Annotated in this window: 367 protein-coding genes, 3 tRNA genes and 1 other RNA gene (2 of these 371 running past the window's edge); 185 read left to right on the top strand and 186 right to left on the bottom strand. The window is 39.8% G+C overall.

The window, feature by feature from the left end; genetic code table 11:
- The 6 genes from ACOMC3_RS11400 to ACOMC3_RS11375 all read right to left on the bottom strand — a co-directional run.
- A protein-coding gene (locus ACOMC3_RS11400) for a DUF6161 domain-containing protein (RefSeq protein WP_420316014.1) crosses the window boundary here: on the bottom strand, positions 1–871 show its 5' portion. The gene continues 392 nt to the left of window position 1, outside the view; the window shows 871 of its 1,263 coding nt (coding positions 1–871); the start codon lies at positions 869–871; its stop codon lies beyond the left edge, outside the window.
- Positions 872–1,009: 138 nt separating this feature from the next.
- Positions 1,010–1,576 carry a hypothetical protein gene (locus ACOMC3_RS11395; RefSeq protein ID WP_420316013.1) on the bottom strand — a complete coding sequence of 189 codons (567 nt, stop codon included), beginning with the start codon at positions 1,574–1,576 and terminating at the stop codon, positions 1,010–1,012.
- Positions 1,577–1,871: 295 nt separating this feature from the next.
- Positions 1,872–3,698: an NAD(+) synthase gene (gene nadE / locus ACOMC3_RS11390; protein ID WP_420316012.1), complete on the bottom strand. Its 1,827-nt coding sequence runs from the start codon at positions 3,696–3,698 to the stop codon at positions 1,872–1,874.
- The gene (gene rnc / locus ACOMC3_RS11385) at positions 3,695–4,420 is read right to left on the bottom strand and encodes a ribonuclease III (RefSeq protein ID WP_420316011.1); all 726 of its coding nucleotides are present in this window, start codon (positions 4,418–4,420) and stop codon (positions 3,695–3,697) included. The genes nadE and rnc overlap by 4 nt, the downstream gene beginning before the upstream one ends.
- Positions 4,420–5,673, bottom strand: a complete 1,254-nt coding sequence (gene fabF, locus ACOMC3_RS11380; RefSeq protein ID WP_420316010.1) for a beta-ketoacyl-ACP synthase II — start codon at positions 5,671–5,673, stop codon at positions 4,420–4,422. Before fabF ends, rnc begins: the two co-directional genes overlap by 1 nt.
- A 25-nt stretch (positions 5,674–5,698) precedes the next feature.
- Entirely contained in the window at positions 5,699–5,935 is a 237-nt protein-coding gene (locus ACOMC3_RS11375; protein WP_089358163.1) for an acyl carrier protein, read from the bottom strand.
- A 115-nt stretch (positions 5,936–6,050) separates the two neighbouring features.
- On the opposite strand from ACOMC3_RS11375, the gene ACOMC3_RS11370 reads away from it, so the two are divergent.
- The gene (locus tag ACOMC3_RS11370) at positions 6,051–6,479 is read left to right on the top strand and encodes an IPExxxVDY family protein (protein ID WP_420316009.1); all 429 of its coding nucleotides are present in this window, start codon (positions 6,051–6,053) and stop codon (positions 6,477–6,479) included.
- Between the two features lie 17 nt (positions 6,480–6,496).
- On the top strand, positions 6,497–7,927 hold the full coding sequence (pyk, locus tag ACOMC3_RS11365; protein WP_420316008.1) for a pyruvate kinase: 1,431 nt from the start codon (positions 6,497–6,499) through the stop codon (positions 7,925–7,927).
- A 12-nt stretch (positions 7,928–7,939) separates the two neighbouring features.
- Here pyk and ACOMC3_RS11360 read toward each other — a convergent pair whose 3' ends face one another.
- From ACOMC3_RS11360 to ACOMC3_RS11310, 11 genes are all read right to left on the bottom strand, one after another.
- Entirely contained in the window at positions 7,940–9,394 is a 1,455-nt protein-coding gene (locus tag ACOMC3_RS11360; RefSeq protein ID WP_420316007.1) for an amidohydrolase family protein, read from the bottom strand.
- Between the two features lie 122 nt (positions 9,395–9,516).
- A complete protein-coding gene (locus ACOMC3_RS11355) occupies positions 9,517–9,849 on the bottom strand; it encodes a hypothetical protein (RefSeq protein ID WP_420316006.1) in 333 nt (110 codons plus the stop codon).
- A 311-nt stretch (positions 9,850–10,160) separates the two neighbouring features.
- On the bottom strand, positions 10,161–10,535 hold the full coding sequence (locus tag ACOMC3_RS11350; protein ID WP_420316005.1) for a DUF423 domain-containing protein: 375 nt from the start codon (positions 10,533–10,535) through the stop codon (positions 10,161–10,163).
- Complete coding sequence (locus tag ACOMC3_RS11345) at positions 10,536–11,150, bottom strand: hypothetical protein (RefSeq protein ID WP_420316004.1); 615 nt, start codon at positions 11,148–11,150, stop codon at positions 10,536–10,538.
- Positions 11,151–11,281: 131 nt separating this feature from the next.
- Positions 11,282–11,506, bottom strand: coding sequence for a hypothetical protein (locus ACOMC3_RS11340; protein ID WP_420316003.1), 225 nt, complete (start codon positions 11,504–11,506; stop codon positions 11,282–11,284).
- A 190-nt stretch (positions 11,507–11,696) separates the two neighbouring features.
- A complete protein-coding gene (locus tag ACOMC3_RS11335) occupies positions 11,697–11,828 on the bottom strand; it encodes a hypothetical protein (RefSeq protein ID WP_420316002.1) in 132 nt (43 codons plus the stop codon).
- A 188-nt stretch (positions 11,829–12,016) separates the two neighbouring features.
- Entirely contained in the window at positions 12,017–12,214 is a 198-nt protein-coding gene (locus tag ACOMC3_RS11330) for a hypothetical protein (RefSeq protein WP_420316001.1), read from the bottom strand.
- Between the two features lie 96 nt (positions 12,215–12,310).
- Positions 12,311–15,262, bottom strand: coding sequence for a response regulator (locus tag ACOMC3_RS11325; protein ID WP_420316000.1), 2,952 nt, complete (start codon positions 15,260–15,262; stop codon positions 12,311–12,313).
- Between the two features lie 183 nt (positions 15,263–15,445).
- Entirely contained in the window at positions 15,446–16,441 is a 996-nt protein-coding gene (locus ACOMC3_RS11320) for a hypothetical protein (protein WP_420315999.1), read from the bottom strand.
- A gap of 24 nt (positions 16,442–16,465) precedes the next feature.
- Positions 16,466–17,146, bottom strand: a complete 681-nt coding sequence (locus tag ACOMC3_RS11315) for a nitroreductase family protein (protein ID WP_420315998.1) — start codon at positions 17,144–17,146, stop codon at positions 16,466–16,468.
- Positions 17,146–18,783: a dipeptidyl-peptidase 3 family protein gene (locus ACOMC3_RS11310; protein WP_420315997.1), complete on the bottom strand. Its 1,638-nt coding sequence runs from the start codon at positions 18,781–18,783 to the stop codon at positions 17,146–17,148. Before ACOMC3_RS11310 ends, ACOMC3_RS11315 begins: the two co-directional genes overlap by 1 nt.
- Before the next feature lie 95 nt (positions 18,784–18,878).
- On the opposite strand from ACOMC3_RS11310, the gene ACOMC3_RS11305 reads away from it, so the two are divergent.
- The 4 genes from ACOMC3_RS11305 to ACOMC3_RS11290 all read left to right on the top strand — a co-directional run bounded on the left by ACOMC3_RS11305 (position 18,879) and on the right by ACOMC3_RS11290 (position 22,930).
- Positions 18,879–20,510, top strand: coding sequence for a M28 family metallopeptidase (locus tag ACOMC3_RS11305; protein WP_420315996.1), 1,632 nt, complete (start codon positions 18,879–18,881; stop codon positions 20,508–20,510).
- Between the two features lie 97 nt (positions 20,511–20,607).
- The gene (locus tag ACOMC3_RS11300; protein WP_420315995.1) at positions 20,608–21,180 is read left to right on the top strand and encodes a RidA family protein; all 573 of its coding nucleotides are present in this window, start codon (positions 20,608–20,610) and stop codon (positions 21,178–21,180) included.
- Positions 21,181–21,221: 41 nt separating this feature from the next.
- A complete protein-coding gene (locus ACOMC3_RS11295; protein ID WP_420315994.1) occupies positions 21,222–21,842 on the top strand; it encodes an FISUMP domain-containing protein in 621 nt (206 codons plus the stop codon).
- A gap of 8 nt (positions 21,843–21,850) precedes the next feature.
- Positions 21,851–22,930 carry a BamA/TamA family outer membrane protein gene (locus ACOMC3_RS11290; RefSeq protein WP_420315993.1) on the top strand — a complete coding sequence of 360 codons (1,080 nt, stop codon included), beginning with the start codon at positions 21,851–21,853 and terminating at the stop codon, positions 22,928–22,930.
- Here ACOMC3_RS11290 and ACOMC3_RS11285 read toward each other — a convergent pair.
- The 9 genes from ACOMC3_RS11285 to ACOMC3_RS11245 form a co-directional block, all read right to left on the bottom strand.
- Positions 22,927–25,089, bottom strand: coding sequence for a B12-binding domain-containing radical SAM protein (locus tag ACOMC3_RS11285; RefSeq protein ID WP_420315992.1), 2,163 nt, complete (start codon positions 25,087–25,089; stop codon positions 22,927–22,929). The two genes, ACOMC3_RS11290 and ACOMC3_RS11285, sit on opposite strands and share 4 nt — an antisense overlap.
- 103 nt (positions 25,090–25,192) lie before the next feature.
- Complete coding sequence (locus tag ACOMC3_RS11280) at positions 25,193–26,623, bottom strand: pyridoxal phosphate-dependent decarboxylase family protein (RefSeq protein ID WP_420315991.1); 1,431 nt, start codon at positions 26,621–26,623, stop codon at positions 25,193–25,195.
- Positions 26,624–26,684: 61 nt separating this feature from the next.
- Positions 26,685–27,464 carry a carboxypeptidase-like regulatory domain-containing protein gene (locus ACOMC3_RS11275; RefSeq protein WP_420315990.1) on the bottom strand — a complete coding sequence of 260 codons (780 nt, stop codon included), beginning with the start codon at positions 27,462–27,464 and terminating at the stop codon, positions 26,685–26,687.
- A gap of 137 nt (positions 27,465–27,601) precedes the next feature.
- Positions 27,602–30,436, bottom strand: a complete 2,835-nt coding sequence (locus ACOMC3_RS11270; protein ID WP_420315989.1) for a M16 family metallopeptidase — start codon at positions 30,434–30,436, stop codon at positions 27,602–27,604.
- Between the two features lie 168 nt (positions 30,437–30,604).
- The gene (locus ACOMC3_RS11265; RefSeq protein ID WP_420315988.1) at positions 30,605–32,239 is read right to left on the bottom strand and encodes a hypothetical protein; all 1,635 of its coding nucleotides are present in this window, start codon (positions 32,237–32,239) and stop codon (positions 30,605–30,607) included.
- Between the two features lie 34 nt (positions 32,240–32,273).
- Positions 32,274–34,298, bottom strand: coding sequence for a S9 family peptidase (locus ACOMC3_RS11260; RefSeq protein ID WP_420315987.1), 2,025 nt, complete (start codon positions 34,296–34,298; stop codon positions 32,274–32,276).
- Positions 34,299–34,667: 369 nt separating this feature from the next.
- Positions 34,668–35,123 carry a DoxX family protein gene (locus ACOMC3_RS11255; protein WP_420315986.1) on the bottom strand — a complete coding sequence of 152 codons (456 nt, stop codon included), beginning with the start codon at positions 35,121–35,123 and terminating at the stop codon, positions 34,668–34,670.
- A gap of 10 nt (positions 35,124–35,133) precedes the next feature.
- Entirely contained in the window at positions 35,134–35,487 is a 354-nt protein-coding gene (locus tag ACOMC3_RS11250) for a SnoaL-like domain-containing protein (RefSeq protein WP_420315985.1), read from the bottom strand.
- A gap of 100 nt (positions 35,488–35,587) precedes the next feature.
- Positions 35,588–36,172: a Crp/Fnr family transcriptional regulator gene (locus ACOMC3_RS11245; protein WP_420315984.1), complete on the bottom strand. Its 585-nt coding sequence runs from the start codon at positions 36,170–36,172 to the stop codon at positions 35,588–35,590.
- A gap of 262 nt (positions 36,173–36,434) precedes the next feature.
- On the opposite strand from ACOMC3_RS11245, the gene ACOMC3_RS11240 reads away from it, so the two are divergent.
- The 4 genes from ACOMC3_RS11240 (at position 36,435) to ACOMC3_RS11225 (ending at position 38,485) form a co-directional block, all read left to right on the top strand.
- A complete protein-coding gene (locus ACOMC3_RS11240) occupies positions 36,435–36,860 on the top strand; it encodes a hypothetical protein (RefSeq protein WP_420315983.1) in 426 nt (141 codons plus the stop codon).
- A complete protein-coding gene (locus tag ACOMC3_RS11235; protein WP_420315982.1) occupies positions 36,844–37,035 on the top strand; it encodes a helix-turn-helix transcriptional regulator in 192 nt (63 codons plus the stop codon). Before ACOMC3_RS11240 ends, ACOMC3_RS11235 begins: the two co-directional genes overlap by 17 nt.
- Before the next feature lie 74 nt (positions 37,036–37,109).
- Positions 37,110–37,511 (top strand): DUF1801 domain-containing protein, encoded by a 402-nt coding sequence (locus tag ACOMC3_RS11230; protein WP_420315981.1) that lies wholly within the window; start codon positions 37,110–37,112, stop codon positions 37,509–37,511.
- Positions 37,512–37,759: 248 nt separating this feature from the next.
- Positions 37,760–38,485, top strand: coding sequence for a hypothetical protein (locus ACOMC3_RS11225; protein WP_420315980.1), 726 nt, complete (start codon positions 37,760–37,762; stop codon positions 38,483–38,485).
- A gap of 231 nt (positions 38,486–38,716) precedes the next feature.
- On the opposite strand, the gene ACOMC3_RS11220 is transcribed toward ACOMC3_RS11225, so the two are convergent.
- The gene (locus ACOMC3_RS11220) at positions 38,717–39,250 is read right to left on the bottom strand and encodes a hypothetical protein (RefSeq protein WP_420315979.1); all 534 of its coding nucleotides are present in this window, start codon (positions 39,248–39,250) and stop codon (positions 38,717–38,719) included.
- Positions 39,251–39,266: 16 nt separating this feature from the next.
- Positions 39,267–40,604: a M23 family metallopeptidase gene (locus tag ACOMC3_RS11215; protein ID WP_420315978.1), complete on the bottom strand. Its 1,338-nt coding sequence runs from the start codon at positions 40,602–40,604 to the stop codon at positions 39,267–39,269.
- Between the two features lie 583 nt (positions 40,605–41,187).
- Here ACOMC3_RS11215 and ACOMC3_RS11210 point away from each other — a divergent pair.
- Positions 41,188–42,738, top strand: a complete 1,551-nt coding sequence (locus ACOMC3_RS11210; protein ID WP_420315977.1) for a Fic family protein — start codon at positions 41,188–41,190, stop codon at positions 42,736–42,738.
- Between the two features lie 157 nt (positions 42,739–42,895).
- On the opposite strand, the gene ACOMC3_RS11205 is transcribed toward ACOMC3_RS11210, so the two are convergent.
- The gene (locus ACOMC3_RS11205) at positions 42,896–43,615 is read right to left on the bottom strand and encodes a hypothetical protein (RefSeq protein ID WP_420315976.1); all 720 of its coding nucleotides are present in this window, start codon (positions 43,613–43,615) and stop codon (positions 42,896–42,898) included.
- Positions 43,582–44,298, bottom strand: coding sequence for a hypothetical protein (locus tag ACOMC3_RS11200; protein WP_420315975.1), 717 nt, complete (start codon positions 44,296–44,298; stop codon positions 43,582–43,584). Before ACOMC3_RS11200 ends, ACOMC3_RS11205 begins: the two co-directional genes overlap by 34 nt.
- A gap of 941 nt (positions 44,299–45,239) precedes the next feature.
- Between ACOMC3_RS11200 and ACOMC3_RS11195 the strand changes: the two genes are divergently transcribed.
- Entirely contained in the window at positions 45,240–47,351 is a 2,112-nt protein-coding gene (locus ACOMC3_RS11195) for a M1 family metallopeptidase (RefSeq protein ID WP_420315974.1), read from the top strand.
- Between the two features lie 71 nt (positions 47,352–47,422).
- On the opposite strand, the gene ACOMC3_RS11190 is transcribed toward ACOMC3_RS11195, so the two are convergent.
- Together ACOMC3_RS11190 and ACOMC3_RS11185 are read right to left on the bottom strand one after the other, a co-directional pair.
- Positions 47,423–47,779 carry a SiaC family regulatory phosphoprotein gene (locus ACOMC3_RS11190; protein WP_420315973.1) on the bottom strand — a complete coding sequence of 119 codons (357 nt, stop codon included), beginning with the start codon at positions 47,777–47,779 and terminating at the stop codon, positions 47,423–47,425.
- A gap of 24 nt (positions 47,780–47,803) precedes the next feature.
- Positions 47,804–50,023, bottom strand: coding sequence for a M1 family metallopeptidase (locus tag ACOMC3_RS11185; RefSeq protein ID WP_420315972.1), 2,220 nt, complete (start codon positions 50,021–50,023; stop codon positions 47,804–47,806).
- A 127-nt stretch (positions 50,024–50,150) separates the two neighbouring features.
- On the opposite strand from ACOMC3_RS11185, the gene ACOMC3_RS11180 reads away from it, so the two are divergent.
- Positions 50,151–51,578, top strand: coding sequence for an SUMF1/EgtB/PvdO family nonheme iron enzyme (locus tag ACOMC3_RS11180; protein ID WP_420315971.1), 1,428 nt, complete (start codon positions 50,151–50,153; stop codon positions 51,576–51,578).
- 96 nt (positions 51,579–51,674) lie between these two features.
- Here the strand turns inward: ACOMC3_RS11180 and ACOMC3_RS11175 are convergent, their stop codons facing one another.
- The 14 genes from ACOMC3_RS11175 to ACOMC3_RS11110 all read right to left on the bottom strand — a co-directional run bounded on the left by ACOMC3_RS11175 (position 51,675) and on the right by ACOMC3_RS11110 (position 73,946).
- The gene (locus ACOMC3_RS11175; RefSeq protein WP_420315970.1) at positions 51,675–53,606 is read right to left on the bottom strand and encodes a S9 family peptidase; all 1,932 of its coding nucleotides are present in this window, start codon (positions 53,604–53,606) and stop codon (positions 51,675–51,677) included.
- Positions 53,607–53,653: 47 nt separating this feature from the next.
- A complete protein-coding gene (locus ACOMC3_RS11170) occupies positions 53,654–54,172 on the bottom strand; it encodes a GNAT family N-acetyltransferase (protein WP_420315969.1) in 519 nt (172 codons plus the stop codon).
- A gap of 56 nt (positions 54,173–54,228) precedes the next feature.
- Positions 54,229–55,761, bottom strand: a complete 1,533-nt coding sequence (locus ACOMC3_RS11165; protein WP_420315968.1) for a M1 family metallopeptidase — start codon at positions 55,759–55,761, stop codon at positions 54,229–54,231.
- 11 nt (positions 55,762–55,772) lie between these two features.
- Complete coding sequence (locus tag ACOMC3_RS11160) at positions 55,773–57,845, bottom strand: ABC transporter permease (RefSeq protein WP_420315967.1); 2,073 nt, start codon at positions 57,843–57,845, stop codon at positions 55,773–55,775.
- Between the two features lie 25 nt (positions 57,846–57,870).
- Positions 57,871–58,764 carry an ABC transporter ATP-binding protein gene (locus ACOMC3_RS11155; RefSeq protein ID WP_420315966.1) on the bottom strand — a complete coding sequence of 298 codons (894 nt, stop codon included), beginning with the start codon at positions 58,762–58,764 and terminating at the stop codon, positions 57,871–57,873.
- A gap of 1,399 nt (positions 58,765–60,163) precedes the next feature.
- Entirely contained in the window at positions 60,164–62,206 is a 2,043-nt protein-coding gene (locus ACOMC3_RS11150; protein ID WP_420315965.1) for a penicillin acylase family protein, read from the bottom strand.
- A 204-nt stretch (positions 62,207–62,410) separates the two neighbouring features.
- Positions 62,411–65,545: a VPS10 domain-containing protein gene (locus ACOMC3_RS11145; protein WP_420315964.1), complete on the bottom strand. Its 3,135-nt coding sequence runs from the start codon at positions 65,543–65,545 to the stop codon at positions 62,411–62,413.
- A gap of 32 nt (positions 65,546–65,577) precedes the next feature.
- Positions 65,578–68,217 (bottom strand): M14 family zinc carboxypeptidase, encoded by a 2,640-nt coding sequence (locus ACOMC3_RS11140; protein ID WP_420315963.1) that lies wholly within the window; start codon positions 68,215–68,217, stop codon positions 65,578–65,580.
- A gap of 98 nt (positions 68,218–68,315) precedes the next feature.
- The gene (locus ACOMC3_RS11135) at positions 68,316–68,735 is read right to left on the bottom strand and encodes a CBS domain-containing protein (RefSeq protein ID WP_349563042.1); all 420 of its coding nucleotides are present in this window, start codon (positions 68,733–68,735) and stop codon (positions 68,316–68,318) included.
- Between the two features lie 18 nt (positions 68,736–68,753).
- On the bottom strand, positions 68,754–69,638 hold the full coding sequence (gene ppk2 / locus ACOMC3_RS11130; RefSeq protein ID WP_420315962.1) for a polyphosphate kinase 2: 885 nt from the start codon (positions 69,636–69,638) through the stop codon (positions 68,754–68,756).
- 106 nt (positions 69,639–69,744) lie between these two features.
- A complete protein-coding gene (locus ACOMC3_RS11125) occupies positions 69,745–70,347 on the bottom strand; it encodes an intradiol ring-cleavage dioxygenase (protein ID WP_420315961.1) in 603 nt (200 codons plus the stop codon).
- 45 nt (positions 70,348–70,392) lie between these two features.
- Positions 70,393–72,990, bottom strand: coding sequence for an ABC transporter permease (locus ACOMC3_RS11120; RefSeq protein ID WP_420315960.1), 2,598 nt, complete (start codon positions 72,988–72,990; stop codon positions 70,393–70,395).
- Positions 72,987–73,328 (bottom strand): PadR family transcriptional regulator, encoded by a 342-nt coding sequence (locus tag ACOMC3_RS11115; RefSeq protein ID WP_420315959.1) that lies wholly within the window; start codon positions 73,326–73,328, stop codon positions 72,987–72,989. The genes ACOMC3_RS11120 and ACOMC3_RS11115 overlap by 4 nt, the downstream gene beginning before the upstream one ends.
- A gap of 117 nt (positions 73,329–73,445) precedes the next feature.
- The gene (locus tag ACOMC3_RS11110; RefSeq protein ID WP_420315958.1) at positions 73,446–73,946 is read right to left on the bottom strand and encodes a metallophosphoesterase family protein; all 501 of its coding nucleotides are present in this window, start codon (positions 73,944–73,946) and stop codon (positions 73,446–73,448) included.
- 52 nt (positions 73,947–73,998) lie between these two features.
- Between ACOMC3_RS11110 and ACOMC3_RS11105 the strand changes: the two genes are divergently transcribed.
- The 3 genes from ACOMC3_RS11105 (at position 73,999) to ACOMC3_RS11095 (ending at position 76,433) form a co-directional block, all read left to right on the top strand.
- Complete coding sequence (locus ACOMC3_RS11105; protein ID WP_420315957.1) at positions 73,999–74,529, top strand: thioredoxin family protein; 531 nt, start codon at positions 73,999–74,001, stop codon at positions 74,527–74,529.
- An 80-nt stretch (positions 74,530–74,609) separates the two neighbouring features.
- On the top strand, positions 74,610–75,356 hold the full coding sequence (locus ACOMC3_RS11100; protein WP_420315956.1) for a head GIN domain-containing protein: 747 nt from the start codon (positions 74,610–74,612) through the stop codon (positions 75,354–75,356).
- A 63-nt stretch (positions 75,357–75,419) separates the two neighbouring features.
- The gene (locus tag ACOMC3_RS11095) at positions 75,420–76,433 is read left to right on the top strand and encodes a tetratricopeptide repeat protein (protein ID WP_420315955.1); all 1,014 of its coding nucleotides are present in this window, start codon (positions 75,420–75,422) and stop codon (positions 76,431–76,433) included.
- Here the strand turns inward: ACOMC3_RS11095 and ACOMC3_RS11090 are convergent.
- The gene (locus ACOMC3_RS11090; protein WP_420315954.1) at positions 76,418–77,131 is read right to left on the bottom strand and encodes a hypothetical protein; all 714 of its coding nucleotides are present in this window, start codon (positions 77,129–77,131) and stop codon (positions 76,418–76,420) included. The genes ACOMC3_RS11095 and ACOMC3_RS11090 overlap by 16 nt on opposite strands.
- A 74-nt stretch (positions 77,132–77,205) precedes the next feature.
- On the opposite strand from ACOMC3_RS11090, the gene ACOMC3_RS11085 reads away from it, so the two are divergent.
- From ACOMC3_RS11085 to ACOMC3_RS11050, 8 genes are all read left to right on the top strand, one after another.
- Positions 77,206–77,847, top strand: a complete 642-nt coding sequence (locus ACOMC3_RS11085; RefSeq protein ID WP_420315953.1) for an NUDIX hydrolase — start codon at positions 77,206–77,208, stop codon at positions 77,845–77,847.
- 67 nt (positions 77,848–77,914) lie between these two features.
- A complete protein-coding gene (locus tag ACOMC3_RS11080) occupies positions 77,915–78,064 on the top strand; it encodes a hypothetical protein (RefSeq protein WP_420315952.1) in 150 nt (49 codons plus the stop codon).
- 178 nt (positions 78,065–78,242) lie between these two features.
- A complete protein-coding gene (gene fsa / locus ACOMC3_RS11075; protein WP_420315951.1) occupies positions 78,243–78,899 on the top strand; it encodes a fructose-6-phosphate aldolase in 657 nt (218 codons plus the stop codon).
- Between the two features lie 51 nt (positions 78,900–78,950).
- Complete coding sequence (locus tag ACOMC3_RS11070) at positions 78,951–79,154, top strand: fructose-6-phosphate aldolase (protein ID WP_420319313.1); 204 nt, start codon at positions 78,951–78,953, stop codon at positions 79,152–79,154.
- Positions 79,155–79,161: 7 nt separating this feature from the next.
- On the top strand, positions 79,162–79,872 hold the full coding sequence (locus tag ACOMC3_RS11065; protein WP_420315950.1) for a cell division ATP-binding protein FtsE: 711 nt from the start codon (positions 79,162–79,164) through the stop codon (positions 79,870–79,872).
- Positions 79,873–79,945: 73 nt separating this feature from the next.
- The gene (locus ACOMC3_RS11060) at positions 79,946–81,187 is read left to right on the top strand and encodes a DEAD/DEAH box helicase (RefSeq protein WP_420315949.1); all 1,242 of its coding nucleotides are present in this window, start codon (positions 79,946–79,948) and stop codon (positions 81,185–81,187) included.
- Positions 81,188–81,190: 3 nt separating this feature from the next.
- Positions 81,191–82,234, top strand: coding sequence for a saccharopine dehydrogenase family protein (locus tag ACOMC3_RS11055; RefSeq protein WP_420315948.1), 1,044 nt, complete (start codon positions 81,191–81,193; stop codon positions 82,232–82,234).
- Between the two features lie 85 nt (positions 82,235–82,319).
- Positions 82,320–83,546 carry a caspase family protein gene (locus ACOMC3_RS11050; RefSeq protein ID WP_420315947.1) on the top strand — a complete coding sequence of 409 codons (1,227 nt, stop codon included), beginning with the start codon at positions 82,320–82,322 and terminating at the stop codon, positions 83,544–83,546.
- 66 nt (positions 83,547–83,612) lie between these two features.
- Here the strand turns inward: ACOMC3_RS11050 and ACOMC3_RS11045 are convergent, their stop codons facing one another.
- On the bottom strand, positions 83,613–84,146 hold the full coding sequence (locus ACOMC3_RS11045; RefSeq protein ID WP_420315946.1) for an ester cyclase: 534 nt from the start codon (positions 84,144–84,146) through the stop codon (positions 83,613–83,615).
- 121 nt (positions 84,147–84,267) lie between these two features.
- A complete protein-coding gene (dinB, locus tag ACOMC3_RS11040; protein WP_420315945.1) occupies positions 84,268–85,344 on the bottom strand; it encodes a DNA polymerase IV in 1,077 nt (358 codons plus the stop codon).
- A 185-nt stretch (positions 85,345–85,529) separates the two neighbouring features.
- Here dinB and ACOMC3_RS11035 point away from each other — a divergent pair, with 185 nt between their 5' ends.
- The 3 genes from ACOMC3_RS11035 (at position 85,530) to ACOMC3_RS11025 (ending at position 87,642) form a co-directional block, all read left to right on the top strand.
- On the top strand, positions 85,530–86,522 hold the full coding sequence (locus tag ACOMC3_RS11035) for an NADPH:quinone reductase (RefSeq protein ID WP_420315944.1): 993 nt from the start codon (positions 85,530–85,532) through the stop codon (positions 86,520–86,522).
- Between the two features lie 72 nt (positions 86,523–86,594).
- Positions 86,595–87,125 carry a DinB family protein gene (locus ACOMC3_RS11030; protein ID WP_420315943.1) on the top strand — a complete coding sequence of 177 codons (531 nt, stop codon included), beginning with the start codon at positions 86,595–86,597 and terminating at the stop codon, positions 87,123–87,125.
- A gap of 73 nt (positions 87,126–87,198) precedes the next feature.
- Positions 87,199–87,642, top strand: coding sequence for a hypothetical protein (locus ACOMC3_RS11025; protein ID WP_420315942.1), 444 nt, complete (start codon positions 87,199–87,201; stop codon positions 87,640–87,642).
- Between the two features lie 29 nt (positions 87,643–87,671).
- Here ACOMC3_RS11025 and ACOMC3_RS11020 read toward each other — a convergent pair whose 3' ends face one another.
- The 3 genes from ACOMC3_RS11020 to ACOMC3_RS11010 are packed head-to-tail and all read right to left on the bottom strand — an operon-like array spanning position 87,672 to position 90,277.
- Entirely contained in the window at positions 87,672–88,217 is a 546-nt protein-coding gene (locus tag ACOMC3_RS11020) for a dihydrofolate reductase family protein (RefSeq protein WP_420315941.1), read from the bottom strand.
- A gap of 15 nt (positions 88,218–88,232) precedes the next feature.
- A complete protein-coding gene (locus ACOMC3_RS11015; protein WP_420315940.1) occupies positions 88,233–89,591 on the bottom strand; it encodes a M28 family peptidase in 1,359 nt (452 codons plus the stop codon).
- 56 nt (positions 89,592–89,647) lie between these two features.
- Positions 89,648–90,277 (bottom strand): alpha/beta hydrolase, encoded by a 630-nt coding sequence (locus tag ACOMC3_RS11010; protein WP_420315939.1) that lies wholly within the window; start codon positions 90,275–90,277, stop codon positions 89,648–89,650.
- Positions 90,278–90,441: 164 nt separating this feature from the next.
- Between ACOMC3_RS11010 and ACOMC3_RS11005 the strand changes: the two genes are divergently transcribed.
- Positions 90,442–90,576: an endonuclease domain-containing protein gene (locus ACOMC3_RS11005; protein ID WP_420315938.1), complete on the top strand. Its 135-nt coding sequence runs from the start codon at positions 90,442–90,444 to the stop codon at positions 90,574–90,576.
- A 183-nt stretch (positions 90,577–90,759) separates the two neighbouring features.
- Here ACOMC3_RS11005 and ACOMC3_RS11000 read toward each other — a convergent pair whose 3' ends face one another.
- On the bottom strand, positions 90,760–92,001 hold the full coding sequence (locus ACOMC3_RS11000) for a DUF819 domain-containing protein (RefSeq protein WP_420315937.1): 1,242 nt from the start codon (positions 91,999–92,001) through the stop codon (positions 90,760–90,762).
- Between the two features lie 80 nt (positions 92,002–92,081).
- On the opposite strand from ACOMC3_RS11000, the gene ACOMC3_RS10995 reads away from it, so the two are divergent.
- Genes ACOMC3_RS10995 through ACOMC3_RS10985 form a run of 3 tightly spaced genes read left to right on the top strand, consistent with a single transcriptional unit; the run spans position 92,082 to position 93,960 of the window.
- Positions 92,082–92,210, top strand: coding sequence for a 30S ribosomal protein THX (locus ACOMC3_RS10995; RefSeq protein WP_420315936.1), 129 nt, complete (start codon positions 92,082–92,084; stop codon positions 92,208–92,210).
- 3 nt (positions 92,211–92,213) lie between these two features.
- Positions 92,214–92,897, top strand: a complete 684-nt coding sequence (locus ACOMC3_RS10990) for a hypothetical protein (protein ID WP_420315935.1) — start codon at positions 92,214–92,216, stop codon at positions 92,895–92,897.
- Entirely contained in the window at positions 92,890–93,960 is a 1,071-nt protein-coding gene (locus tag ACOMC3_RS10985; RefSeq protein WP_420315934.1) for an alkane 1-monooxygenase, read from the top strand. Before ACOMC3_RS10990 ends, ACOMC3_RS10985 begins: the two co-directional genes overlap by 8 nt.
- Here the strand turns inward: ACOMC3_RS10985 and ACOMC3_RS10980 are convergent.
- Both ACOMC3_RS10980 and ACOMC3_RS10975 read right to left on the bottom strand, forming a co-directional pair.
- Entirely contained in the window at positions 93,957–96,233 is a 2,277-nt protein-coding gene (locus tag ACOMC3_RS10980) for a DUF5916 domain-containing protein (RefSeq protein WP_420315933.1), read from the bottom strand. The genes ACOMC3_RS10985 and ACOMC3_RS10980 overlap by 4 nt on opposite strands.
- Positions 96,220–96,636 (bottom strand): TerB family tellurite resistance protein, encoded by a 417-nt coding sequence (locus ACOMC3_RS10975; protein ID WP_420315932.1) that lies wholly within the window; start codon positions 96,634–96,636, stop codon positions 96,220–96,222. Before ACOMC3_RS10975 ends, ACOMC3_RS10980 begins: the two co-directional genes overlap by 14 nt.
- 247 nt (positions 96,637–96,883) lie before the next feature.
- Between ACOMC3_RS10975 and ACOMC3_RS10970 the strand changes: the two genes are divergently transcribed.
- From ACOMC3_RS10970 to ACOMC3_RS10930, 9 genes are read left to right on the top strand one after another with little or no spacing between them, the layout of a single operon-like run.
- Entirely contained in the window at positions 96,884–98,272 is a 1,389-nt protein-coding gene (locus ACOMC3_RS10970; protein ID WP_420315931.1) for an anthranilate synthase component I family protein, read from the top strand.
- Positions 98,269–98,838, top strand: coding sequence for an anthranilate synthase component II (locus ACOMC3_RS10965; protein ID WP_420315930.1), 570 nt, complete (start codon positions 98,269–98,271; stop codon positions 98,836–98,838). The genes ACOMC3_RS10970 and ACOMC3_RS10965 overlap by 4 nt, the downstream gene beginning before the upstream one ends.
- Positions 98,835–99,827 carry an anthranilate phosphoribosyltransferase gene (gene trpD, locus ACOMC3_RS10960; protein ID WP_420315929.1) on the top strand — a complete coding sequence of 331 codons (993 nt, stop codon included), beginning with the start codon at positions 98,835–98,837 and terminating at the stop codon, positions 99,825–99,827. The genes ACOMC3_RS10965 and trpD overlap by 4 nt, the downstream gene beginning before the upstream one ends.
- Positions 99,827–100,612 carry an indole-3-glycerol phosphate synthase TrpC gene (trpC, locus tag ACOMC3_RS10955; protein WP_420315928.1) on the top strand — a complete coding sequence of 262 codons (786 nt, stop codon included), beginning with the start codon at positions 99,827–99,829 and terminating at the stop codon, positions 100,610–100,612. Before trpD ends, trpC begins: the two co-directional genes overlap by 1 nt.
- Positions 100,609–101,229: a phosphoribosylanthranilate isomerase gene (locus tag ACOMC3_RS10950; RefSeq protein ID WP_420315927.1), complete on the top strand. Its 621-nt coding sequence runs from the start codon at positions 100,609–100,611 to the stop codon at positions 101,227–101,229. The genes trpC and ACOMC3_RS10950 overlap by 4 nt, the downstream gene beginning before the upstream one ends.
- Positions 101,226–102,410, top strand: a complete 1,185-nt coding sequence (gene trpB / locus ACOMC3_RS10945; protein ID WP_420315926.1) for a tryptophan synthase subunit beta — start codon at positions 101,226–101,228, stop codon at positions 102,408–102,410. The genes ACOMC3_RS10950 and trpB overlap by 4 nt, the downstream gene beginning before the upstream one ends.
- A gap of 18 nt (positions 102,411–102,428) precedes the next feature.
- Positions 102,429–103,196, top strand: coding sequence for a tryptophan synthase subunit alpha (gene trpA / locus ACOMC3_RS10940; RefSeq protein ID WP_420319312.1), 768 nt, complete (start codon positions 102,429–102,431; stop codon positions 103,194–103,196).
- Positions 103,193–104,200 (top strand): 3-deoxy-7-phosphoheptulonate synthase, encoded by a 1,008-nt coding sequence (gene aroF / locus ACOMC3_RS10935; protein ID WP_420315925.1) that lies wholly within the window; start codon positions 103,193–103,195, stop codon positions 104,198–104,200. Before trpA ends, aroF begins: the two co-directional genes overlap by 4 nt.
- A 2-nt stretch (positions 104,201–104,202) precedes the next feature.
- On the top strand, positions 104,203–104,931 hold the full coding sequence (locus ACOMC3_RS10930) for a phenylalanine 4-monooxygenase (RefSeq protein WP_420315924.1): 729 nt from the start codon (positions 104,203–104,205) through the stop codon (positions 104,929–104,931).
- Here the strand turns inward: ACOMC3_RS10930 and ACOMC3_RS10925 are convergent.
- Positions 104,921–105,466: a hypothetical protein gene (locus ACOMC3_RS10925; RefSeq protein ID WP_420315923.1), complete on the bottom strand. Its 546-nt coding sequence runs from the start codon at positions 105,464–105,466 to the stop codon at positions 104,921–104,923. The genes ACOMC3_RS10930 and ACOMC3_RS10925 overlap by 11 nt on opposite strands.
- A 476-nt stretch (positions 105,467–105,942) precedes the next feature.
- On the opposite strand from ACOMC3_RS10925, the gene ACOMC3_RS10920 reads away from it, so the two are divergent.
- On the top strand, positions 105,943–107,424 hold the full coding sequence (locus ACOMC3_RS10920) for a dihydrolipoyl dehydrogenase family protein (RefSeq protein ID WP_420315922.1): 1,482 nt from the start codon (positions 105,943–105,945) through the stop codon (positions 107,422–107,424).
- Between the two features lie 39 nt (positions 107,425–107,463).
- Here the strand turns inward: ACOMC3_RS10920 and ACOMC3_RS10915 are convergent, their stop codons facing one another.
- Positions 107,464–108,819 carry an SPFH domain-containing protein gene (locus ACOMC3_RS10915; protein ID WP_420315921.1) on the bottom strand — a complete coding sequence of 452 codons (1,356 nt, stop codon included), beginning with the start codon at positions 108,817–108,819 and terminating at the stop codon, positions 107,464–107,466.
- A 376-nt stretch (positions 108,820–109,195) separates the two neighbouring features.
- On the opposite strand from ACOMC3_RS10915, the gene ACOMC3_RS10910 reads away from it, so the two are divergent.
- Positions 109,196–114,496 carry a right-handed parallel beta-helix repeat-containing protein gene (locus ACOMC3_RS10910; RefSeq protein ID WP_420315920.1) on the top strand — a complete coding sequence of 1,767 codons (5,301 nt, stop codon included), beginning with the start codon at positions 109,196–109,198 and terminating at the stop codon, positions 114,494–114,496.
- 438 nt (positions 114,497–114,934) lie between these two features.
- On the opposite strand, the gene ACOMC3_RS10905 is transcribed toward ACOMC3_RS10910, so the two are convergent.
- A complete protein-coding gene (locus ACOMC3_RS10905) occupies positions 114,935–115,534 on the bottom strand; it encodes a hypothetical protein (protein ID WP_420315919.1) in 600 nt (199 codons plus the stop codon).
- The gene (locus ACOMC3_RS10900; protein ID WP_420315918.1) at positions 115,522–115,869 is read right to left on the bottom strand and encodes a PadR family transcriptional regulator; all 348 of its coding nucleotides are present in this window, start codon (positions 115,867–115,869) and stop codon (positions 115,522–115,524) included. The genes ACOMC3_RS10905 and ACOMC3_RS10900 overlap by 13 nt, the downstream gene beginning before the upstream one ends.
- Before the next feature lie 257 nt (positions 115,870–116,126).
- Between ACOMC3_RS10900 and mdh the strand changes: the two genes are divergently transcribed.
- Positions 116,127–117,065 carry a malate dehydrogenase gene (gene mdh, locus ACOMC3_RS10895; protein ID WP_420315917.1) on the top strand — a complete coding sequence of 313 codons (939 nt, stop codon included), beginning with the start codon at positions 116,127–116,129 and terminating at the stop codon, positions 117,063–117,065.
- A 67-nt stretch (positions 117,066–117,132) separates the two neighbouring features.
- Positions 117,133–119,232, top strand: a complete 2,100-nt coding sequence (gene ppk1 / locus ACOMC3_RS10890) for a polyphosphate kinase 1 (protein ID WP_420315916.1) — start codon at positions 117,133–117,135, stop codon at positions 119,230–119,232.
- Positions 119,233–119,266: 34 nt separating this feature from the next.
- Here the strand turns inward: ppk1 and ACOMC3_RS10885 are convergent, their stop codons facing one another.
- The 5 genes from ACOMC3_RS10885 to ACOMC3_RS10865 form a co-directional block, all read right to left on the bottom strand.
- Positions 119,267–120,370, bottom strand: coding sequence for an alkene reductase (locus ACOMC3_RS10885; RefSeq protein ID WP_420315915.1), 1,104 nt, complete (start codon positions 120,368–120,370; stop codon positions 119,267–119,269).
- Positions 120,371–120,448: 78 nt separating this feature from the next.
- Positions 120,449–120,838, bottom strand: a complete 390-nt coding sequence (locus ACOMC3_RS10880) for a hypothetical protein (RefSeq protein WP_420315914.1) — start codon at positions 120,836–120,838, stop codon at positions 120,449–120,451.
- Positions 120,838–121,167, bottom strand: a complete 330-nt coding sequence (locus ACOMC3_RS10875) for a PadR family transcriptional regulator (protein ID WP_420315913.1) — start codon at positions 121,165–121,167, stop codon at positions 120,838–120,840. Before ACOMC3_RS10875 ends, ACOMC3_RS10880 begins: the two co-directional genes overlap by 1 nt.
- Before the next feature lie 25 nt (positions 121,168–121,192).
- Complete coding sequence (locus ACOMC3_RS10870; RefSeq protein ID WP_420315912.1) at positions 121,193–123,811, bottom strand: ABC transporter permease; 2,619 nt, start codon at positions 123,809–123,811, stop codon at positions 121,193–121,195.
- A 168-nt stretch (positions 123,812–123,979) separates the two neighbouring features.
- Complete coding sequence (locus ACOMC3_RS10865; protein ID WP_420319311.1) at positions 123,980–124,072, bottom strand: hypothetical protein; 93 nt, start codon at positions 124,070–124,072, stop codon at positions 123,980–123,982.
- Here ACOMC3_RS10865 and ACOMC3_RS10860 point away from each other — a divergent pair.
- Positions 124,029–124,229 carry a hypothetical protein gene (locus ACOMC3_RS10860; protein ID WP_420319333.1) on the top strand — a complete coding sequence of 67 codons (201 nt, stop codon included), beginning with the start codon at positions 124,029–124,031 and terminating at the stop codon, positions 124,227–124,229. The genes ACOMC3_RS10865 and ACOMC3_RS10860 overlap by 44 nt on opposite strands.
- Before the next feature lie 147 nt (positions 124,230–124,376).
- Positions 124,377–124,796, top strand: coding sequence for a hypothetical protein (locus ACOMC3_RS10855; RefSeq protein WP_420315911.1), 420 nt, complete (start codon positions 124,377–124,379; stop codon positions 124,794–124,796).
- A 73-nt stretch (positions 124,797–124,869) separates the two neighbouring features.
- On the opposite strand, the gene ACOMC3_RS10850 is transcribed toward ACOMC3_RS10855, so the two are convergent.
- From ACOMC3_RS10850 to ACOMC3_RS10835, 4 genes are all read right to left on the bottom strand, one after another.
- Positions 124,870–125,883 (bottom strand): hypothetical protein, encoded by a 1,014-nt coding sequence (locus tag ACOMC3_RS10850; protein ID WP_420315910.1) that lies wholly within the window; start codon positions 125,881–125,883, stop codon positions 124,870–124,872.
- A gap of 89 nt (positions 125,884–125,972) precedes the next feature.
- Entirely contained in the window at positions 125,973–128,621 is a 2,649-nt protein-coding gene (locus ACOMC3_RS10845) for a TonB-dependent receptor (RefSeq protein ID WP_420315909.1), read from the bottom strand.
- A 6-nt stretch (positions 128,622–128,627) separates the two neighbouring features.
- A complete protein-coding gene (locus ACOMC3_RS10840) occupies positions 128,628–129,509 on the bottom strand; it encodes a FecR family protein (RefSeq protein ID WP_420315908.1) in 882 nt (293 codons plus the stop codon).
- The gene (locus tag ACOMC3_RS10835; RefSeq protein ID WP_420315907.1) at positions 129,506–130,021 is read right to left on the bottom strand and encodes an RNA polymerase sigma factor; all 516 of its coding nucleotides are present in this window, start codon (positions 130,019–130,021) and stop codon (positions 129,506–129,508) included. Before ACOMC3_RS10835 ends, ACOMC3_RS10840 begins: the two co-directional genes overlap by 4 nt.
- Positions 130,022–130,128: 107 nt before the next feature.
- On the opposite strand from ACOMC3_RS10835, the gene ACOMC3_RS10830 reads away from it, so the two are divergent.
- On the top strand, positions 130,129–130,578 hold the full coding sequence (locus ACOMC3_RS10830; RefSeq protein ID WP_420315906.1) for a hypothetical protein: 450 nt from the start codon (positions 130,129–130,131) through the stop codon (positions 130,576–130,578).
- Positions 130,579–130,627: 49 nt separating this feature from the next.
- Here ACOMC3_RS10830 and ACOMC3_RS10825 read toward each other — a convergent pair whose 3' ends face one another.
- Complete coding sequence (locus ACOMC3_RS10825; RefSeq protein ID WP_420315905.1) at positions 130,628–131,464, bottom strand: M57 family metalloprotease; 837 nt, start codon at positions 131,462–131,464, stop codon at positions 130,628–130,630.
- 249 nt (positions 131,465–131,713) lie between these two features.
- Here ACOMC3_RS10825 and ACOMC3_RS10820 point away from each other — a divergent pair, with 249 nt between their 5' ends.
- From ACOMC3_RS10820 to ACOMC3_RS10805, 4 genes are all read left to right on the top strand, one after another.
- Entirely contained in the window at positions 131,714–134,491 is a 2,778-nt protein-coding gene (locus ACOMC3_RS10820; protein WP_420315904.1) for a S8 family peptidase, read from the top strand.
- A 173-nt stretch (positions 134,492–134,664) separates the two neighbouring features.
- A complete protein-coding gene (locus ACOMC3_RS10815; protein ID WP_420315903.1) occupies positions 134,665–135,297 on the top strand; it encodes an RNA polymerase sigma factor in 633 nt (210 codons plus the stop codon).
- On the top strand, positions 135,287–136,078 hold the full coding sequence (locus tag ACOMC3_RS10810; protein ID WP_420315902.1) for an anti-sigma factor family protein: 792 nt from the start codon (positions 135,287–135,289) through the stop codon (positions 136,076–136,078). The genes ACOMC3_RS10815 and ACOMC3_RS10810 overlap by 11 nt, the downstream gene beginning before the upstream one ends.
- A gap of 1 nt (position 136,079) precedes the next feature.
- A complete protein-coding gene (locus tag ACOMC3_RS10805; RefSeq protein ID WP_420315901.1) occupies positions 136,080–137,228 on the top strand; it encodes a hypothetical protein in 1,149 nt (382 codons plus the stop codon).
- 72 nt (positions 137,229–137,300) lie between these two features.
- Here ACOMC3_RS10805 and ACOMC3_RS10800 read toward each other — a convergent pair whose 3' ends face one another.
- Complete coding sequence (locus tag ACOMC3_RS10800) at positions 137,301–137,636, bottom strand: single-stranded DNA-binding protein (protein WP_420315900.1); 336 nt, start codon at positions 137,634–137,636, stop codon at positions 137,301–137,303.
- A 181-nt stretch (positions 137,637–137,817) separates the two neighbouring features.
- Here ACOMC3_RS10800 and ACOMC3_RS10795 point away from each other — a divergent pair, with 181 nt between their 5' ends.
- Positions 137,818–138,177, top strand: a complete 360-nt coding sequence (locus ACOMC3_RS10795) for a hypothetical protein (RefSeq protein WP_420315899.1) — start codon at positions 137,818–137,820, stop codon at positions 138,175–138,177.
- Between the two features lie 75 nt (positions 138,178–138,252).
- A complete protein-coding gene (locus ACOMC3_RS10790; protein WP_420315898.1) occupies positions 138,253–138,492 on the top strand; it encodes a CDGSH iron-sulfur domain-containing protein in 240 nt (79 codons plus the stop codon).
- Positions 138,493–138,495: 3 nt separating this feature from the next.
- Here the strand turns inward: ACOMC3_RS10790 and ACOMC3_RS10785 are convergent, their stop codons facing one another.
- Positions 138,496–138,918, bottom strand: a complete 423-nt coding sequence (locus ACOMC3_RS10785) for a hypothetical protein (protein ID WP_420315897.1) — start codon at positions 138,916–138,918, stop codon at positions 138,496–138,498.
- A 300-nt stretch (positions 138,919–139,218) separates the two neighbouring features.
- Here ACOMC3_RS10785 and ACOMC3_RS10780 point away from each other — a divergent pair, with 300 nt between their 5' ends.
- From ACOMC3_RS10780 to ACOMC3_RS10770, 3 genes are all read left to right on the top strand, one after another.
- Positions 139,219–143,052, top strand: coding sequence for a S8 family serine peptidase (locus ACOMC3_RS10780; protein ID WP_420315896.1), 3,834 nt, complete (start codon positions 139,219–139,221; stop codon positions 143,050–143,052).
- 97 nt (positions 143,053–143,149) lie between these two features.
- Positions 143,150–144,397 carry an amidohydrolase family protein gene (locus ACOMC3_RS10775; protein WP_420315895.1) on the top strand — a complete coding sequence of 416 codons (1,248 nt, stop codon included), beginning with the start codon at positions 143,150–143,152 and terminating at the stop codon, positions 144,395–144,397.
- Complete coding sequence (locus ACOMC3_RS10770) at positions 144,398–144,850, top strand: methyltransferase family protein (RefSeq protein ID WP_420315894.1); 453 nt, start codon at positions 144,398–144,400, stop codon at positions 144,848–144,850. It abuts the gene before it with no gap.
- 29 nt (positions 144,851–144,879) lie between these two features.
- On the opposite strand, the gene ACOMC3_RS10765 is transcribed toward ACOMC3_RS10770, so the two are convergent.
- The 7 genes from ACOMC3_RS10765 to ACOMC3_RS10735 form a co-directional block, all read right to left on the bottom strand.
- A complete protein-coding gene (locus ACOMC3_RS10765; protein WP_420315893.1) occupies positions 144,880–146,373 on the bottom strand; it encodes a CRTAC1 family protein in 1,494 nt (497 codons plus the stop codon).
- A gap of 79 nt (positions 146,374–146,452) precedes the next feature.
- Entirely contained in the window at positions 146,453–146,776 is a 324-nt protein-coding gene (locus ACOMC3_RS10760) for a hypothetical protein (RefSeq protein ID WP_420315892.1), read from the bottom strand.
- An 83-nt stretch (positions 146,777–146,859) separates the two neighbouring features.
- Entirely contained in the window at positions 146,860–148,191 is a 1,332-nt protein-coding gene (locus ACOMC3_RS10755; protein ID WP_420315891.1) for a hypothetical protein, read from the bottom strand.
- 119 nt (positions 148,192–148,310) lie between these two features.
- Positions 148,311–149,615, bottom strand: coding sequence for a M20/M25/M40 family metallo-hydrolase (locus tag ACOMC3_RS10750; protein WP_420315890.1), 1,305 nt, complete (start codon positions 149,613–149,615; stop codon positions 148,311–148,313).
- Between the two features lie 361 nt (positions 149,616–149,976).
- Positions 149,977–153,441 carry an amidohydrolase family protein gene (locus ACOMC3_RS10745; RefSeq protein WP_420315889.1) on the bottom strand — a complete coding sequence of 1,155 codons (3,465 nt, stop codon included), beginning with the start codon at positions 153,439–153,441 and terminating at the stop codon, positions 149,977–149,979.
- A gap of 136 nt (positions 153,442–153,577) precedes the next feature.
- The gene (locus tag ACOMC3_RS10740) at positions 153,578–155,011 is read right to left on the bottom strand and encodes an alpha-amylase (protein WP_420315888.1); all 1,434 of its coding nucleotides are present in this window, start codon (positions 155,009–155,011) and stop codon (positions 153,578–153,580) included.
- A gap of 161 nt (positions 155,012–155,172) precedes the next feature.
- On the bottom strand, positions 155,173–158,031 hold the full coding sequence (locus tag ACOMC3_RS10735; RefSeq protein ID WP_420315887.1) for a triple tyrosine motif-containing protein: 2,859 nt from the start codon (positions 158,029–158,031) through the stop codon (positions 155,173–155,175).
- 227 nt (positions 158,032–158,258) lie between these two features.
- On the opposite strand from ACOMC3_RS10735, the gene ACOMC3_RS10730 reads away from it, so the two are divergent.
- The 12 genes from ACOMC3_RS10730 to ACOMC3_RS10675 all read left to right on the top strand — a co-directional run bounded on the left by ACOMC3_RS10730 (position 158,259) and on the right by ACOMC3_RS10675 (position 179,204).
- Positions 158,259–159,695: a PKD domain-containing protein gene (locus tag ACOMC3_RS10730; RefSeq protein ID WP_420315886.1), complete on the top strand. Its 1,437-nt coding sequence runs from the start codon at positions 158,259–158,261 to the stop codon at positions 159,693–159,695.
- Between the two features lie 59 nt (positions 159,696–159,754).
- Complete coding sequence (locus ACOMC3_RS10725) at positions 159,755–160,858, top strand: family 16 glycosylhydrolase (RefSeq protein ID WP_420315885.1); 1,104 nt, start codon at positions 159,755–159,757, stop codon at positions 160,856–160,858.
- A 38-nt stretch (positions 160,859–160,896) separates the two neighbouring features.
- The gene (locus ACOMC3_RS10720) at positions 160,897–163,992 is read left to right on the top strand and encodes a SusC/RagA family TonB-linked outer membrane protein (protein ID WP_420315884.1); all 3,096 of its coding nucleotides are present in this window, start codon (positions 160,897–160,899) and stop codon (positions 163,990–163,992) included.
- Positions 163,993–164,012: 20 nt separating this feature from the next.
- On the top strand, positions 164,013–165,593 hold the full coding sequence (locus ACOMC3_RS10715; RefSeq protein WP_420315883.1) for a RagB/SusD family nutrient uptake outer membrane protein: 1,581 nt from the start codon (positions 164,013–164,015) through the stop codon (positions 165,591–165,593).
- Between the two features lie 101 nt (positions 165,594–165,694).
- Positions 165,695–167,125: an MFS transporter gene (locus ACOMC3_RS10710; protein WP_420315882.1), complete on the top strand. Its 1,431-nt coding sequence runs from the start codon at positions 165,695–165,697 to the stop codon at positions 167,123–167,125.
- A gap of 5 nt (positions 167,126–167,130) precedes the next feature.
- Complete coding sequence (locus ACOMC3_RS10705) at positions 167,131–168,393, top strand: glycosyl hydrolase family 17 protein (RefSeq protein ID WP_420315881.1); 1,263 nt, start codon at positions 167,131–167,133, stop codon at positions 168,391–168,393.
- 1 nt (position 168,394) lies between these two features.
- On the top strand, positions 168,395–169,690 hold the full coding sequence (locus tag ACOMC3_RS10700) for a glycoside hydrolase family 2 TIM barrel-domain containing protein (RefSeq protein ID WP_420315880.1): 1,296 nt from the start codon (positions 168,395–168,397) through the stop codon (positions 169,688–169,690).
- 1 nt (position 169,691) lies between these two features.
- Positions 169,692–171,179, top strand: coding sequence for a glycoside hydrolase family 30 protein (locus ACOMC3_RS10695; RefSeq protein ID WP_420315879.1), 1,488 nt, complete (start codon positions 169,692–169,694; stop codon positions 171,177–171,179).
- Positions 171,180–171,199: 20 nt separating this feature from the next.
- Positions 171,200–174,643, top strand: coding sequence for a hypothetical protein (locus ACOMC3_RS10690; RefSeq protein ID WP_420315878.1), 3,444 nt, complete (start codon positions 171,200–171,202; stop codon positions 174,641–174,643).
- 10 nt (positions 174,644–174,653) lie between these two features.
- Positions 174,654–175,535: a glycosyl hydrolase family 17 protein gene (locus ACOMC3_RS10685; RefSeq protein WP_420315877.1), complete on the top strand. Its 882-nt coding sequence runs from the start codon at positions 174,654–174,656 to the stop codon at positions 175,533–175,535.
- A gap of 10 nt (positions 175,536–175,545) precedes the next feature.
- Positions 175,546–177,822, top strand: a complete 2,277-nt coding sequence (gene bglX, locus ACOMC3_RS10680; protein ID WP_420315876.1) for a beta-glucosidase BglX — start codon at positions 175,546–175,548, stop codon at positions 177,820–177,822.
- Between the two features lie 2 nt (positions 177,823–177,824).
- Positions 177,825–179,204 carry a sugar porter family MFS transporter gene (locus tag ACOMC3_RS10675; RefSeq protein WP_420315875.1) on the top strand — a complete coding sequence of 460 codons (1,380 nt, stop codon included), beginning with the start codon at positions 177,825–177,827 and terminating at the stop codon, positions 179,202–179,204.
- Positions 179,205–179,225: 21 nt separating this feature from the next.
- On the opposite strand, the gene ACOMC3_RS10670 is transcribed toward ACOMC3_RS10675, so the two are convergent.
- Positions 179,226–180,023 carry an energy transducer TonB gene (locus ACOMC3_RS10670; protein WP_420315874.1) on the bottom strand — a complete coding sequence of 266 codons (798 nt, stop codon included), beginning with the start codon at positions 180,021–180,023 and terminating at the stop codon, positions 179,226–179,228.
- 135 nt (positions 180,024–180,158) lie between these two features.
- On the opposite strand from ACOMC3_RS10670, the gene ACOMC3_RS10665 reads away from it, so the two are divergent.
- On the top strand, positions 180,159–181,028 hold the full coding sequence (locus ACOMC3_RS10665) for a winged helix-turn-helix domain-containing protein (protein WP_420315873.1): 870 nt from the start codon (positions 180,159–180,161) through the stop codon (positions 181,026–181,028).
- 32 nt (positions 181,029–181,060) lie between these two features.
- Here ACOMC3_RS10665 and ACOMC3_RS10660 read toward each other — a convergent pair whose 3' ends face one another.
- From ACOMC3_RS10660 to ACOMC3_RS10635, 6 genes are all read right to left on the bottom strand, one after another.
- Positions 181,061–181,567, bottom strand: coding sequence for a ClbS/DfsB family four-helix bundle protein (locus tag ACOMC3_RS10660; RefSeq protein WP_420315872.1), 507 nt, complete (start codon positions 181,565–181,567; stop codon positions 181,061–181,063).
- 36 nt (positions 181,568–181,603) lie between these two features.
- Positions 181,604–183,454 carry a glycoside hydrolase family 13 protein gene (locus tag ACOMC3_RS10655; RefSeq protein ID WP_420315871.1) on the bottom strand — a complete coding sequence of 617 codons (1,851 nt, stop codon included), beginning with the start codon at positions 183,452–183,454 and terminating at the stop codon, positions 181,604–181,606.
- Between the two features lie 60 nt (positions 183,455–183,514).
- Positions 183,515–185,131, bottom strand: coding sequence for a RagB/SusD family nutrient uptake outer membrane protein (locus tag ACOMC3_RS10650; RefSeq protein WP_420315870.1), 1,617 nt, complete (start codon positions 185,129–185,131; stop codon positions 183,515–183,517).
- Positions 185,132–185,141: 10 nt separating this feature from the next.
- Positions 185,142–188,180: a SusC/RagA family TonB-linked outer membrane protein gene (locus tag ACOMC3_RS10645; protein ID WP_420315869.1), complete on the bottom strand. Its 3,039-nt coding sequence runs from the start codon at positions 188,178–188,180 to the stop codon at positions 185,142–185,144.
- Positions 188,181–188,388: 208 nt separating this feature from the next.
- On the bottom strand, positions 188,389–191,097 hold the full coding sequence (locus ACOMC3_RS10640; protein WP_420315868.1) for an alpha-amylase family glycosyl hydrolase: 2,709 nt from the start codon (positions 191,095–191,097) through the stop codon (positions 188,389–188,391).
- 74 nt (positions 191,098–191,171) lie between these two features.
- Positions 191,172–192,749, bottom strand: coding sequence for a hypothetical protein (locus ACOMC3_RS10635; RefSeq protein WP_420315867.1), 1,578 nt, complete (start codon positions 192,747–192,749; stop codon positions 191,172–191,174).
- Positions 192,750–192,965: 216 nt separating this feature from the next.
- On the opposite strand from ACOMC3_RS10635, the gene ACOMC3_RS10630 reads away from it, so the two are divergent.
- The 15 genes from ACOMC3_RS10630 (at position 192,966) to ACOMC3_RS10560 (ending at position 227,458) form a co-directional block, all read left to right on the top strand.
- Positions 192,966–193,988 carry a LacI family DNA-binding transcriptional regulator gene (locus ACOMC3_RS10630; RefSeq protein ID WP_420315866.1) on the top strand — a complete coding sequence of 341 codons (1,023 nt, stop codon included), beginning with the start codon at positions 192,966–192,968 and terminating at the stop codon, positions 193,986–193,988.
- A 133-nt stretch (positions 193,989–194,121) separates the two neighbouring features.
- Positions 194,122–196,536, top strand: a complete 2,415-nt coding sequence (locus tag ACOMC3_RS10625) for a glycoside hydrolase family 31 protein (RefSeq protein WP_420315865.1) — start codon at positions 194,122–194,124, stop codon at positions 196,534–196,536.
- Positions 196,481–198,835, top strand: a complete 2,355-nt coding sequence (locus ACOMC3_RS10620) for an alpha-amylase family glycosyl hydrolase (RefSeq protein WP_420315864.1) — start codon at positions 196,481–196,483, stop codon at positions 198,833–198,835. The genes ACOMC3_RS10625 and ACOMC3_RS10620 overlap by 56 nt, the downstream gene beginning before the upstream one ends.
- 1 nt (position 198,836) lies before the next feature.
- Positions 198,837–200,186: an alpha-amylase family glycosyl hydrolase gene (locus ACOMC3_RS10615; RefSeq protein ID WP_420315863.1), complete on the top strand. Its 1,350-nt coding sequence runs from the start codon at positions 198,837–198,839 to the stop codon at positions 200,184–200,186.
- Positions 200,179–201,708, top strand: a complete 1,530-nt coding sequence (locus ACOMC3_RS10610) for an MFS transporter (RefSeq protein WP_420315862.1) — start codon at positions 200,179–200,181, stop codon at positions 201,706–201,708. The genes ACOMC3_RS10615 and ACOMC3_RS10610 overlap by 8 nt, the downstream gene beginning before the upstream one ends.
- Positions 201,709–201,720: 12 nt before the next feature.
- Positions 201,721–202,671, top strand: a complete 951-nt coding sequence (locus ACOMC3_RS10605; RefSeq protein WP_420315861.1) for an ROK family protein — start codon at positions 201,721–201,723, stop codon at positions 202,669–202,671.
- 27 nt (positions 202,672–202,698) lie between these two features.
- Positions 202,699–203,670, top strand: coding sequence for a 6-phosphofructokinase (gene pfkA, locus ACOMC3_RS10600; RefSeq protein ID WP_420315860.1), 972 nt, complete (start codon positions 202,699–202,701; stop codon positions 203,668–203,670).
- A 214-nt stretch (positions 203,671–203,884) separates the two neighbouring features.
- Positions 203,885–204,418, top strand: coding sequence for a PKD domain-containing protein (locus tag ACOMC3_RS10595; RefSeq protein WP_420315859.1), 534 nt, complete (start codon positions 203,885–203,887; stop codon positions 204,416–204,418).
- Between the two features lie 15 nt (positions 204,419–204,433).
- Positions 204,434–205,408 (top strand): hypothetical protein, encoded by a 975-nt coding sequence (locus ACOMC3_RS10590; protein ID WP_420315858.1) that lies wholly within the window; start codon positions 204,434–204,436, stop codon positions 205,406–205,408.
- Positions 205,392–207,998 carry a ligand-binding sensor domain-containing protein gene (locus ACOMC3_RS10585; RefSeq protein WP_420315857.1) on the top strand — a complete coding sequence of 869 codons (2,607 nt, stop codon included), beginning with the start codon at positions 205,392–205,394 and terminating at the stop codon, positions 207,996–207,998. Before ACOMC3_RS10590 ends, ACOMC3_RS10585 begins: the two co-directional genes overlap by 17 nt.
- 2 nt (positions 207,999–208,000) lie before the next feature.
- Positions 208,001–209,977, top strand: a complete 1,977-nt coding sequence (locus ACOMC3_RS10580; RefSeq protein ID WP_420315856.1) for an OmpA family protein — start codon at positions 208,001–208,003, stop codon at positions 209,975–209,977.
- 120 nt (positions 209,978–210,097) lie between these two features.
- The gene (locus tag ACOMC3_RS10575) at positions 210,098–225,430 is read left to right on the top strand and encodes an Ig-like domain-containing protein (protein ID WP_420315855.1); all 15,333 of its coding nucleotides are present in this window, start codon (positions 210,098–210,100) and stop codon (positions 225,428–225,430) included.
- A 144-nt stretch (positions 225,431–225,574) separates the two neighbouring features.
- Entirely contained in the window at positions 225,575–226,480 is a 906-nt protein-coding gene (locus tag ACOMC3_RS10570) for a type IX secretion system membrane protein PorP/SprF (protein WP_420315854.1), read from the top strand.
- Between the two features lie 36 nt (positions 226,481–226,516).
- The gene (locus tag ACOMC3_RS10565) at positions 226,517–226,930 is read left to right on the top strand and encodes a DoxX family membrane protein (RefSeq protein WP_420315853.1); all 414 of its coding nucleotides are present in this window, start codon (positions 226,517–226,519) and stop codon (positions 226,928–226,930) included.
- A 15-nt stretch (positions 226,931–226,945) separates the two neighbouring features.
- Entirely contained in the window at positions 226,946–227,458 is a 513-nt protein-coding gene (locus tag ACOMC3_RS10560) for a GNAT family N-acetyltransferase (RefSeq protein ID WP_420315852.1), read from the top strand.
- Here the strand turns inward: ACOMC3_RS10560 and ACOMC3_RS10555 are convergent.
- Entirely contained in the window at positions 227,455–228,786 is a 1,332-nt protein-coding gene (locus ACOMC3_RS10555; RefSeq protein WP_420315851.1) for a hypothetical protein, read from the bottom strand. The two genes, ACOMC3_RS10560 and ACOMC3_RS10555, sit on opposite strands and share 4 nt — an antisense overlap.
- A gap of 93 nt (positions 228,787–228,879) precedes the next feature.
- Positions 228,880–229,785 carry an AAA family ATPase gene (locus tag ACOMC3_RS10550; RefSeq protein ID WP_420315850.1) on the bottom strand — a complete coding sequence of 302 codons (906 nt, stop codon included), beginning with the start codon at positions 229,783–229,785 and terminating at the stop codon, positions 228,880–228,882.
- Between the two features lie 170 nt (positions 229,786–229,955).
- On the opposite strand from ACOMC3_RS10550, the gene ACOMC3_RS10545 reads away from it, so the two are divergent.
- Positions 229,956–230,348, top strand: coding sequence for a response regulator (locus tag ACOMC3_RS10545; RefSeq protein WP_420315849.1), 393 nt, complete (start codon positions 229,956–229,958; stop codon positions 230,346–230,348).
- On the opposite strand, the gene ACOMC3_RS10540 is transcribed toward ACOMC3_RS10545, so the two are convergent.
- A complete protein-coding gene (locus ACOMC3_RS10540; protein ID WP_420315848.1) occupies positions 230,343–230,984 on the bottom strand; it encodes a transglutaminase-like domain-containing protein in 642 nt (213 codons plus the stop codon). The genes ACOMC3_RS10545 and ACOMC3_RS10540 overlap by 6 nt on opposite strands.
- A 214-nt stretch (positions 230,985–231,198) precedes the next feature.
- On the bottom strand, positions 231,199–232,359 hold the full coding sequence (locus ACOMC3_RS10535) for a methionine aminotransferase (RefSeq protein WP_420315847.1): 1,161 nt from the start codon (positions 232,357–232,359) through the stop codon (positions 231,199–231,201).
- 398 nt (positions 232,360–232,757) lie between these two features.
- Between ACOMC3_RS10535 and ACOMC3_RS10530 the strand changes: the two genes are divergently transcribed.
- Complete coding sequence (locus ACOMC3_RS10530; protein WP_420315846.1) at positions 232,758–236,177, top strand: endonuclease; 3,420 nt, start codon at positions 232,758–232,760, stop codon at positions 236,175–236,177.
- 50 nt (positions 236,178–236,227) lie between these two features.
- Here ACOMC3_RS10530 and ACOMC3_RS10525 read toward each other — a convergent pair whose 3' ends face one another.
- The 4 genes from ACOMC3_RS10525 to ACOMC3_RS10510 form a co-directional block, all read right to left on the bottom strand.
- Entirely contained in the window at positions 236,228–236,485 is a 258-nt protein-coding gene (locus ACOMC3_RS10525; protein ID WP_420315845.1) for a hypothetical protein, read from the bottom strand.
- Positions 236,486–236,649: 164 nt separating this feature from the next.
- Positions 236,650–236,835, bottom strand: a complete 186-nt coding sequence (locus ACOMC3_RS10520) for a hypothetical protein (RefSeq protein WP_420315844.1) — start codon at positions 236,833–236,835, stop codon at positions 236,650–236,652.
- Positions 236,832–237,962: a formylglycine-generating enzyme family protein gene (locus ACOMC3_RS10515; protein WP_420315843.1), complete on the bottom strand. Its 1,131-nt coding sequence runs from the start codon at positions 237,960–237,962 to the stop codon at positions 236,832–236,834. Before ACOMC3_RS10515 ends, ACOMC3_RS10520 begins: the two co-directional genes overlap by 4 nt.
- 647 nt (positions 237,963–238,609) lie before the next feature.
- Positions 238,610–238,683, bottom strand: a tRNA-Ile gene (locus ACOMC3_RS10510).
- Between the two features lie 70 nt (positions 238,684–238,753).
- Between ACOMC3_RS10510 and ACOMC3_RS10505 the strand changes: the two genes are divergently transcribed.
- Together ACOMC3_RS10505 and ACOMC3_RS10500 are read left to right on the top strand one after the other, a co-directional pair.
- On the top strand, positions 238,754–239,389 hold the full coding sequence (locus tag ACOMC3_RS10505; protein WP_420315842.1) for an HAD family hydrolase: 636 nt from the start codon (positions 238,754–238,756) through the stop codon (positions 239,387–239,389).
- Positions 239,376–240,602, top strand: a complete 1,227-nt coding sequence (locus ACOMC3_RS10500) for a site-2 protease family protein (RefSeq protein ID WP_420315841.1) — start codon at positions 239,376–239,378, stop codon at positions 240,600–240,602. The genes ACOMC3_RS10505 and ACOMC3_RS10500 overlap by 14 nt, the downstream gene beginning before the upstream one ends.
- Here ACOMC3_RS10500 and ACOMC3_RS10495 read toward each other — a convergent pair.
- From ACOMC3_RS10495 to ACOMC3_RS10465, 7 genes are read right to left on the bottom strand one after another with little or no spacing between them, the layout of a single operon-like run.
- Complete coding sequence (locus tag ACOMC3_RS10495) at positions 240,599–240,898, bottom strand: rhodanese-like domain-containing protein (RefSeq protein ID WP_420315840.1); 300 nt, start codon at positions 240,896–240,898, stop codon at positions 240,599–240,601. The two genes, ACOMC3_RS10500 and ACOMC3_RS10495, sit on opposite strands and share 4 nt — an antisense overlap.
- A complete protein-coding gene (locus ACOMC3_RS10490) occupies positions 240,895–242,730 on the bottom strand; it encodes a T9SS type A sorting domain-containing protein (protein ID WP_420315839.1) in 1,836 nt (611 codons plus the stop codon). Before ACOMC3_RS10490 ends, ACOMC3_RS10495 begins: the two co-directional genes overlap by 4 nt.
- Entirely contained in the window at positions 242,730–243,575 is an 846-nt protein-coding gene (locus ACOMC3_RS10485) for a PASTA domain-containing protein (RefSeq protein ID WP_420315838.1), read from the bottom strand. Before ACOMC3_RS10485 ends, ACOMC3_RS10490 begins: the two co-directional genes overlap by 1 nt.
- 34 nt (positions 243,576–243,609) lie before the next feature.
- Positions 243,610–246,543: a choice-of-anchor J domain-containing protein gene (locus ACOMC3_RS10480; RefSeq protein WP_420315837.1), complete on the bottom strand. Its 2,934-nt coding sequence runs from the start codon at positions 246,541–246,543 to the stop codon at positions 243,610–243,612.
- Positions 246,544–246,550: 7 nt separating this feature from the next.
- On the bottom strand, positions 246,551–246,829 hold the full coding sequence (locus tag ACOMC3_RS10475; RefSeq protein WP_420315836.1) for a NifU family protein: 279 nt from the start codon (positions 246,827–246,829) through the stop codon (positions 246,551–246,553).
- A 3-nt stretch (positions 246,830–246,832) separates the two neighbouring features.
- On the bottom strand, positions 246,833–247,924 hold the full coding sequence (locus ACOMC3_RS10470) for an Mrp/NBP35 family ATP-binding protein (protein ID WP_420315835.1): 1,092 nt from the start codon (positions 247,922–247,924) through the stop codon (positions 246,833–246,835).
- Between the two features lie 31 nt (positions 247,925–247,955).
- Complete coding sequence (locus ACOMC3_RS10465) at positions 247,956–249,266, bottom strand: hypothetical protein (RefSeq protein ID WP_420315834.1); 1,311 nt, start codon at positions 249,264–249,266, stop codon at positions 247,956–247,958.
- An 83-nt stretch (positions 249,267–249,349) separates the two neighbouring features.
- Here ACOMC3_RS10465 and dnaG point away from each other — a divergent pair, with 83 nt between their 5' ends.
- Genes dnaG through surE form a run of 4 tightly spaced genes read left to right on the top strand, consistent with a single transcriptional unit; the run spans position 249,350 to position 253,856 of the window.
- On the top strand, positions 249,350–251,281 hold the full coding sequence (gene dnaG / locus ACOMC3_RS10460) for a DNA primase (protein WP_420315833.1): 1,932 nt from the start codon (positions 249,350–249,352) through the stop codon (positions 251,279–251,281).
- A 3-nt stretch (positions 251,282–251,284) separates the two neighbouring features.
- Positions 251,285–252,484 carry a bifunctional 3,4-dihydroxy-2-butanone-4-phosphate synthase/GTP cyclohydrolase II gene (locus tag ACOMC3_RS10455; protein ID WP_420315832.1) on the top strand — a complete coding sequence of 400 codons (1,200 nt, stop codon included), beginning with the start codon at positions 251,285–251,287 and terminating at the stop codon, positions 252,482–252,484.
- Entirely contained in the window at positions 252,481–253,083 is a 603-nt protein-coding gene (locus ACOMC3_RS10450; RefSeq protein WP_420315831.1) for a hypothetical protein, read from the top strand. Before ACOMC3_RS10455 ends, ACOMC3_RS10450 begins: the two co-directional genes overlap by 4 nt.
- Positions 253,084–253,085: 2 nt before the next feature.
- Positions 253,086–253,856: a 5'/3'-nucleotidase SurE gene (gene surE, locus ACOMC3_RS10445; RefSeq protein WP_420315830.1), complete on the top strand. Its 771-nt coding sequence runs from the start codon at positions 253,086–253,088 to the stop codon at positions 253,854–253,856.
- 48 nt (positions 253,857–253,904) lie between these two features.
- Here the strand turns inward: surE and ACOMC3_RS10440 are convergent, their stop codons facing one another.
- From ACOMC3_RS10440 to ACOMC3_RS10405, 8 genes are all read right to left on the bottom strand, one after another.
- Positions 253,905–255,431 (bottom strand): bifunctional GNAT family N-acetyltransferase/carbon-nitrogen hydrolase family protein, encoded by a 1,527-nt coding sequence (locus ACOMC3_RS10440; RefSeq protein ID WP_420315829.1) that lies wholly within the window; start codon positions 255,429–255,431, stop codon positions 253,905–253,907.
- A 90-nt stretch (positions 255,432–255,521) separates the two neighbouring features.
- A complete protein-coding gene (locus ACOMC3_RS10435; protein WP_420315828.1) occupies positions 255,522–256,817 on the bottom strand; it encodes a TolC family protein in 1,296 nt (431 codons plus the stop codon).
- Positions 256,814–259,873: an efflux RND transporter permease subunit gene (locus ACOMC3_RS10430; RefSeq protein WP_420315827.1), complete on the bottom strand. Its 3,060-nt coding sequence runs from the start codon at positions 259,871–259,873 to the stop codon at positions 256,814–256,816. The genes ACOMC3_RS10435 and ACOMC3_RS10430 overlap by 4 nt, the downstream gene beginning before the upstream one ends.
- A gap of 1 nt (position 259,874) precedes the next feature.
- Positions 259,875–260,942, bottom strand: coding sequence for an efflux RND transporter periplasmic adaptor subunit (locus ACOMC3_RS10425; protein ID WP_420315826.1), 1,068 nt, complete (start codon positions 260,940–260,942; stop codon positions 259,875–259,877).
- Positions 260,943–261,122: 180 nt separating this feature from the next.
- Positions 261,123–262,091 carry a lipid A-modifier LpxR family protein gene (locus ACOMC3_RS10420; protein WP_420315825.1) on the bottom strand — a complete coding sequence of 323 codons (969 nt, stop codon included), beginning with the start codon at positions 262,089–262,091 and terminating at the stop codon, positions 261,123–261,125.
- On the bottom strand, positions 262,069–262,950 hold the full coding sequence (locus ACOMC3_RS10415) for a cation diffusion facilitator family transporter (RefSeq protein WP_420315824.1): 882 nt from the start codon (positions 262,948–262,950) through the stop codon (positions 262,069–262,071). The genes ACOMC3_RS10420 and ACOMC3_RS10415 overlap by 23 nt, the downstream gene beginning before the upstream one ends.
- A 10-nt stretch (positions 262,951–262,960) precedes the next feature.
- Complete coding sequence (locus tag ACOMC3_RS10410; RefSeq protein ID WP_420315823.1) at positions 262,961–264,283, bottom strand: dihydrolipoamide acetyltransferase family protein; 1,323 nt, start codon at positions 264,281–264,283, stop codon at positions 262,961–262,963.
- A gap of 51 nt (positions 264,284–264,334) precedes the next feature.
- On the bottom strand, positions 264,335–265,579 hold the full coding sequence (locus ACOMC3_RS10405; RefSeq protein WP_420315822.1) for a competence/damage-inducible protein A: 1,245 nt from the start codon (positions 265,577–265,579) through the stop codon (positions 264,335–264,337).
- 67 nt (positions 265,580–265,646) lie between these two features.
- Here ACOMC3_RS10405 and ACOMC3_RS10400 point away from each other — a divergent pair, with 67 nt between their 5' ends.
- Positions 265,647–266,360 carry a DUF4197 domain-containing protein gene (locus ACOMC3_RS10400; protein WP_420315821.1) on the top strand — a complete coding sequence of 238 codons (714 nt, stop codon included), beginning with the start codon at positions 265,647–265,649 and terminating at the stop codon, positions 266,358–266,360.
- Positions 266,361–266,385: 25 nt separating this feature from the next.
- Positions 266,386–266,946 (top strand): EF-hand domain-containing protein, encoded by a 561-nt coding sequence (locus ACOMC3_RS10395; protein ID WP_420315820.1) that lies wholly within the window; start codon positions 266,386–266,388, stop codon positions 266,944–266,946.
- Here the strand turns inward: ACOMC3_RS10395 and ACOMC3_RS10390 are convergent.
- Positions 266,917–269,634 (bottom strand): triple tyrosine motif-containing protein, encoded by a 2,718-nt coding sequence (locus ACOMC3_RS10390; protein ID WP_420315819.1) that lies wholly within the window; start codon positions 269,632–269,634, stop codon positions 266,917–266,919. The genes ACOMC3_RS10395 and ACOMC3_RS10390 overlap by 30 nt on opposite strands.
- Positions 269,635–269,657: 23 nt before the next feature.
- Between ACOMC3_RS10390 and mtgA the strand changes: the two genes are divergently transcribed.
- Complete coding sequence (mtgA, locus tag ACOMC3_RS10385) at positions 269,658–270,359, top strand: monofunctional biosynthetic peptidoglycan transglycosylase (RefSeq protein WP_420315818.1); 702 nt, start codon at positions 269,658–269,660, stop codon at positions 270,357–270,359.
- A gap of 4 nt (positions 270,360–270,363) precedes the next feature.
- Here mtgA and ACOMC3_RS10380 read toward each other — a convergent pair whose 3' ends face one another.
- Genes ACOMC3_RS10380 through ACOMC3_RS10355 form a run of 6 tightly spaced genes read right to left on the bottom strand, consistent with a single transcriptional unit; the run spans position 270,364 to position 278,257 of the window.
- The gene (locus ACOMC3_RS10380; RefSeq protein WP_420315817.1) at positions 270,364–274,392 is read right to left on the bottom strand and encodes a S8 family serine peptidase; all 4,029 of its coding nucleotides are present in this window, start codon (positions 274,390–274,392) and stop codon (positions 270,364–270,366) included.
- A 49-nt stretch (positions 274,393–274,441) separates the two neighbouring features.
- Entirely contained in the window at positions 274,442–275,236 is a 795-nt protein-coding gene (locus ACOMC3_RS10375) for an SDR family oxidoreductase (protein WP_420315816.1), read from the bottom strand.
- Positions 275,217–275,618 carry a hypothetical protein gene (locus ACOMC3_RS10370; RefSeq protein WP_420315815.1) on the bottom strand — a complete coding sequence of 134 codons (402 nt, stop codon included), beginning with the start codon at positions 275,616–275,618 and terminating at the stop codon, positions 275,217–275,219. Before ACOMC3_RS10370 ends, ACOMC3_RS10375 begins: the two co-directional genes overlap by 20 nt.
- 10 nt (positions 275,619–275,628) lie before the next feature.
- A complete protein-coding gene (locus ACOMC3_RS10365; protein WP_420315814.1) occupies positions 275,629–276,129 on the bottom strand; it encodes a dihydrofolate reductase in 501 nt (166 codons plus the stop codon).
- A gap of 1 nt (position 276,130) precedes the next feature.
- Positions 276,131–277,063, bottom strand: a complete 933-nt coding sequence (fmt, locus tag ACOMC3_RS10360) for a methionyl-tRNA formyltransferase (protein ID WP_420315813.1) — start codon at positions 277,061–277,063, stop codon at positions 276,131–276,133.
- Positions 277,064–277,090: 27 nt separating this feature from the next.
- The gene (locus ACOMC3_RS10355; protein WP_420315812.1) at positions 277,091–278,257 is read right to left on the bottom strand and encodes an aspartyl protease family protein; all 1,167 of its coding nucleotides are present in this window, start codon (positions 278,255–278,257) and stop codon (positions 277,091–277,093) included.
- A gap of 155 nt (positions 278,258–278,412) precedes the next feature.
- Between ACOMC3_RS10355 and ACOMC3_RS10350 the strand changes: the two genes are divergently transcribed.
- Positions 278,413–279,270 carry an oxidoreductase gene (locus tag ACOMC3_RS10350; protein WP_420315811.1) on the top strand — a complete coding sequence of 286 codons (858 nt, stop codon included), beginning with the start codon at positions 278,413–278,415 and terminating at the stop codon, positions 279,268–279,270.
- Here the strand turns inward: ACOMC3_RS10350 and ACOMC3_RS10345 are convergent.
- Positions 279,267–280,172: a LysR family transcriptional regulator gene (locus tag ACOMC3_RS10345; RefSeq protein ID WP_420315810.1), complete on the bottom strand. Its 906-nt coding sequence runs from the start codon at positions 280,170–280,172 to the stop codon at positions 279,267–279,269. The two genes, ACOMC3_RS10350 and ACOMC3_RS10345, sit on opposite strands and share 4 nt — an antisense overlap.
- Before the next feature lie 105 nt (positions 280,173–280,277).
- Here ACOMC3_RS10345 and ACOMC3_RS10340 point away from each other — a divergent pair, with 105 nt between their 5' ends.
- A complete protein-coding gene (locus ACOMC3_RS10340; protein ID WP_420315809.1) occupies positions 280,278–281,210 on the top strand; it encodes a DMT family transporter in 933 nt (310 codons plus the stop codon).
- A 1-nt stretch (position 281,211) separates the two neighbouring features.
- Entirely contained in the window at positions 281,212–281,631 is a 420-nt protein-coding gene (locus ACOMC3_RS10335) for a hypothetical protein (RefSeq protein ID WP_420315808.1), read from the top strand.
- Here ACOMC3_RS10335 and ACOMC3_RS10330 read toward each other — a convergent pair.
- Genes ACOMC3_RS10330 through ACOMC3_RS10305 form a run of 6 tightly spaced genes read right to left on the bottom strand, consistent with a single transcriptional unit; the run spans position 281,596 to position 285,826 of the window.
- The gene (locus tag ACOMC3_RS10330; protein ID WP_420315807.1) at positions 281,596–281,778 is read right to left on the bottom strand and encodes a hypothetical protein; all 183 of its coding nucleotides are present in this window, start codon (positions 281,776–281,778) and stop codon (positions 281,596–281,598) included. The two genes, ACOMC3_RS10335 and ACOMC3_RS10330, sit on opposite strands and share 36 nt — an antisense overlap.
- A 13-nt stretch (positions 281,779–281,791) precedes the next feature.
- Entirely contained in the window at positions 281,792–282,475 is a 684-nt protein-coding gene (locus ACOMC3_RS10325) for a hypothetical protein (RefSeq protein WP_420315806.1), read from the bottom strand.
- 36 nt (positions 282,476–282,511) lie between these two features.
- On the bottom strand, positions 282,512–282,877 hold the full coding sequence (locus ACOMC3_RS10320) for a VOC family protein (RefSeq protein WP_420315805.1): 366 nt from the start codon (positions 282,875–282,877) through the stop codon (positions 282,512–282,514).
- Positions 282,878–282,888: 11 nt separating this feature from the next.
- Positions 282,889–283,758, bottom strand: coding sequence for a pirin family protein (locus tag ACOMC3_RS10315; protein WP_420315804.1), 870 nt, complete (start codon positions 283,756–283,758; stop codon positions 282,889–282,891).
- Between the two features lies 1 nt (position 283,759).
- A complete protein-coding gene (locus ACOMC3_RS10310) occupies positions 283,760–284,674 on the bottom strand; it encodes a glutaminase (protein ID WP_420315803.1) in 915 nt (304 codons plus the stop codon).
- Between the two features lie 3 nt (positions 284,675–284,677).
- Complete coding sequence (locus ACOMC3_RS10305) at positions 284,678–285,826, bottom strand: exo-beta-N-acetylmuramidase NamZ domain-containing protein (RefSeq protein ID WP_420315802.1); 1,149 nt, start codon at positions 285,824–285,826, stop codon at positions 284,678–284,680.
- A 60-nt stretch (positions 285,827–285,886) separates the two neighbouring features.
- Here ACOMC3_RS10305 and ACOMC3_RS10300 point away from each other — a divergent pair, with 60 nt between their 5' ends.
- A complete protein-coding gene (locus ACOMC3_RS10300) occupies positions 285,887–287,104 on the top strand; it encodes an ABC transporter permease (protein WP_420315801.1) in 1,218 nt (405 codons plus the stop codon).
- Positions 287,105–287,124: 20 nt separating this feature from the next.
- Here ACOMC3_RS10300 and ACOMC3_RS10295 read toward each other — a convergent pair whose 3' ends face one another.
- The 3 genes from ACOMC3_RS10295 to ACOMC3_RS10285 all read right to left on the bottom strand — a co-directional run bounded on the left by ACOMC3_RS10295 (position 287,125) and on the right by ACOMC3_RS10285 (position 289,731).
- The gene (locus ACOMC3_RS10295) at positions 287,125–287,859 is read right to left on the bottom strand and encodes a polyprenol monophosphomannose synthase (RefSeq protein ID WP_420315800.1); all 735 of its coding nucleotides are present in this window, start codon (positions 287,857–287,859) and stop codon (positions 287,125–287,127) included.
- Between the two features lie 99 nt (positions 287,860–287,958).
- Positions 287,959–288,333: a hypothetical protein gene (locus ACOMC3_RS10290; protein WP_420315799.1), complete on the bottom strand. Its 375-nt coding sequence runs from the start codon at positions 288,331–288,333 to the stop codon at positions 287,959–287,961.
- Positions 288,334–288,345: 12 nt separating this feature from the next.
- Positions 288,346–289,731, bottom strand: a complete 1,386-nt coding sequence (locus tag ACOMC3_RS10285) for an arginine decarboxylase (protein WP_420315798.1) — start codon at positions 289,729–289,731, stop codon at positions 288,346–288,348.
- Positions 289,732–289,893: 162 nt separating this feature from the next.
- Here ACOMC3_RS10285 and ACOMC3_RS10280 point away from each other — a divergent pair, with 162 nt between their 5' ends.
- The 11 genes from ACOMC3_RS10280 to ACOMC3_RS10230 all read left to right on the top strand — a co-directional run bounded on the left by ACOMC3_RS10280 (position 289,894) and on the right by ACOMC3_RS10230 (position 301,257).
- Entirely contained in the window at positions 289,894–290,808 is a 915-nt protein-coding gene (locus ACOMC3_RS10280) for a dimethylarginine dimethylaminohydrolase family protein (RefSeq protein ID WP_420315797.1), read from the top strand.
- Positions 290,801–291,736, top strand: coding sequence for a citrulline utilization hydrolase CtlX (ctlX, locus tag ACOMC3_RS10275; protein ID WP_420315796.1), 936 nt, complete (start codon positions 290,801–290,803; stop codon positions 291,734–291,736). The genes ACOMC3_RS10280 and ctlX overlap by 8 nt, the downstream gene beginning before the upstream one ends.
- Positions 291,737–291,745: 9 nt before the next feature.
- Positions 291,746–293,530: an arginine--tRNA ligase gene (argS, locus tag ACOMC3_RS10270; protein ID WP_420315795.1), complete on the top strand. Its 1,785-nt coding sequence runs from the start codon at positions 291,746–291,748 to the stop codon at positions 293,528–293,530.
- 3 nt (positions 293,531–293,533) lie between these two features.
- A complete protein-coding gene (gene menA, locus ACOMC3_RS10265) occupies positions 293,534–294,430 on the top strand; it encodes a 1,4-dihydroxy-2-naphthoate octaprenyltransferase (RefSeq protein WP_420315794.1) in 897 nt (298 codons plus the stop codon).
- Between the two features lie 95 nt (positions 294,431–294,525).
- Entirely contained in the window at positions 294,526–295,371 is an 846-nt protein-coding gene (locus ACOMC3_RS10260; RefSeq protein WP_420315793.1) for a universal stress protein, read from the top strand.
- Positions 295,372–295,406: 35 nt separating this feature from the next.
- A complete protein-coding gene (locus tag ACOMC3_RS10255; RefSeq protein WP_420315792.1) occupies positions 295,407–298,532 on the top strand; it encodes a caspase family protein in 3,126 nt (1,041 codons plus the stop codon).
- Positions 298,533–298,619: 87 nt separating this feature from the next.
- The gene (locus ACOMC3_RS10250; protein WP_420315791.1) at positions 298,620–298,847 is read left to right on the top strand and encodes a hypothetical protein; all 228 of its coding nucleotides are present in this window, start codon (positions 298,620–298,622) and stop codon (positions 298,845–298,847) included.
- A 242-nt stretch (positions 298,848–299,089) separates the two neighbouring features.
- Positions 299,090–299,161: transfer RNA gene (locus ACOMC3_RS10245), tRNA-Glu, on the top strand.
- A 627-nt stretch (positions 299,162–299,788) separates the two neighbouring features.
- A complete protein-coding gene (locus tag ACOMC3_RS10240) occupies positions 299,789–299,992 on the top strand; it encodes a type II toxin-antitoxin system Y4mF family antitoxin (protein ID WP_420315790.1) in 204 nt (67 codons plus the stop codon).
- Complete coding sequence (locus ACOMC3_RS10235; RefSeq protein ID WP_420315789.1) at positions 299,985–300,320, top strand: HipA N-terminal domain-containing protein; 336 nt, start codon at positions 299,985–299,987, stop codon at positions 300,318–300,320. The genes ACOMC3_RS10240 and ACOMC3_RS10235 overlap by 8 nt, the downstream gene beginning before the upstream one ends.
- Complete coding sequence (locus tag ACOMC3_RS10230) at positions 300,313–301,257, top strand: HipA domain-containing protein (protein ID WP_420315788.1); 945 nt, start codon at positions 300,313–300,315, stop codon at positions 301,255–301,257. The genes ACOMC3_RS10235 and ACOMC3_RS10230 overlap by 8 nt, the downstream gene beginning before the upstream one ends.
- A 188-nt stretch (positions 301,258–301,445) precedes the next feature.
- On the opposite strand, the gene ACOMC3_RS10225 is transcribed toward ACOMC3_RS10230, so the two are convergent.
- The 3 genes from ACOMC3_RS10225 to ACOMC3_RS10215 form a co-directional block, all read right to left on the bottom strand.
- Complete coding sequence (locus tag ACOMC3_RS10225) at positions 301,446–301,700, bottom strand: Txe/YoeB family addiction module toxin (protein ID WP_420315787.1); 255 nt, start codon at positions 301,698–301,700, stop codon at positions 301,446–301,448.
- Positions 301,697–301,951 (bottom strand): type II toxin-antitoxin system Phd/YefM family antitoxin, encoded by a 255-nt coding sequence (locus ACOMC3_RS10220; RefSeq protein ID WP_420315786.1) that lies wholly within the window; start codon positions 301,949–301,951, stop codon positions 301,697–301,699. Before ACOMC3_RS10220 ends, ACOMC3_RS10225 begins: the two co-directional genes overlap by 4 nt.
- 72 nt (positions 301,952–302,023) lie before the next feature.
- Entirely contained in the window at positions 302,024–302,311 is a 288-nt protein-coding gene (locus ACOMC3_RS10215) for a hypothetical protein (protein ID WP_420315785.1), read from the bottom strand.
- A 124-nt stretch (positions 302,312–302,435) separates the two neighbouring features.
- Here ACOMC3_RS10215 and ACOMC3_RS10210 point away from each other — a divergent pair, with 124 nt between their 5' ends.
- The 14 genes from ACOMC3_RS10210 (at position 302,436) to ACOMC3_RS10145 (ending at position 331,002) form a co-directional block, all read left to right on the top strand.
- Entirely contained in the window at positions 302,436–302,990 is a 555-nt protein-coding gene (locus ACOMC3_RS10210; RefSeq protein ID WP_420315784.1) for a lipocalin-like domain-containing protein, read from the top strand.
- A 217-nt stretch (positions 302,991–303,207) separates the two neighbouring features.
- Positions 303,208–303,597: a response regulator gene (locus tag ACOMC3_RS10205; protein ID WP_420315783.1), complete on the top strand. Its 390-nt coding sequence runs from the start codon at positions 303,208–303,210 to the stop codon at positions 303,595–303,597.
- A gap of 278 nt (positions 303,598–303,875) precedes the next feature.
- Positions 303,876–316,709 carry a gliding motility-associated C-terminal domain-containing protein gene (locus ACOMC3_RS10200; RefSeq protein WP_420315782.1) on the top strand — a complete coding sequence of 4,278 codons (12,834 nt, stop codon included), beginning with the start codon at positions 303,876–303,878 and terminating at the stop codon, positions 316,707–316,709.
- A 350-nt stretch (positions 316,710–317,059) separates the two neighbouring features.
- Entirely contained in the window at positions 317,060–317,977 is a 918-nt protein-coding gene (locus ACOMC3_RS10195) for a type IX secretion system membrane protein PorP/SprF (RefSeq protein WP_420315781.1), read from the top strand.
- Complete coding sequence (locus ACOMC3_RS10190; protein ID WP_420315780.1) at positions 317,974–320,127, top strand: OmpA family protein; 2,154 nt, start codon at positions 317,974–317,976, stop codon at positions 320,125–320,127. Before ACOMC3_RS10195 ends, ACOMC3_RS10190 begins: the two co-directional genes overlap by 4 nt.
- Positions 320,108–321,373, top strand: a complete 1,266-nt coding sequence (locus ACOMC3_RS10185; protein ID WP_420315779.1) for a PKD domain-containing protein — start codon at positions 320,108–320,110, stop codon at positions 321,371–321,373. The genes ACOMC3_RS10190 and ACOMC3_RS10185 overlap by 20 nt, the downstream gene beginning before the upstream one ends.
- Position 321,374: 1 nt before the next feature.
- Positions 321,375–322,352: a hypothetical protein gene (locus ACOMC3_RS10180; protein ID WP_420315778.1), complete on the top strand. Its 978-nt coding sequence runs from the start codon at positions 321,375–321,377 to the stop codon at positions 322,350–322,352.
- Positions 322,342–325,437 (top strand): ligand-binding sensor domain-containing protein, encoded by a 3,096-nt coding sequence (locus ACOMC3_RS10175; protein ID WP_420315777.1) that lies wholly within the window; start codon positions 322,342–322,344, stop codon positions 325,435–325,437. The genes ACOMC3_RS10180 and ACOMC3_RS10175 overlap by 11 nt, the downstream gene beginning before the upstream one ends.
- Before the next feature lie 206 nt (positions 325,438–325,643).
- On the top strand, positions 325,644–326,744 hold the full coding sequence (locus tag ACOMC3_RS10170; RefSeq protein WP_420315776.1) for an outer membrane beta-barrel protein: 1,101 nt from the start codon (positions 325,644–325,646) through the stop codon (positions 326,742–326,744).
- Between the two features lie 116 nt (positions 326,745–326,860).
- Positions 326,861–328,438, top strand: coding sequence for a 7TM diverse intracellular signaling domain-containing protein (locus ACOMC3_RS10165; protein WP_420315775.1), 1,578 nt, complete (start codon positions 326,861–326,863; stop codon positions 328,436–328,438).
- Positions 328,439–328,535: 97 nt separating this feature from the next.
- Positions 328,536–328,748: a response regulator transcription factor gene (locus ACOMC3_RS10160; protein ID WP_420315774.1), complete on the top strand. Its 213-nt coding sequence runs from the start codon at positions 328,536–328,538 to the stop codon at positions 328,746–328,748.
- 302 nt (positions 328,749–329,050) lie between these two features.
- The gene (locus tag ACOMC3_RS10155) at positions 329,051–329,980 is read left to right on the top strand and encodes a mechanosensitive ion channel family protein (protein WP_420315773.1); all 930 of its coding nucleotides are present in this window, start codon (positions 329,051–329,053) and stop codon (positions 329,978–329,980) included.
- A 48-nt stretch (positions 329,981–330,028) separates the two neighbouring features.
- Positions 330,029–330,376 (top strand): hypothetical protein, encoded by a 348-nt coding sequence (locus ACOMC3_RS10150; protein WP_420315772.1) that lies wholly within the window; start codon positions 330,029–330,031, stop codon positions 330,374–330,376.
- 137 nt (positions 330,377–330,513) lie between these two features.
- Positions 330,514–331,002: a hypothetical protein gene (locus ACOMC3_RS10145; RefSeq protein WP_420315771.1), complete on the top strand. Its 489-nt coding sequence runs from the start codon at positions 330,514–330,516 to the stop codon at positions 331,000–331,002.
- Between the two features lie 46 nt (positions 331,003–331,048).
- On the opposite strand, the gene ACOMC3_RS10140 is transcribed toward ACOMC3_RS10145, so the two are convergent.
- The 8 genes from ACOMC3_RS10140 to ACOMC3_RS10105 all read right to left on the bottom strand — a co-directional run bounded on the left by ACOMC3_RS10140 (position 331,049) and on the right by ACOMC3_RS10105 (position 338,555).
- Complete coding sequence (locus ACOMC3_RS10140) at positions 331,049–331,870, bottom strand: S1 RNA-binding domain-containing protein (RefSeq protein ID WP_420315770.1); 822 nt, start codon at positions 331,868–331,870, stop codon at positions 331,049–331,051.
- Positions 331,871–331,901: 31 nt separating this feature from the next.
- Positions 331,902–332,555, bottom strand: coding sequence for a 3-oxoacid CoA-transferase subunit B (locus tag ACOMC3_RS10135; protein ID WP_420315769.1), 654 nt, complete (start codon positions 332,553–332,555; stop codon positions 331,902–331,904).
- Between the two features lie 7 nt (positions 332,556–332,562).
- Positions 332,563–332,952: a four helix bundle protein gene (locus ACOMC3_RS10130; RefSeq protein WP_420315768.1), complete on the bottom strand. Its 390-nt coding sequence runs from the start codon at positions 332,950–332,952 to the stop codon at positions 332,563–332,565.
- Positions 332,953–332,980: 28 nt separating this feature from the next.
- Positions 332,981–333,673 carry a CoA transferase subunit A gene (locus tag ACOMC3_RS10125; protein WP_420315767.1) on the bottom strand — a complete coding sequence of 231 codons (693 nt, stop codon included), beginning with the start codon at positions 333,671–333,673 and terminating at the stop codon, positions 332,981–332,983.
- A gap of 74 nt (positions 333,674–333,747) precedes the next feature.
- On the bottom strand, positions 333,748–334,842 hold the full coding sequence (locus ACOMC3_RS10120) for a serine hydrolase domain-containing protein (RefSeq protein ID WP_420315766.1): 1,095 nt from the start codon (positions 334,840–334,842) through the stop codon (positions 333,748–333,750).
- Positions 334,843–334,923: 81 nt separating this feature from the next.
- Positions 334,924–337,611 (bottom strand): FtsX-like permease family protein, encoded by a 2,688-nt coding sequence (locus ACOMC3_RS10115; protein WP_420315765.1) that lies wholly within the window; start codon positions 337,609–337,611, stop codon positions 334,924–334,926.
- Positions 337,563–337,946, bottom strand: coding sequence for a PadR family transcriptional regulator (locus tag ACOMC3_RS10110; protein ID WP_420315764.1), 384 nt, complete (start codon positions 337,944–337,946; stop codon positions 337,563–337,565). The genes ACOMC3_RS10115 and ACOMC3_RS10110 overlap by 49 nt, the downstream gene beginning before the upstream one ends.
- Before the next feature lie 249 nt (positions 337,947–338,195).
- The gene (locus ACOMC3_RS10105) at positions 338,196–338,555 is read right to left on the bottom strand and encodes a TonB family protein (RefSeq protein WP_420315763.1); all 360 of its coding nucleotides are present in this window, start codon (positions 338,553–338,555) and stop codon (positions 338,196–338,198) included.
- A 224-nt stretch (positions 338,556–338,779) separates the two neighbouring features.
- Here ACOMC3_RS10105 and ACOMC3_RS10100 point away from each other — a divergent pair, with 224 nt between their 5' ends.
- The 6 genes from ACOMC3_RS10100 to ACOMC3_RS10075 all read left to right on the top strand — a co-directional run bounded on the left by ACOMC3_RS10100 (position 338,780) and on the right by ACOMC3_RS10075 (position 348,446).
- Positions 338,780–341,902, top strand: a complete 3,123-nt coding sequence (locus ACOMC3_RS10100; protein ID WP_420315762.1) for a UvrD-helicase domain-containing protein — start codon at positions 338,780–338,782, stop codon at positions 341,900–341,902.
- Between the two features lie 36 nt (positions 341,903–341,938).
- Positions 341,939–342,589 carry a hypothetical protein gene (locus ACOMC3_RS10095; RefSeq protein WP_420315761.1) on the top strand — a complete coding sequence of 217 codons (651 nt, stop codon included), beginning with the start codon at positions 341,939–341,941 and terminating at the stop codon, positions 342,587–342,589.
- Between the two features lie 139 nt (positions 342,590–342,728).
- Positions 342,729–343,547 carry a hypothetical protein gene (locus ACOMC3_RS10090; RefSeq protein WP_420315760.1) on the top strand — a complete coding sequence of 273 codons (819 nt, stop codon included), beginning with the start codon at positions 342,729–342,731 and terminating at the stop codon, positions 343,545–343,547.
- Positions 343,544–343,828: a hypothetical protein gene (locus tag ACOMC3_RS10085; RefSeq protein ID WP_420315759.1), complete on the top strand. Its 285-nt coding sequence runs from the start codon at positions 343,544–343,546 to the stop codon at positions 343,826–343,828. Before ACOMC3_RS10090 ends, ACOMC3_RS10085 begins: the two co-directional genes overlap by 4 nt.
- Before the next feature lie 144 nt (positions 343,829–343,972).
- The gene (locus ACOMC3_RS10080; protein WP_420315758.1) at positions 343,973–346,852 is read left to right on the top strand and encodes a PD-(D/E)XK nuclease family protein; all 2,880 of its coding nucleotides are present in this window, start codon (positions 343,973–343,975) and stop codon (positions 346,850–346,852) included.
- A gap of 856 nt (positions 346,853–347,708) precedes the next feature.
- Positions 347,709–348,446: a pentapeptide repeat-containing protein gene (locus tag ACOMC3_RS10075; RefSeq protein WP_420315757.1), complete on the top strand. Its 738-nt coding sequence runs from the start codon at positions 347,709–347,711 to the stop codon at positions 348,444–348,446.
- 69 nt (positions 348,447–348,515) lie between these two features.
- On the opposite strand, the gene ACOMC3_RS10070 is transcribed toward ACOMC3_RS10075, so the two are convergent.
- From ACOMC3_RS10070 to ACOMC3_RS10060, 3 genes are read right to left on the bottom strand one after another with little or no spacing between them, the layout of a single operon-like run.
- Entirely contained in the window at positions 348,516–349,385 is an 870-nt protein-coding gene (locus tag ACOMC3_RS10070; RefSeq protein WP_420315756.1) for an ABC transporter substrate-binding protein, read from the bottom strand.
- A gap of 13 nt (positions 349,386–349,398) precedes the next feature.
- Entirely contained in the window at positions 349,399–350,436 is a 1,038-nt protein-coding gene (arsS, locus tag ACOMC3_RS10065; protein WP_420315755.1) for an arsenosugar biosynthesis radical SAM (seleno)protein ArsS, read from the bottom strand.
- A gap of 1 nt (position 350,437) precedes the next feature.
- A complete protein-coding gene (locus ACOMC3_RS10060; RefSeq protein WP_420315754.1) occupies positions 350,438–350,773 on the bottom strand; it encodes an arsenosugar biosynthesis-associated peroxidase-like protein in 336 nt (111 codons plus the stop codon).
- A gap of 83 nt (positions 350,774–350,856) precedes the next feature.
- On the opposite strand from ACOMC3_RS10060, the gene ACOMC3_RS10055 reads away from it, so the two are divergent.
- Positions 350,857–351,864 (top strand): quinone oxidoreductase family protein, encoded by a 1,008-nt coding sequence (locus ACOMC3_RS10055; protein ID WP_420315753.1) that lies wholly within the window; start codon positions 350,857–350,859, stop codon positions 351,862–351,864.
- A gap of 251 nt (positions 351,865–352,115) precedes the next feature.
- Positions 352,116–352,529, top strand: a complete 414-nt coding sequence (locus ACOMC3_RS10050; protein ID WP_420315752.1) for a hypothetical protein — start codon at positions 352,116–352,118, stop codon at positions 352,527–352,529.
- Here ACOMC3_RS10050 and ACOMC3_RS10045 read toward each other — a convergent pair.
- On the bottom strand, positions 352,526–353,782 hold the full coding sequence (locus tag ACOMC3_RS10045; RefSeq protein ID WP_420315751.1) for a tetratricopeptide repeat protein: 1,257 nt from the start codon (positions 353,780–353,782) through the stop codon (positions 352,526–352,528). The genes ACOMC3_RS10050 and ACOMC3_RS10045 overlap by 4 nt on opposite strands.
- A gap of 107 nt (positions 353,783–353,889) precedes the next feature.
- Complete coding sequence (locus tag ACOMC3_RS10040) at positions 353,890–354,063, bottom strand: hypothetical protein (RefSeq protein ID WP_420315750.1); 174 nt, start codon at positions 354,061–354,063, stop codon at positions 353,890–353,892.
- A gap of 202 nt (positions 354,064–354,265) precedes the next feature.
- Here ACOMC3_RS10040 and ACOMC3_RS10035 point away from each other — a divergent pair, with 202 nt between their 5' ends.
- On the top strand, positions 354,266–354,712 hold the full coding sequence (locus ACOMC3_RS10035) for a DUF4920 domain-containing protein (protein ID WP_420315749.1): 447 nt from the start codon (positions 354,266–354,268) through the stop codon (positions 354,710–354,712).
- Here ACOMC3_RS10035 and ACOMC3_RS10030 read toward each other — a convergent pair.
- Positions 354,701–355,072, bottom strand: coding sequence for a hypothetical protein (locus ACOMC3_RS10030; protein ID WP_420315748.1), 372 nt, complete (start codon positions 355,070–355,072; stop codon positions 354,701–354,703). The genes ACOMC3_RS10035 and ACOMC3_RS10030 overlap by 12 nt on opposite strands.
- Position 355,073: 1 nt before the next feature.
- On the bottom strand, positions 355,074–357,512 hold the full coding sequence (locus tag ACOMC3_RS10025; RefSeq protein WP_420315747.1) for a penicillin acylase family protein: 2,439 nt from the start codon (positions 357,510–357,512) through the stop codon (positions 355,074–355,076).
- 131 nt (positions 357,513–357,643) lie between these two features.
- On the opposite strand from ACOMC3_RS10025, the gene ACOMC3_RS10020 reads away from it, so the two are divergent.
- Both ACOMC3_RS10020 and ACOMC3_RS10015 read left to right on the top strand, forming a co-directional pair.
- Positions 357,644–358,219: a sugar transferase gene (locus ACOMC3_RS10020; protein ID WP_420315746.1), complete on the top strand. Its 576-nt coding sequence runs from the start codon at positions 357,644–357,646 to the stop codon at positions 358,217–358,219.
- Complete coding sequence (locus ACOMC3_RS10015; protein ID WP_420315745.1) at positions 358,216–359,322, top strand: DegT/DnrJ/EryC1/StrS family aminotransferase; 1,107 nt, start codon at positions 358,216–358,218, stop codon at positions 359,320–359,322. The genes ACOMC3_RS10020 and ACOMC3_RS10015 overlap by 4 nt, the downstream gene beginning before the upstream one ends.
- Here the strand turns inward: ACOMC3_RS10015 and ACOMC3_RS10010 are convergent.
- Both ACOMC3_RS10010 and arfB read right to left on the bottom strand, forming a co-directional pair.
- On the bottom strand, positions 359,316–360,173 hold the full coding sequence (locus ACOMC3_RS10010) for a DUF6089 family protein (RefSeq protein ID WP_420315744.1): 858 nt from the start codon (positions 360,171–360,173) through the stop codon (positions 359,316–359,318). The genes ACOMC3_RS10015 and ACOMC3_RS10010 overlap by 7 nt on opposite strands.
- Before the next feature lie 362 nt (positions 360,174–360,535).
- The gene (gene arfB / locus ACOMC3_RS10005; protein WP_420315743.1) at positions 360,536–360,943 is read right to left on the bottom strand and encodes an alternative ribosome rescue aminoacyl-tRNA hydrolase ArfB; all 408 of its coding nucleotides are present in this window, start codon (positions 360,941–360,943) and stop codon (positions 360,536–360,538) included.
- A gap of 123 nt (positions 360,944–361,066) precedes the next feature.
- Between arfB and ACOMC3_RS10000 the strand changes: the two genes are divergently transcribed.
- Entirely contained in the window at positions 361,067–361,405 is a 339-nt protein-coding gene (locus ACOMC3_RS10000) for a PadR family transcriptional regulator (RefSeq protein ID WP_420315742.1), read from the top strand.
- On the top strand, positions 361,398–363,995 hold the full coding sequence (locus ACOMC3_RS09995) for an ABC transporter permease (RefSeq protein WP_420315741.1): 2,598 nt from the start codon (positions 361,398–361,400) through the stop codon (positions 363,993–363,995). The genes ACOMC3_RS10000 and ACOMC3_RS09995 overlap by 8 nt, the downstream gene beginning before the upstream one ends.
- A 467-nt stretch (positions 363,996–364,462) precedes the next feature.
- Here the strand turns inward: ACOMC3_RS09995 and ACOMC3_RS09990 are convergent, their stop codons facing one another.
- A complete protein-coding gene (locus ACOMC3_RS09990; RefSeq protein ID WP_420315740.1) occupies positions 364,463–366,163 on the bottom strand; it encodes a serine hydrolase domain-containing protein in 1,701 nt (566 codons plus the stop codon).
- Between the two features lie 202 nt (positions 366,164–366,365).
- Here ACOMC3_RS09990 and ACOMC3_RS09985 point away from each other — a divergent pair, with 202 nt between their 5' ends.
- Complete coding sequence (locus tag ACOMC3_RS09985) at positions 366,366–367,400, top strand: sensor histidine kinase (RefSeq protein ID WP_420315739.1); 1,035 nt, start codon at positions 366,366–366,368, stop codon at positions 367,398–367,400.
- Complete coding sequence (locus tag ACOMC3_RS09980; protein ID WP_420315738.1) at positions 367,397–368,080, top strand: LytR/AlgR family response regulator transcription factor; 684 nt, start codon at positions 367,397–367,399, stop codon at positions 368,078–368,080. The genes ACOMC3_RS09985 and ACOMC3_RS09980 overlap by 4 nt, the downstream gene beginning before the upstream one ends.
- A gap of 6 nt (positions 368,081–368,086) precedes the next feature.
- On the opposite strand, the gene ACOMC3_RS09975 is transcribed toward ACOMC3_RS09980, so the two are convergent.
- The 12 genes from ACOMC3_RS09975 to nhaC form a co-directional block, all read right to left on the bottom strand.
- Positions 368,087–369,136, bottom strand: a complete 1,050-nt coding sequence (locus ACOMC3_RS09975; protein ID WP_420315737.1) for a DUF6340 family protein — start codon at positions 369,134–369,136, stop codon at positions 368,087–368,089.
- A gap of 78 nt (positions 369,137–369,214) precedes the next feature.
- The gene (locus tag ACOMC3_RS09970) at positions 369,215–369,979 is read right to left on the bottom strand and encodes a sterol desaturase family protein (protein WP_420315736.1); all 765 of its coding nucleotides are present in this window, start codon (positions 369,977–369,979) and stop codon (positions 369,215–369,217) included.
- A 113-nt stretch (positions 369,980–370,092) separates the two neighbouring features.
- A complete protein-coding gene (locus ACOMC3_RS09965; RefSeq protein ID WP_420315735.1) occupies positions 370,093–370,305 on the bottom strand; it encodes a YgaP family membrane protein in 213 nt (70 codons plus the stop codon).
- A gap of 152 nt (positions 370,306–370,457) precedes the next feature.
- The gene (locus tag ACOMC3_RS09960; RefSeq protein WP_420315734.1) at positions 370,458–371,084 is read right to left on the bottom strand and encodes a Crp/Fnr family transcriptional regulator; all 627 of its coding nucleotides are present in this window, start codon (positions 371,082–371,084) and stop codon (positions 370,458–370,460) included.
- Between the two features lie 28 nt (positions 371,085–371,112).
- On the bottom strand, positions 371,113–372,852 hold the full coding sequence (locus tag ACOMC3_RS09955) for an ABC transporter ATP-binding protein (RefSeq protein WP_420315733.1): 1,740 nt from the start codon (positions 372,850–372,852) through the stop codon (positions 371,113–371,115).
- A gap of 58 nt (positions 372,853–372,910) precedes the next feature.
- Entirely contained in the window at positions 372,911–373,234 is a 324-nt protein-coding gene (locus ACOMC3_RS09950) for a TraR/DksA family transcriptional regulator (RefSeq protein WP_420315732.1), read from the bottom strand.
- Positions 373,227–373,559 carry a cupin domain-containing protein gene (locus ACOMC3_RS09945; protein ID WP_420315731.1) on the bottom strand — a complete coding sequence of 111 codons (333 nt, stop codon included), beginning with the start codon at positions 373,557–373,559 and terminating at the stop codon, positions 373,227–373,229. The genes ACOMC3_RS09950 and ACOMC3_RS09945 overlap by 8 nt, the downstream gene beginning before the upstream one ends.
- The gene (locus ACOMC3_RS09940) at positions 373,556–374,020 is read right to left on the bottom strand and encodes a YybH family protein (RefSeq protein ID WP_420315730.1); all 465 of its coding nucleotides are present in this window, start codon (positions 374,018–374,020) and stop codon (positions 373,556–373,558) included. The genes ACOMC3_RS09945 and ACOMC3_RS09940 overlap by 4 nt, the downstream gene beginning before the upstream one ends.
- The gene (locus tag ACOMC3_RS09935) at positions 374,017–374,367 is read right to left on the bottom strand and encodes a hypothetical protein (protein WP_420315729.1); all 351 of its coding nucleotides are present in this window, start codon (positions 374,365–374,367) and stop codon (positions 374,017–374,019) included. Before ACOMC3_RS09935 ends, ACOMC3_RS09940 begins: the two co-directional genes overlap by 4 nt.
- Before the next feature lie 23 nt (positions 374,368–374,390).
- Positions 374,391–376,604, bottom strand: a complete 2,214-nt coding sequence (locus tag ACOMC3_RS09930) for a DUF5916 domain-containing protein (protein WP_420315728.1) — start codon at positions 376,602–376,604, stop codon at positions 374,391–374,393.
- An 80-nt stretch (positions 376,605–376,684) separates the two neighbouring features.
- Positions 376,685–377,275, bottom strand: coding sequence for a 3'-5' exonuclease (locus tag ACOMC3_RS09925; protein ID WP_420315727.1), 591 nt, complete (start codon positions 377,273–377,275; stop codon positions 376,685–376,687).
- The gene (nhaC, locus tag ACOMC3_RS09920; protein WP_420315726.1) at positions 377,268–378,758 is read right to left on the bottom strand and encodes a Na+/H+ antiporter NhaC; all 1,491 of its coding nucleotides are present in this window, start codon (positions 378,756–378,758) and stop codon (positions 377,268–377,270) included. The genes ACOMC3_RS09925 and nhaC overlap by 8 nt, the downstream gene beginning before the upstream one ends.
- A gap of 324 nt (positions 378,759–379,082) precedes the next feature.
- Between nhaC and ACOMC3_RS09915 the strand changes: the two genes are divergently transcribed.
- Positions 379,083–394,256: a BspA family leucine-rich repeat surface protein gene (locus tag ACOMC3_RS09915; RefSeq protein WP_420315725.1), complete on the top strand. Its 15,174-nt coding sequence runs from the start codon at positions 379,083–379,085 to the stop codon at positions 394,254–394,256.
- A gap of 16 nt (positions 394,257–394,272) precedes the next feature.
- Entirely contained in the window at positions 394,273–394,860 is a 588-nt protein-coding gene (locus tag ACOMC3_RS09910) for a T9SS type A sorting domain-containing protein (protein ID WP_420315724.1), read from the top strand.
- 5 nt (positions 394,861–394,865) lie between these two features.
- Here ACOMC3_RS09910 and ACOMC3_RS09905 read toward each other — a convergent pair whose 3' ends face one another.
- Together ACOMC3_RS09905 and ACOMC3_RS09900 are read right to left on the bottom strand one after the other, a co-directional pair.
- On the bottom strand, positions 394,866–396,182 hold the full coding sequence (locus ACOMC3_RS09905; RefSeq protein ID WP_420315723.1) for an ABC1 kinase family protein: 1,317 nt from the start codon (positions 396,180–396,182) through the stop codon (positions 394,866–394,868).
- Entirely contained in the window at positions 396,182–396,838 is a 657-nt protein-coding gene (locus tag ACOMC3_RS09900; protein WP_420315722.1) for a hypothetical protein, read from the bottom strand. Before ACOMC3_RS09900 ends, ACOMC3_RS09905 begins: the two co-directional genes overlap by 1 nt.
- A gap of 132 nt (positions 396,839–396,970) precedes the next feature.
- Here ACOMC3_RS09900 and ACOMC3_RS09895 point away from each other — a divergent pair, with 132 nt between their 5' ends.
- A complete protein-coding gene (locus tag ACOMC3_RS09895) occupies positions 396,971–398,767 on the top strand; it encodes an ATP-binding protein (protein ID WP_420315721.1) in 1,797 nt (598 codons plus the stop codon).
- Here ACOMC3_RS09895 and ACOMC3_RS09890 read toward each other — a convergent pair.
- Positions 398,764–399,882 (bottom strand): NAD(P)/FAD-dependent oxidoreductase, encoded by a 1,119-nt coding sequence (locus ACOMC3_RS09890; protein WP_420315720.1) that lies wholly within the window; start codon positions 399,880–399,882, stop codon positions 398,764–398,766. The two genes, ACOMC3_RS09895 and ACOMC3_RS09890, sit on opposite strands and share 4 nt — an antisense overlap.
- A gap of 58 nt (positions 399,883–399,940) precedes the next feature.
- Between ACOMC3_RS09890 and ACOMC3_RS09885 the strand changes: the two genes are divergently transcribed.
- Entirely contained in the window at positions 399,941–400,609 is a 669-nt protein-coding gene (locus ACOMC3_RS09885; RefSeq protein WP_420315719.1) for a DUF4476 domain-containing protein, read from the top strand.
- Here ACOMC3_RS09885 and ACOMC3_RS09880 read toward each other — a convergent pair.
- The gene (locus tag ACOMC3_RS09880) at positions 400,606–402,219 is read right to left on the bottom strand and encodes a VRR-NUC domain-containing protein (RefSeq protein ID WP_420315718.1); all 1,614 of its coding nucleotides are present in this window, start codon (positions 402,217–402,219) and stop codon (positions 400,606–400,608) included. The genes ACOMC3_RS09885 and ACOMC3_RS09880 overlap by 4 nt on opposite strands.
- Positions 402,220–402,294: 75 nt before the next feature.
- On the opposite strand from ACOMC3_RS09880, the gene ACOMC3_RS09875 reads away from it, so the two are divergent.
- Complete coding sequence (locus ACOMC3_RS09875; RefSeq protein WP_420315717.1) at positions 402,295–403,011, top strand: hypothetical protein; 717 nt, start codon at positions 402,295–402,297, stop codon at positions 403,009–403,011.
- 1 nt (position 403,012) lies between these two features.
- Here ACOMC3_RS09875 and ACOMC3_RS09870 read toward each other — a convergent pair whose 3' ends face one another.
- Positions 403,013–405,283 carry an ATP-dependent helicase gene (locus ACOMC3_RS09870; RefSeq protein ID WP_420315716.1) on the bottom strand — a complete coding sequence of 757 codons (2,271 nt, stop codon included), beginning with the start codon at positions 405,281–405,283 and terminating at the stop codon, positions 403,013–403,015.
- Positions 405,284–405,363: 80 nt separating this feature from the next.
- On the opposite strand from ACOMC3_RS09870, the gene ACOMC3_RS09865 reads away from it, so the two are divergent.
- Together ACOMC3_RS09865 and ACOMC3_RS09860 are read left to right on the top strand one after the other, a co-directional pair.
- Positions 405,364–406,050: a CPBP family intramembrane glutamic endopeptidase gene (locus ACOMC3_RS09865; protein ID WP_420315715.1), complete on the top strand. Its 687-nt coding sequence runs from the start codon at positions 405,364–405,366 to the stop codon at positions 406,048–406,050.
- Between the two features lie 147 nt (positions 406,051–406,197).
- Positions 406,198–406,605 carry a DUF1761 domain-containing protein gene (locus tag ACOMC3_RS09860; protein WP_420315714.1) on the top strand — a complete coding sequence of 136 codons (408 nt, stop codon included), beginning with the start codon at positions 406,198–406,200 and terminating at the stop codon, positions 406,603–406,605.
- Positions 406,606–406,701: 96 nt separating this feature from the next.
- Here the strand turns inward: ACOMC3_RS09860 and ACOMC3_RS09855 are convergent, their stop codons facing one another.
- From ACOMC3_RS09855 to ACOMC3_RS09835, 5 genes are read right to left on the bottom strand one after another with little or no spacing between them, the layout of a single operon-like run.
- Entirely contained in the window at positions 406,702–407,661 is a 960-nt protein-coding gene (locus ACOMC3_RS09855) for a TolB family protein (protein WP_420315713.1), read from the bottom strand.
- A 5-nt stretch (positions 407,662–407,666) separates the two neighbouring features.
- Positions 407,667–408,074: a DUF1761 domain-containing protein gene (locus tag ACOMC3_RS09850; protein WP_420315712.1), complete on the bottom strand. Its 408-nt coding sequence runs from the start codon at positions 408,072–408,074 to the stop codon at positions 407,667–407,669.
- Positions 408,075–408,130: 56 nt separating this feature from the next.
- Complete coding sequence (locus tag ACOMC3_RS09845) at positions 408,131–408,949, bottom strand: AraC family transcriptional regulator (RefSeq protein ID WP_420315711.1); 819 nt, start codon at positions 408,947–408,949, stop codon at positions 408,131–408,133.
- Positions 408,946–410,295, bottom strand: a complete 1,350-nt coding sequence (locus ACOMC3_RS09840) for a M24 family metallopeptidase (protein WP_420315710.1) — start codon at positions 410,293–410,295, stop codon at positions 408,946–408,948. Before ACOMC3_RS09840 ends, ACOMC3_RS09845 begins: the two co-directional genes overlap by 4 nt.
- Before the next feature lie 44 nt (positions 410,296–410,339).
- On the bottom strand, positions 410,340–411,524 hold the full coding sequence (locus tag ACOMC3_RS09835; protein ID WP_420315709.1) for a hypothetical protein: 1,185 nt from the start codon (positions 411,522–411,524) through the stop codon (positions 410,340–410,342).
- A gap of 169 nt (positions 411,525–411,693) precedes the next feature.
- Between ACOMC3_RS09835 and ACOMC3_RS09830 the strand changes: the two genes are divergently transcribed.
- From ACOMC3_RS09830 to ACOMC3_RS09765, 14 genes are all read left to right on the top strand, one after another.
- Positions 411,694–413,067 carry a cystathionine beta-synthase gene (locus tag ACOMC3_RS09830; protein ID WP_420315708.1) on the top strand — a complete coding sequence of 458 codons (1,374 nt, stop codon included), beginning with the start codon at positions 411,694–411,696 and terminating at the stop codon, positions 413,065–413,067.
- 137 nt (positions 413,068–413,204) lie between these two features.
- Entirely contained in the window at positions 413,205–413,381 is a 177-nt protein-coding gene (locus ACOMC3_RS09825) for a hypothetical protein (RefSeq protein ID WP_420315707.1), read from the top strand.
- Between the two features lie 74 nt (positions 413,382–413,455).
- Positions 413,456–414,280, top strand: coding sequence for a glutamate racemase (gene murI, locus ACOMC3_RS09820; protein WP_420315706.1), 825 nt, complete (start codon positions 413,456–413,458; stop codon positions 414,278–414,280).
- 9 nt (positions 414,281–414,289) lie between these two features.
- Positions 414,290–414,778, top strand: a complete 489-nt coding sequence (locus ACOMC3_RS09815; protein ID WP_420315705.1) for a hypothetical protein — start codon at positions 414,290–414,292, stop codon at positions 414,776–414,778.
- Positions 414,763–417,525, top strand: coding sequence for a T9SS type A sorting domain-containing protein (locus tag ACOMC3_RS09810; protein WP_420315704.1), 2,763 nt, complete (start codon positions 414,763–414,765; stop codon positions 417,523–417,525). Before ACOMC3_RS09815 ends, ACOMC3_RS09810 begins: the two co-directional genes overlap by 16 nt.
- 19 nt (positions 417,526–417,544) lie before the next feature.
- Positions 417,545–418,522: an NADH-quinone oxidoreductase subunit NuoH gene (gene nuoH, locus ACOMC3_RS09805; protein ID WP_420315703.1), complete on the top strand. Its 978-nt coding sequence runs from the start codon at positions 417,545–417,547 to the stop codon at positions 418,520–418,522.
- A 3-nt stretch (positions 418,523–418,525) separates the two neighbouring features.
- Positions 418,526–419,176, top strand: coding sequence for a 4Fe-4S dicluster domain-containing protein (locus ACOMC3_RS09800; RefSeq protein ID WP_420315702.1), 651 nt, complete (start codon positions 418,526–418,528; stop codon positions 419,174–419,176).
- Complete coding sequence (locus tag ACOMC3_RS09795) at positions 419,176–419,667, top strand: NADH-quinone oxidoreductase subunit J (RefSeq protein WP_420315701.1); 492 nt, start codon at positions 419,176–419,178, stop codon at positions 419,665–419,667. The genes ACOMC3_RS09800 and ACOMC3_RS09795 overlap by 1 nt, the downstream gene beginning before the upstream one ends.
- Positions 419,660–419,974 carry an NADH-quinone oxidoreductase subunit NuoK gene (gene nuoK, locus ACOMC3_RS09790; protein ID WP_420315700.1) on the top strand — a complete coding sequence of 105 codons (315 nt, stop codon included), beginning with the start codon at positions 419,660–419,662 and terminating at the stop codon, positions 419,972–419,974. Before ACOMC3_RS09795 ends, nuoK begins: the two co-directional genes overlap by 8 nt.
- Before the next feature lie 8 nt (positions 419,975–419,982).
- Positions 419,983–421,842 (top strand): NADH-quinone oxidoreductase subunit L, encoded by a 1,860-nt coding sequence (locus ACOMC3_RS09785; RefSeq protein WP_420315699.1) that lies wholly within the window; start codon positions 419,983–419,985, stop codon positions 421,840–421,842.
- A gap of 6 nt (positions 421,843–421,848) precedes the next feature.
- Positions 421,849–423,432, top strand: coding sequence for a complex I subunit 4 family protein (locus tag ACOMC3_RS09780; protein WP_420315698.1), 1,584 nt, complete (start codon positions 421,849–421,851; stop codon positions 423,430–423,432).
- Positions 423,429–424,856, top strand: coding sequence for an NADH-quinone oxidoreductase subunit N (locus ACOMC3_RS09775; protein WP_420315697.1), 1,428 nt, complete (start codon positions 423,429–423,431; stop codon positions 424,854–424,856). Before ACOMC3_RS09780 ends, ACOMC3_RS09775 begins: the two co-directional genes overlap by 4 nt.
- Positions 424,849–426,735 carry an amidophosphoribosyltransferase gene (locus tag ACOMC3_RS09770; RefSeq protein WP_420315696.1) on the top strand — a complete coding sequence of 629 codons (1,887 nt, stop codon included), beginning with the start codon at positions 424,849–424,851 and terminating at the stop codon, positions 426,733–426,735. The genes ACOMC3_RS09775 and ACOMC3_RS09770 overlap by 8 nt, the downstream gene beginning before the upstream one ends.
- 36 nt (positions 426,736–426,771) lie before the next feature.
- Positions 426,772–427,176, top strand: coding sequence for a hypothetical protein (locus ACOMC3_RS09765; protein ID WP_420315695.1), 405 nt, complete (start codon positions 426,772–426,774; stop codon positions 427,174–427,176).
- Positions 427,177–427,178: 2 nt separating this feature from the next.
- Here the strand turns inward: ACOMC3_RS09765 and ACOMC3_RS09760 are convergent, their stop codons facing one another.
- The 3 genes from ACOMC3_RS09760 to ACOMC3_RS09750 are packed head-to-tail and all read right to left on the bottom strand — an operon-like array spanning position 427,179 to position 428,476.
- Positions 427,179–427,712, bottom strand: a complete 534-nt coding sequence (locus tag ACOMC3_RS09760) for a hypothetical protein (protein ID WP_420315694.1) — start codon at positions 427,710–427,712, stop codon at positions 427,179–427,181.
- Between the two features lie 30 nt (positions 427,713–427,742).
- Positions 427,743–428,069 (bottom strand): HesB/IscA family protein, encoded by a 327-nt coding sequence (locus tag ACOMC3_RS09755; RefSeq protein WP_420315693.1) that lies wholly within the window; start codon positions 428,067–428,069, stop codon positions 427,743–427,745.
- Positions 428,069–428,476: a hypothetical protein gene (locus ACOMC3_RS09750; RefSeq protein ID WP_420315692.1), complete on the bottom strand. Its 408-nt coding sequence runs from the start codon at positions 428,474–428,476 to the stop codon at positions 428,069–428,071. The genes ACOMC3_RS09755 and ACOMC3_RS09750 overlap by 1 nt, the downstream gene beginning before the upstream one ends.
- 80 nt (positions 428,477–428,556) lie before the next feature.
- Between ACOMC3_RS09750 and mce the strand changes: the two genes are divergently transcribed.
- Positions 428,557–428,961 carry a methylmalonyl-CoA epimerase gene (gene mce, locus ACOMC3_RS09745; RefSeq protein WP_420315691.1) on the top strand — a complete coding sequence of 135 codons (405 nt, stop codon included), beginning with the start codon at positions 428,557–428,559 and terminating at the stop codon, positions 428,959–428,961.
- Positions 428,962–429,054: 93 nt separating this feature from the next.
- Entirely contained in the window at positions 429,055–430,086 is a 1,032-nt protein-coding gene (gene thiL / locus ACOMC3_RS09740; protein ID WP_420315690.1) for a thiamine-phosphate kinase, read from the top strand.
- 312 nt (positions 430,087–430,398) lie between these two features.
- Here the strand turns inward: thiL and ACOMC3_RS09735 are convergent, their stop codons facing one another.
- A complete protein-coding gene (locus tag ACOMC3_RS09735; protein ID WP_420315689.1) occupies positions 430,399–430,968 on the bottom strand; it encodes a YceI family protein in 570 nt (189 codons plus the stop codon).
- 113 nt (positions 430,969–431,081) lie between these two features.
- Between ACOMC3_RS09735 and ACOMC3_RS09730 the strand changes: the two genes are divergently transcribed.
- The gene (locus ACOMC3_RS09730) at positions 431,082–431,642 is read left to right on the top strand and encodes a DUF3109 family protein (RefSeq protein ID WP_420315688.1); all 561 of its coding nucleotides are present in this window, start codon (positions 431,082–431,084) and stop codon (positions 431,640–431,642) included.
- A 61-nt stretch (positions 431,643–431,703) separates the two neighbouring features.
- Here ACOMC3_RS09730 and ACOMC3_RS09725 read toward each other — a convergent pair whose 3' ends face one another.
- From ACOMC3_RS09725 to pdxA, 8 genes are all read right to left on the bottom strand, one after another.
- Positions 431,704–432,969, bottom strand: a complete 1,266-nt coding sequence (locus tag ACOMC3_RS09725) for a phosphatidylserine decarboxylase (protein ID WP_420315687.1) — start codon at positions 432,967–432,969, stop codon at positions 431,704–431,706.
- Positions 432,970–433,176: 207 nt separating this feature from the next.
- Positions 433,177–434,523: an acetyl-CoA carboxylase biotin carboxylase subunit gene (gene accC, locus ACOMC3_RS09720; RefSeq protein WP_420315686.1), complete on the bottom strand. Its 1,347-nt coding sequence runs from the start codon at positions 434,521–434,523 to the stop codon at positions 433,177–433,179.
- Positions 434,524–434,534: 11 nt separating this feature from the next.
- Positions 434,535–435,014: an acetyl-CoA carboxylase biotin carboxyl carrier protein gene (accB, locus tag ACOMC3_RS09715; protein WP_420315685.1), complete on the bottom strand. Its 480-nt coding sequence runs from the start codon at positions 435,012–435,014 to the stop codon at positions 434,535–434,537.
- Positions 435,015–435,080: 66 nt separating this feature from the next.
- The gene (gene efp / locus ACOMC3_RS09710) at positions 435,081–435,644 is read right to left on the bottom strand and encodes an elongation factor P (protein ID WP_420315684.1); all 564 of its coding nucleotides are present in this window, start codon (positions 435,642–435,644) and stop codon (positions 435,081–435,083) included.
- A 19-nt stretch (positions 435,645–435,663) separates the two neighbouring features.
- Positions 435,664–436,662 (bottom strand): beta-ketoacyl-ACP synthase III, encoded by a 999-nt coding sequence (locus ACOMC3_RS09705; RefSeq protein WP_420315683.1) that lies wholly within the window; start codon positions 436,660–436,662, stop codon positions 435,664–435,666.
- An 11-nt stretch (positions 436,663–436,673) separates the two neighbouring features.
- The gene (rpmF, locus tag ACOMC3_RS09700; RefSeq protein WP_089356102.1) at positions 436,674–436,865 is read right to left on the bottom strand and encodes a 50S ribosomal protein L32; all 192 of its coding nucleotides are present in this window, start codon (positions 436,863–436,865) and stop codon (positions 436,674–436,676) included.
- Positions 436,866–436,889: 24 nt separating this feature from the next.
- Positions 436,890–437,402: a YceD family protein gene (locus ACOMC3_RS09695; protein ID WP_420315682.1), complete on the bottom strand. Its 513-nt coding sequence runs from the start codon at positions 437,400–437,402 to the stop codon at positions 436,890–436,892.
- A gap of 68 nt (positions 437,403–437,470) precedes the next feature.
- Complete coding sequence (pdxA, locus tag ACOMC3_RS09690) at positions 437,471–438,514, bottom strand: 4-hydroxythreonine-4-phosphate dehydrogenase PdxA (RefSeq protein WP_420315681.1); 1,044 nt, start codon at positions 438,512–438,514, stop codon at positions 437,471–437,473.
- 107 nt (positions 438,515–438,621) lie between these two features.
- Between pdxA and rsmA the strand changes: the two genes are divergently transcribed.
- The 6 genes from rsmA (at position 438,622) to ACOMC3_RS09660 (ending at position 443,009) form a co-directional block, all read left to right on the top strand.
- On the top strand, positions 438,622–439,338 hold the full coding sequence (gene rsmA, locus ACOMC3_RS09685; RefSeq protein ID WP_420315680.1) for a 16S rRNA (adenine(1518)-N(6)/adenine(1519)-N(6))-dimethyltransferase RsmA: 717 nt from the start codon (positions 438,622–438,624) through the stop codon (positions 439,336–439,338).
- Position 439,339: 1 nt separating this feature from the next.
- Entirely contained in the window at positions 439,340–440,704 is a 1,365-nt protein-coding gene (gene mgtE, locus ACOMC3_RS09680) for a magnesium transporter (protein ID WP_420315679.1), read from the top strand.
- Entirely contained in the window at positions 440,701–441,651 is a 951-nt protein-coding gene (locus ACOMC3_RS09675; protein ID WP_420315678.1) for an NAD(P)-dependent oxidoreductase, read from the top strand. Before mgtE ends, ACOMC3_RS09675 begins: the two co-directional genes overlap by 4 nt.
- A 212-nt stretch (positions 441,652–441,863) precedes the next feature.
- Positions 441,864–442,334, top strand: a complete 471-nt coding sequence (gene greA, locus ACOMC3_RS09670) for a transcription elongation factor GreA (protein ID WP_420315677.1) — start codon at positions 441,864–441,866, stop codon at positions 442,332–442,334.
- Positions 442,334–442,735: an HIT family protein gene (locus ACOMC3_RS09665; protein WP_420315676.1), complete on the top strand. Its 402-nt coding sequence runs from the start codon at positions 442,334–442,336 to the stop codon at positions 442,733–442,735. Before greA ends, ACOMC3_RS09665 begins: the two co-directional genes overlap by 1 nt.
- A 91-nt stretch (positions 442,736–442,826) precedes the next feature.
- Positions 442,827–443,009, top strand: a complete 183-nt coding sequence (locus tag ACOMC3_RS09660) for a hypothetical protein (RefSeq protein WP_420315675.1) — start codon at positions 442,827–442,829, stop codon at positions 443,007–443,009.
- Between the two features lie 36 nt (positions 443,010–443,045).
- On the opposite strand, the gene ACOMC3_RS09655 is transcribed toward ACOMC3_RS09660, so the two are convergent.
- Complete coding sequence (locus tag ACOMC3_RS09655) at positions 443,046–443,690, bottom strand: hypothetical protein (RefSeq protein ID WP_420315674.1); 645 nt, start codon at positions 443,688–443,690, stop codon at positions 443,046–443,048.
- A gap of 73 nt (positions 443,691–443,763) precedes the next feature.
- Positions 443,764–444,318, bottom strand: a complete 555-nt coding sequence (gene ruvC, locus ACOMC3_RS09650) for a crossover junction endodeoxyribonuclease RuvC (RefSeq protein WP_420315673.1) — start codon at positions 444,316–444,318, stop codon at positions 443,764–443,766.
- A gap of 375 nt (positions 444,319–444,693) precedes the next feature.
- Between ruvC and ACOMC3_RS09645 the strand changes: the two genes are divergently transcribed.
- The 12 genes from ACOMC3_RS09645 (at position 444,694) to ACOMC3_RS09590 (ending at position 452,971) form a co-directional block, all read left to right on the top strand.
- Positions 444,694–445,413 carry a hypothetical protein gene (locus ACOMC3_RS09645; RefSeq protein WP_420315672.1) on the top strand — a complete coding sequence of 240 codons (720 nt, stop codon included), beginning with the start codon at positions 444,694–444,696 and terminating at the stop codon, positions 445,411–445,413.
- Positions 445,410–446,519, top strand: coding sequence for a glycosyltransferase (locus ACOMC3_RS09640; RefSeq protein WP_420315671.1), 1,110 nt, complete (start codon positions 445,410–445,412; stop codon positions 446,517–446,519). Before ACOMC3_RS09645 ends, ACOMC3_RS09640 begins: the two co-directional genes overlap by 4 nt.
- Positions 446,516–446,770: a transporter gene (locus ACOMC3_RS09635; RefSeq protein ID WP_420315670.1), complete on the top strand. Its 255-nt coding sequence runs from the start codon at positions 446,516–446,518 to the stop codon at positions 446,768–446,770. The genes ACOMC3_RS09640 and ACOMC3_RS09635 overlap by 4 nt, the downstream gene beginning before the upstream one ends.
- Positions 446,767–447,954 (top strand): PP2C family protein-serine/threonine phosphatase, encoded by a 1,188-nt coding sequence (locus tag ACOMC3_RS09630; RefSeq protein ID WP_420315669.1) that lies wholly within the window; start codon positions 446,767–446,769, stop codon positions 447,952–447,954. The genes ACOMC3_RS09635 and ACOMC3_RS09630 overlap by 4 nt, the downstream gene beginning before the upstream one ends.
- Positions 447,951–448,571: a polysaccharide deacetylase family protein gene (locus ACOMC3_RS09625; protein WP_420315668.1), complete on the top strand. Its 621-nt coding sequence runs from the start codon at positions 447,951–447,953 to the stop codon at positions 448,569–448,571. The genes ACOMC3_RS09630 and ACOMC3_RS09625 overlap by 4 nt, the downstream gene beginning before the upstream one ends.
- Positions 448,568–449,335, top strand: coding sequence for a TatD family hydrolase (locus tag ACOMC3_RS09620; protein WP_420315667.1), 768 nt, complete (start codon positions 448,568–448,570; stop codon positions 449,333–449,335). The genes ACOMC3_RS09625 and ACOMC3_RS09620 overlap by 4 nt, the downstream gene beginning before the upstream one ends.
- Before the next feature lie 9 nt (positions 449,336–449,344).
- The gene (locus ACOMC3_RS09615) at positions 449,345–450,409 is read left to right on the top strand and encodes an asparaginase (protein WP_420315666.1); all 1,065 of its coding nucleotides are present in this window, start codon (positions 449,345–449,347) and stop codon (positions 450,407–450,409) included.
- A 91-nt stretch (positions 450,410–450,500) separates the two neighbouring features.
- Positions 450,501–450,588 (top strand) — tRNA-Ser (locus ACOMC3_RS09610).
- A 142-nt stretch (positions 450,589–450,730) separates the two neighbouring features.
- On the top strand, positions 450,731–451,558 hold the full coding sequence (locus ACOMC3_RS09605) for a MotA/TolQ/ExbB proton channel family protein (protein ID WP_420315665.1): 828 nt from the start codon (positions 450,731–450,733) through the stop codon (positions 451,556–451,558).
- Between the two features lie 20 nt (positions 451,559–451,578).
- A complete protein-coding gene (locus ACOMC3_RS09600) occupies positions 451,579–451,881 on the top strand; it encodes a hypothetical protein (protein WP_420315664.1) in 303 nt (100 codons plus the stop codon).
- Entirely contained in the window at positions 451,881–452,501 is a 621-nt protein-coding gene (locus tag ACOMC3_RS09595; protein WP_420315663.1) for an ExbD/TolR family protein, read from the top strand. The genes ACOMC3_RS09600 and ACOMC3_RS09595 overlap by 1 nt, the downstream gene beginning before the upstream one ends.
- An 8-nt stretch (positions 452,502–452,509) precedes the next feature.
- Entirely contained in the window at positions 452,510–452,971 is a 462-nt protein-coding gene (locus ACOMC3_RS09590; protein WP_420315662.1) for an ExbD/TolR family protein, read from the top strand.
- 64 nt (positions 452,972–453,035) lie between these two features.
- Here ACOMC3_RS09590 and ACOMC3_RS09585 read toward each other — a convergent pair whose 3' ends face one another.
- From ACOMC3_RS09585 to tsaD, 4 genes are read right to left on the bottom strand one after another with little or no spacing between them, the layout of a single operon-like run.
- A complete protein-coding gene (locus tag ACOMC3_RS09585) occupies positions 453,036–453,398 on the bottom strand; it encodes a hypothetical protein (RefSeq protein WP_420315661.1) in 363 nt (120 codons plus the stop codon).
- A gap of 9 nt (positions 453,399–453,407) precedes the next feature.
- Positions 453,408–453,920, bottom strand: a complete 513-nt coding sequence (locus tag ACOMC3_RS09580) for an HNH endonuclease (RefSeq protein ID WP_420315660.1) — start codon at positions 453,918–453,920, stop codon at positions 453,408–453,410.
- 4 nt (positions 453,921–453,924) lie between these two features.
- Positions 453,925–454,395: an SsrA-binding protein SmpB gene (smpB, locus tag ACOMC3_RS09575; RefSeq protein WP_420315659.1), complete on the bottom strand. Its 471-nt coding sequence runs from the start codon at positions 454,393–454,395 to the stop codon at positions 453,925–453,927.
- A 25-nt stretch (positions 454,396–454,420) separates the two neighbouring features.
- Positions 454,421–455,422 (bottom strand): tRNA (adenosine(37)-N6)-threonylcarbamoyltransferase complex transferase subunit TsaD, encoded by a 1,002-nt coding sequence (gene tsaD / locus ACOMC3_RS09570; RefSeq protein ID WP_420315658.1) that lies wholly within the window; start codon positions 455,420–455,422, stop codon positions 454,421–454,423.
- 9 nt (positions 455,423–455,431) lie between these two features.
- Between tsaD and ACOMC3_RS09565 the strand changes: the two genes are divergently transcribed.
- From ACOMC3_RS09565 to ACOMC3_RS09550, 4 genes are all read left to right on the top strand, one after another.
- Complete coding sequence (locus ACOMC3_RS09565) at positions 455,432–459,910, top strand: translocation/assembly module TamB domain-containing protein (protein ID WP_420315657.1); 4,479 nt, start codon at positions 455,432–455,434, stop codon at positions 459,908–459,910.
- Positions 459,911–459,980: 70 nt separating this feature from the next.
- On the top strand, positions 459,981–460,379 hold the full coding sequence (locus ACOMC3_RS09560; protein ID WP_420315656.1) for a hypothetical protein: 399 nt from the start codon (positions 459,981–459,983) through the stop codon (positions 460,377–460,379).
- Positions 460,380–460,388: 9 nt separating this feature from the next.
- Positions 460,389–460,754, top strand: an RNA gene (gene rnpB / locus ACOMC3_RS09555) — RNase P RNA component class A.
- A 25-nt stretch (positions 460,755–460,779) separates the two neighbouring features.
- Positions 460,780–461,373: the 5' portion of a sigma-54-dependent transcriptional regulator gene (locus ACOMC3_RS09550; RefSeq protein ID WP_420315655.1), read on the top strand. Its footprint extends 564 nt past the window's final position; 594 of the gene's 1,158 nt are visible here — the first part of the coding sequence; it begins with the start codon at positions 460,780–460,782; its stop codon lies beyond the right edge, outside the window.

Below are 461,373 nucleotides of genomic sequence, written 5' to 3'. Positions count from 1 at the left end.
TGAGAGCCCACCATCCTTGTTTCCTCAAATTCTCAGCTCGCTTTTCCCAATATTTGGCTGGTTCTTCAAGTTTAAGTTTTTCCTGATAAGTTTCTTCTAAATTTGAGATTTTTGATTTCGAATCTGCATCGAAAGTGTGGAAATCTCCTTTTGATTTTTCGAACCATTTGTCAAACAGGTCTTCTTTATTTGACTTGAAATCGTCAATTGTAGTGACATATTCATCATATTTTTCAGTGGCATTACTAAGATGTTCAGATAATTGGGCCTCTGATTCTGTTAAATAGTCTTGAAAATCACTTCTAAGTTTAGAAAAGGATTTTTGCTCCTTTTTTCTTCTGCTTGTAATATCAGATTTGTCACGTGAATCAAATTCATAGCCAAGAACAAACCCTTGAAAGTAGTCTCTGTTATTAACGAGCGAGCTGTTGTTGATTCTGTTTGTAATGAAATGAAACGCTCCGGTTACTGACTGTTGAGAATAAATCGAGTAAACATCTAAAATGAAATCTGTTTCAGGACAATTGTACAAAAATGGGAATAGATTACTAACTGCGTTAATTTGATTCTGAACTTGTCTGTTCCACTGATTCTCAAGATTGTTGGTAGGTTGACTGACTTGTCCAAGAAAAGAGATTAAACCGTTTTGAATATTAGTAAAATAGCTAATCGAGTTAGTAAGTTCAGGAGGGAGTCCATCAAGACCGTTCCATCCTCTAAGTTGCTGGCTTACGAATTGATAGATGGCAGTTACTCCAGTGATTTCTTTTTCAAATCCTATATAGCCTAAGTTGAATACAGTGGATTTGTTCTTCCACCAATCAAGGTCTTCAGCTTGTTTGACTTTATTCTTAAATTCAGTAAGTGTCATTTTCTAGCAGTTATGGAAGGTAACGTCTAACTAAAATGAGTATGCGCCCCAGTTGCTAGAAGCACTCAAGTTTCTAGCTTGCATAGTCCTATCAAATGGCTCAGTTCGCATATTCATTTTAGTGGCTGTTATATTCTTTTATTCGTTTTTCAAGGTAGATACTTCTTCTTCTAACCGCTGAATTTTCTTATTCTGTTCGATGAGGTACAGAGTCAGTTCCTCTATCTTCTGAAGCAGTTTAGCATTCATCTCTCCTAGATTGATCCCGTTCTCAGTTACTTCTGCTTCACTTGGAATATCAGGAAGATGACCATTTTCGTTTATGTGTTGTTCAACTTCTTCAAGAGTTCTAAGTTCATAGTTGTCATAGAAAACAAAGTCAGACCAATTAGTTTCTACTTTGACTTCTTTAGATCGAATCGATCCATTTACAGAAAGCATAAAATTTGGATCGGGATTCGTTGTGCCAATCCCTACACTTCCGTCTGACTTTACAATCATCTTAGTTGAATTTCCACCAGCTCGAATTTGCAGATCATGATTAGACATAGTAGAGATAATGCCACCGTTTTGATCCGCACCTATCAAAAACTCATAACCACTTCCAGTTTTTAGGTTCAAAAAAGAGTTTGAACTTCCAATTATACTTAAATGCCTGTTGGGATCATCTGTACCTATCCCAATCCTTCCTTCTTTAGTGAACACTACTTTGTCACCACCTGTCCAAAATCGAAGTTTGCCATCCGTAGAAGACCCATCATTAAAAATTACCCATCTTTCACCGTTCCTGTGCCGTAGGGGCCAATGTGCAAATAATCTTGCCCTTTACTACTTAAGCTGAGAAGAAATGCAGTGAATAGTAAAATTGATTGTTTCATAAGATAATTCATGTCTAATATTGGTGAATTGAATATAACATTTATGTAACGCGCACAAACCGGTGCAAAACGCTACTTCCTTTCAAATTACGTTAAGTGCCCCTTTTCTCCAAATAGATGTGTCAAAGCTCCGCTAACTCTTCCCGATATCCACCACTCAAAATAGGAAATCGGTACCAGGATCGGGGATCAATGTTGAAATCATCGAAATGGAAACTTGGAGCATAGCGCTCACGCTTCCACTGGTTGCGAGACCAGAGCTGATAAAATTTCTTGATCCACTCTTTGAGGTGACCATGGTTAAAATCGCTTTTTAATATATCAAAAACCTGCATCGGTGATCGGCCATTCAGTATTGCCTCTCGCTCAATACGCATCAGCGCTTCATACGGCATCAGATCCTCTTCGTCTGTCTGGTTCTGGTCTTCCGGACGAAGCTCAGCAGTTGGAGTGAGCGCATTCACATCTTTCAGTCCAGTGAAGCCTAGTTCATGCTCGGCATACTTAAGCCATTGCAGAATGAAGTGTTTATCAACACCGGCAATAGGGGAGATACTTCCACTGGTGTCTCCATCCATGGTGGCATAGCCCACGTCTCCTTCGCTACGGTTGGAGGTTGCCATGAGTAATTTATTTTCTAAGTTGGCCAGCATCCAAATGATCGGTGCGCGCGTACGAGCCTGAATGTTCTGAAGAGTGATATCGTCCTGCTCCCAGGTCAGTTTTCTTCCTATTGCCTCTTCAATGGTAGATCGGTATTCATTGACTTCCGCATCAATGTGCCAGTTGTAAAAAGTTGCACCCAGGCTTTCCGCCAGATTTTTAGCAGAATTGAAGGTGGCTTCTGAAGAGTTTTTGGTGGCCTGGTAGGCCGTGGTAAGCAGCTGCTTGGTGATTTCCTTTGGAGTATCTCCTGCAAGTTGAAAACCCAGAACTTTTTCCAAACCAGACTTGCCTCGCTGCTCCAAAGCTGTTCTTACTGCAAACCCAATCAACGTGGCAATGGTACTGGAATCTGCACCACCACTTAATGAAAGTACAAAACCCTTACTTCTGCTTTTTCTACAATAGTCAAAAAGTGCCAGTCCGGCAGCATGAGAAAACTCTTCGTTTCTATTGCTATAATGTGGTTTGATATTTTCAGTTGCTGTTCCTGCCTCAAAATCAATTTCAACAGCTAACATTCTATAGTCATGATACCATAGTCGGTGATTTCTACCAATTAGCTTTCCTTTTTGGGCAATCAATACATCTCCATCATAGATCATCCGTCCGGCTTCATTGCCCAGGAGATTGGAATAGAGATATACACAATCAAATTGTTTGGAGCTCTTGATAACCAATTCTTCCCTAAACTCAGATTTGCCAAATGCAAAATGTGATGCACTAGGGTTGAGTACAAGATCTACTTTGGATGTTATGTGTTCACACGGACGGTCCGGTTGCCAGGCATCCTCACATATTTCAAATCCGATATTGAGTCCCAGATGTTCCAATGTGATGTGACCAAAAGGAATTTTTGTCGCTTGAAACTGAAACGAATCTATTTTGCCAGAAGGCCATGGGGTAAACCAACGCGGTTCATAATGAACTCCATCATTGGCCAGTTTTTGTTTGGCGTAAAACCCTTTGAGCTGCTGATCAGCTATAAATGCTGTGGTGTTGTAATTTTTCCCATCAACTCTGATGGGCAATCCAACACTTACTGCAATATCTTGTGTAAATGGGATGATTTCGGACAGTTTTTCAAGGGCAGTTGTTGGCAGCCATTGACTCAAGAACAGGTCTTCACAACCATAGCCAGTGATGCACAGCTCCGGAAGGCAGAGTATATCTACACCTGCTTTTTTAGCTTCATCAATGGCATTTTTGATGTTGCTTAGATTGTTCGCCCAATCAATGGGTGTTTGGTTGAGGCATGCTCCGGCGAGTTTCAACTTTTTGGTCATTCCTCTATTTTAAGCTTTTCATACGTCTTTCGTGCCGCATCCTGTTCTGCTTTCTTCTTGCTGAAGCCATAACCTTTTTCCATCGCATCATTATTCAGGAACACTTGTGCAGTAAATTTTCGATCTTCTTCTGAGATAATCTCAAATCGAAGATCTTTGTTTTCTTTTTGGGACCATTCCAACAGGCGACTCTTAAAATTAGTGGTCTTGGAGATGAGTTCATCCAAATCATAATGAGGCTTAATTAGCTTCTTAATTACAAACTGTTTGCAATATGGAAAGCCATGATCAAGATATACAGCACCAATCAGCGCTTCCATACAATCACCATAAACCGACCGATGAGCTCTTGAGCTTGTATTGTATTTGACCAATTCCTTAAGACCGATTTTCTGACCTAGCCGATTTAGCGATTCCCTGTTTACGATTTTGGCTCGAATTTCAGTAAGGAAACCTTCTTCTTTGAAAGGATAGGCACGATAAAGATATTCTGCGATGATCATCCCAAGGATTGCATCCCCGAGGTATTCTAAACGCTCATAGGAATTTTTGATGCCTTGTTCATTAACAGACGAGACACTGCTATGTCGCATTGCCTGTTTATACAAGGCAAGATTAATCGGAGACCTTCCGGTAATTAGCCGAAAAGACTGGCGGATTTTTTTTTCTGATTTAAAAGAATTGAGAAGTCGGCCCGATAGTCTTTTCGGAATCGAAGACACTAGCCTTTGTATTTACCGATAATGATGGAAGTATTATGTCCTCCAAATCCAAAGGTGTTACTCATTGCGATATTTACCTCACGTTCCTGGGCCTTATTGAATGTTAAATTCAGATTCGGATCGATTTCCGGATCATCAGTGAAGTGGTTAATCGTAGGAGGGACAATCCCTTTTTCTAGTGCCATCAGGCAGGCAATGAATTCAACCGCACCAGCTGCACCCAGCAAGTGTCCGGTCATTGATTTAGTTGAACTGATGTTCATTTTTTCAGCGTTACCACCAAATACTCGTTGAGCTGCTTTGATCTCACCGGCATCTCCGAGTGGGGTTGAAGTTCCATGAGTGTTCAAGTAATCCACCTGATCAGCACTCAGTCCTGCATCTTCAAGGGCATTTCTCATAACGAGTTCAATGCCCGTTCCCTCCGGATGTGGTTGCGTAATGTGATATGCATCAGCCGACATGCCGCTTCCAAGTACCTCTGCATATATTTTTGCACCTCTGGCTTTCGCATGCTCCAATTCTTCCAACATGATAGCGCCAGCACCTTCACCTAATACAAATCCGTCTCTGTCTTTGTCGTAAGGTCTTGAAGCTGTCTCGGGAGAATCGTTTCTTTCTGAAAGTGCTTTCATCGCGTTAAACCCTCCAATACCAGATTGTATTACGCCAGCTTCTGATCCACCTGTAAGAATAGCGTTCGCTTTTCCTAGCTGGATGTAAGCATAGGCATCTGTAATTGCATTGTTGGATGAAGCACATGCAGATACTGTTGCAAAGTTTGGTCCCATAAATCCATATTTAATGGAAAGGAGACCAGGAGTAATATCCGCAATCATTTTTGGAACGAAGAATGGGTTGAATCTTGGTGTCCCATCTCCTTGGGCGAAGCTTACTACTTCATCCTGAAATGTGCTAAAACCACCAATTCCCGATCCCCAAATCACCCCAATTTTCGTCTTATCTACACTATCCAGATCCATTCCTGAATCTTTGATAGCTTCCTCACCTGTGACCATACCATATTGGGTATTAGGGTCCATTTTTCGAGCTTCTTTTCTATCAAGAAAATCAGTAGCCACGAATCCTTTAACCTCACAGGCGAATTTTGTGCGGAATTTTTCGGTATCAAAACGAGTAATAGGAGCCGCGCCACTTACTCCTTTGGCCAAAGAATCCCAATATTCATCTTTAGTATTTCCCAAAGGGGTAAGGGCTCCAATTCCGGTAACTACGACTCGCTTTAATTCCATAAGTTTTATAAGCTAAGTGGGTTAATTACTTAACGTTTTCTTCTAGATAAGAGATAGCATGACCAACTGTCGCTATGTTTTCAGCCTGGTCATCAGGGATAGAAATGTTGAATTCTTTTTCAAACTCCATGATCAGCTCAACTGTGTCAAGAGAGTCAGCTCCTAGGTCGTTGGTGAAGCTAGCCTCTGGAGTAACCTCAGACTCTTCTACACCTAGTTTGTCAATTATGATTGACGTTACTTTTTGTGCTATTTCAGACATTTTTGTAATGTTTGGTTAAAAATGAGTTGCAAAGAAATATATTAATCAGACTAAAATCAAATTAGTCAGTTAATACATCCGCGTTGCTAATTTAGGTCTTAGCTTGCATATATATATGAAGAAAAACAAATTAGATGGAGGCTATTCCATAGATTTTGAATTGTTCGGCTTGGTCTGCAATAAAAAGGAATACACATTGGCCTGGCATTTAAATCAAGAGATGGAAATAAACCTTGTTAAGCAGGACGATGTGAAAATTGAATATGCTGATAAAACTTCCATTTTAATTTCAAATTATCTGTATGAAACAGAGTATGTGCTTTTTGAGTTATTGCAAAACAAATTGGTTGGCAGTGGAAATATTAAGTATAAATTATTGATGCCTGAGCTTAAACAATTTGATTACTTACTGAAGTTCAAAGACTTAACAGGAGAAATTACTTCCGAAAACGTTAGCGCAATAATCAAAGGCATTCCTATCATCGAGTATGCAATGAGGCTTAATTTTGATAACTTAAAATCCAGGGAAAATCTCCTTTACTAAATTTTAAAATAGACTCTATGAGTTCAATTACAAAACGTACAAAAATTGTGGCTACTCTTGGGCCATCAAGCAATAATAAAGAGACTATCATCAAATTGATTGAGGCTGGTGCTAATGTATTGAGATTGAATTTTTCTCACGGGACTCATGAAGATCACCAAAAGGTAAAAAATATTATTCGAGAGATTGGGAGAGAAAAGGATTACCATGTTGGTATTCTACAGGATTTGCAAGGTCCTAAAATTCGAATTGGATTGATGAAAGATGGAGGGGTAGAAATTAAGGATGGCCAGCAGCTTATAATTACCACTGAAGAAATTGAAGGAAATGCAGAGCGAGTAAGTACCGTTTATTCTGAAATCGTCAATGACGTGAAGAAAGGTGACATGATTTTGATTGATGATGGAAATATTGAATTGAAAACTGTTTCAGTAAGTGGTAGTGAGGTGGTAACCAAGGTAATACATGGTGGACTTTTGAAATCTAGAAAGGGTATTAACCTTCCTGACACAAAAGTTTCAGCACCATCACTAACAGAAAAAGATCTTGAAGATTTAAAATTTGGTTTATCGCAGGATCTTGATTGGGTTGCCTTGAGTTTTGTTAGAAAAGCTGACGATATCCGCGAACTGAAGAAAATCATTTCAGACTCAGGAAGAGCTACTAAAGTGGTGGCAAAAATTGAAAAACCTGAAGCACTTGAGAACATAGATGAAATAATTGAGGAGACTGATGCGGTGATGGTTGCTCGTGGTGACCTTGGCGTGGAGATTCCGATGCATGACGTGCCCATCTGGCAGAAAAAAATTGTTAAGAAGTGTAATGAATTAGCAAAACCAGTAATCATTGCCACTCAGATGATGGAAAGCATGATTGAAAATCCAAGACCTACACGAGCTGAAACCAACGATATAGCGAATGCAGTAATGGATGGAGCAGATGCTTTGATGTTGTCTGCCGAATCTGCGGCAGGTAAATTCCCAGTAGAGGCTGTACAAGCCATGTCTGAAACAATCATGGCAGTTGAGACAGAGGCTGATTCAATATATAATAAGTACTATGATAAGCAATTTGAGTCGTCTACACGCATGAACGATTTATTGATACGTGCAGCCTGTAGATTAGCGGAAAATACAATAGCTCGTGCCTTGGTTTGCATGACCAAATCCGGGTACACCGGTTTTAGAACAGCTATGCATCGCAGCAGATCAGAGATCTACTTGTTTACCAATAACGAGAAACTGCTTCACCAAATGTGCTTGGTATGGGGCGTGAAAACCTTCTATTTTGATACAATGGATAATATTGATTCAACGCTTGTCCAGATCGAAAAGAAACTCGTTGATGGTGGTCATCTTAAGAAAGGAGACATCTTTATTAATACAGCATCCATGCCACAACACTGGCATGGGCATACCAATATGATGAAGGTTCAGGTTGTCGAATGAACAGCTTGATAGCTAATTGGTACTCAAGCTCTCCAAAATTCCATCCAGGTCACTTCTGTCAAGGTAATTGCCTTGTTTGATGACAGCACTGATTTTTTGAGTGTTATTAATATCATCAAGTGGATTTGCATCAAGAATCAAAAGATCTGCCCATTGATTTTCTTTGATTGATCCGAGTTCATTCTCCATGTTGAAATACCTTGCTGGATTGACAGTCGCTGCTTTTATAGCTTCCAATGGTGATAGTCCGGCATCTACTAAAGCAGCTAATTCCTGATGTAAACTTCTTCCGGGAGTAAGGAAGATGATCGGACAATCTGTGCCTGCCATGATATCAATTCCTGCATTATGGATTTTTCCAGTGATATCCAGCAACCACTGTGAGTATTCAAGTTGAAATGGAGTTGCTTCCATTTCTGATATCCGTTCAATTTGACTTTTCCATTTTTCTTCTGTCTCTGTTGAGAGGTATTTAAAACTTTCTTGCCATTCAGGCTCTTCAAAATACCTCGTGGCAAAAGCAGAACTGAGCGTTAGAGTTGGGATTTGCCATGTTTGATTTTTGGCTAGTACTGCCAGCACTTCCTCCGCTTTATTTGCATCGAAGTTTTCAATAGCTACTTGTCTTTGAGTTTGATGGATTCTTGAGCGCAAAATACCTCCCGGATCATCTTTTCCTTCCATTAAAAGCTTTTTGCGCTGTTCCAAAAGTTCGTTGGCATTTGATGCACATGAAAGCTCCAGGTTTCGTAGATGTTCCATACTATTCAATCCGGCATTTGATGCACCAATCACATCCATACTCAGTGGCACATGTCCAGTGACTTTGAGTCCCTTTTCGTTCGCTTGCTGAATTACAGCTTTGAATTGTTCCGGAGTTAGCATCTCGTAGGCTTTAAGAAGATCTACTCCCAAGCTGTCTAGTTTATCAATTTCATTAATTACATCCTCTACGGTTTTAAGCCCTACAGAGAGTGGAGGTTTACTGGGATCACTACCATCATAAACATTTGGCATACCGTCCAAAAGAGGTCCGGCAACCATCACTCTTGGAGCATTGGTAGGATTAGCAATGGCTTTTTCTTTCCATTGATTGACAAAAGTGATATCTCCTCCTGTATCTCTGACGCTAGTAATTCCATAAGCCAGGAATAGATCAAGCATCCTTGGCGCCATTTCTTCTATATAAGAAAAATGAACATGTGCATCCCATAATCCTGGGATCAAGTATTTCCCAGATCCATCAATAATTGTATTCTTATCTGATAGTTGAAGCTCTTGTGATGGCGCTATTTTATGGATTTTACCGTCTTTAATAATGACCGTTTGATTTTCCATTAGGCCATTACCTGGATCAATGGTTGCTATATTTTCAATGCAAATAGCATCTTCAAAGAGTTCACCTGAAGGCTGACAGGCAGAAAGAATGAAAATAGCAATAAAGAATGAATGCGTCAATTTCTTCATTTTGTATGAGGTTAGGTTAAATCTCAGTCATTCAATGTTAATAAATGAGCTAATCAAATATACATTTTATACGATTAGCTCTTTAGCATGGAATATCTAATCGACAGGCTATTGGAAAATTTCTAAATAGGTAAATTGAAATCATCACACGCTGAAAGCGTCAACTCATACGAATCTTCAAATCCATTTATACCAAATACGTTGATTTCATGTAGGCCTGCACTTAATGTGATATTCATTTGCTTGCCAGGATCAATTAAATAATCTGCACCACTACTGCGGATTATGGGACGATCCACATAAATCTCAAGTGTTCCATGGTTGCCCGTGTTTTCTACAACTAATAGGGCAGTATTATCAGTTTCGCATTGTGGTAGTTCTGTTGACTCTTCACAGGAGAATAAAGTAAAAAGTAATGTAGATGCAGCGATTGTAAGGATAAGATTGTTCTTCATGAATTATTATATTAATCAGTTAAATTATACAAATAATTGTTGTTGATGCAATTATCTCTTAATGTTTAACCTTGATCATTTGTTATGAGATGGTTAATCAATGAATTTAACTTCATAAAACAAGCATATATAAAAGCATTACAATGATCAATATAATTGCTATCCACTTATATCCTATCTGAGTTTCAGCAAACTCATAGGCACAAATCGGGCAGACTTTTGATGAGGCGTCTACCTCTATTGCACAAGAGGGGCATTCTTTCATTTTCATTTTATTGAGTGAAGTTTGACAACCTTGATAAGAGGTTTTATCATATGGTCTTCAAGGCAGTGATTAAAAGAAATATCCATCCTGCAATAAATAGCAATCCACCAATGGGTGTGATTGCTCCAAGCCATTTCATGCCTGTAAAACATAAGATGTATAGAGATCCTGAGAAGATGAGTATACCGTATGTCATACTGTATCCGGCATAATTTAGCCACTGATTGGATATTTTGCCCATTAGCAGGGCAATTCCCAATAGGGCCAGTGTGTGATAAAACTGATATTGTACAGCTGTCTGGTAGGTATCATATGTTCCAGCTGACTGCAGCTTTTCCTTAAGTGCATGTGCTCCAAAAGCACCTAGCGCTACAGAAATCATTCCTGAAAGTGATGAGATGATTAAGAATAACTTTTGCATTTATTGTTTTTCAGAATAATACGGTGGAATAGAAAATAGTTCGGATTTTGCCACAGCATCCAATTTAACTGCCGTAGCAGTGGTTTCAATATTGCGATCCCCTAATTTGGTTTTACGTTTTACCACCAAACCATTCCAAACCCAAAGCTCCTGTAATGCTTTCCCTTCAAAAGTCCACACTTGACAATCCTTGTCTAGCAAAGTTCGATTTTCTTGCTGTTCTCCTCCCATCGAAAATAGGATGGCTTCAGAAACCTGATCCGGTGTTTTATAGGAGGCTTGTTGACTCCATTTGTAGTCTTTCCTGGTTGCGTATGTACTATCCTCAGGATTTAAGCGGTAAATGAAGTCTCCATTGGTAATCTCATAAACAGATTGAGTACTTGTTATACCATAGAGTTCGAATGTCATGGTTTGTTGTCTAAGGCTGGTCCATCCATAATCTTTGAAAACCATAAATTCTTCACCTTCTGCATCGCCTGATATCTCATATATTATCTCCGCGTTTTGGATGGAATACTTTTTTAGGTCCTTGACTCGTAGTTCCTCTGCTGTTTGCGCCTGAGAGAATACAATAGAAGGAACAAGTAACGAAAGGATAATGATCTGTTTCATGGTAGGGGTGTAGGTTAGCCTGGGTTAAAGATAAAAAAATCCCTGACGGTTTCGTCAGGGATCTCACCACCAAGTCAACTTATTCTTTGTATTGCAGGTGTGTTTGAAAATAGGAAGCACTAAGAAATAAGTCAACTATAATTTTGTGGACTGAACTTGAATGAAACATCATACACATTCAAACGCTTGTTCATTTCCATCACGAGCCTGTCCAATACATGATCCGAAAAACCTTCTAATTCATACATTTTACTTAGGCTAGCTGCGAAATTGACGGACGATAACTTTTGTAAAAATTCATTTTTAGATGAATAACCATACGTCTGTTCAGTTGAACAATACCAAATAATTTTCATTGTGAAGAGATAAAAACATGTACCTAATAATTCTTCTTATTTACTTTCCTTTTCTCAGGGAATCTCTGCCATAAGTCAGAGATTTAAATTTACTATCGACTCCTACAGGTTTAAATGAACCATATATGCGTCAATCGGTCAAGTGAATAAAATCCATCTTCTATAGCTTATTCGCCAGCTCCATCTTTTCCTAAAAACTAAACTGAGTATTATGCTTATTCATATCATTTACCAGCTTTTTAACAATGTAATCAGGGACACCTTCCAATTGCTCAACTTTGACTAATCCTGTTGCTAAGTTGGGGGTGTCCAATAATTTCATAAATTCATTTTGGCTGGAATAACCGTACTCATTAGTTGATGATTTATACCAAATAATTATCATAGGATGAAGTTCTTCATATCTCACTTAACAATTTTGCATAATTACTTTAGATTCTTGCACAAAAATCCCTGACGCTTTGCGCCAGGGATGTCAACCAGCTATAGTCAATCCCTATGTCCCAGGGATTATCTTAAATGTCTTGGCCTACACTTATTCAACTCAAAAGCAATCTTCTTAATCGTGAGTTCAGAAGCGTCATTAAATCTTTCTAGTGGCAGAATCTCATGTGGATTAACAGATTTAGCAACTGTTTGTTTAAAGTCGTTCCAGGTTCCTGACTGGTATGAGCTTATCGAATTATTATACCAAAGTATATGAGTCATGGTAGTGATGTTTTGTTAGACTTTGATACCTCTAAGCTTAAAAGGTTTAATTTTTAAATCCTGACAAGTCACTTTTAAATCCTGCCAATTATGATATTATTCCTCTAAAACCTCTTTAAACGACTTTTTGAATCTTTTTTCATACTGACTGGCAAACGAGGAAACGTTGTTCATTCCGATAAGCTGTGCAGCTTCAGTCGCCGTACGCACTTTGTTATTGTTTAAGTAATTATCCAGGTATTGCCACCTCACTTCTTTAATCAATTCATAAGGAGTAAGACCTGAAATCTTTTTAATGAGTCGGTATACTTTTCGTTCGCTGGCGGCCATTTCATCTGCTAGATCTAATACGGAAAGGTGGGGATCATCAATTCGTTTCACAATCAGTGATTCTAATCGATGCATGATGTTTTTCTCAAACTCTTCCGCCGTTTCTCCATAAAGTTTAGATAGGACCTTGCTGCTATCCCAGTCACGTTCAAGGATGTTTTGAATTTTTAAGACAAGTTCTTCTTTGTCAAAAGGTTTGCTGATCACATCTTCTGCTCCCTTAGAAATCAGGTTTAATTTCTCCTTCTTATCAGTTCTGGCACTGACCACTACCACAGGAATCTTTTTTAATTCTTTATCTTTTTTCAGATGATCCACTAATTCAAAACCATCCATATAAGGCATCATAAGGTCTGTGAGGATGAGGTCAATTTTTTCCGATTGCAAGATGTCCAATGCACTTGATCCATTGGCGGCCAGATAAACCCTGTAGTCTGAGCTTAAAATACTCTGGAGATAACTTCTCAATTCTTTGTGATCTTCTACAATGAGTACGGCTTTGGCATTTTCTTTGGCTGTTTTTAGGCCAGGGATTTGCAAGCGTTCTTTTTCGTCCTGAAGATCCATCCATAATGAATTTTTGGTGACCACATCCAGCGATCTTTCTGGAACGATTGCCTTTGAAATCCAATCGTTTTTCTTGAATGGGAATCGGATGGTGAAAACAGAGCCTTTTTCATTGCTAACAGCCTCAATAGATCCACCATGTAATTCCACTAGTTCTTTTACCAGGGCTAAACCTATTCCAACACCTGCCAGAGACGTGGACGCCTCTGATGACTGGTAGTATCTATCAAATATGAGGTCTAAGCTTTCTTTAGGAATGCCCGGTCCTGAATCTGCTATGGATATTTTAAGATGATTTTTATCTGTACCCAGTTCAACATCAACTACCCCTCGTTCAGGTGTGAATTTGATGCCATTGGAAAGCAGGTTGTAGATGATTTTTTCAAACTGATGTGGATCAATTTGGAGAGTGGTTTCATCTTCAGCCTGAGAAGTAAACTTCAATTCTATAGACTTGATATCTGCAGCACTGCTAAACATTTTGGTTAAAAGTCTCAGGTATGGGACAATCTTAACATACTGAAGCTCAAGCTGTACTTTACCTTCTTCCAGTCTGGTTAGATCCATTATTTCATCTGCCAGGTATAATAGGCGCTTACCGTTCTTTATTCCGGTCTCGAGCAAATCCTTTGATTCTTTATCCAATACTTCATAATCCCGCTCTGTGATTTTATCCAGTGATCCAAGGATCAAAGTGAGAGGTGATCTAAGGTCGTGGGAAATGTTTGCAAAAAAGCGGGTTTTGGCCTGATCAAGTTCTTTGAGTTTAGCAGCTTGACCCTCTATTTTTTTCAATAGAATTTTCCTCTCCCTAAGCTGATTTCTCAATAGAATTGCAAATACAAGTAGAAGCACAACGATTATAATCGCTCCAATTATTAAAATTCCTTGAGTACGAATTTTTTGTTCACTTATTATGGCTTCTTCTTTTAAGATGAGGTTTTCTTTTTCTTTCAGCTGATTTTCATAAAGGCTTTTATTCAGCTCAAATTGGGATTCAAGACGACCTATTTCCTGATTTTTTTCCTCATTAAATAAACTGTCTTTTGCGGAGACATATTCTTTAAAATAGAAAAGCGCTTTAGTGCTGTTATTGGTCTTTTCATAAACCTCACTCAGTTCTTTAGATATACCCTCTACTTCATTTATGAAATTATTTTCCTTCGATAAATTGTATCCCTTGAGACCATATGTTAAAGCCTGATCGTGTTGATTCAGGTCATTATATATTCTGCATAGATTATAATAGCATAAACAAATTCCATAGTCATCGCTAACACTTGAGAAGAATTGTAATACATCCTTAAATGTTTCTATCGAGTTTTGATAGTCTTTATTTCGATATGCATTGAGTCCAAGATTTAGTTTGGTGACTGCTTTACCAAACTCACTCCCTAATTCTACAGCAATGGCATATCCTTTTTCAAAGTAAAATCTAGCTGAATCATACATATTTAGACCATCATATGCCAACCCAATGTTATTATAGATTTGAGCCATTTTAATTGTTGTGCCAAGAAGGGCATAAGTTTTCAGTGCCTCCTTATTGTATCGGATAGATTCTCGCTCTTTATCAATTTTATCATAGAATATGGCGAGTGAAAGCTGCCCTAGCGCAATCAATTCGGCCTTGCCATATTTTTCAGCTACTTCCAATGCTTTGAAATTATAATCCAGCGTTTTTCCATAATCTCCTAAAATTTCATAAAAACTGGCTTGTTCAACTAAGGACGTAATCATTGAAGTGGTATCTTGATACTGCTCGCCCAACTCATACAGTTGAATCAAAATAAGCTTGACCGAATCGTACTCCTTTCTCAGATTAAACACATCAAACTTCATCTTTAAAAGACGCAGGTAAACTTTACTATTTGCTTGATTAATAGGTGTTTCTAAAGCCTCATCTGTCAGCTGATAGAGTAAGTCAAGTTTTGACAAATACTGTAACTCAAAACAGTATTTATCATAAATTTCAAGTTTCACAATTTCCCCATCCGATTCTTGCAATGCTTGATAGAAAAGAGAAATAGAAGAGGCAGAATCTGTTTCCACTATTTCAATCGCTTCTAGGAGAAGTGAATCTAGTTTTTGAGCTAATGTGAAAATACTTGAGAAAAGTAGAATAAGTGCGAGTAAGATATTTTTTGACATGGCGGTATAACTTGGCGACTAAAGATATAAAAAAAGCTCCCCTGATCAGATCAAGGGAGCAACTACTTCTACCACGTTGTTATGCGTGTTTAGGTGGATTTCGTATTTAAAATTAGCTGGCTGGAAATTATTAATCCTGCCAGACTACTTTACAATCCTGCCAATCTTCTATTGCGATTTCAATTATGCAGTGAATGAAACCATAGGAACGTCAGCCATGGTTCTTAATCCTGGATTACTACCAAGAATACTTCGAACAGCATTAATGGTGATGGCACAAGTGGCCACATCACCGTTCACTCCGCCTTGAATTTTAGACTTTATTCCGGGAGACCCCTCAATAACAACCTCATCATATGACTCATTTTCACCTATTGTGGCCTGAAACACTAGTTCAATTTTGGCTGACCCATTGATGAATCCTTTACCAATTTGACAAACGCCCGTTGCATTCCCTTTTTTTACAGAGACACCATTGTTGTTGTAATCCTGCTTAGCCACGACAGGAGAAATTTCATCCGTTACCCGATCTAGCTTCCATCCCAACGACCGACCGATGAATTGAATGGATTCTGTTAAGCCAACGTGCCGTAGGATACCTGCCTGCTTTCGTTGATCAAATTCATCCAGGGATAACCCTGCTCCAATTTTTTTCTGAAAAGGTACTCTTCTGAATGAAGCATTTTGAAACCTTGAAACCTTAACTGAAGTCACATCCTGACAAATACCCGTAAAAAAAGAAGGTAAAGCATCCATCAAAAATCCTGGGTTTATTCCAGTGCCAAGTACAGCTACATTATTTGCCTTTGCCGCTTTATCCAGCTCATTTGCTAATGTTGGATTAGACTCCCAGGGATAGCTTAATTCTTCACAGGTTGAAACCACCGGAATACCGTGTGCTATGATCTCCTTTATCTGAGGAACAATTCGTTCCATATCTGAAACAGTTGTTAAAATGACAGCATTTGGTTTGTCATTTTGCAAGACCTTTGCGATGCTCTCCATTATTTCAACATTGGAAGATAAATTATCACCAATTTCATTCAGCTTTTTCCCGATCAACGCTGGATTCTTATCTACAGCAGCAATCGTTTTGATTGAAGACCTTGATTCAATGAACTCGGCTATTTTGATGCCAAGTGGCCCCATACCTATTTGGCATACCTTGATTTCTTGCATTTGCATATTTGTTAGGAGTGAAATTTATTCGTAAAATATAGCCACTTCATCCAGTGGTTTTCGTTCCAAATCCGGGACGTAAACTTCTTCTTTTGGATATCCAATGGGTAGTAGAAGATAAGGCCTTTCATTGTCTGGTCTATTGAGAATCTTGGTTAGAAAATTCATTGGCGATGGCGTATGTGTAAGTGTTACCAATCCCGCCTTATGAATGGCTGAGATAATCATACCACAAGCAATTCCTACCGATTCATTGACATAGTAGTTGTTGCTTTTTTCTCCATCCACCATTTCAAATACTCTCTTGAATATGACAATGAGCCACGGAGATTCCTCAAGAAAAGGCTTGTTCCAGTCTGTACCAATGGGTTCCAAATCCTTCAGCCACCGTTCACTCATTCTTCCGTGGTAGCTGTCGTACTCTTCTTTTTCTGCTGCTTCTCGGATAGCTTTTTTCATTTCAGGATTTGAAATAGCACAAAAGGTCCAGGGCTGTTTGTGCGCTCCAGATGGTGCCGTAGATCCTGCCATGATAAGACTTTCTATCAATTCTTTGCTGACTGGTTTGTCTGAAATGTCACGTACTGTCCGGCGGGTATCCAGCCAGTCGTAATATGCTTTAGCCCGACTTTCAGCTTCTTTTAAATCATATACATCCCGCTTGTATGCTACATGCGGATGGCCATTGATGTCCTTTTTGTCCATTATAATCCTAAAACTTCTACTCCTTGATTAAAAACAATATCTACCGGGATGTTTTGCTCGGAAAGTCGATCTAACTCTGATTGCAACACCTCTCCAATCTTACCTTTCTCATCTACCAACTGTGCAACGCCCTCATAGTCACCATTTCCTTGAAGCGTCAGAATTTTTTCGGATAAAGCATTCATAGCTTCTTGCATTTTATCAAAGTTCACCATGTATGTGCCTGTTTCCTCATCCTTTGCAAAAGCACCATACTCATTGAAAAAATTGAACCGGATCATGTTGGCTTTGCCGTGTGAACTGGCCGCACCAAAGCGAACTGATCTGAAAATACCAGCCATGAAGGTTACGTAGTAATCATTCAAATCACCTTCGATTTCTCCTTTTCCATGAAGCTGAGTGATCATGTATAAACCAAGGATATCGGCTTTTCCTTCTTCAAGAGCAGAGGAATGCTCTTTCAAAGCATTTCGAACAGTTCCATTTCCATTAATCGTATTTTTGATTCCTAGCCCATGAGCCACTTCATGAAACATCGTATTTCCAAAAAATGCATCGAACGTGATGTGCTTGCGCTGGTCCGGATGAATCAATACATCAGCAATAGGCACTAAAATGTGATCAAATTTTGCTTGCATGGCATTTTTAAGCTGCAATCTTCTTGAGCCCTTTGCTAATTGCACTTCTTCATCATTAGGAAGATTAATGGCAATTGTTTTTGAACCTGAATTACAATCTCCTGCATAATACACCACATCGTAGGCATTTAAATCTGCATCTGTTCCCGGTGTTTCAGCTTTGTATTCATCGGCTACCGGTAAGCCTTCCTGTAGTTCAGGAAGGAAAGCGGCATACTTAGCCAATCGCTCGCTCCAGCTTTTATCCTTAACTAATACGTAAGCTTCGTGGGCAGCTTTGTAGTTATAGAGTTTGTCTTCATAGTTTTCAATTGGTCCTACCACAAAGTCAAGTCCATTTGTTTTCATGTCCATCCAGGCCATGTCACTTGGCTGATACTCGTCATTCAAAAGCGCATCAGCTCTCAGTGTTAGGTAATTTTTTAAGCCTTCATCTTCTGCAAGCTCAGCACATTGTCTGATGAGTTCTGCAGCTCTTTGTACCTGCTCTGAGAACATTTCATTGTAAGGAACAGTAATCAGGTTTCCATCGTCATCTCTTCGAATAAACGTATATAAGCTGGTCTTGCCCTCAAGATCTACTGCTTCAAACTCTTCTTTGGTCATATCGGTAGGGTAGAAGTTGGCTCCCTCAGGTTTTGTGCCGATACCATCAATAAAAGGTTCATTGTTTGCCAACCGATCCCATGGGCCATAATTTATGTACACATATTTTTTAGTTGCTGGGTCTGTAAGAGTCGCCAGCAATGAATCCTTTTTACCATATGCTTCATACCAGAATAATTCATCCATGATTTTTGAAGCTTCAATCATCAAAGGAATCATCTGTTTCTCATTCTCACTCAATTGACTTACATCTGTTGTGAGCTCGACATTTTTATAAATGGCCACCTTTTGCTGCATAGGAGACATTTCTTCGGTAGTCTCTTCTTTTGTTTCTGTAGGAGCACATTGGCTAAGCAGTAAACCAATGAGACCAATGCTCAATAATTTTTTCATTTTTATATTCTAAAGTATGGTTAGTAACACCGAAGTTAAGAATATTCTTGTGTTATTGAATTCATTTAAATTGGCAGAATAGAAAATACCTAACAATGAAGAAAAATTTAGCCATGCTTTCGATGGGGGCAATACTTTTCGCATGCCAACCAAGCGAAAAGAGTGCTTCATCTCAGATTTCTGAAGAATCATTAAAGTCACACATTGAAGTTCTATCCTCTGACGATTTTCAGGGTAGAAAACCATTCACTGAAGGAGAAATCAAAACAGTGAATTACCTGATGGATCAATTCAAAGCCTATGGATTGGAACCTGGTAATGGAGATTCATTTACTCAGGATGTGCCAATGGTTGAATTGACAGCTATGCCTTCTGAGACAATGACGATTGAGGGAAATGGTCAAACAGTCGAATTAAATGTATTAGAAGATTTTGTGGCCTACACAGAACAGGTTGTAAAAGAGATTTCACTGGATGCATCTGAGCTTGTTTATGCTGGATATGGCGTGGTAGCTCCTGAGTATAACTGGAATGATTATGAAGGATTGGATGTAAAAGGTAAAACAGTAGTTGTCCTGGTTAATGATCCTGGTTTTGCATCAGGAGATTCTACCTTCTTCAAAGGAGAAACCATGACATATTATGGCCGCTGGACCTACAAATATGAAGAAGCTGCCAGACAAGGAGCTGCTGGCTGTTTAATTATTCATGAAACTGTTCCAGCCGGATATCCATGGTTGGTTGTGAGAAACTCATGGTCTGGAGCCAGCTTGTACCTGGATCAGAGCGGTGATACTTATCAACCAAATGTACTTGGGTGGATAACCAGAGATGCGGCAATTAAAATATTTGAAGCTTCAGGTGAGGACATGAAGAATTATACTGAAATGTCCAGAAGTGCTGATTTTAAGCCATTCAGTTTAGGCTTGAATGCTTCAGTTACGGTTAATAACAATATTAAAAAGGATCAATCACAAAATGTGATTGCTAAAATCACAGGATCAGAAAGACCTGATGAGTATATCATCTATTCAGCTCATTGGGATCATTTGGGAATCGGTCAAGAAATAGATGGGGATAGCATCTACAATGGAGCGCATGACAATGCCTCCGGGACCGCAACAATGCTGGCCATAGCTGAAGCAATGGCCAAGATGGACAAACCAAAAAGAACAGTTGTTTTTCTGGCTGTGACTGCTGAAGAACAAGGTTTGTTAGGTTCTAAACATTATGGTCAGAATCCTATCTATCCACCTGCACAAACGGTGGCCAATATCAACATGGATGGCATCACTGCCTGGGGGCCAATGAAAGATTTGACGGTTGTAGGCTATGGTCAGTCGGAGCTTGAAGATATTGCTGAAGAAGTAGCAAAGAAACAAGGCAGGTACATATTGGCAGACCCGGATCCGGGTAAAGGATACTTCTTTCGATCAGATCATTTTCAATTTGCTAAAGTTGGTATTCCGGCACTGTACGCATCCGGTGGATATGAGCATATGACTAAAGGAGTGAGCTATGTTGATAGCTTAAATAAAGTTTATCTCTCCACTCAATATCATCGACCACAAGATCAGTACAATGCCGATTATTGGACATTTGATGGGATGGCTTTGGATGGAGAACTTTTGATGGAAGTGGGGATGAAAATCGCTAATTCAGCAGACTGGCCTGAGTGGAAACCTGGTTCTGAGTTTAAGGCTATTAGAGAAAATAGCATGCAGTAATAACATTCAAGTTGTCATTCTGAATGAGAGAGTGGGATAGCAATAGTTGTCAATGCTCTTCTCTCGTTCATGATGGCATAACCTAAATATTTATCTTATGAAAAACCTAATCATAACACTCACTCTTTCTAGTTTAATTTTCAGTTGCAATCCTAGTCATGAGCATACCCATGATGACCCACAGCAGCCAAAAGAGGAACTTTACGATTATGATGTAGAAGAAAAGATTACATCAATGGGGATCACGCTTAAAGAGCCCTCTGCTCCGGTCGCTAATTATGTAAATGCCGTACGTACTGGGAATTTAGTATTTATGGCAGGGAAAGGTCCTGGGCTGCCTGAAGGAGGATATGTAACTGGTAAAGTAGGCGAGGACTTGACTGTTGAGGAAGGATACGAGGCGGCAAAGCTTGTAGCATATGCTCAACTTTCGGCACTTAAGGCTGAAATAGGAGATCTTAATAAAGTCGTCCGTATTGTCAAAGTACTAGGCATGGTGAACTGTATTTCGGATTTTGGTAATCAGCCTGAAGTAGTCAATGGTTTTTCTGATACAATGGTTGAGGTGTTTGGTGATAGAGGTAAACATGCCAGAGCAGCTGTAGGAATGGGATCACTTCCTCGAAATATCGCTGTGGAGGTCGAAATGATCGTTGAAGTACAGGATTAGTTATTTAGGATTTACTAATTTGCTTTTAAATCACTGAAACCATGAAAATAAGAAGCTTGCTATTTCTTTCACTCTTTTCACTGGTTATGATCACTACGATTGCTCAGAGCCGTGAAGCCAAGAATAAACATTTCTCTCACAAGATGGGCACATATACGGACCCACGAGATGGAGAAGTTTACAAGACAATCACATTCATTCGTGAACATCATGGCGGCACCATCGAACGCACCTGGTATGCAGAGAATGTACGCTTTTATGTACCTGGTTCCAAAACATATAATTCTACTCCCGAGTACGCCCAAACGTTTGGACGACTTTATAATTACGAACAAGCAAACCGTGCCTGCCCTGAAGGATGGCATGTTCCTACCATTCATGAGTGGAAACACTTGTTTCATTTCTTTGGTGGGTGGCATCATTCAGGCAAATACCTGATCGAAGGAAAGGAGAGCGATATGGATATGATGTTTGGTGGGTTTGGTCAACCCGATGGCACCTTTAAAGGGATAGGCGTTCATGGAAACTGGTGGGACAATGAACTTAAGGATAGTAATTCCGCCGGAATTATTACTCTAAAAAAGGGAGATGAGGATATTTATCACTCAAGAGTGGGGGATAGCCATTACCTGAGTTGTAGGTGTGTGAAGTTCCATAATTGATAATTTGAGTGCGTAATTATCTTTTTCTCTTATTATTAGTTCCGCTAATAATTCTAGGTCAAGAAACGGATACCATTTCTAATCAAGGGTCATTTGCCGCTTTTCCTGCAGTTAGCTACGCTCCTGAAACCAGTTTGCAAATTGGTGCAGTTGGTATCTGGGTTTTAAAAGATAATAGTGTACTTCCGAGTGCCTTTCAACGACAATCTACCATCACACCCTATGTTGTTTATACATTAAAGAAACAGTCTATTGCTGTAGTTAACCTGGACTACTATTTCCCCTCCGGACAAAATCTCACCGCATCGGTCAGATACTATAATTTCCCGGATTCATACTTTGGAATTGGCAATGAAAATGATCCTGATATTTCCGAAATGTACACCAATCGATTTGTACAGCTGGAAGGACAGTTTCTGCATCCATTAAATGAGAAATTTTTCATTGGAGCGGCCTATGATGCTCACTTTACCAAAATTAAGAAAGTCATTGAAGGTGGATTGCTCGAAACAGATAATCCAATTGGAATTAATGGAGGAGGCTTATTTGGCATTGGTCCGGCCCTGCGATTTGATACCAGGGACTATACCATTTACCCAACTAAAGGTTATTTTATTAGCAGTCGGTTGATGTATACAGGCATTGGAGATTTTAACTATACTAGCTTTTTGTTAGATGTTAGAAAATACTTTTCAATCGTTAATGATCGAAACATCATAGCCCTACAATTTAGATCCCAATGGACCGGAGGAACGGATATCCCATTTTATAAACTACCGCAGCTTGCTGGAGATGAGCGATTAAGGGGTATTAAGAATGCAAGCCTTTATCGTGATCGGCAAATGATGTATACTCAGGTTGAGTATAGAAGGCCACTGTTTTGGAGATTTGGGATGACACTTTTTGCCGGCATTGGCGATGTTGCTCAAAACATTGAAGATTTCGATGCTACGGAGTTTAAATACGTTGCTGGTATCGGAGGTAGGATGTTAATTATTCCTGAGAGGAAACTTAATATTCGTGTTGATTTAGGGTTTGGTAAAGGCGGCCAGAATGGAATTTACGTTGGTATAAGTGAGGCATTCTAGATCACAATCAAACCTATTGATCTGAGTTGATTTATTGGTTTGCTAAACCAAAATGGTTCAAAATCACCACATGCCTCCTCAAATGATTCTTTTAGCATCCTCATTTTGATACTTGGCTGATCAATTCTTAAATTTTCTACTTGCTTCAAAAACCATTGACCTTCAGGTTCAAGCATCTTAATATTAATTGTTTCCGTGATTGAATGAACCTCTATTTTTACTTTTCCTTTTTTAGAAGGCCCAAGATGGCAGCTACCACCCAACCAGATTACCTGTGCATCTGGTTTAATCTTCAAATCCTCGTGTTGATTAATTGCATTTTCTATGAAGTCTGAATCAATGGAAGTTGGAGGCATTTTTTCCTCAAACCATTCATGTACCGGCCATTCAAAACCCACTCCATGCATGTAGTTATACAATGATTTCTTTAGACCATAGCTAAAAATGCTGTGGTCAATACCTGCCTCATCGACAAACGCCACATCATTATTTGCGAAACTGATTTCATTTTGCTGCGGTATAACGCCAAATGCTTCCGGGTTTAATCCCACAGGACTATGAGCAGTCATTGCAAACTGGTGCCAAAAGCCTGACTGAATGGTGCCCTGTTCAAAAAGCTGACGAACCATCTCAAGACTATCTATGGTTTCTTGAATGGTTTGAGTTGGATACCCATACATGAGGTAGGCATGTACCATAATGCCAGCCTGAGTAAAATGATCGGTTACCTGAGCCACTTGAGCGACAGTTACTCCCTTGTCTATAAGTTTGAGCAAGCGGTCAGAGGCAACTTCCAATCCCCCGGAAACTGCGATGCATCCACTTGCTTTGAGTAGAAGGCATAGGTCCAGACTGAAGCTCTTTTCAAAGCGAATATTTGTCCACCAGGTAACCGATAACTCTCTTCTTAATATTTCTAGAGCAAGTTCTTTCATTAACGCAGGAGGGGCTGCTTCATCCACAAAATGAAATCCGGAAAAGCCCGTTTGCTCAATGAGTTGTTCCATCCTGTCAACCAATTTTTTCGCAGCAATGGGTTCATAGATTTTGATATAGTCGAGTGAGATATCACAAAACGTACATTTGCCCCAATAGCAGCCATGGGCCATAGTCAGTTTATTCCACCGACCATCCGTCCATAAACTGTGCATAGGGTTAGCAACCTCGATGACTGAGATGTAATCGTCAAGCGGTAGCCCTTGATAATCAGGAGTTCCCACAGCACTTTGCTTTACATCGGGATCAGTAGCGTTGTTGATGTAGGTCACTTCTCCATCTTGGAGACAAAAAGTACGTTTGAGTGTTGGCTGTTTCTTCCCATCTCGTATATGCTCCAATAACAATTGCATAGGCCTTTCTCCATCATCAAGGGTGATGAAGTCAAAATAACTGAAGACTCTTGGGTCTTTTAAATCCCGCAGTTCGGTATTTGGGAAACCACCACCCATGACGATTTTAGTAGCCGGATAGTTTTCTTTGAGAAATTGAGCACAGCGAAAAGCGCTATAAAGATTTCCAGGAAAAGGAACAGAAAATCCAACCACCGATGGATTGATTTTTTTCATTCGTTCATCCAGTAATCTTAGAGTGATTTCATCAATGAACGATGGTGCAAACTGTAATTGAGCATGTAATTCGTCAAAAGAATTGGCACTTCGGCCTAACCGCTCAGCATACCTACTGAATCCAAAGTGAGGATCTACACATTCAATGATTAGGTCGGACAAATCTTCAAGGTAGAGTGTAGCCAAATGCTTTGCTTTGTCCTGGACACCCATATGTCCAAACGCCCAGTCCATTTCTTCGAGTTGATCAAATCTGGATGCTTGGGGAAGGAATGGATCTGTACAAATTTGGCGCGCTAGCGAGGTGTTTTTTCCCTGAAGAAAAGAGATGACTGGCTCAATCGTCAATAAATATGCATTTCTAAGGTTTAATATTCTGGAGGCGTTTTCAGATGGATTCTCAAAACCTGCTGCCACATCAAATAACTGAGACAATCCTTTTTTGGAGAACAATGCTACGATCACCTCAATGCCCAGATCTTGCTGATCTATTTCAATATCAAGCGTATTGAAATAACCCTTGAGATATGCTGTGGCAGGATACGGTGTGTTGAGCTGAGTAAATGGGGGCGTGATGAGGAGGAGTTCTGCCAATGCTTTTTTAACAAAGATATACCCTCCTACGAGTAAGTATTATTTATGCGTTTTAAACAGGGCAATCACTTGAAAAATCAGACCACTAGAATGAGTCCATATGTTAACGTATCATCTTTACTACTTTTTCTTTGATGATTTTTAGAAGTAGATCAATCTTCGATTGGTGTGTACGAAAAACAACGATTGCCACACGAATCCAAAAGGTGTTGTGAATACTTGTGGATGATAAAAAAATTCGTCCATCATCCTGAATGGCTTTAATGAGTTTCTCATTGAACGCATTGGCATCTCCGGATTTTGGAATGTACCTAAACATGGTAATGGACAAGTCAGGAGCTGGCCCCAACTCAAAGCCTGGCTCCTTCATCAGTTGCTCCCGAAAGTAACGTGCCAATAACATTTTTTCTTCAAGCGCTGCTCGAAAGGGTTTCAATCCGAAAAGCTTCAGAGGCAACCACATACGCAAGCCACGAAAATGTTTTGTGAGCTCAGGAGATACATCAGCAGCATTTACTTCACTATCTGAATCAACCAGGTCTTGCAGATAGTCTGCAGTGTAGCGATGTGCCTTGTAGAGTGATTTTAGATCTTTAATTAAAACTGCTCCTGTTCCAAAAGGTAGAAATAAGCTTTTATGTGGATCAAGCGTGATTGAATCAGCCTTCTCAACTCCTTTTGTTCTTTCTTGAATTTCCGGAAGCATACGAAAAAATCCACCATAAGCAGCATCTACATGAAACCAGACACTGTGTTTTGATGCAATCAAACTCATCGCTTCGATTGGGTCGATCGTTCCTGTGTTAGTGGTGCCTAAAGAAGCATTGATGAAGAATGGGATCAGACCAGAATCTTTGTCTTTTTGGATCGTTTCATCCAATGATGAGATGTCTATTCTAAATTCCTGATCTATGGGCAGATATCTCAACTGAGCTTCACCGAGCCCGGCAATTCTGAGTGCTTTTTGTAGCGAATGGTGAGCCTGATCTGATAAATAAACCACGAGTTTATCGAAATCTTTTGCTTTAACTTCAGCAGCCTCTCTTGCAGTCACCACTGCAATGAGATTAGATATAGAGCCACCAGATGTGAGATTGCCTGTTGCATCATTTGGAAATCCCATCAACTCATTCATCCATCGGATGAGCATGTTTTCCATCCGTGCAGCTCCTGGTGCAGGGAAGTAAATGCCTGCATACTTATTGCTAATTGCAGCCAGGAAATCACCGAGTGCGGAAGGGTAGAGTCCACCTCCGGGAACATATCCCATGTGCCCGCCAGATGCTGCATTTATTCCATCATGCTCTACCCTCGTTCGTAAGAATTGTAAAAGAGATTCTATGTCTTGAGGGCTTTCTGATAATTGATCAGATTCTGAGGGTTCTGGGTTTTGAAAATAGGCCTGCTCGTCGCTGAGTTCAGATAAAAAGTTATCGGTATGATGGATGACTTTATTGGTAAGATCTTTTTGGGAATGTTCATCGGGCTCCAGTTGTAGAGCGATTTTTTCCAGGGCCTTGATTTTGTCGATCATTGCTCACAAAAATAATGAAGCATGATTTTCGGATCGATCCATTCATATAAATCATCAATAATCAAGCACCCGGTATGTACTGATCTTTTTTTGGTTTCAAATTGTCATTCTTAAAATCATCTAACAGTCCCATCATACGTTGGTGAATATCAAATAGTGTAGCATTTGCTAAATATTCAATACTGAAATCACAAAATGATATAAAATCCGTAAGGTCGTCACCAGTTAGTTTCGTTTGTTCGGCTACCCAATCGCGATTAAACTTTCTATAAGCCACTCTTTCGAGTTCTCTTCTTTCCAAAATCTTTTGAAGTTTTTTCTTCTCCTTTCCTCGCTTGGTTAGCGGTTCCAAGTCAAAACCAATCGCAACCGAAGGACCAAAAACTGGCTGTTGGAGATCTTTCTCAGTTATTTCTTTTCTAGTAAAGTATTCAAGAGGGATAGCAGCCATTCCAAAGACTTCTAGTGAAGAGTCAACCGGTTGCGTATCGATGATCATTTGTTTGAATCTTTGATATTCGGGAAATATGTTGACTTGAACTTCTTCCAACATCTTAATCTCCTGAGCAAGCTTAAACTCATTTGGCATACTCTCTGAAACCACAATTCGCAGGCTTTGATATCCTACATGCGTAATGAGCAAAGTATCACCGGTGGATGCCGGTATTGCAAACCTTCCATCCACATCTGAAATTGTGAATTTTTTAGTGATGAGGTTAATGATATGAGCACCATGAATTCTTTCTTCATTTGTTAAGTCTGAAATAGCGGCCTTTAGCTTATCCTGTGCTGAAATTGTGCAGGCTGCTATAAATACAGCTATGAATATTGAACCTCTCACATACCAAATTTGATTTATGATTCTGAATTTTGCACGTAATTAAGATTCTTTAACAGAACTGAAACCATCAAACTTCATTAAAATAAAAAACCTCCTCAAATTACTTTAAGGAGGCTTTTTTCAAGTTTGGTTCTGATCTATTCTTCTGGCATCAAAACAATTTCAATCAGATTGTCTTCCAGTAAATATTTCTGAGCCGCTTTTTGAACGTCTTCAGCAGTCAAATTCTCAATCATTTCTTCGTAGTTAAAGAATTTAGAAATGTCTCGATCATTTGAATAATAGCTAGATAGACTGTTCAGCCAGTATCTATTTTCTTTCAAACTTTCCTTACGATCGATTCGCTGTGCTTCTTTGATTTCATTTAAATCTTCTTCAGTAATTCCTTCCTCTTGGATTTTGCTGATTTCACCGTACACTGCGCTTTTCAGTTCTTCTACATTCTCAGGTCCACAAGGGAATGAAATACTAAACGTGTAATTCTCGTATGGACGCTCGCTGATATAGCCTCGAGCTCCAACACCGTATACACCACTTTTCTCTTCTCGAATAAGATCAATTAACCTGTTGGTCATTATTTCACCTAAGCTACCAAGTACATAGTCTTCTTCCTCACTGTATGGCGTTTCACCTTTATAGTTGATTGCAACCTGGCTTTTAGGATCGGTTCCTTTATTGATGACCTTTTCCAGTTTTCCTTTTGGTGGTCTGATACCCAAATCTTTCCAATTTTCATCTCGATCCTTTGAAGGAATACTGGCCAGATATGTTTCTAAAAGAGGTTTGATTTCATCTTCGCTGAAATTACCCACAAAGAAGAAAGTGAAATTGGATGGGTCAGAAAAGCGATCTGCATAAATCTCATAAGCCTTATCCAAATCAATATTAGCCAACTCCTCAGCTGTTGGGAAACCAACTCGTGGATGGTTTTGACTTAATATTTTGATTGACTCGTTCTGAAAGTAGAACTGTGGATTTGACATTAAATTTTGATACAACATCGTGTTTCTCATCTTATATGATTCAAAACTCTGAGGATCTTTTCTTGGTGCAGTGAAATAAAGGTGTACCATCTGCATCAACGTTTCCAAATCTTTTGGAGCAGCATTTCCATTAAAGCCCTCGTTGTACGTTCCTACAAATGGACTGACACGTACAGTCTTTCCTGAAAATAGTTTGTCAAGGTCTGTTTTTGAGAAATCAGCAACACCACTTTCACCAACGATATTCCCTGAATAGGAGGCACTTTCATACAATGCATCTTCATAAAGTGAATGTCCACCGTGACTGTAAGCTGACATTAGGATTTCATCGTTTTTATAGTCAGTTGACTTCAGAACTACTTTCATCCCGTTGGATAATGTCAATTCAGTAGCGTCAACTACTTCTAACTTTGAGGCATTGGCAATGGCACCTTTTTTAGGTATTGCGGTCATCAGTTCAGAGCCACCAACCTCATCTTCATATGCTTCAATGGTTTTACTTTCCATTTCTGCAAGTAGTGCAAGTACATTGTCTTTTGTAACATCCTTATTCTCTCTTTCTGGACCAGTGATCACGACTACACGATCGTTTTCTTTGATCCATTGGGGAGCATATTTGTTGATTTCATCTACAGTGATGGTTTCAAACTGTTTTTTAGCAAACTCATACGAGAATGATGAAGAAACCACAGGGGAACCATTCAAGAACGATGAAACATATTTAGAAGCAAGTCTTCTACTTTCTGTTTTATCATCTTCTTTCATTTGCTGCTCCAGGTTATTGAGTGTTCTTAACTTCGCCCTTTCCAGTTCACCTTTGGTAAACCCATGACGTCTTACACGCTCATTTTCCTCTACTAGTGCTTTCAGACCGTTCATGATGCCGTCTTCTCCTACCATTGAAAATGAAGAGTAGGTCTTCTTTGTGCGAACCATACGTCCATATCCTGTGCTTGCAAACACGAAGGGAGGTTCAGCAGACTGTCGAAGTTCATTCAAACGCTGATTCAGCATGCTATTGAATAGATCGTAGGTAAGTTCTCTTCTGTAATCCTCAAGTGTTTTTTCAGACGAAGTATCATCTTGCTTATACACCAATTGTACCTGAGTAAAAGGTGCTTCCTTGTCCTGCTCTATTGCTACATAGGTTTCCTGATGGCTAGGTACGTCATAAAGTGTTCGCTCCCTTGGAGTTTCAGGATTTTCCAGCTTGCCAAATCGCTCTTTGATTTCACTTTCCATTTCATCAAGCTCAATATCTCCGACAGCAATCACTGCCATCAGGTTAGGTCTGTACCAGTCGTTATAAAATTTTCTGATTGTCTCGTAGCTCGCATTTTCTATGATCTCTTTCTTTCCGATTGGAAGACGCTCAGCATATCGCGAATCTTTGAACATTACAGGAAACCATTTATCTCGCATTCTTTGGCTAGCACCCTGTCCAAGGCGCCATTCCTCGATTACAACACCTCGTTCTTTATCAATTTCCTCTTCCGAAAAATCCAGACCACTGGCCCAGTCTTCCAGTACTTTCAATCCGGTATCCATTACTTCAGGATCTCCTGTAGGGATTGGGAGCATGTAAACAGTCTCATCGAAGCTGGTATATGCATTTAAGTCGGCACCAAATTCAACTCCAATTGACTGCAGGTAGTTGACAAGTTCATTTTTCTTAAAGTTTTTGCTTCCGTTAAAGGCCATGTGCTCCACAAAGTGAGCAAGCCCCTGCTGATCTTCAGACTCTAAAATAGAGCCTGCATTTACTACCAGTCTGAACTCCACCTTATCTTCAGGTTTATTGTTCTTTTTAAGGTAGTACGTGAGCCCATTGTCCAATCTGCCGATTCTGACGCTAGGGTCGGAGGGGATGGGACTATTGAGCGGCTTATCTATATCGCCAGCAATGTCTTTTTCCTGTGATATAGCTACAAAGCCAATAATAAAACATAGCATGAAGCTGGTGAGCTTCCTTAAGTGATTACAATTCATAACTAATTATTGTGATTAAGTTTTCGTTTTCAAAAAGAAGGTGAAGCAAGAAATATTCCAAATAATTGAATGGTTAGTTTTGAGTTTATACCAAACGATGAATTTTACTAATGCGTACAACATTCATGAGTTATAAGTGAATTTAGCTTTGACAAGCTAAGTGTTCGTTTAAAAATTTGTTTGGTTTAAGAGTGCTACCAAAAATAAACTCAGTAAAAACCAACCAATAAAACCTTGGATGATACAGATATATTTTGCCAATCCTTTAGTAGGTATTGTTCCGAAACCTAATGTCACAAATGAATTTAAGCTTAAAGTAATTGCATTCACCAGGCTCAAAAAAAGGAAATAAATAGCTCTGAATAGTGCTGGAAAGAAAGGAACGCTATTCTTTTTTATGGCTAGTGTTAAATGCTCGATTGTTTTTGCTTTTGATTCTTTATCCCACTCAGAGGGAAAGAAGAAATAGAAAATTGCAAATGCTAGAATTAGATATATAGAGATTACAACTGCTTTGACAGGATTTGTCCCATAGTCCGTATAAAAACGAATCAATTGATTCAACCTCCACCTAAATATGTCCTGTACACTCGAATTTTGTTTGGCTAGATACTCATAGTATAAGGTATTTAGATCCTGTATGTCCTTGTAGATGGCGTTGAAAGCTCCTACATCTCCGGAATTTTTGAAGTGAATATAAAACTTGCTGTAGGTACTTAAAAGAGTTCTGCGTCTATCGTTGTACTCCATCTCAATAAGCGATTCACCAAAGTAAGGCAAAACACCAAATTCCCAGAAACCATGATCTGTTTCCTTCGAAGAAGCATCTGTTAAAATGTATAATTTTTTATCAAACTGATCCCAATCTATATCAATCAAAAGTTCGGGAAGAAGTACACGATACAAGCCAAATGCCTTGTCAGTTTTAAATTCATTCTTGATGATCTCTAGTCGGTCTTTTATTGTAAGATCTATGAATTGAAGAGGTATATGCAGTATGTTTTCAAGTATTTTGAGGTTGTTTACTGATCCGGTAATCGTTAAGGCTTCAAATTCATATTGATCCCTGAGATCTATATTTTTATTCATCCAAATTATCACTTCCTCAACCTCCACCAATTCCAACCACATTGGATGACGATTGTCATTATAGTCAATTAGCTTATTGTTTATCTTGTAAAATGCTGAATCTCCAGCATCAATCTTCATTGGATGGATTTTAAAGCTATTACCTAAAATTTCAACTGTTCTAGCATTATTCAACCTTAATTCTGAATAATCTATCACATTAGAGTGGAACCAAAATGGAGCTTTTTCTTGAATGGAGTGTGATTCAATTTGAGATTGAGAAATGTAGTTTTCATTAATAAATCCATGTTTAGTGAGATTATTCAATTGGATCGTAAGCGTATCAAAATGACAATTTTTAATGAATAAATTTTTCACCTCATCTATTTCGATTGTCACATTAGTGAAATGAAGATCTGAAAGCAAAAAAGTCTCTAATTTATCAATATGGATATTGAGCTTCTTGTCAATGATCAAATAACCAGATGTGTCAGAAGGTAATTTCTGGAAGTTAGATTTTAGATATTCACCTATTGATTCTTTGCTTGATGAACCCCATGGATCTTGGATGTCTTTGAGGTTATCAATTGATGCATTTGCAACATGGATAGATACATTATGATCATTACTTAAAATCGCCTGTTCAAGAATGTCAGACAGGTAGATTTCAGTCGTTGATTGAGTAAAAGCAATCTGATGTATCAGAAGAAATATGAATGTAATTAAACACTTCATCACTGATTATACTTAAGTCCAAAGATTGTCTATTTCATTTCGTCTCAATGACCTGTGAAAGATCTTTTTTCACCGCATGTTTGTCAAACCAGGCGTTGAGGTACGCATGTGTTCGAAGGAAATTGGAAGGTTTGCTACCCGTTCCGTGAAACTCATCGTTGAAACGGATCATAACGGTTGGAACCTTATTCATTTTCAGAGCCTGGTAGTATTCTTCAGTCTGTGAAATCGGGGTTCTTAAGTCATCTTCCCCGCACATCAGCATGGTGGGTGTTTTTACATTACCTACGTACATCAATGGAGATCTTTTGATGTGCTCACTTGGATCTTCCCAAGGGTATTTTTCAAAATTGTAGTACCAACCTGCTCCGTCTGTTGTGCCAACAAATGAAAACCAATTCGTTACCGGATAATTCACAGAAGCAGCTGCAAAACGATCTGTTTGTCCCACAATCCAGCTGGTAAGCACTCCTCCACCGCTTCCACCATACACGTACATTCTGTTTTCATCAATGTACCCTTTGGCGATCACTTCATCCACTCCTGCCATGATATCATCATAGTCATTTCCCGGATAGGCGTTTTGAATGGCATTGGCAAATTCATAGCCATAACCGGTAGATCCTCTTGGATTGGTATATAGCACCACCTGATCCTGGGATGCATGTAACTGAAAGTTGTAGTTGAATCCAACATTATACATGCCATGAGGCCCACCGTGGATTCGTAGAACCAACGGATATTTCTTGTTGGGATCAAATTGTGGAGGTTTTACAATCCATCCTTGCACCTCTTTACCATCCACTGATTGGTATTTGATTTCCTCTACTTGTCCAAATTCTACGTTGTAGAAAATGTCACTATTTACTTCTGTTAGCTGTTTGATGTCACCCGGTTTATCCATCGGGAAACTGACAATGTCACTAGGATTGGACGGATTGCTCCTGGTGGCTACTGCCTTACCTCCTGCAAGGTCATTCATGGAAAGCATGTGATTGCCAGATGTAATTTTCTTCACTTTACCTTTTGTATCAGCAAAGTAGACATTGCTTTGTCCGTACTCACGAACGTTGAAATAAACGCCTGAACTATTGGGTGCCCATGTCGCAGAACCCGGTGTTTGATCCAGGCTCGTGGTGATGCAATTAAGACCTGAACCATCGGTATTCATGATGTACATTTTCCGGTCATGATAGAAATTCTCAGTCCAGGTCGATCCCACAAAAGCAATTTTTGATCCGTCTGGAGATACTTTAGGTGAGTATTCTGCACCGTCCCGGGTTGTTATTTCGTTAACCTTGAGCGTGTTTATATCAACTGAATAGAGATTTGAGTGCCCTCGGGCATAAGCCGCATCCGGTTTCTGGTAGCTACTAAAAATGATGGATTTACTATCCATCGTCCATGCAACTCCTCCGGAGACATCTTCCAGTTCTCCGAAAGTGATCTGTCTGGCGGTACCTCCATCGGCGGGGACAATAAAAAGCTGTCGAAAACCACGATCCAGGAATCCAACGCGATCCTGCGTATAATCGACCTGATCAATGACTTTTGGTGCTTCTGTCCATTTAGCTCCTTTAGGAGGCGAAGGAAGACCCTGAGGTTTTAGGGCCGGATCAGAATCAACATGCATGATGAAAGCGATGTACTTGCTGTCCGGTGACCACTCCATGCTGGATGGAGATTTTTCTAATTTGGTTATTTGAGTGGGTTCGCCCTCTACGCCAAAGTACTTGACGAAGATCTGGGTTCCGTCTGGTTCGCCTTTCTTGGTAAAAGCTATTTTAGTGCCATCCGGTGACCATTTTCCATTCGATCCGTTGAGAAAGAATCGATTCATGGAACCATCGCTATTCATGATCCATAGGTCCGTTTCTCGTTTGTCATCCACCAGGTTGATCCATGTTCTGGAGTATAAGATCTGTTTTCCATCCGGTGAAAGGGTAGGGTTGGAGGTCCATTCGTAATCCTGATAATGATCCAGGCTGAGTCTGGTTTTCTCTTGTGCAGAGAGCTGAACAACGGTAAGTGTCAGTAAAACAATAATGATTCGCTTCATGGTGAGGGATGGTTTAGTTAAAAGGTCCTACTAAAGTTAATCAATTTGCTTTGGAAGCTTTCAATTCAAACTGAATCAGGTTTAATTATGCAAGAGGAGGAGAGGAGGACAATGGAATTGGTTCAAAAACCTGGTCTGTTTGTTGAATATATAGGTATAAATAAATGAGAAAAATCAATATGTTATACTCAACAATACTAAGGCATTAATTTATTCGAATAGAGATGAATGTGACAAATGGAAATAAAGGATTACTATCTGTATAAAGCAGTAGCGGTTTAAAAGTATATACCTTCAAACCGCTATTAAGCTACAGAATTGATTCAACCTTCCAATAACACCAAAATCGGTTATTACATGTATATCATGTTATGCACTGGCATGTTTTGATATAAATTTTCCATCAATTGAATATTTACCTGATCCAGTTATTATAAGACTTACAGCCATACCAATCCAAAGTATGAAATATTCATAGCCTTCACCTTGTTGGTTACCAAACCAGTTCATGAAAAAACCATGTTGAATATGAGAAGTAAACACTATCCCTAAAGCTAGAATTAAATAAAATACAGCTACTATCCGTGTTGCAAATCCTGATAGTAGGGTTAGTGCGCCAATTGATTCTAGGATGATGACAAGAAACCCTACGAGCCAAGGTAATCCCATCGTGTCTGTAAAGAACCCCATTGTTCCTGAAAATCCATATCCGCCAAACCAACCAAGTAATTTTTGTGCTCCGTGTGGAAAAACTACTAAACCAAGTATACATCTTATAGCGAGTGGTGCTAAAGATTCTGATGTATTGAATATTTTATTTTTCATAATATGATTTCTAGAGGTTGTAGTAAAATTTTTCCTTAATGATTTGACCGTTTTTCCATTCTTGAACGGATACTTGGCTGTAGTTTCGAATTCCCCATTCTCTATGGGTGTAATCGTACTGCCACTCTACCATAGTGGTGTTTTCTCCAATTGTGACTTTTAGTGGTCGTGCGCTTCTGAATTCTGTAACGTTGCTTAAAAATTCTTCTTCCCTTTTTCTATTGGCCTCTTTGCCAATTGTGGGTTGCGATTCATTTTCCTGCATTCTGACGTCACTGGCATAATATTTTTCAAAGGCTTCCATTGCCCTACCTTGAAGAACTAAATCGTTCAAATCAGCGATTTTTTCTAATAATTTTGACATTAGCTTTTTATTTAATAATTCATAACACAAAGCTCTGAACTGCTTTTGTCAAAAAAATTCAACTAGAAGTAAAAAGGAGGTTAATCTTGATTAACAAAATCTAGTTTCCAATGGTGAGTTCGGCTCTTATCTTACTCAAAAACTGTTTCGTTATTCCTAGGTAAGATGCGATTAAATACTGAGGAACACGTTGTTCAATGTCCGGGTACTGCTCTCGAAAAATGAGATACCTTTCTTTGGCTGTAAGGCTTAAGTTCCTAACAATTCTTTTTTGAGACGCAACAAAGGCGTTTTGAATTATAATACGGAAAAAGCGCTCAAGTTTTGGGATTTGAACATACAATTGTTCCAGACTTTCAGGCGAAAACTGAGCTACTTTAGTTTTTTCCAAACATTGGACATTATAGTCAGCGGATTGTTGCGTAATAAAACTCCCTAAATCGGCTGTCCACCAATGTTCAATGGCAAACATTACAACGTGTTCATTACCTTCTCGATCAATATGAAAAGTTTTAGCACAACCTGAGATAACATATGATTCATATTTGCAGACGTCTCCCTGTTGAACAATGAATTGTCCCTTCAGATAATCTCGGATTTTTACATGTTCAGATAAAATTGAAACTTCTTGCTTGGATAAATCAATGTACTTACTAATATACTTCAGAAGTGATGCTATTTCCATGTTCGCTTGAGCCCAACGTTTCTGTGTATGGTTTTGTTGCGATTAGTACTAAGATAGACAATAGGAAGAAGCCGTAGTTCAGCAGCTAGGATTTTCGGAATAGAAAAATCAGAGATCAACGATAGACGTTGTAGTACAATGTTTTTATTTCAACAGGAATTGTTTTCAATATTCAGCACAATCTTACAATACAAATCCCCAAAGCCATTTGTTTAATATGTTAGAAATACCTAACTATGTGTTAGAAATATATAACATAATCATGAATGCAAAAAAAATAGCTATCGTAAAGTTTTCAGTGGCGGCTTTTATTCTTGCATTAATGGGTTTTTGGATTTTTAATACATCACGACCCTTTAATGAAATTGCTTATAGCATAATCGCGGCGATGCTGATTGTAGTCGGATTTGTAATTAATTCTGGTATTCAAGCGCTCAAAGATGCAAAAGCAGGTCTTAATCCAGAAGATGAACTTTCGCATAAAATAGCTGAAAAAGCAGCTGCAGCCACGTTTAAAATTTCGATTTACATGTGGCTTTTTGGTCTGTTTGCACTTGACTACTTCTCTGTCGATTCGGTAAACAAAGCCAAACTTGTCATAGCAATCGGCATGGTCGGCATGTTTTTGATTTTCCTTTTTATCCGTTTGTATCTTTCAAAAGTTGGAATAAATGATCACAAGGATTAAGGAACTACGTGCGCGAAACAATTTGACGCAAATTGACCTTGCGCAAAAAGTTGGTGTACGTAGGGAAACCATTGTTTTTCTTGAGAAAGGGAAATACAACCCTTCTCTTAAGCTGGCGAGTGATATTGCCAAGGTATTCAATATGAGGATTGAAGAGGTGTTTATTTTAGATTAATTTGAAGATAACTGATCTTACTAACAATACTGAATAAATTATTTGGGATGTAATATCAAAAAAATAGTAACACGATGAAACAGTCAAACGATAGTGTAACTGAATTCATTAAATCGATTCAAAATGATACTAGACAAAAAGATGGTTTTTTTGTCATTGATATGATGCGTCGGATAACAAATTTGGAACCAGAGAGATGGGGCCCTTCAATTATTGGTTTTGGATATTATATACAGGAATATGAAACTGGACGTAAGTCTAAACTACCATTAATGGCATTCTCACCGAGAAAGCAACATCTTGTCCTCTATGTATTGAACAATTTCGAAAAACAACAACAACTTCTTGATAAATTAGGTAAGCACAGAACGGGTAAAATATGCCTTTACATAAATAAAATTTCAGATGTTAACCCAGAGGTTTTAGAAGAAATCGTTGAATGTTCATTCAAGAAGTTTAAACTTAAAAAAGGATAAGATTGTGAGGTGATCCCCTCCTTCTTAATTATTCAAATTAAATAGTCTGTAAGACGCTTAGACAGGAGGAGTTAAGTTTTATTTCTGACTTAACTTTGGATTTCTTTTCTCGTTTATGTGTTGTCACCACATCATTACCCAATACGTAATATTGACAAACCTCATTGCCTCGATGGCAGGCAACACCAGGAAATTTCGCGCGAAGATTTTCATTAATTTGCTAATAATTATGTTAAGCTTCTTTTGAGATGAAATTTAGAATCTTATTTTCTTTAATAATTCTAATATCAATTGGATTCCTCAATTCATGCAATGATGATGGGAATAGCACGGAAGAACTTATCAAAACTCCTCCAAACGCCATATTTGAGGTCGATCCCTACCAAGGCTATTATGGGTTGAACACTTCATTTACCATTACTAGTTTTTTATATGATGAAAATACTTCTGAGTCCGATCTTAGATTAAATTGGTTTACAAACAATAAGCATTGTGGGATGTGTGAACTTGAAGAGTATACCAACCGCAGTAGTTTCAGTATTAAGTTTGAAAATTCTGAAGTTGATGAAGATAAGAGAATAGATTTAATACTATTCGTGACCAATGAATTTGGTCTGAACGATTCTACTTCACACACGTTTATTTTTGAAAATGAGACGCCCGTAATTGACTTTAAGATTAGCCCCGATTCTGGTACTGGTACTAATCTTACACCATTCACCTTCGATTTATCAAACTCTACAAATGCTTTTGGAGGCAAGGATTTATTTTTGAAATTAGATAAGAATGGGAATGGATCGTGGGATTATGAGAGGGCTTATGAGAATGAATCTAGCTTTATTATAACAACTAGTGGCTTTCCTCAAAATGAGACTACAAAAGTCAAAGTTCAAATTGAAGATAGCCGTGGGAATAAGGCAACAGAAATAAAATCTATAAGATTAGAGCATGGAATAATAATTATCTCTGGTTAGGATCGAAGTGGTGATTAAAAATTACTTGCTGTTAGCAGTAGATCGGTTAAGAAAATGAGTGTTTCAGGTTCAGCTTCTTACCTTCATTTTGTCATTTTTTTGCTATTTGCGCATAATGCCTAACTACTGGGTTTGTGCCCCAGATTCTAGAAGTACCAAAGTTTCTTGTTTGCATTGTCCTGTCAAAGGGCGTAGATGCATATTAATTTCTGTTTGTTAAATACGTTACTCCTAAGTTAGAACATAATATATTATCTCTTGAATTGTCCCACTGGATTCATCAAATTCAATAGCCAAAAATGTTGTTTCATCATAATCAGGTGAATAAACAATACTCTTTCCACCAGTGGTCATATTTGTAATTACTACATTGCCTAGTTTGCTTATATTATCACCTATTTTTATTGTAATCCCATTGATGGTTATTGATGGTGTTGAAGAAGTAATCTTAAAACCTCCTAAATTTCCCATTGACGAAAAACTGTTATAAAAACCCATTTCAATTCCATCAAAATAGAATTCTCGACTAATTACGCCATCAGCGAATTCGCTTTGCTTATTTATGTAAGTTGGTTCGCCAAAAAGATTCTTGATAGCATCCTCATTTCCACTAGTATCCCAAATCGATTTTAGTGTTACACCATTTAGTTTAATATTTTCAAACTGATTTGCCGTCAGCTCATTAATTGTTGAAAGCGGTTTAATTTGAGCATTAATTGTTGTCGTTATAACTAAACATAAAATGATTATTGATATTTTTTTCATGATTTTTTCAATCTAATTAATTACAATCTGTTTCTGAAGTACCCTCATCATCAATAGTTGTTGAAAGCCAATCTCGAGGATCAACTTCTTCAAAGTTGGTATTATAATTCCAAGAATTAGAACCATCATGTTCAAGAACTCCAATATGAACGTGAGATACTGTTGATCCATTGGCTATTGCTGCACTTAAATTCCCTGAATCACCTTGATAGCCAATTACATCACCAGCTTCTACTTCCCCTGAAGTAATTCTTCCATTTTTTTGAAGGTGTGCATATTGGGTTATTATTGTTTTACCATCCACGGTTGATTGAATTTGTGTCCAATATCCGTATCCACTTGATTGGTATAATGTGTTGTAAATGAATCCATCATACATAGCATAAACAGGATTACCATATTCATTCTCAATATCTATGCCATCATGCCATTTGGTTCGATTGTTTTCATCACATGTTGTTCCATACCTTGTACAACCGTGCATGCCTCCTTCAACACCAGAATTTGCTTGTGAAGCTATCTCAGGATTAGGAACGGGATCTCCTTCGCATGGGGCATTTTCAGGTTTGCAAAGACCATTGGAGTCAACTTCGTATCCAGGAGGACAACCGTTAGAACATATTTCAGTATTCGGATTACAAACGTCTCGACCAACTACACCACTACCTCCAGAGTTTCCACCACTTCCATCATTTTCATCACCTTCACTTGGATCGGGGTTTGTATAGGGAAATGGTTCGATTGGTGAATCAACTGGGCCACCACCATCTGGGCATGCCACTACCACAACTAATACTATCCATTCCTCTATTTCATCATCCCATTCAATCGTAAGATAGTTTCCACAGTCAGTTGTCCTTGCGGATTGATAACTATCAAGCCTATCGCCATTATCAAAGGTGACACTCTGAAAAAGTTTGTAATGCTGGTTTAGTAACTTTACTTCACCTGAATACTCATCAAAAGAGAAATTGGCAATATCATGGCTCATAAGCCATTCAGAAGTTGGAAAGTACTGCATAATGAAAGTATAAATTCTCTCGCCTCGAACCATGAAAATTTGATTTTCAAATCCGTTAGCAATACTTGATGAAAATGTATAATTGAGAGTTGAGTCGGTTTGAACTCTTAGCACACTATCAATCCATGTAAAGTTTGATGCCCTTGAATTAGATTGATTTTTGATTTGGTCAATCAGATTGGCCAATTGCGGATCTTCAGATGCGGTTACAAAATCGAAAACTTTGGTTATACTGGTGGCAGGTTGGTCGACCTGAAGATTTTCATATTCTGAACATGAAATACATATTACGATACAAAGCGGTATAAGTAGGTAATTAAGTTGGTGTTTCATTTTAGGATACGTTAAGCAGAACTTTCCCAAATATAAATAATTGTGCTTAACGTCCAAATAAAATGAGTTTGTGCCTCTGTTGCTAAAAGTACTTTGACTTTCCTTTGAATTATTCTTTCAAATATCTCAGTTCGCATATTCAATTTAGGGTTTACTAGGATTTTTCTAATTTAGTTGTGTTTGCAATTTCCCAATTTGAATAATGAGGCCCTATCAGTTATCCATTGAGGTTAAACAATAATTTAAGAGTTGTAAGCTATTCTATGATCGTGGAATAGTTTATTGATGTGAACCTAAAGGTTTGTTAGGCAATGTTAATAGTTGTATTTGTAGTTGGTATTTGATGAATAGGATATTAATGCCATAGCAAAATAAGATGACAATAACTTTTGTTAGTGATATAATAGAAGGCAGTCTTTTACTAATTGTAAATGCAGTAACATTAATTAATAATAATTACACAACTTTAAATAATAGAAATAAAACAACAGTAATTAATAATAATTGCACAACTTTAAATAATAGAAATAATACATCAATAGAAGGAAGTTAATAATGTTGATGTCAAGTAAAGAACGGTTCAATGGCAACACCAAATGAAAAGATAGCAGAATCACTAATAGAACTTAAAAAGTTACAAGATTCTAATATTGTTGCTATAAAGGCAAGTGATTTAACAAGAGTTCATAGAGAGAGGCTGTTAAAAAATGGATTCATTAAAGAAGTTGTCAGAGGATGGTACATATCTGTACCTCATGATGAAGCTATTGGAGACAGTACCTTATGGTTCTCATCCTTTTGGGAGTTCTGTGCTAGATATTTAAAGGATAGATATAGTGAAGATTATTGTGTATCTGCCGAGCAATCATTGGCATTTCATGCAGCTAATACAACAGTACCAAAACAGTTAATAATAAGATCCACAAAGGGTAATAACTTACCTACCAAGTTACTCTTCGGCACTTCAATATTTGTAATGAAATCTTCACTACCAAACCAAGCTGAATTAGAAGAGATAAACGGTATAAAGGGTATGAATTTACCATCATCAATAATATATAGTTCGCCTTCTGTTTTCAGAAATCAAGCTATAGAAATGAGAACGGCGCTACTAAGAATTAAAGATGCGTCAGAAGTATTAGGTATTTTATTGGATGGAGGTCATTCTAAAATTGCAGGAAGATTATCCGGAGCATTTAGAAATATTGGACGTGATAAAATAGCAAATGAAATTATCAAAACAATGAAGAGTGCAGATTATGATGTTAGAGAGATTGATCCCTTCGACTCTAAAAGTCCAGTTTCATTAGAATCGAGGGAAACGTCACCATATGTAAATCGAATTAAATTAATGTGGCATGAAATGCGTAGTGTGGTAATCTCAGTTTTCCCAGAGCCACCAGGCATTCCAAAGGATACCAAAAAATATTTAGAAGAAGTAGATGAAATTTACGTAACAGACGCTTATCATTCTCTGTCAATTGAACGATACAAGGTTACCCCCGATCTAATTGAAAAAGTTCGAAGTGGTGAATGGAATACCGAAGATAATGAAGAGGACAAAAAACAAAAGGATGCCATGGCTGCAAGAGGTTACTGGTTGGCATTCAATGAGGTCAAAAAAAGTCTCGAAAGAATATTAAAAAACGAAAATCCAGGCAAAGTTACAGATCAGGGCCATGGAGCATGGTATCGTCAATTGTTCGCTCCAAGTGTCGCTGTAGGCTTACTTAAACCGTCAGATTTGGCAGGGTATAGAAACGCACAAGTTTATATCTCACAATCAATGCATACTCCAGTTAATCGGGATGCGGTTCGTGACACAATGCCTGAATTATTTGTACTACTTCAACAGGAAGAGCATCCGGGAGTTAGAGCTGTTTTAGGACATTTTGTATTTGTTTATATTCATCCATATATGGATGGAAATGGAAGAATAGCAAGATTCCTGATGAATTCGATGCTAATTTCTGGGGGCTATCCATGGACAGTGATTCCAGTCGAACAAAGAGATCAATATATGAAAGCCTTAGAGTCTGCTAGTGTGGGACAAGATATACTACCCTTCGCCGAATACATTTCTTACCTCGTAAAAGCAGGATTGAGTGGTAAGCCAGTAGCCACAGTAAAATAATCTTTGGTATTTCTGAAATATTGCCGAACCTTTAGCTTCCCTTCCTCTTCTTATTCCAAGAAGCAAAATTTAATATCTTAAAGATAAGGACGTTAAGCTATATCCTAATCTTGAAATAATTCAATGGGGTGAATCTAAAGGCCTGTTAGAGCACGTATTATTCATATAAATATGTGAATTGGGTTTTGTCCAATGGAGATACGAGTAAAATCCGATCAAATTGGTAAGCTAATTTTGGTAGTTCGTGAAATTGTTTGACATCCAAATCATTTAAACCATAACCGATTGTGTCAACAACAGCTAGCCACCAGGTTGGATAGTTTGATTTGAATTCCTTTGTTTTAATTTCCTTTTCTTCAATTATTAGTTTGAGATTTTGATAGATTAATCCTACAACAAATCCACCCGAATCACGATCGCTACTAACCAATAACTCAAATTGCTTATCCAATTTTATGGTTGATGGATTAATATTCATTTCAAAGAAATCTTCTATGTGGTAGGTTCTGGATTCCGAGATAAAGGATTTATGTTTTTCAAGAATAGTTCTTATCTCTTTTCGTAACACTTTGGTCTCAGGAATTGGTCTTTTAAATGAATAGGAGACTAAGGCACTACTCTCGAAATTGGTATCAGAGGCATCAATTAGTGCAGTGTTTATAATTGTTTTGATCCGATAATCTTCTTGTTCGAGACCTCTGTGACCATTTTCGGTAATTTGGTTTTGGTTAAGCCTTCTAACTTCAATTGCAATTTGATCATTGATCAATAAGTCTGGAGGGACATTCCCATCTGGTTCAAATTGAATTTTTTCAAAACCTTGATGATGTAGGCATTCAATTATTAGTTGTTCTTCTCTATTTGGAAGGTTTGACACGTTTGAGTGTATGTTTCAATTAGAATTATTCGTTTTACAATATAGTCATCGTAGCTGATCCTCTCGTTAAAGTCATAATATTCTAATTGTTTGTCATTCAAGGCTTCTGCAATTACTGCGGGGTGAATGCTGCCTGCTTCTCTCTTTATCCAATAGTACCAGTTAGCGATCTTATTGGATTTAGATATGCGTTCAAGGGCCTTCATAAATGTTCCCCGATTGTTAGGTATCTCAGTATTCCGTTCATGATATAGCAAAGAGTCAATGTCTTTTGCCTCTTGATGAATTCTGTGACCAGATGGATTCATGTCACCTCGATATGATCTAAATATTCGATCATCTTTGATCCAAACAGTGTCTGGTTGAATCCAAATTTCAGTTAATAATGTAGGGCTGTAACTTCGAAAGATACTATCCTTTATAAGTTGAGCAGGTACCCATTCACCAAGTTCTAGACCTCTGTCGTTGGCAATGAAGTTAAGATGTTGTTCATAGGCCTCATCTAAAGAGTTGTTCGGATATTTGGCAAGGAGTTCACCTTCAAAATGATTCACCATTTTGGATAATGCGGTTGCTTCCTCTTGACCAAGTTCTTCCTCAAAGGCAGCTATTTCTTGATCAGTTGTTCGTTCGCTACAACCAAAAAATACTATGATAATGATGATGAAAGTGAAGGTTCGCATGATGTGCTCTAACGTTTAGCTAGCAGGCGGATGTCCGTTACTAGCTCTTGAGAGATAAAAGTAGCGAAGGTGTCCCACACGCACAAACGCTATCTATGAAATACTGCGTCCAGAAAGACACCCCCAGAAGCAGACATGATCCAGATGCACCAGTGACCAGAAGGGACACTGAGCGGGATGTAAAGCAGGAGTGTTGCTCATAGCAGCCCGACATCTGCATGCATAGCGCCTGTTATAATCTGTTCTATACGTCAAGTTCTACGTTTATATTGATCAAGTTCTACGTCCATATTTTAGTCGATCTGCTTGCCAGCATGGCCTTCATTTTTGAGGGCAAAAACGAAGCAAAAACCCTTAAGGAAAATAAATGGAACCCACGGCCGTCGTGCACCCTCAGCCTTGCCCAACTACACACCAGCAACACGGCCCTTTCGCACAGTCCGCCGTATTTTCTTGCAGCCCGCCGAGACGTAACGAGATCTAGAGTTGAAGAGGGGAGTTTTCAGCAGATGCTGTTAACTTGACAGTTGCTACCATCCCTGCGCAATCTGCTTGAGCGAGCTCCCAGGCGCACGCCTTCGTTGAAGCACTGTCGATAGTTCACCGCAAAGCTGAAAACAATGCGTTTTCTGCAAAAGTTCCTGATGTCGTTATTTGGAAAGAAAGGAGTGTAGGATTCAGTTAGCTGACAGAAGTACGATCCTACAAAGCGGTAATTGATTATAACAACTTTCTAACAGTAGCATTCCCGTTATTTACCTCTTAAATATACTTCATATACCTGTTTGACGCTAGACTCATGCATCTTAAAACATAAATTGAATATTTATTGTGATCACTGATAGAAAGAATGGCATCACTGTTTCCACCAGCGGTAACCTCGCTCCAGTCACAATTTGTTTTCTTTACGCTTCACTTTAATTCAAAATGTTCAAATCACTATGAGAAACGTATTTTCACTATTTACCTTCATGCTCTGTATGTCTTTGATGGCGCAGGAGACCAGGCTCTTCATACCCAAAGAGATGAAGCAGGCGTATGACAAAGGCACCCGATCGTATGACGGGAAGCCCGGCCCAAACTACTGGCACAATACCGTAGATTATGACATCAAAGCTTCCATCAACCCGGAAACACGGGTGATCACCGGTGCATCTACCATTAAATATTACAACAATAGCCCGGACGACCTTTCCACCATTGTGGTAAGACTTTACAACGACGTGTTCCGTAAAGCAAACCCACGCCTCATGCGGGTGGACGAGCGAGATGTGAATGATGGCGTGACGCTTAACATGGTGCAGGTTAGAGGAGATTCTGTAGACCTGGAAGGTAACTCAGCCACACGAAATGGCACCAATCTATTCCTTAGACTTGAAGAGCCGGTAAAAAGTGGAGAGAGCATCGAATTAGCGATCAACTGGGAGACACTGGTTCCTTTCACCAATCGCAGAACGGGAGTGGCGGACAGCACGTCATTCTTTGTGGCGTATTGGTATCCGCAAGTTGCCGTGTATGACGATGTGTTTGGATGGGATACTCAGAATTACACGTTCCGTACAGAGTTTTACAACAACCTGGCAAACTTCAATGTGGAGTTTACCGCTCCTGAGTCGTTCACGATTTGGGCTACAGGTGTACTTCAAAACCCTTCAGAGGTTTTCAATGCGGATATTCTTGAGCGCTACAACACAGCTCTGACTGCTACAGAACCACTGGATATCGTCAATGGGGATGATCTCAAAGATGGATTTGCGCATAAAGCCGGAGTATGGAAATTTAAAGCAGACGAGGTTCCTGATTTTGCATTTGCCATGAGTGATCATTACGATTGGAATGCAGCTTCCCAAAAAGTAGAAGGAAAAGATGTACTCATCAGCTCGGTATACCCAACCGGCAACCCACAGGCTTTTGCTGAGATGACTCCCAATCAGCAAAAGACGATGAAGCATTTCTCTGAAGACATTCCGGGGATGCCTTATCCATATCCACGTTTCACTACCTTCATCGGACTGGGTGGCGGAGGAATGGAATTCCCAATGATGGCTTACAATGGAGGTCCGGGCTTGGGTGTAACCGTGCATGAAATGTATCACATGTACTTCCCGATGTATGTACGTGTAAATGAGCGTCGCTTTGCCTGGATGGATGAAGGATGGGCGGATTACATCACTTCAGTCGTGATCAATCGCTATTTTCAGGATGATGATTCACCGCTATTCACCAACTACAAAGGAAGCGTAGGAGGGATGCAGGGGCAGTATGAAGACCTGCCACTGTTTGCTTCATCCCAATTTATGGATGGCACGAACTACGGCTATTCAGCCTATCCACTACCGGCATTTATTTACTCCATGCTACACCATCACTTAGGAGATGAGATGTTCATCAAAGCGTATAAGGAATACATCAGTCGCTGGGCGAAGAAGTCTCCGATCCCGTTTGACTTTTTCTACACGATGGAAGATGTGAGTGGTCAGGACCTTAGCTGGCTTTGGAAGCCATGGTTTTTTGAGTTTGGCTATCCGGATGTGAAAATCGGAGAAATCAAGAAAGATAAACTGACCGTAATCAATAATGGTAATCGACCGGTCCCACTGAAAGTGGAAGTCAAATACAACGATGGTACAGACTATGAAACGGCTATGTCTGCAAAGGCCATGTATGGGAAGAAGCAGATTGAATTTACCATTCCTGATTACAAGAAGATCGAGACCATCTCGGTAAATGCTTCTGTACCAGATCTGGACGATACGGATAACTTTTATCCATCGCTTCAGGAACGAATGAAAGGGGTGGAAGTACCGGAATATATTTTCGGAACATACACCATTGCAAACTTCAACATCAATGCCCACATTGATGATGCGGATGGTCTGGTGAAAGTGAGAGTGCCAGCAGCAGGAATGAATATGGTGCTGTTGCCTAAAGAAGGAACCTGGGAATCTATGGATGGGCAGGTGATTGCCCAATTTGATGACAGTGGCGATAAGACCAGCATGTCATTGGAGTTGAAGCAATTTGGAGTGACTGTTCAGGGAACTAAGGAGTAATTCAAGTTAGCTGGAAATAAAAGCCTCATCTGCCGGTTGGCGGATGAGGCTTTTCTTTATTAAAGGCTTTCTTATTTATTCTCCACGTAATTGAATTTCAACCCGCATTTGCTTTCTAAATCTTCTCCCATCTCTTTATGATCATCGTCTCCTTCATCGCTGAACCATCGGACCATGACCATTGCACCCATTGTTTGCTTCTCCTTTAGCTCAAGCATCATTTGATACAAACATTTCATGGTGCCCGTATCGAAATGTTCCAGTTTCATTTCAACGATGAACGTCGGTACGGTTGTGTTCTTGATTTGCTCGATGAAGGGAAGGTAGAAATCCTGCACGTCTCGCATAGCTGACCGCCCTTCAATTCGTATTAATCCGGTGCTGGGATTAAATCTAATGTTTGGTATTATATCTTCGTTCTCTGTCATATAGCGATGGTTTAAGTAACAAAGTTACTCATCTTTCATGTTTTCAAATTTATCAGACTGTTTAGTTCTTGGGAAAACATTATTGTTCATATTAACATCCGGAATTTGTTGATTTGGGTCGATGGCAATATTGACAACTTCTTTTTCTTTCAAAAACGTCTTAGTCACTTGTGCTTCATTCAGTCTCCAGATTTCAGCTGGCAGCTGCTGCACCTCTTTGGTACCGTCTGCATAGGTCCATTCAATAATGACCGGCATCACCAACCCCCCTTTGTTTTTGAAGGTTAATTCATAGATGTGCTTTCCTGATAGTTGTTCTCTCATTTGACTTTCGTCAATTCTGCTTAAAAACTGTCCGTATGCTCCATCTGGTGTGTGGGCCATAGCAAAAGGTTGAGGACCTTCACCGAAACCCATGCCATCTTCTGCGTTTCCTGAGCCTGATATTCTTTTGGTATTGCCTTTTTGATCTTTGTTTTCCACGGTGGCAACTTCATCCTTTAGCTGGAACCATTTCACCTCTGCCAAATCGATATCTACCGTTTCGGTGGTGAAAAACCAGCCTTTGAAAAACCAATCCAGGTCGGTGGCTGTTCCATCTTCCAGCGTTCTAAAGAAATCCGATGGGTTTGGATGTTTGTATTTCCAGCGGTTGGCGTATTCTTTAAATGCCTCATCAAATAACTCCTTGCCTACAATCGTTTCTCTCAGCATTTGAAGTCCGACCGTTGGTTTCTGATAGAAATTGGCACCCATCTGGAAAAGCAGATCATTATCTGAATTGGTCATGATAGGTCGTAAAGTTTTTTGATCTCCCATCATGAATGGCACAATATCTTTTGGTCGGGTGCTGCTCCATTGTGGATAGCGTTCAGCTAATGTTCGTTGGTGCAAAAAGGTGTTCAGACCCTCATCCATCCACATCCACTTCCGCTCGTCGGAGCTCACAATCATAGGAAACCAATTGTGGCCCACTTCATGAATGATCGTGCTGGTCATCCCTCTTCTGGCCTGCTCACTGATCTGTCCGTTCATCGGTCTGCCGCCATTGAATGAGATCATCGGAAACTCCATCCCAATGTTAGAGGTGTTAACTGAAATAGCGGTAGGGTATGGGTAATCGAAGGTAGCTTCAGAGTATACTTCCAAAGCCTGTTTTATAGCGTTGGTAGATTCCTCCGTCCAAACAGGTGTTCCTTCTTTGGGATAAAAGGACATAGCCAAAACAGTATTTGTTGGAAGCTTTACAGCCATGGCATCCCAGATGAATTTTCGTGAGCTGGCAAATGCAACGTCACGTACATTTTCGGCCTTAAACTTCCAGGTTTTGGTCTCGGTTTTTTTGGTTTTTTCGTTGGCTTTGGCCTCATCAGGAGTGATGATGAAAAGCTGCTCTTCGAATGATTTACGGGCTTTATCAAGTCTCTCTTTCTGCGTTTTGGTTAATACCTCTGATTCATTTACCAATGTTCCGGTTCCAGCTACAATGTGATCTGCAGGAACGGTGAGTGCTACTTCATAGTCTCCAAATTCCAATGCAAACTCTCCAAGTCGTCTGAATTGCTTGTTTTGCCAACCCTCTGTGTCGTTGTAAACGGCCATGCGAGGAAACCAATGACCTAGCAGAAACACTTTGTTATCGTCTTCGGGGAAGTACTCGTAACCTTCCCGAGAAAGAAGAAACTTGGCCCGATCGGTGATGTAGTTTTTCCATTTGATGGAGAATGAGACATTCTCACCAGATTTTAAAGGCTCAGGTAAATTGATTCGCAACAGCGTATTGTTCACTATGTAATCCAATGGCTTGCCGCTGGCATCTTTGATCCACTGGATGTCCGTTCCGGCCGGAAAATCAATGGGGCGAAGTAAATATTGGATTTGAAGAGAGGAAATGGAGTCCTGGACGCCTCCTAAGACGTCACCAAAATCTTCGTTTCCTTTTCTGTTTACGTTCTGCTCAATGTTGAGCCACAGGAACTTCAGATTATGTGGAGAGTTGTTGTAGTACGTGATGGTTTCCTCACCAACTAGCTCATTGGTATTCTCATCAATCGAAGCTTTGATTTTATAATCTGCTCGCTGCTGCCAGTAGTCTTCTCCCGGAGCACCTGAAGCGGTACGATAGGGGCTGGGCGGCTCCAATAAGCGATCAATCGCATTGAATTTACCTGAATATCCGGGCACATCCTGACCGAAGGAGGAAATAGAAAATGACAAAAGGATTAATGCAATAAAGGTTCTCATGACGATTGAAATTTTTAAAGAAAATAAAGGTAGTGCATGTGCTATGTGAAGAAAAAGTGGTTTACATGGGTGGTCAGCATTTTTTAGGAATACTGGTTAAATTGAGATTTCGTCAAAAACGCACGTTATGAATATCAAAACAACTATAGGACTAATATTGATTTGCTCTGTTTCATATGGGTTTGCTACAGATGTTAATGTCACCTATGTAGAAACCATCAGAGCCTTTGGTGACAGACCCTATGCCATCAATTTCACTATCGAATGGAAGAACAGCTGGAACAATGATCGAAATCACGATGCATCGTGGGTGTTTTTTAAACTGGACCAGGGAAACAATTCCAGCCATCAATACCTGAAGCCTGGAACGGGCAGGATGCTTTGGAAAGGTGATCCGTCTATGCCTGATGCGAAAATAGAAGTGGCGGAAGATGGAACTGGCTTGTTTGTTTATGGAGCCTCAAAATATCGGGGGGATGTACTCTATCACATTACAGTGGAAAGAGACACAGCAAAAACGAGAATTAGGACACGCTTTGAGCGAGTAGAGCCAATAGCGATTGAAATGGTTTATATCCCAGAGGGAGGTTTCACCTTGGGAGATCCGGATGAAAAAGCACTCAACTTTGGTGCATTCTATCAGTCAGATGAGGAAGGCAATTTTGATGGTCTTATCAAAATCACTGCTGAAGATCAGCAGATATCCGTAGGCCCTGAGAAAGGGAGTTTGTACTATCAAAGTGAAGAAGAAATTTATCAGGGCGATCAGCAAGGCCCAATTCCTTCGAGTTTTCCCAAAGGGTATAATGCCTATTACATCATGAAGTATGAGGTCACGCAAGGGCTTTATGCAAAATTTTTGAATCTGATTGGTAGTACTGCTGCGACGGTAAGGGCCAATTTTGGATCACCAAATTATAAAAAGCATGGAGGCACCATCCGTTTAAAAGACAGTAAATATGTAGCAGAGGCTCCTGAGCGCCGGAATGTGTATTTCCATTGGGATGATATGATGGCATTCACCGATTGGGCGGCTTTACGTCCTTACACCGAGTTTGAATTTACCAAGGCATCCAGGGGACCGTCAAAACCAATGGGGCAAGAATATCCATGGAACACATCGTCTATCGATGACATGGCGCTTCGCATTGATCCATACACGCAGAATCAAGTAATGCTCAATGGCCTCACAGAAGCAGATCTAACCGAGTCAAACCGAGCGCAATTCGGAGCTTCTTATTACTGGGTAATGAACCTGGCGGGTAGCATGTGGGAGAAGGTGATCACAGTAGGTGATGAAGTGGGTAGAGCGTTTACAGGCGTACATGGAGATGGGTCCATCAGTTACTATGGATACGCCAATGTGGATGATTGGCCTGAAGGTTTTCAGGAAGTCAAAGGGTATGGATATCGAGGAGGCGGATATTATGGTGTGAAAGGTGAAATCACAGATTTTAATCCATTTAGTCCCATCGCCTATCGGACCTACGGTGCATGGAGTGGAGGGCCAAGAAATGCAGCTTACGGCTATCGAGCGTCTCGTACGGCACCATAAATAATAACAAGCCGAATAACGTCTAAACCAAATAAGCATTTCATATGGATCAAAAAAAAGGCAGCCATAAGCTGCCTTTACATTCGTTTGTTAATGTTATAGTGAACCAGCTGCTGAGGCCTCTGTCTCTTCACCCTTAAGGTACTTGTCAAGGAAAACTTTGATTTGACCGTATCCTTCAATGGCATTTTCATTTTTTCGGAAGCCATGACCTTCATCATCGAATACCACATATTCTACTGGTACGCCATTCGCTCGTACACCTGCCACAATTTCATCTGATTCAATCTGAAGTACCCGTACGTCATTTGCACCTTGTAGCACCATGAGCGGCTTGGTTACATTTTCTGTATGGAACAATGGAGAGATCTCATACAACCTAACAGAATCCTCTGTAGTTGGATCACCCAATTCATCATACAATGCTTTTCTAAAGCTCTCCCAATATGGAGGGATGGACTTCAATGTTCTTAACCAGTTGGTCACACCAAAAATATTGACACCCACATCGAAAGCTTCCGGCTCAAAGGCAAGAGCAGCCATCACCATATAGCCACCATATGAGCCTCCAATGATTCCTACTTTTTCCATGTCTACTACTCCGGTAGAAGCAAGAAAATCTTTACTGGCGACACAATCTTTCAGGTCTTTGTCTCCATGATTCTTGTCATCCAGGTGGTTGAATTCCTTCCCGTAACCACCGCTTCCACGGTTGTTAACGGCGAGTACCGCATATCCTTGATTTACCAGGTACTGTACCAATGGAAAGTAGTTCAAACGTGATTGACCTCCAGGTCCACCGTGTACCCAAACCAGTCCGGGTACTTTGTTATCAGCTGACGCTTGTTTTGGTTGATAGTAAATCGCAGGAATTTCCAACCCATCAAAGGATGCATACCTAACGACCTGTCCTTCAACCAGGTCATCTGCATTGATTTCTGGATTTAGGGTATCCGTTAGCTTTTTAAGCTCTCCGGTTTCAAAATTGTAAACGTAGATATTGCTTGGAGATGCAGAAGTACTCACGGTCAACCGTGCGAGATTTTCACTTTTAGATATGTTGACGGAAGCAATACTGCCTCCTTCAATTTCCGGTAGCTGTACTTCATCACCGGTTTCCTGATTGAAGATTTTTACTACCGTTTTTGCATCCTGGTTGATACCAATCACCCGATATTTTTCATTCCATGAATCATACGCATACCATACATCCCAATTGGTCTCGAAGATGGTTTCAACTTCACCGGTTTCAAGATCTCTTTTGGCCAAATAGACAAAATCTGATCCTTCGTCCGTGGTGTAATACAAGTTTTTATTATCCAGGCTGAAAAATTGAGGGTTATAGGTTGCATCTCCTTCATGAATTGAAATGTCTGTTTTTTCTCCGGTCTCACGATCGTAGAGGAACATTTTACCATCTGCACTGGTGATTGCCTGAGTCAGGGCATAGAATCTCTCATTTGGAGAAATGGCGCCAACGTTCAAACCATCATTGTTTTGATAGATTATTTCGCTCACCGGCATTTCATCATCCATGGATGCAATCTGCATCTCATAGATATCCATATACCGCGGGTCTCGTTTGTTGGAGGTCAGGTACATACTTTCCTCGTCCCTGCTCCAGCCCCAAAAGCCATTTCTGATGCTGTCGCCAGGAGTTAAGTCTTTTGATTGACCTTCCGGGTTCATCATAAAAACTTTGAAATTTTCATTTCCTCCCTCATCAAAGGAGAAGATCACACGATTGTCATTCGGAAAGTATGATTGACCAAAATAGGATTCTTCCGTGGAGCTGGTGAGCTGCGTTTTTTCACCTGTGGCAATGTCGATTTCGTAGACATTATAGATTCCGGTCTCATTGCTGTTTATCAATAGCTTGGATTCGTCAGGTGAGAAGCTCCCACCTCCTACACCTACATTCTCATAGAATTGAGCGATCGTATAGCTTTTAACTTCAACAGCCTCTTCTTTAGGTGCTGAGCAAGCAGCTATCATGCTGATTGCGATTAGTCTGGTAAGTAATTTCATAGTGTTTGGATGGTTGTTTTTATTACAATTTAATGATTTTGAATGCTTCATTCTGATTGCCAGTCACTTAATGGTAGAATATACCATTTGATGTTTTCAGGATTATCAGGTAATTGAATGTAACCCTGGTATTTAAAGCCTAATTTTTCCAATATGCGACACGAACCTTGATTTTCGTCCGTGGTGATTCCACTCACTTGCTTTTGATTGTATTTTTCAAATGCCAGTTTGACCATAGCTTGTGCACCTTCGTAGGCGTATCCTCTACCTTCAAAGTCAGGCAGAAGCGCATATCCTATATCCATTCCTTCAACACCTTCTCTATCATGAAGGCTACAGGTCCCTACTGAAAGACCTGATTCTTTTTCAACCATCACGTGATTTACGAATCCTTTTTTAGCTAAATCAGGATCCATCCGATCCGCCATATATTGAAGCGCATCTTCCTTCGTATAGACTGATCGATCTCCAATGTTTTGATGCCATTTATCGGTGTTCATCAACTTCAAAAGAAAGTTGGCATCATCAGATGTTATAGGTCTTAAGTATAATTGCAGCGTTTCCATTTTAAATAAAAAAGACAGCTAACTATGTCAGCTGTCTTTCTAATTCATTTATTGGGTCATGAAGATTCTGCCAGGGATAATTTTTTGGTGTTATCCTCAGGATTTCTGTCAATGAGTTTATTCAAAGGATCTACTCCAGCAGATGAAGGTTTTTGATCAACCTCGATTTCAATCACATTATCATCACTTGAGAATTTATGTTTTTTCAAGTAGATAAATTTTTCATCTCCATTCTCATCTTCGGTGTAAACGCCCACATCAATCCAATCATTGATAGCTACCTGGGTTGACAATCCAAGACTGTCGGATTCCATTTTCTTGGTGTTTAATTCAAGTTTCACCAAAAATTTATCATCACCAAGTTCCTGATAAGTAGCATCATCAACCTTATTTTCGTACAGGATGATTTTATCAAAAAAGTCAGTAATTACCTCTTGTAAACTGTCAGGAGTAACTTCTCGCAAATAACCAATCAAATCAATGGTTGTTGCGTAACGTCCGTTTCGTTCAAGTGTATTATTTCCCCAATCTATAATGAGACGATTGAGTGCAACATTAACACTGTCCTCACCTATGTAATCCTGTAATGCATACATGATATTGGCACCTTTTCCATAGTGGATATAAGCTTGGTTCTCTGCCAATGCTAAAGGCATTTCCTTTTTCTGTTCAGTAGTTCTTCCCCTCAAATACCTGTTTAGCTCCTCTTTGAGAAACTCTTTGAGATGCTCTTGCGGATACTCCTGCTTCATCACCATTAGGGCAGAGTATTGTGAAAGTGTCTCTGAAAGAACGGCACTACCCTGTACATTGGCTGGAAATAGTTGATGTCCCCACCACTGGTGAGCCAGCTCATGAGCTGTGACAAAATAGGTGACATCCACATCATCTTCTTCCTCAACCTTCACCATGAAGCCTATAGCTTCTGAGAAAGGTACCGTGTTAGCAAAAGATTGAGCAAATGAGGCATATCGAGGGAATTCCAGGATTCTCATTTGACGATACTGATAGGGACTGAAGTTTTCTGAGAAATATTTGAAGGAATGTTTCATGCCCTTCATCATACTCTCCAAGTTGTATTCATGTCCCTTGTGGTAATAAATGCCCAAATCAATTTCTCTATTTGTTGAGTCATTTAATGCAATGGTTGTTTTGTCTTTGACCACCTCATACTCAGCGGAAACGATATTAAAAAATGGCATCATTTTTTGATCCATTTTGTAATGGAAATAGCGTCTGCCATTTTCTTCCCATTCACGTTGTAGGTAACCAGGTGCAATCGCAATTTGATCAGGAACGGTTCCCACTATAATCTCAAAATCAATTCCATGTGAATCATCGCTAATAAAGTTCTGACCTAATCCAATTGGATTATCTCGCCCCATCATTCGCTCTTTAGGCTCCAAATCATTGTCTTTCCTGTCATCATCGCTTCCAAGCTCATTACCGGCACTATAACCCAGGCTTGGGAAGCTACCATTGTTTAAAAAGGTGCCATTGAATACAATGCTGGTGTTCGAACCGGACTCTTTAAAACCTTTGGTATCAAAAAAATATTTGAAATCCATGGTGATTGAATCCCCTGGCATCAATGGATCATCTAACTTATGAATGTATAACGATATTCATCATAGCTTTCTACGATGGTAGTAGGTCTGCTAAAGGTTACGGTTTCATAGGTAAGATCCTCGTCCAGTCCAAGTTGTAAATGGATGCTGTCAATGGGCTGATCTTCAAAATTCTTAAGAATATAAGTCCCCTCCATGCTGTAATCTCTGTCGTATGGATACAATTCAGACTGTACATTCATGGAAGTAATTTTAGGCTGTTTAATGAATTCGTACTTCTTCAATGCTCGTTCGTAATCAGCTTGTATTGCCTCCTGCTCATCAGAATTCCTGTAAGTATTTTCAATATTGGTGTTGTAGAAAATATAGCAACCCGATAAGATGAAAGTTAGAAATGTGGTTATAATGAGTGTCATAATTGGTCTGGATAACCTCAATTTTCCAATGTGCCATCTCCATTTCATGGCAGCTTCTGAACCTCTTACTGCAAAAACCACTGCGACTCCAAAAAGGAAGATGCTGAATGCAAGCCAGTATAGGTCAAACCATGAAAAGCTTGTCACAAAGTGACCATAACCATTCATTTCTGAATAGGTGCCTAGACTGGCACTTCCAAACTGGAATAAACTATGTTCTACACCTAATAAATCAAGGATCCCGGTGGCAATAAAGAAAACGATCACCACTGCATGTCCAAGAAACTTATTATTGACCATCACCTGCACAAAAAATGCAAGCAGTGAGAATAAAATGACAAAGGACATGGTTTCTGAAAACAGCGTATAGAAGTAAACAGGGATATCAAATTTATAATATCCTTTGAATGCTTGAATGACTACTCCAGACCCAATCAGGAAAAGATTGAGAATGACAAATACGAGCATTAAACCTAAGAATTTGCTCACCAGACTAATAAAGTCAGGCATGGGGAGTGCATCCTGGATTAGATTGATTTTCACATCTCGTTCACGCCACACCAACTCTCCGGAATAGAAAACCAGAATGATCAAAAAGAACAGACCAAATGACCCGGTTATCAATTCTAACATTAAGTAGGTGGTAGGGTAAGTGTACGTTCCAAAAACCCTTCCAACGAAGAATGAATTAACAATCATTAGAAAGAGACCAAATGCAATAATGGCCTGAAAGGGAATGCTTTTGATCACTGTTTTGAAGTAAAACCAGGTCTGTTTTCTTAGTTGAAGCATATACGTTCCAAAACCAAAGTTGAAACTCACTGTTGGGATTGATATACTTGTTTTGGAAGCAGATTCTGCTTTAGCAGCTTTTTTCTTGAACCATGACTTTCTCACCACATTGAAGCTGAATGAAAAATATCCGATAATGAGTGCTACTAATCCAATCCCAGTCCACATCAAACGATTCCACATGACTACCCCATCAAAGGGTACTACCATGCTGTTTTGTTCTGCGACAGTCCAGTACTGAATTTTATTTTGAATGGTTCGAATGGCAAAAGGATCAATGAGGGCTGCAAGGTTTCTGTTGTCTACCTCACTCGTTAATATGAGTGCCACTTGATACACTGCGAATAGTAAGATCCATTGAGCATAAACCGTCACCATTTTTCTGGAAAGTGCACCTGTCACAAAAAACAGTGCACTTGAAAAGAATAGATTGGTTAATACAATCGTGATAAAAGGCTGGATGTAATGATAAAGATTGAAAGGCAACATTTTATCCTTGTCTGGATTGAATAACTCACCCAGCATGAAGCCAAGCATCATTCCAAAGAAGACGAATAGAACCACAAGGAAGGATCCAAGAAACCGTCCAAGCATATAATCGAACTTGGAAATTGGTGTAGTAAATAACATAGACTCTGTGTTGTGCTCAAAGTCTCTCAAAACAGCTACACCCATGATGGCTGATGTTATCATCATCATGATACCAGAAAGTATAGCCATCATATTAGCAATGGTGGTAGGAGAGTTTTCTTTTACCAGCCCTGATCCTCCACCAACCTGAATGATATCGGTACTCATAGTTAGTACCGCCATTAGAAATAATATCGCAAAGTAGATGTAAGTAGCTGGTCGCTTTTTTCGATACTGAAGTTCGAATTTTAATATTTTAAACCACATGATTTTTAATTTTTAGGGTTGGGAATTAAGCTGGAACTGCTTCCTGCTGTGTGGAGGACAGAATGTGTGAGAAGTACACATCTTCCAGATCAGCTTCTACACTCTCGAACGATGTGTCAGGTTTGGTATCTGACAACACGTGGATCTCCGGTTTTCCGGCAATGAGGCGATCAGAAATAACAGTGAATTCACTCTGATACTGTTCCAATTCGGCTTTTTCAATCTTTTTCTTCCACACTTTGCCTTGAATTTCATTCAATGCATTCGATGGACTGCCTTGATAGAGTACGGTCCCCAAATTGATGATTGCCATGCTGGTGCATAGTTCCTTTACATCATCCACAATATGCGTACTCAGGATTACTACTGTATTTTCACCAAGCTCACTCAAGAGATTCAGGAATCGATTTCTCTCTGCGGGATCAAGGCCAGCGGTAGGCTCATCTACAATTATCAGCTTAGGGTTTGAAAGTAACGCTTGCGCAATACCAAATCGTTGCTTCATACCACCTGAATAACCACCTAGGTTTTTCTTTCTTGATTGCCACAGATTTGTTTTGTGTAAGAGAGACTCTACAAGCTCTTTTCTTTCTTTCTTATTGGAAACCCCTTTTAAAACTGCAAGATGATCGAGCAGCACTTCGGCGGATACTTTTGGGTACACACCAAATTCTTGAGGCAGGTATCCCAGGATTTTTCTGACTTCATCTTTTTCCTTCAATACATCCAGATTCCCTAGCATGATGCTACCAGTGTCTGGTTCCTGAAGAGTAGCGATTGTACGCATAAGACTCGATTTCCCTGCTCCATTGGGTCCCAATAGGCCAAACATACCTGTTGGTATTTCCATCGAAACATCGTTTAGCGCCTTCACGCCATTGGAATATGTTTTTGAAAGATTGCTGATAGTTAGATTCATTGTGATTGCTTTTTTAGTATTATGATGCAGTTAGTGATACAGAAGTATCAATATATTTTATTTTATTGATCCGAGGTGACACGAAATGATAAATGGTCGATCTTGTATGTTGGATGACTAAAGTTTGGTGTTTGCTGGGTGGTTGTATACCCCTATTCCCTTGCGAATGACGAAAGGAGTGAGACTTGGGAATCTTTGAAGTGTGGTTAACAGAGACTTCCATGACTCGAATAGCCGATGCTATTCTCCCAAGGGAGTACGGATCTGTAGAATTCCGCCCTGTTTTGTGTCACCATAAGCCTTACAGCATATTTCATTTCGATTCGTAAGGACACGAACCGAGGCGTGAAAATAACACCCCAATTCCCTTGCGAATGACGAAAGGAGTGAGGCTTGGAATCTTTGAAGTGTGGGTAACAGAGACTCCCATGACTCGAATAGCCGATGCTACTCTCCCAAGGGAGTAAGGATCTGTAGAATTCTGCCCTGGTTTGTGTTACCACAAGCCTTACAGGATTCGTGAAGACACGAACCGAGGCGTGGTTAATAACACCCCAATTCCCTTACGAATGACGAAAGGAGTGAGACTAGGGAATCTTTGAAGTGTGATTAACAGAGTCTCCCATGACTTGAATAGCTGATGTTATTCTCCCAAGGGAGTAAGGATCTGTAGAATTCTGCCCTGGTTTGTGTTACCACAAGCCTTACAGGATTCGTGAAGACACGAACCGAGGCGTGGTTAAATAATACCCCTATTCCCTTGCGAAGGACGAAAGGAGTGAGACTTGGGAATCTTTGAAGTGTGGGTAACAGAGACTCCCATGGCTCGAATAGCCGATGCTATTCTCCCAAGGGAGCAAGGATCTGTAGAATTCCGCTCTGGTTTGTGTCACCAAAAACCTTAGAGCAACATTCATTTCGATTCGTGAGGACACGAACCGAGGCGTGAGGTAATAATACCCCTATTCCCTTGCGAATGACGAAAGGAGTGAGGCTTGGGAATCTTTGAAGTGTGGTTAACAGAGACTCCCATGACACGAATAGCCGATGCTACTCTCCCAAGAGGGAGTACGGATCTGTAGAATTCCGCCCTGTTTTGTGTCACCACATACCTTACCACAACATTCATTTCGATTCGTGAGGACACGAACCGAGGCGTGAGGTAATAATACCCCTATTCCCTTGCGAATGACGAAAGGAGTGAGGCTTGGGAATCTTTGAAGTGTGGTTAACAGAGACTCCCATGACTCGAATAGCTGATGTTATTCTCCCAAGGGAGTACGGATCTGAATGAATTCTGCCCTGTTTTGTGTCACCACAAACCTTAGAGCAACATTCATTTCGATTCGTGAAGACACGAACCGAGACGTGGAGGAATACAGGCTAATTGGTTGTTACATCACTCCGGATGATAAATGCGTTCAGCATTTTTCCTTACCTCATCGATATCCAGGGTCATTGGCTTTCGCTTTTGGCTAAGGAATAATGGAATCTGGTCATTATAGTGCGGACTATCTGGTCGGGTGGATGCACCAAATACGTTGACCGTCTCAATAATTGGAAGACCTTCTTTTGGGTACCGAACCATCATAATATACGATTCGCCGGTCTTCGCTCGCACTTTTCCTTCACCCATATAATCAGAATTAATGGCTGCAATAACATCCGGTAACCCGCCGATTGGGTATTCGTCATCCCCTCGTACTAATTTTTGATATTCACCAAGTGTTACCTCAATCTTCCCGAAATAACGAAGCAGGTATCTTCTCACATAATCGACAGCTTTATAATACTGCTCGGCTGAAATGTTTTTGACATCAATCTTATCTGAAATGCGGGCTAATCCTTTATATAAAATATTCAGGTGTGCAGCACCCATTGCATCCACATCTGCATTCTTATTCCAATTCTGAATAATCTCCAAAACCAATGAAGAGGAATCAGCCAGATCTGGGTCCAGATCAAAAACCGGATTCAGATTAATCCAATATACCAGTGAATCGGGAAGTGTTGCGTCATATTTAATGTCTAAGAAATCGTTCCAACTAAGTTCGTCATCCTGATCAATCAATTCCATGAACCGAAAGCTTCGGTTGTTGTCAAATGCACGATATCCCATGGTAGAATCGTAATCAGACACGTTGAGATTGTCAGTTGGAGCTGTTGCATTAAAAGCTCCATTGTTGGTGTTAAAAAGATATCCTGATGAAGGGTTTGTGATCTGTGGAAGATCGGTAAATGGATGGTATCCCTGAGGAATTGTTTCTGATGTGTTCCCTTGAATAGTGGAGCTCCAGTCGTATTTAGGATTCCTCACAGGCACTTTGCCATTGCCTACGTAAAAGAGGCTGTCGTATTTGTCTGCATAAACGATGTTGAAACTGGGTATGGCAGTCATGGACAAAGCTTCTTTGAACTCCGTAAGGTTGGTGGCTTTGTTCATTTTATACCACTGCTCGATTGCACGAATTTCATCAAATACAGCCATATGAAAAGCGAAAGCTCCTTTGTCATTCTTCACCACCGGCCCATAAACCGAGTGAAAAGCCTCTCGTTTCACTCCGATTTTGATTCCCAGGAAGACTTTTACTTTCAGCTTGATCTTTCGTTTTTCGAGCTCCAGCCACTCATCGTCTACCCGGTACAGGTTCACTTCTTCGGGATGCATTTCCAGTTGAAATACATCACGCTTATCAAAGTAGTTGACCGTATGAGCCCAACCCAGATGTTCATTGGTGCCATGAAAGATCACCGGTCCACCAGGAAATAATCCTCCCAGCATGTTCCAGCCCTCATCACTGACCAGGTGTGCTTCATACCATGCCGCAGGACCTTCCAATGGTTGATGAGAGTTTACTGCCAGAAACACTTCATCACTTGTTGTCTTTTTTCGACTGATTGCAAAAGCATTGGAACCCTTCGTTTCAAAATCGACCGTATCAATATTCCCATCAAAAAGATTCCGAATAAGGTTATCTGCTCCATCCTGAACAGCCAACTGTAGCACATAGGCTTTGAATATATCGGTGAGTGTGACTGGAAATGCTTTTTTTACCAACACTTCATCTTTGTGCGATTTGGCATATGCATTTATTCCTGCAATGTATCCTTCTGCAATTTTGATGAAGGCCGGATTCACTTCATCCAGATGCTCGTTAACAATTTCTTCACATCGTAAGAGTCCAACAACATAGTCAATCGGAGCTCCATCAGGTCCCTGATATCGTCCCATCATTTGCTTGGCTGCCAGCAAGATTTCCTGTATGGTTTTAAAGTCATCTTCTGCATGAGCCCAGGCTAAACCATAGGAAACCTGGGCATCTGTTGGTGCATAGATATGTGGCACACCCCACTCATCACGAATGATTTCTATTTCAGATGGGTTGAATTGCCCCTTGCAGATCGTGCATCCAAGAAGCAATATCAGACTTAGTAATCGCATGGTTAATCCTCAGGTCTTTCTGCTGTTAATTTAAGATTTTATTACGTGCTGTTTTTGGTTCTTAATTAAAAGTGGTCTCTATTTCAATTAGATTCCCATGACTCAAATGACTATCGTCATTTTCCCAAGGGAATAAGGTTGAGAAAGGAACCCGATTCCCTTGCGAACGACAGGAGAGTGAGACTTGGGAATCTCCAACTCCAATTAATCCTCCAATATCACTGCTGGTAAATCGAGTTTCTTATACAAATCATTAAATGTTTTCAACTCCACATTGATCAGCTCATCTCTGCGAACAGCATACGATTCCCATTCTTGTTTCAGGTCGTCAAAACGTTCTTTAGCTCCTTGCGTCAATCGTGGATCAGCCACATCGACGAACGATTTCAAACTCATCATCTGACTGTTCAATTGATTTTGGAAGTTGATCACATCCTGAAATGTTTCCTGTTTTGGTTGGATGAGTTCGTTTTCCCAATCTTCTATTTTCTGAATCAAAGCTTTTGCAGTGTCCAATAAGTCCTTGGCTTCTTCATTGCCTTTCAGCCTTTTCTGATAGGCCTGAAGTTGTGCCTTTCCTGAACGCATAGTATTCACGCTTTCGTGCATGTCTCGGATCATGTCTTCTATTGCTGTAAGCATGTTTTGTTGTGCATTCCATGCTGTTTCGGAATATTCCTGTCCTGGTACTTCCAGAATATTCACTTGAATGGACGAAGTGTCTTTCTCCGTCATCAGCTTGATTGTGTATGCGTCTGGTGCAACTCTTGATCCAGTGTAATCACCAAAAGAGAACACGCCATCTACTGCTGGAAGCGTCTCTCGCTTAAAATCCCAGGTAAAGCGATTGATGCCTTTTTCGACAGGAAGCACCTGAGGAGCTGGTGGGCCACCTTGCCAGGTTTTGAAAGACTCATCTTTTTGGCTTGAGTAGCTTCGGATGACCTCTTCTCCGTTTAGTATTTCTACTTTCAATTCCACGCTATCCGGCAATTCTTCACTAAGGAAGTAATTAAAGGACACACCTGAAGGAGGATTCTTTCCAGCTTCGACCGGTGCACTGCCTCCTAGGATTCGGTAATGATTTTCTTTGGTAAACAATGCACCATTATTCTTTTCCTTGCCTAAAGATCCCTGAATGGCACTTAAGTCATCCAAAATCCAGAATGATCGTCCGGCCGTAGCAGCCACCAGATCATTTTGTCTGATCGTTAAATCATTAATTGGAACTACCGGTAAGTTTAGTTGAAGTTTGGACCAGTTTGCACCATCGTCTGGTGACACGTAGAGTCCGGTTTCCGTACCTGCATAAAGTAAACCCCTCACCTTAGGGTCTTCTCGAACTACCCGAGGGAATCCATTTGGATCATTAAACCCATTCGTTATTTTAATCCATGTTGCACCATAGTCATTGGTTTTGAAAACAAGCGGGGTAAGGTCATTGAACTTGTATCGCATCACTGTGATGTAGGCAGTAGCCGGGTCATGAGGCGAAACCTCTATCGAGTTGATAATTCCCTCCTGCAATCCCTTGGGTGTGACGTTGGTCCAATTAGCTCCTTCATCTTTTGTGATGTGCACCAGCCCATCATCCGAGCCAACCCAAATCACTCCTTTTTCATGCGGAGAGGCGGCTAGGTACATGATTGTGTTATAGTTTTCTCCACCTGCAGCTTCGTTGGTGAATGGATACCCTCCGGGACCTTGCTTGGTGGTGTCATTTCTTGTCAGGTCTGGTGATATGGTCTCCCATGTTAGTCCGCCATCCGCAGTTTTGAAAACGATGTTCCCAGCATGATAAATGATCCTTGGATCATGAGGAGACGCAACAATTGGTGCGTTCCAGTTGAATCGATGACTAAAATCTATTGGTATACCACTTAAACGTTGTTCGAGGTATTGCATGATAGGTTTTCCTTCACCGGTTGATTTCACCCATCTTTCGATGATGCCCTGATAACAGCCCCCATAGACAACATCCGGATTTTTAGGATCAAAGGCCAGGTAAGCACTTTCACACCCGGCTACAGAATACCAGTCTTTCCAGCCAATGCCCCAACCATTGGTTCTACTTGGAATGGCAATAGCTGAATTGTCTTGTTGACCTCCATATACATTGTAAGGAACTAAATCATCTGTGATCACTCGATAAAATTGGGCTGTCGGTTGGTTTTGCTGAGTCGACCAGCTATCTCCTCCATTGAAAGAAACATTTGCTCCACCATCATTGGAGTTTATCATCAGTTGGTTGTTTGTGGGATTAATCCACAAATGATGATTGTCTCCATGAGGAACAGACACATTGGAGAAGCTTCTACCTCCATCGATGGATTTCATCACCGGTGCATTGAGTACAAAAACCTTATTCTCATCCTGTGGATCGGCAAATACCTCCATGTAGTACCATGAGCGGGTAATTAATACACGGTTCTTGTTGATTTGTGACCAATTTTTCCCAGCGTCATCTGATCGGTATAACCCACTATTACTGCTTTCCGCTTCAATAATTGCAAAGACAAGATCAGGATTTGCTCTGGAAACAGAAATGCCAGCTTTACCAAATTCTTCCGGTAATCCTTCTTCCATTTTTTTCCATGTTTCGCCACTATCCACAGATTTATAAAGCCCCGATCCTGGTCCACCGGATCTTACCGTCCATGGGTAGCGCTGATGATCCCACATGGCAGCATATAAGATACGTGGATTTGTCATGTCCATGGATAGGGAAGAGGCTCCAGTGTCATTATCAACAAATAAAACTTTACGCCAGTTAGCACCTCCATCAATGGATTTGAAAACTCCTCGTTCACTGGAAGGTCCGTATAGTGCACCTTGAACGGAAACATACACGATATCGGGATTGGCAGGGTGAATGACAACATCTGAAATATGCATGGACTTATCGAGTCCAATGTTTTTCCACGTTTTTCCAGCATCTGTGCTCTTGTATACACCATCGCCATTTGAAGTCATTACACCACGTACGGCATGTTCGCCCATTCCGACGTAAACAACATTGGGATCAGATTCAGACACGGAGATAGCCCCGACAGTTCCAGTTTTCAATTGGCCATCTGAAATGTTTTTCCAGTTGATGCCTCCATCAATGGTTTTCCAGATTCCTCCTCCGGTCGTTCCCATATAATAGGTCATGGGGTCATTTACCACACCGCATGAAGCAACACTTCTGCCACCTCGGGTAGGGCCAATGTTTCGCCATTTGAGTCCTTCATAAAGCGATGCATCTATTTTTTCTGAATCGTTTGATTTATTTTTTTTCTGTGCATCGACCGCAGTTAGGGTAAGCACTGCTGCTAGTATAAAGAGGTATTTTTTCATGATAAAATAGGTTGGGTTATGGTGAGTTAAGTTTAAAATCCTGGTAGAATCATCACAGCATTTTGCATCATTCGGGATGGCCCGAGCCAGAACATTCGGTACTGCGTGTTATCAATCAGGTAGACGATCTTTCCTTCACCCAATGAGGCAACACCTGCGAATGAAAGCCCTGCGATATGCTCCAGGTTTTCTTTAGATGCATAGCCCGCAACTAAAAGTTGGGACGGGTCTTTATCGTAATACCCGACTGTTTGCACCTTATCTGATGGAATGATTCCATCATTTCCAAACTTGAGGGTATACAGGTTTTCTTTTAGGCCAAAGGCCAACGGATGTGTAGTGTCAATGATCGCGTTCATCGCTGAACCTGGTACTCTACGCTTTCCGAAATAGTCCTCCCGGTCTGCATATTTCAAATAGTGGCGTTCATCGCTGCTGTCCTTTGGACTTTTCTTCATTTCCACTTCAGTGATTTCTGAATTTTCTTTTGTGAAAAACGATGCAGCACTTTCTGTAGCAATCAAGGTTCCTCCATCACTGACCCACTCTTTGATTTCTTTTTGCTGCTCTTCACCAAATAATGCTTTTAGTGTGTTTCCACCTCCTGGGAGGATTAGTACATCATAATCTTTCAGGTCAACACCTCCAAAGCGGAATCCCTGCTTTGGAAGACTGGTCTGTTCCAGCGCAGTTGTTCGGATGCGCTCGATAGGCAGTTGCGTTATCCAATCGAAAAGAAAATAAATCTGTCCTCCGGTATAGGAGCTAAAAGGGGGATCTACCATCATCGCAATTTTCGGTTGCTTAACTGGTCGATTTCCGGTGTTTGCCAAATCCATTCCGGTAAGCATTCTACCAGAATTAAAGCCTACAATCTTTACGCCTGAGGCAAGCGCGATTTTCATGATATCCTCATCAATGGTTTTTGATTTTTCTCGATTGCGACCTTTCAATATGATGAGTGAACCAGCTGGGAACTGATAATTCCCATCACTGAATGGTTTTTCCGCAGATCTCACATTGTATTTTTTTGCCCATAGCATGGAAAGTGCTTGTGGAGCATTGCGCTGCGACCAATCGATCACGTATGCATATTTTGATTCATTGTTAACCACCTCTCCTTGACTTTCAGGCATCTCAATCACCTCTTGCATATCCACAGAAAAACTTCCTGCTGTCGACCAGGCCTCAATGTTGTAAGCAATAGGAGCTGACCAGGTGGCCATGTCATACATCACAGAGTCTTCAATAGCCATGTTTCGCTCCATGATGCTATTAATAAAAAGTGCTCGGGGCTGATCTGTTGGAACGATATATGTCCCTTGTGGAAGAGATCTTCTCCCCGTTATGCCTGTGCGATAATCTTTTGCTGAAGCTAGCTGGAAGTTGCCTTTTGACTGGTAAACTGAAACGCCATTACGTTTCAATACACGAACAAGTTCATCGGCATACATATCGTTATTAGAAAAGAAGTAGGCTTTTGTATTCGTCTTGCTGTTGGTTGGTTTCCAGGCATTGTAGCTGTATTGAAGCAATTCTTTTCGGTTGTTCGCAGATGCCTTGATGGTAGCAAAGGAGGTGGTGTAATGATCAAAAATACGTTGACGTAACGTCAGGTGATAGCCATCATCGGTTTCAACAATTCGTCCACCAGCGGAGTGACCTCCTTGCTCAGTAAGCATTCCGATAGCACCCATGACACTCGGCCAACTTGATCCATATCCTGGATAAAAGAAGTCGAAAGCATCTCTTGTGAAATAGTTGATTTGGTGCTTGTCAAACTCAGCGATGTTGGCATCACCAAAAACTTTGGACCATGGTTCGTAAGCATCCGGAAGAAGCTTATTTCTGGGAGTCGTTCCAGGCATGGTGAAGTAGTTGGAATTATAGCCTTGCTCATGGTAATCCACATGCACTTGTGGCATCCACTTTTGATATTCTCCGGTATGCCCTCTGGATTCAGGATGCACGCCCCATATCCAGTCTCTGTTAAGGTCAAACCAATAGTGATTGGTTCTTCCACCAGGCCAGTCTTCAAAGTGCTCCAGATCTTTAGGCTCGACAGCCGCTCGCCCTAATCGTTTCATTGATTTGTACCAATAGACATATCGGTCTCTTCCGTCTGGATTGATGCAGATGTACATGATGATGACCGAATTTTTAAGAATGTCTAGTGTTTCCTGATCATTGGCAGATGCCATTCGATAAGCTACTTGCATGGCTGCTTCTGAGGAGGAGGCTTCATTTCCGTGAATGTTGTATGAGAAGGAGGTGAAAACGGGTTGGTTTTCAATGATGGATTGTGCTTCAGCATCTGATGCGGTTAACAGCTTCAAGTGTGTTTCTTTGATAGCATCAATATTGTTGATGTTTTCTTGTGAGGAGATCACCAGGTTGATGAGGGGTCTACCTTCATAGGTAGTACCATATTCATTATACAGCACCCTGGGTGAGGAGGCAGCCAATTCTTTATAGTATTGGACAATGTGCGCATAGCCGGTGAAGTTTTCACCAAGCGGATAATTTAAAAATTGTTGAGGTGAGGGAATGTCTGGATTGACTTGTAAGTCAGGCTCAAATGCGAATCGGACTTGATCAACGACCTGAGGCTGGGCATTCGAAACGAGTGATACAATTCCTGCAATAAGGAATGCAAATAATATTCTCTTCATAAATCTAAAAGGTTAGGATTATGAAGATACAAAGAGCTGATCACTTTGCCTTCGGTAAAGTGATCAGCTGAAATTATTCTATTCAAGTGGTATGAGCGTTAGTATTGCTCAAGAAAATATTTGATGATATCTGTGGTGGTAATGATACCAACCAATTTTTCACCATCAACCACAGGCAGAGCATGGAACTCTCTATTGGCTAAAATTTCTGCGGCCTGTTTTAATGTATCTTCTGATCCCACAGTCTCAGGACTATGCTTCATTACCTGATTGATTGAAAGCATGTCAAAAATTGCTTCATCAGAACCAGATTGTTCATCTCCAAAGGTGTTGCCAAAGCTAATTCTAAGAATATCTGTTTTACTGAGAATGCCAATCAGGTTTTCACCTACAACTACGGGGATGTGCCTGATGTTATGTTTGCTGAATAGCGCATTAGCTTCTTTCAATGAATTGTTCACATTTATAGTCAGTACTTCCTTCGTCATGACGTTGGATACTTTTTCTCTCTTTTTCATGATTGTATAGTTTAATGATTAGTCACTAGAAATTGATGCCCGATGGTAGCGCATCGCTACTTCAGGATCAGGATTTAATGAAATGTTCGCTTCATCTTTTCCTTCATAATCCAAATGGTTCAGTACATATCTGATGGTCTCTAATCGTGCTTTCTTTTTATTATTTGCTTCTATGATGATCCATGGGCTGTAAGACATGTGAGTACGTGAAAACATTTCTTGTTTGTAGTGAGTGTATTTATCCCAATGCTCTTGAGCTTTTTCATCGATAGGGCTTAGCTTCCATTGCTTGAGTGGGTCTCCCTTTCTTGAGTAGAAGCGCTTCTTTTGTTCTGCTTTAGATATGGAGAGCCAGAATTTGATAATTTCTACACCATCTTCGTAAAGCATGTGTTCAAACTCAGGCACCTGCAATAGGAATTTTTTATACTCCTGTTCTGTACAAAATCCCATAACCGGCTCAACAACCGCACGATTATACCAGCTTCGATCATAGAATGCGATTTCTCCGGGATTTGGCAGTGTATTGACATACCGTTGAAAATACCATTGGCCTTTTTCTACTTCTGACGGTTTGCTCAATGCAACTACACGCATAGAACGTGGATTGAGGTGTTCGATGAATCGTCTGATGTTACCACCCTTACCAGCGGCATCTCTTCCTTCAAAGATGATGGCAACTCGACGGTTGTTCATATAGATATCTCGCTGAAGTTTGACCAACTCTACTTGAAGCTGTTTTAGCTCATGCTGATAGTTCAACCCAAACATCAACTTTTCAATGTCATGATTTTTCTCCCTGAGAATTTTTTGAATCCCCTCCTTTGAGTTGATCAATGCCAGATCTTCCCTGGTAAGCTTAAGATGTTTGTTTTCTTGTCCGTTTTCCATCCCCTTTTTCATTGGTTTTAGGCCAAGGTAGATTCGACGACCTTTGCAGAGTAGGATGATGGTCAGGTCAGGTCATGACAATTGTCACAATCAGAAATATTGATATCCTTGTTATGATTTATCTGTAATTGGGAATGTTTAAACCCAGAATGATATCCCGTTTGATGTGTATCAGGTCATCTTTAAATTCTGTCGATTTTACAATACCTACACCACCTCGATTTCTTAGCCTTTGTCTTTTCTGTGACGTAAGCAAAGGATCATCATCAAATAGATAATCGTCTATATAATATGGGATTACTCCAGGCTCTTTAACGGTAATGTGAATATGTTCTGGTTCATCTCTATTAGGATAGGAAGCAGGACGGAACGTATAAAAAGTATACTTACCGTCTTTGTCTGTCTTTATCCAGCCTCTATGTTTACCATGTCTTCTTCCCCATCCCGTAGCATTTGGGGCTGGAGGGTAAACCCCATCTCTGTTGGTATGGTACACATATAATACAACATCACTTGCGGGAGTTTTTCCATCTTTTTTAAATACCGTGCCTGTAAGGATGAGTTTAGGCTCGTTTTGTTCAAATCCAGGAAGAATATCAACATTCGATATCAAATTTGGATTATATTCAAGAGCCGCCTCACACCCTTCACATCTTCCACCAACTTGAGCATGTAAAAAATAGCTTCCCAGATTTACGAGTAACATTAAAATATACTTCATGCATTTTCTTACGAAATCCGAGAGACTAAGATTTATGTTATTTGATCATTCCTCCTTCAATGCATTTGCTGGATTAGCAACTGCTGCTTTATAAGACTTAGCACTTACAACGACCCAAGTCAGCGCGAGGATCAAAATAATTGGAAAGATCAAAAGATACCAACTCAATTCGATTCGATAGCTGTACCCTTCCAGCCAATTTGTGAGCCAGTAAAATGCCAAACTAATACCAATGACTCCACCTAAAACCACCAATCGAGTAAAATCTTTGATCATCATGCGAAGAAGGGATGGAACAGATGCACCTAACACTTTTCTTACAGCTATTTCTTTGAATCGTTTTTGAAGTACAAAAGTCGTTAACGCAAATAATCCCAAGAATGCGATTATGATGGCCAGGATTGAAAAAGTGGTAAATACCCCACCAAACTTTCTTTCTGCTTCATAATGTTTTTGGAAGGAATCATCCAGGAAGAAAGCATCGAGTGGATAATCACGGGCATGATCGTTCCAGATTTTTTCAATCTCGTTGATGGTACTCAGAATATCTTTGGAGGAAACTTTTGCTAAAACATAGGCTTGATGGTGTTCACCAATTTCTTGTGAAGGCCCACCGCCGTAACGAAAAATCATGGAGCCAATTTCATGTTTTAACGACGTGAAATTAAAATTCTTCACCACACCCACGATTGTAAAATCCAATACACTCTGACGTGAGACCTTTTTTCCGATAGGGTCATCCCACCCAAGTTCTTTTGCCAGTGATTCATTAATAATCACTGAAGAGGTATCAGACATATTATCAGTAAAAAACCGACCTTTCACCATCTCTAAATCCAGTACTTCCATGATTTCGTGCGAAGTAAAGGTGTTATAAGGTCCCACAGATCGATTGTCTTCAGTTGGTATATTATAGGACCAGTCTCCAAATCCATGGAAAGGCACATTGGATGACTTACCGACTACCTCTATTCCTGGTAGCGATTCCAATTCGGTTTTAAAGACTTCATATTTCTCTCCGAGCACCCTGCCACCATTAATTACCAGGGTCTGATCGATATTAAGCCCCAAATCATGCGTCTGCATATGCTGAACTTGTTTATAAATGACAACTGTAGCTGCAACTAGGAATGCGGATATGGCAAACTGAAAAGCTACCAGTCCACTTCTAAGTCCTCGCTTGCCCGCCTGTTGTTTTTGTCCCCTTAAGGCTTTTAATGGAGAAAAACCTGACATGATATAGGCAGGATAAGATCCGGCAAGCAATCCTGCAATCAGCAGAAGCGCCAGCATATTTAATAGATTCAACGGGGCAAATAGATCTTCGGGAGTAAACTCACGGCCTGTAAGCTGGTTGAAGAATTCAATCGAAGAACCAGCAATAATCAATGCTAAAACCACAGCAATAGAAGTGATAAGCATTGATTCTACGAGGAATTGTGCTACAATATTTTTTCTATATGACCCAAGCGCTTTTCTTATACCGACCTCCTTTGATCTTAATGCAGATCGAGCAGTTGCCATGTTTATATAATTAACGCATGCTATTAACAAAATGAATATGGCAATCATGGAGAATATGATTACATTTTTATAATCTCCACCATTGTTCATGGAGAATCTTGGATTGTGCAGGTGAATATCCGTAACCGGATATAAGGTGTAGCCAAACAGCCGATCAGGGTACTCCGCTTCCAATTCCTCAAAAGAAGAATGACCACTCCATTTCAAGGTTTCTGGTCCTGCATACTTTTTATAGAGTTGTCTTAAGCGATCATTCACGTAAACCACATTCGTGTTTTTATTGATCTTAGCATAGGTCCAGACACTGTTTCCAGTCCAATTGGAATGGTAAGGTTCAACTTCAGAAATCACATACTGATATGGGAAATGAGTGTTCTTTGGAGGATCAATTACCACTCCAGTTACCTTCATGTTCGTTTCATCTACTAGAATTGTTTTGCCATATGCTTCAGAATCAGGAAAGCACTTCTTTGCAAGGGATTCAGTCAATACAATGGAATTGGGTTCAGCAAGTGCATTTTCCGGATCACCTTTCAGGAAAGTGGTCTCAAAGACTTTAAACATATTCGGGTCTGCGTAAGCCGATCCATTTTGGATGAAGCTACGTTCTCCAACTTGAAAAAGCGATTCCCATAAACCAGCCACTCGTGTAGAAACTTCAACTTCTGAAATTTCATGCATCATCGTTTCTGCCAGTAGCGGGGGAGTCCAGGGTCCACGTTCACCATTGGCTACCCGGTACATATGTTCCACATCAGGATAGAATCGATCGTAACTTTTTTCATGCTGAACATAAATGGTGATTAGCATGCAGGAAGCAAGCCCAACTGCCAGCCCTATAATATTAATGGCTGAATAAGATTTTTGTCTTGATAGGGTCCTTAGTGCTACTTTGAGATGGTTTTTTATCATAGCAAGTGTGGTTAATTGTTCATAATCATCCAGTCCTTTTATATATCTCCACCTTAAAAATCGGATGGTATTCCATGCAAACCTTCTGCGTGAATGGTTCCGTTCAAAGAGCTCCAATAGATCTCCCTCGATTTGCTCGAGGTAGTGATCCTTGCAGAATAAACGAAGGAATCGTGACGCCCATTTTGGTGGAGTTTTTTCTTTCATTGGGTAAATCCAAGACTGGTTTTCGGAATTTGCTGATACAGTGCATTTCTTGTTCGGTGGACAAACTCAATAGCTTTACTGCCTTCTGCGGTCACTCGAAATAGTCGTTTCCTTCTTCCACCTCTTTCTGCACTGGCCCCACCCATGTAGGAGGAAACAAAGTCTTTCTTCTCTAGTCGATCTAGAGTGGTATGCACAGCACTGATATTGACTTTTCTTCCGGTTTGATTCAGGATTTCATCCATTACTTTCACTCCATACGCTTCTTCGCTAAGAATAGCCACGATCATGAGGACCAGCTCTTCCAGCTCTCCAAGTTGATAAGAATCGGTTTTCATAGATTTATTTCATAATTGTCAATTAAATACGAAAATAGACTAAAATTGTTTCTTTCATAATTGTAAATGAAATACAGTTGAAAAAGAGAAAGGTTGCATTTTTCGCTCAACTAAATTTTAAGCTCTCGCTCTTGGCCCCATCTCTACCACCTCAAGATTTTTGATCTCCCCATCTTCAAGGTCGAAACGAAGTAAGGTCTTCACTTTATGAAACCCATGCTTCCCTGCAGCTCCCGGATTCATAAAGAGGAGGTTGTTGGCTTTATCTGGCATCACTTTTAAAATATGTGAGTGTCCACACACCAGCAGTTTGGGTTTATACTGCTTCACATATCCGAGCACTTTGGCGTTATATTTTGGCGGTTTGCCCGCTATATGTGTGATGAGTACTCTGACACCCTCCCGTTCAAAAATCTCACCCTCCTTACATTCCTGTCGTAATTTGCCACCATCAATATTCCCCCATACGGCGATGGTCGGTTTAAATTTTTGAAGTTTTTCAAGTACCTCAACAGTACCTATGTCTCCAGCATGCCAGATCTCATCCACATTTTTTAAATGCTTAAATACACCTTCGTCGAGAAATCCATGAGTGTCTGATAGAAGACCTATCTTCATTGGCGTTATCTTTGTATGAAACTATAAATATGGGTTTAATCGTTTTAGGATTATGCGAGCACTAAAATATTTATTTGTTTTTGCCCTTCTATTGGGTCTATCCTCTTTTGACTTACCAAAAGAGCAGGAGGTGAAGTGGCTAACTTTTGAAGAGGCAATAGCTTTACACGAAAAGGAACCAAAGAAATTACTCATTGATCTGTATACAGACTGGTGTGGATGGTGTAAAGTGATGGATCGTAATACTTATAGTCAGGAAGATATAGCAACGTATATCAATGAAAATTTCTATCCGGTCAAATTCAATGCAGAACAAAAAGAATCTGTAGAATTTAGAGGACATACCTTCAATTTTGTCGCTCAGGGCAGAAGAGGTGTACATGAATTAGCAGCAGCTCTGACCAGAAATAAATTGAGTTATCCAACGACAGTTTTTATGGATGAAGAGCTTCGAATTATTCAGCCCATTGCTGGGTATCTAAAGCCAGAGCAGATGGAACCAATCTTACTATTTATTGGAGGTGACCATTTCAAGACTATAGCCTTTGAAGATTTTAAGAAAAATCACAAATCTTCTCTTTAGATCTGCAACCTTTTATTTTTTTTATAATCTATAGTATTAAATGACGGGCTAAGGCTCACCTAACTCAAAATATATAGATCATGAAAAAATCATTCTTAATAACTATGCTCGGAATCCTTGTAGCAGGATTCACTTTTGCTCAATCAGAGGAAACACGGAATTTATCTTCGTTTTCTGAAATCTCTGCACATGAGGGAATTGATGTAATCATCAAGAAAGGCAGTAAGGAAGAAGCTCGTATTGTTTCCGATAGTCACGACCTTGATGAAGTACTTACTGAAATTAGTGGTAGCCGTCTGAAGATTCACTTAGAGGGAAACAATCACCGCAACATTGATGTCAAAGTTTATGTGACGTATAAGTCGCTTAGAGGAATTTCATCATCTTCTGCTTCTTCGTTGACTTCAGATGGAGCTATAGATGCAGAAGGATCGGATTTCGATGTTGATGTGAGCAGTGCAGGAGATATTGATGCAGAAATAGAAAACGCTGATGAAGTATCCATTGATGCCTCAAGTGCAGGAGATGCAGAGCTTCGAATAGAGGCAAATGAAATAGAAGCAGACGCTTCGAGTGCTGGAGAAATTGAAATTGCAGGTATTGTAAAATCTCAAGATATAGAAGTGAGTAGCTCCGGGGATTATGATGGATATGATCTTGAAAGTGATGAGGTAGAGGCAAGAGCAAGTAGTGGTGGGTCTATTAAAGTAAATGTAAGTACCAAACTAGATGCCAGAGCAAGTAGTGGAGGAAATATACGTTATAAAGGATCACCCACTTATTTAGATGCTAGCTCCAGTAGTGGAGGGTCGGTCAAGAAATCTTAAACTCATTTAATAAAACACATGAAAGCCTGCATACATTTGTGCAGGCTTTTGTGTTATAGATAAATGAGAAAATATATTCTTCTACTTTCAGTATTGGTTTTTGCATGTGAATCATCTGAGGAAAGGACTGAACGTTTCTTTCAGATGGGGAATATTGCGCTAAGAGATGGTAACTACGAGAATGCAATCGAACTTTATAACCAATCACTCAAAGAATCTCCAAATTATGCTCCAGCTCTTAATAATCGGGGGGTTGCTCGCATAGAATCAGATCACCCGTATGAGGCCATTCTCGATTACAATCAAGCCATCCAAATAGATCCGAATTATTTAGATGCACTTTTCAACAGGGCCTATGCCTATGAGGAAATTGGTCAGTTTGAGAATGCCATTAAAGATGTTGAAACCATTCAATCAATGGTTTCAGACTCTGCGTTTGTATACTTCTACCAAGGATTGGTTCAGACCAAAATGAGGCAATACGATGAAGCATTAAAAAGCTTTCAGGTAGCAGATGGTTTAAATCCATTAAATCCGGAAACATTAATAAATACTGCTACTATCTATTATTTTAAGTCAGCGCTTGACACAGCCGTTTCGCTTGTAAACAAGGCTTTGGAGTTAAATGCCAATGATGCCAATGCTTATAGTTTATTGAGCTTGATTGAGCTGAAAAAGGGTAATTATACCGCTGCGATTGCTGAAGTGAATCGTGCCTTAGACTTAGTTCCTGGTGAGCCCTACTTTCTAAATAACAGGGGGTATATCTATTTACAAATGGATAGTTTGGAGGCTGCTATTGAAGACATTAACAGAAGCATTGTTCTAAATCCAAGGAATGGATGGGCCTATCGCAATAAAGGGATCTACATGATGAAAAATGCAAGTTACCTTGAGGCAATTGACTTGTTGGAACGAGCAGAAAAAACAGGAGAATTTATTGACGAGCTATATTTCTATCTTGGTAATGCTCATAAAGAAGCTGGCAATACTCAAAAAGCATGTGATGCATGGAAAAAGGGCAAAGATCTAAATGAATCTGAGAGTGAGCGATTTTACAATCAAAACTGCGGTTGATCTTTCTTAAAGATCAATTGGTATATCGCAACCAAATGACTGAAAAATACTGCAGGAACAATAAATGTAGGAAGTAATACATAAGGGAAGTAAAACACTCCCAGGTTGCCCACTTCACCTCCAGTAGGTGTATAGAAATACGGTAAGTAGCTGATAGCAATTGAAACAATATTTACTAGCAGTCCTAGTGCCAACACATTCCAAATGATTGCTCCGATTTTACTTTTACTACGTGCGCCTACCATAAATACGGCTGCAAATGGTGCTGAAATACCTGAAATGATATCCAGGTTTGATCCTTCAAAGGTCATATCCATTGGTATCGCTCTTGAAACTGCGAGCCACCATAAAACCATTTCAACAGGAACTCTCACAATGTGCAGGTAGTGCAGTGTGGTTATTGGCATTTCCATCAAAATGGCCCTTGTTCTTGGCCATATAAACAGGAGGATAATTGAAATGATAGGAATTGAAACAAACATTGGAAGTTTGGGTATTCCTGAAAGATTAGTGAAATATCCATTGAAAGTCAGAACACATATAAGGAATATCCATCCGATGAGTAACGTAATTACAAAAGAGGGGGTAAGATTTTTCCTACCTGGAGCGGCATTATTAACTGCATAATAGATGAAACCAAGAACGGCAATTACTATGGCGATAAATGTGCCGGGTACATATCCGGGAATGTCTTCCATTTTCGTGATTAGGGTGTGACGTTCAATTTAATTATAAAAATGAAATGAATGATACATGCTTAATTTGCAGCCAAATGAATTTCGATGAATTGACCAGTTTCTTGGAGAAGCGTGTGCAAAATTCACTGCCCGGTGATTTTGCGCATCAAAAAATGAAGCCAAAACTGCCAAGTGGAGCTCCATTAAAAATGACACATGCTACTCCTCCGCGTAAAGGAGGGGTGTTGATTTTGCTATATGAAGACGATGGAATGGTTAGATTTCCACTCATTGAAAGGCCAAGTTATGAGGGTATACATAGTGGACAGATGGCACTTCCGGGGGGGCGATACGAGCAGGAAGATCTGGACCAATACCACACGGCATTACGAGAGTCTGAAGAAGAGATTGGAATCAATCGACATGACATAGAAATAATTGGAAGTTTATCAGAATTTTTTGTTGCTGCCAGTAATTACATGGTCCTTCCGGTCATTGGGAAAATTGAAAAGAAACCTTCATTTATACCAGAACCCCGAGAAGTTGCAGATATTGTAACACCAGAATTTGGTCAGTTGATTGATGATGCAAGGCTCAAAGAGAAAGAAATAACTGTTAGAAATGGATTTAAGATGATATGCCCATATTATGATCTTGAAGACCGTGTAGTTTGGGGTGCAACAGCAATGATGTTAAGCGAATTGGTAGAAATCATGAAAGAATACCCAACGAGGTAACACAATTTTCAATTAGACTTAATGTGTTTATCATCGATTGAATGATATTAAAAACTACTTTTGAATCATGAATGCTTTCGAAGAAGATTTTCATGATAATACATCAGATTTTGATGATCGAATAGAAGGTGAAGAACCGCTCTATTTTGAAGAAAAGGAAGAATCTGAATCATATGGAAGCGAGGATAATTTCTATCGCCATCTCGAAGAATACTAATCTTTCAATATTCCTTAATTCCTTGTAATCTATTTACTAATTTTGCAGCGGCAAACGGGTACGACCAGCTCCTGCTGAATCCCCCAGGACCTGACGGTAGCAAGGGTAGGCGGTCGTAGCGGTGCGATGCTTCGTTTGCCATTTTTTCTTTCCTATTCCACACATTAATCCATATTAGATGAAATTTTTCATTGATACAGCAAACCTTGACGAAATCAAAGAGGCGCAAGATTTGGGCGTACTCGACGGTGTAACTACCAATCCTTCTCTCATGGCGAAGGAAGGAATTACCGGTGAGGCCAATATTTTGAAACACTACAAAGACATCTGCAACATTGTAGATGACAATGTGAGCGCAGAAGTGATTGCTACAGAGTTTGACAAAATGGTATCAGAAGGAAAGGAGCTGGCTAAGATTGATGATAAGATTGTAGTGAAAATTCCAATGATTAAAGATGGTGTGAAAGCAATCTCAGCGCTCACAGCAGAAGGAATACGAACAAACTGTACACTCATCTTCAACGCAGGGCAGGCTATGTTGGCTGCTAAAGCTGGAGCAAGCTATGTTTCTCCGTTTATTGGAAGGCTAGACGATGTTGGTACCGATGGATTAGCGCTTATCGAGCAAATTGTAGGAATATTTGATAATTACGGATTTGAAACAGAAGTTTTAGCTGCTTCAATTCGTCACAACATGCACTTAATTCAGTGTGCCGAAATTGGTGCTGATGTAGCTACGTGTCCACTTAGTGTAATAACTGGATTATTAAAACACCCGTTAACTGACAGTGGTTTAGAAAAGTTCTTGGCTGATTATAAAAAATCAAACAAATAAGATAATTCGAAGTTGATGATGGAAGCTTTAGATTTAATTAATTTAGAAGAAATGTACATCATCAAGGTTAAAGGGAAAGCCAAGATTCCTGACTACATTCAAATCAGGGACCAGAACTTCGTTTTGGTAGCTTATTTTAGGACAGATCGTCCGTTAAAAAGAATGGATAAATTTGGCCTTGAGGGAAAAGATCAGGAACTTAAGCACCTGATTCAGGAGTTGCCCTATGGCAAACTTCAAAAACTAGAGCTTTAATAGATACATGTCTTTTTCTGACGAACCAGTTGTAAGGGTTTCCAATGCTTCAATTTTCCAGGAAGATCACACAGTCTTAAGTGAACTTGATTTCACCATTGATAAAGGTGAGTTTGTCTATCTGATAGGACGAACGGGTAGTGGTAAGTCTTCTTTACTAAAAACTTTATATGCCGATTTACCATTACGATTAGGAAATGCTGAAGTGGTGGGCTATTCAATCGGAAATATTAAAACTAAAGACATTCCTTATTTGAGAAGAAAAGTTGGAATCATTTTCCAGGATTTTGAGCTTTTCTATGATCGATCGGTTGCAGAAAATTTAACCTTTGTTATGAAGGCGACTGGCTGGAAAGATCCCGCCAAAATGAAAAACCGTATCGCTGAAGTTTTGATGCGTGTAGGCCTTGGTGCGATTTCAGCAAAAATGCCCCATCAACTATCTGGAGGTGAGCAGCAACGGGTGGTAATAGCAAGAGCCATGATCAATGAGCCACAAATTCTGTTTGCAGATGAACCTACAGGTAACTTAGATCCTGATGTGAGCGACGGTATTCTCAAGCTATTTGAGGAGATCAAGAATAGTGGTACCGCTGTTCTAATGGCCACTCACAATCATAAATTCATTGAGAAATTCCCACACAGAGTTCTCAAATGTGAGAAAGGCAGAATTCTAGACTCCTCAAAAGAAAAGTTTGAATTAAGCGGCTGGTATTAAGCTCATTTTTTTAGACGTACCTTTGCATTCCATAGGATAGGCATAACGTACAGTCTTTCCTCAAATAATATTTATGTCATTTAATTCATTGGGGTTATCCGAGCCCTTGCTGAGAGCAATCAGTAAAAAAGGATATTTTGAACCTTCGCCAATCCAATCAAAGGTTATCCCGATCATTCTAGAAAGGAAAGATGTGCTAGCTTCCGCTCAAACAGGGACAGGAAAGACAGCAGGTTTCACCTTACCGATACTCGAAATACTATCGAATGGACCACAGCTAAATAATAGACCTGTCAGGACTTTGATCCTTACTCCTACGCGAGAGTTGGCTGCTCAGATTTATGATAACGTACGAGCTTATTCAGCCTACATGGATCTTCGTTCAGCAGTAATTTTCGGTGGAGTCAAGGCAAATCCACAAATAGCAGCACTAAAAAAAGGAGTTGATGTATTGATAGCTACGCCAGGACGACTATTAGATCTTCATAATCAGCATGTCCTTTCCTTGCATAAAGTTGAGGTTTTGGTGCTTGACGAAGCTGATAGGATGCTAGATATGGGATTTCAGCGTGATATCAATCGAATACTTAATCTACTGCCACCACGGAGACAAAACCTCTTGTTTTCCGCTACTTTTTCTAAGGAAATCAAGCGACTTGCGCATGGATTTATGATGAATCCTAAAATGGTGGAAGCTACTCCTGAGAATACTACAGTAGAAAAGATCAATCAACAGGTTTATCGGGTTGATAAGAAACGAAAAACAGATCTAATTCTTGATCTTATTGCTGGTGGTAGGTGGCAACAAGTATTGGTTTTTACGAGAACCAAGCATGGCGCTAATCGATTAACTGAGAAAATGATCAAAGCAGATATCAGTGCAGCGGCTATCCACGGCAATAAAAGCCAGGGTGCAAGAACAAAGGCACTAGATGGATTTAAAAAGGGAAATGTAAGAGTTTTAGTAGCGACGGATATTGCGGCACGGGGTTTGGATATACCATTGTTACCACATGTAATCAATTTCGAGTTGCCAAATGTTCCGGAAGATTACGTACATCGAATTGGACGTACAGGAAGGGCAGGAGCAAGCGGAATTGCGCTTTCATTGGTAAGTTTGGACGAGCTAGAATATTTGCAAGATATTGAGAAGCTGATAGGCAATAAGATACCTGCAGAAACAGTTGAAGGATTTGAACTCACTGAAAAATTAGGTGATTTGCCACCATCAGATAAAAAGAAGAACTTTAATCGCTCACAATCAAAATCTTCGTCCAAACAATATAGAAGGAATAAGAGACCGAAACGAAATTAGCAAATGAACAACCTCCTCATATATGGTGCTTATGGATACACAGGACGATTGATTGTGGAAGAATGCCTTAATCAAGGCATTAAGCCCATCATAGCCGGTAGGAATCCAGAAAAAGCCATGACCTATGCTAATAAAATGGATCTTGAATACGATGTATTTGAGGTTTCTGAGCGTGATAAGCTAGAAAATTGGCTAAACAGAGGGGATGTTGTTATTCATTGTGGAGGTCCATTTGTTTACACTGCAAAAAATATGGTCCATGGGTGCCTGGCTACCAATACCCACTATCTGGACATTACGGGTGAGTTTCAGGTTTTTGACCTCATTAAAGAATATAGTGAAAAAGCCAAAGAAAAAGGACTTATGCTACTTCCTGGAGCTGGTTTTGATGTAGTGCCATCTGACTGTCTTGCAAAGCACCTGCATAATAAACTTCCATCTGCAACTGACTTGAAACTGGCGTTTGTAAGTAAGGGAGGAAAGCTATCACGTGGAACAGCCAAGACCATGATCGAAAATCTTGGTGAACCTCAGACCAGAAGAAGAGATGGCGATTATGAAGGTGTTCCGATGGGAAAATCGGTGATGGAGATTGATTATGGTGACTTTAAGCAGATATCAATGGGTATCTCTTGGGGAGATATTTCTACAGCTTATCACAGTACCGGCATTCCTAATATTGAAGTGTTTTCGGGGACGAATGAGCAACAGTTGGCAAAAGTCAGAAAGGCCCTTCGATTATCATTTATGCTTCGCTCTAAGATGATTCGAAATTTCTTGATGAAGCAAATGGACAAACGCCCGGATGGTCCTAAAGAAAAGAAAAGACAGGAATCTAATATGTATCTGTGGGGTAAGGTTGAAGCCAATGGCAAAAGTGAAGAGGCTAGACTTAGAACACCTAATGGATACACGTTGACAGCTTTGGCTTCCGTACACATAGCAAAAAAAATACTTTCAGGTGACTTCAAACCCGGTTTTCAAACACCATCAAGTGCCTATGGTGAAGGATTGATTTTGGAACTGGAGGGATGTGAGCTCTCATAGTAAGTAGTACGGTGTTGATCGTATGTGTGCAATTCATAGATCGATGTGATTTATCTTTTCCGTTAGCAAATGAGTATCTAGAAGCATGAGAAAGATTCTAATCGCATTACTATTCTTACCATATAGTGTTGTAGATGCCCAATCTGACAACATAAGCGGCAGATGGTTAGGTAACTCAACTTTTTTGAAGGAGCATTCACAACTAAGAGTGGATTTGGTTCAGAACGGCACCAATGTGACAGGAACAATCTTTTCAAAGAATCTCAATTCACAAGATTCAATAAAAGCCACGATTACGGGAAGCTATAAAAAAGGCCGGTTGATTCTAGAAGGTGATGAGATAATTTATCGGACTGGCCTAGCCTGTATGGCGAAAAATGACCTTAATTACTCGGTAAATAATGGAAAGGAAATGCTCACCGGGAAGTGGAAAGGTGATATGAAGCTCAATACCTGCGCTCCTTTGGTATCAGGCACAGTTACTCTATTTAAAGATGTTCCAAGTGCGTCAAATGTAGTTAGCACAGCTGTTGACAAGCAACCCACAAGTAATATTGGAGAAAAAGATGCAGTAGGAAAGGCCCTTGTAAATGAACTGAGCAAAAGAAAATATTATGCGCTGATTATTGGCATCAATGATTATGCTGATGAAAACATTCAGGATCTGGACAATCCGCTCAATGATGCCGGGCAATTAGCTACCGTGTTGACTTACCACTATTCTTTTGATCAGGAGAATGTAGCAGTACTGGAAAATCCGAGAAGGGAAGATATTATTGAGGCGCTTGACAAGCTAACAAGGGTCGTGACGGAGACAGACAATTTACTGATCTTTTATGCAGGTCATGGGATCTGGAATGAACAACTGAATCAAGGATACTGGTTACCAAGTGATGCTTCACTGGATTCAAAATCTTATTGGCTTTCAAACAGTACATTAAGGGATTATGTGGGAGGCATCAAATCCAAGCACACACTTTTGATTTCGGACGCATGCTTCAGCGGAGGTATTTTGAAAGAAAGAGCCGTATTCGAAAATAGTAGAGCCATTTTGGAGGTTTATAAATTACCTAGTAGAAAAGCCATGACAAGTGGAACTTTGAAAACAGTACCTGACAAAAGTGTATTTATACAATACCTGATAAAAAACCTTGTAAATAATCAGGAACCATTAATTTCAGCAGATCAATTGTTTCGATCTTTCAAAACGACAGTCATAAACAACAGTCCTAATGGTCAGGTGCCTCAATATGGGCCTATCTCTCAGGCAGGCGATGAAGGAGGGGATTTTATCTTTCTCAAAAGAGAGTAGATAGATCAAATAAAAAAATCCCTTCGAAAAGGGATTTATATGAGAAGACAAATAAAAATGTTTAACCTAAAGATTGCCTCTTGAAGTATCAATTACACCCATTTGTATACATCGATTGTACATGTCATGTAAGTCGAAACCTCTGATAATTTTGCCATTTTCAACCGTGTACCTAAACACGGTTTTGTAAGTCACTTCATTATTTGTTGGCTGTGCCAACCCCAGGCGGGTAAATGTTGGATTACTATGTGTAAATCTTCCTGTGGTGAACAGAACGACATCATTTCCTTCAGCTATCACTGCATCTATTTCATACCTGAGATCAGGCATCATTTGTGCAAATCGTTGACGTCCGATTCGCATGGTTTCAGCAGTGTAACTCTTTCCTTTAAAGTTGGTTGAAGGAGCATAATCTATGTAACCAGGCACAAGCAGGTGATTGAGGGTGTCTAGGTTTTGCATGTTCCACATTGAATGAAAGAAGGTCAAAACGATTTCTTTGTTTATCTCTTCCTTGGACTTGGAGCTGGTTTCTGCGGAAGGAGAGCAGGCTGAAAAGATCAGTGATAATAAGATGGAAGTAGCAAACAGTTTTTTCATGGTTAAATTGAATTATGGGTTAAAAGTACCACGGTCATATCGTTCATGAATTCCTATTGGTGCGAATGGTAGAATTAAGGGTGTGGACAGACTGAAAGAGGTTGTAAAATAATCCAGTAGGTTAGAAATCTATAGTTAGCTGAGGTGAAACATCAGCAGGCTCATCTTTGGCGAAATTGGAGATGCCTACCCCAATTAAGCGAATGCCTTCTTCACTTATCAGCTCCTCCGAAAACAAGGATAATCCCATTTTAACAAATTGATCTTCTGTATTGATTCCTTCCTCGGAGGTCTTACTGCGAGTGATTTGACGAAAATCCCCATATTTGATTTTAATGGTGATGGTGTGACCATTACTGACTTTACTTTTGCGATAACGCTGAAAGGAAATCTTTGCAATACGATCCACCTCATCCATGATCTCTTCCATTTCGTAGAGGTTACGGTCAAAGGTTCGTTCCGCGCTGACAGACTTGGTTTCACGAACTGGTTGTACTTCTCGGTTGTCTATGCCTCTACAGATGTTGTAATAGTAATGTCCTGACTTTCCATACCGGAGTTTAAGGTCTTCCAACGACTTTAACCGCAGCTCTTTACCAGTAAAGATGCCTGCTTTCACCATCTTTTCGGCGGTGACTTTACCAATTCCATGAAATCTGTGAACCGGCAATTTGGCAACAAAGTCTTCCGCTTCATCGGGTAGGATCACGAATAATCCATCCGGTTTATCCATATCAGAGGCAGTCTTCGCCAGGAATTTATTGTAGGATATTCCAGCTGAGGCAATCAGCCCTGTTCGTTCATTTATTTTCTGTTTGATCTCCTTGGCAATTAAGGTGGCTGAGTTTAAGCCTATTTTGTTTTCCGTAACATCAAGGTAGGCTTCATCAAGCGATAGGGGTTCTACCAGATCCGTGTATTCAAAGAATACCTCCCGTATCATGTATGAGATTTCTTTATATCGTGGAAAACGAGGAGGGACAAAGATTAAATGCGGGCACTGTTTAGCTGCTTTTGCTGATGGCATGGCTGACTTCACTCCAAACTTGCGTGCCTCGTAGCTTGCAGCAGCGACTACTCCTCGCTGGGAGTTACCACCCACAGCCACTGGCTTTCCCTTGAGCTCCGGATTATCCAGCTGCTCGACTGATGCATAAAATGCATCCATGTCGATATGTATGATCTTGCAATGATCCATTTGAATAAAGCTGCATGTGATGCAGATAAGAACACAATGTAAATAGGATTAGTGACAGCCCTATGTCATTAATGGTAAATGAAGGTAAAATGACCCTTCACTGCTGATATCATATATGTTACCTATTTTTATTCTCAGAGGTGAATTATATAATATTAAACCTCACTTCAAATCACGAAAACTTAATGAAAGCAGCATATTATACGAAGCAAGGAAAGGCAGAAGATGTCTTTCAAGTTGAAGGGGTTGATGACATTCTCCCTGTGCGAGGTGAGATTCAAATTAAAATCCATTACTCCGGTGTTAACCCTGGTGAAGTAAAGAAACGTGCAGATACTTTTGGAGTGGGCATGCCATATGATAAAATAATTCCACATAGTGATGGAGCAGGTTACATAAAAAATGTTGGTGAAGGTGTTGAGGAATCATGGATTGGTAAAAAGGTCTTGTGTTATGGAGCTCAATCATATCGACAATTTGGTACTGCTGCTGAATACTGTAGTGTGCCTGAAATCAACGTCGTTGAGTTAGCCGAACATGTCGATCTCAAACAAGCTGCACAAATGGGAATTCCAGGTATTACAGCCCATCGGGCGGTCAATGTGGGTGCAGACGGGGTTAGGAATAATCGTGGCGGTCAAGTGGTATTGATCCAGGGTGGAAGTGGAGCAGTCGGGCAATGTGCCATTGCAATGGCTAAAAAATCTGGTGCAGAGACTCTGGCAACTGTAACGAAATCGGAGGATATTGAAATAGCAAAAAATGCTGGTGCTGATGGAGTTTATTTAGTCAATGATTCATTAAAGGAAAACGTACTAAATGATTATCCGGATGGGGTCGATCACATCATTGAAGTGGCTTTTGCAGCTAATATTGAGAATAATGTTGCAATACTCAAACAAGGCGGTTCCATTGCCACCTATGCGACTAATCAAAATCCAGCCAGCATACCATTTTGGCCGTTAGTGTTTTCCAATATTTCTATTTTCTTTTTAGGAAGTGACGATTTTAAGAATGACGAAAAACAGGCTGCAGCTCATGATTTAGCTGAAGCCTTATCAGAAGGATGGACTGGCTTGCCAATTGGGGAAATATATCCTTTGGAAAATATTGCTCAGGCACACCTGCATATTGAAGGTAGGAAAAAAGGAAGAGCGCTTGTAAAAATTATAGGATAGCGAGGATCACTGAAAATTCATTCTCAGATTATTTATGATTAAATTGTTAGAAACTCTAACTACACTGAAATCATGAAAAAAGTATTATTTGTATTCACCCTACTGATCAGTTGCGCATTGATTGCTCAAGATCAGTTTAAGAATGAAGCGATTGGAAACATGACCTTCACAAAAGGACGCATTGCTCAGCTGGCAGATGCCATGCCTGATGATAAATTTGGCTGGAGTCCGGCAGAAGGAGTTCGATCTTATTCTTCTGTAATCGGCCATGTTGTTGCTGCAAACTATTTCTTTGGAATGAAACTGGGAGGAACCATGCCCGATGGCATTGACCCAATGAATATCGAAAAAAGCCTGACCACTAAAGCAGAGTTGGTTAAAGCGCTTAACGATTCACACGATTTTGTTACTTCGACCATTAAAAATATGTCTGCAGAAGACATGGGTGTGAAAGTTGAAATGCCTTTTCCTGGTGATTTCACTAAAATGAGCCTGGTCAATATAGTGATGAATCATGCAAGTGAACACATGGGCCAGATGATCGCTTATGCAAGAATGAATGGAGTTACTCCACCATGGAGCATGCAACCGGGAGGAGAGTAACGATTTAAATTATAATTTCAGAAAATTTGTAACCATCCAGGTATCACCGAGTACTTTTTAAAAACTACACAACATGAAAAGATTACTTGTATTCGTATTGATACTTGGCTTGGTTCAGATCACCATTGCTCAAAAGGATAAAACTAAAGGGCTCAAAAAGATTGAGGATGTTTCTGAACTTTCCGAATTGGCCGAGCTTTCCGAATTGGCTCATCTATCTGTCTTGTCGGAGCTATCCAGTTTGGCTGAATTGTCAAGCTTAGCAGAATTATCTGAGTTGGCAGAACTTTCTTCGCTAGCATCAAACGCTGCTCTTGCTGAGTTAGCTGATATTGATCTTGACATTGACATAGAAATGCTGGAAATGTTTGAGGACTTTGAAGGTTTCGAAAGTGATTTTGACTTCTCCAAGTACGTAGAGTACAGCAATTATGCTGATGATGTGGATGTCGAAAAGATCCAGAAGGAGGTCAAGGAAAAGATCAAGAAGAAACTAAAATCTAAGGATAAAAATTAAATAATAGGCTCGAGTCATTCGGGCCTTTTTTATGAACTTCTCTTTCGTATAAAGTGATTCTGTATCAACTGATCAAAATACACTTTTGAGCTTTCCAACTCAAATTGGAGTTCCTTAGGAAAATCTGCAAATAGTGAGGGTCCACCTCCTAAGACAATGGGAAATGCGGTAATGATCATTTCATCAATCAAGTCATCTTTAAGGAAACTCTGAATGGTCTTGCCTCCATCTATGTATAGACGAGTATGTCCTTCTGAATGAATTTTTGAAAGTACTTCTTTCAGAGTGCCACTAACCAGAAATGCTTTTCCTTCATGACTTTTCGGAATCTCTTTTAGGGTATTACTAAGAACATAAACAAGTTTTTGATAGGGCCAGTCTACATCAAACCCTAATACCGTTTCGAATGTATTACGGCCCATTACCATTGCATCGATATTCTCAGTGAATGCATAGTATCCCATGTCTTCATTTTCAGGGATGGGAATGGAATCGAGCCAGGCAATTCCATCGTTTCTGTCAGCTATTCTACCATCCAGACTGGTTGCGATGTAAACACTGTTCTTCTTTTGCACGCCTTAAGTATTTAATCAATTCAATCCTTCCTGATCGAGAAGATACAGCATTGCACTCATACTGGCTGCACCCAATTCCAGCTCTCTTTGATCCACGGCCTCAAAAACATCTTCTTCTGTGTGGTGATAGATGAAGTATCGTTGTGTGCTTGGTCTTAAGCCGATAAGCAAGGTTCCATGAGAAGCTAATGGGCCAATATCTACGCCACCACCATTCTGATCAAAACTCCACAACCGATAGGGAGTAAAGTAATCTTTCCAGGCTTTGATCTGTTCTTTTTGCTGATCAGAACCCGTCGTTGAAAAGCCAATCGGCTGAAATCCTCCGGCATCAGATTCGAGTGCAGCAATGTGATTTTCACCTTTTTCTTTTGCAACCCTGGCATATTCCTGTCCACCGCGTACCCCGTTTTCTTCATTCATCCACATTACCGCACGTATGGTCCTTTTTGGTTTAATGTCCAGCGCTTTAAACAACCTTACTGCTTCAATTGCCTGAATACATCCACTTCCATCATCATGAGCACCTTCACCTACGTCCCAGGAGTCCAGGTGACCCCCAACGGCAATGATTTCATCCGGAAATTCAGACCCTCTCAACTCACCGATTACGTTATGGGAAAGCACATCCGGAAGTTGCTTGCAATGGGTTTCGATATAAACCTTGAGTGTTTGTTCCTGTAAAATCTGACTGAGTCGATCAGCATCATTGGTGCTAATGGCTACAGCAGGTATTTGATTAATCAATGCCTTATATCTCAGCGAACCAGTATGGGGAATATCATCCTTCCGATTCGTAACTGATCGAATGATAATAGCTTTTGCACCATATTTAGCAGCTTCTGAAGCTCCGGAAGCTCGTTGAACTACCGCTCCACCATATGCACCAAACGTATTGATGATCGTTGGGTCCATGGCCCCATTATAGAATACGATTTTGCCTTCAACTTTCTTTCCTAATTCATTCACCTCATCTATTCCACTAACTTCAACAACCTCAGCTAAAACTCCTTCTGGTCCGGTTCCTACCGAGTTACCCAATGCAAGGGCATTCATTTCAAACGTTCCATGCTTATCAGAATTGATGGCTCGAACGACCTCTTTTTTACCTCGCACCCAATGTGGAACCATCACTGGCTGTAAGTACACGGTATCAAATCCATAAGATTCCATCAATTGCTTGGTGTACTCCACCGCTGCTGCAGCTTCTGGTGACCCTGAAAGTCGATTGCCAATGTCTTTACATAGCACCCTTAGATCATCATAGACACGCCCGTTGGAAAGAGCTTCATCATATATTTGTTTAATCATCACTTCGTGCTGTGAAAAAGTCAAACACGGTAACAGGATTAGGAGTATTGCAATATTCTTCATACACTCGAAATTTAACACAGCTTGATGTTAGATGAAAAAAGTACTTGATAAATGGCCTAAATCTCTGTTAGAAGTTCTGAAATCACCTTGTGCCCACCATCATACCAATTCAATTCAGGAGAACGATTCAATGTCGCACTCAATACTTTGTTTTGATTTCCGATCATCTCCTCTTTAAAGTAGATATCCTCTCTACTTGTATAATATTTGATTTCCTCTTCACCCGTTAAATATTTCCAATCTTCAGGATTTGTGTCTGGCGGGAAGGTACCAGCCCAAATGATCATTTTTGAAAAAGGAATTTTAGCATGTGCGGCATACCTTCCCATCGTGGCAGTTCCTTGAGAAAAACCAAAATAGATGAGTTCTTTATTGCCAAGATCAAATTGATCAAGGACCGAATCAATGTATGAATATTGGTTCTCGATTTCTGTTAATCGATCTTCTTTGGTCATCCAGGAAGCACCCACTCTACCGTAAACTCCATCCAGGTAGTATTTGGACAGCCCCTGTGGGGCAATAATAAAGTTCTTATTTGGATCAAGGCTTTCAAATTTCTTAATGAAAAACTCAGCAAGTTGACCATACCCATGAAAGACCAACCAAACACGTTCTGTTTGATCGGTTAAATCATTGAGCGTGTAGAACGATGCTTTAATACTGATGTCTATATGATGTTGCTTCATTTTTAGAAGTCCCCTTCTTGGAGGGGATATAGGGGTGGGTTATATTGTAAATATGCGTAAAATCATTCCATATAATCATAAGCTAGTTCCTCTAGCAAAAAAAACTAAGACAAAATATGACATTGGATGAAATTCTTTTATAGAATGACATCAAAAATAAGCAGTTGGGCTATCGTTTTAGCAGGCAAGTCCCAATAGATGAATATATTGTTGATTTCTATTGTAAGGATATATTTCTTGCAATTGAAGTTGATGGAATTACTCATACATATGAAGATCAACCCAAAAGGACGCTATAAGACAAAAGAGATTGGAGGGATTTGCATTTTGCGATTTGATGATTTTGAAGTCAAAAACAAAATAAAATGGTCGTAAATAAGATTTTAAGAAATATTGAAACCCACCCCCAGCGCCTCCAAGGAGGGGATTAGTTGTTAGCAAGCAATATTTGAAAATGAAGAATGGAAATATTTTTTGAGTATTTACCCCGCCACTGCTTGCATCATCAAACCACATAGATATGCCCCATAAGTTCCCAATACATATCCCAATACAGCCATGAGTACACCGACAGGTGCCAGTGAAGGGTGAAACTCAGATGCTATTACGGGTGCTGATGCCGCCCCTCCGACATTTGCGGTACTACCAACTGCAATAAAGAAATAGGGAGCCTTAATCAGTTTTGCTACGATTGCCAAAAGGAGTACATGAAACAAAATCCATGTGATACCGAGGAAGAAATACCCAGGATTTGAGAAAATAGCCAGGATGTCCATATTCATTCCTATTGCTGCTACAAGGATATAAATGAATGCCCTACCAATACGCGAGGCACCAACACCTTCAAGTTCACGAGCTTTTGTAAACGAAAGGATAACTCCTAAAGTAGTAGCAATCACTACTATCCAAAAGAAACCTGAAGTCAGGCTGTATTGCTCAAGTTTTGGAAATTGTTCTAAGTATGGAACAATCAAATCACTACAAAAATGAGCGAACCCTGTACAGGCAAAACCAATCATCAATACTTTCATTAGATCGGTTAAAGTTGGAATTTTTGCAACGCTGGCCTGATAGTCTTCCATCTTCTTTTTCAGAGATTCGATCGCAGAAGAATCAGCTTTTAATTTTCTATCAATGATTTTAGTGACAGCTACTCCTGCAATCAGAACCCCAAGCCATGCATTTCCGACAATGATGTCAACAGTCACCATGGTAGAAAACAGCTCATCACTCACTTCAAAAACTTCTTTCATAGTGGCTTGATTTGCACCACCACCGATCCATGAACCTGCAATGGTTGTCATCCCTCTCCACACTTCATTGGGTGCTACACCACCTACTAAATCAGGCGCTACCTGCGAAAAAATCATGATAGTTAATGGACCTCCGATCATGATTCCTACTGTGCCGGTTACGAACATGATCACTGCTTTTGAACCAAGTTTGGCAATTTCTTTAAGATCTACGCTTATGGTAAGTAAAACCAAACTAGCCGGTAGAAGGTATCGTGATGCAACGAAATACAGGTTAGATTGCGATGGATCTATAAGACCGACTGCTTTTAGTAAAGAGGGTAAGAAGTAGCAAACCAGTAACGCGGGGATATAGGTATAGAATTTTTTCCAAAATGGAGAGTCTAGGGAGCTGGTGTAGAATACTGCACCTAACATTAACATTAGAATGCCGAATATTACGGCATCATTTGTGATTAGAGGTTGGTTCATAATATTTTGAATTGGCTTCAAGGATAATCATTTCCATTGAGCATATCCATGAATATTTTATTTTTGAAAAAAATACAATTATGGGAAAAGGTGATATAAAAACCAGAAGAGGTAAAATTTCTAAAGGTACTTATGGAGTGACCAGACCAAGAAGCGCTAATAAGAAGTCACAACCAGTAGCACCAAAGAAAAGCACTAAAAAGAAATAATTAATGAGGTTTTGTTGGCTAGTCTGCTTTGCATTGATGTTTCATGCAGGGTTTGCACAAAAGACATATGTAGGGGTAAAGGCGGGCGGTCATGCTTCATCAGCATTTATTGAGCATACGATTTTTAATCTGAATGTGAATACCACATTTCTCCCTGGAGTGAGTAGTGGATTAGTGATTAGGCATGTTCCAAAACCAGGCAACTCTTACTTGAATTCAGGTATTCAGCTAGGGATAAACTATATTCAGAAAGGTTGGAGGCAGACATTTTTGACAGGTGAACCTTCCTATACATCAAGGATGAATTACCTGGAAATTCCTATTGAAGGAATGGGGTATTTTGGTGGAAATAATAAGTATTTCATTTCCGCGGGCTTCCACCTTGAATTCTTGCTGAATACAGAACTGGATCCAACACCTCAGCTTAGCAATATTGGAGGAGCGGATTTTTACACCTACCATGAGGCACGGGATCGTGAATTTGGATACGGTGCTCGAATTGCAGGAGGAATTTTTCGCGATTTAGATATTGGTACTTTTCAGCTAGAAGGATTTTTTAGTTACAGTTTCAGTAATTTTATTGGTCCTGGTGATCTTACAACTGAAACTCCAGACCTATCTAATCATTGGGTGGTAGGCTTCACTGTAGGTTACCTGGTTTCGTTAGGAAAAAAAGACAATGAATAGAAAAAGAATTACTTCCATTAGGTACATGAATGTGCTGATCTTACCCATATTGGCATGGATCAGTTTCAATTACCATGGTTGGCTAACTTACCTTCCTTTGATGGAGTCATTTGTTTTTGTTCCATTGCTTGAATTGGCTTTTAAACCAGATCCATCAAATCTCTCAGAAGATCAGGAAAAATCAATCAAAAATGATCCTGTTTATGACTGGCAACTTTACATCATGGTGCCCATTCAGTTTTTCTTGCTCGGAGTGTTTTTGTTTTCTATGCAAGAGACTGGACTGACACTTGTAGATAAGATTGGAAGAATTTCTGGGATGGGATTATTGTGTGGAGTGATTGGAATCAATGTGGCACATGAACTTGGTCACAGAAGCAAGAAATATGAGCAGCTATTGGCCAAAGCATTGTTACTCACTTCATTGTATATGCACTTTTTTATCGAGCACAATAGAGGGCATCACAAAAATGTAAGTACCAAAGAAGACCCTTCCTCTGCTCGATATGGTGAAATGTTGTATGCATTCTGGGTTCGCTCAGTAGTATATGCGTATTTATCATCCTGGAAATTGGAAGCCAAACGCTTGAAGAAGAAAGGACTTTCTCCATTGTCACTTAAAAATGAAATGATTCAATTTCAGGTGATTCAGATTGTATTCACATTGGCTATTGGCTGGTTCTTTGGCTGGGTAGTGATGGGATATTTCATGCTGGCAGCCGTGATAGGATTTCTCCTATTAGAGACTGTAAACTATATCGAGCATTATGGTCTGGAACGCGATAGGAAAGGTGATATATACGAGCGGGTGATGCCTCATCATTCATGGAATTCTGATCATAAATTGGGTAGGATCATTCTTTTTGAATTATCCAGACATTCAGACCATCATTATATAGCAAGTCGTAAGTATCAGGTTTTAAGACATATCGATGAGAGCCCCCAAATGCCTACTGGCTATCCTGGAATGATGATACTTGCCACTATTCCTCCATTATGGTTTTCTATTATGAATCCAAGGATCAAACAAATCAAGAAAGAAGACTTAGCTCAGGCAGCTTAGAGATTCAACCAATAGTTGATTTTGAAAACAATGGCTCTGTTCCGGGTTTGAAAGCCATCGGTAACATAGTTGTCGGTGTAAACAAGAAAGATATCTGAAACAGGCTTGAACCTCCATTGGAAACGTGAGTTATGTCCAAGATTCTCGCGCTGAGAATTGTACTGGATGAATGTTGTAAAGAATAAATTATTACTTAATGTCAGGTCAATTCTTGGTCCAATGAGATAAAGATCAGCATCGTTAAATGGATCAGGAAGATTCACCTTATTGTATTCTCCGTTTAATTCGATTTGTAATGTAGGAGGGAGTCTGAATACAAGTCCCAATTCAGCGTTGAATCGCTTACCATTAAAAAACCCCCCATTGCTGATAGATGATCTTACAATAAAATTCTTTCTTCTATCAGAACGGTAAAAAATTCTGTATCGATACCATTCATGTGTGGTGTTTTCTTCCAACTCAGGCCCGTCCGTACCAGAAGGGTCAAACGGAGAGGTAAGTGATACAAAGTTCCACCCAGATCCAACTTCAAAGTAGGAAGTATTCAGGAAGGACACCCTGTATTCCATCCCAGCATCATTATCAAGTCTGTCCCATTCGTTGGTGAGTACCCCACCAAAACCGATAGATGGACCATGACGCTGAATGATACTTCCATCTTCAGGGAACACATTGAATTCAGCACCCATTCCATAATTGGTAACCCCAGGTCTTGGAACAAAACCTACTTCTGCATTGTGATTTTCACCAATGCGCTGGAAATTTGCTCGTGCTCCAAACGTAGGTTTTTGATATCTTATAAATGCTCCTGTGGCATATTTTTCATCTGAATTCACGCCAGGATCAAGTGATCGGTGGTAAAAGAAATCGCCTTCCCAGCTATTATCAACATTGGCCAAATTATAATCTAATCCATACACATAATTGTATTTACTTAGGGTGATTAATGTATCTTCTGCATTGAGCTCATTACCAAATTCATCTGTGAGTTGACCGGTTTGAGCCAATCTGGTAGAATCATATTCTACTGCTGAGTTACCTAAATTATTCCTTCCTACAAAGATTGCACTCAGTCTGGATCTGCTAAATATCTGTCTTTCTAAAACAGCAACAGAATAGTTCTGAGCGGGCGAGATTTCTTGTGAGGTTTCATCTCTATTAGTCACCATATTTAAGGCACCAACTCGCCATTTACTTCCTACTTTACCACTAAGTCTGGCTCCTGCTACAATAGGTACATTTCGTCTGGTATCTCCTGATCCCTGGATCCCTATCCTTCGTGAGAAAAATGGCCTGCTTCTAAAGAAGCCACCATCAGCAAATAGATCTTGATTTTCAAGAAAAAATTGTCGTCTTTCCGGGAAAAACAATTCAAATCGCTGAAGATTAGTAACCTGTTGATCAACTTCTACTTGAGAAAAATCAGGGTTGAAGGTTAGGTCAAGATTCAATGAACTTGAAAGAGCCACCTTGGCATCAAATCCGGCATCCAATTTATATTCAGTTGGTGTACCTTCTTCATGTTCTCTACCAGCACTTGAAGCCACATAGGGGATCACAGTGACATTAGGACCAGCAGGTTTTGGAGGGGAATCCCAAATGAGTCTTCCTGAAAATGTCATATTACTCATTCGATAACCTTGCGGCACCTGAATCCAGGCTGTTCGTTCGTTCTGCTTTAAATTATTTCTTAGTACCTGAATGTTCCACTGGTCGACATTGTTGTAGCGTATCGTTTTGAATGGAATGGAAATCTCGACAGACCAAAAGTCTTTTTCTTGATACACCGCACTAAACCATTTGTTATCCCAATCATCTCTAACATCTCCGCCTAAAAGAACCAGGCCTTCTCTTTGAACATTGTTAGGCGTGACCTGAAAGGAAAACCCATTTGTTTTATCATTATACGGATCAATATAGATGGCTACATTGTCATTATTACTCCATCCAAAGTCCCTTCTGCGAGTTGTTGAAATGTAATCTCCATCCAGATAATCATAACAAATTACACCGATTATGATCGCTTTATCCGTGTATGTGATCATAAATTGGGTACTATCTAAGGCAGGTTTGTCATCAGATGGAAAGGTTTGATAAAACCCTCCAGCTTTTGGTAATATCTGCCAGATTCTTTCATCAAGTCTCCCATCCAGACGAATTAATTCATCAGTAGCTTGAATATTATATTCTACCTGATCAGGTAAATTTTGACTTACCCCTCTAACACACGCCAATAAAAAGATTAATATGAAGGTACTTTTAGTCCTGTTCATTCAATGGGATTAGATGCTGATCTGCAATCGATCTCAAGAAGTTTTTGTTTGAATTGATACTTGGATCTTTGTAGATGTAGGCAGATAAGTCCGCAATAACACCTGGCTTATATCCCAAATTTAAAGCCAGTTTTTCGCAAAACTTAATTTCATTGGAATGCACCTTTCCATCGGCTTTCATCATTCGAATGATATTGAATAGGTAGTTGAATTTTTCATCAGGCGGTAAGTCCTTAAGCTTAGGAATAGGTCGTGGATTATTGACTATTTCTGCAGTTTTTTCCTCAGAAATACCCAATCCATCGGCGATAAACATGATCAGACGATATTCTTCCTCAGCCACCACATTGTCTGCTTTTGAAAGGTGTGCTAATATGCTAATTTGTTCTTCATTAGATAACATGGCGGAAATTTAGTTTAAAAACCTCAATAGCTCTAAAACTTATACAAGCGGAAGTAAAATTATTCAACAATTTTAGACGAGCACTTGTTTTTTAAAACTAAATACAATTAGCTTAGCAATTCAAATGATGAGTTCAAACAAATATTGGTGGTGGCATGTAGACAATCTTGATTGTTGACGAGTCACTGCTGTGTTTAAAAATATATAAACCCTGACAGTTTCGTCAGGGTTTTTTTTGTTTATGACCATGAGTAAAATAGACATAAAAACGCGAGAACGGACGATTTTAGCCGATACCATTACTCCTGTAAGTATTTACTTAAAACTTCGGGACCGGTTTGCTAACTCATTTCTCCTAGAGAGTTCGGATTATCACGGGGCTGAAAATAGCTTCTCTTACATATGTTGTTCTCCCCTTGCTTTCATGAGAGCAAACGGAGATACAATTGAACGAAAACTACCCGGAAAGACGGAAGAAAAATATTCGATAAGTGACCTTAAACAGGAGATTGAAGCATTTACTACCTCATTTAAATCAGTCAAATCAAATGATTTCATTCGTAGCGGTCTATTTGGATACTTCAATTACGACGCAAAGGCAGAGTTTGGTGACCTCACCATTGAAAAAAGGGATGACAATATTCCATTAGCGCAGTATCATCTTTTTCAATTTATTATAGCTCTTGACCACTTTAAAAACAAGTGTCACATCATTGAAGCTTATGTTGATGAACCAAATGAGGAATTATTTGAAGAAGTAGTTTCACTTGCTCAGCAACGAAACATTCCTGGATATCCATTTAGAACTACTGGGCAGAAAAAGTCAAATAAGAATGATGAAGAATATTTGGAGATGGTGAAGAAGGGAATTCACCACTGTCACATTGGAGATGTTTTTCAGGTGGTCCTTTCTCGAAATTTTCAAATCCCATTTCAAGGAGATGAATTTCAGGTATATAGGGCTTTGCGATCAGTTAATCCTTCTCCATACTTGTTCTACTTTGATTATGGTAGTTTTCGACTCTTTGGCTCTTCTCCGGAAGCTCAGATTGTATTGAAAAATGGAAAAGCAGAGATTCACCCAATAGCTGGAACATTTAAACGAACCGGAAATGATAAGGCGGACACTGAATTAGCTGAGAAGCTTATAGAAGATCCAAAAGAAGATTCAGAACATGTGATGCTTGTTGACCTTGCAAGGAATGATCTAAGTCGCAGTTGTGATAACGTGGTAGTGGAAACGTACAAAGAAGTGCAGTACTATTCGCACGTGATTCACCTTGTTTCTAAGGTTACAGGAGAAATCAAAAAGGATTCGTCCTTCATGGAGATAATCGCAGAAACCTTCCCTGCAGGAACATTATCTGGCGCGCCCAAGATCAGAGCAATGGAAATCATAGAAGAAAATGAAAAAACACCTAGAGGATTTTATGGGGGTGCCGTTGGGTTTATGGATTTTGATGGAAACTTCAACCACGCCATCATGATCAGGAGCTTTATGAGTAAAAACAACCTATTGAAGTTTCAAGCAGGGGCTGGTATTGTAGCTCAATCGAAACCGGAAAATGAATTACAGGAAGTTTTTAATAAAGTAAGTGCATTGGAGCATGCAATTAAGGAGGCAGAAAAGTTATGAAGGTGCTGGTTATTGATAACTACGACTCATTCACCTACAACCTGGTACATATCCTACGGGAGTTAGGCGTTGATGAATCAATGCGAACCGTACGAAATGATCAATTCGAATTAGATGATGTAGCTGCATTTGATCATATCCTTCTTTCACCCGGGCCTGGGGTTCCAAAAGATGCTGGATTGATGCCGCAAGTAATTGAAAGGTATGCCTCAACCAAGAACATTTTGGGAGTATGTCTGGGTCATCAGGCAATTGGTGAATCTTTCGGAGCGGATTTATTGAACCTCCCTCAAGTATATCATGGAATGGTTACACCTATAGAAGTGATAGTTGAGGATGATATTTTTAATGGGCTACCACCCTCATTTAATGTGTGCAGGTATCACTCATGGGTTATCGAAAAAACTAGCTTACCAGAATCACTGGAGGTGACAAGTGTCGCAGAAAATGGAAATATCATGTCAATCAAGCATAAAGATTTCAATGTTCGAGGGGTACAGTTTCATCCTGAATCGATTATGACAGAACACGGTAAGCAGCTTATGAAAAACTGGATAGATCTATGAAAGATATACTTAACAGACTCATAAATAATCAAACACTCTCCAGAGAAGAGGCTAAAGTGGTTCTGACAGGTTTGGCAACTGGTCAATACAATAACAGTCAGGTTGCAGCTTTTTTAACCATTTACTTGATGAGAGCCATTCGGGTACAAGAGCTGGAAGGTTTCAGGGACGCAATGCTTGAATTGTGTAATCAGGTGGATTTAGTTGGATATGATTCAATAGATGTTTGTGGAACAGGTGGTGACGGGAAGAATACTTTCAATATCTCAACCATTTCATCTTTCATTGTAGCTGGTGCAGGAGTGAATGTCGCCAAACACGGAAATTACGGCGTTTCTTCAGTAAGTGGATCATCCAATGTGTTGGAATTTTTAGGAGTAAAGTTTTCAGGAGATGCTGATCAAATGAAAAAGTCAATGGATGCATCAGGGATTTGCTTCATGCATGCTCCACTCTTTCATCCGGCTATGAAGAATGTGGCTCCAATTCGTAAGGAACTAGGAGTTAAGACCTTCTTCAATATGCTGGGACCAATGGTTAATCCAGCATTTCCACCTAATCAACTGGTGGGTGTTTTCAGTCTTGAATTGGCTCGACTATATGGTTACTTGTATCAGAATACAGATAAAAATTTTTCCATAGTACACGCACTGGACGGTTATGATGAAATTTCGCTAACAAGTGAATTCAAACTGATCTCAAATCGTACCGAAGAGCTCGTTTCGCCACATGATTTAGGGTTCGAATTACTCCAGCAAGAAGAATTGTATGGAGGAGAAACAATTGAAGAGGCCGCAAATATTTTCAGCCAGATTCTGGGTGGAAACGGTACGGAAGCTCAAAATAATGCAGTGTTGGCGAATGCTGGAGTGGCAATAGCCACGGTAAAACAAACACCTTATACACAAGGTATAGAAGAGGCCAAAGAATCACTGAAAAGTGGAAAGGCACTGGAATCATTTAAGAACTTTTTACGAATCAATAGTTAATGGATATTCTTACTGAAATAGTAGCAAATAAGAGAAAAGAGGTAGCGTCTAGTAAAGAGCTCTATCCGGTCAAACTTCTGGAACAGAGCACCTACTTTGAAGGCCAGCCGGTCTCACTAAAAAAATATCTTCAGCGTCCGGATAAATCTGGAATTATAGCGGAGATTAAGCGTAAATCACCATCCAGGGGTTTTATCAATAAACATGTTTCCGTAGAGCGTACTTCCATTGGATATATGCAGGCTGGTGCTTCTGGTTTATCTGTATTGACGGATAATAAATATTTTGGAGGTACTTATGAAGACCTAAAAGTTGCTCGTTCATTTAATTTTTGCCCTATCCTTCGTAAGGACTTTATGATTGATGAGTATCAGGTGATCGAAGCAAAATCCTTAGGTGCTGATGTGATTCTGTTGATAGCAGCAGTTTTAGACAAAAAGGAAATTGAGAAACTTGGCTCACTCGCACAAAGTTTAGGCATGGAAGTACTTCTGGAAGTTCACGATGAAGAAGAATTAAATAGGAGTATAACCGACAAAGTCGATTTGATCGGAGTGAACAATAGAAACCTTAAAACATTCGAAACCAATATTCAAACCTCAATTGATCTGGTTGATAAAATTCCTTCAGACTTTATCAAAGTCACAGAAAGTGGGCTTTCGCAACCGGAAACTGTTGTGAAGCTTAGAAAATATGGTTTTGAAGGATTCTTGATAGGTGAAGCGTTCATGAAAACTGGTAGACCAGAAAAGGCCGCTAAAGAATTTATAAAGCAATTGATATGAGTGAGCTTAAGCTAAAAGTCTGCGGCATGAGAGACCCTGATAACATTCAAGGGCTTATTGATATTAAACCGAACTTTATTGGATTTATTTTCTATCCAAAGTCACCTCGATATGTGGATGAAATGGACGAAGATTTAATCATGCGCATACCACTTAGTATTCACAAAGTAGGAGTCTTTGTTAATGAAACTTTGGAACGAATAGTAGAGGTTGCTGATACGTTTGGATTAAGCTACATCCAGCTTCATGGTGATGAAAATCTGGATTTCGTCAAAAGTCTAAAGGAAAAGGGCCTCAAAGTGATTAAGGTATTCAGGGTGATGGATACGATTCCAATTGTTGCGAAGCAATATCAGGGAATAGCCGACTATTTCCTTTTTGATACAGCCTCCAGCAACTATGGGGGATCAGGACGACATTTCGACTGGAATATTTTAAAGAACTACAACCTTGACATTCCTTTTCTTTTGAGTGGTGGTGTGCAATTGGATGACATAGAAAAGATAAAGGCGATGGAGATTGATCAGCTGGTTGGCATTGATGTAAACAGTCGCTTTGAGATTGAACCGGCCATGAAGGATTTAAAAAAATTGCAAGAGCTAAAGGCAGCATTATGAGCAAGTACAGTGTCGATGATAAGGGCTATTACGGAAAATTTGGAGGAGCGTACATTCCTGAGATGCTATATCCAAATGTGGAAGAGCTAAGAAATAATTATTTGAAGATCATCGAATCAGATGATTTTAGAAGTGAATTTGATCATTTACTACAATCATATGTGGGAAGACCAACTCCATTGTATTTAGCTACAAGACTTTCAGAAAAATACAATACTAAAATCTACCTAAAGCGAGAAGACCTATGCCACACTGGAGCCCACAAGGTTAATAATACCATTGGACAGATCTTACTTGCTAAACGGCTGGGTAAATCAAAAATCATAGCTGAAACCGGAGCAGGACAACATGGAGTGGCCACAGCAACGGTCTGTGCTTTAATGGGAATGGAGTGTGTGGTTTATATGGGTGAAATAGATATGGCCAGACAAAAGCCCAATGTAGAACGCATGAAGATATTGGGAGCTGAGGTACGTCCAGCAATGTCTGGAAGTAAAACATTGAAAGATGCTACAAATGAAGCAATGCGGCATTGGATCAATAATCCAACAGATACACACTACATTATTGGATCAGTGGTAGGACCTCATCCGTACCCTGATATGGTGGCTCGATTTCAATCGGTCATTAGCGAAGAAATAAAGCAGCAGTTGCAAGAGCTCGAGGGTCGTAATAAGCCAGATCATGTGATTGCTTGTGTGGGAGGTGGGAGCAATGCTGCAGGGGCTTTCTACCATTTTCTGGAGGATGAATCTGTGAATCTAATAGCAGCTGAGGCAGCCGGACATGGAGTGATGTCTGGTAAATCAGCAGCTACAACCACTTTAGGCAAGCCAGGGGTACTTCATGGAAGCAAAACTATTTTGATGCAAACAGATGATGGTCAGGTGGTTGAGCCCTATAGTATTTCAGCAGGACTTGATTATCCGGGCATTGGCCCTATTCATGCTCATTTATTTGATGCAGGTAGAGCTGAGTTTTTTGGGATAACGGACGAAGAGGCAATGATTGCAGGAGTGGAATTGAGTAAACTGGAAGGAATTATTCCAGCCATCGAAAGCGCACATGCACTCGCAGTTTTTGGAAACAGACAGTTTGAGAAAGATGAAGTTGTTGTGGTGAATTTATCAGGTCGTGGCGACAAGGATTTGGAGACATATATCAAATGGGGAAAATACTAAATGAGCGAATTAGTAAATATGAATCGAATCGATCAGGTCTTTAAGGATAAGAAAGACATTCTAAATGTATACTTCACTGCAGGTTATCCTAATCTTGAGGATACAGTACGTATTGCACAGGCTTTACAAGAAGCAGGTGCCAATATGTTGGAAATTGGAATGCCTTTTTCTGATCCTGTTGCTGACGGTCCTACCATACAAGACAGCTCACAAAAAGCCCTGGAGAATGGAATGACAATTCAGCAGCTTTTTGAACAACTCAAATCATTACGTGAACAAGTTTCTATCCCGGTGCTTTTGATGGGATACGTAAATCCAATTATCCAGTATGGGATCGAACGATTCTGCAATAAATGCGCAGAGGTAGGCGTGGACGGATTGATTATCCCGGACTTGCCTATGAAAGAATATTTGGAGTTCTATCAGGAGCATTTCAGAGAGAAGGGAATTCACAACATCTTTCTTATTAGCCCCAACACATCAGAGGAGAGGATTCGGCTCATTGATCAACAATCCGGAGGGTTTATATACGTCGTGTCATCTTCCAGTATTACGGGAGCTAAGAAAGGAGTGCAAGAAGGACAGCTGGAATACTACCAACGAGTCATGTCAATGGGATTAAATAATCCACAGTTGATTGGTTTTGGCATATCAGATCATGAGACATTTAAAACGGCATGTAAATATGCCAACGGAGCAATCATTGGAAGTGCCTTCATTAAGCAGTTGAATGAAGATGCTTCTGAAGAAGGAATTAAGAAATTTGTAAAAGCAATCAAAGGATGATCATACAATTAGAAAATGGAGTCAATGGAGAGGTTTTAAACTCTGTTGAGAAAGAACTTCAATCGTTGAAGTATAAAACAACGCATGTCAAAACTCAATACGGAAGTTATCTTATTGGAACAGGCAAAAAACCCTTTGATATTCGAAAGATCGGGCATATTAAAGGCATCAAAGACATTCATGTTGTTTCAGATGACTATAAGTTAGTTTCTACAAAATGGAAAGTAAATCCAACCGTCATCGATTTAGGTGACGATGTGAAAATAGGAGGAGGTCACTTTTCACTAATGGCTGGACCATGCAGTATTGAGGGAGAGGGAAACATCATTGAGACCATTGATTTCCTAAAGGCTAATAACATTAAAATAATGCGTGGAGGTGTTTATAAACCTCGAAGCTCACCTTATTCATTTAGAGGGCTAGGTATTCAGGGCTTAAAGCTGTGGCATAAACTCGCCCATGAAAATGGTATTAAAATAATATCTGAGGTGATGCAGGTTTCGCAAATAGAAGCAATGCATGACTATGTAGATATATTCCAGGTAGGGGCACGAAATACGCAGAATTTCAACTTATTGGATGAACTAGGTAAAGTAGATAAGCCGGTACTACTCAAGCGAGGCATTTCTGGTACTATCGATGAATTGCTGCAAAGCGCTGAGTACATTTTTTCTGGTGGCAATGAGCGATTGCTATTATGTGAGCGTGGCATTCGAACTTATGAAAAAGCATCGAGGAATACGTTTGATATCAATGCCATTCCTATTCTTAAGGAGAAATCTCATCTTCCAGTCATTGCTGACCCTTCTCATGGGATTGGCATCAGGGATCATGTAGAGCCCATAGCGATGGCCGCCACGGTAGCAGGTGCTGATGGTGTCATTTTTGAGACGCATTGCAAACCAGAAGAAGCCTTCTCTGATGGTCAACAAACGTTGGACTTTAATGAAGCTTCCAGGTTGATAGAAAAATTAAGAACACTAAACGATATGACTGCTAATTAGGTATGAGACAGATTTATGAAAACTACACAACCGAAGACTCTGAAGTCTGGAAGATCTTATTTGATCGTCAAATGAAGCAATTTCCCACTCATGCGTGTGAGGCATATCGAGAGGGTCTTAAGATTGCCAATTTTGAAACGGGAGTTATTCCTGATTTTAAGGAAACCAATGAAATACTTGAGAAAACTACTGGTTGGCAGTTGGCAGTGGTTCCGGGGATTGTCCCTGATTATACTTTTTTTGAACTGATGGCTAATTGCCGATTCCCTGCAACCACCTGGTTGAGGAAGATGAAAGAATTGGATTATCTGGAAGAACCGGATATGTTCCACGATGTATTTGCTCACGTTCCACTATTAACCAATCAGCATTTTGTAAACTTTCTTGAGGAGCTGAGCAAGATTGGATTGGAATATGTCGGGAACGACTATGCTATTCAATTATTATCCAGAGTTTATTGGTTTACAGTGGAGTTTGGCTTGATTCAAGAAGAAACAGGGCTTAGAATCTATGGTGCTGGTATCCTTTCATCGGCAGGAGAAACCAAATTCTCTTTAAGCGAGGAACCCCCAAAGCATGAATTTAGCATTGAGCATATGTTAGATACAGCATATCGAAAAGATGTTTTCCAGACAGAGTATTTCATAACAGAGTCATATGAGCAACTCTTCGATAGTATCCCTGAAATAAAGCGACTGCTAGCTGAGAAATTGACAAAAGTCAAAGTCTAACGCGAATGCCAGTGTTTAATGAAATAGGAGCATATACTACTATTCCATCGATTACATCAATACGAAGTTTTAGTGGGATGTCAATATTATCTGCTATTGGGAAATATTTATTTCCTGATAGCATGAGTCCCAATTGAGTCCCATTATTAAAGTTTAGTGTAGGACCTAGGTCAAATGATGCATTTTCAGAACCAAACCTAAAAATGCCTGAAATCCGCCCTGCAGTGATTGTGTATTCCCTGTCTATGGGTGTGGATCCAAATGGCACAATAACTCTGTACCAATAAAGGTGCTGGTACATGGCTTCAAGTCCAAATTGGACTTCACCGAATGATGTGAAAAAATATTGTGCACTAATTCCAAAATTCGCCTGATCCCAGTCTTCGAGACGAGTACCGGAAACTTCATCTTTTTCGACGACTTTATCTAGGTCGATAGCAGTATATCCTGCACCTAAAGTAATATCTAATTGTTGTTGAGAATAGCTTCCTGTAATGGTGAGAACAGTGAGTAAAAATATTGTAAAACACCTCATAGCTACGATGTATTGGTGAGGATGTATCAATTTACTGAAAATCAGAAAAAAAGACAAGAAAAAATGTGGATAACTTGGTGGAAAAGCAGGGTAAAACTTGTTGAAAACTAAGTAGTTACATTTTTTGGAGATGTAAAATTATACCCTACATTAGTATCATCAAACGAGGGATAGGAAACTGAAACGTAAGTTTCCGGTCTGACAAAGGGAAGTTGATTTTAAGTTTGGCTTGAATCAACGAAGTTTGAAAGGCTGTAGAAGAAAACGAGCGAAAAGGCAACTTTTCGAAGACGCATCGGAAGGGGATCCAAACAGTAGTTTGAAATATTGCAGTTGCTACGGCAGTTGCAGTATTAAAAGGGTGAAAATCGGTCACGATTCTTCACCCTTTTTGTTTTAGTACAAGCATCAGCATTTCTGCTGACGTATAAAATCAACCAAATCCTTATCTTTAGGGAAAACAATCGCCTAGCCAAATGAATAAATTTGACGTCTGTGTCATAGGTGGTGGACCTGCAGGGTACGCTGCAGCCATGCGAGCCATCGATTTCGGAAAACGTGTAGCACTTGTAGAAAAAGACTTATTAGGTGGAGCCGGTATCCATCAGGGAGCTCTTTGGAGTAAAACGTGGTGGGAAATCTCACGTGAAGCAAGAATGATCAATCTGCATGGCAACACCCTGAATTTAAATAGCACTGAGTTTAGCTTTGAAAAAGTTAAAAGTGAAGTCTCTCAAGCAGTTGAACAGCGAGTTAATCTGCTAACACACCATATGGAAAATATTAATCTGAGTCTTGGAGATGACCTTTTTGAATACATCCACGGTGTTGCAAAAGTGACCGGTAAAAACACAATAGCCATTACCGGAAACGGTAAAAATCAAGACATAGAGGCAGATTATATCATTCTAGCTACTGGAAGTGTACCTAGAAAATTGCCTCACCTTCCAATAGATGAAGAAATTGTATTTACATCGGATGGATTGAGTAACCTCACCAAGTTCCCTAAATCCATAGTCATAGTTGGCGCAGGAGTAATTGGTTGTGAGTTTGCGACGATTTTTTCAAACTTCGGACATACAAAGGTCCATTTAATAGACAAAGGAGATCGTATTCTGCCTTTTGAAGATGAAGAGGTGGTAAAGGTCATTGAAAAAAATCTGGAACAAAAAGGCGTCCTTATTCATCGCAATTCCAAACTGATAGAAATGAAGGTGGATGAGGGAGAAGTCGTTTATATCCTTGAATATACTGATGGAAATAAAGAAAGCTTTAGGGTAGAGAAGGGGCTTATTTCAATTGGCCGTGTACCTCAATACGATCAATTGGTGGATGAATCAATAGGAGTAGAATTTGATAATCGTGGCATCATTGATGATTTAACTCAGACAACAGTGTCAAATATCTATGCTGTTGGAGATATCACTGCAGATATTTCATTAGTCAACGTAGGAGAGTTGGAGGGGAGGTATGCCGTAGAAAGAATATTTGGAAAGCCTGAACAGCCGTTGATTTATAAAAACATCTCTACAATCATGTTCTTGGATCCGGAAATTGCCGGAGTAGGAATGAATGAAATTCAGGCAAAAGCTGCCGGATTAGAATACAAAATAGTAAGCCTTAACTATGAGACGATTCCTCGTGCGACAGCTATGAGAAATACTGAAGGGTTCATCAAAGTTCTTGTGACAAATGATGATGAAATGAATATCCTGGGGATGAGGGTTGTTGGTGAGCATGCTTCAAGTGCAATTCAAGCGGTAGCCTTATTGATTTCACAGGATAAGAGCATTAAAGAGCTAGCAGAATTGATACACCCTCATCCATCCATCATAGAAGGCATACAGGAATGTGGTAGAATATTGATGGGTAAACCTTTGTTTAAACCGCGGGTTTTAAGAGGCTCTATCAGGTGTCAGGTTTGGAATGGAACAGGATATCAGGATCTTGTTGGATAAAAATTGAATAAAGGAAAAAGAGGCTTTCGCCTCTTCCATCTAGTTGCCAAAATTGGCATTATCACTCGTCAATTGCTTGGCCATTGCAGCACCAATCAAGGATTCTAGTGGTGTGCTTCCACCATCTTCGCCACCGATAATCATGGTAGCAGGGAAGGTCAGCTTCGATAGCTCTGCAGCTACACCTACCGAAGTTTTATATTGCCACTCAGCTCGTTCTTGAGGTGTCAGTCCGGCAGTTACCAACTTTGCATTTTCGTACGCTTTCGCATCAGCCGAAACCTTTTTCTGCTGCGCTAGAAGTCTCTCAGTCTCCAGCGCGATGGCTGCCAATTCTTTATTGGTTCGCTCTTGTTTCAACTTAGTCTCAATTGCAATGAGCTGCTTCACTTGTTCTTTCTCCTGATTCACACGTTCAGCCGATTTATCTCGCTCACCTTCTGCAATGATCCGTGCTTGAGCAGCTTTTGCAGTCTCCACTTTTTGCTGTTCAATTTGACGCTTTGCCGATTCGTCACGCTGCGCTTCCAATCGTTGCTTAAATATCGGCTCTAAGATCACATCGTCTACAATAACCTGAGAAACAATGATGTTATTCTCAGTAAGTTCATGAGGGATGCGTTTAGGCAACCCATTTTCAAGTACTTGCTCAACCGTATATCGGGTACGAATCTCTTTGATTGCTCTGGAGGATTCTGTCTTCTGGATTTCAGCATAAACAGTGTCTTTATGCTCGATTTTGATGACAGCATATGCACCGTCTTTCAATTGTTCATCCAGCGTTTGTCTAAAGCTTTGCGCCTCACCCGAGATGTAGTCTTGAGCAGCATACATGTATCCGGTGTTATTCGTTTGTTCCCGGATTGTTGGAATCAATGTATTTTGAACAAGATTATCCATTGTACGATACTTAATAGCCAGTGCGATGAAGTCTTCTTCGATAGTAGGTAATTGGAATCGGCCTGAAATCTTTACTTCAGCCGTTACCTGATCAATGAAACGAATAGGGATAGGATCCATCAATCCTTCTATGTCCTTTATTTCATCACCGGCTTCCACCACCTTCACGTCAATGTACTTCTGCCATGGAACAACCTTAGCGAAACCCCTGAATTTAATTCCTTGATTCATAACCACATCACTATGGCCTGTAGGATAAACGAGGAAATATTGATAACCAGGCTCTGCCCAAAAGAATAGATAGGGAAGCATTGCCACCATGAACCCTACAACCGCAATAAATAGTGAGATTTTCTTCGTGAACATCAAGAAAAAGGGAGGAGCTTTTCTTCGGATAAGCACTCCGTCCTCTATAATATCCTGCTCACTAAGTTGTGGACGGAAATACAGCATAAATAAACCAAATAGAATAATAAGAATACCAAGTAAGATCATAGGTTTTCAAAATTTAAAGTGAAACATAGTTTTAATAAAATGTATAGTTGCATTGACAAATACACAATATATTATACGGATAATATTTTGTTTATGTTTCATTTAATTAAAGTATATTCTTATTATATTATAATAAAAGAATAAAATATCATATAATTCTGGTAAAACAATTTATACTATTGATGCTTCTTACGCATTATATAATAATCATCCTATTTTAAGGATTAGTTTGAATTATAATATTTGCATAAACAAATACATAAAACATTCTTAGAGTATGATTTTGGTGATAGAAACTAATACGTGATCTGTCGATGTATTAAGTAGTTTTTCTGATTCATTTTCAGTACTTTAATATCCATAAACCACCTCAGTTATGGATTTTCACACACACTCTCACCAAAGTGTGTTGTCTTCTATTCTCACCTATGGAAGCCAGCTACTTTATATCATACTTATTTTTGTTTCCTCAAGTATTCATGGACAAGTAGTGATCAATGAAGTCATTACTGATCCTCAGCAGGATTGGAGTTCTGGGTCATTTTTAAATACAGCTCCTGGAGGTACGCCAGGGACGGATGATGAATGGATTGAACTTTACATTACTACAAGCAGCTTAGATCTTACTGGATGGCAGATAACAGTTGATGATGGTACACCGTTTTCAGGAGACCTAACCAACACTGGAGCTTTCGATGTAGTGAATTACATCGGAAGTGGCTCCATCTCAAATACAGTAGCTGGAGATTATATTATTCTTGGTAATCCTGATGGTACTGGGTTAATCAATAATGATGGACTTACAATTACATTGGAAGACGATAACATGCCGACTAGGAATGTCATTGATGAAATTGTTATCGATGGCAGCTCAGGAACCATGTTTACAGGCAATGCCACTGGGATTGATGATGAGTCAGTCTGTCGGATTCCAAATGGAGTAGATACTAATATTGATTCTGATGACTTTGTTTTAACCAGAGCTACACTTGGTACATCCAATTCCCCAAGTGGTACGGTCTTGATTAATGAAATTGTAACTGATCCCCAACAAGATTGGGAAGGTGGGGGATTTACTTCAACACCAGGTGGAGGAGGTGCAAATGATGGAACTGATGAATGGATTGAACTTTACATTGGTACCGCAGGCCTTAATTTAACCAGATGGACGATTAGCGTAGATGATGGAGCCGTTTTTAGTGGTGATCTTACGAGCAGTGGTGCATTTCAGACTGTAAACTATGTAGGATCTGGAAGTTTTGTAAATACACAGGCAGGAGACTACCTGGTTTTAGGAAACCCAACAGGTTCAGAGGCAATGAATAATGATGTCTTTATCCAACTATTTCATCCAGACGGTACACTTGTAGATGATGTTGAAATTGGAGATGATCCGGAATCTGATGGAAACGGTGATGGGGCACCAGATGGAAGTGCAAGTGGAGGTGATGCAACTGGTATTTCAGATGAATCTGTTGCTAGAATAGCGAATGGAGTTGATACTGATAATGATATCAATGACTTTCAGCAATCACAATCCACAATCGGAAGCGAGAATGGATTAGCCACTGTATATGTTGATGCCGCGGCAACTGATGATACAGGACTAGGCACCATAGGGGATCCTAAACAGTCAATTCAATCAGGAGTTGACCTGGCTCTCACGAGTGGCACTGTCACTGTGATTGCAGGATCGTATGCAGAGTCAATTACATTCACCAAAGCTCTCACGTTGAATGGGGCTAACCAGGGTATTGCTGGAAATGGAACTAGGGGCACAGAATCAATCATAGACGTCTCTGGAGTTGGAATTACTGCAACGGCGGACAATGTAACAGTTGATGGATTTCAATTAGGCACAAATGCATCTACATCTGATATTACCAATGGGATCGTAGTATCCGGGTCGGACATTAGTATTACGAACAATATCGTCTACTCAAACAGTCTGGGGATTTCAGCAGGTGGATCTGCATCTGGCGTATTGGATGTTTCGGATAATGTTGTTTCAATGCTTGCTGTTGAGGATGCCCTTAATGCGACTAATGGAAGCGTTGGAATCTATTTGAACAATGTTTCTGGAACTGCAGACGCTGATGTTACGGATAATGATGTATTAAATGCAGCAACTGGAATTGTAGCCTATGGTCTTACATCTTCAACAGAAGCTGTAATTGGAGGTGGTAATATAACAGGATGCACAACAGGTATTTTACCATCAAATGCAGATGGGCTTGGAGGCTTTAGTCCTTCCACTGTAACGATCCAAAATATCACCATGTCAGGATTCACCACTGATGCTGATGTTGGTGGCACAGAAACAGGAGTCTATGCATTTGTAACAGGTAGCGCTACCATTAGTGATGATCTCACTGTAACAATGAATAATTTAGATATTTCCGGTACAGGAAATACTGCTTCTAATTATTCAGGAATAATCATTGGAGATTTTCCTTCAGCTACGGATGGTATAAGCATCGATGCAACCATAACCAATTGTAATATTCATGATAATAGAAATCGTGGAATCTATACCAGAGGAGCAGATGCAACAACAATCATTACCCAATGCACACTGACAGGAAATGGTTTCGATCCCACAGCCTCGGGTGGCAATCCAGGGTTTAGTGTGATTGCAAGGGAAGGATCCTCAACAACTCTGTCTAATTCATTCATTACAAATCCTGCGGCTCTTTCAGGTCCGGAAGACATTCTTGGAAATTATTATACTGCAGGTCTTCATATTTCAACAAGTGGGACATTAACAGTCAGTGATTGTAGTTTGGACAACAATGGCAATGGGTTCATCGCTGAAACTTCCGGAATAGATCTCTCTGGAAATTACTTTGGGACGACAGATGAAGCTACGATTTTGGCACAGGTAGGAGCATCGAATGATTTTACACCATGGCTGTCCTCAAGCGTTGATACAGATGGTGGTACTTCAGGTTTTCAGGGAGACTTTGGTGGTTTGATTGTTGGTTTGTCAGGTACTCAGACAGGCAGTGCTGGAAGGATCGAAGAAGGAATCAATTTGCTGGATGCAGGAGGTACACTTACAGTTAATGCAGGGACATATTCAGAGAGTATTACCATCGATAAATCACTTACGATGAATGGAGCGAATCAGGGGATTGATGGAAATGGAACACGAGTAGCTGAATCCGTAATTGAACCTGGTAGTCAGGATAATGCCATTGAAATTGATGCAGATAATGTTACACTGGATGGATTACAAATTGGAGTTGCAAATGTAGATGCAGGAGTTTACGCATTGAATAATACAGATTTAACCATCCAAAACAATGTGATTAATGCAGATTCTGTTGGAATTGCTCTTGTAACGGCAACTACAGGTACTATCGATGTAACCAGTAATGAAATAAACGCTGCTGATTTTACTACTGGATTAGGTAATCTAACCACCTCACTGATTCTCTATGGAATGACTGGTGACGTGGATGTGAATGTGAGTGATAATGAACATGCAGGAAGCGCCTTAGGTATTTTTGTATTTGGATGTCTAAGTAGCAATATCCTAACTATTGCAAATGATACCGTTACTTCATCCATTCGTGGAGCTTCTATCTTTAGTTTCGATGGAGTAGCCAGTCGTTCCTCATCCACCGTTAATATCAGTGGTTTTTCAGCCACTTCCATGGCAGAGCCCGGTGGTGGCATAACAAACTTTCCCGAAGCTGGAATTTACTTTTATAGTGATGGATCAAGTACAGATAGCCATTTGCTAACAGCGACAGTCTCCAATTCTACATTTAGTGATACCGAGAATAGCGAAAGTGATGTTGCTGGCATTATATGCGGTGATTTTTCAAGCACCGATTATGTGGCCTACCTTCAGGATATTACCATTTCCGAATGCACATTTTCTAACAATGAGAATCGAGGGATTCAAATAAGAGGACAAAATACTCAGGTAGCTATTGACCGATCTACGTTTAGTAACAATGGATACGATCCGGTTGGATCTGGTGGAAATTTTGGTTTTCATATGTCTGTGAGAGCAGATGCTGAAGTCACGGTTACCCATTCATTTTTTATCAATCCAGCATCTCAGATAAGTTCTCAATTTGACGGGCTAACACTTGAGGCTGGAAGTTCTCTCTCAATTACTGAATGCAATTTTGATCAAAATGGAAACGGCTTAATTTCAGGAACTAGTGGCATAGACTTGTCAAATAATTATTTTGGCAGCACAGATGAAACGACTATCTCTGGCTTGGTAACCGGATGTGATTTTTCACCATGGATTTCAACAGCTACCGATACTAGTCCCGGTACTGCAGGATTTCAACCGGACCTTTCTGGATTGATTGTAGGACCGACTAGCCCACAAACTTCTGGAACGAGATTGCAGGAAGCTCAAGATCTCGTTGATGCAGGGGGAACAATCACCATTCTACAAAGTGATTACAATGAGACATTCACTGTAAATAAAAATGTAAGTATTTCTCCAGCAGCAAGCACTACCATTGATGATATCACTTTAAATGGTGGAAATCTTTCCATTCTAGCTGACCTGGAAGTGAACAATACATTAACACTAACCAATGGTATTCTGGATGTTGATTTGGATGATGGAAATAAATCAGATGATCCGACAATTACTTTAAACGGTGCAGTCGCAGGTACATTTAGTAATACGAGCCATGTAGAGGGGAAAATGGAAGTAGCCATTGGTGCAGCTGGCACTTATACCTTTCCATCCGGAGATGCCGGTTCATATCGTCCAGCCATACTAACACCAACCAATGCAACGACTTTTTCAGTTGCACACATTGAAGATGCTACACCTGTAGGAGGTGGATCAATTGGAGATATTGTGGATTTAGTTGGGACAGCAAGTTCTCAACTAACAGGCAACATCGAAAGTATTTTAAATACGAGATATTGGGAGATTGATGTAATCAGTGGTACTCCAGGAAGTACCAATGTCACTTTACAAATTACCGGATCGGATAACGCAACTGACCCTGCTACATTGGGGATGACTCGTTTTGATGGTACTAATTGGTCAGAGATGACCAGAGTAGGAGCGGCAGGTAGCAATCCTTTTACAATCACAGGACAAACTTCATCTTTCAGTGAGTTTTCTATCTATTCCACGAATTTTAATTCCAACCCATTACCGGTTGAGTTGATTCAGTTCGATGGCACTAAGGATGAAAATTTGGTCAACCTCACATGGTCCACACTAACAGAGATCAATGCGAATTACTTTCAGGTAGAGCGAATGGGGATTCGTGAAAATGACTTCAAACCTATTGGAAAAATTCAAGCGAATGGAAACTCAAATGAAAGAATGAACTACTCTTTTATTGATCAAGCGGCAAATGAACAAGCATATTATTATAGATTAAAAATGATGGATTTTGATGGGTCATTTGAATATTCAAATACGATTCTGGCTACTTCGGATTTTAAGGAAGACCAACTTTTATTATTCCCTACGCCCACTAAAAATTATTTACAAATCAAGGGTATTGATCCACTCTTAGTTGATAGAATTCTTATTTTTGACCTCTCAGGAAAACTAAAATTTACTAGCAATGAATACATTGATGCAATCGATGTATCAGATATATCACCTGGACATTACGCAGTTCGGCTTGTGTTAAAAAGTGGCTATTCATTTGAAGGAAAGCTGATTAAGGAATGATTTTTCTTGGTTCATTTGTTTGTAAAACAAAAAGAGATGGAATCGATCCGTAAATCATTTCATTTTCAAATCATGACATTGGACAGCTGTTCTTTAGCTATTGCGAGAGCGATCATGGAGGGTGACCATTTACAGGTATTTATTTCATCACATTCATTCCGATAGCTACATACACTACACTTAATATTTTCATAGCTATTGTAGTCAATACAATGAATGAAGTGTCTCTTGAAAACCTGCAAGAGGAGGAGCAGCATATTAAGGATTTTGTTTTAGAAGAAAACCGAAAGCTTCAAATACAACTACATGCTATTCAGAGGAAATTAGATGAAATGAGTAAGAGTTGATATCTAAGTATTGATGTGGTTCACAGCTTTTTATTTTCATTAAAAAACCCGTCTTTCTGAGACGGGTTCGTAAGGGATTGAGATTTGATGATTAGATAGTAACATTATTTTTCGAAAAGTAAATACTGTCAAAAACGAAATACCCGAAAAATATAATCCCTCCTGTAATTATAAGTGCAGATCCGAAAGGCCAGGCAGTAAAATGAAAAGCAATTCCTGCTAAGAAAAATCCTGTTCCAATGAATCCCAAGATTGTTTTTAATCTTGACTCTTTCGATTTGGTGTACGAGAATCGATCAATTATAATCATTGTACCAAATCCGAAAATACCAACAAAGGCACCAACAAATATCAGTAACGGCCCTCCTTTTAAACCAGTATATTCAAGAACGATGGCCACTAAAAAGATCAGAAGTGAAATTACCCCTGTAATTAACGTGCGTTTTTTCATGACAATTTTATTTTGAGTTAAAAATTCTGTTTCGAGTGCAATCTCTTTTAGTTGCTGTGTGTTGATTGATTCGAGCACTTCTTTCTCTGCCTCATCAAATGTGGTATCATCATCCAGTTTTTCTTCTATCATGCAACAGATGTGATCTAACAAATCGACAGATAGGGATGGGTTAGATAATTCAGCTTCTCTGATTTTATCCTCAATTCTCTTTAACTGGTCTTCCTCTAATGCGTGCATTGTACAGAAGTTTTTGGGTTCATAAATGCACTTAGCGTTTCCATAAAGTCAAAGAGTTCATTTCGCTTGACCTTTGAACTGTTCTTACCGCTTTCTGTAAGAGCGTAATACTTTCTGGTTCGGTTACCAACCATTTCAAAGGTTACGGTAACAAGTCGATCCTTTTCTAATTTGTGTAGAATTGGATATAAAGCACCTTCTGTTAGAACGATTTTATCCTTGGTTCTTTCTTTCACGACTTTACTTAATTCGTATCCATACATCTTATCGGTTTCACTCAATAATTGCATGATGATCGTTTTAAGTGTTCCTCGAATTAATTCATTAGAAAACATACCTAAGATATTTATGTATATAACAATTTTAGGTATATTATCTCAGAAAATCAAAAATTTATCTCAAAAGTTGACAGATAATAAACTAATTGGGAGTTCCTATTGATGAATGAGTCTGCAGATTTTTTCGCTTTAATTGGTACTGAGCAACTAAGTTTGAACCTGATAATCAATCGTTATAAACCCGTATTTATCCCTCTAAATCACTAATTTTGCGGTTGAATTTTTTCACTGAAACTTTAAAATATAAATACATCATGAAGGTAACCGTAGTAGGCGCTGGAGCAGTAGGTGCAAGCTGTGCCGAGTACATTGCAATTAAAGATTTTGCATCAGAAGTAGTATTGATCGATATCAAAGAAGGCTTTGCTGAAGGTAAAGCTATGGACTTGATGCAAACGGCATCTCTGAATGGTTTCGATACAAAAATTACTGGAACTACTAACGATTATACCAAGACAGCAAACAGTGATGTGGCGGTTATCACTTCCGGGATCCCTCGTAAACCTGGAATGACACGAGAAGAATTGATCTCTACAAATGCTGGCATTGTAAAGTCAGTTGCTGAAAATTTAATCAAGCATTCTCCAAACGTGATCATTATTGTGGTTTCTAACCCGATGGATACCATGACCTACCTTGCTCATAAGGCTTTGGGTCTTCCTAAACACCGAATCATCGGTATGGGAGGTGCATTGGATTCAGCAAGATTTAAGTACAGATTGTCTGAAGCATTGGATTGCCCAGCTTCTGATGTAGATGGAATGGTAATCGGTGGTCACAGCGATACTGGTATGATTCCTCTAACACGTCTGGCTACTAGAAACAGTGTGCCTGTTTCTAAGTTTTTGAGTGATGATAAACTGAACTATGTATTAGAAGAAACCAAAGTTGGCGGAGCGACACTGACCAAGCTTTTGGGAACTTCTGCCTGGTATGCACCTGGTGCTGCTGTTTCAGCAATGGTACAGGCAATTGCGTGTGACACTAAGAAAATGTTTCCATGCTCATGCCTGCTTGAAGGTGAGTACGGATTGAATGATCTTTCTATTGGAGTACCTGCAATTATTGGTAAAAATGGTATTGAAAAGATTGTTGAAATTGAGCTTGATGGCGCTGAAAAATCTAAGCTAGAAGAAAGTGCGGCAGCAGTTAGCAAGACTAACAGTGTGCTTTCTGAAATGAATATTATATAATGATTATCATGTTGAGCTTGTCGAGATGTTATGTTTCGACAAGCTCAAATGAATCATTCTCACCTCAATGCAAAACACTCACGAACTCATTGGTAAAAGCGACCTAATCAGTCGAGACTTAAGCTGGTTACAGTTTAATCATCGCGTGCTTGATCAGGCGCGCAAGGAAAAGCGCAACCTGTTTGAAAAGCTTAAGTTCCTGGCAATTACTTCAAGCAATGCGGATGAGTTTAACATGATTCGTGTAGGCAGTTTATACAACTACCTGGATTATGGTAATGATCGCATAGACTATTCTGGCTTAAGTGTCATACCCTTCAAAAGTGAATTACTTTCTGGACTGAAAGAATTTGGAAAGCAGCAAAATCAGCTTTTTCTGGATCTAAAGCCTTCGTTTAAGCAGCATAATTTTGAGATCAAGGGTTACGAAGAACTGACAGAAAAACAACAGAGGTTAGCAAGTAAATACTTTGAGAAGACCATCTTCCCAATGCTTACACCAATGGTCTTCGATCCGTATCATTCTTTTCCGATATTGGTGAATAACATCTTGATTTTCGGAGTAGTCACCAAGGCGCTGAAATCGAGAGAAAAAAAGAAAATGTCTTTCATTCAACTACCTCAAAACCTGCCAAGGTTTTTTGAGATCAATGATAAGGACAAGGTGACTTTCGTTCCGATTGAAAAGATTGTAGATCAACACCTGGATCATGTATTTAAAAACGTAGAGATTCTATCTAGTTCATTATTTCGCGTTACTAGAAATGGAGACTTCACTCTGGAAGAGTCAGAAGATATTGAAGCGAATTTTCTGGAGGAGATGAAGAAAAAGCTTAAAACGCGAAAGACTGGTCGTGTGGTACGGATGGAAGTGGAAGAGGAGGCGGATCCATGGTTAATCAAGCAGTTAAAAAAGCGATATGAAATCGGTAGTGAGAACATTAAGGTCACTCCACAGGGCTCATTGATTGACTTTACATGCCTTTGGCAAATTGTAAATCATGAGGACTTTATCTCATTCTTACCAGTTCGGCCAAAGCCTGCTCCACCAATAAGTATGTCTGATATTGAGCATCAGGACATGTTTAAGATTTTGAAAGATCGAGACATCCTTTTGCACCATCCATACAATACGATTGAGCCACTATTAGATTTGCTAGAGCAAGCAGCGGAAGATCCACATGTGTTGTCGATTAAGCTTACCATCTATCGTTTGGCTAAGAATAGTAGGGTAGTTGACGCCTTATTGCAGGCTGCTGAGAATGGAAAGCACGTCTCAGTACTGTTTGAAGTTAAGGCTAGATTCGATGAGGAAAATAACATGAAGCAAGCACTCAAGCTTCAAAAAGCAGGTTGTTTTGTGATTTATGGCGTAGGCTCACTCAAGACTCATACTAAGCTTTTGTTAATCGTTCGGAAGGAAAAAGAGAAAGTAAATCGCTTTGTTCATATGAGCAGCGGAAACTACAATGAAGCCACCGCCAAATTGTACACCGATCTAAGTTTATTGACATCCGATGAATCCTATGCCAATGATGTACAGGAATTCTTCAATGTAATTACAGGTCATAGCATGCCTGAGGAGTATGACAATCTGATCACAGCACCCACTCACATGCGTCAGGGTTTGATTGGTTTGATTGAAAAGGAAAGGGATAATGCTGAAGCTGGAAAATCAAGTGGTATAGTAATTAAATTAAATTCCCTACAAGACAAAGATGTAATTCTATCGCTCTATAAAGCCTCAAAAGCAGGTGTGCCGATAAAGTTGATTGTTAGAGGAATCTGTTGTTTGAGGCCGGGTAGGAGTGGACTTAGTGAGAATATTTCAGTGCGATCAATCGTTGGAGAATACCTGGAACACTCCAGGATTTTTTACTTTCATAATGAGGGCGATCCTAAAGTGTACTGTGGCTCAGCTGATATGATGGTTCGCTCGTTTGATCGTAGGTTGGAGTCATTATTTATCATTTCAGATCCACTTTTGAAGCAGCAGGCCGTCAATATTTTGGCTTACAACCTCAAAGACAATGTGAATACCTACGAAATGAATGAAGATGGCTCTTATGTGCACTTGGAGCCAAACGGTAATCCTCCATTCGATATTCATCATGAGTTTTATAAAGTAAAGCGTGAGGGTGTTATGAAAGCTAAATTATTTGCATAAAAAAAGCCCGCTTCTCAGCGGGCCTCACTCTTCACTAACCTACATTACTCAATTCCAATTTTGGATAATCCGTATATCCTTTTTCACCAGGAGTGTAAAAAGTGTTGAAATCAGGATCCGCTAAATCAACTCCTTGTTTCATTCGTTCTACAAGATCTGGATTAGAGATAAATGGTCTTCCGAATGCTACCAGATGACCAAGACCATCATTCAAATCCTTTTCTGCTTTGTCTCTGTTGTATCCCCCGGATAATATGATTGTACCTTCAAAACGGTCTCTGATTCCTTCTTTCAGTGTTTTAGGAACTTCCGGTGTACCCATGGATGAATGGTCCACCAAATGGATGTACAAAAGACCTATTTCCTTGAGCTTTTCTGCTAAAAAGAAGTAGGTTTCTTCCTGTCCATCGAATGGATTAACATCATTAAATGCTCCTCCAGGTGATAATCGAATTCCAACTTTATTTGAACCGATGGCATTGGCAGTACGGGCAGCAACTTCCAAAGCAAATTTAGATCTACCTTCTACAGCTCCTCCGTATTCATCAGTCCGTCTATTACTTCCAGGATTAATGAATTGCTCAATTAAATATCCATTTGCTCCATGGAGTTCTACACCATCAAAACCAGCTGTTATAGCATTTTCAGCTGCCTGCACATACTCTTCAATGGCTTGCTCAATATCTGCTGTATTCATCTCTTTAGGTACTGGTATTTTCTGATTACCCTTTTGATCAGTGTACATTTCTGTTGATGCTGGTGCAATAGGAGAAGGTGCAACTACTTCAGCACCATCCGGTAGGTTGAGAGGATGGGATACCCTTCCGGTATGCATCAATTGTATGAAAATTTTACCACCTGCATCATGTACTGCCTTGGTCACGGGTTTCCATGCTTTCGCTTGCTCTTCATTATAAATTCCAGGGATTCGGGGATATCCAGCACCATTTGGAGAAGGAGCTGTTCCTTCTGTTATAATCATTCCAGCGTCTGAACGCTGCTCGTAGTACTTTGCCATAATTGAGGTAGGCACATGATTTTGATCTGCCCTACTTCGTGTCATAGGCGCCATTACTACTTTGTTTTTTAGCGTGATGTCTTTGAGAATATATTCTTTAAATAAGGTTGAATTACTCATAATTTAAATATTAAAGTATTTACATTAAATGTATATACATATATAAATGTAAATGAGTTCGTATTGTTTGAATATTTGTTAAGAATTCTTAGATAGATCGATCATTTGTCGGATGAACTTATCATTGCCTGGTTCATTGAATTTGATGTACTTACCATCACATTCCAGTTTTAGTGAATCACTGGAATGGATTGTCAAAGAATCAAATGGCATTACCCATGAATATGCCTGTAGCTTATGTCTGAAATGAATAATGATACCTTTAGGTCTGAGCTCTATACTAGCTGTTGAGATGTAATGATCAGCATTCATATACTTTTTATAATCTTCACTGATATCATGAACGGTCATTCTGCGAGAACCAATGCCACGCAATTTCCATCGTTCTTTCCAAGAATATGGTGACCCTACCGAATGGTTAATTTTCTTGGTAGTCTCTTTATCTGAATAGGAGGTATCAAAAATCATTAAGCATTAAACGCAACAGAAGGGATTTCATTCCAAATTGCATTACGTTGTTCTTTCACTTGCTCCAACACTTTTTGACCTGATTTTGTTACCCGAAAAAGATGTTTTCTTCGCCCACCTCGTTCCGGTGTAGCACCCGCGTAGCGAGAGTCTACATATCCTTTTGACTGTAGTCTGGCCAAAGCCGCATGAACAGTACTTATGGTAATGGATCGATTGCACCTTTTTTTAATCTCTTTTTGAATGGCCACACCATAAGCTTCATCATAAAGAACAGCTACAGTAAGCATGATCAATTCTTCTAATTCTCCGAGGTTCGTTCCTTTCATAATATCGTTTGGTAAGTTGTGCGAATCATTCGTTGCTCAATGTCTGTGATGGGTTTGTATTAGCGGTTTTTATTGAGAGTCCACTTATTATCAATGTGCTTATTAGCATTGAGATTACTCCGGCTAAGATGAATGAAAGTGCACCTAATGCAATCTTGTAAACAAACTGATCTAGCCAGTTATCGATCATGTAGTATGCCAGTGGTGCAGCGAGTAGAAAGCTGACCAAGACAATAGTCATAAATTGCTTATTCATCATCGCTACGATACTTGAAATAGGTGCTCCTAAAACCTTTCTAATACTTATTTCTTTAGTCCGCTGCTGAAGTAATAATGCAGTAAGGCCATAGAGACCTAATGCACATAAGATTATACTAATTATGGCATAAATTGTAGTAATGCTCAGCACACGCTGTTCTTTTTCATAAAGGTCTTCAAACCATTGGTCAACAAAGTAATAGTTGAATGGAGTTTTTTCCGCTAATTCATCATACACTTCTGCAACAAAACTTACCGTTTCTTTAAAGTCTCCCGGTCCAATTTTTATGGATGCATAGTTCTGCGTTAAGTTAATGAATAGAATCATCGGTTCTATTTCAGAAGTAGCAAGCGAATTGATATGAAAGTTGTTTACTACTCCGATAATGGAATATGAGTTACCTGACGAAAATGTCACTTTCTTATTGAGCGGATCTTTCCAGCCCGTGTATTCAATAAATGCTTGATTGACCATCAGAGCTGAAGAATCTAGGCCATAGCCACTTTCAAAAGCTCGACCGATATTGGTTTCAATACCGTATGTTTTAAAGAAATCATAATCAATTCCAAACATGCGTGTTCCTAATTCACCATCATATCCTTCAGGTGTAACTCTGGTTGTATACGACCCACCTCCAATAGCTGAACGGCCTGTCGAAACAGAAACAATATTTGGATGACTAATGAGCTTTGATTTAAAGACATCAGATTTAGGACCAACTTCATTATAAATATCTACGACTAATATTTGCTCTCTATCAAAACCAAGTGGCTTATTGAGTAAGTAATTTGTTTGTTTGATAATAGCAATAGTGCAAATTATCAGAAAAATAGAAGTTGAATATTGAAGTATCAACAAAGCCTTTCTAAACCAACCTGCACCTTTTACCGTACCTGCTGATGATTTTAGAATACTTGCGGTTGAAGGTGATGATAGTACAAAGGCAGGATATGATCCTACTAATAAGCTTATGAAAAGAATGAAGGAAAGTAACCCAATAATTACTGTCGGTTGAAAAACTGATAATCTAGGTATGTCCTTACCTGCTAGCTGATTTACTTCCGGAATTATTATGTAAACTGTCACCAGACTGATGATCGAAGCTATTAATGTGATAAATACAGTCTCAGATACAAAGCGTCCCATCAATTGATTGCGAGTTGATCCCATGACTTTACGAATACCTACTTCTGTATGTGTTTGAGAGGCCTTTGACAAAGCGATATTCACATAATTTACACTTGCGATGATAAGAATAAGAATGGCAGAGAAAGCCAATAGTTTTATAAACTTGATACTACCAGTTTTCATGCCTCTTCCATTCATGATGTCATCACCATACAAATACATGTTTGGTATTGGCTGGAGTTTTAAAAAGTAGTTTTCTGCCCGTTCAGCAAAATGTAACTCCATCATATTTAATAATTTGTCCTCAACGATCTTGGAGTCTGCTCCATCAGATAATTTCACAAATGTGTAAATCCCTTGGGCAAGCCAATTATTCATCCAATTTTGAGCCATAGGACCAATATTTGGAACGGTAGTAGTCCATGAGATCAGAGCATCAAATTGCAGTGAAGATTGACGTGGAGAGGATTTGAAAACTCCAGTTACCGTAAACTTTAAGTCACCGCTAACTCCTTCAACCACTTTTCCTAAAGGATCTTCATTTCCGAAAAGTGATTTCGCAAGTGATTCACTTAGAACAACGGAAGATGGCGCAGTTAACGAAGATGTTTTTACTCCACTAATCATTTCCACATCAAAAAGACTCAGAAATGTTGAATCCACGACATAAAGAGAATTACTAACTACGTTTTTTTCATCAAAGGTGAATACAACTGGATCCCACCACGGAAGTACCCTGGAAAATGCTTCAATCTCCGGATATTCTTCAGTCATGATCGGACCCATCATCCCTGAAGTTTCATAGGTTAGTAAATCTTTATTTTCGGCAATGTTAATGTGACGTTTATAGAGCCTATAGATTTGATTTTTTTGAGATAGGTGCGAATCATAATTCAACTCATCTTGCACAAAAACCAGTGCATAAAGTGAACAAGTGATTGCGACTGTTAGACCAGCCAAATTGATTGCAAAAAATGACTTGTGTCTTTTAAGCGAACGAAATGATGTAAGTAAATAGTTGGACCAGATAGCTTTCATATTTGATACTCTTTTTGATCGTTTTTTAAACCTCATCCTGAAAAAGCCAATTGTCTGAAGTAAGTATATGAACTTTGCCTTCACAGGACCTTTTTGATCTACATTTTCGAAAAAAAGCTCTTCTAAATCACCAGAGATACCTTCAAATAAATAAGGTTCACAATACCGCTCAACTAATCGTTGAATCCATTTTGGCGGCCTGGTATTATTCACTTTCATTACCTGTTCAACTCCAATTTTTTGGTAAGGTTACTAAATCTTTCGTATATGTAGAAATTGATTAATGAATATCATTAACGAGCTAAATTTTAATATGTTTCGTTTATGTAGAAATTGATTGAAAAAAATAGCTCAGCTGTAAAACTGAGCTCAATGATTTTATAATTTCTAAGCGAAGAGATCTGTCACCATAGAAAGGATTAAGAGAACTACAAAAATGAAAAATAAGAATCTAGCGATACCAGCTGCACCCCTCGCCAGTTTGGTGAATCCGAAAAGTCCGGCTACCAGTGCAACGATAAGAAATATTAATGTCCATGTAAGCATGATAAAAATGATAATAGTTCAAAATGCTTATTTGAATAGAGAAGATCATGCCTGTCCTTCTTACGGACTCAGACCTAATATTCTGATCTAAACTATCTCAATCTGAAGGTTATATTCTCAAAATGAGAATGCAGCTGGACGAAGAAAAGCCTTTAAACATGATTTAAACTGTATTCGGTCAGTTGGTATGCTTTTTCTACAGTTATAATCGAATATGAACTTTAAAACATACATAAAAATGAAAGCTATAACTCAATATCTAAAACTGACAATGAAATCATTATCAATCATTGCATTGATTTTCTTATTTGCTTGCAATCCAGAAAATTCTAGTCAAAGTGATTTTGAAAAACAGAAGGAGGAAGTGATAGCTGATCTGGAAAAAATGAAAACAAATATTGACGATGCAATTGAAAATTTAGAAGATAAATTAGACATCAATGAAGGTCCGGTAGAGCGAACGCTAGAGGAGGCAAAAGCGAATCTTGAAGACAAGAAAACTGACTTAAATGATTCAATTGATAAAATTAAAAACTCCTCAAAGGACAATTGGGAAGAGGTTAAGACCGATGTTGATAATGCCATGTCAGATATTGAAAATAGCTTCAATGAAGTAAAAAATGAAATAAGAGAAACAGTTAAGGATTTAGGTGAGTAGTAGGTGTATAATGTAAAAGTGCCCTGGATTTCTCCATGGGCACTTTTTTCAACTAACCTGAGAAATTCGCCTGTTAACTTTCATTACCGCATTCATTTTCCCAATCATCCCAAGCCTCTCCTAAATCTACTTCCTGGGATATGCCATTTTCAGTAACTGTGACTATGTTGTCACATTCTCCGTCACCATAATTGATGCTGTATGTTCCGGTTTGATCTCCATATGTGTAGCTACCAGATTCTTCACCACTTACATAAATCCAAACTCCTTCATCTTCACATTTAAAGTCATAGTACAATGGGATATCTACCTGTGCACTAAAGGATTCTCCAGTACTTACTTCAACAGATTCAGATCGAGACTTAACTGTATACCCGTCCTGATCGATTTCTTCTGCGCCTTGAGCAACATAGTCAACTTCAATCAACCGTTCTCCAGTAGATACGTCAGTTGTTGAATCATGACCATATTCCATGTAACTAGTGGATAAGTCAGCACTGAACTCATAGCTCGCATTGAAGTAATAGTCTGCGGTATCAGCAGGGTCTGAATTTGCATCTTTCTCTGTATCTTCCCATGTTCCATTAAAGCTATGCGTACCATCAATGGTCCAATCATGACCACCAAAGTTTGTATATGTAGCGGTAGAGCTAAAACTATTTTCACTATACGAACCTTGCTCTACTCGCTTACCTTTTAACCACTCTCCATAAAAATCGCATCCATCTCCAAAATCTAATGTGTAGGTATAATTTCCTTGTCCATCATCTTCCCATGTTTCTACAAGACATGTCGACTGATGATCAGAAGAATCATTTGCAGTCCTATGTTTAAACATTGCCGATGGGGAGCTAACGGCTCGACCATTATTACTTCCTTGGAAGTTTCCAAAAAGGGCACCCATCGGTCCACCTATTCCATTGCTTCTAAGCCGCGTTAATGCTGAGTTAGAGTTTACCAGTAAGTTTTCACTTACAATATTTTCCTGTTGAGGTTCAACAAGAATCTCGCCTCCATCATCACATGACCATACGAGTAAAGCCAAAGCAACCCAAAGTGAGGCAATAATTGATTTTTTAGTTTTCATGCGCTTTTGTGTTTTGTGTTTCAGTAGTGGTACAGGCATGTGGAAATTCACCCTACCGAAAAAATTCACTTTTTCAAGAAAAATGCGTTTTAGAATCGAATGTTGAAGAAAAAATTAGGTGTAAAGCCTAGCAACTTCGTATCTAATGGAATGACATCAATTCGATCGGTCGCATTGTTTGCATTTGATTGTTCGTCAAAAACATATCGAACCGTCAATTTTCTGGATTTAGTATTCTGATAGTTGAACACATTGAATAATGTAACACCCGTCTCACATTGAAGCTTTCCTAAATTGAAATTGTATTTAGCTGAAAGATCAAATCGCTTATAGGCGGGTAATTTTTCTGAGTTAATGGTACTGAGATCATAGATGGACTCTGAGTCATTATCAATTCCGAATTCCGGATTTGCTGGTGTATATCTCTGCCCTGTACCTAATAGTAGAACACTGGATAATTCCCATTTACCAAGTTTAAGGATATTAGTGAAATTAAGCTCATGTCTTTGATCTTGCTGTGAAGGGTACGGATTGTTTTGGTTTCGGTACCAAAAAGAGTTTTCCGATCTTCCCAGTGAGTAGCTGAGCCAAGAAGTGAATGTTTTGTTTCTGTATTTTATGAATAAATCCAACCCCTCTGAAAAATTTTGACCAGAGAGATTTAGTTCTTCTTGCAAGAGCAATGCGATTACTTCTGGAGGTAAGACAAGAAATTGATTCTCAACAATTCCCTCGGTTCGTTTATTATAATATTCAGCATCAATGGACCATTTGTTAAAAGAATAATTGCCACCAAATATGAAATGGGTGCTTCGTTGAACCGGAATTATTTTATCGTCGGCCAAAACCCAGTAGAATTGGTCTGTATTCTGAAGAATAGATAATGAAGTCTGTGTAATAAATTGGTGGTGATAGCTTGCTGCACCTTTTATTGAAAACCGATCATTCAATCGAATGCCCATGTCAAAACGAGGTTCCAGATACCATTTATCTGTTTGGTCGTAGAAAGAGGTTCTTAAGCCAATATTTGTTGTTATATCATCTTTTTTAAATTGATAATTGCCGTAAAGGCTGAAGATGCCTGCCTCTATATTGAGTGTATCGGTATATCCCACAGTACTGGTTAGATCTACTAAGAAGCTCTGACTTGTTTCATAATTAGTTGAAATCGTATTCAATTCAATGCCTCCAGAGATCGAATTCTGATCGTCAAGGTCTATTTCATTTTCAGATTTAATGGTTACATCACCAACCGAACTCCCTATACTATGATTGAAATAAACAAAGCTGGTATTTGCGGCGATGCTATCTTCTCCAAAAGACAGATCCTGTAAGAAAGTTTGCGTGATCGAAACAGATTCATCTTCCCGATATTCTGAGGCACTTAGCGTTGTGTTATTATACCAAGTCGGACTTAATTGGCTTTTGAGATTTAAACTTATACCAGCATTGGCCCAATTGGATTCATCCAGTACTTCATATTCGGCAAACTCATCTCCGTCAATGTAGTTAGCTTCATAAAAATCTTCACTTGCATAAAAATTGACATCTAGTGCAGATCGTTGGCTAAATCGATGCTGTACTTTAGCATTGATATCATTGAATTGCAAAGAGGGTGATAAGCTGATTGCATTAAGCTCAGGGCTAATGGATTCAAGAAAGTTTTGCCTGCTTGAGGTTAAAAAGTCCTGGTAGAGATCGGAGTTAACTATATCCGTAAACGATTGACGAAAGGCAAACAGCGCAGAGGTTTTACTGCCAAGCGGAAAATTTAAGGTGGTGTTGAAAGAAAGCATGTTTAGTCCTGCATACCCATTGAAGCCATCGGTACCTCCATTTTTTCCTGTAACGTCGATTACAGATGAAACACGACCACCATATTGAGGTCCGAATCCACCTTTATAAATGCTGACATTGTTGATAGCATTGGGGTTTAACGTGCTAAATATGCCAAAGAAATGGTCTAAATTATACAGTGTAAAACCATCCATCAGTACCAGATTTTGTGATGGAACACTTCCCCTCAAAATGAGCCCGGAAGAAGTTTCATCAGTAGCCCTTACGCCTGGCAAAAGTTGCAAAGTCTTGAAAACGTCTGTTTCACCAAGCATAGGTAGTGAGCTAAATTGTTGTGGGTTAAGACTAAAAAAAGAGGGATCTGGATTGAAATTATCTGTTTCGGCCGTTAGCACTACTTCTTGTAATTCTTGAGGATTTTGGTTTAATCTAAGTGTAATATTCCCTTGATTGGGTGCTACTTTCAGCTCCATATCTTCATAGCCAATATAGCTAACGGTTAATGTTACTGTGTCTGGAGTAGGAGGTAGGCTAAATCTTCCACTTGGAGCACTTAAAGTACCTTTATCTTCGGTTTTTACATGTGCAAAAGCTAAAGGCTCACCGCTTTCACCGTCATAAACCTGCCCAATGATCGGTTTCTCTTTTGGCTCTTCCTTTATTGGGATAACCAGATAGATTCCGTCCGTTAATTTCAGTTCGAATGGCTGATTCTCAAACACTTTACTTATCAATTCATCTTGAGATCGGGCACGAATATCTTTTGTAATACGATGCTTAGACAGGACCCGGGGACTATAAGAAAACTTTAAGTCATAAGTCTTTGCTAAAGATTTAATAACACTCGTAAGTGTTTCATCCTCAATAGATAGACTGAAATTTTGCTGAGCGCCTGCAATTAGAGCTAGAAGAAAGATGGCTATGGTAATATGAGTTCGCATAGTTGCTTACTCCAATTCCTTAATGGCGTATGTTTTATTCCCAGTTTCTTCATACGTTAGACCAAGAGGAAGACAAACCATATCAAGTGCACTTTCTATGCTCTTGTTGGTAAAATACCCGTCAAATACAAAGTCTGAACTATCTGGGAGTATCACCGAAACGCCAAATTGTCGTTCAACTTCCTTTAAGACGTTAGAAAGACGCTGCTCACTGAAATAAAACTCACCTGATTTCCACTTCCCAACTAATTCCACATCTAAAGAGGTGCGTTTAATGGTATCTGTTTCCAGTCGGATTGATTCACCTGGAGTCAGTGCCTCACTTATCGATTTAGATGGGATTTCAACTTTTACTTTCCCCGTTTTACAGGCAACTTCAAAAACGGAATCTCGTGAGTAGACATTGAATGAAGTACCAAGTACTTCGACGGAACCATTTGAGGTCGCAACAGTGAATTTACTTCCTTCAACGACTTCAAAAAATCCCTCTCCTTCCAGTTTTACTTTTCGGTCCCATTTCTCTGAGAAGTTAATTGAGGAATTAGCATTGACCGTAACCCGAGAGCCATCTGGTAAATCTATGATTTGAGAGTCAGCAACTGGAATGGTATATGAGAGCTCTTTAACAGGTGTTGTTTCAGATCGATTGAATAAAAATACCAATGATGCGACAAGTATTAAGCTTGCGGCAATGCTTATATATGTCCAAATAGGTACGGTTTTCTTTTCTTCATTAATGGCACTTTCTATTTGGCTCCAGATTTGATCTTTAGTCTTTCCTTTCGGGAGTTTCGCTTTCGAAGTTTTATCAAGAAACTGAGAGAGCTCGTCATTCACTTTATCCTCCTGATGATTGAGTATTTTTCGATATTTATCTAAATCACTCATATTTTTCTTCCTAATGCCTCTTTGAGTATTCCAATGGTTTTACTCATCCTTTTTTCAATGGCTTTTACACTCAAGCCCAATCGCTCTGCTATTTCTGCATACTTCAGTTTATCGATACGATTCATCAAAAACACCTCTCGACAATCTTCTGGTAAATTCGATAAAACCTTATTAAGTTTTTCTTCAAACTCAGCTTCCTCCATTTGAAATTGTGGTGAATTTGATTCGCTGGAAAGTGCCATTGGAGTAGATTTTTGATGTTCTCTTACCACCTTTTCGTGGTTAAAATGATTCATCAATAGATTATTAGCTATGGTATAGCATAAACTTTTAACAGTTTCTTTATCGATTGTATCTCTTTTACTCCACACTTTTATAAAGGTCTCCTGCACCAAATCGTCAGCAAGGTCAATGTCTCCACATTTATAGTATAAAAACCCACGAATGCTTTCAAAATACTCATCATAGAGCATTTTTAGGTCATCCTTGGTAAATGTATGGGTGATTTTCATTTAAGGTAATAGTACCCAAATATAATTGTGTCACCGCATCATTCCTTAGGTGATACAGGTGAAATCTATTTTACCCTACCATTTTTCCTACTAAGTTTGGTAAGATTATGATTAAGAAAAAGAATGTGCTTGCAGTGTGTATAGATCTTCTGGATAGGAAAATTTCAGATTTGAAGTCTGAAATTGAAGAGGTTCGTCAATCGGTGATAACTGATTCCAAGAGTAGTATGGGTGATAAGTATGAGACTGGAAGGGAGGTAATGAATCAGGAAAGAAATCGTCTGAATGGTCAATTGGATATTTTCTATAATCAATTATCTAGTTTGAAATCCATTGATCCGGACCTTCATATATCCTCAGTAAAGCATGGAAGCCTGGTAACATCTGAAAATGGCATTTATTTCATTAGTGTCCCTCTTGGTCTAATAGATGTTGACGGGCAAAAGGTTTTTGCAATATCAATAGGGGCACCTATTGCTAAATCAATGGAAGGAAAAAAAGCTGCTGAGACGATCGATTTTGGAGGCAAATCATTCAAACTTCTGGACATTAAATGAAAAAAGCCGATTCAAATGAATCGGCTTCTTCTTTGGTGAGGTACTTTTTTTAATAGAGATATTCCAGAGCCGTGACATCATAGCTTCCGAACTCTCCGTCTTCGCTTGAGCTAAAACAAGCAAGCATGATAGAATTCATATCAGCTCCTGTTGGAGTTCCAGGGATGTGAATAGCACCAACGCCTGCACTACCTTCGTTTCCTCCAGATCCACAAGAAATTGATCTGTCAAAGTAATCCGTGTGACGGAAACCTACCGAGTGTCCAATTTCATGAGTGATCACGTGCTCAACAACATTAGTACCATAACTGCTGGTTCCAGACTGGATTTGAACCCACTTGTAAGGCTTACCACCTGAAGGGAATCCTGCAGATCCGCCTCCACCACCACTTACTTTATAAACAACTATGTCTTTGTTGCCATAGTTTGTTCCATAAGATAAGTTGAAGTTCAGACCGATATTTAGTCTGTTGTAATTGTTTACAGCCCACTGTAGTGCAGTTCTCATGGTATTATCTAGCGCATAAGACCCACCAGTATAACCGATGATGTCAATGTTGTAATTGCCAGAGGAAACCAAAGCACTGGTTCTGTACTGCTCTAATTGACCAAAAAAGTTGCCATTGACCAATTCTCTAAATTGCTCCATCGGAACGAACATGTCTTGTTCTAACATGTATCCTCTGGTAATTTCTCCAGTCAATTCATTTTTCTGATTAACAATTTCAATGTCACTCACATCGAAACCATTTTGTTCAAATTGTGCAAGTACTTCATCGGAAATTTCCTCAACCACTGGGGCTTCTTCTTCAGAAGAACAAGAGGTGAAACCAACTGCCAGGAACATAATAAGTACGCTCCAAAGCGAAAAATTTAATCTTCTCATAATTATATTAGGTTAAACATTTAATGCCAATATATAAAATTCTGTAATTAGAAATAAAAACAATATTCTATTTTTTTTCAACATTATCAATTGATAAACAAAATAAAATATTGTCTATATTCATCAGAGTACAATTAATCATTATAAAAATTACATTTTAACCAAATAGAAAGTGGTTATAATGTATTAATCGACGAATAATATTTTTTCATCGAAGATATCTTGTGTTTTATCTAATTTGCCGAACCTATGAGAGGTGTTGTAATAAGTCTATTAATGATTGTTCTGTGGGATTCGTCTCATTCTCAAAACCCAAATCATTACATCGATTATATCACATCAGCATTAGGTCATGATGTTGAAATAAGGTTTGGAAAATATTACCTAATAGAGGGTAATTTGTCGGATATTAAAGACAAGTATTTGTCATTAGAGATTATTAAATCTTATGACTCCAGACATCATATAGTTTATGCAAATTCAGACCTAATGATTGAGAATAAACTATGGAATATAAATGATCACTGGAAACTGGATCTAGCTGGTATTAGTAGCACGCAATATTATGTGATAACAAAGGGGGGAAACGGCATTCTTTCAAAAGAATTTGAAATTCTGAAGTCATATCCATCAAGTAATACTTACCTGGTTGAAGGATCGCTGAAGGACATTAAAGAAAAATTGTTGCCACAAGGTGATGTTCTACATATTACTGATAAAGTTGTTATTCCTAGAGTGGAAGCCAGGGTGATAGATTTAAACCTCAATCCAAACAGGGTAAACAAAATTCATCATTTATATCCGGAGCTTAATGGATCAACTGAATTGGTATCCCTTCAGGAAAATCAATTTCGTGATGATGATATAGACCTAATCAACCGATCTCAATTATCCGGTTTAGAAAGTGAGTTTGTGGATAATCATGCAACTGAAATGGCCACCATTATTGGAGGGGCTGGGAATTCATTTGTTACCGGAAAAGGAGTTGCAAGAGATGCATCACTCACTTCCTCAGATTTCGCAGATGCAATGCCTGATTCTGATCAGGCTTATATAGATATGGGCATTATTGTTCAGAATCATTCTTATGGGATCAATCGAACCAATGAGTATGGAGTACAAGCTCGAGCATTTGACATAAGTGCTTTCGCTAACAGGAATCTTCTACATGTCTTTTCAAGCGGAAATGAAGGATTGGAAGTTTCTACAGATGGGCAGTATCAAGGTATTGAAGGATACGCAAACCTGACAGGTAATATAAAGATGGCCAAGAATACGCTTGTAGTAGGTTCAGTAGATACAGTTGGCAATATTCCTTCTTTTGTTTCCAAGGGACCTACCTATGATGGCAGAGTAAAACCTGAAGTTGTATCATATAGTGTTGTTGGTAGTTCCAATTCAGCGGCATTGGTTTCAGGCATTACGACCCTTTTACAGCAGCAGTATCGGGAGGATAATGGAGGGCAGGACATGCCTTCAGCACTGGTTAAAGCTTTATTAATAAATGGAGCTGAAGATGTTGGGCCTAAAGGACCGGATTTTTTAACAGGATATGGAAATGTCAATGCCTGGAATAGCCTACAATCATTGCGAAACTCACAGTTTGCATCCGGTACTATTGCAAATGGGGACACTGACACTTTCATAGTCAATATCCCTTCTAATGTCAGAAATCTTAAGGTAACGCTTGTTTGGACAGATCCAGCAGCCAATATTGGTGATTTCAAGGCCTTGGTAAATGACCTTGATCTGCGATTGGATGACGGCTCATCAGAAACTTTGCCTTGGATATTGGATCCTAGTCCTAATATTTCTTCATTATCAAGTGAAGCAGAACGAGGTATCGATACATTAAATAACGTAGAGCAAGTAACCATCGCTAATCCTGCATCAACTTATACGATAGAAGTAGACGCTTCATCCATCATATCAGATCAGGAATATTTTGTGACCTGGCAATATGAAATAGAAAATCAATTTGAATGGGATTTTCCAACAGGAAGTGATAACATGCCTTATAATGGAGAAACAGGCTCATATTTTAGATGGTCAACTACGAAAGAAGGGATTGGAGCATTCAGCTACACGTTGGATGGAAATAACTGGATACTGCTTGATGATGGCATTGATCTTTCAGAAGGATACTGGCGTTGGGATAGTCCACCTTCTATCAATGGTGCAGTCAAAGCTAAAATGACTATAGGATCTGAGGCATTTGAGACGGATACATTTACCGTTTCAGTTCCATTAAAAGCATCTGTAGGTTTCAATTGTGCTGATTCATTGATGATAAAATGGGATCAGTCTGACAATGCAGTCAATTATATTGTTTCTTCTCTTGGAGAGAAGCGTATGGAGGAGTTAACAAATACCTCCGATACATTTCTAATAATATCAGAAGCTTCATCATTAGGAGATACACGAATATCTATTCAGCCTGTTTTGAATGATGAAAACAAATTATTACCAACACCGACTTTTGATTTTACACGCCAGGGGGTTGAATGCTATGTATCTACTTTCTTCCAAACAGTATCGTTGGATACTGGCATCTATTTGAATCTCACATTGGGGACCTTTTATGGAATCGAATCCATTCAATTTCAACGGAATAATTTCAATGGGTATACTACATTAGCTTCATTTGATGATGTGTCAAGTGATGAGTTATTGTACCTTGATGCAGAACCCATTCAGGGTTATAATGAGCACCGTGCAATCATACGGTTTATTAACGGGGAAATGCTAACCCTATACTCAGGCTCAGTTTATTACCTAACCGAAATACCTCTAAAAATCTTTCCAAACCCTGTTCAATCAGGGGATTTCTTTACAGTGATAACCAAAGAGTTTGAAGATCGTACTCCTTTGCTGGAAGTTGTAGATCAGCAAGGAGCACTCGTTCATAAACAAGAAATCCAAGGTTCCCAAGATGTGATCCCCACCGGAGGGATGCAATCTGGAATTTACTATTACAGAATGAAAGCAGATGGAAAAATCTATACCGGTCGGATTCTGATTCGATAACTCCATTATCATTTTAGCTTTTATTGTTAAATTAAGTACTGAAAATCAGTCAGTTATAAGTATTCTTAATTAAATATTTGAGTTTCTAAAACTTTTTTTTCAATTGAATCATCTAAAAGGAAACCAAGCCTTTATATGATGAGAACCTTTCAATCAATTAGCCGCCAGAGATTATGCAAGCAAGTCAGATAGAATTAAATATGCTGAATGCCAATGATCTGATAGAGCGAGCTAAGACAGGTGATGAACAGTCTTATAATCAGTTGGTGAGATTGTGGTACAAAAGGATCTACAACTATGCTTTAAAGCAATGTTCAGTCGAAGAGTTGGCTTCTGATATCACACAAAAGACTTTCATTGCTGTGTTCCGAAACCTAAAGAAGTTGAAGGATAATGGAAGTTTTAAACCTTGGATCTATCGTATCGCAACAAATTATTGTCACGAGGAAGGGAGGAAAATATCAAGGGCTAAGACGGTACCATTTACTACTTCCAAAAATGCGGAAGGAGAGATTTCTGTAAAAGAGGAAGGGCAAGCTGAAGGAATGTATTTCAATCCGGAAATGAAATATCGTCACATAGAATTAGAAAGAATCCTCTTCAATTGCCTGGAGAAACTTCCAAAAGATCAACGGACTGTCATCATTATGAAGGAATATGAGGGAATGAAATTTAGGGAAATAGCAGATGTACTCAATACCTCTGAAAACACAGTAAAAACATGGCTTTACAGAGGTCTGAAATTGATGAAGAGCCATTTAGAAGAAAATAAGATAACGAAAGAAACATTGAGTTATGAATTATAAACCAGAAGAATCAACATTGATAGCTTATATATATAATGAGCTTAGTGAGTCAGAAAGAAAGAAGGTTGAGGCATATCTTTCTGGAAATGAGAAAGCCAAGTTAGAACTAGACGAGCTTCGATCTACGCTTTCAATAATAGGGAAATTGGAGGATAAGGAGGTGGATGTTCCCACTTTTACATTCAATGATACTTCCCATCTTGTCATTGGTTCGAAGAATCAAAATTGGTGGAAAATTCCATTATCAATTGCCGCAAGTATTGCACTGTTAATGGTGGTTGGTTACCTCACGTCGTTCAAAGTTTCTTCACAGGAAGGTGAGATCAAAATTGCATTTGGAGAAATAGAAAACGCTAATGATTTGACTTTCACAGAATCTCAGGTGAAAGCAATGATTTCTGAAGCCCTTGATCAAAACAATCAGTTGGTAAATCAGAAAATTGAGAACACTCAAGCTGATTTAGTAAACCAGATGAATCAAAATGATCCGGAGCTAGATCAGAAATTATTGAATAATTACCTGGTTCGACTAAGAAGTTATAACGCCGAAACGATAGCTGGACTTTTGGAGGAATCTGAACAAGAACAGAGAAGGTATACAGATCAGGTTATACAAGACTTTGCAATTTTTCTTGATCTTCAGAGACAGGATGATATGGAATTAATTCAAACTCAATTTGAAAATATCAATGAAAATGCCGAAAGGTTTAGCATGCAAACGGATCAGATCCTAACCAACTTGATGACTTCAGAGAATACTCAAATTGATAATCAATACTAAAATGAAAAGGACTATAAAGGATATAAACACAATGAAAAATAAGCGAAAACTATTGGTACTGGTCACCTTAATATTCACAATTGTATTCAATACTTCAGCTCAATCTTTTGATGAAGAAAGAATGAATCGTGATCTTAAAATTGCTGAAAATATATTAAGCACGCTGGCTTCTGGAGAGGGTAGAGTTAAGATCTTTAACAATGTAGAAAGCAATTACATCCCCGAATTTGGAGTGGTGTTTAGCATTCCGCAAAGTTCATATGTATACGCAGTTTCCGGATCTGGTAATGTGGTTTATTCTACAGGATCTGGTGCATCAGCCTATGTGATAGCGAGTGATAGGGATGATGATGAGGACGCTGTTACAGAGATTAAAGTCAGAGAAGAAATTAAGGCTGACGAGATCGCCAAGCAAGGTGAGCAAAAAGTAAGAGATCTTATGACAACATTCCTTGTGGACTATGCTGACCTCATAGGTCAATTAAACTCGTCTCATAAGATCGTCGTACAGTCAAAAGGTAAAAACGAACGATTTTTTGTTGGTGGTCAAAATGCATCAAAGATGTCGGAACTCTCGGCTCAACTTTCTAAAGGAGATCTAATCACGTATAAGCAAGGAAAAATTGATCGAGATGAGTTGATAAAAAGAATTGAATTCAATTCAAACGCCAACTCAGAAGTCTCAAGGGATCTGGAACTATTTGCCACCATTTTCTCCAGACTGTATGAGCCGGACTTATCATCTACTTACTATATGTCCTCTAGAAATGTTGGATACACTAAGCTTGATGGATTAGGGGTAACATTCAATATGAAGTTTTACTCATCCACGAGCGATAGAGGAAAACACACCATAAGAACAACCGGTGAAAGTGGATTGACTCAAGAGGAGAGAGATCAAAAAGTAGATGCTATGTACCCAATTTTCGAAAAGTCATTTTTAGAAAACATACTTGACTATGGGCGTACCGTTAAAAGCCTAAAAGATGATGAGATGCTGATGTTTAAGGTAAGACTAACTGAGTGCAAAGGTTGTGAAATGCCTAAAGAAATTGAGGTAAGCGTGAAGTCAGGAACCTTAAAGAAGTATGATAATGGGTCCCTTTCAAAAGAAAAGGCACTAAAAGAAATAACAGTAAAAAGAAAATAAAATTCAAGAGTTGTTAATTAAAGAAGCCTCATCCACCAATCGGTAGATGAGGCTTTTTATTGAAAAGAGTATTTAATCTTTTTTACCCATCATCAAGAGTTCATTCATGCTGATCTCTGTGAGGTATTTCTTGATTCCATCCTTTTCATAGGACCGGTTTATGAGTTTACCTTCCAGGGCAATTTCACTTCCTTTGTTTAGATAGTTTTCAACTACATCAACTTTCTTACCCCACACGACTATGTTGTGCCATTGAGTATCCGTGACTTTCTCGCCCTTGTTATTGTAATACGTTTCATTCGTTGCGAGTGAAAAGGTGGCCATCTTTTTCCCACTTTCAAAAGTTCTTACTTCTGGTTCGTTACCTAATCTACCAATTAGTTGTACGCTGTTTTTTAAACTTGTCATGATAATAAAATTTATAATTGTTAAATAATTCACCTGTTGGTAGATGAATGTGTCGTTTGACGAATGCAAAGGTTGGGGAGGGTGAAAAGCTTATTCGGTTTTTAAATGTTTGTAGTCATTTATTATCCGTTTGTAGTCGTTTGTAATTGGATTTATAACTGTAAATCAATACTTTAACAAAATGGAAAATAGAGAATGTCCAGAATGCGGAAGACCCGTTCATGGTCGGGTAGATAAGAAATTTTGCTCAGATGCTTGTCGGAATGCGTACAACAATAAGGTCAATTCTGCAGCAACTAACTATATGAGAAATGTCAATAATACACTTGCCAAGAATCGCCGCATTTTAGTTGACTTAAATCCAGATGGAAAGAAAAAAACCCACAAGGATAAGCTATTGAAGAAGGGGTTTGATTTTGAATATTATACGAATAGCTATACTACCAAAGCGGGTGATACATACAGATTTTGCTATGAGCAAGGATACTTATTACTAGATGAGGGCTTTGTTCTACTGGTGGAAAGGAAGGAAGGAAATTAAATTTCAATTTTTCTTAACAATCCGCCGTGTTTCATGCTTTATATGGATAACTTATCTGACCAAACCAGTTAACTTATGTCGAAACCAAATATCGCCGATAGCCAGCCAATGGCTTTTGAAGTAGAACGAGGAAAAACCTATGCATGGTGTGCATGTGGTAAATCTTCGAACCAGCCTTTATGTGATGGGTCTCATGCAGGATCAGACTTTGCTCCAAAAGTTTTTAAAGCTGAGGAATCCAAAACGCTTTATTTATGTATGTGTAAACAGACAAGTAATCCAGCTCTTTGTGATGGGAGTCACAAGAAATTATAAACTTTACCAAGTAGCATGATCAATGTTCGCATCGATTGATGTTGTAGAGTCTGCTACAATTTCAAATGGATTACAGTAGCATTGATCTGGGCATTGAATCACATCGCAAATCACACTTTCACCATCTTGAAGAAATAAGCTGTATGTGCCGGGAGCCAATTTGATTGAATAGTCTCCATCTTCATTTGATTCTGTTGTGGCAATCACAAGATCTTCACTAAACTTCTCAGTTAATGACGTCACATAAACAGTAGTAGCTATTGGCTGTGGTTCACAAGGAGGTACATCAGGTGAGGGCATGCAGTTACCTTCGTATATGCCGATCATTCCACTTAATGTTCCAGATTCTTCATTTGATTTCTGAGCCACGCATGAGGTAGATAATATTACAATTGCTATAAGTCCTTTACTAAGTGTTTTTAGCATGTTTAATGGTTGATTTTGCCTTGAAAAGGCCAAATGTATCAAATTTCATCTACACATTATGGGCATTCGTCGACAGAATGAAACATTCTTTATCATTTGATAATCCATTTTGATCTTGTGTATGTACAACTATTTTTTATATGAGTAATAAATATTAAAAATATCAAAATAAAATACTGATTAAATAATAATTTAATATAAAAAATATTGTTTACTGTTTTTTAAGACAAAGCTTGTTGGAAGTCCGAGATATTTCCCATTATATTCGTCGGATTAATTAGTAACCTAGATCGTTTTATTATGAGAAGAAACAAGCGACAGGTAAAGGCTATGTTGCTGGCCTTTATTATGTCCACTACTATGACTTTTGCCCAAACCCTACAGCAAAGGCAAGAGATTAGCAACACTTATGACCTAAACAAACTTTCACAACTCAAACAAGATTTTCGTTCCAAAGAAGAACAGCGTAAAGCTCGGGCCATTAACATGGCTACTTTGAATGGATGGGAGATTTTAAAGCCTAATTCGGATGGATCCGTTGATGAATTAGTTGCTGTATCTCCTGATGGAAATCCAATCTACTACACAGTATTCAATGCAGATGCGGCACGTTCAACACGTGCGGATCATTTGAATATAGGTGGATCTCTTGGGTTGAGCCTTGACGGTCAGAATATGACAGCCCATGTTTGGGATGGTGGACCTACGCGAGTGACACACCAGGAATTTGATGGACCGGGCGGAAACAACCGTGTAACTATCAATGATGGTGTAACAGGCTTGAATGGAAACAGCTTTCATGCACAGCACGTAACCGGAACAATCGTTGCTTCTGGTGTACAGGCAGCTGCAAAAGGAATGGCTCCTCAGGCACAGGCATTAACGCATGATTGGAACAATGACCTTTCTGAAGCTACGACTGAAGCTTCAAGCGGAATGCTACTATCAAATCATTCGTATGGATACAGAGCGAGCCTTGTACCCGATTGGTATTTCGGAGCATATCTGGATGAGTCCAGAGATTGGGATAACCTAATGTACAATTCGCCATACTACCTAATGGTGGTAGCAGCAGGTAATGACGGTAACGACAATTCTTCTAACGGACAACCGCTGGCAGGACAGTCTGCATATGATAAGCTTACCGGGCACTCCACAGCTAAAAACAACATGGTTGTTGCAAATGGGCAAGATGCCAATGTAAACAATGATGGTTCATTCAACTCTGTTGTAATCAGCAGCAGTAGTAGTGAAGGACCTACCGATGATTACAGAATTAAGCCAGACATTACAGGAAATGGATCAGGTGTATACTCTACCTATGATAACAGTGATGTAGCGTATAACTCGATTTCTGGTACATCCATGGCATCTCCTAATGTAACAGGATCGCTTCTTCTGTTACAACAGCACTACAATAATGTGAATGGATCATTCATGAGAGCTGCTACATTGAAAGGATTAGCCCTTCACACGGCTGATGATGCGGGTGTTTCTGGTCCTGACGTTGTTTATGGATGGGGACTGCTTAATGCGAAAGCTGCGGCTGAAGCTATCTCTGACAATGGTAACGGAGCAATCATTAATGAACTTTCTCTTTCTAACGGGGGATCGTATACATTGAATGTTGATTCTGACGGAAGCAGCCCACTAATGGCATCTATCTCATGGACAGATCCTGCCGGTACTGCAAACACTGGAACTGCAAACCAAACGACTCCAGTATTGGTAAATGACCTGGATATCCGAGTGACCAAAGGTGGTTCTACTTATAGTCCTTACAGACTTACTGGAATCAACTCTAACAATACGGGTGACAATAATGTAGATCCATATGAGCGAGTAGATGTTTCTGGTGCATCCGGATCTTATACCATTACAGTAACACATAAAGGATCTCTATCCGGTGGTAGCCAAAATTTCTCACTTGTGGTAACTGGTGTGACCGGTACTCCACCAGTATGTAATGCTACTACACCAACAGGCCTTTCTCCTTCAAGTGTTGGGCAAACTTCAGCTACTTTAAGCTGGAATTCTGTAGCTGGCACATCTTACGATGTGAGATACAGACCAATTGGAGGAACCTGGACTACTGTAAGTGTTGGAGGAACATCAACAACATTAACCGGTCTAACGGCTGATACAAATTATGAAGCTCAGGTGAGAAGCGTTTGTCCTGACAATTCTACTTCAGCATACTCTGGCTCTGCTAACTTCACAACTAGTTCTAGTAACTGTACAGGTGGAATTTCCACATATCCTTACAGCGAAAGCTTTGAGAATACGCTGGGAGCATGGAGCCAATCAACTGCAGATGACATAAACTGGACAATAGATGCAAACGGAACACCTTCCAGTGGAACTGGTCCATCTAGTGCCACTGCCGGATCTTATTACATCTACATGGAAGTTTCCGGAAACGGAACAGGATATCCTAACAAGCGAGCGATTTTGAATTCCCCTTGTTTTGATCTTACTGGTGAGTCAGGCGCGAATGTCACTTTCGATTACCACATGACTGGTAATGCGGTAGGAACCATTGACCTGGAAGCGAGTGCTGATAATGGTGCAAGCTGGAGCTCAATCTGGTCAAGATCAGGAGATCAGGGAGCGGCATGGAATGCTGCTGATGTTAATCTAGCTGCATATGCTGGTGGTACAGTTCTACTAAGATTCAATGGTGTTTCAGGTTCATCATGGCAAGGAGATATTGCTATTGATAATCTTGAAGTTACTGGTGGATCAGGTGCTGATACTCAAGCACCAACTGCACCAACTGGATTAGCTGCTTCTAATGTGACACAAACAACCTTAACGCTTAACTGGAACGCTTCAACTGACAATGTTGGTGTAACCGGTTATGATGTATATCAAGGTGCTTCCAACATTGGTACAGTTACAACTACTTCTGCTAATATCACAGGACTATCAGCTGGTACTGCGTACACATTTACTGTAAGAGCGAAAGATGCGGCGGGTAATGTTTCAGCTGCTAGTAATGCAGTGAATGTAACTACTCAAAGCGCTGGCATGAGTTGTCCGGTCACAGAAACGCTTCCTTACTCGGAAGGATTTGAAGTGAATGATGGATGGACTCAGATAACTGGTGACGATGGCAACTGGGTAAGAGATGCAAATGGAACCCCTTCATCAGGAACAGGACCAAGCTCAGCTGTGGAAGGCTCTTACTACATGTTCCTTGAAGCTTCTACTAACGGAAGCACTGGACAAATTGGAAGTAATGCAACAGCAATTTTGGAGAGTAATTGTTTTGACCTATCCGGTGAAAGCAGTGCAACGTTCTCATTCCAGTATCACATGAATGGAAATAACATTGGATCACTAACTGCTCAGGCATCCACAGATGGAACAACCTGGTCTAATATCTGGACAATTTCAGGATCTCAAGGTAACTCATGGCAGACAGCTAATGTTGATCTTGCTGCATACCTTGGTGGTAGCGTGAAATTAAGAATGGTAGGTACCACTGGAAACGGATGGTCAAGTGATATCGCAATCGATGATCTTTCTGTATCTGCAGGAAGTACTGGTGGAACAACAGATGTTACGCTGACAATCACTTTAGATAATTATCCTGAGGAAACCAGCTGGCAGATCAGAGACGGTGGAACTGTTGTCGCTTCTGGCGGAACATATGGTTCTCAGCCAGACGGTTCAACAGTACAGGAAGTCATTACACTTGCTGACGGATGCTACGATTTTGTAATCAATGATACGTATGGAGACGGAATCTGCTGCTCTTATGGTAGTGGATCTTACAGCCTGACAGACGGAGGTACTACACTTGCTTCCGGTGGCGCATTTGGATCTAGCGAAACGACTGCTTTCTGTGTTGGTGGAGCTACTACTTCTTATGCAACTCAGTCATCATATGTAGGAGATGCAGTAAGTGTAAGCATGTATCCTAACTATAGAGTTTCTGAAAAGCTTAACATTGCGTCTACTCGAGACGAGGCATCTTATACAATCACTAACCTTAATGGCCAGGTGATTAGAAGAGGTCAAATCGCAGGTGGAAACGTGGACGTTAGTAATCTAACTTCAGGAATGTATATGATTAACTTAATTGATACAGGTGGCAAAACCATCATCAAGAAGTTTGTTAAAGAGTAACTTAAACCTAACCTAATAGAAACCCTGTCTGCCTTTAGCGGATGGGGTTTTTTATTTGAAGCAAACGTGATAAGAAGTATCTTAGAAAAAATTACTGATGATGCGATCAATTATTTCTTCTTTACTATTTCTCAGCGTTTTTCTTAGTGTAGCACAGCGAGTTAAAATAACTGCTGATCAATTGTTTGATGGAGTGTCAGTGCAATCGGACTGGGGGTTGATTGTTGAAGGTAATGTCATTTTAGAAGTTGGTCCGATTAATAAATTGGGAGAAGCTGATCAGGAGTTTAATTATCCAACCGGCACAATTATGCCAGGTATGATTGAGGGACATTCTCATGTATTACTCTACCCATATAATCAAACAGGGTGGAATGATCAGGTACTGAAAGAATCAAGAAGTTTACGAGCGATACGCGGCGGACAAGCAGCTACAAAAAATCTGTACGCGGGGTTTACTACCATTCGGGATTTAGGATCTGAGGGGGCAGGATATGCCGATGTGGCTATTAAGCAAAGTATAGAGCAAGGGATCATTGAAGGACCTAGAATGTTAGTTGCAGGGAGAGCCATTGTGGCAACCGGTAGCTATGGGCCTAAAGGTTTTCATCCTGATTTTGATGTACCACTAGGAGCAGAACCTGCAGATGCTCAAAATCTAATCACAGTGACAAGAGATCAGATAGGGAAGGGAGCCGACTTTATCAAGGTATATGCAGATTATCGGTGGGGTCCGGATGGTGAAGCCAAACCCACCTTTTCGATAGAAGAACTCAAAATGATTGTGGAGACTGCTGCTAGTAGTGGTAGAGTAGTGGTAACTCATGCAGCTACTGCTGAGGGGATGCGAAGAGCAACATTGGCAGGAGTGAAAACCATTGAGCATGGAAGTGATGCAACAATGGAGGTACTGCAATTGATGAAAGAAAATAATGTAGCCTTATGTCCAACCCTTGCAGCCACCCATGCGGTAACTCAATATTTTGATGGATGGGATACAAAGGATCCGGAACCAGAACGTATTACGAACAAGCGTAAAATGTTTGAGCGTGCTCTTAAGAGTGGTGTGACACTTGTAGCTGGTGGTGATGTTGGTGTTTTCCCGCATGGTGAAAATGTACGTGAACTGGAGCTAATGGTCGATTATGGAATGGCTGAATTGGACGTGTTACGATCAGTAACTTCTATTAATGCGGAAGTTTTTGGTTTGGAAAAATTGGGTGAGTTGAAGCAGGGGTTTCTGGCTGATATTGTTGTTGTGGAAGGAAATCCATCTAAATCAATCTCAGATCTTTACAAAATTAAGCTCGTTATGAAAGATGGAATACTTTATAAAACTGATTGAATGAAACTTAAGATACCTCCAGTTGTCATTTTCTTTTTGGGCATTGGATGCATATTTGGAGCACATCATTTCTGGCCAGAATATTCGTATCAGTTTGCTTATCAAACCCTTTTGTCCAGATTGTTTCTAGCGGTGGGAGTGCTTATTGCTTTTTCAGGGATCATCACTTTTCGAATGAAAGGAACCACGGTCGATCCACTTCATCCGGACAAAGCAAGTGCCTTGGTCACTTCAGGAGTGTATCGGTACACCAGAAATCCCATGTATCTGGGAATGGCATTGGTCATTTTAGGAGGCATTGTTCGAATAGGAAATCCCATTGGTATTTTGGGTGTCGTTTTCTTTATTTGGTACATTGACCGCTTTCAAATTCTACCAGAGGAAGAATCACTAACCAAGATTTTTGGAGAGGAATATCGGCAGTTTTGTGAGCAGGTGAGGAGATGGGTGTAGCTATATAACCGCCTCATTTTTCGTTTGTCTTATTGCTTACTGATTCCCTCATTACCCTCTTCAATCAACCAATGCGTATTAACTGAAGGATTGAGATGTTTATCAATGGCTCCTGATGGCCACTTAACTTCCAATGAATCAATTTTTTCAAATTCTCCCAGTCCAAAATGCAGCTCGTAATCATTCTGGCTTGCGTATCCTGTGATTGGATATACCCAACGATGCATCACCTTTGATTCACCGGTATTCTCAACATATGCTGTGACTTGCGCACCCACTCCGTAGCTATTTGATTGAGTCCCTTTCAATCGAAAAGCTACCCAATTCATACCGGTCGTTTGATTGATGTAAAAGCGATTGATTTGATCCGATGAGCCCCAGTTTGCAACGAAAATATCCAGGTCACCATCCCGATCGAAATCGGCGTGAGCAACACCGGCGGTGGTGTCTGCATGAGTCATTACCTCGCCTTCAAGGTATCGTTCAAATGTTCCATTTCCAGAGTTTAAATAAAGAAAATTGGTCATATCCGGACCATACGTTCCATTCCCAATGTAGAGGTCCAGATCACCGTCATTGTCATAATCACCCCAAGCATGACCTTTAGAGGCACCTCTTTTTTCCTCTACCACTGAGCCTTCAGTCACTTGCTCAAATTGACCGGTACCATCATTGTTAAATAGCAGGTTTGATTTGTCAAAATTCGCGATGAATAAATCCAGGTCTCCATCATCGTCATAGTCTGCCCAGGAAGAGCCATAGGCATACCCTAAATCCTCGATGATTGGACCGGTTGTTACTTTTTCAAAATTCAGATTACCGAGGTTACGATAGTATAGGTTTGGCTGACGGGCATTACCTACAAAAATTTCAGCCATCCCATCGCCATTGGCATCTGCGCAAGCACATGTTCGTGCATTCCCTTGTCCTTCCGAGAGCGTATGATCCGGTAACTTTTGAAAGTTCCCTTCTCCAATGTTTTCAAAGAAAAGGTTCCCATTGTAACGATAGCCGATTAACAGGACATCTAAATCTCCATCCAGATCATAATCTGCCCAGCAGGCCATGGAGCTGCTAAGGCTATCAATGGTCAATGGATGATCATCCAGTCTATTGAATTTCTGGTTATCATCGTTTTGAAATAGTTGATTTGGTTCCAACCCTCTGCTACAGAGGTACAAATCCAAGTCTCCATCATTGTCATAATCCACCCAGCTGGCACCTTCGGATCTACCACCATGTCGAATAAGCTCAGAAAATGACTTACCAGAAGTGATTTTATTCAGGCTTCCGTTTCCATTGCTTGTGTATAGTGCGTTCCACTGCCCGGCAGTGTTAGTGGTATATAGTTCTGGTATGCCATCAAGGTCGATATCTCCCCATGCGACTCCACGCGTCGCTCCGCCATCAGTGGCAATGCGTCCCTGGTCATTTGTAATAAATAGTGGTTTTTTTTCTTCCTGGGCAAAAACAAATCCTTGCAGCAAGATGATTAAGGATAGTAGGTAGGTAATCTTGATCAAAGTAGCAGTTAGTTGGTTTCTTCTCTGCTAACGAGTGAGGGTTTTATTTGGTTGGGATGGTACTCGCGATAATGATGACTTAATACCTCGGACTGTCCATGGTGAGTTCTTTTCTCAGTTCCGGAAACTTCTTAAAAAAGTCCTTGGCTTGCTGGTCAGTTTTAAAGGTGGTTTGGAATTCACCTTGGTTGTGAACGACATGGAAGCGCATGAACACAGATTTCAGACTTCTTACCTGCACCTTGAGTAATACTTCCTCATAGGTGAAGTTATTATTGTACATCTCATGCATTTCATTCCGCTCCGGGAGCGGTAATTCATGTTCATCCAGTAATTCTTTTACTCTTTCTGCCCATGGTCTATAAGAAACCCCTCCTTGTCTGTTTGAATTGATGTACTTCACATAGCGAAGGTATTGAATTACTAAAAATATTAGTAATTAATAATGCGAAAGTTATTAACATTTAAAGTAGCGTATAGCTGTACTCATTTTGAGTCATCCTTCAATTTAGGAGCGGGTCTATCCCAATTTGATAAATTCTGAATAATAACCTTATAGAATTCTAAAAGCATAGATTCAATCATCTCTACAAACTTTCTTACACTTTCGAAGTTTCTTCCAAAGTTTCTAATGATTAAGACCTTGAACTGTGTTATTTCCATAGATTTTTCAAGATCATAGAATTGTTCAAAATCAATGAACTTATGTCTTACATCATTACTGTAATACTTTATAGCTGCATCAATATATAGCTCATTCGTAATTGAATTAAATTCCTTTTCATGCTTCTGCTTACACTTTTCAATCTGACGAATCATCCAACCTAATCTGCCTTTAGTACCTTTATCTAAAGGGGCATCTACCTCAACTGACATTGAGACTGTTCTTGAATTGAAATCAGCCTCAATCAAGATTTCTGAAACAGAACCAATCACCTTTAGTCTCGACTCTAAGTGATTCTTTTTAACTAATTTTTTGATATCTGAATCAATCTTATACTTTTTAGAATCCCTACCGAGCTTAACCATTACACCAAGCTCTCTGCTAAGCATAAGCCCCATATCTTTTTCTTCTTGGACCCAACTTTCAACTGCCTCAATTACATAGTCATCTTTAGCGTTTAAAGAACTTTTAGACATTATTTTCTCAGCTACCATCTTCCATCCTGGTTTCATTTTATTGAAATTGGTTACTCCGGACTCAGATGCTTCTAAATATCTGAGCACCTCCTTCATTATATTACTTTGATCATCATCATCAATATTGGTTTCGTTCTTCGTGAGTAACAAATGTGCTATAGTGAGTAAGTAGGTCCATGAAAAATGATAATTATTCATCTTAGCTACATTCTTTATTGAATATGGAAGCTGGGACTGGTTTGGCGCAAACTGGTTGGAAACTGTGATCATCTTATCAACATTGATACCTTTTATCAATTCAACATAAGATTGAATTTGCTTTGAATCGATTTCATTGTTCTTATTCTTCATTTCAAAGAATGCGGCATCTTTTATTTTACCGGCACTTACAACAATCACTAATCCATCAAATCGCATTTTAGATAGCTTAGGAAAACATACCTCAGTATAGAAGTAGGCTGTTCCAGCTTTACTAAGCTTAATATCACTAAAGAAATTATTACGGTATTCATCAACATATTTTAATGCTGAAAGGAAAATGGATGTAAGAGCCATTTCATCTCCAATCTTGACTAATGGAATTAGTCGAGCTTTCCTTAATTGAATTTCATTTTCATCAATAAAAGTTTGAAATTCTTCATAAGATATTCCAACGAGTTTTTTGAATTTATTCTTCATAATACTAAGCGGTTAGTGTGAATCATTCAATAAAACTAATATTTTTTAATAACCTGTAATAAGTCGATTAATCCTTCACAGGACCGAAAGTCTTTTCCAGTGCATGTAGTAAAAAGAATTTATTCTCTGGTTAAACGATAAATTAAAAGTGCTGCTCTTTGAGTAAGTGCTTCTACAGTCCGTAAGTCTAAATACTCCTGAGGTGTGTGTGCACCTCGACCCATAGTACCTAATCCATCAATTCCACTGATAAATTCAGCTACAAATGAAATGTCTGCTGCGCCTCTTCTCCCGGGATCCCAAGCTTCCACTGGTCCATGACCCATATCCTGGCTTACCTCACTTAAAGCCTCCAGAACTTCCATGTTACCATCAGTGGGTGGCATGGCCGGATAACTATCGATGAAGGAGATCTCTGCACTGGTTTGCGGTAAATTATTTGCTACAATTTCACGCATTTTGGCACGAGCATTTTCTTTTTGTTCTTCTGTAATGAATCGAAGACCTCCGGTAACGATCACTTCTTGAGCTACTACATTGGATTTACCAAAGGCTGTCCCTCTTTCAAGTAGTTTATCAAAATCTACTTTGGTGCCCCCCAGTATTACACCAGGATTAAAGGTCAGGTATTCTTCTCCTTTAACATCTGTGTAGAATTGATGTAGTATTCTTGAGGTCTCAAAGATTGCTCCTGCACCTACGTACTCATTAAAGATTCCAGATGAGTGGGAGCGTTTTCCTTTGACCTTTAACTCCCATCCACTAGATCCTCTTCGTGCTATTGTGGCATTGTTAAACCCGGTAGAGGTCTCAAATCCTAGTGCAATGTCACTCCGCTGAGCGGCTTCACGAATGTGTTTTCTGCTTTCGTTGATAGGCTTGCCGGAAGCTTCTTCATCCCCATGTAATGCCACGATGATCTGTCGATCTTTCAATGCTCCAGCTTCATACAAAGCTTTCAAGGCATAAAGCATGACAACATTTCCTCCCTTCATGTCATTGGCACCAGGTCCACGTACAATGCTGTCTCCTTGTTCATTCCATGTTTGGAAAGGGCTGTCTTTAGGAAATACCGTATCCAGGTGACCGATCAAAAGTAATCGCTTCCCTTTTGATCCTTCATTTTCTACAAACAGGTGACCGGCTCTATTCACTTCTTTCGGCATGTCATACCAGGTAGGTGTCATGCCAATTTCTTTATACTTTTCTTCATACGGCACTGCAGCTGCTCTCACCCCTTCAAAATTCATGGTGCCACTGTTGATGTTTACGTTTTCTTCCAGAAACTGCATGGCCTCCTCATGATTATCTGAAACGATTTTCATGATCTTTTTTTCTGTCTTGCTAAGCTGTGCGGTACTTAGAAAACATGTAGTTAGGAGTAAGACTGCTAATAAGGAAGTGAAAAATGATCGATTCTTCATGTTAGATAGGTTTTGGGGTTTGGTTAAACCCAAAATTGTCATTACAAAAATATTTCTTCGTTTTACTATGACGAACTTGTTGATATACAACAAGTTGTCAGGTTTTAACCCAGACACTGAAAATGAAAAGAGCTCGTATATTATCATGAATAGCATATCTCACTCATTTTCAGTCGTCTGTCCTTAGGACGGATTTTCTATTAGAAAATCCGGGTTAAAAATAACAAACTCAAATTACGCATGGCGTATAATTTGTCAGAAACCGCAGAGGAAAGCGTTGCTTTGTCTGGTTAAATCAAAAGATAAACCCAGACCAACTGGCCCGGGCTTGATTCTTCGTTAGTTATAATGACATTGGATTTTACTTTTCTCCAGGTAAGCCTAATCCATCGGGACCATCTTTTACCCAATAGAAATCTGGTGCTTTCTTCTGTCTTGGATACACCTCGTCAAGGGTATTTCCATCATATAAGCGTCCATTCTTCATTACATGTGTAATGGTGTTGGAGTTACGAATGTTATCCAATGGATTTTTATCCATAATTACCAAATCCGCAAGCTTACCGACTTCAATTGATCCTAAATCCTTACTTAATCCAATGGCTTTTGCTCCGAGGATGGTTGCTACTTTTAATGCATCTAGCTCTGGCATTCCTCCCGACTGAGTGGCCCAAAGCTCCCAGTGATAACCAAGCCCCTGAAGCTGACCGTGTGATCCAACACCTGCGAGACCACCGGCTTTCACAAGATCGCCAACGAATTCACTGTGGCGTGGGAAAATATGTTCCTCTTCGATGAACCATGCTCTTCTTCGACGCGACTTACCGTCCAGCTCTCGCTTCGGTGTGAAGAAGTTGATCTTGGCATCTCCCTGAACATCTTCTGACGAGTAGAAATACTCTTCAGCCCAAGGTCCTCCGTAGGATACCAAAAGGGTAGGAGTGTAAGCCATTTGAGCTTCAGCGGTCAAGGAAAGTACATCGTTGTAAATCGGGTAGATTGGGAACGAGTGCTCATGCCCCGGATATCCATCAATCAACTGTGTCATATTTAACTTCATATCCAATGCCCCTTCTGTTGTTGGCATTAGCTCTTGCTCTTTAGCCGCCTGGATGATCCACTGTCTGTGCTGTCTGTTTCCAGTGATATACATCTTAATGGTCTTGGTATTAAAGTATTCAGAGTATTGCTTCAATACATTTTGAGCATGCTCTAAGCTTTTGATTTTGTAATACCAGAAACCTACACCAGGACCGGTAGAGTATACTCTTGGTCCAAGGATATCACCTGTCTCCACCATGTCTGAGTAGGTTAGTACATCTGTTGTTGCTGTTTGTGGATCACGAGTGGTAGTAACACCGTACGCGAGATTTGCTGCATATACCCACACCTGATTTTTATGCAGTCCCCAATTTGGCCACATATGCGCATGAGTATCTACAAATCCAGGAGTGATGGTTTTGCCATTCATATCCATTACCTGAGCATTACCGGCATCTAGAGTTCCAGATGCGCCTACTGCTTTGATTCGAGCATTCTCGATTAGAATATCCCCATTTTCGATGACTTCATCTCCATTCATGGTGATGATACGAGCACCTTTAAGTAGAACGGTTCCTTCAGGAACATCTTTTTTCACTTCTACTTTGATGCGAATTTCGTTTGGCTTGTATCCTTCGTCTTCTTCCTCTTCTTCCTCTTCAGCATCACCGTCGGATGCTTCCTCATCGCCTTCCTCTTCACCGTCATCGTCTTCTTCACCTTCATCGTCTCCCTCTTCATCATCCTCATCCTCTTCCTCCTCTTTCTTCTTCTTTTCCTCTTCTTCTTTTTTCTTTTTCTCCTCCAATTCTTTTGCTACACGCTTAGCTTCTTCCAGATCATAAGCGAAATAGGCATTGCCTAAGGTGAAATTCACCGTATTTCCATCTTTATTCCAATGTGCGAACTCACCGCCGAATGTGGTAAGCTTCCAGCTAGGAAAAGCTGCATTATCCGGATTGGAAACAGATATTTTTACCGTCTCAGCGCCTACAGGAGGTACAGTCACCACATACACATTGTTATTGATTTTAGCTAACGCTTTATCGCCCCGAGGTGCCATGAGAACGTACTCCGCATTACTGGGCTTACGCTGTGGTTCAGTCGGTCCACCATTCGTCAGCATGCTATGGTCGTGATCATGATCGTGAATGAGAGCAGGGTAGGTCATGATACCAGATACTTTCAGATGCTCTTTTTCATCGGTACCATCCCAACGCATGGAGATCAAACCTTTACCACCATGATACATGTAGACACGATCATCCTTTTCTACGAAATGAGGAAGGTCTCTGCCGCTAGCAGCTTTGATCTTATTGACATTACCTCCATCAGCGCTAATCCACCCGATGTTTTCCTGCGCTCGGAAAGCGAAAGGACCAATGGCATCTTCATATGCTTTTGCGGTTCCATAAAGGAATGCGATTCTGTTTGTTTTCTTATCCCAGGCCATGCTGGTATACACACCGCCCTGATTGGTAAGTTTGGTTTGTCTCCCTCCTGAAGCTCTTACTTTATATATGTGCCCTTCGTTTCCTTCCCATGTTGAGAAAGCGATCATACTTCCATCAGGAGACCATGCAGGCATAGCTTCTGTAAAGTCATTATTAGTGACACGTTTTGGAGTACCGTTAGGGTAATCCATTACATATAAGCGATTAAGTACGGTGAAAGCAATCTTAGATCCATCAGGAGAACGCTTAGCATCTCTGATCTGATTAGCGATCATTTTGGTACTATCGTAGATCGGATAATCAAACTGAACCATTGGTCCAAAATCCAATTCCTCATCTACTTCAAAAGGAATTTCTGTTGCATCACCACCATTAATCGGAATTCTCCAGATTTTACCACCATAGGATGCAATCACGGATTGACTGTCCGGAGTAAATGACATGGCAGGATATACACCCATTCTTGCTCTTGATTCTTGATCGTCTCTTCTTACCGGGTACGCAAGCCAGCTTTCTTCACCGGTTCGCAAGTTTCTTTTTCTAAGTCCGGTTTCAGTATTGTATCTGGAAGCATAAACCAACCATTTACCATCAGGCGAAAGGGTAGGAGCAAAAGCAGATCCGTATTGATTGGTTTGCGTCGCAATCTCACCGGTCTCACGATCGTACGTAGCAATTTGGTATTGTGGCATTTGTGCATTGTAGTTCCATGCACCATTTCTTCGTGAGAACCATAAGTATCTATCGTCTGTACCAAATGCAGGTTCGATGGTTTGAAGTCCATCTGGTTTTTTGATCAGCTGGATGCCTCCACCACCGTCTTTGTGGTACATGTGCATCTTAAGTGTTCTGATGCCTTTTGCAGCAAAAATGTAGTTACCATCATTGGACCACTCAGCTGCCTGGTAGTATTTGTCACTGTCTTTTGTGATTTGATTAGGCTCTGCTTCCTCATCTGTCAGATCCAGGGTCCAGATATTTTCTGACCCACTTCTATCAGAAGCAAATACGATCGAATTACCGTCCGGGCTATAGCGTGGATGATCATCAAAGGCCATCCCTTCGGTGATACGGGTTGCTTTTCCTCCGGTGATTGGAAGAGTATATAGGTCTCCCATCATATCGAAAATGATTTCCTGACCATTCGGGTGAACATCAAGTGAAATCCAGGTTCCTTCAGTTGTTTTGAGTTGGATAGATCTTTCCGGTTCAAGGGGAAGTTCTTTTGTGGCTTTCTTTTCTTTGGTTGTATCCGATTCGGATTCTTTTTCTTCCTGTGCGAATGCAATCATGCTGAAGAATGCCAGCATTGCGATTAGATAATTTCTCATGTCTTGTTTGTTAGTATTACTAGTCCACAAGATATTTTAAAATCTGCTCGTATAAATGAAAACTTACATGAGTGGATTTATAAAAGAAAAGCCGAACCCAAAAGGTCCGGCTATTGAAGAGGTTAATGTCTCGCTGTTAAATGTTTGGAGACCAAATGCTATAGCTATTAGGAGGACATTGGATTTGAACCCAGCCACCACCTTGTGTTGTCGGGTACCATGATGAATGTCCTGTGAAATCTTTGATTTGGATATTATACCAATTGGTAGGAACCCACCTGGTTTTCCATGAACTGGAATTGTTGATGTAAACAATCAGACCAGGATTACCATTATAGCCGTTTCTTCTTGCTACATACTCATCATTGTCTACATGAAGAATACTGGTAGTGCCTGTTGCCTTATTGTTGTGAATCCAAATCAGGTTATTTAGCCTTTCCTTATCCAACCACTCTTCATAATCACTATAAAAAATAGTTGGATAGCCTTCATGAGTGAGGATATATGCATATGCCAACATCTTATTCCAGATTTCATCGGTATCGTGATTAGTTACAAATGTTACTGCTTTGTATGGATTGCGCTTCCACATCATGTCATCATTTAGGATGTTCAGATTGTTTCCGTCAAATGCATCATTCATTTTATAGTAGCAGGCAAAATCAAACACGCTACTGTTAGCAGCATTTGCCCATGATTCCAGCCAGTTTACGTCAGAATCCCAAAGCTCTCCTACAGAAAAGCCGCCAACCGCGTTGTTCCAGGCCGCTACAACCCATGGATCGAATCCTTTCACATAGTCGAATCTCCAGCCGTCAAAACCCATGGTATTTTTATAATACTTAGCTACTCCGTCAGACCGATTCCATAGCCAATCCTGGACATATGGTACATCGTGACATAAGTCAGGAAATCCTCCAAAGTATCCAGCATCGCCACCGTGCACCCAATTGGGGTGAAAGTCATGTTGTGATCTTAAGAACTTACCGGAAGCAACACCAGTAAAATCAGTCCAGGTATTTGTGCCTGTATATTGATTGGCTTCAAGCTGACCACCACTGTTGTGGTTAAGAACAATGTCTGCATAGACCTCCATATTCTCAGCATGCGCGGTGCTTATAAGAGATTGCAATTCTGTTTTTGAGCCGAACCGTGTTTCAACTGTTCCATTCTGATTGTAATCTCCAAAATCGAAATAGTCTGTTGGATCATAACCCATTGAGTATGGCCCATTTTGCGCTTTTGAAACAGGAGGAAGCCAGACTGATTGGATGCCTGCAGTTGACCAATCTCCAAGCTTACCCTCTACTGTTTCCCACCAGGTTCCACCTGCTGGAACATCCCAGTAAAACCCTTGCATCATGACTCCTCCGCCAGGGCCTGCAGTAAACCTGCCTTGTTCACTTCCATTAGTACCTGTATCAAAGGGTTTACCCTCATGATCTGTAACCTGAATGATATGTGTGTTTTCTTGAGCTTTATCCAGCTCGGTTACTGCGTGATCTTCTTCGCAGCTAAATAGGAACATCGTAAGTCCCGTTCCTAATAGGACTTTGGTGAGTCTTCTCATAACATTTTTAAATTGGTTGTTTATCCAATTAATATACAAAGAGGTGTTTATGTAATTGTAAAAAATGCATTGTAAAATGCTGTAAATCAGTGATTTTTACATTTCATCTAATACGAAAACGTTTGCGTGTTATGAGATTTTCAACGGCTTTTTTGTAAAAGTTAGAAGCTATCCAGATACTCAGCAAGGTTGGTTTCTCTTGTAATCCCAAGTTTTTTTCTAAGTCGGTAGCGAGCTAGCTCTACACCTCGAATCGTGATATTCATCAAATTGGCAATGTCCTTTGTGCTCATATTCATTTTTAGATAAGCGCACAGTTTTGTTTCTTGTGGTGTGAGGTGCACCTCTTCCTTTATCTTATGCAAAAAATTGCCGTGAACCTGATCAAAATGATGTGCGAATGTTTCCCATGCTTCATCTTCATCAATGTTACGATCGATCGATTTGACGATCCTATTTAAAGAGTCTTTATTGTCCCTATCATTTAAAGCGTCGTTTAGCTTTTTTCTGAGTGACATTACAAATTCATTCTTACTCAGAAGGTGCATTGTTACAGATGCAAGTTGACTGTTTTTATGATCGATTTCTTTCTTTAAGCCTTCATTTTTAAGTGCTTGAATTTGCTGATTTGTTTTTTCGGAGAACTCCGAAATTTCCCTTTCTTTAGATCTGATTACCTCATCCTTGCTTTTGTTCAGATGTATTTTTTCTACTTTGTGTTTACGCTCTCGTACCAAAAGGACGGAACTAAAAATGAACATGATGAATGAAACATATGCTGCATATGCTAAGTTGGTTTCATACCATTTAGGCTCAATGATGAAATTATAGCTATTGATTTTACTTTCATTCCCATAAATGTTAATAGCCTTAACTTGAAAAGAGTAGTCGCCTGAAGGTAGATTGGTATACTCCTTCCAATTGGTTGTAGACCAGTCAGACCAACTATCTTCATAAGGTTTCAACCTATAAGCAAATCTTATTTTATCGATTCCATCAAAGTAAGGAGTAGCGTATTCAAAGCGTATCAATTTCGTGCTTGCTATTTTGGATGAATTGAAAAATGTGCCTGAAATAATCTCAACAGAGTCTTTGTTATTTGTGATGGAGACGCTTCTTAGGTAGGTATTAAATAGATCACTTATTTGATTATCGCGACTTGTTTTGTATTGAATAAATCCTTCTTTTGCTCCGACAAGAATCTCTTCATCATTGATTATGCTGATATTTTCCAGGTCGTCACTAATGAAGTCATTGATTTTCTTAAACTGCTTTTCAATAGGTTCATAAACCCCGATTGAAACTTTTTTTAGAAGACCTAGTTGACCGTTGGCGATGTAGAAAATATCACCATTCTCAAGCTGCTTTATTTTGCTTAAATGACGGCCTGCAAACCATCTATTCAGGAATGGGTGAGGGATAAACTTGTCTGCTTCTTTGTCATATTGAAATATTCCGGTTTCAGCAGTAAAAATGAGTTCATCGCTAATTTTGTAAACACTTATTAGGATGTCAGATGGGAATCCATCATTTTCACCATAGTGTTGGATACGTTTTATAGTGTCAGATTGAAAGATTATTTTATATACCCCCTTGTAGCCATGAGTCATCCATAATGTGCTATCATTTTCAAATTCAAATACCCGGGATGATTCACTAAGCTGATTGAAATGATCAATAAAAATGGGGGATCCTTCATTGTCATTGAATAGGCTAAAACCTTCGTATGTTCCACCAATTAGTAGGTTTTCACGAAATTTAGTAAACCCCCATGTGCCCGTTTGATCATAGAATTTGCTGATTACATTGTTTTTGAAGACGTAGGCACCTTCATGATGGCTTAGCAGTATTTTATCATCAATAGCCTGCACATTGTTAACCAGCCCCTCGCTCCCCGGAATAGCTTCATATTGAGATACTAAATTGAAAGAGCCATCATTGTTGGTAGGATGAAACAATCCACTACTGGTGCCCAAATAAACTTCGCCGTTTAATGCGGTAGCTGCATAGCCAGTCCCCTCAAGCCCTAAATATTCATTTATTAAAGAGAATGGAGAGGCCAATTCAATGACGCAAATTCCATTATTAAGCCCAACCCATAGATTGTTGAAATTATCCTCAAACAAGGCAATAACTGTCCGGTGATTTAGTCCCTTATTTTTAGTGAGGTGAAGAATTTGATCCAATTGAGTGTTGATAATTAGCAACCCATCATTTTGAGTTCCCAATACAATATTTCCATTTTTCAGACTAAGAACCTTATTGATTTTTGATGCTTGAAGGTATGTATCATAAGCAGTGTGAAGGTGCTCTAGTTTTTCATTTTTATACCGTAAAATTTTTCCATCATAAGTGAAAAGTAAATAACCGTCTTGAACTTTAGCGGCCCCTCGATAATCAAAACCAGCAGTATTGTAAAGTAACTTTATCTCACTGCTTTCCTTAGTAATTCGAAAAACACCCGACTTAGAGCCGACGATTAATTCATTATCAAATTGAGTAACAAACTCTATATTATTTATTCCTTTAATAGGCTTGATAACATTTCCATCCAGAAAAGTTAATGTGCCATTCACGTTCACATAAAGGGTATTATTGAATTCGTTAATATCCCAGATCTCATCCTTAGTAATAGAGTCAGGAATATATTCCACAAGATTCTGGTAACTGATTCCAGATTGTGTTCTTTCAAAATAGCCAAGCTGCTTTTGGCCTCCCACATAAATTCTATTTGTAGAACTCTGCACTAAAACGGATCTTGTCTTAGTAGCCCCATCTATTGGATAATTTTTCCAGGAGGCTCCATCAAACTCTAGCAGTCCATAATTGTTAGCTATATAAACGAATCCAGAAGTGTCTTGATTTATGTCCCAATTCTGTATCCCTCCCTCATACTCAGTGGGGGTGTAGGTAGTTACAAGAGGTAGGGAAAATAGTTGAAAATCCGATTTTTTTTCTTCTTGTGAATATGAGGTAAGCGCACAAAATGAGAAATAAAGTATTAGATAAATCAACTTCATCGTAGAGTTGCTTCTTTTATGATAAGAAATTTTTGAGAAAGTAAAAATAATGATTAGGAGTCATAAATACATATTTTGTACATGATTGATGTAGTATATTTTATGGTATGATGAGTTTTTGATGTAGTGTATTTTTTAGATTTGATTCATTTATCACATAATTTCATCCCCATGATTGGTCGCAAAAACTGAATGCTACCTATTGATTAATTAAAATATTAACCAAAATGAAAAACTCTAAAATTTTTAAAAGTTTGTTTACATGGGCAGCACTTAGTGCTCTTGTGATTTTTACAGCTTGTAATGAAGATGATGAACCAGCAGTTGATGATCCTATTGCAAGTTTTCAATTTGAAGTAAGTGAAGAGAACTTTGCAGAAGTAACCTTCACTAACTTTTCGGTAAATGCAGTTGCATACGCGTGGACGTTCGGTGATGGATCTACCAGCACGGATGAAAGTCCAGTGCATGAATACGCCGAAACAGGAACATTTACGGTAGCATTGATTGCATCTAATGAGGTAGGTGTTACATCTGAATTTACTGCCGATGTAACCATCACAGATCCATTAGAAGCTCAAAGGGCATTAATTGGTGCCAATGGTAAAACCTGGTTGCTTCTTGGTGATAATTCAACGGGAATAAACCCGATTCAAGTTGGACCACAAGATCGTTCTCAAGTATGGTTTGCTATCGCAGATTTATGTGCAAGAGAATGTATTTTTGATGATACCTGGACATTCAATACTGATGGAACATACACTTTTGATAATAATGGTGACTTCTGGGGTGAAGAAGGTGTTTGGGCTGACGGTATCGCTGGGACATGCTTTGATGCAACGAATTCAGCGAATTTCGTAGGAAATGCAGGCCAAGATCTTTCTGGTTGGAATTCTGGAACACATGATTTCGTTTACGATCCTTCTACCGAAACATTAACAATAACTGGTGGATTTATTGGATTGACCAAAGCAGGAACAGATGCTGAGGTTACGGAACCTGCTGCATCAGTGACTTACACAGTAGCTAAGCTAGTGGATGTTGAAAATGGTGTAGATACGCTTGTATTAGAAACCAACCTTGCAGATGCCGGTGGTTACTGGGCGTTTACACTTGTTAGCTATGACAATGCTGCCGATAAAGTAGAAGTAGGTGAGTGTGAAACTTCTCAAAAGACTATTATTGATGTAGTTGATATTGACTTTGAGTCAAGTACTCCTTCGTTTGGAACGTTTGGTGGTCCAAATTCAGATGGAAACGGAGTTGATTTTTCTGCAGTTGCAAACCCTGTTTCAGGAGGAATAAACACAAGTGCCACAGTTGGTCAGGTTGATGAAGCAGATGCATCTCAAGGGTGGTCAGGTATTTCTACTCAGTTAGACGGATATATTGATTTTAGTGCAAAAACAACGTTTAAGGTTAAAGTATATTCTCCATTTGCAGGAGCCGTTATCAAGTTTAAACTTGAGGATAGTGCTGATGCAAATATCAATAAGGAAATAGACATGACAACAACAACTGCTGATACATGGGAAGAGCTTTCCTACACTTTCGAAGCAGCAGACTCTGAGAAATTTGATGTATTAGTGCTATTCTTTGACTTCCAGACGGAGGCAAAAGCAGGAGCACGTACACATTATTTCGATGATGTAATTCTTGAGTAATATTTAGGTTAATTAAGTCGCGTCCTGAATTTGGACGCGGCTTTATTACAACTTATACCATGAGCTATAAAAAAAGTTTTCTATTTGTTCTCTTAAGTATTATCATTTTTTCATGTGATGATTCTTCACCCACAGCATCAACGGAAGATCCGTCGAATCTAATGGTTGAAATAAATGTCTCTGAAGAGTCTAGAGATATTTCGGTCAAAGCAACGGCTCAAAATACTGTTGAATATCAATTTGACCTTGGTGATGGTAGCGATATTATTACCAATACTACAGGGATGGTTGACTATACCTACGATGATGATGGAAACTACACTGTGGATGTTAAGGCATTCGGTGTGTCAGGTAGATTTTTAAGAGAAACAAAATCTATTTCAATAGCTCTTGATACCAGCTTAGGTCCAATAGATGATACTGGTTATTCTACACCTACTTCGTATGATGGGATGACACTGATTTGGAACGATGAATTTGATGGGTCAAATCTGAATGAGACCTATTGGAATTATGAAATTGGTACTGGCAATGGTGGCTGGGGCAATAACGAACTTCAATATTATAGAGAAGATAACACTTCATTGACTGAGGGTTATTTAGTGATAGAAGCGAGAAGAGAAAACTTTAGCAACAACCAATACACATCATCCAGACTTACAACTGAAAATAAATTTGAGTTTCAGTATGGACGAATTGATATTAGAGCAATACTTCCAAAAGGTCAAGGGATGTGGCCTGCCTTATGGATGCTCGGTGCAAACTTTCGACAGGTTGGATGGCCATCATGTGGTGAGATTGATATCATGGAGATGATTGGCGGTGAGAATAACGAAGATGTTGTTCATGGTACAGCACACTGGGATAACAATGGAACTAAAGCCGATTTTGGTGGGAGTACCCGACTTTCCAGTGGCATATTTAATGACGAGTTTCATGTCTTCACAATCATGTGGGATCAAAATCAAATTCGCTGGTTTTTAGATGATCGCCAATATCACTCGATGAGTATCACACCAGCAGAGCTTTCTGAGTTTAGAAATGAGTTTTTCCTCATTTTCAATGTAGCGGTTGGAGGTAATTGGCCAGGAAGTCCAAATTCGTCAACCGTTTTTCCACAGCGTATGATTGTTGATTACGTTCGTGTATTTCAGGATATCTGAAAAATTAATAATGTCGTCGGCATATAAAAATTAACCCTATGACCTATAAAATAAAGATTTTTTTTACAGCTGGGATACTGATGCTATTTGCTTTTGCATCAAAAGCTCAGGTAGTAGTTAGCGGTACAGTTACCGATGAAAATGGCGAGACTCTACCAGGAGTAACCGTATTAGAAGTTGGAACTTCTAATGGAGCAATCACCGATATTGAAGGAAAATATTCGGTAAGTGTATCTTCTAAAGAATCACTTCTGTCGTTTACATATATTGGTTTTGCTGGGCAAGAGTTTCTAGTTGGTGAACGTACTGTAATAGACGTGACACTATCAGAGGATCTAGGAGAGCTAGAAGAAGTAGTGGTCATTGGATATGGAACAAGAAAGAAAAAAGTTCTTACTGGTGCGGTTAGCAGCGTGACTTCAGAAGAGTTAAACAAGCAACCAGTGGCCAGAATTGATCAAGCCATTCAGGGAAGAGTTGCTGGAGTACAAATATTAAATCAATCTGGGCAACCAGGGGAAGCCCCTCAAATTAGAATCAGGGGGATTGGAACAAACGGTGATAATAGTCCACTTATTCTTGTTGATGGTATAGCTGTGGCAAGTATAGATAACTTAAATGCTGGTGACATTCAATCAGTAGAGGTTTTAAAAGATGCTGCTTCATCATCAATTTACGGAGCGAGGGCAGCTAATGGAGTTATTTTGATTACTACAAAATCTGGTTCGGCAGGTGCCGCATCTATTACATATTCCGGATATGTGGGTGTACAAAATGTAGCTAAAACCGTAGATGTGCTGAATGCGTCACAGTATCAGCAGTTAATGGCAGACGGAGGTGCCTCAAATCTTAATGGTGATCCATTCAATCCAAATGAAATTCCTCAGAACAATACCAACTGGCAAGATCAGCTATACAGTAAAAATGTGCCAATCGAGTCACATGAGATATCTATGTCCGGGGGAACAGAAAAATCAACATTCACAGCGAGTGTTTCATACTTTAACCAAGAAGGAATTATTGGTGGTGATAAGTCTAAGCTGGAACGATACATCGGAAGAATCAAAGGTTCTTCAAATCTCAATGAATATTTAAAAATAGGATCAAGTGTAAATTATACTCACTTGAGAGCACGTGGTGTTACTAGCAATGGATCTTTTAACAGTGAGTTAGGTAGTGCATTGAATATCGATCCACTGACATCAGTATTTGAGACAGATTCTGATGTCTTAAATGATCCAACCAAGTTTTATTTAAATAACCCTGTAGTTATTGATCCAAACGGAAATGTATTCGCAATATCAAATAATGTAGGACAGGAAGTGGTAAATCCACTTGCACAGCTAGAAATTCAAAATGGCACATTCAGTAAGGATCAGATTTTAGGTAGAATTTATGCTGAGGCCTACCCGATTGAAGGATTGACTTTCAAGACAGATGCTGGTATCGACTTAAGCTTCCTTGAGAATAATAACTACAACGAGGCTTATTTCCTTTCGGCGACCAACAATCGTGAGTTTACGGGACTTTTCAAAAGTTTTGCCAGAAACGTCACCCTGCAATGGGAGAACACATTGATGTATGTGAAAGAAGTAGGTGATCATAAGTTTAATGGTCTTATAGGTACCACTGCAGTGGAAAGAAAATTTGAAGATCTTTTTGGGACAGCTCAAGGGGCACCTGTAGAGAATCCAAACCTCAGGTATTTAGGACTTGCAGTTGATTCTACTATGGTAACAGGAAGTGGTGCTTTCAATAGTTCTTTACTTTCCTATTTTGGTAGGATATTGTACGATTACAAGGATCGGATTTCATTTTCTGCAACCTACCGAAGGGACGGTTCATCCAATTTCGGTGCTAACAATCAATTTGGAAATTTCTTGTCATTCGGAGCTAGCTGGGTGATCAATGAAGAGCCATTTTTCCCTGAAATTAATAATCTTAGTTTTCTTAAGGTGCGAGCCTCTTGGGGGCAAAATGGCAATGACCGTATTCCTGGATTTGCTTTCGAATCCCCTGTTGATTTCAACATTGCTTACAATTTGCAAGGTGCACCCTATCAGGGATCAACTCCTGCATTCTTTGCAAATCAAGACATTAGATGGGAGTCGTCCAATCAAATTGATATAGCAATTGAAACTGGATTGTATGATAACCGCTTAACAGCAACACTGGACTACTATAAGCGTGTCACTGATGGATTACTTCAATTTGAGCGTTTACCTGGCACACTTGGTATTCCTGGTACATTCAACAATGTTGGTGAAATGCAAAATGAAGGGTTTGAGATTGAATTAGGTTGGAGAAATACCAATGGAAACTTTAGCTATTCCATATCGGCCAATGCCACTTACAATATAAATACAATGACCAAAATCGCCGATGAGTCTGGATTCATACCGGGAGCCACCTGGGCATTAGCAGGGGAGGTAACTCGTATCATTGAGGGTCAGCCTGTAACAAGTTTCTATGGTTACAAAACAGATGGAATTTTCAGATCTCAGGCAGAAGTATTTTCTCATATAGGAAGCACAGGTTCACCCATTCAACCAAATGCTCAGCCAGGTGATATCAGATTTGTAGACGTTAATAACGATGGTCAAATAACTGATGATGATAGAACAGTAATAGGGAGTCCGCTTCCTGATTGGGTAGTAGGATCTAATTTTTCAGCATCATATAAGAATTTTGATTTTAGTGCCCTGCTTTCCGGGTCATTTGGTTTGGAGGTCTTCAATGGAATGGGACGTCCGGATATACCCACCTCGAATAGACAAACGTATATTCTGGACAGATGGTCGGTTGAAAATCCGTCCGGAAATATTCCTCGATTTGTTGTTAATGATGCAAATAGAAACTACACACGGGTTACAGACATGTTAAACATTAAAGATGGTGCTTTCATGCGTGTCAGGAATGTTCAGGTAGGCTATACATTCTCGCCTGATATAATTAACAAGTTTGGGGCGACTAACTGGAGAGTTTACTTCTCTGTCGAAAACCTTCACACTTTTACGAGCTACGAAGGATCTGATCCTGAAGTAGGAGGACCTTCCGTGGTAGATACTGGTATTGATAGAGGTATTTACCCTCAACCGAGAACCTTTAGAGTAGGAACCAGCATATCATTTTAAGAATCTTAATCATAACAATTATGAATATCCTAAATATAATCTCAAATAAAAAAATAGCCCTTCTGCTATGTGCGATCATCGCTGCTTCTTGCAGCAGTGATATTTTGGATGTAGAGCCACAAGGTTCAGTTTTTGCCAGTAATTACTTTGTAACTGGCGATAGAGTGGAAGAATCATTGATCTCAGCCTATGATGTTTTAGGTCATCAAAAAGGAAGAGATTTAGCATGGTCACCATTTCTGGTTATATCTGAAGTGCTTTCAGATGATGCGTATGCCGGTGGACAAGATGCTGGTGATGGAGCAGATGAGGACGAATTCAATCGGTTTCAGATCGGTACAGCAAATGGTATTGTTCATTCAATCTGGACTAGAAATTATACTGGAATTTATCGTGCCAATTTCACCATTGAAAAAGCTGAAGAATTAGAAGAAGTGACAGAGGAGCTAAGAAGTCAGTTGATAGCTGAGGCGCGTTTTTTGCGAGCATACTTCAATTTTGAGCTCGTTCGATTTTTTGAGAATATCGTCCTTTTAGATTTTACGCCCACAAGTGCTGACGATGTAAAGATTGAACAATCATCTCCTGTTGATGTATATAATTTCATAGCTTCAGATCTAGTTAATGCGATCAATAACTTACCTGAGTCATATTCTTCAGGTGAGACCGGTAGGGCTACTAAATGGGCAGCTCAGGCACTAATAGGTAGAGTTTATTTATTTGAGCAAGGAGTGTATGGCAATGGCATGAACGCTGATGGAACAACTATTGATGATTCGTATGTACTGGCTCAACTTGAAGAAGTTATAAATAGCAGTGGGCATGATTTACAACCTAACTTCGACGATTTATTCCTGTCATCTACAGAATTCGGTATCGAAAGTGTATTTGAAATTTCTTATGCTGGTCTTCCAGTTGGCGGAGATTGGGGCACAGAACAGTATGTAGAGGGAAATCTAGCCGCTCAAATGATGGGACCAAGAATTCAAAATTCAAGCATCTATTACAGGGGATGGGCTTTCGCAATTCCTACTCACAAACTATTCACAGAAATGTCCGGAGATCCAAGATTATCGGCCACAGTCTTTCAGGAATCAGATTTATTAAGTGAAACAGGTACGGTTCTTAACACAGGTGCATACCAACATACAGGGTACTACAATGCCAAGTATACCACACGACTAAGCGATAGGGGAACTGTTGGGACTCCAGAGCTACATAACATGAGCAACTACCGTGCAATTAGGTTTGCCGACGTGCTTTTAATGGCGGCAGAAATAGGAAACAATGTTTCTTATATCAACCGGGTTCGACAAAGAGTTGGACTACCAGATCTCGCTTCCTATTCAGATGATGCACTTTTCAATGAGCGTCGACTGGAATTGGCTGGTGAAGGTCTCAGGTATTGGGATCTGCTTAGAAGAGGTCAATCAGTAGCTGCACAGGAACTAACACTTTCAGGCGTGATAGGCCCGAATTATACCGGACCCGATGAAGTCTACGATCACTCGTTTAACTCAGCAACAAGAGGATTTATTCCAATACCGCAAACAGAAATCGATCTGTCGAACGGTGTTTTAGTACAAAACGACGGTTACTAAGAATTAAGTGATACTTCATGGTGATTTTGCCGGTTGTTTACCGGCATCACTAAGACCATTGTGCACATACAATAAAATAAGTAAGAAAAATTTGAATCTAATTGAAAACCACTAACCCAGCAGATATTGTACCCTTCGGGCAGAAAATGGCCTACGGCACTGGTAATTTGGTTCTCAACCTATTACCGGCATCATTACAAATTTTCATGTTTTTTTTGGTTACGGCCTTTGGAATGGATCCTTTAATGGCTGGTTTACTTGGTGGTCTTCCCCGATTATTTGATGCAATTACCGACCCTATCATGGGCTTCATCTCTGATAATACGAAATCAAAATGGGGGAGAAGAAGACCATATATCGTCATAGGAGCAATTTTAAGTGGTATCATTTTCGCACTTCTGTGGCAATTAAATGTCGCTAATTCACAGGATTACAACTTCTGGTACTTTCTAATATTCTCATTGATTTTCACCCTTGGAAACACCATGTACGCAACTCCATTTGTCGGATTGGGATATGAAATGACCACTGATTATAACGAACGTACACGACTAATGGCCTTTGCACAAACAATGGGACAAATTGCCTGGATGGTAGTGCCATGGTTTTGGGTATTAGTAGCAGACCCTGACATCTTCGCAACACAGGATGAGGGCGTACGAAAGATGTCAATTATCGTTGGTGGGGCTTGCATTTTACTTGGCATACTTCCTGGTCTTTTTTGCAAAGGCCTGGATGCAAGTGAAATGAAGAATCGGGCTGAATTAAATTTTGCAAACATTTTTAAAAATCTAGCACGTCTCTGGAAAAGCATCAAAGAGATTTCAAATAATGGTCCTTTTCTCAGATTGTGTGGGGCCACATTTCTGGTTTTCAATGGCTTTCAACTGATTGCTGGGTTTGCCTACTTCATTATTGTCTTCCATATGTTTAATGGTGACTATGGGCTTACCAGCACATGGCCGGCCTGGTTTGCAACCATGAGTGCAGTAGCTACTGCTTTTTTGGTGATCCCTATCATTTCTTATATGTCCGATAAGTTCGGAAAACGAAATGCCTTTATAATAGCCACAATCATTTCGATTGTTGGTTACTCGCTCAAATGGTGGGGTTTTAACCCTGCTAATCCCTGGTACATATTCATGCCGATTCCCTTGATGTCGTTTGGGATAGGAGGCCTGTTCACTTTGATGATGAGCATGACTGCTGATGTGTGTGATTTAGATGAATTGAGAAATGGCATGCCTCGGAAAGAGGGGACTTTTGGTGCCATTTACTGGTTGATGGTCAAAATAGGTCAGGCACTTGCTTTGATCCTGGCTGGGCTTGTACTCAAAATTGTAGGCTTTGAGTCTGGTTCGGCTACTCAGACAGTAGAAGCAATGACCAATTTACGACTTGCAGACATAATCATTCCAGCCTCTACAGCAGGGCTTGCTATATGGGTGATGTGGGGGTATGATTTAAATGAAACTCGTGTAGAGGAAATTAAGGCTGAGTTAATAGCAAGAAGAGGTGATATACATGAATAGCAACAATGAATGTACTCATCAACTATATCAAAGTTTGTATTGCCGCATGTGTAATTATCGGTTGCTCAAAAAAGGAGACAATGAATGTGAATAAATCAGCAGCAGAAATATTAGGAAATCCGGATTATCCAGCCATGTGTTTTGGTGGTTTTCGAGAATTGACCCGGGATTCAGTGCCTTCGGTTGCTGATCTGAAAGAAGACCTGAATATACTCTCAGCAATGGGAGTGAAGATATTACGCACATATAATACTACAGGAGATGAGCAGGTTGCTAATCTTTTGCAAGCCATTCGTGAAAAGAAAGTGGAAGACCCGGTATTTGAAATGTACGTCATGCTTGGAGCATGGGTGGCATGCGATATCGTTGACGACACAGCTGTGCATAATCAAGGCAACCTTAAGTGGATCAAATCTGAAATTGATGAAGCGATTCGGCTGACTAATGAGTATCCGGATATCGTGAAAATAATTGCCGTTGGCAATGAAGCAATGGTGCATTGGCAAGGCTATCATGTCGCACCCAATGTTGTTCTTCGGTGGGTGAATCTGCTTCAGGAATTGAAGAAAGAAGGTAAACTGCCGGAGGATCTATGGATTACAAGCTCAGACAATTTTGCCTCGTGGGGAGGAGGTGATCCTATCTATCACAAAAGAAATCTTGAAAAGCTGATTAAGGCTGTTGATTTCATCGCCATGCATACATACCCCTTCCATGATACTCATTACAATCCGCATTTTTGGTTACGGCCGGATACGGATACTATGTCAAATGAGGAAAAAATCAAGTTAGCCATGCATCGCTCAGTAGATTATGCCATGGCGCAATATCAAAGCGTAAAAAATTATGTGTCAAGTCTGGGTTATGAAAATAAACCCATTCACATCACAGAGACCGGGTGGTCCAGTAAGACAAATGATTGGTATGGTCCCAAAGGGTCAAAGGCTACTGATGAATACAAACAAAAATTGTATTACGAGGAGATTATAAAAAGATGTGAAGAGCAAAATATCACTTGTTTCTATTTTGAAATTTTTGATGAATCGTGGAAGGATGATAGAAACCCTTTGGGGTCTGAAAATCATTTTGGATTGATAACACTCAAGGGCGAGGCAAAATATGCACTATGGGATCTGGTTGACCAGGGTGCTTTTGATGGCATTACAAGAAATGGATATCCAGTCACTAAATCCTTCAATGGAGACAAGGAAGCTTTCATGAAAACGGTATTGCCACCACGGACTTTAGAAATAATAGAAAGCGAGTAAAATGCGAGTGATCAAACATATCGTTAATCTTTTTTTACTTGTCACGATGGCCTCATGTAATCAAAATAATAATGATGATTGGGTAAATGCAGGTCCTGTGAAAGTTGAGATCCAAAAAGAAAAAGATGGATATGTTATATATCGAGGAGGTCAGATATATGAGTTTAATGGTGCTGGGCTGAGTGGGGATATAGCATCACTTGCTGCTCATGGAGGCACATCAATCAGAACATGGGCAGAAGATGCAGAGATTCTTGATCTGGCGCATCAACATGGCATGACTGTATTCATGTGCTTCTGGATTCATCCCGAGCGCCAAGGGATGGATTATTCGGACAAAGGAGCATTAAACGAGCAGTTTGATCGTGTCAAAAAATTTGTTTTAGAGAATAAAGATCATCCGGCTTTATTGGCCTGGTGTATAGGAAATGAGCTCAATTTGAATTACACAGACCCGAGTGTCTATGATGAAGTTGATCGCATCTCCAGGTGGATTCAGGAAGTAGATCCAAATCATCCAACTACCACCACGATATCGTCTGTAAACCCTGAGGTGGTAAAAGACATCAAGGAAAGAGCTCCAAGTTTGGACTTTTTAAGTGTTCAGGTTTATGGTGACTTATTTGTGTTGCAGGACATGATCAAAGAATCCAACTGGACAAAACCATATATGGTTACAGAATGGGGAGCTATAGGTCATTGGGAAATGCCATCAACCACTTGGGGAGCTCCAATTGAACAAAACAGTACCGAGAAGGCAGCTAATTATCTGAAGGGATATAACCAGTCAATAAGACCATTTGGTGATCAATGTATCGGCAACTACGTTTTTCTTTGGGGACAAAAGCAAGAACGAACCCCTACGTGGTATGGCCTCTATTTAAAAGAAGGTGAAGAAACGGAAGTCATTGATGTGATGCATTATATCTGGAATGATGAATGGCCTCAAAATCGTACACCTCGATTAGACGGTATGTATTTGAGCGGTAAAAAAGCGGATGAAAACGTTTACCTGATCGCTGGCGAGGAGTATACCGCTTCTGTTGTCACAGAGGATTACGAGAAGGATCCATTGAGTTTCAAGTGGGTGATCATGAGAGAAAGTACAGAGACCAAAGAGGGTGGAGATAAAGAGGAAGTCCCGGAAAAGCTAGGTGTGATTGAAAGTGCAACCAATTCTACTGTATCGATTATAGCTCCAGAAGAGGAAGGTGCCTATCGTCTATTTGCATACGTATATGATGGAAATGGACATGCTGCTCACGCGAATATTCCTTTTTATGTAACGGAAGACTAAGATGAATACGAATATTTTAAAATTCACAATCCTCCTTGTAGCACTATTTATAGGATGCATGGACGATGAAAAAGACATGAAAGTTGAGGTTTATGAAACGTCTGCTAGTGGAAACAAGCATACGAAGTTAGATCAGTATGACGCTGAGAATCCCATTTCGAGCATTGTGATCAATCCTGAAGAATCGTTTCAAGTGATTACCGGCATTGGTGGATCTTTCACAGAGTCTTCCGCTTACTTATTGAATCAGCTAAGTCAGGATAACAGAAAAAAAATACTAGATGCCTACTTTGGAGATGATGGAGCCAGATATTCCCTTACACGAACCCATATCAATTCGTGTGATTTTTCACTGAGCAATTATGCTTATGTGGAAGAAGGAGATACCTCACTTAGTAGCTTTTCCATTGACGAAGATCGTGACGATATCATTCCGATGATTAAAGATGCAATGACCATCTCCAAAGATGGCTTTAAGATCATCTCCTCTCCCTGGACCGCACCGCCATGGATGAAGGATAACAATAGCTGGGTAGGAGGTAAGCTGCTTAAAGAATTCTATCCATTGTGGGCAAAGTACTTCTCTAAATATATTGATGCATATAATCAGGAAGGCATAGACATTTGGGGAGTTACTTTCGAAAATGAACCGCTTGGCAATGGAAGTAACTGGGAAAGCATGCATTACAGTGCAGATGAAATGGTTGATTTTGTTCAAAATCACCTGGGACCGCAGTTAGAAGCCGATGGTCATGACGTGAAAATTTTCGGCTATGACCAAAATCGAGATGAGGAACTTATTCATTGGGCTGAAGCAATGTATGACAATGATGCCACTTCAAAATATTTTGATGGCACGGCAGTTCATTGGTATGCCAGCACTTTTAAATGGTATGGCAAGTCTTTAACCAAGGTTCACCAAATGGCCCCAGAAAAATACCTGATTCAAACAGAAGGATGTATCGATGCGGAAGTTCCAAAATGGCAGGATGACGATTGGTACTGGTCTAAAGAAGCTACCGATTGGGGATGGGATTGGGCTCCTGAAGATAAGAAAAAAGATCATCCAAAATATGTCCCGGTGTATCGTTACGCCAGAGATATCATCGGTAGTCTCAATAACTGGGTTGACGGATGGGTTGACTGGAACATGGTGTTGGATAGACAGGGAGGACCTAATTGGTTCAAGAACTGGTGTGTCGCTCCGGTGATTGTTGACCCGGATCAGGATGAAGTCTACTTTACTCCATTGTATTACACGATGCTTCATTTTAGTCGTTATATCCGACCTGGTGCTGTTAGGATCGGGATCGAGGTATCTGATCCATACCTTATGGCAACTGCAGTTAAAAACCCAGATGGGAGTATAGCCATTATGGTCTTAAATATGACTTTAGAATCCAAAGGATTCACTATCGAATTAAATGGAAATGAGACTCCAATAAACATCCAATCACAGGCACTTCAAACGATTTTAATTACACCTTAAATAGCAATTGCAACTAGCTAATGAATAAAAAAACTACCTATTTAAATGAGCTTTTGCTCGCAGATTCACCGTCTACAACCAATGGTGAATTTGTCCAAATTGGTGGAGAAGAATACTATAAGATTGACAACTATGATCGAATGCGACCATTCTTTATGAGTTTGGTCAGCCACTCCGATCATTGGATGTTTATCTCTACCACAGGTGGCTTGACCACAGGTAGGAAAAATTCGGAATCAGCATTATTTCCTTACTACACCGATGATCGGGTACGGGATAACTTTGAATCTACTGGTAGTAAGGCCATTTTTCGGGTAAAGAAGGAAGATCGAGAGCTGATATGGGAGCCATTTTCTGTCCGGTATGAGGGAGGTTATAAAACGCGAAGAAATTTTTTTAAGAACCGTGTCGGAAATAAAATCATTTTCGAAGAGGTAAATGAAGACCTTCAATTGTCCTTTCAATACTCCTGGACATTTTCAGAAGCCTATGGATTTATACGTGAATCTAAGCTAACGAATATTGGAACTTCAGAGGTGAGTGTAGAAGTCCTTGATGGCATTCAAAATATCTTACCGCATGGTGTGGGCTCAGCTTTACAAGCAAGTGCAAGTAATCTGGTAAATGCGTACAAAAAGAATGAATTGCATGAACAAACCGGTCTGGGTCTGTACATGCTTAGTGCCATCATCGTTGATAAGGCTGAACCAAGTGAAGCACTCAAAACCACCACAGTTTGGAGTGCTGGACTGAAAAAAGATCGCATCTTGTTGTCAAGCCTCCAACTGGATAGATTTCGAAAAGGAGAGGTGCTTGAAGCAGAGGAGGATATCAGAGCTGAGCGAGGAGCGTATTTCGTAAATACGGAGGTTGCCCTAAAATCTAAAGAAGTCAAGTCATGGGTCATTGTGGCAGAAGTCAATCAAGACCATGCAGATGTGGTGGAACTGATTGAAAAGCTTTCTGATGAGCAAAAGTTAGCGGAAGAGTTAAAAGCCGATCAATCGCGGGCGACAAATAAGTTACTGCACCTGGTTGCGAAGGCAGATGGTATGCAATTGACCGACGATAAACTGAGCGTAGGAAGGCATTATTCAAATGTGCTTTTCAACATCATGCGTGGAGGAATCTTTGATGAAGATTACCAAGTGGAAAAGCGCGATTTTCTGAAGTATGCGCAAATCATCAATCGTACGGTATTTGAATCACAAGCCAAATTCTTTGAAGAATTGGAAGACACATTCAACTACAATGAACTTGTTGCTCAGGCCAAAAAAGTAAATCACACTGATCTAATACGAATCTGTCATGAATACTTGCCGCTGACGTTCAGTAGAAGGCATGGAGACCCCAGTCGTCCATGGAACAGATTTACTATTGCAACAAAAGACGAGGAGGGGAATAAGCTTAGAGAGTATGAAGGTAACTGGCGGGATATTTTTCAGAACTGGGAAGCTTTAGCCATCTCATTTCCGAATTACATTCTTTCCATGATAACCAAATTCGTCAATGCGTCCACGATTGACGGATACAATCCGTATCGTATCACGCGGGAAGGTATTGACTGGGAGACGATTGAGCCGGATAATCCATGGTCCTACATTGGCTACTGGGGAGATCATCAGATTATTTACCTGCAAAAACTTCTTGAGATCGCCACCTCCCATCAGGCAGAGGATTTGAAGCAGTTGTTGACAGATCCGCAGTTCGTATATGCCAATGTACCCTATCGAATCAAAGGCTATGATGAGATTGCTCAGGATCCTCAAAACACCATCGACTATGACCATGAGGCAGAAAGCATTATTGAGAAACGAGTAGACGAGATAGGATCTGATGGCAAGTTGGTGTATAAAGATGATGAACTACTAAAAGCCAACTTAACAGAAAAACTTCTGGTATCCTTTTTAGCTAAAATGACCAACTATGTTCCTGAAGGGGGTATTTGGTTGAACACCCAACGACCTGAATGGAATGATGCCAATAACGCATTGGTGGGTAATGGAGTGAGTATGGTAACGCTGTATTACATGCGAAGATTTGCTTCCTCAATGATCGAGCTGTTCGAAGGGGTTGATGAAGAGATTTCCATCAATCATTCAGTAGCTAGTCTCTTTAACGGCATCCATAATTTACTCGAATCAAAGCTTAGCTTGTTGAATGGATCTTTTGATGATAAGGAAAGAAGAAAAGTGATCGATAGCCTGGGCAAATTGGGAGAAAACTATCGCAAAACAGCATACAAAGGCTTTATTACCACCACTAGTCAGTTAACAGCTGAAGAAATTCAATCCTTTTTCAGAACCACGCTGACGCATATTGATCACTCCATAAGAGCAAATAAGCGCAAAGATGGATTGTACCATGCGTATAATCTATTGACGCTAAAAGGGGATGAAGCAAAGATTGACTACTTGTATGAAATGCTGGAAGGGCAAGTGGCTGTTCTATCATCAGGGTTGCTTGATTTAGGGGAATCACTGGACGTATTGGATGCCTTAAAAAGAAGCGAGATTTTTAGAGCAGATCAATATAGTTATATGCTCTACCCAAACAGAACATTGCCTAAGTTCCTTGAAAAGAATCTGATACCAACTGAGTTTATCAAATCTTCAAAGCTAGCAAAGCAATTATTGGAAGATGGTAATCGATCCGTGATTTACTGTGATGTTAAAGGCAACCACCACTTCAATGGTTCATTCAACAATGCAAGTAGTTTGAAGACTGCCTTAGACAAACTAAAGAAGACGAAGTACAAAGCATTAGCAGAGGCAGAATACGATCAGTATCTGGATGTATTTGAACAGATATTTAATCACAAGGCCTTTACTGGTAGATCAGGAACTTTCTATGGGTATGAAGGTCTGGGGAGTATTTACTGGCACATGGTTTCTAAGCTGTTAGTGGCAGTACAGGAAAATATCTATTGGGATTGGGAGAAGTATCAGGGCTCGAATGAAATGGGTCGTATGATCGATCATTATTATGAAATCAGAGCGGGTATTGGCATCAATAAAGATCCGGAGTTGTATGGTTCCATTCCAACAGATCCATATTCACACACTCCGGGTGGGAGAGGTGCCCAGCAGCCAGGAATGACCGGACAGGTAAAAGAAGATATTTTAAATCGCTGGGCTGAATTAGGTGTCGTAGTGAAGGATTCCAAAATTCACTTTGATCCAATCTTTATAAACAGTGAAGAATACTTATCTGCACCTGCAGTCTTTAAATACTACAATTTGAATGGTGAGATGATGTCGCTCAAAATTGAAGAGGGTCAATTGGCATTTACCTATTGTCAAGTACCCGTGATCTATAAGGGTGGTAGCACCAATGAAATTGAAATAATTAGCACCAACGGGAATGTAGATAAGCTTTCTGGAAGAGCGCTTAGCGAATCACATTCGAAAAATCTATTTGACAGAACAGGCACGATTGAAAAAATCAACGTGATATTCTCATAATTAAAAATATATGGCAGCACGTTACGAAATATTATCACTTGCAGGAGAAGACTTATCAGGAAAATCCTCGAAGGAGCTATCTGAGCTTTATAATGAGCTTTTGAATGATGGAATGCACGGTTTGTGTTTTAGTCCTTACCAGGAAGGTCAGTCTCCTGGTGATCAGCTTACAGCTGAGCAGATAAAAAAGAGAATAGACATTATCAAGCCTCATACTAAATGGATACGATCATTTTCATGTACGGAAGGGAATGAACTGATTCCAGTTATAGCAAAAGCCAATGGACTTCAGACTCTTGTAGGAGCATGGTTAGGAAAAGATGAGGAGATAAATAAAAAAGAAATCGATGGAGTAATAGAGGTAGCAAAGGCCGGACATGCTGATATTGTTGCTGTTGGGAATGAAGTTCTATATCGAAAAGATTTAACCGAAGACGAGTTATTGGCTTTCATTTATCAAGTGAAGGAAGCATTACCGGGCATACCCGTAGGTTATGTAGATGCCTATTATGAATTTGGGTTTAAGCCACGTATTACGGAAGCTTGTGATGTCATTCTTGCCAATTGCTATCCTTACTGGGAAGGATGTGCTTTAGAGTACTCGCTACTCTATATGAAAGATATGTTTAGGAGAGCCATGATGGCAGCAGAGGGGAAGCGGGTGATCATCACTGAGACAGGTTGGCCAGATAAAGGTCAAATATTCCACGGGGCAATACCTTCACATGATAATGCCATGAAGTATTTCATCAATACGCAACTTTGGTCTAAGCAGGAAGATATTGAGATATTCTATTTCTCATCTTTTGATGAGTCATGGAAAACTGGAGATGAGGGTGATGTAGGTGCATATTGGGGTATCTGGGATAAAGACGAAAAGCCAAAATTCTAAATTTCCTGCTATGAGAGAGTCACTACAAACAATTTTGAAATACATCTACTTAGTATCTATTTTGATAATAAGTGCATGTTCAGATAAAAATGCATCAACTGCCACGAATGCGATTGAAGCTAAAGCTGATAGCCTTATCGCACTAATGACTCTTGACGAAAAAATTGGCCAAACGATCATGTACAATGGTACCTGGGAATTCACAGGGCCTGTTTCAGGTGATAATCAATGGAAGGCAGAGAAGATCAAAAATGGTCAAGTAGGTGCAATGCTCAATGTGTTGACCGCAGATGAAATCAGAAGGACACAAGCAATGGCTGTTGAAAACAGCCGTCTCGGTATTCCCATGCTATTTGCCTACGATGTGATTCATGGGTACAAAACCATGCTACCTGTTCCACTGGGTCAAGCAGCTTCCTGGGATCCTGAAGTTGCAAGACTGGGATCAGAAGTGGCAGCAAGAGAGGCGTCTGCAGCCGGTTTACACTGGACATTTGCACCCATGATTGACATCAGTAGAGATGCCCGATGGGGGAGGATTATGGAGAGTCCGGGTGAAGACCCATACTTAGCTTCCATTATGGCAAAAGCCTGGGTGGAAGGGTATCAGGGAGATGATTTATCAACTCCAAATACGATAGCCGCATGTGCAAAACACTTTGCAGGATATGGATTTGCGGAAGCAGGCAGAGATTACAATACAGTTGAGGTTTCACTGCATACCCTTTACAATGTGATACTGCCGCCATTTAAGGCTGCAAGCGACGCTGGTGTAGCCACCTTTATGAATGGTTTTAATGACTTAAATGGTGTTCCAGCAACAGGCAATGAATTCCTTCAAAGGGATATTCTTAAGGGTAAATGGGACTATGAAGGTTTGATGGTTTCTGATTGGGGGTCCATACCAGAAATGATCTTTCATGGATACGCGAAAGATACTGCTCAGGCTGCAGTTATGGCTATACAAGCAGGAAGTGATATGGATATGGAAGGAAGAGTTTATGAGAAAGGACTAAAAGAAAAGATTAACAATGAAGAAGTTGATATAACCCTACTTGATGATGCGGTTAAACGAATATTGATATTAAAATTTAAGATGGGACTCTTTGATGATCCATACAGATATTCTGATGTTGAACGTGAGAAAAACGAATTATTATCTCAGGAGAATCTGGAGGCATCCAGAGATGCTGCCAGAAAGTCAATGGTATTATTGAAAAATGAATCCAACTTACTTCCACTCTCCAAAGAAGCAAGATCGATAGCCGTCATAGGTCAATTGGCTGCAGATAAGGATATCCCATTAGGGAGTTGGCGTGCCCAGGCAGTGCCAAATTCTGCTGTTTCATTAGTAGAAGGAATAAAAAACGCAGTATCGAAAAATACAAAAGTTGAATTTGCTCAGGGATATACGCTCACCGTTGGGAACAGGAGCTTTGGAAGAGAACTAACGATAGTAGATGAAGATAAAAGTGGCTTTAAAGAGGCAATCGATCTGGCTATCCGGAGTGAAGTGGTTGTTTTGGCCATAGGTGAAGATTGCTACCAGACTGGCGAAGGACGGTCTCAAATGGATATAGGTTTGAAAGGCAGCCAGCTTGATCTATTCAATGAACTTAGGAAAGTAAATGATAACATCGTCGTGGTTCTGATGACGGGTAGACCGGTTGCTATCCCTAAGATTGCTGACGAGGCTAACGCCATTCTTGAAACCTGGTTTGCAGGTTCAGAATCCGGCAATGCCATCGCTGATGTATTGTTTGGGGACTACAATCCATCCGGTAAATTACCAGTTTCATTCCCTCATCATTCAGGCCAAGAGCCTTTGTACTACAGCCAGAAAAGCACTGGCCGACCAATTAACCGAGCGGAGAATGTTTTCTGGACCCACTACACCGATGGGCCGAATGAGGGGCTGTTTCCGTTTGGATTTGGACTAAGCTATACCTCATTTGATTATGCAAATCTAAAAGTTTCAAAAGAAGGAGAGTCCTTGACTGTTACGGTGGATGTTGCAAATTCGGGAGAAGTAGATGGAGAGGAAGTTGTGCAGTTGTACATACAGGATGTAGCGGCTTCATTTACAAGACCGGTTAAGGAATTGAAAGGCTTCATAAAAACAGTGATCAAAGCTGGAGAGTCTCAGTCCATACAATTCCAACTTTCCAAAGATGATCTTTCCTTTATCAATGATCAGGGAGAAACCGTTTTTGAACCAGGAGAATTTCGTATCTCTGTAGGATCTAATTCCAGAGACCTGAATACCCAATCCATTACCATCAACTAATTATGAAAAAGCAAAACCTACTGCTCATCACTGTTGTATCCTCTCTTGGAGGATTACTTTTTGGGTATGATACGGGAGTAATCAACGGCACCCAGTTTTACTTCAGTAAATACTTTGAGCTAGATGCAATGATGAAAGGATGGGTAGTCAGCAGCGCTTTGGTGGGCTGCTTTTTTGGAGCATTATTTTCAGGGTTAATCAGTAAAGCATATGGTCGAAAGAATTCTTTGATTTTATCCGCCGTTCTGTTCACCATCTCAGCCTGGGGATCCGGGCTGCCGTCTTTTTTGCCTCAGTCCATTCCCTTGTTGGTATTCTTTCGAATTATCGGGGGACTTGGTATCGGGATTGCATCCATGAATGCACCAACATACATTGCGGAGCTATCACCCGCAGCGATCCGAGGCAAGATGGTGACGTACTATCAGTTAGCCATCGTGGTAGGATTCTTTGTGGTGTTTTTGGCAACCTATGCCATCGGTAATTCTGGAGATTATGAATATAATCTCAATCAGGGCTGGCGGTTAATGTTTTGGTCTGAACTTATACCATGTCTGATATTTTTATTCCTGTTGTTTGTAGTGCCAAAGAGCCCTCGCTGGTTAATCCTAAAGGGCAGAGATGAGGAAGCAAAACTGATCTTGGCTCAGTTGCATGGAGAATCCATGGCAGAGAAAGAGTTTAGTGAAATATGCCTTTCAATAGATAAAACAGACAAGCCAAGTATTAGGGATCTGTTCACAAAAGGAATCTTGCCTATTGTATTGATTGGTTCAGCACTTTCTGCATTACAGCAGCTGACTGGAATTAATGCTGTGCTTTACTACGGCGCAGATATTTTTGAGAAAGCCTTGGGTTTCGGTCAGGAAGATGTGTTGAAGCAACAACTTTTATTAGCTGGAGTAAATCTTCTCTGCACATTCATCGCGATGGGAACAGTAGATAAGTTTGGTCGAAAGCCATTGATTTATTTGGGGTGCATTGGAATGACCGTTGGATTCCTGATGTTGGGAGTCACATTAATGAACAATCAAGTGGGAATTTTGTCCTTAATTGGAATTTTGGTTTTCATTGGCTCCTTTGCATTATCTATGGGTCCGGTTGTGTGGGTTTTACTCTCAGAAATGTTCCCTAACAGGATCAGAAGTTTAGCCATGTCCGTAGCAGTAGCAGCACAATGGGGGATGAACTATGTGGTTTCCCAATCATTTCCGGTGATTGTAGAGAGTGAGGCCAATCAGGGTCCATTTTGGAACCAGTCATTGCCTTACTTCATTTTTATCGGATTTATTCTGGTCACCCTAATCCTGACGTACAAGTTCATTCCTGAGACCAAAGGAAAGTCCCTTGAAGAGGTAGAGGGTTTTTGGGTGAAGAGATAACAAAATCCGTAGTACGGGTGCTTAGCACCCAATGCTACCAAAGGAAAACATCAATGTTTGTGCTACTTTTTCTCCCTCACCATTTTCAGCAGGAGTCCAGGTACCCGGGAGTTTAGAAAAAAGATCAATCATGTGCTTATCTACGAAAGGATATCCGGTGGTCTCAGTCAGCTTGACATCCGTTAGATTTCCATTTGAATTAATCGTAAACATGATCTTACCTGCACCTAGCAGATCACCTTCAATGGTGGTGATGATCAAAGCACTTTCGTCTTTTAAATAAGCAAGCAAACCGTCATTTCCATTGGAATATGCTGCTTCTTTTTCTGGAACTACAGTGATAAAATAGTTGAGTTGCTCTTGATCCATTGCATTTGGAAGCGGCATTGATTCACCATAACTGGCAAGGAGTTGTAAATCATCCGAGTATTGGGCTGTTTTTAAAAGGTCAAGTTGTTCTTCTGTTAATGTGAGATTGTTACTTGTTTTAATCAATTCGGTACCATCGGATATCAGTTTGACATCTATCTTTTGAATGGGGTAAGGAGCCCAGTTGGCTTCTTTCGGGATGATGTCATTGATTGATGTTGCATTACTCAAATCCGCTTTAGAGATAGTAGCCCAATACCGTGATCCAATATCGTAAGAGAAATTTAATGGAATAGTTGATCTGATCTCTCTGGTAGCTTCCTTCGTTTCTTCGACAATCGACGTGTCAATTTCTTCCTTTACGTCATTCTTTGGTTTGCCAATGATCCCAATGGCCATCAACCCAAGTGTTCCCAAAATCATTAATAGAATTACGATATTCTTTTTCATGTCTTTTACAATTTAGTTCATATTCTTGATCAATGTTACGTTTATTAAGTGTTTATAGGCATTAACGAAATGTAAAATGATGTAAATCTTATGTAAAACAGTTTTGACTGTATCAGATATAAATAGTTTTGTACCATGCGCTTCAGATTTATTTTTTGTGTAATCAATTGCTTCCTGATCTCCTCATTGATTGCTCAAGATGTATTTACAGAGAAGCATATTGAGGTTTCTCTCCGGATGGTTGGACACAAAATACTACTGAATGCAGGTGACAGCACTTCACGCGTCATGCCTATTGTCAAAGAAGGAAATCAGTACCGAATTGAATTCGAGTCTGAGTTTGGGTTTATTCCGGAAGATCTGGTTATTACTATCAGTGATGTCATGCTCCAATCGAATATTGATGACCGTTACATTGTGGAAGTCGAAGAATGCACTTTCAAACAGATAGTGTACAGCTTTGAAAAGAGTAAACGTGCTTCGCATAATGATCTGGTGGCGTGTAGTGTGAGAAATATGCAGTTAGGCTGTTACAGCTTGATCTTTACATTTTTGGATAGCGCAGTGTCAACAACCAAACTTACGACTGAAGTCGAATCAAAAGCGGATGATGATTTATTGCTTCCTGTTGGTATTGGAGTAATTATACTTTTTGGAATTGGAATTATCGCTTTTGTTAATTCGAAGAAATCGACAAAACCGGATCACCTCATTGAGCTGGGCAAATATCGATTTGATCTGCGGAATGCAGTGTTGATTTTGAAGGAACAAAAAACAGAATTAACCGGTAAAGAAGCAGATCTGTTGCAACTTTTGTATTCATCAATGAATGCACCTGTAAAGAGAGATGCCATTCTTAACAAGGTGTGGGGAGATGAAGGAAACTATATCGGAAGAACCCTGGATGTGTATGTCTCAAAGCTGCGCAATAAACTTCAAGCCGATCCTACCATTAAAATTGTGAACATCAGAGGGGTAGGGTATAAGTTGGTGATTGATAAGTGATATGCGGTTCATTTGCTGAAATGATTCCTTCATTAAACAGTTTTCTTTTTTCCTTTTTTTATTAGTTTCAGGGCCCAATCATAATGACTCGAAGTAGCGGATACTAGGTATGCCAGAAGGGAAGTTGTGCCAGTCCATTTGTATCTCTTTTTTTCGAAAAGTTCATCATTGGAATGCTTTTCAACGATACTCCTTACCTTCTTATGAGAGTCATTTAGCTTTTCGCGAATGGAATTCAAATCAGCATGACGATACTTTTCCCAAATCCATTTGTTTAAGTCAGGGGTTGTTTTCCATGTATATCCTTCAGCAGGTATATGAGGTTTTGCACCGGTCATTCCAACAGAGTACCAATCCAGCATCATCAAATGCCAATGGTGCAAATGAGCGAGTACATCTCGAATATTTCTATTCATAGTGCCAGGTAAGAAATCCGCTAATTGTTCCTGCAGTGAGTAGCTATCTATGAGGTGAATAAGTTTTTCATAGTTTTCTTGACTCAAGCTTAGTAACTCTTCTTTCGTTTTAGGTCTGGCCATGATTGATACAAATCTATTTGCCTTGAAGGATTATCCTTATTTTTTCAACTCAAAAATAGCGGTCTGTTTTGGACCGACTTTGAAGTTGGCAGTCACATCGATTGTCGAATTATCCAGTACATTGACACCCTGTGAATAGCGATCTAGGATTTCAGCAAAGCGATCACGTTTCATTTCTACTTCTTTCTCGTTTCGATTCATAACCACCATGACAGCTTCATTTTCGGTATGTCGGAAATAAACATACGTATTGTTCTCCGGAATAAAATGTGTCAATTTACCTTCATGAATGACTTTCGATCCTTTTCTCCAGTTGGTTAGTTGCTTCACATAGTTGAATGCTTCATTCTCTTTTTTGGTTCTGCCATCAACGGTAAAGACCGATCGTTTATCCTCAGCCCATCCACCGATCATATCGGCGCGTTTACGTCCATCTCCATTTACAGGCTCGTTGGCCAGCATCAGCTCAATGCCATAGTATACCTGTGGGATGCCACGAATCGACATCAGATACGCATATCCCATTTTAAACAAATCCGGGTCTTCATCTATTTTTGTGAAAAATCTCTCTGTATCATGATTGTCAATGAACACCACATTTTTCATCGGATCTGAATACAATCGATCCTGAGAAATGGCATAGTAGAGTTTAGAAAGTCCATTTTTCCATCCAAAATCCTCTGTAAGTGCCTGATCCAAGGCAAACATGATCTGGAAATCGGTTACACTTGGTAATTGTGAATCATAACCATCATCCTGCCCTTCCTTATCTTCTTGCCAGTAGGCTTCATGCCCCACTTTCTCCACCCATGCTTCACCCACAATGTTGAAGTTGGGGTAGGAGGTCATCACTTCTTCTACCCAGTCTGCCAGGTAGTCCTTGTAAGGGTACACATAGGTGTCCATGCGGATGCCATCTACTCCGGAATACTCTATCCACCAAATGGAATTTTGAATGAGGTATTTAGCAAGAATTGGATTACGCTGATTGAGGTCTGGCATTTCAGACACAAACCATCCTTTTTGAAGTTTGTCAAGGTCATACTGAGAGGCATATGGATCAGACTGAACTTCACCTCTGAAATTGGTAGTGCCATATTTTTCTATATCATGAAACCAGTCATCTGAAGGCACATCCTTCATCCACCAATGCTGATCACCAATGTGGTTGTGGATCATATCCATTATCACTTTCATATCCATGGAATGACACTTCCTTACAAATGCTTTGAATTCCTCATTGGAGCCAAACCTTCGGTCTACTTTATACAGGTCTGTAGCTGCATAACCATGATAAGCCCCATATGATGGCTTCATGTCATTCTCAAAGGTAGGAGTAAGCCATACGGCGGTCATTCCTAGTTCTTTGATATAATCCAGGTGATCGGAAACGCCTTTGATGTCTCCGCCGTGTCTTCCGTTTGGATTACTTCTATCCGCAGCTTCCAGCATTCCTGCTACCGTATCATTCTCTGGGTTTCCATTTGCAAAGCGGTCGGGCATCAGCAGGTAAATCACATCACTGGCATCAAAACCCCGGTTTCGATTGGTATCATTTATCCTGGATTTGAGCTCATAGTCGATTGATAACTTGGTGCTTTTTCCATCTTTGAGAGCTATTTTGAACGTTCCCGGTTTGGTTTGCTTAGCTACATTAAGATTAAATACCAGGTAGTTTTTGTTTGGCAATTTTTCAATGGATTCAAGACTTACCCCGGCATATTCAAAAGATGGCTCCAGATCGCCAATTTCTTCACCATGTAGTATAATCTGCAACTCTTCTGTTGGCATCTCTGTCCACCAGAAGGGTGGATCAATGTGCTCAATAGATTGGCAAATTCCTTGAATAGAAGTCAGTATAAATAGGTAGCTTAAAAGATGTTTCATGGTCTCAGTAGAGCAAAAAAAAGCGACGTAATGTCGCTCCTTTGTTATTCAAATAATTAATTAATATCCGTCGTTTTGAACCAATTTTGGATTAGCAATAAGGTCTGAAGAAGGAATTGGAAAAATATCCAAGTGTGCCGGAGTTGATGTTCCAACATCCACACCACCTTTCCACGGCCAGATGTAAGCACCTCCTGAAAATCTTCCAAATCTTACCAGGTCAGTCCTTCTGGTTGCTTCCAGGTATAGCTCTCTTCCTCTTTCATCTAGGATCCAATCTAGATCCACATCACCAGCCGTTACATTGCCACTGTTATCACCGTATGCACGTACCCTTAGTTCATTCAAATATCCTAATGTATTTGCTCCGATCGAACCACCACTTCTAAGCTCTGCCTCAGCAAGCATGAGGTAAGCTTCAGCCAATCTGAAAACCGGATAGTCTGTGCTTACCTGATCCACACCAGGTGCTCGTCTGCCGGTAGATGCTTCTAAATTGTTGAATTTTGGAACTGCCCACCCATCGGTGAATTCACCTACATCAGCGATTTCTAGTGCCTGGCCTTCTGTAAAGAAAATAGCTCTACCATCTGGGCTGTTTCCATCTGGGTCCGTAGCTGCACCCGGAAATAAGCTTACCAGGGAACTAGTTGTTCGATAGCCTGCCCATCCACTAGGCACTCCATAATCGTTTTCAGCTTCATTTGGCGAAGGTGTATCATTTTTTTCATCATCAGACATTGCTCCACCGATTGCGCCTCTTATAATCGTTGTGGTGCCTCCCCATGTTTGTGAAACTAATCCATCATGAACGATAGGCCAGATAATTTCATCTGTTCTGAAATGATTATCTCCCATAAATAATTCTTGATAGTTAGGAGTTATGCTGTAAACTCCAGCGTTGATAACCTTATTCACTTCTGTGATACAGTCTGCATACCTGTCGGTTCCAATGTATGTTTCAGCGTTTAGGTAGAGCTTGGCTTTCAGCATCCATGCTGCAGCCTGATCGATTCTTCCATATTGATGATTGGCCTGACCTGCAGGCAGTAAGTCATTTTCAATTTCAGTCAGCTCAGTTTCGATAAAATTAAAAGTTACTTCGGGATCGACTTGTGTAGGTAGAGCCGAGGTAATGGAAGTAATCAATGCTACATTTCTAAAATGATCCAACGCGTGCCAATAAGAAAATGCTCTAATAAATCTAGCTTCCGCCACATACTCGTCGATAACGGCGATTTCGGCAGGAGTTAGTCCTGATGGTAGGTCCTCTGCAGCTCTTATGAAGTCATTTGCTAACGAAATGGTATAAAAAATTCGGTAGTAAAGCACTCTTACAAACTGGTTATCCGCACCCCAAGCGTGATTGTGTAGATCCCTGATCCCTGAATCGTTCCATGCGATAATTGCTTCATCTGTGGTGAGCTCCTGTGCTTTCCACCAGACACGCAAATAACTTGAAAACCCTTCATCATTGATGATGGTAAGGTCTGGCTGACCTGCGGCACCTTGCTGACCTGTTAAAGTCAAAGAAGCATAAACTTTTGCGATGTAAGATTGATAGCCATCAAAATTTTCAAATGCAACAGATTCAACCAAGCCATTCTTAGGCTCCAGTTCTAAGTCAGTACATGAAACAAATGAAACGATGAGTACGAGAGATAATATCTTTTTCATGTTGCTTTAATTAAAAAGTAAGATTTAATCCAACAATAAATGTTCTTGATCGAGGGTAGAGGTTGTTGTCTATACCTCCTATTCCTGCTTCCGGATCAGCTCCTGAATATCCTGTGATGGTCATCAAGTTAGTAGCTGTTAAGTATGCCCTTGCATTCACATTTTTAATTTTATCAATACGATAACCAACCGTAAGGTTATCAAGTTTTAAGAATGATGCATTTTCAACATAGATATCAGAGAGAAGTTGTCTTTCTGTAAAGTCATTTTCGTATGCTGAAATGTGAATGTTATTTGGAGCAAAAGTATTATCAACCCCTTGGTAAGCACCGTATTGAGAGAATACATTGTTATAGGTGTAGTTACCAATTTGACCTCTGAAAGTAAGAGCCACATCAAACTTCTTGTAAGAAAAATTACCAGTCAATCCAAATATTAAATCAGGGGCAGGATTTTTATATGGCCTTAGATCATCTTCGTTAATCACTCCGTCATCGTTTTGATCTACATACATATCCAGATCGTTTCTCAGCCCATCGTCATTAACATCTTCCCCATCCGGTATAGGATTTCCATTCGCATCTTTCTTGTGTTCATATACGAAGAATGAATTGGCAGGAAACCCGACCTTTAGTATCTGAATGGATTGTCCAACATCACCGGAAATACCTCCTGTAGTATACCCTTGAAAATCCGGAAGATTCGAATTGTCAAGCTTAAGTATCTCGTTTTTGTTGTGAGCAATATTGAATCCCAGATCCAGTTTCATGTCAGGCTTATCGATCACGATTGAATTCACCATTAATTCTATCCCCTTATTTTCCATCTCACCAATATTGGTTACCGCTCTATCTCCGGTAAGCGTTCCAATTGGGAAGGCAATATTGAAGAGCAAGTCAGTTGTTAACTTTCTGTATAGGTCTATGGAGCCATAAATGCGTCCATCAAGGAAGCCATAGTCAATTCCAAAGTTTAATGATCGAGTTTCCTCCCATTTGATATCAGGGTCAACGGCATTTGGCCGGAAAGTATTTATTGTGTCTTGTCCAAAAATGTAGGTTGATCGATCGTCTCCTGGCTGGTACAGGTTTACATAAAGATAATCACCGATTTCTTCGTTTCCTGTTACACCGTAGCTCATTCTCAACTTAAGGTTCGACATTACATTTTCGAGACCTTCTGCAAATGGTTCATCAATAACTCTCCACGCAACAGCAAGTGATGGAAATAAACCCCATCTATTTCGATCACCAAATCGAGTACTGCCGTCTCTACGTAGTGTAGCTGTGATCAAATATTTATCCTGTATGGAGAGATTCGCACGACCCCAGAATGAAATCAATCGATTCTCAAGCTCAAAAATTAAAGGTTCATCGAGGTATTGTCTTATCTCGTTTAACTTCCCATCACTTATAAATGAGTTTGGATCAGAAATATTCAGTACATCCAAAGAGACAGTATCTCTTTTGAATAACGAGCGATCTACATTTCTTGAAAAATCTTGATAAGAGTATCCTGCTATTAAATCCAGTTTACCAAAAGATAATTCAGAATTGTAATTCAAATATGTCTCTAGCAGGTTACTTGTTCGTGAATCTTCAAAAGTGGTAAAGCTTCCATTTTCAACCCCGGCTTTTGTATTAATCAAGCGTGTTACCTGACTTTTACCTATAGAATTATCGTATGCATAGTTCACCTTTACTGATAAACCATCCATGAATGGAAGATCATACGTAAGATTTGCACCAATTAAATTTCTAACTGTTTTTCCAATGTTAAATGTTTGATCCAACTGTGCCACAGGATTACCTGGAGCTAATGGACTGGACCATTCGAAATAACCTCCTGTAGCTGTGTCTTCGGCAAACACGGCCTGGGTGGGGTCAAATACTAAAGCTGATCCTACAACATTCGGCGCAAATCTGTTATTAATGATACTGTGCTTGGTATTCAATCCTATTTTAAGGTCGTCATTCAGAAGATTTTGCGTCAGATTTACATTCCCTGAAACTCTTTCAAGGTTATCTGTCTTCAAAAGTCCATCGATGTTTTGATAGTTGAGGGAGACTCTTCCAGTATTGGTTTTACCTCCGAATGAAACGCCAAGGTTATGATTCATTCCCTGGGCAAGTTGCGTGACTTCATCAAACCAATCGGTATTAGATGAACCGAGCTCATCTTCATTTCTTGGACCTTTTCTTTCTACAGTAAATCTAAATTCTGGCGCACTAAGCATAGTGACACCTTGTCCATTGAATCCTACTGTATAGGAGCCATCATAAGTGAATTGTGGCTTACCAGCTTTTCCTGATTTAGTAGTGATGATAACCACACCATTCGCTCCTCTGGATCCATAAATGGCGGCAGATGAAGCATCTTTTAAAACGGTGATATCAGCGATATCTGCAGGGTTAATAAAGTTTAGTGGATTTCTCACTCCGGCAACACCATCGTTTTCAAGAGGCACACCATCAACTACGTATAGTGGCTCATTTCCAGCAGTAAGTGATGTTCCACCCCTAATTCTAATTGAGATACCTGAACCAGGTGCACCATCATTAGAAATCACTTGAACGCCAGCAACCTTACCTGCTATCAAGCTGGAAGGTGAAGTTAAAACTCCCGTATTGAAGTCTTTCTCACTGATCTTATTAACTACTCCCGTTACATCCCCTTTCTCTACCTGCCCATATCCAACCACTACAATTTCTGAAAGCTCTTGTATTTCGGTATTCAATGCCACATCAATGACAGATCTGTTGCCAACCGTTTGCTCAACAGTCAGATAACCGATGTATGAAAAGACCAGTACCGAATTAGCTGGAACTTCCAAAGTATATTTCCCCTCTATATCCGTTGCAACCCCAGATTGTGTTCCTTTAATTTGAACAGTGACACCCGGAAGTGTAGTGCCGTCACTTGCATCTGTGATAGTACCAGTGACTGTTCTGCTTTGTGCGGTCACGAGAAAGGCAGCACAATAGAATAGAAGGATAAGAAAGGTTTTTCCTGTTAGCGTTCGCCTTTGAAAATTAGATATGATGCTCATTGATTTAATTTAGAATTAGATAGATGAATCACTCCACAATTCGTCCGAAACTTATAAAATTTCAGTATTCAATTTTACCAATTTCGAAACGTAAAACCATGATTTTCAGGGCTTTTTAACTGTTTTTTCTACGCAAACGTTTGCGAATTGCGATTAATTTAAAATGATGAAAATTGATAAAATTTCCGCAAACGTTTACGCTGAAAACTTACTCAATCAGAAGTCTGAACTGAATGGTTTGGCCTTGATCCCTCAATTGAATTTGATAGATGCCGGGTAAAATTGATCGCACATCAATTTGATTATTGGATGGAATTGTGCCTGATTGAATGATTCTACCAGACAAATCTGTGATCTCATAGCTATCGTAGCTATGATCATTGTTAAAACGAATGATTTCTGAAGCAGGATTTGGGTAGATAATTGCTTCTTGAAGATCAGCAAAATCTCCCAACACGATTTCCTGATCTTCAATGTAATTGTCAATAAGCTCTGAAGTGTATATGTACCATTCACCACCACCAAATGTTACTTCGGCACTTGCATCGGTCACTTCTAAAGCCTCTCCAGTAAAGTAATTGTACCATGTTCCTGTAGAAGTAAATTTATGATTAGTCGTTTGCGCTTCGTCATCAAAGTTTCCTATGACATAAATATTAACATCCGGATGATTAATCTTGATGGTTTTGACAAATCCTGCAGGACTCCACTCGAAGTAGTCAGAGCTAATGTAGGATGTCTCTGTTCTTAAGTGAATCAATGATTTATATAAATCAAACAGTTTCTTTCGGTTAGCCTCTTCGAGATATTCCCAGTGGGTAGGTTTAATCCCAAGCCGATCGTTATTAAGTTCTTCATCGTATCCAAATTCACCGAACTGCCAGATCATCTTCGGACCAGGTACAGTTAGAAAAAATGCAGCTGCTAGCTTAGCCCTTTCCAGTGATTGGTTTAAGTCTTTACTCTTGCTAAGTTGCCACATAAGGCGTTCTTCATCATGGCTTTCCATGTATGAAACAAGATTGGGTTCATTCCATCCTCTGTTTTCATGAAAGGTGCTTCCAAGCGAAGTTGAACTTCCTTTGGCTGCATTAATATATGTATGGTTCATGTTGCCCCACAGCAACATGCCATAATCAGCCAACACTTGTTCCTCACTATTGTCAGCAAAATGCTCAAGTATGATATAGGCTGTAGGATCTTCATCCCAGATTATATCCGCAATTCTTTCCCATATAGCTATTCGAGAGTTGTCTTTATTGCCCCATAATCCAACATTCCCCAAAGAATTTCGCTGAGTAAATCCTTTAGAAAGGTCAAATCGATAGCCATCAACATTGTATTCTTCCAGCCAATATGCCACTACACGATCTGTATAATCTTTAGTGTATTGGCTCTCGTGATTCATATCATATCCAACATTGAAATCATGCTTAGGTGTAACATTGAACCAAGGATTTTCAGATGTTGGATTACCATATAATCCTTCATTGTATAATCTAACTAACGAATTACGTCCAAACTGATGATTGAGAACTATGTCCAGAATTACCGCAATTCCGCGTTTGTGAGCTTCATTTATTAGTGTCTTAAGATCTAGTTCGGTTCCGTAGTATTTATCTACAGCAAACATGAATGCCGGGTTGTATCCCCAACTCAAGTTGCCTTCAAATTCTTGTACTGGCATTAGCTCTAAAGCATTTATGCCTAAATCTTGCAAGTAATCAAGTCTTTCAGTTACGGCTTCATACGTTCGCTCTTCGGTGAAATCACGTATCAGCAGCTCATAAATAACTAAATCTTCTTTAGCAGGACGTGTAAAAGGAGCCCATGGAAATGTGGAGGCATTAGTCTGGAGGTAAGAAGCTGCTTCCGAAGTTTCATCGCTAGGGTAGGGTATTAGATTCGGATAGCGATTATCTGATATGATCTCTCCATCATCAAATTGAGAGGAAATTTTTTCTGCATATGGATCTGCGATTCGTATCTCTCCATCAACCAAGTACTGAAATAAATATTCTTCTCCTGAAGTAAGCCCATCTATGGTTAACCAATGCTTGTCTCCTTCAACATTCATTAAGTAATCACTGCTGATTGTCCAGTCATTGAAATCCCCAATGACAAATACGAATGATTTATTAGGAGCTGTTAGGACCAGTGTGGCAGTCGTTGGGTCATTGTCATCATAGTTGATGCCGTCCATCAGGTTAGCTGGAAGTGTTTCACTTTGTGGATTTGGGGTCAATGTATAGGCATAAGAGGTTTCTATCGTTTCAGTTCCGTTAGAAGCAGTGGCTCGAATGGTGTGTACATTACCATCATCAATTATCGAATGGGTTGTAGTCAGACTCGTTGCTTCGACCATTGAAGCGATGGAGCTGTTATCGACAAAAATTTCAATATTGGCAGTTTCTGATACACGCACATCCACATCAATATCAGTGGTATTGTTGTAGAAACCATATTTTCCGCTTGGGTTGTCCATTACAATGGAGAAGCCATCATTGATTTGAGCAATAAAATCTGAGGTTTGACCATCACTCCAGTCATTGCCTTTCAAGAGCATACCTATACTCTCAATGTTTTCTTTAGAAGTGTCTAAAAACTCAGTGGGAGTTAAAGTAATTGAAAAGAATACCTCTCCCGCATTACCGGTTGATCGGGTGAATTTAGCAGGTTCAGTGGCTGGCGAGGTAGATTTAGCAGGATTGATGTTGGAAGGAGCATCTATTCCCTGACCAGGTATCCACATCCAGATCCAGGCCTCATCCAGACTTTGGAGAGCTGTTCCGGTTACCTCATAGGTGATGGTAATTTCTTCATCCGCGGCGAAGAATGCAGGAGTAATTGTTGGGTTTTGAGCGAATAGGCTTGTAAAAGCAACGATTGAAAGAGAAATAGTGAGTATTGACTTCATTGAATGATAGGATTTAGCAAAAAAAAGCTGCTCATCAAGGAGCAGCTTCTTTAATCACTTTATTATAAGAAATTTTAATTGCTTGTTGCAGTCGCTGTGTAAGTTACCCCTCCATCAGCAGTGCTGATAGTAACAGAGTAATCTCCTCCAGCGCTCAATGCAAATGTGTTATTGTTGAACTCTAGCGCAGTTGTTCCATCGATTGCACCTCCTAAGTTGTAATCAAAGCTTTGGTTTACAAAGATTTTCCATCCGCCAGTAGTGTATGTTCCTGATGCAAGAGTTGCAGATGCAAGATCATCATTGTAAGTCATGGCAATACCATTTCCAGCATCCCAGTTACCAACTGGACTTCCTTCACCGATTACCTGGAATTCAGCATCATCGATTGTCATGGTCCAGGAATCACCATTGTCATCAGTAGTTACTACTACGTAATAGAATCCAGAAGCTCCATCAGCTACAAACCAGCTACCATCTCCATTGGAATCAGCATTATCAGTGATATTTCCTGAGTTGTCAGTATATGTAATTGCGTTTGGAATCAACTTGGTAGCCCAAGTGTCATCTGTTCTGAATTTGAATTCGTTATCTGCAGTTCCTCCAGCTATTGGGAAAACACCTCTCCAAGTATGAGTTGTGCCGTTTTGTCCCGTGTAGATAAGATCTTTATCATCATTCCATCCAGCAGTCGCTTCAGTTCCCTGTGTACCAGAACCAATGATTCCCCACGCATAGTTTGCTGGATCAAACGCACATTCCGGAGCATCTCCAGTGCTAGCAAGTGACATTTCAACTACACCTGAATCATCGATAGAAAGTGTAACTGTGTAAATACCATTATCAATAGAGTTATCAGAAAGACCGATGTTAGCACCCCCTTCTACAAGTGCACCAGGAGTACCACCTAAGTTAGTAAGAGCTACATAGCCATTTGCATCATCGAAGCTAGACTTGTCAGTTCTTCTGTCAATTTTCCAGCTATCATTATATCTAACTTTAAATTCAGCGTCTTTAAGAATAATTCCTTCACCTACGAATGTAGATCCTTCCGCCGTAACATCAACAGATGCATCTAAATCAACGTCAGCGTTAAAACCATCACTAGTACAAGCATCAGAGAATACTGCACCTCCAATTACTCCCCATGAATCTACTTTGACCAATAAAGCCTCACTTGATTGAGTATCAAAAATCACATTATATAAACCAGTTTCAGCTACAGCGAATGTAGAGGCTGCACCAGATAGATCTACTACCGTATATGCACCAGTGTAATCATCAGTGTTATCAGCTTCATCATCATTGTAAGTAGAAGTAGCTCCACCGTATACGTCTGTTGCGTTTTGATCTGCAACATCTACGAATATGTAGCTTCCAGCTTCTAGATAAGTGTAAGCACTAAAATGACCTGAACGCTCTTTCGTTGCGAACCCATCATCTTCAACCATTGTCGCGTTAAGTTTATTTCCTGATACCGCTGTAGTGTCGCTACCAGCTACCCCAGCAATATAAAGTCCATCGGCAACAGTAAATGATCCTTCATCACCTCCACCGATATCAATTCCACCATCATCATCTCCACATGATGAGATGAAAATTAGGCCCCCTAAAACCATCAAAAAACTCAGGGATTTTAATGCATTTTTCATCTTGATTTGTCGTTAATTTTTAAGTTAATTTTTACGAGTATTTATGTCAAAAAATTGATTATTTCTGAACACTCACAATCCGAATTTTATGAATTATGAAATTACAGACAACACTTTCACGAAGTTTTTGCAGACTTTTTTTTCTGCAAACGTTTGCGTTTCAGACTTTTACAAAGCATATGGTCAAGAATTGAGGCATTTCACTATATTTCTAGCATGAAAAGGCAAACAACTACCATCAAAGATATCGCAAAAGAATTGGGTATATCACCCTCAACGGTATCACGTGCTTTAAAGGATCATTTTGAAATCAGTGAAGATACTAAGAAAGCCGTTAGGCGTGTTGCAGAAGAATTGAACTATCAACCGAATTCTCTTGCTTTAAGTCTGAGGTACAGTAAATCCAATACCATTGGAGTCATTGTTCCTGAGATCGTACATTTCTTTTTTTCAACAGTGATCAGTGGGATTGAAGACATTGCCCAAAGTAAAGGGTACAATGTGATCATCACCCAATCGAATGAATCTGTCGAGCGAGAGATGATGAATATTCAGACCCTATTTAATAATCGGGTGGATGGTGTGCTGGTATCACTCTCCAAAGAGTCTTTTGATTATTCACATTTTGAAGTAATGATGCAAAAGGGATTGCCGATCGTTTTCTTTGATCGTGTACCGGATACTTTGGATACGAGTAAAATAACAGTTGATGATTTTCAAGGAGGTTATCAAGCAACGGAGCATTTGATTAAGCAAGGCTATAAACGAATAGCCCATTTGGCTGGACCTCAAAATCTTGACATAACCCTCGAAAGATTAAATGGATTTAAGAAAGCACATGAGGATGCTGGACTTACCATTGAGGATAGCTTGATCGTTTATAATCAAGCATCTAACGAAGGAGAAGCTTATGCGGCCACTTATGAACTTTTAAAAACTCAAAAACCTGATGCCATCTTTGCATCTAATGACTTAGCGGCAATGGGGGCGATCAAGGCAGCACAGAAATATGGAAAGAATGTTCCGCAAGATTTCGGGGTTGTTGGATTTAGCAATTGGCAGTTCACTGCATTAACCAATCCTTCAATTTCAACCATCGAGCAACCTGGTTTTGAGATGGGGCAGCATGCAGCAGAACTTTTGATTAAACAAATTGAATCGGAGGAAGAAGAAATTACCAGTGAGAGCATGAAGCTTGGAACCAATTTGTTAGCCCGCGATTCATCAAAAAAAGTATAAACTTTTACAAAATCTTCATAATCAGCGCCTTTCGCAACCGTTTGCGTTATTTTTTTTGAAATAAACCTACGTTTCCCTCTGATAATATTCATTAATTTGAGCTTATCACATTACCAATAGATAGGTAAATTATATGTTGGATATAGCAAGAAGTGAGCGGAACAATAGGATAAAATTTGGAGGAGAATTCAAGTCATTTGAAACCAATGATAAGGGGTTGGTAATGGTGACAGAACACTTCAAATATGAGCTTTCATTTTACAATGAACGCACAGTGAGAATTCATCAATCTAGTGATTTTGAGGATGCTAATCCATACTCGGTTATACAAACTCCAAGTAAGGTTGCTTTTGATATCGAAGACAATGATGATTCAATAGTTGTTACCTCAGCTGAATTAGATATTGTAATAAACAAATCGCCGATACTTTTTACTTTTTTGAATAAGGAAGGTAAAGTCATTAATCAAGATGAACCAGGATTGGGAATTCAATCTCAGGGTGATCAAAAGACCATTTATAAAAAATTACAGGAAAATGAGCGCTTTGTAGGTTTAGGGGAAAAGACTGGTCCGCTCGATAGAAGAGGAAGCGGCTATCAAAATTGGAATACCGATCACTTTGCGTATGATATAGAAGCTGATCCATTATATGCTTCAATCCCTTTTTATATTGGACTTCACAATGAACTTAGCTACGGCATTTTTCTTGATAATTCCTACAAAAGTCATTTCAACTTTGGTGCTTCAAACAATAGATTTTCAAGTTTTTCTGTTGATGCAGGGGACATGGACTACTATTTCTTTTCCGGTTCTGTTTCGGAGATTATTGAGTCATACACCTGGCTGACAGGACGCATGTCCTTACCTCCTATGTGGAGTATTGGTTACCAGCAATGTAGGTATAGCTACTATCCGGATACCGAAGTACTTGATGTTGCTAAGAAATTCAGAGACAAGGATATTCCTGCTGATGTCATTGTACTGGACATCCATTACATGGATCAGTATAAAATATTTAGTTGGGATAAAGAACGGTTTCCAAACCCTGAACAAATGATTGATCATTTAAAGGAAATGGGGTTTGAGGTGGTTGTCATTTGCGACCCGGGCATTAAAACTGAAGAAAAATATGAGCCATACACATCTGGGAAGGAAAATGATGTTTTTCTGAAATACCCGGATGGTTCCTTTTACGAAGGTGAAGTTTGGCCAGGATGGTGTCATTTTCCTGACTTCACAAAGGGAGAAACCAGAAATTGGTGGAAGGATATGATGAAATCATACACGGATATTGGGATTAAGGGCTTCTGGAATGACATGAATGAGATAGCCACCTGGGGTCAGATGCTCCCAGAGAATATTGAATTCGAATTCGAAGGAGAGGGAGCCACCACCAGAAAAGGAAGGAATATCTATGGAATGCAAATGGCTAGAAGCGCATTTGAAGGTGCGCAAGATAATCTTGATGGGAAAAGGCCATTTATTTTGACCAGAGCAGGATTTGCTGGTGTTCAACGATACAGTGCCCTTTGGACGGGAGATAATGTTGCCAATGACGAACACATGCTGCTGGGTGTTCGAATGGTCAATAGCTTAGGACTCTCAGGAATACCATTTTCAGGATATGATGTAGGTGGTTTTGCAGGGAATGGGCAGAGTAATTTATTTGCTCGATGGATTCAAATAGGTGCGTTCTCACCATTTTTTAGGGGCCATTCGATGATCAATTCTCATGACTCAGAGCCATGGTCATATGGTGAAGAGGTGGAGGAGATTTCTAAAAATTACATTCGATTACGGTATAAACTTTTGCCGTACATCTATCATGCCTTTGTTCAAGCTTCTGAAAAAGGAACGCCAATCACACGTAGTTTATGTATTGATTATACCAATGATGACAAGATCTATGAATCTGATTATGAGAATCAGTATTTGTTTGGAGACAGTATTCTGGTAGCTCCTTTGGCTAGTGATCAACGATTTGGTAAAATATATCTACCGGAGGGTAATTGGTATGAATTCTTTACTGATGAAAAATTTGACGGTGGCACAGTAATGATACGTGAGTACGCGCTTGAGCATCTACCACTCTTTGTTAGATCATCATCAATTATTCCAGTGTATTGCGATCACACTGAAAATTCGAAAAACATAGGAGAGTGTCTTGAAATCCATATTTATAATGGAGACGAGCCATGTGCAACTGAATATTACGAAGATGATGGGATCTCGAATGAAAATTTAAGCGGACTGTTTCACAGACGCGAAATTGCTTTTGATTCAAGTGCAAAGTCCATCGTTTTGAAAAAGGCAGAAGGAGATTATACTTCTAAGATCAAGCACATGAAGCTTGTTCTCCATGGTTTCACTAAAAATGAATTAAGCAACTGGACCAATGGAGAGTTGAAGGATGGCTGCAACGCCTACGTTCAACCAATTTCCAATTTTGATCCATTTGAAAAGGACCGCAGAGACAATTTAAAATCTGATAATGTATTTACGATCGAAAGCACTTACTCCAATGAGGAGATGGTTTTTACTTGGTAGTCTTTTTATACTGTTTGGTTGCAAAGCTGACAACAGTCTAAAAACGCTTAATGATCCTCTTGTAGTAGGGCTAGCATCTCCAATAAAATTAGATCTTCAAACGACTTATGTTGTCCTTGAAGATTATGTGTTGAATCCTGAAAGGTTAGATTCAGTCACGACAGATGGTCCTTTCTTTCTAGAAATTGATAATTCAATTTTGACCATCACAGGTCGGCCAAAACTCGGATTATATAACCTAACTTTTTGGGATGATGGAGTTGGTGAAAGCGTACTCTTGAAAAGAACAAAGAAGACCATGTACTCTTTTTTATTCCCTTCAAAAGGATCAGAAAAAAAGGTCATGATAAAAGGTGAATTTAATGCTTGGAATCCTAATAATACGGTTTTAGAAAAGAAAGGAAATTCATTTACAACATATGAAATGCTCTCTCCCGGTACCTACCAATACCTTTATGTTGTTGATGGCAAAGAATTTAGAGACCCACATAATCCGGATTCTATTTCCAATGGAATGGGAGGGTGGAATTCAGTAATTGAAATACAAGGTCCTGAACCTGAAAAACTTCCAACAATTAAAACCAGCGCATATGCTGGTGGTGGTATTAGTCTAACCTGTCAAAATCCAATCCAGGGAATCTATGCCTACTGGAATAATACCCTGATTCCTAATGACTTAATCCGCATAGAAGGGAATGAAATCAACATCACATTACCTGAGAATGCGAAGCTTATTGATCGTTCCAAAATCAGGTTGTGGGCTTACAATGACGAAGGGGTTAGCAACGATGTATTGATTCCGTTGAATAAGGGTTCAGTAGTTTCTTCAGCTGATCAGCTTGGTCGTAATGATTATGAAGCAATGGTCATGTATTTTTTAATGGTTGACCGATTTAACAATGGGAATCCAACAAATGACAAACCGCTTAATATCCCTGAGGTACATCCCAAAGCCGACTATTTTGGTGGTGATTTGGCCGGTATCACTCAAAAAATTCAAGACGGTTATTTCCAGGATTTAGGGACGAATACGATTTGGTTATCACCAATCACTCAGAACCCGGAAGGAGCTTTTGGAAAGTATCCTGAACCGGAAACCAGCTTTTCAGCTTATCATGGATATTGGCCCATATCCAATGTACGAGTAGATTATCGATTTGGGTCAGGTGAAGATTTTCGATCTTTGGTCAATGCAGCTCATGATTCAGACATGAATGTGTTATTGGATTATGTAGCCAATCATGTCCATGAACAGCATCCGATTTATCAGGAAAATCCAGATTGGGCAACCAACCTCTATTTACCAGATGGATCTTTGAATACCGAGCGCTGGGATGATCATCGATTGACCACCTGGTTTGATACCTTCATGCCAACCCTTGACCTCTCTCGAATGGAAACTGTGGATCCAATGACTGATTCAGCGATTTTTTGGCTGAAAGAATATGGCATAGATGGATTTAGACATGATGCGACTAAGCATATTCCGGAAATATTTTGGCGCGTGCTAACTAAAAAAGTTAAGCAACAGGTTGTAATGGAAACTGAACAGCCAGTTTTTCAGATTGGAGAAACTTACGGCAGTCATGAGCTGATTAAAAGCTATATCTCAACAGGTATGTTGGATGCTCAGTTTGATTTCAACATGTATGACAGAGCCGTTTCAACTTTCGCTGGTGAAGGTTCAATGAGTAGCCTTGCCAACGCCCTAAGGGAAAGCATTAAATACTATGGGGACCATAACCTCATGGGTTATATCACGGGTAATCAGGATCGTCCAAGATTTATTTCATATGCGGACGGCTCACTGAAATTTGGGGAAGACACGAAGTACGCTGGTTGGAATCGGGAGATTAGCATTCAAGACACGCTGGCCTATCAAAAGCTGTCTGCTTTGACTGCTTATATGATGAGTATCCCTGGTATTCCATGTTTATACTACGGCGATGAATACGGCTCCCCCGGAGGAAATGATCCGGACAATAGACGACAAATGCAGTTTGATAATCTCGATAGACATCAATTGGCAACAAGGGAGCGGACAAAAAAGATGATTGAGCTTAGAAGGAATAACCTGGCTTTGATCTATGGAGATACAGAGATTCTGGAAGAAGGCGATACGTATTTGGTTATTTCCAGGCAATATTTTGATAATCAGGTGATTTCAGTTTTCAATATCGGTTCAAATTCGATTGATATTGAGGTACCTGCTGAAGGTAAAATCAATTTCTATGGGGAATTGAATGGAGAAATGTTGACTCTTCCACCTAACTCATTTGAGATGATCACAATCAACTAATATGAAAATACTAACCAATCTAACCTTACTTTTCTTAATCATTTCCTCATGCTCTCAATCAAACGCTGAAAAGCAGGTTGAGGAGGCTATAATAAGCTTCCCTGAGAGAGCTAAAGACATGGTGATTTATGAGGTGAATATCAGGCAATATACGCCAGAGGGAACCTTCAATGCTTTTGCAAGTCACATTCCACGCCTTAAGGAATTAGGTGTGGACATCCTTTGGGTCATGCCAATACAACCCATTGGAGAAAAGAATCGAAAAGGTGGATTAGGAAGCTATTATTCAATAAGAGATTATACCGATGTTAATCCGGAGTTTGGTAGTCTTGACGACTTCAAAAATTTGGTAAATCAGGCGCATTCTAATGACATGATTGTCATTCTTGATTGGGTGGCGAATCACACGGCATTTGATCATGAATGGACGGAAAAGCCGGGGTATCACAATACCGATTCAGCAGGGAATGTGACCTGGCCTGAAGGGACTGATTGGACAGATGTTGCAGATCTGAACTATGAAAACATGGATATGCAGAACGAAATGATCGAGTCATTGAGGTACTGGGTGAACGAAGCGGACATTGATGGCTATCGATGTGATGTGGCAGGGTTTGTACCAATGGAATTCTGGAATCGAGCAAAAGATTCATTGGATGTCGATAAAGATCTTTTCATGCTTGCCGAGTGGGACGAGCCCAAAATGCACGAAGACGCCTTTCACATGACTTATGGATGGGGCATGCATCATTACATGAATGAAGTAGCGAAAGGACATAAGAATGCTGACTCTTTAATTGCATTCATAAATAAAGACCTTGATAGATATCCAGCTGATGCCATTCGAATGAACTTCACTACAAACCATGATGAAAATTCCTGGAATGGGACAGTCTTCGAACGATTTGGAGAAGGACACAAAGCATATGCGATATTTGCTTTTACCGTTCAAGGCATGCCATTGATTTACAGTGGTCAGGAGGCCGGACTAGATGAACGACTTGCATTTTTTGAAAAGGATACGATTGAATGGGGCGATGTAAAATATCAGGATTTCTATGCTTCTCTGGTTGATTTAAAAAAGAATAACCCCGCTCTCTTTAACGGGACATATGGTGGAAAACCTGAGTTTATTGACGTAGGAAATCCTATGACGATTGCCTATTCAAGAAAAATGGGGAATAACCAGGTAGATGTGATCATTAACTTATCAGAAGAGCCTCAGAATGTAACGATTCCTGAAACACTCAGTTTTTCAGATGTCTTTGGTGGAGGTCAAGTGGATGCTACAGTTACTGAACTACAACCTTATCAATATTTTGTTGGATCAAAAACAGAAGGTAATGAGTAACATTTCACTGAATTCAGAAAAGCCTAGACTAAGTTTTTGGCAGATTTGGAACATGAGTTTTGGATTCCTAGGCATTCAATTTGGTTTCGCTTTGCAGAATGCCAACACGAGTAGAATCTTTGAAACGTTAGGAGCAGACACGAAGAATCTGGCTTTTTATTGGCTTGCAGCTCCAGTGACCGGACTGATTGTTCAGCCAATCATTGGTTATTTAAGTGATCGAACCTGGCATCCAAAATGGGGAAGAAGAAGACCTTTCTTTGCTATAGGAGCCATCCTTGCAACTTTTGCGCTTTTTATCATGCCCAATTCACCAACGTTGTGGATAGCGATTGGCATGCTTTGGATAATGGATGGATCCATCAATATCAGTATGGAGCCTTTTCGGGCATTTGTTGGAGATATGTTGCCTCCGGATCAGCGGACCAAAGGTTTTGCCATGCAAAGCTTTTTCATTGGAGTAGGAGCTGTAGTAGCCTCAGCATTACCATGGATTTTCACCAATTTGATCGGAGTGAGTAACACCGCTCCGGAAGGCCAGATTCCTGATTCAGTCAAATGGTCTTTTTACGTTGGTGGTATCGCATTTTTGGTTGCGGTAATGTGGACGGTATTTACAACCAAAGAATATCCTCCATCTGAAGAAGACATTAAAGAATCAAAAACTCCGGGTCCATTAAATATCAAGTTTAGCCCAAGGCAATACATGGCCAGAGGTTTAGCACTCTTGTTCGTAGGAGCAGCACTTGCTTCATGGTTTACCATCGAGGCATTTGATCCTCAGCTATATGTACTTTGTGGAATTTTTGGGTTGTTTGGATTTTCCTATGTGATTGGTTCCATTTTTATGGGTCGGAATAAATATCACAACGGATTTGTTCAGATTGTTCGTGATTTTCAAAACATGCCTAAAACCATGGTTCAACTGGCTTATGTTCAGTTTTTTTCCTGGTTTGCACTCTTTGCAATGTGGATTTACAGTACTTCTGCTGTTACAGCTCATATTTATCTGACAACTGATACAACATCGGCTGCTTATAATAATGGAGCTGATTGGGTTTCCCTTTTATTTGCCGGATATAATGGTGTTGCGGCACTGGCTGCATTAGCTTTACCACTTCTTGCCAAGGTGGTTAGCAGAAAAGTTACGCATATGATCGCTCTTATCTGTGGTGGACTTGGTTTGATCTCATATTATTTTATTCAAGAGCCTATGTGGCTAGTTCTATCAATGGTAGGAGTAGGTATTGCATGGGCAAGTATTCTTTCAATCCCTTATGCGATGCTATCCGGTTCCCTACCACCTAAAAAGATGGGCTATTACATGGGAATCTTCAATTTCTTCATTGTGATTCCTCAGATTGTAGCGGCAAGTATTTTAGGCTTCCTGGTAACAACTTTCTTTGATAGCGAGTTTATTTATGCGATCATCCTGGGAGGTATTTCGATGATTATATCAGGCCTTCTCTGTCTCAAGGTTGATGATAAGGATGAAGTTGCAATGAAAGATGGTGAGGCCTAAATTCGGGGTATAATGACAAAACTTGCAATAGGTATAGATATTGGCGGAACCAACTCTAAGTTTGGAATAGCCGATAGAGACGGAAACATTCTGGTTCAATCACGAATCAAGACGCAGCAATATGCTGATTTTACATCATTCATTTCAACCCTAAAAGCAGAGATTGAAAAAATCTATTCTTTAGACGAAGTAATAGGAGTAGGAGTAGGAGCTCCCAATGCGAACTATTACGATGGAACAATAGTGGATCCACCAAATCTTCCTTGGAAAGGTGTCTCCCATTTTGCTGATGAAGTTGAAAAAGTATTTGGACTTAAATGCGTGCTTACCAATGATGCCAATGCTGCTGCTCTGGGTGAAATGGTCTATGGAAAAGCGAAAAACATGAAGGACTTTGTAGTTCTTACGGTGGGTACTGGCTTAGGAAGTGGTATTGTAATAAATGGTGACCTAGTGTATGGTAAACACGGATTTGCGGGTGAGTTGGGTCATACATTAGTGAATGCAAATGGAAGGTATTGTGCCTGCGGTAAACGCGGATGTCTGGAAACCTATGTGAGTGCTACAGGTATTCGAAGGACTGTGTACAAGTTGCTCGCTGATCATACAGAGCCTAGCCTCCTTAGATCAATAAGTTTTGATGATCTAAGTACGCGAACCATTACGGAAGCTGCTGCAAAAGGCGATTATATCGCGATCGAAGCATTCAAGTACACAGGACGAGTTTTAGGAATGAAATTGTCAGACTTCATAGTGCATACAGATCCCGAAGCTATATTTTTGTTAGGAGGATTGTCAAAAGCTGGCGATCATATCTTTACCCCCGCCCAGGAGAACATGGAGCGCTATCTAATGCCGCTTTTCCTGGATAAGAAGATACAACTACAACCCTCAGGATTAAAAGATGATGATGCTCCAATCTTGGGTGCTTCAAGTCTGGTTTGGAAATATTTAGCCGGGTAAACCGGAGTGTGTAAAGAATTTATTAGAATGAAAAATATAGGAGTTTTTACTTCAGGAGGTGATGCACCGGGCATGAATGCCTGCGTACGTGCAGTTGTTCGTTCCGGCCTAAGCCTTGGTTTAAATGTATACGGGATCAGGTATGGATATAATGGTATCATCAGTGGAGATATGTACCTCATGAAGTCTTATTCGGTTAGTAACATCCTTCAGAAAGGAGGGACGATACTTAAGTCAGCCAGAAGTGAGGAATTCAGAACCAAAGAAGGACGGAAAAAAGCATATGAGCAGCTCAAAGCAAAAGGCATAGAAGGATTAGTTGCAATTGGCGGGGACGGCACATTTACTGGAGCCAATATTTTCTATGAAGAATATGGAATCCCGACAGTAGGCGCACCAGGTACCATCGATAATGATTTGTATGGCTCTGATTATACCATCGGATTTGACAGTGCTGTAAATACAGCCTTGGAAGCGATCGATAAAATTCGAGATACGGCCAATTCACACGATCGGGTATTCTTCATTGAAGTGATGGGACGGCACTCTGGTTATATTGCCATCCATTGCGGCATAGGAGGAGGAGCTGAGCTAGTTATGGTACCAGAGACATCCACTACCATTCAAGACGTCATAGATACCTTAAATCAAGGCAGGGATAAGGAAAAAACATCAGCCATTGTGATTGTAGCAGAAGGGGATGAGCAAGGAAATGCACATGAAATTGCCAACAAAGTAATGAAAAAGCTACCTAAATTGGATATTCGTGTATCCACATTAGGTCACCTACAAAGAGGAGGATCACCCTCTTCCTTGGATCGAATTTTAGCAAGTAGATTGGGATTAGCTGCTGTTGAAGGATTAATCAATGGTAAGGCGAACGTGATGGCAGGGATAATTGATGATAAGGTGGTTTATACAAGCTTCAAATTGGCTATAAGCAAAACCAAGCCAATAAGTAATGAATTGATGCGACTGGTTGAGATCATGAATACTTGATGATCGATTGCAGTTACTGATTTAATGTGAATTCAAGCTAACCTTAGGCTGATTTCAAAGATTATCATTCGGTAAATATTTTTTTTAATTCTATACTCACACAATAACAGGAGAATAGCTTATTCCAGCGGGTACATCATGCCGTTTGTCGAAAGAAAAATCTCTTGCCAAACAACCTGCAGTATTTTCGCTTCTATACTTATTTGGAATTAGCATGAGAATCAGTATTCTGACGGTTTTAGTTATTATTTCTTTTAGGCTTCTTGCTCAGGATTTCCCATCTGTTTTAGCAGATAAGGAATGTATCATTCTTGACTTAAGCGGATCAGTTGAGAGAGAAAATAGCGATTTAATCTATAAGTGGGATTTAGGCGATGGAACAGAAGCATACGGTATTACCGTAGAACACTGCTATGATTCTATCGGAGAATTTCAAGCCTCCCTTTCAATCATTGATCCTATTTCATCTGTGAATTTTGATGATGAGTATGGTGAGACCATTGCTGTTCTACCAGCCGTATCTCTTGAAATAGTAGAAGCAAAGGGTGAATTTGGATTGGATTTAGAAGCTAAGTTGACTGGCTCGTCAATAACTGATGCAACGTTTTATTGGTCTTGGGATAATAGCCATGAGGCTGATAAAAAACTTTCCGGCATTAAAAAGGACATTAAAGTCAGAGTTTTGGCCCGCTTCATGTTTCAAGGTGAAGAAACCTTTCTTTCCAAAGAAATTGTAGTCGGACAATAACCATACCCTAAGCGCATGAAAAATTTAATAATAATCTCACTTCTTTTCCTCATATCTTCAGAGGGATATAGTCAACTGGTGCCCAGCGAATTTGAACAGATTACACATCTAGTCACCTTTGGTGCAGACAGTGAGCCTGGATGGGGAGACGATGATCACACACAGGTTTTCTTCTTCATCGTACCGGAATCATTTACTAAGCCTGTGTATATCCGTGTTTTTGATCCGGATACCGGGGGTAAACACGATGAACCCAACGGCGAATGGGATACACGAGTCAAGTTTAGTGTGTATGGAGGAAAAGGAGCTCACTCTGAACCTGATGCGAAAAAAATAGACCCGGTGGGTAATTATAAAAGTGGAACATTACTGGCTACCAAGACATTCAAGGCTGATGAGAGATACGATGGTAAATGGTATACGTTTGGTCCGTTTAATCCACAAGAAGGGGAAGTCTTCCCGCAATTGAGTAGTAGGGTATTCAAAGTAATTGCAGAAGGTGTAGCAGGTGATGACGGCAATTTATATAAGTATTTCCTGAGTACTAAGAACTCTGAAAATCAAGACGTTGAAGGATCCAATGCATTTACCTATGAATATTCATTTAGGCTTCCCGAACGTAAGAGCTCTGTTGCTCATTTGTATCCATTCATTGATGATGATGTGGTTTCGATTACCCAGCACAATTTTGATTTTGATTTCGAAGGATCAATCCTTATCTACTCGATCGCTAAAAATCGTCATCGTGCTACTCCTAGTAAGAACAAAGAATGGGGTCGAAGCAAGCACCCTATTATTGATGAGGAGAAAAACACCACAGTAGATCTTCAGATTGTAAAAGGGCGCACGTCTAGAAATGATATGGTATGCTATGTGACGAATCAATATGATGAAGCAGTTGCCTTCTTTTCTGTACCGGTAGGTGGTCCTCCCAAGTACAAGTATAAGTTGAACGTACGCTACAAAGACAAAAATGATGGAAACAACTAAAAGAGCAATCTTATTATTTATCCTTTCAGTCGTTACGTTCGCTATCCAGGCTGGTCCTAAGGATTTTAGGTTTGTTTTATATAACGCAGAAAACAACTTTGATGGCGAATATATTTACTCACTTCTGCAGGATGATAAGGGATTTTTGTGGATCGGTTCTGATGATGGACTTTATCGTTTCGATGGTATGGAGATGCTTAAACTTAATAAGGAGGATACAGTTAAATCAATCGTAACCGCATCAACCATTTCAAGTGAAGGATACGTTTATATTGGATATATTCAGGGAGGGATCAGTGTTGTAGAGCATGGTCGTTATCGAAAACTACTCTCAACGGATGAACTTCCAAATCGAGTAGAGCAGTTAAAAGTTGATGATTCAGGTGTCCTTTGGGGGTTAACCAGGAATCAGGGATTGGTAAGAATCGAGAGGGGCGCTCATGAAAAATTTCAATTACCAATTTTTAATGAGCTGATTAGTAATGATTTTATCACTATTAAAAATAAGCTGTTTGTTGCTACTAGCGACGGATTGGAAGTTTTTACAATTGAAGATAATGATCTGGAGCATTCAGGATCTATCCAGGGTCTTGAAGGAATAAATACAACTGCTCTGTATCTGGATAAAGATAATAACAACCTTTTGTGGGTGGGGACAGAAGAAGGAATGTACAGGTATTATTTCGATAGTAATCGTTTACAAAATGTTTCAGAATTCCCAAATGATTTCCGTGTTAGTTCCATAAATAAGGATGATTTAAATACTCTTTGGGTCGGAACCTATAACAATGGGTTGGTAGAAATGGATCTGCAGAAAGACGAAGTTTATACGTTGACTCATTTCAATGTTTCATCGGGATTCGAAAGTAACGAGATAGGCAAGGTTTTTATTGACAAAGAAAATGAAGTGTGGGTAGGAACTTTTGGAAGGGGATTGGTTCAGCTAAATCGAAAATATTTCAACCACTATGAGTTATTTAAAACCATAGATGTCCAGGGAGTTAGAAGTGTAGCTAATTATCAGGAGGATCAACTTTTACTCGCTACAGACAATGGTATTATTCGTGTTTTCAAAAAAACGATGAGGGATAGCCTTGTATTTGAGAAATTATCTTATTCCGAGGATTATTCATTTACTTCTCTTGCTGTTTTAGGAAAAGAAGTATGGGCAGGAACCCAAAATAATGGTGTGTTAAAGATTGACCTGGAGGCCGGTAACATTAAGAAAGTATTCCTTAATCCATTGGACCCTGTAAATGCATATCTCATTAGAGACATCCAATTGGATGCTAAGAACAATATTTGGGTGTCTGCTGCCGCCAATGGTGTGTATCATCTGACCAGGGAAGGTGAACTGATAAATCACTACAATACCCGAAATGGATTCTATCACAATGAAATATTCTCTATCTACCCGGATCGGGCAGGTAACGTTTGGTTCGGAAGTCATGCCGTAGGCTTGGCGGTCCTTAGGAATAACGGTGAAATGGAATTTCTTACCCGAGATAAAATATTCCCAGCTTACGACATCAATTCGATTATTCAGGATGATAGCGGTAAAATATGGATAGCCACAGCCGGGTCTGGTGTTTATAGCTTTGACGGTGAAAGCTTTAAACAGTTCAGCACGGAGGATGGCATGCTATCGAAATTCTGTAATGCTGTTATGGTTGATGATATCGGTAATGTATGGGTTGGACATAGACTGGGTTTAAGTCTCATTCAGCCGGAATTTGAAGTTGTCAGAACCTTCAATCATCCAAGCGAACTTGGGGAAACTGAGTCTGAGTTAAATTCGGTTTCAAAAGATGCAGAAGGCAATGTGTACTTCGGTAATCCATTTGGTATTACCAAAATAAATATCCCACATTTTTTCTTTGATTTAAGTAAAAGAGAATCTCATATTAAGGACATCAGACTCTATTATCAGAACGTAGACCTCTTGCAATTTTCAGAGTCAGGAAAGGTCAATGATATCCTACCTTCAGATTTAACATTCGAGTATAACGATAACCATCTTTCGTTTGATTTTGTGTCCATTAATTTAAGAAATCCGGAAGCAATGTTTTATCAATATACACTTGAAGGGTACGATAAAACATGGTCTATGGTGGGGAAGACCAACAAGGCTACTTATACCAATTTAGATCCCGGAACCTACACATTCAAAGTGAAAGAGTCCGATCATTCTGAACTTTGGAATGACACAGATTATACCAGTATCACATTTACGATTGCTCCTCCCTATTGGCGTACTTGGTGGTTTTATCTAATGCAACTTGGTGTTTACCTGTTTATAATGTACCTAACACTGACACTTTCCTCACGTTTCAAATCGCAATTCTTAACGAGGTTGATGGTGTATGTGAGTCTATTCATTTTATTCGAGTACATACATACCGAAGTAGAACCTTATATGGAAAGAATTACCGGAGAGATTCCAATCTTTCAAGTGGGTACTAATCTATTGCTTGCGCTGATATTGCTGCCTGTAGAATTCCGTCTCTCTGCTTTCCTTGAAAGAAGGGCATCACGTCAGCAAAAGATTGATAGCGCAATGGATAAAATCACAAAATCAAATACAAATTAAGCATGAGATTTTTGATAAAGGCTTTTGTTCTTTTACTTGTATTCCAGTCTTGGGGACAATCAATTACATTCAGTACCACTAGAGCTGCTGACGCAGAATTTGAAAAATACTCTTACGCGAAAGCTGCTGAGTTATACAAAGCCAGTCTTGATCAGGTAGATGACAGCCTGTATGTTTATCAGCAATTAGGGCTCTGTTATCAAAACATGAACAACTCAGAGCAGTCGGAATACTATTTCTCAAAAGTGGTATCAAGCCCTGATACACCTCCTGAGTTCAGCTATTATTATGCGCAAGCATTGGCTTCAAATAGCAAATATGAGGAAGCGAAAAAATGGTATGGAATTTATCAGAATAAGGCGAAAAATGATCCAAGAGCTGCGGAGAAGATCGAAGCACTAAGCAACTTGCAAAGCTTTTTCTCCGATAGCGCCAAGTTTGAGATTAAAAGGATGCCGTTCAATTCACCCGGTTTAGATTTTAGCCCGGCCATCTATCAGGATGGAGTGATATTCGCATCTTCCAGGCCTACCGGAAATGAATGGATTAAAACCAACTTTAACTGGGACGAATCTCGATTCCTTGATCTTTATCAAGCAAAACCGACTTCTGATGAAGCAGAGTTATTTATTGATCACATTCAAACAAAGTATCATGAAGGTCCACTTGCTTTTTACAATAATGAACAAAAAGTGGTTTTCACTAGAAATAATGTTCAAGGCAAAAGATTAAAAAAGGACAATGAAGGAGTGACCAGGCTAAAGCTCTTTTTTGCAGATGCTGATGGCAAAGGAGGGTGGACCAATATCCAACCTTTTGAGTATAACAGTGATGATTACTCCGTTGGCCATCTTGCAATCAATGAGGAAGGAAATGTAATGATATTTTCTTCTGATATGGAAGGAGGGTTTGGTCAATCAGATCTATATATCGTCTTCAAAGAAGGTGAAAAATGGTCTAAACCTAAAAACTTAGGTGAAAAAGTGAATACTGCTGGAAAAGAAATGTTCCCATCATTAGTATCCAATAATCTTTATTTCGCATCTGATGGAAGAGGAGGACTTGGAGGTTTGGACGTCTTTGAAGCCAATCTGAACAGGGTATTTGATGTAGTCAAAGTGAACAATGTTGGATCTCCCATCAATAGTAGTAAAGACGATTTTGGATTAGTTTCCAATGACAACTTCAGGTCTGGATACTTTACTTCAGCAAGAATAGATTCATTAAAGGATGATATCTATTATTTTGAACGAGATTACTATCAATTAAAGGGAGTAGTATTAAATGCAGTTAGTCGAGAACCTATTCAGGGTGCAGATGTATTCATTCAATCTGAAAATGACAATCAGTTTTACAGAAGATCAGCATTAGACGGCAGTTTCCTGGTAGAAGATATTGAACCGATGAGTTGGGAAGTATCCGGAGTTAAATATGAATACCAGAAATCAGCGATTAAAAAACTCAACATTGAAGAAGATAAAGCTGAGTACCAAATTGAAATTCTATTATCACCATACGAAAAGTTCCCTGTTGACCTTCCTGCTCCGTTAGAAGAGTACTTAAAAGTAGTTTCTGTAGAATCACTAACAAATGATGCCAGCACAGGTTATGTTGTAAATGGAGACACCTTATCTGTAAATCCCATCTATTATGATTTTGACAAATCTGAATTAAGAGTAGAGGGGAAAGAAGAGCTCGATAATTTGATAAGGATTATGAATAAATACCCAAACCTGATTATCGGTTTGTTCTCTCATACGGATATACGAGGAAATGAAAAATACAACTTAATACTGTCGCAAAGAAGAGCAAATGCGGCAGCAGATTATTTGATTGAAAATGGCATTCACCCTGAATTGATTCAGCCAACCGGCAAGGGTGAATCTACACCAGCCATTGATTGCTCTGACTGTACCATCGAAATACACCAAAAAAATCGAAGAACGGAGTTTGTAATAGTGGGGGTGAAAAATGAATAAAATCTTCACCTAGATTTTACGTCCGTTCAACGAAAAGTATGGCCTCAAAGCCGAAAATATAATAATTTATTATGCATGCATAATAAATTACGCAATTACTAAGAAAAACAACAGTTATATATGAGAAAATTAAGCTTAGTCGTATCTATTCTAGTTGGATTGTTCAGCTCATTAATTTCCAATGCGCAATTGGATACCAAACACTTCATTCCTCCAATGTATGCGAGAGCCAATGCAGCTACTGACGGTGTTTTCTTATTGTTGAGTACCCCACAGACCACAGCTTTTGATGTCACAGTAACAGATGGTGCTGGCAACCTGCTATATACACAATCGATCAGTAGATCTTCTCCTGCATCAATAAACCTGGGTACTGGCACGGGTACCGAGTTTTTGGTACCAGCAGGAAACCTCGCCACTGCGGTTAGCACTGGAGAGGGACTAATTCTAAGTGCTAATAAGGCCTTTTTTGCAAGTATTAGGGTGTTAGCCGGAGCTCAGGCTGCCTCGCTTACTTCTAAAGGTACAGCAGGCCTGGGAACAGAATTCAGATCAGGACACCTCTACAATGTTAGCGCCTCAACTAATAATAAAGCGCATGTTATCAGCTTCATGGCAACAGAAGATGACACCAATATTACTATTTCAGACTTTGGAGATGTGGACTTTGAAGGAGTCGCTCAAGCTGTAGAGGATTCAGGTTCAATCCCAATAATGCTAAGCGCTGGTGAATCCTATGTTTTAGCAGCATTTGCAAATAGCTCCACTGATGGGCCAGGAAATACCGATGGTACTGCTAATTTGAATGATGTCAATGGCACTAGAATTACTTCTGACAAGCCGATAGCGGTGAATTCAGGGTCGTGGCTAGGAGGATCACCACCCCTTAATGGGTCTGGAGGTACTCAGGCAGGTAGAGATATTGGTATGGACCAGATCGCCTCACTGGAGGAGACGGGTTTTGAATACATTTTGGTTAAGGGAGAGGGTGAAAGTAGTGAAAATGTGATCGTTGTTTCATCAATAGATAATACGGAAGTATTTCTGAATGGCAGCACCACCCCAATCATTGTGAATGCCGGTGATTATCACAGATTTACAACTGCCGATTACACAGCCAATAACAATATGTTGATTCAATCCAATCAACCTGTTTATGTGTACCAGGGGCTTAATGGATTCACACCAACAGGAAGTACCTATAACGAGCGACAACAAGGGATGAACTTCATTCCTCCAATTGTTTGTCTTGGAGGTACCAATGTGGATATTTCTGATGTTACCCAACTAGGAGCCGCAGTGCTTCAAATCATTGCCGAAACTGGTGAAACGGTGGAAGTGACTATGGGAGGAACAGTATATGATATTACTTCGGAGGCACAAACGGTAACCGGGAATTCGGATTATGTCACTTATAAAATTAAAGATCTTGGTCCTTCTAATATATTGCTGACCGGGGACATTACGGTTGAGAGCCCAAGACCACTTCGAGTAGCATTAGCAAATGCATTCGATAACTATGGAGCAGCGGGATTCTTTTCCGGATTTACCACTTCCCCTGTTGTAGAGACTCCTAATGGCTATAATTCAACTACATGTATTCCTGAAAACCTTCCAGTTGTTCTTACGGCTGCTGGTTTCGATTCTTACCAATGGTATCGAGATGGTATCAAATTGAATGGTGAAACCAACGCCAGTATATCCGTAAACAGCCCAGGCCAGTATACTGCTGCTGGTTCAATCTCAGGATGTGAGTCATCAGAACAATCGTTTTCTCTGGATATTGAACTTTGCCCAGCAGATGTCGGTATTGCAAAAAATGAAGTAGCCGTTGATAATGTAACAGGTTCAATTTTCGATGTTACTTATGATCTTGTTGTCGAAAATTTCAGCTCGACCAATGATGCAGATAACATGCAAATCATTGAAGATATTACAGCAGGACTCCCATCGGGAGCTACCGCTTCACTTCAAATAGCTCCACAAGTGATAAATGGTTCATTCTCTCAGGGAGGATTGAATCCATCTTTTGATGGCGATGCTGTAACCCAAATGTTACTTACATCTACAGAGACAAAAATTGATGTTTCTACAAGTGTAACGATCCGCTTTGTGGTTAGGATTGATATGACATCAGCTACAGCACCTACTTATCAAAATCAGGCAGTTGTATCCATCAAAAATGTTGGACCCAATGATGGTAGCAACCCGGATGAACAAGATTTTTCTACTGATGGAACAGATCCGGACCCAGATGGAGATGGCGATCCAACCGAATCAGGTGAAAATGATATTACCGAGACATGTGTAAGTAATACAACTATTCAGTATGACTCACCTACCTACTACACCACGGGAAGTGATCCTACACCTCAAATCATTGGATTTTCCGGAGGCGATTTCTCTGCGCCTGGTGAAGTTACCATTGATCCTACTGATGGAACTATTGACCTTTCTGCATCCATTGTTGGAACTTACGAAATAACTTATTCATTTGGTGGATTATGTTCGGATGTAACGACAATAACGATAGAGCTAAACCCACCTGCCGAACCTACAGTAGTAGCGCAAACGACCAATACCCTGACACCTACTATCACCGGTTCAGCAGCATTGGAAGTTGGTGAGACATTATTTGTAACTGTCAATACCCAAGTATATGAGCTTGGAGTGGATCCTGAATTAACCATAAGCGGAACTACCTGGTCCCTGGCAGTGCCCGTAGGTGTGATTACGACAGATGGCACATACAATGTAGATGCAGTGATTGATGATGGGGCAGGAGGTGCTACACCGGATACCACCAGTAGTGAATTGGTGATAGATGTTACCAGTCCATCAGTTGTTATTTCAGGTCAGCCAACGATTGTCAATAATACTAATCCGTACACTGTTACTTTAACCTTTGATGAGGATGTATTCGGTTTTGACATTACGGATGTAGCAATCGGTAATGGATCAGCATCAAATTTTGTGAAGGTTAATAACCAAACGTACACGGTAGAGGTGACCCCAAATGGTACAGGTGATATTACTGTTGATGTAGCAGCTGGATCTGCACAGGATATTGCCGGAAACACCAACACAGCGGCGACTCAGGTTTCAACTATATACGATGATGTTCCGCCTGCTACTCCAACTTCAGACTCACAAATTACAAATAATACGAGCCCTACAATAACAGGGAGCACAGGGACAGGTGCCGCTTTATTGGCTGGTGAAACAATGACAGTGACTGTAAACGGTGCAACTTACTCTGTCACACCAGTTGCCGATGGATCCTGGAGCATTGATTTGGAGTTAGCAACTCCCACCAGCGGAACACTTGGAACATTTACTGAGGGAGATTATGAGATCACCACTCAGGTAACCGACGCAGCAGGTAATGTAGCATCTGATACTTCTTCTAATGAGTTAACAATCGACACTTCAGCACCCACAGTGCCAATAGTAGACGCTCAAACTACCAACGACACCAGTCCGGTTATTACCGGATCGACAGGAACAGGAGCAGCTTTGCCGGCTGGCGAAACCATGACTGTCGAGGTGAACGGAGCAACGTATTCGGTGACTCCAGATGCCAGTGGAAATTGGTCTGTGAATGTTGAAACAGCCACTCCAGATAGCGGGGCATTAGGCACTTTTATCGATGGCATCTCATATGATGTTATTGTAACAGTTGAAGATGCCGCAGGAAATAGTATCACAGATGCTACTAGTAAGGAATTAACCATTGATACGACTGCCCCAGCAGCTCCTACGGTTGTAAGTAGTTCAGAGTGTGTAGGAACAGACCCGGTGATTAACGGTACATCAGGAACAGGTGCAGCTCTAAATGCAGGTGAGACGATGCAGGTGGTAGTAAATGGAGCAACATATAACGTAACACCTGATGCAAGTGGCAATTGGTCGATTGATACGGGTACCGATACTCCAGCTAGTGGTGCATTAGGTACTTTCTCGGGTGGAACGGATTATACTGTCAATGCTACGGTCACTGATGGTGCATCTAATGAGTCTTCAGCGTCTGGTACATTAAGTGTTATCGCAATTCCTAGCGTGAGTTTAGTAAGCGCTTCAGATCCCACTACATGTAGTGGCACGGACGGAAAAATCAATTTAAGCTTTACAAATGTTCCGAACGGAACTTATACCGTCAATTATTTAGATGGAGGGGCTGTTTCTCAGTCCATTAATAACGTATCAGTAACATCTGGTGCAGCAACATTAACGGTTGCCGAAGGAACTTATAATGATATAAGTATTTCCGTGGCAGGATGTCCATCTACAGGAAATGTTGATGTCGTATTGAATGATCCATTAATACCGACTATTGCCATTAGTGGAAGCACTAACCCTACGGAATGCGGAGGAAATGGAAGCATCGACCTGGCCTTCACGAATGTAGCAGACGGTAATTATACTATTAGCTACGCTACAGGAACATTTACCAATGTGAGCATATCTTCCAATACTGCTACATTGTCTGTAGGGGAAGGTACTTACAATGATTTTAGCATTACTACTGGTGGTTGTACATCTACTGAAGATCCTGATGTTACTTTAACTGATCCCACTCCTCCATCAATCACTCATGTTCAGACGGTAGATCCTACGACATGTTCAGGTACAGATGGTTATGTTGAAATAAGTGGGCTTTCTGCTTCAACAACATATGCTGTTGATTATACTTTTGAAGGCACAGCAGTAGCTGTGTCATTAACTACTGATGTTTCAGGTAATATTCAGATTAGTGGATTAGGATCCGGCGATGTTACCAATATTTCTGTTGAAGAAACTTCATGTAATTCCAATATTCTAACAGGCCCATTCACACTAACAGATCCGGTTACAGCAACAATCGCATTTTCCACAAGTTCAGATCCAACAACTTGTGCTGGATCAGATGGACAGATTGTTTTAAGCGGCTTAGAAAATAGTCTAAATTATGCATTGACTTATAAAAAGGATGGAGCCACGGTTGCTGTCGACCCTATTACTTCTCAAGTTGATGGGACGTTGATTATTATCGGATTAACTGATGGCAACTATACTGATTTTCAGGTAACTAAGAATGGATGCGTTTCCAACTTGATAGATGGTCCAGTAGTATTGTCTGACCCTACGCCTCCAACAATCTCTTCGACTGTCGGAACCGATCCATCAACTTGTGCAACAACAGACGGAAATATTGATCTGAACGGACTGAATGATGCAGACACCTATGATGTATTTTATACCAATGGGGGGGCTACCACCACGATTGCCGGGGTTAATTCAACTGGCGGAACGTACATTATCACAGGACTTTCAGCGGGTACATATACCAATATAAGTGTTCTGGAACAAAGCACTGGATGCCAATCTAATATTATTCCTTCTCTGGTACTCAACCCACCAGATATTGCTCTGGGAACAACATCAGATCCTACAACTTGTAATGGAACAGATGGCTCCATTCAAATAACCGGATTGGCAGCCAGTACAGCCTACGACTTGGATTATGATCTGGATGGATCTGCTGCTACAACTACAACCATCACATCAGATGCCGACGGAGAATACAACATTATCGGGTTAACGGATGGAAATTATACGAACCTGACGGTTACAAACAGTGGGTGTACATCTAACGCTCTATCAACAGCACTTACAGATCCAACAGCTCCTACCATAGCATTAGGTACTACCGTCGATCCAACTACTTGCGGTGGTTCGGACGGGAGCATTCAAATTACAGGATTAAGTGCATCGCAGAGCTACATTATTAGATATTTCACAACAAGTACAATCTCTCAGACGTTGGTTGCTGATGGTTCTGGTAATATTACCATAACCGGACTGTCTTCTGGAGCTCACATTTCTATAACAGCTACTGAGAATAATTGTACTTCAAACTCATTATCCACCACATTAAATGATCCACCTTCACCCACCATAACATTAGGAACTAATCCCGAAGTATGTTTTGGTGAGACAAACGCCCAATTAACCTATTCAGCAACTACAAATTCGCCTGCCAAATATCAGCTGGATTTTGATGCTACAGCTGAGGGAGAAGGATTTGTGGATGTGTTGAATGCAACGTTACCTGCTAGCCCTATTAACATAAGCGTTCCGGCTGGTGCGACTCCTGCTGCCTATAACGCGACATTAAAGATTATTAATACCACAACAGGATGTGAAGGAGATTATCCAATCACTATTACGGTAAATGCATTGCCATCCACACCAACGATTGATTTCCAGACAACCAATTCAACCACGCCAACCATCGCAGGGTCGGGTGATAATGGTAACACCGTTGAGGTAGTTGTAGCTGGTGCAACCTTCAACACGACAGTTTCCGGGGCTTCCTGGTCAGTAGATACTTCTGCGCCTCCTACCTCAGGATCATTTGCTCCAAATACCAATGGAATTAATGAGGTGAGCGTGACGGTAAGTGATGGAACATGTGAAAATGTCGATACGAGCACTGGAGAATTGATCATTGATACGACCGACCCTGCAATTCCGACAGTTGTGAGCCAGGTCACAAGCGATACATCTCCAATCATAAGAGGAACAGCAGAAGCTGGAAGCACAGTTGAATTTACAATTGGTGGAGCTACTTTCTCGATTGTTACAGACGGATTGGGTAATTGGTCGGTCAATACAGAAACCGTTACTCCCGCAAGTGGATCCTTTAGCGCCTTGGCAGATGGAACATATGATGTTGCCATTACATCTACTGATGAAGCAAACAATGCGACGGCAGATGTTACCGTAGACGAATTGATTATTGATACGACTCCTCCAGCGGCTCCTGCGATAACCAGACAGTCCACTAACGATACGACTCCTGTGATTGAGGGAACCGCAGAACCTGGTAGTACGGTTGAGATTACTATCGGCGGTGCAACGTTTACCGTAATAGCTGATGGTTCTGGAGATTGGACAGTAGATACTGAGACAGCAACACCTACAAGTGGTACATTTAGTGCATTAATAGAGGGTACATACGATGTGAGCGTTACCTCTACTGATGATGCAGGTAACAGCACATCTGATATAACGACGGATGAGTTGGTTATTGATCTGACTCCTCCGACCACCCCGACGGTGGTTAGCCAGACGACCAATGATACGAATCCAGTAGTTACCGGCACGACGGGGACCGGTGCAGCATTACCAGCCGGAGAGACGATGACGGTGACGATCAATGGCGGGACCTATAATGTGGTACCAGATGCGATCGGCAACTGGAGTGTAGACACCTCTGTAGCTGCGGATGCAGGCACGACGGGCACGTTTGTAGACGGCACGACCTACCAGGTGGTAGCCACGGTGACGGATGCAGCGGGCAACACGGCGACAGACGCCACGACGAACGAATTAGTGATTGACCGAACCGATCCGACCACCCCGACGGTGGTTAGCCAGACGACCAATGATACGAATCCAGTAGTTACCGGCACGACGGGGACCGGTGCAGCATTACCAGCCGGAGAGACGATGACGGTGACGATCAATGGCGGGACCTATAATGTGGTACCAGATGCGATCGGCAACTGGAGTGTAGACACCTCTGTAGCTGCGGATGCAGGCACGACGGGCACGTTTGTAGACGGCACGACCTACCAGGTGGTAGCCACGGTGACGGATGCAGCGGGCAACACGGCGACAGACGCCACGACGAACGAATTAGTGATTGACCGAACCGATCCGACCACCCCGACGGTGGTTAGCCAGACGACCAATGATACGAATCCAGTAGTTACCGGCACGACGGGGACCGGTGCAGCATTACCAGCCGGAGAGACGATGACGGTGACGATCAATGGCGGGACCTATAATGTGGTACCAGATGCGATCGGCAACTGGAGTGTAGACACCTCTGTAGCTGCGGATGCAGGCACGACGGGCACGTTTGTAGACGGCACGACCTACCAGGTGGTAGCCACGGTGACGGATGCAGCGGGCAACACGGCGACAGACGCCACGACGAACGAATTAGTGATTGACCGAACCGATCCGACCACCCCGACGGTGGTTAGCCAGACGACCAATGATACGAATCCAGTAGTTACCGGCACGACGGGGACCGGTGCAGCATTACCAGCCGGAGAGACGATGACGGTGACGATCAATGGCGGGACCTATAATGTGGTACCAGATGCGATCGGCAACTGGAGTGTAGACACCTCTGTAGCTGCGGATGCAGGCACGACGGGCACGTTTGTAGACGGCACGACCTACCAGGTGGTAGCCACGGTGACGGATGCAGCGGGCAACACGGCGACAGACGCCACGACGAACGAATTAGTGATTGACCGAACCGATCCGACCACCCCGACGGTGGTTAGCCAGACGACCAATGATACGAATCCAGTAGTTACCGGCACGACGGGGACCGGTGCAGCATTACCAGCCGGAGAGACGATGACGGTGACGATCAATGGCGGGACCTATAATGTGGTACCAGATGCGATCGGCAACTGGAGTGTAGACACCTCTGTAGCTGCGGATGCAGGCACGACGGGCACGTTTGTAGACGGCACGACCTACCAGGTGGTAGCCACGGTGACGGATGCAGCGGGCAACACGGCGACAGACGCCACGACGAACGAATTAGTGATTGACCGAACCGATCCGACCACCCCGACGGTGGTTAGCCAGACGACCAATGATACGAATCCAGTAGTTACCGGCACGACGGGGACCGGTGCAGCATTACCAGCCGGAGAGACGATGACGGTGACGATCAATGGCGGGACCTATAATGTGGTACCAGATGCGATCGGCAACTGGAGTGTAGACACCTCTGTAGCTGCGGATGCAGGCACGACGGGCACGTTTGTAGACGGCACGACCTACCAGGTGGTAGCCACGGTGACGGATGCAGCGGGCAACACGGCGACAGACGCCACGACGAACGAATTAGTGATTGACCGAACCGATCCGACCACCCCGACGGTGGTTAGCCAGACGACCAATGATACGAATCCAGTAGTTACCGGCACGACGGGGACCGGTGCAGCATTACCAGCCGGAGAGACGATGACGGTGACGATCAATGGCGGGACCTATAATGTGGTACCAGATGCGATCGGCAACTGGAGTGTAGATACGTCAGTAGCAGCTGATATGGGTTCGACAGGGACGTTTGTGGATGGTACGACCTACCAGGTGGTAGCAACAGTGACAGATGCAGCGGGCAATACCGCGACGGACGCCACGACAAATGAATTAGTCATTGATCGTACCGATCCGACGACCCCAACGGTGACGAGCCAGACGACCAACGATACCAGTCCGGAGATTAGTGGTACAGCAGAAGCAGGGAGTACGGTAGTGTTTACCATTGGCGGAGCGACGTACAGTGTGGTCGCAGATGGATCAGGAAATTGGAGCGTAGATACAGGCACTGCTACACCAACGAGCGGAACGTTCACAGCGTTAAGTGAAGGCACTTATGATATCAGCATTACTTCTACGGATGCAGCAGGCAACAGCACCTCAGATGCTTCAACTAATGAATTGATTATTGACACGACTTCTCCAGCTACACCAACAATTAATGATGAATCATCCGATGACACCACGCCAGTAATCTCTGGAACAGCAGAGCCAGGCAGCACAGTAACAGTTGTTATCAATGGCGTGACGTTTGAGACGACAACAGATGCTAGTGGTAATTGGAGTGTTAATACGGAAACAGATACACCAACAGCAGGAGGGCCATTTAACCCTTTATCAGAGGGTACATATGATATTAGTGTGACGACCACAGATGCCGCAGGCAACAGCACGAGTGATGCGACAAATAATGAGTTGACAATAGATTTTACAGCTCCTGTTATTCCGACCGTAGTAAGTCAAACCACCAATGATACAACCCCTATATTAACAGGAACGGCAGAAGCTGGTAGCACGGTCACTGTGGTAGTGGGAGGAGCGACCTACATTGTGACAGCTGATGGTAGTGGTAACTGGACCATAAATACAGAAATTTTAGCTCCATCCTCTGGAGCATTTAATCCAGATGTAAATGGAATTAACGAGGTTGGTGTAACCAGTACAGATGCAGCCGGGAACGCTACCTCTGATGTCACCTCAGGCGAATTAGTAATTGATACAACTTACCCTGCAATTCCTACAGTAAACACTCAGACGACCAATGATGACACGCCAGTGATTACAGGTACTGCAGAAGCAGGAAGTACTGTTACCGTAGAAATTGGAGGTGCCACTTATACGACAACTGCTGATGCAAGTGGAAATTGGTCAGTTGATACGGAAACTGAAACGCCGACGAGCGGTACATTCAATCCGAATACGAATGGTTCTAATGAAGTAGTAGTGACAAGCACCGATGATGTTGGTAATTCCTCCGTTGATATCACTACTGATGAAATTGTTATAGACACTACAGCTCCGGTAGTACCGACTGTAAATTCTCAAGTAACAAATGACACTACGCCAATCATTTCCGGAACTACCGGAACAGGAATTGTTCTACCTGCGGGAGAAACAATGACTGTCACAGTAAATGGAGCTACCTATACAGTAGTTCCTGATGCAAGCGGTAATTGGAGCCTAAATACGGAAACCGATACACCAAGCAGTGGAACATTAGGCACATTTACTGATGGGTCTACTTACCAGGTGGTAGTAACTGTTACTGATTCAGTAGGAAACAGTTCAACAGATTCAACGACCGGTGAATTAGTGATCGATACTTCAGCTCCGACTTCCCCAACGGTTGTCAGCCAGCTGCTTTGTGAAGGAGTTGATCCGGTTATAAATGGTACTTCAGGGACGGGAGTAGCATTAAACGCCGGTGAGACAATGACTATCACACTAAATGGAGCAATCTATTCAGTAATTCCAAATGCTAGTGGAAATTGGAGTGTTAATACCAATACAGATGTGCCTTCAAGCGGAACATTAGGCAACTTTATTGGAGGAGCAAACTACTCAATAACAGCAGAAGTGACCGATAGTGGTAACAACACTTCATCTGCAACAGGATCACTGGAAATTGTAGCCATTCCATCAATATCATTAATTGAGAGCAATTCACCCACCTCATGTAGTGGTTCGGATGGTAGCATTTCTTTGAGTTTCACGAATGTGCCAAACGGATCATATAGCTTTAATTATGTGGATGGATCATCAACGTCACAGACCTTCACCAATGTGTCAGTGAATAGTGGTGCTGCAGTAATTTCAGGTTTGACTGAAGGATCATACAATGACATTACAATAGCTATTTCAGGCTGTGTATCTACCGAAAATATTGATGTTATACTCAGTGATCCATTGCTACCAACAATAGCAGTAACGGGCAGTACAAATCCTTCATCATGCGGAGGAAATGGAACAATCTCCCTTTCCTTCACCAATGTTCCAAATGGATTGTATACAATAGATCACAACACAGGATCATTCAGTAATGTCAGTGTTAATGGAAGTACTGCCACTATTCTGGCCACTGAAGGGACTTATACTGATCTGGGGATTACAGTTTCAGGATGTTCTTCAATAGAAGATCCGGATGTTGTTATTTCAGATCCTATCGCTGAAACCATATCACTTGTTGCTTTTAATAATCCTACAACATGTTCTGGAACAGATGGAAGTATCCAAATAGCTGGTCTATCCAACTCAACTAGCTATGTAGTCAGCTATGAAAAAGATGGTACATCTGTTTCCACTTCGATCACTTCTGATGGTAGCGGAATCATCCGTATAAATGGACTTAACGCTGGAGATTATACCAACATAAGTACTGCAAAGTCAGGTTGTACCTCAAATTCAATTGCAGGTCCAATTACGCTAAATGATCCTGCCGTACCAACCGTATCAATTAGCAGCACAACAAATGCCTCAACATGCGGAGGATCAGATGGTGTCATATTGTTGGACGGATTGGAAGCCAATACAACTTACACAGTGGAATATAAAGCCAATGGGTCTGATGTAAGCACAAGCATCACCTCATTATCATCTGGTTTACTGCCTATTTCTGGCTTATCGAACGGTAATTACACAGACATCCGTTTAACAAACAGTGGATGTGTTTCAAATCAAATTGATGGTCCGATCACCATAACAGACCCATCTCCTCCATCAATCAGTTCTTCGTTTGGAACAGATCCCACTTCTTGTGCTTCTGTTGATGGTAAAATTGAATTGAATGGATTTGTTGATAGTGAATCATATACGATATCGTTTGACAAAGATGGGAGCACAAATACACTTACAGGATTGACTTCTACTGGTGGAACCATTGTGATCAATGGCCTTAATTCCGGTAGCTATGAAAATGTTTTTGCAGTTCGTGGAAGCGACGGGTGTCAATCGAATATTATACCAAGTATTGTACTTAATCCACCGGACATTGAAGTAGGTATCGTAGTTAATCCAGCATCTTGTACCAGTGGAGACGGATCGATTGAAATTATTGGTCTGGCTTTTAATACCCCATATGAAATCAATTTTAAAAAGGACGGTGCTGCAGCATCACCTTTAAATGTAACCTCTGATACAAATGGAGAATATGTGATTGGAAACTTACCGGCTGGAAGCTATACAGAAATAAACGTGACAAATAGTGGATGTGTGTCAAACAATCTGGCGGCAACACTCACGAATCCTTCATCTCCAACCATAGCTTTAGGAACGCTGAAGGATCCAACTACTTGTGGTGGAACGGATGGGACTATTCAGTTAACCGGACTTAATGCTTCATCAAGTTATTCTGTTAGATACACCGGATCATCTACTGTAACCACAACGTTAGGTACTGATGGAAGTGGTAATCTGATAATCACAGGTTTACAAGCAGGGTCGTATTCAAATATCAGCGTTTCACTGAGTGATTGTAATTCTAATGTGATTGCAAATGCAACGTTAAATGATCCTACTGGCCCCAGTATTAGCTTAGGTGCAAATCCTGAAATATGTCAAGGTGTGAATACTGCTGATTTAAGTTATACCGGTACTTCTGGATTACCTGATCTGTACAGCATTGATTATGATGCGACTGCTGAAGCTCAAGGCTTTGTGGATATTTCGAATGCTTCTCTTGGTTCAAGACCAATTTCATTGACTATCCCGGTAGCCGCCAGTGCGGATACCTACAGTGCTAGCATTACTGTTCAAAATTCCGGCTCAGGATGTTCAAGTAGTGCTGTTGCCTTTTCGGTTGTGATCAATGCACTTCCTTCTATACCAACAGTAAATAATCTGATCACTAATGAAACATCTCCAATCCTTGATGGAACAGCTGATGCAAATAGTAATATTACGGTCGTTGTAGCTGGTGCAACATTCACAACGACAACAGATGGTAGTGGTAACTGGGTTATTGATACATCAAACACTCCTACGAGTGGAACATTTAATCCCAATGTAAACGGGGTTAATGAAGTTGTTATAACATCAGAAAATGGAGGATGCTCTGCTGTTGATAATTCTTCAAATGAATTGACCATTGATACAACGGCTCCTTCAGTGCCAGTGGTTTTTAGTCAAATCACAAGTGACACTACTCCGATTATTAGCGGTACAGCAGAAGCTGGTAGTACGGTCACTATTGTGGTGGGAGGTGCTACTTATGAAGTAGTGGCTGACGCAAATGGAAATTGGAGTGTGAATACTGAAACGGATACACCAATTTCCGGAACTTTCAATCCAGATATTAGTGGAGTCAACGAAGTGCAGGTTACATCAACTGATGCAGCTGGTAACAGTACATCAGATACTTCAAATGGAGAGTTAACGATTCTGTCGGGAGATTCTGATGGTGATGGCATATCAGATTTGGATGAAGATATAAATGGTGATGGAGACCCCACTAATGATGACTCAGATGGAGATGGTATTCCTAATTACCTGGATACTGACGATGATGGAGATGGTGTACCAACTGTGGATGAGGATATTGATGGTGATAGTGACCCAACCAATGACGACACGGATGGTGACGGTATCCCTAATTACCTGGATACAGACGATGACGGTGACGGTGTACCAACAGAGGATGAGGATGTAGACGGTGATGGTGATCCGACCAATGACGATACAGATGGCGATGGAACGCCTGATTATTTAGATACCGATGATGATGGTGATGGGACCCCTACAGAAGACGAAGATTCAGATGGTGATGGTGATCCTACAAATGATGATTGTGATGTGGATGGCACTCCTAACTATCTAGACGCAGACACTTGTGATACAGATGGCGATGGAATTTTGGATGATGATGAAGACACCAATGGAGATGGTAATTTAGATAACGATGATTGCGATGGAGACGGGCTACCGAACTATTTAGATACAGACCCATGTGATACGGATGGAGATGGAGTAAATGATGATGACGAGGATACGGATGGTGATGGTAATCCATACAATGACGATTGTGATGGAGATGGAGTACCGAATTTTCAGGATCCGGATCCATGTGACTCAGATGATGATGGAATAGATGATGATGATGAGGATACTGATGGTGATGGTAATCCATATAACGACGATTGTGATGGAGATGGCATACCAAACTTCCAGGATCCTGACCCATGTGATACGGATGACGATGGAGTAAATGATGATGATGAAGATACCGATGGCGATGGTAATCCGTATAATGACGATTGTGATGGTGACGGCATACCAAACTTCCAGGATCCTGACCCATGCGATACAGATGATGATGGAATCAATGATGATGATGAAGATACCGATGGTGATGGCAATCCGTACAATGATGATTGTGATGGTGATGGCGTGCCAAACTTCCAGGATCCGGACCCATGCGATACAGATGACGATGGGGTAAATGATGATGATGAAGATACCGATGGTGATGGTAATCCATATAATGACGATTGTGATGGAGATGGAATACCGAACTTCCAGGACCCTGACCCATGCGATACAGATGATGATGGATTAGATGATGAAGAAGAAGACACTGATGGTGATGGTGATCCATATAATGATGATTGTGATGGGGATGGAATACCAAACTTCCAGGATCCTGATCCATGTGATACGGATGGAGATGGGATAAATGATGATGATGAAGATACCAATGATGATGGCGATCTAAGCAATGATGATTGTGATGAAGATGGGATCCCAAATTACCTGGATCCTGATTTATGCCAAAAGGTCACTCCACGCAAAGGGTTTACTCCTGATGGAGATGGGGTCAATGATTTCTTCTACATAAACGACATAGAACTATATCCTAACAATAATGTCCAGATATTCAATAGATGGGGAAATAAGGTCTTTGAAATAAGTGGATACGATAATCAATCCAGGGTGTGGTCCAGTGAAGTAACTCAAGGTGTGGCGTATGGTCAAAAGATTGTTCCTGATGGTACCTACTATTATTTGATTGATTTGGGTGATGGAAGCAAACCACTAACTGGATTTGTAGTGGTAAATCGTTAAGCAGGATAAATGCACGAAACTTCAAGAATCAATTATTTGCTAAACGATAAATATGATTGTTCAACGGGTCAAAACACCCCGCTATCGAATACTCTCAACAAACCAGTAAATACGGTGTTTTTTTGCTGCCGTGATAATTATACGATGAGCGTAAGACTTTTATTTTTATTCCTATTCCTAGGCACCTTGTACCATCTGGATGCCCAACAGCAACCAATGTATACGCAATACATGTTCAATGGTCTGGCAATTAATCCAGCGTATGCTGGTAGCCATGAATCGATCAGTGCAACTGCATTGGCGCGAATACAATGGGTAGGGATTGAAGGAGCACCCCGAACACAAACATTTTCGATTCATTCACCAATCCCAGATAGAAATATTGGATTAGGTGCATTTTTTGCTCATGACGAATTAGGAGTAACCGATCAAAGTACACTTTACCTTTCATATGCATATATGATGCAAACAGGGAAAGGGACGCTATCAATGGGAATTCAAGGCGGGTTCCAAAGTACCAATATTAATTATGCTGAACTAGGTGTGAATGATAATAAATTGCAGGCATCTGCAAGTGAAATTGCTCCTAATTTTGGTGCCGGACTATTCTATTCCTCCAGTCGGTTTTATGTAGGAGCCTCTATACCAGTTCTTTTAAATAAAGAACTTGATGGAATCAACAACTCAGACATCAAGACTAGCCAAATCAGACATTTATTTTTAACAGCTGGATATGTAATGGATTTATCACCTGTGCTAAAACTAAAGCCAAGTGGATTAATCAAATCTGTTTCAGGTGCGCCAATTGAAATGGATATAAACGCAAATTTGATCATTAATGATCGGGTGTGGTTGGGAGCTTCCTACCGCTCTTTTGATTCTATCAGTTTACTTTTTGATTTACAAATCAACCCTCAGTTGAGGTTTGGATATTCTTACGACTATACAACGACTGATCTGGGACAAGCAAATTCTGGTTCTCATGAATTTATGCTCAACTACAGATTTGTATTTTCGAAATCCAAGATTGTAACACCACGTTACTTTTAGCTTAAAGAAAGTGTTAAATTGGCTAAAAAATAGCCAATGAAGACGTTACTATTATCTGCACCCGTATTTTGCCTGGCATTCTTAGCCATCCTCTTCTTACAATCTGGCTTAGACAAAGTGTTTAATTATAAGGGCAATAAGGAATGGTTAGATAGTCATTTTGCGAAGAGTCCTTTAAAAAATACGGTTAGCTTTTTGATGCCTGCGATCACTAGTTTAGAAGTTTTTTCAGGAGTGTTTTGTGCCCTTGGCATTATTCAGTTGATGGTAGATGGGAGTGCTCAAATGGGATTGATTGGCTCTCAGCTCTCGACAATATCAATACTTGCACTGTTTTTCGGTCAGCGAGTAGCACAAGACTATGAAGGAGCCGCAACCTTAACCACATATTTTATCATTTCTATTATTTCCAACTACCTGATGTGGGACATGATAAAGGTTGGATACTAAACATGTCTTACTCATATGTCAATCACAATTGTTAAAGCTCAGCCAAAAGATTTCTCCGTTATTGGACAATTAATGGTTGAGGTTTATTCAGGTCTAGAAGGTTTTCCATCACCTGACGAACAACCTGCGTACTATCAGATGCTGGCAAATATTGGTGAGTTCACTGAAAAGGAGAGTGTTGAGTTGCTGGTGGCAAGAAATGAAGGAACCGTAGCTGGAGCTGTTGTTTACATTGGAGATATAGAGGATTATGGGTCTGGAGGGACCGTAACCAAAGAAAAGAATGCAGCTGGGTTCAGGTTATTAGCTGTTTCACCGGATGCTAGAGGGTTAGGAGTGGGGAAGAAACTGACCATTGCATGTTTAGAAAAAGCTCGTCAAAATGGATTAGATCAAATGATCATCCACACAACGGATGCAATGAAAGTTGCTTGGAGCATGTATGAAAAAATTGGATTTAAAAGGTCTGAGGACCTGGATTTTTTGCAGCAAGGTTTACCCGTTTATGGATTTAGACTAAAACTCTAATCTGCCACATTTTTCTTATTCATCTCTCTAACGGCCCGCTCTATTCCGTGAGGAGTGAGTGGAAACATCGGAACTAGTTCTTTCATCACCTGGATCGTGTAAGTGCCCGGCCAATATTTCAAAGGTTCGGGATTTAACCAAACAGACTTTTTAAACTTTTTCACAATCGCCTGAATGTTTCGAATACTTAGCTCACTTAATTCATAAGGCGCCATAGCTGAGTCTCCAATGAAGAAGACGCGATAGTCTTTGTTATACTTCAGCAGTTTCTCAACTGAGATGTAGTTGGATCTACGCTCATCTATCCACACCCGATCATAGATGGTATTATGGAAATAAAACACTTCAAGATCGTGCGCAAAACGTGTCTTCATTTTTCGGAAAAGTTGTTGAACCGTCCGTATATAAGGCGCCATGGAGTAGCCACCATTATCAATCAGAACAATGATTTTAAGCTCCTCTTTTTTTTCACTCATCAGTTCCGGGATGAATAGTCCACCTCGTTTCAGTCCGGACTTAATGGTGGTCGGTACATCTAGCTTCTCGATGGCACTTTCTTCGATAACTCCTTTAATGGATGCAAGCGCGGCATCTACGTTATTGTCATTTAAGATGGCATCCCGATCAATAGGGAAGTAGTTTTTATCGCCCATCACCTTGCGCGCCATTCGTCCACCGCCCTGACCACCGACTCTGATTCCGTTTTTTGCAGCTCCGCCATGCCCATAAGGAGAGATGCCTCCGGTTCCGATCCAATGACTGCCCCCAGAATGATGAGAACGTTGCTGATCACGCACTTTCTGCATACGCTCCAGTAATTCTTCGAGTGTTAAATCAGAGTAATCAGCCATTTTATCCAATACCCGCTCTGAGGGTTCGTGATCCGGATCAAAAGGATCTTTATCTTCTAAATCTGGGTTGTCTTTATTCCAAATTTCTTTCCCGTTAATGACCTCTTTGATGTCATAAGAAGTCAAATGAACCTCATCCAAAAATTTGTTTACCAGATCTTCTTCCGTTAGGTCAATGTCTCTATCTGCCTCATCGATGTACTGTGTCTTCCACTTTTGGAAGGTCTCCGAACGCAGGATGGCATCTTCCAATGTTTGACCGGGAGCGATGGGTACATGTAGAAAGTACTCGTAATAGGCTTTAGTAAACGGACCGATATCGGCGGGCTCTTTCACTACAATGCCTTTCAGTACATTATGCAGATCGCCCAGCGTTTTGACTAGCCCTTTCTGCATCGCCTTTCTCAAGGTGAGCAAGGTGCGCACATCGGCCTGAAGGCCGTGTTTTCGAAACGATTCTGGTAAAGAGCTTAGCATTCTAATTATCTTTCTTTTTTAAACATCCCCTTGAGGGGATTACAGGGTGACTATCACCCACCTAACCTCCCTCGAGGGAGGAATAAGGCCTTTTTAATTCCACGATGGTCCACCAAAGTTGTTGTCTGCGCCTATCATCCTATTTACACGTTCCATATCTTCTTGAGTTTTAATGAGAGCACCTATTCCTTCTAATCCTTCAATTTTCTTGACTGCCTCTTTCGGTGAAACATCGCTCATGTATTTAAGCCAATTCAATATTTCACGCGTGGTTGGGGATCGTTCCAGTCCGAGTCTGCGTAGGTGGTAGAATACATCCAGCGCTACTTTTACCACTTTTGCATCAATCTTTGGGTGATGCTTTTCTACGATTTTTTCCATGACATCTTTCTCAGGGAAATCAATGTAGTGATAGATACACCTTCCTTTGAAGGCAGTGGGTAATTCTTGTTCCCGGTTGGATGTAATCACAATTGCAGGCATGTCTTCTTCAGAGACTTCAATCACTTCACCGGATTCCGGCATGATAAACTTTCGATGACTTAGGGCATAAAGCAAATCGTTTGGGAACTCCCTGGGTGCTTTGTCAATCTCATCAATCAATAGGACTGAATTAGGCTTGCTGTATGCAATGGCCGCCGGACCTTTTACGACATAGTCACCAAGATTTTCAGGATTTCGATCATTCGTATGCCTAGGTTTCAATCCTTTTTCTTCTCGTTGCGCATTTAGAATTTCAATCTGGGAATCTCGTAAGTATTTGACATGATCAAACCGGGCGACAAATTGCTCGATGTTACTTTTTGACCCAACGGGGTAAACTTCAATGGGAAGTCCTCTGTCTTTTGCGTAATGAATGGGCAACTCTGTTTTTCCAGTTCCAGGCTCACCTTCAATAAGTAATGGCATACCTAACGTCCGTGCCATATGAAATGATTGTGCCAATTCCGGGTCACATAGATACTTTTCCGATCCTGTCCAATGGGTAGTTTCTGCCATGTTTTATAACTATTAATTGCAAATTAAATTGCACCACTCTTTTGAATATAAGTATGATTTCAATAAATATTGTTTTCATTCCAGATTTAGATTAACACTAATAAAAAGATTCCATTATCTTTTCCCAGTGTTAATATGATTTGAAATTTTTGTAGAATTAATTCAATATAATGGAGAATAAGGTTGTAGCATTAGTGGACGATGAAGATGTTTTTCATCATCTCTTTAAAATGCATGTCAATCAAATTGATGACCAGTGTAAAATATTATCATTTTTTAACGGGGAAGAAATTTTTTCATATCTCTCAGATTCACCAAAGGTAGTTCCTGATATCTTGTTTTTAGATATAAATATGCCAGTATCTAATGGCTGGAGCTTCTTAGAAAATTATTCTGCTTTACGTTCTGAATTAAGCGAAATAGATATTTATATATTGAGTTCATCAATAGATCCGGAAGATAAAGAGCGTGCTAGGGATTTTGAAATGGTAATAGATTTTTTCTCTAAGCCTATATCGAATGATCTTCTAAACCAAGCACTTAATCGTCTTTCAAAATCATAACTTCAACTCACCCGCATCATTAAGTAAGCTTTCTAGTTTTGGATAGTTCTCCTTCATATTTCGCTCGATAAAGTCCAATGGTACATCAGAGAATGATCCATAATCATCCAGGTACTCCATGAATTCTTTTCCCTTTTCATTGTATTCCTGAAAGATGGAATCTTCTTCTCCATTGAATTCCAAAGGTTCCACACCAGTTAATTGACAAAGTTCCTGATTAAAGGCAGGAGTAGCCTTCACCCATTTTCCGTTTAGATATACATCTACCATTCCGTGAGGTGTAAGCTCATTAGTGCCAAATTTTTCTATAAGTCGTTCTACTGCAATGTGATTTTTCACCTTAGCCAAATGCAGTTTGGCAGGAATGCCTAATGCTCTTAGACCTGATATGTAAAGAATTGATTTGTCAATGCAATGACCATGGTCCTTTTGAGCAATGTAGCTGGATCTTAATGCCTCTTTACGGAATTTGATGTCATAAGGATTATACCTCCATCCATCTCGAACTTTGAGGTAGAATTGCTTTGCTTTTTCAATTTCCGACAGGTTTGGATTCTTAAACTCAGCCACAAGTTCTTGAATAGCTGGGTGCTCTAAATCAAAATAATATGTGCTTTCTAAATTTTCCTCTAACATCAATACTCAATAATAATCTTCTTGTTATAAGTTAACTCCCCTTTCTTGGAGCGGTTCGACGCATCGAGACCAGGGTCATACTCAATCCCTCCTGGGAACGGTTCGACGTATCGAGGTAGGGGTGGGTATAAAATTAAACGTATTCAAAAATGACCATTCCTTAGACCCACCTCTTTCTCTACTCCCCAGAGGAGAATAAATTGTCATTTTTTAATCAACCCTTCAATTTCATTAATCGCTTTGCGGCAGCCCCGATTGTTTCTTCCTTTTTTGCAAAACATAAACGAATGACCTTATCCCCTGGTGGATTGGTATAAAATGGAGACATGGGAATTGCAGCAACACCGACTTCTGAGGTAAGATATTTTGCAAAATCTAAATCATTCATGTCACTCACCGCTGAATAATCATAAGCTTGGAAATAGGTTCCTTTTGCGATCTTGGGTGTAAGCGGTACATCCTTGAGCAATTCATTCATAGCATCTCGTTTTTGCTGAAAGAAGGAGGGAAGGTAATTGTAATTTTCTGGCTCAGAGAGGTAATCGGCGATAGCAAACTGCACGAACGAATTGGTACAGAATACATTCCATTGATGAATGATATTAAATTCTTTGATTAGATATTCCGGACCTACAACATAACCCACTTTCCAGCCGGTAGCATGAAGCGTTTTTCCAAATGAAAATACTGCCAAACTTTGATTAAAGAGCGTTGGATATCGCATAACACTCTGATGATTTTCACCATCATAAATAAGGTGTTCATAAACTTCATCGCTGAGAACGACTATGTTATTATCCTTCACAATTGCTTCCAAAGCTTCCATGTCTTGCTTTGTGAGTATCGTTCCACTTGGGTTATGAGGAGTGTTTATGATGATCATTCGTGTTTTATGATTCACCATATCTCTGACCTTATTCCAGTCAATTCCATAGTCCGGATAAGTCATCGTATATGGTTTGACTTTTCCACCTGCAAGTTGAATTTGTGGGGAGTAACAATCATAAGCTGGCTCAAAAATGATCACTTCATCACCCTTATTTACAAAAGCCATGATTGCCGTATAAAGGGCTTGTGTGGCACCAGCTGTTATACAGATTTGGCTGTTAGGATTAAGCTCAGTTCCATAAACATGTTTGATTTTATTTGAAAGTGTTTGGTTAAGTTTCGGTAGTCCTGCCAGTGGGACATATTGATTCATGCCATCTTTCACATACTTAGCAACCAGGTCTTTGAGCTTTTCATCACACTCAAAATCAGGAAACCCTTGACCAAGGTTAATGGCCTTATGTTCACTGGCCAACTTTGACATAACAGTGAAAATGGTAGTGCCTGTTGAGGGAAGCTTAGAATTTGTAGAAATGGGTTGTGACATAGGTCAAAGGTAATTGCTAATCATTGTTTGGAGAAAGGATTGTTTTAAGTCATGCAAAGTGTCCAGGTGAATCTGAAGATATCAAGTCGATTGCTGTAAAACCCTTACCAAATTATATCAATAAACGAATATAAGGATGGATTTCAAAGCGAATCTCATTGTTGATTGCCACAATTTTGCTGCTGATATTTCATATGATTCCTGGATCAATTTCTGACAGTATGTGCGAAATAATATATTGTTTTAAGCTCATTAGACATTTATTTATTTCAAAATCGCATTGAATTTTAATTAATAGTTAACAATATGATCACACGTCTTTCTTTGATGATATTGTTATTGATGATTTTTTTGTCGAAATTATAACCCGTAACAACCTCAACCTTACCAAATTAATTATGAGAAGATTTCTTGGCATTTTATTGCTGATAGGCACCAGTGTGTCTATGGCGCAAATTCCTGCAGGCTATTATGATACTGCACAAGGCAAAAACGGAGCTGAACTAAAAACAGCTCTTTACAATGTTATCAAAGGACATACTGAGTATCCTTATTCTGCGTCCACCACAGATACCTGGGATATCCTGAAAGAGACAGATGTAGATCCGAATAATTCCAATAACGTAATTGGTTTATATTCCGCATTTTCCATGAATGCTGCAGCTGAATATGATGGCGGTAACGGATGGACCCGCGAGCATGTTTGGGCAAAATCTAGAGGAGATTTCGGGACTACACCTGGTGCTGGAACAGATGTCCATCATCTGCGAGCGGAGGATGCTTCCACTAATTCAGCGAGAAGCAATCGAAATTTTGATGAAGCTACAGATCAATACATCGATGCGAGTGGCCAATATTCAGGTCCTACCCCATCGTTCACCGGTGGCTCTACTTCATTCACCTGGGAACCCCGAGATGCTGTAAAAGGAGATGTTGCACGTATGCTTTTCTACATGGCTACCCGATACGAAGGTGAAGCAGGAGAGCCAGATCTGGAACTGACTGAGACACTACTTACTTCTTCAGATAAATCTCCATTACATGCTAAATTATCCGTTTTATTGACATGGCATGAGCAGGATCCGGTCGATGCATACGAGCAAACAAGAAATGACATTATTTATGGATATCAGGGCAATAGGAACCCATTCATTGATCATCCGGAATATGTGACCTCAATTTGGGGCAGTGGTACTCCCACAACCCCAGGTTTTACTTCAACTCCGGTGACAACTGCGACAGAGAATGTATCTTATACTTACAATATCACAGCATCCGGTGGCAGTGGCACCTTAACACTCTCAGCTCCGGTATTACCAATGTGGCTGACCCTAACTGATGCTGGTAATGGTACAGGCTCTCTTTCTGGAACACCGGCTACCTTAGAGGTAGGTTCACACCCTGTAACCCTCGAGGTAACTGATGGAACGGATACTGATACGCAAAGCTTCACTATAACGGTAAATGCAGCTTCTTCAGGAGGAGGAAGTGCTACCGACTTATTATTCTCGGAGTACATCGAAGGCTCTTCTTACAATAAGGCAATCGAAATCGCCAATTTCACAGGAGTGAGCGTGGACCTTTCCTCTTATGTAGTAAAAAAACAAACAAACGGATCGGGCAGCTGGTCGGGTGGAATAGCTCTTTCAGGTACGCTCGCAGATGGTGACGTCTATGTCTTGGCACATTCATCAGCTTCAGCTGCGATCTTAGCAGAAGCTGACTATACCGGTGCATCTACTGAGCTGACGTTTAATGGCAATGACGCCTTGTCGCTACATAAATCAGGAGTACTAATCGACGCTATTGGTGTCTTTAACAGCACTGCAACTTTTGGTCAGAATGTGACTTTGGTAAGAAATGCAGATGTAACCAGTCCCAATGCTACCTACACTACTTCCGAATGGACTTCATATGCTTCCGATGATTTCAGCCATTTAGGTACACATACCATGAATGTTGCTCCACCAAATCAAGCACCTTCTGCGAGTATTACCTCACCTTCTAACGGATCTACCGTGACATCCGGTGATCTCGTTACTATTACAGCAGATGCAAGTGACTCAGATGGGACTGTAACGTCAGTGGAATTCTTTGTGAATAGCAGCTCTATAGGAGTAGATACATCAGCTCCTTATGCTAGCTCTTTTACAGCATTAGAAGGGAATATGGATATTTCCGCTACCGCGACTGATGATGGAGGTGCTTCTAACGTTTCAGCGACTGTAAGCATCATAGGTGAGGTGCCTGCTGCAGCTGGAGTCCTGTACTTCTCTGAGTACATTGAGGGAAGCTCTAACAATAAGGCGCTGGAAGTAGCAAATACATCAGGTTCAGCCGTTAATATGAGTGGTTATGTGATTAAGAAACAAGCCAATGGATCGGGTAGCTGGTCCGGAGGCATTGCCCTTATTGGTACCTTGAATGATGGCGATGTGTACGTTCTTGCCAATGCTTCTGCCAATGTAGAGATTCTTTCAAAGGCAGATTTTACAGGAGGTAATTCAGAGTTGACTTTCAACGGAAATGATGCTGTAGGCCTTTTTAAAGATGGCACACTCATCGACATTCTGGGTACGTTTAATAGTGCAGCAACCTATGCACAAGATGTGACACTTAGAAGAAACGATGTGATCAATGCTCCAAACGATATCTACACAACTTCTGAATGGACTTCCTTTGCAACAGATAATGCTGCTGGTCTGGGATTGAGGTATGGGGAAGAAGTTCCAAACACGCCACCATCAGTGTCCATTACTTCTCCTACAGATGGTGCCGTTTATACAGATGGTGATAATGTATCCATTACAGCCAATGCTAGTGATACGGATGGAACCATTACCTCAGTAGAGTTTTTCGTGGATGGTGTATCCATAGGTGTTGATACCTCATCGCCTTATTCAGTGAACTGGACCATTGGAGTAGCAAGCTATTCACTTTCAGCTCATGCTACGGATAATGATGGGGCCATAACCAACTCTGTAGCTGTTTCTGTTACAGGAGAAGCAGCAGCTCCTGCAGGTGAAACTCTTATTAGTTACGATGGATTCGAGTCTGGGTGGGGCAATTTCTCAGACGGGGGCAAAGATGCTTACCGGTCTACGGACGCCTCCAAAGCTTATGCTGGTACAGCATCAGCGGGAATTCAGGATAATACCAGCTCGTCTGTTATAACCTACACTAATAGTGTTGATATCACTGCGTTTGATCAAGTACGTATAGACTTTAATTTCCTGGCTATTTCTATGGAAAATGGTGAGGATTTCTGGGTTCAGATGTATGATGGCTCATCCTTTGTGACTGTAGCAACCTTTGCTAGAGGTACGGATTTTAATAACAATACGTTCTACGCTGCTACGGTAGTTGTAGACCCTTCCAGTGTGAATTTCGCTTCGAATATGAAGGTGAGGTTTAGATGTGACGCTTCAGGAAATAGAGATGATGTTTATCTAGATGAGATTACCGTTACAGGAATCAATAGTGGAGGCGCAAGGTCTGCTGGTTCAAAATCCGAACTAACAGCTTTGAGGCAAACGACAATGGATGAATCTACACTTCAGAATGATAATGAAGACTTGCTAATCTATCCAAATCCTGTTGTTGACATATTGAATGTGCGTTTAATCAGTAATGAGACACAAACGATATTCTTGATTATATCTGATATGAGCGGAAAAAAAATGTATGAAAAAGATGTAACAACGGATGAAGCAACCGCTGAAATAAAATTGGATTTAGGTTCTCTTAAAAATGGAGTTTATCTCCTTAATATTTCACAGGGAGATCATATGACAACAAGGCGTATATTCAAAAAGTAAAAGCAATAAGGTGTTTTAGAAAAGGTTCATTTTAATCGAATGAACCTTTTTTATGATGCCAGGTAATCTTTGGCTTGCTCTTCATCATCAAACGAGGCTACATTAGTGCCTGTAACTAAACTATAAGCCCTCAAAAGTATCTTCTTAACTCCAGTTACTCCTAGTATTGCTCGTTTCTCTGATTTTCCACTAAAATACTGCTTCCCATAGTGTTTTAATGTATCCATGACTTCAGGGTCAGTGAAAGTCCCACGTACATCCAGTAGCAAATAGATTTTATCAGTTGCTTCGATATAGTGCTTTTTCATATCTTCAAGGTTAGACATTACAGCATCTTTTGATTTTATGTCCTTGAAATTGACATGAAGAATTTTACGGCCATTATGAGTAATGTAAGAGACAGGCATATTAGGATTGGTTCCTTTGGTTTAAAAAACAATTGAACGCAACCTAAGTTAGGAACTTTCTTAACTTATCTCAATACTTCTTTCTGAAAATATCTTCGGTGTTTAATTGTTTGTAATTTCTGGATTCCTTCTGCATCGATCTCTGATCTTGAGTTTTGGTCTGTCCTTCTATATGATATCTTCATAACTACATCATACAAATTCGCATCTATGAGATAAGTAGTTTCAATTTCATAGTATCTTGTTTTCATTGAACGCCTGGCGAGGTGCCTTCATTATTGGGTTTAAATAATTCCCACATTTCCTGTGTCATTACACCTCTAAATCCTAAATGATCCTGGCCAGTATCCTGACTGGATCGCATACGGGCGCTAGCTCTGTAACTGCTGCAATAACTTTCGCTACAAAGGAATGAGCCCCCGCGCTGAACCCGCTGAGGCATGTATGGGTTTGAAGGGTCATACGATTGATCTGCTCCTTTTGGATTTTTTACTTTTCCCCGATCAGCGCATTGTTGATAATAGTCGATATTGTACCAATCACTGGTCCATTCCCAAACATTCCCTGCCATATCATAAAGTCCGTAACCATTGGGTTCATATGATGCAACAGGAGCTGTATTGTAAAAACCATCTGCTTCATTATTGTAAATAGGAAACGTTCCTGTCCATGTATTTCCACATACCGTAATTCTATTGAAATCTTCACCCCATGGGTAGCGATTATTCACTTCACCCCCTCTGGCAGCAAATTCCCATTCGGCCTCAGTTGGGAAGCGTTTTCCTGCCCATTCTAAATAGGCTTTTGCATCATCCCATGACACTTGTACTACCGGATGATCTTCTTTATCATCGATTGAACTGCCAGGGCCTTGAGGTTGCTTCCAATTGGCACCTTTAACCCAGCGCCACCATTGAGCCCAGTTTTGTAAATTGTATGTTTCAACAGGCGTAAAAACCATAGAGGCAGCTTGAAAAACAGAATCAGCAGGTTTTGGGGTGTTTGAAGGTAGTTGCTTTTTCAGTTCATCCCAATCAGGTTTTTTTTCAGCCGTGGTAACATAACCAGTGGCATTTACAAATTCTTCAAATTGAGCATTGGTAATTTCAGTAACGTCCATCCAAAACCCATCAACAGTCACTTCATGTGCTGGATATTCATCTTTACGGGCTTGATCATCTGAATCTAATGCGCCCATGATATAAGTTCCCCCGGGCACCCAAACCATTCCTGAAGGCCCTTCCTTTAGTTGAACAACATCGGTTTTACTTTCAGTTTTTTCTTCTACTTCTGGAGTTGTTTTTTTCTCACCGCCGCTGCACGACAATAAGATAAAACTTAGTACTGCTAAAGTGAATTTCGATAGTCGTTTGATCATATTACTCGTGAGGATCTTAATTAATTGAATGCTTCAAAAAAGGAGAATTGACTTATTATTCTTTTTACTAGCGACGTTTAATACAATATTCTATGAGCAACTATAAAATTAAGTATTAATCCCATGGAGCTTGATTGGGTTTCAATCTTTAGAGATAAGGATTTACAAACCCCTCAGAGTCACTACAAACCCCTCAGAGTCACTTTGGCGCTTGGGAAGAGAAAGGAAAGGACTCTGAGGAACAAAGAAATCTACCAACACAAAAGCCTCAGAGTTCTCTGTGTGAGTAACTCTGAGGGAGAAAAAAATTAAGTATTAATCCCATGGAGCTTGATTGGGTTTCAATCTTTAGAGATAAGGATTTACAAACCCCTCAGAGTCACTTTGGCGCTAGGGAAGAGAAAGGAAAGGACTCTGAGGAACAAAGAAAAGTTGATTCTCAATGTGGCCCACCAGGGCTTCCCGTATGTCATTTCATTCCTACGGGACAGGCTTCTCGCCAAATTGACAAATAAAAAAAGCACAACTTTCGCTGTGCTTTATGTGGGCCCACCAGGGCTTCCTTCACTATCGTTCAGGATAAACTCCTCGCCCAAAATGTCCATAAGCAACAAGACCCTAACAGATAATCAGGGTCTTGCTTTTTGTGGGCCCACCAGGGCTCGAACCTGGGACTTACTGATTATGAGTCAGTTACTCTAACCAACTGAGTTATAGGCCCTCACATTAAAGTGATTGTTCCTTTTAAAAGGGAGCGCAATATTACATATTTGCGGATTAATTGCCAACGAATGTCAGACCTACTGCAAGGCATAGATGCCATAATTTTTGATTTTGGAAATGTACTTATCGATCTCGACTATCCACGAGTGATTCGAAAATTTTCTGAAGTAGCTAAAAAGAATCAGGAAGAGATTGAAGAATTGGTTGTAACAGCCCCTGTGCTACAAAAATTTGAGATGGGAATGATCGGTCCTGATGAATTCAGAACCAGTATTAACTCCTTACTGGGGACTAATATGGGTGAGAGACAATTTGAGAGTATCTGGAACAGCATGCTCAAGTCCATCACCAAAGAAAGAATGGATAAAGTGCTTAAGATCGGAGAGAAATTTGACACATTCATTTTATCAAATACCAACATGATCCATGAGATAGCTTATGAGGAAATGATCTTGGAAGCCACCGGTCGTTTCAGTCTTCGTGATTTTGTAAAAGAGGTATACTACTCCCATGAAATTGGCATGCGAAAACCAAACCTGAATTGCTACAAGTTTGTTATAGATGACATTGGTCTTTACGCTTCCAGAATGTTATTTCTGGATGACAGACTAGATAATGTGGAAGGGGCAAGGCGCGCCGGAATGAAAGCTTTTCAAATATTGGACCCGGACAATCAATTAAACGAAATTTTTGGACTTAAATAAGCAAACAAAGACAAGACTAATCCAGCTTGGCTTATTCTTAACTACCCTGGTTACTACGACCTTGGCAGGTACAGAATGGACCATCGGGAAATTCATCATCCTTGGTATGACCTGGGACGACTTCTTGTTTGGCTTTCAATTTTCAATACCATTCTTGTTGATCCTAACCGTTCATGAGTTCGGACACTATTTCACAGCCAGGTATCATAAAATCAATGTAACGCTCCCATACTATATTCCCATGTGGCTTGGATTTATAGGTGCACCTACAATTGGTACATTTGGTGCTTTTATTCGAATCAAAGAGAGCATAATCAGTCGAATAAAATACTTTGATGTTGGTGTTTCTGGACCCATATCTGGATTTGTAGTAGCACTTGCCATGATGGTATACGGGTTTCAATCCTTACCAGAGACGGACTATATCTATGAGATTCATCCAGAGTATGAAATATTTGGTGAAAACTTTGAACAGCGCATGGATGGACTAGATACACTGATCTTAAAGTCAGATTTGAATCCTGCAAGAATGAGTTACGAAACCCTACAGGATACCATTGATACAGGTAGGGAGGGTTCCATTTCATTTGGTGACAACATTCTGATGAATTTGGGACGACAATATCTTGCCCCTGATGATCGGTATGTTCCCAGCTCGAAAGAGCTGATGCATTATCCTATTTTATTGGCAGCCTACCTGGCATTTTTCTTTACAGCGCTAAACCTCTTGCCTATTGGCCAGCTAGATGGAGGACATGTGCTCTTTGGATTATTCGGTGCAAAGAATCACGGAATTATATCACGAGTCATGTTTACTTGCTTCCTGTTTTATGCAGGGTTGGGATGGGTGACCACTGCTGATTTAGTCAATACTTCTATCGAGTCACTTGGGGGATTTTTATTGAATATCGCTGTGTATTTGATCGTACTTTACTGGAGCACAGCAAGCGTATTTAAAGAAAAAAGAAATCGATTATTGTATGCTACTGCAATGTTTACGGTTCAGTTTTTCGTTGCATCCATTTTCAAGGTTGAAGGATATACCGGATGGCTTGTATTTTCAATTTTGATTGGTCGATTTATTGGTGTTGATCATCCACCGGTTGTTGATAATCGACCATTGACCATGGGGAGGAAAATTTTAGGCTGGGTCGCTCTGATAATCTTCATTCTTAGCTTCAGCCCCCAGCCACTAGTAATACACGGTATTTAGAGTTCTAAGTACGCTGTAATACCACCTTCCATGTTACGAACGTTGGTGAAACCTTGAGAATTGAGGTATTTTTTTGCTCTTCCTGATCTTGCTCCTGATTTGCAATGAACGATTACCTCATCACTTTTCATATGCTCTATTTCTGAAAGTCTGTTTGGCAGGTCTCCCAGCGGAATAAGTGTAGCACCGATGTTGGCTTCTTCATATTCCCACTCTTCACGCACATCGATGAAGTTAAATTTCTCGCCACTTTCAAGACGATCTTTTACTTGTCGGCAGGTTATATCTTCATTCATTTCTTGATGATTTTTAGTGTTTGATCACCTTCCTTTCGGTGAATAGTGAGCAAATATAAACCTGCCTTCAAATTCGTGAAATCATGCAGACTTTGTTTCTGTTCATGCATCAAAATTTTGCCAGAAAAATCATTTAAAGTGACTGAATGATAGTCACCTGAAACCCTTACTATTCCATTCGTTGGATTGGGATAGATTATTGTTTCTTGAATGCGCTCATTACCCAGGACTAAGGAATCAATTTTTTCAAATACAGGTCGGATCATTAATGCACCTGTAAGCCTCACATTTTGCTCCCATTCACCGGTTTTATTTTCAAAAATATGTGGTGAGGCATCAGGATTACTTCGATCGAAACCAATACCTATGTAATCATTTTTACTTTGCTCATAGCCGATGTAAAAGGTGTCTGATAATACGATTGGACTCGAAAGTTTATAGCGTGTAAACTCATTCAATTTAGTCGCTGTAATCACTGATATAGCTTGTGATCTTACAGGATCTTGATTTAAGTCCCGAAAGACTTTGAGTTGAAGGGCACTGTTGTTACTCGATGGATCAATGTTTGGGAAATGTATGTCAACATGGGTAATCGTATCTGGCTGCTCTAGCCAATAACGAACCGCTACCTGGCCTCCATTTATGTTAGTGCCAATGGCATATTCAGCTACTCCATCGTCGAATGCATAATAGTTTTGTAGTAAGTAGTTCGTTCGAAGGGTGTCATTAATTCTAAGATCAATGTTAGTACCATCGAGAAAATCATCATCGGAACTCTCCAGGTATACTTCCGAGGAAAGCACCAGAGAGTCTTGGTTAGGGATTCCGGAAAGGTCAACTCCATCTAATTCAATGAATCTTTCTATAGTGACACTGAATGGACTGGGATTATTAATTAAAGGATTCTTGTTGCCGTATTCAATAGAATCTATTCGGTTGTTATTCGTCACATCATTGATTACCAAAATATACTCTGTTGGTTGTAATTGCCTATCCAGATTAAAAGCTTGAACAAACTGGCTACTCGTCAATGCCGTTTGATTCGCAAGAAATTGATATGCCGGCATGGACTTGAATGGTGATATTGGGGCTTTCAGCTGACCTGTAAGTCCTCGATCCAGGTAATAATAATCATCATTTGTTCTATTTTCATTTAAATAAATCCAATCCACATGCCAGGCATCAAACGGGCCGTCAAGGTCTCCATAAGATTGAAACCTGAACATAAATTCAGATGTGAGATATTTAGAGTCTACCGTAATTGCTTCTTGAGTAAATACGCTATCCTGATGAGCTAGAACATCCTCACCATCTTTTAACCAAACGGTATTCCACGACTGTACCATGTCATTAGGATTATAAAATTGAAGGACCAATGAATCACCAGGTTCTGGTATTTCTACATTACCTCCCGCTTGCCAGTAAAAAGACAAAATAACATCTGCTCTTCCTTGCAGGTTGATGGTATCGGTGACTAATTGATCTGCCAAACCTTTATCTGTACCATGAAATGCTCCATTCGAATCAAGCCCATCAAAAGTGGCTACTTTATAGGAAGGTGGATTAATGGCTAAGCTTTCATTAATAAATACATCTTTACTCAATTCTGCATTCCATTGTCTGGTGGAATCATTTCCCCAAATTCTTAGACCATCTGGAGAATTGTGGGTAACCGAAAAATCATCCCAAAATGGAAGTGAGGCAGGATTGATGGTTTGGCTACTTGAAATTCTAGCTCTTTCTTGGCTTGAATTAGGAATTGGCTTTACTATCAGCTGACTGAATAGAGTGCTGGATAGCACACAGGATATGATGAAAAAAACGTTCTTCATCAATTGTCAAGTATTGTAGGAGTGTTACTTACCGTATCAGGCATATAAATCCAAATATCAATGGGATCATTGATTCTGATTCGAGTTTCAGCCCTGGGATATTGTTGCTGAACTGTACCAGGCGAAATGCTTCTGTATTCCAACATATCATTGCCCAGAGAATCTAAAGCTGAGAATCCGGCCTGAGATTTTTCAGTAAACCTGATCTTGCCAACACGTAAGCCTGAGCCAATGATGGCAAACTCAGCCTCTTCTTGCTCAAGTCCAATAAGATTTGGAGATTGGAAGATTGTATTACCAAATCCATTTCCTACTACTAAATCGATTGTTGATCCTTTTTCAATTTTTTCGCCAGCTAAAACGGCTCTACCATCCAGTTTCGTTTCAACTACTACAAAGAAATCATCCGGAACGTATTTTATTTCACCTAAAATTAGATCGTATGAATTAAGTGTCATCACGGCACTTTTAATGGATTTATCAATTAGATCTGGCATGCGAACTTCTGGTGGACTTTCTGCATTTAGAGTAACGTAGATTTTGCGATTTTCTTTCACTTTGGTATTTGGCTTTGGTACTTGACGCAATACGGCCAATGGCTCAAAGTCAGGGGAGTAGCTGGAATCGGGTGTAACTTCGAATCTTAGATTTCTTTTTCCTAGAAACTCATCTAATTCATCCAAGGTCATACCCTTAATGTCAGGCACAGTGATGGTTTCTCCATGATTCGTAGATACTGGGAGCCAGATATAAAAAACAATAACTACGATCAAAAAGGTACCTCCAAGAAGCACTCCAAGGTGTACCAAATAATCCTTAATGCTGGTTGGTTTTTTAAATGACATATCTGATTTTAAAATCTGCGATAAACCTAAACAATTAGCGAGTAATAAACAGTTTTTGAGAGGTTTTGAATTGCTTTCCAATCACGTTGATAAAATACAATCCTTCCTGTGATGGTGCTTTGTATTCAATTATTTGATTAAGTGCATTTGGTATCCTTTGCTCGATAACAACTCTGCCACTAATATCAACAACTCTCACAATCACGGATTCTTTTTCTGTGAGATTAAATCCAATATTAAAAGCAGTCTTCGCTGGATTTGGGAAGATGCGAGCTATATCCTCGTAAGAAGGTGGTGGATTTTCAAATATTGAGATGTCATCAATATATAGATCATTACCCCCTCCTGGAGTAAATATGAAAGCAATACGAATATCTTCATCAAAAAAGAAAGAATGAGAGAGACTGAGCTTGTACTCCTTCCAGTCACTATCTTGAGTAGGAATCCATTTGGTGGGGCTTATGGCAACTGCAAGTGAATCAGAATCAATGTTCAATAATGTAGTATTATAGTTTTCACCACAATCGGTGGAAAGCAATACTTGCAATCTATCTTCAAATCCATCTCGAGAGGCATAAGAAGCTTTGAAATACAAAAAAGCACTATCCAGATTGCCTGTATTTAACTTAGGGCTAATAAACCAGCTTCTTACCCCTAGTTGTGGCGCATTAAATCCATTTGCGCGCAAAACACCATTTTCTTCTAGCAGGGTTCTGGTCCAGAGTGGTTCACTTGCTTCAGCAGTTATGTCCCAATTATCACTTGTTTCAAAATTTAATGTGAGCGGATATTCATCGAATTTACTATCCCTAATCAATGTGGTTTCTAAAGTATTGTTCTCTCCCGATTCATCTTCCGTGCCATTAACAAGGGTTATTTCAGCGCCAATTTCATTGGGCCCTTCATTGAGATTGTCTGCAGTTAAAAAGAAATTAGCAAACGATTTTGATGAAATACTTAAGTTATCAAACAGTGTGGTGATGGTATCACCATTTACATGATACTTCACTTCAAATGACGTGATCACCTGAGATCCAACATTACGAATTCGAAGCTCGATACGAGATGATTCAGAGCAGGTGATCAGCGGTCCGTTTAGACTTCTAGGTAAAATGTCATTTTCAAAGAGATTGGTTTCCACAATTTCAACCTCATCAATGTATATATTATTACCACCTCCGTTAATTCCAACAAAAGCGAATTGAACACCGTCTATTTCCTTATAGTCTGTAATGCTGATGAGTGTATCCATCCATTCGAGTTGGCTTGCAGGGATAAAACTATTAGATGATTGTCCTGCAGTTGATAGGTTTGGACCAAAAGCAGTAAGTAAAACATCGGTAAAAGTCTCGCCACAATCGACGCTTGCTTTAACCATCAGGCCATCATAAAATGCATCTGGTGGATTGGCATGAGCAAAGCTGAAAAGCATTTCACCAGATTGAATTCCAGTCAAATCAAGTACTGGCGTTTTAAAAATGGTTTGCTCTCCAAACCATTCGGTGTTTTCATATGCTTTGAAAGCAATCGCTTGATTATTAGATGTGGCTTTGGGAGCTGTCGTTACCTCCCAGGGGTATGAAGCTCCATCGTCTCCAAGAACTTTTAGAATACCTTCAAAATCTTCGAAGAATGGTAATCGCACACTGGAGTTGTTAGATACTATTGTTGAAACTGTATTATTTGCATCATTACCATCCAATGTTCCATTCACTTCAGAAAGCTCAAATGAAAGGGTATACGGAGTATTTGGAATGGATTGGGTTGAAAAATTGATAGTTTGAGAAGTCAGGGGTGCTAAAGTCGTCGTAATTGGAATGGGTCCTCCAAATGGGTTGCCATTTATGTTCATCTGAACCTCATATGAAAAGATTTCATTGGTTCCATAGTTTGTAACTAAAAGTTGTGGCGTGATATTAGTAGAGCATTCGTTTTCATTTGGTTCTAAAATTTTGATGGCGGCTAGGTCATTTACAAAACGGGCAGGTTCGGTCAGACCAGGACTTGATTTTAAAGAACTTCTGTTAGGAGAATTATCCAATACTGTTCTCATCCTCGTTTTTTGCCCTTCTGTAAAGAGGTTCATGCAAATGTCATCAGTATAGTCCATAAAGTTTTGAAACATCTCCGGTTCTCCACTTACACATACTTCATTATCGCTCGGGTTCGGCCAGGTGCAGGGTGAGGTATATTCTCCATTGTCGGTATCAGCTAATGGAGTATCATCTACAAAATCATCTACAGAGCAATTACCATCGCCCCAGATATGTCTTAAGCCCAGGTAATGGCCCACTTCATGAGTCAGGGTTCTTCCATAACTTTCAAATGCTGGTGCTGCAGGATTGACTCCAAAGTATTGATGGTCGATCAGGACTCCATCAAAAATGTAATCTTCTGAGTCATTAACAATGCCTGGAATGGAAGTCAGTGGAAATGATGCATACCCTAAAAATACCTGAAGGTCAAGTACATAAATGTTTAAATAATGCTGTGGAGGCCAATAGCTTTCAGAGCGAAGCAATGGTCTGTGAGAATTGGCTCTGTAGGTGTCACGAGATCCTCGTAATCGCACAATGCCATTTGTGGGCTTGCCAGCAGGATCTTGTTTGGCTAGTACAAATTCAATTTCAATATCTGCTGCAACCGGTTTAAATGTTGTTGGAGTATTTACCGTATCAGCGTTCATCCTTCTAAAATCGGCAGTCAGTGAATCTATTTGAGCTTTGATTCGCTCCTCTGATAAGTTTACTCCATTGCCAATGGCTTCACCTTTGTGGAAGACGTGAACGACTACCGGAATCTGATAAATGGTAGCTGCTTGACTATGAATCTGATCGGTTTGAATTTCTATTCTGGAACTGATCCAGTTTTCAAACTCACCAGTAGAGGGCGCTGTTGTGCCACATCTTTGTTGGGCACTAAGACTAATTGATAGGAGTGTTATTAGGGGTAATAACCCAATGCGCATGAGCCCATTAGTTAACAAATGGAAGTTTAGCGTTTGGATCGTCTGGAGATGTGACGTTAATCGCATGAACGCTTTTAATTTCCGGTACTTCTCTTTTAATAGCCTCTTCAACTCCTGCTTTTAGTGTCATGGTGGACATAGGACAAGAACCACAGTTTCCCATCAGCTCCAAAACAACATTCATGTCTTTATCCACTTCAAGAACTTTTACGTCGCCACCATCTGCTTCAAGATAAGGCCTGATCGTATTCAGTGCTTTTTCTACTTTTTCTACTAACTCTGACATATCCTAAACGGTCACTTCTACTTTTTTAGTCTCTGGAGCAGATGCATTTCTAATGGCTATTTGTCTTGCTACATTTTCAGCAAGCGAGTTGAATGAATCTGCTAATTCTCCATCTTTCATTGCAACAGGATATCCACTATCTCCACTTTCTCTTATGGACTGAACAATTGGAATTTGACCCAAAAGCTCAATCTCATTCTTTTCAGCGAGTTTCAATCCACCACCTTCTCCAAAGATAAAGTATTTATTATCAGGAAGTTCATCAGGAGTGAACCAAGCCATATTTTCAACTAAACCGAGAATTGGGACATTGATTTGTGGTTGTTTAAACATGGAGATACCTTTTTGAGCATCAGCAAGAGCTACTTTTTGAGGAGTAGTCACCACCACTGCACCGGTCACAGGCACTGCCTGAACCAATGTTAAATGAATATCACTAGTGCCAGGAGGCAAGTCTATGATCAAATAATCTAAATCTCCCCACTTGGCATCTGAAATAAACTGACGTAACGCAGAACTTGCCATTGGGCCTCTCCAGACAACAGCGTCTTCACTATTTGTAAGGAAGCCAATGGAAATAAGTTTAACTCCATACTGCTGAATGGGAATGATCTTGTTTTTTCCATCTTCTTGAACGATTCCTGGCTGTTCAAACTCACAGTTAAACATAGTTGGAATAGATGGTCCATAAATATCCGCATCTATCAAGCCCACATCCGCACCAGTCCTGGCTAAAGCCACAGCAAGGTTTGCCGCGATTGTAGATTTTCCTACACCACCTTTTCCTGAAGAAACGGCGATGATGTTCTTCACTCCTGGAAGGACAGGTCCATCATCTCTTTTGGTGGTAACATTTGAGGTCATGTTAATGATTGTCTTAACATCACCTAAATGTTTTTTAATCTTATCCTCACAATCTTTTTTGATCACTTCCTTAAGTGGGCAAGCTGGTGTTGTAAGTACTACATCGAATGCAGCTTTATCACCATCAATGTGGATGTTTTGTATCATTCCGAGTGAAACCAGGTCCTTTTTCAGGTCCGGGTCGATTACTTCACTCAGTGCTTTAAGTAGATTTTCTTTCGTCAATTCCATTCGCTGCGCAAGTTAAAATTAATCTAGCAAATTAGCTCTCTCTGAGGTATCCCCAGGCGTGCAACTTATCACTATCTTCAAACCAACGATTTCCGATATCAGTTCGGTAGTACATGTTTGGAATCATAATATTTTTTATTCGGGCATATAGCTGCTGCTGAGCTTGCTTCATTGTAAGTCCCATTCCTGTGACAATTAATGCAACCCCACTGCCACCTGTGATCAGCCATTCATTGTTTACCATTTTTACATCCTCAATATGAATTCCGTCAGTAACCGGCTTCTTGAAAACGATTGCAGCGTTTTTTGAAAAAGCATCGAATGTCTTTGGATCTTTATAAGGAAAAGGAGGTACAACCACCCTGGCGCCAACCTGGAAGCCATTTCGAGTTTTCAATCCTGTTTTTTCTCCTTTTGCTAATTGATACAGAAAGTCACCAATCCCATTTAGCATTCCATCGGCCTGAATGGAAATCGTTGGATATCCGAATCGTGAAGTAAATTCTAAAGGGTAGATTCCATTGCTATTTACAATGCAGTTAACATCGATGTAGCCGACATAGCCTTCTGAAGCCAGTGTTGGTTCCATTTTCTTTAAAGTGGCATTGAAAACTTTGTTGGGACCACTCCAAAACATACTTGTACCCATTTCACCAGTAGCTACTCCAAGCTCACCTGGAAACAGTTTTTTGTGCTCAAAATTGATGTTGATGGGGTATATGAATTCTTTTCCATTAAAGAAACCTCCAACACCAATCTCAACGCCCGTATCTACTTTCTTTTGAAGCTGATAGACTTTCACTTCTTCACTCCATGCATTTTTATAAGCTTCAAGTATCCGCAATACATCACTACCATCTTCCTCCTGACCAACAAACAGGAGTCTTTTGATGTTTTGTGCCTCGCCACTTGGTTTCAATACATACTTACCCGGATTAGCTTTAATGTGATTGATTCCAGCATCAAATGAATCGAATTCATGGTAATTAAGAATGTTGACTTTGTGTCTTTTGAGTTCACTTTGTCCAAACGATCGATCATCTTCTAATTTATCAGTGTAAGGAGTGCCTCCAACCACGTACTTACCCTGTTCTCTAAGTTTTTGAGCTTTTTCACCCTGACCTAGTACATCATCAAAAACAATAAGATCAGCCCAATCCACTTCGGCTTCCCAGTCATCTACTTTTTCTACAAACCCATCACCAATTTCTTTTTCACTTTCTTCTTCAATGAAGTACTTCACATGGTGACCTTCTTTTCTGCATTGCCAGGCAGTATCACTGATTAAAGCGGACAAAGAGACGAATAAAATGTTGGCAGGATTTGAGGTTTGTTTTGGCATTGATTTTTTAGTTTAAAACTATGCTTTATTCCTGATGATTTAGTATCCTTTTTATCAGGTAATTTTGCAGTCCATTAAGGCGTATGATTCAACCCTCCACCATCGAAGAGATTAAAAACCGTATCGACATTGTCGAAGTGGTAGAGGACTTTGTGACCCTTAAACGCTCAGGCTCAAGTTATAAAGCGCTTAGCCCATTTACCAATGAAAAGACTCCTTCTTTTTATGTGGTACCATCCAAAGGGATATTTAAAGATTTCAGCTCAGGGAAAGGAGGAGATGCAATCACTTTTGTGATGGAAGTGGATGGACTAAGCTACGTAGAGGCTTTGAAATACCTCGCCGGAAAGTATGGTATCGAAGTTAAAGAAGAAGAGCAGTCCGATGAAGCGCAACTAGCACAGAACAAACGCGAAAGCTTATTCATTGTGCTGAATTACGCTTCTGAGTACTTTCAAGATGTCCTTCATAATTCAGAAGAGGGAAAATCTATTGGTCTATCGTATTTCAAGGAGCGAGGTTTTACTGAAGAAACCCTTAAAAAATTCGAACTAGGTTATTCAAAAGAGCTTTGGGATGGGCTGTTAAATGAGGCCACTCAAAAAGGATACAAAAAGGAACTTCTGGCTGAAGCCGGATTGATCATTGATAAGGACGGGAAAAATTATGATCGCTTCCGCAGCAGGGTGATGTTTCCAATTCACAATGTTTCTGGTAAAACCATTGCTTTTGGTGGTAGGAAGCTATCCAGTACTGATAAGTCTGCTAAATACATCAACAGTCCAGAAACTGAGCTGTACCATAAAAGCAAAGTGCTTTATGGCATGTATCAGGGAAAGAATTCCATCCGAAAGGAGGATAATTGTTACCTGGTAGAGGGATATACAGATGTGATATCAATGCATCAGGCCGGTATCGAAAATGTAGTAGCCTCATCAGGTACCGCACTTACGGAAGATCAGGTAAAGTTGATCAGACGGTATTCGGAAAATGTAACAGTCATTTTTGACGGAGACCAGGCAGGGATAAAAGCATCCATGCGCGGCATTGATCTTTTGCTTGAGGGAGACCTAAATGTCAAGGCTGTCGCCCTTCCAGAGGGGGAAGATCCGGATAGTTATGCGAAGCAACTGGGTGCGTCTGGATTTAGAGAATATGTTGCAGAAGAAGCACAAGACATCATTCGGTTCAAAACCAAAGTGCTTCTTGATGAAACCGGCAATGATCCTGTCAAAAAGGCAGGGGTTATAAAGGACATTGTTTCCAGCATCACTAAAATTAATGATCCGGTCAAACGAACGGTCTACATTAAGGAATGCAGTGATCTGCTCGGTATCGCTGAATCTGTACTTATCGCAGAGCAAAACAAGATTCTAATTGAGAATCGCAAAAAGCAACGAGCGCCTGATCCTATTCAACCTGAAATGGAAGTTCCTCCGTTTCCAATGGAGCAGGATGACCTTATCGATAAACTTGATATTGGTAAAATCATAGAATACCAGGAGCGTGAAAGTATTCGTGTGCTGGTGAACTATGGAAAGAATAAGATTCAGACACGTGAAATGCAGGATCAGAGTTTAATCGATTATTTTCTCAACGAAGCAGACGAAATCCAGTTTACCAATGAGACTTATCGGAAAATCATTGAAATTTTTCGAAAGAAATTGAACGATGGAGAGGTGATTGACGGTGAGTATTTACTGAATCATGAAGATGAAGAAATTCGAAAAACGGTCATTGATCTAAGCGCGGATAAATATGAGATTAGTGAAAATTGGAGTGAAAAGTATAAGATTCATGTGCCTCGGGAAACTGAATTTTTAAGAGATGTAACATATACGAACGTTCTCAGACTTAAATTCAGAATTGTGCAGCAGCTCATTCAGGAAGAAACTGATAAACTAAAGCATGCCACAAATGAAGTGGAGGTAGATGAACTTTTGGATGATATAAATGAGTTGAAGAAAGTGTCGGTAGAGATTGCCAATATATTAGGAAACGTATTAGTAGGATAGATAATGCTAGATAAAATAGAAGATGCCATCGAGGCAATAAAAAATGGAGAAGTGATCATCGTTGTGGACGATGAGGATCGTGAGAATGAAGGTGACTTCATTTGTGCTGCCGAAAAAGTCACTCCGGACATCATCAACTTTATGTCTAAAGAGGGGAGAGGTCTGATTTGTGCTTCTTTGCTTGAGGATAGGTGTAAAGAGCTAGATCTGGATCTTATGGTTGGTAAAAACACCGCTACTTTTGAGACTCCATTTACAGTTTCTGTTGATTTGATTGGTCATGGTACATCCACAGGAATTTCAACTTCTGACAGGGCAAAGACCATTCAGGCATTGGTCAATCCTGATACCAAACCAGAAGATTTGGGAAGACCTGGACATATTTTTCCCTTAAAAGCCAAACAGGGTGGAGTTTTACGAAGAGCAGGGCATACTGAAGCTGCTGTTGATTTCTCAAGATTGGCAGGACTTACACCAGGAGGTGTTCTTGTTGAGATTTTGAAAGATGATGGCACGATGGCTCGTCTTCCTGATTGCCGAAAAATTGCCGATAAATTTGATTTGAAACTGGTATCCATCGCAGACCTCATAGAATATCGAATGGAAAAAGAATCGATGGTAGAGGAGGAGATAGCAGTTCAGATGCCTACTGCATGGGGTGATTTTCAACTCAAAGCATTCAAACAGAAAAATACAGGTGAAGAGCATCTGGCATTGATTAAAGGTGAATGGAAAGAAGGAGAGCCTGTGATGGTAAGAGTGCATAGTTCGTGTGTGACAGGGGATATATTTGGTTCCTGTAGATGCGACTGTGGTGGTCAGCTTCATGGTGCCATGCAGATGGTAGAAAAAGAAGGCAAAGGAGTTGTGCTGTATATGAATCAGGAAGGTAGAGGGATTGGTCTGATGAATAAATTGAAGGCTTACAAGCTCCAGGAAGAAGGAAAAGATACAGTGGAGGCAAATATTGAGTTAGGATTTAAATCCGATCAGCGAGACTATGGTGTAGGTGCCCAAATTTTGCGTAAACTTGGAATTACCAAACTCCGACTGATCACTAATAATCCAAAAAAACGTGTGGGTCTGATGGGGTATGGCTTGGAAATTGTTGAGAATATTGCAATCGAAATCACCCCAAACGAGCACAACCAAAAATACCTTGAAACGAAAAGAGATAAACTAGGACACGAGATTTTGAAATGAGATTTATTCTTGGTTTTTTATGTATTCTGGCTTTGCAAAGCGCTAATTCTCAGCGATTTTCCTCTGAAGTCTTTCATAATGGCTTTTTGATTACTACTGATAAAGACACACTGAAAGGAGATCTAAAGTACGATTTGGATGCAAACATTCTTACAGTAGTTAGTAAAGGGAAAACAAAGTCTTTTTCAAGTCACAAGGTTTTTTACTTTGAGATTTTTGATAAGATTTTGAATAATTACCGCCAGTTTTATTCGATCCCTTATACTGTCAATATAGATTATAAGATTCCTGTGTTTTTTGAACTTGTCTATGAGGGCAAGGTCTCCTTGATGGCAAGAGAACACCTGGTCACACAAACAGTCAACAGCTCATCTGCTTATTGGGGTGGTGGTACCGGAACCCAGGTGGTGATCAAATATTCATATTTCTTTCTGGACGATAAAGGCAAAATCACCTATTTCAATGGCAAGAAAAAAGACCTTCTAACTTTCATGTCCAAGAAACAGTCTGAAGTAAAAAAATTCATAAAAGATAATAAGCTGGATACCGATGAGATGGCAGATCTTGTACGTATCACAGCATTTTACAATTCAATATAATTATGGGAAAACCCTTGATTCTGGTAAGTAACGACGATGGAATTACATCTCGGGGCATTAAAAAGCTTGTAAATGTGGTTAAGCAGTTGGGTGAAGTTGTTGTGGTAGCTCCAGACAGTCCTCAATCCGGTATGGGTCATGCAATCACCGTTGGTGATACGTTACGGCTGAAAAAGAGTGAAATATTTGAAGGGGTGGAGGCCTATGAATGTACTGGGACACCTGCTGATTGTGTAAAGCTTGCAAAGCACCATGTACTTAAAGATCGGAACATTGATTTAGTAGTCTCAGGGGTTAATCATGGGAGCAACAGCTCAATTAGTGTCCTATACTCCGGGACCATGAGTGCTGCTATAGAAGGGGCAATAGAAGGGCTACCAGCAATTGGCTTTTCATTGTGTGATTATGACCCGGACGCATTTATGGATCACATTGATAGTTACTTAAAGAAAGTGACAGAAGAGGCGCTGAAAAATGGTATTCCAAAAGGAATAGCCTTAAATGTAAATTTCCCGGTTCACCAAAAAGAGTCTATCAAAGGCATTAAGGTTTGTCGCCAGGCAAACGCCAACTGGGAAGAACAATTTGATGCAAGAAAAGACCCATACGGACGTACATACTTCTGGATGGTAGGTAACTTCGTGAACCATGACAAAGGAGAAGATAATGATGAGTGGGCATTAAAGAATAATTTCGTCTCGATCGTCCCATGTCAGTTTGATATGACTGGACATCATGCGATTTCACAGCTCAACGAAAGCTGGGATTTCTAGACCCGATATTATGCTTTAATTGGAGTTACTATCTTAACCGACCTAAAGTTATTTTTTTCTCAACTCATACACATCGGTCCTTCGATCTTTGAGATTATTGACACTACCAAATTCATGAAGCTCACGTAAATCATCTACATCCACATCTGCAATGAGGATCATCTCAGTGTTAGGTGTCGCTTCTGCTTTTATTCCATTGGTTGGGAAGGCAAAATCACACGGAGTGAAAACTACAGATTGAGCAAACTGAATATCCATGTTATGAACATTTGGAAGGTTTCCAACACTGCCTGCTAAAGCCACATAACACTCATTTTCAATGGCTCTTGCTTGAGCGCAGTTTCTCACTCTGGAGTATCCATTTTGAGTATCGGTGAGAAATGGTACAAACAGTATGTCCATCTTTTCGTCTGCTAGCAATCTGCTGAGTTCAGGGAATTCGACATCATAGCAAATAAGCACACCTATTTTGCCACAATCTGTTTCAAATGTTTGCACGCTTTTTCCGCCTTCCATTCCCCATATTTTGGATTCATCGGGAGTGACATGGATTTTCTCAAAACGTTCAATGGTACCATCTCTTCTGCACAGATAACCAACATTAAAGAGCCTATCATTCTTTATCTCAGGCATACTACCAGTGATGATATTAATGTTATATGTTACCGCCAATCTTGAGAATCTGTTGACAATTTCATCGGTATGTTTGGCTAACTCTCTAATGGCATCTGATTCCGAAAGGTGGTTATTTTCAGCCATTAGTGGAGCATTGAAAAACTCAGGGAAGAGTGCAAAATCGGAGCGATAATCGGATACAGCATCAATAAAGTATTCTGCTTGTTGCATAAGGTCATCTAACCCTTCGTAAGACCTCATTTGCCATTGAATAAGCCCTAATCGGACCACACGTTTGATACTGCTGGCCTGATCTGTTGGTTCTTCATAATAAATGTTATCCCATTCCAGAAGAACTGCGTATTCTTTTGATTCTTCGTCTCCTTCCAGATAGCCTTTTAGAATCTTAGAAACGTGAAAATCATTGTTGATCTGAAAGTTTAGGACTGGGTCATCAATCTCTTTTTTCTTGACTTTATCAATGTATTGGCGTGGGGTCAAATCCTCAGCATGGGTGTGATAGTTAGGGATACGACCACCAAAAGCGATCCCTCTAAGGTTCATCCGTTCACAAAGCTCTTTTCTGTAATCGTAGAGCCTGCGTCCTAAGCGCAAACCACGGAACTCAGGTTTGATGAATAGGTCAACGCCATACAATATGTCACCTTCAGAATCATGGGTGCTGAAAGTATAGTTACCTGTAATCTGTTTATACGTGTGTCTCATCTGAGCAATGCGACTTTTCACAATCAGAGAAAGAGCACATCCTGCAAGCTGACCATTGACTTTAATAACCACTTGGCCCTCGGGAAATAGACTGATCAACTTTTCTATTTCATGCTTCTCCCAGTAGTTGTCTTCTACCTTTTGATAGGATTCAATCATCGCTTTTTTAAGCTCCTGATAATCATCCAAACCTAGGTAGGTCAGATCAATGTTGTCGATTTCTATGTCTTGCATTTAGCAAAGGTAGAATGAAACAATATCATTTAATTGGAAATAACTTGCTTGAAATTGCCTTTTTCAGAGAGTCATTAATGGAGAAAAACACTACTTCTCTAGCATCTTGCCTGTCAGTCTTAATAACTCAATCTCTGCAATCTTAGCCATGTTCAGGGATTCAATGTATCTAATTTGTGCATCGACCGCATTGTTTTGAGCTTCACGGATTTCAAGCGGATTTGATTTACCAACGCGATAACGCTCAAGGGCAATGGTTACATTTTCTTTAGCTACATCAAAGTTCTTTTGCTCTAGCTCTGCTAGCATTTTTGCATTTCTCAATACTAAAACTCCGGATCGTACAGCTGTTCTAAGTTGTGCCTCACCTTGCTGATAGGCTGTTAGTGATTGTTCACTCATGATACGAGCATTTTGGATGGTTCTTGTTTTATTCATTCCATCAAATAGTGTCATGGTAGCTGTTAGTCCATAAGTAATTCCACTGGAAATATTGCTTTGTAAAAAGCCAGCTTCAGCACTCAGGTTGGAATAATTGTAACCGAGATTGAAATCTAATGACGGTAATCGATCGCGCTCATTCTCCTTTATTGTCAATAAGCTTACTTCTTGTTGACTTCTGAGCTGTAGCAAAAATGGATTTTGCTGAACCGCCTCACTTTCCAGGTTTTCCAGGTCTAGAGCGGTATCAAAATCAGTGAGATCGTATACTAAATCAAATTCTTCATACCCATCTTGAATTCCAATCAGCTGAATGAGCTGCAGTTTTAGATAAGCAATCACTTCTTGTTGTCTTATTAATGCGGATTGGTCTGAATTGTAGTCCACCTGCGCTTGTAAATACTCAAGTTTACTCGCCTTACCAATTTCATATTTCTCTTTGCTGATGGAAACACGTTCCTCAGAAAGTTTAAGCGTGCTTTCAAGGAGGGCAAGTCGCTCTTGCTCTAAAGCAGTATTGTAAAATGCTTTTAATACATCAGCGATGGCATCTTGCACTTGACTTTTAAATACCATTTCGTTCAGTTGACTAATTTCTTCAAGTCTTTCCTTTGTAGCGAACATTCGGAAGCCATCAAAGAGTGTCCAGTCAAGGCTTGCCCCAGCGCTATAGATGGTCGTTTTTGCCCCATCTCGTGTTTGACCTTCACCTGAAATAAATTGCTGTTCTGTATTCTGAATACTTTGTCTGCTATTTCCGTTCAATCCTATGGTTGGTAGCATCCCAGCATTTCCCGCAGTATTGTTGTTTTTGGCAATTTCTAAATTATACGCCTCCAGGCGGATGTCGAAGTTGTTACTTAATGCAAGTTCTATCGCCTTATCCTCCGTAAGTGTAGAATCATTCGTTTGAAATAGAGTGAATATGAATAACAGCTTGATCATAAGCGAGCCAATCTTTTTTCTTTACTGGTCAGAAATGAATAGATCGCCGGAATTACAAACAAGCTCAAAAACGTAGCAATGATCATTCCGCCGATGACGGCTATTCCCATGGAAACCCTGCTTTCGGAACCGGCACCCAATGCAAGGGCAATGGGCAGTATTCCAAGGATGGTCGAAAGACTGGTCATTAGAATAGGACGAAAACGCATTTTAGAAGCTGTTTTTATGGACTCCATGATATCCATGCCGGCAGCCTTCTGTTGGTTGGCAAATTCTACAATAAGAATTCCATTTTTAGTAATGAGGCCAATAAGCATGATCATGCCTATTTGTGAAAATATATTCATTGTCTCATTGAAGTACCATAAGCTGAACATTGCTCCTAAAAGTGCAAGAGGCACTGTAAACATAATGATCAATGGATCTCTAAAACTTTCAAATTGAGCTGCCAGCACTAAGTAGATAAGAATTAAGGCCAAGGCAAATGCAAAGTAAAGATTGCTGGAGCTTTGTTTGAATTCAAGCGAAGATCCTGAAAGTGCCGTTTGATATCGATCATCCAACACTTCATTTGCAATGACATCCATTTGGTTCAACGCTTCACCCAGAGAAACACCTTCGCTTAATTGTGCACTCACGGTTGCAGAAGTAAATCGATTATAATGGAATAGCTGAGGAGGGGTGGAGCGTTCCTCGAGCGTGACAAGATTGTCTAATTGCACCAGTTCGCCGTTGCTGGCTTTGACATAAATAGATGTCAGATCTAATGGTTCATTTCTGTTGTGTCGATCCAATTGTCCAATGACGTAGTATTGCTTTCCATTCATGATAAAATATCCGAAACGATTACCACTAAGACTTAATTGCAATGTCTGAGCGACATCTCGAACAGACACCCCCATTGACTGGGCTTTTTCCCGGTCAATCCGAACTCCTAATTCTGGTTTATTGAATTTAAGATTTAAATCTATGTAGCTGAAAGCATCATTACCTCTTGCTTTCTCAAGAAATTCCGGGAGCACTTCTTTGAGTTGCTCCAGAGTTCGAGCCTGAATCACAAAACTTACCGGGAGGCCGCCAAAACTCCTACCTATAGACTCTGGTTCAGAAATAAATGCTCGTGCTTTGGTATTCTCAGCCACCTTCGGCCGGATTGCTTGTACTATTTCATGCTGAGATCTCTCTCTTTGCTGGCCATCTTTAAGCTTTACAATAACAAAAGCAGCATTGGTTGCAGCTGATGAGGAAAAACCTGGGCTCGTAATGGAAATAATAGATTGTGCCTCTGGAATGCTCTCCAAAAGCATGCTGGTCATATCGGTGGCATATCCATCCATGTAATCAAACGTTGCACCTTCAGGGCCTGTTGCGAAGATTCTGAATTGTCCCCGATCCTCTAATGGAGAGAGTTCAGATGGAAGAATTCCGCTAAAGAGGTAGATCAATCCTGCTGCTATTAAAACGATTACTCCTGATATCCATCGATTACCCATAAAGCGATCAAGTGCCTGATTGTATTGCTTATTTAGCCATACAAAAAATGGTTCAGTAACAGCATAAATCCACTGTTTTTTCTCACGCTTTTTCAACATTTTACTCGAAAGCATGGGTGTAAGCGTAAGAGCTACAAATGAAGAAATAACCACAGCCACTGCTACAGTTATCCCGAATTCTCTAAACAAACGACCTGTTAGGCCTTGTAAAAAGACAATTGGAAAAAATACAGATGTTAAGGCTACTGTAGTAGAAATCACAGCAAAGAAGATCTCCTTAGTTCCTTTTTTACCAGCTTCTTCGGGCTCCATCCCATCTTCAATCTTCGTGTAAATGTTTTCCAACACTACGATTGCATCATCCACAACCAGGCCTATTGCTAAAACAATGCCCAGAAGCGTAAGAACATTGATACTGAAATCGAGTAGGTACATCACAAAGAAAGAACCAATCAAAGCTATCGGTACTGTGATGACTGGAATGAACGTGGTTCTCCAATCTCTGAGAAAAGCAAAGATGATCAACACAACTAGTCCAAATGCAATAAAGATGGTCTGTTTCACCTCGTCAATGGACTCCCGGATATATTCTGTATTGTCAAATGCAATCTCAGTTTGAATGTCTTCAGGTATGTTTTTCTCCAAAGACTTAAGTCTTTTATAAAATTCCTTTGCAATGTCCAGGTTATTGGATCCGGGCTGGGGAACAATCGCATTAAGTACAAGAGGTATTCCGTTGTTACGAAGTGCTGTACGCTCATTTTCGGGGTAGAATTCGGCACGTCCAATATCTCTAAATCTGACAATGTCATTTTCTTCTTCACGAATAATGAGGTCATTGAATTCCTCTGGGGAGGAAAGCCTACCAAAAGTTCTTACGGTTAATTCTGTTGCACTTCCTTCTATTCTTCCTGATGGGAGCTCAATGTTCTGATCTCCAACTGCATTGAGAATATCTAAAGGAGTGAGCCGATAGGCAGCCAGCTTGTCAGGATCCATCCACAATCGAATGGAATATTTTTTTTCACCCCAGATCCTTACTTCACTGACACCCGGAATTGTTTGAAAAGTCTCTTTAAATAGATTGTCTGCTATTTCGGACATCTCCAATAAGTTTCTTTGCTCACTATAAATCCGTAAGGCAATTATTGGGCTACTGTCTGCATCAGCTTTCGTGACAATCGGAGGATCGGCATCAGGTGGTAGGTTACGAATAGCTCGGGAAACTTTATCACGTACGTCGTTAGCAGCAGTCTCCAGATCAACCTCCAGATTAAATTCTACCGTTATGGTACTTCGGCCATCAGCAGAAATTGAGGATAGAGTTTTTATGCCATCTATCCCATTAATGGATTCTTCAAGAGGTTCTGTGATTTGTGTTTCGATCACATCCGCACTGGCCCCCGTATAGCTGGTAGAAACTGTAATTACCGGCGGATCAACACTCGGGTATTCTCTAACTCCTAGATAATTGAACCCAATGACACCAAAAAGTATGATGACAATCGACATCACTATAGCCAGAACCGGCCGGTCAATGCTTGTATTGGAGAGGCTGGACATATTACTTGATCGCTACATTTATTGGCATTCCAGGTCTGATCTGTAAAATTCCTGTTGTTATTACTGTGTCACCATTGTTTATTCCGGAGGTAACTTGAACTCTATCCTCTGTTCGGATGCCAGTGGTGATCTGCACACTGCTGACTTTTCCGTTTTTGCATAAAAATGTTTTCTTCCCATTCAATTCAGGAATAACCGATTCTGTTGGTATAAGCATCGCATCAGGTATGGTTTCCAAGGTCAGTCTGACTCGGGCAAACTGTCCAGGGAATAACTTATTGTTCTTATTATCTGCTTTAGCTCTAATACTAATGCTCCGTGTTTGAGGATCAATCAATGGTTCAACCGCATAAATTTCACCTGTGAATTGTTCATCATATCCATCTACTTCAAATGATAATTGATCTCCTTTGTTTACAAGGCTGATGTATTTACTAGGAATTTTAAACTCCAATTTAATTGGATTGATCTTGTACAACTCAGTGATGCGAGCACCTGGGTTTAAATAGCTCCCTTCTGCAATGTCTCGGAAGCCAATGATTCCTGCGAATGGAGCTTTAATGTAATGCTTTTCTAATCTCGCCTGAAGTACTTTTATTTCAGATTTAACAGTATTCAGAGTTGTTAAAGCTGTTTCATATTCTTCATTACTAATGGCCTCTTTCTCAAGTAAGACTTTTTGGCGGTATTCATTGTCTTCATTGAGCTTTTTAGTGAATTGAAGTTTTTCAATTTCAGCCAATATTTCTTCATCATTCAATGTGACAATGACAGCTCCCTTTTCGACTTGCTGTCCTTCATTAAATGAGATTTTTTCAATCTTACCCGATAGTTCTGAATTCAAAATAACCGATTCATCTGCAATCAAAGACCCGGTAACATTCACAACATTTTCGAGAGATTCTGTTTGAACCACCATCGCATTTACAGTCAAATCTTCACTCTGAGATTGGCCGGAGGCCATATTCTCATCATCAGAAGTGATTTCAGGCAGTTTTGGATAGGCGATCAATCCGATGATCACTAAAGCAATGATCACATACAGTACTCTCTTGATTGATTTGTTCATCTTTGAAATTTAGCTACTTGTAGACCAAAAAGAGCCGTGATTGTTAGGTATGGTAAGGTTCTTGCTCGATTTGCTCGTAGCAAAGTTGAAAAAATTATCCGTAAGAGGCTAAGCTAATTATACACACCCCCTAAAGATTTATCTGGAAGGTGTCAGTAGTGGATGGGAATATAAGATTCTCTAAAACCGTTGACTCATTCGAATGCCAACAAATTTGTGAAAACGGGCCTCTGTAGTCTCTTTTGTCCTTCTGTAGTAGATCAGCGCGAAATCAAACTTGGTCCAACTAGCCATAATCCCAGCCCTCATTTGAAAAACCCAGGGTTCCCTGGTTTCCACATAAATGGATTCTTTGCCTAACCAATTACCTTCAATCGTAGCATTATATGCTACATATTCAACTCCCGGACTTAAGAAAAAATAAAACTCATGCTGACCAGGTCCATCGTTTGAAATCCCCAATACGCCATTGTACTGAGTAGATTTTTGAATCGACTTGAAATTACCCATTCGGACCATAAACTCTTGTCGGATGTGAGAAAACGTTGTACCCAGTGCCACATTTGATTCGGTGTTTAAGTCAATACCATTGGCGGATGCCAATGTTTTAGCAAAGGCTCCATAGGCATTGAAAATGGGCGCATCGTTGATTTCATATTCCCATCCCTGCGGCAAGGTCATCCCAAACAATTTGTGCCAATTGTACTGTAAATCTCCAGTACGCAAGGATGGACCCATCCATCCAAGCTCCAGTTTGATTTTTGAATAGCTGTTATTTTTCATGTAATACTCGTTGGAAGCAGCAATGCTGATTTGTCCGGCATACGGCCGATCCATGTCTTCCACATCTTCCCAATCCAAAAATTTAGGTGTATAAATGCGATGATTGAGATCATAGGATCTAATCACCTTTTCTAAACGACTATTCCATCTTGATGAATCTGTAATCATGCGATAGCGCAGAGCTACCCCATTCGTATAGTACTGATCTCTGGAGAGGTTGAGAGTATAAGCGTCATTCTCATTTTCAACCTGTAGTTCTCGTGTAAGATTTTTGTTCTGGGCAGAAACCAAAATTGAAATCGAAATAAAAAGCAGAGCCACAGCATATTTCATCGCTGCGAAATTAACATGGATCACATTCTTCATTTAATGTTTCGAACTCGATTGTCGTATGATTGATACCTAAAGCTGACATACGAGACTTTGCTTCCTTTTTTATCCCTTGTAATTCGGATAACTGCAAATCTTTTTCGATAGCCAGATGAATAGACAAAATATGATAAGTTCCATCCATCGACCAGGTATGGCAATCATGCACTGCTTTTACTTGAGGAATATCCATAATGACTTCATGAATTTTTTTTACACTCACATCACTCGGTGTGCCTTGGAGAATGATCTGAAAACTCTCCTTCAAATTTTTGAAGACATTATATAGGATGTATCCGGCGATTAAAACTGAAAGTACAGGGTCGATGATCGGAAAATCCCAGTAGTGCATAACTATCGCTCCAATTAGCACTGCCACCCAGCCCAGGATATCTTCAAGTAAATGTGTGTAGACCGCTTTTTCATTTAAACTTTTACCTCTACTTAACCGTAAAGCGGCAGCCCCATTTACAATCACGCCACCTATGGCCAAATAAATCATTCCCTCTGTTTCGGGTGAAATCGGATTAAGTAACCTGGGGAATGCTTCCACTACAATGAAAATAGATCCGGTAATTAGAACTACCGAATTGATCAGGGCACCTAATACGGAAAACCGGGTATATCCGTAAGAAAATTTCTGATTACTTTCTTTCTGACTGAGCTTTGCAAAATACCATGAAACACCAAGCGAAAGGCTATCGCCAAAGTCATGCAATGCATCGGATAGAATGGCGATACTGTTAGTCCATAGTCCTCCAATGATCTCAATTATGGTAAAACTGAGATTAAGAAAGAAGGCAACACGAATGTTGCCTTCTGATTTGTTGTCATGATGGTGGTGCGTATGCGCCACAGCTTATTTTTTATATACCTCTATTCAAATCGTACTCTTCAAGGTAATCTGCCACTTTTCTGACAAACATACCACCTAGTGCACCATCCACTACTCTATGATCGTAGCTGTGTGAAAGGAACATCTTACTTCTAATACCAATCATATCTCCTTCAGGTGTTTCTACTACCGATGGTTTTTTCTGGATCGCTCCAAGAGCCATAATAGCGACCTGTGGTTGCATGATGATTGGTGTTCCCATCACATTGCCAAATGATCCCACGTTAGACACGGTATACGTACCACCTTGTAATTCATCCGGCTTAAGTTTGTTTTCTCTTGCTCGTTTTGCAAGATCATTTACTTTTTTGGTAATACCCACCAAGCTTAACTGATCTGCGTTATGGAGGACAGGCACGATCAGGTTTCCGGTAGGTAGAGCGGTAGCCATACCAATGTTTATGGCTCTTTTCTTCACAATGTTGTTGCCATCAACCTGGACATTGATCATTGGGAAGTCTTTAATCGCTCTCACGATTGCTTCAATAAGTATAGGAGTAAACGTTAGTTTTTCACCTTCTCTACTCAGGAATTCATTTTTCACTTTATTTCTCCAGGCCACCACTTTGGTTACATCTGCTTCTACAAATGACGTAACATGTGGAGAAATGTGTTTGGATGCCACCATTCGTTCGGCGATCATCTTACGCATTCTATCCATCTCGATGATTTCATCACCACCATCTACTGCAACAGGCATAGGCTGATGAGAGGCGGATTGCATAGTTGGAGCTGCTGCTGGAGTAGAAGTGACTGGTGCACCTGATTTTCTTGTTTTTACGAAGTTAAGGATGTCGTTTTTAGTGACTCTTCCTTCCTTTCCAGATCCGTTGATGGACTCAAGTTCAGCAACCGATATCCCTTCTTCTTTGGCAATGCTTCTAACGAGCGGAGAAAAGAACTTACCAGAATCCGAAGTTCGGGGTACAGCAGTGCCATTACTTGCAGATGCGGTACTTATGGCCGTTTCGACGATTGCTTCAGCTTGTGCCACTGGGCTAGCTTCTTCTTTTGGTGTTTCAGTAGGGGCTGGGGTTGATCCTCCTACGTCTCCTTCAGTTTCGATCACTGCAATTGGCTTACCTACTTCGATCACATCACCTTCTTGAGCCAATACCTCTTTCAGTACTCCGGCATGTGTTGCAGGAATTTCGGTATCAACCTTGTCTGTAGCTACTTCCAGGATTGATTCATCTTCTTCTATGGTGTCGCCTACGTTCTTTAACCATGATAGCACGGTTCCCTCCATCACACTTTCGCCCATTTTAGGCATTACCATTTCTACAGTTGCCATATTATATTTTGTTTTAGGTTGTTTATTTCGTTCTCAAAGATAATAATTTTGTTAATCCTTATCTAAGTTTATTCTAATCATGTTTAAAGCAGCAACAACACTATAGGCTATATTGATGTTTCTGTCTCTTACAAACTGAAATTTCTTAGCTACGGTTTTCTTTTCATCCGAATATCCAATCCATACAGTGCCAACTGGTTTTTCTTTTGATCCCCCGCCAGGTCCAGCTACTCCACTTATTCCAACACCAACATCTGCTTTAAATACTTCACGGATATTTTTTGCCAAAGCTAAAACAACTGGTTCACTGACAGCCCCATGTTCCTCCATGATTTTGTTATCAACCTTAAGTTGCTCATTTTTCAATTGATTGGAATATGGTACCAGAGCTCCGCTATACCATTCCGAGCTCCCGGCAACAGAGGTAATCTTATGGGATAAAAATCCACCAGTACAGCTTTCAGCAATTGCTAACTTCAAGTTTCGGGTTTTTAGCATTCTGCCTATTGCTTCTTCGATTTCTTCATCATCAAAACCATAAACGTATTTGTTTATTAGAGGAAGTACTTCATCAATCTTATTCTGAACCTCTTTTTTAGTTTGCTCACTTTCACCGGAGGTGGTTAGCCTTAATTTCACACTTCCCATCGTTGGTAAATACGCCAATTTGATGTGTGGTGGAAGACTCTTTTCCCAATCTTTAATTATTTCAGCTAAAGCAGATTCCCCAATGCCAATGGTTCGTATCATCCGATGATAGATGCTATCTTTTATAAACATGGAAGAAAGTTTTGGGAGCACCGTTTCTTCCATCATTTTTCTCATCTCATAGGGTACACCCGGCATAGAGACGATTACTTTACCATTTCTTTCAAACCACATTCCGGGAGCCGTACCCATATTGTTAGCTACGGGTGTGCAATTGGCGGGCATATCTGCTTGCTGTTCATGTACTTCCGACATTTCACGTCCTGCTTTCTTGAATAATCGCCGAATGTTTTCGAGCATTTCTTCATTTCGCTCAAGCTGAGTACCGAAATATTCAACCAGACAAGGTTTGGTAAGATCATCACTGGTTGGCCCCAGACCGCCTGTCAGAAGTACAACATCTGCCTGATCTTCTGATTCCTTCAGGTAATACAATATGTCTTCTCGAGTATCGGCTATGGTTAGTTTTTTCGAAACACGGATGCCCAGACTGTCTAACGCTCCAGCTATCCAATGTGAATTGGTGTCTAATGTTTGTCCATAAAGAATTTCATCTCCAATAGAGATCAGAATAGCTTTTGCAGGCATAGATTTTCAGAAATAACAGTGAATAATATTTGCTACTTTTATAAAGCCTCAAAAATACCATTTAGCTATGAAGTCGAGCATTAAAATTGTATCTATTGCATTTCTTTTGTTTGGGTGTACAGCTCAGCAGATTCAGTCCATTACCGATGCAATCGGTTACGAAGAAGGATTGACTAGCGAGCAAGTGGCGAGTGGGCTCAAAGAAGCGCTGATTCAGGGGATCAGTACGGGCACACAGAAGGTTGGTAAAGTGGATGGATATTTCAAAAATCCGAGCATTAAAATTCCATTTCCACCGGATGTTCAAAAAGTAGAAAATACACTAAGAGACATTGGTTTGGGTAGTCAGGTAGATCGGTTTGTTAAAACACTCAATCGTGGAGCAGAAGAAGCTGCTAAGGAAGCAAAGCCTGTATTTGTCAGTGCCATTAGACAAATGACCATTAACGATGCATGGACCATCTTAAAAGGAGATAATAAAGAGGCAGCAACAGATTATTTAAAGCGTACGACAAGTGATGAGTTAAGATCACGATTTGGTCCAATCGTGAAACGTGCCCTGGAAGAAACCAACGCAACAAAATATTATTCAGAAATAATCACGAGGTACAATAAAATCCCACTAGTAGAGACTGTAAATCCTGATCTGGAAACATATGCGATAGAAAAAGCGATGGAAGGCTTGTTTTTTATGGTCGCTAAAGAAGAGAAAAATATACGGGCCAATCCGGCATCAAGAACAACTGATCTTCTAAAAAGAGTCTTTAAAGAACAAGATTAATTATTTTCGCACAAACTCACTTATCATGCTCACGGAATTGCAAATCAACAAGTTAGAACGGTTTTTCTATGTTCTTGATTATGACCGCAATGGAATAATTAACAAAGATGACTTTGTCGGTATTGCAGAAAATCTCTGCATTCTATGGAGAATCAAAGAAGGAGATCCTAAATATGAGGTGATTCAAAAACGATTTGAAGATGGCTGGAATCATTTTAATCTTTTCGTAAACAACAATGATGGAAAAGCAAATTGGGATCATTGGATGCAATTTGCAGAGCAGGTGATTATAAATGGTGATGAGGAAATATTTAGTCATTATGTAGATGAATTTGTAGGAGAAATCTTTGACAATTTCGATACTGACAATGACGGTTATATCAATTTAGATGAATACATTGACCTACTCGTTGGCTACAGAATTGAGGTTCGTTTTGCTGCAAAATCCTTCAGAAAATTAGACCGTAATAACGATGACCTCATTAGCAGAGGTGAATTGATCCGTGCCGTAAAGGAATTTTTCAGAAGTAACAATCCCGATGATCCGGGAAATTGGTTATTTGGAAGAGGCGTTCTTACGGACTAATGGTAAATGCTCTTTTTTAATCTTCACTTTCACCTTGCCTTTAGTCATTAGCTCCCTCAGCAATCGTTCTAATGGAAATATCATAAATGCAATGGATGCATCCAGTAAGAAATCTACCACTGGTGTGCTTTTGAAGCTAAAGAGAGAACCAATAGCACTTTGTAAGAATTCAATGATCAATACTAGTGTAAGTAAGGTGAGCCCACTACGGAGGAGTCGATTCTTAGAGCTGTCCTGATTGAGCTTGGTGGAGAAAAACACCAACCCGCCAAAAAACATTATTTGGATGGCATAAAACCATGGGGTTTGCCAATAGGGTGGTTCCACATTGAAAGCAAGAACTTCCCCTTCTTCCATTCGACCAAATGCATCTCGTGCTCTTACTCTTAGCTTATAATTTCCCTCTGGAAGGAAACTAAAATCGATTGATTTACTCTTTGTCCATTCTGACCAATCACTATGCAACCCCTCTAATCTATATTGAAATTCAGGATTCAGTAATCCTAGAAAGTCTGGCTTGGATAATTCTATACTTAGAAAGTTTTCATCATAGTTTAAGGTGAACTTTTTAGTTTGGTCGATCTCTCCATTTTCATTTGAAACTTTCTTCAAAAAGAAATTGAAACTCTCCAAACCACCTCTTTTGGATGGGTCGTACTTTAAGAGTTCATTGTTCTCTGTGATTAACCATAATTTATTTGACGATTGATCGATAGTAATGGATCTCAGATCAGCGAAAAGACCCAAATATTCAAGTTTTTCAATGCGCCCATTTTCTTTTATATGATTCCAAACTTTACCATTGAAAACCCAAATACTTCTTTCAACAGGATCATACAAATGATGGATCGGAGAACCAAGGGATGCTTTCATTGCTAAATCTTCCATCACCTGATTGCTATTGGAATCATAGAAGAAGTATCCCAAAGAATTGACAAAATAAAGTGTGTCATTCCTGTCAATTATATTCACCTCATCTAGAAAAATGTTATTCAGTGCCAGTTGATCCGTAATGGTAAACGTAGAATCAGTGGCTTCTGAGCGATAAATAGCTGAGGTTCCTGCCATCCACATTTCATTATTATCGCCCTTTTGCATACTTACGATGATGTCGTTAATCGTTTGGCTAACCTGCTCAACCCATACTTCACTAATAAGCTTAAAAATCTTTAATTCCAGATCTGCAGTGCTAATCACTAATTGATCTGAATTATTCACAAGAAAGGATCGTACATTTTCAGTAATAATGATTTGAGCCCCCTCTTTGGTGACTTCATATATTCCGGAAGTACTGATGCCAAGAAGCTTATCTTTGAATGGAAAGATGGATAAAAATTTTCCATTAGCTCCATCTACCTTCTTGAATGAATAATTGATGTCAACCGGGATCTTCCTGACCCTCCTGATATATTTCGTATTCTTATCAAGCTTGCCTTTTACCTTATCAACCTTTGATTCATCATCGAATAGATTAGCAATTGAACTAAAAAGGCCATTTTTCTTTTTTTCTGTGGTTTCCTTAGCTCTATTCTTTTTACCAAACAGACGTTTTAATATCGGTTTTTCCTCCTCTTCCTTTGTTTGAGTCTGTGTTTTTTTGGTGTTGGATTTCTTTGTAGTTCGTTGCACTTCATAGTACACCTTGTTTTCAAAAATTGTATCACGGTCGAAGTAGAACAGTCCCAAACTTGTGGTCACCCACAGCTCATCTTGATGATTTAAAACGCTGGTAAGATTACCGTTGATTCCCTGAAAGTGTGAATAACTGTAAGCAGGAAAAAGTGGTGCAATGTGCGTTATTCCAAACTGATGTGCCGCCCAAATGCCGTCTGAATTATCCGTATGAATGGTGAAGACCTCATTGTCAGGTAGTCCTGCATGATAATCTGTGACTTCCACGTATTTTGGATCGTTTTTATTGAATAGAACTAACCCATTTTCAAATGTTGAACAAACAAACAATGAATCATTGACCCATTGGATCTCTTTAACTTCAAATCCAAGTTTATCTATGTATTCATTCTGTGCAAGTGATTTAAATTCAAAACTCTCATATTCAAATAGTTCGTTATCAAAATTGACAATAAGCTCTGACTGCCCCTTTCTTTTGCATGAGTATGCAACCTTTTGTAAAGGTGAAATTAAAGTCAGTGAATCCTGAATTAAGTATGTTTCATCATTTGCAGTGTTTACAAATACTTGCGCATCCAATTCATAAATATTGATATAGTCGCCATTGTGGTGTTTTACCTCTTTCGTTTCGATATCATAGATGATTAAGTTGTTACTTCCCATGAAATAGACCTTATTCATGAAGAAATGAGTCTCTAGAAACAGGTCGCTTAGGGAATCATTTTCGAAGATGGGTTGATATTGGATGCTTCTATTGTGAAAATCAATCATACCAACTGAGCCTATGCAACCGACATAGACAACATCAGCAGAATCCACAGCAATGGATAGGGCAGAGGAAGGAGTTTCATAAAAATCCCAGGCTTCTCCATCGTATTTTAAAACCCCAGAACGATTAGCGATACAAAGCCTTCCGTGGTTGTCACTTATGATTTCAAAGTTGGAATTATCTATATTAGAATGACGGGGAAAATGGTGAGTTAGTAGAAAATCACCTTTTTGTCCAAAGAGGGAGTATAGGCTAAGACAAAATAGAACCAGCATTAAGTGTCTCATTACCCGAAATTAATGGATGTCAATTGAAAAATATCATAAACCATATTATCAAATCAATAGCAGGATTCGTACTCCTCTTTAATATCCTCGCATTACTATGGGTTTTATTATATATGGTTATTCCAGTACCTGTAACTAAGCTAATGCTTATTGAAGGTCAGGATAAGGAGATCAAATATGAATGGAAGAGTATTGAGGAAATTTCAGGGAAGCTTCAGTTGGCCGTCATGTGTGCTGAAGATCAATATTTTTTGTTACATGAGGGGCTTGATTTCAGATCGATAAGAGAAGCTGAGGAGGCTAATAGGAGAGGAGCGAATGTGAGAGGTGCAAGCACCATAACTCAACAGGTAGCTAAGAATGTATTTCTTTGGCCAGATCGGACATATGCACGCAAGGCCGCTGAACTTTACTTCTCTTTACTAATTGAGATGGTATGGAGCAAAGAACGAATCATGGAAGTTTACCTCAACGTGGCAGAATTTGGCAATGGTATTTTTGGAGCGGAGGCAGCCTCTCAAGCTTATTTTAAAAAGCCAGCGATAGATCTCACCACAACGCAAGCAGCACGTCTTGCAGCGATTTTGCCGAGCCCAAAACGGTACTCAGCTACAGCACCAGGGCCATACGTTCAGCGTCGTGTAGATTGGATCACAACCCAAATGAAATATTGGGGTTATGAAATGACCTATGATCCGGAATTTGTTAAGAAAATGGTACTTTGATCATTTATCTGAGAAGTAACTGATGGATGGTAGATTTCCCATCATAATATACTTTAATCAAATACATTCCCTTTTCTAATGATGAAATATCAATTTTTGCGTTCGAGATTTGAAGCCTTGAAACAATCTTTCCATCCATTTGTATTACCTCGACAAGACTGATTTCACTTGCAGTAAAATTCACAATTCCGGTTGATGGGTTTGGATAGATCAAAAGTTGATTGTCATCAGCGATTAACAAAGGAGGAGTCAAATCTAAATTAAGTGTATCTGAAGCGTTGCAACCTTCTGTAGTTGTTACGTTAACTACAATTAAATAGGGTTGGTTATCCAAAAAAAGCGTTGGCTGAGCGGATACTTCAGTAAGTACACCGTCAACAAACCACTTACTTGATGCAAGCGTGAATGAAGTTTCTATCATAAAGCTAACAGCTTGTTTTGGTCCAACAGGATTAGCTATATAATTGATTTCAACCTCGGGTATTTGATTTGTGATGTTCACTTCAATTGGGATACTAGGTAGACCATCATCCAATCCTACTACGTAGACTTTTTCATATGCATTGGTTTTAAGTCGGGTACCCTTCTTGATGGGCTGAGTAAGCTCAGGATCTTCATAAAAACCAAAGTAGGAACCATTTGATGGCTGAATCAAAACAGAATCTCCATCACAGGAAAATAGGTCTCCTTGAATGGGTGTAAGAGAACTACTTACTGAAACCTGCTTAGACAGAATTTTCGTGCAATTGTCAGAGGATGTAATACTGAGGTTGACACTAATGGTGCCTTCAGCCAGTACATTAACAGATTCATCAGTTCCTAAATCATTGCCATTCACAGTCCACTGAATATTGGAACCATCCGCTATGTTCTCTGAGATTAGCAACATACGGAATTCAGCAGAAGAAGTGTCCGGCATTACATTGATTGAGCCCGCTACCTCCAAAACATCTATTAAAAGGGGTGTTTTATCACTTTCAAATGAATTGTATGTACCCGAAACGTAAAAGATGGTGTCACTCGTTATATTTTGCATTTGAACACTGGCACCACTAAGAGTTGGAGTTGTTTGATCCTCAGTTAAGTACACATGAACCTTTTCAGCAGTTGGATCGGTTATCGTGACATCTGATCCTTCACAAACAATCCTATCATCAATGGTGGGAGGAGCAGGTCTATTGGCAACAACTAGCGTCTTGGTAATCGAATCATTGCATCCTTCTTCGTTTTCTACAGTTAATTGAATGTTGTAATTCCCAGGTTCTGAAAATGAGAGTGCAGGATTTTGTATGGTTGCGGAAGTTCCTTGACCAAAATCCCAATTCCATGATATGGCTCCTTGACTAAGATCATTAAATGAAACAACATTAGTTGTTGGATTATCCAAATACAAAGTGTCTGTTGACAATTCAAAATCTGCAAAGTCTGTAAATATGCTTAGTCTTATTTCAAAAACTTCGGATGGATAATTACCATCAATATTCCTAGCATAAAAAATTGTATCATTTTGAAGATTACTTATAACCAAAACAGAATCCGTAGCAATCTTTGTTGAGGCTAATGGATCACTATAGAAATGGAAGTACGCGCCATTTGAGGGATCGATCGTATATGAACCATCACATGTAAAAAATCTCTCCAGCACTTGAGGTTTTGTTAGGAAATCATTTAACTGAGAACTGGCTAGAGCAATTACAGAATCGAGCAACTCCTTTGACTCTGCAATCGCATAGATTACATCTACATATTCGAAATTTGCTGAATCTATTTGACTTATTGTTATCCCACTCAGAGTAGCCACATGATTACCTGAACCTTCACTGCCTGCTGTTGCAAGCTGTTGATTTATTAAATAATGATACTTGATGCTATCTGTTAAAACGTCATTAATATCGGCAGAATTTCCATTCAGATTATCCATATCTAAAGCACTGAATTCAGTCAAGCCATTCCCTAAAACTTGAACACCTGCAAACAAATCCTGATTAAGATTTCTGGCATATGCATAATTCTTAATGGTATCAAATGCAGCATAATTGGTAGAAGCATCTATCAGATCCCAGTCGGCAAAGAGACCGATTGATAGATTATTTATGGCAGTGTCAGTATGGTTTATGATCCGATACCTGGTTACAAGGTAATCAGCTCCATTCCATGTCAAGTTTGATTGCTCAACTTTAATGGGTTGAGAAGGATCGGAAAATTCCGAATAGCTGAAATGATCTGCCCCCGGATGGTGGCGCCATTTATGATTTTCATCTACCGAAAAATCTTCCTCTCTGGATTTAATGATATAATTAGAGATGATATTATCAGAAACATGATCACCGTCAGTGGCTAACATTAATCCAACATAATTCATCAACGTGTCAGAGAGGTATTGTAAGCCTGAACCTTGATTTGGTTCATATTCATTGTACCCAAGATTTCCATTACCACTTATGGTCATTGATACTTTATCATTCCCAAAGTCTGTATAATCGGGCTCAGTTACTAATTCCAGAAATTGAAAATCATTATAGGTGCCTTCTGAATAATCTAATCTTATGTTGACTTTGGAGTCAGGAGATATATTTTGATCCAGCACAATTTCAAAAGATAGTGAGGCTGTATCCATTGTGCTTAGGAAGCCAATTGGCTCAGGAGTGTCTGTTATTGTAAAATCATTTTCAGGGGATGAAACGGTGATTTGAGGATTGTTAGAAGCACCCAAATAATTAATGACTTGTGAAGTGATTTGAACTGTGTCTCCAAAAAATATCAAATCTCCCCAAGTCGAAGAAAAATTGGTATTCCTGGCTCTTACAGATTTTACATTGCTTTCAGTTACTGCCTGCAGGATATTGAGTCTTCCTTTACCTAGCTTCCCTTCAAATGAACCATTGATACCAATATCATAAATATCATCTGTTGTCGCTCTTATTCTTTCCATGATCTGAATCGCTGAGAGCTCCGGATATTGATCCTTAACTAAAGCTGAACCTGCTGCAACAAGCGGTGATGCATATGATGTCCCGGGACCACCATCTGCATATCCATTGCTTGCTACTGTGCTGAACATATCAACTCCTGGTGCGACAAGATCTACCGAATAATTAAAGGTAGATCCTGACCATTTGGAGTCACTAGCATCAGTTGCTGCTACGGATAAAACATTTTCGTAGCTCGCAGGATACCACTTATTCTCTTCTGTTTCTTGACCACCTTCATTACCAGCAGCGGCAACAACGATTATGTTTTTCTCCAAGACAGCATAATTGATAATGTCCTGTTCTGACTCTAAAGGTTCACCCATTCTTCCCCATGATAAGTTGACCACATCAATCCCATTATCTGCCGCGTAAATGATTGCTTCATACAATCCATTGCTGGTATTATTAGAGCTTCTAAATCCTTTCAAGGCAGCTATTTTGGTATTGTATCCTACGCCTGCAATTCCTTTATCATTATTAGCTCTTGCTCCCGCAAGGCCACCTACAATCATGCCATGATTCCCATTCTGAATCGTTGGATCTGAATCTTCATCGGCGAAATCATATCCAAAATAATCATCGATGTATCCATTGTTGTCATTGTCTATTCCATCAATGGTATCATTTTCATTTAGCCATAGATTGGCTATAATATCTTCATGATCTAAATCAAGACCTGAGTCAATGATTCCTATCGTGATATCATCGTCTCCTGTCGTAATACCCCAAGCTTCAAATGCCTTGATATTGTCCAGGTAATACTGGTTGCCTAATAACGGATCAGAAGGGTTTGCTAATAATTGATAGGAGATAATAGGGTCGGCATATTGATAGTCACCAGTTAGTCGCAACTCATTGCAAAAAGTCACTGGATCCTTTCCCCTTGGAACTCTCAATTTGATGATTTCCGGAGAATCAGAATTTGTTCTGCCTAAGATCTTATGATCAGAGAATGGGAAATCTGTAACTGAAGGTTTTAGTTTAACATATATCCATTCCGTATCAATGGAATGATCTTCAAATTGTGCTTCTTTCAGCAATCGGGTTTGTGAAAAACTCAATTGAACGAAACTCAGAACAAAAACTATTAAACTTAAAAACCTCACCAATCTATGTCACTCTTAATTTCCGTATCGCTTTTGCTGCAGCCCTTGGCCAAAATCTCTTAAGGTAAATACCCAATTTCTCTTTTGCACCTCCTATGTATGCTTCATTTTTATTAGCCTGTATGGCTTTGATGATTAAACGAGCACATTTTTCTGGAGACATTCCTTTTTCCTGTCCTGGATCCATCTTGTTTTGCTGGCTTCCATCACCAACCAGTGCATTGTAAGAAATGTTTGTCTTTATATACCCGGGAAGAACAATTGTAACCTTTATATTGTCATTATGATGCTCTGCACGAAGTACATCGTAGAATCCGTGAAGTGCATGTTTAGAAGCTCCGTATCCTGATCTGAAGGGTGTGTTGATTATCCCAACTGTTGACGTAACAATTACGTGATGCCCCTTTTTTCGCTCCACCATTCTAGGTAAAAGCATTTTGGATAAGGTAATGGAACCAAAGTAATTGATTTCCATCAACTTCCGATCTACATCCAGTGTTGTGTTTAAAATGGTATCTCGTTGGCTGATGCCCCCATTATTGATTAGGATATCTACATCACCAAAAATTGTATTTGACTCTTTTGCTCGTTGCTTTAAAGAGAACGGGTCCTCCAAATCCAGGGTAAGAATTTCGACAGTATCAGACGTACATGCTGCTTTTACCCGTTCTAATTCTTCTTTACGTCTGGCAGAAATAATCAGTTTAGCGCCTTTTTCAGCTAATTGATATGCCAATTGTTCACCAATCCCCGAACTGGCTCCAGTAAGCCAAACTACACTATTCTTGATTTTGGTCATTCTTCTGTTTATTGTTCTCTACAAATACGTAAATACTATAAACACCGACTGCAGTACCAAATGGAAAACTGAAAATAGAAACGCATCCTGCGATGAGTGCAATGACAACACCCCAGCTTTTCTTCTGAAGTAAGCCAATCCCAGCAATAATTGATGGCAGTGCTGAAAATATCAGTAGAAGAATGAATACGGTTCTGATGATAGAGCTAACCATAAGAAGTATCTCATCAGCATCGTTTCCTACATCTTTGGCTATTTCATCTGCAATGAATGGGAAAAGTATGGAAATAAAGCTTCCTATAAATATGAAGGTGATTGAAATAAGGGACCCGTATACAATGTGTATAATCCCTAACGTTTTTTTGTGTGATTGAATATCCATGGTTTGTGAATTATTTCTTTGAATATACAACGAAATCAAATGAATATTTGTGTCGATCATCTTTTGGATGATGCTCACGTGACTCCTCTTTCCATATTGATTTATCAAAATCAGGGAAAGTCACCTGACCATCAAATTCACCATTTATTTCGGTTAGGTATATGCGATCGGCAATTTCAAGACCCATTCGGTAGATTTCTCCACCTCCTATGATGAATGCTTCAGGTTCATTGTTGCTTCTTGCAATTTCTAGTGCATCATCTAGAGAAGGTACAACTTGAGCGCCTTCCGGCTGATAATTTTCCTGACGCGTAATGACGACATTGGGCCTACCTGGAAGGGGTTGAAAAGAGTGAGGTAAGGACTCCCAGTTTTTTCTACCCATAATTACATGGTGACCTTTCGTTGTATTCTTAAAAAATTTGAAATCATCTGGCAAATGCCAGGGGATGTCGTTATCCTTTCCAATCACACGGTTGCTGCCCATGGCAGCTATCATTGATATTGTCATTTTAATTCTGGTTTTGGAATTGATATCCTCTTAAAAAATCAGTGACATTCATGCGTCGCTTACCTTCCATCTGCAGATCCATGATATTCAAAGTTCCGTCCTTTGTGTTCACTCGGAGGTAATTTTTACTGTCAGAGTATAGTTCCCCAATTGATTTATTGGTTCCTTCATTTGCTTTTTCAACCTCAAAAACTTTCAGTGTTTTCCCATGAAGTTTTGTCCAGGCTGCAGGATAAGGGGAAAGTCCCCTTATAAAATCATTGATCTCTTTTGATGTCTTTTGCCAATCTATCTCACAATCTTCTTTAAAAATCTTAGGTGCATGTTTGATTTCCTGATTGTTGTCCTGAGGTTGGCTAGGATAATCACCAACTTCAATCGCCAATACAGTTTTTAAAACCAAGTCAGCACCTTTGTTCATCAGTCGTTCATAAAGGTTACCAACATTGTCACTTGGCTTAATAAGCTCTGGCTCCTGAAAAATGATTTCTCCTGTATCTATTTCATGCTTTAAGAAGAAGGTAGTCACACCTGTTTCAGTTTCTCCATTTATTATGGCCCAATTGATCGGAGCTGCTCCTCTATATTGAGGTAGGAGTGAAGCGTGTAAATTGAATGTGCCCATTGGCGGCATATCCCATACTGCTACAGGAAGCATCCTGAATGCCACAACAATTTGAAGATCTGCGTTATAGCTCTTGAGTTCCTCTAAAAATTGTGGTGATTTTAAGTTAGCAGGTTGCAGAATGGGAAGACCAGCCTCTAATGCATAAGTTTTTACTGCCGACATACCTAATTTCTTACCTCTTCCCTGAGGTTTGTCAGGCGCTGTTATTACGGCAACTACATTCACCTGATTTTGTACCAGTTTCTTCAAACTTGCCGCAGCAAAATCAGGTGTGCCTAGAAATATGATTCGGAGTTTCTTGCTCATAGAAGCGCAAAGAAACCAAACGTTTGGCTAATCAATAAGTGATCGTAGGGTAAGTGATACAGTTTTTTCTGTCCCACCCTGGTTTATCACTAATTCTACAGTCTCACCTTCTTCTTTTAGAAGCTTTTTTACTTCAGAAAGATTGGCCTCCATCATGGTTTTTCCATTGATTTTAACCAATTCATCATTCACATTGATTCCTGCTTCTGAAGCAGGACTATCTTCAAATACCTGATGAATTAATACCTTCTTTTTATCTTTTGAAAGTTGTACATCAATACCGCTGCAGTTTACCTTGAAATTGGCATCATAGGTATGGTCTTTTTCCAGGTAAAGCATTTTGGTACCATAGTCAATGGTCATGTTGTACATTCTCAAAATTTGAGAGCCAATAATCCCTGAAACTTTTCTATCTGCTTGAATACCTGTCGAGGCTGTACTAATGCCTATTGGCAAATCTTCAATCGTTTGATTACCAAAACTGAATGATTGAACATGTCCTTCATAATGCAGTGTTTCTTCATCAGATAAGCCTTTAACTAAGTAAGAATAATGCTTGCCTGTTTTGTGAATCACATCCCATTGTTCAGAATAAGGTGAGTTAAAATCCAGGGTTGTTCCTGCTCCAGTCATCACAAAAAATGTTCCTTCATGCGGTTCACCATTATTGAGAACGACAGTTCCTTTTATCACTGGGATTGAAACGTTCATAGTAAAAGGGATTGCATCACCTCTTTTTGGTGATTTGCTATGATCATAGATATTCATCGTTTTCGTGTCGAAGTTGATGTAGACCGAATGATGTCTCAATAAATCGTAACCAATGATTCCATCTAAATCCATACCCAGACTTATTTCCAGATGATCCAAATCTGTTGAATAAACCTTGGTATTCTTCTCCATTAAGAAATGATTTATGGCAATGGAATTATGTTTGATCAAGTGCCATGCCGATGATGCTTGATTCATTTCTATATCTTTTCCTTCCAGGCCTAGTTCCTTTTCAACATCCGTATCTATTACTGTATATCCAGAACCTGTATCAAAAATGAAATCCAATGGTTCTGAGTCGTCCACACTCACCTTAATGATGATGTGATCGCCAAAGAGTTCAAATGGAATGGTGGTTATAGGTGCTTGGGCATTGACACCAATGACAAAAAGTAGCAGTAGTAAATAGGTTATTTTTTTCATGATATTGGTAATTTGGAATGACAGGATGAAGTTAAAGACTTTAGTTTAAATACATTGTAAAAATACCTGCATTAAATATCATTACTAAAAGAATCGGACAGTTGGTTGAACAATTCTTAGTGTCAGCATGTTTTCCCACCATAATTTGAATCAACATGAGCAAAAGAGTTTGGCTGATTACAGGATGTTCTACAGGCTTTGGTAGAGAGCTGATTAAGATAGTGGCTGGAAATGGAGAGATCGCAATAGGAACGGTCCGAAAGAAAGAACAAATCGAAGAACTGGAAGCCATCAACCCTGGCTTGGTAAAAGGAGTAATTCTGGATGTGCAAAAACAGGAAACGATTAACCAAACCGCTCAAATCATTGAAAAGGAATATGGTCGGTTAGATGTGCTGGTGAATAATGCCGGCTATGGTACTCTGGGGCCAATCGAAGAGACTTCAGAAGAAGAGATTCAACGTCAATTTGATGTGAATGTGTTCGGCTGTGTGCGCATGATGAAGCTAGCCTTACCGTTTATGAGAAAGCAAAGAAGTGGTAACATTTTGAACATCACTTCAATCGCTGGACTCAATGGATTTCCAGGAGTTGGGATATACAATGGTAGCAAATTTGCATTAGAAGGGATAGGAGAAGCCTTGGCGGCTGAAACCAGACATATAGGAATCAAGGTAACCAATATTGAGCCTGGGCCTTTTAGAACTGATTGGGCTGGAAGATCAGCCACTTACAATGAGTCATCCATTGATGAGTATAATGAGACAGCCAATAAGAATATGGAAAGTATCCGTGAAGTGAGTGGTAATCAAATAGGTGATCCGGTACGTGCAGCAGAAGCTATGTTTCAAATAACAACTCTTGATAGCCCTCCAGTGCATCTTCCGTTAGGCGGACCGGCATACAAACGAGTAGGAATTCGTCTTCAAGAATTTAAAGAAGAGATTGACAAATTCGAATACTTAGGAAAACCTACCGACTACACGGAAGAGGAATTGAAAAAAATGGACTAGTTCTGGCAACAGCAAAGACCGCCGATATTACACCTCAAATGGTGAATAAAATTGTCGATGTATTGAGGTCGGTTTTCGTCCTTTAAAGTGATCGCATGCCATGTTCTATGAATGCCTCTTTTGGTCACGGGAATTAATGCCAATTTATTATCCTTAAGATATGGCTCCACGATCCATTTCGCCATCACATTGACTCCCATTCCCGCTTTTACTAATTCCACAACAGCTTCTGTTACCTGGACCTGCATCACTTTTTTCGGACTAATTCCTTCTGGAATAAGGACCTGTGTAAATAGTGAAACAGATTCCAGAGGATATGAATGTATAATAACAGTCTGATCTTCAAAGTCTTCTGCCTGAACATATGACTTTTTAGCCCATGGATGACCAACAGGTACTAAAGCAAAGACTTCATCTCTAAACAGCTCATGATAGTCAATATTTTGACGATCTGAGTGCTCATAAATGATGGCTAAATCAATTTCGCCATCTAAAACTCTGCTTTCAACATCTGAATCGTTGCTATGAAATATCTCTATTTCAACGTTTGGAAACTCTCTATTAAAATCCGTCATAAGTGAGGGAAGCCAGTGGTAACAAGTGTAGCACTGTGTGGCTAATCTCAATGTGCCGCTGGTGCCGGACACATATTTCTTGATGGAACGTTCAGTTTTTTCAAGGTCGCTTAATATGCGTTCAGCAGATTCTAAAACCATCTTGCCCGCATTGGTCAAGATCAGCTGCTTGTTTACCCGATGAAAAAGCTGAGTACCCAATTGATTTTCAATTTCCTTGAGCTGGTGGCTTAGGGCTGATTGAGAGAGGAATAAGGCATCCTTAGCCTTGGTCAGACTTTTCGTTTCTGCTACCTCACGGATCAATTTAAGATGCCTGATCTCCATATTCAATATTAGTAAAATTAATTGTTATGATAAAATCAATTCATCCAATTAATAGTTCATTCGAATTTAATTCACGTTCAATTTGGAGTATCAAATGGATGAATCATGAAAATCAAGAACTTATATCTCCTTATACTGTTAGCAATTTGCTGGGGACCATCGTTTTTATTCATAAAAATTGCAGTGGCTGAAATTGCTCCATTAATGCTAGCCACTTTGAGGATAGGTATTGGAGCATTGATTTTAAATGTGCTGTTACTCTTTACTGGGTCCCGACTTGGTCTATCTCTTGAATTCTGGAAGAATGTATTCATCGCAGGTTTTTTCGCTCAAGGCCTTCCGTTCATTCTCATTAACTGGGGAGAGCAATATGTAGATAGTTCATTAGCCTCTGTTTTAAATGGGTTAGTGCCCATTTTCACTATACTTCTGGCACATCTAATGACGACCGATGAAAGGTTAAGTGTCAACAAAATCAAGGGTGTGATGATGGGGTTTGTAGGATTGGTGATTTTAGTTTTACCAAGCCTGTATGATGGGGTTGATGGTAGTTTAGCTGGGATCGTATCCATCACCATTGCATCAGTTAGTTATGCGATAGGGATCGTTTACATTCGAAAATACTTGGTAGACATCCCATCTTTTCAGGCACCTGCTGCTCAACTTTTATCTGTTACAATCTATTTGGTTCCACTCACCTTATTCGTTTATCAAGAGTTTGACTTTCAGTCAATTAGTGCTATTGCTTGGGGGTCAACAATGATTTTAGGTGTAATTGGAACTGCAATCGCATTCGTGATCTATTTTAAGTTGATCGAGCAATCCAGTGCAGGTTATGCTTCATTGGTTACATACATCATGCCTCTCTTTGGCGTCCTTTTAGGTGTGATGATTTTAGATGAGTCACTAACTCTTTGGGTGATAGCTGGTGCGACATTCATTCTTTTTGGAATTAAGCTCACTCGAACTACAAAAAGATCAAAACCGAAACATTATAAGGTATCAATTGATCCGGCTCTTTATTCAAAATTCCGATGAAATGAAGTCTCTGTACACAAAATATTCAGTATCTCTTATTTTGATTTTATCGACGCTGATGGCTGCTTGCCAACTGTTGATCAAAGACACATTTGAAATTTCGAAAATCGAACTTCAAAATGCAAATGAGGTAGCCATTGCTCAGGTTTTAAATGTTTCTCCCAACAAGATTGAATTAAGAGGCGCTATCAATTCAAGGATTTTGAAGTACAATATTGACATGATTGACAATCAACTCATTCGTAATAATGTCAACATTCACTTTTCATTTAAATTAAAAGTGATACCTGAAGTAAGAACAATAGTAGAGGGGTCTCCATACAATGCTGGATTGCTGCATGTAAGGAACCTTATACCAATAAACAGATTCGCTGAAATTGGATTCTTACCATTTTTTGGTAGAAAGCAATCGCTCAATTGATTTTTGATCAAGTTTTAGTGATTCAAGAATCTGTCGTGCTTTTGCTTTATTCTTTTTCAATGCGCGTTTGAATGTTTCAAACTGGCCGGTCACTTTCAATCGTTCGATGATTGTCATACCGGCGTAATTGGATTGCATGGTGCTCATTACTTGTAGTTATTTAAGCTTTTGTTTCATTTTGATAACTCATCTGAAAGCCAATTTTATTTCCAGCTCCCAGCGATTGCGTTTTTTCCATTTTCTCACGAACAGTAATGTTTCTTATTTGAGGAAATGGTGGTGCCATTAAATCATTTTCAGCAGCCTGTGTAATGATTAATTGAATCATTACATCCAGGTCTACTTTCTCCAGAGGTTTAGACGAAATAGATTCGAACATAAAACCTACTTGTCTGTCTCCTTCAACGATAAAATAATTCTCATAGTTGATTAAAAGCCTGGCTAATAGATAACCAGGATCATTCAATCGATTAAACTCGAAAGAGTCGGCCATGAAATTATATACATTTATTTGACCCAGGTATTTGCGAAGTGGTTGCTCCGCCACGTAATCAGATTTGTAAAATTCATAATCTGCCGGTAAAGTGATGATATTGGTGTGCAGAACAAACACCAAAAGATCGCCCGCTATGCGCACTGTGAATTCCTGATCATTGATGAATTCAACACCTAAGAAGATGTCTTTATCTCTTTCAGATGTTTTAGACTTAAGCTCTTCAATTAGCAAAACTGACTGCTCCTTTAGGTGCTTAAAAGCAGTGCATACATTGCGATATGCCTGCTGTTTAATGCCTGATTTAGTGAGGAGTATCTGAGCAATATTCTCCTTAGGGTCTTGACTCATATTCATGTATATAAATGATTGTAATGCTTGAATGTTTTAAGCACTTTGATGTAATGCGACTCTATTGCCTTCAGAATCTTCAAAATGTGCAACAAACCCATGTTCTCCGATACTCATTTTTTCGTTGATCACTTTACCACCTGCTGATGTAATCTTCGGCAATACATCGTTAATTTCTTTAACTGCGAAGTAGACCAAAGCTCCTTCATGGGATGGAATATAGGATTCCTGTTTTATCAAGGTTCCTGTTGCACCCTCTTGATCAGTTACAAATGGGAAAAATGACATGACTGATGTGCCCATAGCAAAGTCATCACCCATATCGACATCAAAAATTGATGAATAGAATTCTTTCGCTCGATTCATGTCATTGACGGGAAGTTCAAACCAATTTGCTCGCATGGTAGTGTTGTTTATGGTAATGGAATGTAAGTGTCATCGTCGGTAACTTTAGGAAACTCATGATTCTTCCATTTTTCCTTGGCTACCTCTAATTTTTGCTTGTCTGAAGATACGAAATTCCAGAAAATATGCCGTTCCTCTTCAAATGGTTCCCCTCCAAACAACAGAATAATGGAATCCTTTTTAACGGATAATTCACAAGCATTCTCTGTTTTTGAAATGAGCATATTCCCTTTATTCACTTCCTGATTACAAGCCGTAATTCCACCCTCTACAATGCAAAATCCAATTTCTCCGAAAAGTTGATCTTTGATTGTTAAGTTATAATCTTCAGTAGTTTTTATCTCGATCATAAAAAGATCTGAGTGTACAGGTAAGGGAGACTGCCTGTCAAATCCCTTGCCTGCCACCAGTTTGAAACTAGCCGGACCATCTGTCCACTGTGGAAGCTCTGATCCATCCACGTGATGGAATTCAGGATCCATGTCTTCTTTTTCTTTTGGAAGAGCCACCCAGATTTGATAACCATGCATGGTGAATGATTGACCATTTCTCATCTCTGAAGGAGTACGCTCGGTGTGTGTTACACCTTTGCCTGCAGTCATCCAGTTCACAGATCCAGGCTTGATGTGCTGATTGGTGCCTATGCTGTCCCGATGCTGGATTTCACCTTCGAATAAATAGGTGAGTGTAGAAAGACCAATGTGTGGATGCTGGTCGATATCCAGGTAGGTGCCAGGCTTAATGGTTGTAGGGCCCATGTGATCGATGAAAATAAATGGACCGACCATTCGCTTTTTACGAAAAGGAATTAGTCGACCAACCAAAAAATCACCGATATCTCGGCTTCTTTCTTCTATGATGAGGTCTGTGTTTGACATATTAAAATATTGACGATCCTGTCATGTCAGTTAAGTATTCTAGAGCCATCATTCCAGCCGTTGAATTTCCTTTTTCATTAAGCTTGGGACTCCATACAGCTACACTAAACATGTTAGGGTAAATGGCTACTATTCCGCCCCCAACACCACTTTTTCCCGGAAGACCCACCCTGAATGCAAATTCACCTGCTTCATCGTAGAAGCCACACGTTTGCATCAACGCATTGATCCGTTTGGTTCGTTTTACGCTGAAGATTTGTTCTCCCGTCTCTTGCAAACATCCGTGATTAGCATACACAAGGAAAGTATTTGCCAGCTCTTTACATGACATACTGATTGAACACGTATAAAAATAGAAGTCAAGCACTTCGTTTATATCATTTTTAATGTTTCCATAGGATTTCATCAAATTGATCATTGCAGCATTATTAAATCCCTCAGCCTTTTCAGACTCTGCAACTTTTTCATTGTAATGAATGTTCGGGTTTCGAGCGATTTTCCTTACAAATTCCAGGTATTCCTTTTTCGGATCTTTCAAGTTGGAAATGAGAACATCACAAATAACCAATGCTCCGGAATTTATGAGAGGATTACGTGGAATCCCATTTTCATATTCTAATTGAACCAAGGAATTAAAAGGGTCACCTGAAGGCTCTACATCCACCCTTTCCCATAGTTTCTCGTCCTCTTGCAGTAGTGCAAGTGATAATGACAGAACCTTTGATATACTTTGAATTGAAAATCTTTCTTCAGAATCTCCAAAACAGAATTCATCCCCAATTACACTACATAAGTGCATCCCGAACTTATCTGGTGAGATTTTGGCTAGCTCCGGAATGTAGGTAGCTACTTCACCTGGTAGCTGTTTGTAATCAACCTTGTTTTGAATTTGATTAAGTATGCCTTGATAATCCATTGACTATTGGTACAGTAAATACTGTTCTCTTTTCATTTTAAAATTTGATAATGCTGGCTCCCATGAGGATCGTATTTCATCTTCACTTAGTCCTTCTTCTATCTGTTTTTGGAGTGAATTAGTTCCAGCTAAACGTTTAAAATAATTATTAAAAAAATCATCTCTATTCATTTCTTTATAAGCCTGAATCAATGGCTGTAGGGTCAATCTATATTGTGGCTGACTCCCGGTCCATGACAGACCGTAGCAAACCACATCTTCATACGGCGGCCATTTGGCTCCTTCTTTTGAAATTGGTGTAAATGAATAGGTAGTGTCAGGATATTCTGGATGCCCTATTTGCTGAAATGCATAATCTGTTCCTCTGCCCACAGACATGATGGTTCCTTCAAATAAACATAAACTGGGGTAAAGAGAAATACTTAAGTCATCCGGTAGATTGGGTGATGGTTTAACTGGGAGTGAGTATGTCATTCCATGATCCCAGTTTTTCATCTTTATAACTTGCAACTCAGTCTGAATACCATTCGCTAACCAACCTTCTCCATTAATCATTTGAGCAAGTTCTCCTATGGTCATTCCATGCACAATGGGGATTGGATTTAAGCCAACGAAAGATCGTAAAGCAGTATCCAAAACAGGTCCATCTACATAGCTTCCGTTAGGGTTAGGCCTATCTAAAATGATGATTGGAATTCCACTTTCTGCGCATGCTTCCATTACAAATTGCATAGTGCTGGCATAGGTGTAGAAGCGAGCTCCAACGTCTTGAATGTCAAAAACCATAATTTCTATTCCACTCAGCTGCTCAGGGGTGGGCTTTTTGTTTTTGCCATAAAGTGATACCAACTCATAGGAGGATAATGAGCTGTCATATTCTATATTAACTCCATCACTGACAGTTCCTGTAAACCCATGTTCCGGAGTAAAAACTTTCTTTACAGAAATGCCAAGTGAAATAAGGCTATCAGTCAGATGAGTTTGTCCAATTAAGGAACTGTGATTTACGCTAAGTCCTACTTGCTTCCCTGTTAATAAGGGTAAGTATTCTTCTAATTGGTATGCTCCAAGAAGAATTTCGGTTGATCGTTCTTGTGCCTGATTGGTACAGCCAGCAATGACCATGAATAAAATAAAAATGAATCGGTACATATTAATTCACCAAGTTAGCTTGTTCTTACAGTATTGAAAACCCTATTTTGCAGGGCAGCAATGAATCTTCCTTTATTTATATCAAAACGTATTTCAAGAGAAGCATCGGATTCCTTCTCAAGTGTCATCAACCGGATTGCAGTTGTAAGCATCGGTGTTGGTTTGGCGGTTTTAATACTGGCATTTATGGTCCTTTTTGGATTTAAAAAGGAGATCAAGGATAAGATTTACAGTTTCAGTGGGCATTTGATCATTAGCAAATACACGCTTTCCACTTCATTCGAAGAAGGATCGATCACGATGGACGATTCTTTGATACAGCAGCTGAAGGATTATCCACTAACTGCACGTATACAGCCCTATGCAATGAAAGCGGCATTATTAAAGACTGATGAAGAGGTGCAGGGAGTAATTGTAAAGGGCGTGGATGAAAATTTTGATACGCTTGGGTTTAAAAAACACATGATCAAAGGCCGATTCCCAAACCTTGACTCGAAAACATATTCTACGGAAGTAGCTTTGAGTGCCCGAGTATCAAACTACCTGCAGCTAGATGTGGGTGATGAAGTTCTCATTTACTTCGTGCAAAACCCACCTCGATTCAGAAGGCTTCAGGTATCAGGTATTTACGAAACAGGGTTGGAGGAATTTGATGAAAAAATCATCATAGGTGATCTGGATTTGGTCAGAAGAATAAACAATTGGCCCAACTCATTAGTAGGAGGGATTGAGATTTTCATTTCTGATACTAATCAATTAGAAAAGGCAGAAGACGATTTGTTTTTTAGTTTGGATGCAGATTTATATGTAGATAAGGTAACTGATCGCTACATTCAAATTTTTGATTGGCTCAATCTATTAAATCGTAATGTGATCATATTGCTCGCAATAATTCTTTTCGTCTCAGGGACAAGTATCATTTCTATCTTACTTATCCTGATCATGGAACGCACACAGATGATTGGTGCATTAAAATCTTTAGGAGCCAGTAATAAGTTGATTCAGAGAATATTTATTTTTAATGGCATTCAGCTGATTGTGCGTGGCTTATTTTGGGGGAATGCTATCGGACTTTCATTAGGAATGGTCCAATATTATTTCAAAGTAATCCCCCTTGATCAGGTAAACTACTACATGCCTCATGTTCCAATTGAGATTGATGTGTTGACGATTGTTGGATTAAATCTCCTGGTCCTTACCTTAATAGGATTGACGCTGCTAATACCAGTCGCTATTATCTCACGAGTAAAACCCGTAAAAGCCATTCGATTTGACTAATCAGCAGTTAGTTTTTTATATCAGGTTACGGGTTCGTATTTCTTAAACAGGCTCTTTATTTTCATTTGGAGTACACCTATTACCGCTTCTTTAAAGATTCCTTTTGACATTTTGGATGTACCCTTTGTTCGGTCCGTAAAAATGATAGGAACCTCAACGATTTTGAATCCATGCTTCCAGGCATTGAATTTCATCTCAATCTGAAATGCATAGCCTATGAACTTAATATGATCCAGATTCAATTTATCGAAAACACCTCGGTTATAGCATTTGAACCCTGCAGTACTATCTCTGAAGGGCATTCCTGTAATGATGCGAACATAAAAGCTGGCAAAATAGCTCATCAATACCCTTCCCATCGGCCAATTGACCACATTCACACCGGTGACATATCTGCTTCCAATCGCTACGTCCGCTCCGTCAACACATGCGGCATGGAGCTTTACCAAATCATTTGGGTCATGTGAAAAATCAGCATCCATTTCACAGATGTATTCATACCCCTTTTCCAGTGCCCACTTAAAACCAGTGATATATGCTGTGCCAAGTCCGAGTTTACCTTTCCGTTCTATGAGGTATACCCGTTCTGGAGTGGTTTTCATTTCTTCTTTGACAATGTCGGCTGTCCCGTCGGGAGAGCCATCATCCACAACTAATATGTCAAATAATGGTGAGAGCACTCTCGTGACATTGATAATGTCTCGAATATTCTCACATTCATTGTAGGTAGGTATGACAACTAAGTTCTTTGACATATTAAGACATCAAAAATAGATTAAAAGAATCTCTAATGGGTAGCCTTCACATATATTAACAACACTAGAAGAAAAGATTGCCCTAAATACTGCAAACAATTAATCTGACGTAATCCAGTCGATTGATTCTTCAACACTATTAAACGTTTTAGTCTTATGACCTTGACCGGTGACACGAATATATCCGTTGTAAAAAATTTTATGAAGTGCTGCCAATCCGATTACTGCTGTTTTTTTCATGTCAGCATCCAATTCTCTACCGGCTTGTTTTAGTGCGGTTACGATTTCATTATTGGCCTTAGCGTTTGTAAAGTTCACAATAAGAAGAATGTCCTTTCCTGCATTTATTTGAGTTTGTTTGCTCTTCTTAAAAACAGTCATCAAATCGTCTCCTTTAAGGCCTGAATAATCGGCGTAAAGTATTCTTTTATTATTATGATTCAACCACGAAACTCGATCTTCTAATTTGCTCATATTTTCATTGTCCTAATACCCCAAAATCTTCATCATGTCCTCACTTTTCTGTTCTTCTGCGAAAAGTTCATGTACGATTTTTCCGTCTTTATCTCGATCTATAATGATGTGTTTTGGAGCAGGTATTAAGCAGTGTTGAATTCCACCGTATCCTCCAAGCGACTCCTGATAAGCACCCGTGTGAAAAAATCCAAAAAACAAGGTCTCATTTTCATCGTATTGAGGTAAGAATACTTCACCAATATGTGCCTCTGAGTCATAATAGTCCTGACTATCACAAGTAAGGCCTCCAAGGTTTACCCGATGATAAGGACTTTTCCAATGATTGACAGGAAGCATAATGTATTTTTCGTTAAGGCCCCAAACGTCCGGCATGTGGGTGATGAAAGAGCCATCCATCATGTACCAAAGCTCTTTGTCATTCTGTAGTTTTTGGTCCAATACAGAATAGATGGTTGCACCACTTTCACCAACGGTATAACTTCCAAATTCCGTAAAAATGTTTGGCACAGGCACATGATTCTTTTTGCATATCCACTGAATGTTTTCAATGATTTGCTCTGCCATGTATTTGTAGTCATACTCAAAATGAAGTGAGTTTTTAATCGGAAATCCTCCACCAATATCGACCGTGTCTAGTTCTGGACAAATTTTCTTGAGTTCACAGTACTTATAAATAAATCTACTAAGCTCACTCCAGTAATACGCTGTGTCTTTTATTCCTGTATTGATAAAGAAATGAAGCATTTTAAGATTTGCCTTTGATTCTTTAATCACATCCTTGTAATATGGAAGTATATCACCGTACCGGATACCTAATCTAGAGGTATAAAAAGCAAAGTTTGGCTCTTCGTCCGCTGCTATTCTAATGCCCACCTGAAAATCATCATTGACATTGGTGAGGTAATGATTAAGTTCATTCAAATTGTCTAGTACCGGGATACAATTTGTGTACCCTTCATTCAGTAATGCGGAGACTTCTTGTAAGTATAATGGACGTTTGAAGCCATTGCAGATGATGTAGTGCTCCTTTGTAAGTTTTCCGGCTTTGAGCATGCTTCTAACAATTGGAATATCATAAGCGGAAGATGTTTCTAGATGAGCATCATTAGAAAGGGTTTTTTCTACTACGAATTTGAAATGTGAGCTCTTAGTACAGTATGCGTAGGTGTACTTCCCTTCATATTTATGCTTTTTAATAGCATCATTAAAAATCTTGTATGCATACTTAATGTTTTGTTCGATTTTTGGTAGGTAGCTTAATTTAAGCGGTGTTCCATATTCTTTAATGATCTCCATAAGGTTAACCCCATGAAAATGAAGATTATCCTTTTCTACTTTGAATTCTTTTGTAGGGAAGTAAAAGGTTTGATCTATTAGATCAGCATATTTTCTCATTGGCTTGCAGCAAATACTCGACGCAATTATCCATTAAAATCATCATTCCTGAAAGAATTTACTTTTCGTTTTTCAAAATGTCTGTTTAAGACAGATTTGATTAAGTATTAATGCAGGTATCCTTGCTTATTCACGTTAATTTTGCGTCAATTTTTCAGATATATGATCACCGTAAAAATTTTAGACGAAACTGCCCCTTTGGAAGCGCTTATTTTAGGTACTGCAGAAAGCATGGGTGGAACTCCTGAAGTTGAGAAGACATACGATCCTAAATCGAAGGAACACATACTGGCGGGGACCTTTCCAAAAGAAGCCGATTTAATTGAGGAGATGGAGGCTGTAGCACAAGTTTTAAAGAAGTACAATGTGATTGTTTATCGTCCAAACAGCATCCCTGAGCTTAATCAAATCTTTGCGAGAGATATTGCATTCGTTATTGATGACAAGCTAGTGATACCATGTGTAACTCCGGAGCGGAAATTAGAGTCTGATGGCATTGAGTATATCACTGATCAAGTGGAAAACGTACTATTACCTGATGAGCATGAGCGAATGGAAGGTGGTGACATCATACCATGGAGAAATCACATATTCGTAGGCTACTCTAAAGAGGATGATTTTCATAAATATACTGTTTCTCGCACCAATGAAGCAGCAGTGGAATATTTGCGCAAAACCTTTCCAAATTTTACAGTCAAAGCTTTTGAACTTAATAAATCAGATGATAATCCAAGAGAAAATGCACTCCACCTGGATTGCTGCTTTCAGCCGGTAGGTGCAGATAAAGCGGTGATATATCGTGGAGGATTTAAAAATCAGCAGGATGCCGAATTTTTGATCAATTTCTTCGGTACCCAAAATGTTTTTGAAATCACAAAAGAGGAGATGTATGAAATGAATTCCAATTTCTTTTCCATCAGCCCGGAAGTAGTTATTTCTGACAGCAGCTTTACACGGTTGAATGAGCAATTCAGAGAATGGGGGCTGACAGTAGAGGAAGTAAAGTATAGAGAAGCTGCAAAAATGGAAGGTTTGCTTAGATGTTCCACTATGCCCTTAAGAAGAAGATATGAGTAATCAAATTACAAATAATATCATGATGATCCGGCCGGTAGCTTTCTATATGAATGAGCAAACGGCAGTGAATAATTATTACCAGAAAAATGAAGAAGGAGTAAGTCTCGAGGATATCCAAAATCAGGCACTGAGACAGTTCGATGATTTCGTTGATAAGCTAAGGGAAGAAGGAGTAAATGTGACTGTATTTGATGATACGACTGATCCTGCAACTCCTGACTCCATTTTCCCTAACAATTGGATTTCCTTTCATCAAGATGGAGTCATCAGGCTATATCCAATGTACGCTGAAAATCGACGGTTGGAACGAAGAGAAGACATTATTGAGTCTCTTAGATCTACTTTCAAAGTAGAAGAAGTAGTAAGTTTTACCAATTGGGAAGAGAAAGCGGCATATCTTGAAGGAACTGGTAGTTTATTACTTGATAGACAAAATAAGATTGCCTATGCAGCAATATCCGAACGAACAATGCCAAATGTTCTGGAAGATTTTTGTGATGAAGCAGGGTATGATGCGGTCACTTTTCACGCATTGCAATCTGTAGATGGTAAGCGACTGCCAATCTATCATACCAATGTGATGATGTGTTTAGGGGAAGAATTTGCGGTTGTTTGTCTGGATAGCATAGACGATCTTGAAGAAAGAGAAAATCTTGTTGAGGCACTTGAGGAGACAGATAAAGAAATCATAGAAATATCAGAAGTTCAAAAGGAGCAATTTGCTGGCAATATGTTGCAATTGTTGGGGAACGACGATAAGCGATTGGTAGTCATGTCTTCTGCAGCTTTCAATTCGCTTACTGAAGAACAAAAAGTACAACTTTCTAAACATGGCAAGTTGGTACATAGTGATATTCACACAATAGAAAAATTGGGCGGGGGTAGTGCCAGATGTATGATGGCAGAAATTTTTAATCCATTAAAATAAACCAGATAAATGCTGGAAAAGAATATTCAAAAAGCAATTTCAGAGGCTTTTAGCGAGCTATATAGTCATGAATTACCCTCTGAAAATGTATCACTGCAACCGACACGTAAGGAATTTGAAGGAAACTACACGTTTGTTGTATTTCCATATCTAAAAATCACTAAAGGCAAACCCGAAGATTCCGGAGCACAAATAGGTGAATGGTTAAAAACAAACACGGACTTCATTGAAGATTTTAATGTGGTTAAAGGGTTTTTGAATCTTGAGATCGCTGACATAAGTTGGGTTCAGTTATTGAAGGATATTACTTCTGATGACCAGTTTGGAAAGCAATCATCAAATGGGCAAAAAGTGATGGTTGAGTTTTCCTCACCGAATACAAATAAGCCACTTCACCTCGGACATTTAAGAAACAATTTTCTTGGTGATTCTACCGCCAGGATTCTTGCAGCTAATGGCTATGAAGTGAAGAAGGTAAATCTTGTAAATGATCGAGGGGTGCACATCTGCAAATCAATGCTAGCGTATCAAAAAGAGGGTAATGGAGAGACTCCTGAAAGTGCTGGAATGAAAGGCGATCATCTAATTGGAAAGTACTATGTACTATTTGATCAGATGTACAAGGAAGAAATAAACACTCTTGTTGATCAAGGAATGGATCCTGAGAAGGCAAAGAAAGAAGCAGCTTCGATCCAAGAGGCGCAGGAGATGTTGCAAAAGTGGGAGTCAGGTGATGAAGAAACTGTCGCCTTGTGGGAAAAGATGAATAATTGGGTGTACGAAGGATTTGATAAGACCTATGACACCATGGGTATTCACTTCGATACCATGTATAAAGAATCAAATACCTACCTCTTGGGAAAAGAGGTGGTAGATGAAGGACTTCAAAAGGGTGTCTTCTTCAAGAAAGATAATGGGTCAGTTTGGGTGGATTTGACTGATGAAGGAATGGACGAAAAACTTGTCCTTCGTGCCGATGGTACGGCAGTATATATGACTCAGGATATGGGAACCTGCGACATGAAGCATAAGGATTTTCCATTTGATAAGTCTGTTTTTGTGGTGGGTAATGAGCAGGACTATCATTTCAAAGTACTTTTTGCCATCATGAAAAAACTCGGCAGACACTATTCAGATGGTCTTTACCATTTATCCTATGGAATGGTAGATTTACCAACAGGCAAAATGAAATCTCGTGAGGGAACGGTTGTTGATGCCGACGACCTGTTACAGGAGATGTTTAATACTGCTGAGCAGCATACACGAGAGCTGGGCAAGATTGAAGGGATGGAGGAATCTGAAGCCAAAGGATTGTATAAAATGTTAGGTTTAGGTGCGTTGAAGTATTTCTTATTAAAGGTTGATCCTAAGAAAAGAATGCTTTTCAATCCTCAGGAATCAATTGAATTTCAAGGACATACAGGACCATTTATTCAGTATACTCATGCGCGTATTTCGGCAATCTTGCGTAGAGCAAAATCCTTGGAAATCAACACAATCTTCGATATTGAAAAAGTTGGTGAATTGAATAAACGTGAAGTTGATTTGATTTATCAAATCACCGAATATTCCAAAGCGCTTCGAGAAGCGGCGAAAGATTACTCACCGGCAATTGTCGCTCAATATGTATATGACTTAGCGAAGGAGTACAATGGTTTCTATCAGGAAGTTCCAATCTTTAATGAGGAAAATAAAGATAAGCTAGCATTCAGAGTAGCCCTATCTTCAATCACTGCATCGCTTATCAGGGAGAGCATGGATTTATTGGGAATTGATGTACCTGAAAGGATGTAATCGATGAAATCCTGGATCAAAGCATTTCGATTAAGAACATTACCCTTAGCATTTTCAGGGTGGCTGATAGGGGTGACGCTAGCTGGCAATGAGGTAGCTTTAAATTATGTGATCGCTGGTCTTACACTCCTTACAGCGATTTTCCTTCAAATCTTATCAAATCTAGCCAATGACTATGGTGATGCTTCATCAGGAGTGGATGATAACAGAACTGGAGAGGAGCGTATGGTTAGTTCTGGTCGCATATCCGCACAGGCCATGAAAAACGCAATGGTTATATTCTCCATTCTTTCATTCATAGCAGGATTGATCTTGCTTTACTTATCATTTGAAAATGATTTTGTTTCAGCGGTAGTATTTTTAATCATTGGGTTAGTCGGAATTGGTGCTGCAATCAAATATACAGTTGGCAAAAACCCCTATGGTTATGCGGGATTTGGAGATGCATTCGTATTCGTATTTTTTGGAGTAGTTCTGGTTTTTGGATCATATTATCTGCAAACCCAGACTCTAAACTGGGAAGTGCTGCTTCCTGCATTTTCAATGGGATTTTTTAGTGTAGGCGTCTTAAACGTAAATAACATTAGAGATATCGAAACAGATAAGATGGCAGGAAAAAACAGTTTACCTGTACGTATGGGGAGAGAAGCAGCCATTCGATATCACATTATGCTACTTCAGGGTGGTCTTTTGCTGAGTATAATTTTTGTGATCCTCAATTTCCAGAGTTGGATAGGCTTTTTGTTCGTACTCGTGAATGTCCCGTTCATTAAACACATTAAAGCAGTGAAAAATAAACCATCAAAAGAGCTTGACCCTCATTTAAAACAAATGGCTATTTCTACTCTAATATTCTCATTACTATTTTCTGTGGGTCAGATTTTATCCTTCTTCATCTAGCTGTCAATTGTTTGTTTGCTTTATGATTTTCATCAAAAAAGAAGGATGAAAGTCATTTTTCATTAAATTGGGAATATTAATAATTCAGGAAACAAATGAAACAAATATTAGTACCCTACGATTTTTCAAAAGTAGCAGAGCATGCCTTGGATTTTGCATGTCAAATAGCCGATAAATCAGAAGGAAACATTCTACTTCTTAATGTCATAGAGCATCCGACTGCTGATTCGTTCAAGACTATGGGAATCCAAAATGTGGATCCAATGGAGCAGTTGTATATCAAGAAGATGTATGAGAAAGTACAGGAAAAACTCGCTGATGTCGTTTCGAAGGCCAAGTACTCAGATGATAAGATCTTGACAAAGATTCAATTGGGTAATGCATTCAATACCATCATTGATCAAATCACTGAGGAAAATGTAGATCTATTGATTGTAGGGACTGAAGGAGCTGAAGGATTAAACGAATTCTTTGTCGGTTCCAATACCGAAAAAATTGTGAGAAAAGCAGAGTGTCCTGTCATTTCTGTGAGTGAAAAATTTGACATGGAGCCGATCGAGAAGATTGTTTTTGCTTCGGATTTTATCAATTCCGATGACTTTTTTATTGAACGAGTGAAAAGTTTACAGGCCATGATGGGTGCACAATTAAACATTGTAAAGATTAACACACCAGCAAGCTTCACTTCTACAAGACATGATTTAAAGCAAATGAATGATTTTGTAGAGAAGTATGGCATTGAGAATTATAACATCGACATCTACAATTATAAAAATGAAGAAGACGGCATAGTTTATTATGCAGAAGATGTAAATGCGGACATGATTGCCTTGGGTACCCATCAACGTAAAGGAGTGGGCCATTTTCTGGCAGGAAGTATCGCTGAAGATGTAGTAAATCACGCAAGTGTTCCGGTGTGGACCGCTCACCTAAGAGATTGACATTGAGAACTCTATTTTCATTATTGATAATTCTTTTGAGCCTCTGTTTTACAGAGGCTCAATCATTTAATGCTGTTATTCAAAAAGGCCATGGTGAAGCGATTAAAGCTGTAAGCATTACCGATGATGGAAATTACCTAATTACTGCAAGTCGTGATAAAACTGTAAAAATATGGGATGCGAATTCCGGGCGTGAAATACGTTCGCTCATTGGCCATGACCATACGGTTAATGATTTTTCTATTTATGAAAATCTGATTGCCACAAGTAGCGCTGACGGAACAGCCGGAGTTTGGGACATGACCACTGGTAAACGGATTTGGTCCAGTCAGAAATTTAGAGATTATGTCACGTCAGTGAGTTTTAGCCCAGATGGAAAGTTACTTGCAGTGGCAAGCTATGCTGACTCAATATCCATTTTCAAAACCAATAAATATCTATTAGATCATAAGATCAAAGTAAATGCAGATAGAGGAGTAGGTTATGGTGTAAGTGTGACTTTTAGTGATGATGGTCAATACCTGGTTTTAGGAGAAGATAACCGTACAGCAACTGTTTATACTGTCAATGGATGGAAAAAGGTTTATGAATTTAAACCGGAGAAAGGATATTGTGGAGGATGCGGAACGCTAACGGATATTTATGAAAACCATTTAGTAAAGCTCTCTAACGGCACCACACTAACAAAATATGATTTGAAGGATGGATCGAAAATTTTTGAACAATCAAAGGTTTATCGGGATATTTCTTCTATCGAATTTCATCCTTCAGGCACACATTTTATGTCAGCCACTGAGGATTCTGTTTTTCTCTTTGATAATGCTACACATACTGTACTGGACAAATGGACAATGGGAGCGCAAGTCAACGATGCATCATTTCATCCAACAGAAAAGCAGATTTTTGTCGCTGTAGATAAGGTTGTGATCGTAACAGATTTTGAAGGAAATGAAGTTCGGAGATATGATGGTATCCTCAATAAATCTACCACTGGGCTTGACTATGATCTTGGCAGTTATTGGGAACATTACATTGCAAAATGGATCAAATACAAATCTGCAAGAAGACTGGATAAAAAATCATTTTTTGTTGGCAAAACAGGCAATAAAGCTAGAAAATGGAATGTCAGTAGTGCATCCATCGAAATGGAATACCTGGGGCATGAAAAGGGTAATATATGTTTTGAACGCATTGATGAAAATAGCATTGCTACGGGTGGTGGAGATGGAAAAATCATCATCTGGAATGAGAAGACAGGCAAGCAGATCAAGAAAATCAATGCCCATCGGGAACCAATATTTGATATTGAGTTAAGCCACAATAAAAAGTATCTGGCAAGTACGGCTTGGGATGGAGTGATAAGTCTTTGGGATACTGAAACGTGGGAAAGATATAACTACATCTATACAGAAGGATCTTCCACCTACTCATTAGCATTTACAGGTAATGATGCCTATCTGGTAGTCGCTATGTTGGACCAGACGTTGAGGTTGTATGAAGTAGAGACCAAGCGATTTGTAAAGGAATTTGTCGGCCACACAGATAATGTAACGATGGTTAAAACCATCGATGATGATATTGTCTCAGCAAGTTGGGATGGAAAAGTTATTGTGTGGGACTTATATAGCGGATTAATCAAGCAACGATTAAATGTAGGTAAATCGGTATTTGGAGTAGCATCTTACAATGATCAACTTTTGACTGTAGGCGCTGATAGGTTAGTGCATTTTTGGAATAAGCAAACGGGTGAAAAAACAGCTTCTTTAGAGGGTCATCAGGCTGAGATTAATGGCATAGACATCAGTGACAACTTAATGATGACAGCAGATGTCGATGGAGTAACTAAGTTCTGGGACCTTAATTCCAAAGAGGAATTGTTTGAACATATTCAAATCGGGAAAAATGATTGGATGGTAAAAACACCAGACGGATATTTTGATGCAACCGATGATGCAATTTCTAATATCCATTTTGTAAAGGGAATGGAATCAGTGGGAGCAGACCAGATGATGGACGAATTCTATGTTCCGGGGCTTGTTGAAGATATTTTCAATTCAACCAGGTCAGGTAAGAAATCAATGGGTAAGTATTTTGATCAAAGCCCGCCACCAGTTGTTAAACTGTCAGGGATTGTTCAATCTGAAATAGCGAAGCTATTCCTCAAGATAGAGGATAAAGGAGGTGGTATAGCAGATATCACGTTATTCCACAACGGGCGCAAAGTACTGTTGGAATCTCAAGTTCAAAAGGTCAGATCTGACAAGAATGCAAAAATTTATACCATAGAATACCCATTGGTTGCTGGTCATAATGAGTTTTCGGTGACGGCCTCTTCTCAATCAAATATTGAATCTAATCGTGGGTTGGTTACATTATTCTCTGATTCTAAAATCCCGGGTAGTACGTGTCACATTCTTGCTGTAGGCATCAATGAATATCAGAACCAATCCCTTAATCTAAATTATGCCAGGAAGGATGCTAGTTCATTTTCTGAACAAATGAAAGATCAGGGTGAGGCTATTTATTCGAGAGTAGAATTGCACCAGATTTATGATAAGGAAGCTACCAAGCAGAATATCCTTAACAAGATTGCTGAACTGAAAGAGAAGGTTTCTGTCAATGATGTGTTTGTGTTTTACTATGCGGGTCATGGAAGTATGGTGGATGGTAATTTCTATCTTGTATCATCTTCTGCCAGCAGATTGTATGACAATAGCAAAATCAATGAATATGGAATTAAAGCTTCTGCTTTACAACAAGCGATGCTTGATATCAAAGCACTAAAGCAATTAATCATAATGGATGCTTGCCAATCTGGAGGATCGGTAGAGGTACTTGCTCAACGAGGTGCTCCTGAAGAAAAGGCCATCGCTCAATTATCCAGAAGTTCTGGCATTCACGTCATGGCAGCTGCTGGAAGCGAACAATACGCTACAGAGTTTGAATCGCTGGGACATGGTTTATTCACCTATGCGTTATTGAAAGGATTATCAGGCGATGCGGATGGCGCACCTAAGGATGGAAAGGTGACCATTTATGAGTTGAAATCGTATTTGGATGATCAAGTACCAGAACTAAGTATTCGATATAAAGGAAGCCCTCAGTACCCCCATACCTTCTCACGGGGACAAGATTTCCCCATTGTTATTGTTGAAAATTGAAAATTTTTGCAGCCTTTTGAAATCTTTTTCGTTTTACTTGTAATAATTCGTTGGTAAATGACACTAATGAATTAAAACAACTTGATCATGAAGAGTTTTAGTCTTAAAAATCGGGGTTCTCTTAAAGCACTAGCTCTAGTATGCGGTTTAGCCGTTAGCGGCCTAATTATTGGTCAAGGACTTACTCAAAATGGATTTCTGGCTTCAGAGGAGGGTTCTGTAAGTTCATTCAAGGAATCGATCAAAAAGAATAAGAACCTTATTGTGAATACCTATTTACTGGGTGTTTCTATCTACAAAGAGACAGTTGAGTAACCCATTTTTAAATTTTATTATTTTTTTCAATTTGGTTCTTTGCAAAACTGCATTGACATTCTATATTTGCACTCCCAAAACAAGCAAGGTCTGATAAAGACATGTTATTTTTTGGGAATTTTTATTGAAACACGGTCCGTTCGTCTAGGTGTTAGGCACGGCCCGGTCAGGGTGACAGGTTTGTAAAACCTGGCTTTATTAAAAGCAATCGTTCTTGACGAATAAGATATTTATTGAAACACGGTCCGTTCGTCTAGGGGTTAGGACGCCAGGTTTTCATCCTGGTAACAGGGGTTCGATTCCCCTACGGACTGCAAAAAGGCTCGAGCACTTTATGGTGTGAGAGCCTTTTTTGTTTGTAGTCATTCATCTTAATTAATTCACTTAATTTTTGCAGTCCATGGGGGCCACCCTGCAACCGGGCTCCTCACTAAATTGATCCGCAGGATCAATTATTAACGCTCGGTCCTCCTACGGACTGCATTCCAAAAGCCACTCAAACGAGTGGCTTTTTTCATTTCGTACGTAGGGGTCTTGCGCTACAGCCTGGCCCATGACTAAAACCATCCACTGGATGGTTTCTTTACGTCATGTCCTCCTACGGACTGCTTTATAAGCCTGTAAGTAATTGACTAACAGGCTTTTTTGTTTTCCTACTGTCGCTTTTCTTAGCTCCAAAAAAACCGTACTAAAAATTACTTGTATTAGTATATCGTTTATTCGAATCAGCATACGCCAGAGTAAAAGATGGCGCATCTAAGAAATCGTCCTGATAAGGGAGGTTGTAATTGTCAGCGTATACCTACAGAGGAAGAGAAATTTAAATCGATAATAAAAAATTATATCTAAATGCATATAGATTTATCTTAAAATATTAATTTATATGTTTATGCATATAAATTATGGTATTTATTTATTTTTGTATGTAAATGCATATAAAAATGAGTGCACTATCATACTTTGTAAAGGAAAGAAGAAAACAATTAAATCTGACACAGGAAGAGTTTGCTGAAAAAGCTGGAGTAGCCCTTACGGTAATCAGAAAGATTGAACAGGGCAAAGAAAACCTTAGCTTATCTAAAGTCAATCAAGTGCTACAAATGTTTGGTCATGTAGTCGGACCAATAAATAATAACCATGCGTAAAGGAATTGTCAAATACAACAACATAGTGGCGGGTCACCTGACAGAAGAGGATAACGGGGAATATATGTTTGTATACGACGATGAATATGTGAAAACCTACCCCAATCAGTTCGTGACCTTTGACTTGCCTGTTTCTAAAAGACCATACAGAAGCAAAACACTCTTCCCGTTTTTCGATGGGCTCATTCCCGAAGGATGGCTCCTGAACATAGCTGCTGAAAGCTGGAAAATCAACAAAAATGATCGTATGGGGCTACTACTGGCCTGCTGTCAAAATGCCATTGGCGCGGTAAGTGTTCACCCGATAACCATTGAAGCCGATGCATAAATGCCTTTATTGCTATCGAGAGTTGGATGAAGGTCAGGAAGACTTTCATCCTAAATGCATCAAAGCTTTTTTCGGCACAACCTATGCGCCAATCCTGCCTTATCGTCTAGATGAAATGGAAAAACTAGCCAAAGAAGCAGCAGAATTATCCATTACCGTACCTGGCGTTCAGCCAAAGCTTTCCTTAGGCTGGATCAAAACTGCTATGGAAAATGGACACCAGGGACGATTGACCATTATGGATGCTTTGAAAGGTAATTTCATACTAAAGCCACAAAACGCCGATTATGCGCAGATGCCTGAAAACGAGCACCTTTCCATGAAGTTGGCACAACTTTTCAAAATAGACACTGTGCCATTTAGCATGATACGTCTGGCCTCAGGGGAGTTATGTTTTATAACCAAACGAATCGATAGAAATCCCGATGGATCCAAAAACCATATGATCGATTTTTTGCAGATTCTTGAATTATCGGATAAATACAAAGGTAACATGGAGTCGCTAGGAAAGACTATTGGTGAATTATCTGTAAATACCTTACTGGATAAGCTGCGCTTCTTTGAGTCCATCGTTTTCAATTATGTCATCGGCAACAACGATATGCATCTGAAGAATTTTTCAATGTTCTTGTCAGAAATGGGCTGGGTGCTTTCGCCGAGCTATGACCTTATCAATGTAAAATTGATTTTACCAAAAGATAAAGAGGATACAGCATTGCTCTTAGGTGGTAAAAAGGAAAACTTCAATAAAGGATATTTTGACCGATTAGGAGAGGTATTAAAACTTAATGAAAAGCAAATCACCGCCGTTTATAAAAGACTGGGGAAATGGTTCCCTAAGGCCATCAACTTAATTGAAGCTTCCTTTTTGGACGAAGACAGAAGAAGTCAATATATCCATTTGATTCAAACACGAACAAAGATTTTCATCTCATGACCCAACAACAACTTGAAAAATACTTATGGGGTGCAGCTACCCAACTTCGAGGGACCATCGATGCTGGGAGATGGTAGTCATACTTTTTAAGTATTCAAGAAAAGTTGGTCACAAGACCAACATTGGCAAAGATATAGCTAATTAAATCATTCGTTTTGTGAGACTCAAAGCCTCGTTTTTCTATACTCTTAATAATGCTTTCTGCACTGTGCTATGTACAACATATTATTTTCAACTCTGTACACAAGTCTTTGCTCTTGTGTTATTCTCCTTGACCACCAACCAGACAAGTCATTTTTCAAGGCTTCTGGCTTTCCTATACCATCGAATGGCGAACGTTGACAATCTTTGATAAGTTCATTCACCTTTTTCAAGATTTTCTTGTCTTGTTTTTGCCAATACAAATAGTCTTCCCAACCATTCGCTAGAAATACTATTTTCACGCCTCTAACAATTCTTTTTCTTGGCCCCCACCTTTATTATACTCATCGATACTCTCCTTAAGTCTTTGTGCATTTTTAGGACTACTCAGTAGGTGAAGAGTTTCCTGCATCCCCTCGTATTCATCTTTTGAAAGCACAACTACATCCTCTCCGTTAGACCTTGTAACAAAGACTGGAGACTTGGAGTCAAAAACCTTGTCAAGAAAGGCTTTAAGGTTTTGTCTGAAATTAGAATATGTTGTTATTTCCATACAGTAAATATACGAACTATTGTACAACAAGTTGTACATTTTAGATGAGAAATCATTCGTTTTGTTAGACTCTTAGTTGATCCATAATTTCCAAACATCAATCCATGTCAAGATCAGACCAAGTATTGACATGCCGAAACTCAGAAAAAGTAGAGTTCTTCCTTCCTTTCTCAATAAGGCAACAATTGAAATTCCCATGGAAACAACTCCATAATAGAATCTGCTCACTTCTACCTTTGTTTTTTGGGGATCGTACCATTGATCAAAACCTGACCGTGCAGCTCTTAAAGAGTCCATATAGTATGGCATATTGTAATTGTACTGTTGATCGAAAGCGAATAGCAAATCTTTGTCTTTCATTTGAATATGCGGACTGAGTATTCTGCCTGGTATTCAATACATTCAAACTTTATCCGTTCTAACAAATGGGTCGCATACTCATTTTATCTGAACGTTATAGGTCATTATAAAAACACTAAACTCAATGAAAGATTTTATTACAATCTCATTTTTAATAATCTCATGTTTTACAAGTTGTGAGCAAAAAACATCTTCAACTCAAAATGATGAAACAGGTTCAATCAATGCAGTGGTAAACATGGAAAATATGAAAATGATAAATGACAAATTTGTTGGTTCCTGGGAATTAAAGGAATGGACTGCAAAGTTAACCGATGAAAGCATAATATTTCCATTTGGTGAAGATGCAATAGGACGAATAACTTACGACAGCAATGGAAACATGGCAGTTCAGATAATGAAAAATAATAGAAAGCAATTTCTTTCTGAGGATCCCCTTCAGGCTCAACCGGATGAAGTGGTTGTTGCCTATAATGGATTCATTGCTTATTGTGGAAATTATGAAGTGAATCTTAATTCTAATCAAGTGGTTCATCAAATAAAAATAAGTTCTTTCCCGAATTGGATTGGTCAAAATCAAATTAGAAATTTTGAATTTAATGAAGATGAATTGACCTTAAGCACTGATCAAATTGGTTCCAGTAGGCATAAATTGGTATGGAGAAAAATTGACAATTAATTAACAACCTATAACATTGTATATGAATCCATAGGCCCGTAAGTCCAACGCTCAACCAAGCTACGGCTCATAGGCTCATCGTTCCTCAAAGACGCCCCTATTTCTTCAATTTGTAAAGGTCTCTAAAACGGAGGTTTAAATGCTTTAAAATCAATTATTAGTCCTTTTTTATGAGCACTATTGCTTAATTGATTATAATTGAGGCATTTTAGTAAACATGAAGAAACGAATAGTACTTATTGATGATGATAAAAGCACCAATTACCTCAATAAGTTCACCATCGAGCGGGCTAACATTGTCAATGAGGTAATCATTTTTGATTCTCCATTGGCTGCACTTGATTATTTCGGGGCTCGTTCTGATGAAGATAAAGGATCCTTGATTTTGTTGGATATCAATATGCCGGTAATGGACGGGTGGGCTTTTTTAAAGCATTACATAACAATAAATAAAAACTCAAAAGCTGATTTTATTGTTATGTTAACATCGTCTATAGATCCCAGAGACCAAGAACTGGCAAAGGAAAATGAATTCGTTTCTGATATTAAGTTCAAACCACTCTCTCTCAAGACGATCAATGAGATAGTTAAGACATATTTAAAATAATTAAACCTTCTAATTCCATTAATTTTAGCATTCAATTTTCAATTAAAAATACACTGTAAATTCGTTTGATATCATCAAACCGTGATCAGGTTGAAATATTGAAATTTATACGCTAACAGGTGTTTTTTGAGAAAATCAAATATTTTTCGGCGAGCACATTGAGGGATTGAACTAAGAATATTTACCTACCATCGAATGATGCATTCTTTATACAAAGAATCTTCTCATCTTTAGCTATTAGATTAAGCAGAACATTACATTTTTTTTCAACCTATGGTATGCTGAAAAGCAAACTTTTGTTTTTTCTTGGTATATGCTTTTGCATGACCCTCAATGCCACAGAAGTACCTACCTGTGGGGGAGGGGTTGCTGATAGTGATGCTGAAACCGATGGGATTGAAATCGCCAATGGTGTTTGCGCTGAACTATTTGAAGATCTGGGAGCTGTTGGCGGAGGAATTCTAATCAACGATGGTGCAACGCTCACTATCTATGGCGACATCACAAGCTTTTCAGATAAAATCAATATAAAATCGGGAGGTACACTCATCCTTTATGGAAACATCAACTCCATTTCCAATGGAATACTTGTAGATGGTGGTACACTTGAAATTTATAGTAACGTAACGGTTGATGGCGGTTTCGAAATAAAGGCGTCTTCAGCAATGATATTAAATGGAGCTTACCTAACCGTATCTTCAGGTAGTGGTAAATTGAATGCTGGTTCTTCAACCCTTGAACTCTATAACGGAAGCACCATTGAAATTGTAGACGGAGCGTCAAAAATTGATAATAATGCCAATGGAACAATAAGTTCAGACAATTCGGGAAACTCAATAGAAGCCCAAACTTGGGATGGCAATCAAGGCGATTTTAGCTGTGCATCCGGAAGCTGTTCTGATTCCGCGTCAAGCGCACAGGTCATCATCACTGAAACAGGAGGAAATACAGTTACCACCGAGAGTGGAACGTCCGATTCTTTTACGGTCGAGTTGGGAACACCGATTACCTTAGGAACTGTTAGAGTAGATCTTAGTTCTGGTAACACAGGTGAGGGAACGGTTTCTCCCAGCTTTGTGGAATTTTATATTGGCAACATGGGGGCCAAAACAATCACAGTAACTCCCGTTGATGATGGAGTCGATGATGGACCACAATTTTATACGATCACCACAACCACTTCTACGCCTGTTGCAAGTACGCCTGACTACAATGGAGTGCCAACTCCGGATGTAGGTGTTATAAATCAAAACGATGGAGAGTTCCCGAGAATTGATCTCACAGCTACGACCTTAACAACATCAGAAATTGGATCAGCACAAACATTCGATGTGGTCATTGGTTCACAACCAGCATCGGGTAAGGTGGTTCAGCTGGATGTTACTTCCGGTGATGTGACTGAAGGTACGGTGAGTCCGGCTTCATTGACCTTTGATGAATTTAACTGGGGTACTCCTCAGACAGTAACCGTTACCCCGGTGGATGATACGCCTGTAGATGGAGACATAGATTACAACGTAACCCTTGCAGTAAATACAGGAGTGGGGAATGCAGATGGAGATTACAATTCCGTGCCTGATGCAATCGTTACGGTCACTAATCAAGACGATGAAGTGGCAGGTTTTACATTGAATACCTCAGCAACTGGCAGCACAACAGAAGGTGGTGGTACTACCACATTTACGGTAGTATTGGATGATGAGCCATTGTCCAATGTGGTACTGAGAATCACAAGCCTGGACGCAACCGAGGGTCAGGTTACCCCTTCAGATCCACTTGATATCACGTTTACTTCAGCTGATTGGTTTACTGCTCAAACCGTGACTGTAGAAGGACTGGATGATGCCTTAAATGATGGTGCTATAGCTTATGATGTGCGTGTACGAGTAAGAGACGCTTCCAGCGACGACTTCTTTGATCCGCTGGCTGATCAAACAGTTTCCATTTCCAATATTGATGATGAACAAGCACTTTATGGCATCATTGATGGGAATAATAACATTTATGAGGTGGGAATAAATTCAGGTTTGGTAACAGACTTAGGAGCCACTGTTTCCGGCTCAGGTCCCAGCGCTTTGGCGTATAATAACCAAGACAACCTCCTCTATTATACCCAAAAGACTGGTCAAAGAGAACTTCATTCGTTCGATCCTTCTGATGGAACAAATGCTTCTATAGGAAATACCAGTCATGCCAGTGAAATAGTAGGCTTAGCCTTTGATCAGGACAACAACCTCTTTGGCCTAGATATTAATGAGAACCTCCTTCGGATCAATCCGACAACCGGCGCAGTTACGGAAACTACTGCTCTCACTATGCAGGGTACCGGAGCTGAAAATGCAGGCGATTTGGTAAGCAGTCCAAGTGGCGATATGCTCATCATGACTTCTGAAAAGATGTATAAAATCAGCAAGACAGATCTGGATGATGGCGCTCCTTATACGTTGACGGAAATCACTTCCAAAGGACAATCTGTCATTCTGGGTGGGACTTTACTCACCGAACCAAATACTGGCGCTTTCACCATTTTCCAGGTTTCAGATACCCAAAGTAAACTATTCTATTTTTTATATGAAGGGAAAGATTTAAAAGAGCAAAAAGATCACAATACGGAATTTTCAGGAGCAATTCCTGCTTTATTGTCTGACTTGGCATCTGCACCACGTTTTGGAGGTAAGATTAGTGGCTCTGTGTATGAAGACACTGATATCAATAGCATGAAGGATGGTGGAGAAACCTCACCCTCAAGCTATTCAGGTAGCCTTTTCTTAAAGTACATCGTTTCCGGGGAAGCCACTGCAAGAGATGCAATTGAGATCGACCCTGCTGTGGACGGGAGCTTTGAATTAGATATGGGGCTTTTAGCGGGGACATATGATATAATCATTGATGATAACAAAACACTAACGGATATCACTCCCCTTGTCCCCACAGATGGGTATAACATTTCTGAATCTGTAGACCTCAAAGAAACCATCAATCTACCGGCAAATCAGTATGGAAATGTAGTGGTACAAAATTTCGGCTTATACAGGGATGCAAACATCAGTGTGACGCCAACATCTGGTTTGGTCGTTAACGAAACCGGTACTACGGCCACCTTTGATGTGGTGTTATTGCAAGCACCAGCTGCATCTACCACTGTAACGATACCTATATCCAGTGACGATGCTACCGAAGGAAGTGTTTCTCCTACATCATTGATCTTCGATGATACTGATTGGGGCACACCACAAACGGTAACCATAACAGGGCTGGACGATGCGTTATCAGATGGGGATATTGCCTTCAACATCGTGACAGATCCTGCCACATCGCTTGATGATGTCTACAATGGATTGGATGCTCCAGATGTAGCAGTAACGAATGAGGATGATGAACCTGTTCCGGGCTTTACAATAACAGAAACAGCTTCTTCTACAAACACCTCTGAGGGAGCAACAAATGATACATTTAATGTGGTCTTGGACTCACAGCCTATTAGTGACGTTGTTATACTAGTATCATCAGGAGACTTGGGAGAGGGTTCTGTTGACAAGGCTTCACTAACCTTTTCTAATGCAAACTGGGACACCCCACAGACGGTGACGGTGACAGGGGTGGATGATGATATTATAGACGGAGACATCACTTACAATGTGACACTGAGTGTCGACGATGCGAGCAGTGACAATGACTTTGATCCGCTGGCTGACCAGACGGTCTCGGTGACGAACACCGATGACGATGTAGCCGGCTTCACGATCACCGAAACGGCAGCAAGCACCGGTACCGACGAGAGCGCCACCACTGACACCTTCGATGTGGAATTGGATGCCGAACCCGGCAGCAATGTGGTTATTACCGTCACCAGTGGTGACACAGGCGAAGGCACGGTAGACAAGGCAACTTTGACATTTACCCCGGCAAACTGGGACACCCCACAGACGGTGACGGTGACAGGGGTGGATGATGATATTATAGACGGAGACATCACTTACAATGTGACACTGAGTGTCGACGATGCGAGCAGTGACAATGACTTTGATCCGCTGGCTGACCAGACGGTCTCGGTGACGAACACCGATGACGATGTAGCCGGCTTCACGATCACCGAAACGGCAGCAAGCACCGGTACCGACGAGAGCGCCACCACTGACACCTTCGATGTGGAATTGGATGCCGAACCCGGCAGCAATGTGGTTATTACCGTCACCAGTGGTGACACAGGCGAAGGCACGGTAGACAAGGCAACTTTGACATTTACCCCGGCAAACTGGGACACCCCACAGACGGTGACGGTGACAGGGGTGGATGATGATATTATAGACGGAGACATCACTTACAATGTGACACTGAGTGTCGACGATGCGAGCAGTGACAATGACTTTGATCCGCTGGCTGACCAGACGGTCTCGGTGACGAACACCGATGACGATGTAGCCGGCTTCACGATCACCGAAACGGCAGCAAGCACCGGTACCGACGAGAGCGCCACCACTGACACCTTCGATGTGGAATTGGATGCCGAACCCGGCAGCAATGTGGTTATTACCGTCACCAGTGGTGACACAGGCGAAGGCACGGTAGACAAGGCAACTTTGACATTTACCCCGGCAAACTGGGACACCCCACAGACGGTGACGGTGACAGGGGTGGATGATGATATTATAGACGGAGACATCACTTACAATGTGACACTGAGTGTCGACGATGCGAGCAGTGACAATGACTTTGATCCGCTGGCTGACCAGACGGTCTCGGTGACGAACACCGATGACGATGTAGCCGGCTTCACGATCACCGAAACGGCAGCAAGCACCGGTACCGACGAGAGCGCCACCACTGACACCTTCGATGTGGAATTGGATGCCGAACCCGGCAGCAATGTGGTTATTACCGTCACCAGTGGTGACACTGGCGAAGGCACGGTAGACAAGGCAACTTTGACATTTACCCCGGCAAACTGGGACACCCCACAGACGGTGACGGTGACAGGGGTGGATGATGATATTATAGACGGAGACATCACTTACAATGTGACACTGAGTGTCGACGATGCGAGCAGTGACAATGACTTTGATCCGCTGGCTGACCAGACGGTCTCGGTGACGAACACCGATGACGATGTAGCCGGCTTCACGATCACCGAAACGGCAGCAAGCACCGGTACCGACGAGAGCGCCACCACTGACACCTTCGATGTGGAATTGGATGCCGAACCCGGCAGCAATGTGGTTATTACCGTCACCAGTGGTGACACAGGCGAAGGCACGGTAGACAAGGCAACTTTGACATTTACCCCGGCAAACTGGGACACCCCACAGACGGTGACGGTGACAGGGGTGGATGATGATATTATAGACGGAGACATCACTTACAATGTGACACTGAGTGTCGACGATGCGAGCAGTGACAATGACTTTGATCCGCTGGCTGACCAGACGGTCTCGGTGACGAACACCGATGACGATGTAGCCGGCTTCACGATCACCGAAACGGCAGCAAGCACCGGTACCGACGAGAGCGCCACCACTGACACCTTCGATGTGGAATTGGATGCCGAACCCGGCAGCAATGTGGTTATTACCGTCACCAGTGGTGACACAGGCGAAGGCACGGTAGACAAGGCAACTTTGACATTTACCCCGGCAAACTGGGACACCCCACAGACGGTGACGGTGACAGGGGTGGATGATGATATTATAGACGGAGACATCACTTACAATGTGACACTGAGTGTCGACGATGCGAGCAGTGACAATGACTTTGATCCGCTGGCTGACCAGACGGTCTCGGTGACGAACACCGATGACGATGTAGCCGGCTTCACGATCACCGAAACGGCAGCAAGCACCGGTACCGACGAGAGCGCCACCACTGACACCTTCGATGTGGAATTGGATGCCGAACCCGGCAGCAATGTGGTTATTACCGTCACCAGTGGTGACACAGGCGAAGGCACGGTAGACAAGGCAACTTTGACATTTACCCCGGCAAACTGGGACACCCCACAGACGGTGACGGTGACAGGGGTGGATGATGATATTATAGACGGAGACATCACTTACAATGTGACACTGAGTGTCGACGATGCGAGCAGTGACAATGACTTTGATCCGCTGGCTGACCAGACGGTCTCGGTGACGAACACCGATGACGATGTAGCCGGCTTCACGATCACCGAAACAGCTGCAAGCACCGGTACCGACGAAAGCGCGACCACCGACACCTTTGATGTGGAGCTGGATGCCGAGCCCGGCAGCAATGTGGTACTTACCGTCACCAGTAGCGACACAGGTGAAGGCACGGTAGACTTAGCTTCTTTGACCTTTACCCCGGCAAACTGGGACACCCCACAGACGGTGACGGTGACAGGCGTTGATGACGATATTATTGATGGCGACATCACTTACAATGTGACGCTGAGTGTCGACGATGCGAGCAGTGACAATGACTTTGATCCGCTGGCTGACCAGACGGTCTCAGTGACGAACACCGATGACGATGTAGCCGGCTTCACGATCACCGAAACAGCTGCAAGCACCGGTACCGACGAAAGCGCGACCACCGACACCTTTGATGTGGAACTGGATGCTGAACCCGGCAGCAATGTGGTACTTACCGTCACCAGTAGCGACACAGGTGAAGGCACGGTAGACTTAGCTTCTTTGACCTTTACCCCGGCAAACTGGGACACCCCACAGACGGTGACGGTGACAGGCGTTGATGACGATATTATTGATGGCGACATCACTTACAATGTGACGCTGAGTGTCGACGATGCGAGCAGTGACAATGACTTTGATCCGCTGGCTGACCAGACGGTCTCAGTGACGAACACCGATGACGATGTAGCCGGCTTCACGATCACCGAAACAGCTGCAAGCACCGGTACCGACGAAAGCGCGACCACCGACACCTTCGATGTGGAGCTGGATGCCGAGCCCGGCAGCAATGTGGTACTTACCGTCACCAGTAGCGACACAGGTGAAGGCACGGTAGACTTAGCTTCTTTGACCTTTACCCCGGCAAACTGGGACACCCCACAGACGGTGACGGTGACAGGCGTTGATGACGATATTATTGATGGCGACATCACTTACAATGTGACGCTGAGTGTCGACGATGCGAGCAGTGACAATGACTTTGATCCGCTGGCTGACCAGACGGTCTCAGTGACGAACACCGATGACGATGTAGCCGGCTTCACGATCACCGAAACAGCTGCAAGCACCGGTACCGACGAAAGCGCGACCACCGACACCTTCGATGTGGAGCTGGATGCAGAACCCGGCAGCAATGTGGTTATTACCGTCACCAGTGGCGACACAGGAGAAGGCACGGTAGACTTAGCTTCTTTAACCTTTACCCCGGCAAACTGGGACACCCCACAGACGGTGACGGTAACGGGCGTAGATGATGATATTATAGATGGCGACATCACTTACAATGTGACACTGAGTGTCGACGATGCGAGCAGTGACAATGACTTTGATCCGCTGGCTGACCAGACGGTCTCTGTGACGAACACCGATGACGATGTAGCCGGCTTTACGATTACCGAAACAGCTGCAAGCACCGGTACGGACGAAAGCGCGACCACCGACACCTTTGATGTGGAACTGGATGCTGAACCCGGCAGCAATGTGGTTATTACTGTCACCAGTGGCGACACAGGAGAAGGCACGGTCGACCTGGCTTCTTTGACCTTTACCCCGGCAAACTGGGACACCCCACAGACGGTGACGGTGACAGGGGTGGATGATGACATTATAGATGGCGACATCACTTACAATGTGACGCTGAGTGTCGACGATGCGAGCAGTGACAATGACTTTGATCCGCTGGCTGACCAGACGGTCTCAGTGACGAACACCGATGACGATGTAGCCGGCTTCACGATCACCGAAACAGCTGCAAGCACCGGTACCGACGAAAGCGCGACCACCGACACCTTTGATGTGGAGCTGGATGCCGAGCCCGGCAGCAATGTGGTTATTACCGTCACCAGTAGCGACACAGGTGAAGGCACGGTAGACTTAGCTTCTTTAACCTTTACCCCGGCAAACTGGGACACCCCACAGACGGTGACGGTAACGGGCGTAGATGATGATATTATAGATGGCGACATCACTTACAATGTGACACTGAGTGTCGACGATGCGAGCAGTGACAATGACTTTGATCCGCTGGCTGACCAGACGGTCTCTGTGACGAACACCGATGACGATGTAGCCGGCTTTACGATTACCGAAACAGCTGCAAGCACCGGTACGGACGAAAGCGCGACCACCGACACCTTTGATGTGGAACTGGATGCTGAACCCGGCAGCAATGTGGTTATTACTGTCACCAGTGGCGACACAGGAGAAGGCACGGTCGACCTGGCTTCTTTGACCTTTACCCCGGCAAACTGGGACACCCCACAGACGGTGACGGTGACAGGGGTGGATGATGATATTATAGACGGAGACATCACTTACAATGTGACACTGAGTGTCGACGATGCGAGCAGTGACAATGACTTTGATCCGCTGGCTGACCAGACGGTCTCAGTGACGAACACCGATGACGATGTAGCCGGCTTCACGATCACCGAAACAGCTGCAAGCACCGGTACCGACGAGAGCGCCACCACTGACACCTTCGATGTGGAATTGGATGCCGAACCCGGCAGCAATGTGGTTATTACCGTCACCAGTGGTGACACAGGCGAAGGCACGGTAGACAAGGCAACTTTGACATTTACCCCGGCAAACTGGGACACCCCACAGACGGTGACGGTGACAGGGGTGGATGATGATATTATAGACGGAGACATCACTTACAATGTGACACTGAGTGTCGACGATGCGAGCAGTGACAATGACTTTGATCCGCTGGCTGACCAGACGGTCTCAGTGACGAACACCGATGACGATGTAGCCGGCTTTACGATTACCGAGACAGCTGCCAGCACCGGTACCGACGAGAGCGCGACCACCGACACCTTCGATGTGGAGCTGGATGCCGAGCCCGGCAGCAATGTGGTTATTACCGTCACCAGTGGCGACACAGGTGAAGGCACGGTAGACTTAGCTTCTTTGACCTTTACCCCGGCAAACTGGGACACCCCACAGACGGTGACGGTGACGGGCGTTGATGATGACATTATAGACGGAGACATCACTTACAATGTGACGCTAAGTGTCGACGATGCAAGCAGTGACAATGACTTTGATCCGCTGGCTGACCAGACGGTCTCAGTGACGAACACCGATGACGATGTAGCCGGCTTCACGATCACCGAAACAGCTGCAAGCACCGGTACCGACGAAAGCGCGACCACCGACACCTTTGATGTGGAACTGGATGCTGAACCCGGCAGCAATGTGGTTATTACTGTCACCAGTGGCGACACAGGAGAAGGCACGGTCGACCTGGCTTCTTTGACCTTTACCCCGGCAAACTGGGACACCCCACAGACGGTGACGGTGACAGGCGTTGATGACGATATTATTGATGGCGACATCACTTACAATGTGACGCTGAGTGTCGACGATGCGAGCAGTGACAATGACTTTGATCCGCTGGCTGACCAGACGGTCTCAGTGACGAACACCGATGACGATGTAGCCGGCTTCACGATCACCGAAACAGCTGCAAGCACCGGTACCGACGAAAGCGCGACCACCGACACCTTTGATGTGGAACTGGATGCTGAACCCGGCAGCAATGTGGTACTTACCGTCACCAGTGGCGACACAGGTGAAGGCACGGTAGACTTAGCTTCTTTGACCTTTACCCCGGCAAACTGGGACACCCCACAGACGGTGACCGTGACGGGCGTTGATGATGACATTATAGACGGAGACATCACTTACAATGTGACGCTAAGTGTCGACGATGCAAGCAGTGACAATGACTTTGATCCGCTGGCTGACCAGACGGTCTCAGTGACGAACACCGATGACGATGTAGCCGGCTTCACGATCACCGAAACAGCTGCCAGCACCGAAACGGACGAGAGCGCGACCACCGACACCTTCGATGTGGAACTGGATGCCGAGCCGGGCAGCAATGTGGTACTTACCGTCACCAGTAGCGACACAGGTGAAGGCACGGTAGACTTAGCTTCTTTGACCTTTACCCCGGCAAACTGGGACACCCCACAGACGGTGACGGTGACAGGCGTTGATGACGATATTATTGATGGCGACATCACTTACAATGTGACGCTGAGTGTCGACGATGCGAGCAGTGACAATGACTTTGATCCGCTGGCTGACCAGACGGTCTCAGTGACGAACACCGATGACGATGTAGCCGGCTTCACGATCACCGAAACAGCTGCAAGCACCGGTACCGACGAAAGCGCGACCACCGACACCTTCGATGTGGAGCTGGATGCAGAACCCGGCAGCAATGTGGTTATTACCGTCACCAGTGGCGACACAGGAGAAGGCACGGTAGACTTAGCTTCTTTAACCTTTACCCCGGCAAACTGGGACACCCCACAGACGGTGACGGTAACGGGCGTAGATGATGATATTATAGATGGCGACATCACTTACAATGTGACACTGAGTGTCGACGATGCGAGCAGTGACAATGACTTTGATCCGCTGGCTGACCAGACGGTCTCTGTGACGAACACCGATGACGATGTAGCCGGCTTTACGATTACCGAAACAGCTGCCAGCACCGGTACGGACGAAAGCGCGACCACCGACACCTTTGATGTGGAACTGGATGCTGAACCCGGCAGCAATGTGGTTATTACTGTCACCAGTGGCGATACAGGTGAAGGCACGGTCGACCTGGCTTCTTTGACCTTTACCCCGGCAAACTGGGACACCCCACAGACGGTGACGGTGACAGGGGTGGATGATGACATTATAGATGGCGACATCACTTACAATGTGACGCTGAGTGTCGACGATGCGAGCAGTGACAATGACTTTGATCCGCTCGCTGACCAGACGGTCTCAGTGACGAACACCGATGACGATGTAGCCGGCTTTACTTTAAGTAAAACGACTTCAGCAGTTGCTGAAGGTAATAATGATACATTCACAATCGTATTGGATGCTCAGCCATCAAGTGATGTAGTAATTGATCTGAGTAGTGATGACACGGGTGCTGCAACGGTAAGTCCGGGTAGCCTGACATTCACTTCTGCAAATTGGAATAGTGCTCAAACTGTAACGATCATGAGTCTTCATGATGATGATTTGCTTGATGAAACACCAGTGATCACAGTCAGTGTGAATGCATCGAGTGATGGTGTCTTTACCGGTCTTGCTAACCAGAACGTAACTGTTACGGTTACCGATGATGATATTGCAAGCATTTCTATCAGCGCTATCAGTGGCAACACCAGGGAAGATGGCACCACGGCTACCTTCACGATCGTCCTGGATTCAGAACCAACCGCAGATGTCACCATCGGTTTAAGTTCAGATAACACAGCGGAAGGAACCGTGAGTCCTTCGAGCGTAACATTTACAACTGCCAACTGGAATATCGCACAAACGGTAACCGTGACAGGGGTAGATGACGCCATTGATGACGGGGATGTGGTTTATACCATTGTGACTGCTGCAGCTACTTCATCGGATACGAACTACAATGGGCTTGATCCGGCAGATGTGACAGTAACGAATGAAGACAATGACGGAGTAGGTATCAGTGTCAGCGCTATCAGTGGCAACACCACGGAAGATGGCACCACGGCTACCTTCACGATCGTCCTGGATTCAGAACCAACCGCAGATGTCACCATCGGTTTAAGTTCAGACAATACAACTGAAGGAACTGTAAGTCCTTCAAGCGTAACATTTACGACGGCCAACTGGAATGTTGCACAAACGGTAAACGTGACAGGGGTGGATGATAATGATGTTGATGGAGATGTTACATACACGATTATCACTTCTGCAGCAGCCTCTTCGGACGCAAATTACAATGGCCTTGATCCAACGAACGTTGTTGTCATTAATGAGGATAACGATAGCATTGATGGGACTCCTGTTATATCAGGGCAGGTAAGCATTAATTCAATAGATGAAGATACAGACTTTACCATCTCTCTCACAGATCTGATGGTAACAGACTCAGATAATGATTATCCGACAGATCATACATTGATCTTGTTGTCTGGTAGCGCTTACGCAATTAGTGGCTCCATTATTATTCCTCAGGTAGATTACAACGGGGCATTAAAAGTAAATCTCAAAGTAAGCGATGGTGTCAATGAATCCAATGTATACGAATATGAAGTGGATATTAGGCCGGTCAATGATAAACCGATTTTAGTAGCGGATGCGCTCACTGTTCAATTCGGAAATACATTGGAAGGAAATCTTTTAACCAATGATAGTGATGTAGAAAATGATGATTTAGTGTTAACAGATATTAGCCCACTTCCAGATGGCATGATCTTCAATACAGATGGAAGTTTTATTTATAATGGCGATACCGAAATTGGCACCATTGCAATGGATTATGTGGTTTGTGATAATGGTGATCCTTCTGAATGTGCGCAATCTACTTTCACCCTAATAATTGAAGGTGGAGATTTTGATGGTGATGGAATCCCGGATTCGTACGAAATACAATTTGAAGATGTTGATGATGATGGACTACCAACATACAACGATTTAGATTCTGACGCTGACGGAATTGATGATGCTATAGAAGCAGGTTTTGATTCTAAAAATCCTGTGGATACCGATCAGGATGGAATGCCGGATTTTGTTGATTTAGATAGTGACAGTGATGGAAAATTGGATAGTGAAGAAGGTACAGGAGATTGTGATAAAGACAATATCCTAAATTATATTGACAGTGATGATCTTTGTAGAATGAAAATAGCCGATGCATTTTCACCGAATGGAGATGGAAAAAACGATGAATGGATCATTCAGGGAATTGAAAACTATCCCGAAAATAAAGTAACAATCTTCAATCGATGGGGGAATAAAATATTTGAAATTGACGGCTATGATAATAACAGCAGAGTTTGGCGAGGTGAGATTAACACGAATAGTGGATCAGATAAAAATGCTTCATACTCAACCTACTATTTTATTATTGATCTAAAGGACGGCTCTAAACCAATAGCTGGCAACATATTACTCAGTCGATAATGGCTAAAATAATGAGGTTAACCTGAATTGAGTATTTATCATGTTACCTAAAAGCCATTAAATAATCACTAATTATTTTTTGAATCGGATACCAGCAGAATACAGCATTGCAAGGTATAATTGTGGAGTATCTTATGATTTGGTCTGTTCATCCGCTATGTCTGTCTTTTGATAGAAAACATCCAATTAGGGTGATTGTTTGTGTGTTAATTTGTATAAGATGACTGAGAAAAACAATTACCAATGACCTAAAGGATATTGGACTGATATCAATTTAAATCTCAACATTTTTATTTCATCAATGATAAGGAAATGCACCTAAATAAGGGGAGTTGTATAATGTGTTGATAATGTCTCGCAAATTTCTAATCGCTATATTGATATTCTTTGTAGCTGGACATTTAAATGGTCAGCAGCAATTTGTGATGACACAATACATGTTTAATGGCTTGGTACTAAACCCTGCATATGCTGGGACACATGAATCCTGGAGCTTGACAGCCATGTCACGGCACCAGTGGAGTGGGATACCTGGTGCACCTTCTACTCAAACATTCACAGCTCATGGAGCAATTACTGGCAACAACGAGTCTTCCGCTGGTATGATTTTGTCCAATGACCAATTTGGAGCCATTTCATTAAACAATTTATTTGGTGTTTATGCCTACAGAATGAATTTCGATAGAGGCAGGCATCATCTTTCAATGGGATTGCAAGGAGGAATATCACTATTTAATGTAGATCTTTCAAGAGATGATTTGATAGATCCTGATGATCCGGTGCTTAACAATGATTTTAATTCTTTTATGGCCAACTTCGGCACTGGCATATTCTACAATGGGCCAAAGATCTATGCAGGCCTTTCAGTCCCTTTTATATTGAATAACAGACTAAATCAGAGTGAACAAGATTTAAGCAGACAAGTGAGGCACTATTACCTTACAGGAGGCGGTATTTTTCCAATCAGTCATGATGTAAAATACAAGCCAAGTTTCCTAATACGATACACCGATGGTATTTCTGATATAGACATTACTACGAGCTTTCTTTTCAGAGATATAATATGGTTTGGAGTGACATATCGGGTTAAGAATTCAATAGATTTTATATTCGAAATACAGTTTACAGACAATTTGCGATTCGGGTATTCTTATGGGTTGGTGACTTCTGAATTGGGTCAGTCCACTTCCGGATCTCATGAAATTGTGTTAAACTATCGAATGGGTAGAAGACACCCACGTGTAAATCATCCAAGGAGATTTAGATGAAGTTCTTTCAATACATATTGATCATGCTCTCATTTTGCCCGTTGATTCAAGGCCAGTCAATCAAGATATTGAATAATCTGGATCCATTGGAGGAACGCGGCGATCGCTCATATACAAATGGTAGTTTCGAAGAAGCAGCTGTTTTTTATGAAAGAGCGTTTAAAAAGGATACAACTAACTCAGCGCTTGCATTAAAAATAGCCGAGAGCTATCATCACATTGATCAGTTCAAAACTGCAGAAAACTGGTTTCGGACTGGTCTGAGGAATAATGAGAATCTCACTACCCAAAACATGCTGGATTTTGCCCAGGTACTCATGGCAAATCAGAAGTATGAAGAAGCGGAAGTTTGGTTAAAAAAGTATAAGTCGGTTGAAGGATCCCATCTCATAGCCGCAAAGAAACTTTCTTCGATCGCAAACCTTCATAAACATTATAAAGATTCTGCGTCTGTAGAAATAACACCCTTAAGTATAAATACAGAATATGCCGAGTTCAGTCCCGCCTACTATGGGTTTGGAATCGTTTTTCTATCTGATCATCACAGCAATGACATTACCAATGTTATGGGGTGGAGTGCAGAGGAGTACACGACTGTTTTCTATACCGAAGAGCTAGAAAGTGGTCGAATGCAAGCACCATCTATTTTTCACAGTGCATTAGATGCCGAATATCACGAAGGACCTTTGGTTTTTTATAATGACAACAAAATCATTTTTACGAGAGCAGGAATTCCCAATAAAAATTCAGCAGAGAGTCATCTGGAGCTCTATTATGCAGAATATGATTCAAAAAAAGATGATTGGATTAATATAAGACCCCTTCCATTCAACGATCCAAACTATTCTGTTGGTCAGCCAGCTATTTCTAAAGACGGTAAAACGCTCGTTTTCTCATCCAATATGCCTATTGGTTATGGAGGTACAGATCTTTATCTATCAAGACTTCAGGATGGTGAATGGAGCGAACCTGAAAATCTTGGAGAGTTCATAAATTCATCTGGAGATGATATGTTTCCTTACTTCATCAATAATGATGAATTAGTTTTCGCTTCCGATGGGCATGGAGGGCTTGGAGATCTGGACTTATTCAGAGCACCTATCAATGCAGTAACTCATGATCAGATCGAAAATTTGGGGTATCCTTTCAATTCATCTTATGCAGATTTTGGTTTCATAGCAGATTCAGTTGGCCGTACAGGCTACTTTACATCTAATCGTAAGAACGGTGGATTTGATGATGACATCTATCGGTTTACGGCCAAATGGTCGCGTGTACAATGCCGAGTGATTACCTCTGCTGGTGAAATCATAAGAAATGCTAAGGTTAAATTCATTGTGAGTGAAGTTGTGCGAGATATTCGCTTTACTGATGAAGCAGGAATGGTGGATTTTTTGGCGCTACCTGGTGAAGAAATTAAGCTGGAGGTCAACAAGGAAGGTTATGTTTTACAAAGTGATGTAATTCCTTCGAACGAATTGTTCGCCGGTATGGCGCTGACTTCAACCATCATACTAGAAAAAGAGCCAATTACCAGACCGGAAAGATTGGACCCGGATGTGGAGTTGCAGGAGTTATATAACAGAAGAAAAGCGATGGTACAAGTGAATGGGCGGGTATATGAATACAGGGAGATTGGAAATAGCCGATTCATCGTAAATGCCGACGAGAAAATTCTTCTATCTAATTCACCTCCAGACGATGGACAGACAGTAGAGGAGCGTGCCAAACAGGCTGTAGAAGAGAAGGGGCTGGATATGCAGGAAATGTACTCGCTTAAGAATATATATTTTGAGCTTGACAGCAACGAACTGACAGAACAAGGCAAGGAGGAATTGGATAAAGTGGTGAAGATTATGACGGTAGATCAGAAGATTGCGTTTTCAATCAATTCATATGCGGATAGTAGGGGAAGTATGAAATACAATGATGAGCTGGCGTTTACGCGATCTCAAAAGATTGCGAGATATCTCATTGAAAATGATATTCCCGGTAGTAGATTGATATTGGATAGCTATGGCGAACAGGGTATCTTGAATCATTGCGATGATACTACTGAATGCGATGAAAGGTTTCATGCCATCAATCGTAGGTCTGAGCTGGAATTAGTAATGCGAAAACTTTACACAAATGATGAACAGCCGAATTAAGATAGCCCTAATTTGTGGTGCCTTGTGGTCACATACTTTCGGACAGGAAGTAGGGTGTGAGGATGCAAAATCCAGATTTTTGGATTTTAGTGGTGATTGTATCAGCAAAATCGCATCAAATAATTGTGTGAACCTTGATATTACGGACTCATACGATTTTGAAGGAAAAGAATTTGTTTTCAAATGGGATATGGGTGATGGCACAATCCTCGAAGGACTTAATATCAACCATTGTTACAGCAATCCGGGTCTTTATATCGCCAGGCTCAGCCTGGAAGACCCAATAACCAAAGCAGTTATTCAGGAAGAGGCTGAAATTGATGTGGTCATCAAAGGCTCTTTTGAGTTGACGATGGGTCCATTAGAGGATGTACGAACAGATATTGAAGAAAGTGCGTCGTTTACTTTGGATTATCCGGATTCAGCCTATCAAATCAAATACACCAATTGGGATTTTGGGGATGGAAACTTCTCATGTGATGAAAATCCGAGCTATAGCTATTCGAAAACAGGCACATATTATCGGTCATTGTTGGTTAGACTAGAATCATCAATTGATCAAGTCATATTATGTGCAAGCGACAGTGTTACGGTTAAATTGGCTGACCCTACAGCCGGAATGCTTACCGATGCGATTGCTCAAATAGAGATCGAATCACGTTTTTTAGAGGATAAGCCCGCCTACTTTCTCATGAAGAAAACGGGCGATACATACAAAGAAGTGGAAGGGCAGGATGAGCTAACCGGAAATACGACATATAGGATCATCACTTACCGAGGCAATCTTATTTATGATTCAAAGGATGTCACGGTACCCGATGGCGCAGACCTTAAAGCTGTCCAGACGATTATAAGTGAAAAAACAATGCAGCAAGCTGAGGGAAGTCCTTCCAAACTGCAAGCGATGTTCTTTGAATTGGATCAAAACGAACTATCTCGAAAAATTAAAAAGACATTAGATGATAATGTTGAATTACTCCAAAGCCTGCCTATGATGGACGTTGAGATAGGCGTTTATACCACATCAGGAGGCTCTTATAATAAAGGAGTTGCACTTTCAATCAAGCGAGCAGAATTAATCAAGCAATACATGGTTGATGAAGGTATAGCTTCAGAGAGAATAAAAGTGAGTAGTCCAAAAACTTCCAGGTCACTAATTAATAGCTGTCTGACAGGTTCTGATTGTGATTATGTAGACGAATCCCTTAATCGAAGGGCAGATTTCAAATTAAAAATGAGGAAGTAATATGAAAGCGATAAAAACATACCTCATCATTTTTTCCATATTTACTGCTTTCCATTCGCAGGCACAGCGCATCCCAAATGAAATAGAAAACATTGATTATCTGGTGACCTTTGGAGGGGATGCCCCTTTATCCTGGGGAGATGATGATCACGTTCAGATCTTCTTCTTTTTGATTCCAAACGAATTTACAGAACCTATATACCTGAGGGTTTTTGATCCGGATATTGGCGGTGAGATAGATGAAATCAAAGGAGATTGGAATTCAACACACCGTATTTCCATATTCGGTGGTAATGGAGCTCACACTAACAATGATGCGCGCAAAGTGGAGCCTGTGGGTGAATTCAAAAGCGGGAACCTACTTGCTTCCAAGGTTTTCAGAAATAACCCGGAATTTGACGGACAGTGGTTTACATTCGGTCCTTTCAATCCAATTGAAGGGGAGCAAGACCAGGATTTGCCGAATGGAAGAATTTTTAAAGTGATTATGGAGGGCTTGCAAGGAGATGATGGAAATCTGTACCAATACTTTTTGAGCGCTGACCCTGATGTCAATGAAGAGGTTGAGGGCTCCAATGCATTTACTTATGAATATTCATTTAGATTGCCAGTAGCAAGTGGTGAAATCAGCCACATTTATCCATTCATTGATAAAAATGTAGTATCAATCACTCAGCACAACTTTGACTTTGATTATGACGGTGAAATAGTCATTTATTCAACCGCAAAAAATCGACATAAAGTGAAAAAATCTGCAGATTTGAAATGGGCCAGTTCAATGCATGAGATCACTCCCGAGGAGCAAAATTCCACCATCGAATTGCAGATAATTAAACAAGGTAAACCTAATAATAACATGGTTTTCTACCTGCGAAACCAATATGAAGAAGTTGTTCCATTCTTCAGTATTCCAATTGGAGGACCGCCAAGGTATAAGTATGTAGTGAACCTAAAATATTATCAGAAAGATGAAAATTAGAGCATTAGGCATAGCACTATTTTCGTTCTTTCTGACAGGAGCAGCTCCTCAGAAATATGACATTCGCCATTTTAATCCTGAAACGGGTTTAAATGGTACATATGTGTACACTACTATTCAGGGTCCTAAGGGTTATAAATGGGTCGGGACCGATTATGGGCTTACACGTTTTGATGGATTGAAGTTCGAATTGATGGATGCCAATGACTCCACCAAGAAAAATTTCACTACCTCATCTTTTGCTGATGAGAATGATCAAATCTATTTTGGATATTTCAATGGGAAAATCAAGCGTTTTAATGGAGTAGATTTTGAGATTATCTATGACGCAATGTATGAGCAAAGCCCTGTGACTGATATTGTTAAAAGTCGAGACAATCTTATTGCTGTTACTCAAAATAAGGGGTTGATTCGGTTATTGAAGGATACCGTTGAATTCCTTGTACCTAATGAATTAAAATACAAGAAAACCAATTTTGCAAGGGTATATAAGGACTTAATCCTGGTTGGTACTAATGAAGGCCTCCTCGCTTTTAGGTTTAATGCTGATAATAAATTGGTATATGCTGGTAGTGTAGAAGATCTTAATTTCATAGCCACTCAAACCATCGAGCCAAATAAGGCTGCTGATAACTCATTTTGGATCGGCACTGATTATGGGATCTATCATTTGGATCTATTTGTAGAAGGAGGTGGAATTTCTGGTGAGATAGAGAAGGTTGGTTTCCTGGAAAAGGAATCGATTAGCGCAATGAAAGAAACTAGTAATCTGGATTTGTGGGTGGGAACAAAGTACAACGGACTGGTTAAAATAGATTTTAATAGAGACAATGCTAAATCAATTCAGTTTACCTATCTCAATAAGAAGCACGGTTTTCCAGGGGATTTAATCAGCACCATGAACATGGATGAGGATGAAAGTATTTGGGTTGGGACAATCGGGGACGGACTTGTTCAAGTAGCAAAAAAAGGTCTGTTATTCTACAATTTTGAAGAGTTCAGAGCCAGGTCAATCAATAGCATCAGTGGTAATTCACAGCATGAATTTTACTTTGCAACAGATGTTGGAGTAATTAGGGGGTATTATTCCGGGGTTGTAGACAGTCTTAATTTTGAATTAATCACACATGAAACAAGTGAAGGAAATAACATTACGGCAATTTATGTAGATGATAATGATCGGATCTATTACTGCGTAGAGGATTTAGGAATCTACACTGCTGATCCGGAATGGAAGAACATTCAAAAAGTTGATTTCGATTATGGAGGAGGTAAGCTCCTGGCTCGTCAGATCATTAAAGATCCAAAAGGCAATCTGTGGTTGTCGCTGACTCAAAAAGGAGTATTTGTTTTGGATACCCTTGGTAATTTAATAAAGACTTATTCCACCCGTTCTGGATTTTATCACAATGAAATCTATCACATCCACTTCGACAAAGAAGATAATATATGGTTTGCCTCTCATGGGGCAGGACTGGCAGTAGAGCGGTCTGATGGAGAAATTATCTATCTGACCAAAGACGGTGCATTTCCATCACACGACGTTAATGATATTTCAGAGGATGAATATGGAAATATATGGATAGGGACTCATGGGGATGGCGTTTATGAATATAATGGTGAGGAATTCATTCGGTTTTCAACCAAAGAGGGGTTGTTGAATGATTTTTGTTCAGCGGTTATCAGCGATAAGAGTAACCATGTTTGGGCTACACATAGAACAGGATTAAGCAGGGTAGATGAGTTTACGGAAGCAGTCTCCACCATTCAAAAAAAGGATGGATTAGTTGTAGCAGAATTTATACACAATTCGATTTTTACTGATCAGGATCACAATATATGGATAGGCAATAGAAATGGGGTAACTTTTTTAAGCACGCCTGAAGAAATGTTTGAGTCAAAAATGATTGATCCGATTATTTCAGATATCAAAGTAGATTATAAAACCATTGATCTGTATCGATATTCTTCAGATTCGATCAGTGGCAGTCGTGTACCAAACAATCTTGAATTTCCTCATAATTATAACAACCTGACTTTTGAATTTATAGCAATTAATTTACGAAATCCGGAGGCCAACTTATATCAGTATCAGCTAATTGGTCACTATGACGAGTGGTCACCAGCCATGTCCAATACTGAGGTTCCTTTCAATAATTTAAGTCCCGGGGAATATACCTTCAATGTGAGGCAATCAGATAACCCCAATCACTGGGGAGATAATATTAGTAGCATCACTTTTGAGATAAGACCACCGTGGTGGAATACATGGTGGGCCATTTTGTTATTTGTTTTAGCCGGTGCGAGTCTTATCTATGGATTTATAAAATGGCGAACCGATAGATTAAATAAGAGACTAAAGGAAAAGCAACGCTTGATTTCAATTGCTGAAAGTCAAAACAAAAGATTAAAAGAATTTTCTTTTATCACCTCTCACCATACCCGATCCTCCGCTTCAAACATTATGGGCTTAATAACGGCCATTGAATTGGAACCTGACAATAAAGACTTCATACAGATGTTGCGCAAGTCTTCAGATCGGCTAAACGGCACTATTCGAAATATCAATGATCTATTAAACTTCGAAAATGATCGCGAACGATTGACTAGTGAAGCATGCAATGTTTCAACATCCATTGAACGAGTACTTTCCGAACATAGAGAGCTCATAGCAAAACAAAAAGCAGAGGTACAATTAGAAGTTCCAAATGATTTATATGTAGATGCTGTTCCAACTTATTTAGATAGTGCGCTCGGCAATCTTGTCTCCAATGCTCTTTTGTATGGAATTACAAATGAACAAAATAAGATACAGATTGATGTCAAAGAGATGGACGATGAAATCATGATAAGTGTAGAAGATTACGGAATAGGAATTAATCTCAATAAATTTCAAGATAAAGTCTTTACGTTAGGCGCTCGTTTTCATACTTCCATTGAGCAAGGAGATGGAATAGGTATGTTTTTATCCAAAAATCAGGTGGAAAGTATGGGCGGTAAAATCGCCATTGAAAGTAAAGTAGGTGAGGGAACTAGGGTGATAATATACCTAAAGAATGTTGGTGTTAATGAAATGGTCACCTAATAGCCCAGCAACTATCTTTCAATTTCGACTGGAATGGACTGAAATTATGTCCGAAATGTGAGATTGCAAATTCACTTCCTATAGAGTTCTGGTAATGACAAAAATGACGTCAAATATTCCATTGTTTTAGTATTTTACAGATAGTATTTAGTCACCAACTGTTGTCATAATTTGCTGGATTTGTGACGATGGTAGCCAACATCTACATGAAAATATTAACAATTGTTTCTGCGGCAGTCTGTTTATTACTTTTTAATCATGCGGTAGCTCAAAATGACTCTACTAAAATTGAGCTGACCGGTTACATTGATACCTACTACGCGTCCTATAGCAATAAGTTAGGACCTGATGAACTGCAGCCTTATGTGACTGTCGCTCCAAGAGACAATCAATTCGGACTTAATATCGCTGAAATAGGAGCAACATACAATACAGGAGAGGTTAGAGGAACTTTCGTAATTCAATATGGTGATATAGCTGAAGCAACATGGTCAGAAAGGTTTAGAACCATTCAAGAGGCATGGGTTGGGTTGGAAGTAACAGAAGGCCTTTGGTTAGATGGTGGATTTTTCACAACACATATCGGAGCGGAAAGCTTCTTGCCCAAGAACAATTGGTTAAGTTCTACAGATATCGGAACCTTCAATGAGCCATTCTATCAAAGTGGGGCCAGGTTGTCTTATGAAAAATCTGAAAAATTTAAGGTGCAATTTCATCTGGTAAGTGGCTATAGTCTTTTCCTGGATAATAATGATGCAAAATCAATTGGGATTCTCTTCAATTATTTATTGAATGAAGAAATTTCTTTCTCTTATACAAATCTTTATGGAAGAGAATCTCCAGAGGGAGCAACTACCCAAATTAGATTCTACAATAACATTTATTTAACCTGGGATCCAAAACAAGAGGTGTCAGTTCTTGTTGGAGGAGATTTAAGCACACAAACCAATTCAGATTTGGAGGATCCGACTAAAACAGCAGTCATGTATAATGCGCTGGTAATCGCAAAATATCGATTGAACAATTATTATAGCACAACTGGCAGATTGGAGTATTTCAATGATGCGGATGGATTTATATCTGATGTGCTTGTAAATAAGAATGGTGTTAACCAAGGTTTAAAAGCGACTGCTTTTACGCTTGGATTTGAATATGCACCTACTAAGCAATCTTATCTTCGATCAGAGTTGAGATGGACATGGGCTGATGAAGACTTAGAAATATTTAATAAAGGCGGTAATGCTTCGAATATACGCGCAGAGTTTATAATAAATATGGGTTTTTATTTTAACAAAAGGCTCAAGTAGATAAGGACTGTCCAATCCACATTAGCTGAAATTGTATATTAATTAATTGTAAACATCACCGCGCTTACCCGATTGAGTGTTATATTGGCTGAATTAGTGGTGATGTTGAGTAAAGAGTGATAAAACAGCTAATTTTTCAACCAGTAATTGTTTTACTATTTCTCCAAGGACTTGCTGCACAGCAGGTAATCTTGTTTCAAGGAGGTAAACAGGAGCGAATAAACCATCATACGCAAGTATATTTATCCAAAGACACCATAGATGGATCTGAGGCATGGGAACAAATTCAGACTGGGCAACTTCAGCAAATAAGTGAGAAAATTAATCCAGGTATTACATCCTCAGCTTTTTGGGCACTTTTTGAGATTAAGAATATTAGTGATGAAGAACTTCTATACTTGGAAGTCGATTACCCTCAATTAGATTACCTACAACTTTATCAAATTACCGGAGACTCCATAGTTTTACTTGACGAAACAGGTGACCGCTTCCCATTTGTACAAAGACCTATTCAGTATCGGAATTTCGTTTTTCAGATTTCCATTCCAACTGACTCCTCTGGTAAATACCTTTTGAATATTGACAAACGATTATCAGCCGCTCGATTTCCTCTAAATCTATACGCTGACTCATCATTCTGGCAGATGTACAATGGAGAAGCTATTTTCTATGGTTTTTGCTTCGGTTCTTTAGCTCTTGTAATCCTGCTTTCTATGATTGTTGGGGTTAGATTGAAAATGTCAATCTTTATTTGGTATTCCTTGTATGTATTAACCTTTGGTCTGAGATGTTTTGCAAAACTTGGATATGGTTATCAGTTCATTACATCTGATTATTCAGATCTCAATACCCACTTCTTTCCATTTACTACACAACTAGCAATGATCTTTTTGATCTTGTACATCCAGCATTATTTCTCTACTCAAGAAACTATGCCTCGCTTTAATAGACTGATGAATGGTTGGTTAGTTCTTTTTGTAGTTAGTTCAATCGTATGGGCCTTTGCGCCAGATTTTATAGTTTCCGCTGGACCAGTGTTAATCTCGATGAGATATGCGGTAGTCCTGAGCATTATCATATTTGCCTACAGCAGTGCCATTAATTACTTAAAAATTGATTCGTTTAGGGCGCAAATATTCATTGCAGGATACTCTCTCTTCTTCTTAGGTGTTCTGAGTCAAATATTAATGGAGTATGGTGCAATCGACTCATCCCTGGTACCAGGAGATCCTCTTTTTGCCGGATTCTTCTTTGAAGTGGCCGTTTTGTCTTACGCAATGATCGTTCTGTTGGTAAAAGTGATTAAAGAGAAAGATAACCTTGAATTATCAAATATTAAGTTGAAGGATTTAGTATCTCAACTTGAGGTAAAGTCTACTGAAGGTGATCCTTCTTACGTAATTCTGAAGAGCAAGGCAGTAGTAGATCCACATAAAATTAGATACATCCAATCCGATGATCATTACATCGAGTTTCATCTCAATGACAAAGCAAGACCAGAAATTGATCGTAATAAACTAAGTTCGATATTGGATGTGCTACCACCGCAGTTTGTTCAGATTCACAGATCCACGATCGTTAATCTGGAATATGTAAAAACAATTTATGGCAGCTACTTACTGCTGAAGGATGGTGAGGAACTAAAGCTCTCGAGAACATATAGGTCTCAATTAGAAGAGCGACTCGCTAAATAGCTGCATTTCGCGTCAGCTAATCTGCAACTCACGACAAAAAGTTGCTACAACCGAATTAAGGGCACTTAATTAGGGGTATCAATCAACTATCCGCATCATGAAAGTATCCAAGAGAAAAATTGAGGACCAGCTAACCAATCGTGAAATTCAACTTATCAGATGGTTAAGTCAGGGTTTGTCCAGAAGTGAAATTGCGGATAAGATGGCAATGAGTATCCACACATACGACGGATACCGAAAAAATATACGCATGAAACTCCAAATACGTAATCAGGCAGATTGGGCCCGAGTACTCATGCAAGTGGCATAAAATACCCATTGATAGGTATTGAATTAATGCCGTAATAGATCGACCTTTAGTTTATAGAGTAATAGTAGTAGTAATATTTCACTCAACTAAGGAAGCTTGCCAAAAGTGGCGAGCTAAGGCCACCCCGGTGATTCACCGGGGTTTCTTGTTTAGGTAGACTTATTCTCAAATTGAGAATATTCCTGTTTTATTAACCAACTGCTTAAGTCATTAAATGACAGATAATCAGGTGTTTAATGCTATTTTATAAGAATCTGGAATGATAATTTCATGAAAATAGGTGAAACAAATACACTTATAACATGGATTTTGGACTTTCTAAAGCTTTAAACATATTAAATGACAAACTTCAAGGGTGGCTGGAGTCTTTAACAGCAATGCTTCCCAATTTCGCTGTTGCAGTGATTGTAATGGTGACTTTCATACTTGCGGCCAAAGGAGTCAGGGCGGTAGCTAGTAAACTATTCAAAAGATTTTATGACAAGCCAGCAATCAGAAATCTATTCACTACCATTGTTTATATAGCAGTATTAGGCATTGGTTTGATGGTGGCTTTAAATGTCTTACATCTAAAACAAACGGTTTCCTCACTTTTAGCAGGTGCTGGTATCATTGGTTTGGCACTAGGTTTTGCATTTCAAGACATTTCGGCAAATTTCATTTCAGGAGTTTTGATTGCGATAAGAAAACCTATTGAAGTGGGTGATATCATTAAGATCCAAGACTATATGGGAACAGTTGATGAAATCAATTTGCGCGTTACCGTTTTAAAAACCTTTCAGGGACTTCATGTAATCATTCCTAATAAGGAAGTTTTTCAGAACCCATTGACCAACTACACCAAGACCAACGAACGAAGAATAGACTTGGAATGTGGAGTTTCCTATGGTGATGACTTAGAGAAAGCTAAAGATGTTGCTTTAAAAGCGGTTGAGGAGCTACCCTACCTGATGGAGGGAAAAGACGTAAAGTTATTTTATACAAGCTTCGGAGATAGCTCCATTAATTATGTGCTTCAGTTTTGGATCAAATATCCTGATCAGCCTGGGTTTTTAGAGGCTAGGAGTGAAGCTATAATGGCGGTTAAAAAAGCGTATGATGAAAACAACATTACAATTCCTTTCCCAATACGCACATTAGATTTTGGAATTAAGGGTGGTGAGGCACTCTCTGATATGAAAGTACAAATGAGTTCGAAAAACGGCCAAAAGAAACAAACCCAAAGCGCCTAATAAGTGTTGGATTGATATAAACGTTAAAAGAATAGAATTATGGAAGAAATGAAAATATTAAAAGAAGCAGAAATTGATCATAAGAATAAATATGAAGAGAGCATCAAGGCTTTCGCAGATAAACTAGAGGAAAAAATCAATTCACTCAAGGGAAAAGCTTCAGAGGTGGAAAGTTCTACCAAAGAAAAATTTGAAAATCAGATTGAAACACTGAAGACAAAAAAGGATGCTTTCAAGGAGCAGTATGAAAAAATAAAAGATACGAGTGAGGATAAGTGGAACGAAGTGAAAGGGGATGTGTCTCAAAAAGTTGACAGCATTAAAGAAGAAACAGAAACTGCATATGTAGGAATACGAGATGGTTTCTCTTACCTCTTTGATAAGCTGAAGAAATAAAAATTTATCTATTAAAGGAAGCCGACACAAAATGTCGGCTTTTTCATTTTGTGTAAAATGATCTTTTGAGTGGTGTAAATGATAAATTCTTCTTCTATATACTTGCGCCTTGGTAAATAATTAACCCTAAAATTGAAATGAAGAAAATATTGTTCTTGATGTTTTTAGTAGTAGGAATCGGGACGATTTCTGCTCAGGATGAAGTTGAATTTAGTGAAGAAGATTACACGAAATATGCAACTGTTATGCTATGGGCTGAAATGGAGAAAGAGCGAATGACTGGAGTTTACAATGACTGGATCAATAATGATGAGGCATTGGCTGCAGCAAGATTTGTAGAAATTAAATCTGCAAAAGGTGACTCTGTAAAACTTCAGGAAATTGAAGTGACCACTGAAGAACTTACAGCTTTTGAAACCATTCAAGTGAATTACGATTCAATGACCGCTTCTTTCAAAGAAGTTTATATCGGAAAGATCAAAGAAGACATTGGAGCTGGCTTATACAATAAGTTAAAGAAGGCTCTTAAAGCAGACGCAAATATTAAGACTCAGTATAAAGCAGTTTATGATGCTTTGAAAGAGGAGAGTGCTGCTACAGAGGAAGACGAGGAAACAGAACAATAGCCTTTTTGCATTAAGATATTAAAGCCTCACCATTTGTGAGGCTTTTTTATTGGAGTGAAATACCGCTCTTCTCCAGCTTAATCAATTTCTTTTTATAGAGAATGCCTACAGAACGTTTAAAGTTTTTCTTACTCATTTGAAGTTGCGATTGAATTTCATCGGGATCACTTTTGTCATGAAGTGATAAAAAACCTTCGTTCTTTTTTAATTCATACAGTATTTGTTGAGCGCCAGCTTCCAGATTTTCAATTCCTTCTTTTCTAAGGCTGATATCAATTTTACCATCTTCTCGTACATTCTTCACAAACCCTTTGACACGGTCACCTTCGAGCACGTCATGGAATAGCTCACTCTCAAAAATCAATCCCTTATGCCGATTGTTGACTACCACGTTTAATCCCAGGTCAGTGGTGTTTGCTATGAGTAAATCAACTTCTTCACCAGCTTCCAATTGAATATCATCGTCATAGTATTTAGCAATCTTCGCTGTAGCAGCAATTCGGTCTGTTTTTTCATCAAGAAAAACATACACAAGACACCACTGTCCTCTATTCAATTTACCCTTCTGCTCACGAAAAGGCACCAATAAATCCTTATCGATTCCCCAATCCAAAAAAGCACCTACATTGCTTGTGTCTGTCACCTTTAGGTAAGCAAATTGATTGACCTCTGAATAAGGCTTTTGCGTGGTGCAAATAATCCGATCTTCTGAGTCTCTGTAAACAAAGACTCTTAATTGATCGCCAACTTTAGTTCCGTTGGGGATGTATTTGGTGGGAAGGAGCACATCATCTTCATCATCGGTCAGGTAAGCTCCCGGGTCTGTGATTCGATCTACCTTTAAGGTATGGTATTCGCCAATATTCATTGGCACAAAGGTAGATCACATTTTTTCCTTGCTAAATTTTCATTTCAGGAATGTCACCATCTACAACCAGCCTTCCTTCTGTTGCATGCTTGATTTCTTCCACTGATATACCTGGCGCACGTTCAATCAGTTTAAAACCTTCAGGAGTTACATCCAAAACAGCCAGATTAGTGACAATCTTTTTCACACATTGTACGCCTGTAATTGGCAAGGTGCATTTGCTCAGGAGTTTGGATTCACCAGCACGATTGGTATGCATCATAGCGACAATGATATTTTCAGCTGAAGCTACCAGATCCATGGCGCCACCCATTCCTTTCACCATCTTTCCTGGAATTTTCCAATTAGCAATGTCTCCATTGTCGGCCACCTCCATGGCACCAAGCACAGTTAGCTGAACATGCTGGCCTCTTATCATCGCAAATGAGGTAGAAGAATCAAAGATAGATGCACCCGGAAGAGTAGTTACCGTTTGTTTTCCAGCATTAATGAGATCAGCATCCACTTGATCTTCCGTAGGGAAGGGGCCCATGCCAAGCAATCCATTCTCCGATTGAAATTCGACATCAATTCCCTCAGGTATATAGTTGGCCACCAAAGTAGGGATGCCAATACCTAAATTCACATACCAACGATCTTGCAATTCTTGAGCGATCCTTTTAGCTATTCCGTTTTTATCAAGCATATCTTTTTCAATTTGAAGATTTTACAATTTGATGATTTGATGATTTTGCGCCACGTTTTGACGACCCTATTATTTTTGACAACACACGGATTACAGAAAGAAGATCCTCATTGATTGTACCTGGAGAAGGATATGTTTTAGCTATTTCGCATAATTTTAACCAGTATTGAGTTTCATCTGCCTCTTTAGCTGCAATTTTTAACTTATGAATAAAGTCTGCTTTGCTCTCCGCATTTTGAGCCTCGTGAACATTTGCTCCAATGGAAGTTCCGGACTTTAGAATTTGATTAGCAATAACAAACTTTTTTTTGCTTTCTAATAGTTCTGCATATTCGATGATTTTTAAAGCAAAATCAAAACTCAAATCAACTATTAGATTTTCCTTGTCATTTCTCATCTTCAAATCTTTTCATTTTCAAATCCACTCATCGAGTAGTTCTCTGTTCTATACGTTTTTCATATTTCTCTCCCTGGAAGATCCTTTGTACAAAAATTCCTGGAGTGTGAATGAAGTTTGGATCAAGTTCTCCGGGCTCCACCAATTCCTCTACCTCGGCGATGGTGACTGTTCCCGCCATGGCCATTGGAGGATTGAAATTACGCGCCGTGCCTTTAAAAACAAGATTCCCTGCTCGATCGCCTTTCCATGCTTTAACAATGGCGAAATCCGCCGTTAGCGCCGATTCCAAGATGTGAGGCTTTCCATTAAACTCCCGAACTTCTTTTCCTTCTGCTACTTCAGTGCCATATCCAGCCGGAGTAAAGAATGCTGGAATGCCTGCGCCACCAGCTCTACAACGTTCAGCCAGTGATCCTTGAGGAATTAAATCCACTTCAAGTTCACCGCTAAGCATCTGTCGCTCAAATTCTGCATTCTCACCAACGTAGGATGAAATCATCTTTTTGATTTGCTTTTTCTGAAGCAATAATCCTAAACCAAAATCATCAACTCCTGCATTATTAGAGATGCAGGTTAAGCCTTTAATATTTGCCCGAACAAGGGCAGCAATAGAATTTTCCGGGATACCGCACAGCCCAAAGCCGCCCAGCATCAAAGTCATATCATCTTTAATTCCACGGATGGCTTCATCCGCATTGGCTACTACTTTGTCAATCATGGTTTGAAGTTAGAAAGCTAATTGGAATTAAAAAAGGAAGACGTGGGTCTGCCGGGTAGTTTGTGCTGGAATGATCACTTCTCCAGAATATCTGCAATGAAGCCATTGCCAATGCTTCCGATTATTTCGGTGATCCCATCGCCTTTAATATTTCCGAGTAATACTATTGTTAAATCAAACGCTGGATAGATTAATAGGACACTACTACCACCTTTACCGCTACCAGTATGCACATAATAGGTGTATCCGGATGTTTCAGTTTTATTCACTCCTAAACCAAATGCATATGTTCTTAAGTCAGGATTAAGCGTTTTATATAGGAAGGAGTTTGGATTGGATTTTTCTTTTTTCAACCGAGTCATGTGAAGCAAAGCAAGATCTTCTGCAGTACCAATAAATCCACCGCCTCCAAACTTGCAGCTATTGTCAACTGTGGTTTCTTTACCGGATAATTTCTTCCTATTCCATTTGTCATATCGGACTGCCTGATTTGATGCCAAATCAGACCCTTGTACTCTTTCAATACTGGATAATCCAATCGGCTCAAAAACGTTTTGATGAAAGAAATCATCAAATGGAGTATGTGTCACTTTGACAATGAGGTGCGATAGCAGTACATAACCAAATGAACTGTATTTAACTTCTGTGCCCGGTTTTGATTCAAGTGGATCATTGATAAATGTTTGAATAGCCTCTGAAGGAGACCCACAGTTCTGAGTGCTTAGCTTCATCCACTCACCTTTATTGTAATGCCTGATGCCAGCTGAATGGTTCAGTAAGTTTCGAACGTTGACTTGATCATATTGATCAGGAAGCGTGTCATCGTAAAAGGTGATTGGTTTATCAAGGTCTATTAAACCCTTTAGCATAAGATCATACAGTGCCATCCCGAGTATAGATTTTGAAAGACTATAATAAAGAAATCGATGATCAGGAGTCACCTGTTCTTCTGTATTTGCATTGGCATAGCCAAATCCTTGATTCCATATGATTTCATCACCAACCCCTACTGCAACGGAAACTCCTGGATATTCATCAAGAATGCTCTGGATCTGCTTCTGAGAATTCTCAATTGCCGTTGAATAATCTTTTTGGCCGTAACCTAGTTTTGGGACAAGGAATACTGCCAATGAAAAAATCAGCATCGGTCTCATCAACATGATTCTCATTTCTTAAAGAGTCTTACACTTTACAATAGTTGCACAATAAGAAAGCCACTCTCTGAAGTGGCTTTCATAAATGAATTTTATCTACTCATCTTTCAAACACTCTACAGGATTCACTTTGGTCGCTTTAATGGTTTGGTAGGCAATTGCCAGCAATGTCAATATTAAAGCTCCAAGTACAGGCAGTACAATCAAAGGAATTGAGATAGAAGTTCTGTATACAAAGCTTTCCAGCCAATCATTCATAAACCAATAAGCCAGTGGTAATCCGATGATAAAAGCAATGCCAATCAGGATAGCGAATCTGTTGCTAATGATCATCCAAATGCTTCCGGTACTAGCCCCCAGGACTTTTCGGACGCCAATTTCTTTCAACTTTGTCTCAATGATAAAACCAACCATACCAATTAATCCAAGGCATCCAATGAGTATTGCAATTACTGCAAATACTTTAATCATTGTTGCTAACCTTTCTTCTTTTTGATACTGTTCATTAAACATATCATCAACAAAACGATAATTAGCGTCCCCTTCAGGATCAAATTGAGCGTATACATTTTCCAGGTAATCAAGTGTGCCTCTGATATCCTGACCAGTCAGTTTTAGACTTACTCTTCTGTACCGGTCCCTTGTTAGAAAAAGTGTAGGTACAATAGGGCTATATAAGGACTCAAAATGGAAATCTTCCATGACTCCAACAACACGTCCCTGTGAGGGACCATAGCCAAGTTTTTTACCAATTACTTCTGTGGGATCATCAAAACCAAGGGCTTTGGACGCTGCGCGGTTAATAATATAGTAACCAGTTACAGTAGTATCAGGCATTAAATTGGTTTCCATGCCTTCTCTGAAGTTTTCACCTGCAAGAAGATCTATCCCGAAGGCATCCAGGAAATGTTTATCAACTGTAACCACAGGAAGTCTAAAACTTGTAGAAATAGCTGAATCCCCTTTAAAAAATCTGGAACCCCAACTATCTGCCAACCTACCTGTAGGGATTCGCGAGGAGAATGTGGCTTTTACAATATTAGGGTTTTTGAGTAGCTCATTTCTGAGTGTCTCATTATTATAATCCCCTCTTGGAAGAAACATGCTCACCATGTATTCTCTATCAAATCCCGGGTCTGAATTCCTGATGAAGTTCATCTGACTCTCAATCACACCAATTGCGAAAATTAGACCAATGGTTACCACGTATTGAAAGGTTACCAGATAAGATCTGAAGTTCCATTTACTTGCATTCATGGCTTGTTCACCTTTGAGCGCCTGCACAAGATTAATTTTTGACAGAAACAATGCTGGGTATAGGCCTGCTATGACACCAACTAATAGCATTAAAGAAACAAGTCCGAAAAATATATCTATCTGAATGAAAGGGTTGAATACCAATTCTTTACCCATAAATTCGTTCAGATAGGGCAAGGCCCAAAAGATTAGAATAACTGAAATGGGCAAGGATACAAAGACAATTAACAGGGATTCTGACAGAAATTGCTTGACCAGAGATGATTTAAAGGCACCAATCACCTTTCTTACACCAACTTCTTTCATTCTTCGTGAATAGTGTGAGGTAGCGATATTCATATAATTCACACATGCAACAAGTAGTAGTAAGAACCCAATTGCGGTGAAAATATATACCTGATCAATTGATCCGTTCGTTTCATATTCACCTTCAAGATTGGAAGTAAGGTGAATGTCTAGGATCGGTTGAAATACAAAATCATAAAATTCTCTTGCATAAACTCCTGGTTGAAATTCACCAATGTATTTATCCCAGAATTCTTCATTAGCACTAGCTGTTAACTTTGGAATATTAGCTCCGTTGGAAGTTCTGATGAATGTCATCCAGTTATAATTCCCGGTGGTGTTATTCATGGCATCTTCTCCCATGACAGTCTCAAGCAGGCGGATTGGAGCTAAATAATCAAAATGAAAATGTTGCTGATCCGGCATATCCTCCATAACAGCGGTCACTTTGAATGGAATTTCTTCTCCTTGTGCTGCCAGGATAACCGTTTCACCGACAACACCATTTTCTTCCCATTCAGACCCGAAAATTGTAACTGCTTTTGAGCGTGTCAGAACCAAAGAATAAATATCAGGAAATGCAGTCTCTGCTGAGCCTTCTAAAAACTGAAAGGAGAAAATTTCAAATGCATCATTATCACAGAAGATGACAGGTTCACTTTGAAATTCCTTCCCATCATATTTAATATCAGGGAAAGCCCATGGAAAGAATCGTGTAGCATGTGTAATCTCACTGTAATCGTCCTTTAATCTTTGTGCATGTCCGGCTGATGCAAACGCCCAGTGTCTGCTTAGATCTCCATCTGTTGTATAATTTTTTACAGTTACCCGGAAAATGTTTTCGGCATGTTCATGATGCCGATCATAGCTTAATTCATCTTTCACAAACAGTGCAATAAGCACGAATGCCGCTATTCCGGTTGATAAGCCAATTACATTAATTACCGTACTGGATTTGTACTTCCAGAGGTTTCTTAGTCCGATTTTGAAATAGTTCTTAAACATAGTCGTTTCCTTTTCTATTGAGTTTTGAGCTTCTATACGTTTAGCCATTTCAGGTTTAAATAGCCTGATTATTTGCCAGTTATACCATCTTTTAGCTTTTACTAGTCCATTACTTTTTATCAACAATTGATACTCCTCTTCCAGATCTCCCTGTACATCTTCAAAATAGTCCTCCTTAAGAAACCATTCTAAAAATCTTGTAGACCAGGAAGGGGGAGAATGCCGCTGCTTGTCCATGCCTTTGAATATTCATATGTAACATCAGGAATTGCTTTCCAAAGTTTCATTCGTGTCTCTTTCGCATAATCAAGAGCAGCCTTTCCTGTTTTGGTTACTTTGAAATACCTTTTTCTTTTACCACCTCGAATGGCCGTTGCTTCTCCAAAGCTGGATTTGAGATAGTCTTTCTTTTCCATTCTGCGAAGAGCGGTTTGGAGGGCACTTACACTCACCTTACGGTTTAATCGAGTTTCGATATCCTCTTTAATCGAGACACCATATGCGTCTTCATGAAGCACGGCTACAGTGAGTAAGACAATCTCCTCAAACTCCCCAAGTTGATATTCTTTCATGTTTACAATCTATTTAAAAGACCACTTGAAATGTCCATTTAATTTGAGCTGATACCTACTGGTTTCAACTGATAAATCACCCCTGATACATAGGTGGGATTTATGGAAATTTCATTTGGAAATGTTTTAATTACTAAATGTAAATTAAATATAAAATTTCTAAACGTAAATAATATAAGAAGGTTGGGCACAAAAAAACCGTTCGCCAGTTGGCGAACGGTCTACAAATTGATCTAACTTATTTAAAAATTAGATTGTTAGCTTAAAGTTAACAGGAACTGCGATGAATCCAACAACAGATTCACCCTTGCTATTTTTTGCTGGTTCGAATTTTAAATCCTTCAAAATATCTTTCACAGCATCTCTTAAGTCAGTACATGGATAATCCTCAAATCTGTGATTGATGACCTTTCCAGCTTTATCAATTTTTAGCATGACAAGCACTTGGCCTTCAATTCCTTTTGCTTTGCTGGATTCCGGATACTCTATATTGGAGATAATTTCTTTGTAGTTAGTAGGCTTGGGATTTTCAGCCTCTCCATTGGATGGAGTCGCAAAAGTGTTTAACACAAAAAATGCTAATGCTACAATTGAAAATATCTTCTTCATATCTATCCTGATTTTAATGTTTCCTAAATGTTAACCATTTAATAATGTAATGTTACGTTCCGTTCACATAAAATCAAAATTTGCGTAATAATTTCTTAACATTAAGATAACATTAGAAGATTTTTTCGATAAAATCGTTTATAAAACTGCCTAATGTCGGTTTTGTGGATAACTATTCTGTGATTTTAATTCATCGGTGACGTGCGAAAGTTATTTTCGTAAGTATGTCACTCACTATCTATCGATCATCTGCCGGGTCCGGTAAAACCTACACGCTTGCTAAAGAATACTTGAAGCTTGCTTTAAGATCAGAAGACTACTATCAAAAAATTCTTGCTGTGACTTTTACCAATCGAGCGGCTGAGGAAATGAAAGAACGCGTGCTCGAATTTTTGATTACCATTGCCAAAGGTGAACACGAATTGATTCCTAGTTTCGAAATAGAATTGAATAAATCAAGGACTCAGATTGTGCAGGCTGCTCAGGACTCGCTCTCACATCTACTTCACCATTACAGCTATTTCAACATCACTACAATAGATACCTTTTTTCACAGAGTAATTCGTTCTTTCTCTCGGGAAATTGGATTACAGGGAAGCTTTGGAATTGAACTGGATTCCGATAAAGTAGCTGAATTCATTACCTCAAGTGTATATGAAGGAGTAGAAAACAATCAACAACTCAGAAACTGGCTAGTTGAATTCTCAATGGAGGGATTGAGTGATGGAGAAGGCTATGAAACCAAAAACCAGGTTAGTAAACTAGCAAAGCAACTCTTTCAGGAAGAGTTTAAACTGCTTCCACAGCACCAGTTTTCAGATGAATCCATTAAGGAAAAAGTCAAAGATCTGAAATCCAATCTTCTGGAAAGGAAGTTGTCGTTTGAAAGAACACTTATAAAAGTAGCTGATCGATTTGATGAGGCCTTGGTTAGTTCTTCATTGTCAATTGAGGATCTCTCTTATAAATATTCCGGTCCCGGTGGGTTTTTTCTCAAGCTCCGAAAAAAAGAATATGATTCCTTAGAGACCAAGCGTGTGATTGCGGCCAAAGAAGATGCAACAGCCTGGACATCCAAATCAAGCGCTAAGAAGGATGTAATTATTCAGAATGCTGAATCCTCATTCATACCTCTATTGAATGAAGCACTTGATTTCATTAAAAGTAATGCCGAGGAATATTATACCGCATTAGCGGTGCTTAAGCATTTATACACACTGGGTCTGATGACAGATCTTGCAAACCGATTGCAGAATTACAAGAAAGAAGAGGAGGTTATCATGATCTCTGACCTACCTGATTTTCTATCACAAATCATTGATGATAGCGGATCACCATTCATTTATGAAAAAGTAGGTACCTGGTACTCACATTTCCTGATCGATGAATTTCAGGACACTTCGCAATTTCAATGGAATAACTTCAAACCGCTGCTGGAAGAAAGTTTAGGTAATGGAAACGAAAACATTATCGTAGGAGATGCGAAGCAATCTATCTATGGTTGGAGGGGTGGCGATCCTACACTTTTGCTTAATAAGGTTGAAGCGGATATTCCTCAAACGAATGTTGACAATACTAAAAATACAAACTGGCGAAGTGCAAAGAACATTGTAACATTCAATAATCAGCTTTTTAAATCATTACCCAAAATCATGATCGATGAAATGGAGGGGGTTATTTCTGAGAATGAACGGTCAATGATCCTTAAAACATATGATGGGGTGGAGCAAAAAATCGCATCAAAAAATGAAGAAGTAGAAGGGTACGTTTTTCTCGAATTTTTAGATGTTGAGGAGAGAAATGAATGGAAGCAAAACGCCCTGGAGCAGACCATTCATCAAATGGAACGATTGCTCACCGAGGGACATCACTTAAATGATATGGCGATTCTGGTTCGTTCAAACAAGGAGGCTGCAGAGATTGTCAACTACGTATTGGACTATCGCCGAACACATGAGACTAAGATCGAAGTTATTTCTGCTGAAGGTATGCTTCTAACCAATTCAGAGGTAGTTCAATTGATGCTTTCTGCTTTTAACCATCTTATAAATCCAGATGATGTAAGTGTGAAGGCAGACCTTACATTCAGGTATCAAAAGGTGATCAAACAGCAACCGTTTATCGATCATAGTGACTTCAGTAAACTGGGCCAAAGCGGACTGCCGGGAACCTTTACTAAATACAAACAACACCTTTTACATCTACCTATTCTCGAACTTGTAGAAGTCTTGGTTCGAACTTTCAACCTTAATTCCATAAAATCTGAAATCGTTTATCTTCAGGCGTTTCAAGATGCGGTGTTGGAGTATAGCAAAAATAATCGATCAGACTTGCGTTTATTTCTTGATTGGTGGGAGGATAATGGAAAGAAACGATCAGTGCAACTTACGGGAGCATTAGACGCAGTGGAAGTAATCACTTCTCATAAGTCAAAAGGCCTTCAATACCCAATTGTTTTTGTTCCGTTTTGCAATTTTGAAATGAACAGTAAGCCAAAACCTGTATGGTATGAATCTCCCTATACGAAGGGAGAAAATGTTCCTGTAGACTATAAGTCAGACTTGGAAAAAACCAGTTTCATTGAAAGTTACCAAAAAGACATAGCCAAGTGGCATTTAGAAAGTCTCAATGTGCTTTATGTGGCATTCACCCGGGCAGAGAATGCACTCATTGTTTATTGTGAACCACCTCCAAGCCGAAAGGACAAAATGTACAGTACTTCCAGCAAGCTATTATGGAGCTACTTTGAGAGTAACCCACAGGGCTGGGACGACTCAAGGAAAACTTATGAAATTGGTTCAATTCCTGTGAAGCATAGAGAATCGACGGATGACATGATATCTTTAAATAATTATGGCTCTAATAAATGGAGTAACAAATTGCAGGTTAGGAAGACCGGTAAAGCCTATTATGATGATGAGGTTGAAAAAAGTAGAAATGAAGGAATTTTACTTCATCAGATTCTGTCAGAGATCATTCATTATGATGATACGGAAAATGTACTTGTTCGCTATGAGCGAGGTATGCAGATTACAAAGGAGGATAAAAAGCGATATAGTAACCTGATTAATAATCTTTGGATGGATGAGAAGGTTAAATCGTGGTTCGATGGATCTTCAGAAGTAAAGACCGAAGTGGTAGTATTACCAAAAGATGGTGAAGTTAAGCGTATGGACAGAGTATTAATCGATGGGAATAAAGCCACGGTCATAGACTTTAAAAGTGGTCGTCCTAAGGCAAACGATAATCTACAGCTGAAGGAATATATAGCGCTACTGAAGGAGATGGGCTATGAAGTAGAAGGATACTTACTTTATTTAACCTCAGCGGAGGTTAGGTCGATCTAGATTCTTATCTTGAAAAAATAACCTTTGAGACTATCCATGATTAGAATCAAAAAAGAAGCATCCATTGGTGAGTTATTGACTGGTATATCATTAACGATTACAGTAATAGGCCTCTTTTTTGCCTGGAATAAGGAGAAAGAAATAGAAATTCAGAAACAAGCTCATGAAATAAGAGAAACGTATATAAGTATCAATTCACGGATTGATTATTGGCAAAATCTGAATCTTCACTTTTATGATAAAGTGGATGAAGTTATTCTGGAAACAACTATTGTGTTTCGTGATTCAAGAGATATGATCAAGGCAAGAGGATTTTTTTGGAAATCAGCTTTGGCTGAACGTAATGATATCGATCGGCAGATTTTTGAAACAGGCTTAGAACCCTATCATCTGGAATTGCTTTCTATGAGTCTTGATTTAGATAGTACCTACCTTCGGGCAGTAAAACAGGTAAGTTTCTTTTTAAGGAAGGAGTTTGAAAATTACATTGAAAAAAGTGCTAAAGAAATAGAGCAAGCCTCACTTGAGGATGCGAATCAAACGGCAATTCTCGGAAATAAGCTAAGGAAAATCAAAACAACGTATCAGAATCGGACCAATGATTTATTCCAAAACAAAATGGCTGATCTCAGGCAACACCTTCATCTGAACATCAATAAGAGTGATAAAGAACTGACTAGCAATTAGTCATTTTAAGATTTGAAATAACTGCTTATAGTCTTTTATTGACTTCTTTATCGACTCCACTTTCTTGGTTATCGAATCCTAATCCCTATTCTTAGGGGCATTTCGTAACTTAACTCTCTTCCATGTAAACACTCCTGCCATGAAGTCTACTATCCTTTTCACGTTTTTAGCCATTCCAATCTTGACATTTTCACAACACAGCACCTACTATATTGGCCATAGTGGTTTTGGATGGGACCTCATAGTAGGGGAAATGGTCAATGATCTTGCAGCCGATGCTGGAATCAGCAGTTATGATTATGGATTTCAATTTATTGGCGGTACCTGCCTGGCCAATCAATGGTTTAATCATGCTGAACCACAAGGAGGAACAGATTCTCATCTGGAACTTGCATCTGGTAATTATGATATTTTGGTCTTAGCAGAGCAAATTCCTATTCAAGAAGTGCTTCTTGGTAGTCAATTTTGCAATGAAAATGTGATAACCTCTTATCAGTCAGTAGATAACTTCTATGATCTTGCAATATCCGCTAATGCTGCTACTCAAGTTTATTTGATGGAATTTCATAATGAAATTGACCTGACGGGTAATCAACCTTATGAAGATTGGATTGCATTAAATGCAGAAATGCGCCCGTTATGGGAGGAAGTTGCTGATTCTGTGAGTGAGATAAACGTTGGTAAAAACATTCGGATTGTACCAGTAGCTGCTGCGTTTCAGGCAATGGTAGACAGTGTTCGAGCGGGTGTCTTTCCAGGAATATCCGATTGGCTGGAGCTATTCGATCCCAATGATATTCCCGAAGCTACCATTCACCCAACAGAGATGACTTATTATCTGGCTACATGTGTGCACTTTGCTACGTTATTTGGCAGTCACCAGAGGGACTCACAAACGAGACATTCGCAGCTGCCGGATGGCAATTTGATCCACCAACAGAAGCACAAGCAGCTATGATGCAAGCAATTGCGTGGGAAATAGTAAGAAATGATCCATATGCAATCCCGCCGGTGGTGATGTCGATTGATGAAGAATTTACCAATGATTATGAAGTTAAAGTATTCCCAAATCCATTTTCTGAACGTATCTCCTTCAGGTCAGGTCAGCCACTTCGGAATGCTCGATTTAGACTTTTTCAAATGGATGGGAACTTATTTTTGAATCATCTGATCTTGATGGTGATACCCATACTTTTTATCCCAACATTCAATTATCTGGCACTTACGTGTATGAATTAGTCGACGATAATATTCGAGTGAAAGGTCGTTTAATTGCTAAATAAATCGATGGAACATAAGTTGTGGATAACTTGATCCCAAGCCATGTGTGATTATCCATAAGAATTTGGAATATTACGCTTCCAAAAATGATTTAACATTCTGTTGGAGCAGCGCACAAAATTTCTCGAGCAAGTAGCCAATTATTTAGTCAAAAACTATCAGGATCGTCTTGGTGAGGTTATACTCGTGTTTCCAAATAGAAGAGCAGGACTTTTCCTTAAAAAGTATCTCTCGAAAAAAATTGATAAACCCGTTTGGTCACCGACCACCTTAAGTCTTGAAGACTTTCTTTTTGGATTTTCAAAAACAAAAAAGTCAGATCCTCTCACTCTGATTTTTGAATTATATGAATCTTTTAAAGAACAACAAGGCAATGATGAGGGGTTCGAATCATTTTATTTCTGGGGTGAAATGCTGCTCAGAGATTTTGAGGAGGTTGATCACTATTTAGTAAATCCGAATCAGCTATTTAAGTATGTAAAAGATGATCGCCAACTAGCAGAGGATTTTTATTTTCTCGATGAGAAGCAAGAAGCCATTATCAAGAAATTCTGGCAGGAGTTCTTACCCACCTCCACTAAAACACAGGAACAGTTTGTAGAAACATGGAAGATTCTTCTGCCTGTTTATGAATCATTTAAGGATCGAATTAAGAAACAGGAAATTGGATACACATCTCATGTTTATCGTGAGTTAGCGGACGATCTAAATGCATTGAATGTTAATGAGGAAAAACCAATAATTTTTGCTGGGTTCAATGCATTAACAAATGCTGAAGAGGTGTTAATTAAACATTTCATTTCAAATGCGAACGCTAAAATTTTATGGGACATAGATGGCTATTATTTAGATGACCCTAAACAAGAGGCAGGTAGTTTTCTGAGAAGATATAGGAAGGATTCAATTTTTGGACCAAGCTTTTCAGAGGTTCTTCCGGAAGTAATAAAGGAAAATAAAGAAGTAAGTGTTACGGGAGTTTCCCTTGAAATTGGGCAAGCTAAATTAATAGGAGAGGAGATCGATAAATTACTGGAAAAAGGAGTTAGAAATGATGAAATAGTGGTTGTGTTGCCACAGGATTATATGTTATTTCCGCTTTTAAATGCGCTTCCAGATACGGTGGATAAGCTGAATGTCACCATGGGATATCCATTAAAAGATACCCCATTGTTCGGGCTACTTGAAGCAGCGATTGAATTACAAGAACATACCAATCTATCTCCGGAAAACGGACTCTCGTTCTACCACAAACCTACACTTGACATCCTAAGTCACCCATACCTTTATAAAGAAGAAAAAAACCCATTAGATAAACTGATTGGCGAAATAAAGAAGAAGAATCAAATCAGGGTTTTTCAGAATGATATTCAAAAAGTTAATTCAACAGTATTAAATACAATATTTCGGCAAGTAGGGGAGCACGAGAGTTTGACAAGATACCTTGAAGATGTTGTCATTATTCTTGGAGATTTAGTAGTTGAGCGTTTCGGGCTGGAAAGAGAATACTTATATCATTTTCAGCAACTGCTATCAAAACTTGATGAGATTCTGGAAAAGCAAAGTGTCAACATTGATATAAAAACCTTTAAGAGCCTTTTCAGAAAAACGGCTCGATCAGTCAAGATTCCTTTTAGCGGTGAGCCGGTAGAAGGTTTGCAAATTATGGGAGTTCTGGAGACAAGAAACCTGGACTTCAAATATGTATTCATGCTGAATATGAATGAGGATATATTTCCTTCATCACAGCGTGCTGGATCATTTATACCATACCGGATAAGAAAAGCATTTGATCTTCCTACTTTCGAAACTCAAGATTCCATCTTCGCTTACCTTTTCTATCGCCTTTTTCAATACGCTTCTAATCTATCCTTCTATTACAATATGTATGCTGATTTTGGATTAAGTGGTGAGGTTAGCAGATTTATTAGGCAAGTAGAGCTCGAAAGTGACCTCAATATCAAACGTAGAAAACTAAGTAACTCGATTGAAGTAAAGGAAATTCAACCCATTTCTATTCCGACTGCAGACGGTGTATTGGAAAGATTATCAATATATACAGATGCAGTTCCGGAACAAGATCAGCGAAGATTATCGGCATCAGCACTGAACATTTACCTTGATTGTAAACTCAAATTCTATTTCAGATATGTGCTGAGACTTTTTTCCGGAGATGAAATGAGCGACGATCTGGATGCCCGTCATTTTGGGAATGCCTTACATAAGACTCTTGAATATTTGTACCTGGATACAATGAAGGAAAAAGGCTCAAGAGTTATTGATGCCAATGACTTTTTGCGATTGGAAGGCTCTATCGATGGAGCGATGGAAAAAGCATTCAAGGAGGAATTTGGTATGAGAGGCCGCAAACGATTCGAGTTTAAAGATAGGAATGTGGTAATGGCTGATATTATCAGAAAATTTGTGAAGCGGGTATTAGAGATGGATAGAGCCTATGTTCCATTTAAGATAATCAGTCTTGAAGCTGAGGATAAATATGAACGAACACTTGGTGTTCAAGTAGCAGATCGAACCATCAATGTGAAACTTGGTGCTGACATTGATCGGGTTGATTTAAAAGACGAGAGAGTCCGGGTATTGGATTTTAAAACGGGCAGAGATCTCACTGAAATAGGTGCGATTGAAAACTTGTTTAATTCCGAGACAACTGGAAAGTCTAAGGATGGAAGAAAGGCAGGTTATCAAACCTTCTTTTATGCATGGCTTTACGCCTCAAAGTATGGCCCTCAAAAAGAAATTGTTCCAGGTTTGATCAACATCAAACAATTTTTTCAACCTGATTTTGATTATAGACTCAAAACTAATGGTAAAGTCATTTCAGATGCTCGACCATATTTACCAGTCTTTGAAAAAGAAATGCAGCGTTTACTGGAAGAAATATTCAGTAAGAATCAAAATTTTGATCAAACGGAAGACGAAAGGAAGTGTCTGTTCTGCGATTTTAAAGGAATATGTGGGCGCTGATCTAAACGTTTTTCATTCATTGAATTTTTTTTTGATTTGGCAACTTTGATATAATGCAAAATCAAATGCTACCGCACTTTAAAAACAGAATAATATATTTCATATAAACTAGTATTATTGATTATTCAGATTATTATTCCGTTTTTGTTCTAAATTAAAAATTTGTTAATAATCAAACAACTCCTGCAACTTTTCCGTTTTTACTGTCATCTTTGTATTATAATCATCTAAAAACATCCACCGCCAATGGAAATGTCACGATCATCAACAGTAAAAACGCGAATAGGAATAATCATTTTAATCGGATTATTTGCACTTCGTGCGCTTTCTGAAGTTATTCTGTAATTATTGAAAATACTTTCTGTAGGATAATCCTATGGATCAAAAATCCTCTTCATACTACCTTGTTAGTATCACGCCTTTGTCTTTTGATAAAGGCTTTTTTATTTAATACTCTTTCCAATCGTTTTATAAAAATCCCCGAATCTATTGTTGAAATTATTGGATGATTATTTAAGAGAATTGGACGATGAAAAGAACTTTATAATTGAAAGCATATTATTCATCATTCGCCTTTGAACTAAAGTAAATATTGGTTAAATTAATTATGGGTTTAGTTTACAAGCTAAGTCCGTTAGGTGGTTAGATTGGACCTTTTATTCACGGATATAAGGCCACACCAACCCAAAGGCGAGTATCCCTCGCCTTTTGGATTTTTAGGGCCGCCATTCAACAGTTCCTTTTTACCGATCTCCCGGAACAATGTAACCAATGTCTTTTTTGAAGGTATATCATTTGAGTGTGCAACTTTTTCACGATTTGCGCATCTATAATACAAACACCTTAAAATAAAGACATGGAAATATCTGCTTCACAATCGACTAAAATTAGAGTTGCTATTCTATTGTTGTTTAGCCTGTTCGTTATGCGAGCATTCGCTCAAGATCGAGTGCAAGCATCACAAATCATAGAGGATATAAGAGAGGGGAAAGAGATTACCTACTCGAATGTAATTGTGACAGGTGATCTGGATTTTACCTACATGGAGGATAAACTTCCGGACCTCCCTAAAAAATCTAAATGGTGGGATGGCGGAAACGGAAATACTCTTGAGGAGTCAATTGATGTTCGAATTTCATTTACTAATTGCATTTTTGAAAATGATGTGTTGGCCTATATACATGAAGATGAATCAGGTTATACATTCATAGCAGACTTTGATAAGGACGTTGTATTCTCAAATTGTGAATTCAAAAGGAATGCAATGTTTAAATATTCTGATTTTGATGGGAAAGCAGATTTTTCCGGATCAAAATTTCTAAGGGAGACTACTTTCAAGTATGCCGAATTTGACGAGATGGCAGATTTTTCGAATACACTTTTTGATGATGACGCAACCTTCAAGTATGCTGAATTTGACGAAGGCGTAAGTTTTAGATCAGCACTTTTTGAGGAATCTTGGAACATTAAGTACATGAAGGCCAGAGGTGATTTTGACATTCAGAATATTGAAGTCAAAGATGATATTGATGCGAAATACACCAAGATCAATGGCGATAGCTTCACCAAGTATATGCTCAACTCTAAAAATTAATTTCTCTTCATATATACACGAATACCAACTCGTGACTCAAAGCCTCTTCCAATTTTGGCGGAGGCTTTATTATTGTTTTTTGTTCCGCTCCCAAACGAGATTTGTAGCCACTGCATTTGGACCGATAATATTGGCTTCCTTCAGGGAATAGATTACACCCTCTAGCATTTTATTACTCACCCATCCATTGGTTGCCCATTCAGTGGCATGAAACCAGCGTTCTACGTCCTTAAAATCTTGTTGATACCTGTTTGCTACCAATTTGGTTGCTTCACTCATATCCATAAACTTCTGATTGGATTGATGCACGATTTTCAAAAATTGACTAACCATGTCTGATTCGGTTTCAATGATTCGATTGGTAGCTGCAATTTGAAAGCATGGCCATGGAGAGATAAACTCACCAATTCTTTTCAGTAGGCCTTGTTGTACATGAGGTTTTGTTGTAAACTTCTCCCAATAAAAAATTTCTGCAGTACCATTTTGTAATGCTTCAATCCCTCCCTGAATATCTCTTACTTCAATGAATTGATGTTCAGAGATCGTTTTCTCTTCCATCATCGCATGTACAATTGGCATAAGATGAGAGCCTGAACCGTATCTACTGATAGCTATCTTTTTATCGAAGATGGAAAATGGTGAATTAAAATGTTTATCGGAGTTTTTCACGTGAATACCCCAAGTCAATGAAGTATTTATATATCCACTAATTATTTTGGATTCATTCCCTTTCAGAATATCTGTAACTATTCCTTCTGTTAATAATATGCACAGGTCGATTGATTCATCTCGAAGAGCTTCTTTCATAAAACCTGAACCACCCGGGAAATCAACCCATTCAACCTCAATTCCGGCTTGACTAAAATCCCCATTTTCAATGGCTAAATGGACAGGTAAGTTGAAGTGTTCTGGTACACCTCCAATTCTAATTTTCTTCATTTATAGAGTAAGACTATGTGGTGGCACCTCCACAGCTAGAACCCGCACCCGCCGTGCATCCATAGCAATGCTGATTTAAAACAATTTCACGGTTTGTTAAAGCCTCAATGTCAAAATCGCGGATGTGACTGGGCGCTTTTACTTCTAATTCAAGCATTTGATTAAAATCGCAATCATAAAGATGACCATCCCAGCTCACACTGAGGGTATTTCTACACATTACCCCTTCAGCAGCAGTAGGATTAAAAGCATTTACCAGCTCAGTCATGTAGTCCTCATATTTTTCAGTTTTAACCAAATATTCCAAGAATCTACTCACTGGCAGATTCGTAATTGCAAAAAGATCATTAAACTCAATATCATATTCCAGAAGTTTTCTTTTGAATTGTGATGTAAGCGTTTCCTGATCTCCTGGAAGAAATGCACCAGCAGGGTTATATACCAAATCAAGCTTTAAACCAGTATTTTCTTTACCATACCCAACTTTATTTAGCATGTGTAGTGCTTTTATTGATTTATCGAAAACGCCATCTCCTCTTTGAGCATCCGTTCTTTTGGCTGTAAAATACGGAAGGCTCGAAACAACATTTACTTCATGTTTCTTGAAAAAATCCGGCAAGTCATTGTATTTCGGGTTAGCCAGGATAATGGTAAGGTTACATCGAACTAATACTTTTTTACCTAAAGAAGATAGCTCTTCAACAAACCACCTGAAATGAGGATTCATTTCCGGAGCACCACCTGTTAAGTCAACAGTTTCAATGTCTGTCTCTCGAATCGCATCAAGACAAAGTTGCATGGTTTCCTTTGTCATAATCTCTTTTCTATCTGGGCCAGCATCTACATGGCAGTGAGCGCAAACCTGATTGCACATCTTGCCTACATTTACTTGGAAAATATCAATTTTTGTCGGTTTTAATGGATATAGTCCTATGTCAGATAATTTGTCCTTGAATGTTATTATATCAATGGATTCAGCATCGTCAAGAACTTCAATCTGTCCTGCCGGAGAAGAAAGTTTATGATTTTGTCTCTTTAAGGATTTGAGCATTTTACATCAATTTATCATTCACCTGATTCATCATTTGGACTCCATGAACCAATGCCGCCCCACTTTTGATTGCTGCCGTGACGTGAACAGCCTCCATCATTTGCTCCTCATCAACGCCTTTTTTTAAGAGGTCTGAAGTATAGGCATCAATGCAATAGGGGCACTGAACTGCATGTGAAACTGCGAGTGCAATTAATGATTTTTCCCTCGCCGTTAATGCCCCTTCTTTGAATACATCGTTATAATAATCAAAGAACTTATCTCCAAGTTCCTTTTGCCATTCAGTGATCTCACCAAACTTCTTAAGATCTTCTTTATTATAATAGGTCTCTTTCATCTTACCATTGTTATTGTCGTGAATTTAAAGTATTAAATTGCCAGCCCATTATCTAATCCGATGAAACGTCATATAAATTACCAATGAAGGCATATCAATTACGTAAAACAGGTAAACCCGGGATTTTAAAGATTGAGGAAATTACTGAGCCTCAGGTAAAAGAAGGGGAGGTCAAAGTAAAAATTGAAACCATTGGGATCAATTATGCTGAAATTTTATCAAGAAAAGGGCAATACAGCTGGGCACCACCTAAACCTTACGTGATGGGCATGGAATGCTATGGTGAGGTTGTAGAAGTTGGGAAAAATAGTTCAAAATATAAAGTAGGCGATAAAGTCATAGTTGGTCAACAGTATGGTTCATATGCTGAATACACTTGTGCACCTGAACATTTGTGTTTTCCAGCCTTTTCTGATTTTACGCCAGAGGAGAATGCAGCATATCTCGTTAATTTCATGACCGCATGGGTGGGCCTTAAGAAGCTATGTCGAGTCGAGTCTGGTGAGCGAATATTGATTCAAGCTGCAGCAGGAGGGGTAGGAACAGCGGCAGTTCAAATAGGAAGCGCCTTGGGTTGTGAAGTTTATGGTACTGCAAGCAAAGATGAAAAATTAGATCTTGTGAAGAGATTAGGTGGAAAGCCAGTTAATTACCGAGAGACTGATTTTTATCAAGAGATAATGAATGATGGAGGTGGAGTTGATTGCGTATTAGAGACAGTGGGAGGAGATGTATATAAAAAGAGTCTAAAGTTATTGAATCCATTTGGAAGATTAGTGGTGATTGGATTTGCAAGCATGAATCTAAAATGGTGGAATCCTTTTTCATGGGTAAAAACTTACCTTGATGCACCCAAGGTCAACATGATGAAAATGGCCATTGACAGTAAAGGGGTTTATGCTTCTCATATTGGCTATCTGACAGCTAATGAAGACCTTACGGCAGATATTTGGGAAGAGTTATTTGCATTTACAGAAAAACATAACCTTAAACCAGTGGTGGGTGAAGTGTTTGACTTCTCTGAATTACCAAAAGCACATTCGTTTATGGAATCACGAGATTCAGTTGGTAAGCTTATTATTAAGCTTTGATATTACGGGTTTAATCCAAAATAACTCATTGGTATTATCATTTGATAAAAAAAAATCCAAAAATTCTTTGTTAGGTTGTAAAATGCTTATAAATTCGAAACATAGATAGTGAGTATCTATTTTCCATAGCTGGTTCTTAATGATGAAGGGTTGCCCACTAGCAACCCTTCTTTTTTTTTGTCTTAAAAAGTATTTGTTATTTTTATCTCATGATAAATGACCGTATACATAAATTGATTCGTGTACTTGACATGAATCCAACATCTTTCTCCGAGAGTCTTCATGTTAGTGTGACGGTTATTTTTAATATTATCAAGGGTCGTAGAAGCAAGCCTAGCTTTGATTTAATACTTAATATACTTAAGACATACAATAAGTTAAATGCAGAATGGCTGATTAAGGGAGAAGGATCAATGTGGAATGACGACATTGTTACTTCAGCTGAAATAGCTCCTACACACGTTAATCTTCAAGCTCGAATTAGAGAACTCTTTGTAAAGCTTAGGCTAGATTCACCAGAATCTCATGAAGTCTTGGAATTGGAAGAGTTGGTTAATTATATGATTGAGGAATCATCAGAACAGAAGAACAAGTTGATTTTATTGCATGAACGTCAGCAAGGCATGCTCAATGTCTTGAAGCAGAAATTAAAATTGAAGGTTTAGTTTATAACCTTTAAGTCAATTAGTTCTTTAATAATACTCCTTCTCAATTTTACCTTTTGATAATAATTATATCCTACAGAAAATAGTAGAAGTATTAGCAATGTACCAGAAATAAGTTTTGAGTAAAGGAGAATAGTAGCAATACGTTCTTGTTTTGCTACCTCATCAAAGTATCGCTTGGTGATGAGGTCCATGTTATAGCGCTTGTCCGTTTCTTGGATTTCTTCCTGGACACTTAAATATGCGTTAAGATTTTCATAATAGAGGTCTTCATATTTTTTTGATAAGCTGTAATCTCCATGATTATAATATGCATTAGCGAAATCCTTGTAAAGGTTAAAATACTCTGGGTGTTGATTGATTTCTGAAATTAATCCTTCAGCCTTTTCAAAATAATCCATTCCATCAGCTATTTTTCCCCATTGTACTAGATTCTTCCCACGGTCATGCAATAATTTAAATTCACCTGATTTATCCTTTAAGCTCTCATCACTTTGAATGAAGTTAAGACCTAAGTCAAAAAACTGATCAGAAGTTTCATACTCATTATGAATGGATGCAATAGTTCCAAGATTGTGATATGCATAGGCTGATAGTTTTGGCCCAGATTCATCAGGTTTATCAATTATTAAAGCAGCATATCTTTTTGCTGCATCATAATTTTCATTCTTTAAAAATGCAAAACATAGTCTATTTAGTACATCATAATATTTACGAGTAGATATTTCTTCATAAGCTAAAAGCGACTCCAGGAGTCTGGCTGCTTTTGTGTAATCTTCCTGATCTAGATAAATACCGGCTAGATTATAGTTAATATTTATAACATTCTTGATTTTTTCATGCAGATGAGCTAGCGCGAGACCTTTTGAATAATATTCAATCGCAAGATTGTAAGATTTAAATTTCCTGAAGATTATACCGCATCTATTGTAAAGTGAGATTAAATCGTCAGAATAGAGTTCACTTTGTGATTCCTCAGCATATCTAATTGCCTCTAAATAATAGATGATGGATTTACCAAAATCACCTTCTTCTTTAAAAATATAACCAAGAAAGTAATTTGTTTTAACCAGCCAATCAAAATCTCCAGAATTATCATATTCTGGCTTCAAATCGAATATCAAAGATTTTGTATCTTGATAATTGCCAGTTCGTAAGAGACTGGTAATTGAATCCAAATCCTGAGCAATTTTATCTGCTGCATGGATATTGAAAGCAATGAAACATAAAATGATGTTGATCGATAAGCGCATTCCCAATAACTGAATCGTCAACAATTATAACAAAAAACGCCGAGATAGTCATCAGCTATTTCGGCGAATTACCTCAATACAAAGGTTAATAGTATAAATGTCAATGTTTAAGAGCCAGCTGGGTTGCCATCATCGTCATCATCTCCATCCGTTCCTGCTGTTACATCTGCATTCATCTCAATGTCTTCTACTAATTCTTCCATAGCTAGGTCTTCTTGACATGCGGTAAAAGATAGTGCTCCAATTACTAAAACTACTAGTGTAAAAATTTTTCTTTTCATAACTCTATAAGGTTTAAATGATGAATCAAATATAAATTAAAAATTTTATTTTACACATAACTAAAAGATTTTTATTGTATTAATTTTAAAGAGACATAAGTAATTGAATATCATAGCGTTATAAGTGAATAAATTTTTATTAATTATTTTTTATCTGATGATTTATCAACACGTATTATCTTCGTCCAAAAGATTGACTATTATGAAGTACTTACCAGTGGTTTTATTATTGATACTTGGATGTAATGCTCCGAAAGAGAATTTCACCAATCATGGTGAAAGCATTACCAGCGAAAATGTGATCAGTACCATTGACTTTATCAACAAAGTGAACGATGAAGAGCAGGTATTTAAAGTAAGAGGAGTAGTGGAAGAAGTTTGTCAGAAAAAAGGATGTTGGATGACTTTAAAAAACGAAGAGGGAGCTAATATTCGAATTACATTCAAGGATTATGGATTTTTTGTTCCGAAGGATATTAATGGACAAGAAGTAATTGTGGAAGGCGTGGCTAAAAAAGAAATAATTGATGAGGATGTTGCCAAACACTACGCAGAGGATGGAGGGAAAGAATATGATCCTTCAATGAAGAATAGCATTACTTTGGTCGCAAATGGAGTGTTAATAAAAGAAGATCAATCAGCTATATAGGCTTCTTTTCTTTGGCTTGATAAATAATTGTCTAAAGCTTGTGCCCGATAATGCGGCAAATCCTCCGGCTAGACCACCTATAAGTCCAGTTGCAAATACGAGCAGTATTGGGTCATTAACTTGCATGATCTCAGCAATTTGAGTACTGAATTTTGATTCGTTAAGAACATCTAAATTCCATGCATGTCCCATCCACACCAAACCAACCCCAAGGAAACCAGCGACAAATGCATTTAAACTGGAAGATGGGGAAATGTAACAGACGATAAATGCTATAAACATGGCAGACCACCAAAAAAACAATGGTGAAATAAAGTAGGTCAGCGCACCTATAATTATTAGTCTAATGATAAGCTTCATGTTAAGGTCTTAAAGTTATTTGATGAATAATTTCTTCGTCATTGGATGAAATAGATGATTTAAATAGCAGCTTATAATATGCTCCACTGGCCCAGTCATCAATCATATGACCGTACATTGGATTTCCAGGATTTCCAGTCTGACTTCCTGGATATACTCCCCAAGCATTAACCTCACCCTCTCCAAGTTCAACCACCATGCGCCAAGACGGACCATGCGTGCGAGAAGCAGCGTTAACTATGGATCTGTTGCCACCGATTTTCACACCTGATCTATTGAAAGGAGATAGTCTTAACAAATGCCGAATTGTAGTGTTTTTGAAGGTATACCACAATAGAGAATTACCTTCTTTCTGTAGGTACTCTTCCAGATATTGGATTGTCTCTTTGAAAGTAAGTCGGTATAAGTCACCACTTGTTTCTCTAATTTCTGTAAACTGATTATCTACCATAAAGAAATCAGGCTTGTTTTTAAGAATACTATAAGTGGTATACCAATTGGGTCTGTAGACCGATACATCTGCACTGTCTATTTCATCCCATAGCTTTGCATTTAGCTTCCTTAGCCATACCTCGTATATGGAAGGTGCCTGTCTCTCAGGGCCACTGAAATAGTCCCAGTTTCTCAATCTATTGTAATATTTCCATTCAAGTTCAGTAAATGATGCTGAATCTAAACTGTCCAACATCATTGGCAGCATCTCAAAGGCATTGTAGTTAAAATTGTCATGCTGCAGTTCCATCAAATCCTCTACTTCGATGTTGTCCATTATTCGCAAACGATCATTTATTCTTCGTCCTCTATAATATTCATAGCTGTAATCATATTGATAATAAGGATACAGTGTATCAGCCGCGTGCTGGTTGGCAGAACTAACAAAATTTTGTGGAGGGTTTTTCACGTGAAGGTTGTGAGACTGAGGCATATAGGCTTGCCACTCATGCTCAATTTTACTTCCATCAAGTAAGAACTTACCTTGTTCTTGCCATTTCACAGGGAATTTGCCGTTAATCCAAAGTGCTATATCACCATTCACTGAAGCGAAAGAGTAATTTTGAGGGGGGCCGCCGAAGTAACTAAAGGCGTCAACAAATTCATCATAATTTTTTGCTTTATTCCCTAAATACAGCGCTTTAATTTCCTTACTTCCCTCGTGAGCCGTCCATTTCATGGCCAGATTAATAAGGTCCGTTTCATTCCCATATAAATTACGATCGTAGACTACTGGTCCATGATGTGTGTAAATGATGGTGTCGTAATAACTGAATGACCCATTGATTTTTATCTCCTCGATTACTTTTTTAGTTGAGATCCAGTTTCCATTGTATAAGTATTCTTCTCTGTTTTCATCTTTAAACTGTATATAGTACCAGTCTACTAAATCCCGTTTTGCGTTGGTATTTCCCCAGGCGATGGAATCGTTGAACCCGATAGTCACTCCAGGTCCTCCTGGTAAAGTTGCTCCCATGACATTTATCGTAGGAGCATTGAGATGCATTACATACCAAATGCTGGGTGCATTAAGACTAAGGTCCGGTTCATTGGTAAGTATCACTCTTCCATTTGCCGTCTTTTCACCATTGACGACAAAACTATTGCTGCCATTGTCTGGGTTGGGGGGAGCAATGGTTGGGTTTACAAATTCAATTGGGAAACTTACATCAGGCTTTTCAACCTGAATGGGTTCGAAATCAAAGACAGTACCTTTAGGTATTACCGGATCGATGGTGTCAGGTCTTTCAGGATATAAAGTTTCAAATACTTCACGTCCCCATTTTTTCAATGCATTGGTATGCTCCAGATCCCTTTCACCCCTGGAAAGCATATTATTCATATTAGAAATAAGCAAAAAACACTTTAATGGTGTCCACTCTTCTGGCTCGTAATTAAGCAGTTTGTATTCTATAGGAAGATCTTTATAGTCGATGGATTCGATGTAGGCATTTACCCCTGCAGTAAATGCTTCAATTAATTTATAAACTTCCGGTTCTTCCTTTTTAAAAAGCTCTTCCGATTTCTTTGCTCCATACATTAACCCAATTCGACGTGTTTTTCTGTCTATATCAACCAGGCTTGTATTCCCTATGGTTGGTCCCAATATTTCAGCTAGTCTTCCTGCAGCAGAGTATAGTTGAAATTCCATTTGCCATAGGCGATGATATGCTGTCACATAGCCCTGTGTAAAAAAAAGATCACTCTCATTTTGCGCGAATATGTGTGGGATTAGAAGATCATCAAAGTAAACATTCACGCTATCTTGCAGCTGTTCATCTAATGATTTGGATTCAATATCAATGGATTCGTTTTCCGCATTTTGCCAAAACCCATGGAAAGGACTTAGGAATTTGCCCAAAGGTGGTATTACACCTATTTTAGAATTAAAGGCTACTCCCAAGGCTAGTGTTATGCTAAGAGAAAGGACAAATCGAAAGGTTTTCATAGGATGCTAATCGCAAATGAGGACAGTTTAACTGCTGATTGATAGAATGTTTTTCTTTGGAAGTGAAAATATCAAATAAATAGGGTAATGCCTATTTTTAGACGATGGTGAAAGGAGATTTTTATTTAAGTATGGTAAAGCCGTTAGGAGATTGGATTATCGCTTTGCTACTTTTCACTTTACTTTCTCCCATATTGGTTTTACTATCATTGATTATTTCTATTCATTTTAGATCTTCTCCTTTCTTTGTTCAGGAACGAGTAGGGAGACAAACGCAAATTTTCAAGCTTATAAAGCTGAAGACCTTGAAAGTGAAAGACGATGAAAGTACTTCTACGCCCTTAAGCAAATTAATACGCTCTTTATCACTGGATGAGCTTCCACAATTACTAAATGTTTTAAAAGGAGAGATGTCAATAATTGGTCCTCGGCCGTTGTTGGTTGAGTATATTCCTTTTTACAACATCGAAGAGCAGAAAAGACATCTGGTTAAACCGGGCATTACCGGCTGGGCGCAGGTAAACGGAAGGAACACTATTGATTGGAGTTCCAGGATGAGTCTAGATATATATTATGTTCAGAATGTTTCGTTTTTGTTGGATTGCAAGATTCTATTACGGTCTATTTTTGAGGTAATAAGACGTGATAAGACGGTGTATAAAAATGAACCCACAGTGAAGTTTAGTGAATACGCATCAAAGAGGTGAAGAGTAAAAGAATATACCTATCACCTCCCAATGCAGGCCAAGAGGAACTGGAGGAGTTGAAGTCTGTATTTGAAAATGGATGGATAGCTCCTGTTGGTGATGCCATTGATTCATTTGAACAAGAGCTGTCCAATATTTATGGAAAAGAGGTGTTGGCCTTAAATTCTGGTACCTCTGCACTGCATCTTGCACTAATTTTATCAGGTATTGGAGATGGAGATCATGTTTTGATCGGAAGTCATACGTTTGCCGCATGTGCCAATGTGGTACTGTATGAACGAGCGATACCCATTTTTTTAGATAGTGAAGGAAAAACCTGGAATTTAGATCCAGAAATACTAGCTGAATACCTTCAGTCTACGCAAGTAAAACCTAAGGCATTAATTGTTACCCATATCTATGGAATGCCGGCTCAGATAGAAGAAATCTATCAGATTGCAAGAGCTCATGATGTAATTGTGATTGAGGATGCAGCAGAAAGTATAGGAGCAAAGATTAATGAAAATCATGTCGGTACGGTTGGAGATTTTGGAATCTTCTCATTTAATGGAAATAAGTTGATAACAACGGGTGGGGGAGGAGCTTTAATTTGCGATGAGCAAAAAAAACGAAGAGGACTTTTCTTGGCTACCCAGGCCAATTCAGGCCAATTCGGATACGATCATAAGGAAGCTGGTTACAATTATAGAATGAGTAATGTACTAGCAGGAATTGGATTGGGACAGTTGAAGAAGCTTGATCGATTCATTGTAAAAAAGAAAGAAATTTTTGAAGAGTACAAACATCAGTTAAGTGCTCATTTTACATTTTTGGATGAACCCGAAGGACATGTTTCAAATCGATGGCTAACTACAGCTTCAGTCATCGATGAATCGGTGGATGTAACAGAACTCATTGCATTTTTAGAGGAACACAATATTGAATCCAGAAGGTTTTGGAAGCCTCTCCATCTACATGATGCCTTTTCATCTGCTGAATTTTATGGAAATGGACTTTGTGAAAAAATATATGAAAATGGACTTTGTCTTCCTTCCGGAACAGGTCTTACAAACGAAGATCAATCTTTTGTAATCCAAACCATTAAAGAGTGGTTTGATCAGTAAGCTGAAGGTTTTTTGATGATCGCTTTATCGCTACCCCTAAATAAATTAGGAGGTAGAAAAATTTCAGCACTAACACTAATTAGTAGGAAGCTGTCGTTGCTGGATGGGTTACCGCGTTTCGCACCTGGCTGCAATTGATCATAAAAATCAGGATTGATGACATCAATTTCATCTTTCCGATCTGCCAACAGTCTTGCAGTCACATTGTTGTATTCTGAAGCATAAGTATTAGAAACATCATCCAGATAATCACTAAATGTAAAATGATAGGAAACCTCAAAGTTTACATTCAAGAACTCATTGATTTTGAATTTACTTCCTATGCCTAGTGGAATGGTTGCAACCCAATTTTTATACTCAACACCTTCGGTCATGGCTTCACGAAGATTGTAGCGTTCTCCACCAAGCTCTGCAGTGGGGTTGTACTTCATATAACCAACACCGCTAAAAAGGAACGGATCAAAACTCCAGCGTTTATAATAATCTCCTTGATAGGGCCTTAAGTAATAAGTGAGTTGAAGTTGGCCAAGAAAGTTTCTTGAGGAAAAGGATAAGTTTCGCTGACGCTCAAATGAAAGGTCGTCTGCATTTTTATCGTCTCCTATTAATGTGAATTGAGATGCCGTTACCCTGGCACCAATGCGATTTAATAAGCGTGCTTCAACACCAATATTGATCATTGAAATGTCCGTGCTTATTTTCTTAGTGCTATTTAATTCACCAAAATAAGTTGCTGAACCTGTACCAACTGAAAATGAAAAGTACCTGTCATTAAACTGCCAGGAAAGAAAGTTCTGGGAATGAACAGCCAGGCTGCCTAGAATTAAAGTAAAAGTGAGGAATGATCTCATTAGGTGTCAAAAATATTGCAGAAAAGTTTCCGACCAGTATAGGTCGGAAAACTATTTCTACAAATAATCACCCTAATCGTTTACTTTTTCTGGTAAACCATGTTCGTTCTAACGTCACAAACACAGCTACTAATATTAATGAGAAAATTAATGTTGCCATAACTAAGTTGTTATACTATACAATGATACGAGACTAAGTTGCAGTCTTTTGCTAGGGTATTATCCTAAAGTTTGCTAGGTATAATGCTTAAAAATTATTATCAAATGATAATGGACGAATCGAAAAACAAGCGCACCTTATTGGATTAAACCATATTTTCATTGATGGATTTTAATGTGGGAGCAGACAGATTGCAGAGCTATTAATATGGTTTTTTACGCAACTTTTTCTTGTCGCTGTGTTTTCTCTTGGCTTCCAGCCGTTTCTTTTTAGCGGCTTTTGAAGGCTGTGTTGGTTTTCTTACTTTCTTTTTTGTAAATGCTTTGCCGAGCATTCTATCCAATTTTTTTAATGCTATTTCTTTGTTTTTAAGTTGTGATCGCTTACCATCAGCAGTAATGATTAATTCGTCTTCTTTAGTTAGTTTGTTTGATAAGGCGGCATAAACCATCTGCTTTTCAAGGTCTGAAAGAATTTCAGACTTACCAACATTCCAGCGAAGGATTACTTTAGTCTCTACCTTATTTACATTTTGACCACCTGGACCACCACTTCGAGCCGTCGAGATTACTACTTCTTTACGTATTTGACTTGCTGTTATACGGCTCATAATTAAATCAACAATTTACCGATCCTATTGATTATTAGGTGTCAAAATTTATTTCTTTCTACTTTATCGAAACAAATAAAACCATCCCTCGTATATTAGTTTGCAAAATAGAAACTAATAGACATGAAGGGTACCAATCTAGGCGAATTTGAAGAGCTACTTTTATTAGTTGTACTCATCCTTCAGGAAGAGGCTTACATGCTTCGTATCAAGGATGAAATCAAAAATCAGGTGAACCGCTCCATTTCCATGGGCGCACTGCACACCACGCTTGCTCGTTTGGAGCAAAAAGATTTTCTACAATCGGAGATGGGTGGAGCAACAAAGGAGCGAGGTGGTAGACGAAAACGCATTTATGAATTGACGGCAGCCGGCAAAGCGGCACTCAACGAAGTAAAGGAAATGCGGGCCAACCTGTGGAATCAGGTTCCTGCAGTTGAATTGAAATTTAGTCATGCCTAAAGATCTACTGCCACCAAGACTTTCATTGAAACTGGTTCGATGGCTGTGTAAACAGGAGCTGGTGGAAGAACTGGAAGGTAACCTTCATGAGTATTATGCAACTCATAGTGAATCGAATTTCAAAGGACTAAAATACTGGTATCAGGTATTGAACTACCTGCGACCAACTACACTCAAATCATTCAAAAACTCAAACACAGGGCCAATGTTTATTTTCAATCCTGTTCTCACATTCCGGAACCTCTACCGAAATAAGTCAACCTCCATCATCAGTATCTTCGGGTTCACAATTGGTCTGGTTGCTGCCATTTTCTTGTACTTCTATATTTCCACAGAAGTAAATACAGATCGATTTCATTCGCAGGGAGATCATATTTATCGAACATTAAGAGTTTCAGAAATGAATGGGACTCCTTATAAAATTGGAGTTACATCCGTACCATATGCCGCTGCATTAATGAATGATTATCCGTCTGATATCACAGCGACAACAAGAGCTGTTCCAGAAGAAGGTTTGGTCGCTGTAGGAGAGAAACGTTTTTTTGAGGACCATCTATTATTTGCAGATCGAAATTTTTTCCAATTTTTCTCATACTCACTGAAAATTGGAGATCGGCAGACTGTATTATCTACGGCTAATTCTGCCGTATTATCAACTAAAGCTGCATTCAAATATTTTGGGGATGAAAATCCTATTGGTAAGGTGATTGAAGTAGACAATGAATATGAATTTATTGTGGCTGGAGTAATGGATGAATTACCTGGGAACACACACCTTGATTTTGATATTGTTTTGTCTATTGACTTGCTGGAACGATTTGAATGGTTTACCGGCTGGTGGAATAATAGCCTAAATACATATGTTAAGATACCTACCCCTCAACAAGCTGCAAACGTAGAAAGTCAGCTGGACCAATTTATGGAAAAGTATATGGGTGATGATTTCAAACAGGCAGGACAAAAAATCGGATTGGAATTAGAACCACTTCACGACATATACTTTAACAATGAGACTCGTTATGATTTTTCAAAACACGGAAGCTTCAGCAACATAGTCACGCTGGGCGCTGTAGCTATCGCCATTTTGTTCATTGCTTGCTTCAATTATGTCAATTTATCAATCGCCCAGTCATTTATGCGAGCCAAAGAAGTAGGGGTAAGAAAAGTACTTGGCGGATCACGAACAAGACTTGTCATTCAATTTTTAAGTGAATCTTTCACAATTTTTCTATTATCGATTGTACTCTCTATAGGAATTTGTGAATTGATAAATCCAGTATTTAATGCCTTTTTTGGTTTAGATATCGCACTTAATTGGCATGACCAAAATGTGATGTTATTCTTATTGTCATTGACTGTTTTGGTACTATTAAGTTCAGGGGTTTACCCATCACTCTTATTGTCATCATTTAAATCTGTAAGGGTATTAAAAGGAAGTAAAATTGTTTCCGGAAAGAATGTTGGATTACGGAAAGCTCTTGTGGTGACTCAGTTTGCTATTTCAATTTTTTTAATCGTTTCATCGATCCTTATCTACACTCAAAACAAATACTTAAATTCAAAAGATCTTGGGTTTAATAAAGAGGCAATCGTTCTGGTTGAATTGAATAATGCTGAAGTTCGATCACAAAGAGAATTATTTAAAGATCGTTTAGCGGCTAATTCCAATATCAAAGGTGTCACACAGATTTCAGGTGAGCCTGGTGGCTTTCACGATGCATCGAGTTTTGTAATTTCAGGTATTGAGGGTTCTAATAGGATGCGGACGTTATTTACTGATGCTGATTTTTTTGATTTATTTGGAATTGAAATTATTGCCGGGCGTGCATTTTCAAATGATCTCGCTTCGGATGAGCAACGGACCGCTATCATTAACGAACGAGCTGTTGAGGAGCTAGGTGTTTCACCCGACGAAGTGATAGGGAAAAAATTAACCATGCCAAGCTGGGACATTTCAAATGTTACGATTGTAGGCGTAGCAACAGATTATCATTTTAGTTCATTGAAGGACGAGATTGAACCCTTGGCTATTTTAACAGGCGGATTTCATAGAAAGCTTGCGATTAAAATGAATATGAGCAATTTGAAAGAAGGTTTGTTATATATAGATCAAACGTTCAGTGAAATAGCTCCAGCCTTTCCTATGTCCTATCAGTTTTTAGATGATCGCTTGGAGGACCTGTATGAGAAAGAGGAGCAGCAAGCCAAGGTTTTCAGTGCCTTTTCAGGGTTATCCATTTTCTTAGCATGCCTTGGCATTTTTGGTTTAGCAGCATATGCTTCTCAGCAGCGTCAAAAAGAGCTAGGTATTCGGAAAGTTCTTGGGGCGACTGCAAGACAAATTATAGAATTGATATCTAAAGAATTTATGCTCCTCTTGTTAATTGCTTTTGTTATTGCTATTCCAGTGGCTTGGTACTTTATTAGGGGCTGGTTAGGTGGGTATGCCTATCGAATAGAAGTCATTGATCATTGGTATGTTTTTGCTTTTGGAGGCTTAGCTACCTTTCTAATTGCTTTAATCACGGTTGCATATAAAACCTACGGTGCTGCTATCTCTGATCCTACAGAGAGTATTCGGAATGAGTAAACAACCCATATTGTGTAAGTAAATTTCCCCTTTGAAAGGGTGTGTGGTGGGATATACAATGGCAGGGGGATGTCACAATAAATTGCAAGATTTAAGCATCTTCGTTACAAAACATGGAGTAGGATGGTCATGGTGGAGTGAAGAATCTTCATAATCATCGGATTGTGTCTTATGAGTTCAGATAGATAGATATGTTTCGTGAGGACACGAAACATGGCTATGGGGCATTTCGGACCCTACAGAGAGTATCAGGAAGGAGTGAAACGATCCTGTCCCCCTCTGGAGGGGGTTGGGGGAGGTTTTATAAAAGTGAGTATCAAAAGAGGTGACCTCCGTCACCCCCTTTTAACCCAAACGACAAACGCCGCGACTACCCAAAGTCCGGTCCATATCACATCGTTCAATGGCCGGTTCATGGTTTCTTCTACTAATCCTACATTGGAAATCTCTGCGATGATTGTTTTAGCTTATTCATTGATCTTCATTAGTTCGTTTCCAAATGCTTTAATGATTCCATCTTTACAGGTAATGGACTGCCCACCGTAACGTCCTAGTCCGGCTACTTTCGCTCGGTCATCATTGATAAGGTCCATCACCATTTCAATACTCTGACCATCTGTGGTTTTGAAGGAGAAGACCAGTAAATCATCTTTCTCGGAAATGTTGAAGTCTTTAAAAAATGGAATCTCTCCTGGCAGTGGATTGATGATCTCATAGTCCCCGGTTCTTGACTTCCAGCTTTCAGGTATTGGCTGTCGATCGAATCGAGCGGCAATAAGCTCTTTTGGACTTCCTTCCTCCAGGCTGGTCATGAGTGGGTAGCCATTAACTTCTTCAAACATTACTCGCTGATCGCCCAACCGAATTGGGATGAGATGCAGGAGAATTACCTTCGGAATGAATTGGTTGTTCTCTACAGGAATCAACTCCAATCGCAAACCCTGTAGCTTCATAAACAGCTTTTTGTTTTTGCGATACACATCAATGTAAGCCCCTGGTGCAGCATAGATGCCTGTGTATTGATCCAATGATTCAGGAGCTACTTTGATTCGATCTTTCGATCCCATGGCTTCTTCCGGATCATTTTCAATTTTTGGTAATCCTTTGCTCTCAGCCACCTTGTCAATAATGCTATGGACTTCACGATACACACTTCTACCTCTGGCAGAATTGGTTAAAATGATGACACCTACATCCGCTTTAGGAGAGAATGCCATTGCGGCATTGAAGTAAAGCGTGGTACCTGTGTGGTAATAGATGTCACCGGCATGAGGACGACTCGTCATGCTCCACGCGAGCGCGTATCGATCACCAAAATCCAACGGAGTGTCTTTGTGCTGTTGCTCTAAAATTTGTTGATACGTGTCAGGCTTTAATAAATCTTTAGATTCACTCAGGAATGCTTGTAAGAATTTATAAAGATCCTTGGAGGAAGTGAATAATCCACCAGCTGGTGTGTCCCTTAGGATCACATCGGATTGACTTTTTCCTTTTCCATCGTAGGTCATGCTTGCTTTTTCCAGCGCATTGAATTCAGTGTTAACCATGCCTAGAGGTTGAAGGATGTTTGTGACAACATATTTCGGATACTCCATACCACTTACCTCAGCAATCATATGCCCGAGTAGGGTATAACCAGGATTGGAATAAGCTCGTATCTGGTTGGGTGTTCCGGCCATGTACTCATCATTGATGTAATTGACCAGGCACTTGTAATCTTCCGGCTGCTCACTGAACATACCCTTGAAGATGTCAGAAGGTAAGCCAGAGTGATGGGTCATCACATTTCGTGGAGTCACTCCATCACTGTTATCCTGCATCTGGAAGGAAGGCAGGTATTGACTTAGAGGGTTATCAATGTCAAGTTTATCACGCTCAGCTAGTTGCATTACGGCAGCAGAAGTCAATACTTTGGTTACTGAGCCAATTCCAAAGATCGTTTCATCGGTGACTGGTTTTTCATTTTCGACATCTTCAAATCCGAAGTTGTCGATCCAAAGAATACCTTCAGAAGAAACTACAGCAACTGACGCACCAACCACCTTGCTTTTTTTCATGGTTTTGGTGATGCGCTCTTTAAATTCTGAGCGAATGGTTTCCAAATCAGACTGTGCTTTTAGCATCACCTGAGATGAAATGAGTACTAAGAATAGGATTGATTTTGTCATCGTTTTTATGAGTTTAATCCAAGGTTCGGTTGAATTCCTGACTCAATAAAATGAGATACACCAGCCATCAAGTATTCGTGATGAACATTGAAAAAGAATTGATAGAAGCATTCGTGTAGTTTTTCAGGGTGTTCATCAAGTATGATGATGCGCTGATCAACCAAAGACTATTCAGAAGTAGATACCGCTTATTTTTGGCTGGATGAAAGAAATCAAACCATTTGAGTGGCTAATCCATGTGTTGGTGATTGTACTGGGGCTATTGCTCCTCAATTATCCTGCATTTGACCTGACGTTTGGTGTCTTCAACTCAGGTGATGGCTCATTGCTTTGGCCATCCGTTTTGGGTTCGGCGTTTAATCTGATTCTCTTCTACGGTATTGCCTTTTATCTGATCCCGATCACATTGAAAAGGGGCACGGGAATATTTATCATCCGGCTGATCGTTTTGTTTGCATTGGTTTCATCGCTGGAAGTATTAATTGACTCTGCCTTTTATCGTTCTAGTGGAAATTCGATAGATAGTGGTATTTGGTCTGAGTTGGTGGTGATGGTGCTATTCACTCATGTTTTGGTAGTGATTGTTTCTTTTGCTTATCGGTTTTCCAAAGACTGGTTTGCCAATGAACGTACCAAGCGAAAGATCAATGAACATCAGCTACGATCAGAATTAGATGTGTTGAAAAGCCAAATCAATCCCCATTTTTTGTTCAATGCGCTTAATAATCTCTATTCCATGTCTCTCCAAACAGGCGATGAAAAAACAGCAGAGGGGATCAGTGTATTGTCTGAAATGATGCGCTATGTGTTTGACAAAACCGGAGAAGATAAGGTAACGCTTCAGGAAGAAATTCAATACATCAGCGATTATATCTATCTGCAGCAGCTTCGCTTCAATAAGCAGGTGAAGGTTCAATTCGATCATCCTGAGACCGTTTCCAGTTTTTACATCGCTCCAATGTTATTGATACCGTTTGTAGAGAATGCCTTTAAATACGGTGTTTCCAATTATGCCAAAACCATGATTGAGATTCGAATTGCATTTGAAGAGGGTCAGTTTGTGTTTGAAGTAAAAAATCAAAAGGCCGAGCGAACAGAAACCATTCCTTCCAGTGGAGTAGGGTTAAACAATGTGAAGAAGCGACTAGATCTTGTTTATTCAGAACAGCATGCATTACAGGTAATCGAAAACGACGAAAAATTTAGAGTTAGATTGGTTATTTTGAATTCATTATGAAGTGTGTTGCTATAGATGATGAAGTGAACGCCCTCAAGGTCATTGAGTTGCATGCCGAAAAGGTAGAGAAGTTGGAAATGGTAGCAACTTTTACTGATCCGGTACAAGCCGCAGACTTCCTCGAAAAGAATCGGGTTGATCTTGTCTTTTTAGATATCAATATGCAAAGCTTGAACGGATTCGAATTGTTGGAATCTCTCACGCAAAAGCCACAGGTCATATTCACCACGGCTTACAGCGAATACGCATTAAAAAGCTACTCAGTGGATGCTCTCGACTATCTGATGAAGCCTATATCGTTTAGCCGATTTCTAAAGGCTGTGAATAAAGCGGATACTGGTGGAAAGAGCACAGAATCAACAGATCTGATAGCAAATCAAGAAAAAGTGATCTCGGTGAAAAGTGGCACCACTATTCATCGGATTAATTTGGATAATCTTTTGTATTTGGAGGCAGACGGCAACTACACCAAGTTTGTAACCGATAAGGAGTCCATTATGGTATTATGTACAATGAAAGAGGCGTTGAATAAAGTGGACGACCGATTCATCCAGATACATCGTTCTTATGGAGTGGCCATTTCCAAAGTGAATAAAGTGGAGGTTCACCAGCTGACCATAGGGGATAGGGTTATTCCTATTGGAGCATCTTATCGAAAAGAAGTACTTAAGCGATTCTGACTGGGATTAATTCCCCATTTGCTCACCTGCAAGCTGCTCATTGAAGATTCGGTTCTCTAAAAGAGAGATGTAGCTTCTAGCGTTCTTATTTCCGTATTGGGTATACGATCGTTCTGCCCATTTTCTGGCATTGTCCAGATCTCCAAGCACCTCATAAGCAATAGCAATATTCTGAGTTAGAAAGCCTGCTTCTTTTATTGGAGCGCTTGCAATACCGGTTTTCCAAACTTCAATCGCTTTTTCCCAATTACTCACATCCGCATATATTGACCCTTGTTCCAGTACAGGTGATTTCTTAGATTTTCCGGTGAATGAACGAGAAATTCTTACTGGCATTGGTGCAATTTTGAAGGCATAGTTAGATCCAACCTGCCCACTTAAATTCCTTATGGCATCTGTTTTATTAATCAGACTGGCAATTGCTTCGTTTTTAGATAATCCTGAAGCATTCCAGGTATTTGTTTTCCTAAAGATGTCCTGATCAACAATGGATCTATCAATGGGATCATAAAATCGGATACCTATTGTGATATTGGAAATACCTTCTGCATAATACTCATCAACCTCGACTCCTTCTCCATCATCATTTTCTTTGGTTACTTTTCTTTTTCCGTCAGTGATTATGAAATCCGAGTCAAATATTTCGATTGCTATCACTCCATCTGTATTATACTGTCGGCAGAATTTGTTTATCAAGGCCCAGGATAGTTGATCAGGAAATGCTTGAGTCAGGCTGTTACCTTCCAGATTTTCTGAAGCGACTTTCGCAGTAAACCTGTCAGAGTTTCTTATTTGATTCTTAAGTTCATTTGCAAAAGATTGAATGCCTGCTTTGTCCTCTTCCGGTAATTCGCCCGTTAGAATCCCTTCAATTACACCGATGATATCCTTACTGTATTTCGTCCGATTGAGGATGAGAATCGAGTTTATCTCATTATTCACGCTGATATCAGCTGGTCTCACTGAGTTAATGGAAACGGTCCTTCGACCACTTGAACAGCCGATTATTAGAATAAGTACTAAACTCAGGAGTAGGAAATTTTGAATCTGTCTCATCTCATCACATTTACTGATTGCTAGAACAAATGTGGTGCCTGTTTATTAATAATCCTTGAGAATTCTGAATTTTAGAATTCATTGTTGACCTTTTTTAAGATCATTTTCAGCAAAAGATTCATCATAATCCGGGCGTAGAGTACCTAGCATTCTATCCCAGAATAGAAAGTAGAGGCCGTAGTTACCATGAAAGTGTTTATGATGCTGATTATGATTAACAGACGTGTTTACCCATTTACCCACCCAGGTTTTGTTAAACCCTTTTGGATATAATTCATATCCCAAATGGCCGTAAACATTGTATAAGATCATGAAAACAAGAAACACCAATAAAGCACTTCTGTGAAATGGAATAAAAAATGCGATCGGGAATATGATGCTGGCTTCAACCACGGCTTCCAATGGATGGAATGCATAAGCCGTCCATGGAGAAGGGTTTGTTGATTGGTGATGAACACGATGAATGGCTCTATAAAGTTTTGGGTGATGCATTATTCGGTGCATCCAATAAAAATACGTGTCATGTAATATGATCATTAATAGGATACTGACTACCCAGTAACCCCATCCAATAGACTCAATGGAATTGTATTGAAGGGTGTAATTCCTGAGTGGAGTAGCGAAAACAATAAGTGCCACAAGTACAAAAATGGAAATAGTAATAAGCGAGAAAATCACCTCCCTCCAATAGTCTGAAGATGATGGAAACTTTGATTGGATTTTCCAGTAATTCCAACTGCTTTTCTTTATGACATAAAAAAGCAGGAATGCTGCACCGGCCACAACAAAATATCGTAAAAGATTATGGGTCAGTGCTTGAATTGCTACCTCTTGATATTCCATAGACTATTGTTAAGATAAAGACAATAATCCTGAATTTGCACAACATATTTCCTTGAAAAGGAAAATAATAGGACAAGACTCATAAGAGTGAATCTTGTCCTATTCAGTATTTCTTAAGATTTCTCTTTTATGGCACATGTGCTCATTCCAAAGGGAGCATATAATGGACAAAAACTTATCAGACTGGTAAGTACAAAAACTCCACCTAAAATTAGGAGAATAAGGCCTACAGTTCCAGAGATAATCCCTGCGTAATAAAGATATGCTACCAATGCTGCAATTATTACTCTAATAATTCTATCAGCAGTTCCCATGTTCTTTTTCATCTTATTATTCTTTAATCATTTAAAAAAATCAACAACAAGAAGAACAGTGTAAATTATGCAAATGCAAATGATGCATATAGTCACAAGCTTCACTAGTTTTTCTTTCATAAGATAAACTTAGCAACGCGTTACTTGATTTCCTGTGACTTTAGTCACAGTCTAATCATGATTTCTATTCCATTTTGATGCTGAATAACGAGACCTTCATTTTCTAGCTTTTTCATGACTCGTGATATGACTTCCCTAGCGGTACCTAATTCACTTGCGATCTGACGATGTGATATTTTAAGTGGATTCTGTCCTGTAAGGCTTGCTTTTTTAGTTAGGTAATCAAATAATCTCTTATCCAATTTGTCGAAAATAACATGGTTGATAGTTTCCAATAGCTCACTATACCGCAAGTTGTATTGTTGGTAAAAGAGTGTGTTAATACTCGGAAACTTCTTAATCCATAACGGGACTTCTTCGACAGGAAGCAATAAAACCTTTGAGTCTTCTTCAGTTATTGCGAATACACGGCTTGGATCATTCTTCAAACTGGAAGCAAAAGACATAATACAGCTCTCCTTTGGACGAATGTAGTAAAGCAAAAGTTCTTTATCGCTAAATCTTGTGAACACCTTTATCAATCCATCTAGAACTATAGGTATGACTTTTACATACTGACCTTCCCTAAGAATTTCTGTACCACGGGGTATTTTTTTGATGATAGATGATTCCTCGATTTTTTTAATCAAATCACCACTAAGGAATGAGAGTGATTCATGTATTTCATCCATCTTTCTAAGATAATTGAATGAAACTAATTCATATCCTACTCTGATACGTATACAACTCAAAGTATCGGCCTTCTTTAGCAATGAGCTCATTATGAGTTCCTCGCTCAACGATCTGCCCTTCTTCAATCACCAGAATTTGATCTGCTTTTTTGATGGTGCTAAGACGGTGAGCAATGACGAAAGTAGTTCTGTCTTTCATCAATTCATCCAAACTTTTTTGAATATAGGTTTCACTTTCTGTATCCAGATTAGAAGTAGCTTCATCTAGTATGATGATTTTCGGATTGGCTAGTAAAGCTCGTGCAATGGAGATCCGTTGTTTTTGTCCACCTGAGAGTTTAACTCCTCGTTCTCCAATGACAGTATCGAGCCCATCTTCAAATCGGTCGGTAAATTCGTTTACATAGGCTCCTTTCACAGCTTCCAGAAGATCAGCTTCGGTAGCATCAGGGCGGGGGAAAAGAATGTTCTCTCGTATGGTTCCCTCAAAAAGGAAATCATCTTGTAATACAACTCCCAGGTGCTTACGATAACTTGAGAGATTCACCATGGTGATGTCATGTCCGTCAATTGTTACTAAACCCTTCTTGGCACTGAGGAAAGTAGCGGCAAGACTTGCAGTTGTTGATTTACCGGAACCTGAGCTACCCACTAATGCAGTAACGGAACCGGGAGGGGCATGGAAGGAAATGTTTTTGAGCACTTCATTACCTTCCTCGTATGCAAAGGATACATCAATGAATTTAATATCACCTTTTACCTCGTCCAACATGATTGGACGATCTTCAGTCATATCTTCAGGATCCATTTTCATGATTTCTTCGGTACGGTCCAGACCTGCAAATGCTTCGGTCAATTGAGATCCAATGTTGCTCATCTGGACGATAGGGGCAATCATGAAAGCCAATAGCGAAATAAATGAAATCAATTCACCTGATGTCAATTCATTTTCGATCATGAAGTACCCACCCATGGCAAGTATGCCAGCACTGGCAAATCCAATGAGGAAGGTTCCTGAGCTAGTCACCACAGCGGTGGCTGTAAGACTGGATTTTACATTTTCGTAAAGTCGTCTGGCGCCACTCTCAAATGTTTTGTTTTCAGATTCTTCTGCATTAAATCCTTTAATGACTCGAACTCCATTCAGGGTTTCAGTTAATCGACCAGTCACCTCTGCGTTGAGTTTACCCCGCTCACGAAAAATGGGTCTAATTCTTCCAAACGCCTTCATTGCAATAATGGCAAAAAGACTGACAGGCACCAAAGTAAAAATGGTCATCGAAGGGCTTATGTTGATCAGTAAAATCAGAGCTAATACCGAAGTGATGGTTCCTCCGATTAATTGCACGAGTCCAGTTCCTACCAGATTCCTAACACCTTCTACATCTGTCATTATCCTTGAAACCAGCGCTCCGGATTTATTATTGTCAAAAAAGTTGATGGGGAGGGATAGAATCTTTTTCTGAACTTTTACCCGAAGTTCTGAAATCAGAAATTGAGCTTCTACGCTAAGTATTCTGGTTAGTAAGAAAGATGAAATGGCCTGAACTGCAAGTGAGATCACAATAATGATCACAATGAGCTTGAGCATTTCAAAATCTTTGTTTGGGACCGCATCATCCAGTAGGTATTTAGTAGCTGCAGGTAAGACCAGGCCAGCAGGCCGGCTAACGATGATTAGCAGCAGTCCAATTAAAATAGTTTTTCTTCTTGGCCAGATGATGTTTCTGACGGCCCATGCGAAGGTGACGTTTTTATTTTTGCTCATTGGAATGCTAAACCTGACTTTTTAAGAAATGGTTCTTTTCGAGAAGTAATCTGTATTGTTACCTAGCACAGTTCACACATTTATTGCTTTCAGGCATCAACAAAATTCTACCAATCGGGATAGGTTGTTTGCATTTGATGCAAAGACCAAAACCGGGTTTATCTATATTGTCCATTGCATGATGAAGTTTGGAAAGTTTGGCCTCAGCTTGTCGAAGGGCTGACTCGGTGATGCTTTTATTGTTGATTGCATCCATTCGTGAGATTCGTCCGATGGAATTGTCAAGTGTAACAGGTTTGGACTGCTCTTTGTAATCTGCAATGAGTTTTTCAGTCTTGACTATCTCTTCGTCGATCTTCTTTTTTATTTCTTCTTCATTCATTGGTTCCTAGATAATCTTCTCTTACGGGTGCAAATACATCTAGTAATTTACAATCAGTGATTGCCATTCCTGAGTGCAATACATTAGATGGTATTACCGCTACATCACCAGGTTTTAATCGCTTAATTTTACCATTTACAGTGAGTTCATACTCACCTTCCAAAACATTTGCTACCTGTTCATGTTCATGAGAATGTTCGGGTAAAGGACTCCCTGCTTTTACATCCCAATAAGCTAAAGTCATTCGTTCAGAGTGTACAAAACGGACGGTATATCCAGGAAGTAATTCTTTCGGGTTGATTTGATCAAGGTTTCTAAATATCATTTTACTTGGGTCCACATTCTTGAAATAATTTTCCACGATCCATCATCACCTTTCTGGTAAATCGTGGATGCATGTGAAGTCGATGATTTGGTCATTGTGAAATCTGCTTTGGTATAGGTGAAATTTAAAATGCCTTTTTCCAAAGAATACGCCATTGAATCAGTTCCTTTTAGGTTCAATAATTCAACGTCGTAAGAATGGATGGTAGTAGTGGAGCTGTCATTTGGAAACCAGTAGTTTTTGATGTCTTGAATCCCTTGGATTGGAGACAAACCGCTCGGAATTATGGTTGCCTCACGATGAAAAAGATCGAGTACCTTTTTCTCATCATTGGATAGCCACCCATCCACATAATCGATCCTCATTTGGTTGACTATTTGCTGATCATCTTCAGTAAAGCCTTGAGGCGAAGGTTCTGAACATGAGCTAATTAATACAATTAGAATGATTAAATACTTCACTTTTTTTTCGTTGGTTTTGGTTTTAAGGTTTTTGCAAATTCATTGCTTTTTTTCATGTACTCTGACAATTCCTGAGTTCGCTTTAATACATCATCAGGTACGTGCACATAGCCATTCATGGTTGCACCGTATGAAATCGCTGGTCCGGCATTGTATTTATCCATAAATTCCTGCTTGTCCTCTTCAGATAAGCGAATGGCTACATAACCCTCTTTGGCGACAAATGAATACATATTGCCATTCATTGAAGTATAGGGCATGTTTTTGCCTTTTTGTTCAAGTCCAACAGTAGCCAATAAAGCCGAATAAAGTTGAAGTGTCTGTTCGGATGCTTCACTTTGAGCCATCACTTGATTGTATTGATTTCTACTTACAAGTTAATCCAATAGGTCATTTTAAGTATCAAGGCGTGGTTTTTTCTTCTAAGGCCCATGTCTGAAAATTGCTCGGTACCATAATTGTCAGTGTAAACAATGAAAAGATCAGAAACCGGAGCAAAACGCCATTGAAATCTTGAATTGATGTTGATGTTATCAATTTGACTATTGTACTGAATAAAGTTGGTAAAGAATATCGCTCTGGTTAATGTCAGATCAAATCTTGGTCCTATCAGCCATAAGTTTGCATCATTATAATCATTTGGCAGTCTGATTCTATTATAAACCATATTCACCTTTACGTCTAGAATGGGTTGAAAACGATAACCAATCAGTCCACCGATACTCTGCCTGTTTCCGTTGAAATACTCACCAAGATATCCGTTTAGTTGATAGCTGAATAGTTTTCTCTGATCAGAAGTATAGGCGAAATTAAAGCTGTGATAGGTGTAGCCTGTCAAAGCCGCGAGTTCCCTTCCATCGGTTTGTGTTGGATCAAACGGGTCTAGTAAAAAGGTGTGATTCTGTTCTAATGATGCACTAAACCGTCCTGTATTTGATAAGCCAGAATTCATATTAACTGCAAACTTCCTGTCTGTAATCTGCCCATCCACTGTCCAGATGTATTCTGCTTCTGCTTTCAGTTCTATGGAATTAAACACTCCCTTTGAGGGGAAGAAGTTTCTTCCAAAATCCGGATTGATTCGTATGATCCCCGGTCGTGGAACAAATCCCACTTCTGCATTGTGATTCTTGCCGACATATACATGTGCCCAACTACCAATCCACTTTTTTGATGAATATCCAATCCAACCAGTATGTGATCCCTGCTGAGGTTTAGTACCACTTTCATCAAACGAATGATGATACAGTACTTTACCATTCCATTTACCATTGCTTGAGGCGATGTTATAATCAACACCTGCTAACCTGTTCCAGCCACTATAAGGAGTGGTGTCATTCTCAGCATAACTTTCAAACGTTTGCTTGTTAACGAATATGGCTCCAATATTTGATCGGCCAAATATTTTTCGCTGGATAGCCCCAACCGTGTAGTTGATGCTAGGCAAGTTAATTGCATCATCCTCAGCAGCCTGCATATTCAGAATACCTATACGCCAGTTATTATCAAGCTTCCCACTTAATCTGGCGCCTGCATAGATTTGGTTTTGAATGTTTTGACCCGTTGATTCATCTCTCGCAATTCCAATTCTACGGGAGAAAAACGGACGAGAATAGAAGGGGTGACCAAAGCTTTCAAAGAGGTCTGCATTTTCAAGGAAGAACTGCCTTCTTTCCGGGAAGAAGAGCTCAAATCGATTAAGGTCCGTCACCTGCTGATCCAATTCTACTTGTGAAAAGTCTGGATTAAAAGTAAGGTCCAGATTAAGTGAAGGACTCACAGCAATTTTTGCATCACCACCATAAGAGAAGTCATTGATACGATCAGAATCAATCGCTTCATTATCCTGCTGAGTACTGGCCGAAACATATGGGATCAAAGAAACATTGGGACCCGATTTTTCCAGCGGTTTATCCCAAACCAATTCTTTCATAAATGCGAGTGAAAGGATGAGGAAATTTCTCGGGATCCGTGTCCAGGTAGATCTCTCTCCTTGTTCTGTATCAATCCGATAGAAGTTGATATTCCATCGGTCACTTCCGGGTTTGAAGCGTAATGTTTTGAAAGGAATGGCTGCTTCTGCAGTCCAGAATCCTGGATATTGTTTAGCATCAGCTAACCATTTGTTATCCCATGACAAGGCTAGATCATTGCCTCTTGTTCCACCATTACTGATTAGTCCCTCTCTCTGAACACCAAACGGATTGATTCCAAATTGAAAAGCATTGGTATTATCTTGAAAGGGGTCGATTTCAATAGTTATGCCGTCAAAATTTCCTCGATAATCACGTCGTAAACTCGGGACTGCATATTCCCGATCTTCTGTAAGGTTGTACATTTTGGCGCTGACGTATAAGTAGCTTTCATCATAGGTCATTCGAATTTCAACCTGAGAATCTGCAAGCGTAGAATCATTTGGAAAGTACTGCGTGAAGTTTTTGATTACTTGCACATTATTCCAGGCACTTTCATCAATGATGCCATCAATTTTAATAGCCTCGTTTGTAGCAGCAATATGATACGCATTTTCCTGCGCCTCTAACCATGCAGGCAGTAGTAATAATAGCCAGTAAATCCTCTTCATACAGCTACAAAAGTATTTTCCCGCTTAAATAATTGAAGCTGATTTTTGATGAGTGGAAAATGGGTAAGAGGAATATGGATTTAGATGTACCCTTGCTTCACTAATTTTTGATAAATAGCCAAACAGATCCAAGCGTCAGTCGCCGCATATTTTTCTTGTGCTGCGGTCAGTTTTTCAGCTTCCCAATTGGTGACTTGTTGACTTTTGGAAATTCGAGCCTCTAAAAATACAGCAGCTAACTTCTTGACAACCATATGCTTAACTCCTAATTCCCTAACAATATCATTTAAGTCCGTAAAATTCTGTGGCTTAAATTTTCTCGCCTTATTCAGATCTTTAAGATCATCATCAATGCTGATGCCCAGCTTAAGAATGGATTGATCTTCCATCAATTCGAAAAGTGAGGCGGGATATCCCATATTATTTAATCGAAAGAGATACGCATCATTCATTGTTGAAAGCTGAACCATCCCGGTATGATTGTATTCGCCTTTGTTGAAGGTCGGTTTTTTCTCAGTATCAAACCCAAGCGTGCTGTGTTTTCTCAGTTCTTTAACTGCATCATTGCATTCTTCTTTGGTGTCGAGTGTATGTATGTCTCCCTCGAATGCCAATAGTGGCAATGCTCGAATATCTTCTTTGGTGATATGTTCGGCAAATTGCCTATTCACTTTTACCGTTAAGCTTTTTGATTTTATAGCCAGTGTATGCTACAAGGATGGTCATAAATGGACTGATAATATTAAAGAAGCAATACATAAAGTAAGCACCGGTGGAAACACCAAGTACGCTTGAGTGATAGGCACCACATGTGTTCCATGGAATCAAGACGGAAGTTACCGTTCCGGAATCTTCCAGCGTTCTACTCAGGTTTTCAGGAGCCAATCCTTTCTTTTTATACGTGTCTGCATACATTCTACCCGGTACAACAAGGGCTAAATATTGGTCCGAGGCTGTTGCATTAAAGAAGCCACAGGTGAATACAGTTGATGTCACCAATGATCCGGTAGAGTTTACTTTTGAAATGATCGCTGCTGCAATTCTTTTAAGCATTCCAGCACCTTCCATCACTCCTCCAAAAATCATAGCGGATATAATTAGCCATATAGTTCCTAGCATTCCCGACATACCTGATGCACTTAAAAGCTCTTGATCATCAATGACCGCATTCCCGGTAGTAAAGGAAATGTCTCCAAACAATGCCTGCATGGTGCCAATGAAACCATTGGTAAACGACGGGGCAAGGTTGTTAAATGCATCATAGAACTTGCCATCAAAGCTAGAGGTGGCAGCAACTTCTGAAACCAATGTTGGCTGGAAGATGAGTGCAAAAACAGCACCTAATAACGTACCGATTAGTAATGCTGGTAGTGCTGGCATCTTTTTAACAATAAGAACAACCACTACAACAGGTACGATAAACAACCATCCATTGATATTGAATGTGCCTGATATGGCAGAAAGAATAGCTTCCTTGCCTTCAATAGCACCATCAGCAGATCCTGCAAATCCAATGATTAGAAATATTGTAAGTGCCAATAATATGGATGGTACAGTAGTAATCGTCATGTAGCGAATGTGGGTAAACAGATCTGTTCCAGCCATAGCAGGAGCAAGATTGGTTGTGTCTGATAGCGGCGACATTTTGTCACCAAAATAAGCTCCAGATAAAATTGCACCAGCTACTAACCCTTCAGAGATACCAAGCGCCTGACCAATTCCAATTAATGCGATCCCGACAGTTGCTGATGTCGTCCAGGAACTCCCGGTAGCTATTGATACGATCGAACATACGATACATGCAGCAACGAGGAAGATGGTTGGGTTAAGTATTTGCAGTCCGTAGTAGATCATCGCTGGTACCACTCCACTTAACATCCATGTCCCTGCAAGTGACCCGATTAAGAGAAGTATAAGGATGGATGCCATAGCAGAGCTAATACTTTTGACAATTCCTTTTTGGATTTCTTCCCATTGATAACCTATTTTAAAAGCGACGATTGCAGCTACTGCAGCTGAAAGAATCAATACGATTTGGTTAGAGCCACCGAGTGCTTCACTTCCAAAAATTCCAACGTTTATCACGAGGAGTAGAATAAGGAAAATAATAGGTATTAATGATTCGAATAAAGTGGGTTCTCTTTTTGTTGTCATTTGTAGGTTGAATCTCGAACCCTCGAAAATAGGATATTTAGCTAAGATGAACTTAGATTCGTTCTATTTAATTGAAACCACGACTCAATTTGCTCTCATGACATCTATTTTGGTGGATTGTGTTTTTCGTGTGTTAGATATAAAGTTTCGTCGAATTTAAGATTTATACACTATCATTCGAAAACAGGTTTTTACTCTCTACAGACAGGAAATAGAAGATCTATCCCCTCTCTAACACATTAAGGATTAGCTTTTTAAGCTGGTATTTGACCATATTTTATTGTAACTTCAATTACCCTTAGTTGCCACCAAATTACTACTGCCATGAGATCACCTCGTCTCATTCTTCTTCTATTACTTTTTTGTCAAGTATTTCTGGTTCATTCTCAATTCACCGTAAACGATAATGGCGATGCAGGTGATTTCAATCCGGGTGATGGAACATGTGAGACTGGAAATGGGAATGGAATTTGTACGTTACGGGCGGCAATCGAAGAATCCAATGCAAGTATTGGGGTAGACTTAATTGAATTTTCTGGTGATTTAATAATCACGATTGATGCATTATTGCTGATCACTGACGATGCAACAACCATTGATGCAGGAAGCAACAACATTACTATCCAACCCGGCAATACTATCTCTGGAATAGAGATAAACGGAGGTAGTTGTGTTATTCGAGGACTTCATATGCGGGGATTTTCAGGAGCACCCAATGCTGCGATTTTGGTGGATGGGTCAGGAGCAATAGCCAATGAAATTTATGGGTGTAAACTTGGGGTTTCACTGACCGGCAATGTGACGGATGCGGCGAACTACTCTGGTATTTCCATTAATAACGGAGCAACAGGAACGATCATTGGTGATGGGACACTTTCAGGAGCCAACGTAATTGGAGGAAATTCTTTCGGCATTAGAATTAATAATTCATCTGATAACACAATTATTTCCGGAAACAGAATAGGGATTGGGTTGGATGGATCTTCCATAGTTGCCAATTCAATTGGTATTGACGTCCTTAATAGTGATGGAACATCGATTGGGATTAGTGGGGATCTTGTAAATGTTATTTCAAACAACAGCAGTGAGGGTATTCGTTTGAGTGGAGCCACAAATACTGATGTGCTTAATAACTATGTTGGCGTTGATATCACAGGGCTTCTTGATAGAGGAAATGGAATCGGAATTGAAGTTGCAAGCGCAAGCAATGGTGTGACTATTGGAGGAAATGTAGCAGCTCGAAATCTTATTTCAGGCAATACTGGTTATGCGATTGATGTAAATAATTCGAATAGTGTCACCATTACCGGAAATTATATAGGAGTAGGATCAAATGGATCCACAGCAATTGCAAATGGAACAAATGGAAATCCTAACATTAGGGTTCAAGGTACTTCCAACAACACAAGAGTAGGTGATCTGACTGGTACCAATCCCCCCAATGTAATTTCAGCTGCCGGAGGTGCATCAAGCGCTGGAATACTGGTTTCAGCAGCAAACACCACAATTGTTGATAATTTAATTGGAACCGACGCAACAGGTAGTTTAGATAGAGGGAATGGAGGTGCCGGAATAAGCCTTACAGGAGGTTCAGGAACTATAGGAGGTTCTGGACTGGGAAATGTCATTTCCGGGAATAGTTATGGAATTGGAATCAGTGTTGGCGGGTTTACTATTACAGAAAATTACATTGGGACTAATGCTGCTGGTACTTTGTCTATTCCAAACGATAATGAAGGAATAAGACTCAGTGTAGGTACCGGATCTAGCATTACAAACAACTTAATTTCTGGTAATACACTTGATGGTATTCTTATTGAGGGTGCTTCAACTACAGGCAACAATGTAAATAACAACCTGATTGGTACACAGGCAGACGGAACATCATCACTTGGAAATGGAGCTAGTGGTATTTTAATAGAAAGTGATGCCAATGGAACCTCCTTAATGGGAAATACCATAGCATTTAACTCGTCTAACGGAGTTGAAATTGGTGAATCAGGCTTTTCGGGTATCATTAACAATAACCTTTCCCAAAATTCCATTCATAGCAATACTGGAGCAGGGATTCTCATAACCAATGGTGCACAAAATGGAGTTTCTGCTCCAACTATCACTTCAACAGCTGATGGATTAATTACCGGCGGTGGAACAGCTGGTGCCACGATTCAGATTTTCGCGGATGTTGCCGATGAGGGAGAACAATACCTGGCATCCACCACAGTATCAGGCGCAAGTTCTTATAGTCATCAGGTTGATGTGAATACCATAGGGTCCGGACTGTTCAATATATCAGTTATTCAAACAGCTTCTAATAATACTTCCGAATTTGCAACCTCGCCCCTTACCTTTTCTACACCTTCTACTCAAGCATCTAATATCAGCTTTTCCAATGTAGATTTCTTTGATATGGATATAAGCTGGACCAATGGAGATGGTTCAGCCCGATTGGTTGTGGTGAAGGAAGGAAGCATTGTTGATGCTAATCCTGTCAATACAACTACATATACAGCCAGCACAGTATTTGGTGCAGGATCTCAAATTGGTTCAGGTAACTACGTGATTTACAATGGGACAGGGTCTAGCGTAAGTCTGACCGGATTAAACCATAGCACAACGTACCACGTGATGGTCTATGAATACAACGGTATCCAGGGCCTAGAGGAATATTTAACGACAAGTGCCACTGGGAACCCATCATCGCAACAAACATTAGGTGCATTTATCACCACATGGTTAGCAGATGCAACGGGTCAAATTACCATTCCAATTGCAACAGGCACTTATGATTACGATGTTTATTGGGAAAATACATTGAACGCATTAGACAATGGTTCTCTAAGCAATCAAACAGGAGGGGCACTATTGACTGGGCTGACTGATGGACAAACGTACCGTATGGAAATAACTGGTACGTTTCCAAGGTTTTGGGCCCGGGCCAATGGAGCTGCTGAACGAGAGAAGATTTTGACAGTTGAACAATGGGGTGATATTTCCTGGTCGAGCATGCATGAGGCCTTTTACAATTGCCCAAACCTCACCGTGCCAGCTATAGATGCACCAGATTTATCCGGGGTAACCAGCCTGCAGAGCATGTTTTATAACTGTGATGCATTGAACGACCCAATGAACCATTGGGATGTGGGTACCATCACCAGCTTCTTTGGAATGTTCCAGAACACGGATATTTTCAATCAGAATCTTAATTCCTGGACGATCAACACCACTCCCGGAGTGACGATGGAGAGCATGTTCAATACTGCTTCTGCTTTCAATGGTAACATCAGTTCATGGAATGTGATCGGTGTTACGAATATGGCCCGCCTTTTTTCCAATGCAGATTCGTTCACAGGAGACCTTAGTACTTGGGATACAGATAACGTGACAAATATGACGCTAATGTTCAGCCTGAATGATGCCTTCAATGGAAACATCACCAACTGGAACGTTTCGAATGTGGTAAACCTGAGTGGTATGTTTCGCTTAGCCACATCCTTCAATCAAGATTTGAATTGGAACGTTTCAAGCGCTACTACTTTTAGTTCCATGTTCGAAGGCGCTTCAGCATTTCAGGGAGATCTTTCAAGCTGGACTGGCACATTTAGTAGCAACCCAATTACCATGTCCCAAATGTTTAAGGATGCCACACTTTTCAATTCCAATATCAGTTCATGGGACTTCACCACAGTTACCAATATGCAAAGCATGTTTGAGAATGCTGATGCATTTAACCAAAACATAAATGGCTGGGATGTAAGCACCGTCACCAACCTCTCGGGTATGTTTAGCTGGACTGAACTGTTCAATCAGCCATTGGATATGTGGGATCTGAATTCATCGGCAAATTTATCGGCTATGTTCTACCAGTCACAAGCCTTTAATCAAGACATCAGTTCATGGACGTTGACAGGGATAACAAACCTTTTCAACATGTTCGCATTTGCGAATGCATTCAATCAGCCGATAGGATCCTGGGATGTATCAACAGTTACGAGCATGGGGAATATGTTTCAGGATGCTGCCGCATTTGATCAGGATCTGGGAGCCTGGAATATAGGCATGGTATCTTCAATGGGTAGCATATTTAGTAATTCAGGTATGTCGACTGCTAACTATGATGCAACGTTAATCGGTTGGGCGGATGACAATGGGGGCACAGAAACGATACCAATTGGGTTAAGTCTGTCTGCTACAGGAGTTACTTTCTGTGATGATACAGGTCGCCAGGACTTAATAGACAACTACAGTTGGACTATCACAGATGCCGGAAGTAATTGTCCATTCGTTACAACCTGGCTTGCAGATGCTACAGGTCAAATTACAATCCCCACAACAACAGGAACATACAATTATGATGTGTATTGGGAAAATACCCTGAATGCAGTTGATAACGGCTCTTTAATTAATCAAACGGGAGATGGGGTTATTACTGGTTTGACAGATGGACAGACGTATCGAATTGAAATTACCGGCACGTTCCCCAGGATATATTTTAACGCCGGACCGGAACGTCTAAAAATTCAGTCAGTTGAGCAATGGGGAGATATAGTTTGGACATCCATGGCTCAGGCTTTCCTGTCATGCAACAATCTTACTGTACCAGCAACAGATGCACCTAACCTTTCTGGTGTCATTGATATGACATCCATGTTCCAATCATGCCCGGGACTTACAAATGAAAACTTCAATAACTGGGATGTCAGCAATGTACAGAACATGACGCAAGTCTTTGCTTTTAGTCCAGCGTTTAATGGAAGCATTGATATGTGGGATGTGAGTAATGTCACTACCATGTTTGGGATGTTTTGGGGTGCAAGCAGTTTCGATCAGCATTTAAATACCTGGACACCTACAGCTGTAACGGATATCAGTAGGATGTTTCAAAGCGCATTTGTTTTTAATGGCAATATTGATGGGTGGAATATGCCAAATCTGACTACAGCTTTTGAAACTTTTTATCAGGCCTATGCTCTTAATCAATCCCTTAATGGATGGCAATTTGGAATGCTTGACAACATGAGTGGAATGTTTAGAGAAGCCATCACATTTAATGGTGACATCTCATCCTGGGATGTGAGTACAGTGACGGACATGTCTAATTTGTTTTTAAGTGCTTCCGTATTTAATCAGGATATAACCGGATGGGAAACATCCAATGTGCTCACTCTTGCAGGCACATTCGCAGGAGCGGCAGCATTCAATCAAAATATTACATATTCAGTCATTGGTGGAAATCAAGGAGGAGCATCTTGGGATGTAAGTGGAGTAACCAACATGACAAGTACTTTTTCAGGCGCTTCTCAGTTCAATGGAAATATTACAAACTGGGACGTATCCAATGTTAACTCCATGCCAAGCATGTTTCAATTTGCAACTTCATTCAATCAACCCATAGGATTATGGGCAAATAATACATCAATGGTACAGGACATGGGGGGGATGTTCCTTGTAGCTTCTGCTTTCAATCAGGATTTGGATTCCTGGGATGTAAGTAGTGTCACCAACATGGGTGGCATGTTTAATGGAGCAGCTGCTTTCAATGGGAACATTTCTTCATGGAATACTGGGCTGGTTAACAATATGACCGAAATGTTTCGGGATGCGATTGCATTCAATCAAGACATTGGTTTATGGAATGTAAGTAATGTGGGAACTATGTACCGAATGTTTCAAGGCGCAACAGCTTTCAATCAGGATTTACTTACGCAACCTGGTGCTGGCAATGGTGGTGGGGATGCCTGGAATATTGGCTTGGTAACCAACACGGCTCTAATGTTCAGTGGAGCAACGAATTTTAACGGAGATATCAGCAACTGGGATGTCGATCAAATCACGGACATGCTGGGCATGTTTGCTTATTCAGCATTCAACCAGGATATCAGCAGTTGGCAACCACTCATGGTAAATGATATGAGTGCCATGTTTGAAGGAGCAACAGCTTTCAATCAAGATATAAGCGGTTGGAATGTAAGCTCTGTGGATTTCATGGGTAACATGTTCCTTGGTGCTACTGCTTTCAATCAACCAATTGGTGCATGGGGTGCAACTACATCATCTGTCACCAGTATGCTTCAGATGTTCCTTGGAGCAACCGCCTTTAACCAAGACCTGTCAACATGGGACATTTCTCTTGTCGGAGATATGCGATGGATGTTTCAAGGAGCAACTGCCTTTGATCAAAGTCTCGGAGCATGGGATATCGATGGAAAATCCATTCTTGGATTATTGGACGGATCAGGATTATCAACTGGTAACTATGATGCAACGATTATTGAGTGGGAAGCACTCGCTCCTGCTGCTAATGTATTAAGTGCTTCCGGACTTACGTATTGTACGAGTGCTAGCCAACGACAAAATCTGATTGATACCTATGGGTGGACAGTTACAGATGCTAATGTTCAAGATTGCTCGGAAGCCTATACGGTGATCAATACCAATGATGATGGAGTAGGGTCGTTAAGATGGTGTATCGATAATGCCAATGCCATCGGCGGTATAAACACTATCAGTTTCAGCATATCCTCTACTGATACCAATTACAACCTAGACGGAGGGACTGGGGATGAGACATGGACGATCTCACCGTTAACTGATTTGCCGGATATCACAGAAACAATCATACTAGATGCCACCACTCAGCCTGGCGTTGGGAATTTTAAAATTATCATTGATGGAGGCCCGAATGGGCTTACGAATGGTTTTCACATCGGTGACACCAATGGATTGGATTCTGAATTTTACGGGTTCTACTTGATGGGGTTTACAAGCGCAATCTTTCTGAACTACGCAACAACTGGAGGCGGGGCACTTATTGGAGCACCAGGTAAAGCCAATACCTTCGTCAATAATTTAACGGGAATTAACACATCGAACACAGATGTCAATGTCATTCAGAGCAACTTCATAGGCACTGATGAATATGGTAATCCTGGCCTAGGAAATGCGACGGGCATTTCATTCAATACCTTCTCCAGTGGAAACACCATCGGCGGGCCCAATCCGGGTGAAGGAAATGTTATTTCAGGAAATACAGGAAGAGCCATCTCCTCTAATACTTCCGGGGGCATTTTGATTCAGGGAAATTACATTGGAACCGATGTTACAGGGATGATTGCCATCCCTAATACTGGACCAGATGTCATAAGCCTAGGGACGAGTGGGACCAGCAATATCCTTGATAATGTCATTTCTGGTAATTCAGGAACTGCATTACAATTGGTTGCAACAAGTGACTGCATAATTCAAGGAAATCTGATTGGAGTCGCCTCGGATGGTTCGACATCACTAGGTAACGATATTGGAATCGAAGCGGTTGGAAATGTAGATGGTCATACTATAGGTGGCGTAGGTGCCGGTGAGGGAAATACTATTGCTAACAATACATCTATTGGAATTTCCTTTGGAGGAACTAACGTTGACACTAATTCTTTCATTGGCAATTCCATTTATTGTAACGGAACTGGAATATTACTAAATGCAACCGGAAACAACAACATTCAGCCTCCAGTCATAAATGAAGTTACTGCTGCTACCATTGGAGGAACAGGTGTAACTGGAGAAGACATTCATGTTTATAGAGACAATTCTGGTTGTACGCCTACAGACCCTCAAGGTCAGGAATACTTAGGAACTGATACAGTTGTTGGTGGGGTTTGGCAGCTTTCGGGATTGACCATTGCAGCTTCTGACATAATAACGGCAACTGCCAGTAATTTAACAGATGGAACGTCTGAATTTTCTTTGGCACTTACCATTCCCCCGCCAGGCAATGCAATAGATTTTACTGGTGGAGGAACAGGAGATGGTGATGTAGTGGTCATACCCGACAACCCGTCCTTTGACCTTGATTTTGGGGACAATGATTTTACTGCAGAAATGTGGATTTCAACTACATCAACGGGCGGACCAACATTAATGGGTAAGCATCAGTGTGGATTTCCTAATGGTTGGTATGTTCAATTAACCGGTTCAAATTTTCAATTCTATGCAGGTAATAGGTATTTAAGTTCCGTCGCAACCATTAATGATGGCAATTGGCACCATATAGCGGTTTCTTTTAATGCAACTACTAATGTTCAATCGATCTATGTGGATGGCTCACTTGATGCTACACAAACTGCTTTTAATGGGATTGATAGTAATGTCCCAACTGGAATTGGGGGCTGGGCCCACTCGGCCTGTGGCGTTGGAAATGGTGGTATTACTGCTGAAATTGATGAAGTCCGAATCTGGAACGATGTAAGAACTCTAACCGAAATTCAAAACCATCGATACAATGAATTGGTTGGAAATGAGCAAGGATTGGCAGCCTATTATACTTTCAATCAAGGTGTTGCGGCTGGCGACAACACCAGTCCAGCAATCAATATAGCTATTGATATGACCGGTAATGGAAACGATGGTACATTGACCAACATGGCCTTGACCGGAGCTACATCCAATTGGGTAGAATCAAGTGCCTTCACCCCTCTAACACCGACTGATTTATTCACAACAGAAGTTTCTGATACCCAAATCGATCTTAGTTGGACGGACAATTCATTTAGTGAAACTCAATTTTTAATTGAAAGGTCAGATGGCAACAATACAACTTATGTTCAAATTGGAACTGCAAGTGCTGATGCTACTACCTATCAGGATGGCTCAGTGACCCCTGGGAATGGATATTTTTATCGAATTCGTGCCACAGATGGGACTTTAAACTCAACCTATACAAATGAAGTTTTTGCAGGAACACTTACTCCACCGGGTAATGCACTGGATTTTGATGGAGTTGATGATTACGTAGAGCTCGGAAACCCTGAAGAATACAGAATTACGGGAGACCTTACCATTGAGGCATGGGTGAATTGGCCAGGGAATACCACTGGAAATACACAAACAATTTTTGCTCGTTCATACGATTTTGGCGAAACTGCTGATACCGATATTTTTTATCGATTCGCGATCACAGCAAATGGAGAACTATCTGATTTTTTTGAAGTAAATGGAGTCAATCAATCTACAATATCTACCGGAACAATTCCTGTTAGTGAATGGACCCATGTAGCCATGGTGCGTAATGCAACTGATTTAACAGAAGAATTTTATATCAATGGAGTTTTTGCAGGTAAATCTTCGATACCTGCAGTACCCTCTGATGGTACCCACCCTGGTCAGCGTGTTTGGATTGGAAATCGACTGGGGGCATCCATATATTTTGATGGAGTCATGGATGAACTCAGAATTTGGAATGTGGCTAGAACAAAGGATCAAATCCGATCAGATTTTTTGAGTGCGGTATCTCTTGATGGTGATGAAAGTGGGCTTGTAGGGTACTTTCGATTTGATCAGGCTGGCAATTTCAGTGAACTGCCCGATCGAAGCTTAAATAATAACACTGGTGCTTTGACAAATTTCCCTGCTGATCCATCTGCAAATTGGGTTTCATCGCTGGCCATGTTAGGGGCAGGTTTGCAACCAACAAATTTATTTACCACCGAAGTAAGTAGTACACAAATTGACCTGACATGGGATGATCCAATGTTGGCTGAAGATGGATTTAGCATCGAGCGATCAGATGGGAACAAAACGAATTATGTTGAGATTGGAACAGTTGGACCAGATGTCTTGACTTTTTCAAACAATACCGTATCCGCAGACGAAGGCTATTTCTATCGGGTTATTGGAACAAGTTCAGCGATCAACTCGATCCCGTCAAGGGAGAAATTTGCAAGCACCCTAACGTCTCCCGGTAATGCATTGGAATTTGATGGTATTGATGATAATCTCATCGTATTCAACCCGGAGGATCTGGGAGGAGCGCCGGGTCAAAGTTTCACCTGGGAAGCCTGGCTGAGAGTTCCTCCTGACATAAGCGGAGGGAGCGGATCATCAAGATTTTTCCTGAGTAGAGTTCAGCAAGGACAAGATCATCCAAGAACAGACATGTCCATTAATAAGACAACCGGTTTGATTGGTACAACCATACAGTCAGCAGGAGGCGCTACCACTCAAGGTATAACGGGTCTTACTGACATTCGAGATTTTCAATGGCACCATGTAGCGTGGGTTCGAGATGCAGCAGCGGATGAAATACGTCTTTATATAGATGGAGCTTTGGAAGCTTCTGAGACTGATGATGATGTAGACGGAAGTAACAATGGGGACCTTTACATTGGGGATTGGGGCAGAATTCCGCAAAACGGTAGAAATTTCTATGAAAACATGGATGAAGTGCGTTTCTGGAATGTAGCCCGTTCACAATCGGAAATTAGGGAATCACTTTCAAAACCACTTGTTGGCAATGAGTTAGGGTTGGTTGCCTACTACAAGTTTGATCAGGATGAAACCACCGACCTAACATTGCCAGATAGAAGTATAAATTTTAATAACGGAATATGGAACGGACCAACTTCGGGTGGTACTGAGCCTATCTGGGTTGCTTCCGATGCTTTGGATGAAACAGTAATCGTAAATAATTCGCTAGATTTTGATGGAACAGATGATTTTGTAAGTATTTCCGATGATCCATTGTTACAGTTTGGGACTGGAGATGTTACAATCGAAGCATGGTTTTATTTTGATGGCAATCCAACAATAGCAAGTGTTGTGGCGAAAAGGAATCCGGCAGATCCATTCTCACAATTGAATATTTTAATCAGTGATGGTATATTCAATGGGTTACCTGGAAGCAAAATCTTCGTTGAGGCGCTTCCAGATGGCAGATCTTTTGTAGGACTTAATCCTGGGCCTAATGATCGATTTGTTGCATCGAATTCAGATTTAACAGCAGGATGGCATCATGTAGCACTTGTTCAGGATTATGATGTTGGTTTGACCTTGTATTTGAATGGAATCAATCAAGGAACTTCGACAACTGATCACGGTGGACTTTCATTCAATATCAGTGGTCTACCTTTTACCATTGGTAGCTTCAATGGAGGCGGATTTTTAAATGGTCAAGTAGATGAGGTGAGAATTTGGAATGATGTTAGAACCGAATCTGAAATTCAAAATAATATTCAAGTTGATCTCGCAGGTAATGAGTCAAATCTGGTTGCGTATTATGATTTTAATAGCGGTGTTAGTAGTGGAAACAATGTCGGACTGACTTCACTCCCTGATCAAACCGTAAATTCTTTGGATGGAACCATAACCAACTTTACACTAACAGGAGCTACCTCAAATTGGATTACCTCAGGTGCTCAGGATGGGTTACCAAATGAACCTTTAAATCTTTTCACGGAAGAAATTTCCGACACCCAAATAAACTTATCATGGACTGATAATTCTTTTGATGAAACGGATTTCTTAATCGAACGATCAGATGGAGACAATTCAAATTTTGTTCAAATAGGAACCTCTGAAGCAGATGCATCCACCTTTGTTGATAATTCTGTATCCGCAGGGATGGGGTATTTTTATCGTGTAAGAGCGACTAATGCGAGCGGCAATTCAGCATATAGTAATGAAAAGTTTGGAAGTACACTTACTGCTCCGGGAAATGCACTGAGTTTTGATGGTGTAGATGATTACGTAGATTTTGGAGACGTTGACTTAAGCGGGTATTCGGCATTGACAGTAGAAGGATGGATTAAACCATCTTATGTTCCCTCCGGACCTTCAGATGAGACTACTACCATCATTGGAAAAGGTGCTACCGGTGGAGTAGGGACCACAACTTTTGCATTGGTGCTTGAGGGAAGTGACATGGGAGGTGAACTTTTTGCATTAGTTGATAATGGGAGCTCACTTGAGGTTGCAAGGTTCAATTTTGGAAACGGGTTTGATATTGTAGATAATGAATGGAGACATGTGGCAATGACATGGTCAAGCGGCAATCCAGTTAGATTGTATGTGGATGGTATTGAAAGGGATGCAACATCTAATTTTTCAGGAACTCTAAATGTAGTTCCTGAAAGTCTTGTTTTGGGAACAAGTACGGACATAAATGAGATTGGTTTTTCTGGCGAAATAGATGAAATCCTAATTTGGAATCTAGCTAGAAGTGAAGCTGAAATCCAATCTGATATTCAAACAACTTTGAATGGAAATGAACCAGGTCTGGTCGCTTACTACCGTTTTGATCAAGGCATTCCCAATGGAGATAATACCACTCCTGCAATCGATTTATTGCCTGATAGAAGTCAAAATAATAACAACGCTACCTTAACTGGATTTTCATTAAATGGAGCTACCTCGAATTGGGTAACATCATCTATTCCAGAAATTACCAATGGGGTACTCACCTCAGATTATGATGCTCTTGTTGCCCTTTATAACTCCACCGATGGAGCTAATTGGACGGACAATTCGAATTGGTTGTCCACCAATCCAGTGAGTACGTGGTATGGGGTAGTAGTTAATTCTAATCGCATTGATGAATTAAATCTTAATTCGAATAATTTATCTGGTACGCTACCTGGAGATATCGGTAATCTCATTGATCTTACCACGCTGGAATTAAATGATAACCAATTGACGGGTTCAATTCCTACTGAGATCGGAAATTTGGTCAATCTTCAAACGCTTTATTTATATAATAATCTACTTTCCGGAACCATACCTTCCGAATTAGGAAATATAACAAACATGGTTGATTTAAGGATACAGCATAACCAGTTTACCGGATCCATCCCTCCAGAACTTGGCAATCTATCATTCCTAGAGGATCTTGTTCTTCATCATAATCAATTAACTGGTTCAATACCTCCAGAGGTTACCAACGCATCGAACCTGATAAAATTTGAAGTAGACTTTAACATGCTATCTGGAACCATTCCAAATGAATTCGGTGATTTAGCCAATTTGGTTGAATTGGAATTTCATGACAACCTATTAACTGGTTCAATCCCTTCCAATTTTATTAATTTGACCAACTTGATAGAATTGGAAATAGAAAATAATCAATTTACTGATTTACCTGATTTATCTAGCTTAAGTTCATTAAACCTATTAATTATAGGCGATAACCGTTTCCAATTCGACGACATTGAGCCTAATATTGGAATAACCGGAATTTCATACGATCCCCAAGCCAATATTTCAGCTCCCGCAGACCAAGACTTAAATGCTGGAGACTTACTTGATGTAACGATTAGTGTAGGCGGATCTAACAACAGCTACCAATGGTACCTCGATGGAAGTCCCGTTTCAGGACAAACATCAGACAACCTCAATATTGCAAGTGTTTCTGAATCGGATCAGGGATCCTATCACATGGAAGTGACCAATAGCGCGGTTACAGGTTTAACCATCAGTTCAGATCCATTTAATGTTACAGTTGATGATAACCCATCTGTCATTACTCAGGATATAAGTGTATCGCTCGACGCAACAGGTAATATTTCCATAACCCCATCTGACATTGATAATGGTAGTTCAGACGATGAGACAATTGCAGCTAATCTAGTGCTTGCTCTTGATGTGATCGATTTTGACTGTACCACACTTGGTGCTAATACAGTGACTTTGACTGTAACAGATGAAGGAGGTAATAGCTCCAATGCTACGGCAACTGTAACGGTGACTGATGATGAAATGCCAGTTGTGGTAACCCAGGACGTTACCATTACGCTAGATGCCACAGGTTCTGCCTCAATAACACCAACGGATATTGACAATGGAAGTACGGATAACTGTTCATTGACCTTATCCCTTGATCAAACCGATTTTGATTGTACGAATGTTGGGGATCAAACAGTGACCTTATCAGCTACGGATGGTATGAATACTTCAACGGGAGCAGCAATAGTAACTGTGGTAGATGATGAGGTGCCGGTTGTGGTCACTCAAGATATCACAGTAACATTAGATGCCACAGGTACTGCTACGATCACACCTACAGATGTCGCTAATGGAAGCACTGACAATTGTTCATTGACCTTATCCCTTGATCAAACCAATTTTGATTGTACAGAGGTTGGCAATCAAACCATCACATTCACAGCATCTGATGGAACAAACACTTCGACCGGAACAGCTACAGTAACTGTAGTTGATGATACTGCACCAGTAGTAGTCACTCAAGATATCACAGTAACATTAGATGCCACAGGTACTGCCTCAATAACACCAATGGATATCGATAATGGAAGTACTGACAATTGTTCATTGACCTTATCCCTTGATCAAACCAATTTTGATTGTACAGATGTTGGCAATCAAACCGTCACCTTAACAGTATCTGATGGAACGAATACCTCAACGGGAACAGCAACAGTAACTGTTGTAGATGATACTGCACCAGTAGTAGTCACTCAAGACATCACAGTAACATTAGATGCCACAGGTACTGCCTCAATAACACCAATGGATATCGATAATGGCAGCACTGACAATTGTTCATTGACCTTATCCCTTGATCAAACCAATTTTGATTGTACAGATGTTGGCAATCAAACCATCACCTTAACAGCATCTGATGGAACGAATACCTCAACGGGAACAGCAACAGTAACTGTGGAAGATGATGAGGTACCAGTTGTAGTAACCCAGGACATTACAATCACGCTAAATGGATCAGGTTCAGCTTCGATTACACCAACAGATGTCGACAATGGCAGTACAGATAATTGCTCATTGGCGTTATCCCTAGATCAGACAGACTTTGATTGTTCAGATATTGGTAATCAAACAGTTACTTTATCTGCATCTGATGGGACAAACACCTCAATAGGAACAGGAACAGTAACTGTAGTTGATGATAGCGCACCTGTAGTGCTAACCCAGGATATAACTATAACACTAGATGATACAGGTTCAACATCAATTACGCCAACGGATATTGATAGTGGGACTTCCGATAACTGTTCGTTTGACTTAACACTGGATCAAACCACTTTTACAACAGCTGACTTAGGAGAAAATACAGTGACACTGACTGCAACAGATCCTTCTGGTAATGTTGGCAATGCTACCGCATTAGTTACTGTCGAAAATGGCAATCAGCCTCCAAGTGTTATTTACATTTTCTATATCCTTGAAAACACGCCAAATGGTACGCTAATAGGAAGTGTAACTGGTTTGGACCCTGATAATAATGATTTGACTTATTCCATCATCGCAGGGAATGAAAGTGGTGCATTTACAATGGATGCAATAAGTGGCGATCTGACCGTAAATGATGAAACGTTACTTGATTTTGAAGTGACACCTTCGTTTGATTTAATGGTGGAAGTAGATGATGGACAAGGAGGGATGACTATCGCTGATGTCACCATTAATCTAATTGATATCGATGAAGATGCACTAGGTGTTGATCCGGAGGTTGAGGGGATACGCGTTTACCCTAATCCAGCATCTGGAAAGCTTTTTATAGACACTAGGAATCGAAATACTCAGGAACTTAAGGTCTCACTATATGCGCTTAGTGGAAGTCAGGTGGAGATCGTTTTAGACCAATCTGAACTGTTTTTTATGAGTATCGACGTGGCTGATTTAGCTTCTGGTATCTATAATTTGGTCATCCAGTTTGAAAATAAGATTGTCTCACGAAACATTGTAATTAAGAAATAGTGTAGCAATGAAAAAAATGAGAATAATACTGTTTGGAATGTCTCTCATGCTAGCAAGTGTACTTCAGGCTCAGCCAGATATTTCATTGGTTTTCTACGTGGAAGAAGGTACCCCTAATGGTACCTTAATTGGAACAGTCACCGCCGATGATCCTGACGGAGATGCCTTAACGCATACACTCGTTTCGGGCAATGTGAATGATGCTTTTGCGCTTGATCCTACTTCAGGTGATCTTACAATCAATAACCAGAATGAATTGGTTTTTGTAGCTAATCCGACCTATGATCTTGTTGTAGACATTAGTGATGGCAATGGCGGGGATATCATGGCAGCTGTAAAAATCAACGTTACTGAAAAACCATTGGGTTTGACCCTGGAAGAGAAAATTTTCTACCCAAATCCGGTTTCGAATCACCTGCATATTGATCTTTCCGATAAAAAGACATCATATACCCAAGTCAGCATCTATTCTCCAGAAGGAAAAATGGTTTTCAATTCACCAATTCAAGATCAAATAAACCTTTCGGGATTAACAACCGGTGTTTATGTGATTGTTTTTGAGGGCCCGAAGAGTGTTTTTGCTGAAAGGTTAATAGTAAAATAGAATCATTAAGACGCCTTCTTCAAAAAGTCGATTGTAGAACAATCAACCTTTGCCTTCAATGCATGAAGGATATTATACAATCCAAAAAACGTTCTATTGAAGTAAATGAAATGCCGCGATCCTCGGGCCTGTAGTCTGTTCATTTCCGGATCTTTTGAAATAGCTTCACCCTTCATGTAAATCTCGGTGAAGTATTTATCATCACTAAAATCAAACACGCCTTCATTAAATGGTTTGGAAAGAAGACGGATAAGATCAGTGAACATGGCTGTTACAATCTTTGCATCCTTCTCAGAATCTGATGGGCGAATGATTTCTAGTTCGCTGAATAGCTCATTCACTCTTTTTGGATTGTCCAACACATCATAACTCGCAAGCTCAAAGTACGAATCGTAGAAATCCTTTGGTATATGCTTAATGCATCCAAAATCAATCACTCCTAAGTTATTTTTTTCATCAATGATGAAATTACCCGGATGTGGATCTGCATGCATCATTCGGAGTTCATGCATTTGGTACATATAGAAATCCCAAAGTATCTGACCTAATCGATCCCTATTTTCCTGACTTTGCTCCTTTTTCATCCAGGCACCAATCGGCTCTCCTTCCAACCAACTCATGGTTAGTATTTGAGGGGCAGATAGCTCAGGGAAATATTTCGGAAAGAACACCCCATTTAGACTTTTACATTTTTCAGCAAAATCCATCGATTGCTTCAGTTCCAATGCATAATCTGCTTCTTCGAGAAGTTTTCCTTCCACTTCTTTCATGTAAGGCTCCACCTCTTTGCCTTTAACATTCATCAGTTTTAAAGCAAATGGTTTGGCAAGCTTCAAATCACTTTTGATACTATCGCCTACACCCGGGTATTGAACCTTTACAGCCAATTGTTCTCCGTTCAGTTCAGCTTTGTGCACCTGCCCCATGGATGCAGCATTGCTGGCACTTCTATCGAAAGTATCGAATATGTCTTTAGGCTCTTTGCCAAGGTTGTCAACAAACGTTTTTTTCACCAAAGGATAAGATAATGGAGGAGCACTGTATTGTGCCATGGCAAACTTGTCTGAGTATGCCTTTGGAAGTACATTCTGATCCATGCTTAAAAGTTGTGCCATTTTTAATGCACTGCCTTTAAGTTCACTTAATGAATCATAGATATCTCGTGCATTATCATTATCAAGTGCTTCTTTGTCAAGCTTTCCTTTGATCGCCGCTTTACTGTACGCTTTGACATAGTTGGCGCCAACTTTAGCTCCTGTTGTTACAAACTTGCTTGCACGTTTTACTTTGCCTATTGGAATTCGATCGAGTTCTTTTGCCATTATACAGGAGCTTTTGAGAAGCCCATTTTTTGTAAGAAGAATTTGCTGAGGTCTATTATTGAGTCTAGTGCTGGTAATTCACCGATATCAAAGGCTGTTCGAGTTGACTTTTCAATGAATACATCCGTGTCTGCACCATTTGCAGAATCGTCTTTTACCCAGAAAAAGAGGGTAGCAATGGTATGTGACCATAAAACTCTCTTATACGCCGATTGGGTAGCATCTTGAGCTTTGTTCGGTAAAAACTCAAAAGTCTTTGCCCAGTCTATATCAGATTGAGTGATAATCTTTTGAGTTTGTTGGAGTTCTGAGGGTAATTCATGTGGCTTTTTACCTTCCAATCGATACAAAATGAATGAACGATCAGATTTTACAATCTCCATAAAAGTGTATAGAAAGGAAAGATGCTTCTCTCTGCCATCCATTTCCTCGAATTCAGGATCATTCATCACTACTTTCAGCGTTTGATGATAATATCCTTCCCAGATAGACTTTTCTATGTTTTTTAATGATCCAAAATGCTTAAAGAAATCTTCATCTGAAATCTTAAAGTATTTAGTGAAAACCCTCACTGTTTCAGGTTTTTTGCCCTCTTCCAGCAAGTAGTCCATATAGCCTTTTTTAATGGAAGATTCTGTAATAGTTTTTTTAGCCATGTTTAAAAATTTATCTGTATTTAATAACATCCAATGTCTACTTATGGTTTTGATTTACTATCTTTTTATTTTCAAAGCTCACCCTATTTAATCGCGTTAATTGTAAGTATTCAAATTAATGACCCATTAAGTATGCTCCGCCAGATTGCTGCTGTCCTAATCTCATCATTTATTATTGGTGATGTGTATTCCAATGATGGTCTTAACCAAACCCCAAGGAAACTTGAGGTCATTTGGTATACATCCACGCCATTTGTAGAAGAGGACAGTAGAGGCAATGTTGTAGGAATTGAACCTGAGATGTTCAAACTCTTTAGGGAATATATGCGCAACATGAAGGGAGAGGAGGTAGAAATCGTTTTTAATAAAGCGAAGAATTTTGTCAATATCCTGGATGTGATGAAGCTAAACAGCAATCCCAATGCTGTAGGGGCTTCAGCACTTTCAATTACTTCTGACCGTAAGCAATTTGCCCAGTTCACAGAATCCTATTTGCCAGACATCACAGTACTGGTATCCAGTAAAGGGACTTCTATAGTAGATGCCAAGGATGAGCAATTAGGAATGTTACAGTCCTTGCAAGCAATCACCATCAGAGGGACTAAGTACGAAGCATTACTAAATAACTTAAGAGAAGAAACTGGAGTAGATTTTGAGATAATATACATCGAAAGTGATCAAAATATCATTGACGGTATTATCGCTGAAGATAACCGGTTTGGTTTTATTGATTTACCCATTTATCTAATTAGAATAGAAGGAGGAGATCAATTAACGCGACAAAATTTCTTTACTCACATCGGACAAGGCTATGCTTTTATCTTACCACAAAGTAGCATGTGGAAGGAAGATCTGAATGAGTTTCTTTCTGACCCAAACTCTCAGGCGGCAATCTCAAAAATTATCTCCAATTACCTGGGAGAAGAACTTTACAAGTTTATAGATAATCTATATGGTGATTCTGAACTTAGCACATCTATTCTTACCAAAGAGAAAGAGCTGCAATTAGAAATGATAAGGAATGTTAACCTGAGATTGGAGCAAGAGATTGCGGTTAGACGAATTTTGATTGTGAGTACAGGTGTAGCAGTCCTATTAATATTGGTAATAGGATACCTTTTTATTAGAAATCAAAGAACTACCAATTTACTGCTTGGCAAGAATGACCAAATTGAAAATATCCAACGGGATATTCAACAGAAAAATGAGCAATTAATCAATAGAAATGCTCAATTGGTTGCGCTAAATGAGGAGAAAAATAATCTAATGAAGATTCTTGCTCATGACATCAGGTCTCCTTTAAGCCAAATAATAATGATCACAGACATTGTGAATAACAATGTTCAGCGTGACTTGACCGAACAAGAGCAGAAAATGCTTACCCAGGTTACGAAAAACGCGGAACGTATCAATCAAATGGTTTCCAAAATTCTTGACGTCAATAGTTTGGAAGAGAGCCGCATCAATGTATTGCAAGAGCGGGTCAATATTGGCGACATTATGAGGGATGTTTCTCAGAGATACAGACCCATTGCCGCTAAAAAAGATATTGATTTGACAGTTGAGTTTTGTGAAAACCATAACATGATTCGAACGGATCACCTACTTCTTTTACTTGTTCTGGAAAATTTGATATCAAACGCAGTGAAATTTTCTGATGAAGGCACCACGGTTGAATTGAAGTCTGAATGTAATTATGATAGTGTCATCTTTAAAATTTCAGATGAGGGACCAGGCTTTTCAGATGAGGACAAGAAAAAGCTATTCTCACGATTTCAAAAATTAAGTGCGAAACCAACCGCGGGTGAGCAATCCACAGGACTTGGATTATCAATTGTCAAAAAGTATGTGAGTGACCTGGGTGGTAAAGTTTGGGTTGAATCTGAGCAGGGAAAAGGAGCTACATTTTTCGTGAAATTGACAGTTTAAACTTCTAACAAGAGTTCCGCTACTTCCTCTCCAACCAAACTTCCAATAGCCACGCCCATACCTCCCAGACGAACGCCGATTGCGATTCTATCTGAAATCTTCTTTACTATGGGTTCTTTGTTTTCCCCAAAGGCCATAATTCCTGACCACTCCATTTCAACCCTATAATCCTGATCTGGTAGAATGATGGTTTCAAGATCATGCATCAACTTTTCTCGAATATTTTCATTGATACCAAATTCCGTAGTTGATTCTTCCTCCCTTGCGATATTCCGGGCGCCTCCATATAGAAGCTTTCCATAATAATCACGGAAATAGTAATAGCCCTCTTCGTAATGAAAGGTTCCTTCAAAAGACAGCTCATTCTTTGGTATGACACTCATTACAACCCCTCTCCCAGGAGTGAGGTCTAGCGGATCGTCAAGAAGTTTTTTGGTGAAGGCATTGGTACAAACGGCTACCTTATTTGAAGTAAATACTGCATTCTTGCACTCCACCGTAACACCATTTACTTGCTCATGGATGTTCATCACTTCGCATCCGGTATGTACTCTCACTCCGATAGAAGTACAATAATCCCAAAGTGTACTGATGAGTTTACCAGTATCTAATTGACCTTCCAATGGGTTTTCTATCAAATGATAGGTTCGTCCAAACTTAAATGCAGGTATTTTTTCGTTAGAGAGTTTAAAAACATCTTGCTGAAAAAAGTCTGACAGCAAGCGATTAATAGAATCCATTTGATCGACTACCTCGGATTTTTCGTCAAAAATGAGTTCATATCCACTTTTGACTTGAATATCAATCCTACTTCTACCTAATCTTTGACAGGTCTTTTGTAATCCATCCCAACGCTTTTCCACTAGTTTAACCATTCCATCAGGACCAAGGGTATTTACATCATTTAATAGCTCAGATACACTACCAAAACATGCGAATCCTGCATTTTTAGTACTCGCTCCTGTAGGGAGTAGCCCTCTTTCCAGCACCACCACATTCAAGTGTGGTGATTGCTCCTTTAAAGTGGCAGCCGCAGAAAGGCCTGAGATTCCTGCTCCAACCACAATAATGTCTGCCTTTAAGAAGGACTGTTTTTCCCAAATACTGAATTCCATAAATGAGTTATTAATGATAAAATCTTTAGATTTATATATTCCTTAAATCTATCGCATCATGAAGAATATTTGTTTATCAATTGCCTTAAGTGTAATCACACTTTTCTCTTTTTCTCAACGAGCTGAATCCTTCGATGAAAAAAGCTTTGGTAAGATGTATAAAACCATGAAGAAGTATAAAACAGACAATGGACGACTCATTTCTTCTGAACGATATCTTTTGGGTAGCTATGTTAACTCAAGTCAATTAAGGGATTTAGCATCTACATTCGATAGCGATGCGAAGCGTGGTGAATTCATAAAAAAATATTTTCATTCGATTACTGACTATAATTATATAGCCTCCGTCTTTGAATCATTCAATTCAATGTCAAATGCGCTGAATGTCTATGAAGAGCTGAGACCGCAAATTTTAAAAATCAGATTAGGAGAAGAAAGCCAATCAGTCGCGATGGATACAAGTGAGTTCTCTGAAAAATTGGAACTGGTAAAAGAAGAGAATTACTCCAGAAACAAGAAAGAGAGGATACGTGTATTATTTGGGTTACATGCTTTATCTGTGACTCAAATAGAAATGTTAATAAATGAGTTTGATTATTCCAGAGACAGAGTTTGGGTAGCTAAACTCCTGTATCCAAGATGTACGGAGAAAGATAAATTTTACCGACTGGCAAAGTCATTTGATTACGACCGTGACAAAGATGCTGTCTTGGCCCTCATGAACTAATCTGTATAATTGACCCGCAATACATCTACCTTAATCTTAGATTGACTGAGGTAATCCAACCAAAATAATTGCTGAGCAGATAGCTGATCGTTGGGTGATTTTACCTCATAGAAGTGATAATCATCATCATTCCAAATGAATAGATCAGGAAAGCCGGAGCTGTTATCCTTCATGTTTTTGGACATTTCCATCAACACTTTCTTAAGCCCTTTTAAGGGAGCTTTCGAAATCAGCACGTCAAGTGAAGGAAGAAGTGATTCGTGCCAATAAACAAATCGGTTAGCTAATCCATTTTTGTTTTCATAGGTATTTTCTACATGCTTTTTGAGTTTCATTCGAGTATTAAGATGCTTCAATTGATTTTCAAGAAGCTCCTGCCTTGATTCAAAGAATTGCGCATCATTGAGATCTGAGGGTTGCCTTTGAAGTGGATGATGAAACGATCCATGACTTTCGTCAAATATGATGTTCCAAAATACCAGTCCAAATAACCCACGCCATAGAAAATTTTCAGCATGGATGCCATCCCAACCCTTAGCTTCAAAATATTCAAGCACTGCTGATTCAATTCGTTGTTCCGGCTTTTCGATAGTGATGGATGGAGCACCTTTGAGTCGCTCAGTCATACTCCGGTTGATCCGAATGCCTTTCCTGTTTAGGAAATCTGTTGCAAAAGTGAGTTCAGATGCATTTGCAGGGTTATCCAACATGTTTTGAGCAAGATCCACTGCTTCAGGCCTTTGCTCCATCTTGTCAAGGATACGAACCCTTCGTTCCCTGGAAGGAGATTTATCGGTTAATGAATAATAGCTTAACGCAATATCTGGTCGTTGTAATTGCTCAAAATAGTAGGCCAGATCGAGCAATAATTTTTCAGCTGATTTTCTGGATTGCTTGTGCGATAGCCACGTTTCCCACGGAATATCATCCAGGTATTCTTCAAGTGGTAATTCAGCTTCACGAATTTCCCTAATCATTCGCTTTAGCTGGGATATGTGCATGACAGACAATGCCTCTTCACGTGATTCAAACCAAGGTTTGAATTTGGTCTCATCCAACTTTTCAATTTTCACATTGCCAACATCCCTAATGACAAAATCTGTCATTCTGCCCCACCTGCTACCAAAAAACAGCAGTTTAATGAAGTCCACCTCCTCGTTTTTTAAGACTTCTGCGATTTCCTCATTTTCGTGTATAATCGGGATATCTGTTTCAGAAAGCTCAAGGAGCATATCACTTTTCTTTTGTGACCGATCAAAGAAATCAAAATAGGATTGCAACTCATCTTTGGTGAACAAACGAAACTGGGTTGGGTCGTCGTTTTCATTGATCGTTATAAATCCATGATGGAATAACTCTTCCTTGGCCTCTTGAACATCAGGAATCTCAACGTAGGAAATCTTACTCATTCGAAAGTAATTTCCCCTTCTGTTAGAGAACCTTAAGTACAAGCATTGGGCAGGCTCTGACAAATCCCTAAATGATTGATAGAAGAGGTATTCAGGTTGATCAAGGATGTGGTCATACTGCCGCTCTACAAATTCCAGTAAATAATTAAAGTAATCTAAATAGTACTTTTCGGGCAGTATTATTGGATCATTTTTAGACATTTAGACTTTCGAACTACTTAATGGGTTACAGTGTTCAACATTTTGGTATTATAAACAGTGCACAAAAGCAGAGATATGAGGACTTATTTAAGCATGATACTCCTTTTCACTACTCTTACGTCGTTTTCACAAAGTTACGTCGATTCGGGTATTAGACACTTCAATGTTGGTGAGTATAATGAAGCCTTGGTTGACTTTGAGAAAGCCGTAGAACTTAAGGACATGCTCACGGAGGCAGCTAAAGGAAAGCTTTACTTTTATCGAGCGCTAGTATGGCTGGAGAAGGCCAGGAAAGCGGGTAATGCCGAGCAGGATCATTTAAATCTGGCTTATGCTGATTTATCAATCGCAGCGACCAAAGGCAAAAGCCTTGAAGTTGAAGTAAACCAGGCTTTCAAAGAATTGAATGCATTGTTAATTGAAGAAGCAGATGCACTCTTAAAACAGGAAAAGAAAGCCGATCAGGTCTTACTTAAGCTAAGCATTTTAGATAAGCGCATTGAGTATTTAACAATCATCAAGGAGTTAGGCATTTCCTCATTTACAGACCTCAATTTGGGCGAAACCAATAAGCTGGCGGGTGATATCATTTTTGAGAGTACCACCAATGTATTGGAAATGCAAAAAGCCAAAGCATATTATGAGGAAGCACTGAAGTCTTATGAACTCGCCAGATATGATGATCCATTCTCTAAAGAAATCATAAGTAATTTGCTCACCCTGGCAGAAAGGCTGATGGATGTGGATAGGGTGGAGGAGTATCAGAAGTTGATGGATTTGGCTGAAGAGTAGATTAATCTTCCAATATCCTGAGCTTTGCAAAGCTTAACAGCAAGGTCTTTTCGCCTGCTTTTTCAAAATCCACCTTGGCTTTCTTATTGGCCCCCTGCTCATCGATGTTGGTCACCGTACCAAACCCAAACTTCGGATGCTCCACCTTCATGCCTTCGGCCAGATTGGTTGTATCGCTTGGTTCAAAATCTGGGCTGGGTTTATGATTTACTTTGGTAGCAAAGCGCTTGGTGGAATTCTCTTTTTTGACATTCGAAACGAAATTCTTCGTTACGTAATTGATGCCTGGAGAGACTGGATCTTTAGAAGAAAACTTACGATTGACTTTGATAAATGCCGGATCTACTTCCTCCAAAAACCTACTTGGCTCGCAATTCTTTAGCCGTCCGTAGCGGTACCTATTGAGTGCATAACTGAGATATAGTTTTTTCTCTGCACGAGTAATGGCTACATAAAACAACCGGCGTTCTTCTTCCAGATCAGCACGACTACTCAGCATCATTTGCGAAGGAAACAGTTCTTCTTCAAGACCTACAATAAAGACATAAGGAAACTCAAGACCTTTTGCCATGTGAATGGTCATCAGAGTCACTGCCTCATCGTTCTTCTTATTTCTATCCTCGTCTGTAAGGAGCGCTACATCCTGTAAGAATGCTCCAAGACTCCTGTCCTCACGATCTGCATCGTCGGTGAATTCTTTGATTGCATTGAGGAGTTCCTGCGTATTTTCATAGCGGTTCATCCCCTCAATGGTTTTGTCTTCATAGAGCTCTTTGAGTAGTCCGGAAGTCTTGGCTATCTGCGCCGCAGTGTCATAGGCATCTTTCTTTTCATTCGTCAATCGGAAAGACTTGATCAGCGTAACGAAGTTCTCAACTTGTGTGCCTCCACGATTGCCCACATACGAAGTAGCTTTCTCCATGATTTCCCACAGTTCTTTGCCTTCTTCATTGGCAGCAACCACCATCTTATCAATGGTGCCGGGACCAATACCTCGTTTAGGGAGATTGATGATCCTACGCATGGCTGTTTCATCATTGGGGTTTACCGTATATCGGAAATAGGCAAGGAGGTCTTTGATTTCCTTACGCTGATAAAATGACAGCCCACCAACGATTCGGTACTTAATGTTATTCCTCCGAAGAGCTTCTTCAATAGCTCTCGATTGGCTATTCGTTCGGTACAGCACCGCAAATTCCTTCTCAGAGCAATGATTGCGCATCTTCGTCTCAAAAATGGCAGATGCTACAAGTTTGCCTTCTTCATTGTCAGAAGTGGACTTTATTAGTTCAATGAGATCCCCTTCCTGATTGTCTGTCCAGACATTCTTTTTTAGCTGAGCAGTATTCTTTCCAATGACAGAGTTGGCAGCATTAACGATGGTTTTGGTAGAGCGATAGTTTTGCTCCAAACGGATCATTTTTAAGTCCGGATAGTCTCGCTCGAAATTCAGGATATTTTGAATGTCTGCACCCCGGAAGGCATAGATACTCTGTGCATCGTCACCTACCACACAGATGTTTTGACGTACAGCCGCCAAACGTTTAGCGATCAGATATTGTGAGATATTCGTATCCTGAAACTCGTCAATCATTACATAATGAAAGCGCTGTTGGTATTTATTGAGGACATCCGGGTGTTCCTGGAAGAGGATGTTTGTGTTGAAAAGGAGATCATCAAAATCCATTGCATCTGCAGCAAAGCATCGCTCGCAATAGGTTCGATAGATTCTACCCATTTCAGGACGCATGTTTTGAGTATCGTCCTCCAGGTAGATGGGATTGTTTAAATACTCCCTCCAGGATACCAGCCTGTTTTTAGCACCTGAGATTCTGCTGTAAATGATATTCGGCTTATAGACCTTGTCATCCAGGTTGAATTCTTTGACGATAAGTTTGATCAGCGACTTAGAATCATCCGTATCATAGATGGTGAAGTTGCTGGGGTATCCAATCTTTGGGGCCTCAGCTCTTAAGATTCTGGCGAATACAGAGTGGAAGGTCCCCATCCATAAATTTTTAGCTTCCGCACCCACCATTTCTTCGATCCGTTTCTGCATTTCGCGAGCCGCCTTATTGGTAAAGGTCAGTGCCATAATGTTGAATGGATCTACATTATGTGCTTTAATAAGGTGAGTGATTCGATAGGTAAGAACACGAGTTTTTCCTGATCCTGCACCTGCAATAATCATGCATGGACCTTCTACATTTACTACGCCTTCTTTTTGTGGTGGATTGAGTTGATCAAGGTAATCTGCCTGCGCTTCTGCCATTCGGCAAATCTATCTGATTTGACTCATAAATTTTGCCTTGATGTCTTCCTTGATTTAGAATTTTCACATCTTGCGATCCTATGCTTGGAATCATTGTTGAGATAGCTCTTTCATGGGTGATCCTTAGATATTTTGCAAGAAAGGATTTAAAAGTTTTGGGATTAACCCCCAAAAAAAGCCGAATGATTGGATTCAGCCTTGGTTTTGCTATTTCTGCAATCATGTGCGCATTTTATTATCAATTGGTGGCACTTCTTTCAGGAGCACATTGGATATTGAACAAGTCGTTCGGATTTTACGATTTTCTTCAAAGTTTTTGGTGGGTTACCAAATCCGTTCTTTTCGAGGAATTCATCTTTAGGGGTGCGCTTCTTTATGTGCTGATCTCACGACTTGGAGTGGCTAAAGCATGTTGGATTTCGGCCATAGCTTTCGGTGGGTATCATTGGTTCTCTTATGGAATCATTGGGAATCCTCAACAAATGATTTTTGTGTTTCTTCTTACAGGTACATGGGGCTTAATGTTCGCTCATTCTTTTGCTAAAACAGGATCCATGTTGCTGCCAATTGCACTGCACCTTGCATGGAATGCCGTAAACCTGATTGTTTTTTCACAGGGATCTATTGGAGATCAGCTGCTAACCGATGTAGGAGGGGAGCCCTTAGATGGAATGGTGTCTTTAGCAGTGTTTGTTTTACAATGGTTGGGGTTGCCGACGATTGTTTTTATCTACCTGAAATTCAGATTATTGCCCAGCAAAGTGTAAAAGCTGTTGAGGATAATAACCGCAAAGCAGCAAGAAATGTAGTCCACATTTTTTTCAGGCGTAGTTGATATGCTCAACTACAGTTATTTCTATAATGGAACGAAATATCTATCTTGTTAGACTAAAACTAACTTAACAAACACTATTATGGATTTTTCATCAATTAATTGGTTGGCTGTGCTGGTAGCTACAGTCTCAGCTTTTGTGGTGGGTGGTCTCTGGTACGGACCACTATTCGGGAAAGCCTGGATGGCAGAAATGGGTTTTACCGAGGAAGAGCTTAAAGAAGCAAACATGGCTAAGATTTATGGATCTGCATTTGTCCTTGAGTTTATCATTGCGCTACAGTTGGCATTTTTCTTAGGTCATGGAGGCACAGACCCTTCAGTTGGTCAGGGTGCTGCTTATGGGTTTCATATTGGTCTCTTCTTCATTGCAACTGCAATGGCAGTTAATGCACTATTTTCAAGGATGACACTAAAGCTTTGGTTTATCAATGCTTTCTACTTTGTGGTATTACTTACACTGATGGGAGTGATTCTAACGGTGATGTGACCCATAAAGATTAAACACCCAATAATCCCCTCAAAGGAAACTCCCCTTTTGAAGCGGTTCGACGTTTCAAGGGGGAGGGGGATGTTGCTTTTAATCCTACTTTACCATTGCCTCAACAAACACAGGTGCCTGCTCAAAGAGTGTGTCACTGGTTATTCTGGTGATTTCGCCAGACTCGTATTCCATGATGAAGATGTCAAAGTTCATATCTTCATCATTCTCTCCGGTATTCGAATCAAAAGTAATCATCGTTCCATCGGGTGACCAGGAGTGCCAACCCACTGGAATGGAGTCCGGTGTTAGTTTTTTAAGACCACTTCCATCTGGATTAATTTGAAAAAGATATGATCCACCTTGCTGTTTCGAGTGATACGTGATGACGTTTCTATTGGGCTCCCAAAAAGGAGGCCCTGCGTGATAACTATACCAATTGGCAGTGGTATCACCTTCCGGATAATAAGTCAGCTGGCGCAAATTACTCCCATCGACACCCACAATATACAGCTCATCCTGATACCCAATATTTGCTTTAAATCGTTTTTTAGATCCCCTGAATACAATTTCTTTTCCATCGGGTGAAAAGTAAGGATCACTGTAATAAGGAAGCCCGGTGTATATTTTTTGAACAAGCTCACCAGATCTGTTAATTATATAGAAAGCACTATCTCCATCTACTTTAGGATTAACAATAATTTCTTGTCCACCATTTCGTGTACTCATCCAGCTATCTCTGAGTTGCGGGCCACCAATTTTTCGATGCTGACTTCCTAAAGCATCTGTTTCATACAAAAAATAGCATCGGTTACACGTATCTCTATCAGAGATGTATAAAACCTGATCGTCATAGGCTCTATAGGTCCATTCAACACCTTCGAGATTGGTGATGTTGACTTGATCTGTGCCATCCAGATTCATTGTGAACACCTCGTAATTATCGCCTTCTTTATCTGTCCATACATTGCAAGCGATGCGATAAGCTTTATTCGGTTGGTCAGCTTCCTTTTTTGAACAAGAAAGAAGTAAAGCTACTAGTATAATATAGATTAGGTTTTTCATAATTGTTATCTCCAGATTCCTAATATAAATCCAATTAACGTGAAATATACCACGATATAACCACCATTAATCAACATATATCTAAGCGTCTTTTGCTCATACATAGCGATAATGATGAATATCATGGCAGCCCAACCAAAACCAGTTAGAAATCCGGCAGTTGTTCCCCACACCCAATCAGTGTCTACATCTCCTAAAAAGAAGGCCATGTTGTAGCATATGATTACAGATAGAATGGTCGAGATACCATAAAGTTTTCCTGTATTGATATCCTTGAAGTCATCATCGGTTTTATTGTTTTCAACTTTCCAAGCGTTGTAAAACAGTGCAGGAGAGTACCAGATTGCGCCTACGATTAGATTAGAGATGGCAGCAACAAAGACTGCCCAGTGATTGATGTACATGTTTTCCATTGATATTTTTTTGAAGTAAAAGTATCCGTGTGATGGATCAATGTATTGGAAAAAATTTACCTCAGAGGAATGTAATTGAGGTCAGCTCCCTTTTCTGTCAAATATTGCTGAGGATTAAACCCGGAATATGCTTTGAATTCATTGATGAAATGAGCCTGATCATAGTATCCACAGTCTAAAGCAAGTTGGGTCCAGTTAATTGATTGCATCGTTTCAAGGTCATGAATCGCTTTTTGAAAGCGCATCACTTTCTGAAAACCCTTTGGTGATAAACCAACATATTTTTTAAATAAGCTTATGAAGTGTTTTTGGCTGTATCCACTGTTGTCAGAGATCCATTTTAGGGTTCCTGTTTGCGGGTTTGAGGCAATAAGGTTGGAAGCATTCAAAATAGCATCAGGAGGTCCTTGATTCAAAAGCCGCTTAGTAAGAAAACCCTCCGTTACTGTGAATTTCGTATCAATATTTTCAGTGTTAAGCAATTCATCTCTTAAGGAATCAATTTGAGATTGAAAAAATACATCCGCATCAATGACCTGACTCTTGGTTTGTTCTGAAGGGTGGTGAATAAATTGATAGGCACCAGTAAAAGTGAAATTGACCACCAGCATACTCGAGTTGACCCCTCCAGCATCAATGGTTAGTAGCTCGCTTCTGGCACCTGAAAACCAATAGCGTTTACAAACTTGTTTATCTGTTAAGTCAATATTGTCAAATATGCGCTTTGGAGTTTCTGTTAAATCAATAATCAAGGTCTGACAACCATCAGGGAGCAATCGCTCTTTTTCATAATCCGGAGTGTATCCATCAAAATAGGCAATGGATTGGATGTGTTGTGCCAATGGTGCTTCCGGTATATGAAGATGAAAATTCATTCGTTTGGAAACAATACTCTCGGAATTGTCATGATCTCAGTTGCTCTCCCATCAATATATTTCACATTCTCTCCATCAAAAAAGGCGTCTTCCTCCAGCATAATCCTGATTTCCTTTCCCCATTCCTCCAAATAAACGCCTGCATTTAATTCAATCGAGTGTGCAGTATTCGGATACAATGGATAATCTCCTTTTCCAGGAACACCTCCTTGTTGATCCCATAACCCAATGGTTGGTCCAGCAGCATGACCATGAAACCCGATTGGATGAGTATAGATCACGCCTTTCAGCCCTTCAGCTTTGCACTGATCCAAAGTGGCTTTCAGTATTTCATTTCCACTCCTTCCGGATTTAAAGTTAGAGGTGAGGATATCCTGAACCCGGTTACCTTTTTTAAATGCGGTTTTGAGAAAATCTGGTACTTCCTTTTCACCGGGTTTTAAAACATAGGCATGTTGCTGTGTATCGGTATTGAGCCTGAGGTAAGTGATTCCAAAATCCACATGCAGCAAATCACCTGGGTAGATTATCTGTTGTTCAGGTCGCTCAGAAAATGATCTAAGATGATCAAAAGATTCAGGATCACCTCGCTGGATGGAAACAGAAGGGTGGAACCATGCAGTAAAACCTAGTTCTCTAATTCGATCCCTATACCACCAAACCACATCATCGGTTGAGGTTACTCCTGGTTGAATCACTTTCTCTGAAAATCCTTCTGCAATGATTTGATGTGCCATGCGTACAATGTTTTGATAGACCATCATTTCACTTTTAGTTCTGGTCTCCAGCCATCCAATGGCTACATTTTCAGCACCAACGACCCGATCTTGATATTTCTTGGGCAATACTTCCATAAGCATGTCGTAATGTGTGGAAGAAATACCATCGGCCAGCGCGAAAGTTTCTGACTTGTTGATACCTATCTTTTTTGGGTCTTTGGAAACAATCATGTCAGACAGAGCCTTCCATTGATCAGGCTGTTCCTCCTTATTCCAAATAGTTTTAAATAGGGCACCCGTATTATATCTGGACATCCCAAAGGTCTCTAGTTGTTTGCCATCTCCAGGATCGTAGGCAATGAGCATGGTTGTTCTTCTGGCAGATTGCCAGGTGGCAGGTAAAAGTGTTTTGATGACCGGATCTTCGTTATATTCTCTGGCAATGATGATCCACATATCAATTCCAGAACGTCTCATAACTTCCGGAAGGACTGTTTGCACTCGCTCTTCCAACCATTGGTCTATGATCTCCGCCCGTTCTCGCATCGAGAGTACCTTGGGAAAGTAAGGATTTTGAGCGGATAAAGTGGTGGTGGCTAATAATAATAGGACGAAAATCTTCCTCATACTTTAGTGTTTAAGCACTAAAGATAATGATTCAATTTTCAGTGCTATTCGACAATTATTCGAGAGGTTAATTGTTTTCCTTCGCTGGTAATCACACTTAAAAGATAAAATCCTTTTGACAAACCTCTTGTGTCAACATCAAAGTTTAACTGACCTCTTTTTGAAAGACGGGAATTCAGGTTTTTAACTGATCCACCGGAAAGACTCACCAGACGAATCTCCCGTATTTCTGAAGGTCGATTCATTGTAATTGATAGTGCCTGTGATTTAATGGTGGTTGGAAAAACGGTCATATTGGTTTCGAACGAATTGACATCTGTAGAAACCCGCTTTATATCAAAGTATTCATACTGACCATCATAATCTACTTGCTTTAATCGATAGTATTCCACTGTAGCAATTGGAAAGTAATCTGTGAATTGGTATTCAAGATGATTATTGGAGTTTCCATGACCATTAATTTTTCCTATCTCATAGAAATTCTCACCATCTTCAGATCGTTCTATAGAGAAGTAATCATTATTGAATTCAGATACTGTAGCCCAATTTAGAACTATGTTTTTTTCATTATTGACCTCAAAGTAGAGAAGTTCTACTGGTAGAGGCTCAGAACCACCACCATCAACAAATTCTTCAACATTATCGAATCCATCGTCTGATAGCTGATCAATTGTATATGAACTATCATCGCCAGTTCCATTATCAATAGTTGATTGAGCATTACCACTATAAGAACCGGCATACACGTTACCATCCCCGGAGTAGGTACCCTGAGATCCACTTTTATTAAAATTTCCGATCACTACTACCGTACCGCCACTCGCAATATTTATTTTGTTGTTCATATCTAAGTCCCCTAAAACTATGAATAACGCATTATTGCCAAGGGTTAAATTCATTGATTTATTAGCAAAATCAACATCACCATGAACAATTAATGTGTCATTGATGATGAAATCATAAGCTTCCTTATTAGCTGCAAAAGAGAGATTTTGAGAAGAAACAGATGAACCAACTGAAATACTACCAAAAACTGTGATGTTTGCGTTAGTTTCAGGAAGGCTAAGAAATGCAGGTGAGCCATCAGTCCAACCACCAGACCAAGAGCTATTATTTCCCCAGTCCCCAGTATAATTATTTAGCGAGGTTTCTTGAGCGAAACCTGGAGATGAAGTAAAAAGTATTACAACGGATAAAAACCAGACGTTAGAAGAATATATTTTTCTCATTTTCAAAAATTCTAGGAATTCTTAATGGCTTATAAACACATAATTACGGCAATGTTCACACCCTTGGATTTTAATTTGGCTCATTGGCTATTATAGCTCGATCAAGTGTTCGTTTAGTCAGTTGAAATGCTTTTCTCTACCTTTGCACTTTGATTGATAAAACCATACAATGAACTACTTAAATAACTTAACGGAGGGAATAGGAAATACTCCACTTTTAAAGCTAAATAGTGTTAATAAAGGCATTAAGGGCACCATCTTGGTTAAGGTTGAATACTTCAATCCTGGAAATTCCATCAAGGATAGAATCGCTTTAAAAATGATCGAGGATGCTGAGGAGAAAGGTATTTTGAAGCCTGGAGGAACTATCATTGAGGGAACCTCTGGTAATACGGGAATGGGGTTAGCCCTGGTGGCAATCTCCAAGGGTTATAAATGCATCTTCACACTTGCTGATAAGCAGAGTAAAGAAAAAATGGATGTTCTTCGTGCAATGGGAGCTGAAGTGGTTGTTTGTCCTACCAATGTAGCACCAGACGATCCCAAATCATATTATTCAGTGGCCAAGCAATTGGAGAAAGACATTCCAAACTCTTTCTATCCAAATCAGTACGATCATCCGGCCAATGCAATGTCTCACTACGAGACCACCGGACCTGAAATTTGGAAAGATACAGATGGGAAGATCACTCATTATGCTGCAGGAATGGGCACGGGGGGAACCATTAGCGGCACATCAAAATATCTGAAAGAGCAAAATCCAAATGTTGTGACCATTGGATTGGATTCTTACGGCTCTGTATTCAAAAAGTATAAAGAAACCGGAGAATTTGACGAGAAGGAGATCTATCCATATTTAACAGAAGGGATTGGTGAAGACATTCTTCCAAAGAACGTCGATTTTGACATGGTAGATCATATCGTGAAGGTGACGGATAAGGATGCGGCGATCATGACACGAAGACTTGCCAGGGAAGAAGGACTCTTCATCGGCTGGTCTTGTGGATCTGCAGTGTATGGAGCACTTGAGTATGCCAAAGAAAATTTGAAAGAGGATGATGTAATGGTTATTATCCTGCCAGATCATGGTACCAGATATTTGGGTAAGGTTTATAATGATGATTGGATGAAAGATCACGGATTCCTTGAAGATCGAAAATTTGCGACTGCTAAGGACATCATCATGAGTAAAAATGGATCCTCGAACCTTGTAACCATTGACAAATCATTAAAAGTAGGTGAGGCCATCAAATTGATGAATCAAAAAGGAATAGATCAGGCCCCAGTTGTTGATGGGAATGATTTTGTTGGAAGTGTATCCGACAGTCTTTTGCTAAAAGGATTGGTAGAAAACCCTGAATTAAAGGAGATGCCGGTTTCTGATATCATGGAAGCACCATTTCAGTTCATTTCTTCACTTGAGCCCATTGATGTGATGTCATCCATGCTGGGTAAAGAAAAGAAAGCACTCATGATTAGAGACGACAAAAACCAGGTACATATCATTACCCAAAGTGATCTTTTGGTAGCAATGACGAATTAATTAAATTTGAAAGAGCACAAATTAAATTTTAACTCTTTACTTGCAACCCCTTGGTTTATTGACTGAGGGGTTTTTTATTTTGACCACAAAATCCCAAAAAGTCAAAGAGCCAAATTTCAAATAAATTTCAAATTTCAATGTCTGATAATGTATACGATTTAGAAGAGCGAACATTCCAATTCGCCAAATCAATTCGATTGCGATTGATACTTGAGACAAATGACCAAGAATTTTCTAATGAGATTAAAACAAACTTTGATGAAACAACTGAATTGAAAAAGATATTATCTGCTATAATTAGTAAATCAAGTTAAGGTTTGATTCTTTGCATATTGCTTTTTGGAATTTGTTTGTGATTTATTATTTGAAACTTGGAGGCTTATAACGTATGAAATCAAATCAGCCCATTGGTATTTTTGATAGTGGTATAGGAGGCCTGACCGTAGCAAGAGCTGTGAAGAAGGTCTTACCCAATGAGTCACTCATATATTTTGGTGATACAGCTCACCTACCATATGGCGACAAATCAACAGCAGCTATTCAAGCATATTCAGTACGAATTGCAGAAATGTTACTTAAGAATAAATGTAAGGTAATCCTCATCGCATGTAATTCGGCATCTTCAGCTGCTTATGATTTAGTCACAGAATATGTGGGCAAAAGAGCGAAGGTTTTTGATGTAATAAATCCTACAGTTGATTTTATCCGAGAAAATCATTCAAATGAAAAAATTGGATTAATTGGTACTAAGCAAACGGTAACTGGAGGAGTATATGCTAAAAAAATAGATCAACTGAAACAGGATATTGAATTCACCTCTTTAGCAACACCATTGCTGGTACCTATGATAGAAGAGGGAATATATGATGATGAAATTAGTAAAAGTATCATTGCTAAATATCTGAATGACAGTAATTTAGATGGGATTAAATCACTTATTCTGGGATGTACCCATTATCCCATTATTAAAAATCAGATAGCAGATTATTACCATCAACTGAATAAGTCAGTTAGAATAATTGATTCAGCAGAGACGGTAGCATTAGCACTTAAATCATTTCTTGAATACAATCAATTGGTAAATAAGGGAGGTCATCCGTCCGATCAATTTTTTGTATCTGATTTCACCCATTCATTCGAAAAAACAACAAAAATATTCTTTAATAATGAGGTGAATTTGACACAATTACCGATTTGGGACGAATTAAACTAAATTACAATAATGAGAACATCGATACCTATCACCATCATCTTGTTCCTACTAAGTTGTTCTGTTTCTAAGCCTACTAAGACATTACACCCCTACACAGGTCAACAGCTGGGTTGTGGTAATTTTATCGCTTACAAACTCTCTGAGGACAACAATGAATACATCTCAATTTCATTCAATGCATCGAATGTAGAATTAGGGGCTAAGCAAAGTTATGGCATTGGTAAAGCCAGCATTGTTGAAGTGAAAAGAAAGAAATACGAAGGGCGAATTGATCAGTCTCTTTGCAATGATGTTATGATGGATAAGCCAGATATAATAATCGAAGAGTTGGCAACAGGTGGTATTGTCGAAATTCTAATAAGAGATGAAGAAATAGAAAAATCAAAAAATAATGAACCATACAATGTTACCATCATTCTTCGTGATGTCACATTTGAGGGTTCTGTAGTAGATTATTTACGAATTGAAAAAATTAATGTAGGATGGTTACCCGGATAATTACGCTTTCAACACTTTTATTTTTTACCACAAGTGGACTCATCGCACAAAAGCTTGCATGCGGCACACCTGAACCTACAAAGGAACAACTTGAACTATTCCAGCATTTAGGTAAAAACCGAAGTGCGTTTGATGCGAATAGAACAGCTTCTACCACTTCTCTTGCAATCGCCGCACATGTAATTAGAAGAGATGATGGAACGGGCGGATTAACGGAGACACAATTGAATGAAGCATTAGATAATTTGAATACCTTTTACAGCAACGCCGGATTATCATTTTTCTATTTGACAATTAACTACATTGATCAAACTCAATATTTTGATTTTATCACTTCTGATGAGGGAGAGATGACTTCAGCAAATAACTATGAAAATACGATCAATATATACTTTGCAAATAGTGTAGGTGATGGAGATGGGGGTTTCTTCTGTGGATATGCCTATTTTCCAGGTGGGCCTGATGTGATTTTAATGGACAATACATGTACCATGAATGGCTCTACTTTGCCTCATGAGGTAGGTCATTTTTTCGCACTTTATCATACACACGGCACTTCAAATACTGTTTTAACTGATGAATTAGTCACAAGAGGTACTGGAGCTAATTGCGATACTGCCGGTGACCAATTGTGTGATACAGCGGCTGATCCAAGACTTACTGGAAAGGTGGATGCCTCATGCCAATACACTCAAGCAGAAACAGATGCAAATGGCGAGGTTTTTACGCCCGATCCAACCAACATTATGTCATACTCCACGAAAGAATGCAGAGATAACTTCTCTAATGGTCAGTATGGAAGAATGAGTGATGCATACGCGAACAATAGAAACTACCTTCGACAATCCAATTATGTTGTGAATTTCACCTATGATGTGTCTACTGTATGTAGTGGTCAGGAAGTAAGCTTTACAAGCACATCTGTTAATGCAGACTCATATTCTTGGGTATTTGAGGGAGGGACTCCTGCGACTTCATCCGATGAAAACCCTGTAATCACTTACAATTCAGGTGGAGTTTTCAGTGTAGAGTTAACCATTACATCAGGAGAAAATACTGATTCGAAAACAGCAAGCAATGCAATTCAAGTGGATGAAGAATTAACATCTTCTATTACAGAAACTTCAGGCTCTTTTGAGGAAGCTGAAATTGTGGAGAAAATCTTAAACCCTGATGGTGGAATGACATGGGAGAAAAACACCTCCGTAAGCAGTGAGGGAACAAGTTCCATGTATATTGATTTTTATAATTATCAGGATCAATCTCAAGAAGACTATCTGGTGTTCGCAGTATTAAATACGTCTACTGAAAAGTCATTTGAATTAAACTTTGATTATGCCTACGCTCCATATAGTGAATCATTTTTCGACGGATTAGCGGTCGTTTACAAAGGTTCATGCGAAAGCACCTGGCAAACGGTCTATTTCAAAGAAGGAACAGATCTTCAAACGACTAGTTCTGCCACGACTGCTCAATTTGTGCCAACAGCTGCAGACTGGAAACAAGAATTTGTTTTGATCGAAATTCCAGAAGACAAGGATGTAGTTGAAATTGCCTTTAAGGGCATCAATGGATGGGGTAATGCACTTTATTTGGACAATTATTCGGTGGCTGCTGCTGGTGCTATATCCGTTTCAAGCCTTGATGTTCAAAATACATCATGTCCAGATTCAGACGATGGATCAATTACGATAACTGCTGCAGGAAATGGACCGTTCGAATACAGCTTGGATGGGGGCTCATTCTCAGAAATAAATGAATTTGATAATCTGGTAGTAGGTCAGTATGAAATATTGATTCGGGATATCAATCAAAACGAGATAAACAGAACGGTAGAAGTGTCCTTTCAAAATGATTATCCAGAAAAACCAGTTATTGAAACGGGGAATGCAGAGTTAGTTGTTCAAATAGATGCAAATCAAACGGTGCAATGGTATGTAAATGGAGAATTAGATGTTGACGCTACTTCTGCTGTTTTTTCTAATCCAGTGGCAGGAACTTATGAAGTAGAGATTTTAAATGGAAGTTGCGGAACAATATCAGATACATTTGAAGTGGAGGAGGTCTCTTTTCAGAGTATCAATGTAACCAATTCTTCCTGTCCGGATGTCGCTGATGGATCAGTCTCTATAGTGGCTGCCGGAACTGCTCCCTATGAATACAGTTTTAATAATTCTGAATTCGGTGATCAGAATGAATTTGAAAATCTTCAGCCAGGCTCATACATGGTGAGTATTAGAAATTTCATGAATAACAGCATAACCCAAACGGTAGAAGTATTAACCGATAATGACTATCCGGATAAACCAGTTATTGAAGAGGATGCGGGTGTTTTGAGTGTCGCCTTACTTGAAGGTCAAACAGCACAGTGGTATCTGGATGATGATTTACTTGCTGGTGAAACTTCTTCGAGTATTGATAACTTGACCTTTGGAGCATATACCGTTGAAGTGTCGAATGGTTCATGTGGTACATTCTCTGATCCATTTGATATCGTTTTATCAATAGATGAAATGAAGAAGCTAACAATAGCCCCAAATCCTGTCAGTGATCTGTTGACAATTAAGCTAGGAGACTATAGCAATGAATTGCCTGAAATACTGACTATTAGAGATATGGCTGGCCGTGTGATCGGCGAAAGAAAATTCACTCATTCCCTAGATGTAAGTGATTTAAAATCAGGTATTTACTTTCTGCAGTTTCAATTATCAAATCAAAACGTGGTTGAGCGTTTCGTGAAACAATAAAGAGCAGGTAAATTCGAGTGTGATTTCATTCGGCTTCTACCTGGGTTTCCTCTTGATTTTTGTAGTCTTTGCAGTATATGCAGAGCGAAAAACCGCTGCATTTATTCAAAATAGACTTGGCCCGATGGAAGTTGGGCCCAAGGGTATTCTCCAAACAATAGCTGATTTATTGAAGATGCTTCAGAAGGAGGATATTCGAGCAAATGCAGTAGATATTGTACCATTTCTGATTGCTCCATTTATCGTATTCGCGGCTGTATTCACTGGGTATTCAGTCCTGCCGCTTAATGGAGAATTATCCGGATCATCGATTTCATCCGGTATATTTTTTTTATTAGCCATTGTTTCCTTAGATGTTCTTGGTATTCTAATGGCTGGTTGGGCTTCAAATAACAAGTACAGCCTCTATGGGGCTATGCGAGCAGTTGCACAAATCGTTTCCTATGAAGTACCACTAGGTTTGAGTGTACTTTGTGTAATCATTCTAACCGGCACATTGAATCTGCAGACGGTTAGTTTACAGCAATTTGGAAATGGAATGCTTAGCTGGAATATTTTGCAGTATCCTGTCCTCATCATCCCTTTCATAATCTTCTTCATTTCAGGACTAGCTGAATCCAACAGAACGCCTTTTGACCTTCCTGAATCAGAGTCAGAGTTGATTGGTGGATATCATACCGAATATTCGGGATTCCGGTGGGGGATATTTATGCTCTCGGAATATGGCATGATGCTGCTACTTTCAATTTTGGGAGCTATACTGTTTTTTGGTGGATGGAATTCACCCTTTTCGAATATACTAGATGGACCCATTTGGGGAACATTTTGGTTACTAATCAAAGCATTACTTCTGATTTTTGTTCAGATATGGATTCGGTGGACGTTTCCACGACTTAGAGTAGATCAATTGATGAGTCTTTCGTGGAAATATCTAACTCCAATTGCTATTATCATGTTATTTGTTTGTTCATTATGGAAACTCTGGATAATAAGTTAGCAAGTGAGTTATTTCAATAACATAGCAGAAGGAGCGAAGACCACTTTAAAAGGAATGATCTTATCCATCAGATATTTCTTTCAAGCAAGACATAAACGCAAGAAAGAATGGGTAGGAGAAGATAACTATTTTGTCAAAGCCAATGGAACATTTACGGTCCAGTATCCGAAAGAGGAAATTCCGGTACCTGATAACGGACGTTATCAACTTCACAATGAGATTGATGACTGCATAGTTTGTGATAAGTGTGCAAAGATTTGTCCGGTTGATTGCATCGAAATTGAACCCGTGCGATCATCCGAGGTTTTCGGAAAGACTTCTGATGGTACGCCATTGAGGATACACGCTGCAAAGTTTGATATTGATATGTCTAAGTGCTGTTTCTGTGGCCTATGCACGGTGGTATGTCCTACAGAATGTTTGACAATGACCAAAGAATTTGATTTCAGTACAACTGATATCCTAGATCATAACTTTTCTTTTAGTAAAATGTCTGATTCTGAGATAGCTGAGAAAAAGAAAGAATTTGAAGAGCATCAAGCGCAAAAAACTAAAGCTAAACCGGTCCTCCCTGCAGAAAATAAGGATGAGGATGTAATGAAAAAGCCGACTGCAAAACCAGTGTTTAAACCTAGAATTCCTAAAAAGAAGTAATGATTATTGCTATTCAGATATTCATGGGACTATTGGTGCTTTTAGGTGTGATAATTATCCTTTTCACCCGGAATATTGTTCATGCAGCCTATGCACTTTGCCTTACGCTCATTGGTATAGCAGGGATTTACGTTTTGCTTTTGTCTGAATTATTGGCAGTGGTTCAAATCATGCTATACGCCGGAGGAGTCGTTATATTGCTTGCATTTGGTGTGATGATGACCAACCGTCTTCGGGGTGAAAAAGTATTATCTGGCTCCAGCAATCAATTCATTGGAGCGATACTATCCATTGGATTATTTGTTGGACTTACTTATTTGATTTCCTCCTTTCCTTTTGAAATAAAAATTGTTCCTGCCACAGATCAAATTGAAACGATCGGCAAATCATTTTTAACAGATCATATTGTTGCATTCGAGCTGATCGCCTTCATTTTGTTGGTGGCATTGGTTGGGGCGGCATACCTTGCAAAAAATGCAGCAAATGAGTGAAGAGTTCTTGACATACTACCTCTATTTGGCAGCATTTTTATTTTCTGCAGGTACCTATGTTGTACTTACTAAGCGCAATTCCATTTTTGTACTTATAGGAGTGGAGCTTATGCTAAATGGAGCTAACGTTGTATTGGCAGCCTTTTCACAATTTGACCCACAACTTAAGGGTCAAATATTCGCAATTTTCGCGGTGGTTCTCACCGTTTGTGAAGTATCTATTGCTTTGGCCATCCTATTGAATATCTACAGAAAGTATAAAGTTTCAAATCTGGATGAGCTTAATCAGCTAGGCAATACGAGATGATAGGATTGATGACCATATTGATCCTATTCTTACCACTTGTTGGAGGATTGGTTACATACCTTTCCAGTAGCAAAAAATATACAATTCTATCTCTTGGAATAGGATTTTTTTTATCGCTTTTCCTTTCATTAAGTGCATCGGATTTTGTCTGGCAGATAGAATGGTTACCTAAATATGAAATTGCTCTTGCGATAGATAATGTCTCTGCTGTCCTAATATGCGTGGTTTATTTGATATCACTCCTTGTTCAAATATTCTCGATCGAGTACATGAGTAAAGACAAAGGCATTGGCAGGTATTACGCTAAGCTTGGATTCTTTACTTTTTCAATGATTGGGCTGCTAATGGCTGATCACTTGATTCTCCTATTCGTTTTTTGGGAGCTCGTTGGTCTGGCAAGCTACCTGCTTATTGGCTTTTGGTATCAAAGAGAGGGAGTGCCGACCTCAGCAAAGCTGGCTTTTATGGTAAACCGAATTGCTGATGTAGCATTATTGGCGGGGATACTTCTCATCAATGCATCAGGATCACTTCAAATCTCAGAATTGAATATTACCTGGGCGTTTTTGCCATCAATTTTGATTGCTATTGGTGCTTTTGGGAAATCTGCACAATTGCCATTCTCTGGGTGGCTTACGAAAGCAATGGTAGGACCAACTCCGGTTTCTGCTTTAATTCACGCGGCGACAATGGTAGCAGCAGGGGTATATCTTCTGTTTAGAGTAGCTCCATTTTTACATCCAATGGCACTAACAATTGTTGCTTTCATTGGAGCCCTGACTGCTCTTTTTGGAGGTTTATCAGCATTGTTTCAGAATGATATAAAAAAGGTTTTGGCGTATTCAACGATATCACAACTTGGGTACATGGTTTTAGGTATTGGAGTGGGCGGTGCGAGTGCATCTGTTTTCCATTTATTTACGCATGCCTTCTTCAAAGCAGGATTATTTTTAGGAGCAGGAGCGATTATTCATTTCATGCATGAGACCAAAGTTGATGGGCAGGACATGAGAAATATGGGTGGATTAAAGAAGCAACTTCCATGGACTTTCAAAACGTTTTTGGTTTGTTCATTTGCTCTCGCTGGGCTGCCATTCTTTAGTGGCTTTATGTCTAAGGAAGGAATAATACTCGCAGCGTGGGAGTGGGCAGATCAACAGGGAATTTGGGGATACATTGTTTCAGATATTGCACTTATAACAGCATTCCTTACTGCACTGTATGTAGGACGGATGATTTTATTGGTATTTTTTGGAGAGGAGAGGGCACAGTTTTCAATGAAAATCACAGAGAGGTTTGCTTTGAAAATGCCGTTAATCATTCTTGCCATTGGATCCTTGTGGATTTTCTACAACTGGAACCCCCTTGCTCATGAAAGCTGGCTAAGTGCTATTTGGTCGAATCAATCCAATCATGCAGAAAGTATGGTTATTACGTTGTTGTCTGTCCTGATGGTTAGTTCTGGATTGTTTTTATCCTATGGACTTTTTAATCCCAAATCTTCATATTCATTGAACTATGCTACTCACCACGAACGATTCTCTATGTTGTCAAATGGATTTTACCTCACCCATTCATATGAGCTATTCGGTAAGTTCATGATACAAATAGCCCACGGGCTACAGAGGATAGATTTAAAAGTCATCGATGGTGTAGTTCATTTCATAGGTGTAGGGGTGGTTGTCTTTTCTAAAACCATTGCATTAGTTGATCGATTTGTAGTAGACGGGCCAGTTAATGCAGTGGCGTATTTATCTGGATTCATTGGAAGAAGGCTGGCTGGATTAAGCTCAATAAACATTCAAACCCAATTGGCATGGCTGCTGGTTGGGGTTCTTTTAATTTTAAGTTGGATTCTGTTTTTATAACACAGTATGCAAAACACCCTAACCTACATTTTTCTTTTCCCAATATTGGTGGCTCTGGTTATGCTATTCATTCCCGCAGAGAGATGGAAAATATTTAGAAGACTCTCTTTTGCAGCGGTTGCCATTCAATTGGTATTATCTGTGATTTTAGCACTAAGCTTTGATAAAGCTTTAACTTCTAGTAGTTGGTCCGGAATGTTCCAGTTTGTGGAGCAAACCGATTGGATAACCTTATCTCTTGGTACGTCTGGATCTCTTAAAATTCAATACTTCATTGGAGTTGATGGCATTAGTTTACCACTGGTGGTTCTATCATCATTTGTACTTTTGATAGGCGTTATCTCTTCCTGGAATATTCAAGAAAAAGCAAAAGGCTATTTTATTCTTTATCTGATATTAAGCTCAAGCATCATTGGCTGTTTTATAGCACTTGATTTCTTTTTATTCTACTTGTGCTTTGAGTTCATGCTTCTTCCAATGTTCTTTCTTATCGGAATTTGGGGAGGTAAGCGCAGGTCTTATGCTTCCATTAAATTTTTCCTATATACACTCCTAGGTTCATTATTTATCCTGGTTGTCATGATTGGCCTCTACTTAAGTGTAGTTGATGGTGATGCAAATACATTTAGTTTGGTGAAAATGATGGATGGAATGTACGAATCAGGATCTGTACTAGACCCAAATTCACCTCAGTTAATTTTCGGATATTCCGCGAGAGTCCTAGCCTTCATTTTTCTGATCATTGGATTTGGAATAAAACTTCCTGCTGTGCCAGTACACACCTGGCTGCCTGATGCCCATGTTGAAGCTCCAACACCTATTTCAGTGGTTCTTGCAGGTCTCTTACTTAAGGTTGGAGCCTATGGACTCCTAAGAATTGCATATGGTATTTTTCCGGACATTGCCATTGACTATGCTGGTTTGGTGGCAGTGATAGGCGTTCTGTCAATATTATACGGGGGGTTGAACGCATTGGCTCAGCGTGACCTTAAACGGATGGTTGCTTACTCTTCTGTCTCGCATATGGGATTTGTCTTGATTGGTTTAGCGTCTTTGACTGCCACAGGTTTTTCAGGTTCTTTGTTTCATATGATTTCACACGGACTTATTTCACCTGCATTATTTCTTATTGCTGGTGTCATATATGATAGAACAGGAAATAGAATGATGGAGAATTTCAGTGGTCTTGCAAGCAAAATGCCTGTTTATACCTTTTTCATGGCAATTTTCTTTTTTGCTGGATTAGGACTGCCGGGATTATCAGGGTTTGTTGGAGAACTCATGGTTTTGATGGGAGTATTTAAAAGTGGACTAATATCATTTGCTATTGGAATTCTTGCCACATTAGGAATTGCTATTTCGGCAGGATATTTCTTATGGACCATACAGCGAATGTTTTATGGTAAATACTTTGTAAGAGAATCTGCTTGGGAGCAGCATATGATAGATCTTACCATGATGGAAAAATTAATGTTGATCCCACTTGCCGTACTCGTGATTTTACTCGGAGTTTATCCTCGGTTGATGTTGGATTACTCTAATGAAACCATTGAATTTTTTATTGAGCATGTAAGCCGATTTAGTCAATGAGTTTAAATGATCAGCTTACCCACATTATTAATGACCTTCAGGGCGTTTGGACTGAAAGTACGTTAATCATTGGTGCGATTCTGATATTAATCCTTGGATTGATCAAGGAAAATAAATGGTTGTTAAAAGGAAGTTACATAGCTGTATTTGCTTTTTCATTTTACCTGAATATCGAAAACTCATTGAGTGGTGAAATCCTTGAAAGCAGTTTAACCATTTCCAAACCCTCAATACTTTTTGGATCACTTTTTCTGGTGATGACATTTTTGATCATCATCTTCCAAAGATCAATCAAGCATTTAGCTGAGTTCTATTTCTTCATTATTGCACTTCTTGTAGGAAGCATGTTCATGATGAAGGCCAATAGCTTATTGATCATCTATCTTGGAATTGAGTTGGCTTCTTTATCATCCTACATTCTCACAAACTTCTCCTTTAAAAAAATAGGTTTTGAAGCGGGAATAAAATATTTGCTTTTTGGAGCTATAAGCTCAGCCATGATGCTATTCGGATTGGGATTGATTTATGGGACGACAGGGACTTTCTCTTTATCAGAATGGGATGTTCAAACATTCGAGCTTTTATTGCCACAAGTAGGTTTTGTTTTGCTGTTAGTAGGAGTGTTCTTCAAAATTTCTTTGGCGCCTTCTCACATATGGGTCCCAGCTACCTATCAGGCGGCCCCTGCTGATGCTGCGGCTATCATGTCCATTGTTCCAAAGCTTTCAGGTCTTTTGTTACTGATGCGATTATTTGAAAGTGGGATTTTCGCAGACGGTCATTGGATATTTAAACTAGTTCTATCACTTGGAATGCTGACAATTATCCTTGGAACTCTTGGTGCATTAAGACAGCAAAATGCCCGAAGAATGATAAGTTTTGGCGCAATAGCTCATTCAGGTTTCCTATTGCCATTTGCTTTAATTTCAGATGTGGTTGATTCGTTTTGGTACTATTCGGTTGTGTATGCGATCATGAACTTAGGGGTATTCTTTATTTTGGATTCCTATGAAAAACAAGGCATTTATAGGATTGATGAATATGGCAAAACAAGTAAGCTCATATGGCCTGGTATCGCTTTGACGATCATCTTGGTTTCATTGGTCGGAATACCTCCAATGGCTGGGTTTACTGCTAAATTTGTTCTTTTTACCAGCCTTTGGGAGAACTATACCATCAGTACTCATTCCTATTTTCTAGGGTATTTAGTGGTTGCAGTACTTGCGACTGTTGGTTCGTTGTTCTTTTATCTCCAAATTCCAAAACAGATCTTTTTGAGTAAATCTTTAGATATTCACTCGATCAATTTCAAAAACTCAACGAAAATATTGGCAACTCTTTTCTGTATTGTCTTGTTATTGTTGTTCTTTGCACCACAGTTGGTAATGGAAGCACAACACTTGCTTAATAACGTCCATGAGTGACCCAATAAAACACGAATGTGGTATAGCCCACCTCCGCCTCAGGAAACCCCTCCAATATTATATTGACAAATACGGCTCGCCTGCCTATGCAGCCAAAAAGATGTACTTGCTTATGAAAAAGCAAAGTAATCGGGGACAAGATGGAGTAGGTGTGGCAAGTATCAAGATTGATTTACCACCCGGACTAAGATACATTTCCAGATACCGAACAATCAACTCAAATCCGATTGAGGAAATTTTCGGGAAGATTAGTAAGAAATACTATAAGGCAAAGAAAGATCCAGTAGGGGATGTAACTAATGCTCAGTGGTTAAAAGAAAATTATGCTTTCACTGGTGAGTCATGGTTAGGGCATTTGAGGTATGGCACCCATGGAAAAAATAGCATTGAAAACTGTCACCCATTTTTAAGGCAGAATAACTGGCGAAGTAGAAATTTGGTCATGGCTGGAAACTTCAACATGACCAACGTTGAAGAGCTCTTCAATATTCTGGTAGGTCTTGGACAGTTTCCAAAAGATAAAGTAGACACGGTGACCGTAATGGAAAAGATCGGTCATTTCCTTGACGAGGAAAATCAGCGAATCTTTGATAAATACAATGACACTTTGTCTAACGAAGAAATTACCTACAAAATTGAAGAGGAGATAGACCTGCAACGAGTACTTCATCGTTCGTGTCGTGATTTTGACGGTGGTTATGCGATGGCAGGCATTATCGGATATGGCGCTTCATTTGTTGCTCGGGATCCTGCCGGAATTAGACCAGCCTATTTTTATGCTGACGATGAAGTTGTGGTAGTAACCTCGGAAAAGCAGGCGATTAAAACTGCGTTTGGATGTGAGTACTCTGATATTCAGGAAATCAAACCTGGCAATGCGTTGATTATCTCCAAAGATGGTAGTTATGAACAAAAGCAATTCATAGAGCCAATCGAGAGAAAATCTTGCTCCTTCGAACGCATCTACTTTTCCAGAGGTACAGACCCTGATATCTACAATGAGAGAAAAAAACTTGGGGAGCTATTAGTCCCTCAAGTGTTAAAAGCTATCAACTTCGATCTTAAAAACACTGTCTTTTCTTACATACCCAATACCGCAGAGACTTCATTCCTTGGATTAATGCGAGGTATGGAGCAATATCTGATTGCTAAGAGAAAAGAAGTGATTTTGGAGGGGAAACCTTCCGCTGATTCCATTGAGGAAATGCTCAATTTCCAACCGAGAGTTGAAAAGCTCGTCTTAAAAGATGCCAAACTGAGGACATTCATCACTGATGATAGCAGTAGAGATGAGCTAGTATCTCATGTATATGATACCACCTATGAGGTGATCAATAAGCATACAGATACCCTCGTGATAATTGATGATAGCATCGTTCGAGGAACAACACTTGAGAAAAGTATTCTGACATTATTAGACCGACTCGAGCCTAAAAAAATTGTGATCGTTTCTTCCGCTCCTCAAATAAGATTTCCAGATTGTTATGGCATTGACATGAGTAAGATGAAAGATTTTCTTGCTTTTCGTGCCGTACTTGAGCTTTTAAAGGATCGCAATAAGGAAGAATTACTGGACGTAGTTTTTGATAAATGTTTGGCAAGCCAATCTGAAGAATACCCATCGAATCATGTAAATGGGTTGTATGAGCAGTTTTCTGATGAAGAAATATCTGAAAAAATCACAGAGATAGTTCAACCAAAAGATATGAAAGCAGAGGTTGAGGTGGTTTACCAAACCGTGCAGAATTTACACAAAGCCTGTCCAAATCACCTGGGTGATTGGTATTTCACTGGTGATTATCCTACTTCCGGAGGGAATAAGGTGGTAAATAAAGCCTTCATTAATTTCATGAAGGGAATTGAAGTTCGGGCTTATTAGCTAAAACAATTTCACCATTAAATCACTTTATGTGATATGAAGGTGAATGAAAACGAAATTCTATTCATTTATGATTCTGCAGACCTGCAGCAACGAGAAATTCTTGCGCATGCCACATGTTTAAAGAATTTTAAAATCAAAGAGTTTGATATTCAAAAAGAACAATTGACTCAATTACAACTTTTAAGTTTGACAAAAAGACTGAATGTTCAAGTAAAGGATCTTATAAGTTCTGACTTTGAACTACAGATTAGTGGGGTAATGGATTTAGATACACATGATTTTCTGGATTACTTATCTTCCAATTTGAAAATGCTTAGAACGCCCATTTTGGTTTATCATGACCATGCCAGGTTCGTTGATTCTCAATATGAACCCTTAAAGAATGAAGGACTGAACAAAAGGACCAATGTGAGATCCTCAAACTCAAAACCAGAATAGTACTATTCTACTTTTATAGGCAGGTCTGTCCCATATTTCTTGACAATCCATTGTTCTCCGTATACTGAGCTGTATTGAATTTCTATTTCAGGATACGCTAATCGGGTTGTGTCACTTCCGGAAAACCATGACCAGAGTATAGCTGCATTAAGACTATCGTCTATAGATTGAACAAGATTGATCTGATTTCCTGCAGGAACAAGCCGGCCTTTGCTGATATTGGAATATCCGAATCTCGTCAACGAATCCTCTTTCTTGATAACCTCTTGAGCAAAGTCCGCAGGGTCCATTTGAAGCACACTGTCTTTGTAAATCAGCTTAACTTCTTCAATAAATGCCGGACCTATGCCATTATTGATAAGAATTAATTTGTAAGTGTCATCGTTAGATGAATTCCATATTTCCAGATACGGTAACACAGATGCATACTGCTGTTTCCGGAATAGATTTGTTTGATAGACAATTACAAAAAGTGTACCTAGTGATGCTAAAATCGCTACTACACCTACCCATCGATCGGAGGACCATTCTTTCATGCAGCTAAAATAGCTACATCTAAGAATATGTTATACAGAGAAGCTTTCTCCACATCCACAGGTTCGGGATGCGTTTGGATTGACGAATTGAAATCCTTTTCCATTTAGTCCATCAGAGAAATCAAGAGTGGTGCCAAGCAAATAGAGCAGACTTTTTTTATCGACGAGAATTTTGACGCCTTTATCTTCAAAGACTTCATCGGAAGCTTGAACTTCAGGATCAAAAGAAAGGTCATACATGAGTCCTGAACAACCCCCACCTTTGACACTGACTCGGATGTTATGATCCAAGGACTTTCCTTCGTTACCAAGAAGGGTAACAATCTCTTCTCTCGCTTTATCTGTCACACTTATCATCAGGCTACTGGGTTTAAAACAATACTAAATACTGTCAGGTTATTCATATCTCTTCCGTAGTACAATTTGTCCATGGCGTCATACATGTTTTTTGCGCGGAAATAAGAAGTCTGCAATTCATTCATCCCTTTGGTCATCCACTGGATTGTAAATGAGCTTTCCTTGTCTTTATGGGTACGGACATAATCCAGCATTTTATGCAAAACATCTGTCTTATCAAATCCAATTATGGACTTGAACAAGAAAGACTGATTATGCCTGGGATTAATGGTGATCAAATCCAATTTTGTTTTACCATCATTGTTGGCAAACTCAAAGATTACCTCATCACTCCTCAGTCCCAGGAAGTTTTTTATCTCATTTTGAATCTTAGCAGACTCTACGTGAATGTCAGATCGTAGCTCCATTTCCTTTAATTAATCGGTAAACTTTTCAGATCGACTGAAAGTTCCTGCATTTTTGCAAAATTACTTAATTGATTGAGTTTATGTGGAAAAACGTAGAGCATATTGGTATTGCTGTCAAGGATTTAAAAGGTGTAAATGAAATTTATACCAAATTGTTTGGTGAACCTCCTTATAAAATGGAGTCCGTAGAAACGGAGCAGGTGGATACTTCCTTTTTCAAGGTTGGTCAAACTAAAATTGAGTTTTTAAGTGCGTCCGATAAGAACAGTGCAATTGCCAAATTCATCGAGAAGAGAGGGGAAGGCATTCATCATATCGCATTTGAGGTGGAGGATATTCATTATGAACTAAAGCGTCTTCAGGAAGAAGGATTTCAGTTTACTCGACCGGATGTGTTTAAGGGAGCAGACAATAAGTTAGTATGCTTTGTTCATCCCAAATCAGCCAATGGTGTATTGGTAGAGTTGTGTCAGGAAATTAAATAACTTTTTCACCACAAAGAACACAGAGTTTTTTCGCGGAGATCTCTGAGCTCTTTGAGAAGTTCTCAGTTCTCTCTGCGGTTAGATAAAAATAGAATGAGTGAAGAAAAGCGTACAGAAATAGGCGAGATTGGTGAATTTGGTCTGATTGATCGAATAGCTGAAAAGTTTGAGCCAAAAAATAAAAAGACTGTAAAAGGGATAGGAGATGATACAGCCGTATTTGATCTTGGAGATAAATATCTCCTCACTACCACAGACATGCTATTAGAAGGAGTTCATTTTGACCTTTCATACATGCCATTGCCTCACCTGGGTTATAAGGCGGTAGCTGTAAACGTATCTGATATTGCAGCTATGAATGGGACACCAACTCAAATTACTGTCAGCTTGGGTTTAAGCAATCGATTTTCTGTTGAAGCTGTTGAGGCGATATATGAGGGGATAAAAGCAGCATGTGATGAATATAATGTCGATTTGGTGGGTGGTGATACTACTTCATCAGCCTCTGGTTTGGTGATATCAGTAACTACGCTTGGCGAAGTAGACAGAGATAAAATTGTCTATAGAAATGGAGCGATGGAAAATGATATTCTATGTGTGACCGGCGATCTGGGAGGAGCATTTGTAGGCCTACAGGTATTAGAGCGGGAGAAACAGGAATACGTGGCAAATCCTGATATGCAGCCCAAATTAGAAAAGTATGATTATGTCGTGGGTAGGCAATTAAGGCCAAGAGCTCGAATGGATATCATACATGAATTCAGGGATTTAGGTGTTCAACCAACATCAATGATTGATGTGTCGGATGGTTTAGCATCTGAGGTGTTTCATATTTGCAAACAATCTGGCTTAGGCGTAGCGATCTATGAAGACAAACTCCCGATAGAGAAACAAGCTTATGAAACAGCAGCTGAATTTAGCATTGATCCAAACTCTTGTGCGATGAATGGAGGAGAAGACTATGAGCTTCTATTTACGATTGGTCAGGATGACTTTGAAAAGATTAAAAACCATTCGGATATCCATACGATTGGATACATGCAGGCTAAAAGCAAAGGGAAAACATTTGTAACCAGGAGCCAGAATGTGGTAGAACTACAGGCCCAGGGATGGAGGCATTTTTGAATTTTCATAATCTACTTGCCTCTCTTTAATGAATTGTTGACAATTCTTTTTATTGCCAAGAAATAAGAGCACGTCACCCTTATAAACTCTCCATTCTTTATCGTCTTTGTTGTATGACAAAGTAAATGGATGCGTTTTCAAACGACTATTGAAATTCATGAATAAATCAGTTGATGACTGAGCGCAAAAATTGCTGATCAAAACTTTAATATGTTGCATAATGAATTTAAAATCGTGTATAAAAAAAAGGGCCGTTGGAAAAGCTCCAGACGGCCCAATCACCTAATCACTACTACTACTATTCTTAATAACTTACTTTCCTACAATTAGTTTTACCGAAAGGTCAATTTTATCTTCAATTACATTGTCGCCAAGGTTATCAAAGAAGGAATCTGATCCATATCTAACATCAAATTTTGACCTGTCAAAGCTTAGATCTGCCATAGCTTCATAATTACCACCTGCTTCTTTGATGGTAGCCGGGAATGATATTGTCTCGGTTTTTCCCTTAATCGTTACTTCTCCTGTGATATCATATGTGTTATTACCAGTGCTTTTTGCTTCAGTAATTACAAAATTTGCTGTTGGGAATGTTTCAACGCCAAAGAAATCGTCAGACTTTAAGTGTCCTTCTAGTTTAGCTTTCCACTCTCCCGAAAGATCAGTGTCTTCAAGAGTAGTCATATCGATTACAAATGAACCACCAGTCAATTTATTGTCATCCATCTGCAAGGCACCTTCTTTTAATTTTAAGGTTCCTGTATGACTTTTACCTACAACTTTTTTTCCTGTCCAGGTAATTACACTCTCTGTTGTATTTACCTTCATTTCCTTAGCTTCACCGCTAAGTAATGCTGCGAAAATGATAAATGCTTTAATCATGGTTTTGTGTGTTTAATGTTCTCTTCAAAATAAATGTATATACATATAATGTACAAGCTTGAAACGATTTAAGTTCAATATTGTTTCCATAATTTTGAAAAAAAATAGAAAACATGATTGAGGTAGGGAAGACGCTGGTTTCTGATGATGTGATTGAAGAAGCTTTTGTTTGTGATTTGACTAAATGTAAAGGAGCCTGCTGTGTGGAAGGCGACCTGGGAGCACCACTGCTTGAGGAAGAATTGGATGAAATTGATAAGGTGATAAATTTAGTAAAACCTTACCTCACAGATGAAGCAATTGCGGTACTGGAAAAGGAGGGGGGCTACTTGCTGGATGAGGATGGTGACCTGTCCACTACCACCATAAACGGAAAGGAATGTGCATTCGCCTTCTATGATGAAAACAAAATCTTGAAGTGTAGCATTGAACAGGCACATAAGGAAGGTAAGACTAATTGGAAGAAACCGATTTCTTGTCACTTATATCCGATTCGAGTAGCTAAACTGCCCGATTTTGAGGCACTGAATTACGATCGTTGGCAAATCTGCTCACCAGCCTGTGATCTGGGCAAAGAACTGAAAGTTCCAGTTTATAAATTCCTAAAGGAGGCATTGATCCGAAAATACGGAACGGACTGGTACGAGGAGTTGGTTGAGAAGGTCGAAAAATAAAACCCGACCTAAAGTAAGGAAATGAAGACGATGTTTTTTGAGGGTATACTTTTTAAGGAACTTATTTAGAAAGTATTCCCAATCGTTCTCCCATCAAAAGATGCATGTAAGAACTGCCATCTTCTTTCATCGGTGCATCTAAAGTGAATTGAACACCTTCCTGAAAGATCATGATAAAATCAGATCCGCCAAATGCAAAATGTCCAAGCATGTCACCTTTCTTAACTTTCGCTCCCGGAACGACATTTGATTCGAAATTTACTGATCCAACAACCACCATGCCTATAGGTAGGAGTGCGACAAGTCCATAATTTTCAGTTTCAAGGATGACACATCCTCTGGTTTCAACAGTCTGCCAGCCGGTTTTGGCGGTAGGGTTAAATACATATTGATTACTTTCATTGTCCCACGATAGTTCTCCTCCAGTTGGATTGATTCCTTGTATTATTCGTGCTTCTTTGATGGTTCCACCCATGGGAAAGTGGTATCTGTGGTAGTCATTGACATTTAGGAAAGAATGAGTAAACGTTCCATTTGCAAATGCATCCTTATATTCACTGTCTTCGCCTATCAGATTTACAATGGATCTTAGTCTTGCAGATTTTACCAAAATCCCATCCTTATCTACAAGCATGGAGCTGCTATCAATCGCCCAAACACCTTGTGGTTCAGAATCGGCAAATGATGCTACAATGGAGTCTGCCTCAGGACTAGCGACAGGACGCATATCGGGTGATTTAAGATAACGTGCAAAGAAATCATTGAACGTATTCCAATTGGATGGATCTTCATACCAGCCATTTTGTAATCCGAAATTCGGATCATTAAGAGCCATTTCGTAATACGATTCATTCCACGAATCTTCTGTATCGAGATAGCTACCCCATGATTTACTGAATGTGACCAGCCATTCAGCAAATGGACCATAGTATTGCAAGGAGTTATTCACTAATCCTTTTCCTTCCAACTCTGGTAATGGTTGATCGATCAGGAAATAAAAGGTACATAATCCCTGAAAGATATGATCAAAGATTTCCGGGTATTCCTCTTTTTTAAGTAAAGCCCATGGTACCGTCGTTTCTGCCCACGAGACAAAACGATAATATTCCTCAAGGTTTTGGGCAGGGTTGGTGTTAGGATCAGAGTTAATTGCTTTTGCCCTAGCTAAAGATGATTCAACAAGTCCTTTCAATTCAACGTCACTATCTAAAAGTGCAATAAGTTCTTGAGTGGCTTCCCCATATTGAATTTCTTCATCCGGAGTTGTACAAGAGAAAGTAATGATAATAAAGAGAATAACCGAAAGTAAGAAGCGTAGTGATCTCATGTTTATAGGATTGGTAATAACTCTAAAGATAGCTAAGAGCAAGTATAATGGTGAAGTTCTTTTTGCACATAATTATCTAGTATCAATCAGAGTTGAGATGCTTTAGATTCTCTATCGCAGATTTAAAGAAATAAAAAACCCTCACTGTTTTCCGATGAGGGTTTTCAATTCCCCTCCTGGGAGGGGTAGGTTCTTCCACCCAACCAATTATTTCAGCACACTAAAATCCCAGGTGTCTAAATACTTGGTCGTAAACTTCCCGGATCTAAATGCCTTGTCATCCATCATTGCAAGATGGAATGGAATCGTGGTTTTAATCCCCTCGATCACCGTCTCCTCCAAAGCACGCTTCATTTTAATGATCGCCTCTTCTCTTGTCTGCGCACTCACAATCAACTTACCGATCATAGAGTCATAGAAAGGTGGAATGGTATAGCCTGCGTACACATGGCTATCAATTCTCACTCCATGACCACCAGGGAAGTGAAGGTTTGTGATCTTCCCAGGACTAGGACGGAAACCATTCGCAGGATCTTCCGCATTTATTCGTACTTCAATCGAGTGCAACTGCGGATAGTAGTTTCGACCTGAGATTGGCTCTCCGGCAGCAACTTTGATCTGCTCTTTGATCAAGTCATAATCCGTTACCTCCTCAGTGATTGGATGCTCCACCTGAATACGAGTATTCATCTCCATAAAGAAGAAGTCTCCGTGCTTGTCTACAAGGAATTCCACCGTACCAGCTCCTTCGTATTTGATGGCTTCTGCTCCTTTAATGGCAGCAGCACCCATTTTCTCTCTCAATTCCTGAGATACGATAGGGGATGGGGTCTCTTCGATAAGTTTCTGGTGCCTTCTCTGAATGGAACAGTCTCGTTCGGAGAGATGGCATGCTTTACCATTACTGTCTCCAACAATTTGTATTTCAATATGACGCGGTTCTTCCACAAATTTCTCCATGTACATCCCGTCATTGCCGAAAGATGCCGCAGCTTCCTGACGTGCACTGTCCCAGGCTTTTTTGAATTCCTTCTCTTCCTTGATCAGTCGCATCCCTTTGCCACCACCACCAGCGGTCGCTTTGATCATCACCGGGTAGCCAATCTCTTTTGCGAGACTCATGCCTTGTTCAGCGGATTCAAGCAACCCTTCAGATCCTGGTACAACGGGAACACCAGCAGCAATCATGGTGGCTTTAGCTGTTGCTTTATCACCCATTTTACTGATCATCTCCTCACTTGCCCCAATGAACTTGATGTTGTTTTCGGCACATACACGTGAAAATTCAGCATTCTCAGATAAGAACCCATATCCCGGGTGGATTGCATCTGCATTGGTTACTTCTGCAGCTGCTATGATGTTAGGAATCTTTAAATATGAGTCCTTACTAGCAGCAGGTCCAATACAAACGGCCTCATCAGCAAATCGTACATGCAAACTTTCAGCATCGGCTTTCGAATAAACTGCCACCGTCTTGATGCCCATCTCCTTACACGTACGAATAATGCGAAGAGCAATCTCACCTCTATTGGCAATTAATATCTTATTAAACATATTTGGCATGTTTATGCAGGTTCAACAAGGAATAGTGGCTGATCGTACTCTACTGGCTGAGCATTATCAACCAATACTTTCACGATTTTTCCAGACACTTCAGATTCAATCTCATTGAATAATTTCATTGCTTCGATAATACAAACTGTATCACCAACTTTTACAGAGCTACCCACTTCAACAAATGCAGGTGATTCTGGATTAGCGGATCGATAGAATGTTCCAATCATTGGAGACTTGATCTCAACCAGGTTCCCACCGGAAGTTGTATCGCCACCTCCATCAGCTGCGGGAGCAGGAGCAGGTGCTGCCTGTGGAGCTGGAGTTGCTGCAGGAGCTGGAGCTGCCTGAACAGCAGGAGCTGCTGCAACTATTTGTTGCTCTGCACTTCGCTTGATGCTCACCTTGATATCATCGGTCTCAATATTTACTTCTTCCAATCCAGATTCAGAAAGGAAACTGATTAATTCTTGAATTTCTTTCGCCTTCATAGGTTAATTGTTGATTAAAAAATCTTAAGAACTAAGGTAATAAAATTTCTCTCGTACGAGCACATATTATTTTACACGCTCGACATATGATCCATCAACGGTGTTGATTTTTATCACTTCATCTTGCTCAATGAACATAGGTACCTGAATAGTAGCCCCTGTCTCAACTACAGCATTTTTTGTGGCATTTGTTGCGGTATTGCCTTTTACTCCAGGATCAGCCTGTGTGACAGTCATGATCACATGTTGTGGTAACTCACAGCCTAAAATTTTCTCCTCTTCAGCATGAAATAGAATATCTACTTCCTGACCATCTTTTAAGAATTTAGGAGCATTAATTAAAGACTCCTGAACAGCTATTTGCTCGTAGGTATTGGTATCCATGCAGTGATAGCCCATATCGTCTTTGTAAAGGAATTGATAAGGCCTTCTTTCCACACGCGCCGTAGTGATTTTATGACCAGCAGAAAATGTATTGTCAATGACTTTGCCGGTTGTAATGCTTTTGAGTTTGGTTCTCACAAACGCTGGACCTTTACCTGGTTTCACATGTTGAAATTCTACAACACTAAACAGATCGTGGTTAAATTCTATCACCAATCCGTTTTTGATGTCTGATGTAGTTGCCATGAAATTATTATTTGGTTAGTTATTTAGGATCGTATGCCCATTTCACCCAGATTGCTCCCCAGGTAAAACCGCCACCAAAGGCAGCCAATATTAAGTTGTCTCCCTTTTTTAATTTGCTCTCGTAATCAAATAAGCATAGAGGAATAGTGCCGCTGGTTGTGTTACCATATTCCTGAATGTTTAGCATCACTTTATCTTCTCCAACACCCATTCGATTGGCCGTGGCGTCAATGATTCTCTTATTCGCCTGATGAGGAACAAGGTAAGACACATCATCAGAAGTCAGATTGTTTCGCTCCATTACCTGAGCGGCTACATCGGCCATGTTTTTAACTGCAAACTTGAAAACCGTAGAACCCTCTTGATATGCAAAGTGCTCCCTGTTTTTCACTGTTTCTTCAGATGCAGGGCGTCTGCTGCCACCGGCTTTCATATGAAGGAATGGCTCACCAGAACCATCTGATTTAAGAATCGAATCTTTGATTCCAAATTCTTCTTCTGTAGGCTCTAGCATAACAGCCCCAGCTCCATCACCAAATATGATGCATGTAGCTCTATCCGTGTAGTCAATGATAGAAGACATTTTGTCAGCACCAATAACTACTACTTTTTTGTATTTACCTGTCTCAATGAATTGTGAGCCAGTGACTAATGCGTAAAGGAATCCGGAACATGCCGCCTGAACGTCATATCCAAAAGCATTTACTGCTCCAATTTTATTGGAGATGATATTAGCGGTAGCAGGAAAAACAAGATCTGGTGTTGTGGTAGCACAAATTACCAGATCAATTTCTTCTGCTTTTGTATTGGTTTTTTCAAGTAGCCCCTCAACAGCTTTTATGGCCATCACTGAGGTCCCCTGATTCTCACCTTTTAAAATATGTCTCTTTTTGATGCCCGTTCGTGAAGTGATCCACTCATCGTTGGTATCCACTATCTTTTCAAGGTCTTTGTTGGTGAGTACGTCCTCAGGAACGTATCCGTGAACGCCTGTAATGGCTGCTTGAATTTTAGGCATCTGAAATTAGCTTAAGCTAAAACTTCTTTTTCCATCACTACTTTACCTTTGTAGTAAAGTTTGCCTTCATGCCAGAAAGCCCTGTGTGGAAGGTGAGCTTCACCTGTAGTAGGACAGATTACGAAGCTTTTTGGAGTTGCTTTGTAATGCGTTCTTCTCTTGTCTCTTCTGGTTTTCGAAATCTTTCGTTTTGGATGCGCCATCTTCTTTCTCTATCTAAATTTTTCTTATTTCAATTTTTTTAAGGCTTCCCATCTGGGATCTGTACTCTCTTCCTCTTTAGTCTCCGATGTGTCAGAAATGTAAATCACCTCATCATCTTCAGTTTCATCCTGAAATTTTGGATGAAGCTTTTTCATCGGTACTTCCAAGCTGATGGATTCATATAAAAACGAAGCTATGTTAATTTCCTGTGTTCCCTTAAGGATTACAAATACATCTTCACTTAACTCTTTTTCCTCATCGCCGTATTTGTAAATAATTTCCTTTTCTACGGAGATAGGGAAATCAAATAACTCCAAACTTCTATCACATTCCAGCTCAATTGAACCATTAATGTTCAGATTGAGGGTAATCATAGAATCTGTTTTTGTCAAAATCACATCACAAGTGCCTTTGCCCTTGCTCACCAAGCTGTGTTCGAAATGAGAAAAGAAATCCTCAGAAAACGTGAAATTGAAGTCGTGAGCGCTGTTACTCAGTCCAAAAATTTCAATTTTATACTCCTTCAGTTCCTTCATGTCCGTCCACTTCCCGGTAAAGACCCGCAAATTTAGATAGAATCCAAGTACTACAAAAGCTTTATTAATTACTTTTCATCCGCATTTTCATACTGATTCTCATTTCTTTGACGAATAATGTCATTGGCCAGGTAAAGAGCATTACGAAAAGAGGTCTCATCTGCCTCATTTTTACCCGCTATAGAGAAGGCTGTTCCATGGTCTGGTGATGTCCTGACAAATGGTAAACCTGCAGTATAGTTAATGCCTTCTTCGAATGCCAGGGTCTTAAACGGTATTAATCCCTGATCATGATACATTGCCAATACACCATCGTAATGTTTGTATGACCTCATACCGAAAAAACCGTCGGCAGGAAATGGACCCGCGACAATATTATGTCCTTTTTTTACCTCTTCTATAGCTGGTGATATAATCTTTTCTTCCTCATCGCCGAGCAGGCCGTTTTCTCCTGCATGAGGATTTAATCCCATGACCGCAACCCTGGGTTTTTTGATTCCAAAATCCTTTTGTAAGGATTTGATCATCTTTTGAAGTTTTGATATCACCTTATCTTTTGTGATTTTTTCACTCACTTTGTTTAAAGCAACATGACCAGTAACCACACCAACTCTAAGGTCATCATGAACAAGAAACATGAGACTTTCTGATTCTCCTGCTTCCTGAGTTAAGTATTCTGTATGGCCTGGAAATTTGAAATCATCTGATTGCACCAACTCTTTACTAAGTGGTGCAGTAGTTAGAGCATCTATTTTGCCATCTTTTAAATCCGCAACTGCCCTTTGAAGAGAAAGAACAGCATATTTTCCTCCAGTCTCATTGGCTTGACCAGGAGTGATTTCAATGGTCTCATTCCACACATTAAGTACATTCACTTTTTTGTGAATCAATTTGTCAATACTTGAAATCTGTTGATAGTTGAAGTTTTCCTTATTCAGGCCTTTACGATAAAAGGATATGACTTTGCCAGAGCCATAAATTACCGGAGTGAATTGTTTTAAAATACGGTTATCCTCAAGTGATTTAATAATTACTTCAGGGCCAATGCCATTGATGTCACCAATAGAGATACCAATTACAGGTTTATTTTTTTTACTTGACGATTCACTCATTTGCAGTGTACATTTATAAAATCGGAAGTTAACTCGAAAAATTCTACAGTAAAAAAAAGCAAAAGTTGATAAGCGTAAAACCCAAAAAGCATTTAGGTCAACACTTTTTGAAAGATGAAAACATCGCTTTAAAGATTGTTAATGCCTTAAAGAATGAAGACAATTTGCCAGTGCTGGAAATTGGTCCAGGTACAGGTGTATTAACAAAATATCTCATCGAGCAATATGAAACTGAGTTTTATGCACTTGATGTTGACAAAGAATCAATTACCTATTTAAAGGAATTATATCCTAAACATGCAAATCAGTTTCTTTTTCAGGATTACCTGAAGTACAATGTGGCCCAGGATCGTTTTAATGTAATTGGCAATTTTCCCTACAACATCTCCTCTCAACTATTTTTCAAAATCTGGGATGATCGAGAGAAAGTAGATGAGGTGGTTTGCATGATTCAGAAGGAAGTTGCCGATCGTATCTCTGCAACACATGGAAACAAAACCTATGGTATTCTAAGTGTTTTGCTACAAGCCTTTTTTGACATAGACTATTTGTTCAAGGTGGCTCCTGGTGTATTTAATCCTCCCCCGAAAGTACAGTCTGCAGTTATAAGATTAAAAAGGAATGAGACCAAACAATTACCCTGTGATGAGCGGTTATTTAAACGAGTAGTAAAAGCGGGATTTGGGAAAAGAAGGAAGACCTTGCGCAACGCATTAAAAGACCTAAATTTGTCTGACTCTGTCGCTGCTCTCCCTGAGATGGATAAAAGGGCGGAACAGTTGTCTGTTCAAGAATTTATCTCGCTTACTGAAAAAATCGCCTGACATGGAAGCAGTGATGAACTTTGAGTTATCGGTTGAGTTCAAAGACCGATTTCAGCAAGCCCTGGATGAGCAGGATAATGCCTTCATTAAATCCACACTTGATGGAGTAAACCCTGCTGATATTTCAGCTCTTTTAGATGAATTTGATTCTGTTGAATGCAAATATGTATTTGACCTATTAACTCCTGAAATTGGTGCCAGGATTCTTGAAGACCTGGAAGAAGATGTCAGAGAGCAGTTTCTAAAGGAATTCTCTGCTAAAGACCTTGCATCATTTGTTGAGCTAATGGATTCTGATGACGGCACAGACATTCTCTATGAAATGGGTGTTGCAGATAGGAATGAAGTGATTAGGCAGATAGAGGATGAGGAGAAAGCCTCCAACTTAATGGAGCTCCTTGAATATGATGAGGATGTAGCAGGCGGACTCATGGCTAAGGAGTTAATTAAGGCCAACCTAAATTGGAGTATTTCTCAGTGTATTGAAGAAATTAGATTGCAAGCTGAGAATGTGCAGAAAATCTATTCTGTATATGTGGTAGATGATAAAGAAAACTTACTGGGGAAAGTAGGAGTGAAGAACCTGATTCTTGGTAAAGGAGGAGCGAAGGTTGCTGATGTTTATGATGATCAGATCATATCTGTGGAAACGTCCACAACTGAAGAGGAGGTGGCAAGTATCATGCAGAAATATGACCTTGAAGCTGTTCCTGTGGTGAATGCTCGTGGAAGGCTGGTTGGTCGTATTACCATTGATGATGTAATCGATGTGATCCGTGAGATGGCTGATGAAGAACGACAGCTAATGACTGGCGTGAGTTCAGACGTGGAAGAAGATGATACAGTATGGAAAATTTCAAGGGCTAGATTGCCATGGTTAATCATTGGTATGGCTGGCGGTTTAGTGGGTGCTCAGTTTTTAGGTTTATTTAAAGAAGAAATAATCATTGTTCCGGCACTTGCTTTTTTCATTCCGTTGATTACCGCATCGGGCGGAAATGTTGGTATCCAATCATCTTCCATTGTAGTGCAAAGTCTTGCAAATCCGAATGTATTCGCAGATAGCATGTGGAAAAGATTACTTAAGGTTTTCATGGTAGCTATTGTAAATGGAGCGATCTTATCATTGATGGTTTTTGGTGCGGTTATTTTATTCATGAGGGAAGAACCACTAGCCGCAACAGTTGCGATAGCACTATTTTCAGTGGTCTTATTGGCTTCATTTATGGGGACAATTACGCCTTTATTACTTAATCGTTTCGGGGTGAATCCGGCGTTAGCTTCAGGTCCATTTATTACTACTACGAACGATTTGTTGGGTTTGGCTGTCTATTTCTCGATAGCACACCTGTTGTATAATCTATGAGTAAGAAAATGCGCATTCTCATTGCTGATGATATGCATGAGTGTATTCTTTCGTTACTGAAAGAACATGGTCATGAGCCTGTTTATTTACCAATAATTGACAGGATTGGAATTTTGGATATTATCCATGAGTTCGATGGTTTGATTATTCGAAGTAAGACCCCTGTGGATAAAGAGTTAGTTGACGCAGGCGTACGGCTCAAATTTGTTGCAAGGGCAGGAGCAGGCATGGACAAAGTAGATCAAGATTATCTCGAAACAAAGGGAATTGTGCCCATTAATGCCCCTGAGGGAAATCGGGATGCATTAGGAGAGCATGCATTAGGCTTACTTCTTAGCGTACTTCATAGACTGCCTGAAGGTCACAATCAAATTAAAAAGGGCATTTGGGATAGAGAAGGAAACCGTGGAATTGAACTAAAAGGTAAAGTCGTTGGGATTTACGGAGTAGGTAATATGGGTATGTCTTTTGCTAAAAAGCTACGAGGGTTTGAATGTGAAATCATTGGCTTTGATAAATATAAAGGAGAGTTTGAAGGAGGATTTATTCAGAATGTAGAATTAAATGAATTGATGGAACGAACAGAAATTCTAAGTCTACATATACCGCTTGATGAAGACACGAAATACCTGTTTAATGAAACATACTTAAGAAAGTTTAAGAAACTGAAGGTACTAATTAATACATCTAGAGGAGAGGTACTGGACACATCATCATTAATAAATCTTCTAAAAGATGGAACACTGTTCGGTGCAGGTTTAGATGTCCTTGAAAATGAAAAGTTCTCAAGTTATTCTTCCATTGAAAAGACACAACTTGAGGAATTGCAATCATTTCAAAATGTGATTATCACTCCGCATGTTGGTGGTTGGACATATGAGTCGTATCAACGAATCAGTGAAGTAATTGCTCAAAAAATAAATGAGATTAAATCAGGGTTATATTAGAAGTATTAGATATTTCATATCTCCAATATGATTTTTCAAGGATTGAATTGCTGTTGCATACTGGATTCGGATATTAATCAGATAATTCGAATAAGGTCATTTTTGATTTCACTTAATCGTTACTGTATATTTGCAGTATCAAAATAAGAAAACACGGGAAAACGGCTTCATTGTGAGGCCGTTATTTTTTGTTTAAAGGGGTAAGAACAATTATGGCAGTTAATTACTATACAAAGGAAGGACTCGACAAGCTGAAAGCTGAGTTGAACGAGCTCAAGACTAAAGGGAGATCGGATATGGCAAAGCAAATAGCGGAAGCTCGAGATAAAGGTGACTTGAGTGAAAATGCTGAATATGACGCTGCGAAAGAAGCTCAAGGATTGTTGGAACTTAAGATTTCAAAGCTGGAGAAAGTAGTTGGAGATGCACGAATAATCGATGAGTCATCAATTGATACATCAAAAGTTTCTATTTTGTCAACAGTTAAAATCCGGAACAATAAAAACAAGATGGAGGTGACGTACCAACTTGTAGCTGAGGAGGAAGCGGATCTTAAAAGTGGTAAGATTTCAGTTCAGTCACCCATCGGTAAAGGTCTTCTTGGCAAGAAAAAAGGTGAAAAAGCGTTGATCAAGGTGCCTGCAGGAGATATGGAGTTTGAAATACTAGATATCACGGTCTAATGGCAAGTATTTTCACAAAAATAATTGAGCGTGAAATTCCAGCACATATTGTTGCTGAGGATGAGAATTATTTAGCGTTTCTGGATATCAATCCCTTAATGGAGGGACACACACTTGTGATACCTAAAAAGGAAGTAGACTACATTTTCGACTTAGATAATCAGACATTTTCAGAACTATTTTCCTTTTCAAAAGGAGTTGCTAAAGCTATTGAATCAGTCATTCCCTGTGAAAGAATAGGTTTGACTGTTATGGGCCTTGAAGTCCCTCATGCACATGTTCATTTGATTCCTATGAAAACAATGGATGATATGAATTTCAGTAATATGAAGTTGTCACCGAGTAAGGAAGAAATGAAAGCAACAGCAAGTAAGATCAGAGAAGCTTACGATAAGAAATAGACTTTTGGACGTTGGATATTAAGAAGTTAGATATTGAGCCCACCGGAAGGTGGGTTTCTTGTTTTAATACCGCCACATTACCTAACCTACCATGGATGCAGAAATGATCAAGAAAATAGATGAAGTTCGTTCACTTCTAACCGATCCGGGAGAGTTTGATAAAGTAGTTGCTAAATACGAAGCTGATCCTAATGAAGATACCCTTCGAGCAGTCATTGATCAGATGACTATTGAAATTGCAAAGGGGCGTGTGAAGGGCATGAAGAAAGAGTAGGTGATAGGAATTGGGTTTTCTGAAAGGTGCGTTTTTTTATGCCTTTTTTGCTCCGAATATTTTCATTTCACCCGGTTTACCTTTTACCAACCAGGAAATCCCAAAGGCAGTAACACCTATTATCTCCCCAACTAAAACCCCCTGAGGAAATTTATCACCAATACTGTCTTCAAAAGCAAAATAGATAAGCATTAGCACTATTGAAGCCCATACAATAAGTCCCATGGTTTTATAAAATGCCTTTTTAGTGCCACCAAGAGGAAACTTGAAATATGACATGGCGCCAACTAATATCAAAAAGGTCCCAGCTGATAGTAAATGGATCGTATTGAGTGTAGAATCAAAATGACAGAACGGGTGACTTTGACCACCATGGCAAGATGTTGGTAGAATTGCTGTAACCAGTGCGAAAAATCCTGCAACATTGGTGATTGTGTTATCGCTTACTTTTTCACCGGAAGATTTTTCATAACCTTGATAGGTCAAGAGTAATAGACCGAATGCAATCAGTATTCCAGTGAAAATAGGAGAAGACACGGTATAGTAATAATGACTAATTGAAGGCTCTATGTCCCATGCGCGAACCATCAAAAGCCAGGGGAGTAGCACACCCAATACTCCTATCAATCTTCTTAAAGATCGATAGGAGACATTGAGTAGGGATTTAGTGTTTTCAGCCATTTGATTAGCTAATTAGGTAAATACTAAATTACGTTTTTTGTCAAATAGATTCAATACCCATTTTAGGGTAATTCTATTTAACTCTACCCGGATTGTCTGATATAAATGATTTCCAGCTTTTTTTACCACCTGATCCCAAACCGGATTTAGAGGAGTAATGGTGGCAAATAGCAACCGCCAAAGCATCGGTAGCATCCATTAGTTTGGGAGCCTCTTCAAACTTCAATAACATTTGAATCATATTCGATACCTGCTCCTTACTGGCATTGCCATTACCAGTGACAGATTGTTTTACTTTTTTTGGCGCATACTCATGGATAGGCATATCTCTACTGAGAGCTGCAGCCATGGCCACTCCCTGAGCTCTCCCAAGCTTCAACATGGATTGAACGTTTTTACCAAAGAACGGAGCTTCAAGTGCTACTTCATCAGGTAAGTACTCTTTTAAAAGCTCAGTGACACGATCGAATATTTTCTTAAGCTTAATCTCATGATTCTTATACTTGCTAAGATGAATAACTCCATATTGAATAACACTCAATTTTTCACCCTTACAGTGGATGAGCCCATATCCCATTACATTAGTGCCTGGATCAATACCTAAAATGATTCGCTCTTTAATCGCCACAAATGCAAATTACTGTCTTTGACTGAACTTAGGAAAACTTTACGAAAAGGAGAGTGAGAAAGAAAATTTGGCGCGGTGTTGATGGATGTGTGGGCAGAGGCTTTAAAATTTTCTTGATTTTTTTGTCACTTTTTTCATCAAGGAAAAAAGTGAGAGTAAACTTGAAGTCTATTGTCACAAAAATCAAAGGAACAAATCGGAGAGTACAAACGATCTCATTTAAATAAACCCTGGCTAGTAGCATTCTTGAAAGTTGCTTTATTAGTTACGTGTCTCTTTTTCCTCATTTCCAAATTAAAGGATCAATCGATTAGGATAAGTGATTTTGTTTGGCCGGAATCGCCCCCGTTGGTTCTCGGATTTGTCATCATACTTATGTTCTTAAATTGGTATTTAGAAGCGCTCAGGTGGAAGGTATCAGTACAAGTATTTGAACCTATATCAATCCAGGATGCAGTTAGAATAATTTTAGCTGGTCTATCTCTAAACTGGGTGCTTCCATTTACTTCCGGAGATTTGTTGGTTCGCCTTTCTCAGCAGGTTGACAAATACCAAACCACCTCAGCAGCAGTATTGAACAGAGGGGTCATGATCAGCTTTACAGCCATCATTGGTCTTTACGGAATGAGCAAACTAGCTGAGCAGTATGATTTTAATGGCTGGTATGCGTTGATTCTTCTTTTGATTTTCCCTTTGATGACATGGATCTTTCGTAAAACCTTAGCTCGTTTCTTGAATTATTTTAGAAGTATCGATCGATCAATTTTGATAAAAATTGTGGGAATTTCATTCCTTCGTTATACTGTTTTTACCTTCCAATTTTTCCTCTTATTAGAGACCTTTTTACCTCATTTGCCAGCCCACTTACTGATAGCAGGCATAGGGTGGATATTCTTGGTTCGATCCATACTTCCGTTGTTATTAGGAGGAGTGGGTGTTCGTGAGGTATCTGGGATCGTTTTCTTCGAATCTCATGTATCTAACCTTCAAATGGTCATAATTCCCATCTTTTTGATTTGGGTGATCAACACGGTAATTCCTTCACTTGTGGGTTTGATTTTTATCTGGCGATTTAAGGCTAACATTGCGCGATGATCTTTTTGATTGGTGCATTTACAGTTCTGAATGTTCTATTCTATTTGAAGTTGGCTTTTGAATGGAAACAGATTCCGAATATTCAGCAAGCTGAATCATTGAGGCCTTTTTCGGTCATCATTCCGGTGAGGAATGAAGAGAAAAATATTACGCATATTCTTAAGGATTTAGATAATCAAAAGTACCCTTATGACTTATTTGAAATTATTGTAGTGGATGATTTTTCTGATGATAAAACCATTGAAACTGTAAATGAATTGAAGTCATCACTAAATGTTCAAACACGGTTAATTAAACTAGATGATAAAAACAGTCACGGTAAAAAACATGCGTTAACAGCTGGAGTTAATGCTGCTAAACAAGAGATTATTCTTACTACAGATGCGGATTGTTCATTGGAAGAAAATTGGATCAATTCATACAATGATGCTTTTGATGAAACCACAAACATGGTAGCCGGACCGGTAGGTATTCAAGGGAATAATCTTTTTTCCAAATTGCAGCAAGTCGAATTTGCTGGGCTCATGGGTTTCGGTGCAGTTACAATTTCAAAGGAAAATCCAAGTATGTGCAGTGGTGCAAATCTTGGCTTCCGAAAACGTGCGTTTGAAGAAGTGGGTGGCTACTCGGACAATCTTTTCACACCTTCCGGTGATGATGAGTTTTTACTGTATAATATCATGAGACGTTTCCCTCATTCCACAAGGTTTATGAAAACTAAAAATGCGGTAGTTACAACACCGGCTCATTCAAAACTCTCTTCTTTTATTAACCAACGTATCCGTTGGACTAGTAAATGGAAATACAATAAAAACCCCTTTGTTAGATTAAGTGCCGTATTATTCTTTATTGATTACCTCTTGTTTTACGTGGGAATTGCTGGTGCCCTATTTCATGAATTCAACTCGCTTTTAATCGGTAGTTTTATTTTCCTCAGATTCATTGCCATCTGGTCTTTTGTAGGACCTGTTAATAGTTTTCTTAAAGGGAATAATAGCTTTTGGCCGCTACTAATATTCCAAATTATTTACCCATTGCATGTTTTATTCATGGGGATGAATTCTATCTTTGGATCATACACCTGGAAAGGACGAAAGTATAGATGACAGACGATGAATTCAACATCATAGATGAGCTTTATTTCGTCACCTCGTTTGATGATCTCAAAAACTCAACAGAGCTTTCTGATGAGAAATTAAAATCTAACCTTATTCAAATGGCAAAAAAAGGTTGGGTCAGGGTGTACAAAAATGTGAGTGAGGAATCAGAAGTGGAGAGTTTAGATATGAATAAAGATTATCAATCATTCTTCTATCTTGCTTCGAAAAAGGGACTATTTGAACACAACACTCAATGATGGAATCTTCATTAGATATCAAAGATTTGCAGCTGAATGCTCTTTTAGAGATCACACAAGCTGTGAATAATAACCTGCCTGAAGATGACCTATTGAAGATTTATAAGTTCACTTTACTGGCAGATCTTAAGATCAATAAGCTTGCATTATTCACAGAAAAAAATGAAGAGTGGCATTGCAGAGTAAATTTTGGTACTAAAAATGACTTGATTGGAAGCACGCTTCCTGAAGAGTATAAAGAACTTAAAAATCAGCTTGGATTAATTGAAACATCGTTTGATGAATTCAACTCTGTATTTCCTGTTTACCATAAAAACAAGTTGCTCTCTGTTGTTTTCATAGATTCAGATTCTAAACTAGGCATCCAGAATCGATTCTTAAATGCTTTAACTAATATCATCCTTGTAGCAATAGAGAATAAGAGACTTGCAAGGCAGCAAATGGAGCAGGAAGCATATAGGCGCGAGTTAGAGATCGCCAAGAAGGTTCAGAATTTTCTATTTCCGAAAGAGCTTCCTAAAATTGAACGGCTTCAGATCGAAGCGTTCTATTTGCCTCATCACGATGTTGGAGGTGATTATTATGATTATATACAGATTGATGAAAATAAGTTTCTTGCATGCATAGCTGATGTGTCAGGGAAAGGGGTTCCAGCGGCACTATTGATGTCCAACTTTCAGGCCTCTTTACGAGCATTGGTTCGTCAAACAAAGGATTTAAAAGAAATAATCGAAGAGCTTAATCATACCACCTTTGTCAGCGGTAATGCGGAGAATTTCATAACCTTCTTTGCTGGGATTTATGATTTCAAAACCAAGGTTCTAGAATATATCAATTGTGGGCACAACGAAATAATCTTGAAAACTGATGATGGTATTCAATTATTGAATGATGGCACCACAGTACTTGGTATGTTTGATCCACTACCATTTATAGAAACGCTGCAAATAAAAAATCTAGATGAGTTCTTTCTTTTCACCTATACAGATGGTCTGACTGAAACTTTCAACGAAGAAGACGAAGCATTTGAATTTGATCGGTTATTAGAAATCGTCAAAGGAGATTGCCCACAAGACCTGTCAGAATTCCACAATCAGATATTGGGATTGCTTAATGCGTTTAAAGGAAGCAGAGCATTTCATGACGACATCACAATGCTTTCTTGTCGAATTCAAAACAAATGATTCGGTTTTATAAAACACCAATCTTCACAAGGCTTTGGTATTCTTCATTCATCTGGAAAATTCCTTCTAGCAACGCTATCTATCTATCTTTTGATGATGGTCCGCATCCGGATGTGACACCATGGGTCTTGAGAGAACTAAAAAAGGCAAACGCTAAAGCAACATTCTTTTGTGTGGGCAAGAATCTGATACAACACAATGATATTGCTAAGCAAATAATTGCTGAGGGACATCAAATTGGAAATCACACTCACAATCACATGTCAGGTTGGAATGTTAATCAAATGGAATATCATGAAGATGTCATCCAATGCGATAAGACCCTTCATTCATTGGGAGTTCATAATGAGATTTTCCGTCCGCCATATGGCCGGATAAAGCAATCTCAGGCAAAAGGACTCTCGAATAAGAAGATCATCATGTGGAGCCATCTGTCATGGGATTTTGATCCCCAATTAACAGTCGATAAATCGATAAGAAAGTTGAAAAATGCAAAAGCCGGTAGTATTCTGGCATTTCATGATTCTGAAAAAGCTTTCAAAAATTTAAAACTAATTCTTCCAGAAATCCTGTCGCATTTTCAATCTAAAGGTCTCAAATTCGAAGCAATATCATGATCGACTCACACGCACACATATATTTAGAGCATTTTGAAGAGGATGTTGAAGAAGTTGTTGAACGTGCAATAGCGAATGGAGTAGAAAAGATATTACTACCCAACATTGATAGCACTTCCATTGAGCAAATGCTTCGTTTGGAAGAACAATACCCCGATGTATGCTATCCAATGATGGGATTACACCCATGCTCGGTAAAAGAAGATTTTGAAAAGGAGCTCCAAATTGTGGAGGATTGGTTTAATAAACGATCCTTTCTTGCAGTAGGCGAAATGGGAACTGACTTATACTGGGACAAGACTTTCTGGGAGCAGCAAAAAGAAGCATTTCATTTTCAATGTGAATTGGCTTTGAAGCATGACCTTCCGATTGTGATACATTGCAGGGAAACGATTGATGAAACCATTTTATTAGTCGAACAATATGAAGGTAAGGGGTTGAAAGGTGTTTTTCATTGCTTCACAGGCACGGTTGATCAAGCAAGACAAATCACAAATCTGGGTTTCTTCCTCGGGCTTGGAGGTGTATCTACATTTAAAAATGGGGGAATGGATAAAGTAATTCCTCATTTAGAAAGATCGAAAATAATGCTGGAAACAGATAGCCCATACTTAACACCTGCACCTCATAGAGGAAAGCGAAATGAGCCTTCATATATTAGTTTGGTAGCTGATAAAGTCGCGGAATTTTTAAATCTCTCAAGAAAAGAGTTAGATGATCTAACAACAGCAAATACAAATAAGCTATTTTTCCCCTCGAAATAGTTGAATCTGTTGAAATACAAGATTGTAAATATCAATGAAACTGGAGAACGATCGGTTCTCATCATTTATACTGGAGGCACCTTCGGTATGATCCAGGATGAGAGCGGATCACTTGCACCTTTCAATTTTGGCAAAGTAGTAGATCGAGTTCCTGAGCTCAAACAGCTCGATATTCGGCTGACAGTCATTTCCTTTCCTAAGCCTATTGATTCCTCCAATATCCTTATTCAAGATTGGAAGGATATGGCATATATCATAGAGGAGAATTATGCACAGTATGACGCTTTCGTGATCCTACATGGTACTGATACCATGGCTTATTCTGCATCAATGCTAAGCTATATGCTTGAGGGTCTTAATAAACCAGTTATTCTAACAGGAGCTCAAATGCCTATCGGATCCATAAGGTCCGACGCAAGAGAAAATTTAATTACGGCGCTTGAAATTGCATCGGCCCACAATGATAGTACACCGATAGTGAGCGAAGTATGTGTTTATTTTAATTATTTGTTACTCCGGGGTTCCAGATCTCAAAAACTTAGAAGTAGCACTTTTGCAGCATTTGAATCAGAAAATTATCCGAGGTTAGCACAGGCAGGTATTGAAATAGAATTCAATTATCCTGTGCTAAGACCTTACGATAGGAAATCAAGGCTAAAAGTGAAGAATCATTTGGATCCCAATGTGGTGATATTAAAAGTCTTTCCCGGAATTACAAGACATGTGGTGGAAGCAATATTAGGAGGTAGCGAAGTGAAAGGAGTAGTGCTGGAATCTTTCGGATCCGGGAATACCATGAAATTTGACTGGTTTTTGAATTGTTTAAAACAAGCAATTGATGATGACAAGATCATATTAAATGTAAGTCAGTGTATAGGAGGAGAAGTGGAGCAAGGGAAATATGAAACAAGTAAGGGTTTAAATGATATTGGAGTTTTAAGTGGTGGTGATATCACTACAGAAGCGGCAGTCACAAAAATGATGTTTTTGTTGGGATCAGGTGAGAAGGATAATCGTTTAAAACATTTACTGACGCACTCTCTAGCTGGTGAGATGGACTCAGTCTGGGAATAATGCCACTGAAATACCCTTGATGTTAGAAATAAACTTGCATAAAGGTATTTTTAATGATTTATTTGTAGCCCGTCAAAAAGTGACGGCCTACAGAGAGGTGGCCGAGTGGTCGAAGGCGCACGCCTGGAAAGTGTGTATACCCCAAAAGGGTATCGAGGGTTCGAATCCCTTCCTCTCTGCGATTTTGCAGAGCTTAGGTCTGTGGAATTCGACAATTTTTGATGAATGGTGCGAATTTTGTGGGAATGAAAATGCAAATTTGAATTTTACTAAAACTTAAATATTTAACTAAACCGAAGACTTAACTTACAAGACTGAATTATGAAAAAGTTATTGACTCTCTTAATGTTGGCAGGTGTATTCACCTTCAGTGCGACAGCACAAGGTTTTTCTGACTCAGATTCAACTGAGGTAGATTCCACAGCTGTTGACACAGCACAGGTAGAAGAAGTATATGAAGAGCCTGTTGAAGAAATCGCTGAGATTATTGCGCCGGAAGAGGCTGCACCATCTAAAGGATTTCACCAAGTAGTAAAAGAACAATTCATTGATGGTGGACCAACTTTCATGGGAATCGTTCTTGCATGTTTGATTCTTGGTTTGGCAATTGCTATTGAAAGAATCATTCATCTTAACATGGCCTCTACAAACACCAAAAAGCTCTTAGCAGATGTTGAAGATGCTTTGAATGCTGGTGGTGCAGATGCAGCTAAAGAAGTTTGTAGAAATACAAGAGGACCTGTAGCATCAATCTTTACTCAAGGACTAATGAGAATGTCTGAAGGTGTTGAGATGGTTGAAAAATCAATCATTGCTTACGGATCTGTTGAGATGGGCAAACTTGAAAGAGGAATGATTTGGATTTCACTTTTCATTTCACTTGCTCCGATGCTTGGTTTCATGGGTACTGTAATTGGTATGATTGAGGCATTCGATGCTATTGCAGAAGCTGGAGACGTTTCTCCTGCACTAGTTGCGAGTGGTATTAAAGTGGCTCTTTTGACAACTGTTGGTGGACTTATTGTTGCTGTAATTCTTCAGCTTTTCTATAACTACCTTGTTTCAAAAGTAGACTCAATAGTGAATAGCATGGAAGATGCTTCTATCTCTTTGGTAGACCTTCTTGTTAAACACAATCTTTCTAAATAATCTATAAATAGATATAGACTATGGTAGATGTAGGATTATTTATATCATATATACTCATTGGTGTTTGCGTTCTTGCAGCTGTAGGAATGCCACTAGTGAAGGCATTTGGCGATCCTGATTCTTTGAAGAAAATGGGGATCGGAGTAGGCGCACTTCTTGTAGTATTCTTAGTTTCGTTTTTTACGGCGAGCGGAAATGCAATGGGTGAAGCAACTGAAACAACAACAAAAATGGTAGGCGCAGGATTAACAACTTTTTATATTCTAGCCATTGGAGCCATTTTAGGAATTGTATATACAGAAATTAAAAAAGCAGCTGAATAATGGCGAGGAATAAAGATAGAGGCACTCCGGAAGTGAGTTCAGGCTCTATGGCAGACATTGCATTCCTTTTGCTCATTTTCTTCTTGGTAACTACCACGATTGCAAATGACAAAGGAATATTAATGCAGCTGCCTCCTCCACCAGAACCAGATCAACCTGAAATTGAATTTCAGGAGCGAAATATCTTTAAGATATTGGCCAATTCAAATGATCAACTTTTGGTAGAGAACGAGCCATACAACAAGCCAATGTCTGAGTTGAAAGAAGAAGTGAAGGCTTTTGTATTGAATTTTGGTAATCCTGATGAAGAAGGTTTGCAGGTTTATAATAGCCTTCCTTCAAGCATGAAAGCCAAAGCAAAGCAAAGACCAGAATCTTCTGATCATCCGAAGAAGGCAGTTGTATCATTTAAAGCAAACAGAGGTACCAGTTACGAACTTTACATAGACGTACTTGATGCTGTGCAAGCAGCATATAACGAAATCTATGGGGAGCGAGTAGGACTTACTGCAGACGAATTCCTTCAGCTAGATCAAAGTAACGATGTAGAGGAAAGAATGTATAAGCAGGCAAGATTTGGTATACCTAAGGCAATCTCGATTGCAGAACCAGATAAATAAACGAAACTATGTCGAAGTTTAAGAAAAAATCTAGCGCATCTCAAGATATACCTACGGCAGCATTGCCGGATATTATCTTCATGCTTCTATTCTTCTTCATGGTAACAACTGTGATGAGAGAGCAGGAGATTTTAGTAAAACAAGTTCTTCCTAAAGCAGAACAACTTTCTAAAATTCAGAAGAAATCATTGGTGAGTCATATCTACATTGGAGAACCAAAAAATATTGGTACTTACGGTGAAGAGCCAAGGATTCAAACCAATGACGTATTCATGGAGCCAGAGGAATTAACTCTATTTGTAAATCAGGAAAAAGATAAACTTTCTGAAGCAGAAAGAGATAGAATTACGATGGCATTGAATATTGACGCTGAAGTGAAAATGGGTATTGTTTCTGATGTGGAGCAAACCCTAAGAAAGTCTAATGCTCGTAAGATTCTTTACAAGTCCCTGAAGGGAATCCAAGATTAATAACTTTTTCAATTATACATAAACCCTGACCATCGCGAGATAGTCAGGGTTTTTTATTTATTGTCTATTCTAATTGTTTCCTTTTTTCCTTGAGCCAGTTTTCATATTCTTTTTTGGCTTCATCCAATGCATCTTCCAATTCTTTTTTTGTCGCTTTCCTTAGTTTATCAGCCTCATCAACAACCCTTCGTCGTTGCTTTTGTAGCTTCCTAAGCGCCGTTTCAATATCCCTTTTTGCATCTTCAGCAGCTTCTTTGGAGTCTTTCTTAAGTTCTTCAATTTCATCTTCCAGCTCCTTCTTTTGCTCTTCGAAACGTTCTAAGGTTTTTTCCCTTTCTGATTCCTTTTCATTATCAGATGGGTTACAACCAACTAAAAGTATTCCTATGAATATGTAACTGATGTATTTCATTTTTTTTTGATTCATTCAAATGAGTTAAGCACTGAATTTTTTTGGGTTTAAGAATTGCGCCCAATCATCCCTATACACACTGGTGTTATTTCTCAGAAAAGTAATGTAAGATGGCTTTATTGGTGTTTTACGAAGCTTCATTCCTACTTTATCTAATGAGTAGTCACTTTTCTTCGAATTACATTTTTTGCAGGCTGTTACCAGGTTAGTCCAAGTAGATTTACCTCCTTTAGACCTGGGAATTACATGATCAATAGTTAAATCATTGGAGGTTCCACAGTACTGACATTTTCCTTGATCACGTTTAAAAATGTTGTGCCTACTCATGACTACCCCTTTATACGGAAGTGAGATATAATATTTTACTTTGATAACGGATGGAAAGGGGAATGTGCTGGTCACAGATCTTAATTTCTTCTCCTTGATTTCGCTTATTAAATCTGCTTTTTTTAAGAACATCAGTAAAAAGGCGCGCTGTACTGTGCACACCGTAAGTGGTGTGTAATCCTGATTAAGCACAAGTACAGTGTTATTCATGCGTTTAAATTTTCATTCGATCAAGTTCTCTTTTCTGATCCTTCTTTTTGATGCTGTCTCTTTTGTCGTATATCTTCTTTCCTTTTGCAAGAGCAATTTCCAATTTAGCTAGCCCACGTTTATTAATATATATCCTCAATGGAACGATTGTCAATCCTTTTTCTTCCATTTTAGATTTAAATTTTTCTAATTCTCTTTTTTTCAAAAGCAACTTTCTGTCCCTGGTCATTTCATGACTTTCAAAACTTGCTTGCGTATAAGGTGATATGGTCATGCTTTTAATGAATAGTTCACCCTTTTTAAAATAGCAATATGCTTCTTGAATGCTGGCTTTACCTTCCCTTAGTGATTTGATCTCAGTTCCCAACAACATTATACCAGCCTCCACTTTTTCTACAAATTCAAATTCGTAACTTGCTTTACGATTCTTAATCTGAATATCGTTTGAAAATCTACTCTTCTTCTCCTTACTCATGACATAAATATATAAATACGACTGATTAAAACGGCATCCTTGGTAGTGGACTATCGGCTAAACTTCCAAAAGCATCTTGCTCAAACAGCAGATGACCACTTATTGCAATCATTCCAGCATTGTCAGTGCAGTATTGAAAATCAGGAATAAACACCTCCCATCCTCTCTTCAAAGCTTCTTCATTCAATTGTTGCCTTAATCCACTATTTGCAGAGACTCCTCCAGCAATTGCTATTTGTTTGATCTTTTCTTGACTTGCAGCCAGTATCAGTTTCTTCATTAACATTGAAAGCAATGTTTTTTGAATGCTTGCTGCCAAATCATTGAGGTTTTCTTTTATGAATTGCTCATTCTTTTTTAGTTCCTTCCTAAGGAAATATAGAATCGATGTTTTGATTCCACTAAATGAGTAATCAAGCTCTGGCATTTCCGATTCAGCAAATTGAAACCTGTTTGGATTTCCACTCATTGCCAGTTTATCAATCATTGGGCCTCCAGGATAGGGTAGCCCAAGTAATTTTGCTGCTTTGTCAAAGGCCTCTCCAACAGCATCATCTTGTGTTTGACCAAGTATGATCATTTCTGTTGGATTATTTATACGTAGTATTTGTGTGTGACCACCACTAACTGTTAAACATATAAACGGATAGGAGGGCTTTGGATCATCTATAAAATGAGCCAACACATGCGCTTTCATATGATGGATTGGAATAAGAGGAATTCCAAGCGATGCAGCCATGGCTTTAGAAAAACTAGAGCCAATCAACAATGCTCCAAGAAGTCCTGGACCTCTCGTATAAGCAATCCCATCCAAGTCATTTACGTTAATATCAGCATGAGATAGAACATGTTCAACTACTGGCACGATATTTCTTTGATGTTCGCGTGAAGCAAGCTCTGGCACTACACCTCCATACTGCTCGTGAATAGTTTGATTTGCAATTTCATTATTGATTACTTTGCCGTCAATACAAACAGAAGCTGAAGTTTCATCACAAGATGATTCTATTCCAAGGATAATTGCCACCGTATTTTTTTGAAGGCCAAGATAACCATATCACATATTCGTAGAGTCATCTGGAAACTATTTTCAGGAATGTTTTTCTATGGAATGATGCTTTTACTGGTATTACTACTTTTATTGCAACTAAAACCTGTCCAAACCTTTCTGGCTCAAAAAGTACTTGAAGCTGTCTCAGAAAAAACCAATTATGATATATCCATTAGCACAGTAAAGGTTTCATGGTTGGATCAAGCAAGCCTGAATGAAATAATGATAAGAGATTTAAGTGGAGATACAATGTTGTATTCCCATAATCTTAATATTAATTATCACATTCTTGATTTAATCAAGCGAGACTTTTTAAGCGTCGAAGAGATTTCTTCGAATGGTCTAAGGATTAAGCTTGCTAAGCATTCAGAAGGTTCGAAACTAAATTTAACGGAATTCTTAAATGCACTAAAGACTGATAAGGTCAAAAAAAAATCAAAACCAATTATTGTTGATGAAATCAGTTTAAATAATCTCAATTTGAGTTTGAGAGACAAGACCAAGTCTCCTCAGCCTAACAAACTTGATTTTGCTAACATGCATTTTCAAATTCCTGATTTTTTTATAACCAGGTTGGCGCTCAGGTCTGATACTATTACGGGAGTGATAAATCAGATGAGAGGTGTTGAGAAAAACTCAAATTTTAACGTTAGTGATTTTAGTACGGTGTTTAGAGTTAGCAATTCTTCTCTTAGTGTAGATGATTTAAGTTTTCGTACTCCCACCAGTCACATTAAGGATAGTTTAGAATTTTTTTATAATGGATTGGATGACTTGGCGTACTTTAAAGATAGCGTTTCCTTCATCCTTCATTTTGATAATACATCCATTTCAAATGAGGACATTCGCATCGTCACTGGTTTTGATAAACTCCATGACGACATCTCAATAGATGGAATAATATGGGGTACGGTTGGTGATTTTAATATCGAAAAAACTCGATTTGGGTATGGAAGCTCCTATTTTGTTGGAGGGGTAAGTTGTTTCGGATTGCCTGATATCTCTCAAACATTCATTCTAGCTGATTTTACAGAATCTCATGTGCTTCCTAGAGATCTTAAGCCGTATCTAGGGGATTATACAGCCAATATCCAACGAATGGGTAAAATTGATTTCTCCGGAAGTTTTGCTGGATTTTTAAAAGATTTTGTTGCCAGAGGAGATTTTGTAACTGATCAAGGTTCGATTCATTCAGATATCAATATAAAAATCCCAGATGACCCCACTGAGATGGCTTATGTTGGAAATCTTGAATTTAAAGAGGTTAATGTAGGGGTTTTTTTAAAAAATGATATAGCTCAAGTATTAAACTTAAAAGCAACCATTAATGGGAAGGGGCTCAAACCTGAGAATGCAGAGTTTGATTTAAACGCATTAGTTTATAACAGTGGATTGTATGGCTATGTATATGATACCGTAAGGGCCGATGGGAAATTCGCAAAAAATTTCTTTGAGGGAAGCTTCTCAATTATAGATGACAATTGTAATCTGAAAGGAAGTGCTCAAGCTGACTTTAGAAATGGAAAAGAAATACTCAATATGGATATCCGGGTCAGAGATTTTAATGCTGATGAATTAAATCTCAGCAGGAAAGATTTGTCTGCAGCCGGCCATATTGAAATGGAAATTAGTGATCTGGATCTGGATGACTTTAATGGCTTTCTTAATATTGATTCAGGCTTTATAAGTCTAGGTGAAAAACAAATCATTCTGGATTCAATTCGATTGAATGCGATGTTGGAGGGGAGTACCAGAAGGATTGATTTAGGTTTCCCTGGTTTTGAATCTAAGGTAGAAGGAGATTTCAAAATATCTGACTTAATGAAAGACATTCCTGCAATGGCCGCAGCTTATTCATCAAAACTGACTTTATCTAATGATTCCTTAAAGACTGAAGAAAGTGGTAGTACATATAAAGTGGATGTGCTAGCTAAAATTGATAATATCACACCATACCTGGATTCATTGAAATTACCATTTTCAATTGTTGGCAAGACGATCTTGGAAGGAACATTCCGACAAAGCAAGAACGCAAACTTATTCTTCTATGCAGAATCTGATTCATTCAAAGTAAAGAACAATAGCTTCGTCAAGCCAAGAATTGAATTAAATGGTTCGCGAGATCTAGATGACGGTTCAATCTTGACAAACATTTTGGTCCGATCTTCTGAGCAGATTATTAAAGGAATTCCTAACACAAAAGACCTGCTGGTTGAAGCAGTATGGTATAAAAATGAAATTGACTTGACTACTCAAATAAGTCAACCGGAAACCAGAAGCGATATTCGTCTGGAAAGTCAGATTGCCATATTTCAGGATTCTTTAAGAGTTAAGTTGCAGCCTTCTGATATTCAATTATTAGAGGATACTTGGAAAGTGAACCCTACCAATAAGATCATCATTACTAATGAAAAAATTGAGTTTGAAAATTTCGAAATTTTTGATTTAAGAGAAACGATAACGCTTGAAGGAGTGTACTCGGACTCTTTGCCTTCCGATATTTCAATAACGACCAAAGACTTGAATATGAATAAAGTCGAGTTGTTCTCGAAAAGAACAATAGGTGGGTTGCTGAATGCTAATTTTAGAATGTTTAGAGAAACAAGTGGACAATCATTTCGATTTGATGGTGGATTTCTATTAAAAAAATTGGTTTATGATCAACTGGATGTTGGTGATGTCAGCGGCAGTTCTAATTGGAATCCAACCAATAAAAGCGTTTTCTCAAAAGTAGAGGTGAAAAGGGAGGGCTTTGAAGAAATATTAGTAGAGGGAAGCTATTATCCAACTGAGTCGATAGATCAGCTGGATTTTATCATTGATTTTAATAAGGCAGATCTAAAGTTGGGACAACCTTTTCTGGAGAAAAATGTATCTGATCTAGCTGGTTTGGCAAATGGTTCATTGAAGTTGTCTGGGACTGCTCAAGAGCCAAAAGTTGTTGGGCATTGCAATATCCAGAATGGGGCACTTACTGTTAATTACCTTAATACATCTTATTCGTTTAATGGAGATGTCAATTTTAATCCTAATCAAATAGAATTTGAAGGCTTTGAACTTTCTGACAGGAAGGGTGCAAGCGCTCAATTGTCAGGTACTATCTATCATAATAAATTCAAAGATGTTAGGACAGATATAGTAATGGAAGCCAACAACTTTGAATTTTTAAATACCACTTCTCTTGATAACTCCCTCTATTATGGTTCTGCTTATGGTACGGGTACGATCAACATAACTGGACCACTTAATGATTTAAATATTCAGGCGAGTATAATAACAGAAGCTGATACCCGCTTTTTTATACCGTTATCAGATGCAACATCTACCAGCCAACAAGACTATATCACATTCGTTGACTTTTCAGATACTACCATGGTTGTAGAAGAAGAAGAATTTAAACTTTCGGGTTTGACATTGGACTTTGATATTGAGGTAACTCCAGATGCATATTGTGAGCTCATTTTTGATATCAAAACCGGGGATATTATAAGAGGAAGGGGTCGTGGTAATTTAAAACTCAGACTTGATACAGATGGTGAGTTTAATATGTTTGGTCCACTTGAAATAACTGAAGGAGCATACAATTTTACCGTTCCAAACTTTATCAATAAAGAATTTCAGGTGGTTCCTGGTAGTAGAATCACCTGGTATGGAGATCCATATGATGCAATCCTTGATATGGAAGCTACTTACCTTCAGCGTGCTTCTTTTGAGGAATTAAAGAACCCCGAATTACGTCAGGCGGATGAATTAGCAAAGAAATTTCCGATTTTGGTTGTACTTCTTCTTGATGGTGGAATGTTATCACCTGATATTGATTTTGATTTAAGGTTACAAAACCAAACCGACGCTACATCTAATACAACTGCTGAACTTTCTAAAATTACATCCGATGAGCAAGAACTAAAAAGACAGGTTATAAGTCTACTCTTCCTTAAGAGATTTTCACCACGTCAAAGTTTCACTTTAAGTGGTGGTGGTACAGTTGGAAACAGTGTTAGTGAGTTCTTATCTTCTCAAGTTAGCTACCTTGTTAGTCAAATTGATGAAAACCTCGAAGTTGAAGTTGACTTGGCAGATTTGAACCGTGATGCCTTTAATACTTTTCAATTAAGATTTGCATACACATTCCTAAATGGCAGGCTTAAAGTAACCCGTGGTGGTGATTTTGGTAATCAAAATGAAGCTAATTTGTTGAATGATATCGTGGGTGACTGGTCTGTTGAATATAGTCTTACAAAAGATGGTAGGCTAAGGGCAAAAGTATTTAGTAATACAAGTCAACGGATTTTAGCTAATGAGCAGCAAAATCAGGAGACAGGGTTAAGTCTAAGATTCGTTCATTCTTTCAATGATATAACACAATTACTTTCCTTAAAGCGTGAAGAGATCCTCAACAGAAGGAGAGAGGAAGAAGAAGCAGCAGAATCTCAGAAAGAACAAAATAAGGATTCCACCAAGTAATTATTAAATCCATTATTCGTGGTAATTAGAGAGGAATTATTATCTTATGATTCATAAAATACTAACCACCATGAATTACAGAAAATTTAGTAAAAAGTATGCGGAGGAGATAGGAGGAGAGTTTAGAGAATATGACGAGAATCAATCTGTCATAATTGTACCACTAAAGACCGGTCGGTTTCAAACGGTCACAGGTCATATTGTTGAACACCCAGGATACAATAGAGAAGTAGTTCATTTAAAGTCAAAAGTTTGCAAACTCACCTATGATATTCCTTTTCTTGATTGCCTGGAAGCATCTAAGGAGTATCCATACACCAAGTTTATTGTTGAAGACGGCTTTCTAAAAGTTGAGGCAATAAACTTTCTGGTCAATCTAAAAGACAACATGGTCAAAGAGATGATCATGGAAATTGCTCAACATGCAGATGATTGGGAATTAAAAATTACTGGAAAAGATATTCATTGATATTTTTGCATTGCAAGCCGACCTGTCGTGCTGACGATTTCTGTCAGTAAGGAAAGTCCGGGCAGCATAGAGCAGCGTACTTCTTAACCGGAAGCGTGCTGACGGTTACCGTCAGCATAGAGATAGTGCCACAGAAAACAGACTACCTGACGGTTTCCGTCATGGAAAAGGTGAAAAGGTGAGGTAAGAGCTCACCGGGTAAATGGTGACATTTATTGCATGGTAAACCTTACGCGCTGAAAGACCAAATAGGTTCTGTGTTTGAGAGTTGCTCGCTCGAACAGAATTGGGTAGGTCGTTTGATGCTGATGGTAACGTCAGTGCCAGATAAATGACAGGATAGAACAGAACCCGGCTTACTGGCTTGCTTTTTGTATATAAAGTTCACTAAAGAATTAAGATGGCGAAAATACTTGTAGTTGATGATGAAAAAAGCATAAGAGATGCGTTAAGCGATATTCTATCAGAAGAAAAGTATGATGTTATCACAGCGGAAGACGGTGAGGATGGCTTGGCTAAATTAGAGGCGGAGAAGGTAGATCTTGTTCTGTGTGATATCAAAATGCCCAAAATGGATGGAATGGAACTGCTTGGTAAGGTATCGGAGGAAGGGATGGATATACCATTTGTTATGATATCAGCGCATGGCACCATTGATACAGCAGTAGAAGCTACAAAAAAAGGCGCCTATGATTTTATACAAAAACCACCTGATCTAAATAGAATTCTATTAACTGTTCGGAATGCACTTGAGACTTCACAGCTTTCAACCGAGACAAAAGTGCTGCGAAAGAAAGTGAGTAAAGGGTATGAAATAATTGGAGAGTCTAAGGAGATACAGGAGGTTAAAAATACCATTGAAAAAGTGGCCCCAACGGAAGCTCGTGTTTTGATAAATGGAGAAAACGGTACTGGAAAAGAATTGGTTGCGAGATGGTTGCATGAAAAAAGTTCAAGGTCAAAAGCACCCCTTGTAGAAGTAAACTGTGCTGCT

The sequence above is a fragment of the Ekhidna sp. genome (assembly GCF_965212185.1).
GTDB lineage: Bacteria > Bacteroidota > Bacteroidia > Cytophagales > Cyclobacteriaceae > Ekhidna.
Note: the sequence above shows the minus strand (reverse complement) of the source record. Positions and strands in the feature narration are given on the sequence as shown.

Excerpts from the sequence above, each read along its gene's own strand:
- nadE (WP_420316012.1), bottom strand. The coding sequence starts at position 3,698 with ATGACCAAAAAGTTGAAACTCGCCGGAGCATGCCTCAACCAAACACCC.
- fabF (WP_420316010.1), bottom strand. The coding sequence starts at position 5,673 with ATGGAATTAAAGCGAGTCGTAGTTACCGGAATTGGAGCCCTTACCCCT.
- ACOMC3_RS11375 (WP_089358163.1), bottom strand. The coding sequence starts at position 5,935 with ATGTCTGAAATAGCACAAAAAGTAACGTCAATCATAATTGACAAACTA.
- ACOMC3_RS11370 (WP_420316009.1), top strand. The coding sequence starts at position 6,051 with ATGAAGAAAAACAAATTAGATGGAGGCTATTCCATAGATTTTGAATTG.
- pyk (WP_420316008.1), top strand. The coding sequence starts at position 6,497 with ATGAGTTCAATTACAAAACGTACAAAAATTGTGGCTACTCTTGGGCCA.
- ACOMC3_RS11360 (WP_420316007.1), bottom strand. The coding sequence starts at position 9,394 with ATGAAGAAATTGACGCATTCATTCTTTATTGCTATTTTCATTCTTTCT.
- ACOMC3_RS11355 (WP_420316006.1), bottom strand. The coding sequence starts at position 9,849 with ATGAAGAACAATCTTATCCTTACAATCGCTGCATCTACATTACTTTTT.
- ACOMC3_RS11350 (WP_420316005.1), bottom strand. The coding sequence starts at position 10,535 with ATGCAAAAGTTATTCTTAATCATCTCATCACTTTCAGGAATGATTTCT.
- ACOMC3_RS11345 (WP_420316004.1), bottom strand. The coding sequence starts at position 11,150 with ATGAAACAGATCATTATCCTTTCGTTACTTGTTCCTTCTATTGTATTC.
- ACOMC3_RS11340 (WP_420316003.1), bottom strand. The coding sequence starts at position 11,506 with ATGAAAATTATTTGGTATTGTTCAACTGAACAGACGTATGGTTATTCA.
- ACOMC3_RS11335 (WP_420316002.1), bottom strand. The coding sequence starts at position 11,828 with ATGAAATTATTGGACACCCCCAACTTAGCAACAGGATTAGTCAAAGTT.
- ACOMC3_RS11330 (WP_420316001.1), bottom strand. The coding sequence starts at position 12,214 with ATGACTCATATACTTTGGTATAATAATTCGATAAGCTCATACCAGTCA.
- ACOMC3_RS11325 (WP_420316000.1), bottom strand. The coding sequence starts at position 15,262 with ATGTCAAAAAATATCTTACTCGCACTTATTCTACTTTTCTCAAGTATT.
- ACOMC3_RS11320 (WP_420315999.1), bottom strand. The coding sequence starts at position 16,441 with ATGCAAGAAATCAAGGTATGCCAAATAGGTATGGGGCCACTTGGCATC.
- ACOMC3_RS11315 (WP_420315998.1), bottom strand. The coding sequence starts at position 17,146 with ATGGACAAAAAGGACATCAATGGCCATCCGCATGTAGCATACAAGCGG.
- ACOMC3_RS11310 (WP_420315997.1), bottom strand. The coding sequence starts at position 18,783 with ATGAAAAAATTATTGAGCATTGGTCTCATTGGTTTACTGCTTAGCCAA.
- ACOMC3_RS11305 (WP_420315996.1), top strand. The coding sequence starts at position 18,879 with ATGAAGAAAAATTTAGCCATGCTTTCGATGGGGGCAATACTTTTCGCA.
- ACOMC3_RS11300 (WP_420315995.1), top strand. The coding sequence starts at position 20,608 with ATGAAAAACCTAATCATAACACTCACTCTTTCTAGTTTAATTTTCAGT.
- ACOMC3_RS11295 (WP_420315994.1), top strand. The coding sequence starts at position 21,222 with ATGAAAATAAGAAGCTTGCTATTTCTTTCACTCTTTTCACTGGTTATG.
- ACOMC3_RS11280 (WP_420315991.1), bottom strand. The coding sequence starts at position 26,623 with ATGATCGACAAAATCAAGGCCCTGGAAAAAATCGCTCTACAACTGGAG.
- ACOMC3_RS11270 (WP_420315989.1), bottom strand. The coding sequence starts at position 30,436 with ATGAATTGTAATCACTTAAGGAAGCTCACCAGCTTCATGCTATGTTTT.
- ACOMC3_RS11265 (WP_420315988.1), bottom strand. The coding sequence starts at position 32,239 with ATGAAGTGTTTAATTACATTCATATTTCTTCTGATACATCAGATTGCT.
- ACOMC3_RS11260 (WP_420315987.1), bottom strand. The coding sequence starts at position 34,298 with ATGAAGCGAATCATTATTGTTTTACTGACACTTACCGTTGTTCAGCTC.
- ACOMC3_RS11255 (WP_420315986.1), bottom strand. The coding sequence starts at position 35,123 with ATGAAAAATAAAATATTCAATACATCAGAATCTTTAGCACCACTCGCT.
- ACOMC3_RS11250 (WP_420315985.1), bottom strand. The coding sequence starts at position 35,487 with ATGTCAAAATTATTAGAAAAAATCGCTGATTTGAACGATTTAGTTCTT.
- ACOMC3_RS11245 (WP_420315984.1), bottom strand. The coding sequence starts at position 36,172 with ATGGAAATAGCATCACTTCTGAAGTATATTAGTAAGTACATTGATTTA.
- ACOMC3_RS11240 (WP_420315983.1), top strand. The coding sequence starts at position 36,435 with ATGAATGCAAAAAAAATAGCTATCGTAAAGTTTTCAGTGGCGGCTTTT.
- ACOMC3_RS11235 (WP_420315982.1), top strand. The coding sequence starts at position 36,844 with ATGATCACAAGGATTAAGGAACTACGTGCGCGAAACAATTTGACGCAA.
- ACOMC3_RS11230 (WP_420315981.1), top strand. The coding sequence starts at position 37,110 with ATGAAACAGTCAAACGATAGTGTAACTGAATTCATTAAATCGATTCAA.
- ACOMC3_RS11225 (WP_420315980.1), top strand. The coding sequence starts at position 37,760 with ATGAAATTTAGAATCTTATTTTCTTTAATAATTCTAATATCAATTGGA.
- ACOMC3_RS11220 (WP_420315979.1), bottom strand. The coding sequence starts at position 39,250 with ATGAAAAAAATATCAATAATCATTTTATGTTTAGTTATAACGACAACA.
- ACOMC3_RS11215 (WP_420315978.1), bottom strand. The coding sequence starts at position 40,604 with ATGAAACACCAACTTAATTACCTACTTATACCGCTTTGTATCGTAATA.
- ACOMC3_RS11210 (WP_420315977.1), top strand. The coding sequence starts at position 41,188 with ATGGCAACACCAAATGAAAAGATAGCAGAATCACTAATAGAACTTAAA.
- ACOMC3_RS11200 (WP_420315975.1), bottom strand. The coding sequence starts at position 44,298 with ATGCGAACCTTCACTTTCATCATCATTATCATAGTATTTTTTGGTTGT.
- ACOMC3_RS11195 (WP_420315974.1), top strand. The coding sequence starts at position 45,240 with ATGAGAAACGTATTTTCACTATTTACCTTCATGCTCTGTATGTCTTTG.
- ACOMC3_RS11190 (WP_420315973.1), bottom strand. The coding sequence starts at position 47,779 with ATGACAGAGAACGAAGATATAATACCAAACATTAGATTTAATCCCAGC.
- ACOMC3_RS11185 (WP_420315972.1), bottom strand. The coding sequence starts at position 50,023 with ATGAGAACCTTTATTGCATTAATCCTTTTGTCATTTTCTATTTCCTCC.
- ACOMC3_RS11180 (WP_420315971.1), top strand. The coding sequence starts at position 50,151 with ATGAATATCAAAACAACTATAGGACTAATATTGATTTGCTCTGTTTCA.
- ACOMC3_RS11175 (WP_420315970.1), bottom strand. The coding sequence starts at position 53,606 with ATGAAATTACTTACCAGACTAATCGCAATCAGCATGATAGCTGCTTGC.
- ACOMC3_RS11170 (WP_420315969.1), bottom strand. The coding sequence starts at position 54,172 with ATGGAAACGCTGCAATTATACTTAAGACCTATAACATCTGATGATGCC.
- ACOMC3_RS11165 (WP_420315968.1), bottom strand. The coding sequence starts at position 55,761 with ATGCCAGGGGATTCAATCACCATGGATTTCAAATATTTTTTTGATACC.
- ACOMC3_RS11160 (WP_420315967.1), bottom strand. The coding sequence starts at position 57,845 with ATGTGGTTTAAAATATTAAAATTCGAACTTCAGTATCGAAAAAAGCGA.
- ACOMC3_RS11155 (WP_420315966.1), bottom strand. The coding sequence starts at position 58,764 with ATGAATCTAACTATCAGCAATCTTTCAAAAACATATTCCAATGGCGTG.
- ACOMC3_RS11150 (WP_420315965.1), bottom strand. The coding sequence starts at position 62,206 with ATGCGATTACTAAGTCTGATATTGCTTCTTGGATGCACGATCTGCAAG.
- ACOMC3_RS11145 (WP_420315964.1), bottom strand. The coding sequence starts at position 65,545 with ATGAAAAAATACCTCTTTATACTAGCAGCAGTGCTTACCCTAACTGCG.
- ACOMC3_RS11140 (WP_420315963.1), bottom strand. The coding sequence starts at position 68,217 with ATGAAGAGAATATTATTTGCATTCCTTATTGCAGGAATTGTATCACTC.
- ACOMC3_RS11135 (WP_349563042.1), bottom strand. The coding sequence starts at position 68,735 with ATGAAAAAGAGAGAAAAAGTATCCAACGTCATGACGAAGGAAGTACTG.
- ppk2 (WP_420315962.1), bottom strand. The coding sequence starts at position 69,638 with ATGAAAAAGGGGATGGAAAACGGACAAGAAAACAAACATCTTAAGCTT.
- ACOMC3_RS11125 (WP_420315961.1), bottom strand. The coding sequence starts at position 70,347 with ATGAAGTATATTTTAATGTTACTCGTAAATCTGGGAAGCTATTTTTTA.
- ACOMC3_RS11120 (WP_420315960.1), bottom strand. The coding sequence starts at position 72,990 with ATGAAAGAAAAAACTCCACCAAAATGGGCGTCACGATTCCTTCGTTTA.
- ACOMC3_RS11115 (WP_420315959.1), bottom strand. The coding sequence starts at position 73,328 with ATGAAAACCGATTCTTATCAACTTGGAGAGCTGGAAGAGCTGGTCCTC.
- ACOMC3_RS11110 (WP_420315958.1), bottom strand. The coding sequence starts at position 73,946 with ATGAAGATAGGTCTTCTATCAGACACTCATGGATTTCTCGACGAAGGT.
- ACOMC3_RS11105 (WP_420315957.1), top strand. The coding sequence starts at position 73,999 with ATGCGAGCACTAAAATATTTATTTGTTTTTGCCCTTCTATTGGGTCTA.
- ACOMC3_RS11100 (WP_420315956.1), top strand. The coding sequence starts at position 74,610 with ATGAAAAAATCATTCTTAATAACTATGCTCGGAATCCTTGTAGCAGGA.
- ACOMC3_RS11095 (WP_420315955.1), top strand. The coding sequence starts at position 75,420 with ATGAGAAAATATATTCTTCTACTTTCAGTATTGGTTTTTGCATGTGAA.
- ACOMC3_RS11090 (WP_420315954.1), bottom strand. The coding sequence starts at position 77,131 with ATGGAAGACATTCCCGGATATGTACCCGGCACATTTATCGCCATAGTA.
- ACOMC3_RS11085 (WP_420315953.1), top strand. The coding sequence starts at position 77,206 with ATGAATTTCGATGAATTGACCAGTTTCTTGGAGAAGCGTGTGCAAAAT.
- ACOMC3_RS11080 (WP_420315952.1), top strand. The coding sequence starts at position 77,915 with ATGAATGCTTTCGAAGAAGATTTTCATGATAATACATCAGATTTTGAT.
- fsa (WP_420315951.1), top strand. The coding sequence starts at position 78,243 with ATGAAATTTTTCATTGATACAGCAAACCTTGACGAAATCAAAGAGGCG.
- ACOMC3_RS11070 (WP_420319313.1), top strand. The coding sequence starts at position 78,951 with ATGTACATCATCAAGGTTAAAGGGAAAGCCAAGATTCCTGACTACATT.
- ACOMC3_RS11065 (WP_420315950.1), top strand. The coding sequence starts at position 79,162 with ATGTCTTTTTCTGACGAACCAGTTGTAAGGGTTTCCAATGCTTCAATT.
- ACOMC3_RS11060 (WP_420315949.1), top strand. The coding sequence starts at position 79,946 with ATGTCATTTAATTCATTGGGGTTATCCGAGCCCTTGCTGAGAGCAATC.
- ACOMC3_RS11055 (WP_420315948.1), top strand. The coding sequence starts at position 81,191 with ATGAACAACCTCCTCATATATGGTGCTTATGGATACACAGGACGATTG.
- ACOMC3_RS11050 (WP_420315947.1), top strand. The coding sequence starts at position 82,320 with ATGAGAAAGATTCTAATCGCATTACTATTCTTACCATATAGTGTTGTA.
- ACOMC3_RS11045 (WP_420315946.1), bottom strand. The coding sequence starts at position 84,146 with ATGAAAAAACTGTTTGCTACTTCCATCTTATTATCACTGATCTTTTCA.
- dinB (WP_420315945.1), bottom strand. The coding sequence starts at position 85,344 with ATGGATCATTGCAAGATCATACATATCGACATGGATGCATTTTATGCA.
- ACOMC3_RS11035 (WP_420315944.1), top strand. The coding sequence starts at position 85,530 with ATGAAAGCAGCATATTATACGAAGCAAGGAAAGGCAGAAGATGTCTTT.
- ACOMC3_RS11030 (WP_420315943.1), top strand. The coding sequence starts at position 86,595 with ATGAAAAAAGTATTATTTGTATTCACCCTACTGATCAGTTGCGCATTG.
- ACOMC3_RS11025 (WP_420315942.1), top strand. The coding sequence starts at position 87,199 with ATGAAAAGATTACTTGTATTCGTATTGATACTTGGCTTGGTTCAGATC.
- ACOMC3_RS11015 (WP_420315940.1), bottom strand. The coding sequence starts at position 89,591 with ATGAAGAATATTGCAATACTCCTAATCCTGTTACCGTGTTTGACTTTT.
- ACOMC3_RS11010 (WP_420315939.1), bottom strand. The coding sequence starts at position 90,277 with ATGAAGCAACATCATATAGACATCAGTATTAAAGCATCGTTCTACACG.
- ACOMC3_RS11000 (WP_420315937.1), bottom strand. The coding sequence starts at position 92,001 with ATGAACCAACCTCTAATCACAAATGATGCCGTAATATTCGGCATTCTA.
- ACOMC3_RS10995 (WP_420315936.1), top strand. The coding sequence starts at position 92,082 with ATGGGAAAAGGTGATATAAAAACCAGAAGAGGTAAAATTTCTAAAGGT.
- ACOMC3_RS10990 (WP_420315935.1), top strand. The coding sequence starts at position 92,214 with ATGAGGTTTTGTTGGCTAGTCTGCTTTGCATTGATGTTTCATGCAGGG.
- ACOMC3_RS10985 (WP_420315934.1), top strand. The coding sequence starts at position 92,890 with ATGAATAGAAAAAGAATTACTTCCATTAGGTACATGAATGTGCTGATC.
- ACOMC3_RS10980 (WP_420315933.1), bottom strand. The coding sequence starts at position 96,233 with ATGAACAGGACTAAAAGTACCTTCATATTAATCTTTTTATTGGCGTGT.
- ACOMC3_RS10975 (WP_420315932.1), bottom strand. The coding sequence starts at position 96,636 with ATGTTATCTAATGAAGAACAAATTAGCATATTAGCACACCTTTCAAAA.
- ACOMC3_RS10970 (WP_420315931.1), top strand. The coding sequence starts at position 96,884 with ATGAGTAAAATAGACATAAAAACGCGAGAACGGACGATTTTAGCCGAT.
- ACOMC3_RS10965 (WP_420315930.1), top strand. The coding sequence starts at position 98,269 with ATGAAGGTGCTGGTTATTGATAACTACGACTCATTCACCTACAACCTG.
- trpD (WP_420315929.1), top strand. The coding sequence starts at position 98,835 with ATGAAAGATATACTTAACAGACTCATAAATAATCAAACACTCTCCAGA.
- trpC (WP_420315928.1), top strand. The coding sequence starts at position 99,827 with ATGGATATTCTTACTGAAATAGTAGCAAATAAGAGAAAAGAGGTAGCG.
- ACOMC3_RS10950 (WP_420315927.1), top strand. The coding sequence starts at position 100,609 with ATGAGTGAGCTTAAGCTAAAAGTCTGCGGCATGAGAGACCCTGATAAC.
- trpB (WP_420315926.1), top strand. The coding sequence starts at position 101,226 with ATGAGCAAGTACAGTGTCGATGATAAGGGCTATTACGGAAAATTTGGA.
- trpA (WP_420319312.1), top strand. The coding sequence starts at position 102,429 with ATGAATCGAATCGATCAGGTCTTTAAGGATAAGAAAGACATTCTAAAT.
- aroF (WP_420315925.1), top strand. The coding sequence starts at position 103,193 with ATGATCATACAATTAGAAAATGGAGTCAATGGAGAGGTTTTAAACTCT.
- ACOMC3_RS10930 (WP_420315924.1), top strand. The coding sequence starts at position 104,203 with ATGAGACAGATTTATGAAAACTACACAACCGAAGACTCTGAAGTCTGG.
- ACOMC3_RS10925 (WP_420315923.1), bottom strand. The coding sequence starts at position 105,466 with ATGAGGTGTTTTACAATATTTTTACTCACTGTTCTCACCATTACAGGA.
- ACOMC3_RS10920 (WP_420315922.1), top strand. The coding sequence starts at position 105,943 with ATGAATAAATTTGACGTCTGTGTCATAGGTGGTGGACCTGCAGGGTAC.
- ACOMC3_RS10915 (WP_420315921.1), bottom strand. The coding sequence starts at position 108,819 with ATGATCTTACTTGGTATTCTTATTATTCTATTTGGTTTATTTATGCTG.
- ACOMC3_RS10910 (WP_420315920.1), top strand. The coding sequence starts at position 109,196 with ATGGATTTTCACACACACTCTCACCAAAGTGTGTTGTCTTCTATTCTC.
- ACOMC3_RS10905 (WP_420315919.1), bottom strand. The coding sequence starts at position 115,534 with ATGCACGCATTAGAGGAAGACCAGTTAAAGAGAATTGAGGATAAAATC.
- ACOMC3_RS10900 (WP_420315918.1), bottom strand. The coding sequence starts at position 115,869 with ATGTTTTCTAATGAATTAATTCGAGGAACACTTAAAACGATCATCATG.
- mdh (WP_420315917.1), top strand. The coding sequence starts at position 116,127 with ATGAAGGTAACCGTAGTAGGCGCTGGAGCAGTAGGTGCAAGCTGTGCC.
- ppk1 (WP_420315916.1), top strand. The coding sequence starts at position 117,133 with ATGCAAAACACTCACGAACTCATTGGTAAAAGCGACCTAATCAGTCGA.
- ACOMC3_RS10885 (WP_420315915.1), bottom strand. The coding sequence starts at position 120,370 with ATGAGTAATTCAACCTTATTTAAAGAATATATTCTCAAAGACATCACG.
- ACOMC3_RS10880 (WP_420315914.1), bottom strand. The coding sequence starts at position 120,838 with ATGATTTTTGATACCTCCTATTCAGATAAAGAGACTACCAAGAAAATT.
- ACOMC3_RS10875 (WP_420315913.1), bottom strand. The coding sequence starts at position 121,167 with ATGAAAGGAACGAACCTCGGAGAATTAGAAGAATTGATCATGCTTACT.
- ACOMC3_RS10870 (WP_420315912.1), bottom strand. The coding sequence starts at position 123,811 with ATGAAAGTGAATAATACCAGGCCGCCAAAATGGATTCAACGATTAGTT.
- ACOMC3_RS10860 (WP_420319333.1), top strand. The coding sequence starts at position 124,029 with ATGAAAAATAAGAATCTAGCGATACCAGCTGCACCCCTCGCCAGTTTG.
- ACOMC3_RS10855 (WP_420315911.1), top strand. The coding sequence starts at position 124,377 with ATGAAAGCTATAACTCAATATCTAAAACTGACAATGAAATCATTATCA.
- ACOMC3_RS10850 (WP_420315910.1), bottom strand. The coding sequence starts at position 125,883 with ATGAAAACTAAAAAATCAATTATTGCCTCACTTTGGGTTGCTTTGGCT.
- ACOMC3_RS10845 (WP_420315909.1), bottom strand. The coding sequence starts at position 128,621 with ATGCGAACTCATATTACCATAGCCATCTTTCTTCTAGCTCTAATTGCA.
- ACOMC3_RS10840 (WP_420315908.1), bottom strand. The coding sequence starts at position 129,509 with ATGAGTGATTTAGATAAATATCGAAAAATACTCAATCATCAGGAGGAT.
- ACOMC3_RS10835 (WP_420315907.1), bottom strand. The coding sequence starts at position 130,021 with ATGAAAATCACCCATACATTTACCAAGGATGACCTAAAAATGCTCTAT.
- ACOMC3_RS10830 (WP_420315906.1), top strand. The coding sequence starts at position 130,129 with ATGATTAAGAAAAAGAATGTGCTTGCAGTGTGTATAGATCTTCTGGAT.
- ACOMC3_RS10825 (WP_420315905.1), bottom strand. The coding sequence starts at position 131,464 with ATGAGAAGATTAAATTTTTCGCTTTGGAGCGTACTTATTATGTTCCTG.
- ACOMC3_RS10820 (WP_420315904.1), top strand. The coding sequence starts at position 131,714 with ATGAGAGGTGTTGTAATAAGTCTATTAATGATTGTTCTGTGGGATTCG.
- ACOMC3_RS10815 (WP_420315903.1), top strand. The coding sequence starts at position 134,665 with ATGCAAGCAAGTCAGATAGAATTAAATATGCTGAATGCCAATGATCTG.
- ACOMC3_RS10810 (WP_420315902.1), top strand. The coding sequence starts at position 135,287 with ATGAATTATAAACCAGAAGAATCAACATTGATAGCTTATATATATAAT.
- ACOMC3_RS10805 (WP_420315901.1), top strand. The coding sequence starts at position 136,080 with ATGAAAAGGACTATAAAGGATATAAACACAATGAAAAATAAGCGAAAA.
- ACOMC3_RS10800 (WP_420315900.1), bottom strand. The coding sequence starts at position 137,636 with ATGACAAGTTTAAAAAACAGCGTACAACTAATTGGTAGATTAGGTAAC.
- ACOMC3_RS10795 (WP_420315899.1), top strand. The coding sequence starts at position 137,818 with ATGGAAAATAGAGAATGTCCAGAATGCGGAAGACCCGTTCATGGTCGG.
- ACOMC3_RS10790 (WP_420315898.1), top strand. The coding sequence starts at position 138,253 with ATGTCGAAACCAAATATCGCCGATAGCCAGCCAATGGCTTTTGAAGTA.
- ACOMC3_RS10785 (WP_420315897.1), bottom strand. The coding sequence starts at position 138,918 with ATGCTAAAAACACTTAGTAAAGGACTTATAGCAATTGTAATATTATCT.
- ACOMC3_RS10780 (WP_420315896.1), top strand. The coding sequence starts at position 139,219 with ATGAGAAGAAACAAGCGACAGGTAAAGGCTATGTTGCTGGCCTTTATT.
- ACOMC3_RS10775 (WP_420315895.1), top strand. The coding sequence starts at position 143,150 with ATGATGCGATCAATTATTTCTTCTTTACTATTTCTCAGCGTTTTTCTT.
- ACOMC3_RS10770 (WP_420315894.1), top strand. The coding sequence starts at position 144,398 with ATGAAACTTAAGATACCTCCAGTTGTCATTTTCTTTTTGGGCATTGGA.
- ACOMC3_RS10755 (WP_420315891.1), bottom strand. The coding sequence starts at position 148,191 with ATGAAGAATAAATTCAAAAAACTCGTTGGAATATCTTATGAAGAATTT.
- ACOMC3_RS10750 (WP_420315890.1), bottom strand. The coding sequence starts at position 149,615 with ATGAAGAATCGATCATTTTTCACTTCCTTATTAGCAGTCTTACTCCTA.
- ACOMC3_RS10745 (WP_420315889.1), bottom strand. The coding sequence starts at position 153,441 with ATGAGAAATTATCTAATCGCAATGCTGGCATTCTTCAGCATGATTGCA.
- ACOMC3_RS10740 (WP_420315888.1), bottom strand. The coding sequence starts at position 155,011 with ATGAGAAGACTCACCAAAGTCCTATTAGGAACGGGACTTACGATGTTC.
- ACOMC3_RS10735 (WP_420315887.1), bottom strand. The coding sequence starts at position 158,031 with ATGAAGTTGATTTATCTAATACTTTATTTCTCATTTTGTGCGCTTACC.
- ACOMC3_RS10730 (WP_420315886.1), top strand. The coding sequence starts at position 158,259 with ATGAAAAACTCTAAAATTTTTAAAAGTTTGTTTACATGGGCAGCACTT.
- ACOMC3_RS10725 (WP_420315885.1), top strand. The coding sequence starts at position 159,755 with ATGAGCTATAAAAAAAGTTTTCTATTTGTTCTCTTAAGTATTATCATT.
- ACOMC3_RS10720 (WP_420315884.1), top strand. The coding sequence starts at position 160,897 with ATGACCTATAAAATAAAGATTTTTTTTACAGCTGGGATACTGATGCTA.
- ACOMC3_RS10715 (WP_420315883.1), top strand. The coding sequence starts at position 164,013 with ATGAATATCCTAAATATAATCTCAAATAAAAAAATAGCCCTTCTGCTA.
- ACOMC3_RS10705 (WP_420315881.1), top strand. The coding sequence starts at position 167,131 with ATGAATGTACTCATCAACTATATCAAAGTTTGTATTGCCGCATGTGTA.
- ACOMC3_RS10700 (WP_420315880.1), top strand. The coding sequence starts at position 168,395 with ATGCGAGTGATCAAACATATCGTTAATCTTTTTTTACTTGTCACGATG.
- ACOMC3_RS10695 (WP_420315879.1), top strand. The coding sequence starts at position 169,692 with ATGAATACGAATATTTTAAAATTCACAATCCTCCTTGTAGCACTATTT.
- ACOMC3_RS10690 (WP_420315878.1), top strand. The coding sequence starts at position 171,200 with ATGAATAAAAAAACTACCTATTTAAATGAGCTTTTGCTCGCAGATTCA.
- ACOMC3_RS10685 (WP_420315877.1), top strand. The coding sequence starts at position 174,654 with ATGGCAGCACGTTACGAAATATTATCACTTGCAGGAGAAGACTTATCA.
- bglX (WP_420315876.1), top strand. The coding sequence starts at position 175,546 with ATGAGAGAGTCACTACAAACAATTTTGAAATACATCTACTTAGTATCT.
- ACOMC3_RS10675 (WP_420315875.1), top strand. The coding sequence starts at position 177,825 with ATGAAAAAGCAAAACCTACTGCTCATCACTGTTGTATCCTCTCTTGGA.
- ACOMC3_RS10670 (WP_420315874.1), bottom strand. The coding sequence starts at position 180,023 with ATGAAAAAGAATATCGTAATTCTATTAATGATTTTGGGAACACTTGGG.
- ACOMC3_RS10665 (WP_420315873.1), top strand. The coding sequence starts at position 180,159 with ATGCGCTTCAGATTTATTTTTTGTGTAATCAATTGCTTCCTGATCTCC.
- ACOMC3_RS10660 (WP_420315872.1), bottom strand. The coding sequence starts at position 181,567 with ATGGCCAGACCTAAAACGAAAGAAGAGTTACTAAGCTTGAGTCAAGAA.
- ACOMC3_RS10655 (WP_420315871.1), bottom strand. The coding sequence starts at position 183,454 with ATGAAACATCTTTTAAGCTACCTATTTATACTGACTTCTATTCAAGGA.
- ACOMC3_RS10650 (WP_420315870.1), bottom strand. The coding sequence starts at position 185,131 with ATGAAAAAGATATTATCTCTCGTACTCATCGTTTCATTTGTTTCATGT.
- ACOMC3_RS10645 (WP_420315869.1), bottom strand. The coding sequence starts at position 188,180 with ATGAGCATCATATCTAATTTTCAAAGGCGAACGCTAACAGGAAAAACC.
- ACOMC3_RS10640 (WP_420315868.1), bottom strand. The coding sequence starts at position 191,097 with ATGAAGTCAATACTCACTATTTCTCTTTCAATCGTTGCTTTTACAAGC.
- ACOMC3_RS10635 (WP_420315867.1), bottom strand. The coding sequence starts at position 192,749 with ATGAAAAATGCATTAAAATCCCTGAGTTTTTTGATGGTTTTAGGGGGC.
- ACOMC3_RS10630 (WP_420315866.1), top strand. The coding sequence starts at position 192,966 with ATGAAAAGGCAAACAACTACCATCAAAGATATCGCAAAAGAATTGGGT.
- ACOMC3_RS10625 (WP_420315865.1), top strand. The coding sequence starts at position 194,122 with ATGTTGGATATAGCAAGAAGTGAGCGGAACAATAGGATAAAATTTGGA.
- ACOMC3_RS10620 (WP_420315864.1), top strand. The coding sequence starts at position 196,481 with ATGTATTTACGATCGAAAGCACTTACTCCAATGAGGAGATGGTTTTTA.
- ACOMC3_RS10615 (WP_420315863.1), top strand. The coding sequence starts at position 198,837 with ATGAAAATACTAACCAATCTAACCTTACTTTTCTTAATCATTTCCTCA.
- ACOMC3_RS10610 (WP_420315862.1), top strand. The coding sequence starts at position 200,179 with ATGAGTAACATTTCACTGAATTCAGAAAAGCCTAGACTAAGTTTTTGG.
- ACOMC3_RS10605 (WP_420315861.1), top strand. The coding sequence starts at position 201,721 with ATGACAAAACTTGCAATAGGTATAGATATTGGCGGAACCAACTCTAAG.
- pfkA (WP_420315860.1), top strand. The coding sequence starts at position 202,699 with ATGAAAAATATAGGAGTTTTTACTTCAGGAGGTGATGCACCGGGCATG.
- ACOMC3_RS10595 (WP_420315859.1), top strand. The coding sequence starts at position 203,885 with ATGAGAATCAGTATTCTGACGGTTTTAGTTATTATTTCTTTTAGGCTT.
- ACOMC3_RS10590 (WP_420315858.1), top strand. The coding sequence starts at position 204,434 with ATGAAAAATTTAATAATAATCTCACTTCTTTTCCTCATATCTTCAGAG.
- ACOMC3_RS10585 (WP_420315857.1), top strand. The coding sequence starts at position 205,392 with ATGATGGAAACAACTAAAAGAGCAATCTTATTATTTATCCTTTCAGTC.
- ACOMC3_RS10580 (WP_420315856.1), top strand. The coding sequence starts at position 208,001 with ATGAGATTTTTGATAAAGGCTTTTGTTCTTTTACTTGTATTCCAGTCT.
- ACOMC3_RS10575 (WP_420315855.1), top strand. The coding sequence starts at position 210,098 with ATGAGAAAATTAAGCTTAGTCGTATCTATTCTAGTTGGATTGTTCAGC.
- ACOMC3_RS10570 (WP_420315854.1), top strand. The coding sequence starts at position 225,575 with ATGAGCGTAAGACTTTTATTTTTATTCCTATTCCTAGGCACCTTGTAC.
- ACOMC3_RS10565 (WP_420315853.1), top strand. The coding sequence starts at position 226,517 with ATGAAGACGTTACTATTATCTGCACCCGTATTTTGCCTGGCATTCTTA.
- ACOMC3_RS10560 (WP_420315852.1), top strand. The coding sequence starts at position 226,946 with ATGTCAATCACAATTGTTAAAGCTCAGCCAAAAGATTTCTCCGTTATT.
- ACOMC3_RS10555 (WP_420315851.1), bottom strand. The coding sequence starts at position 228,786 with ATGCTAAGCTCTTTACCAGAATCGTTTCGAAAACACGGCCTTCAGGCC.
- ACOMC3_RS10550 (WP_420315850.1), bottom strand. The coding sequence starts at position 229,785 with ATGGCAGAAACTACCCATTGGACAGGATCGGAAAAGTATCTATGTGAC.
- ACOMC3_RS10545 (WP_420315849.1), top strand. The coding sequence starts at position 229,956 with ATGGAGAATAAGGTTGTAGCATTAGTGGACGATGAAGATGTTTTTCAT.
- ACOMC3_RS10540 (WP_420315848.1), bottom strand. The coding sequence starts at position 230,984 with ATGTTAGAGGAAAATTTAGAAAGCACATATTATTTTGATTTAGAGCAC.
- ACOMC3_RS10535 (WP_420315847.1), bottom strand. The coding sequence starts at position 232,359 with ATGTCACAACCCATTTCTACAAATTCTAAGCTTCCCTCAACAGGCACT.
- ACOMC3_RS10530 (WP_420315846.1), top strand. The coding sequence starts at position 232,758 with ATGAGAAGATTTCTTGGCATTTTATTGCTGATAGGCACCAGTGTGTCT.
- ACOMC3_RS10525 (WP_420315845.1), bottom strand. The coding sequence starts at position 236,485 with ATGAAAAAGCACTATATCGAAGCAACTGATAAAATCTATTTGCTACTG.
- ACOMC3_RS10520 (WP_420315844.1), bottom strand. The coding sequence starts at position 236,835 with ATGAAAACAAGATACTATGAAATTGAAACTACTTATCTCATAGATGCG.
- ACOMC3_RS10515 (WP_420315843.1), bottom strand. The coding sequence starts at position 237,962 with ATGATCAAACGACTATCGAAATTCACTTTAGCAGTACTAAGTTTTATC.
- ACOMC3_RS10505 (WP_420315842.1), top strand. The coding sequence starts at position 238,754 with ATGTCAGACCTACTGCAAGGCATAGATGCCATAATTTTTGATTTTGGA.
- ACOMC3_RS10495 (WP_420315840.1), bottom strand. The coding sequence starts at position 240,898 with ATGAATGAAGATATAACCTGCCGACAAGTAAAAGATCGTCTTGAAAGT.
- ACOMC3_RS10490 (WP_420315839.1), bottom strand. The coding sequence starts at position 242,730 with ATGAAGAACGTTTTTTTCATCATATCCTGTGTGCTATCCAGCACTCTA.
- ACOMC3_RS10485 (WP_420315838.1), bottom strand. The coding sequence starts at position 243,575 with ATGTCATTTAAAAAACCAACCAGCATTAAGGATTATTTGGTACACCTT.
- ACOMC3_RS10480 (WP_420315837.1), bottom strand. The coding sequence starts at position 246,543 with ATGCGCATTGGGTTATTACCCCTAATAACACTCCTATCAATTAGTCTT.
- ACOMC3_RS10475 (WP_420315836.1), bottom strand. The coding sequence starts at position 246,829 with ATGTCAGAGTTAGTAGAAAAAGTAGAAAAAGCACTGAATACGATCAGG.
- ACOMC3_RS10470 (WP_420315835.1), bottom strand. The coding sequence starts at position 247,924 with ATGGAATTGACGAAAGAAAATCTACTTAAAGCACTGAGTGAAGTAATC.
- ACOMC3_RS10465 (WP_420315834.1), bottom strand. The coding sequence starts at position 249,266 with ATGCCAAAACAAACCTCAAATCCTGCCAACATTTTATTCGTCTCTTTG.
- dnaG (WP_420315833.1), top strand. The coding sequence starts at position 249,350 with ATGATTCAACCCTCCACCATCGAAGAGATTAAAAACCGTATCGACATT.
- ACOMC3_RS10455 (WP_420315832.1), top strand. The coding sequence starts at position 251,285 with ATGCTAGATAAAATAGAAGATGCCATCGAGGCAATAAAAAATGGAGAA.
- ACOMC3_RS10450 (WP_420315831.1), top strand. The coding sequence starts at position 252,481 with ATGAGATTTATTCTTGGTTTTTTATGTATTCTGGCTTTGCAAAGCGCT.
- surE (WP_420315830.1), top strand. The coding sequence starts at position 253,086 with ATGGGAAAACCCTTGATTCTGGTAAGTAACGACGATGGAATTACATCT.
- ACOMC3_RS10440 (WP_420315829.1), bottom strand. The coding sequence starts at position 255,431 with ATGCAAGACATAGAAATCGACAACATTGATCTGACCTACCTAGGTTTG.
- ACOMC3_RS10435 (WP_420315828.1), bottom strand. The coding sequence starts at position 256,817 with ATGATCAAGCTGTTATTCATATTCACTCTATTTCAAACGAATGATTCT.
- ACOMC3_RS10430 (WP_420315827.1), bottom strand. The coding sequence starts at position 259,873 with ATGTCCAGCCTCTCCAATACAAGCATTGACCGGCCGGTTCTGGCTATA.
- ACOMC3_RS10425 (WP_420315826.1), bottom strand. The coding sequence starts at position 260,942 with ATGAACAAATCAATCAAGAGAGTACTGTATGTGATCATTGCTTTAGTG.
- ACOMC3_RS10420 (WP_420315825.1), bottom strand. The coding sequence starts at position 262,091 with ATGAAGAATGTGATCCATGTTAATTTCGCAGCGATGAAATATGCTGTG.
- ACOMC3_RS10410 (WP_420315823.1), bottom strand. The coding sequence starts at position 264,283 with ATGGCAACTGTAGAAATGGTAATGCCTAAAATGGGCGAAAGTGTGATG.
- ACOMC3_RS10405 (WP_420315822.1), bottom strand. The coding sequence starts at position 265,579 with ATGCCTGCAAAAGCTATTCTGATCTCTATTGGAGATGAAATTCTTTAT.
- ACOMC3_RS10400 (WP_420315821.1), top strand. The coding sequence starts at position 265,647 with ATGAAGTCGAGCATTAAAATTGTATCTATTGCATTTCTTTTGTTTGGG.
- ACOMC3_RS10395 (WP_420315820.1), top strand. The coding sequence starts at position 266,386 with ATGCTCACGGAATTGCAAATCAACAAGTTAGAACGGTTTTTCTATGTT.
- ACOMC3_RS10390 (WP_420315819.1), bottom strand. The coding sequence starts at position 269,634 with ATGAGACACTTAATGCTGGTTCTATTTTGTCTTAGCCTATACTCCCTC.
- ACOMC3_RS10375 (WP_420315816.1), bottom strand. The coding sequence starts at position 275,236 with ATGACCAAAATCAAGAATAGTGTAGTTTGGCTTACTGGAGCCAGTTCG.
- ACOMC3_RS10370 (WP_420315815.1), bottom strand. The coding sequence starts at position 275,618 with ATGGATATTCAATCACACAAAAAAACGTTAGGGATTATACACATTGTA.
- ACOMC3_RS10365 (WP_420315814.1), bottom strand. The coding sequence starts at position 276,129 with ATGACAATATCAATGATAGCTGCCATGGGCAGCAACCGTGTGATTGGA.
- fmt (WP_420315813.1), bottom strand. The coding sequence starts at position 277,063 with ATGAGCAAGAAACTCCGAATCATATTTCTAGGCACACCTGATTTTGCT.
- ACOMC3_RS10355 (WP_420315812.1), bottom strand. The coding sequence starts at position 278,257 with ATGAAAAAAATAACCTATTTACTACTGCTACTTTTTGTCATTGGTGTC.
- ACOMC3_RS10350 (WP_420315811.1), top strand. The coding sequence starts at position 278,413 with ATGAGCAAAAGAGTTTGGCTGATTACAGGATGTTCTACAGGCTTTGGT.
- ACOMC3_RS10345 (WP_420315810.1), bottom strand. The coding sequence starts at position 280,172 with ATGGAGATCAGGCATCTTAAATTGATCCGTGAGGTAGCAGAAACGAAA.
- ACOMC3_RS10340 (WP_420315809.1), top strand. The coding sequence starts at position 280,278 with ATGAAAATCAAGAACTTATATCTCCTTATACTGTTAGCAATTTGCTGG.
- ACOMC3_RS10335 (WP_420315808.1), top strand. The coding sequence starts at position 281,212 with ATGAAGTCTCTGTACACAAAATATTCAGTATCTCTTATTTTGATTTTA.
- ACOMC3_RS10330 (WP_420315807.1), bottom strand. The coding sequence starts at position 281,778 with ATGAGCACCATGCAATCCAATTACGCCGGTATGACAATCATCGAACGA.
- ACOMC3_RS10325 (WP_420315806.1), bottom strand. The coding sequence starts at position 282,475 with ATGAGTCAAGACCCTAAGGAGAATATTGCTCAGATACTCCTCACTAAA.
- ACOMC3_RS10320 (WP_420315805.1), bottom strand. The coding sequence starts at position 282,877 with ATGCGAGCAAATTGGTTTGAACTTCCCGTCAATGACATGAATCGAGCG.
- ACOMC3_RS10315 (WP_420315804.1), bottom strand. The coding sequence starts at position 283,758 with ATGTCAAACACAGACCTCATCATAGAAGAAAGAAGCCGAGATATCGGT.
- ACOMC3_RS10310 (WP_420315803.1), bottom strand. The coding sequence starts at position 284,674 with ATGGATTATCAAGGCATACTTAATCAAATTCAAAACAAGGTTGATTAC.
- ACOMC3_RS10305 (WP_420315802.1), bottom strand. The coding sequence starts at position 285,826 with ATGTACCGATTCATTTTTATTTTATTCATGGTCATTGCTGGCTGTACC.
- ACOMC3_RS10300 (WP_420315801.1), top strand. The coding sequence starts at position 285,887 with ATGAATCTTCCTTTATTTATATCAAAACGTATTTCAAGAGAAGCATCG.
- ACOMC3_RS10295 (WP_420315800.1), bottom strand. The coding sequence starts at position 287,859 with ATGTCAAAGAACTTAGTTGTCATACCTACCTACAATGAATGTGAGAAT.
- ACOMC3_RS10290 (WP_420315799.1), bottom strand. The coding sequence starts at position 288,333 with ATGAGCAAATTAGAAGATCGAGTTTCGTGGTTGAATCATAATAATAAA.
- ACOMC3_RS10285 (WP_420315798.1), bottom strand. The coding sequence starts at position 289,731 with ATGAGAAAATATGCTGATCTAATAGATCAAACCTTTTACTTCCCTACA.
- ACOMC3_RS10280 (WP_420315797.1), top strand. The coding sequence starts at position 289,894 with ATGATCACCGTAAAAATTTTAGACGAAACTGCCCCTTTGGAAGCGCTT.
- ctlX (WP_420315796.1), top strand. The coding sequence starts at position 290,801 with ATGAGTAATCAAATTACAAATAATATCATGATGATCCGGCCGGTAGCT.
- argS (WP_420315795.1), top strand. The coding sequence starts at position 291,746 with ATGCTGGAAAAGAATATTCAAAAAGCAATTTCAGAGGCTTTTAGCGAG.
- menA (WP_420315794.1), top strand. The coding sequence starts at position 293,534 with ATGAAATCCTGGATCAAAGCATTTCGATTAAGAACATTACCCTTAGCA.
- ACOMC3_RS10260 (WP_420315793.1), top strand. The coding sequence starts at position 294,526 with ATGAAACAAATATTAGTACCCTACGATTTTTCAAAAGTAGCAGAGCAT.
- ACOMC3_RS10250 (WP_420315791.1), top strand. The coding sequence starts at position 298,620 with ATGAAGAGTTTTAGTCTTAAAAATCGGGGTTCTCTTAAAGCACTAGCT.
- ACOMC3_RS10240 (WP_420315790.1), top strand. The coding sequence starts at position 299,789 with ATGAGTGCACTATCATACTTTGTAAAGGAAAGAAGAAAACAATTAAAT.
- ACOMC3_RS10235 (WP_420315789.1), top strand. The coding sequence starts at position 299,985 with ATGCGTAAAGGAATTGTCAAATACAACAACATAGTGGCGGGTCACCTG.
- ACOMC3_RS10230 (WP_420315788.1), top strand. The coding sequence starts at position 300,313 with ATGCATAAATGCCTTTATTGCTATCGAGAGTTGGATGAAGGTCAGGAA.
- ACOMC3_RS10220 (WP_420315786.1), bottom strand. The coding sequence starts at position 301,951 with ATGGAAATAACAACATATTCTAATTTCAGACAAAACCTTAAAGCCTTT.
- ACOMC3_RS10215 (WP_420315785.1), bottom strand. The coding sequence starts at position 302,311 with ATGAAAGACAAAGATTTGCTATTCGCTTTCGATCAACAGTACAATTAC.
- ACOMC3_RS10210 (WP_420315784.1), top strand. The coding sequence starts at position 302,436 with ATGAAAGATTTTATTACAATCTCATTTTTAATAATCTCATGTTTTACA.
- ACOMC3_RS10205 (WP_420315783.1), top strand. The coding sequence starts at position 303,208 with ATGAAGAAACGAATAGTACTTATTGATGATGATAAAAGCACCAATTAC.
- ACOMC3_RS10200 (WP_420315782.1), top strand. The coding sequence starts at position 303,876 with ATGCTGAAAAGCAAACTTTTGTTTTTTCTTGGTATATGCTTTTGCATG.
- ACOMC3_RS10195 (WP_420315781.1), top strand. The coding sequence starts at position 317,060 with ATGTCTCGCAAATTTCTAATCGCTATATTGATATTCTTTGTAGCTGGA.
- ACOMC3_RS10190 (WP_420315780.1), top strand. The coding sequence starts at position 317,974 with ATGAAGTTCTTTCAATACATATTGATCATGCTCTCATTTTGCCCGTTG.
- ACOMC3_RS10185 (WP_420315779.1), top strand. The coding sequence starts at position 320,108 with ATGATGAACAGCCGAATTAAGATAGCCCTAATTTGTGGTGCCTTGTGG.
- ACOMC3_RS10180 (WP_420315778.1), top strand. The coding sequence starts at position 321,375 with ATGAAAGCGATAAAAACATACCTCATCATTTTTTCCATATTTACTGCT.
- ACOMC3_RS10175 (WP_420315777.1), top strand. The coding sequence starts at position 322,342 with ATGAAAATTAGAGCATTAGGCATAGCACTATTTTCGTTCTTTCTGACA.
- ACOMC3_RS10170 (WP_420315776.1), top strand. The coding sequence starts at position 325,644 with ATGAAAATATTAACAATTGTTTCTGCGGCAGTCTGTTTATTACTTTTT.
- ACOMC3_RS10160 (WP_420315774.1), top strand. The coding sequence starts at position 328,536 with ATGAAAGTATCCAAGAGAAAAATTGAGGACCAGCTAACCAATCGTGAA.
- ACOMC3_RS10155 (WP_420315773.1), top strand. The coding sequence starts at position 329,051 with ATGGATTTTGGACTTTCTAAAGCTTTAAACATATTAAATGACAAACTT.
- ACOMC3_RS10150 (WP_420315772.1), top strand. The coding sequence starts at position 330,029 with ATGAAAATATTAAAAGAAGCAGAAATTGATCATAAGAATAAATATGAA.
- ACOMC3_RS10145 (WP_420315771.1), top strand. The coding sequence starts at position 330,514 with ATGAAGAAAATATTGTTCTTGATGTTTTTAGTAGTAGGAATCGGGACG.
- ACOMC3_RS10140 (WP_420315770.1), bottom strand. The coding sequence starts at position 331,870 with ATGAATATTGGCGAATACCATACCTTAAAGGTAGATCGAATCACAGAC.
- ACOMC3_RS10135 (WP_420315769.1), bottom strand. The coding sequence starts at position 332,555 with ATGCTTGATAAAAACGGAATAGCTAAAAGGATCGCTCAAGAATTGCAA.
- ACOMC3_RS10130 (WP_420315768.1), bottom strand. The coding sequence starts at position 332,952 with ATGAGAAATGACAAGGAAAATCTAATAGTTGATTTGAGTTTTGATTTT.
- ACOMC3_RS10125 (WP_420315767.1), bottom strand. The coding sequence starts at position 333,673 with ATGATTGACAAAGTAGTAGCCAATGCGGATGAAGCCATCCGTGGAATT.
- ACOMC3_RS10120 (WP_420315766.1), bottom strand. The coding sequence starts at position 334,842 with ATGAGAATCATGTTGATGAGACCGATGCTGATTTTTTCATTGGCAGTA.
- ACOMC3_RS10115 (WP_420315765.1), bottom strand. The coding sequence starts at position 337,611 with ATGGACAAGCAGCGGCATTCTCCCCCTTCCTGGTCTACAAGATTTTTA.
- ACOMC3_RS10110 (WP_420315764.1), bottom strand. The coding sequence starts at position 337,946 with ATGAAAGAATATCAACTTGGGGAGTTTGAGGAGATTGTCTTACTCACT.
- ACOMC3_RS10105 (WP_420315763.1), bottom strand. The coding sequence starts at position 338,555 with ATGAAGAAGATATTTTCAATTGTAGCATTAGCATTTTTTGTGTTAAAC.
- ACOMC3_RS10100 (WP_420315762.1), top strand. The coding sequence starts at position 338,780 with ATGTCACTCACTATCTATCGATCATCTGCCGGGTCCGGTAAAACCTAC.
- ACOMC3_RS10095 (WP_420315761.1), top strand. The coding sequence starts at position 341,939 with ATGATTAGAATCAAAAAAGAAGCATCCATTGGTGAGTTATTGACTGGT.
- ACOMC3_RS10090 (WP_420315760.1), top strand. The coding sequence starts at position 342,729 with ATGAAGTCTACTATCCTTTTCACGTTTTTAGCCATTCCAATCTTGACA.
- ACOMC3_RS10085 (WP_420315759.1), top strand. The coding sequence starts at position 343,544 with ATGATGCAAGCAATTGCGTGGGAAATAGTAAGAAATGATCCATATGCA.
- ACOMC3_RS10075 (WP_420315757.1), top strand. The coding sequence starts at position 347,709 with ATGGAAATATCTGCTTCACAATCGACTAAAATTAGAGTTGCTATTCTA.
- ACOMC3_RS10070 (WP_420315756.1), bottom strand. The coding sequence starts at position 349,385 with ATGAAGAAAATTAGAATTGGAGGTGTACCAGAACACTTCAACTTACCT.
- arsS (WP_420315755.1), bottom strand. The coding sequence starts at position 350,436 with ATGCTCAAATCCTTAAAGAGACAAAATCATAAACTTTCTTCTCCGGCA.
- ACOMC3_RS10060 (WP_420315754.1), bottom strand. The coding sequence starts at position 350,773 with ATGAAAGAGACCTATTATAATAAAGAAGATCTTAAGAAGTTTGGTGAG.
- ACOMC3_RS10055 (WP_420315753.1), top strand. The coding sequence starts at position 350,857 with ATGAAGGCATATCAATTACGTAAAACAGGTAAACCCGGGATTTTAAAG.
- ACOMC3_RS10050 (WP_420315752.1), top strand. The coding sequence starts at position 352,116 with ATGAATCCAACATCTTTCTCCGAGAGTCTTCATGTTAGTGTGACGGTT.
- ACOMC3_RS10045 (WP_420315751.1), bottom strand. The coding sequence starts at position 353,782 with ATGCGCTTATCGATCAACATCATTTTATGTTTCATTGCTTTCAATATC.
- ACOMC3_RS10040 (WP_420315750.1), bottom strand. The coding sequence starts at position 354,063 with ATGAAAAGAAAAATTTTTACACTAGTAGTTTTAGTAATTGGAGCACTA.
- ACOMC3_RS10035 (WP_420315749.1), top strand. The coding sequence starts at position 354,266 with ATGAAGTACTTACCAGTGGTTTTATTATTGATACTTGGATGTAATGCT.
- ACOMC3_RS10030 (WP_420315748.1), bottom strand. The coding sequence starts at position 355,072 with ATGAAGCTTATCATTAGACTAATAATTATAGGTGCGCTGACCTACTTT.
- ACOMC3_RS10025 (WP_420315747.1), bottom strand. The coding sequence starts at position 357,512 with ATGAAAACCTTTCGATTTGTCCTTTCTCTTAGCATAACACTAGCCTTG.
- ACOMC3_RS10020 (WP_420315746.1), top strand. The coding sequence starts at position 357,644 with ATGGTAAAGCCGTTAGGAGATTGGATTATCGCTTTGCTACTTTTCACT.
- ACOMC3_RS10010 (WP_420315744.1), bottom strand. The coding sequence starts at position 360,173 with ATGAGATCATTCCTCACTTTTACTTTAATTCTAGGCAGCCTGGCTGTT.
- arfB (WP_420315743.1), bottom strand. The coding sequence starts at position 360,943 with ATGAGCCGTATAACAGCAAGTCAAATACGTAAAGAAGTAGTAATCTCG.
- ACOMC3_RS10000 (WP_420315742.1), top strand. The coding sequence starts at position 361,067 with ATGAAGGGTACCAATCTAGGCGAATTTGAAGAGCTACTTTTATTAGTT.
- ACOMC3_RS09995 (WP_420315741.1), top strand. The coding sequence starts at position 361,398 with ATGCCTAAAGATCTACTGCCACCAAGACTTTCATTGAAACTGGTTCGA.
- ACOMC3_RS09990 (WP_420315740.1), bottom strand. The coding sequence starts at position 366,163 with ATGACAAAATCAATCCTATTCTTAGTACTCATTTCATCTCAGGTGATG.
- ACOMC3_RS09985 (WP_420315739.1), top strand. The coding sequence starts at position 366,366 with ATGAAAGAAATCAAACCATTTGAGTGGCTAATCCATGTGTTGGTGATT.
- ACOMC3_RS09980 (WP_420315738.1), top strand. The coding sequence starts at position 367,397 with ATGAAGTGTGTTGCTATAGATGATGAAGTGAACGCCCTCAAGGTCATT.
- ACOMC3_RS09975 (WP_420315737.1), bottom strand. The coding sequence starts at position 369,136 with ATGAGACAGATTCAAAATTTCCTACTCCTGAGTTTAGTACTTATTCTA.
- ACOMC3_RS09970 (WP_420315736.1), bottom strand. The coding sequence starts at position 369,979 with ATGGAATATCAAGAGGTAGCAATTCAAGCACTGACCCATAATCTTTTA.
- ACOMC3_RS09965 (WP_420315735.1), bottom strand. The coding sequence starts at position 370,305 with ATGAAAAAGAACATGGGAACTGCTGATAGAATTATTAGAGTAATAATT.
- ACOMC3_RS09960 (WP_420315734.1), bottom strand. The coding sequence starts at position 371,084 with ATGGATGAAATACATGAATCACTCTCATTCCTTAGTGGTGATTTGATT.
- ACOMC3_RS09955 (WP_420315733.1), bottom strand. The coding sequence starts at position 372,852 with ATGAGCAAAAATAAAAACGTCACCTTCGCATGGGCCGTCAGAAACATC.
- ACOMC3_RS09950 (WP_420315732.1), bottom strand. The coding sequence starts at position 373,234 with ATGAATGAAGAAGAAATAAAAAAGAAGATCGACGAAGAGATAGTCAAG.
- ACOMC3_RS09945 (WP_420315731.1), bottom strand. The coding sequence starts at position 373,559 with ATGATATTTAGAAACCTTGATCAAATCAACCCGAAAGAATTACTTCCT.
- ACOMC3_RS09935 (WP_420315729.1), bottom strand. The coding sequence starts at position 374,367 with ATGGCTCAAAGTGAAGCATCCGAACAGACACTTCAACTTTATTCGGCT.
- ACOMC3_RS09930 (WP_420315728.1), bottom strand. The coding sequence starts at position 376,604 with ATGAAGAGGATTTACTGGCTATTATTACTACTGCCTGCATGGTTAGAG.
- nhaC (WP_420315726.1), bottom strand. The coding sequence starts at position 378,758 with ATGACAACAAAAAGAGAACCCACTTTATTCGAATCATTAATACCTATT.
- ACOMC3_RS09915 (WP_420315725.1), top strand. The coding sequence starts at position 379,083 with ATGAGATCACCTCGTCTCATTCTTCTTCTATTACTTTTTTGTCAAGTA.
- ACOMC3_RS09910 (WP_420315724.1), top strand. The coding sequence starts at position 394,273 with ATGAGAATAATACTGTTTGGAATGTCTCTCATGCTAGCAAGTGTACTT.
- ACOMC3_RS09905 (WP_420315723.1), bottom strand. The coding sequence starts at position 396,182 with ATGGCAAAAGAACTCGATCGAATTCCAATAGGCAAAGTAAAACGTGCA.
- ACOMC3_RS09900 (WP_420315722.1), bottom strand. The coding sequence starts at position 396,838 with ATGGCTAAAAAAACTATTACAGAATCTTCCATTAAAAAAGGCTATATG.
- ACOMC3_RS09895 (WP_420315721.1), top strand. The coding sequence starts at position 396,971 with ATGCTCCGCCAGATTGCTGCTGTCCTAATCTCATCATTTATTATTGGT.
- ACOMC3_RS09890 (WP_420315720.1), bottom strand. The coding sequence starts at position 399,882 with ATGGAATTCAGTATTTGGGAAAAACAGTCCTTCTTAAAGGCAGACATT.
- ACOMC3_RS09885 (WP_420315719.1), top strand. The coding sequence starts at position 399,941 with ATGAAGAATATTTGTTTATCAATTGCCTTAAGTGTAATCACACTTTTC.
- ACOMC3_RS09880 (WP_420315718.1), bottom strand. The coding sequence starts at position 402,219 with ATGTCTAAAAATGATCCAATAATACTGCCCGAAAAGTACTATTTAGAT.
- ACOMC3_RS09875 (WP_420315717.1), top strand. The coding sequence starts at position 402,295 with ATGAGGACTTATTTAAGCATGATACTCCTTTTCACTACTCTTACGTCG.
- ACOMC3_RS09870 (WP_420315716.1), bottom strand. The coding sequence starts at position 405,283 with ATGGCAGAAGCGCAGGCAGATTACCTTGATCAACTCAATCCACCACAA.
- ACOMC3_RS09865 (WP_420315715.1), top strand. The coding sequence starts at position 405,364 with ATGCTTGGAATCATTGTTGAGATAGCTCTTTCATGGGTGATCCTTAGA.
- ACOMC3_RS09860 (WP_420315714.1), top strand. The coding sequence starts at position 406,198 with ATGGATTTTTCATCAATTAATTGGTTGGCTGTGCTGGTAGCTACAGTC.
- ACOMC3_RS09855 (WP_420315713.1), bottom strand. The coding sequence starts at position 407,661 with ATGAAAAACCTAATCTATATTATACTAGTAGCTTTACTTCTTTCTTGT.
- ACOMC3_RS09850 (WP_420315712.1), bottom strand. The coding sequence starts at position 408,074 with ATGGAAAACATGTACATCAATCACTGGGCAGTCTTTGTTGCTGCCATC.
- ACOMC3_RS09845 (WP_420315711.1), bottom strand. The coding sequence starts at position 408,949 with ATGAATTTTCATCTTCATATACCGGAAGCACCATTGGCACAACACATC.
- ACOMC3_RS09840 (WP_420315710.1), bottom strand. The coding sequence starts at position 410,295 with ATGAGGAAGATTTTCGTCCTATTATTATTAGCCACCACCACTTTATCC.
- ACOMC3_RS09835 (WP_420315709.1), bottom strand. The coding sequence starts at position 411,524 with ATGAGAAAAATATATTCTTCTAACGTCTGGTTTTTATCCGTTGTAATA.
- ACOMC3_RS09830 (WP_420315708.1), top strand. The coding sequence starts at position 411,694 with ATGAACTACTTAAATAACTTAACGGAGGGAATAGGAAATACTCCACTT.
- ACOMC3_RS09825 (WP_420315707.1), top strand. The coding sequence starts at position 413,205 with ATGTCTGATAATGTATACGATTTAGAAGAGCGAACATTCCAATTCGCC.
- murI (WP_420315706.1), top strand. The coding sequence starts at position 413,456 with ATGAAATCAAATCAGCCCATTGGTATTTTTGATAGTGGTATAGGAGGC.
- ACOMC3_RS09815 (WP_420315705.1), top strand. The coding sequence starts at position 414,290 with ATGAGAACATCGATACCTATCACCATCATCTTGTTCCTACTAAGTTGT.
- ACOMC3_RS09810 (WP_420315704.1), top strand. The coding sequence starts at position 414,763 with ATGGTTACCCGGATAATTACGCTTTCAACACTTTTATTTTTTACCACA.
- ACOMC3_RS09795 (WP_420315701.1), top strand. The coding sequence starts at position 419,176 with ATGATTATTGCTATTCAGATATTCATGGGACTATTGGTGCTTTTAGGT.
- nuoK (WP_420315700.1), top strand. The coding sequence starts at position 419,660 with ATGAGTGAAGAGTTCTTGACATACTACCTCTATTTGGCAGCATTTTTA.
- ACOMC3_RS09785 (WP_420315699.1), top strand. The coding sequence starts at position 419,983 with ATGACCATATTGATCCTATTCTTACCACTTGTTGGAGGATTGGTTACA.
- ACOMC3_RS09780 (WP_420315698.1), top strand. The coding sequence starts at position 421,849 with ATGCAAAACACCCTAACCTACATTTTTCTTTTCCCAATATTGGTGGCT.
- ACOMC3_RS09775 (WP_420315697.1), top strand. The coding sequence starts at position 423,429 with ATGAGTTTAAATGATCAGCTTACCCACATTATTAATGACCTTCAGGGC.
- ACOMC3_RS09770 (WP_420315696.1), top strand. The coding sequence starts at position 424,849 with ATGAGTGACCCAATAAAACACGAATGTGGTATAGCCCACCTCCGCCTC.
- ACOMC3_RS09765 (WP_420315695.1), top strand. The coding sequence starts at position 426,772 with ATGAAGGTGAATGAAAACGAAATTCTATTCATTTATGATTCTGCAGAC.
- ACOMC3_RS09760 (WP_420315694.1), bottom strand. The coding sequence starts at position 427,712 with ATGAAAGAATGGTCCTCCGATCGATGGGTAGGTGTAGTAGCGATTTTA.
- ACOMC3_RS09755 (WP_420315693.1), bottom strand. The coding sequence starts at position 428,069 with ATGATAAGTGTGACAGATAAAGCGAGAGAAGAGATTGTTACCCTTCTT.
- ACOMC3_RS09750 (WP_420315692.1), bottom strand. The coding sequence starts at position 428,476 with ATGGAGCTACGATCTGACATTCACGTAGAGTCTGCTAAGATTCAAAAT.
- mce (WP_420315691.1), top strand. The coding sequence starts at position 428,557 with ATGTGGAAAAACGTAGAGCATATTGGTATTGCTGTCAAGGATTTAAAA.
- thiL (WP_420315690.1), top strand. The coding sequence starts at position 429,055 with ATGAGTGAAGAAAAGCGTACAGAAATAGGCGAGATTGGTGAATTTGGT.
- ACOMC3_RS09735 (WP_420315689.1), bottom strand. The coding sequence starts at position 430,968 with ATGATTAAAGCATTTATCATTTTCGCAGCATTACTTAGCGGTGAAGCT.
- ACOMC3_RS09730 (WP_420315688.1), top strand. The coding sequence starts at position 431,082 with ATGATTGAGGTAGGGAAGACGCTGGTTTCTGATGATGTGATTGAAGAA.
- ACOMC3_RS09725 (WP_420315687.1), bottom strand. The coding sequence starts at position 432,969 with ATGAGATCACTACGCTTCTTACTTTCGGTTATTCTCTTTATTATCATT.
- accC (WP_420315686.1), bottom strand. The coding sequence starts at position 434,523 with ATGTTTAATAAGATATTAATTGCCAATAGAGGTGAGATTGCTCTTCGC.
- accB (WP_420315685.1), bottom strand. The coding sequence starts at position 435,014 with ATGAAGGCGAAAGAAATTCAAGAATTAATCAGTTTCCTTTCTGAATCT.
- efp (WP_420315684.1), bottom strand. The coding sequence starts at position 435,644 with ATGGCAACTACATCAGACATCAAAAACGGATTGGTGATAGAATTTAAC.
- ACOMC3_RS09705 (WP_420315683.1), bottom strand. The coding sequence starts at position 436,662 with ATGCCTAAAATTCAAGCAGCCATTACAGGCGTTCACGGATACGTTCCT.
- rpmF (WP_089356102.1), bottom strand. The coding sequence starts at position 436,865 with ATGGCGCATCCAAAACGAAAGATTTCGAAAACCAGAAGAGACAAGAGA.
- ACOMC3_RS09695 (WP_420315682.1), bottom strand. The coding sequence starts at position 437,402 with ATGAAGGAACTGAAGGAGTATAAAATTGAAATTTTTGGACTGAGTAAC.
- pdxA (WP_420315681.1), bottom strand. The coding sequence starts at position 438,514 with ATGAGTGAATCGTCAAGTAAAAAAAATAAACCTGTAATTGGTATCTCT.
- mgtE (WP_420315679.1), top strand. The coding sequence starts at position 439,340 with ATGGAAGCAGTGATGAACTTTGAGTTATCGGTTGAGTTCAAAGACCGA.
- ACOMC3_RS09675 (WP_420315678.1), top strand. The coding sequence starts at position 440,701 with ATGAGTAAGAAAATGCGCATTCTCATTGCTGATGATATGCATGAGTGT.
- greA (WP_420315677.1), top strand. The coding sequence starts at position 441,864 with ATGGCAGTTAATTACTATACAAAGGAAGGACTCGACAAGCTGAAAGCT.
- ACOMC3_RS09665 (WP_420315676.1), top strand. The coding sequence starts at position 442,334 with ATGGCAAGTATTTTCACAAAAATAATTGAGCGTGAAATTCCAGCACAT.
- ACOMC3_RS09660 (WP_420315675.1), top strand. The coding sequence starts at position 442,827 with ATGGATGCAGAAATGATCAAGAAAATAGATGAAGTTCGTTCACTTCTA.
- ACOMC3_RS09655 (WP_420315674.1), bottom strand. The coding sequence starts at position 443,690 with ATGGCTGAAAACACTAAATCCCTACTCAATGTCTCCTATCGATCTTTA.
- ACOMC3_RS09645 (WP_420315672.1), top strand. The coding sequence starts at position 444,694 with ATGTTCTTAAATTGGTATTTAGAAGCGCTCAGGTGGAAGGTATCAGTA.
- ACOMC3_RS09640 (WP_420315671.1), top strand. The coding sequence starts at position 445,410 with ATGATCTTTTTGATTGGTGCATTTACAGTTCTGAATGTTCTATTCTAT.
- ACOMC3_RS09635 (WP_420315670.1), top strand. The coding sequence starts at position 446,516 with ATGACAGACGATGAATTCAACATCATAGATGAGCTTTATTTCGTCACC.
- ACOMC3_RS09630 (WP_420315669.1), top strand. The coding sequence starts at position 446,767 with ATGATGGAATCTTCATTAGATATCAAAGATTTGCAGCTGAATGCTCTT.
- ACOMC3_RS09625 (WP_420315668.1), top strand. The coding sequence starts at position 447,951 with ATGATTCGGTTTTATAAAACACCAATCTTCACAAGGCTTTGGTATTCT.
- ACOMC3_RS09620 (WP_420315667.1), top strand. The coding sequence starts at position 448,568 with ATGATCGACTCACACGCACACATATATTTAGAGCATTTTGAAGAGGAT.
- ACOMC3_RS09605 (WP_420315665.1), top strand. The coding sequence starts at position 450,731 with ATGAAAAAGTTATTGACTCTCTTAATGTTGGCAGGTGTATTCACCTTC.
- ACOMC3_RS09600 (WP_420315664.1), top strand. The coding sequence starts at position 451,579 with ATGGTAGATGTAGGATTATTTATATCATATATACTCATTGGTGTTTGC.
- ACOMC3_RS09595 (WP_420315663.1), top strand. The coding sequence starts at position 451,881 with ATGGCGAGGAATAAAGATAGAGGCACTCCGGAAGTGAGTTCAGGCTCT.
- ACOMC3_RS09590 (WP_420315662.1), top strand. The coding sequence starts at position 452,510 with ATGTCGAAGTTTAAGAAAAAATCTAGCGCATCTCAAGATATACCTACG.
- ACOMC3_RS09585 (WP_420315661.1), bottom strand. The coding sequence starts at position 453,398 with ATGAATCAAAAAAAAATGAAATACATCAGTTACATATTCATAGGAATA.
- ACOMC3_RS09580 (WP_420315660.1), bottom strand. The coding sequence starts at position 453,920 with ATGAATAACACTGTACTTGTGCTTAATCAGGATTACACACCACTTACG.
- smpB (WP_420315659.1), bottom strand. The coding sequence starts at position 454,395 with ATGAGTAAGGAGAAGAAGAGTAGATTTTCAAACGATATTCAGATTAAG.
- ACOMC3_RS09560 (WP_420315656.1), top strand. The coding sequence starts at position 459,981 with ATGAATTACAGAAAATTTAGTAAAAAGTATGCGGAGGAGATAGGAGGA.